Genomic DNA, 461,373 nt, shown 5'->3' with positions numbered 1-461,373 from the left:
TTCCAATTCCGTTCTACGTGCCTATTCAGAGGTATATGCGCAAGATGATAGTAAAGAAAAGTTCTTGAAAGATTTCGTTGCTGCCTGGGTTAAGGTCATGAACCTAGATCGGTTCGATCTAGAATAATATGAGTTCTAAAAACGTTCGGTAATTTTTTTAGCCGGATTATCAATACCTAAAACTATCACATCGGTCATATATTGGTGTGATAGTTTTTTTATATTTATTCTTATGGAATACACAATACGGGATTTTTTCAATGAAATCAGGAATGGAAATTTAGAACAGGTTGTTGGGATATATTCATCAAATCCTAGGTTACTGAATGCCAAAGATGAAAGGGGCTCAACGCCTTTAATATTGGCGACCTACTATGGCCATGCACAAATTTCACGTTTTTTACTTGAAAACGGAGCTGATGTAGAAGCTAAGGATGGGTCGGGTAATACAGCTCTATTAGGTGTTTCTTTTAAAGGGCATACTGAAATAGTCAAAGAACTCATAACACAAGGTGCCGATGTGAATTCACAGAATGCCACAGGTGCAACATCGTTGATTTATGCCGTTTCGGCCAATAAGGAAGAAGTCGTCAAAGTATTATTGGCCAATAAGGCAGATGTTAGTAAAAAGGATGCCCGTGGCTTTACAGCCTTGGACCATGCAAAAATCGGTGAAAACCCCATACTTATCGAATTGCTGGAAAATGAGTAATATTGGTCTATGAAAGAGGACCAAAATCTTGAGTTGGTAAAACGTATAAAGGCATTGGCAGATACCGGGCTGGTTTATGCCGAAGATGAATACAATAAGGAGCGTTACGAAGAGCTTCGTAAAATAAGTCTAGAGTTGTTAAGCCATATGTCGCAAAAGCCCCTAAGGGTTCTCTCTGATTTTTTTATACCCGAAAAAGATTATCCAACCGTAAAGGTAGATGTTCGTGGGTTTGTCCTGAATAATGTGGGTGAAATCTTAATGGCCAAAGAAAAAATTGATGGTAAATGGACGATTCCCGGTGGTTGGGCAGATATAGGATATACTCCTTCCGAAGTGGTCGTTAAGGAAATAGAAGAAGAAACCGGCCTTCAATGTTCGGTGAATCGTTTATTGGCAGTTTATGATAAGCGAATGCATCCGCATCCCCCGCAACCCTTTTATATTTATAAATTGATTTTTTTATGTAATGTTGAACAAGGGGATTTACGGCCTGGTTTTGATATGGACGGTGCTGCATTTTTCAATATTAACGAGTTACCTGAATTATCAAAAGACCGTATTCTTGAATCCCAAGTAAAACAATTGTACACCATGGTGAAAAATAATGGGGTGAACGTTTATTTTGATTGATATATGGATAATGTTGAATTGAATATAGCCCTGGTCCAAACTCCTCTGATTTGGGAGTCACCAAAAGAAAACAGGGCAAAATTTTCGAAGAAATTCAAAGAACTACCTCAGAATACCGATCTGGTAATACTGCCCGAAATGTTTATTACCGGGTTTACTATGACTCCCGATAATGTAGATAGGGAAGAAGGTCAAAAGACCATCGATTGGATGCTAAAGGAAGCCAAAACATATGATACCGCCATAATGGGGAGTATTCCTTTTTATGATAATGGGGATTTTTATAATCGGTTGTTTTTTGTGGAAGCAAATGGTACGGTTTCGCAGTACGATAAACGCCATACCTTTACCTTGGCAGGTGAAGACAAGGTCTATACATCCGGTACTGAACGCTTGATTATGGGTTATAAGGGTTTTAGGGTTTATCCATTGATCTGCTATGATCTACGTTTTCCGGTTTGGGCCAGAAACAATGATGATTATGATGTTTTGGTATATGTAGCCAATTGGCCTAAGCCTAGAATTTTGGCTTGGGACACCTTATTGAAGGCCCGGGCCATAGAAAACATGTCTTATTGTGTTGGTGTAAACCGTTGTGGTTTTGATAATGCCGGATACGAATATTCAGGACATTCGGCCGTTTATGATTGCCTAGGGGAGCAAATCGTGTTCGCAGAAACCGAAACTATTCTCTATGCCACATTGAACAAAAACCATGTTTCCAAAACAAGGGGTAAACTAAAGTTTTTACAAGATCGTGACGGGTTTACTTTGAAATCGTAAAGGTCTGTTCCAATTCCCAATTTGCCCTTACTTCGATAACATCTGGGTAATAAGAGACTTTTTCAGGTTGAATGTTTTTTAGATAATTTCCTGTATCCCACTTTTGATTTCCATTGGTATCAAAAATCACACGAACCAGGTATTTGGATGGTTCTAGATGATTGAATTCGAATACTTTAGGTTCTTCGGCATACAATTCGCGTTTTACATCCCCTTTTTCGGTGGTTAATTGAACAACCATTGGGTAATCTTCGGGTTGAGCTACAATTGTCATGCTCAAGTTGCCGAAATCGGCATAGCTTTTCGTTGACAACCGTATGTTCAGGGTATCGTTTTGAGTTCCGAAGAAATCTGTAATGGCCCCCGGAAACAGTTGTAGTACATAGTTTTCTTCTGCTTCTTTTTTAAAATCAAAATCAACTTTGTTTTCCGTACTGTCCAAAGTAGCCGTAAAAACGACATTAAGCGAATCTTTGTTGATAAAGCCGATTTTAGAGGTGTCAAGGGCTACTAAAGGGGTATTGGTCTCAATGCACATGGGGTTAATGAAATCCAAAGTTCCGCTCTGACTAGCCTGTATTTTCATAGAATCGAATTCTACCTTACGCTTTTTAACCGTAAAGGTGTCTATGTTTTTCAAGGTTTCGTTTTTTATCGTGAAAATGAGGGAGTCCATTTCAAAAGGGGTGAACCAATAATTTAATGTATCCTTGTCCCTTTCTTTTAATATTGCGGTTTTGACCGTATCAGGTATTTCGCTTAATAGTGATATATCAATATCTTCTCCATTACCATAATAACCGAAAATGATTTTATTGCTTGCAGCAAGGCTCGGTACGGATAATTTATAATCTGGGGTTTCTTTGAAAAGTGTCAAGAGGTAAGTAGAATCCGTAGGTATGGAAAGTGTATCAGTGAGAAAGCCAATTTTATCCAGATTTTGGTCGAACATATAGTTTTTGTTCTCATCCTTTAAGGCGAACAATGCATATTTTCCGGCCTTTAGGTTTCTTAAAGTGAAAATGACCGCACTATCCAAGGTATTGGTTATATAGTTGGGTGGTTTATGGTAAATGGTAGAATCCGTATAGGCTGTATCTATTTCATAGAGCATAACACTGACGAAGTCATCGGCTTTGCGATTAAATGCATCTTTGATGGCTCCTTTTAACTCAAGTGAATCAATATAGCTTCCCGTAGAAAAAACATAGGTTAAAAAGCTATTGGGGTTACCTTCATTGTTGTCTACGATGCTCTGTCCAAAGTTCATGGTATAGGTCGTATTTTCTTGAAGGGTATCCTTAATGGTTATCTCAACGAATTTGTTGGCACCTCCCTGAGGTGTAATGATAGGGGTGTATTTAAGTGGTGGGGATACGATGAGTTGTTCCTGTACGTCTTCCAACTTAACCAATTCATCAAAATACAGTCTTATTTTGGTGGCCTTGAACCCAGTGGTCATATTTTCTGGTTCAGCTTTCAGTAAAACCGGGGGATCAACATCTTTTGGGCCTCCTGTCGGCCTTCCACGTTTAGCACATTGCACTAGGGCAGCGGCAATAAAAAAGAGAAAAATGTATGCGAAAAGTCGTTTGAACATCTAATTTGATATCTATGGGGCAAAGTAACACATAATTTGGAAAATGCCTTGAAGAATTAACATACCTTACACATTATCCTTCTAAAATATAGATTATGTTAGGGGTACTACGGCCATGCTGGTAATATAAATGGTGATGCCTGGAATTTCTTTAAGTGTGCTGGCACAAATTTCCATTGTGGCACCTGTTGTAATAACATCATCTACCAAGAGGATTTTCTTATTTTCTAGAAGTTCAGGTTTGTTGGTTACATATAAGGCCTTATTGTTTTGCCAACGTGCTATTCTACTTTTCTTTGTCTGTGTTTTGGTATCCGAGGTCTTGATCAGGGCATCTTCTAAAAAAGAGGCATTCAAATGATGGGCCAAGCGCTTTCCAAAAGCCGAAACCTGATTATACCCCCGTTTTTTCAACTTCTTTTTATGTAGGGGTACGGGAACTACATAATCAATGCATTCCAAAAAATCGTTTTCAGCTATAATTTGGCCATGCCAATCGCCTAAAAATGTCCCGATCTGTTCTTGGTTTTTGTATTTTAAATGGTGAATCAAGTTTTTTACGATTCCCTTTTCGATGTAAAAAAGGAAAGAATTTGCCTTTTTAATGTTAATTCTACCATAAAAAATACGGTCAACCGCATTTTCTACGTTAAAGCTATAATCGGTGAGTGGCAATTGATTTCGACAAACGGTACACAAATGGTTCTCTCCTCTGAATAAACGTGCATTACATCCAAAACACACGTTAGGTAGAAGGATTGAGTTGATGTCATTTAGTATCTTTGAAAGCTTAGAACACACAATTCTCAAGTTAATAACCTACTTAAAGCCGACTTTACATTAATGGACGGACAAGATAATAAATTCAATTACAAGATTATTCTTGCTGCTTTGGTTGCTGTGATCATAGGTATCCTTATTGCTTTTTATTATAGTTATGCCCAATCTGAAAACGAAATCAGTTTTTTGGAAAAGGAAAAAGAAATCCTGGTAAAGGATTTGACTTTAATGAAAGCCGATGTTGATAGACTTACCGCACTGAATGAAGTGAACGAGATAGAGATCCAAGGTGCACGATATGAGGTGCAGCAGCTTTTGGATTCTGTTGGAAGGCTCACTTTCACCATAGACAAACTGCGGGAGTTTAAATCTGAGTTACGTAGGTTGGAGGCTAAGAACGACAGCCTTAAACTCAAGAACAACTTTTTGCGTTATAATAATATGCTTCTTACCAACAAAGTCGAAGAGTCGCAGACCCAGTTGGAAGCTTTAAGAAAAGCAAGTAGTTCAATCGCAAAGGCAGAAGCCCTTCAGCGACAAAAAATATTGGAGCTGAACAAAGAGCTTAAAACCAAAAGCTACCTTAAACTTCAAGGAGCCGAAGGTTCTAGTTTTAGATTGAGGGGAGGTAAGCCACTTAGGACCAACAAAGCCTCTACCATAGAGAAATTACGCGGTTGCGTAACCATTATGGCCGATCCAACGATGATACAACAGGAAAAGGTGTTGTACTTTCAGTTCTTGGGCCCAAATATGGGTGTAATCGAGGATAATGCGAATACCATTACGGTAAACGGTAACGTGTATAGTAAACGGGTAGAGCTAATCTTTATGGGTGAAGAGACCCAGGTGTGCGATTTTATTACATTACCAGAAGGTTCATTGAGCCCTGGAAACTATATCCTCAATATCTTTGAAGACGAAAGATTGTTAGACTCTGCAGAATTTCAGTTAAAATAGCATTATGCTTTTAGGGGAATATTCTATTTTTGCCAAATGGCAAAACAAGAAGACGATTTTAAAAAGGTAATTTCACACGCAAAGGAATATGGTTATGTATTCCAATCCAGTGAAATATATGATGGTTTAAGTGCTGTTTATGACTATGCGCAAAACGGCTCCGAACTCAAAAAGAACATAAGGGAATATTGGTGGAAAGCCATGGTGCATCTCAATGAGGACATTGTTGGGATAGATGCCGCTATATTTATGCATCCTACTACCTGGAAGGCCTCTGGCCATGTTGATGCCTTTAATGACCCTTTGATAGATAATAAGGATTCCAAAAAAAGATACCGTGCAGATGTATTGATCGAGGATCATGTGGCCAAGATCGAAGCCAAGATCGAAAAAGAAGTTGCCAAAGCAGCTAAAAGATTTGGTGATGCATTTGATAAGAAAGAATTTCTTGCCACCAACCAACGGGTAGTGGAGTATCAGGAGAAAGCGGACAGCATTTTAAAGAGAATGGGTAGGTCGTTGGAAAACGAGGACCTTGCCGATGTAAAAAGTCTTATCGAGGAGTTGGATATAGCTTGCCCAATGTCCGGTTCCAAGAACTGGACCGATGTTAAACAATTCAATCTAATGTTCGGCACTAAATTAGGTGCTTCAGCAGAAAGTGCGATGGACCTTTACTTAAGACCGGAAACAGCTCAAGGGATTTTCGTCAATTTCTTGAACGTACAGAAAACCGGCCGAATGAAAATTCCTTTTGGGATAGCACAGACCGGAAAAGCCTTTAGAAATGAGATCGTTGCCAGGCAGTTCATCTTCAGGATGCGCGAATTTGAACAAATGGAAATGCAATTCTTCATTCGTCCCGGCTCTCAGAAAGAATGGTACGAAAAGTGGAAGGAAAATCGTTTAAAATGGCATTTGTCATTAGGTATGGGGGAAGATAATTACCGTTTTCACGACCATGAAAAATTGGCCCATTATGCCGATGCCGCGGCAGATATAGAATTTAGGTTCCCCTTCGGATTCAAAGAATTGGAAGGAATACATTCCAGGACCGATTTCGATCTAAGTCAACACGAGAAATTTTCAGGTAAAAAATTACAATATTTCGATCCGGAACTTAAGGAGAACTATGTGCCTTACGTTGTTGAAACATCCATAGGTTTGGACCGTATGTTCTTGGCTGTCTTTTCCCATTCATTGCAAGAGGAAGAGTTGGACAACAATACAACAAGGACCGTATTGAAACTGCCTGCTGTACTGGCACCTACAAAAGCCGCTGTTCTGCCGTTGGTTAAGAAAGACGGTCTCCCGGATATTGCCCACAAGATCATTGAGGACCTTAAATGGGATTTCAACGTTACCTATGATGAAAAAGATGCTGTTGGCCGTCGTTACAGGAGACAAGATGCCGCAGGCACCCCTTTTTGTATTACCGTTGACCATCAGTCCCTTGAAGATCAAACCGTGACGATTCGTCATCGTGATACCATGGAGCAGCAACGTGTTGCTATTTCAGAACTTAAGGCCATTATACACAAAGAGGTCGATATGCGTACTTGGTTGCAGCGAATGGAGTAGGCCTTCTATCAAATACGCCATATTTGATTGGGTCTTTATTATTCCTTTTTGTGGGAATATAAAATTTCTTCGAAGGGTTTTCGGTGGTTTATTCAATGTTTATGGGCCGCCAAACCCCTCCGTATATTTCATCCTCGGTTCCAAAAGAATGGGAGCCCATTATTCCCTTGCAAGGCCCTGAAAGAGCTTCTATTTTAAATCCGTTGACGTTTTTGAAAATGTCTATGGAGCTGAAAATCGTAAATGGTCGCTCTTTATTCGATAAGTTTACTTGTCCCAACTTGTATATGACGGAATAAAAAGGCCCCGTGTCTCCCGGGTCTTCCGATGCGGCGGCCCAAATGCCGCCTTCAGGGTCTACATGAAAATCGGTAATGTCCCGTTTTGTTTTCTTATGCGCCCATTGACCATGAACGTTAACACCGATTCCTGCTTTTCCTTCCTTGCTCATTTGGAATGTATGGTCGTCAATATCCAGAAGGCCCCATCGAACCACCCCGTGAGGGTTGTTTTTTGAACCTCCTCGTTCCCCAAGTATTATAATTCGATGTTGATGGTCATAAGGCAAGGCCATAATGGCTTCATATTGGTCACCCACCGAGTTCATGTCGTTTCTATATAGCATAGGAATCTTTACACTACCCAAAACGGTAGCGTTCAAATTCAAAGTATCCACTTTAATATGGAAAATCCGTCCTAACCGACCTTCCCAGTTTCCTGATTCCGCAAGTAAAAATTCATTGTCCTTACCTGGAACGGCGCATATGCTTTCCAGATCATTTGAAATTCCTTCTTTGTCCCATTGGTGAATTTGTATCGGAGAAACCGATATTGATTTATCGGTTACTTTGATCAAACCTAAACGAACCTTTTTTGTATCCCTTTTTGAATCGTATACCACTAGATAAGAGTGGTCCGCAATTTGTTCCATACCACTAGACCCACCACTATATTTGATTCCTTGAACCGGACCTATACCCTTGTCCAGGGTTGAGTCTACATTAGGGTTTTGGGTCTTGCATGCAGTTATTGATATCAATAACCAAAAAAGGACCCAATAAGGTCTTTGAATGATTTTCGAGGTCATTGGATTGGGTTTTAACGAATCTATATTTAGTACTAAGTTAATGCACACCGCATGAAAAGGTGTATTATAGTTTATAATTCAACAGAAGGCTTCCGTAGTAATTCCGGTCGTTTCCAGGATAATAGTAACGGGGGGCGTTATCTCCAAAGCCAATAGCATTAATCAATACCGAGCGGGCATACTTGGTATCGGTCATATTATCGATCCCCAAATCTAATCCTATCGTCAAATTCTGACCGACTTCTTTTTTATAGCCCAAACGTGCATGGAACAGATTATAGGAATCGCTATATAATGTATTTAAGTCCGTCAATGGTATACCGCTAACGTATTGGTGTGTCAAATTACAATATATACCATTTTTCCAATGCATTTGAATACCGTTGTTAAAACGATGTTTGGGGACACCGGTCAAGGGATTTCCTGAAAAATCATTGTCCCCATCAATAAAATCAACAAACCTGTGGTTACTGTACGAGTAACTTATAAAAGGGGTGAACTGAAATTTCGAGGTGGGTTTTAAATTATATTCCATATCCAATTCGACGCCTTGGTGTTCGGTTTTTCCGGCATTTTTCCCAATGTATTCATCTTCTCCAATGCGTTGGGCCACCAATAGATTTTTAATGGACATACGGTAAAGGGCCACATTGATTTTAAGATTGTTGTTATCCAAGAATAATTCGCTGCCAAGTTCATAATTGGTACCGGTTTCTTGGTCTATATCCGGATTTATTACTCCGTCAGGAGTCAAAGTTTCCTCCAGACTTGGGTTAGAGAATCCCCGACTGATGTTCAGATAAATCTCTTGCCTAGGGTAAAAGATATATTTTAAGTCAAGGCTTGGGGAAACAATAATATCAAAAGAACGTTTTCCACTGGTATTCTCTAGACCGGTGTAAAACATATCCCTAAAATCGTACTTGGTTTTGTTGATGTTCAATCCCAGTTGTCCCCAAAAATAATTGGCAAATGGTATGGTCAGGGTACCAAAGACATTTAATTGGGTCCTAAATTCCTTATTATCGCTTAAGGCATCACCTTGTAAACTGCCATTCCCCATATTATTTTCATAAAGGTTTTCATAGGTGCCCCAACGATACTCATCCTTGTATAATTCGGTGCCAATAGTGTATTCGGCGGTGTGTTCATCCATTTTGAATTCGCCTAAAAAACGGGATCTTAAACCATAGCCATTGGTGTATTCGTCCAAAATATTAAAAGGACGGGGTTCATAATGGTCCAAATAGGAATAAAACAAACTGGTAGTATTCGATAGTTTGGAAGTGAAATCATGGGAATATGAGAGGGCGGCCAGCGTATAGTCGTTGGCTTCGTACCCTTTTGCCGCCTTCCAGCTAAATGCTGCTTGGGTAGGATCTTCTTCAAAATCGGCTAGGCTGATAGAGCTTGCAATATGAGCGGTATAATCTATATGGTTTATCAATAATGAAATCTTATCTTTTGAAGTAATTTTATAAGAAGTGTTCAATAAGATTCCATCACGTTCAAAGTGACTGTTTTCTCGATAGCCTTCGAACGACATATGGCCATAACGTAGCTCCATGGCCAATTTATTATCCGCATGCGTAAAACCTAGATTATTTTTGATCAACCCATATGAACCTACGGTGAAATTGTTTCTAAAGGTCGTTGACTGCTGTAGGGCTTCTTTGGGATTTAATATAATCGCCCCACCTAAATTGGCGCCAAAAGCGGAACTTTTGGGACCTTTAATGACTTCAATCGAATTCATGTTTTCAAGGTCATAGGCCTCGATAGAGGAAAAACCGGTACCGTTCGTTACGGGGATTCCGTCATAATACAGTTTGATCTTGTCCGTGCCATAAGGAGTTCTGGCCCCAACACCCCGAATGGTTATACGATTGGTATTCAAGGCTCCGGAAAGTACATAAACCCCGGAAATTTGGTTCAGTGATACAACCATTTCCACTGGACTGTAATTTTGGAAAACCTTGGTTCCGATAATTCGCGAGGGTATAATACCCGTTGCCTGTTTGGTTTTTAAAGAGTCAACCAAAACTACTTCTTTTAATTGGGTAATACTGTTCTTCGCAATGGTGTCCTGAGCATGGGTCGTTAAGGGAAGACTGATTAATACCAAAGTTAAAAGTGAAAATCTCATAACTCTAAGATAGCCAACAAAAAGGAGTAATAAGAATAAAATGAGCCATGTTTTAACTTATTTTTCCGTTTATGAAATCTGTATTTTATTCATTAAAAACATAAAAAGAAATAAAATTCTTACAATATGTATAGGTATTATTACAACATTTATATTGGTTTTTACAACAAAATGCGTTAAAAATGCGTTTATTCAAGGCAAGTATCCCTATTTTAGGGTTCTAAAGTGGTAAATTTATAATGTTCTATAGCAGAAAACATATGATTGCAAAAAAATTATTTTGGCCTTTTGTCTTTGTACTGATCTCTTTCTCTGCATATGCGAAAGTGCCCCAAGGCGAAAAGGAAGTGCTTTTGGAGTTGTACCGTAATACTCATGGGGAAAATTGGACAATTCCGTGGTCTCTGAACAAACCTGTTAGTAAATGGCATGGTGTTGAAGTGAAAGATGATCATGTTGTTGGGTTGAATTTATTCAACAATAATCTGGTGGGTCAATTACCCGATTCCATGCAAAAACTTAAAAACCTTCAGGTCCTGAATGTTGCTTTTAACCAATTAAAGGGTCAGATTCCCAATGGGATTACATCTTTAAAACATTTAAGGGTCTTGCGAATGGGAAAAAATGAACTGTCGGGACCTATTCCGGAACAAATAGGGGATTTACGATCATTGGAAATTTTAGAGTTGTTCGATAATGATCTATCAGGGGTTTTACCTTCTAGTATGGGGAATTTGATCAATCTTAAATTCCTTGTTTTGTCTAGCAATGGGTTACAAGGGGAAATACCGGAAACTATCGGTAGTTTATCAAATCTGATAGGTTTGGAATTAGGCAGCAACAATATAAAAGGCAAGATTCCCGAAAGTTTGGGAAATCTCACGAGCTTAAATCGCTTGGTCCTCTTTGAGAATCAGTTGAGTGGGTCCGTACCCAATGCCATTCTTTCTTTACCCAATTTAGAATTGTTGCAATTACAGAACAACGAGTTTGGTTTGGATTTGGCTTTTCATGAATCGGTTAAAAAGGCAAATTATGCGGTTTTCGATGTTGGGGAAAAAACCTTACGTTTCGATGCTAAACCCATATCCAAATTTGATATCAAAGGAGAAACAAGAATGGCGGATACCATATTCGAGGACGAAGAATGAAAATGGTTTTTTTAGGTGGATTATAAACGATCAGAACCTAATGCCTATCGACAATCCTGCTCGAAACATAAAATCGTCCTGAAAGTCCTCCGGATTTATATTTCTGCCTATACCTGCGTTTATTTCCAAACTGAACTTCTCACTTTGGGTTACCCATTTGTTACCAAAACCCAATCCTAGTGCCGTGGTGCTATAATCGTTATTACGAACTCCGAGTTCGGTTTCGGCAATTTCGTCCTCACCGGTATAATAAAGTCCAAAGGCTTCTGCGAAAAAACCACTTCTGGGCATATAGCCGAAATAAGCCCTTAAATTGGGACCGATTCCGAAATTTCCGTTATAATCGGTTGCATTGTCATCAAAATATATTGTTCCCCCGATACTCGTATCCTCATTTAAGAAATGTTCATAAGAACCTTCAACCGTACTATTGGCCAAAAACAGTCCGATATTGAACTTTATTTCGTTAGCATTATTGAATCTGGGATAGGCCTGGGCGCTGGCTATACTTGTACTTACCAATGCCAATATTAAAAATATGTTTTTCATTTCGTAAAATGTTTGTCTACCATGATCAAATCAAATCCTGTACCAAACAAGCGAAAATGTTACCTCGTATTAAATTTAAGCCAGTTGTATCTAGATTATAGATAAGTGGTAGAGTAGGCCTTCGAACAAAAAACAATCCTTATTTTTAACTAAAATTTTAAAAGTTGAAAATAGCATCCTACAATGTAAATGGAATTAGAGCCGCCATAAAAAAGGGTTTCATAGACTGGTTACAGGCTGCGGATCCTGATGTTATATGCCTTCAGGAAATAAAAGCCATGAAAGAACAACTAGATCTTTCCTTGTTCGAAGAGGCCGGATATTCACATAATTATTGGTTTAGTGCCCAAAAAAAAGGGTATAGTGGTGTGGCCATTTTAAGTAAGGACAAACCTGAGCAGGTTGTCTATGGCACGGGAATCGACTATATGGATTTTGAGGGAAGGAATTTGCGTGCCGATTTTAATGGGGTATCTATCATGAGTCTTTACTTGCCATCAGGAACCAATATGGATCGGTTGGATTTTAAGTTGAATTATATGGCCGAATTCCAGAAATATGTTGACGATCTTAGAAAAGAATATCCCAATTTGATCATTCTTGGGGATTATAATATCTGCCACCAAGCGATTGATATACATGACCCGGTGCGCAACAAAAATGTTTCCGGTTTTTTACCTGTTGAAAGGGAGTGGATCGGGGACTTTATGAAAAGTGGTTTTATAGATAGTTTTAGGCATTTGAACAAAGAGCCCCATAACTATACGTGGTGGACCTACCGTGCAAATGCCCGGAACAATAACAAAGGATGGCGTTTGGATTACGGCATGGTAAGCGATCCCCTTGAAAGTAAGATTAAGCGTTCGGTAATATTATCCGACGCCAAGCATAGCGATCATTGCCCCATTATGGTAGAATTGGAATAAGCAAGGAACCTCCTGGTAAGGGATTTTTTAGTTAATAAGGAACATAATACGTATAGTTTTTAATGATTTACACCAAATTACCACATACTGATATTGAAGTAAGTAAAATTTGTTTGGGTACCATGACCTGGGGCAATCAAAATACCGAGGCCGAAGGCCATGAACAAATGGATTATGCCATTGATCAAGGGGTTAATTTTTTTGATGCGGCCGAACTTTATCCTGTACCTGCGCACCCCGATTATCAGGGTGAAACAGAGAAAATCATAGGTTCATGGTTCAGAAAAAACAAAAATCGGGATCAAATTATATTGGCCTCTAAAATTGCGGGTAACGGTGACTACTCCAAATTTATACGAACAACAGGTTTTTCACGTGAATCTATAATAAATGCTGTCGAAGGTAGTTTAGAACGTCTTCAAACAGATTATATTGACCTATATCAATTGCACTGGCCCGAACGTACAACGAATTATTTTGGAAAAAGAGGCTATAGCCATGATATCTCCGATCATTGGAAAGATAATTTTCATCAGGTGCTCGAAACATTGCGCGACCTGATCAAGGAGGGTAAAATTCGAAAAGTGGGCATATCAAACGAAACCCCATGGGGTACAATGCGGTATTTAGAGGAAAGCAAAGTACATGAAAGTCTCCCTAGAATGATTACGATTCAAAATCCGTACAGCTTGTTGAACCGACTTTTCGAAGTGGGCCTTAGTGAAATATCGATGCGCGAACAAATCGGTTTACTGGCCTATTCCCCTATGGCCTTTGGCGTTCTTAGTGGTAAATATTTGGGAGGTAATATGCCTGATAATTCGAGATTGGCCTTGTTTCCGAATTTTAATAGATATGGAAGTGAAAATGCTTCGAAAGCAACCCGTAAATATTATGATCTTGCAAAGGAGCATGGACTTTCACTGGCGCAAATGGCCTTGGCATTCGTAAATTCAAGACCGTTCCTGACCAGTACCATCGTAGGTGCTACCACAATGGAACAGTTAAAGGAAAATATAGGAAGTATAGATTTGAATCTCAGTGATGGGATTTTAGAAGGAATCAATGCAATACATAATGAAATTCCCAACACATCACCCTAAAAGCGTACTATGTATTTTTTAAAAATTGGTTTTGGGCAACTTGTCCTGATTGTCCTGGTAATTATCATAATCCTCGTATCTGCAAGGATAATGCGTGATAAGCGTTAGGCGAACAAACTGCTTACAACATCTTCTATCCTTGCTACAAGTTCTATATTGATTTTGGGATTCGTTAGGCTGATTTTATTTTTTTTGGAAACGTAGATGGTATTGAAACCTAGTTTTTCAGCTTCGAGAATTCGTTGTTCAACACGTTGAACGGGCCTTATTTCACCGGCCAAACCGACTTCGGCAGCAAAGCATACACCCTTTTCTATGGGAATATCCGAGTTGCTCGAAAGTATAGCTGCGATAACCGCTAAATCAATGGCGGGATCATCGACGGAAATTCCGCCAGTTATGTTCAAAAATACATCTTTCGCCCCGAGTTTGAATCCTGCGCGTTTTTCAAGGACTGCCAAGAGCATATTCAATCTTTTGGCATTGTAACCCGTAGTAGAACGTTGGGGTGTGCCGTAAACTGCAGTACTCACCAGGGCTTGTATCTCTATCATCAACGGTCGCATACCTTCAACGGTCGAGGCAATTGCAGTACCGCTAAGACCCTCGTCATTCTTTGATATCAATATTTCGGATGGGTTGTTTACTTCCCGTAAGCCACTGCCCTGCATTTCGTAAATGCCAAGTTCCGCGGTAGAACCAAATCGGTTTTTTAAGGCCCTCAGAATACGATATACATAATTACGATCACCTTCGAATTGTAGCACGGTATCTACCATGTGTTCTAGAATCTTTGGCCCGGCAATTGAGCCGTCTTTTGTAATGTGGCCAATCAATATCACCGGTGTATTGGTTTCTTTTGCGAATTTGATAAGTTCGGCGGTACATTCCCGAATTTGCGAAATGCTTCCGGCAGCGGATTCAATGTAATCGGAATGTAAGGTTTGTATAGAGTCAATAACCACAATATCAGGTTCCATGGCTCCGATTTGTTGAAAGATATTCTGTGTTTTCGTTTCCGTTAGAATATAGCAATTTTCGCTATTGGGAAGTATGCGATCCGCTCGCATTTTAATCTGTTTTTGACTTTCCTCCCCAGATACATACAACGTTTTATATGGGAGTTTTAAGGCAATTTGGAGCAATAGGGTACTTTTACCAACGCCGGGTTCCCCTCCCAACAACACCAATGAACCGGGAACGATACCCCCACCTAAGACCCGATTGAATTCTAGGTCATATGTATTTATCCGTAGTTCCTTGTCTACACTTATTTCATTTACACGTAGCGGTCTTGCTGTCTTTTTTGTGGTGTTGGTAGGGTTTTTCCATCCTTTTTTCTCCTCTTTCTGGATTACCTCTTCCACAACCGTGTTCCATTCCTTACAGGCGGTGCATTGCCCTACCCATTTGGCGTATTGGGTGCCACAGTTTTGGCAAAAAAAAGCTGTTTTGGTTTTAGCCATTACCTTGTTTTTGGTTCTGGCTAAAGATAAAGTAAAGTTTTAAAAAATTCAGGTCTTTGTTGGTTTTACCACCATATTTCAATATCCGAAATCAGCTTTTAAAGCATCGATTTTTTCAAGTGCCATTTCTTTGGTAAGAAAATCGATTTCATCCATCCCAAATGCCTTTTCAAAGGTTCGTAACGCTTTTTTGGGTTCACCCAATTGCTCATAATATTCGCCTTCAAAATAGAAGCCCAACATAGTGTCAGGGAATTCCGCCTTACATAAATCGGATAAAGGTTTTAGGGATTCAAAATCCTCTTTTTTCCTTGAACCGGCATAGATGGCCATGACGTCGTTGAGGTCAACCGATTTTTTGATTCCGAACAGACTTTCTATACTGGTGTATTTGTTTTCCAAGTAGTTGAATACCGGCTCTTCGGATGTCAATATCTGTGTTTTGTATTCCTTTGGACTTATGGGTTTGAACATTCCAAAAATATTGTCAAACGCTTTACCTAAGCCATAGGTAACAACAGATAAGTGATCGGCACTGGGGTATTGGTCAAAATAATAGTGCAAAGTCTCTTTTTCAATAGCCTTTATTGCTTTATCCATGGCTAGAATCCTGGGCGTATCCTTGCTCTTTTCACCTTCTAGGATCAATTGATAAAATATCTGTTGGTCCAAAGCCTGAAGCCTTGAGGGTACATGGGTTTCCATATCCGGGGCCAGTGTTGGCGAGATATTGATATAGGCATTGAAAAGTGACCTATCTTTAAATAACCAATAGTTTTCAAAATTGGCGGTAATATCATAGCCTACTACCATTTTAAAGGGTGCGGTATTGTAATTTAAATCTAGATATGGGATAATTTCCATTCCTAAGAATTCAAAAAATTTGTTCCCTTTTTCTTCTGGTAAACCCGTCTCCCTATCAAAGGCGCAATCGTCTAAGCGAATACTTTCCTTGCTTTGGTGAATACCTACAACAATAGATTCTGGCATACCGTGGAATCTGCTATAATATTTAGAGGTCGCCACCACTTGTTCAAAAAGGTAATCAGCGTCGAGGACCACAATAAGAGGGTGCTTTTTGTCTTTGTTATATTCTTCTGGAAAATAATAACTTACATCCCTTCTTTCTTGAAGTTTAAAGGATTCGAAGATTTCTTTCGTTATTTGGGAATTGGCCCCAAAGCAAACAAGAAAAGTAAAAAGTACAAGTAAACGTTGCATAAAACAGCTTTTGGGTAACTTATGATGTTACCGGTTTCTGTTCAATAACGGCAATACCAGAAAAGATATTGCCCCGAAAACCACTACAACAATGGTTTGGGAAATCCACATGATCCAACCAAAGGCGTCTCCCGACACTTTAGAGATACCGAAAATGGCCAATGCCTTGCTTACGGCTATTGGGTACAAGCCTACACCACCATTCGTTGTGGTGATGGCAAAAGCCCCAGCTACAAAGGCAACCAAAAGCTGGCTTATGGTCAATTCAACGGTTTCCGCAACTGTATTTTTAATAACGACGAACATACCTATATAACAGGCCCAGATAACAATCGTGTAAAACACGAAAGACCATTTGTTCTTCATTTTAAAAATACTCAACACCCCATCTAGTAAGCCTTTGACGAATTTTTTGATTTTCAAAGCAAAACCGTGGGTAGATTTTTTTATGAATAGGAAAAAGAATATTGCTGCCACTAAACCAATAGCGAGTAATAATAGGATTTTATTGAAATCAACACCTTTGTCCTGTAAAAACCCGAGGATTATCTCTGTTTGAAGAAAAAGTGTAGTGGTTATTATGGTTAAGAGCATGATCAAATCTATGACCCTTTCGGTAACTATGGTTCCGAATCCTTTTTCAAAAGGAACGCCCTCATAAGTGGTCAATGCCGTGGCCCGCAAAATCTCACCTGACCTAGGGATGCCCAAATTGGCAAAATAGGAAATTAGGATAATCAGAAGGTTGTTGCTTAATTTTGGTTGGTAACCTAAAGGCCTTAACAGGTAATTCCATCGAATGGCCCTTGCCAGATAAGCTATGATGCCTAGTATTATCGACATGCTTACCCAAAACAAATCGGCGTTGGTAATGTGGTATATGATCTGTTCCCTATCCGATTCAGACGTAGAATTATACCAGTACCAAACCAAAAAAACTCCCAAGGCAATTGGGAGTATGGTTTTTAAGGACTTTTTAATCGATGTCGCCAAATAATCAGTTTAAGAGGTTCGTCGCTTCATTTGGAAAAACCAAAGCCGGTTTAAATTTTTTGGCCTCTTCGATATCCATTTGGCCATATGTTATCAATATCAATACGTCACCAACGGCAACTTTACGTGCAGCTGCACCGTTCAAGGTAAGTTCACCACTACCTCTTGGTCCGGGAATGGCATAAGTTTCCAATCGCTCCCCGTTATTGTTGTTCACGATCTGCACTTTTTCGCCTTGGATAATGTTTGCAGCATCCATCAAATCCTCATCTATGGTAATACTACCGATATAGTTAAGGTCTGCACCTGTAACTTTTACTCGGTGTATTTTAGATTTTACTACTTCTATTTGCATGGCACAAAGTTAATTAATTCAGCGCTATGTTGTCTATGAGTCGAACTCCTTCTGCATAAACGGCAATAAACGCCCTATATTTTTTATCTTGATGTTTATTTATAATCGGTTCTAAAGTATCTGCTTGGGCAATTTGAATATATTCGAGCTCTAAATCCGGATGTTCTTTAAACTGTTGGCTTGCCCATTCTATTACATGTGTAGCACTTTTCGTGCCAAATTTCTTTTTGGCAGTAATCAGGGTTTTATAAATAAAGGAAGCTTCATTCCTTATTTTTTTGGATAATCTTTCGTTTCTTGAACTAAAGGCTAAACCGTTGGCCTCCCTGACAATAGGGCAGCCAATAATTTCTACGGGTATATTACGTATTTCGGCAAGTTTCCTGATAATCTGTAGTTGTTGGTAATCTTTCTCCCCAAAATATGCTTTGTTCGGTTGTACTAAATTCAACAAGGCCTCAACGATTGTTCCAACGCCATTGAAATGCCCTTCCCTAAAAGCACCTTCCATCACCTTGTCAAGTCCATCAAAATCATAGGTGTCCGATACGACCTTTTCGGTGTACATTTCTTGAATGTTCGGGGCAAAGACAATAATTTGATCGGATATTTTTTCAAGAATTTCAATATCGGCAGTTAAGGTCTGTGGATAATTGTCAAGATCTTCGGTGTTGTTGAATTGGGTGGGGTTGACAAAGATGCTCACGACCACGGATGAATTCTCCTTAACCGCGCGTTCTACCAATGAGGCATGTCCTATATGTAGGGCTCCCATCGTTGGCACAAGGCCCAGACTACCGTTTTTTTTCAACGGGGAAAGGTGGTCTTTTAATTGTTTCCTGGATTTGATCAACAGCATGGTTTACATTTAAAAAGGGAGCAAACTTACTATAAATACTGCTAATCTGCATAATTTTTGTAATTTTGCAGCAATCTTTTCAAGATAAATAAAATATTGCTTTTATGAATGGTAAAAAGATATTGTTTGTATCTTCAGAGTTAGTCCCCTACCTTCCAGAGAACGAAGTTTCCTTAATGTCATACGAAACACCAAGAATGGTCAACAGTAATGGTGGTCAGATTAGGATTTTTATGCCACGATATGGTAACATCAATGAACGTAGGCATCAACTACATGAGGTTATACGTCTTTCGGGAATGAATTTGGTAATCAATGATATGGATATGCCATTGATCATTAAGGTAGCCTCTATCCCTAAAGAACGTATTCAAGTATATTTTATTGATAACGAAGAATATTTTAAGCGAAAGGCTACTTTTACCGATGCCGATGGCAACCTTTTTGAGGATAATGACCAAAGGGCCATTTTCTTTGCCAAAGGTGTTGTTGAAACCGTTAAAAAATTAAACTGGTCTCCAGATATCATACATGTACATGGGTGGATGGCTTCCCTTTTACCCCTATATCTGAAAAAATACTATGCCGATGAACCTTTATTTGGTGAAAGTAAAATCGTTACTTCGGTATACGGACAAGGTTTTGAAGGGGAACTTGATAAGGACATGATCCATAAAATCGCTTTTGACGGTGTGTCAGAAGACAGTATAGAAGCCCTAAAAACACCGAATTATAATAATTTGTTAAAAGTGGCGGTAGATTATTCCGATGCTGTTATTTTAGCGGCAGAAGAAATTCCGGAAGAATTGCAAAGCCATATATCCAACCTAGAAAAACCCGTGTTGTCCTATGTTCCTTTACAAGGTTTTGAAGAAGCATATGCCAAGTTCTATACCACTGAAGTTTTAAAATAATCTAAATGAGTTTTCTTAAGCGAATTGAATTCCCCATGCTTTTGGGTATTTTAATTGTTTTTGCAGGGGTTTCCTGTGAAGATGAAATTACAACCATTGGTTCAGAGGTAATTGGGGGTCAGGCTTTTACTACCGATAAGGCGGAATTTGATGTGTTTGCATATAATAAGAAGGTCAGTGCTGTAAAGGCAAATAGGTTGCCCATTTATCAGTTGGGAACATACGATGATGTCATATATGGAAAGACCGAAGCATGTATAACGTCCCAATTGGTGTTATCACGGGCCAATCCTTCTTTTGGCACATATTCCCAAGTAACCGAGGATAATTCCGATACTGATGATCTTGTAAGTACTATTCCTGAAATGGAGGTTATTGATTCCGTTTACCTATATATTCCATATTTGAAAAATCCTCAAGGTGATTCAGACAATGATGGGGTATTGGATGTCTTTGATATTGATCCAGAAGATTCTGCTAGTGATACGGATGGGGATGGATTGACCGATATTCAAGAAAGTTCAGGAGGAACGGATCCACTTAATCCCGATTCTGACGGAGATGGTGTCAATGATGCAGATGATGATTCCACTTTGTTGAACAATTACGCGAAAAAGGTAGATATAGACAGTATCTATGTTAATGGCGGAATGTATGATAGGGATGTTGAAACATCCTTTAGGTTCAAAGTGGAAAGGTCAACTTACTTTTTAAGGGATTTAGACCCTGAAGCCGATTTTCAAGAGGCTCAGGAGTATTTTTCATCACAACAATTCTCGCCTAATTTTGTCTCAGATGTACTTTATGAAGGGGAATATGAAATAGATGATGAGCAATTTTTATTGCTTCAAGAGGATGATGAAGATACCGATGATGATGAGTCCGAAATATTCACTAGGTTAGATCCAGGAATTCGTGTGCCTTTGGACAATACCTTTTTTCAAGAGAACATTTTGGATAAAGAAGGGGGGACAGAACTTTTGAGTCAAGCAAATTTCAATGAGTTCATTAGGGGAATACACCTATCTGTTGAGTCGATTTCGCAAGATGTAATGTTGATGTTGGATTTAAGTTCGGCTTCTGTTACCATGTATTATCATTATAATAAGGTAGATACCAATAGTACTTCGGATGATACTTCTGATGATGAGGTATATGAGGAACAAGGGGAATTTGTTTTTAGTTTGGCAAATTTGAATACAGCAGGAAATTCCGTCAATACCTTTCAAAACGAAACCTATCCCGTAAATATTTCCGATGTTCTTGATACTGGCGAAAATGCGGAACGAATCTATGTAAAAGGTGGTGCAGGAACTTATACGGAATTAAAGTTATTTGCTGAGGTCGAAGCTGAGGCCCAAGCGATAATAGATCAAATTAAAAGTAATAATTGGATTATAAACGAGGCCAATCTGGTTTTTTACGTTGATCAAGAGGCTATTGGTTCACAAGGTGGTATCATAGAACCGGCCCGATTATATTTACATAATCTGGATGAACAAACATCACTGATAAACACTTTCACTGAGTTGAATGATTTTGAATCTTTGGCACTTTTTGGAGCTTACCTTAATTATGATGGGGTTATTGAAAAATCTTCAGATGGTACAGGTGAAAAATATACGATTAGAATAACCGATTTCATCAATGATCTGATTGTTCGTGATGAAGACAATGCTACTCTAGGGCTTACGAGTACACCATCCATTGATATTGATGTGTTGAATGTATTCAGTAATGCGATGTTCGAAGATGGTAGTGAAATAGAAATACCTGCCGTTTCTACCTTGAGTCCGTTAGGAACAGTTCTCCACGGTGCTACCGATGGCAACGGTGACAAGAAATTGAAACTGGAAATTTTCTATACAGAAACGGATAATTAGCGAAAAAATCTTCCCCCATATTCAAGGTTTGGAATGTTATAAAGCGATGGTATTATACCACTTGCAGATTTTTAGCGTTTTACATCTAACATAACAAGTATTTTTAGATCTTAAAATTATATTTGTTTGAATACTTTTTAAAGCCATTTAACGAAATAATATATTATGTGCGGAATTGTAGGTTATATTGGACATAGGGATGCCTATCCGATTATAGTGAAAGGACTTCAACGTTTGGAATACCGCGGTTATGATAGTGCGGGAATCGCGTTGTTCGACGGGAATGATATCAATCTTTCAAAAACCAAAGGCAAGGTTGAGGATTTAAAACAAAAATCGGAAGCTACTATTTCTTTGGAAGGAACTTTAGGTATTGGTCATACCCGATGGGCCACCCATGGTATTCCCAATGATGTGAATTCCCATCCACATTATTCCAATTCCGGGGATTTGGTGATTATACATAACGGAATCATAGAAAATTACGAATCACTGAAAAAGGAATTGATCAATAGGGGGTATGTGTTTACTTCAGACACCGATACCGAAGTGTTGGTGAACCTTATTGAAGAAGTTCAGAAAAGTGAAGGGGCCAAGTTGGGAAAAGCTGTTCAAATAGCGCTTAATCAAGCTGTTGGGGCTTATGCCATTGCTGTTTTTGACAGGAAGAAACCTGATGAGATCGTTGTAGCCAAGCTAGGTAGTCCTTTGGCCATAGGAATTGGTGAGAATGAATTTTTCATCGCTTCTGATGCCTCACCTTTCATTGAGTTCACTAATAATGCCGTTTACCTTGAAGATGAGGAGATGGCCATTATTCGGTTAGGCAAAGAAATAAAATTAAGAAAAATAAAGGATGATGCTATAGCGTACCCCAATATTTTGGAACTTCAGATGAATTTGGAGGAAATTGAAAAAGGGGGCTATGATCATTTTATGCTTAAAGAGATATATGAGCAACCTAGGGCCATTATGGATACCTATCGAGGACGTTTGTTAGCGGGCCAAAGTTTAATAAAAATGGCCGGTGTTGATCAACATTTAGAAAAAATCCTTAATGCCAATAGAATTATAATCGTTGCCTGTGGTACATCATGGCACGCAGGGTTGGTAGCTGAATATATATTTGAGGATTTGGCCCGTATACCGGTCGAAGTTGAATATGCATCCGAATTTAGATATAGGAATCCTGTAATTACCGAAAACGATGTTCTGATAGCCATATCCCAATCCGGGGAAACTGCCGATACCTTGGCGGCAATAAAATTGGCCAAGGAAAAAGGAGCTTTCGTGTTTGGGGTGTGTAATGTTGTAGGTTCATCCATAGCAAGGGAAACCCATGCCGGTGCATATACCCACGCAGGACCGGAAATCGGGGTTGCTTCAACAAAAGCATTTACCACACAAATAACCGTTTTGACTTTATTGGCCTTGAAATTGGCCAAGGAGAAAGGTCATTTTTCAACTTCTAGGTTCCACGAGTATTTAACTGAGCTGGAAACGATTCCTGCCAAAGTAGAAAAAGCCCTAGAAGCCAATCCATTGGTAGAGATTATTGCCGATGTTTATAAAGATTCAACTAATTGCCTGTATTTGGGTAGAGGGTATAATTTCCCGGTTGCTTTGGAAGGGGCCTTGAAATTAAAGGAAATCAGTTATATCCATGCCGAAGGTTACCCAGCTGCGGAGATGAAGCATGGTCCGATTGCTTTGATAGACGAGCAAATGCCAGTCATTGTCATTGCTACCAATAAGGGACATTACGAAAAAGTAGTGAGCAATATCCAAGAAATAAAATCTAGAAAAGGGAAAATCATTGCAATTGTTACCCAAGGGGACACACAAGTTAGGGAATTGGCCGACCATGTTATCGAAGTACCTGAAACCTTTGAAAGTTTAACGCCATTATTAACAACCATTCCTCTGCAATTACTGTCTTACCATATTGCGGTAATGAGGGGTTGTAATGTAGATCAACCACGGAATTTAGCAAAATCGGTAACGGTGGAATAACAAGAATTATCTCGAAAATACAAAAAAGGCCATGATGTAAATCATGGCCTTTTTTGGTCATTATTTGCATATTACGCAATAATCAGGTGATATTCTTAGAAAAAAACTACTATGCATGCATAATTTTATGGTATTTTCATTTTTCAATATGAAAAAAACTGTATATTGGCGACAAACTAATTTAACTTATACAATAATGAGAGCGATACTTTTTTTATCCTTAATGATGTTGGGCGCCTTTGGGTTTGCCCAAACAACGGTTTCAGGTAATGTTGTTGACCATAACAATGAACCTATTCCAGGGGCTAATGTGATTATTGTCGGCAAGGCAGTAGGAGCAGTATCGGATTTTGACGGTAATTTTACTTTAAAAACTTCTGAAACTCCCCCTTTCAAATTAAAAATTTCAAGTATCGGATATACCGATACTACAGCTGATGTGACTTCTAATAATGAAAAAATCACAATTGTTCTTGATGAGGCACACACCATGCTCGATGAAATCGTTATTTCTGCTTCAAGGACTCCGGAACGACTGTTCGAATCCCCTGTTTCGGTAGAACGTTTTGGTTTAAAGGAAATTCAAAATACCGCTTCGGCATCATTTTATGGTGGATTGGAAAATTTAAAGGGAGTAGATGTCAATACGAACAGTTTAACTTTCCAATCCATAAATACCCGTGGTTTCGCAAGTTTCGCCAATACGCGTTTTATGCAATTGGTAGACGGTATGGATAATTCCTCCCCAGCGTTGAATTTCGTTCTTGGTAATCTAGTAGGTATGAACGATCTTGATGTGCAAAGTGTAGAGATATTGCCTGGTGCTTCTTCTGCTCTTTATGGTGCAAATGCTTTTAATGGTATTCTCTTCATGCGTAGTAAGAATCCCTTCGATTTTCAAGGAATAAGTACATATTTGAAAACAGGTATAACCTCCCAAGAAACTGCTGGTGATAACGAATATTATGATATCGGTATTCGTGCGGCACATGCCTTTAGTGATAAATTGGCGGTTAAGGCGAGTTTTTCTTTAATGGAAGGCACCGACTGGTATGCCGTAAGTGAGGAAGATTTGACCAATCCGGGTTTTACAAGGGCTGATCCAGCTTATGATGGTTTGAACATTTATGGTGATGAGGTTTCTACGGTTTTGAACTTTGATACCTTGGCAGGACTTCCATCCGGTACTGTAGGCTCGGCTTTGGTTTCGAGAACGGGTTATGCCGAACGCGATTTGAACAGTTACGACGCCCAGAGTGTTAAATTTGATGGAGCGATTCATTACAGACCTTTCGCTACCGATTTTGAGATTATCTATAATGGTAGGGTAGGTCGTGGTTCTACGATATACCAAGGTGCTAACCGCTATTATATAGATGGATTTTCTTTACAGCAGCACAAATTGGAATTTAAGAACAACAACTTTTTCGTAAGGGGGTATATTACAGCTGAAAATGCCGGTAACTCTTATGACACAAGGTTTGCAGGTATAAATGTCAATAGACAATGGAAAGGCGATACCGAGTGGTTCACGGATTATGCGACAACTTTTATCGGTGCAAAACTCGGTGTAGGTACTGGTGTTCAGCTTGATGATGCTACTGCACATGCAGCCGCAAGGGCCGCTGCCGATACGGGAAGATTGATTCCTGGAACCCCTGAATTCGAAAGAGTCTTTAATTCTGTAATCGCAGATGGGGATTTAACAACTGGTGCAAGGTTTATAGACAACACCAAACTACGTCATGTAGATGCTAATTACAATTTTAGCCATATAACGGAAAACTTTGCCGATATTCAAATCGGGGGTTCTTTTAGGGAGTATGAATTGAATTCACAAGGAACAATTTTTACCGATACTGATGGGGCTATCCCATATCATGAATTTGGAATCTATACGCAGCTCCAGAAAAAATTCATGGATGACCGTATCAAGTTCACCGGTTCGGTGCGATATGATAAAAATGAACTTTTTGACGGATTTGTTTCCCCTAGGGCCTCATTGACTTATACGGTCGGGGAAAATAGAAACCATAATTTTAGGGGATCCTTCCAAACTGGTTTTAGAAATCCGACTACCCAAGATCTTTATATAGGGCTGAATGCCGGTCGTGCATTATTGGTGGGCTCGGCAGAAGACAATTTGGATCGTTATGTGGTTGATGTGCCCCTATCGACTAATGGAGAGGCCATTGTGGGGTCTGGTATGGTTACTATGACAGGTAGGGATGCATATGAGAACGCATATTCTGCCACTTCTGTAGAACAAGGTGCTCCCGAGGCGGTGAACACCCCTTTGGTAAAACCGGAAAAAGTTACGGCATTGGAACTAGGGTATAGGGGCCAATTGGGACAAGTGGTCATTGATATTAGTGGTTATTACAATGATTATCAAGATTTTATCTCCCAAAAAATTGTATTGGCCCCTAAATATGGTGAGGCAGGTGATGGCGGATTGTCATTATTGGCACTTCAGAATGGCGATTATCAACCTTTTAATGTATATACCAATTCATTGGCCGATATATCTTCTTATGGGGTTACTGCGGGAATAGAAGCCCAAGTATTCGGTAATTTCGATTTTGGTGTTAACTATACGTTTTCCGATTTCGATTTTGATGAAACGTCCGATCCCGACTTTCAACCACAGTTCAATACCCCGAAGCACAAGGTTAAGGCCTCTTTCGGGAACACTGAACTTTTTGAGAACTTTGGTTTTAACGTAAACTATAGATGGACGGATACTTATTTATGGGAAAATTCATTTGCAACAGGGGATATTCCTTCGTTCAGTGTGTTGGATGCACAGGTAAATTATACCGTTCCAAGTATTAAATCTACGTTTAAATTGGGTGCTTCGAACCTTTTGGGTGAGGAGTATGTCACTGCTGTGGGTACAGGTTATATCGGTTCCCAATTTTATCTGTCATGGACGATAAACAATTAGAATAAAACAAGTTAACTAGTGATAAAGGCGCTTAAACAGGCGTCTTTTCGCTTTTTGAAAAAAGGCGAGAAAAGCATTTCAATTTAAAATTGAAAAACATATCTTTGCAGCCTTTAGTGCAAGAAATAGAGACCTGTAAGGTCTAGAAATCAAAAACATAAATACGTTAGTAATGTCGAAAATTACAGGTAAAGTTTCCCAGATCATTGGGCCAGTTGTAGATGTTGAATTTCAGTCTGAATCAGAACTGCCAAAAATCTATGATTCACTTGAAATCATTAACAAAGATGGTTCGATTTTGGTTTTGGAGGTACAATCCCATATTGGAGAAAACACAGTTAGGACCATTTCTATGGATTCTACCGATGGTTTAAGCCGTGGAGTTGAGGTTGTCGCTACAGGGAGCGCAATTCAAATGCCGGTAGGTGATGATATTTACGGACGTTTGTTCAACGTAATCGGTGACGCTATCGACGGTATCGGTAATTTACCTAAAACCGGAAATGATGGTTTGCCAATTCACCGTGAAGCACCAAAATTCGAAGATCTTTCTACTTCTACGGAAGTGCTTTTTACAGGTATTAAAGTAATTGATTTGATCGAACCTTATGCAAAAGGGGGTAAGATTGGATTGTTCGGTGGTGCAGGTGTAGGGAAAACCGTATTAATCCAGGAATTGATCAATAACATCGCTAAAGGTCATGGTGGACTTTCAGTTTTCGCAGGGGTAGGGGAACGTACCCGTGAAGGAAACGACTTGCTTCGTGAAATGTTGGAATCAGGTATTATTAAATATGGTGATGACTTTTTGCACTCTATGGAAGAAGGCGGATGGGATTTATCAAAAGTAGATAAGAAAGCTATGAAGGAGTCTAAAGCTACCTTCGTTTTCGGACAAATGAACGAACCTCCTGGAGCACGTGCTAGAGTGGCGCTTTCAGGATTGACCATTGCTGAATATTTCCGTGATGGGGCAGGGGAAGGTCAAGGAAAGGACGTTTTGTTCTTCGTTGATAATATTTTCCGTTTTACGCAAGCGGGTTCAGAAGTATCTGCACTATTGGGTCGTATGCCATCTGCCGTGGGTTACCAACCTACATTGGCAACTGAAATGGGTGCCATGCAAGAACGTATTACATCAACAAAAAGAGGTTCTATTACTTCAGTACAGGCGGTTTACGTACCTGCGGATGATTTAACGGATCCAGCACCGGCCACAACATTTGCCCACTTGGATGCAACTACGGTACTTTCACGTAAAATTGCTGAGTTGGGTATTTATCCTGCAGTGGATCCATTGGATTCCACATCTAGGATTTTGACCGCTGAGATTTTAGGTAAGGATCATTATGCCTGTGCTCAAAGGGTAAAAGAGTTATTGCAACACTATAAAGAACTTCAGGATATTATCGCCATCTTAGGTATGGAAGAACTGTCCGAGGAAGATAAATTGGCTGTTGGTAGGGCAAGACGTGTACAACGTTTCCTTTCACAACCTTTCCATGTTGCGGAGCAGTTTACCGGTATCCCAGGTGTTTTGGTAGATATCAAGGAAACCATTAAAGGCTTTAATATGATTATGGATGGTGAATTGGATCACTTGCCAGAATCTGCCTTTAACCTTAAAGGTACGATCGAAGAAGCTATCGAAGCTGGTGAGAAAATGTTGGCTGAAGCATAAATTTGTAAGCAGTAATAGGTGTGCAGTCTGCATTGAGCTACTGAATACTGAATGCTGAATGCTGAATATCGAAAAACTATGTATTTAGAAATTGTATCCCCAGAAGCTACTTTATTTGCGGGAGAAGTAAATTCTGTTACGGTCCCGGGTATTAATGGGGAATTTCAAATGTTGAAAGATCACGCCCCTGTAGTTTCATTGTTACAACAAGGTAATGTTGTTGTAGATGGTACTATTACCATAGCGGAGGAATATCAAAATAAATTCACGCAAGATGCCAAGGGCAAGACGGTCTTGGCCATTAGCAGCGGTACTGTTGAAATGAAAGACAATAAGGTCATTGTTTTAGCGGATTGAATATGAATAACGATTTTAAAAAGCCCTGACCATTCTGTCAGGGCTTTTTTTATAGTATAGTTTTCCGTGGGTGGATAAACATGGGAAAAGGAATGAATCTTCATTAGGAAGTAACTCAAGCTATTCTGAATGGATTTTATAGGAAAGCGATATAACGATTATAATTCTTTTATAAAGTTGCATTTTGGGGAACGGGTGCAGAAAATCTCTTTGGATGTTGGTTTTTCCTGTCCTAACCGGGATGGTTCCAAGGGATATGGCGGTTGTACCTATTGCAACAACAATACCTTTAATCCCGATTATTGCGAACCCCAAAAAAGTATTGCCGCACAGTTGCAGGAAGGGATCGAGTTTTTTGCCAAACGCGGTAAGAACAAGAAATTCCTCGCATATTTCCAGGCCTACACGAACACCTATTCCGATTTGGAATCCCTTAAAGCGATGTACCAAGAGGCCTTAAGTGTTCCCAACGTGGTCGGTTTGGTTATCGGTACGCGCCCGGATTGTATAGCGGATGAGGTTATAGCCTATTTGGAAGAATTATCGAAGGATTATTTTATTTCGCTGGATTTTGGGGTGGAAAGTACCAATGAAAAAACACTTTTGGATATTAATCGGTGCCATACCTTTAGTGATACGATAGCAACCTTTGAAAAGTGCAAGGACAAGGGGTTTCATTTAGGGGCGCATATCATCATGGGATTGCCCGGGGAATCCAAAAACGATTTAATACAGCATGCTGTGGAATTGTCCAAATTACCCATTGATACCTTGAAAATACATCATTTACAAATTGTAAGTAACTCCGTAATGGCAGTGCAGTATACCCGGAACCCAGAAAATTTCGATCTATTTACCTTAGAAACATATATAGATTTTGTTACGGAATTTATAGGGCATTTACGACCCGATATCGTGTTGGAACGCTTTATAAGTGAGGCCCCGAAAGAGTTGTTGGTTGCCCCAAAATGGGGAGGTATCCGGAAACAGGAAATATTGGATAGGATCGACCAAAAACTAAAGGCCAAAGATACCTGGCAGGGGAAATATTATGATCTTAAAGCGACTATTCATACGGTTTTATAGCGTTGGCACTAAGAAGGCCACACCAAAGGAATAGGATGATATAGGTAGTTGCTTTTCATACTACTGGGTTAGGATTGTATTTTATTTTTGTTACTCATTTATTCTTTTTTTAATACTTCCAATCAATCATTATACATAATTTATGGGCTCTTTCTCTATTGCACGAGCGTGACGCTCGTGCCAGCGGGGGGGATACATGCCATAACAGTATCGACTTAAACTACCTTAATTTATTAAGTTGCTCTAACATTTTATAATATTCATTCGGAAATTCTTGACGAAATAATTTTCCAAAATCCTCATAATGTTCTCGACCAGAATCGATGCGTAATGAAATAAACTTAAATATTGATTCGGTTGTTTCAACTAATTTATAAGATGGCAATTCGGTCTTGATTAAATTTCTATAGAAGTCAAATCCATCAATAAATTCTTTACCCTTTGTTTGTTGATTCATCCATCGCCTTACCTCTGGGTTCATTGCATGTACATTACAGATATTAAAGAATTGACGCCAAGAAATAATTAAGGAATCGAAAATTGATTTTCTGTTTTTTGTTGATCTGAACATTGGGCTAAATAACAAAAACGGAAGTAAACCGCCTGACCTATATTTTTTGCGACTTGAGATTAATATTATATCGTGATTTCCCATAGTATAATTCCACATATCGGTATACGAATTAATATTTATAGATTCTTTTTTGACTATTAAAAAAATACCGAAATGTAGCCAACTGGGCGCTAAATAAAACAAAAGGGATGGCCACCAAAACCAATCATAATCGACTATAATCGTTTTGTTTGATTTTAATTGTTTGATCTCTCTTTTATCATTGTGCCATATTGTGACTCCGTACTTTTTAATAAATGATATATTTCTGTTTATTTTTCTCTGTGGTTGTTTAAATTTTGAAAAATAGGGTTTAGATAATGTATCGTTCAGCCACAAATACAAAACCCTTTCATCTTCCATTCCTCGATATACCTGTATTTCATGTTTTGCCAATTTTCCATTTGATACTTGAAAATCAGATAAAAATTCCCTTTGTAATTGAGTTATTAGCAACAAAAGAAGCATAAAGGCTCCCGATAAAAATGCCCATCTAGGACTCCACCAAAAAGAAACCATAATTATCTTAATTTATTTAATTCTTCTATTAATAATTGATTTTCAGAAGGAAACTCCTCGCGCTAGCGGGGGTTATGATTTGTTTTTTCTACTTATTTCTTTTCGTTAATCTTTGAGTCAATTCCTTAATCCCTTCAGCCCAAGAAGGAACGTAATAATCATTGCCATTTATTTGATGATTAATAAACTGGATAACTCCGTTTATCGTTATTAGTAAAAGGGTAAAACCTGATATTATGGTTATAAAATATGCCGCTATCTTACCGAAAAGATACCTAAAACTACTATCGACACCATATATATGAATGTCGTTGATAGAGACAAAATTGCTTCTATTATCAAAATCCCCTGCTTTGTTCAGAATCAATTTCACATTCATGCCCCTAAGTTTCTCGGCAGATAGCTTTTTGGGCAATTGAACCTTATAATCTTTTGTGCTGTCCAAAAGGCCTCTTGCATTTAAAATGTTTATGAGTCTTTCCCACTTTTCTGAAGGGTTCTGTGCATCATAGGCCAAATGGATCTTTAATGAATCTAAAAGCATATCTACTTCAATATATTTAGGTTTTCTGTTAGTTGTGTCATATGCAATCTTTATAGGAAGGGAGTCATACACCTTGTTTCCCAATACAAAACTTTTACCTTCATGTTCCATTCTTATCGTTAATTCCATCGATGAAACTTCTTTAAAATGATAGGTAATGCCTACATCGTCCATTTTTCTGATGAAATCAGGCCCAAATTTGAATGTAAATACCGCGGCTATAACAATATATAAAATGGTCAATATCATGAATCTTGATTCCTTCATTTTTCGATTCTTACAAAAACTTGCCCTCTTTTTTAATATATTTTATCTTATCGACTTTGAACGGAAAACGTGCCAAAGGTGTCCTTTCTTCCCATATTTCTTCGATTTCATCTTCTTGGACAACAATACTGGCGTCATCTTTTCGATAGGGAAACCCAAAATAATCATAAGCGGCAAAATCAAGAGTGTTCAAATTCAATCTTACTTTATGTTCGTCCTTTAATACCTCATCTTGGGAAATCGTGAAAACAAAATCTTTGTATTTGGCTTTTGTATGAACTATATAAGCCGACTTAATAGATTTTTCTCTATCTCCAATTGATTTTTCATAATACCCATCTTTTTTGTTGAAGTCACAATTTTCTGCCAAAGGATTACTTGTGATTAAATAAAATCCTTTGGTTTTACTCAACATCTTGCATTCAATGCTTTTAAACAAACAATAATAACCTGATCTAAAAACCATTATTCTATTTTTACAAACTGTAAGTTCTGACCTACTTTTTGTAGTCGTGCCACAAGAACTTCAGTGCCGTCATTAAAAACTTCAAAAATTTCAGCTCCTTCAATAAATTCTACTTCATTTGTCAAATGCCATTCAGGAGCACCTAGCCTTCCACTTTTCCCTGCACTAAATCCATGTGCAGTAAATGGATATTCATACATTGCATAAGTACCTCCAGAAGGGATTACGACAGATTTAGTTTCCTTGGATGTGAATCTAATCACACCACAACTTCCGTCCGCAATAAAAAATTCAGTTCCAGGATAGTCTAGGCGTAATCCATTATATAAGTCTTCAAATGATTCCAAGTGTTTGGCATCGGCAGCTTTTGTAATATATCCTTTTCTATTTTTAATAATTCCTTTGGTTCCTATATTCTTTTCAATGTCACTTTTTGATATAACTTTTTGCAACGTTAAAATTAACATTTCGTTATAATTTATTCGATGAGTTGCACGTATTTTTTTAACATTTATATTTATACTAATCGTAAATCAAATAGCATTTATTGTGTAGTGCAAGTCTTATTAATTTTTGTATTAAGTGTTTCATTGCCCGGTACTTGGGCATTGGCTGTATTTTCAGTAAGAAAAAGTGTTGTATTCAAAGGAACGGAAAACGTTTTGGGATTGTGGGGTGAAAAGTCAAAAGGTTCCCAAACCAATCAATTTCCATTCTTGCCCTCCCGAGATATGGGTACTTAAAAGTTTGAATCCGACCGAGTAATGGGCCTGTAAAGAACGTTTGTTCTTGGCATCTACCTCGGTAATAATCTGTTCATATTCGGATTTTAGGGTATTTTGCATGGTTTGGTATAGGCTTCGGAAAATCCCTTTTTTACGGTAATCCTTATCCACACATACCTGACCCATGGCGATATAGTTCCCGATATTAGGGATCCTTGTTTCGATGATATCGAACATAGGTCTCAAGACCTCTATTTCATTGGAAAATTCAGGGTGCATGCATAAGGCATAGCCCACTACTTTACCCCCATCCTTGGCAATGATATGCGGACATACATCATTCATTCGCTTTAAGATGTCAAAGCTGTGGGAAACGGTAACAAAGCCTTCTTTGAGTTGTTCTTCTTTTGGAACATTGGTATATAAATTACGTTGTTGCAATGCCAAAATCCGATTCAGTTCACTTTCCTCTGAAGCCCTTTTGTAAACGACCATGGCAAGAAATTTTATTAAAGGTAATAAATTTGATACATGACTCTTTGTAAACGCTTCAAGGTGTGGGTTTAGTTAGTGCAATACAAGATATTATTGCTTATTTTAACGGGCGTTTTCTTATCGATTGCCTCATCAAATAAATGTTGTGTCGATTTTGGGAATAGGAGGGTAAAACCATTATGGAAAAGATTGGGCAATCTGGGTTAAACGGCCATTCCATTCTTTACCCAATGGTTCCGGCAGGTAAGGAACGTTTTCGGTTTTGTTTACATGCTTAAAATATGAAGGAAGAAATAAAGAAGGAATTACTGGTATTGAAAAAGTATCTTTAAGCCTATGGAAGAAAGATTTTATATTCTGGCTTCTTTTGAATTTGTTGCCGATGTGCAAATATTGAAAGGAAAACTGGAATCAGAGGGTATACCGGTTTTTTTGAAGGACGAAAACACTTTGAATTCGGACCCCTTGATCAGTCATGCCATAGGCGGGGTTAAATTACAGGTTTATGCCAAGGATAAGGAAAGGGCCTTGGAAATTTATAACGAGGTTCGGGCCTACGCTATTGACCATGAAGGTAATCCTATTGTTTGCCCCAATTGCAAAGCCCGGAAATCGGAAGCCTATTATGGGCGGAAAACCTTATTTTACAAACTATTCCCCTTTTTTGAGGAGAAAAAATACAAATGCCTGAATTGTGGAATAATAACCAAACCGGATAAGCATGTTTAGCTTATTTGTTACTGGAATTTAGACAGCAGCGGAAAACGATGAGATATCCAATGTAATGAATACAATATTCGAACCGAAGACAAAAACCATTTGGTGATCAAAGGCGCTGTAAAATCTCCGCGTTTTCCACAGTAGCATGTACTTTATAATGCTTTAGTAAATATGCATCGATATATTCATTCTGCTGAACTTCCTTTTTATCAAATACCCGCTTGTTCTTTCGGGTAACTATTGTTTTAGGTTGAAGGGTTTCCATGATATACCTTAGTTCTTCCATCGAAGTTACCCTTGGGTTATTATGAAAAGGGAACAGCTCGTCACGACATATATTACTCGGATGGGTAGCCGCTTTCGTGGGTGGTTTGGCATTCAATCCCCAATATCCTATATGGTATCCCAGAAAAAGGATGTTTTGGGTGTCTAGATGGTTTTCTTGAATATATTTGGGCACCGATATACCTTCCCCATTGAAAAAAGTATCCCGTTGGTATTTGTTTTGGACAATATTGATATACTCCAAATACGTTTCCATGGGTATCAATAATAGAATGAAAAGATAATAAGGCTTCCATTTAAAACTTTTGAAAAATTCCAATTCACTGATAGCCATAACTACCAAAAGCAATAGCATGGGATGAAGTTGGATCAAATAATGGCCATTGATCCGTCCGCCTTTATAAAAAGCGAACAATACCCCGACAATGGCAACAAGTAGATATTGTACAGGTATTAGTTTAAAATTGAGTAGTTTCCTTTTCCAAGCAAAAACAAAAAAGCCGGTCAAGACTACATATACAGGTGCTAATTTAAGAATGGAATATCTGCGTGCACTTATATAGGCTACAGGAGCCTCGAAGACCGATGACACCCACAACCCGTGACTTCCTTGTATATAATAAGGTAATAATGTCAAGGCAATGATCAGCAAGATACCCGAACCATATAACCCGGCATAACCAATGGCTTTGATCCAACCTTGTTTTTTATAATGGTCATAGTATATATAAAACCCGAGGAACAATAGGGCATAGGCAATGTTCATTTTGGTCATAACGGCGATGCCCATAAGTAATCCCGCAAGGAAGGTCGTTTCCCATTTTTTGAACTTTATCAAGAGGTATAATCCCGGCATAAAGAAGGCCATACAAATATGTTCGGACATTACCCCTTGTAAGCTTCCGAACAGGGAAAGTAAAATCACTGTAGCGATTGCTGCCCATAAACCTGCTTTTTTGGAATGGGCCTCTTGGCCGATCTTATAAGTGAAAAATGCGGTACTGGTGACCAGTAGTACGCCAAGCAAACGAATGGCGATAAAGCTTTTTCCGAACACATAGATGATAGCGGCAAAAACAAGGAAAGTGATGGGGGGTTTTAAATCCCAAAGTTCGGTGTAGGGCAAATGGCCCTCTACCCATGATTGCCCCATAAGAATAAAGGTACTTTCATCCCGGTCAATATAATCCCTAAAGAAAAAGGGGAGACGAATAAAGAGTGAAACGCAGGTTATAATCAAAAAAACCGTTCTTTCCTTTAGTTCGGCATGGTTCTTCAAAATAGAATTTATAAGCGTGTACGACATGTATTTTATGGGGATTGATTCCCATACTCGCAAGATATATATAATACCAAATGATTCGTAAAAGAAACCTAAATAAAGTGATTTTTTTTAGATGGAATAAAGAATCCAAATTCAGCCAAAGTTAGGGTTTTATATACAATGTTCGCTACGAGAGAGGCTTTTACCGATCCAAATACTGTTGATGTTGTTATATGTACGTGGTGAACCATTCTTGGGGATGCTTTGGACAAAAGGATAATCGATAAAATATTCTATAACAAACCATCGTTACTTACTACATATAAGTTGAAAGTAATCGAATTTCAAAAATGAAAATATACAGGTGATAATCGTAAGTTTTGGAGGAAATGCAGTCTCGGTTTTACTTTCCGCTCAATGAATAGGATTATTCTTATTAAATTCAGTACCTTTCTTATACCAACTTAAAATCATGATTATGGAACAATGGTTTGCCGCATTGACTTCGTTTGAAAAAATATATTGGATCGTCGCTATTAGTGCTTCTATTGTATTATTGGTCCTCATGGCCATGACCTTTTTAGGGGGTGATGTGGATGATTTAAGTGGAGATGTTGATGTGGATATCGACGGGGATACAGGTATAGATTTCCAATTTCTGTCCTTTAAGAATTTAATGGGTTTCTTCACCATTTTCGGTTGGGTGGGTATCGCTTGTTTGGAAAGCGGGTATTCCAAGGCAATAATCATTATCGTTTCTGTAGTCTGTGGTCTGTTGATGATGTTGGCCATGGCTTCGCTGTTCTATTATTTAAGCAAAATGCAAAGTAGCGGAACCTTAAAGCTGAAAAATGCCCTTAACCAAATCGGGGAGGTATATCTGACCATAGGCGCTAAAAGGTCCACCATAGGTAAAGTAAGTATTAACGTGCAAGGAACGTTACGGGAACTCGATGCGCTTACCGAAGAAGATAAAGACCTTCATCAAGGTGATGTGGTCAAGGTCAAGGAAGTTACCGATAACGGAATATTGATTGTTCAACTCTTAAATAAATAACCAAAATGTTATTAGTACCATTACAATTGGGCGCAGGCGCCTCATTGCTGGCCATTGGCTTTGCAATTCTTTTCTTTTTCATCATCATTATTTCATTTATACGAAGGTATAAGCGTTGTCCGTCTGACCGTATTCTTGTGGTTTATGGTAAGGTAGGTACGGGTAATTCCGCCAAATGTATACATGGTGGAGCCGCATTTATTTGGCCGGTAATACAGGATTATGAGTTTTTGGATCTAACACCGATTTCGATAGAGGTTGATTTGGTCAACGCCTTGAGTAAGCAGAACATTCGTGTCAACGTTCCTTCCCGATTTACCATTGGTATTTCAACCGAACCGGGTATTATGCAAAATGCCGCAGAACGATTATTGGGATTGGGCATGCAAGAAGTACAGGACTTGGCGAAAGAGATAATTTTTGGGCAATTACGTTTGGTGGTCGCTTCTATGGATATTGAGGAAATCAATTCCGATAGGGATAAGTTCTTGACCAATATTTCACAAAGTGTGGAATCCGAATTAAAGAAAGTGGGTCTAAAATTGATCAACGTGAACATCACCGATATCGTTGACGAATCGGGTTATATTGAAGCTTTAGGTAAAGAGGCAGCAGCCCATGCCATAAACGCTGCCCGTAAATCGGTAGCTGAGAAGAACAGGGATGGTTCTATTGGTGAGGCCAATGCCGTACAGGATGAACGAACCCAAGTGGCCGCTGCGAACGCAAAGGCCGTAGAAGGAGAGAACGTTGCAAAAATAGATGTTGCGAATTCCGACTCCTTAAGGAGACAGCGAGAGGCCGAGGCCGAACGTACCGCAATAGCTGCGGAAAAAGTTCAAGCAGCGAAAGCATTGGAAGAATCGTATGCTGCTGAAAAGGATGCTGAGATTGCCAGGGCAGAAAGGGAGCGTAGTTCACAAATGGCGGATATCGTGGTACCTGCGGAAATAGATAAGAAAAAAGTAGAGATCGATGCCGAAGCAGAAGCTGAAATGATTCGTCGTAAGGCCCGTGGTGAAGCCGATGCGATCTTTGCCAAAGCAGAAGCAGAAGCAAAAGGTTTATATGAGATCTTGACCAAACAGGCCGAAGGTCTGGATAGGATCGTGAAAGCAGCTGGAAACGATCCAAAAGACGCAGTATTATTATTGGTTGCCGATAAACTTCCTGAGCTCGTTAAAACCCAGGCAGAGGCTATTAAAAACATTAAGATCGATAAGGTTACGGTTTGGGATTCTGGTGCTAAGACGTCTGATGGAAAGGGCTCTACGGCCAATTTTATATCTGGTATGTATAAATCAGTGCCACCACTCCAGGAAATGTTCAACATGGCAGGAATGCAATTGCCAGAGTATTTAAAAGGAAAAGATATTGTTGATGGGACCGTGGTCGAAGAAGATGAATCGAACAAAAAAGAAGTATTAAAAGATGATTCAGAAGAATAATTAATGATTGTTCTTCTAGTGGATATAAGCCTAGTTGCCATGCAAAGCAACTAGGTTTTTTTGTTCAAGGAAGGCTTTCGCTAAAAAAATCAATCAATAACAAAAGATATGCTCAGGAAAATCGAATCTGAAAAAATTGGATTTCCTAAGCAAGACCAATGACCTTATTATAGGCACTTTTCAACTTTTTGATTACAATTTCGATTTCTTCTTCATTTAAATGCCCAAAACCAAAACGAATGGCACAAGTGTTTTTATCTTGATATAAAATGGTTTTTGGCAAGAATAAATCTAATTTCGCGGCTTCTTCGGCAAGTTTCACCAACGATATGGTTTCTATAAATTGCAACCATATGGCCAAACCGCCTAAGGGCATTTCCCAAGTAATGATGTTTTCAAAATAGTCCTGTAAAAAAAGGCACAAACTATCGCGACGTTGTTTGTAAGTGACGATGTTTTTTTTCTTGAGTCTATATATTTCTCCTTCGGAAATAAGTTCGGAAAGCATTTGTTCTTGTATTAAATCACCTTGTTTATCCAATAATTGTAAATAGTTTTTAGCTTCGGAAATCAAGTTTTCCGGTGCTACTACAAAGCCTGTATGAAAACTTGGAAATAACGACTGCCCCAATTTACCCAGATAAATGACCATTCCGTTGGCATCGGCACTTGCCATGGGTAACATAGCAGATCCTTCATATTGAAAATCGTGGTCATGATCATCCTCGATAATCGCAAATCCATGCGTCTTTGCCAATTGTAATAATTGTAATCGCCGTTTTGCACTCAACGTTACTGTTGTAGGGTAATCCCTATTGGCGCAAACATACACACAGCGAATACTTCCTTTTACAAAATGCTTTTTTATATACTCTATATTCAAACCTTCATTATCTACGGGAATAGTCCTAATCGCTGCACCGGCTTGTTGAAAAATCATGTTAGCGGCATAATTGCTCAACTGCCCAACCAACACCAGATCACCCTGTTTGATTAATAATTGTGAGACTATATACAGACTCATTTCCGTACTACGTGTATTTACTAAATTATTTGGTTTTATATGAAACCCTCGTGTGGCATTGAGATAATTACAAAGTTGTGTACTAAAAATCGATGGGGTCAACGCATTGGTTCTATTCCACTTATTAATTAATGGTTTTCGTTTCATGGCTGCACTATACCATCTTGAAAATTGATGCACAGGATGCAAACGTAAATCTGGTTTACCGTCGCCCAGCGTAAATTTCAAAGAAGTTTCTTCTGTTGTCGAAGCCAAATGAAATGATTGTTGAAAAGGAAAACCGGCTACTTTCGGATACGTATAGGCCTGTTGGATATGTTGGGCCGGTGCCTTGATTTTTACCGTGGATTCTTCTGGCACCAAAACAAAAGTCCCTCTGTTGGCGATAATGTCTACCCAACCTTGTGAGGCCAATTCATCGTAAATGGCAACAGCGGTATTGCGATGAACGTTTAATAACTGACTTAATACACGGGTTCCCGGTAGCTTGCTGCCTTTTTCCAAGTAGCCACGTTGTATCGCATTTATGACTTGTTGTGCCACTTGTATGTAAACAGGTTGCACAATCGTTTTGTCGTAAGTGACAAGTTGTTTTAATATTTGACTAACCGGACTATTCATTGTTTTAAAACTGGACTAGTTTAATCGTCCGGAAAATTACGACTTTTGCAGAATAAAATTAAATGATGCAATAACGACCATTGCAAAACACAAGAAGATGAAAAATTCAATCTTATTATATACATTTTTACTGATCAGCGCCTTTCGATTACATGCTCAACAAGAAGAGTCCATGATGAAAATTGATTCCTTAAGTGAAGTCGTGGTTACCTCAAATCGAATTGATCTTCCTTTCAAAGAAAATTCCAGGACCATAAATATCGTTTCGGCGACAGATATTGAAAATAGTTCTGCCGTTACCATTGCGGATTTATTACAGCAAGTTGCCGGTGTTGATATCAGAAGACGGGGTACTGGCGGAAGTCAGGCCGATTTATTCATTAGAGGTGGTGGTTTTGACCAGACACTCTTATTAATCGATGGTATTAAAATGGACGATGCCCAAACAGGGCACCATACCATGAATGCTTCCTTACCACTTGAAGTTATTGAGCGTATAGAAATTATAAAAGGTCCTGCAGCCAGGGTTTTTGGGCAAAACGCTTTTACGGGAGCTATTAATATCGTTACTAAATCCAACTTGGATAATTCCGTTACCGCAAATCTTGAAGCCGGTTCTTTTGGTCAGCTTAATGGTTCTGTAACCGTTGGGTCCGAATTAGAGAATTCAACACATATTTTCCATGCCGGGAAAATGACTTCTGAAGGTTATAGAAACAATTCGGATTACGACAATTCAAATTATTTCTTAAAAAGTGTTTTCAATAAAAATGCACAACCTATTGAAATGATAGCGACTTTCTTTGATAAAAAATTCGGTGCCGAGAATTTCTACACGCCTAGTAGCTGGGGTTTTAATGAATATGAAGAAACTCAAAATAGCTTAGTCGCATTAACGACCACTTTTATGTCCGAAAAACTGAAAATCCAACCACGGATCTATTGGAAACGGAATCAAGATATGTTCTTATTACAACGGGATGACCCTGATTTTTTCAGGAATTTCCATATTTCAAATAAAATCGGTGCTGAAGCCAATGCCGCTTATACCTCTAAATTAGGAATTACGGGATTTGGTATCGATATGTCAAAAGTGTATCTGCGAAGCAATAATTTAGGCCAACGTAATCGTTTTATGACCACCTTGTTTTTAGAACATAGATTTCAATTGGCGGACAGTCGTTTAGATATTACGCCTGGGGTCGCTATGACCTATTATTCGGATTTTAAATTCAATGCCTTTCCCGGTCTGGATATTGGTTTTGATATTACCAACAAACTTAAGGTTTATGGAAATATTGGTTATACCTATAGAATTCCGACTTATACTGATTTGTATTATAACGGAGGAGGAAGTGCTGGCAATCCGGATTTAGAACCCGAAGAAGCTTTAGCACAAGAATTGGGAATTAAATATGTTGCACCCAAAATTGCGGCAAGTATTTCGGTTTTTAATAGGGATGCCACAAATCTTATCGATTATATAAGACCAAATACAGATGTCGAAACCTTTACGGCAACCAACATCACCGAGGTCAATACGAAAGGATTTGAATTTGATGCTTCTTATAATTTTAAGTTAAGTAACTTCAATCAAACCTTGGCAATTGGTTATGCTTTTTTAGATGACAATATTTTAGACCAAAACGAAGAATTATCCCGTTACTCATTAAACACGTTGAAACATCATTTTACAACCCGGTTAAGTACGCAATTATTTAAAAATGTACGTCAGAATATCGTTTACAAATACGCCGAGCGTACTACTGGGCAAACTTACAATGTTTGGGATGCTTCTATTTTATTGCAATTGAAACAAGTTGAATTCTCAGTAACCGCAAGCAATATTTTTGATGCCGAATATATTGAGTCTGGCTTTACACCAATGCCACCAAGTAATGTGTTGTTTGGATTGCGTTACAGTTTTAAATAACGATCATAATTTAGACATTTCTTAGGGTCATTGTCACGATGTGATTTCTGAAAGGGTTTTTGAATACCTATTTTAAGAGATTTCATACATTTGTGGGATAATTCAACCCAATTAAACTTGAACTTAAACGAAATACCTCGGGTAAAGACCATTACCAAAGAAGCGTTTATAAAATCGTATTATAAACCGCAAAAACCGGTTGTTATTGAACGGTTCATCGAGGATTGGCCGGCCTATTCCAAATGGGATTTGGAATATATGCGAAAGGTTGCTGGGGAAAAGGAAGTTCCTTTGTACGATGATCGACCCGTGCATCACGAGGATGGGTTTAATGAGCCCCATGCCAAGATGAAGATGTCCGATTACATAGATCTGCTTCAAAAAGAGCCTACCAAGTACCGTATTTTCCTTTGGAATATCTTGAAGGAAGTTCCACGATTGCAAGAGGATTTTACCTATCCTGATTTTGGGCTTCGATTAATGAGAACCTTACCCATGCTTTTCTTTGGTGGCCGGGATTCATATACATTTATGCATTTTGATATTGATCTGGCCAATATTTTCCATTTTCATTTCGAGGGTAAGAAAGAATGCATTTTGTTTCCGCAATCGGAAAGTAAATACCTATATAAAGTCCCACATTCCTTGATTACCCATGAAAGTATAGATTTTGCGAATCCTGATTTTACGAAATGGCCGGCCTTAAAACAGGCAAATGGTTATAAGACCCATTTGAACCATGGGGAACTTTTGTATATTCCAGAAGGTTACTGGCATTATATGCGGTATGTGACCCCTGGTTTTTCAATGAGTTTACGTTCTATTGCCAAGAATCCCAAAAATCTATTCTCTGCCTTTTACAACGTAATAGTAATGCGAAGTTATGATGGGATCATGCGAAAAATACAAGGGCAAAAATGGATTGATTGGAAGAACCAACAGGCCGTTCAGCGAACAAATAGGAATGTGCATGGTGCAATCAAATAAGATTGGATATATTTGCCGCTCAAAAATTTATACATTAACCATTAAGATTATTAAAAATGAAAAAAGCAATAGTTGTTATAGCTATGATTTTGGGTGTTTCTTTTGTAAATGCACAAGCATTTGAAGGAAAGGATGACACTAAATTTCAAATCGGGGCCAACTTTCAAGAAAACGGTACCGGAATCGTGGTAACTTATGATTACGGAATGGGTGAAAACTTCTCAATTGGCGCAACATCGTCCTATATTTTGGGCGTTGAGGAAGTTATTGATGCTGATTTTGGCAATAGATTCGACCTAAAAGTAAGATTCAATGCAAACCTTGGTAGCGTAATGCAATTACCAAGCAATGTTGATGTTTATCCAGGTCTGAACTTAGGATTAAAGAATTTTGGAGGGCACTTAGGTACCCGTTATTTCTTTAGTGATGGTTTTGGTTTGTTCGCAGAGGCATCAGTGCCATTCGCAAAATATAAATCCGACGATTTAACTTTAGCGGAAGAATTACACAATCAATTTGTGTTTAGTATAGGGGCTACTTTTAACCTATAATAAGGTTTTAAAGATTAAAAAGGGACGAATGTTTTGGTATTCGTCCCTTTTTTATTTGATTAGTTCAGTGATTTTTTCATACACCAAATAACTTTCCCAACCGCGGTAAAGTAGGTAATCGGCCAGTTTGCGTCTTCGTTTTTGAATATCGGTTTCCCTTATTGAATTTAGCCTTTTTTTAGCAAGGTTATCCAAGGTTTCCAAATACAGGGCGTCATCGATTTCCGCTAAGGCGGATTTGATATTGTAACTGGAAATATGTCGTTGTTTCAGCTCGTTCACGATTCTATTCCTGCCCCATTTCTTTATGTTGAACTTGCCTCTTGCAAAGCTTTGGGCAAAGCGTTCCTCGTTCAAATAATTCTCTTGGATCAAATGGGTTATAATTTGATCTATGGCCTCCGGAATCATGCGCATCTCCTTTAGTTTTGAGGTTACATCTTTATGGCAACGTTCCTGATAGGCACAATAGCGTTCCAGTTTTTTGGTCGCTTCTGATAATGTATATGAATCTGTTTTTTTGAACAAAATTAAAAATTGGTTTTACAAGATTTAAAACGCATAAATGGATTTCAGAAATTAGTCTTTGAATTATCTATTTACAATGCAAGATATAATCATTTGCTATCGGATTAAAGTTTATTCAAACAAAAAAAGCGACTCCGTTGCCGAAGTCGCTTTAAAATTTAAATCTTTAGGTTATTTCTGTCTAAAGACCCTGTCATTTATCGTCAGGGTTAGTGCTGCCATTTGTTTTTCCGTATATCATGTACAAGGAAAAACGGGGTTGCACTAATATATTGTTTTGCCGTTCTTATCCTTAAAACGGAATTCTAGATACGTATAAGCATCCCTAGGCTGGATCTTGATCCATTTCTTATGCTCCAAAAACCATTTAGTACGGATTGATGGAAAACCTTTAGTAAGGTAAGCCGCAATAAAAGGATGTATGTTCAAAGTGATCTTACTGTCCTTTTTAGGGCCTTTCAAAAGTTTTTCTAGGTCTACGTTTATTTTGTCTATTAAAACAATCGGAGCTTCTACTTCTTGACCCGCTCTATTGGGGTCCACTTCCGTTGTTTTAATATTCATTTCGGGACGTACCCGTTGTCTGGTGATCTGTACAAGACCAAATTTACTGGGCGGCAATATTTTGTGCTTGGCCCGATCATCTTTCATTTCATCACGAAGATGATCAAAAAGCTTTCTTCTATGGGGTGCTTTTACCATATCTATGAAGTCGATAACGATAATTCCTCCCATATCGCGAAGGCGTAATTGTCTTGCTATCTCCGAAGCGGCCAGCATGTTAACCTCTAAAGCGGTATCTTCTTGATTTTTTGCTTTATTGGATCGGTTACCACTGTTAACGTCTATGACGTGCAATGCTTCGGTATGTTCTATGATCAAATAGGCTCCTTTGCTCATTGTGGCCGTGCGGCCGAAAGAAGTTTTTATTTGTCTTTCTATTCCGAATTTTTCGAATATAGGAACGGTTGAGCTGTAAAGCTTGACCATAGATTCCTTGCCTGGAGCAATTTCTTGTACATAATCATGGACCTGGTTATAAAGCGTCTGGTCATCTACATGTATACCTGTAAAGGAATCGTTGAAAACGTCCCTTAAGATACTTGATGCCCTATTGAGTTCTACCAATACTTTGGATGGTGTCGGTGCTTTATACAATTTTTTACACATTGCTGACCATTTGTTCAGCAAGTTTTCTAGATCCTTGTCCAGTTCGGCGACTTTTTTACCTTCGGCGACTGTTCTGATGATAACTCCAAATCCTTTTGGTTTAATGCTCTTAACAAGCCTTTTCAACCTATCTTTTTCTTCTTTGCTTTCAATCTTTTGAGAGACCGAAACACGTTCGGAAAAAGGCACCATGACCAAATAGCGGCCGGCTAACGAAAGCTCGGAGCTGATTCTAGGTCCTTTGGTGGAAATGGGTTCTTTAACAATCTGTACTAATAAGGATTGGTTTGATTTAATGACATCATTTATGCTGCCATGTTTATCAATATCTTTTTCCAACGGAAAGTCTTTCAAGGAATAATCCTTGAGCTTCCCGGTACTCACTTGTTTTATGAATTTCAACATCGTGGATAATTGCGGCCCAAGGTCATGATAATGCAGAAAAGCATCTTTTTCATAACCTACATTAACAAAGGCTGCGTTAAGACCGGTAACGGGCTTCCTGACTTTGGCCAAAAATATATCGCCAACAGAAAAATCGTTATTATCTTCCTCTTTGTGTAACTCTGTGAGTTTTCCTTCTTTTAGTAAGGCAAAATCGACGGCGTTGGAACTAGATCGTACGATTAATTCTCTATTCACCTGATTTTATTTATATCTGTTATACCGCGAATAATGCGGTGAACAAATAGATTAAACAATAGTAGTCACAGGTTGTATAAACCCGTCGAAATTCTTTTTAGAATTTCTATGTCAATGAACGTATTAAACGAAAAAGTAGTTGAGAACAACTACTTTTTCTTGTGTCGGTTAGCTCTTCTACGCTTCTTGCGCTTGTGTGTAGCTACCTTATGTCTCTTTCTTTTCTTACCACTCGGCATAAAGTTCTTGTTTAAAGATTATTATTTTAGTTTATTTTACTTGTACGTTACTTTTAACACCTTCTACGAAAACCTTGGCAGGTTTAAACGCCGGAATGTTATGGGCCGGTATTTTAATAGTAGTGTTTTTAGAAATGTTCCTACCAGTTTTTTCCGCTCTGGTCTTTATAATAAAACTACCGAATCCTCTTAGGTAAACATTATCTCCACTTTCCAATGAAGTCTTTACCTCTTCCATGAAGGATTCAACAGTCGCCTGAACATCTCCTTTTTCGATTCCCAGTTTGTCTGAGATTTTCGATACAATTTCCGCTTTCGTCATTTTGTCAATTATATTATCTGTATATTTTTTCGGCTTGCAAATATATAAATTAAATTCATTCTTTTGCCCTAATCAACTAATTTTAAGTATATAAACAACTACTTTTATCATATAGTATTGATGTGTATGATTTTTTCCCTTAAAATTCTTCTTTGGTATCAAAAAAATAAGAGAAACCTACCTTGGAGAAAAACCAAGGACCCATATAGAATCTGGCTTTCAGAAATTATTCTGCAGCAAACAAGAGTGGCGCAAGGATTACCTTATTATGAGAGGTTTATCGAGCGGTTTCCAACGGTTCGGGACTTGGCAAATGCCCAGGAAAATGAGGTGCTTAAATTATGGCAAGGGCTAGGATATTATTCACGGGCCAGGAACCTTCATGCCACGGCAAAAATCGTCGTTGATGAATATAAAGGGGAATTTCCCAAGACATACAAAGGGCTTTTAAAACTGAAAGGTGTTGGGGATTATACGGCCAGTGCCATTGCTTCTATATGTTTCGATATTCCGGAACCTGTCGTAGATGGCAATGTTTACAGGGTGTTGGCTCGTTATTATGGTGTTGATATTCCGATAAACAGTTCTAAAGGTACCCGTTATTTTAAGGAATTGGCAAGAAAGGTCATGAATACCGAACAGATAAGGGATTATAATCAGGCTATAATGGAATTCGGTGCCATTCAATGTGCTCCAAAAAATCCCGATTGTACGGGCTGCCCCTTGAACGATGGTTGTCTGGCGCTACAACAAAACCAGATAGGTGAGCTCCCCAAAAAAATAAACAAGACCAAGGTCAGGAATAGATATTTCAACTACCTTGTTGTTGTAGACCCCAAGAACCGCACCTTGTTGCAACAGCGAAAAGGGAAGGGTATTTGGCAAAACCTATGGGAATTTCCTTTATTGGAGTCCAAGGAGGATATGGATGTACATGAACTGGAGCGCTCGTTTAATAAGGTGTTGGCCATTAATGAAACACCTGAAATTTATCACTTTAATTCGGAAAACATCGTACATAAGTTGTCGCACCAACATTTATACACTAAATTTTGGATTATAAAGACCGATACATTTTTAAAAGAAGGAGTGGGGTTTAACGAACTGAAGGATTATCCCGTACCGGTTTTGATAGCTGATTTTATTAAAACATTTAAAATTTAGTACTTTTGGGCATTAGATAAAAATTATGAGCGGAACATTGAATAAGGTAATGCTTATCGGGCATTTGGGAGACGAAGTGAAAATGCACTATTTTGAAGGTGGTGGGTGTATAGGAAGGTTTCCTATTGCGACCAACGAGACCTATACCAATAAACAGACCGGTGAACGGGTAACCAATACGGATTGGCATAATATCGTTATACGTAACAAGGCCGCTGAAATTTGTGAAAAGTATCTTAGTAAAGGAGATAAGATTTACGTTGAAGGGCGTTTAAAGAACCGACAATGGCAAGGTGAGGATGGTAATACACGTTATACCACCGAGGTGCATGTACAGGATTTCACGTTCCTAAGTACCAAAAAGGAAAGTATGGCGAATGCACAAGCAACTGGTCAACCATCACAACCTGCGCAGGCATCACAGCCAGTTCAAAATCAGGCACCGACCAAAGCTGCCGAACCTACGGCTTCGGTTGCACCTGAAGATGATGATGATTTGCCATTTTAACTCTATAAAACCTAAAATTTGACTGTTGGACCCTGAACCCCTTAGTTTTTCCCTGAACGCTATAGCTATGGAGGGTGCGTTTGTACTCAATATAACCATACTTATTATCCTATTGTTTTGTTCGGCCCTTATTTCAGGTGCCGAGGTGGCTTTTTTCGGTCTTTCGCCAACTGATGTCAACACCATTGAAGAGAAAAAGACAGCAAAAGGAAATATCATCGTAAAATTATTGGAGCGTCCCAAAAAATTATTGGCGACCATATTGATCACCAACAATGCCATCAATATCGGGGTTGTTCTTGTATTCAATATAATAGGGGACACCCTTTTTTCGAATATAAACTATCTGCTATTCAATTTTATTTCGGTTCGCTTTCTGTTGGAAGTCGTGGTTGCCACCTTTTTGATATTGATGTTCGGGGAAATTTTGCCTAAAGTCTATGCAAATAGGAACAGGATCAGTTTTTCCCATTTTATGGCTTATCCCCTTAAAGTGCTCGACTTCATTTTTTCTCCTTTGAGTTTGCCCATGCGGTCATCTACCATATACCTGAACAATAAATTGGGTACCCATAAATCCAGTCTAAGTGTAGATCATTTGTCCCAAGCTTTGGAACTGACATCAGAAGGGGATACCACGAAAGAAGAGCAAAGGTTGTTGGAAGGTATCGTCTCATTCGGTAATACGGATACCAAACAGGTAATGCGGCCACGGATCGATTTGTTCGCATTGAGCGAGGATATGAAATTTCCCGATGTGCTTAGTGAGATTAAAAAACAGGGATATTCCAGGATACCGGTCTTTTCCGAAAATATGGATAATGTCCTAGGAGTGCTCTATGTTAAAGATCTTTTGCCTTATATAGATCGTAAGTCGTTCAATTGGATATCGCTTATTAGAGACCCTTATTTTGTTCCTGAGAACAAGAAATTGGATGATCTTTTATTGGAATTTCAAGAAAAGAAAAACCATTTGGCGGTTGTCGTCGATGAATATGGTGGTACCTCTGGAATCGTTACACTCGAGGATATTATCGAGGAAATCGTAGGTGATATCAGTGATGAGTTCGATGATGAGGATTTGGTGTATTCCAAATTGGATGATTATAATTACGTGTTCGATGGAAAAACGGCCCTTAAAGACTTTTATAGGGTAGTAAAGATTGAAGATGAAGATATCTTTGAGGAACAAAAAGGGGAATCTGAGACCATAGCCGGTTTTGTTCTTGAAATCGCCGGGGCGTTTCCTAAAAAAGGTGAAAAAATAGTATTTAAAAATTATGGATTCGTTGTTGAGAGTCTTGACAAAAAAAGATTGAAACAAATAAAAGTGATCTTGCCAAATGAGAATTAAGAGTATTCTTTTTGTATTGTTTTCTATGTTGATTTTCGAAAGCTGCCAGGAAGAGGTGATTCCCAAACCTAAGGCCAAGTTGCGATTGGAGTATCCCATAACGGATTACTCCGTGATTGAAACGGACCATTTCAAATTCTTGAAGAACCAGATCAGTATTTTGAAAAAACAGGATGGCAATGCCATGACCTTGGATTATCCTACCATGAAGGGATCTCTTTTCATTACCTATAAAGATGTGAACAATGATATAGGTAAACTTTTGACAGATGCCCAAAGGTTATCCATAGAGCATTCGGCAAAGGCCGACGGAATCTTGCCACACCCTTTCGTGAATGAAAAGGACAACGTATACGGTATGTTCTTTGAAGTTGTTGGTGATGCCGCATCCCAAGCCCAATTCTATGTTACCGATAGTACGGAACACTTTGTTACGGGCTCCCTGTATTTTTACACCAAGCCCAATTACGATTCCATTTATCCGGCAGCGTCTTATTTACAGGACGACATTAAGAAGTTCATGGAAAGCATTCGTTGGGAATAGCCTAAAAAAATAGCTGTCCGTTCTTTTACTCTTCTTTTCCTAGAAGTTTTTCGGCATTGGCTATACTGGTGTTGATCTGTTCCCTTAGGGCCTTCACCTTTTCTTCTTCCTCGTCTAGCCAAATTTGTTTTTCTTCGGTCAATGCCTTCCCGTTTAAGATCTCATCGGAATCGAATCTACTTCCAAAACCTTGCATCCAATCCATCATGGCCTTATGCGCATCTTGCAGCCCTTTTCGCGCCTCTTGGTACTGCATCCCTATTTCGGTGCTATCTTCCTTACTGCTTAATTCACCGACCATTTTGCCCATTACGCTCATTTTGGGCATTACCTCGTCATGAATGGCCATGACCTTATCCATTTGTTCGCTAGATACTTCTGTAGCTTCTTTTTTTTGATCCTTGCAAGAGATATTGCCTATTATAACTGCTAGTGCCAAAATGCCTAATAACTTTTTCATTCTAATGGTTTTGTATTAATTGTTATATTTTTTATTGAGTATACATAGTCCTTCACCTTGGTGTTCGTGATGGTTTCTTGAATTATGTCCGGATTGGTTTTCGTCGGAATATATACCACCAATGCTTCGCCATTTTCATAGTTTACCTCAGCTGAATTGATGCCTTCCAGAAGTTGTAAGTTCTTTTGTATCGCATCGGCGCAACCGGCCTGACAGGCCATCCCTTCTATGGTAATGTTGGCTAAGGCCGTTAAGCTGTCAGGTTGAGGTTGTTTTGCTTGTTTGTCCCTAAGGCTTGTACAGCCAACAAGAAGTATAGCGGTAAGTATAAAAAACAAGCTGCGCATTGGTAAAGTATCTTTTTTCAAAAATACATAATACCGAATTGATTTATCCGATATTGTTGGCCGATATTTCAACGAAGCCATTTTTTGGATGTTAGAAAATATAAAGTAAATCCTGAAAGGATAGTTATTAATCCGAAAATAGAGAATATCCGAAGCAACCAATTATTAAGGTTGTCACGTTCCTGATAATCCATCGTATGCATCATCCATAGAAAATCGAAAATACGCCATTTTTGGCTTCTAAATGTCTGTACGTTCGCATGATCTTGGGAAACATAAACCGTTGTGTTGGCCGGGGCATCGAATGTTATAGCATAGGCCGGTAGCGGTCTTCCTCTATATTCGTGATGGGCATTGGTCTCGGTAATAAGTTCTGTATGGGTTACCTCGGCCGTTACGTTCAATTTTTGCCGTGCGATTTTGATGGCATCATCTGTATTCAAGGGCAATCTGGTTTTTCCGTTGATTGCATTAATGAGTTTGGTATTTGTTCCCTCATTACTTTTAAATACCATTTCGTAAAACGGTTTATCCAAGATGGAAACAACCTTTAAGGATAGCAATGAGTCATTTGCACCCAAATGATGGTGAACAAATGAAGAAGGGGAAACTAAGTCTTTTTCAAAATTTAAAATAGGGTTCCCGCTCTTTAAATTATCACCGCGGATCTCATCAATGTTCGTCCAGCTAAAATAGAGTCCGCCCAAGGTCCAAAAGAAAAATTGGATTCCCAATATCAAACCTAGATAACGGTGCCATTTTCTTGTAAGATGTGTTATTTTGTATTTCCTCACTTACTTTTCTGATAATTCAATATAAGTTTAAAATTACATATAAATCGAGCAAAAATCGATTCTAAAGTTTCACTTTTGCAAAAAAAATATTTGTGAACGAAAATATTAAAAAATGGATATATCTCACCATACTTTCCTTGGTATGGGGCTCTTCTTTCATATTGATTAAAAAGGCATTGCTTGGGCTTTCCGCTTTTCAGTTAGGAGGGTTACGTATTGTTTTCGCATCTTCATTTCTGTTCATTTTCGGTTATCGAAGCTTATGGAAATTGTCCTTGACGGATTGGAAATGGATTTTGATCGCAGGTTTGTTGAGTTCTTTTTTTCCTCCTTTTTTGTTTGCCATAGCGCAGACCCAACTAGATAGTGGGGTCACCTCCATATTCAATTCCGTGGTACCTTTGCTGACTACATTGGTGGGTATTGCGTTGTTCGGTCTGGTGATTACCAAAAGGCAACTTTTGGGTGTGTTTATTGGGCTGTTGGGGGCATTGGCCTTGATTGTTTCAGGTATGGAGTTCGACCCCGACCAAAATTATTGGTATTCGGTTTTTATTTTACTATCAACTTTGGGATATGCTTTTAACATCAACATCATAAAAAGGCATTTGGGACATTTAAGTCCGTTGGCTGTAACAACCGGTAGTTTCGCCGTTGCGTTCGTTCCTGCTTTGGCGATAGTGGCCTATTCCGGTTTTTTTAGTGAAATAGGCCAGCAAATTGAAATGCAACATGCCATGTGGTTTTTGGTGATTTTGGCGGTACTCGGAACAGCTATGGCTAATATCCTGTTCAATAAATTAATTTATATATCAAGTCCGGTCTTTGCAGCTTCGGTCACCTACGTAATCCCAATTGTTGCTGTTCTGTGGGGAGTTTGGGATGGGGAACTGATCAATGTATATCAATTGCTCGGAGGTTTGATCATACTGCTTGGTGTGTATTTGGTGAACCGTAAAAAAAAGACCGCCAAGTAAACATGGCGGTCCAATAGATTGAATTAATGACCATCGAAAAATATAAAGATGGTTGTCCGTACTTAACTTTTCTAAATAGCGGTCAATAACTTGTTTTTTCAGTTGCTTTGGCGAATTTGTCGTAAAATTTGACAGGAATTTTTTTGCCATTGAAGGTGACTTTTTCGAGGTTCTCCAACACTTCACTCCCTTTTCCCGTTACTACGACTCTAACACTATCGATGTTCATGTATTTTTGTGCGGCTTTTTGCACATCTTCCTTGGTTACGGCATTTAATCGTTCTAAATACGTTTTGTAATAATCTTTGGGAAGTCCTTCGGTTTCAATATTCAGAGCATAACGGGCAATGGTTTCTGGTCTTTCCAATGCCAAAACGAAATTACCCACATATTTGGCTTTTGCATCTTTTAGCTCTTCGTCGGTCACAGGGGTTTTAACGATTTTGTCAATTTCTTTTAGGATCTCAACTACCGTGCTATCGGTGACCATATTACGTACCTGTGCACTAGCGGTAAAGGTTGAAGGCGCATATTTGTCATTGCCAATACTCGAGTATGAACCATAGGTATAAGCCTTGTCTTCCCTAAGGTTAAGGAACAAACGGGCCTGTGCACCACCACCAAGTATTTTATTGGCAAGAATAGCGGCAAGATAATCCTCATCTTTCATCTTAAGGTCTACCAAATTTTCGACAACCACTTCGGATTGTACGGCATTGGGCACATCAACAAAATTAATCTGTGTGTATTGTGCATTAGAGGGTTTTGAAAATTGAAAGGAAGGCGGAACGGCTTTTGTCCATGGGGTAAAGTATTCCTCAACCAAGCCTTTTACCTGTTCAAAATCCACATCACCAATAATTACCAAATAAGCATTTGCCGGTACGAAATAATCCTCATAAAATCGGATGACATCTTGAAGCGTAACGTTCTGAACACTTTCAGCGGTAACGAATTCACCATAAGGGTGGCTGGTTCCGTAGGCCAAGGCATTGGATACCCGATTGGAAATTGCTGAAACATCTTTTTCCTCTGTTTTTAATGAGGTTAGTATTTTTTGCTTTTCCTTTTCAAATTCCTCTTCCGTAAAATTTGGATTAATAGCGGAATCTGCCATTAGTTCAAAAATTCTTGGGAAGTATTTGGACAGTGAACCCGCAAAGGCGCTCTGGGATCCAAAACTGATTCTTGCCCCAAGAAAATCTACCTCTTCGTTGAAATCATCTTTCGGAATCGACTTGGAACCTTGACCTAAAAGAGCGGCCGTTAAAGAGGAAACCCCAGCCTTGTCCCCTTCGATGACCGGTGGGTTGTCTATAAGTAATTGTATAGATACGCGGGGTAATTTATGATTTTCGACCACTAAGACCTTGAGTCCGTTATTCATTTCGTAGTGTAAAGGCTCACTTAAATTTATTTCAGGGGCAGGACCCGGAGTGGGTATTTTACTTCTGTCGATTTGGGCTTGGACATTAAAAGCAATAAGGCCAAGTACCAATGTTATAAATAATCTTTTCATTGTTTATTAGTTTGCTGTTGCTTCTTCAGGTAGGTAATTTAACTCCACTCTTTGATTTGTGTTGAGGTATTTTTTGGAAACTTCCATAATTTCTTCCCTAGTTATGGATCTGTAAATGTCTATTTCATTATTGATCAAACTGGTATCATCATACAACATATAGTTTCTGGCCAAAGAATTGGCTATCCCTGTAATACTGCTGTTTGAATTTACGAACTGGTTCTCAAACTTATTTTGGAGCTTTTGATAGTCTTTTTCGGAAATCAATTCAGTTTTTATTTTTTCGATTTCCCCATCAATTTCACTTTTCAGATCTTCCAAAGAAGTTTCACCTACCGGAAGTGCGCCTACCACATAGGCTCCGTAATCTTCTTGTGAGCCATTGAAAGCAAATACCTGCAATGCTTTTTTTTCATCATCGACAAGTTTTTTGTAAAGTTTTGAACTTTTCCCGTCACTGAGGTACGTTGAGATCATGTCGAGCACATAAGCGTCCCTATTGGTTTGGGCCGGGGTTCTGTACCCGAGTAAAATTGCCGGTATTTGAATATTGGGGTCATGGTACTCCGCCTTGATCGTTGAGGTTATCGGATCCTCCACGAAAGTTTGTCGTTGAATTTCTTCCCCTTTAGGAATAGGACCGTAATAATCCTCGATCATTTTTTTGGTCTTTTCACGATCTATATCTCCCGCAACAACTAAAACGGCATTGTTGGGCACATAATATTTTTTGTTGAACAACTTAAAGTCTTCCAATGAGGCATTTGCCAAATGTTCCAAAGAGCCAATGGTCTGCCAACGATAAGGGTGCTTTTTGAACAGGTGTATGAACATTTGTTCGCGCCATCTCCCATAAGGTGAATTGTCATAGCGCATTCTACGTTCTTCTTGAACAACTTCACTCTGGGTGTCTACCCCGATTTTATTAATGATGGGGTGCATCATACGCTCCGATTCCATCCAAAGTCCTAATTCCAGATTGTTTGAAGGGAAAACCTCATAGTAATAGGTGCGGTCTTGCGTTGTGTTGGCGTTGTTTCGGCCTCCGTTGGAAGAAACTATTTTGAACCACTCTCCCCGTTCTATATTCTGGGTGCCCTCGAATAACAAATGTTCAAAAAAATGGGCGAATCCGGTTTTTTCCGGATTTTCATCTTTAGCACCTACGTGGTACATGACCGACGTGGTGACCACAGGGGCATTATTGTCTTGGTGTAAAATTACGTGCAGGCCATTGTCAAGGTCGTACTCTTCATAGGTAACCTCTTGTGCAGAGATCACCGATAATAGGAACAATGTCAATAAGCCCGAGATCAAAGGTGTTTTCATTCTCACAGGATTTTTAATTATTGGTCAGTGGATATTTGTTTTTAAAGCCAACGCTAATATAAATTTTTCAGCATAATGGAGGGGGAGTTCGGTTGTCTTTAACATGATTTTAAGCCGAATTGATTATAAAATCCTTATTTTAAGGGAATTAACCAAAAATAATGAACCATGAAGCATTTTGCCTTACCAGTACGTTTCGGAATTGCAACAAGTGGTTGCCTTATCGCTTATTTTCTGATCTTGTCTTTGTTCACCCTACATACCAATGTTTTTTTTAGTGTTTTCAATGGGGTTATTACGGGTTTTGGTATTTATGAGGCCATAAAATTCTTTAAAATTAAAGAAGCTCAACAATTCAATTATGGCAGGGGTTTTACTACGGGAGTGGTAACCGGCGGAGTTGCCTCTGTTTTGTTCACATTGTTCTTTACTTTTTACGCCACCGAAGTAAATACCGAATTTATCAGTGAACTGTCCAGTACTTGGGGTAATGAGATCAAGAATTTTGAAGCAATCGTCTTTTTTACCGTGGCAATAATGGGTTTTGCGACTACTCTTGTAGTAACTTTGGCCATTATGCAATTATTCAAGTCTTCCAAAAGGCGTTTTTGAAAAACCTGAATGGTCTTTGTTAGATTCTATATCTACGCTATTTTTTATTTGCAAATCACTTGTACATTAATGAATTAGCAGTATATTTGCACCCGCCTATGAAAAAAAGTAGGGATAATTAAAAATAATATATACGCTATGTATGCAATTGTAGAGATGGCAGGGCAGCAATTCAAAGTTGCGAAAGACCAGAAAGTATATGTTCACCGTTTGCAAACGGAAGAAGGGAAAAAGGTAACTTTTGACAATGTACTTCTTTTGGATGATGGTAAGAACGTTACTGTTGGCGCCCCAGCTATAGACGGAGCCGCTGTTGAGGCTAAAGTCGTTAAGCACCTTAAAGGTGACAAAGTTATTGTCTTTAAAAAGAAAAGACGTAAAGGGTATGCCGTTAAAAACGGTCATCGCCAATCATTGACTGAAATCGTTGTAGAGAGCATAGTTGCTTCCGGAGCGAAAAAATCGGCCAAGGCAGAGCCAAAGGCAAAAGCAGCTCCAAAGAAGGCAGCCGTGAAAGCTGAAGCCCCTAAAAAGGCTGCACCAAAAAAGGCAGCAACCAAAAAAGCCGATGATTTAAAAAAGGTTGAGGGTATTGGACCTAAAATCGCTGAGACCTTGGTCAATGCAGGGATTTCAACTTTTGCTGAATTGGCAAAATCAACTCCAGAAAAAATCGCAGAGATCATTTCAGATGTTCGGGGTAACCACGTAACCGATACATGGCCGGCACAAGCTAAATTGGCTGCTGAAGGCAAGTGGGACGAGTTGAAAAAATGGCAAGACGAATTAGACGGTGGTAAGGCTTAATTGCCCAACCATTAAGTATAACAATAAAAACCGAAAAAAATGGCTCACAAGAAAGGTGTAGGTAGTTCGAAAAACGGTAGGGAATCAGAATCGAAACGCTTAGGTGTTAAGATATTTGGTGGCCAAGCAGCTATCGCTGGTAATATCATCGTTAGACAACGTGGTACAAAACACAACCCAGGCGAAAACGTTTATGCAGGTAAAGATCATACTTTACATGCGAAAGTAGACGGGATGGTTAAATTCCAAAAGAAAGCAGGAGGAAAATCTTATGTTTCCATTGAGCCTTTTGAGGCTTAATATACTGTCAAGAATTTATATTTGGGCCCTTGCTATTTTATAGCAGGGGCTTTTTGTTATCTGAATGTTAAGTTAGTTTAAAGTTGTTTTTTAAATTGGGATAAATTGATTTTTTCTTAAATATTACCTAACCTGATTATTTGAGGTTTAACAATTTCTTTGTGGTGAATAATCAACCACTAGAAAATGAAAACCTCTTTATTATTTTTTTACCTTTTTTTACCTTTTTGCCTTTTATCACAAACTGGAAATATCCAAGGATCCATTTCAGATGAGAATGGATTGTACTTACCTGGGGCCAGTGTAGTATTGCCTTCAATAAATAAAGGTGCCATTACAGACTTTGACGGCCGATTCACCCTTGTGAACGTACCGGTCGGAACTTATTCTTTAAAGGTCATGTATTTAGGATATAATGATTTAAACCGTGAAATTACGGTAAATGCCAATGAAACAATTGAGGTCGCATTGTTCGTTGAGCCCAAGAATATAGAATTGAACGGTGTTGTTGTCAGTGCTTATGGGTCCGGAGGACAGGCCAAAGCTTTGAACACCCAAAAAAACAACCTTAATATTACCAATGTCGTTTCTACAGACCAAATTGGTAAATTTCCTGATGCAAATATCGGCGATGCCGTAAAAAGGATTCCCGGTATTACCATGCAGGTAGACCAAGGAGAAGCAAGGAACATTATCGTTAGGGGACTTTCCCCCCAATTGAACTCCGTGACCTTAAATGGAAGCCGGGTACCCTCTGCCGAAGGGGATAACAGGAATGTTCAAATGGATCTGATTCCGGCAGACATGATTCAGACCATTGAGGTGAGTAAGGCCGTAACGCCCGATATGGATGGGGATGCGTTGGGTGGATCCGTTAATTTGATTACCAGGACATCACCACAAGGATTCAGGATTTCAACAAATATTGGTTCGGGAATCAATTTTATTACAGACAAGGCTATCTTGAACGGTTCGCTCTTAGTGGGTGACAGAAATGATAATGGTAAGTTTGGATGGATGATTTCCGCCTCTGTAAACGACAATGACTTCGGTTCTGATAATATTGAAGCGGAATGGACCGACGAGTTCGAGTATTATACAGGATCTGATGATGCTGAAGGGGAGCCTATTTTGGAGGAAGTTGAAGTAGATCCTTATGTCAACGTTTTTGAACAACGGGAGTACTTGGTTCAACGTATACGAAGGAGTTTTTCTGTTAATATGGATTATAAATTCGATGCCAACAATACGGTCTTTTTAAAAACCATGTATAACTGGCGCGATGATCGTGAGAATAGATTCCGGTTAGAACATGAAATTTTGGATGGAGAGGATATTGAGTTGGGTGACTTTACCATTACCGATGGGGTGCCTACCAGGTTTCCAGTGGAAGTAAAGAGACAAAGTAAAGGAGGTATCAATAATAGTAGAAACAAAAACCGCAGGCTTGAAGATCAACGTATGCAAAACTACACTTTGGGGGGCGATCACTTATGGGGAGCTTTAAAAGTAGACTGGATGACATCATACGCCAAGGCATCTGAGGAAAGACTCAATGAGCGTTATGCTGAATTTGAATCTGAATACATTGTAAACAACGATGTTTTTAACACACGATATCCAAGATTCTTTGTTGCAGATGCGGATGATGCTGGCCTTGATAATTTTGAATACGGTGAAATAACCGAGGAAAACCAGTATACTGAAGAAGAAGATGTAAACGTATTCGTGAATTTTGAGATTCCGGCAGATTTTTTCGGCAAAGGGGATGGTACGGTTAAATTTGGGGCAAGAGGTAGGTTCAAATCCAAATTAAGGGATAATGACTTTTACGAATTCGATTTGGAAGATGATTACCCTACATTGTCCGCTGTTCCGGTGAAGGATTATAGTGATCCTGATTTTTTGGCAGGAAGTCAATATAAAATAGGTTCGTTTGCTAGTGAGGAATGGTTGGGGAATTTAAATTTGGAAAACGGTGAATCCGTACCTGATGAATTTCTTCGTGCCAATTTTGATGTAAAGGAAGATGTATTTGCCGGTTATGCCATGACCAATCAAAAAATCAGTGATAAAATGGGGGTTTTGGTCGGGGTGCGTTTAGAGGCTACAAAAGTTACGGCAACAGGAAATCAGATAGAGGATGAGGAAAATGTAATCGGGGAGATTACTGAAGAGAACTCCTATGTTAATCTATTACCGGGGGTTCATTTTAAATATGACCTTGATAATAGTACAATTCTTCGCTTTGCATGGACCAACACGCTTGCAAGACCAAATTATGCAGATTTGGTACCTTCCCTTGATATTGTTTCCGGCGACGAGGAGATATATGTAGGTAACCCCGATTTGGAAGCTACTACATCAATGAACTTTGATCTTATGGCAGAGCATTATTTTGAAAGTGTAGGATTGTTGTCCGGAGGTGTTTTCTTCAAGGACATCGATAATTTCATTTATACCTTCCAAGGGGAGACTGTAGATGATTTTTATGGTGAAGGTACCGAAGGATTTGAAATTTATCAACCTTTAAACGGTGAAGGAGCAACGGTTTTTGGTCTGGAATTCGCATTTCAACGTCAGTTGGATTTTCTCCCCGGATTTGCCAAAAACCTGAGTCTATACGTGAACTACACCTATTTAACATCCTCTGCCAATGGCATTAGGAACGAAGATGGGGAAGAACGCGAGGATATAGATCTACCCAATACATCACCCAACATGTTCAATGGGTCATTGGCGTATGCCGACAAAAAATTCAGCGCGCGCTTATCGGCCAATTTCTCGGATAGTTATATCGATGAAATCGGGGGGAATGATTTTGAGGATCGTTATTATGACACTCAAATGTTCTTGGATCTTAATGCATCGTTCAATATCAGTTCCAATTTAAGTATTTATGCCGACCTCAATAACATTACCAATCAGCCACTTCGCTATTTTCAAGGTGTTAAAGAACGTACACAACAAATGGAATTTTATGGGCAACGTTTAACTTTCGGTATTAAATATGACCTGTTTAGAGGCAAGAACAAATAAATCCATTTCCAATTCGTACAATACCATCGGAATTATAATTTTAAATATTAGATAATGAAAAAAGTCTTGTTGGTTTTATTACTGATCACCTTTGCCATAGCCTGTAATCGGAGCAAACTTCCTGCCATTGCCCCGGATGTGATTACCGAGTTTACCTTGAATGATACCGATGACCCTGCTATATGGATTCATCCTGATGATACTTCAAAATCAATCGTATTCGGTACGGATAAAGAATCAAACGGGGCTATTTATGCCTTTGATCTTAATGGGAAGATATTGGAAGACAAGACCATTAGGAATATCGAAAGGCCCAATAATGTTGATATAGAATATGGGTTTCAACTGAACGACTCCACATTGACCGATGTTCTTGTTTTTACCGAGAGGGAAAAACAACAAATACGAATGTTTTCTATTCCCGATATGAAACCTTTGGATAAGGGAGGGTTTCCGGTCTTTGAAGATGAAAGCGTTATAGCACATAGATTGCCAATGGGGGTGGCCCTTTATAAATCTCCCAAGGATTCCCAAGTTTATGCCATAGTGGGGCGAAAGACAGGACCTTCGGATGGTTATCTTTACCAATATCGTTTTTCGTCCGATAGTTTAGGGGTAACATCGGATTTGGTTCGAAAATTCGGAAAATTCAGTGGCGAAAAAGAAATTGAGGCCATTGCCGTTGATGATGAAAAAGGATTTGTCTATTACTCCGACGAAGGGGTTTGTATTCGAAAATATTATGCCGAACCATCTAAAGGAAATGAGGAGATTTCATGTTTTGGCGGGGAGCATTTCATGGCCGATATCGAGGGTATTGCGATTGCCACTTACGAAAACGGTGATGGCTACCTTATTGTTTCCAATCAACAAAAAGGGGAGTTCAATATCTTTTCCAGAAATGCGAACCAATTCGTAAAGGCCGTTAATTTAAGTACGACCGAAACAGACGGCTGCGAAGTGGTCACCGTTCCCTTGAATAATACATTCACCAATGGGCTTTTCGTTGCCATGAACGATGAGAAGAACTTTTATTTCTATGACCTTGGTAAGTTGGGGCTAAAGTAGTTTTTCGGCTATGTCATTCCATGTATCTGCCCTTTCAAAACCATTGGTAAAGGCGTTGTGGGGCGATGAAAATAAGATAGATCTGCCATTGAACATTTCAAGATTGTAACTGCGGTCGTCAATTAAAAGATCTCCGTTCAAAATATGTTTATGTCCGCATAGGATTCTATTTTGCCAAGGAATAAAAGGAAAATGCTCATCTAACCACTCGCTTTTCTCTTCTAACGAATTAGGAAACTGCATGGCCGCCGAGGCAATATACAATTCATGTCTTTCTGATATCTCCTTTAGCACTTCTATACTTCCTTCAATTGGATTAAGGTTTCTAAAGAAACCCCTTCTCGTAGCGTGTTTGCGAATACTATCTTGATGGGCCTTGGGTACCATTTTCCATACATCGGAACCCTTGCACTCCTCAGCCGTAAGGTTTGCACTGAATTCGGCATTGTATATTTCAATATGAGCGCCGTAGGTGTCGGCGATCACTTCATCCATATCTACAAAAATCGTCATATCAAAAAGTTTAGTGCGAAGTACCGAAAAAATAGCTTCACCTAAAAATGATTCTAAAAAGTTAATCCATTCATAATACGATATCTGATTTTCAAAATAAAAGCATGTTCAATGGTGGGTTCTAATTAACATATTCTTATGTATCCGAATATATCTATTTAACATATTGCGTTATATCTTTGATGTAATAATTTTAACGGTTAATATTATGAAAATGTTCAAATTAATGGCTGCAATGGCCATGATATTGGTCATGGGCGTTGCTACAGGACAGACTCGGAGCGAGAAGAAACTTATGCAGGATGCAACAAAGGCGAAGAAAACCATGTTGAAAACAGATGCGAGCTTGGAGAAGTTTTTTGACTCATCTGCGGGGTATGTCATTTTTCCCAATGTAGGTAAAGGTGGTTTCATTATCGGTGGTGCATCGGGAAATGGGGTGGTTTATGAAAATGGGGAGGTTGTTGGTATGGCCGACCTTAAAAAATTGAATATTGGATTACAGGCCGGTGGTCAGGCGATTATCGAAGTGATATTTTTTGAAACACCTGTAGATTTGGCAAGGTTCAAGGAAGGTAAATTCCAATTCGCGGCTGAAGCCTCAGCAGTGGCTTTAAAATCGGGAATAGCGGTCAATGCGAAATACAAAGACGGTGTAGCCGTGTTTGCCTTACCAAAGGCTGGTTTAATGGCCGATGCATCAGTAGGGGGACAAAAATTCAGTTACGATCCTTTCTAAAAAAATAATTAATGCATAAAAAAAACCTTGTTCCAACGGAGCAAGGTTTTTTTATTTATTATACGCTTCTAAAACACATTTCAATATTACTAGTACCTGTAATAATCAGGTTTAAAAGGACCTTCTACGGTAACCCCGATATATTTGGCCTGGTCTTCACGAAGTTCCGTTAGTTCCGCACCTAACCTGGACAGGTGTAATTTAGCTACTTTTTCATCTAAATGCTTAGGTAACATATATACCTTGTTTTCATAAGAACTACTATTTTTCCATAGTTCAATCTGTGCCAAAGTCTGGTTGGTGAAAGAGTTGCTCATTACAAAACTAGGGTGGCCAGTGGCACAACCAAGGTTTACCAAACGACCTTCGGCCAATACGATGACATCTTTACCGTCAATGGTATATTTGTCTACTTGGGGTTTGATCTCATCCTTGGTGTTTCCGTAATTAGAATTCAACCAAGCCATATCGATCTCATTATCAAAATGCCCGATATTACAAACGATCACTTTATCGCGCATAGCTTTAAAATGCTCTCCCCTGATAATGTCCTTGTTTCCGGTGGTGGTTATTATCACATCTGCCTTACCTACAACATTTTCCAACTTCTTTACCTCAAAACCATCCATACAAGCCTGTAGGGCACAAATGGGGTCTATTTCGGTAACTGTTACGATTGCTCCCGCACCTTTAAAAGAGGCAGCTGTACCTTTACCAACATCGCCATATCCGGCTACGACTACGCGTTTACCGGCCAACATGGTGTCGGTAGCCCTACGAATGGCATCTACGGCACTTTCACGGCATCCGTATTTATTGTCGAATTTTGATTTGGTTACAGAATCGTTCACATTGATCGCAGGCATGGGCAAGGTGCCATTTTTAACCCTTTCATATAATCGGTGAACTCCGGTTGTCGTTTCTTCGGACAATCCTTTTACGGCTGATGCAAGTTCAGGATATTTGTCCAAAACCATATTTGTAAGGTCACCACCATCATCAAGTATCATATTCAAAGGTTGGCGTTCTTCTCCAAAGAACAAAGTTTGTTCTATACACCAATCGAATTCTTCTTCGTTCATTCCTTTCCACGCATAAACAGGAACACCTGCAGCGGCTATAGCGGCAGCGGCATGGTCCTGGGTAGAGAAAATGTTGCAAGAACTCCATGTAACATCGGCACCAAGCGCTACTAAGGTCTCGATCAAGACGGCAGTTTGTATGGTCATATGCAGGCAGCCTGCAATTCGCGATCCTTTAAGAGGTTGCTCATCTTTATATTCTTTCCGAAGTGCCATAAGCCCTGGCATTTCTGCTTCAGCCAAAGTAATTTCTTTTCTTCCCCAATTCGCAAGGGTAATATCTTTTACCTTATAAGGCACATATGAAACGGTTTTGGTAGCCATATCCTTTTTTCTTTTTACTTTCGTTGTTAACTATTGCTCTTTTTTTTCGAATCGCAAAGTTACGAATATCCTAAATAACAACATGCCTCTTTACAAGACAATACAAGTTAGTCCTTTAATCAAAGTATATATTTGGAAGATAGAAGAAACCGAAGCCGAGCTTTCAAAGGCGGTTGAGCTTACTGAGCATTGTCAAAACCGTATGGATGGCATGAAATCCGAATTGCACCGTAAGGGCTTTTTAAGTATTCGGCATTTAATGGCCGAGGCCGGTTATGAAGACAAGGACCTGTATTATGACAAGGTGGGTAAACCGCATCTGTATGACGGTAACCATATCAGTATAACACATTCGCATCATTTTACCGGGATTATCGTGAGTAAAGGGAAAGAAGTGGGAATAGATATTGAAATGCAACGGGATCTAATCACTCGGATAGCACATAAATTCACACCGACAGAGGCTTATTCCCATATTAAGGACAGGAAAGACCTTGTTCGGAAATATACCGTTATTTGGGGCTGTAAAGAATCACTCTATAAAATCTTTGCCACTATCGGATTAAGTTTCTTGAACCATATTTACATTCATGATTTTGAGTTTTCGGACGAAATGCTAGAAGGGGAGATAACCTATAAGGGCAAGACGTCTTTTTATATATTAAAATTTTTAGAGTTTGAAGGGTTTACATGCGTGTACGCCACAAGTAAATAATTATCACATACTATGGAAATATCAGTTGAGCTTACTTTTTCGCCCCTGCAGGATGATTTTGAACAGCATATCATCAACTTTATCAAACAATTAAGGGGGTCCGGACTCACGGTTTTGGAGAATCCTTTAAGTACCCAGGTATATGGGCCTTATGATGAAGTGATGAAGGTTTTGAACACCGAGATAAAGACAGCATTTGAGTTAATGGATCGCGGTCTGCTCTATATGAAATTGGTAAAATCTGACCGTAGCGCGTATGAGCCCCATTTTTGATTTTTTTTTCGGTCAGTATGCCGACTATGAAACTTATTATATTGTTTTGGAGATTGTTGCCGTAATATTCGGTCTACTTTCCGTTTGGTTCTCAAAGCAGAACAATATTTGGGTGTACCCAACAGGGTTGATCAGCACCTCGATTTATGTATATCTTCTTTTTAAATGGGGATTGATCGGGGATATGATGATCAATGGGTATTACTTTATTATGAGCGTTTATGGTTGGTATGTTTGGACAAGAAAAGTAGACGACTCGCACTTTACCCCAATTACCAAAACAACGAAAAAGGAACATAAGATTTCAGTTTTGATCTTTATTTCCACTCTGGCCTTTGTATTTGTGGTTTATCAAATGTTCGATAAATGGACAAGTTGGACGGCTTATGTAGATACCGTAACAACGGCCGTGTTTTTTGTTGGAATGTGGCTAATGGCAAAGCGAAAAATCGAAAATTGGTTATATTGGATCGTAGGGGATATTATTTCAGTGCCCCTTTATTTTTATAAAGGATTTACCTTTACCAGTTTTCAATATCTTATATTCACGATTATAGCTATATTCGGTTACCTCGCATGGAAGAAAAATTTAGACAGCAGCCCGCTGATATTGTCAAAGTAGTTTTATTCGGTCCTGAATCTACAGGAAAAACCACCCTCTCGGAACAATTGGCCCGCCATTATCACTCAGTATGGGTACCCGAATACGCCAGGGAGTATTTACAGGACAAATGGAACAATGAACGAAAAACATGCGAACCCGATGACCTACTTCCCATAGCGGAAGGTCAAATGCGTCTGGAAAATGATTTGGCCCAAAAAGCGACGAATGTCCTTATTTGTGATACGGATTTGTTGGAGACCAAAGTCTATTCAGAAGCTTATTATCTTGGGTATTGTGACCCAATGCTCGAGAAGTACGCCTTGGAGAACCAATACGATCTTTATTTCCTTACTTATATCGATATTCCTTGGGAGAAAGACGACCTTAGGGACAAGCCCAATGAACGTGAACGAATGTTTTTGTATTTTAAAGAGACTCTTGAAAAATATAACAGGAATTTTGTTACCTTAAAAGGGGATAAAACAACCCGTTTAAAAACAGCAGTGGAACATATTGATAATCTATTGAATAAATGATACAACTTACCGAGAACGACTTAGAACAAATTGCTGCAAAAGGCATAACGAAAGAGAAGGTCAAAAACCAGATAGAGATATTCAAAGAAGGTATACCCTTTGTGCATTTAGTGAATGCCGCTGTAGTGGGCGAGGGTATCCGAAAATTTACTACCCGGGAACAAAATTCACTCATCGGCACTTTTGATGAGAAAAAAAATGGCCTTTCATTACTCAAATTCGTGCCTGCTTCCGGAGCGGCATCAAGGATGTTCAAGGCCTTATTCAATTTCTTGGACGCCTATGATCCTAAAAAAGAGAGCTTAAATGCCTATTTTAAGCGTACGAATGATACTGCTTTGAAGAAATTCAGCGAGGGATTAAAAGATTTTCCATTTTACAAAAAGGTACAGGAGAGAATTAAGGGAAAAGCGGCCAACAGTGATGAGGAGTTGTATCTTTTCGTAAAGGAAATGATGTCCGAGGAAGGCCTCAACTACGGCTTTTACCCTAAAGGACTTTTACCTTTTCATGATTATGGCAGTCATTCCGCCACCCCTTTTGAGAAACATTTAAAAGAAGCGGCCAATTATGCCAAGGTCGATGGGGAAGCCAATTTGCATTTCACCATTTCCGAGCAACATATTGGATTGTTCACCAAGGAGTACAGTGCGGTAAATGAAAGACTTTCCAAGGCGACGAATACTGTTTTCAATGTAACTTATTCGTACCAAAAAGGATCAACGGATACCATTGCGGTTGATATGGAGAATAACCCTTTCAGAAATTCTGACGGATCGCTTCTTTTTAGACCTGGCGGTCATGGGGCGTTGATAGAGAACCTGAATGAAGAGGAAGCCGATATCATCTTCATCAAGAATATCGACAACGTAGTAGTGCCCAAAGTGCAGGAAGAGCTTGTCAATAGCAAAAAAATGTTGGCAGGTCTACTTTTGCAAGTGCAGGAAAAAGCCTTTGCCTATGCCGAAAAAATCGATAATGAAGAATTAACCGCTGAGATGATGCTCGAGATAAAGGAGTTTCTGGAAAACGAACTCAATGTTCGTTTTGTAGATAAATATCCGAGTTTTAGCATTGGTGAACAGATTGAAATATTAAAGGATAAGATCAATAGGCCCATTCGTATATGTGGTATGGTAAAAAACGAGGGAGAACCCGGTGGTGGTCCTTTTTGGATCAAGAATGCACATAACCATGTCTCGTTACAGATCATTGAATCGGCCCAAATAGATATGTCCAATCCAAAACAAGTGGAAATCCTGAAAAATGCAACCCACTTTAATCCTGTAGATTTGGTATGTGGGGTAAAGAACTATAAAGGGGAAAAGTACAATCTACTTAATTATGTAGATCATAAGCAAGGGTTTATCACTGAAAAAACAAAAGAAGGCAAAGCTTTAAAAGCTTTGGAACTTCCAGGCCTTTGGAATGGTGCCATGGCGTATTGGAACACCATTTTCGTAGAGGTACCCTTGGCAACCTTTAATCCGGTAAAAACGGTGAACGACTTATTAAAGCCCACACATCAGGTTTCTTGATGCCGGCAAAACCAATTTAATATCCAAAAAAGTGTATAATTTTTATACACTTTTTTTTATTTGGGCACATTTTTATACACATTGATTTTTAATCGGAATACTGTAGTTGCTTATAATACAGTTGATTGAATGTCTAGAGTGCGTCTTGGCGATTTTGGCATTGTTTTGACTTAGTAATAGTCAAGAATGTTTAATTAAAAATTATAAAAATGAAAAAATTAGTTTTAGCAACAGCATTGGCTTTAGGAGGATTATCATTAGGAACTGCGGCTACGCCAATATTCCATGATGGAATTATGGATGAAGTTCTTGTTCAGGATTTCACCGAAATAGAAATTTCTGAAGTCCCTGAAGCCGTAACCAGCGCTTTGGCAGAAGCATATCCTGAAGTAACCCTGGTCAAGGCATATAAAAATGGAGAAGAGCAATATAAATTGGAAGTTTCTTCTGAAGATGGAAGTACTACCGAATTGTTCGCCGATACCGAAGGTAATTGGTTAGAAATGTAAGAAGCCTTTTTTTGGGCACCCCGAATTTTACATGCAAAGTAATATAGCACACTAACTATTGACTATAAATGGCATGGGAACATGTTATCTGTAGTAGGGTAGGGTTCATAGATCTTAATGCTCTACCATAACGAATTGTATAATTCATTTATTTGGTTGGTAAAGGGGAACTGCTTCGGCAGTTCCCTTTTTAAGTAAATGTTTCTTGATTGGGAAAGGTACGGTATAAAGAACACAGACAGGTTTTAAGAATGGAAATACGGTAATTTTTGTTTCGTTTGTTTGGTCGTAAAAAAGGCAGCATTTTGCTGCCTTTTTCTATTGCCCAATTTTGATATCTATGTTTTCACTATATATAAGGAATCAATTGGTTTAAGAGAATTTTAAAATAATTGTAGCCTATCTTATGGTATTTTTACGTAGATACCTATAATGAACAATGTTATGCCCAAAATCCTGATTATTGAAGATGATACTTCATTTGCCCAAATGTTGCAAAAATTCTTAAATCGAAAGGGCTATGAGGTGGAAATCGGATTCACGGTAAAGGAAGGGAAGTTAAAATTGAAACAAACAGATTTTGACTTATTGTTGACCGACCTCAGATTGCCAGATGCAGAGGGGATAGAATTGATTTCTGGGTTACATAAAAATATACCTGTCATTATTATGACAGGGTATGCAGAGGTAAGCTCAGCTGTAAATGCAATGAAAAAGGGGGCTTTTGATTATATTTCAAAGCCTTTTACCCCAGATGCGGTTTTAACGATTATAAACACTGCGTTAGGTCCTGACACTGCAGTACGTCCTGAACAAGATAAAGTAACGGAACCTAAACGAAACCAAGGGAATCAGAGCCAGTCTGCCTCGATAAGTGATCACCTTGAATTAATAAGTCCGGCTTCAAAAAAACTGGAAGAATATATAGGCCTTGTTGCGCCAACTGATATGTCCGTATTGATTACGGGAGAAAGTGGTACGGGTAAGGAAGTTACCGCGAAGTCGATACATGACCGTAGTAAAAGATGTAATCACCCTTTTATTGCGGTAGATTGTGGGGCCATTCCCAAAGAATTGGCATCGAGTGAGTTCTTCGGACATTTAAAAGGAAGTTTTACAGGAGCGATCAATGACAAGACTGGTACGTTCGAAGCCGCAAATGGAGGAACACTCTTTCTTGATGAAGTAGGAAACTTACCGTATGACAATCAAATTCAGTTACTACGGGCACTGCAGGAACGTAGAATCAGACGCATAGGCAGTACTAGTGAAATAGATGTTGATGTTCGGATATTGACGGCGACCAATGAAGATTTGAAGGTTGCTGTAAAAGAGGGTAAATTTAGGGAGGATCTATATCATAGACTCAATGAGTTTTCACTTCAGATTCCATCTTTGACAGATAGACAAGGTGATCTGGCAATTTTCGCGGAACATTTTTTAAAAACTTCAAATGAACGTCTGAATAAGCAGATCACGGGATTTACAAATGAGGTCTGGGGTGTATTGGAAACCTATGCTTGGCCGGGTAATATTCGGGAATTACAAAATGTTATTCAACGTGCCGTGCTATTGACCCAGGAAGAGGAAATCGCAATAGAAGCTTTACCTACTGAAATTATAGAGCCGACTTTCACAAAAGGGAGCAATGCGGATTTTTCTAAGTCAGATTTTGAAAAGGAACAAATAATAAAGGCTTTAAAACGTACCAATTATAATAAATCAAAGGCTGCGAAGATGCTTCAGGTAACACGAAAGACCTTGTACAATAGAATTAGCCAATATGGTCTGGATGTTTAGCCAAGCGTTCGTTTAATGCCTTTAGAAGTGCTGAAATATGTGGTTTAAGATTTTCATATGTCTTGTTTAAATCTAAAGAACCGTATGGGTCGTTCTCAAGACCGTCCAGCAAATTGACGCAGGGCGTTGCTTCCAATTGCCTGAGCATCGGAAGCATTTTGTGGGCTATCTTTTGGCTTAGGTCATAATCGGTATATCTTACCGCATCTTTTAATTTTTGCAAGTTTTTCTCAGTATCGGCTATGAACGTATATAATATTTCGTTTATTGATTTTTCATCATCGCCCAAAAATGAACGAAGGATCTTTAAACTATATAAAGGATGCTTTTCTTCTGTCTTAAGTGATTTGTCATTAGTTGGGTGCTTTGCCATTTCCTTATTGGTCTTTAGGGAGGTTACGGCATTTAACAACACCGCGTTGGAAAATGGTTTTTGAAGCACCGTGTGAAAACCATGGGAAAGGTAAAGCTGTTTTTTTAGATCCTTTCTTCCTGTCATGGCGATAATGGGTTGGCCGTAGTAATGACCGTACTTACCCGATTTTAATCGGGTAAGTACCTCAAAACCGGTAGTGGAAGGCATTTCTATATCTGTAAGAACCACTTCATACTCCAAACCGTTCTTTGGTAGGGTTTCGAAGTCGGTGCATAATATAGGTTCAATATTTTCCGATTTAAGATATTCACCTATCATTCGTATAAATGATGAGTCATCATCAATAATGAGTATTCCGAACCTATTTTGGTAGGTTTCTTTTCGAGAAGAACCAATTTGCGAAATCGTGGCCTTTTCAAATATGACCGGAAACATTATGGAAAAGGTGCTGCCATGGCCTACAGTGCTTTTTAAAGTCATTTCACCTCCTAATAACTCTACGATTTTTTTTGAAATGGTAAGTCCCAATCCGTATCCCCCATATTTTTTCTCCGTACCTATTTCTGCCTGCGTAAATTCCTGGAATATCAATTCCTGCTTTTCCTTACTAATACCTATTCCTGTATCGGTAATCTGTATTTGGGCCCAATTTTCCGAAGGGGCTTTTTTCAAAAGATCTGCCTTTATGGTTATGCTTCCCTTTTCGGTGAATTTAAAGGCATTGCCCAAAAGGTTGTTGATAATCTGTCGCATGCGAACGGGGTCTCCTAAAATAGGATGCCCAAATTCGGCACTAACATCTAAGTTCAGGGAGATATCCTTGTTGGCATATTGATCGGAAAGATTTTGGGTAGTTTCCTTTATCAGCTGTGAAAGGTTGAAAGGTGTTTTTTCGATATTAATTTTACCGGCTTCAAGCCTTGAAAAATCCAATAGGTCGTTAACTAGATTATTCACATAAAAAGATGCTGATTTTATTTGGGTAATATATTGGTTCTGTTCTGGCGAAAGCCCTGTTTTTTCCATGATTTCTGAATATCCGGTTATTGTATTCAAAGGAGTTCTAAGGTCATGGCTAACTGTTGTTATCAGTTGTTCCCTGCTTTTCAGTAATGATTCGGAGTACTTTTTTTCCTTTTCTAGCTTTTGTCGGTATAAATTGGCTTTCCAGAAGTCGCGATTAATGATGAAAGTAAAAATTCCTACCACTAGAAAGCCCAATAAGGCGGCAATTACCGCCAATTGGGTACTTCGTTTCAATGCCGCTTCTTTATTAATGTTATCATTGATGCTATTCGCTAAAATCTCTTTTTCCAGATTGGTGATTATATTTCGTAATTGTTGGGAAAGCTCCATGTCCGTTTTATTGATCTTCAGCTCTTGACTGGTAAGGGAGTTTTCTTTTGTCGTATTGTCGGTCCTGATTTCTTTTAGAAGGTCTTTTGAGATCTGTAAGATAGAATCTATTTTTTTAGACCTGTCTACCTCCTTTCCATCAGAAGGGATATTCTCATTCAAATAGCTGGCCATTTTGCGAATGGATTCTTGGGCCTTTGGAGGTAGGTTCTCAAGATTTGGGGCCAAGTTTTCAGCCGTGATAATACCTAGGGAAGCTTCCATTTTTGTGAGTTCGTCCAAGGCGTGGTTAATAGATTTCCCCGTCTGGTTTTTAACCCTTAATTTTCTTAGGGCATCGTTGTTGGCGACTTTTTTTTCCAACAAAAAACATAAACTGTTCAATAAGGAATCTTGGTATTCACTTTCCGATAGGTAAATTAAAGTTTCGATTTCGGTGAATATCGAATCTATTTTTTGGGAGTATGCATTTAAGTTCTTCTTTTCGGGGGATTGTATGGCGAGTTTGGATAAACCTTCCGCTTCATATAAACTGCTAAGTAAGGTGCTTGTTTTCAGTAATTTGACTTCATTTTGGTCAAACGAGTCGTTTGACACGTAATCCTTTATTTCCGAAAAAATATAAAATGATGCTATTGTAGCGAGAAGTATTAGCAGAAGATAACTGAGAATGATCTTTAGGGTGAATTTGTTTTTGGTTTTTTCCATATGACATAGCGATTACCATAAATACGTTCAAACCTCAATCAAAAGTTCATAAAAAGTGTTAATGTCATTACAAGTGCCGTACGGTAAGCAGTGTTGGTTTTTTTTGATTTTTTACATGAAAAATTGAAAAGGCTGTATTACATTTGCACCATCTCAAAGGGGTGCTTGTTCCTATTAATTAGGATAAGCTGAGATTATACCCAACGAACCTGGGCAGGTAATGCTGCCAAGGGAGGCAAAGGTTGCCATTTGGAATTTCATAACGTTTCCGTTGGAAACAAAAATCAATTTTAACCAAGAATAATGCCCCTTTTATTCGTAATAAAACTATTACGAATGAAAAAGCTCTATTCCTTTTCTAACAGTTCAACTGCAAGATCACAGTGCAGTACAATGCAATCGGTAAAGTTCAAGAAACGCCATCGCATTAAATTTTTATCCATCACATTTGGACTATTGGCCGTTGGACTTTCGGCCCAAGAAACCAAAACCGATTCTTTGGAAGGTAAAAAAATAGCCTTGGATGAGGTCTTTGTATCCGCCGTTAGGGCCACGAAGGAATCGCCTGTCACTTTTACCAATCTTACGAAAGAAGATCTTAAACCGCGTAATTTAGGACAGGATATTCCTATTCTGTTGAATTTCATGCCTGCTGTAGTCACCACATCCGATGCGGGTGCCGGTGTCGGTTATACGGGAATCAGGGTTCGTGGTAGTGATGCCACAAGGGTAAATGTTACCATTAACGGTATACCCTATAACGATTCTGAATCGCACGGTACATTTTGGGTAAACATGCCCGATTTTGCTTCTTCTACAGAAAGTTTACAATTACAACGTGGTGTAGGAACATCTACTAACGGTGCCGGTGCATTTGGGGCAAGTCTGAACATTGCCACAGATGGGGTATCGGAACAAGCCTATGGCCGTATCTCATCATCGGTGGGGAGTTACAACACATTACGTAACAACCTGAAATTCAGTACCGGTCTATTGAACGATCATATTGAGATTTCTGGGCGGTTGTCCAGAATAACCTCTGACGGTTATATCGACAGGGCTTCATCAGAACTTGACTCTTACTTTTTACAAGGGGCGTTCAAAAGTGAGAACACCATTTTAAAAGCCGTTCTTTTCGGTGGGCACGAAGTTACCTATCAGGCATGGTATGGTATTGATGCCGCTACATTGAAAAGTGATAGAACCTTTAATCCTTCAGGTATTTATACCGATGCTTATGGGGTTACCCAATTTTACGATAATGAGGTCGATGATTATAAGCAGAACCATGCGCAGCTTCTTTGGAACCAAAAACTTAATGATAACTGGGATACGAACCTCGCCCTACATTATACCCGCGGTAGAGGCTTTTTTGAGCAGTTTAAGGAGGAGGATGATTTTGAAACCTATGGCTTTGAACCACTATTGGTAAATGGTGAAGAAGTGAACACTACCGATCTTGTTCGAAGAAGATGGTTGGATAACGATTTTTACGGTACTGTTTTTTCGGCCCACTACAACAACAATAATAATCTGGATTTGATTCTAGGTGGAGGTTGGAACAAATATGAAGGTAAACATTATGGTGAAGTAATTTGGGCCCAGTATGCACCGAATAGTTTTATTCGTGATCGGTATTATGACGATAACTCGGTAAAGACCGATTTCAATGTTTTTGCAAAGGCCAATTACAGTTTGGATGATCATTGGAGTCTCTTCGGGGATCTGCAATATAGAACGGTAGGGTATGAAGCGAATGGTGATGATACCGGATTGGTAGATGATACTTTCAATTTCTTTAATCCGAAATTCGGTGCATCATACGACCTGAACCAAAATAACAATTTCTATCTGTCTTTCGCAGTGGCGAATAGGGAGCCCAATAGGAATGATTATGAAAATGGAAATCCAAAACCCGAAAAATTGAATGATCTTGAATTGGGATGGAGATTTGTTTCCCCCACGGTGCAGCTAAGCACCAATGTGTATTATATGAAATACAAAGACCAATTGGTGCTCACAGGTGAGTTGAATGATGTGGGTGCTCCATTACGGGCCAATGTTGGCGATAGTTACCGTCTTGGTCTGGAGATCGATGCGCATCTTGCCTTGGGCGATAAATTCAGTCTAAATCCGAATGTAGCATTGAGCTCCAATAAGAACAAGGATTTTGTCTTTCAACGCGATGGGGTGCTTGAGGAATTGGGAAATACCGATATTGCTTTTTCACCCGACGTAATTATTGGCAATGCAATTTCGTACATGCCCAATGAGAACATTCAATTTTCTTTGTTGAGCAAGTTCGTAGGTAAACAATATATGGGTAACATAGACTCAGAAGGGTCTGTTTTGGATGACTATTCACAAACCGATTTTAATGCCCAGTATACGATTGAGACCAATTCATTCGTAAAAAGGTTAACATTCTCGTTGTTGGTGAACAATATCTTTGATGCCAAATATGTTTCAAACGGTTATTTCTATACCTATGACGATACATGGTCCAATCCCGGACAAACGGCAACCATAGAAGGTGCTGGTTATTACCCGCAGGCAGGCACCAACTTTTTATTGGGGGCGACCCTTGATTTTTAAACCCATGAAGATTTCATGTTGATAATCAAAAGTAACATGGCACTTAACCTCGGTTTTGTGCCATGTTCGTTTATTTGTAGTTTTATGATATAATCAAGAAGACATGGAAATAGGTTTTGGTATTTGGCAAATATTGATTTTGATCATCATTGCGGTTTTGGCCATAGCACCCGTAGTTGCCATAATAGATATTATCAAAGGCCGGTTTAAAGGATCCAATGATAAATTAATATGGATTTTGGTCGTTTTATTTCTAAATCCGCTAGGCACATTACTTTATTTTTTAATGGGTAAAGACCAAAAAATCAAGGAGAACGATAATTGATTTTTTCATAACGATACATAAAAAACAAGGAATTGATGAAAGAGGATAAAAGGATAAGATGGGGAATAATCGGTTGCGGTGCGGTCACCGAAGTAAAGAGCGGGCCAGCTTATCAAAATACCGAAGGATTTGAATTATTGGCCGTTATGCGGCGCAATGAGGAAAAGGCTGAGGATTATGCGAAACGACATGGCGTACCCAAATTTTATTCGAATGCGGAAGAATTGATAGTCGACAATGAAATCGATGCCGTTTATATCGCTACTCCACCAGATTCCCACAAAGAATATGCTTTGAAGGTGGCAGCGGCGGGTAAACCATGTTGTATCGAAAAACCGATGGCACCCAATTATTCCGATAGTCTCGAAATCTACAAAGCCTTTAATGATAAAAATCTGCCATTGTTCATTGCATATTACAGGCGTTCCTTGCCCCGATTTACAAAAGTAAAAGAATGGTTGGCCAATGGGGAAATCGGTGAGGTGAGACAGATTCGTTGGCAATTGACAAAGCAACCTAATGAAATGGATTTAAGCGGTGAATATAATTGGCGAACCGATGGTAAAATCGCACCAGCCGGATATTTTGATGATTTAGCGAGTCATGGATTGGATCTCTTTGTGTATTTACTGGGAGATATTGAAGAAGCCAGTGGTATCGCAACCAATCAAATGGGGTTATACACAGCAAAAGATGCCATTATTGGCCAATGGAAGCACAAAAATGGGATTTTGGGTTCGGGTAGCTGGAATTTCGGTTCATATACGCGCGAAGATGTTGTTGAAATCCATGGAAGTAAAGGTAAAATATTGTTTTCCGTTTTTGATGAGGCACCGATCACCCTTATAAATGCAAACGGGGAAGAACAGCTCATAATAGAACATCCGGAGCATGTTCAAGAGTTTCATGTCAAGAATATAAAAGACCACTTAATGGGCGGTAAAGAACATCCTTCCTTAGGAAAGTCGGCCCTGCATACTAGTTGGGTCATGGATAGGATTTTGGACCAGGTTTAGAATTTAGTTGGTTGTAAACCAACAAATACCGGTAGGTAAAAAATTTATTAATAAATGTTACGTTATTTAATAAATTAACCAAAACCAAGACCAATGAAATATTCCCTCACTTTTTTTATTTGCTTAATTATAAGCGGATTTTCCTTTGCCCAGACCGATGAGCTAACTGCTGCCGAAGAAGAAGCCTTTCAAAAGGTAATCGACAGTATAGAAAATAGTTTTTCATACCAATATGGAGAAATAGACCTGCAAGATGGTCTGGCGAAACTCAAGGTTCCGGAAGGCTATAAATTCTTGGATGAAACCCAGAGTGCATATGTTCTGACGCAATTATGGGGAAATCCTCCGAGTGAAGTCCTTGGTCTGTTGTTTCCAGAAGAAATATCCCCCATTAGTGACAATTTCACCTATGCGGTTGAAATAGAATATTCAGAAGAAGGATATATAGATGATGACGATGCGGGTGATATAGATTATGATGAGCTATTGGCCGAAATGAAGAAAGACGTGAGTGATGTGAATTCACAGAGAATGGAGCAAGGTTATGGATCCATGGATTTGATCGGATGGGCCTCAGCACCTTTTTATGATCATGCAAACAAAAAACTGCATTGGGCCAAGGAACTGAAATTTGAAGATGCCGAAGTGAATACTTTGAATTATAATATTCGGGTTTTGGGCAGAAAAGGCTATTTGAACATGAATGCCATAGGTGATATCGATGTGCTTCCTGTTTTCAATAGGGATATTGATAAAATATTGGCAAGTGTTGAGTTTACAAAAGGGAATAGATATAGCGATTTTAATCCAGACATGGACGATGTGGCCGCTTATGGTATCGGAGGTTTGATCGCAGGTAAAATTTTGGCCAAGGCCGGTTTTTTCGCCGTGATACTAAAATTCTGGAAAATTATCGCGGTTGGCGCAATAGGTCTGTTCGGTGTCTTTAAGAAAAAAATATTTGGTCAGAAAGACGATGGGAACGCCTAATTTCCATTACCACGAATGGTGCACATGTTTACGAATCAATTGGTCGTAAATAACATCTACTTTTTTATGCTCTTCCTTAATCAGGGGAGCAAGATCGCTTGCGGTAATATTCGATAACAAATGTTCCATTTTCGAAGCACCGGGAATAACACATCCTACTTCAGGGTGATCCAAAATCCATCGTAAGGCGATAGGTGCCAAATTGGTGTGGTCGGGAAATAGTGCTTTTAATTCTTCCACTGCTTCAAGGCCTATTTCATAAGGAATCCCGGAAAAGGTTTCACCCTTATCGAAATGCGAACCGTCCCTATTGAAATTTCGATGATCATCCGCATCAAAGGTGCTTGCTGCACTGAATTTACCCGTTAAAAGTCCGCTAGCTAACGGAACGCGAACGATAACACCGATATCCCTTTTTGCGGCTTGCTCAAAAAACAGTTCTTTAGGACGTTGTCGAAACATATTGAAGATAATCTGTACCGTAGTAACATTTTCGTATTCGATACCTTTCAGGGCCTCCTCGATTTTTTCAACACTTATTCCGAGGTTTTTTATTTTACCTTCATCCTTTAGGCGATCGAATAATTCAAAAATCTCGGGGCGATAGAATACTTCTGTCGGCGGACAATGCAGTTGTATAAGATCCAAACACTCCAACCCTGTATTTTTTAAGCTGTCCTCAACATATTTCCGAAGTACTTTTGGCTGGTAGTTTTCATTGGTATGCGGATTTATCTGTCGTCCACATTTAGTGGCCACGTAAACTTCCTCTTTTCTTGATCTTACGACCCTGCCAACGGCCGCTTCACTCAAACCTGCTTCATAAACATCTGCCGTATCAATGAAATTGATTCCTTGGTCTATCGCAGTATTGATTATTTTTTCTGCTGCAGCATCATTGAATCCACTTCCCCATGTGCCACCAACCTGCCAGGTTCCCAGTGATATTTCGGAAACATTCAAATTCGTCTTACCTAATCTTCTATATTTCATTTTGGATGGTTTTATGATGTGGTATTGATTTTCCGGTTTAGGTATTGTTTTCCTTTAATTATAAACCCTTACTACGTTATTGCTATAAGTATTGTTATATATCAACATGTTGTAATATCGACCTCCGTCATCGGGTGTGTTGAGCATTTGCCCTGTAAACAAGCTGTATTCATAACCATCACAGGTACAAGTGGCCGTTTGGCCATCAAGAACCATGGTTGAACAATCGTTGGGAGCATGGTTGGGGCAACTGGCTTCTGATGCAACGAATTGGTTGAAACCTGAGTTGATGACAAAAATTCCGGCAGTACCCACACCGTTCGCACCCACATAAACAGAAGATCCGGTGTTTGTCAATGGGCTGTATAAAGGTAAGTTCAAATTCAATTGGAAGCTGAATGAAACTTCTTGTAAGTAAGGATTACGGTTGGTACTGTCACTGCTGCAACCCAAAATCAATAACAAAGATAATAAGGGATAAATACGATTCATATTTCAATTTCTATAAAAAAGAACAAATACAAATTTGAACAAAAAATATGTATATTTGCGTTAAATCCTCTTCAAAAAAAGGGGATTTTCCTATTAATGAACCCTTGTGATGAATATTTATCGCTTTGGCCTTAAAATTCATGCTACAGGGTTGAATTAATCCCTAAGTTCATTGGGATGTTTTTCAGAATACTATTTAGAAAGCTATTGGTATTATTATTTAAATGGAATGAATTATGAGTAACGTATCGTATTATACTGCAGAAGGTTTAAAGAAATTGAGGGATGAATTGAATCACCTTAAGGATGTTGAACGCCCAAAAGCTTCACAGGCCATTGCCGAAGCCAGGGATAAAGGTGATTTATCCGAGAATGCGGAGTATGACGCTGCCAAAGAGGCACAGGGACTTTTAGAGCTCAAAATCTCTAAGATGGAAACGACCTTGGCCAATGCCCGTTTAATCGATGAGTCCCAATTGGATACATCTAAGGTTTTGGTTCTCTCTACGGTGAAGCTCAAGAACCAAACCAATGGTATGGAAATGAAATATACCTTGGTGGCCGAAAGCGAAGCGGATTTAAAATCGGGAAAAATCTCGGTTAGTTCGCCTATCGGAAAAGGCCTTTTAGGTAAAAAAGTAGGGGATACCGCTGAAATTGCGGTGCCCAATGGTAAAATCACTTTCGAGATTTTAGAGATTACAAGGTAATAGATTATCATTATTCTTTATATTTAAACCTATCATTATCGATAGGTTTTTTTTATATAAATTTTAAGCGGATTTACAATGGCGAGTATTTTTACTAAGATCATAAATGGGGAAATCCCCTGTTATAAAGTTGCTGAAGACGAAGATTTCTTCGCCTTTTTGGATATTAACCCAAATGCCCCGGGACATACTTTGTGCGTTCCCAAAAAAGAAGTGGATAAGATCATGGATCTTGATGAGGAAACCTATATGGGATTAATGGCTTTTTCAAGAAAGGTGGGTAAGGCCATTGAAGCTGTTATGGACTGTAAAAGGGTCGGTATGACCGTTATTGGACTCGAAGTTCCCCATACCCACGTGCATTTGATTCCCCTGAACGAGATGAAAGAAGCCACTTTTCAGCATAAAGTAAAACTCACACAGGATGAGTTTGTTTCCATTGCAGGGCGTATCGCATCTAAAATTGGATAACTCCCGATTGCCATAGATAAATGGCCACTCCGATCAATACCAAAACCAAGATTACAAGGATGTAGAACAAGGATGTAAATCGGATAGAGGGCTTTTCGGGAACCACCATTTTTTGATAGTATTCAAAAATACGTTCAATATCCTGTGTCCAGTTTACAGGATAGATGATAGACCCGCATTTGTTGCATTTTATGGTATGGCTCACCTCCTTGGTCGTACGATCGTATAATTTGCCATACTTGTGCTTTTGCTTAAAGGTGATTTTCATGTCCTGATTAAAACATTCAGGGCAATTGTTGGTAATATCAGCTTCTTTGATGACTACTAATTTTTCCTTCGACATGGCTTATTGTTTTACTTTTAAGGAGATCTGCATAATTGTGCCTTCTTTCCCGGAAGAAAGGACTTTTATCTTGCCTTGATGGTATTCTTCCACAATTCGTTTAACAAGGGAGAGGCCCAAGCCCCAACCTCTTTTTTTTGAAGTTACCCCGGGATTGAAGATGTTATGGAAATTACTTTTTGCGATACCACCACCCGTATCGGCCACTAGAATATTCACATATTTACCCGCAGGGACTATATCTATAGCTATACTCCCTTTCCCTTTCATCGCATCGATGCCGTTTTTTACCAGGTTTTCAATGGTCCAATTATAAAGGGAATGGTTCAATAATACCGGTAGTTTTTCCACCTTTGTATTAAAAGAAAAATGGATCAATTTAGAACTGCGAAGTTTCAAATATTCATAAGCCTCTTTCGTTTCTTCGACAATATCGACCTCTTTGAGTTCGGGTAAGGACCCGATTTTGGAGAACCGTTCGGTAATGGTTTCCAATCGTGAGATATCCTTGTCTATTTCTTTGGTGATCTCCGGGTTTATTTTTTCGGATTTCAATAGTTCGTTCCAACCTAAAAGCGAAGATAGGGGAGTGCCGATCTGATGTGCCGTTTCTTTCGCCATACCCGCCCATAATTTATTTTGTTCCGAGGCCTTATTGGTTTTAAAGAAAAAGAAAATGACGGCCCCAAAGAGCAAAATGATCAATAAAAGGGCAATCGGATAATACTTTAATTTATTGAGTACCTCGGAATTGCCATAATAGAGGGTAGCAAGGTGCTCGCCTTGCTGGTCAATGGATATTGGGGTGTTTTCGCTTTCGAATATTTTTATGTTGTGATGAAGGTATAAAGAGTCTTTGACCTTATCTTCCGGCATATTGTTGGTCTTTATCGACCCATCTTTATTGACCAATATCATCGGGGTAGAGGTGTTGTTCTGAAGCACTTTTATGGTTAGGTTACCCATATCCATATCTTCGGAATATTGTAATAACTCAGATTGGGCAGTGGCCCAGATCTCCATTTTAAGACGTTCTTCCTCCTTGAACTTTTTAAAGAAGCTGTTCGTGTTCCATAAAATCAAACTCACAATGGCAAAGGCTGTTGCCAATAAAATAAAGTTCGAGACCTTCTTTTTGGGATTAAATTCCATCCAACCGTTTTGTTGCTTTAAAGATAACGCAAAATGACCATAAATGGTGTGTGACCATAATGGGCATCTATTTTTAATCGGGTTCTAAATGACTATTTTTGTTATACTATGACCGATATGATTTCAATACATCCAGCGGATATTCCTGTACAAAAATTACATGGTTACCTTTTGGGGGCTGTTGGGCCTAGGCCTATCGCTTTTGTAAGTACGATCGATGAAAAGGGAAGGCCGAACCTGTCGCCCTATAGTTTTTTCAATGTGTTCAGTGCCAATCCGCCGATATTGATTTTTTCCCCCGCAAGAAGGGTACGCGACAATACGATCAAACATACCTTGGAGAATGTTGAAAAGATGAAAGAGGCTGTAATCAATGTCGTGAATTATGATATGGTGCAACAAATGTCGCTTTCAAGTACGGAGTATCCCGAAGGTGTGAATGAATTTTTAAAAGCTGGATTTACCATGCAGGCATCCGATTTGGTAAAACCGCCGAGGGTTGCGGAATCACCGGTACAATTTGAGTGTAAAGTAACCAAGATAGAACCTTTGGGAAAAGAAGGTGGCGCTGGGAATCTGGTTTTTTCCGAAGTTGTCAAAATACATATAAACCCGGGCATATTGGATGAAAACGGAACTATTGACCAGCATAAGATAGATCAAGTCGCCCGAATGGGTGGCAATTGGTACTCAAGGGCGAATAAGGGTATGTTCGAAGTGCCCAAACCATTGTCCAGTTTAGGAATTGGTGTTGATGCCATTCCAGAGAAAATCAGGAACAGTGCGGTATTAACCGGCAATGACCTTGGAAAATTGGGCAATGTGGAGCAGTTGCCTTCAAAAATCGAAATAGGGGAATTCATCGGTTCAAATGAAGTATTGTCTTCTATGGTAAAGAACAACGACCTTCAATCCTTACATCATAAAGCAAAGGAATATATTGACCGGAACGAAGTTCTTTCAGCATGGAAATTACTTTTGGCAAATGAATTGTAAATAACTATTTGGTCAGTTTTTATGAAGCCAATTGTAAAACCCTTAACTTGGCGGCCAAATGTTTTTGTCCATATGGTTCAATGCATTTACCATCTGTTTTATTTGTGATTTAGGATTTACCGCACAACATATAGATGGAAAATGAACGACTAATGGGCATTCGAAAAAGTGAGTAATTTAGACAGTGTAGTATTAGATAATTATAGAAAATGGAAATACAAGGAAAATTAAAGAAGATAGATGAAACCAAAACTTTCGGGAACAATGGTTTTCGTAAGAGGGAAGTGGTAATAACCACTGAAGAGCAATATCCACAACAAATACTTGTTGAGTTTATTCAGGATAAATGTGATTTATTGAACAGTTACAAAGTAGGGCAAGATGTTAAGATAAGTATTAATATCAGAGGTCGTGAATGGACAAACCCACAGGGTGAGGTCAAATACTTTAACTCCATACAAGGATGGCGAATAGAGAACCTACAGGCCGAGCAAGGGAATGCCGATATACCACCGGTACCACCAATGGATTCTTTTGAACCGGCAGACAATATAAATGATGAGGATCATGATGATCTTCCATTTTAATCAAAACCTTTTGATTAAACCAATAAAAAGACCCTTAGGGGTCTTTTTTTGTTTTCTATTTCATGGTTGTCCATTGATTTAATAACTTTAGTATAAAGTGTATTCGTGAAGAAAGACAGTTCATATGGCCCTTTGGTTTTTCTTGGAAGGGAGATGTCTTTTCCGCCCGTTGAAAATGCAAATCATGAAGGATTATTGGCCTTTGGAGGGGATCTTTCCCCAGAGCGTTTAATGTTGGCCTATGAACAGGGTATTTTTCCATGGTTCAATGAAGGATCCATGATCTTATGGTGGAGTCCCGATCCTAGAATGGTATTGTTTCCCGATCAGATAAAGATATCCAAAAGCATGCGTAAGGTCTTGAAAAGCGATCAGTTTACTTTTACCAAGAACACGTGCTTTGAAAAGGTGATCGCTCGTTGTGCCAAAATAAGGCGAGAGGGGCAAGATGGCACTTGGATAACCCAGGATATGAAAGAGGCCTATATAAAATTGCACAAATTGGGTCATGCCCACTCCTATGAGGTTTGGGAAAAAGGTGAATTGGTCGGGGGATTATATGGGATTGATCTTGGTCATGTTTTTTGCGGGGAAAGTATGTTCAGTGCGGTGAGCAATGCCTCTAAGTTCGCCCTTATACATTTGGCCAATGAGTTACAAGAAAAAAAATACCGTTTGATCGATTGCCAATCGTACACCAAACATTTGGAAAGTCTTGGGGCCAAAGAAATACCAAGAAAAGATTTTATCGGGATTTTAAAGAATGAATAAGGGTTTATATTGGGGACTTGTTACCTGTAGTCCTTTACTTTTATTTTCTGTTTGATTTATTATTTCTAAAGCCAACGAGTCCATTTCTTTATAATAATTTATCATAACAATATTCCATTGTAATTTTCCTTGATATAAATTCTTAAATTTCAAGTCGTGGAACACTTTATAATAAGCGGCAGTATTAAAAAGTTCCGATTTTTTATCAATTCCAACATTCTCATAAATGTTCGTTTTTCATCGATATGATTCTGTCCAAATATGGAATTAACTGAGTGGAAGTTTGCAAATCTTGATTCTTGAAATCATCATCAGCGTCTTCAATTAATTACAATCAATTAAATAGATTTTCTTTCAGTGAACTGTCTAGGACTAGATCGAGTTTTCCTGAACTTGTTAACTCCCGTATTGTGCTATTTGATGGGGTGTAATTTCTATATTTCAATGAATCGTTGATTATACTGTCAACGCTAATTAACTTGTATTCAGTTTCACTTTTATTTATTAAACTCAATACAGAACGAACATAATTGTTAGTAGCCTCTAAATCTTTAATATTATTCTATTATTTAAAAATTTAGCGTTTATTTCGTTATTGATTTTATTTGTTTCAGCGTTATCTTATCTCATTCCAATTGTTTATTTGTAATTCAATTAAAATTCCAATAACAACAAGAACAGTTTCTACGATTGCGTAAAGTTAATATTGCTTAACTTGTTTTCAATTAAAACTTGTTATCTTATTCGTCTAAAGAATTTTATCATAGGTTATTGGTTGGTCATAATGAAGCAAAATGGTTGGCCTAAGTGTAGTTACGTGGGTTAGCTCTAAATTTAGTAAATAAATCACAGATTGAAAGACCGAGTGCCCTGAAGCTTCGGGGTTTGTAAGAAGTCTCTAACTAGCAATGGATTATACATTACTTAAACTATCACCTTTAGACTTTCTTTTAAAACCTCTAAATGCAATATTACAGGGTTTGTTCTCTTCAATTCACCATCCAGCTCAAAAATGATTTCCATGTCCTGATTTTCTATTTTAATCGTAGCATTGTCAACCCTATGATAAGAATATTCCTTGATCTTATGCTCGCATCTTAGTAGAACCAAAAATGCGAGATAAAGGATTTTAAATTTATTCAATCGATCGATCATCACAACATCCAGAAAACCATCATTTAAAATTGCCTTTCTTGTAATGGAGAAATTATAACCCATGATATTGGTGTTCGATATAAAAACCAAAAAAGGGTTTAAGACCGCTTCTTTCCCATTAATTTCAATGGTGTATTTCGTATCATTTTTAAATGTCTTGATTGATTGTAGGGTTGCTCTTAGATAAGTAAGCAATCTTCTTTGGGAAGTGCTTTCAAAATTTAAAATCGTATTGGCAGCAAATCCAAAACCAAGGTTGCTGAAAAAATAATCGCCATTGATTTTACCTACATCAATAGGGATGACTTTTTGCACTTTGAGGAGCTGAATGGCTTTTTTTAAGTTTTTCGGAATCTTAAGGTTTCTTGCCAACCCATTACCGGAACCTATTGGGATAATCCCCAGCAATATCTCAGAATTCACCAAACAGGACGCCACCTCGTTGATCGTGCCATCACCCCCACAGGCAACGATGATTTCAGCTTTTTCATTTATGGACTGTTGTACTAAAAGTGTCGCATGTCCTTTATAGGAGGAATATTTTACAACAATTGAAAAATGGTCCTTTTCAAAGTATGTGGATAGGTAATGCTCGGTAATGCGGGACTTTCCTTTACCGGCAATTGGATTTACGATGAAGTGGACAATTCTCATTCATTCACTTTTAAGGAAAGTCCATTATTATTGTACAGATAGTCGGCTACTTGGAAATAGGATATGGTTTCCTTTAGGAACCCCTCCTCTAGGGGCAATGGTTGCAGGCTATTATCCTTATCATCCCATTTGTAGAAATTCGTTGATTTTTGATCTCCTAGGACCATAAGTTCATTTCCTTTTAAAAGGCCCAATTTTCTGTAATTACCAATAAAGGCACGTTCATCTTTCTTTTCCATTCTAAGGATGTCCAATCCGAAAAGGTTGCTTTCGTAATCCCATCCCAACTGTGCGAACAATGTGGGGAAAATATCGATTTGGGAACAAAGTTTCTTAATATGCCCTCTTTCACCGCCATCAAGATTTACTATCATTGCCGGAATATGGTAATTGGCAACATCGAGTTCCCAACGACCAGCACTACTTGCACAATGATCGGCCATGATTATAAATACGGTGTTTTTAAACCAGGGTTTTTTCTTCGCTTCTTCAATAAATCCATGAAGTGCGAAATCCGTATATTTTATTGCGCCGCTTCTTCCGGACCCAGAAGGAACATCTATTTTTCGATCGGGATAAGTATACGGTTTATGGTTGGAGGTGGTCATGATAAAGTTGAAAAAAGGTTTCCCTTCAACTACGGATATGTCAGCTTCTTTTAGGACTTTCTTATAAATATCCTCATCACAGGCACCCCAAGCATTCTCAAAAGTCACTTCTTCATCCTCAATATTCTTTCGCTTGGTCACGATATCCCCAGAAGGTAAAAATCCCCTTCCACGATCAACGATATCAAACCCATTACCGCTGAAATACTTATCCATGTTATCAAAATACCCATCCCCCCCGTAAAAGAAAGTCCGTGTATATCCTTTTTCCTTAAATACCTCCCCAATGGTAAAAAGATCATTGTTTTTAGCTCGTTTAACTATACTTCGGCCCGGTGTTGGGGGAATAGAAAGTGTAATGGCCTCCATGCCACGAACTGTCCTGGTACCGGTTGCAAATAAATTGTCGAACGATAGCCCTTGTTGTTCTAAAGAATCCAAGGTAGGGGTCAGCTTTTTATCGTTCCCAAAGGCTCCTAAATATTTTGCACTTAAACTCTCGATGCAAATGAAAATAACGTTAGGCCTTTTTTCCTCACCTTCATTGGTGACATATCTTCTAATATCGAATGTTTTTGTATAGACACTGTCTTGTTTAGTCTTTATGTTTTCATTTACCTTTAAGAACGCTTTTTCGATTGGCTCGGTCTTAAAAAACTCCGAATAGCTAAGTTCATTATTCCGAAAGGCCGCAAAAAAAGAATAAATCCCGGTCTTGGAAAGTTCATTATTGTAACGGTTCTCCGAAAATTCCGCATTTTCATTTTTAATGAAAAAAGTAAAAACCAAGGTAACTCCAAAAATGAATAGACTGGGAAGCAAGCGAATTTTAAAAGGATCTTTGCTTTCAAAAGTTCTCCTGAATATTCGTGATCTTATAAAAAGTAAAACCGTAAACATTACAAGTATCCCTATACCCCCGATCAAAATCGGTATAGGATATGATTCATTTATATTCTTTACTACCTCGTAGGTGTATATCAAATAGTCAACTGCAATAAAATTGAACCTTCTATGGAATTCGTCCCAAAAAGTGATTTCCGCAAAGAATGAAAAGAAGATGATCAGCACCCCAATAGTAAAGCCGGTAAAACAAATAACCCTGTCCGCTAAAGTACCCATAAGGCCTTTGGGCAGTATCAAAAAATACAAAGAAGGGATTAGGGCAATAAATGAAACAGTACCGATATCGTAAAGGAACCCAATAATGAATGTGGTAAACAAAGAAATAACCCCATGGTCGATTTCTGAAAAATTCCAAAAAAGAAAAACAACTCTCAATAAGAAGGAAATTCCTAGGAACAAAAGGATAAAACCGATTAACAATGTGAATCTTTTTGGAAATAGTATCTTCATTTTATTCGTATTAATTGTTTTAGTTTGATTAAATTTTCTTGTTTCCCTTTTTCCAAAACCTCCTTTCCGTAAGTTGTCTTGAATCGATGTTCTTCCAAAAACTTAATGTTGAGCAGTTGCCATTCCCCATCGGTCATCACGTTGTCACAAAACAGTTCCCATTCCTTTCGCAAGAGCATATTCCTATACATATAATTTGTTGTTCCCAAATGGAACAAATCGGCATCGCATAATATTTTTGCATATATATCCGTGGGATTTTGGGGCATCTTTGTGGCATCGATACAAGAAAGCACCCTTTCAATTTTATTTTGTGAACAATTGGTTTTAGAAAGATATTGTGCGGCCAATCGTTTGCTTACTTCTTCGTGGCCTTCATAGGTTTCTGAAAAACCAGTATCATGGAAACAAGCCGCAATAGCTATTAAGTCCGCTTCTTTTGGGCGTATACCTATAGCATTGGAAATCAAGAAAACATTATCAACAACCTCTTGCGTATGTGCAAAGTTGTGGAAAGGGAGATTCTTGCATTTGTCACTATGAAGTATGTCGGAACAATACTTCGTAATACTTTTAATCGTCATCGCTGTCATAGTCCACATTTAATTGAATCATATCTTTATCATGTCTAATTTCAGTATGGCGAATCTCGCCTCCACTCGACCCTACATATTTTGAAATGACCATGGAACCTATCGAAATGAGTAGAACAAAAACAAAACCGTATCTAGTAGCTAACGCGTATTTTTTGTATTGGAGAATCAGGGTTATTAGCGATGTGCCTCCTAAAATCAGCATCATTGTAAAAAAAAGCTCCGCATACTCTTCATGTTCATGGATCAAGGTTTCGCTGATTCCAGGTGAATTTTCGACGATTTCTTCTGCGCCGTCGCCGGTATAAAAAGCGGCAATACTGGTCAATGCACTAAAAATGAAAATACTTAGTGCCGTATTCTTTACTTGGGGATTCTTGATTACGCAACCCGACAGAAAAACCAAAAAACCGATCAATACACCCACAATGGGAAGATGGTTTACTACTAAATGTAATTGTGCGTCGTTCATCATATTGTTATTAATTTACGTTCCTAGCTTACTCAGTTATCAAGTTGAATGCCCCTTTGATCAGAAATTCAGTATCTGGTTTAAAATCAGCTGTATTAAGGATTTGGGTAAATCCATTGTTCGTAGCACCTATTTTGACCAATACCCTTTTGAAATTCGAATCATCTTCTTTAACAAGTACAAAAAAGTCATTATCAATATTCGCAACCGCTTTGGAAGGTAATGCAGGATGTTCTGCAGAAGTGGTCAGGATTTCAGCCTCAATGTACATTCCAGGGGCAAATAATTGTACTTCCTCATCATTAACAAAATCTCCATGTATATCTATGGTCCTACTTTGGGCATTTATAGACTTGTTCACTAAATGGACTACACCTTGATATACCTTGTCCATATCATTTTGTAACCTCACGTTGATTGGCTGACCCACTTTGACCATTGGCAGGTCTTTTTCGAAAATCTTCAATTCTATATGTAGGTCGTCCGTATTCGTAACGGTCATTGCAACATCGGAAGGATTTAGGTACATTCCTTTACCTGCATTGACGGAAGTTGCATATCCCGATAAAGGTGAGGTTACAGTAATAATAGATCTTATCGTTTCGCCTGTTAGGGTATTCGGATCGATGTTCATAAGGCTCAACCTCTTCCTAAGGGATTGATATTGTACCAAGGTCACGGTATATTCCGATTTAGCTTTTAAGAAATTCTTTTTTGAAGTCACATTATCGGCCATCAGCTCTTTCTGGCGTTCATAATCGGATTCCAAATAGCTCAAGCGTCCTTTGGCTTCCAAGAAATCTTGTTGCACCTGAACATAATCCGGATTCTCAATAGTAAACAACACCTGTCCTTTTTTGACCCTATCCCCTGGCAATAAACCGATGTCTTTAACATAACCGGCAAAGTAGGCACTAACATCAGCTTGGTTTTGTGGAGGCACTGCGAACATTCCGTTTGCTTTTACAACGGTATTGAACTCTTGCATCGACATATTCCCCACTTTCATTCCACCCGATTTGAATTGATTTTCGGTAATGGAAATGATTTCTTGCCCTTTAATCCCTATCGTTGCATCTGCGTTTGTCGTTTCCGTTTTTTCTTTTGGGTTACAGGAAACCATGGTTAACACAAAAAGAATACTTATCAGACTTACGGCATTGGTAAAATTGTTGACTCTATTTTTCATTATCAATTGATTAAATAATTTAATTCTAAGACCGTGGCGTTATACTGGTTTAGGTTCTGTAGATAGGTGATTTGAATGTTTTTGGCACTTTCCAACAACTGTACATATTGTAAGAAGTCTATCTCCCCGTTTTTAAATGATTTCGAAGCATTGGTAGTTAATTCTTTTGCAAGTTTGCCCCCCGTGTTTTCATAATAATCAATGGCTTCTTGAAATTTGTTTAAATCGGAAAGCAAGCCTTTGTGTTTTGATTCCAGTTGTATTTTATAATTTTCAGACTCATCGGCCAGTATCATGGTCTCTGTTTTAGCCGCATTGATTTTTGCCTTGTTCGCCCCGAACCATAAAGGAATCGATATGCCCGCCTGAAAACCATTATATCGCTTTGTATTTGAACCGTTATTCCTTCCTTGGAAGACTGATATATGTAAATCAGGAAGCAATCTTTGCCTTTCCAAAGAAAGGGTCGATTTACTCAACTTCTGGGCGAAATCGTAATACAGTATTCCCGGATGGTTACCAAAGTTCGGTTGCTGTAATTCCAATTTGGGCAAACTTTTCTCTTCCGGGGTAATCAACGAATCAGTCTGCATCCACTGATAGAGCTCGGTATATGCTTTTGCCACCCCTTCTTTTGTTTGCGCGAGCAATATGGATATTTCTTTTTGTTTGGCCTCTGCCGCAAGTTTTTCCAACAAATTGGTTTCACCCACATCATAGCGCTTATTAGCTGCTCTGGAAAATTGACTATAGAGACTATCCAAAAAAATGTATTGTTCCACAAGACTGTTAGTGTACACCACATTGTAATAGGCTTTATAAACCGCTTTGGTCAAGGCCCTCTCGTTTAATCGGAATTGTTGGGTAGATAACTCGACTTTTTGTTTTTCCACTTTTCGTAGGGCACCATATATCGTAGGAAATTGTAAGGATTGACTAACCCCATAAACTTTCAGTGCAATACCGTTTTCGGCAATGTTATTTTCGTCATAACCATAATACACCTGTGTTTTATCCACGTTGATTGCACTGCCAACGAGCTGCTTGGACTGGTCTACCTTTTTGGCGTAGGCCTTTAGTCCTTTATTGTTCTCATGGGCTATCTTTACTGCTTGTTCTGCTGTTATAGGGTTTTCTTGGGCACTCGCTAAAATGGGCAAGAATAGTAGGGTAAAAATACCAAGAGCTTTTAGATTCACTTTGTTTTTGACCTTTGGATGATGTCCTTTCCTATCGAACATCGCATAAAGAATGGGAAGTACGATCAAGGTCAAGGCTGTTGCCGTGATCAACCCCCCTACAACAACTGTTGCCAAGGGTCTTTGTACTTCCGCACCTGCAGAGGTTGAAATTGCCATCGGTAAAAAACCTAAAGCGGCGGCCGCGGCGGTCAACAATACGGGACGCAATCTGTTTTTGGTTCCCATTAATATTCGCTTATTTATATTGCTGACACCGTGTGCCTTGAGCTCCTTAAATTCTTCGATCAATACAATACCGTTTAACACGGCTATCCCAAAAAGAGCGATAAAACCAACACCCGCTGAAATACTAAATGGTAATCCCCTTAAATAAAGTAACATAACACCGCCAATGGCAGACAACGGAATAGCACTATATATCATTAAGGCTTCCTTTACGGAATCGAAAGCGAAATAGAGTAATACAAAAATCAGAACTAGAGCGATCGGGACTGCAATTTTCAATCTTGCCGTTGCAGTACGTAGGTTTTCAAATTGCCCTCCATAGCTTATGGAATAGCCGGTAGGTAGTTTAACATCCTTTTCTATGATCGACTGTACATCCTTAACCACGGATTCTAAATCACGGTTTCGCACATTCACACCTACTACGATGCGCCGTTTGGTATTATCACGCGAGATTTTAGCAGGGCCTTTGGTATAGCTTATCTTAGCGAATTCACTTAATGGTAATTTCATGCCATTGGGTAATGATACCGAAGCCGTTTCTATATTTTCAATATCCCTTCTGTGGGCATCATCATAACGAAGTACCATATCAAATTGCTTTTCCCCTTCGAAAACAGTACCTGCAGGTATACCTGCAAATCCCATGGTGACGACTTTATTCAAGTCTTCGATATTCAAGTTGTACTTTGCGATTTTTCGTCTGTTATATTTCACGGACATTTGGGGAAGCCCTGCAGTTTTTTCAACGGAAATATCGGCAGCCCCATCCACGTTTTGGATTGCTTTTTCTATTTCCAAGGCCTTATTATAAAGGACATCAAGATCTTCGCCGAAAACCTTAATGGCCAAATCGGCACGCACACCTGTAATCAATTCGTTAAATCGCATTTCGATAGGTTGGGTAAACTCAAAATCAACACCCGCAATTTCTGATAAGGCTTCCTTGAATTTATCAGCCAATTCGTCCTTCGTTGCTGCGGAAACCCATTCCCCTTTTGGCTTCAATTTGATGATAACATCACTTTCTTCCATTGACATAGGGTCCGTTGGAACTTCAGCAGCACCTATTCGACTCACAACTTGCTCCACCTCAGGGAATTTCTTCAATATTATTTCCATTCGAGTAGTAGCCTCAATAGTTTTACTTAATGATGTTCCTGTTTTCAATACTGGTTGAATCACAAAATCACCCTCGTCCAAAGTCGGCACGAATTCGCCTCCCATCCTAGTATATAGAAATGCAGTAATTGCCAATAAACCTATGGCTATACCTAAAACCAATTTCTTTTTACGTAATGCCCATGAAATAGTGGGTTGGTATTTTTCTTCAAGAAAAGCGATGAGTTTGGATGAAATCGTTCGTTTTTCGATATTTGAAGGTTTTATGAACAACGAAGCCATTACAGGAATGTAGGTAAAACACAATACCATAGCTCCGGTGAGTGCGAAACTGAATACCAAAGCCATAGGGCGGAACATTTTACCTTCTACGTTTACCAGGGAAAGGATCGGGATAAATACGATGATGATGATCAACTGCCCAAATACAGCTGAGTTCATCATTTTGGAGGCACCCTGATATGTGATTTGATCTATTAAACCTTGCCTTTTGCTTTTGGGAAGTGCCAATAATTTCGCTCGTTGACTTGTGATTCTATAGGCAATGAATTCAACAATGATCACAGCTCCATCAATGATTATCCCAAAGTCGATCGCCCCTAAGCTCATTAAGTTGGCATCTACCCCGAAAATATACATTAGGGACAGGGCAAAAAGCAAACTCATTGGAATAACCGACGCGACCACCAATCCGGAACGTAGGTTGCCCAAAAGCAATACTACTACGAAAATCACGATCAAGCATCCCAAAATCAGGTTTTCGGCTATGGTAAAAGTGGTTTTGGCGATAAGTTCGCTCCGTTCTAGAAAAGGATTAATGGAAATGCCCGGAGGTAATGAGGATTGTATTTCGGCCACACGTTGTTTAACAGCTTCGATAACGGCATTGGAGTTGGCATCTTTAAGCATCATTACCTGGCCCAACACCTTTTCCCCTTCGCCATTTCCTGTAATGGCACCAAAACGGTTGGCATGACCAAAGCCTACTTCAGCAATATCCCGTACATAGACCGGCACATTTTCTTTACTGGATACGACGATATCTTCAATATCCTGAACAGAGCCCACAAGGCCTTCGCCCCTAATGAAATAGCTTTCATTTACTTTTTCTATATACCCGCCCCCAGCGACACTATTATTTTTTTCCAAAGCACGGAACACATCAAAGATGGAAACGTCCATCGCGCGAAGTCGTTCTGGGTTTATGGCGACTTCATAAGTTTTTAGGTAGCCTCCCCAAGTATTTACTTCCACAACACCCGGAATACCAGAAAGTTGACGTTTTACCAACCAATCTTGAATGGTACGTACATCGGATAAGGAGTATTGGTCTCTATGGTTCGCATCTACATCGATCACATATTGGTAGATTTCACCAAGACCGGTTGAAACGGGTCCCATAAAAGGCTTTCCAAAACCTGCAGGGATTTTTTCTTCTGCACTTTTTATTTTTTCCGCAATGAGTTGACGGGGAAGATATGTACCCAAATCATCATCGAAGACCACCGTAACCACGGATAATCCAAACTTCGACACCGACCTGATTTCCTTGACCCCTGGTAAGTTTGCCATTTCCAATTCCACAGGATAGGTCAAAAACTTTTCTACATCTTCAGTAGCCAAATTTCTCGAAGTTGTGATGACCTGTACCTGATTGTTGGTTACATCGGGGACTGCACCAATGGGAATATTGGATAAGGAATATAAGCCAAAGCCAATAATACCCGCGGTAAACAAGAGAACGATGAGTTTGTGATGGATGCTGTATTGGATAATTCGTTCTAACATTTAATGGATTATTAATTTATATCCCAAAAGTATTTGGTGTATCTAAGAGCCATCTAAACGGTTTCTTAAGATTCGCTTAAGAAAGGTTCCCTTTGGCAATTGGCCAAAAAACAAAAGCCCTGAAAAATATCCAGGGCCTTTGCCAATCACAACTAAACACTAACCATCAATCAAAAAGTTTTAAAGTGCATCTATTTTAATGAATAATTTTGCATCGGTCATGGAAATTTCACAGCGCGATGGTGCTGTGGTCGCATAGGTGTTTCCGCAAGTTGGACATAGATAATACACTGAAGGCAAAGATTTTACATTTCCATCTTCAAGGGCTTTTAAGGCATCTTTATAAAAATCCCTGTGCTTTTGCTCCACTTTGTAAGCATAAGTCAAACTTATCTGTGCCATATAATTTTCTGCCGCATTGGCAACCTTGATGAAGTTTGGATACATCGTGTTAAACTCATAGCTTTCACCTTCAATGGCATTCTTTAAATTTTCAAGGGTCGTGCCCACGTTAAATTCAGGGGTCACGGTTGGGAGCCCCTCCCCCATTCTTTGCAATACCACTTTATGGTTATTGGCGTGTATCAATTCCGCCCCGGATGCAGCCTTGAAAAGCATCGCTATTTCAGGGTAACCTTCTTCGGCCGCTTTTTTACTAAACGCAGCATACTTGGCATGTGCCGTTGTTTCTCCTTTAAAGGCTTCCTTCATGTTTTGGATGGTTGCTTTTTGGGGATTTTCCTGTTCCTTATCGGCCCCCATCGCTATTTCCTTCTGTTTATTTGCTGTACCGACTTCAATTTTATGTACTGATTTGTCCTTGCAAGATTGAAAAAGCATACTTGATAATACCATTCCGATCACTAATGCTACTACTGATTTTTTCATTTTATTTATTTTTAAATAGTTACTTTTTTTGGGTGTGTGTATACAAGGATAATCGTGCATTTTCCATATCCCTTCAAGGGAACTGATTAAAAATCGACTTTAATCCGTAGGTTGATTTCCAAAATCCGGTAGTGCCAATTCTATTCCGGCCCCATGCTGAAAAACCAATTGCCCACCTAAATAACCTGTTCGGACCACGGAACCGACTAGAGCTGCAAATAGTACGATCCCGACCCATTTAGACCACGTACTTTCATATTTGAAGTAATACAACAATACGCGAAATAAGGCCGTAATAATGGCAAGCCATAACGTTAGGTTCGCTGCTTCTTCATGCAGTTCCATGGGCTTTTGCAGAATTCCATCTATCATACCGTCTCCGGCATAACTTCCACTTACGTAAGCTACTATTGCTCCCAAAGCACCTAATAGCAAGAGATAAAATGCGACATTTTTAAAAAAATGCTTTTTACTGATAAGCGCTATTATTTCCGATAGGAATCCTATTAATATCAAGGCTATCGGAAAGTGGATAACCATTGCGTGAATGTGTGGTGCTGTCAACATTTTAATGTGATTTTCAATTACACATCAAATGTATAGGCACCAACTTAAAACTGGATTAAGTGAAACTTAAGTTTGGCTTAAAATAAAATGGTGAAAGTGGTTCCTTCACCAAATTCACTTTCTACATGAATTTCGGCATTTATGGCATCGGCGGCCTTTTTCGCTATGGATAGGCCCAAACCGTTTCCCGGGATATTTTTATGGTGGAGTGCATCGGATCTGAAAAAGCGTTTGAACACGTTATCCAGATCCTCTTTTTTAATCCCGACACCTTCATCTTGGATATTGCAAATTACATTCGGACCCGAACGTGTGATTTCGATATGTAATGTGGAAGCTACTTTAGAATATTTTACCGCATTACCAATAATATTTTCCATTATCAATTGGGTGTAGTACTGAGGAACCATTTCTTCTAAAAGCACCCCTTTTTGGAAGGCTATGGTAAGTTTCTTTTGTAAGATCTGTTTTTTTTGCCCTGAAAGGATTTCGTCTATGATGTTCGGTAAAGGAACGGGAGACCTGTCCACTGTTCTTGAATTGACATCTAATCTCGCCAACAGTAAAAGTTGTTCAATAGTGTCGGTCATTCGGTCAATTTCCGAAAGACTGTATTTGATTTTTTCCTCATATTCCGATTGTTCCCTAGGCTTTCGAATCAATACCTCAAGCGTACCTTTTAAAGTTGATAAAGGTGTGCGTAATTCGTGGGAAGCATCAGAAGTAAATTGCCGTTTTCGTTCGATAGCATTTTCAATACGCTGTAATAGCTCGTTAATATTAAACGATAAATCGTAAAGCTCATCTTTGTTATATGGAAGAATAACCCTTTCATTCAAATTATTCTGTGTGATTCTTTTTGTTGTTTCGGTGATGACCTTCACGGGTATTATGCCACGTCCTGCCAAGTACCTAGACATGAAATATAGTCCCGCCAATAAAAACAAATAGGAAATAATCAAAACATTTCTCAGGTTAAGCAATACCATTTTTGATGATTCCAATGACATTGCTGCAAGTATAAACCCTTTTATTTTACCATTTTCCTCAATAGGTAACTGTACTTGCCGAATTGACCTATTGTTTAAGATTTCGTTAAAATGGCCACCATAGTTTTGCTTTGGGTTAAATGAGAGAACATTTTCCTTAAGGTTTGGCGACTTATCCATATAGTTTCCATCTTTACCCAAGATTTGAATAAAAACAGGGTTTACCTGAACCTCACGATGCTCTCTTTCCTCCCATTCCTTTTTGTTCTTTATCTTGATACTATCCCCGATAATCCTTATTTCATCGGTATGTTTTTCTGCTTCGAAAGACAGGTCGTCATCAAGGTTTTGATATACCGTTCCTTGTACTACAAAATAAACAACCATAAAAGCCACGGCCATGATTACGGCAGTGGCGATCATATAATGTAATACAATTCTGTTTTTAAAACTTAATCTCATACTTCTTTTGCTATATAGCCAACCCCACGAACGGTTTGAATGTAGTTTTCATCTTCGCCTAGCTTTAATTTTTTTCGTAGGGCATTAATATATACGTCAATCACTCCTGTATTGTATTCAAAATGGATATCCCAGACACTTTCAATAATTCGGGTTCTTCGGCAAACTATACCCTTGTTACGCATTAGATATTCCAACAACGCAAATTCTTTTTGGGTAAGACTAATTTCTTCCTCCGATTTAAAGACTTGATGGGTTGCGGTGTTCAAAGTAATGTCTCCAAGTATAAATATGGAATGTTCCCCGGATTTAGGTCGTAATTGCACCTTGATCCGTTCTAAAAGTTCTTCAAAATGAAAAGGTTTTTTGATATAATCGTTAGCGCCGGATTGAAGCCCGAAAACGGTTTCATCAACAGTATCTTTTGCTGTTAAAATAATAACCGGCGTGTCTTTATATTCCTTTCTGAATAGACGACAGATTTCAATACCACTGACACCCGGCAACATCCAATCCAACAGCAACAGATCATATTCCCCGGAAAGGGCCAGTTGAAGGCCTTTAGTGCCTTCCTCGGCAATATCCACCGCATAGGATTCTTCTTCCAGTCCTTGCTTTAAGAAGTTGGATATACCTGGCTCATCTTCTACGATCAAGATTCTCATACTACAAAAGTTACGTATTTAAATTAAAGCGGCATTAGACTTTTCTTAAGATTTGCTTAAAAAGGTTTAGAATAATTTTAAATGATGAATTAAAAGCAAATCCGCAAGGCAACAAAGGATTGGTAAAAGTATCTGGTCTGAAAATGGGGCAACCCAATAGTTCAGTTACTCTATTAATCCATGCGAACCACATTAAAGGGTTTTCTTGTCCAAATCAATTATATAACCGACGGACAGATTAAAAAAACCGGTTGTTTTTAAATCAGTTTCCGATTTTACGGGAGAAGGAAGGTTAATGTTGTACCCAGCCTCAAAATCCCATGATTTGGTAGATAATGAAAGAGGTAAGTTAATTTGGGTGTTCAGTAAATCGAAGATATCGTCATAAAAAATCTCGGTTTGGGGTTCGGTCAATTGAGTGTTCAATTGCTCCAATGCAATGGTTTGTTGTGCGATAAGAAAGTTGATTTTGGGCCTAAATTTGACTACTGACTTTTTTTGCCTTGCAATGGTTATGTTGGCATATGTTCGGGATGTTATTTGGAAAGCCCCATCGGTACCGAACAAATATGAAACCCCGAGTTTGGTCCCTAGGTTTCGTTCCTTGGTTCGTAACCCGACACCTAAACTCAATGAGTTCGTAAAAGTGTCCCAACCGTCGGAATAAATGAATCGGGTATATTCCGCATTATAGGTCACCAGTTTATCTTTTCCCACGGTGTTGAAATAACCCACCGACACATTGGTATAATCCCAATTGGGTTCAAAGGTTTCGTATAATATACCGGAAACACTTACATTGAACCCCGAAGAACTATAATAGGATACTTGAGGAACGATACTGAATTGGTCAATGCCGGAATCTCGACCCGAGAAAAACGTATTATCATAAAACGATGTGTTTACGTAAATGAAATTAAAGGTGTTGAATGAGTTTAAAATATCATCTATAAACTGTTGTTCGTTAAAGAAAAGTTCATCTAAAAGTAAATCTATTTCATCTTCTTCCGGTTCTTGGGCATATAAATCAGCAGTGGTCGCCACTGTAAACAGTAGCAACCAAACTGCTAGTAATCTTTTGTTGTATATGGAACGATGGGATTTCATCTTTTAACGGATATTAATTTCCTCCTCCATTTCCGTTCCCGTTCCCGTTTCCACTGCCGTTACCTTGTCCGTTTCTGCCTCGTTCACCATCACCACCAAAACCATTTTGATTTCTAATTTCACCTTGACCGCTAGATTGTCTGTTTTGTTGTACGCGTTCACGTAACATTTGGCGTTGTTCTTGGGTCAAGGATTGCCTGAATTGGTTTCTTACCTGACGTAACTGACCTTCTTGGTTTTCACATAATTGGTTCTGCTCATCTGAGAAAGATTCCCTTAAACGTAATCTAATCTGTTCCTTCGTTTGGGTTTTATCCTGTAAAATAGCCAATTGTTCATCTGTCAACGTGGCTCTTAGTTGTTCTCGATTCTGTAACATCAACTTACGTTGTGTTTGTAGCATTTCTTGTTGTTCGGTCGACAGCTGGTTCATAAGTGGACCTAAATCGGTTTCCTGTGCAAAAAGAAAACCACTTGAAGTTAAAAGCATTACAAAACCAAAAAGTGCGATTAATGTTTTTACTGTTGTTTTCATGATTATATTTTTTACTGTTAGGTGCTTTTGTTTATTAGAACCTGAAAGATTAAAAAAGTTTGTTTTAAACTTTATAAAACGACATTTTCAATCAGGCTTTGGTCAATGTATCCATTTATCATTGAGTCTTCTACAAAAAGGGAATTAATGAATATGTTTTCCAGTTGTTGTTCTGATAGTTCTGCATCAACGATTATTTCGTTTAGGATATAATCATCCATAAAACCATCCATGTCCGCATCATCTATAAGGAGTGAGGAAACCAGAAAATCATCGGAATTTACATCCATTGAACTCATTTGCTCAACATTTGCATTTTGTTGTTCAATGGTTGTTGGGTCATTTTGCAGCCAAATAGTAAAACCTATCAGTAAAACAATTGAAGCTGCAATCGGATAGGCTATCATTGGTCTTAGCCCAAACACGGTTCTTTTTTGTTCTTTTTCCATGGGTAAACTTTTTAAAATATTGTCTTTGGATATGGAGAAATAGTTATCCGGGACATGCATCCCCAGATACTCTTTATGCTCTTGGGCAAGTCCTTTTTTATCGATATCATCATTTAAAAAGCCTTTTCCGGATTGCCCAATAGGGTTCTTACTGTTTTTATTCTTCTTTGCCATGGTATATATTAGACCTTTTTATTTTCAATTAGTTTGTATCGTATCGCAAACAATTTCCTTTTCGATTGTTTTTACTGCGCTATAATATGACGATTTTAAGGTGTTCTCGCTCACATCCAATATTTCTGATATTTCACGAAAACTTAAATCATCAAAGTATTTCATTTGAAATACCCGTTGTTGTTTTTCGGATAGGTTGGAAATGATGGCATGAAGTTTTAACTGTACTTCTTCCCCATCAAAATAGGAGTCCTGGGTTAGTTTGTTGAGGTAATCATTATTGTTGTCATTTTGGTTAAAAGCAGGTTTTATTTTGTTCTTATCCAAAAACCGGATGCATTCGTTATACGCAATCCTGAACATCCACGTGTGTAGTGCGCTATTACCCTTAAAATCCTGAATGCCTTTATAAACCCTAATGAAGGTGTTTTGGAGCACATCATTGGCGTTATCGTGGGTAAGTACAATTTTGCGGATATACCAATAGAGGCGTTCTTGATGAACATCAAGTAAATCCTTGAAAGCCTTATTTTTTAGCTTAGGATTCTTTAATCTTCTTATGAGTTCGGTTTCTCCTTTTTCGGGTTTCATTGCTATGAGGCATCCTTTGCTTATTAGACCCTGTTATTAACCAATAGTTTGTTGTGTTAGTAAAAGATACGGGAAATAAAAGCCAATTCTTCTAAAAATGGGAAGTCTTATCGTTTTTTAAGGCATTTGATCGGTCCTTGGCCATTAGTTGTGGCTTCAGTGAATCGGGAATGCAAGGCTCAACTGATTTGGGCTATAAAAAATCTTGATTATTTTTCGTATATTGAGTATATGGATTTACCAGATGAATTTTATCAAATCATAATTCTCATTATTGTTGTCAGTGTAGCGATGACTTTAGTTAACTACTGGACAAAAAGCGGAAGAAGTTTTAGAAGTAGTAGAAATAAAAAAGCGAGGAAGCAATTATAACCCGTTTATGTCTTCTTTTTTGGGTCTATTAAGGGCTGAAGGGTATTTGTTTTACCGGAATAGCTTAAAAACCGAATCTGGAAAGGTTTTCCCGTGTTTACGATTTAAGTTCATATACGTTATGAACAAAGTGTCATTTTCAGTACTATATGGGACAAATTCAACAAAGTAAGTTACTTTATGCAACGATAAAACAACAGGGATGGTTTTCAGATAAGAAAACCATCCCTGTTTATATGAAAAGGGTATTTATAATTTATAAGTGATTCCAATTCGGCCTCCACTCACTACATTTCCTCCACCGATTTGAAGATTTACCCCAAATCTATCATCAAAGAAATATCGGCCACCTACTTGTAATCCTATGCCGAAATTATCTGCACCACCGTAATCATAAGTCTCTCCATCGAGCTTGGTACTCCAACTAAAATAATTCAAATTGGCACCAGCATAAAAATCCCATTCACTGGGAATATTAAAAACCTCATTGAAATGATAATTACCATTGGCTTGAATCCCTACGATAGAACTCTTGTAATCACTGCCAAAACCACTATTGTGATTATAGGATTGATAGGATAATTCTCCTCCAACAGATATATTAGGAGCAACTCCGAATTCCAATCCTGCGTAAATAGGTGTTCCCCATCCCGAAACACCGAAGCCTGCATTTAATTGTAAATTCCCCTCTTCTAAAGGTGCTTGGGCAAAAGTAAGCCCGAAAGAACAGAAAGCTAATAATAAGGTGATTTTTTTCATGCTTAAAGAATTGATTAACAAATAGTTGATTAATAATAATAGTGTAATTTCAAAGAAATAAAAACGCGAAAGATAGTTAAATATTCCTCTAGTAGACATTTATAGGGCACTATTATTTATAAATTTAGAGATATGAAAGACCATCAAAATTTAAGAACATACTATTTGCGTGCTGTTTTGAACGGTCGAATACCATTAGAAAATTTTGTCTGGAGTAGAATTTGAAACGGCCTTATAAGTAATGGAATGGGCTATTGGTGTTGAGTTAAACCCGATAAGGTTTCATTAACATCCAAAAAGAAGATTTTAGGTCTTTTTTTATTGATGACTTCCAAGTTATTTCCATTGTTTTTCATTGTTACTTCTGAATAAATAGAAATTATAAACCACTAATAGAATATATCCAGTTGGCATTATCGGTGGTTTAAATTCCATTGGTAATACTTCAGCAGGAACGTTTGGATGAAGATGTGTGTATACAGCAACTATCATCATAATTACAATAGTTTGGTTTCCAAAATTGAATAGTTTGTTTCTTAATGAAGTACTTAATTTATTTCCTTTAAAAGCTAAATACAACATTAGTATTCCAATACCAACTTCGCTAAATTTTACAACGTGTTGCATTTGGTCCGCGAATGGAAAACCAATACCAGTTAGATGGTAATAAATGTAAGTTTTAAATGGTTCTGTGAATTTTGCCAATCCGGGAATGAGCATAAAGAAACCTAAAATTCCCGTGACCGTTTTTACGGATTTTTTCATAATCGAAGTATAAATCGGATAAGTTCAAACCATTGGTCCGAACTTATCGTGAAATGTGGGCATTAAACCGTTTCTGCTTTCCAGGCAAATTTTTGAAAAGGTGCATCTACAGGTGTATTGGCAATATGATTGGTGTAATTACTTATCACTTTTTGGGACAAACCTAAAATGATTTCCAAAACTTGCCTTTCTTCATAACCTGCGGCGTAAAATGTATTTAAATCCTCTTGTGTTACATGTCCGCGATTGCGCACGATCTTTAAGGTAAAATCGTGTAAGACTTGTAATTTTTCAGTGGGCATTGCTGTTCTATTTCTTAATGCCTCACTTAAAGACGAATCAACCTTCATCATATTCGCGATACCTGTATGTGCAGGCACGCAATAATGACATTCGTGCTCTACATTAATGGTTTGCCATACCACTGTTAGTTCTTCTTTATTGAATGAAGATTGTGTGAACAGTTTGTGTAAGGTTTGGTAGGCTTCCAAAATTTCTGGTGCTCCGGCTAAAACTCCGTGTAAACCGGGAATCATTCCGTTTTGTTTTAGGGATTGCTCCAATAGGGCTTTGCTGTCTTCTGGCGCTGATTCAATGTCGTGAATTTTTAATGTTGTCATAATTTTGAATTTTAATTGTTATTGATCATTTCATAACTAAACAATCGTTTAGTTATAGAGTAAAAAAAATGTTACTTGTTTTTAAAAATGTTTTCTATATAATTGTGAAGTTGTTCTTTAGTGAATATTCGTGTAGCGGAAGATAAACCGAACATGGATATAATCAAAAAGTCCGCTTGTTGCTCAATGGTTGAAGCATCTTTGGTTCTGTCTTGCTTTAAGATTTTCGAAAACACTTGTTTTACTTCTTCTGTGAACGACCTTAAAGAATCCTTTATTTGTTCATCTGCGTCTTCACCAATTTCATTCGCTGTGTTGGTCACTAAACAACCTTTACCGAATTCGGTTTCTTTTGTAAAGTCAATAAAGTCATAGAAATATTGCTTGATACCTAAAATACCATTTTCAGACTCCTTTAATTTGTTCAAGAGTTTGTTCAGTTTTTGCTTATAACACTTCAAACTCTCAAGAAATACGCCATTTTTACTGCCAAAACTCGAATAGATAGAGAATTTATTTATTCCCATCTCTTTTTCAAGCATTTGCATCGAAGTTGTTTCATAACCATTTCGCCAGAATAAATTCATGGCTTTTTCGATTACTTCTTCTTCGTTATATTTCTTTGCTCTTGGCATTTACTATTTAAATATAGGACAAAACTAAACAAACGGTTAGATACAAAAAAATATTTAACTTTTAATTTAGGGTTAAGTTTTTTCAAAGAACCTAAATAGGGAAATTATATTTTTTTTGATAATTAAGGTACACCCTTTGTGGTATTGGGGAACCTGGCCATTTAAACGAAAAAATATTTGGTTTTTACCATAGAACGGGCAAAACCTATAGTTGCGGTTGTACCATGTTCTTTATTCGTTTTGTTCATTTAATTCATTCACCAACTTTCTGGCAACAACTGTATCGTATATTATTTTCAGTTTCTTTATTTTATTGTCAGGATCAAGTTCTATAATGTCCACCACATCAAATTCAACAATCTTATTACTCTTTAAAGTCCATTCATAGGTAAAGTAAAGCGCAATATTATTCGAATTGTTTTGTTCGAAAATCCCTTGAAGATGAAGTTTGGAATTAGAGGTGTCATTATTCAATTCGCGATAAAAGAAGTCGGCTTTTTTGATTCCATAAATTGGTGAATCAACGATTCCATTTTCATGGAATAAGTCAATAACCTTTTTAATATCTCCATTTTCCAGATGTTCTAAATATTTATTTGCTACAAGGGTTTTATTCATCATTTTCGGTTTTTTTAATCTCAAATTATAATATGGGCCATTTCAAAATTCAGTTTCTTTTTGACCATTCATGTAATATGTTGCGCAGTATTTTATATCACCATTCTCATAGGTTTCAATACTACTCAATTGACCTGATTTATAGCGGGAGGTGAGCGGACCATGGACAATACCATCTTTATAGTTGATGGTATCTAAACCATCTACGATTGTACCCGTGAATGATTTGTCTTTAAAATAGAGCTCTTAAAGCGGACCATATTCATTTCTAGTTTCAGTGTTGGTAGTTGTCATATCTAAATGGGGGCAACAATTATATAAATCAAATTTAAGGAATATAGTAACCGGTCTTGCTATTTCTATTTCGAAAACACCTCTTATTTAATCGATTTTCCGTCTATAATCTTAATTTTTTCATCCCAGTGTTTCCCTGAGCTGCCATCCTGTTCCATCTTATTATCTATCCATAAGGCGAAGTGCCTCACGACGGCTTAAATTGGCAAGTTCGTTCCTTGAAACAAATTCTTTGACCCAATTAGGGTTGGTTTTGCTGTATTCCCGTAATACCCACCCAATAGCTTTATTGATGAAAAACTCCTTGGAGCCCAAAAGTCTTTGGATGATTTGGCTTAACCTTAAGGTGTCGATTTCTTCCTTTCTTTTCAGTTGATAGAGTAAACAGCAACGTTGCAGCCATATATTGTCAGAGGCCAGCCATTTTTCAAGGTGGGTGTCCAATTGCTCAGGATAACGTTCAAAGTAGGGGCCGATCAATTTAACCGCAATATAATCCACCGTATCCCACCAGGATTTGTGGGTCACCATATACTCTAATATTGAAATATCGCTTATACTGAATTGTTTGGTGTATTTAGAAACCAATTCTTGTGCAAAGAACTGATATTCCCGTTGTGGTTTTTGCCATAGGGCTTTGACCAATTCCTGTAACTTTTCTTTTGAGGGTAAAAACGATTTTACCAAAAAAGGTCTCTGGATTTCCCTCCGTTTAGGGGATGTTATCCCATAAAATTCAAACTGATTGCGCATATAGGCTTTTTGCCCTTCTGCAATTTGGGGATTTGAATTGGCTTCAAATTCCTGTTCCAAAGTTGCGATATAATCGGTCATTTTCGATTTTGAAACGGTTAATACAAGATACGGTCATGGTTCATGGGCAATGCCGTTCGTTTTTTTATCAAATGACCTTCGGCGTTGAACCAAAAATCATAATCGGTACGGGTTTTTCCTTTTCGTCCCTTAACGCTCAGTCTGTATAAATTGTCTGGGAGCAATAGATTTTGAAAAGTGTTTTTCAATTGGGATTTTTCACCCACTTTTTTATCGAAAGCATATTGCTGGTACATTCGTCTTATCTTGAATTTCTCAAATGTGCCGGATAAATATCTTTTTATTTCATGAATGGTTTCATCGGGAAAATCGATTTCATTTATACGGAATCCCGAATTCAGTAGTTCGCCAGAATCATTGAAGGTTAAATGGTAATACAAACGATTCTTTTTGAATTTTAAAATATAGGTGGCGCCAAGACTGTCGACCTCTTTATAATAGCGTTTTCTTTTAATGTTCCCATCGGCAAGGATCGAATCTGATTTTAATTCAGGGAACTGGGATTTTTTAATACGGAATTCCCTTTCATACTTCTCTTGGCCATTGCATATTAATGTCCCAAGGAAGAGCATCATCATAACTTTGAAAAAGAGGGGCATGACCGAACTATATTGTACCTTGTTGTTTGGTGTGTTATTTGGAAAAGAGGGTAAAATCATGAAATTTAAATAAGGGTTAAACTTCGTTGTATCTAAAACAGTTGGTCTCATGGTCGTTGACCATACCTACTGCCTGCATAAATGCATAGACAACCGTGCTGCCCACAAATTTAAACCCTCTTTTTTTAAGGTCCTTGCTTAGGGCATCTGAAATTTTGGTGGTTGCCGGGCCGTTTTTATAATTTTCAATGCTATTTTTTATCGGGGTATGATTTACGAATTCCCACACATAGGCACTAAAACTTTCAAATTCGTCTTGCACTTTCATAAATGCCAAAGCATTTGAAACTGTTGCGCGTACCTTTAATTTGTTTCTGATTATCCCTGCATCTTGTAATAGGGACTGGATTTTGTTTTCATCATATTCGGCTATTTTTCTATAATCGAACTGATCAAGGGCATTTCTGAAATTTTCGCGTTTTTTAAGAATGGTGATCCAACTTAGTCCGGCCTGAAAGGTTTCCAGTACCAGAAACTCAAAAAGTAGTGTATCATCTTTTACGGGGGAACCCCATTCCTTGTCATGGTATGCCTCATACAGGTCATCGCCAAGGCACCATCCACATTTATGTTTTGTCATAACATCATATCTTATGATTAAAGATATGTATTTATATGGTACAATTTTTTAAGACCCATGGCAAAGTTAAGTAGTATCAAAAAGGGGTAAACAAGTTCTTCCCGCTTGCATCAGTTCTCAATACTTGGAGAGTTGATGCATATTTTGGGAAATAGCGGAAAGAACATGTGGTATAACTTGATTTAAATGGGTTTTAATTCACCTCGGTCCAAAGCCTTTTCATAATTTGCTTTAACCTTGGGGAGAAACCTAAAGAAGCGTTGACCGTCCAAAGGTTTAAGTACGATTTCAGTTTCACCATTTTGGGATGATTCTACATGGGAAACTTGAACTTTTCTTCCGATGAGTGCTTTGTAATCGGCTATCCCACCTCTTTTGATGATAAAATTCCTCTTGGGGAAATGGATGTGTTTAAAGTCTAATCCGGCAGAAGGTGTTCCCAAAACCAAAATACTCCCTTTTTCTATGGAAGATTCATTGTTTTGGCCGTTTGCCCATCCAAAGCAAAAAAATGCAGTCAATACAAAAACTAACTTTTTCATAAAAAACCTGTTTAAATATTAATGATTTGATTATAAATTAAGTTGAAATCGAAAATAATAAAAAAGATAGTATAACACCTGTTAAAAAACAGTTAAACTATCACTATATGATAGTAATACTATTATATTTGGATAATCACAATAAAATTGAGGTATGGACCGGCTTTTACAATCTGTTAAGATCAATATCAACGAAAATATCTATGTTAAGGACCCGGAATCGTCAGATTTGGGTAAGAGAATCATCCAAGAGAGTATACTTATGGTAAACGAAATGGGTTTTGAAAGCTTTACATTTAAAAAGTTAGGTGTAAAGATCGGATCTAACGAGAGTTCCATTTATCGATATTTTGAAAACAAGCATAAATTACTCTTGTACTTAGCTTCGTGGTATTGGGGGTGGTTGGAGTATCAATTGGTTTTTGCGACCAATGGCATAGGTAATCCAAAGGAAAAGTTGAAAAAAGCAATTGAAATCGTTACGAAAGTTACTGAGGAAGATTCTTCATTTTCACATATTAATGAGGTCTTGTTGAACAAAATCGTCATTAATGAATACTCCAAGTCGTATTTGACCAAGGAGGTCGATGCCGAGAACAAAGAGGGTTATTTTATAATTTATAAAAGATTGGTGACTAGGATCAGTGATATGATCAAAGCAATAAACCCGGATTATAAACACCCATCCAGTCTTAGTAGTACTATTCTGGAAGGGTCGTTGCACCAATATTTCCTAAAAGATCATTTTCCTTCGTTGACCGACTGTAAAGAAGGGAATGATACCAGTACTTACTTTCAAAACCTTGTTTTCAGCACGATTAAACCATAAATAATATGACCAAAACCATTATGACCTCTTGGCAACGCTTGATAGGGTTGCTCAAATTGGATAAGAGGGATATTTTTCAAGTTTTTTATTATGCCATTTTTGCCGGGGTTGTTAACCTTTCTTTGCCTTTGGGTATACAGGCCATAATCAATTTAATACAGGGGGCCCAAATAAGCACTTCATGGATCGTTCTTGTTGTTTTGGTTACGATCGGTGTGGCATTTGTAGGCGTATTGCAATTGATGCAGATTCGTATCATTGAAAACGTACAACAGAAGATATTCACACGTTCCTCTTTCGAATTTGCCTATAGGTTCCCGAAAATAAGAATGAGTGAACTAACCAATTATTATCCACCCGAATTGGCGAACCGCTTTTTTGACACGATTACCGTACAAAAAGGAGTTTCCAAGATTTTGGTCGATTTTCCTGCGGCTTTGCTGCAGATCATATTGGGGCTTTTATTGCTTTCATTTTACCATCCTTTCTTCATCATTTATGGTATCCTGCTGTTACTATTGATTTATGTGGTGTTTAAATTTACTGCTCAAAAGGGTTTGGATACCAGTTTAAACGAATCAAAGAGTAAATATAAGGTGGCCCATTGGTTGCAAGAAGTTGCCCGATCTATTGTAAGTTTTAAACTATCGGGCAAAACATCACATGCGTTGGACAAGAACGATGAACTGGTGACGGGGTATCTGAAAGCTCGGGAAGGTCACTTCAACATTCTTGTGCTTCAGTATATACAAATGATAGGTTTTAAAGTCCTGGTAACGGCAGGTCTGTTATTGATCGGAGGTCTTTTGGTCTTGAACCAAGAAATGAATATTGGGCAGTTCGTGGCGGCAGAAATCATTATACTTTTGGTAATAAGTTCTGTGGAAAAACTGATTTTGGGGCTGGAGACTTTCTATGATCTGCTTACATCATTAGAAAAATTGGGACAGGTAGTTGATAAGGAATTGGAATCACAGGAGGGTCAGATATCATTTGGGGAAAACGAGGCCCTGTCCGTGGAATTGGAGAAAGTATCCTATAAAGTTCCGGGTATTCAAAAGACGGTCATAGATAATGTAAGTTTAAAGATACCGCCAAACTCTAGGATACTCATCAAAGGAAAAAGTGGGTCTTTGAAAACTACTTTACTGCGAATCATTTCCGGTATTCTAGAACCGGATTCCGGAGGGGTTTATGTGAACGGAAACTCCTTGAAAGCTTTGAACCTTAATCACTATCGTGCCCAAATTGGGCAGACGCTACCCGGAGAATCCCCTTTTGAGGGCTCTATTCTTAACAATATAACTTTTGGCGATACATCTATTTCCCAAGAGCGGGTCAATTGGGCGATCAATAAGGTGGGCCTTGGCCAATTTGTCAAGGAACAACCCCAAGGTTTACAAACAATCCTATATCCCGAAGGGCAACAGATACCCTTTACGGTATCTAAAAAAATAGTGCTGGCGCGTAGCATTGTAAGAAAACCGAAAATACTTCTGTTGAAGGATCCTTTGGATCAATTCGATCAAGAAGAGTCGCTAGAACTTATAAACTTCTTAAGCGATAGTGAGAATGGTTGGGCCTTGGTCGTGGTGAGTGACAATGAACGTTGGTTGGATCGTTGCACCCATATCATTACTATGGAAAAAGGGAAAATTATCAATGAAAAAGTAATATAGCATGTTGAATATTTCTCATAACAAATTAAACCAAAAGGTTTCTTTGGATCGGTTTTCTTCTGCACAAAGGGTTTTTCATAAAAGGCATTACAAGCATTTTAATCGCTTTTTGTTGGCCTTCGCGATTGCTGGTTTCATTATTCTTTTTTTACCATGGACGCAGAACATCAACGGTAAGGGGTATTTAACTACTTTAAAACCCGATCAGCGCCCACAGACCATACAATCACCTATTCCGGGTAGAATTGAAAAATGGTACGTGCAAGAAGGTGACTATGTAAAGAAAGGGGATACGATACTTCATATTTCCGAGATAAAAAATGAATATTTTGACCCTAGGTTGGTAGAGCGTACACAGCTTCAGATCAAGGCTAAAGAAGGTTCGGTGACTTCCTACGAGGGTAAGGTAAAGGCCCTGAACAATCAAATTGGTGCCCTTGTGAGGGAACGTGGTTTAAAGTTGGAACAATCCAAGAACAAGTTACTACAAGCAAAGCTTAAGGTAAAGAGCGATAGTATAGACCTTGAGGCAGCAAGGACGAATATTGAAATCGCCCAAAGGCAATATGATCGTATTGTACAGTTACAGTCCGAAGGGCTAAAGGCCATGACCGATGTAGAAGAAAAACGATTGAAACTTCAGGAAACCCAAGCAAAACTGATTTCCCAAGAAAATAAACTATTGGCTGCCCAGAACGAAATTCTAAATGCACAGGTAGAAATTAGTCGGGTCACGGCAGAGTACACCGATAAGATTTCGAAGGCGGAAAGTGCCATGTTCACGGCTCAGTCGAATCAATTCGACTCTAAGGCACAGGTGACCAAGTTAGAGAACCAATATACCAACTATCAAATGCGGAACGACCTTTATTATATTCGTGCGCCCCAAAACGGATATATCAATAAGGCCTTGCAGGCAGGTATCGGTGAAACGTTTAAGGAAGGTGATAGGTTGGTCGGTATTATGCCTGCGGATATTGATATGGCCGTAGAAACCTTTGTGGCTCCGTTAGATTTACCGTTGTTACATCTTGGCGAAAAGGTGCGCATTCAATTCGATGGTTGGCCGGCAATTGTCTTCAGTGGTTGGCCCAATGTCTCTTATGGTACTTATGGCGGCAAAGTTGTTGCCATTGAAACCTTTATCAGTGATAATGGCATGTATAGGGTTTTACTGGCTCCGGATCCCGATGACCACCCATGGCCCAGCGCTATTCGCGTAGGTTCGGGTGCAAGTACGATAGCCCTTTTGGAAGACGTGCCGATATGGTACGAGTTATGGCGACAACTGAACGGTTTTCCTCCCAATTATTATCAACCCGATAATGTGAAATCGGACGTTAAAAAGAAATAACATGCGCAATTTTATTCTTTTTATTTGCTTAATAGGTTGGTTGGCACTCCAAGGTCAGACAAAAGACACCGTGGTATTGAGGTTCAACGAATATTTGGGGTACGTTAAAAAGTACCATCCGATTGCCAAACAGGCCGAATTAAGGTTGGGTATGGGACAGGCGAACTTAATGAAGGCACGTGGTGGCTTTGACCCTAAGATAGAGGTTGATTATGACCAGAAGAAATTCAAGGGTACGGAGTATTATGATCGTCTCAATGCCACATTCAAGATTCCGACTTGGTACGGGGTTGAGCTAAAAGGTAGTTTTGAACAGAATGAAGGCGAATACCTGAATCCTGAGAATACGGTTCCCTTAGACGGACTATATAGTGCAGGGGTTTCAGTAGCCGTAGGACAAGGTATGTGGATCAATGATCGTATGGCAACCCTGAAAAAGGCCAAATATTTCAGAAGTCAATCTAAAGCTGATAGGGATCTATTGGTAAATCAAATACTCTATGATGCCTCTCTAGCTTATTTCGATTGGTTAAAAGCCTATAAAGAGGCCTTGGTATATGACAGCTTTTTAAAGAACGCAAAGTCAAGGTTCAAAGGGGTAAAAAGTAGTGCCCAGGCCGGGGAGATTGCTGCAATCGATACTGTCGAAGCGAAAATTACGGTCCAGACCAGGGCTTTGGGACGGGAGCAGGCCAATGTGAGGCTCATGAAAAAATCGTTGGAACTTTCCGGTTTTTTATGGTTGAACGATGGTATTCCGCTAGAGTTGCAATCCAATGTCATACCTGATACGGACTTGGAAGGTGAAATCGATATTACGTTCGAGATTTTGGGAAAACCGTTGAATGATTTTACCGTTGACAATCATCCTAAATTAAAATCGTTGGGTTATAAGATCGATGGTCTACGGATAGAAAAACGTCTAAAGGCGAACCGATTATTACCAAAAATACAAGTAGAGTATAATTTTTTAACCGAAACCCCAGAGTTAATGAATTCCTTTGAAACCAATCAATACAAAGGTGGGGTCAGTTTTCAATTGCCCTTGTTTTTGAGAAAGGAACGGGGAGAATTAAAATTGGCAAAATTCAAATTGCAGGAAGCCCAATATGAGATGGATAATACCCAAGTTCAAGTAAAGAACCAGATTCTGGCGGTTTATAACGAATTGGAGTCATTTGAATCACAAAATCTTCTGATCAATGATATAGTGTATAATTATAATACGCTTTTGAGTGCAGAGGAACGTAAATTCAATTTTGGGGAAAGTTCCCTGTTCTTGGTCAATTCCCGTGAAAGCAAACTTATCGATGCCGAATTGAAGAAGATCGAAGTGCGTAATAAATACTTCATTGCCAAGGCCAAACTTTTTAAAAGTCTTGCGGTAGTCCCCGAGAATTTATAATCCGTTCCACCTAGTGGGCCATACTATATGCCACATACTGTAAGGGTGTGCTAAAAATCACTACTAATGTGACCAATGTTACCAATGTTACCTTTAGAATTGAGATTCATGGGTAACTTTGCCGTTTTTAAAAACAATACTTATGAATACAGACGTTTTGGAGAATTTGGAGCTTAGTACGGAAGAGTTGTTGCAACAAGGAATAGCAAAAGGTACATCCTATCAGGATTACAGAGTGTTAATGGATAATCTGGCAGCAGAAGGGGAAGCCACTGGACAAAATGTATCCGAAGATATGGTCAATTATACGCTTCTGAACCAACGAAGAATGAAGCGATTGGACAAGACCTTGAAAATAGATCAAGAAACCACTGATATGATTAAAGGTTATACCGGTAAAAAGGTGACTTGGTTGGTTTTGACCGAAAGTTGGTGTGGCGATGCAGCCCAAGCCTTGCCCATGATCAACAAGGTAGCTTCGTTGACCGAAAACATTTCATTGAAATTAATATTACGGGATGAAAATATAGATGTCATGAACCGCTTTTTGACAAATGGAGCAATGAGCATACCTAAATTGGTCATGGTCGATGATGCTTCCGGAAAGGTTGTGGGTGAATGGGGTTCTAGACCTAAAATAGCCCAACAAATGGTTGTAGATTATAAAAACGAACACGGAACGTTAACTCCTGAATTTAAGGAAGAACTGCAAGTTTGGTACAATAAGGATAAAGGTCAGAGTATGCTTAATGACCTGTTGGAACTACTTGCCTTGAAATAGGTAAGTGATCGTTCCTTTTTGCATGGCTTTTGAAGAGGTGTCGAACTTGGCTTTTAATGCATAGGTAATTGCATTGTCAACGAGGCACCCATTGGAAGTTCCTGAACTTTTTTCATTGAAACTGGCATCGATTACATTACCGACCGCATCTACCTCAATATTGATGACCACTTTTCCACCTTCGATACAGGTATATATCGGTGGTGGTAATTTATAATTGTTCCTATCAACAAGTGAATAGGAGACAGATGTTCTTCTGGCAGCGAGAAAATTGGTTCGCTCTTCTTTTTGGGCTTCCCTTTCTCCCAGCAATTGTTTTTTCTCCTCCCTTTGTTTGGCCAATTCCTTTACTTTAGCCACGTAATCGGAGTCTACATCAGTATATTCCGAAGGATCATCGGAAGTATTCATGGCTTTTTCCTCTAAAATCTCTTCCAAGGTTTTCAAGGGTTCGGGATTACCATAACTGGGTTTTGCTGTTTCATTAAGGGCCATATGGCTTTTAATGGGGTCTTGGTTCAGAAGTTCCTCTAGCTTTTGCTCCTCTTCCTTGATCAATTCTTCCAGCATTTCCTCGCTCATGACCAATTCTACCACGTATTCATCTTCTTCTTGTTGCCCGCCCAGATGAATATTATACAACCCCAGGACCACAATGGCCATAGAGAAGATGGTGATCAATAACGATAACTGTTGACGGTTAAGTTGCATAAGGCTATAACCAAGATTTTGGTAAAATATTTTAATTTTTCGTTGAAATGGGTTCTTTTTAATTCAAATCCGAACTATCCCCTTGATCGAGCAACATATCTGCAAAATCATTGGGGTCAGTTGCAATATCTACGTTATAATCACCTATTTTGGTTCTTCTCAATGTAGATAAATGCCCGCCGGATTGCAATGCCTTGCCGAAATCATGGGCCAATGAACGAATATATGTGCCTTTACTGCAGACGACCCTGAACTCGATTTCAGGTAAGTTTATTTGGGTGATTTCAAATTCTGAGATGGTTACCTGTCGTTTTTTTATTTCAACTTCCTTTCCTTCCCGTGCATATTCGTACAATCTTTTTCCGTCTTTTTTTAAAGCGGAGAATACAGGGGGTACCTGCTCGATCTCCCCGATAAAACCTGTTGTGGTCTCCTGTATCAAGGTATCTGAGATATGGTCGATGGGGAAGGTTTGGTCCACTTCGGTCTCAAGGTCAAAAGAAGGTGTCGTGGCCCCTAAGGTAATGGTTCCCGTATATTCCTTTACCTGCCCTTGAAGGTCGTTTATTTTCTTGGTGAACTTGCCCGTGCATATTAGAAGTAGTCCCGTAGCCAACGGATCCAATGTGCCGGCATGTCCTATTTTTATTTTCTTTAGTTGGAATTTCTTGCGAATGGCCCATTTGAGTTTGTTCACTGCCTGAAACGATGACCAGCCCATGGGCTTATCGATCAAAAGCAATTGTCCTTCCAAAAAATCTTCTTTTGATAATGATTTCATTAAAGGTTTTTTTTGGGTCTCTTCCGTGGTCGTTGTAGATGATTAACCCCAATAACTATATGCGATAGCGATGAGTCCTACGATCAAACAATAAATCGCAAAATAACTCAACTTACTTTTCTTTACCAATTGGATCATCCAAGTACAGGCTGCCAATCCTGCGACAAAGGCCGCAATGAAACCTGCTCCCATGGCAAATGTATTTTCACTGGCGAAATTCAGTTCCCCGCTCATCATATCCTTTGCCATTTTACCGAAAATCAAAGGAACCACCATTAAGAAAGAAAAGCGGGCCGCTTTGGTTTTGTCAACCCCCAATAAAACTGAAGTTGAGATCGTAGCTCCTGATCTTGAGATTCCCGGGAGCATGGCAATCGCTTGTGAGACCCCAACGATAAATGCATTTTTATAAGATACTTTTTTGTCGGTGTCCTTGGCCTTGTCTGCGAAATAAAGCAATACCGCGGTGATCAATAGCATAAAGCCCACAAAACGGATATCACCACCAAAAAAAGCTTCTAGCTGTTCTTCAAAAAACAAACCGATAAATACGGCGGGTAACATCGAAATTATAATTTTTAGGGAAAAACGGGTTTCCTCGTTCCATTTAAATTGAAAAAGGCCCGAAATGATTTCCCAGACATCTTTCCTGAAAACGACTATGGTACTCAGGGCCGTCGCAAAATGAAGTACAACGGTGAACAAAAGACTTTCTTCCGGAACCGAATGGTCCCCTAATATGGCTTTTCCGAGTTCTAGATGTCCACTTGATGAAACGGGTAGAAATTCGGTAAGTCCTTGAATGATTCCAAGGAGAATGGCGTCAAAGGTTTCCAATTATTTATTCTTCTTATGGGGATTCAACAAAATGGCATAAATCTCTATGCCGAGACCGATCAGAACCAAGGTCGGGGCCAATCGGATTCTACGAAAATTAAAGATGTCCGCATTAAAGACATTCGGGTCGCTGCTACCGCCTCCGGCCATAAGTATAAAACCTAGGGCGATAAAGGCAATACCCAAAAACATGAATATATAATTCTTTTTATGGAAGATAAATTCATGCTTTACAGCTTGTCCGTTAGGATTGTTTTGCTTTTTAGCCATGTCGCAAATTTAATGAAGTCCGTCCTATTATTTTTAATTAACCGAAAATTTATGCTTTTATTACATTTTACGTCACTATTGGGGCCGTTTGAGCCCACGGGATTAGGCTTTCCAAATGAAAGTAAGGATACCTAACGCGTTAATAATAGAGCTCGTCAGTTCTCAGGTTCAAGAAACGTTGTGTGGCAAAATAAGTACTTATCAGGGAGATCAAAACCCCTAAAACGAAGACACCGGCAAATAACAAGATGAGCATTGTGCTGTCCTGAAGCAGGTTGAATTCCGTAAAATTACGGTCTAAATAGAACACTACGGCGCCCAAACCAATTAATGCAATTAGGGCACCTAGCATACCTAGTTTTATGTTCGTCCAAATAAATGGCCTACGTATAAAAATTTTGGTTGCACCTACCATTTGCATGGTTTTTATGATAAAGCGTTTGGAATAGATGGATAGTCTTATGGAACTATTGATGAGTAAAACGGCTATAAACGTGAAAATGGCACTTGCGACAAGAATCCAAAAACTGATTTTCTTTACATTATCACTTAAGAGTCCGACCAAAGGTTTGTCGTAGCTAACTTCGTCTACATAATTCTTTTTGGATATTTCGGTGGCGATTTCCTCAATTTGTTCGGGAGAAACGAAATCGGCATTCAATTGTACGTCAATTGAATTTTTTAATGGATTGTAACCTAGGAAATCGATAAAATTCTCCCCGATTTCCGCACTATGTTGTTCAGCGGCCTCTTCTTTGGAAACATAAGTGGCCGTTTTGGTATATTCGGCCATGGCCAAACTTTTTTGAAGTTGATCCACCTCGACCTCTTTGGCGTTTTCTTTTAAAAAGACCGAAATTGTGATTTGTTCCTTAAAATGATTGGCCATTTTTTTGGTATTAAGGACCAATAATCCCAAGATGCCCAAAAGGAAAAGAACTAGTCCTATGCTCAGGACCACTGAAAAATAAGAAGAAATCAACTTTCGTTTTTGGTACCGTTCAAAAGATTTGCTCATGCCTAGAATACTTCAATATGTAAAAATAGGAAAGTAAATTGAGAATTGGGACAACAAAGATAAGACAGCGCTTATCTTTTTAAACTAAAATGACCTTTAAGGGTCTTGCCGTCGATTGTTATCGAATACCAGTAGTCATCAGAAGGAAGGGCAATATTGTTAAAACGTCCATCCCATTCAAATGGTGTGTTTTTTGTGTGTTTTATAAGCATGCCGTATCTATTGAATATCCTTACCTCATAATTTGAGAACGTCTCGACCCCTTCGGGAATAAAAACATCATTGGCAAAATCACCATTGGGTGTAAAGAATTTTGGGATAACTAGATGTATATATTCCATAGGGGTAGTGCCACACCCATTTCTTTCGCTAACATAAATGGTATACTGGCCGCCTGGGGTATTCTCGAATACGGTTTCATTCTGATAAGAAATCCCATCTATGGAATATGCGAAATTCCCAGAATTTGCCATATGTATCTCGAGGGTGTAATCATCCGAAGATATGTAGTCGATGACCGGGGAGTCCAATTGTACCAAGTTTATGGTCTTTATGGCCGAACAGCCATTCGCATCGGTTATATTCACTGTGTATTGTCCTGGTGTATCGACTTCGATTTCCGAAGTAGTTGCTCCGGTGTTCCATGCATATTGCATATTGTTTATACCAGCAGAAAGAACAATGGAGCTTCCTTCACAGAAAGTCAGGTCCTCATCTATTGGCATTGGGGGGGTATAAAAGTCGACCGTAATAGCTGTGCGGGTATTGGACGTACATTCTACCATAGTAGAAATAGCTTCTGCATAATAGGTGCCTGCGGTTTTAGGGGAGTAAGTACTATTGTTTTCAAGCAGGGGTGTGCCTCCTGAAGGCACATCGTACCAATTCACTGTGGTATTCGATGGTACGGTTACCAAAATTACCTCACCTTGGTCAGGACACAATGAAATTGTACCATAATCACTTAATGGTGGGTCGGGTTTGGGCACAATGATGATATCGAAAACCTCAGATTGCGTATTGCATAATGAGTTGTTAAGGTTTACGAGGTCCTCGGCCATCTTGACCCTATAGAAAATAGATGAGGTTATGGTGGGTGGAGTATAGTCTTGATTCGTTTCCCCGACAATATCATTCCAGTTTTCGCCGTCCGTGCTTTCTTGCCATTGATATACATGGGTACTGTATATGGAGTAATCGGGATGGGCGGTTAGATGTGTGGTTACAGGACTGTAATCTTCGCAGACCAATATGTTCGATTCGTTTTGGTCATTGGTGATGTCTACAAAATCCCCACAAGTTTTAAAGACGATATCATCTATGGCCAGGTCGTTGCCACATCCACCGGCACCATTGTTCAACATCTTCAATATAACCGATGTCTGTCCGGGTAAGGTTTGGAACACAAGGGCATATTGTTCCCAAACCGGGGAGGATTTATCATAAATGTCTCCCGTGTCACCTGATGCCAACAAGTCGGTTCCCGTGTTGTCCCAAATTTGAAACCTAACGTTTATGGGGATACCATTACCATTACAGCCGCCACTACTTGGGTGGAGGTTTATCAGCCATGAAGAAAATTCATAGGAGGTGTTTTCACACAAACCTGTTACTGTTCTTTGATAAAACTCCCCAGGGGTATAACTGGCATTCACAATGAACGCTTTTCCGTTACTATCGTTAGGGGTGTGGTCGGTGGTGTTGAACCAATCGTAATATGCGGTATAGCTAGATATGGTGTATTTGCCATCAATGGGTTCACCGTCGATATACGTATACGAAGTGGTTCCGGCGGGTAAAGGAGGTCCGTTGGTCGTACCAGCCCCAAAATCCTCGGTAAAAATGGGATCTCCGGAATTACCTTCGCAAAATCCCAATTGAGCGTGGCCTTCAATAGGGCATAGCATCCAAAAAAGGAGGGTTATGCCTACTAAATGCCGAATTGGGTTTTTCATGTAAAAAGGTAATGACGGTTTATGGTAATATGTTTTATCCAGCCGTCATATGATAGCTATCAAAGATAAGGTTCATGATCCAGAAAACCATAACCGATATTCTCAGATTGTTAGTACATATAATCTTTTCCCTTTCAAGGATTAAACTTATTTTTGCCGGTATAGTTAAGAAAGATAAGACATGCAGTACAATTTCAACGAAATTGAGGCCAAATGGCAGAAATATTGGGCTAAAAACCAAACTTTTAAAGCAGGGAATAATTCTGATAAGGAAAAATTTTATGTGTTGGATATGTTTCCGTACCCCTCAGGGGCCGGATTACATGTTGGGCATCCGTTAGGGTATATTGCCAGTGATATTTATGCACGCTACAAACGCCACAAAGGGTTTAATGTGTTACATCCCATGGGATATGATTCTTTCGGACTTCCTGCGGAGCAATATGCCATTCAAACAGGACAGCACCCCGCCATTACCACAGAGACCAACATTAAAAGGTATAGGGAACAATTGGATAAAATCGGTTTCTCTTTTGATTGGAGCCGCGAGGTGCGTACTTCTAACCCTAAATATTATAAATGGACCCAATGGGTCTTCATTCAGTTGTTCAATTCTTGGTACAATAAGGATACGGATAAGGCTGAGGATATTGAAACTTTGATCGCACTTTTCGAGAAGGAAGGTAATGCTAAGGTGAATGCTGTCTGTGATGATGATATCGTGGAATTCTCGGCAGCGGATTGGAAAGGGTTTTCAAATTCCGAACAACAAGGGATTTTATTGCAATACCGTTTGACATATTTAGCGGAAACCGAAGTGAATTGGTGTCCTGCATTGGGTACTGTTTTGGCGAATGATGAAATTGTAAACGGGGTTTCTGAACGTGGTGGCCACCCTGTAGTGCGTAAAAAAATGACGCAGTGGAGTATGCGGATCACGGCTTATGCACAGCGTTTGTTAGATGGTTTGGATAAGATTGATTGGCCACAACCCTTAAAAGATTCCCAGACCAATTGGATCGGGCGATCTGAAGGGGCATTGGTCACTTTTAAAACAATGGTTTCCGATACTGTCGGGAAGTCATATCCGATAGAGGTGTTCACCACCCGGCCCGATACCATTTTCGGGGTTAGTTTTATGACTTTGGCACCAGAACATGATTTGGTGCCCAAAATAACCACCCCGGAACAAAAAGCTGAGGTTAATGCATATATTGAAGCTACGGCCAAACGCTCAGAGCGTGATCGTATGGCCGACGTAAAGACCATTTCGGGGGCATTTACCGGAGCCTATGCAGAGCATCCGTTTACGAAAGAACCGATTCCTGTTTGGATCGGGGATTATGTGTTGGCGGGTTATGGTACAGGAGCGGTAATGTCGGTTCCATGTGGGGATCAGCGGGATTATGATTTCGCGAAGCATTTCAATATTCCCATTCCCAATATTTTCGAAGGAGTAGATATTTCAGAAGAAGCCTTTTCGGATAAGGGTTCTACGATAATCGCCAATTCGGATTTTCTAAACGGATTGCCTTATAAAAAAGCCGTAAAAAGAATCATTTTCGAGTTGGAGAAAATGGGTCAGGGTGAAGGAAAGATAAACTACCGACTACGGGATGCGGTATTCAGTCGTCAACGGTATTGGGGAGAACCTTTCCCTGTGTACTATGTAGACGGACTTCCACAAATGATCGATGCAGAGTATTTGCCGATTACCTTGCCGGAAGTTGAAAAATACTTGCCTACCGAAACCGGGGAGCCGCCTTTGGGCAATGCCACGGTCTGGGCCTGGGACCGCCTCAAGGCGGAAGTGGTTAAAAATGAATTGATTGATAATGTCAATGTATTTCCGTTGGAATTGAATACCATGCCCGGTTGGGCCGGTAGTTCCCAGTACTTTAACCGGTATATGGATCCTGGTAACGATGCGGCGATATTTTCACAGGACGCGATCAATTATTGGCAAGATGTGGATTTGTACATCGGAGGTAGTGAGCATGCTACGGGGCATTTGTTGTATTCCCGTTTTTGGCAAAAGTTCATGTTCGATAAAGGTTATGTGCCTAAGGATGAGTTTGCAAAAAAACTCATTAACCAAGGGATGATTACGGGGACGAGTGCTTTTATAAATAAAGTTGTAATTAATTGGGATCATGTAATGTTGGATACAGTCGGGTCCGGAAAGTATAGTATTGAAGATCAAAAGTATTTTCTTGAGAAAATAATTCCTATAATCAATGGAAAGGTATTTGTTTCCGAGGATATGAGGGATGAAGAAGATTTGTCGTCAATTATTTATAATATTTTAGAAGATGAAAAATTAGATATTAACAATCCATTTCTAAAGGAATGTCGTTTTAGTTATCTTAAAACTCACGTTGATGTAACATATGTAAATAATTCTGATGAATTAGATGTAGAGAAGGTTCAAAATTTTCGTTCTGATTTCAAAGATGCGAAATATGTCTATAATGGGGAGTTTAAGGTTTCTCGCGAGGTCGAAAAAATGTCCAAGTCCAAATACAATGTGGTAAGTCCGGATGAGATTTGCGAGGAATATGGGGCGGATAGTTTGCGTTTGTACGAAATGTTCCTAGGGCCTTTGGAGCAGTCCAAACCATGGAATACGGCAGGTATTTCAGGAACTCATGGTTTCTTGAAAAAATTGTGGCGTTTGTATTTTGATGAAAAAGGTGCCAAGTTCAATGATGTTGAGCCCACCAAAGACAATCTAAAGACCTTACATAAGACCATAAAAAAGGTAGAGGAAGATATTGAGAATTTCTCTTTCAATACTTCCGTATCTACATTCATGATCTGTGTAAACGAACTTTCGTCCCAGAAATGTACAAGTAAGAAGATTTTGGAACCTTTGGCTATATTGGTCTCGCCTTATGCACCGCATATTGCTGAAGAGCTTTGGGAGCAGTTGGGGCATAGCGAATCTATTGCAACGGCACCTTTCCCAATTTATGATGAAAGCCATTTGGTAGAGAGCAGTAAGCAATATCCCATATCTTTCAATGGTAAAATGCGCTTTATGCTGGAGTTGCCTTTGGATTTAGATAAAGAAGGGATAGAGGCGGCTGTAATGGCCCATGAAAAGACACAAAAACAATTAGAGGGTAGAACCCCTAAAAAGGTTATTGTGGTGCCAGGTAAAATCGTGAATATCGTGGGGTAATACCCTGCTTTTAAATATTTTAAGCCGCTTTTCATTTAGGAAAGCGGCTTTTTTATTAAATCTTTATTTTTACAAATAAAACGATTAACCCCCTTAAAAAATAAAATTAGTATACTAAAAAGGTTAAATATTAACGCATACCCCTAAAAAAAAGGGGTATAAAACGAAAAAAGTAAGTATTATAACGAATAGACCCCCTATTTTTGAAAATATAATTTTTTTAATCCAAACAATTGTCACAAATTTACCTGCATATTCTAAAAATCATATCCAATGAAAGTAGGTATTCCAAAAGAAATTAAGAACAATGAAAGTCGGGTGGGCATGACACCTGCCGGTGTTTTTGAATTGGTACATAAGAACCATAAGGTGTATGTACAATCCGGAGCTGGGGAAGGCAGTGGCTTTTCCGATGATGATTATAAACAGGTGGGTGCCATAATATTGGATACGATTGGTCAGGTGTATAGCATAAGTGAGATGATCGTAAAGGTCAAGGAACCTATAAAGGAAGAGTACGGCCTTATTCAAAAAGGGCAAGTGATATTCACTTATTTTCATTTTGCATCCAGTGAGCCTTTGACCAAAGCAATGATTGAAAGGGAAGCCATATGTATAGCATATGAAACGGTAGAAGATGAAGAGGGTACATTGCCTTTATTGACCCCAATGTCAGAAGTGGCCGGTAGAATGGCCATTCAGCAAGGGGCTAAATATCTCGAAAAGCCCAAAAAAGGGCGAGGGGTTCTGCTTGGTGGTGTTCCAGGTGTTCCTCCGGGAAGGGTATTGGTCTTAGGGGCTGGTATCGTTGGTATACAAGCTGCTAAAATGGCGGCCGGTTTAGGTGCCCATGTAACTATTCTAGATATAAACATGAAGCGATTGCGTTATGTTAATGATGTAATGCCAAGCCATGTGGTGACCGAGTTTTCCAATGAATACAACATAAGAAAACATGTGAAAACCCATGATTTGATAGTTGGTGGGGTATTGGTCAAAGGTGCCAAAGCCCCAAATTTGATTACAAAGGATATGCTGAAGACGATGCACCCGGGAGCAGTGATCGTTGATGTTGCCGTAGATCAAGGAGGCTGTGTTGAAACTACAAGGCCAACGACCCATGAGGATCCTATTTATATTATTGATGATGTGGTTCATTATTCAGTGGCCAATATGCCCGGTGCCGTGCCATACACCTCTACCGTAGCCCTTACCAATGTTACCTTACCTTATGTTTTGGCCTTGGCCAATAAAGGGTGGAGAAAAGCATGTGCCGAAGATGAGTCCTTGAGAAAGGGGCTGAACATCGTAGAAGGGGAAGTTATTTATAAAGAAATAATCGAGGCGTTCGGTTGGGATGCTGCAATGGCATAAACAGTACATTTTGTCAGTAAAATATACCCCGTCAATTTTGGCGGGGTTTTTGTTTTAATTATCATCCATCACAGAAAGATGGGAAACTTTAGTATTTTAGTAGATAATAGTTAAAACAGAAAAATTATGATGGGATATTATATATTGATCGGTGCCATAGCTCTTGTGAGTTGGTTGGTAAGTAGTAGGTTAAAAAGCAAATTCAAGCATTACTCCAAAGTGCATTTGCAAAATGGAATGAGTGGGGCTGAGATTGCAGAAAAAATGTTGGCCGATCATGGAATCAGGGATGTAAAAGTGGTTTCTACCCCAGGAATGCTGTCAGACCACTACAATCCAAAAAACAAGACCGTTAATTTGAGTGAGGGTGTTTATAGTCAAAGAAATGCCGCTGCCGCTGCCGTGGCCGCACATGAATGTGGCCATGCCGTACAGCATGCACAAGCTTATGAGTGGTTAACGTTAAGATCTAAGTTGGTGCCTGTGGTAAGTGTTACCTCGGGAATGTCTATGTGGGTTGTTTTCGGTGGATTAATGCTTGGTGCCGCAGCAGGTGTAGGATTGGGCTATTGGGTTGCCGTTGCAGGATTGGCCATGATGGCCATGGCCACTTTGTTCAGTTTTATAACCTTGCCTGTCGAGTATGATGCCAGTAATAGGGCGTTGGCATGGCTAAAGGCAAAGAATATCGTAACACAACAAGAATACAAAGGCTCTGAAGATGCCTTGAAATGGGCGGCAAGAACCTATTTGGTTGCTGCAATTGGCTCTTTGGCGACTTTGGTCTATTGGGGCTTACAAGTGTTGGGAGGCAGGGATTAATTTCTCGCTTTATGAATTTAAAAAGGACGCCATGAGCGTCCTTTTTTTATATGGTAATTTGCCTGTCTATCTGTTGATTCAGGGAAATGAAGGTTTCCGTTCTTGAGACACCTTCGATTTGTTGTATTTCTTTATTCAATACATGCATTAAATGTTCATTGTCCTTACAGAGTACTTTTATTAAGATGGACCAATTTCCCGTCGTGTAATGACATTCCAACACTTCTGGAATCTTTTCCAATTGTTTTACGGCTATGGGATTGCTCATGGCCTTATCCAAATAAATACCGATATAGGCCATTGTGGTGTAGCCTAAAACCTTGGGGTTGATTATGAACTTGGAACCCGCCAAAAGACCTGAAGCTTCCAGCTTTCGTAAACGTTGGTGGATCGCCGCACCGGATATACCTATGCTTCGTGCTATTTCAAGAACCGGTTTACGGGCATCTTCCATCAAAAATCTTAGGATTTTCTTGTCGATCCCGTCAATCTTAACATTTTTATCATCAGACTTCATAAGTGGGTTTCAAATTGAAAGTTAAAATACGAAATTTGAATTAAATCTTAATTGCCAACGCTATCGGGGTTATAACCCAAATAGGGAACATCGTATTCCTTAAAATCAATCCCATAATTTTTCAGCTCCTTTAGAATCGGGTCATAAGCCTCCTTTGCTATTGGTATTTGCACGCCTGGCGTCTTTATTTTATTATTAAGAATCAGGAGTGTTGCTATGGCTACGGGGAGCCCTACCGTTTTAGCCATTGCCGTATGGGTTCGATTTTCGCCGATGACAACCATATTGGCATCTATTTGAGATTTTTTGCCATTAAGCTCATAACCGAATTTATGGTACATAACGATCATGTCCTTATCATCCTCATCCAGTGTCCAACTATCTTCAAGGATCAATTGTAATATTTGTGCAGGCGTTGCATGGTCCAAGGTTATCTTCTTTTCTGCATCGAAAAGTTGTAATTCTGAGAGCATTTCCCACTTACTGTCATCTTGATCGATTTTCAGGTAGTGCCTAAGTTTCAGTTCTACCGAATCTGTGGGGGAATAGGGAAGGAATAAATTGGTGAATTCACGATATGACATTCCTTTTGAATTTTCAATGGTGTAACTGTCATCGGTCATTCCCAACTGAACGAGCATGTTCCATGCTTTTGAAAAACCTACCCTGCGCATGGTTCCCCTATATAGGGTGAGGGCGTCTTGTAAGCCATATGCTTCTCTGTATTTTAAAGAATCCCTATTGGCGTAACCCTCGAATTTACCATATCCCGCTATTTCGAAAAATTCGGTTCTTCTAAAAAGTTTGTGATAAGGTATGTATTTGTAGGTTCCTTCTTGAATGAACTTAGCCGCACCGCCTTGACCGGCAAGTACCACGTTCCTGGGGTTCCATGTAAATTTGTAGTTCCAGAGATTATCATCGCTTTCTGGGGCTACCAACCCGCCTGTAAAGGATTCGAACAATATCATTTTACCTCCTTTTGATCTAATGGAGTCTATAATCTGCATGGCACTCATATGATCAATACCCGGGTCTAGGCCAATCTCGTTCATAAAAATGAGCCCTTTCTTTTTTACAGCTTTATCCAAGGCTTGGATTTCTTCACTGATATAAGAAGCAGTGACAAGGTTTTTACTTAGCTCTAAACAATCCTGGGCTACTTTAATATGAAAACGCGCAGGAAGCATAGAGATAACGATGTCACTATCGCCAATGGCCTTTTTTCGATCTTTGTCTTGATGAATGTCTAATTTGATTACCGTGCAACTTGGATGTTCTTTTATTGAAGAAGGAATTCCTTCCGGGTTAATGTCACCAATGGTTAGATGTAGTTTTTCTATGCTGGACTTTTCCAAAATATAATCCAACAGATAGGAGGTTGACTTGCCGGCCCCAAGAATGAGTATTTTTCGCAACATTAACTTTGATTACTTTTACGGTTATAACGGTTTACTAAGATATCAAATTGTTACATTTATAAAAATAAAGGCTAGTTAAGTTATGAACAAAACAATATTTTCTGCTGGGGTTGTTTTTGGTGTTCTCGCTGTTGTTTTTGGCGCTTTTGGTGCACACGGTTTGGCAAAACTGATTGATGCTGATGCCTTGGTGACTTATGAAACCGGTGTTCGTTATCAAATGTACCACGCTTTGTTCCTGCTCGTTTTGGCGAATACCAAGTTTTTGGAGGTTCAGAAAAAGAAAACAGTTTTTTATTTGACGGTCTTGGGTGTTGTGCTGTTCTCGTTTTCCATTTATCTTTTGGCCATTAATTCTTTGACCTCCTTCGATTTTAAGAAAATTGCTTTGTTGACTCCGTTGGGAGGTAGTTTATTGATTTTAGGTTGGTTGGTTTTGGGGTATCGGGTAGTAAAAGGAAAGAAGGGCGGTGAAAATTAGTATTCACTTCCTGTATATAATATAATCACAAATAAAAGGCCTCATTTAAGAGGCCTCAAGTTTATTTTTTATTTACCGAAGTAATATATTTTTGCAATGCCATGGTCATTGACGGTGTATCGGGTGTAGGTGCTTTTATGTCTATTCTAAGTCCGGCTCCAGTCGCTGCCTTGACCGTTGAATTTCCAAATACCGCTATACGCGTATCATTTTGTTCAAAATCGGGAAAATTCTTAAGTAAGGATTCTATGCCCGACGGACTAAAGAATACCAAAACATCATAATATACATTCCTTAAATCGGAAAGATCGCTAATGACGGTTTTGTAGAATATACCCCGTGTCCAATTGATACCCAACTCGTCCAATGTTTCAGGTACTGTTGGTTTTAAAACATCTGAAGAGGGTAAAAGGAATTTTTCATCCTTGTATTTTTTGATTAACGGTACAAGGTCGTTGAAATTCATTTTGCCTACATAGATCTTGCGTTTACGGTATACTACGTATTTTTGCAAATAATAGGCAACGGCCTCTGATTGACAAAAGTACTTCATTGAATCAGGTACTTTAAAACGCATTTCATCGGCGATCCTAAAGAAATGATCTACGGCATTTCTACTGGTCAAGATAATGGCAGTGAAATTGTTCAGATCTATTTTTTGTTGACGAACACCTTTGGCATCAACCCCTTCAACATGGATAAATGGTCTAAAATCTACTTTAACTTTTTCTTTATCAATTAATCTGGAATAAGGGGAGTTTTCCATTTTAGGTTCAGGCTGCGAAACCAAAATCGTCTTTATTTTCATAAATCCTAATTTTTTAGGTAGCTCCCTATGAGGATGAGGGGAGCAATTTCAAGAGCGCAAAGGTACAAAATAAAATAGAAAAAATAGCTTGTGATCAAATTTTGATAATTCCTTAGAATTGTTATCCAGCCAATTATATTCAATAAAAGAATCAATAGAATAGCCGTGTAAACTACAATTTGGGAGTCTATAAGAATATAGGAAAGGATGATATTGGCGAAGAACATAATCATGCCACTATAATTAAAATACGACAACTTCTTAAATACGACCTCGGTAATCGTTTTTTGAATGCCAAAAATATAGGCATTGCCCAACTGCAATCCCAACTTAACGAAAAGAAAGAGTACCAAGGGCCCGATAATCCAAGGAAAGGCCTTGGCATCTGGGGTGTTTGTAGATTCGATAAAAACATCCTTGGCAAAGTATACAAAAATAGAAAAGTTAATGATGAGGAACAGTCCCCAGAACAGATTGAACCAATTAACAAGTTTTTCCTTTTTGTTGTACATGAAAATGTACTTATTGTTAAATGGTAAAATGATGAAATTCAAGAATCTGGAATAGAAGGCGCTTTTCGCCACTACAAGGAACACAAGGCTAAGAGTGACCAATACGGTTATCCAATCGTTGGGTGTTATGTTTCTTAGGACGGCCTCCATCAATCCAATTCAATTGTATTGCTGTTCAACCCGTATTGCAAATCATTCTCTGAAATCACCATTTTAAAATACTTTGGCAAATTGGTTGTTTTGGGTTTTGGTAGTTTAAACGTAAAAAGGGTTGAATCATTGGCTGATAGCTGGGTTATTTTATCATTCTCGGGAACTAAATCGATGGGAATCAATTCTTGGAATTGTTTTGAACCGTTCAAATAAGCAATGGCGAACTTTAGTTTGCTCAACCCGATATCCTCTTTATAAGGATTATATACGGTCACGGAATGTTCCGTATCGTTCAATTCGAATTTTTCATCGTTAACGATGCATCGTAGTTTTCTGAAGGACTCAAAATCATCTATGAAAACACCATAATAAATGCTTCCACTTTTCTTAGGGAACGCTAGTTTGTTTTTTTTCAGGTATTTTGAAATATAGAGTATTTTCTTGTGTTGAACCGCTTTTTCAGAATCATCTATCGAATACTGGTTTTGGCGGTAATGGATGTTGTTTAGCGAAAATGAGGTTTTCCCGGTATAAAAGGCATACATGGGGGCGTTTCGGTAAGAATTCTCAAATACAACGGGATTATCACCAGCCTCCGATTGTATTTTTTTCATCCAAGCTTTATTGCCATGTGTCTCGTAATTCACGGGAAATAAAGGCTCGTAGATCAAACCTACCCTAAGGAATAGGATAATGACAATGTTTATAATGCCAAGTCTATAGATCCATTTACGAATTTTACCATTCTCTAGCATATAATTGTACACTAAAATAGCCATTGGTATCGATACTACGATTATCCATTGGGTCTGTACCCTTCTGTTAAAACTAGAAATGAAAAAGAAAATCAGGACACCATAGGTCAAATATAGAAGGGCCTTTGTAAAAAGGTCTTTTGATTTGCTTTTAAACAGTGCATAATAGACAAATGGGAATGTCAATCCGAAAATCGCAACTAAGTTCACTAAGAACCCTAAAGTGTATTTGTTAAAGTTATATGGGGCATTGGGTCGCTCAAAAAGATGGTATTTTATCGATACGAAATCATGTTCGTACAGCCATATAAAATGTGGGGTATAGCAGATTAATGACGTAATTACAGCAAGCCATGCATATTTATTGAGAATCAATTTAATATTCGATAGCAATACAAAGAATATTACCAGGACCGCATGGTATTTGCTGTACATTAGTGCGGCCATGACAATGCCCATGAAAATTGCAAGAATAAATGATGGTTTTGCTATAAAACGTTTGTATACCAATAAAAACAAGGCCGTAAAAAAGAGTAGAGGTGTATCTGGGAGGGTGAAAAAACCATAGGCATTAAGCAAGGTCATGGAAAAAACCAACGCAAAAAAATGTGGTATGTACTTTTTCTTTGCCGGGTTGTCAATGGCCAACCATAATAGAATGAACGTACCAATCGATAAAAGGCAACTAACGAAACGAACCCCCAATTCACCATTGAAAAATACATTACCGATCTTGATCATTAAAGCCACCATGGGCGGGTGGTCAAAATACCCCCATGCCAATTCTTTGGCATAATGCCAATAGTATGCCTCATCAAAAATCAGTGGCGTAAAAAAGGCCTGCAATAGGTTCAGTACCAATATGGCACCTAATACATAAAGAAAAAGTTTGGGTAATTTAAATGACATCAAGAATTGTTGGTTTAGCCGCAAAATTACAAATTATAGGTGGTATCCAAAGGTTAAAAAAAATGATAAATAGCTGGTTCAAATTCTTCGAGAGGTTTTAAAATACTATTTTTGTGAAAATTGAAATAAGATTATGGCAGGTAGTTTGGTCATTATCCCCACCTATAACGAGATTGAGAATATAGATGCCATAATTAGGGCCGTTTTCGCGTTAAAGAAAGATTTTCATGTACTTATCGTAGATGATAATTCACCTGATGGCACTGCTGATCACGTGAAGGGGATGCAGGAAGAATTCCCAAATAGATTGTTCGTTGAGGTTCGGCATGAAAAATCCGGATTGGGTACCGCTTACATTCACGGGTTTAAATGGGCAATTGCCCGCAAGTATGATTATATTTTTGAGATGGATGCGGATTTTTCCCATAATCCGACGGATCTTCTTCGACTTCTTAAGGCGTGTGAAAATGGGGCAGACGTGGCCGTAGGGTCTCGGTATAAAAAAGGGGTCAATGTCGTTGACTGGCCGCTACACCGTATTCTATTGTCTTATGGGGCATCGTTTTACGTAAAATTAATTACCGGTATGCGTGTGCACGATCCCACAGCCGGATTTGTATGTTACAGAAGGCATGTTCTCGAAAATATCAATCTTGATTCGGTGCGGTTCGTGGGTTATGCTTTTCAGATTGAAATGAAGTTTAGGGCCCATTTGAAAAAGTATAAAATCGAGGAAGTCTCGATTATTTTCAAGGATAGGGAAAAGGGGAAATCGAAAATGAGTTCTTCTATTATAAGTGAGGCCGTTTTCGGGGTCATGAAAATGAAGTTAAAAAGTATTTTCCAAAAAAATAAATTCTGATTATGGCTACTAGGGTGCTGATAAAAAATGCAAAAATTGTCAATGAGAACAGGATATATGAGTCCGATGTTCTTATTGAGGATGATCTGATTGTAAAAATAGACGGCTCTATTAGTGATTCAACTGCGAAGGTCATAGATGCTTCCGGCCGTATTTTACTTCCGGGGGTTATAGACGATCAAGTGCATTTTCGTGAACCCGGTTTAACCCATAAAGGTAATATAGCCTCTGAAAGTAGGGCTGCAGTAGCGGGAGGAATCACAACTTTTATGGAGCAACCCAATACCATACCCCAAACAACGACCATAGAAAAGTTGGAGGAGAAGTTCGCACTTGCAGCGGAAACTTCCTTTGCCAATTATTCATTTTTGTTCGGTGGAACCAATGATAACCTAGAAGAAATAAAAAAACTTGACCGGAATGCCTGTTCGGGAATAAAACTGTTTCTGGGATCTTCTACAGGGAACATGTTGGTCGATGACGAGGAAGTCATTGAAAAAATCTTCAGGAATACGGAAATGGTAATCTCCGCACATTGTGAGGACGAATCTACCATTAAACAAAATCTGGCCTTATACAAAGAAAAATACGGAGACGATATTCCGGTAAAATACCATCCGTTGATCCGTAGTGCCGAGGCATGTTATCTTTCTTCTTCGAAAGCGATTGCCCTTGCAAAGAAAACCGGTGCAAGGTTTCATGTTTTCCATTTGTCAACGGGAATTGAGACCGATTTGTTCCGGAATGACATTCCGTTAGAGGAAAAGAAGATAACGGCGGAAGTCTGTATTCACCATCTTTGGTTTTCTGATGCTGATTATGACACTAAGGGAACTTTGATCAAATGGAACCCAGCCGTGAAAACGGCAGAGGACCGCTCTAAGCTTTGGGATGCGCTTCTGGACGATAGAATAGATGTAATAGCTACAGATCATGCCCCACATACTTTAGAGGAAAAGAGTAATGTGTATACCCAAGCCCCTTCAGGCGGGCCATTGGTTCAGCATGCCTTGCCTGCTATGTTGCAAAAGTATCATGAAGGTGTTATTTCTTTGGAAAAACTTGTCGAAAAGATGTGTCATAATCCCGCAAAATTATTTGAAATCGAAAAAAGGGGTTTTATCAGGGAAGGGTATTTTGCCGATTTGGTACTTGTTGATTTGAATGACTCCTGGCAGGTATCGAAAAATAATATTGCCTACAAATGTGGTTGGTCTCCATTTGATGAAACTATTTTTAAATCAAAGGTTACCCACACTTTCGTAAACGGTCATTTGGCCTACGAAGAAGGGAAGTTCTCCGGGGAACGGAATGCAAAACGCTTAACATTCAATAGGCCGTAATGAAAAAACTTATTGCCATAACATTTGTTTTGTTCTTTTTTTCCTGTAGTGAAAAATTGATCAAGAAACCGGATGATTTAATTCCCAAAGATCAAATGGTCAATATTCTAAATGATATGGCCATTTTAAATGCGGCCAAGAATGCCAATGAAAGTAAATTGATTGAAAACAATATAGAACCTACGAACTATATTTTTGAAAAATATGGCATTGATAGCCTACAATTCGTAAACAGCGACAACTATTATGCTTCCTTGCCCAGAGAGTACGAGGAAATATATAAGCAAGTAGAGGAGTTGCTCGATAAAGAGAAAGAACGCGTAGCTGCAGAAAAGGAAACAAAGGATAGTTTGTTACAACAGAGTAAGTTGAAAAACAGTCCTATTAAAAAACGTACTTTGAACAAGGTTAAGGATACTCTTCCCTGAATCTTTCAGAACAGAACAGAATGCATTCGTCTAGGTTTTCAAATTCAAAACCTAACATTTCCATGATTTTACCATTGTCATAAATTTCGGTATTTCTTAATGAATTTATTGTTTTCTTCGTTATTCGTCTTTTATTACCCGTTATTGAACTGCTGAAGAAATCAAAGAAACGGAGTAGATGTAACTGCCAAAATCTCAACATTTTTGATGGGGCCTTTTTATCAATGGCATTCGCAAGTCGTGTTAATATATCTTTGTAAGTCATGTTTTCAGAGACAGCAATGAATCGTTGGTTAATGATTTTCGACTGCATCAATTCAACCATTATTTTCACAACATCATTTATGGTGATAAAACCCGTACCACTGGGGGGATAATAATCCCTTGCCCGATAGGCGGTTGTAAAGAGATTGCCACTGCCTTGTTCCCAGAATCCCGGACCTATGATCACCCCCGGATTTACAATAACAACATCCAACCCTTCTTGGGACCCTCGCCAAACTTCCATTTCGGCCCTGTATTTTGTAAGGGCGTACACATTGGCATCCTGGCCTGCCCAATCATTTTTTTCATTGGCTTTCTGCCCCTCTAAACTTTTTCCGATGGCCCCGATAGTGCTTACATAACAAAGTTTATTAATGGAATTCGAGAGACAGAGGTTTACGATATTCGCCGTACCCTGGACATTAGCTTTTTTCAGTTTGTAATAATCCTTTGGGTCAAATGAGATCATGGCCGCAGCATGGTACACATAATCGATATTCTTAAAGGCAATATCCAAGGCCGGAATGTCATTGATATCGGCCAAAACCCATTCGATTTGCCCAAAAAGTCCGGAAGCATTTTCGGTATAGTAGGAAAAGACTTTTTCCACTCGGTTTAAATTGCTGCCATCCCTATAAATTGCACGTACCTTTGTATTGTTTTGGAGTAAATGCAACAAAAGATGCGCCCCTACCAATCCTGTACCACCTGTTACCAAAACCATGTTCCAAATTTAGGTAAATGAAGTCTAATAAAACCAATTTCAAATAGGGAAAGGCAATGTAATTCCTTTTATATTTGCAGCTGTTATCATAATAAATTTTGAAATGCGCACAAATTTCGTTGAAGAATTAGGATGGAGGGGAATGTTACATGATGCCATGCCTGGCACCGAAGAACACTTAATGACGGGAATGCAATCCGCATATGTAGGTATTGATCCTACTGCTGATTCACTGCATATTGGACACTTGGTAGGGGTAATGATGCTTCGCCATTTTCAATTGGCCGGTCATAAGCCATATGCCTTATTAGGAGGTGCAACGGGTATGATCGGGGATCCATCGGGTAAATCGCAAGAACGTAATCTTTTGGACGAGGAAACCTTGCGTACGAATCAAGAGGCTTTAAAAGCGCAATTAAGCAAGTTCTTGGATTTTGATAGTGATGCTGAAAATGCAGCGATATTGGTCAACAATTATGATTGGATGAAGAACTTCTCTTTCTTGGAATTCATCAGGGACGTTGGTAAGCATATTACTGTAAATTATATGATGGCGAAAGACTCCGTGAAGAAAAGATTGTCCAGCGAGTCAAAAGAAGGTATGTCTTTCACTGAATTTACGTATCAATTGGTGCAGGGCTATGATTTTCTACATCTATATCAGCAAAATAATTGCACGCTTCAAATGGGGGGTAGCGACCAATGGGGCAATATAACCACGGGTACTGAGCTAATTAGGCGTATAGGTGGTGGTAAAGGCTATGCTTTAACGTGTCCTTTGATTACAAAGGCCGATGGCACCAAGTTTGGTAAAACGGAAGGTGGTAATGTTTGGTTGGATCCTAACAGGACATCGCCCTATAAATTTTATCAGTATTGGTTGAACACCTCTGATGATGATGCAGCAAAATATATAAAGATATTCACCTTCTTGACCAAGGATGAAATAGAAGGTTTGATTACCGAACATGCCGAGGCTCCTCATCTACGGGTACTGCAAAAGCGTTTGGCCGATGAGATTACGGTCATGGTGCATTCCCAAGAAGATTTGGACAATGCCAAAAAGGCCAGTACTATCCTTTTTGGAAAATCGACCTCTAAAGACCTTAAGGGATTGGATGAAAAGACTTTTCTCGATGTTTTTGAAGGAGTTCCGCAAGCGAATATCGCAATGTCCGAATTGGATGGTGGATTGGATATGATAGGGGCTTTGGCTGCCAAAACAGGGTTTTTAGGTTCTAATGGGGAAGCTAGAAGGGAATTGAAGCAGAATTCGATTTCGGTGAACAAGGAAAAAGTAAAAGAAGATTACCTTATTACTGCCGAAGACCTCATTAACAATAAATATGTCTTGTTGCAGCGCGGTAAAAAGAACTATTTTGTTTTGGTCGCCGATTAACGGGATTTCCCAGTTTCTTTTACACCACCATAAGGTTGCAACCACGAATATCGGAGTTGTCAAAACGACCCAAGATTTCAAAAAGCCCGTTCTCATGGTTTTTCCCTAAATCTTGTGTGGCAATGAACGAACACGAATTGATATTGGCCAGGTCAATTACATTAATGCCTCCGGTTTTTCCATCATTGAGATAGCTTAATGGGTCTTCGGTATCCCGAATCAACAGTTTCATCCAAGGAGGTGTTTTGAAAATACCGTTTCCTTTTGAGTAGGCTTGTGAAAGTAATTCGGTCATTCCGTATTCTGAATGTATTTTTTCGACACCGAACCCTCTTTTTAAGATATCGTGCAGTTCTTCCCTGATCAATTCTTTTCGACGGCCTTTCATGCCTCCTGTTTCCATGATTATGGTGTTGTTTAGTTTTAGGGAGTGGTTTTCGACCAAATCAAGTAATGCGAATGAAACACCTATGAGCAATATTTTTTTTCCTTCCTTATCTAATCGTATTAGGGTTTTTGTCAGCTTTTCTATTTCATCCAAATAGAACCCACTTTCAGGATGTTGGCTCTTTTCTATAAGATCATTGACCATATAGATCAAGGAAGATCCACTACGTTCCAAATAAGAAGGTAGTAAAGCTAAAATGCAATAATCTGACACATCACCATAAAAATGGGTAAAACCTTTGTGGAAACTCTGTTCATAGAGCTTTAATTCGGTCACATAGTGTTTACTTGTAACCTGACCTGTAGTTCCACTACTAGAGAATATAATTTGTTCTTTATTTTGGGAAGAAACCACTTTTTTGGTCTTGAAAAAGTCTATCGGTAAAAAGGGTATCTGCTTCAGTTCAATTACATTAGTTCGGTTTTTGCCTAAATAAAGACAAAACTCCCCATATACCGGATTGTTCTTTAGCTGGTGCCTAAAAACATCAAGGGCAATATGTTCAAACTCTTCTTCGGAGTTGATATTGAAAATTTGTGTAGTATCGATCATTGTTCTCTTGACAACAAAGGTAATGATACGACAAAATCATTTGTTTTAAAAATGGGCTTATTTTACCACTAATTTACGGGTAATGGTATGGTTGTTCTCTGTTACCTGAAGTACATAAACCCCGGGGATCAATCTAGATATGTTCAATTGGGTGTTCAAGATTTTCTCGGTGAGGACCACTTCCCCGAAAACATCATATACAATGATTTCTTTTCTTCCGTTCTTTTTGGTATTTATGTAAACGACATCTTCGAAAGCAGGATTGGGATAAAGTTTAAATCCTGGGATTTCCATATTTTGAACAAAGGCATAATCCACTGGTTCTTGTGCAAAAAGTGCAATAGAGGACACCATAAATAGGAGTAGGTAGAGTTTTTTCATTGGTATTGATTTGGGATCAACACTATAAAGATACTGAAAGAGGATACTTACAAAATAGAAATGTTGTGAAATTCGATTAAATGTAGGTCAATGAATCAAACTATGTGTTTCGTCGATGATTTGTGCAGTTCATCGAATGTGGTTTTTGGGGTGTTAGGGTGTATTTTCCGAATAACTATTTAATAATCAGCTTTCTGGTGGCTATTTTGTTTTTTTCAAAAACACGAAGTACATATACTCCGGCATCCAATTCGGAAACATTCAATTCTTCCCTAAGTAATGTAGTTTCCATAACCTGCGTTCCCAAAACATCAAAAATCAGTATTTTTTTCGGGGCTTTTTCTTTGGTAACAATGTAGACTTTGCCGTTTGTGACGGGGTTGGGGTATAATTTAAAGCCCATAATATCCCCGTTTGGCTTTGCATCCTGTGCATAGCCTAAAGAAATAAAAAGAAAAAAGAATACAACGTAAAGTTTCTTCATATAAATACTTATCGCAAACGGTATGCCACAAATATAATAATATATGTAACCCATGATTGGAGTAGAAGTATGATTCCTATAAAAGATCGATGAAATGCACAATATTTTTCTTGGATGAACGGAGTATTGACAAATGGTAAGTTAAACGTTATGATAACGTTACCAATATGAACCCTTTTTAAACCTTTCATTGTAATAGTATTATCTTTACTTTTATGCATGTAATGAATCTATCGAACAAATGAAAAAGAAAGATCTAAAAATCTTATTGATTGATGATGAACCTGATATCCTGGAAATTGTGGGGTATAATCTAAGCGCAGAGGGTTATCAGGTGTTTACGGCCAAAAATGGGGTAGAAGGTGTTGCCTTGGCAAAGAAAAAATTACCACATTTGATTATCCTAGATGTGATGATGCCGGAAATGGACGGTATTGAGGCTTGTGGGATCATTCGAAAGAGTCCAGGTCTAGAAAATACGATCATTACGTTCCTTACTGCCCGTGGGGAAGATTATTCCCAATTGGCTGGGTTCGATGCAGGTGCCGATGATTATATTACAAAGCCTATAAAACCAAAGGTATTGGTGAGTAAGGTAAAGGCGCTTTTAAGAAGGTTCAAAGAAGATACTTCAACAGCCGAGGAGATTTTTAAAGTGGGCGATATTGTGATCAATCGTGAAGAATATAAGATCGTGAACAATGGCACCGAAATTATCTTACCAAGAAAAGAGTTCGAATTGTTGTCGTTACTAACCTCAAAACCGAACAAGGTTTTTAAAAGAGAGGTTATCTTGAATAAGGTTTGGGGCAATGAAGTTGTCGTAGGTGGGCGAACCATAGACGTACATATTAGGAAATTGCGCGAAAAAATCGGGGATGAACACTTTAAGACCGTTAAAGGCGTAGGCTATAAGTTTGTGCTCTAATGGCTGCCGATTTAAAAAAATCTTACCGATTTGCGTTAAGGTCGGCGTGTTATATCACCATTTGCACTACTTTGCTACTAGCATTTCTTTTATGGCTTTTTAAAGTCGAATATTTGTTGCTGTTAGGGTTATTTTCGATATGCGTGTTTATATGTACTTTCATTATACTTCAACTTCGGATAGAAAGATTCATTTATCGCAGGATAAAAAAAATATATGATGATGTGGCCCTTTTAGAATCGACCAATTTTGGTTCGGGTCCGATAACTACCGATATGAAAACGCTTACAGCGGAAATTGAAAAGTTCGCTAAAGACAAAAAAATCGAAATAGACACCCTTAATATCAGAGAGGCTTATAGAAAGGATTTTCTCGGTAATATCTCCCATGAATTAAAAACACCACTTTTTACTGTTCAAGGATACATTTTAACTTTGTTGGACGGGGCGATGGATGATAAGAATGTACGTCGAAAGTATTTACAAAGGGCCAATAAGGGGGTAGAACGTCTTATTTATATTGTAAAGGACCTGGATATGATCACCAAACTCGAAGTTGGGGAATTAAATCTGGAATTTGTCGACTTCGATATCATTGAACTTATCCAAAACGTCTTTGATCTGTTTGAAATGAAGGCGGCCAAAAAGAAAATCGTATTGACCTTCGATATGGATTATAAAGAGCCGATAATGGTACACGCCGATCGGGATAAGATCCAACAGGTGTTGACCAATTTATTGGTGAACTCCATAAAATACGGACAAGAAAACGGTACCACGGAAGTTAGTGTCGAAAATTTGATAAAAAATAAGGTCATTGTACGCGTCACCGACAATGGTGAAGGTATTGCCCCACATCATATTCCAAGATTGTTCGAGCGGTTTTATCGGGTAGACCAAAGCGGGAGCAGGGCAGAAGGAGGCTCTGGTCTGGGACTTTCCATTGTTAAGCACATTATCGAAGTACACGGAGAAAAGATTTATGTAGAGAGTGAAGAAGGTGTAGGTTCGGAGTTTTCCTTTACTTTGGAAAAAAGCCATTCTGAAAACGAGGCTTAATTTGGTTTTCCCAAATACTATTTTACTAGATTTGCCGCTGGAATAAATTCAATATGCCGTGGGGAGCAAGAACAAGTTAAAGAGATTTAGGGAGAACGAGACGTTCAAAAATGTGGTACAGCCCAATCGTAAGGAAATTGAGGAAGGGACCTTTACCCTTAAAGATAATTGGAATGATCATTTTGGGAATAACAACCCGATAGTGCTAGAGCTGGGTTGCGGTAAAGGTGAATACACCCTTGGTCTGGCCCGTATGTATCCGAATAAGAATTTTATCGGTATCGATATCAAGGGAGCCCGTTTGTGGAGAGGGGCAAAGACCGCTATTGAGGAAGAGATGGGTAATGTTGCCTTTGTTCGTACGCAAATAGAACTCATTGATCAGATATTCGGTAAAAATGAGGTTTCCGAAATATGGATTACCTTCCCGGATCCCCAAATAAAATATAAAAGGACTAAGCATAGAATGACCAATGAGGTTTTTCTAAAAAAATATGCGGAGGTATTAATGGATAATGGACTCATGCATTTAAAAACGGATAGTGAGTTTATGCACGGGTATACATTAGGTCTTTTGCACGGTACCGGTCGGGAAGTAATCTATGCGAACCACGATGTATATAAGAATGAAGGAAGCCCAAAAGAAGTATTATCTATTCAGACTTTCTACGAAAAGCAGTATCTTGAACAGGGAAAACCAATCACCTATATCAAGTTTAGGATAAACTAACCCATGCAACACCTTCTCATTCTATTTTTCGCAACATTTTCGGCTGCTTTCATGGCAACGGTTCCTCCGGGCCTTTTGAATATGAATGCTGCAAAAACCAGTGTTGAAAAAGGAAAATTGAATGGTGTGATCTTTAGTCTTGGTGTATCGACCATGATCATGATACAGGCGGTAATAGCGGTTTATATTTCCAAATATTTACATAGAAACCCGACCGTAGTTGAGGTTTTGCTTAAAATCGCCGTTCTCGTATTCGCTTTTTTGGCCATTTATTTTTTTATGGCTGCGAAGAACAATAAAAAGAAGGTCGTAAAAGAGGTCAATATCAGTAAAAGGAATAGCTTTTATAAAGGTATGCTATTGGCGGCCATTAATTTGTTGACCATACCTTATTATAGTGGGCTCAATATCATGTGGAATGCTTCCGGATGGATAAAATTCGAAGCCTGGGATATCGTAGTCTTTGTTTTGGCCGCAGGCGGAGGTACTTTTTCAGTCCTTTATATGTACACGGTGTATTTCAATAAATTGGAGAACAAAACCGACCGATTTTCAAGGAATTCCAATTATATTCTAAGTATATTAATGGTGGTGCTTTTGTTGATCACCATCTACAGGATCTTTAATCGATGAAAACCGATAACAGCAATTTTTTTCACAGGGTATATGAAGTTGCAAAACTCATCCCTTATGGCAGGGTTACCTCATATGGTGCCATTGCCAAATACCTTGGTGCCGCCCGTAGTGCGAGAATGGTTGGTTGGGCAATGAACGGGTCGCATAATATGCCAGATGTGCCGGCTCACCGTGTTGTGAATAAAACTGGGTTGCTTACGGGAAAGCATCATTTTGACGGTACAAACCTTATGCAACAACTGCTCGAAAGTGAGGGTGTAAAGGTTGTGGACAACCAAATCGTTGATTTTGAAAAATATTTTTGGGATCCATATAAGGAGTTGGGATAATACCACATGAATCATCCCCGGCTTCGCCCCACTTTTCAATGTAATAACTTTAGCTTCTCGGCCTTAAGGCGTATCTTTGTTGTTTAGAATGAATTTATTTTAAGAACAATAATCGCTATGAAATTGAATAAGCAAGATATCTTAAAAGCTCTGGAAATGATTACCGTTCCGGGAGAAGGTAAGAACATGGTAGAGAGTGGTGCAGTAAAGAATGTACAGATTTTCGGAGATGAGGTTGAAGTGGACATTACCATTAATAATCCAAGTCTACAAGCACGTAAAAAAACCGAAGTCGAAATTCTTAAGATAATTCATCAAGAAGTATATGAAAAGGCCAAAATAAAAGTAAACCTAAAGGTTGATGCTCCTGCAAATCCGAAGGTGAATGAAATAAAAGGGAAACCAATTCCTGGCATCCAAAATATTATAGCCGTAGCCTCAGGTAAAGGTGGGGTAGGTAAATCTACCGTAACTGCCAATCTTGCCGTTACCCTATCAAAAATGGGCTTTAAAGTAGGCTTGTTAGATGCCGATATTTATGGGCCTTCTATGCCGATAATGTTCGATGTTGCCCAAGAGAAACCTTTGGCGGTTACTATCGATGGCAAGTCAAAAATGAAACCGGTAGAGAATTATGGGGTGCAATTATTATCCATAGGATTCTTTACAGATGCCAATCAGGCCGTTATATGGAGGGGCCCAATGGCCGCTAAGGCACTGAACCAGATGATTTTCGATGCACACTGGGGCAATCTAGATTTCTTGTTGATCGATTTACCTCCGGGAACCGGGGATATTCACTTGAGTATTATGCAGGCCATGCCTGTAACCGGTGCTGTGGTGGTTAGTACGCCCCAAGAGGTAGCTCTTGCCGATGCACGTAAGGGAGTTGCGATGTTCCAACAAGAAACCATTAATGTACCAGTATTGGGTGTTGTTGAAAATATGGCCTATTTTACACCCGCGGAATTACCTGACAATAAATATTATATCTTTGGTAAGGAAGGTGCCAAGAATTTGGCAACGGATTTGAATGTACCTTTCTTGGGAGAAGTTCCTTTGGTACAAAGTATTCGTGAAGCAGGTGATGTTGGTCGCCCGGCAGCATTACAGGAGTCTACCCCAATTGCAACTGCATTTGAGGATATTACCAAGAACGTTGTTCAGGAATTGGTAAATAGAAATGAAAACATGCCTCCTACCGAGGCTATAAAGATAACGACCATGGCCGGTTGTTCTACAGCTAAATAGAAATGCCTATGAATTCGGATGAATTAAAAATCAATATTGAAAAAGCCTTAGAGGAAATCCGTCCGTTTCTTCAAAGTGACGGGGGCGATATTGAGTTGATTTCAATAGATAATGACACTTCTGTAAAAGTAAGGTTACAAGGGGCCTGTGTGGGCTGCAGTGTTAATCAGATGACCCTGAAAAGCGGGGTAGAGATGACCATAAAGAAATATGCCCCACAAATTGAAGAGGTCATTAATATAGATTAGTTCATCGTTATATTGAATTTCTAAATTCTCGCTTGATAGGTGAAGAGGTTAAAGTACCTGCCTTCTTTTGCTATAAGTTCATCATGGGTTCCCTGTTCGGCAATCTCACCGTTTTCTATAACCAAGATTTGATTGGCCTTCCTAATCGTGCTCAATCTGTGAGCGATAACAAACGTTGTACGCCCTTCGGTTAGTTTGGCTAAACTTTTTTGGATCAGGGCCTCGCTTTCAGTATCCAAATTAGAGGTAGCTTCATCCAATATCAATATTCTCGGATCGGCAAGTACGGCCCTGGCAATTGCGATTCGTTGGCGTTGCCCACCTGAAAGTTTAATTCCACGCTCTCCGATCAACGTATCGAGTCCGTCATCAAAACGATCGGTGAATTCATTTACATAGGCAGCATTTACCGCACTCTGTAGTTCTTCTTCACTTGCATTGGGCCTTGGGAACAAAATATTCTCACGAATAGTACCTTCGAACAAGAAATCATCTTGTAATACCACACCTAGGTTTTGGCGAAAACTATTGAGGTCTACTTGGGCCATATCTTTTCCGTCAATCGTAATAGTACCGGATTGTGGATTTAGGAAACTAGCGGCTAAACCGGCAATGGTACTTTTTCCGGAACCCGAACTCCCGACCAAAGCCACCACCGATCCGGATTTTACCTCAAACGATATACCATGCAACACTTCCTTGTCTTCCTCATAAGCGAAAGAAACATTCTCAAAAGCCATGTCACCCTTTACTTTGTCCAGAACAATTGTTCGTTGCTCTTCATCGGCCTCGGGAGCCATGTTCATCAATTCTTCCGTACGGTCTAGACCGGCAAGGGCTTCGGTCAGCTGACTTCCTATATTGCTCATTTGAACGATAGGGGCAACCATAGTTCCCAATAATACGGTGAACATTAATAAATCCCCAATACTCAGTTCGCCTTGCATGATCTTATAGCCACCAAAACCCATTACACCCGTGGTTGCTAAACCGATCAAAAAGGTTGATGAACTGGTCATAAACGCTGTAGTGGTCAGGCTTTTCTTCACATTTTGGAATAATTCCTCCACACCGGCTTCAAATACTTTATGCTCCTGTTCTTCGGCATTAAACCCTTTGATAACACGTATGCCGCCCAAAGTTTCGGTCAATCGTCCTTTTACCTCTGCGTTGATCTTACCGCGATTTCGAAATATGGGGCGAATTATTTTAAATGCTTTTAGGGCTATTATTCCAAAAATGGTCAACGGGACAAAAGTAAATAGTGTCATGCTCGGACTGATCCTAAGCAATAAGACCAAAGAAACGATAGCAGTGATTATTCCACCAACGAGCTGAACCAAACCTGTGCCGATGAGGTTCCTAACCCCTTCAACATCAGACATGATACGGGAAACCAAAGCCCCCGATTTGGCATTGTCGAAGTAACTGATCGGTAGCGAAAGCACTTTTTTCTGTACTTGTGCCCTCAATTCCGAAATCATATATTGAGCCTGTACGCTTAGGATCTTGGTCAATAAAAATGAGGTGACCGCCTGGACAAGAATTGCCAGAATAACAACAATCACCAACACTTTAAGCATTTCCACATCATTGTTGGCAATAACGTCATCGATTAAATATTTAGAGGCAACAGGTGTTACAAAGCTTGCCGCCCTACTTATGACAATCAATAAAAGACCAATGAAAACGAGATTACGTCTTGGCCAAATAATTGTTTTAAAGGCAGTTAGGATACTTACTTTTTTTTCGGGCATAGGTGTTTTGTTTGGTATTTTGCCAACTTCAATCTTTTTTTTCCTGCAAAACTTTCGCAAGTTACTTCAATTCTTAAGATTTGAGAGAATCTAGAATAGGTTTTGATATTGATGCGATGTATCGATAAAGGTTTTTATATTTGAGTTCAGGATTTCTATCGTATGCTTAAAAAAACATTTTTTCTTTTTCTATTGGTGTCATTTTATTCCAATGCCCAACAGCAGTTTTATGAACTCCGTGATTATGTTACCGATAGTGCCGATGTATTTACTCCCGATCAAGTATTGGATTTAAATCAACGTTTGTCGGATTTTGAAGAAAAAACCACAAATCAGTTTGTAGTGGTTACTATTGAGGAATTGGGTTTTGATACTATTGAATCTTATGCCAATGGACTTTTCAATCAAAACGGAATCGGTCAAAAAGGTAAGGACAATGGTTTGCTTATATTGTTTTCAGAAAGCGATAGGGAAGTGAGAATAGAAGTAGGATATGGGTTGGAGCCTTATATCACAGATGCCGTGGCCTCAAGAATCATTAGAAATACTATGATTCCCAATTTCAAAGAGGGGGATTATTTTAAAGGCGTTAATGAAGCATCGAACCAACTGATCCAGTTTTTGAATGACCCCGATGCATTGGCCGAATTTAAACAGGAAATAGAGGATGACGGGAAGAAAGGCCAATTTATCAGCTATGTATTTATGGGTATCTTCCTATTGATTTTCATTTCTGTAGGCGGATTTTTTTTCTTTAAAACCTATAAAAATATCATAGAAGTTTTCAGGGGTATTTTTATGGGTAAATTGGGGGTAGTCCCCGGATTGTTCATGCTTATTGCAGGGTCTTTTTCTAGCGTGTTTAGTTTGGTCTTTGTAATCGTTCCGCTAGTTGTTGTTTCCAGTATTTATGAGCCTGACCGCGTTCTTTTGGCAGAACCATTTGACGAACCTTCTGTTTTATTTTGGCTTCTAGTGCCTTTCTTTGGCATAGCCGCGATCATAGCCTTTGTAAAACTTAAAATTTCCGGCAAAGAAGACTTGAGTATATCTTGGTTAAAAAATGATGAAACATATTATAGGAAAACATTCTCTTCTTCTGGAACGCATTCATTTAGTTCTGGTTCATCTGGTGGTAGTTCCGGTTCGTTCTCCGGTGGCGGAGGCAGTTCTGGTGGTGGCGGGGCTAGTGGAAGCTGGTGAAAATCGGTTACATTTATAAATCCAAAGGAATATTCAATAAAAGAACATCTATGAAAAGAATTATTTGCTTGTTGTCATGTATCTTGATTGTGGCTTGTAAGACAGAAAATCGAAACGATACCGAATTGGAAAGGTGGGAGGCGCAAGCGACTAATGTTGAGATTATACGCGATAACTTTGGGGTTCCCCACATTTATGGTAAGACCGATGCCGATGCTGTTTTCGGTTTGTTATATGCACAATGCGAGGATGATTTTAACCGTGTGGAGCAAAATTATATTTGGGCCACTGGCCGATTGGCCGAAATAGAGGGGAAAGATGCCCTTTATAGTGACCTTCGTGCCAAATTGTTCATGACCGAAGAAGAGGCCAAGGCCAATTATGAGAATAGTCCGGAATGGTTAAAGAAACTATGTGATGCTTTTGCCGATGGAATAAATTATTATTTACATACACACCCAGAAGTGCAACCTAGATTATTGACCCATTTTGAACCATGGATGCCTATGTATTTCAGTGAAGGTTCTATCGGAGGTGATATTGAACGTATTTCCACTTCAAAAATAAAGGCCTTTTATGAAAGCGGTATGCAGATTCCCGAATCAGAGGAACTGCAAATAAAAAAGGAAAAGGAAATGGCCGAACCACAGGGTTCTAACGGAATAGCCATTTCAGGGAAGTTGACAAAATCCGGTAATGCAATGCTTCTTATTAATCCACATACCTCGTTTTATTTTCGGGGTGAAGTACATGTGGTCAGTGAAGAAGGACTCAATGCTTACGGCGCGGTTACATGGGGACAATTTTTCGTTTATCAAGGCTTTAATGAAAAAACTGGTTGGATGCATACCTCTACCTATACCGATGTAATGGACGAATTTAAGGAGTCTATTGTTAAAATCGATGACAACCTCCTTTACCAATATGGGGAAGAATTGCGGTCCGTAAAGGAATCCGGGATAACCTTGAAATATAAAGAGGGCGATGCCATAAAGGAGAAAACCTTTCCAGCATATCATACGCACCATGGCCCTATTACCCACATGGTTGCTGGGCAATGGACGGCCTCTGCCATGATGTGGCAACCGGTCAAGGCCTTGGAGCAATCCTATATCAGAACCAAACAGGATGGTTATAAAGGCTTTCGGGAAATGATGGATATTAGAACCAACTCATCCAACAATACCGTTTATGCCGATGCAGAAGGTAACATTGCTTATTTTCATGGTAATTTCGTGCCTAAACGAGATACGCGATTTAATTATTCACGGCCTGTTGATGGTAGTAACCCTAAAACCGATTGGCAAGGTTTGCATACCGTAGATGAGAATATCCTATTGCTTAATCCTGAAAACGGTTGGCTTCAAAATTGTAATTCAACACCTTTTACGGCTGCGATGGAGTTTAGTCCTAAAAAAGAAAATTATCCCGATTATATGTCAATTGACCGGGAGAACTTTCGAGGCGTACACGCCATAAACCTTTTAAAGGATAAAAAAGACTTTACTTTGGACAGCTTGATCGATTTAGCCCATGATCCTTATTTACCCGCTTTTGAGAAATTGATTCCGGCCTTGATTAAGACTTATGATGAACAGCAAGAAAAACATCCTGGTCTAGGGGAAGCTATTGATGTTTTTCGCAAGTGGGATTTTAAAACATCTAAAGAATCAAAAGCCATGACTTTGGCCCATTATTTCGGTACTGAAGTTTTGAATTGGAGAAGTTCGGTTATGATGGAAAACAAACCTACTCAAATGGAATTGTTCGATCAATTAAAAAAGTACGTTCCGAAAGAGGAAATTCTGAACCTATTCGATTCTGTGATATCTGGATTGGAAAAAGATTTTGGTACTTGGGAAATGCCATGGGGAGAAGTGAACCGTTATCAACGAATTAATGGAGCTATTCGCCAACCTTTTGATGATGCTAAACCCAGTATTCCGATCGGGTTCGCCTCCGGACGTTGGGGGGCATTGGCGGCTTACGGGGCTAGGTATACCAATAATACCAAGAAAATATATGGTACACGGGGCAATAGTTTTGTTGCCGTAGTGGAATTTGGTGAAAAGGTAAAGGCCAAAAGTATTTTGGCCGGTGGGCAGAGTGGTGATCCCAATTCGCCTCATTTCAATGATCAGGCCCAACGGTATGCTGATATGCAGTTCAAAGAGGTTTCTTTTTATAAGGCTGATGTATTGAAGAACTCAAAAGAGACTTATAAGCCAGGTGAAAAGAGGTAATCACCGTATTTATCTAAGGAATTGTTATGAATACAGCTAGATACGAAATATAGAAATCGACCGTAGACAATACAAATGTATAAAGTGGTTTGTTTTTAGTGATTTAATGGATATCTTCAAAAAATGAATACGTCAAAAATCGCTTATTAAGAAGTAGTTCAAATCTGACTATAATGCAACAAGAAAAAGCGCTGGCTCTTTTAAAATCGGGCAAAAATGTTTTCCTTACAGGTTCTGCCGGTACGGGAAAGACTTATGTGCTCAATAAATATATCTCTTATTTAAAGGAGCGTAAGGTGCCTGTAGCAATTACCGCATCTACGGGGATTGCCGCTACCCATATGAACGGAATGACCATACATTCATGGGCGGGATTTGGCATTAAGGAAAGATTAACTAGGGCCAATTTGGTGACAATGCGTACGAAGAAGTATCTTAAAAAACATTTGGAAGAGTCCATGATCCTTATCATTGATGAGATTTCAATGTTGCATAAAAACCAATTGGATATGGTCGATGAGGTGCTTCGTTTTTTTAAAGAGGACGATCGGGCTTTCGGGGGTATTCAGATTGTTTTATGCGGCGACTTTTTCCAATTACCTCCTATTGGAAATTACGATGAGAAAAGTAAGGACAAATTTTCGTTCATGTCCCAGGCATGGCTTTCTGCAGATTTAAAAATCTGTTATTTGACCGAGCAATATCGCCAAGAAGAAGATAATGTCCTAAACGGAATCTTAGGTGAGATTAGATCAGCAACTATTTCGACACGGAGTATAGAACTACTAAAAAAAGCGGGGACAAATGTTTTGGATAAAAAGGAAACACCGACCAAATTGTTTACCCATAATGCCGATGTAGACCAGCTGAATAATATAGAACTCGATAAATTGACAGGGCGTGTCAGAAAGTTCAAGGCCTCTACCAAAGGCAATAAAAAGTTGGTAGAGACTTTGAAGAAATCCGTTTTGGCCCATGAACTTCTTGAGTTAAAGATAGATGCTAAGGTCATGTTCGTCCGCAACAATCCTGAGCAAGGCTATGTAAATGGTACTTTGGGCACGGTTATCGATTTTACTGACGAGGGATTCCCTATTGTAATGACATTCGATAAAAAGCGAATAACCGTAAAACAAGAGACTTGGGGCATACATGACGATTTTGGAAAGGTGTTGGCAAGCTTGGACCAAATACCGCTACGATTGGCATGGGCCATTACCGTTCATAAATGTCAGGGTATGACTCTGGACAGCGCATTGATAGATCTATCGAAAACCTTTGAAAGAGGGCAGGGTTATGTTGCACTTTCCCGATTAAGGGATATTGAAAATTTACAACTTTCAGGATTTAATGAAATGGCCCTAAAGGTTGATGGATTGGCGCTTAAGGCCGATTTACGTTTTCAGGAACTTTCACAAATCGTAGATGACGAGAATGATTTTGAATCTTTGGAAGTGGAAACGATGGATTTTATAAAGGCCTGTGGTGGACTTACGAATATTGAGGAAATAAAAAAACACGCCAAAAAACTGAATGGGAAGAAGGTAAAAAAACAATCTACCTATGAAGTTACCTTGGGATATCTAAAACAAAAAATGCTATTGGAAAAAATCGCAGAAGAACGTGGATTGTCACAAGGGACCATTGCTGGTCATTTAATCCGATTGCGAAAAGATTTTCCGAACGAAGATCTTGATTTTTACAAACCGGATGCCGAGTTAATTGAAAAGGTCGCGAAAGCCAAAAAGAAACTAAAAGAGGATTCCACAAGTTTAAAACCGCTACATGCTGCACTCAATGGAAAAGTTGATTATGAGGATATTAAATTGGCATTGGCTTTTTGTAAATGAAAGAAATGTGTTTTGCAGTGAGCGCTGTAACCTAATTACCAATGGTTCGTGAATCAAGGACTGCCCAAGACTACTCTTTTGTAATTATCAAAGTAGCTTTAGAGCCTTCTGACAATAGCCATTTGTTAGAGTAAATAAGGTTGCCTAGATCATCATAAACATCTACTTGTGCGGTATTAGGGCTGGCGGATCCTTCATTAAGTGCTTCAAAATCCAAACGGTTAAAACCTTTTTCCAAGTCTACGTTTATTCCTTTATAGCTGGCGGTTAAAAGCACATTGTAGTCTACGATTTCGCCGTTCATTGAGATTTTTACCCGGTCACCATCAACATATTCATGGTCACGACAAACGATACCTACAAATTTTCCATTGTTTTTGATATCTCCCAAATATTGATCCCCGAATTTTTCTTTTGATCCACCCTGTTGTTCCGAACGGCCAACTTTTGGATCGATCTTCAAATCATGGCCTGCTTGTAGCATTCCATTATCAAGATTCATATTAACCGGTACGGTCGTCAATGAGTCCCTAAGATTAAAATTTGGTTTTGGGTCGATAATCGATGGAATGTTCAACGCAGCTCCTTGCGATGTATTATTGTTGTTGTCAGGGGTGGTTATGGCACCTATTTCCAAAGGGGTGGTATTTGGAATATCGGTCTGTGCGGCCATGTTCAAAGACAGCATCACTAAAAAAGCAAAAAATAGTACAGGCCTTATCTTCATTGTTGTTATACCGTAAATTTTGGAATAAAGATAGCAATTACCCTGCCATAGGGACTTAAAGGCCTGTTAATTTCGTTAAGTTGTTAATCGGTATGTGTGATATTTATCTTGATAGATTATCGAAAGGGTTTAATTTACGGCTTGCAATTGTTGCATGAATGCCTTGTAATTTGAATTATTTGGGTAATATTGAATCAGTCGTTCGCCAATTTCTTTAGCTTTCTGGGTTTCCCCATATTTAGAATAGAAAAATGCCAAGGTGTATAATAAGTCTTCATTTGTGGGGGCAACTTCCAGTCCTTTCAACAATGTATTTTTGGCTTTAACCCGTTCATTTCCCTTGTCATAAAGTAAACTCAGATTATAATATGCCCGCATGTTTTGTGGCATATATTCAATGGCTTTCCCAAGCTCAGAAATCGCTTCTTTATTTCTTCCTTGTTCGGCCAATAAAAGGGCTAAAGAATAATAAGTTGGGCCGTATGTCGGTTCTTGGTCTATTATGGTTTTAAATGCACTTTCAGCTTTTTCCATTTCTCCATTTCTATAATAAAGATTGGCCAAACTGGTTCTGACCATATTGTTCAAGGGATCCATTTCCAATGCTTTTTCATAGTTTACTATTGCCTGTGCCAAGTCGCCTTGTTTAAGGTAATAACTGGCTTTTTTTGCCAATCCCCCAACAAAATCGGAAGTAGCGTTCAAGTAGGAGGTAAATTCTTCCTTCACTCTGGTATATACTGTTTTATAGGATGCCGGAATTTGATTTTCCTTTAGGTCACCCAGGGCATAAAAGGCCTTAACACGTACCGATCTTTTTGGGTCTTTCAATAAAGGGTATAGGTAACTGGCATATTCCGTTGTGTTGATATTGCTTAAAACGTCTAGGGTTGCACCTCTGACCATAGGGGAGGAGTCCTCTAAAAAGGTCATTAGGTCGTTCAGGTCGTTCGCATTGATATAATATTGAATTCCGTTTATCGCGGATGCCCGTGCAATCTCAGGCTGAAGGGTGTCATGCATTAGTTTTAAAAGGGCTTCCTTACCATCTGGGTCGCCGTGAAGGCCCGGTGCCAATAATTCGGAAAAGTGTTCATAATCCGGCTCACCGTACTGTTCTTTGAAAGCTGTCCAGGCCCATTCATTGTCCTTGTCCTTATGGCAGCCAACGCAGGCATTCGGGGTATCATATTTTAGGCTTAAATCGGGTCTCGGGATCCTAAAGCTATGATCTCTTCTAAAATCATTAACCATATAATAACGCCCGGGCATATGGCAGTTTATGCATTGTCCGCTTTCAGAATCAGCATCATGAAAATGATGTTCTGGAGTATCGTATTTATCAGGAAAATGGCATTGGGCACATAAGTCGTTTCCTTTAAACTTTAATTCAAGGGAATGTGAATTATGGCAATCGGAACATTTTACATTATTCTGGTACATTTTACTTTGTACAAAGGAACCATAGACATAATCTTCATCCAGAATTTGGCCATCGGTGAAATAGAACCTGTCGTTAATTAATTGAGGATAGTAATGGTCTAGCATAGTCCCCTCGAAATTGAACTGTTCCGAGATTTGTTCCCTGCGCATATGGCATCTGGCACATTGATCCACCAGTTCTTTGGGTTTCGTTTTTGCGGTCATCTGCATGGTACCCATGGCCTTGTAATTCTCCCCTAGTCGGGTAGCTTGATCTACATGTTGTTTTCCAGGTCCGTGACAGGCTTCACAACTAACATTGATCAAGGCATATTTGGTGTCAAAGGATTTGGTCTTCGGATCGTAATTCTTCCTAACATTGGTCGAATGGCAATCGGAACACATGGTATTCCAGTTAAGTCCGCCCCGGGACCAATGCAACCATTCTGAGTGAACTACCTTAAAATCGGGGTATAGGTCAAACCATTTGTTCTTTTTTGAGTCCCACGCAGTTCTAAGACATTGGTATCTGCCTTTTGGAAATTCAACGATATACTGTTGTAAAGGGGTAAGCCCGAAAGTATAGATTATTTTATACTCATGGTACTTTCCATCGGGGCCTTCCGTATTCACGAAAAAATCATCTCCTTTGGTATAAAACCTTGATGTAACCCCCTGACTTGTGAATTTTTCTCCTTTGAAATCGGCCAATATGGTTTCCCTGTTGGCCAATTGCATAGCTTTATCGTGATGGGACCCTTCCCAATCTTTATACTCTTTGGCATGACATTTTTTACAAGCATCATCCCCCAAAAAATCAGCATCGGGAATCTGATCGGTCGATGCAAAAATATCGCCCAGGTTTTCAGGGGGAATTTCAACGTACTCCGGGTTTTTGTCCTCTTTACAGGATATAAAACCTATTAGGGCGAGTATTGTAATTATGCGTAAAAAAATGTTCATTGTAAAGCATACTATTGAAGAAAAGAAATAATGTAAATCCTAATTTTGTTTTGGGATTTTCAATCAATTTCGAATTTACATAACTTGACTTTTCTAGTTTATTTTGATTGAAACTTCCCCTAGAATATTTCTAGATGAGTTTCCGATTTTCAAGATATACGTTCCTTTTTCCACAACCCACTTTTTTGTCGATACTTGGTAATAGGCCAATTCCTTAACGGGAATGCTTATTATGGCATCTTGGGTAGCACCACTTTTTATAAAGACTTTTTTGAATCCTTTCAATTCCTTGGCAGCCTTCTCAATAGATGATCCTGGGTGTGAAACATAAACTTGGGCAACTTCTTTCCCGTCGCGGATTCCAGTATTTTTGATTGTTAAATTTATTTGGATGTCCTCATCCTCTGAATAAGAATCCTTGTTGGTAGAAATATTGGAAAACTCGAAATCAGTATAGGAAAGACCAAAACCAAAGGGGTATAATGGTTCAATATTTTTAGTATCGAACCAACGGTAGCCTACCATTATCCCTTCTTCATAGGTAACCGACTCATCACCTGGAAAACTATTTGTGGCATGAGCGGGGGAATCTTCGATTCTTTTGGGCATGGTCCAAGGTAATTTACCGGAAGGATTTACTTTACCTAAAATAACATCGGCTAAAGCATTGCCTCCTTCAGAGCCATTGAACCAACTCCAGATAAGTGATGATGATTTCTCTTTGATCGTATTAAGGTCAAAAGGGGCACCACCTATCATTACCACGATAGTATTAGGATTAACCGCCAGTACTTTTTGTATTAATTCTTCCTGTCCAAAAGGAAGGGAAAGGTCTTTACGGTCAGAGGCTTCGGTTTCATAATCTCGGTTGGATCCCGCAAAGATAATGGCTAAATCCGACTTTTTAGCTGCTTCCAATGCTTCCTTAAGTTTCTCTGGATCCAATTCGGTAATGGTAGTTGGGGTATTCAGTGTAACTTCTATCTTTTGGTCATTATCGTTCTTGGAATACCTTTCCAAATATCCTTCAGCATAATTGATCTTAATATTTTCCGGCAGTCTATTTTTGAGTCCGTCTAATGGGGTTATTTCGCGTTTTGTTTTAACTCCGGCACCATAACCGCCCAAGGCATTCTTTTTAGTGGCATTATTGCCTATTACGGCAATTGAATTGATTCCTTCTAATTGCAGGGGCAATAAGTTTTTTTCGTTCTTTAACAATACAATGGATTCTTCGGCAATGTCGTAGGCATCTTTGTAGTGCTCTTCCGTGGCCAAACTTCCTTCTGTTCTATCGGTGCCGTCTATGGCCTTAACTTGGAAAAGGACCCTTAAGATTCTTCGAATATGTTTGTCTATTTCTTCTTCGGAAATTTCCCCGTCCTTTAACGCTGCAATTAACTTATCTGCCAAGAAAAACTCATTGGCCGGTTTACGGGTTCCCATTTCAATATCTAAACCGTTAACTAACGTTTTTACGGTGGAATGAACGGCGGACCAATCGGAAATCACGATTCCTTTAAAACCCCATTCATCCCTTAGGATTTTATTCTGCATATAATCGTTCTCGCAAAGAAAATCCCCACGGAACTTGTTATAGGCTCCCATTACGCTATAGGCATTGGCTTCTTGAACAGAGGCCTTAAATGCAGGGAGGTAAATTTCACGTAAAGTGCGTTCATCGGTATTCACATCGACAAAATCGCGGTTGGTTTCTTGGTTGTTTACCGCAAAGTGCTTTACACAGGCCATAACATCATTATCCTGTATACCTACAATAAAAGGAACAGCTAGCTTTTTATTTAAAAAAGGGTCTTCGGTAAAATATTCATAGGTGCGCCCTCCTAGTGGTGTTCGGATAATGTTGATCGCTGGTGAAAGTAGTACGTCTTTGTCTCTGGCCCGGGCTTCTTGCCCAACACTGTTCCCGAATTTGTAAGACAGTTCAGGATTCCAAGTTGCGGCAACACTGCCTGCTGCAGGATAATATGTGGCGAAGTCATTGTCCCAGCCTGCAGGTGCCCAGCTATCTTTTGATATTTCTTCGCGAATGCCCAAGGGGCCATCTGTCATATTCATTTTTGGGATACCCAAACGCTCTACACCCTCTGTGGCGAATTTGCTGCTCCCATGCAGCATTCCCGCCTTTTCTTCCAAAGTCATTTCGGCAATGAGAGCGTCAATTTTCGTTTCGTTGTCCAAGGAGATTTCTTCGCTTGGGAATAGTGTTTTTTCGGTTTTTACATCCTTGGTTAGCTTTGTCGCATCTTTACATGAAATGTTAAATAGTATTAGTGTTGCCAGTGACAAAACGATCAAATTTATTTTCATTGTTTAAATATTGTTTGTGTTGATAATTGCTTTGATATTATAATTTAAGGGTTTGTGCTGTTCCATCATACTCGATGGTATTACCTTCAGTGTTATTTATAAAAGATTTTGGATGGTCTTTACCCACAGTGACAAATATAAATTTTCGATGCTTTATCATACCGTCAAATGTTCCCTGTCTTTTTGTAATGGATAGTGTTCCTTTACTATCGTTGTATGTAAATTCGATTTTTGAATATTTACCTTTTTCATAATTATAATTGACACCTTCGTCCTCATATAAAGTAAATTTACCATCCTTGCCTTTATAAATATAAATGATCAAGGTGTCAGCAGGTTTTTCATCGGTGTACTGAATTTCCGGGCCTACAGGTATGATGGATCCTGAGCTTACATACAATGGAATACGATCATATGGGGCATCTACATTCAGGGTTTGACCTCCGCGTATAGCCTCACCAGTATATAGATCATACCAGTCTGAACCTAGAGGGAAATAAATATCGCGATTACGGGCTTCATATTCATAAACAGGGCTTACCATAATCGATGGGCCAAATAAAAATTGGTCACTTATATGCTCTACTTTTTTGTCCAAAGGAAAATCCATTACCAAAGGCCTCATTATGGTATAATCATTAAAATGGGTCATTCCTGCCAAAGTGTAGATATAGGGCATTAGCCTGTATCTTAAATTGGTATAATACAACATGGATTCGTATGCTGGGTGACCTTCTGGGGCAATATGCCATGGTTCCCGAAAAGGGAATTGACCGTGCGACCTATACAACGGGGCAAAGGCCCCAAATTGGTTCCAACGTGTATTCAATTCGCGCCATTCTTTATAATCTGCATTTTCCTTGCCATTTTCATCATAATGTTTTTGGGCGCTTACGTAGCGGTCTTCTACACAGAAACCACCAATGTCCATGGTCCAATACGGGATACCACTGACAGCAAAATTAAGACCTGCGGATATCTGGGCTTTCATATCTTCCCAACGCGTACCTATATCGCCGCTCCAGGTAGCTGTGGAATAACGTTGTAAGCCTGCAAATCCCGATCTGGTCAATAAAAAGACCCTTTTATTGGGAGCTACATTGCGCTGACCGTTATATATTGCTTCGGCATTCATGAGGGCATATGTATTGAAATACTCCGTAGAAGGTCCTAAGGCTGTTGGTCCGCACAGTGCTTTTCGGTATTCCATATCGGTACAATCACGAACGTTGGGTTCACTGGCATCCATCCACCAAGCATCTATGCCCAAGGGGTAATAGTGCTCATAAATCTGTTCCCAGAACAATTTTCTGGCCCCAGCGGCATAGGGGTCATAAAACGACCCTATATAACCAGGGCCCACCCAATCCCGAATGCTATCTTTTATGGCGAGTTGGTACATCCAGCCCTTTTCGTCGAATTCTTTGAAATGCTCGGTATTTTGATAGAATTTAGGCCAAACGGAAATCATCATTTTTGCGTTCATGGCATGAATGGAATCAACCATTTCTTTAGGATCGGGGAATCTGTTTTTGTCGAACTCATGACTGCCCCATTGGTCTTCTTCCCAGTGGTTCCAGTCTAGAACTATATTGTCAATTGGAATTTTTCTATCTCTAAAACCTTTAAGGGCTCCCAAAATTTCATCTTGGGTGTTGTAACGTTCCCGACTTTGCCAGTATCCCATGGCCCATTTGGGCATAATCTGTGATTTTCCGGTTAGTGTGCGGTAACCTTTGATTACTTCGTCCATAGAATTTCCATGTACGAAATAATAGTCCAATTTTTTATCCATTTCGCTCCACCAAACCTGATTGTTCTTTTCATTGGGAGGTTGTGGTTTTCTAACCCGCAATCCACAATACGATGTTCCCCCGTCCGGTTTCCATTCGATTCGGATTGGGACTCGTTTGCCGGCATCCATGTTGAATGAAAATTTAAAGCTATTAGGGTTCCATGCGGTGCGCCATCGTTCCGGTACTACTAATTCATTGTTGAGATATACCTTGGTATATCCGGCATAGTATAAAATGAATTTAAATTCTCCGGTTTCCGGAGCCTCAATTTCACCCTCATAAGTTATATGGGCATTTTTTAACGGGAAATCTTGGGGCAAATTTTTAATGCTTTTTATATCCTCAAAGAAAATGGAAGGCTCTTTACGCACCAAAGTTTGTGTGTTATTATCGCTGGAGGTATATGTCCCTGTTAAATCATCGGGCTCACCATTTTTATCATATAATTTGAAAATGGCACCCAACTGTTGATAAGGTCGGCTGTCTCCAAATCTACTTAGAGAATAACTGTCCCATAATAAACCATAATTTTTATTTGAAACGATAAAGGGAACTGAAACCTTAGTGTTGTATTGATATAATTCCTCACTTTTCCCTTTGTAGTTGAATTCATCTGATTGATGTTGCCCTAAACCATAGAAAGACTCATTCTCTGGTGAGTCAAAAATTTGACGAGTTGTAAATCCTTTTGTTCCTTCAACCTCTATGGGAATGAATGTTTTTCCACCACCAGCTTTTTCCGATAGAATGAGATTCCCATCTTTATCCTTGAATTTTATACCACCATTTATTTTTGAAATCAGAACATTCAATTTTTTGGTGGCCAAAAGTATGGAGTCCCCTTGCTCATCAACGGTAAAAGGTACAGTTGAATTTTTCGGGACAATGATTAAACTGGAATCCTTGGGGAATTCTTTTTCAGGTGAGGCGGATACATGAATCAATTCTTCTCCTAGAACACTGACAAGTAGTTTTTTTGTTTCCGTATCATCATTTTGATCAAATTCCAGAACTATGCCATTTGCGGTTTTTTCATACTGTTTTGGAGAACATGATACGAACAGTAATACAACAAGAAGTGCTTGGTAGATTGTAGTTCTCTTCATAGTATTGGTTGGTTTATGGTTCATTGAGAATATTCCGTGGAGCAATTTTCCGTGCGATAAAAGTGAAATATACTTGGTGTAAATTTACTCATTAATCGGCTCTATTCATGGGTATTTAGGTAGAATGTTGAAATAGTGTTCATTGGTTTTAGGAACAGGTCTTATGAAAATTAGACCCATGCAAGAGATGTTGAAACCATAATTTGGTAATGGCCAATTAGGAGGAATGTATGAAAACGGTGATATCGTATTTTTTGCCTTTTAAGGGCAGTGAAGTTGAAATAATTATGTTGAACAAAAAAAACCTCAATAAAATATTCCCATGAACGGGAATATTTTATTGAGGTTGTCCGATTTTTATAATCTAATGTTACTACTTAAAAAACATTGTAAATATCTCCTGAGAAAAATAAGTCATCGGTTTTTTTGAAGTTCGAATCCTTTTTCACCTGTGCGGTAAGGGCATCTTCCCTTTCTTCCAAAGTAACGTCGTCAAAAGCCCTAATGATACCTGTAACCAAAGGGTATTCCATACGTACCAACATTTGATGTAACGTTGGGTCTTGTTCCTTGGCATCGTGTACCAGTAAATCAGCTTCGGATATTCCGTTTTCACCAATGGTCACAACCTCTAATTTCAAACCGTTAAGAACAAGTCCTTTATCCCGGTCTTTTCCGAAAATCATGGGTTGGCCATGTTCTACAAATAGGGTTCGGTCGGCGCGAATCGCCTTATCGGTATATTTAGCATATGCCCCATCATTAAATATTGGGCAGTTCTGAAGTACTTCAATCAGGGAGGTACCTTTGAACTTTTCGGCATCGATAAAAATCTGGGTCATTTCTTTAGGGGTGTTCCCGGATATTCTTCCGAAAAATCGAGCTTGTGCCCCTAAGGCCAGTTCCCCAGCGGAAAACGGGGGTTGTGTGTTTCCGTAAGGTGATGATTTCGTTTTTTGACCCACTAATGAGGTCGGGGAGAATTGTCCTTTTGTAAGTCCGTAAATCTCATTGTTGAACAAAACGATGTTTAGGTCAATATTCCTTCTTAATACATGTATGAAATGGTTGCCGCCAATGGCCATGGAATCCCCATCACCTGTAATGACCCAAACGCTTAATTCGGGATTGGTCAATTTTACACCTGTTGCAATGGCCGGGGCCCTACCATGAATACTATGCATGCCATAAGTATCCATATAATAAGGGAAACGGGAAGAACACCCAATTCCTGAAATAAATACGACATCTTCTTTTTTCACCCCCATTTCAGGAAGTGCCTTCTGCATGGATCGTAAAATGACGTAGTCATCACAACCAGGGCACCATCTTACTTCCTGGTCACTTGCAAAATCTTTATATGTATATTCTTTTACTGCTGTTTCCATATTTATTTCACTAAAGATTTAAACTTTTCTACCAATTCATTATTTGCGAATGGCAGGCCTTGTATTTTGTTGAATTGTAGGAAGTCGAATTCACTGCAATTGATTTTCAATACATTTACGAATTGTCCGCTGTTGAGTTCGCAGACGATTATTTTCTTGAATTTTTTTAAGACCTCATTGGTGTTTTTCGGTAAGGGGTTAATATAGTTGAAATGAGCGAGTCCGATAGTGTTATACCCGTCTTCGTTCAATTCCTTCACAGCGGAATGTAAACTACCGTAGGTTCCTCCCCAGCCTACAACCAGAAGATCGCCTTCATCAGTAAATTCCGTTGTAATATCCGGAATATAGTTTTGTACCCTTTTCACCTTTTCGGCTCGTATTTTTGTCATGTATTCGTGGTTCTCTGGAACGTAAGATACGTTGCCCGAAACACGGTCTTTTTCCAATCCTCCGACCCTGTGCTCCAATCCTGATGTGCCGGGAATGGCCCAATTTCTTGCCAAACTTTCTTCATCACGGTCATATGGATGCCAATTTTCACTGGCCTCTTTGATAAGGTTGTTGTTTATTTCCGGCATATTGGTAACGGATTGTATTTTCCATGGGGCCGATCCATTGGCAATATAACCATCGGTCAAGAGTAGAACCGGTGTCATATGTTCCAAGGTAAGTTTAGCCGCTTCATAGGCATACTCGAAACAGTTGGCCGGGGTACTTGCCGCAATAACTATAATCGGGCTCTCTCCGTTTCTGCCGTACATGGCCTGTAATAGGTCCGACTGTTCCGTTTTTGTCGGTAGACCTGTAGAAGGTCCACCACGTTGTACATCCACTATGACCAAAGGCAATTCTATCATCATGGCGAGTCCTAAGGCCTCAGCCTTTAAGGCCAATCCGGGACCAGAAGTAGTTGTTATGGCCAAATCACCGGCAAAAGAAGCTCCAATTGCAGAGCTTATGCCCGCAATTTCGTCTTCGGCCTGTAAAGTCTTTACCCCAAAGTGTTTGTGTTTTACCAATTCGTGCAAAATGTCTGATGCGGGCGTAATGGGATATGAACCCAAGAATAATTCCAGTCCGGATTTTTCCGCAGCCGCTAAAAATCCCCATGCAGTGGCTTTGTTTCCCATAATGATCCTATAGGTGCCAGGCCTCATTTTGGCAGGGGCTATGGTATATGCGTTTGGAATCAATTCCAAAGTTTCGGCAAAATAGAAGCCTGCATTCAAGACCTTGGTATTGGCTTCGATGAGCTGAGGTTTCTTTTTAAATTTTGTATTAAAGAAGTCTATAGTATGTTCCCTAGATCTACCGTACATCCAATAAACCATTCCCAAGGCGAACATATTCTTGCTACGGGTAATGGCTTTATTGTCCAGTCCATCCACTTCCTTCAAGGCCTCTTTTGTCAATGAAGACATGGCGACTTCAATTACCCTATAGTTTGCCAGACTGCCATCTTCTAGAGGATTGTTTTCGTAAAGGGCCTTCTCCAAGTTTTTTTTCGTGAAGGAATCCGTATCCACAATAACCGTATGACCCGGTTTTAAGGCATGTAGATTTGTTTTAAGGCCTGCAGGGTTCATAGCAACGAGTAAATCTACATTGTCGCCAGGGGTGTTGACCTCAACACTACCAATATGTACCTGAAAACCTGAAACGCCGTATAAGCTACCTTGAGGGGCCCTGATTTCAGCAGGATAATTCGGAAATGTAGATACATCATTACCGAACATTGCGGAGGTATCGGAGAATTGGGTACCGGTCAACTGCATACCGTCTCCAGAATCACCAACAAAACGGATAACTACGGCTTCTAAAACTTTTTGCTTTTTCTTTTCTATAGCTGTAATCATAAGATTTTATTTTTCTAGGAAGAGTTCTATTATTTTTCGGTAAATTTAGGGACTAAAATTTAATTCACCTTAAGTTTCGAAATATGATATTTATCATTAAAATATGATGGTCTATATGATAACTTCGTTACCTAAATAAAATTAAGCAAAATGGCTATAATAATTACAGATGAATGCATTAATTGTGATGCTTGTATTTCTGAGTGTCCCAACAATGCGATTTATGAACCAGATCAAGAATGGAGCTATTCTGATGAAACTGAATTAAGTGGCACGGTTACAACCCCCGATGGTAGGGAGGTTGATGCTGATGAGGAAAACGAACCTATTTCAGATGAATTCTATTTTATCGTTGCCGACAAGTGTACCGAGTGTAAAGGGTTTCATGATGAGCCGCAATGTGCTTCAGTTTGTCCTGTTGACTGTTGTGTTCCTGATGAGAACCATGTCGAGACAGAAGATGCCTTGCTAGCTAAAAAGGCTTGGCTACACGGGGAATAACAAATTCCTCTTCAAATGTTTTAAAACTGACAGGGGTATTTCAGTTATGAGGTGCCCCTGTCAGTTTATGTCTTAAATATCCGTTTTCATATTTTGGCAACCATTCTTCAAAGCCGAAAAACGGAGAGGTCTTTCATTATGTTATTATAAGGACTGTTATTTTTCTTCATTATTCTTTTTTTTTCTCTTGTTTTTTCTTTAGTTCCTTAAACCGTTAACCTGACAAATGTCATAGTCTGGCCGTTGAAGTCTTTTTAGCTTTATCCATATTTAAATCCGATACCTCGGCAATTCGCGACTTCTTTTATGCAGGGTTCTTTTCCCAAATTTGTTCAGGTATCTTAAAAACAAGCGATTATCATCATGGAAAAAAAATCCAAAAAGTTAATTTGTGACGCAAATGAAGCGGTTGCAAGAGTGGCGCATAAGACCAATGAGGTTTGTGCCATTTATCCCATCACTCCTGCGTCGCCAATGGGCGAGCATGTTGATGTGTATAGCTCTAAAGGACTGAAGAACATATGGGATAATGTTCCCAGGATTGTTGAAATGCAAAGTGAAGGGGGCGCCTCCGGGGCAGTACACGGCTCTTTGCAAGCAGGTGCTTTGACAACAACGTTCACGGCTTCCCAAGGGTTGCTGCTAATGATACCTAATATGTATAAAATGGCAGGGGAATTATTGCCCTCTGTAATTCATGTTGCGGCAAGAACCATTGCCACCCATGCATTGTCCATTTTCGGCGACCATTCAGATGTAATGGCCGCGAGGCAAACAGGATTTGCCATGTTGTTCGGGGGTTCGGTGCAAGAAGCCCAAGATATGGCCTTGATTTCACAAGTAGCAACTTTAAAATCAAGGATTCCTTTCATGAATATTTTTGATGGATTCAGGACTTCTCATGAGATTTCCAAAATCGATTCAATTTCTGATGAGACCATTAAGGCCATGATGCCGGAAGATGAAATAATGGCTCACAAAAAACGTTCGTTGGATCCAGATAATCCCGTATTAAGAGGTACGTCACAAAACCCTGATGTATTCTTCCAAGCAAGGGAAGCTGCCAACCTTTATTATGATAAAGTTCCAGGTATAGTCGAGAAAACAATGGATGAGTTTTACGAACATACTGGACGTAAATACAGCTTGTTCTATTATGTAGGCCATCCTGAAGCCGAAAAGGTTATTGTAATCATGGGTTCTGGTCAAGGCCCTGTCATGGAAGCTGTTGATACCATGGTTAAAAATGGTGAAAAAGTAGGTGCCATTATCGTACGTTTATTCAGACCGTTCTCTATAAGTCATTTTGTTGATGCATTACCAGAAACCGTTACCAAAGTCGCTGTTTTGGATAGGACCAAAGAGCCAGGTAGTTTAGGTGAGCCACTTTACCAGGATGTTGTTACCGCATTTATGGAAAGTGAAAGGGAAATGCCACAGATCATAGGTGGCCGTTACGGCTTGTCTTCAAAAGAGTTTGATCCAGCAATGGTAAAATCTGTTTATGATGAGTTAGACAGAAAACAACCATTAAATCACTTTACAGTTGGTATCAATGATGATGTTTCTTTCAAAAGTCTTCCATTGGGTGGTAGATTGCAAACAGTTAAAAATACCTTTAACTGCATGTTCTACGGATTAGGTTCCGATGGTACGGTAGGCGCAAATAAAAACTCGATCAAGATTATCGGTGAAACAACGGATAATTATGTACAGGGATACTTTGTATATGACTCTAAAAAAGCCGGGGCACAGACCGTTTCGCATTTACGTTTTGGTCCTGAGCCCATTTATTCTTCATATTTGATCCACAAAGCCAACTTCATCGCTTGCCATCAATTTAACTTCATTGAAAAATATGACATTTTAAAGAGTGTTAAAAAAGGAGGAACCTTCCTTTTGAACTCTCCTTTCGATAAAGATGCCATTTGGGATGTTCTTCCTAAAAAAATGCAAGAGCAAATCGTTGAAAATGAATTGGATTTTTATGTAATCGATGCCACAAAAGTAGCACAAGAAGCCAATCTTGGTAAACGAACCAATACGGTCTTACAAACATGTTTCTTCGCTATTTCAGGTGTACTTCCAAAAGATGAGGCAATTGCCAAAATAAAAGAGGCCATCGTTAAATCTTACTCCAAGAAAGGAGATGCCGTGGTTCAGATGAACTTTAATGCAGTGGATAAATCATTGGAAAACCTTCAAAAGGTAGATTATCCTAAACAAATTACAAGTGATACGGAACTTAAACCAATGATGACCGGTGATGCCGATCCATTTGTGAAAGAAGTACTTGGGAAAATATTGGCAGGTAACGGAGATGAACTTCCTGTAAGTGCGTTCCCTGTTGATGGTACGTTCCCAACAGGAACAACCCAATTTGAAAAACGTGGTATAGCGATCAATGTTCCGGTTTGGGACGGCGAAGATATTTGTACACAATGTAATAAATGTGTGGCCATTTGTCCACATGCCGCAATTCGCGCGAAGGTGGTTTCCAATGAAGAATTGGAAGGAGCCCCTTCAACTTTAAAATCCGTTCCTGCAAAAGGTAGGCCTTTTAATGGTGCAGAAGAATCTTATGTATTACAAGTATCCGCACAGGATTGTACAGGTTGTGATCTTTGTGTAGCTGTTTGTCCTGCTGTCAGTAAAGAAGATCCAGATTTCAAAGCCATCAATATGCATGAAAAACTTGCCGTTGAAGCTGTGGAAGATCCAAATTGGGATTTCTTTATAGACCTTCCCGATTATGACAGAACAGAATTGCAGTTGACCAATGTAAAAGGATCACAGTTCTTAGAACCTTTGTTCGAATTCTCGGGAGCCTGTTCAGGTTGTGGTGAAACACCATATATAAAATTATTGACCCAATTATATGGTGATAGTATTTTAATCGCCAACGCTACGGGTTGTTCTTCTATTTATGGAGGTAATTTACCAACTACACCATATAAAAAGAACAAGTTCGGTAGAGGACCGGCTTGGGCCAACTCATTGTTTGAGGATAACGCCGAATACGGTTTAGGTATGAAATTGGCATTATCTAAAAAACAAGAGATTTCCGCTGGTCTTTTAAAAGGTTTGGAAGCAGAGGTCGGTACCGAATTGGTAGATGCCATTTTGAACAATCCTGAAAAAACGGAAGCTGAAAAAGAAGAAAACTTTTTGAATCTTAAAAAGCTAAAAGAAAAGTTGGCAACTATCAATACACCTGAAGCGAAAAAGCTATCACAATTGACCGAATACCTACGTAAGAAGTCAGTTTGGATCCTAGGTGGTGATGGATGGGCCTATGATATAGGATATGGTGGTGTAGACCATGTATTGGCATCTGGTGAAAATATCAATATAATGGTATTGGATACAGAAATCTATTCCAATACAGGTGGTCAAATGTCTAAATCCACACCATTAGGTGCAAGTGCTAAATTTGCTGTTGCTGGCAAACGTACAAGTAAGAAAAGCTTGGCCTTACAGGCTGTTTCCTATGAAAATGTATATGTTGCCCAAATAGCTATCGGGGCTAAGGATTTGCAAACACTGAAAGCCATTGAAGAAGCAGAAGCTTATGATGGTCCTTCATTGATCATTGCTTATTCCCATTGTGGTGACCATGGTTACAATCTAAGGGATGGGGCCATGCATCAGGAAAAAGCCGTTGAAACCGGTTACTGGCCATTATTTAGATTTGACCCTGCCAAACCAAAAGGCAAGAAATTTAGATTGGATTCCAAAGCACCATCTGCACCTTTAGAAGAGTTCATGTACATGGAAACCCGTTTCTCAAGAGTTGCTAAGGAAAATGCCGAACTAGGAGCTAAACTCCTTAAACAGGCACAGGAAGAAGTAGACTCTAGATGGGAGAAATTGGAGCTTTATAGAGGAATGTAATTTTAAATAGTAAGTGAAATTATCTGAAGATTGACTTTGTTTTTTGAAACCATACATTCTGGGTTGTAAAAGGTTCAGGATGTATGGAACAAAGTTCAAAAGTTTAACTATAAAAAATCGTATCAATAATGGAAGAAAAAGCCAAAAAGCTGTACGAGGAAGCGGTACTTAAGCTTAAAGAAGCCAATTTTGAGTTGTGCAGACCAGAGGAAGATGTGGTCGCTCAATTGGTATGTAGCAATGCACAAAGTGCTATTTCAAACTATTTAAGGGGTTTTCTTCTTGAAAATGGGATTGAGTCAAGTTCAAAAGATTCAATAGATAGTCTTTATGAACAATGTAAGATAATCAATGATCATTTTTCAGAAGTACACTTGACAGGTTTTGAGTGCAATGCGCACAAAGACGAATCCAGATTCTGTAATGAAAGCACACGTTTTAGTAGATGCTTTGATATTGCCGATAGTTTGGATACCTTTTTAAGGCGCGAGAAAATCATAAGCTAGAACAGTTGTGTTATTAATATTGCTTTAATAATGTCTTGGCGCGTACAGTAGATACCCCCTAAATCCGATTACAATGGTAATCATGGATTTCTACTGAGCTCGACAGGACATTTTTATTTTTGGCAAGAAGTTATTTACTTCCAAGTTTTTTGTAAGAACTGCAAGAAATTTTTATGCATTATATTTTCAATATCCTTTGTGGAATACCCTCTTTTTTGAAGCATTTTAGGAATTTTTTGTAAGTCGGAAATAGTATCGATATCTGAAGGACATTGTTCCGTTCCAAAACCACCGTCCAAGTCAGTACCTATACCCACATGATCGGAGTTCCCGGCCAATTGGCAAATATGATCAATATGGTCTATTACAGTATGAAGGGTAATCCCAAGACCACCGGGCGATGACATACCCCTGATCCAATTAGATGCCAACATCCAAGCATCCATGACCATTCCGATTACGGCATCTCTATTGATTAATTCCTTGATCTGTTCGTCTGAGAACTGTCTATTATGGTCCACTAAAGTACGGCAGTTGGTATGGCTGGCCCACATTGGTCCGTCATAAAACTTCATGGTTTCCCAAAAACATTTATCGTTGAGGTGGCTCATATCCAAAATTAGTCCTAAACGCTCTATTTCCCTTAAGAGTTCCTTTCCTTTGAGCCCCAATCCGCCTGTGCCATTCGTACCTTGGGCATAAGTGCCAGGACCATAATGAGCGGGACCAATGGCCCGTAATCCTTGTTCATAGGATTTCTCCAAGTAGTCCATTGTTATGATTGAATCGGCACCTTCCAAACTTAAAATGTAACCAATAGGTTTCTTTTCTTGGGAAGTGTTCCAAAGCTCCAAATGGGCATTTAATTGCTCATAATTACGAATTTGAACCATTTCCCCTAAATCTTCCATTGTTTTATACCATGCCAATTGCCCTTGGGTCTGTGCCCATGCCTGTTGTGGGGATTTCCAACCGGGAAGCGGATTGGTTTTTTTCGTGAAACGGGCAATTTGGGTAGCAACACAAAGTCCTATATTCCCTTTTCTCATGGCTCGTAACGAAACTGTGTTTTTATTACGGTCCGGTTTATCCGACATTCCTATTTCACCCGTGCGTATAGATTCTACAGACCATGTTAAGTCCCTGTTCCATTCCATGGCATTCATAGCGAGATCTAAATGGGCATCGAATATGAACATACTAGATAGTTAATTTTTGGTTTCTTGCAACGACCTTCCAAGAGCCGCTTATTTTGTGGTCCTCAACAGTGGAAACACTTTGGTATTTTGCCACCGTAGGGCAAATATGCATGGGAATAGCGTAAAAGACATCTCCAATTTTGTGTTTATTGCCATCATTACACTTTACTACCAAATGCTCTTCGCTCTGGGCTATTTGTGGACAATCTTCCAATCCTAGGATTTTCAACCTTGGGAAAGACATTTCGGGAGCAATAGATTTATGTCCCAAATCAAAACAAAGTAAGTCGGATCCAGGCTTACTGATGATTCTGGTTATCAACACAGAAGATGTAAGAAAATACATATCTTTTAATATAGTACTATAACGTTCATCCCATAATAATGTTGTGCCGGGCGATGTTTCGATATTTGCCCTTTTGCTATGTATAGGAAAAGTTGGGCTTCCCCCAATGACCATTTTAATAGGTCCTAAGCCTTTATTTTCCAATTTCATCCTTAATATTGATACAGGTTCGAAAGCTAGATCACATGCTATTTTTCGTTCATCGAAATCAGATTGGTTAATATGGCCGTCATAGGCGTGTAGTCCTCTTGCGTTTATATAGGTGCTGCCGACCATTCTTTCATAAAGGGTTTCAGCCATGGGTCCGGCAGGTATACCCGTGCGATGCATACCGTTGTCAATATCTACCCAAAGATCAATTGTGATTTTCTTTGATTTTGCCGTTACAATGAATGTATCCAAGGTATTTGCATTATCAACCAATGTCGAGAATTTCGAATTTGGATAGGTCTCCATCAAGCTAAAAAAACGTGAAATGTTGGGCCCTACCGGTTGCATGGCCAAAAGTATATCCTGTACCCCGCAGTCGGCTAATAATTCGGCCTCGGCAATGGTTGCGCATTTAAATTTATAAATGCCCAGTTTCATTTGCATTTGGATTATTTCGGCCATTTTATGGGTTTTGATATGAGGTCGAAGAAACTCCGTGCCACCCGCTATTTTCAGCATGAGCTGAATATTCTTTTTTATCCTATCCGGATATACCAATAGTGACGGGGAAATCACCTTGGTAGTATCATTTATTTCATACCATTTTAAACGTTGCATAAATCACTGATGAATTTCGAACATTGCTTCAATCTCTACGGGAATATTTCCGGGAAGCATCATTCCCACTGCGCTGCGTACACCAACACCTTTGTCATTACCGAAAACGTCTGCCATAAGTTCGCTAAAACCATTGATGACTAGGGGGTGTTGTTTAAATTCCGGCGTTGAATTCACCATTCCCAAAACTTTGACTACCCGTTTTATCTTGTCAACAGAACCGAAATGTGTAATAATCGTGGAAAGCATGGTAAGGCCAACCTGCTCTGCGGCCAATTTACCTTGACCTAAATTCAGGTCATCACCTACACGGCCGGTCATCAGGGAACCATCCATTTGCATAGGACCCTGACCAGAAACGTAGAGAAAATTGTCAACTACTAATACGGGTTTGTATAAACCCGCAGGTGGTGGGGCGGGTGGAAGTTGTAATCCTAAAGCCTTTATTCTTTCCGAAGGTAAATTATCCATATGTTTGTTTTTAAATGAATATATCCAATATCAATACTCCTACAAGCCCCATAATACCGACTGTGGTTTCCATAACTGTCCAAGTGCGTAAAGTGTCTTTAACCGATAGGTTAAAATATTCTTTGTACAACCAAAATCCCCCATCATTGACATGGGACAACATTAAACTACCCGAGCCTATTGCCAATACCATTAATTCCGGGCTAACACCGGAAGATGATAAAAGGGGCATTGCAATGCCTGCAGCCGTTAAACCTGCTACCGTGGCAGAACCTACACAGACACGTATGACCGTTGCTATCAACCATGCCAAGATCAATGGCGAAATAGTAGAGCCTTTCATTAAATTCCCTATATAATCACTTACACCACTATCAATCAAAACCTCTTTTAATCCGCCTGCACCTGCAATGATCAATAATACCATGGTAATACCTGCAATTGCATGGGAAACGGAATCCATAACTTCTTTCATGGTTCTTCCTCGATTCAAACCGAGGGTGAAAATTGCCAGTAGAACTGAAAGAAGCATGGCAAAAACGGGATTGCCAATAATTGAAGTAATTTGTAGTAAAATGCTTTTTTCGGGTAATATCAGGTTTGCCAGTGCTGCGATTCCTATTAAAATGACAGGGAATAAGGCAGTTATAATGCTAGTTGCCGTACTGGGCATTTCTTCATCGGAAAGTACTTTTGTATTTACGAATTCCTGTAACGGGGTAGCTTTTATATTTTTTATGGTTCTCGAAAATAAGGGGCCTGCTATTATGATTGCTGGTACGGCTACAATTAAACCGTATAATAGGGTTTTGCCTATATCCGCATTGAACATTACCGCGATTCCTGTTGGTGCGGGATGAGGTGGTAAATAACCATGTGTAACCGATAATGAAGCCAACATGGGAAGTCCTACATAAATTAAGGGTAGGCCGGTGGTTGCCGCTACCGTAAACACCAGTGGAATGAGAATCACGAAACCTACCGTATAAAACATGGGAATACCTACAATGAACCCTGTGAGAACTACGGCCCATTGAATGTTTTTTTTACCGAACTTGTCTACCAATTTGGTTGTTATGCGTTGGGCAGCACCGCTGTCGGCCACCAATTTTCCTAGCATGGCTCCAAACCCGAGAATCATGATCAAACTTCCTAAGGTCTTGCCTATTCCCTTTTGAATTGCATCTAACACCAAAAGAAATTCCATTCCTTCGGCTACTCCGACTACAAGGGAAACAATGATAAATGAAATAAAGGCATTGAGTTTAAATTGGGCAATAAGTAAAAAGAGAAGTAGTATTCCGATAATTACAATGAATAAAGGCATAAAGGGTCATTTTAGGAAATGATAACCTTTAAATATACTCTTTTTGTAAAAAAAAGGGGCTAATGAAAGCCCCCTTTTTTCTATTCCTTTTCTGGGGATAAATATTTGTAAACCATACCGGCAAGTAGTGCTCCAACAATTGGGGCGACCCAGAACAACCATAGTTGACCTAAGGCCCAGTCCCCAACGAAAAGGGCTTGGCTTGTACTTCTGGCAGGGTTTACCGACGTATTCGTAACGGGAATACTAATAAGGTGTATCAAGGTTAAGCATAGACCAATGGCCAAACCGGCCAAATACTTTGGTGCCTTGGAATGGGTTGCCCCCAAAATGACGAAAAGGAAAATGAACGTCATTACTATTTCGGTCACCAACGCTGCCATTACGCTATATCCTCCAGGAGAGTGCTCCGCATATCCATTGGCAGCGAATCCGCCAAGTTCAAAACCGGGTTGTCCCGAAGCGATGGTGTAAAGAATACCTGCACCAGCGATTCCGCCCATAACTTGGGCAACGATGTATGGGACAAGTTCCTTTCCGCTAAAACGACCTCCCATCCATAATCCGATTGATACGGCCGGATTCAGATGACAGCCCGAAATATGTCCTATGGCATAAGCCATGGTAACCACTGTTAAACCAAAGGCAAGTGCCACGCCGACAAACCCGATTCCCAATTCAGGGAAACCTGCTGCCAAAACAGCGCTTCCACAACCACCAAGTACCAGCCATAAGGTACCGATAAATTCTGCTACTAATTTTTTCATTTTCAATGTTTTAGTTAATGATAAATAATGTTAGTGATGCCTAAGGTATGAAAAATTAAAGTGTGTTTTACTTTCTAAGTATAAGGGCCTTTTTTAGCGATTCTCCCTTTGGTTTCTACAAGAAATAACAGGTTTTGATTATATTGTAGCTTGTTTTTACCTGTAGGGCCAGGTACGCTATATGGCGATGAAAGATTTGTAAACGGCCATATTTGGATATTTTTTTCATAACGATGGGGTGGGAAAAAGACGACCCTACCATAAGCGATCGTTTAAGGATAGCCCAACGCGGTTTCTATAAAAACAGTTATGGACCAACAAAATGCAGATGGAAAGTCCTGAATTGGCAAAAAAAACAATATGCCGAACTGCAAGTTCAGCTACGAAAATTCTTGGATGACGATGTTCCTAGGATTGAAAAGGTATTGGTCAATGCCGGGCCCCCACCTTTTATGTAGTGATAATTAGTGTAAATGAACGGGTATGGTCATAATATTTTTAATATATACCGTGATAATGCCCGTTAAGACAAGAACGACCAAAAAAAGTTGAATTATGGAAAAAAGACAGTTTTTAAAACGTTTTGGACAAGCGGCAATTGTAACCCCGTTTTTGCCAATGCAATTACATGCGTTACCCACGGTTTGCAATAGACCTTATCCTGTGGATGATGAAGGGTTTTGGAAACGTATCCGAAAAGATTATGCCTTAAAACCGGATTATATAAATCTTGAGAACGGTTACTATAATTTTATTCCCCGGCCAATTCTATCAAAATATGTAGAACATTTGAAAATGGTGAATTATGAAGGGTCGTATTATATGCGAACGGTTCAATGGGATAATAAGAAAAACGTTGCTGCCAGACTGGCAAAAATGGTTGGGGTTAAGACAGAAGAATTAATAATAACAAGAAATGCAACGGAATCTTTGGATATGGTAATAGGAGGATTTCCTTGGAAAAAAGGGGATGAGGCACTTTTTGCAGTACAGGATTATGGGTCGATGCAGGATCATTTCAATCTAATTTCAAAACGTTATGGTATCGTCAATAAAGTGGTCTCTGTTCCCAATTACCCTGAGAATGATGAGGAATTGGTGAAATTGTACGAAGATCAGATCACTTCAAAAACCAAATTGTTGATGGTGAGTCATATGATCAATATCACAGGGCATATATTACCCATTCGAAAAATCTGTGATATGGCCCATAAATATGGGGTTGAGGTGCTGGTTGATGGAGCTCACTGTATCGGTCATTTTGAGGTAAATATTTCAGAATTGCATTGTGATTATTATGGGTCAAGTCTTCATAAATGGTTGAGTGCGCCATTAGGGACCGGGTTACTTTATGTGGCCGAAAAGAAAATTCCCAAAATTTGGCCCTTATTGGCCGATTATGGTAAAGACGAATCCAAAATACAACGTCTGAACCATACAGGAACACATCCTGTACATTCAGATTTGGCCATTAATGATGCTATTGACTATCTTGAGATAATCGGTATTCAACGAAAAGAGAAAAGAATGAGGCATTTGCAAAGATATTGGAGTGATCAATTGCGTGGAGTCAAAAATATTGTAATTAATACACCAAAAGAAGAACATAGGTCTTGCGGAATAGCAAATGTGGGTATAAGTCATATTAGGCCAGCTGATTTGGCCAAGATTCTGTTAGATGAATTCCAAATTTTTACCGTGGCCATTGATCATGCCAATGTGCAAGGCTGTAGGATAACACCAAATATCTATACGACCATAGTGGAGTTGGATAAGTTTGTCGAGACCATGAAAACTTTGGCTCTCAGGACGTGAACTTTTTATTTATTGGCCTTCTTGTTCGAATATTTGCGCACTTAATACAAGGTTAAATAAAAAAAATGGTTTTATAAGAACCTACCTCTTTCGTTATCTTTGTTAAGATGAAAAAGAAGAAGCCAGACCTAAGTACGATTATTTTTGCGATAGTCATTATTTTAATGATCGTGCCACAAACACGAATGCCTATCCAGGAGGGTTTAAGTAAGATTCGTATGGTATTGTTCTCTCCTTCTAAAATGGATGAAGAAGAACAAATACAATTAGAGCCCTTTACCTACCGGTTGTCCCATTTGGATGGTTCTGCTGCGAATGTTGAAATCGGAAATGGCAATGTGACTTTCCTTAGTTATTGGGCTACTTGGTGTCCTCCTTGTAGGGCAGAACTTCCTAGTATACAAGAATTGTACAATGATTATGGTGATAAGATGGATTTTGTACTCATTACCCATGAAGATCCCGAAGTAATTCAAACATTTTTGGACAAAAAGCAATATAATCTTCCCGTTGTTCTGCCTCAAATGGAAACTCCCGCCTCACTTTTTGAGCGAACCATTCCAACCAATTATATAATCGATAAAAAAGGGAAGGTTGTAATTAAAGAACAAGGAGCAACGGATTGGTACAGTGATAAGGTGCGTAAAACTTTAGATGTTCTTGTAGAAGAATAAAAAGCAGTACGATGAATTTTTTATCGAAATATTAAATAGGTCTTCATTATTTTTTATTTTAGTTAAACGCTTCAAAGGTTATGGGTTTTCATCCATGGGAAATTTTTGACCTAGCTAAAGGCATCCCCCATATTATAATAAGAACAAGGTATTATTAGGGAATATTCCCAACTTATATACTTGAAATTGAAAAGAATCCTGTGATTTGTTATGAACAGGATGTTTTTTGTGTTTACTAGGTAAACAATGGTTTACATATGTCGTTTGACCTAAAAAAACTTAATAACAACTAACTCTATGAAAGACTACGTAACATCGCTCCTAGGTTTAGGGTTGATAGCATTCCTAAGCACTTCGTTCTCCCCAAAAAAGAATGTATTTGAATCATATGGCAATTTGACGCAAAACATGGTATTCAATACCGATGGTCTTTATTTTGCCGAGTTCTATGATTACATCTTTAGGGGCCATTTTGAGAATATTGAAATGAAACGGGAAGATACCGATTTCCTTATGATTTTTGAGCAATATCTAAGAGCATATGGACGGCAATGTGATGACTATTTACCAGCAAATAAGGTGAAGATCATGGATGAGGTTTGCGCTAGGAAAGAGGAGAGTTTTAATATGTATGGAGATCTTCTAAGTAGTGTTTGTGTTGAATATACTTGGGTGCCATCCGGTCTATATGCCAAGCCCGATCTTTATAATGCTAAAATGGAGGTTGATAGAATTCAGAGGTCTATGGGCTTACAAACCGTTATGTCTATGATAATGGACCCAAATGCCATGGGGAATTCAGTTGATATGATACATAAAGCCAATGGTCTAAAAAATGATATGGCGCGTATGTTCACCTTGAATCCAGGAAATAGTGCGGGAATAAAGCGGTTTGAGGAAAACCTGAAATTATTCGCATTGCAAAAACCAGGGATTCGTATGCAAGAAAGTAGCAAGTTCGCGGTTATGAAAAAATCCGGCGGCCCCACCGGAGCTCAGAATCTTGGCGCATTGATCAATGACCTTATAGTAAATCAAGCGAAGACATGGGCCTTTAATAAATATGTGCCTAGTAGTGTCTCTGGTGTTCGTATAGAATCGACCGATAACCAGGGAAGGCCAAAGTCCGTTAGGGCAAATTACAGTTTTAAAGGATTTGGCAACAGTTCTAATGGTTGGGTACAGATAACCTTTGTTGATGGGTTGCCCGAATGTATGTATTTTTTTGACTTTCCGTCTAATTGTAAGACACCTAATAGTAGTATTGTAGCCTCTTATGCTCAGGGAGATTACAAAAAATAATCACCCTTGGTATTCGAGGGTCTAACGTTATTCCGGGAATTTATAAACTATTTATCCCGATTAAATGCACATACCTTCGTTAAGGTGTTTTAGGGGTTCGTTGCGTTCATCGAGCATTTTTTACACTTCATCCGTGTTTTTGTCAGTTACCGAAAAATAAGGGGTTTTGAACGTTTTACAACCCTGCAGGATACGCTCTGCTGCGTTTTTATTATATAAAAACGCAAGTCATGAAAACTATCTTAACTTTAATATTTGTTCTTACGATCGGAATCACTGCGCAAGCTCAAGATGTCAAGGCCGATGTTAAAGTTGAAACCGTTGAAAAAACGATAATGACCTCTGCAAGTAATGAGAATACAGTTGCGCGTTTATATAAATTCAAAAACTCTAGGGTAAAGAAAGCATTGTCTTTCACCACGAAAAGAAACAAAGCCAAAATGGCGTAATGGGTTTTTTCGTTATAAGTCCAATTCTTCCAAAAAGCTATAATACCTTCACGATGTAACTAAATAAAGTGAAGGTATTTGTGCTCAATTAAGAACGGTCGTATTTAAACGCCTAGGTCCGTAATCTTTTTTTCGTATAGTTTTTTACTTTCCACAACGGCTATGTTCAGCTCTTGCATAATTCCGTCAACACGTCCTTCGATACTTTTCATTTGGTCATTTATATTATCGAAAGAATTTAGGGCGGCAGCTACCTCCAGTGCTTTTACAACTTCGACGGCATCACCATGGAGCAACTTAAGTTTGTCAATGGCTTTTGAAGTATTGGCCAAGGTGCCATTGTATTTGGTGCGTGCTTTGTTTATTGCCTTTAAAAGGGTTTTTTTGGCTTTTTCGTCGCTAAGGCTGTTGGTTTGGGTTTCCATGGCCGTAAAAAGATTGGCGGCTTTTTCTTTTAGGTCTTCATATTCCTTGTTCAGGTTCTTTACGCGTTTGTCCACTTTTTCCCAATCGCCATAGACTTTTGCAAATTCTTTGTCTTCATTCTTGGTGTCTTCCAATGCACTTTTGAGGGCATTGAGCGTTTTTAGGCCTTTGGTAACGTTTTTATTGGCATTTTCCTTTTTCTTTTCAAAGTCGTTTACCTGCGATTTAAACTGTTCTTTTAATCGGATCAGGTCTTCTGGGCTTTTATCCTTCCAACAGGAAACGAACAATAGGGCCATTAAGGCCAAAAGTGGAATTCTTTTCATGGTATAGTGTTTAATCAAATTTGCGCTAAAATAATGATTTTGGGCAATTTCATGATCTTGGGTCGTAAAAGGGTGTAAAACCATTTATCTAACCTGATAAAAATCATATTAATCACTGGACTATTGGGGTAATTTCGATATTTTTACGAGTCTGAATTACTTCAGGGACTAACCAAACGTATAACCAAACAGAATTTCAAAGTATGCTTACGATTAGAAATGAAAAATGGTTGACAAACAGTATGGTGCTCTTGCGGCTGTTTGTAGGCTGGCACTTTCTTTATGAAGGTATTATAAAATTGTATAACCCAGATTGGACCTCTGTCGGGTACCTTGCTTCTGCCCAAGGCCCTTTTCGTTCCTTTTTTATATGGATGACCAGTGATGCGATGATCGGCATTGCCGATTGGGGTAATAAAATAGCGTTGGTTTTTGTTGGCCTTACCCTTTTGTTGGGCATTTTTGAAAAATGTGGGGCAATTGTCGGGGCGGTATTATTGGCCATGTATTATTTGGCACATCCTTCTTTTCCTTGGTTAACAGAGGTTAGTGTTGAAGGCAGCTATTGGTTTGTGAACAAAAACCTGATTGAACTTATGGTCTGTGTGGTCATTTATCAATTGCCAACTTCCCGGTATTTTGGACTTCAAAGATTCTTCGATAAGAAAGAAGTGTTGACCCAATCAAATTAAATACGATCCTTAATACAATAAAGAGTTACAAATGAAATTTACAAGAAGAGACGCTTTAAAAGGTTTAGGTGGTATTCCCCTCATGGGGGCAGTTTGGTGGGCCGGGGCGGCCAGTACCGTTGCTAAGAAAAAAGAACGTTCCGCCATTTTGGAACAACTGAACATACAACCCTCATTGCCAGCTGCCGTGCCAGGTATTGGAGGTGATCCGATCAGGGTCGGTATTATAGGTTTTGGAATAAGAGGGGAGCAGCTTTGTCGTGCATTAGGTTTTGCTACGAATGAATGGAAAGAGGAAATGCGCTTGGCAGCAGAGGAAAACCCCAATAATTCCACTTTGGCGGATTTTGAAGCCCAGGATAAATTGAATGTACATTTAGCAGGTATCTGCGATATTTTCGATTACAGGGCAAATAAGGCTTTGAACTCCTTTAACACCCCAGATAATAAAATGGAGCGTTTTCGTACTTATCAAGAGATGATACGTTCAGGAAAGGTCGATGCAGTGGTAATTGCCACTCCAGACCATTGGCATGCTCCTATGACCATTGATGCCTTGGAAAATAATATACATGTGTATGTTGAAAAGCCGATGACCCATAACGTGGAGGAAACCTATCGTTTAAGGGAGGCGGCGCGTAATTCCAAAGCCACTTTACAAGTAGGTCACCAACATAGGCAAACCTTGAGTTTTCAGACGGCGAAAGATATTATCGAAAAAGGAACCATAGGGCACGTTTCATTGATACAGACCAATACCAACCGAAATGACGACAATGGGGCTTGGATGTACGATATTCATCCCGATGCAAGTCCGCAGACCATAGATTGGGATATGTTTTTGGGTTCTGCACCGAAAGTCCCCTTTAACAAGAACCATTTCTTTAGATGGCGTAAATGGTGGGCTTATGGTTCAGGGCTTTCGGGCGATCTATTGTCGCACGATTATGACCGATTGAATTGTGTCTTGAATATGGGAATCCCGGATTCGGTAATGACCTCAGGGGGTATCTATACCCATAGGGATGGTCGTAATGTACCCGATGTGCTACAAGTAAATATGGAGTATCCGAACTTCTCTACCGGAAGCAGCCAGGCAAAAGGGAAAGAGCAAGGAATGACCTTTGTGTATAGTGCAACCTTGGGAAACGGTTTTAACCGCCCTACGATCTTAATGGGACATGATGGTACCTTGGAACTTGGGAATCAATTGACCATTTGGCCAGATAGGCAGTCTACGCGATATGCCGATAATATTGAAAATGAAAAAATGAGTCCAGGGGTGCCGATCTACCAATACGACCCGGGAGCTTCTACTCCGGACGGGGTCGCTTCGGCCACTTCACAATATTTTGCTGATAAAGGATTGATGTGGACCTACATTAACGGTGCTAGGGTAGATTCTACTTTCTTACATATGCGGGAATGGTTGAGCTGTGCACGAAATGGGGGTAAGGTAAGCTGTGGGGTCAAGGAAGGTTTTGAAGAAGCCATTTCATCTCATATGGCCGGACTATCGTATAAGTTGGGAAGACGTATTGAGTGGGATAAAGAAACGGAACAATTAAAACCTATTGAAGGAATTGATTTTGATGAGGCGTTGCTTGCACCAATGTAGGTATAAGGTGGCGTTTTATGACTTTTGTTGAATTGGATGATAACGGACCCTTTTTGGGTCCGTTATTTTTTTTATTCATATTCTAAATATTTTAGATTGAAAATAGGATAAAAAAATGCCTTTAGGCGATAATTTTATTCATTTGGTTCGGGGTAAAGGAAGAATTATAGGTGGTGTTTTATCGATGTTTTCTACCGTTATATGACTTAAAAGCAAGATTTTTTATAGAAAATCATCGATTTTAATGGGTTTCAATTTCCACATCCTTAAAAAAACGGGATTAAATTGTGAATTTTTAAAAAAAATAGGGATAAACTGATAATTATCATGTTTGAAATTCCAAATCAGACGTACATTTGAGTAATTCATAATACAAACGTCATGGAAGTAAAGAAAAACCCTAGTGCCGATTTAAATAAAAATAGTGGCCTCTACTTTGTAATAGGCTTGACCCTTGTCCTTTTTCTTACCTGGAGGGCATTGGAATTTAAATCATACCCGAAACAGGATAAGATTGTAGAAATGTTGAACGTGGTTGAGGATCTTAAAGAAGATGTTCCTATTACTGAACAGATCAAAACTCCACCACCACCACCACCACCATCAGCACCCGAGATTATAGAAATCGTTGAAGATGCTGCGGAGATTGAAGAAACCGTAATCGAAAGTACAGAATCCAGTCAAGATCAAGTAGTTGAGGAAGTAGTTGATGTTGATGATGTAGAGGTAGGTGAAGAAGAAGAGGAAATTTCAGTTCCCTTTGCAATTATCGAAAACGTTCCGGTATTCCCAGGTTGTGAGAGTGCCAAAGGAAATGCTGAGCGTAAGGCATGTTTTCAAAAGAAAATCCAAGATCATATCAAAAAAGAATTCAGATATCCACAGATAGCCGCAGAAATGGGTATTCAAGGTAGGGTGTTCGTACAGTTCGCCATCAATTCCAAAGGATATATCGACGGAATCAGAACAAGAGGTCCAGATCCAGGATTGGAAAAAGAAGCAAGTAGAATCGTATCTTCCTTGCCAAAAATGACCCCGGGAATGCAAAGAGGTAGAGCGGTAACCGTGCCTTACAGTATTCCAGTGAACTTTAAGTTAGCTGATCAGTAAACAATATTAAAAGTTCCTCTAATGACGGCGGAACTGTTGGGAGGGTTGATCGTTGATCGCCTTTTGATAGTCGATTAATTTCTGAGGCCCTTCCAGCAGTATACGTACAATTTGCAAAGTGCCATCATCCTTGGTGGCAATTTGCCATTTTATAAGGGATATGGTTCCGTTTTCGATTTCAATTCCCGTTATACTCCGTGGGTGAACACAGCTACCATCATTAAAAAAAGGAATATCGCCTGGTTCCGGGAATCGAGGCCTATGGGTATGACCAACGATCGTGATTAGATTACTGTTGTTCAATATCCATTTTTTTATTCGCTTTTCGACCTTTATCAGTTCTTTATAGTTTTTAGCCGGACTAGTAGGATCGGCAATTCCCCATACCTGTAATGGTTTCCATAATATGCGGACCAAAAATCGACCCCAACGCCAAAAAGTATAATTCCACCAATCGGCTTGGTGGCCATGGGTTAAAAAGAGCTCTTGTTCATTTTCTTTATGTTTCAATATAACACCTTCATCATAGGTAATGCCTTCGAATAATTCTTTATCCTTATTGTCTATAGGTTCAAAATAACTGGAAAGATATTTCTTTACGTAAGCCTCATCCTTATATACCATGTCATGGTTGCCCCAAAGCATGTGCAGTCTGTTTTCTAGGTGAAACTGCTTAAGCAATTGAAAAACATTTTTATGGGCTTCGAATATAGGTTCAAAGGAACGGTTTTCCCAAAGTTCGTCACCGTCACCGATTTCGCAATATTGAAAACCATTGTTATAATAGTGCTTTAAGGCATGGAAGTAGATGTTGCGATTGTTGGCAAATTCATCGGCAAAACTATTGTCGCCCCTATGGCAATCACTAAAAAGAATGAATTTTGATGTGTCGTCGAACGGGACCACTTTGGCATTCTTATAAGCTCTTGTTAATCTAAAATTCGATGACATACCTGAAATTTCTATAAATATCTTAAAAAACAAGGAATGACAAAGGAGGTGTACGATAAAAATTGCTGGCTATTTTGTAATTTTGCAAGTCAAGTAGAGACTAACGTTGCGTATGGGACAATATTACGATGATGAATTTCCTTTAGACCGTTTGATCAGCTTCAACAAGTTGTTGGAGATGTATGATCGTATGGCAGAGAGCAATGATGAGTTTATTGCGGCCAAAGCTAAATACGTTTTAGAGGCACAGGCACCATATCCTGAGCTTCGGGAAGGATTTAAGGATCCTTCACTCCTTAAAAAGTATGAAAAGGTCATTGAGATTATCTTACAGGATTCCTTTTCAGAGGTATTGACCCATAACGAGATCAAAGTCGCTTCTTTACCCTATTATGATTTGATCTTCAGTGGCTCCCAAAGATTTAAAAAAATATTGGCAGCGGCGGGGGATGATTTTGAATTGAAGGCGAGAGGGGTTCCTGAACATCTTTCCTATATCATGGGGTGTACCATAATCCTTAGTTTTTACTACGGTTTCAATCTCGATTTTAAACGTCCGCTTTTTTATGATATTCCTGATGAAAATGGGGTAATGAAGCATTACCGCATACTTTATAATGCCGATTTTATGGAATTGATTCCAACAGAAAAGGCTAAAGATCTTACTCCGGAAGATGTTGACGAGTTATTGGATAATTTCGACAATGTTGAGGTATGGAAGGATAAGATTCCTCCGGGCAGTTTCATCGCAAGGGGATTTGTGATTTCAAATATGTTCGATGCCACAACCGAACATTCCATTTCCGAGATTAAATCCAGCCTTATTTCCAGGGATAAAAAGGTAAGTGATAATTTCATCAACAACCTACAGGATGTATTTAGATCTTTCTTTAATATGAAAGATTTAAGAGTGGGGTTTGTAAGCTATAATCCTGATGAGGATTTATTCGAGAAGCTTCATAATAAGGAAATGACCAGTTACTTACTGCATGATAAAATCATGGAAACCTGTTCCGCTGCTTTGTGTAAAAGGTCATACAGTAAACTATTGGACCAACACGATTACTTTGCGGTTGCCAATGTGGACAAGTATTATGAAATGTGCGATGGGGAACTACCCGCAAAAAGTTTAAAGAAACAAGGTATAAAAAGTGCCATATTCGCACCAATTTCTAATGAAGGCAAGCTTTTGGGTATTTTAGAGTTGGTTTCTACCAAAGTGAATGCGCTGAACAGTGTCAATGCACAAAAATTAGGGGACATAATGCCCTATATCGTTACTGCCGTAATGCGTTCCGCAGCCGAGGAGGAGAATTTGATCGATGCCGTTATACAAAAGGAATGTACCACGGTACACTCATCGGTTTATTGGAAGTTCAAAGAACAGGCGAAAAAGTTCATATGGGAAGAATCCGATGGAAAACAGCCATCGTTCAATGATATCGTTTTCAAGGATGTACACCCTTTATATGGTCAGATAGACATTAAGGATTCTTCAAAGGCTAGGAATTTATCCATTCAGAAAGATTTGATCATACAACTTTCGAAAATCAATAAAATAACAACGATAGCTTGGGAAAAGCAAAAGTTGCCTATTTATGAAGAGTTGATTTTCAGGATAAACAATCTATTGGAAGAAATCGAGGAAGTTTTGAATACCAATAGTGAGCAAGCTATATTTGATTTTATAAAGGCGGAAGTAATACCGATTTTCGATTATTTGAAAAGCTCGGATAAACAATTGGAAAAGATGATCTTGGCCTATGAGGATGAGATAGATCCCAAAACCGAGACCTATTACAATCACCGTAAGGAATATGATGATAGTGTAATGACTATCAATAAAAAACTTGCTTCTGTAATTGATAGGAAACAAGAGGATGCCCAAGCTATGTTCCCCCATTATTTTGAAAGGTATAAGACCGATGGGGTTGAACACAATATGTATGTGGGGCAATCCATTGCCGGTCAGTTACCCTTTAATATGCTCTATTTGAACAACCTGAGATTATGGCAATTACAGGTTATGTGCGATATGGAAAATACGCACTATAAGCTAAAGTCTAAATTACCCGTAGCTTTGGATGTGGCTTCTTTATTATTGGTTTACAGTACATCGCTCTCTATACGTTTTAGGTTAGATGAGAAACGTTTTGATGTAGATGGCACCTATAATGCCCGTTATGAGGTGATAAAGAAACGTATTGATAAATCATTTATAAAAGGAACCAACGAACGTCTTACCCAAACTGGGAAGCTTTCCATCGTATATTCACAGAAAAAAGAGGAGTTGGAATATTTAAGATACATCAGCTTCTTAAAATCTAAAGGGTATTTCACCAACAATATTGAAATTGTTGAGTTAGAAGGATTGCAAGGGGTAACCGGACTTAAAGCCATACGTGCCGAAATTCTCTATAATAAGGATAACGAGTCAGGAAAGACCTATACCTATGATGATTTAATGGATGAGTTGAAGGCTTGATTCAAACCAAATCTTGAATAGCTTTTATTTTGTACCATAAAGTTGGAAGGAAACCGCAAATGCAATGACCGAAATTACGGTGCCGATCATGAAAATGGTATACGTCCAACGTAAGATCTTATATTTTCGGTTCAAGACCAACCCCAAGTAGTAAAGGTCCTTGGTTAAGCTAGAGTAGATGTAATCCTTGTCCTTGACCAATTCATTAATGGCCCATTCGTACTCCGATAATTTCATTTTGTGGAAATTGCCAAAGAACAGAAGGTTCACTTTTTTGTTTTTCACATCTTCTTTAGTGAATTCCCCACTCGTAACATTTGGCCTAGTGGCCAAAACCGCTAAAATCATAGATGCTACGGAAAAGAAGATGAAAATTACGGTAGGAGTGATCAGGTAGTGGTTAGAAGGATTATCAAGCTTGGGAATTAAGTTCGATAAAGCCATGGAAATTATAATGGCATTCACCGATAAAAGGATATTCGCTTTTGTATCGGCGATGTCACTCAGGGTTAAGTGGTTTTTTAAGGTAACACGAAATAATGTTTGTATGCCCCGATCCGGACTATCACTCTTAAATTTTGCCTTTAGGGCTTCTTTTTTTACTATGGACTTTATTGTTTTATATTCTTTGCTAAGCCTTTTTAGGTTTTTTTCCTTTTTGGGTTGCCAATGCTCTTTGGCATAATCAGTGTAATAATCATGTTCTTTTCCTAAAACCTCAAGGTTTGTTTTTAACCATTCCTTTTGGTTATATTCGGCAATACCTAAAAGGGATAGCTCTTCCCTTAAAAACTCACAGGTGTCCATATAACTGCTCTGTGCAAAATGAGAGGCGTCGGCGTCCCTGATTATTTCTTCAGCAATATTTATAGGTTTGTGTTTCTTTTTCGTAGCTAGGATAATCGAACATATTTTTTTTATGCCCTCTTGGCTATATCCTTGCTTTTCAAGAAATTCCTTGGCAATTACCGTACTGGTTTCTTCATGGTCCTCACTTCCTTTGGTGTATCCAGTATCGTGCAGCCATGCGGCGAGGATTAGATGTTCCGTCTCTTTGTCCTCAAGCTTGAGGGAATCTAGGATTTCTTTAGTACTTTTGACAACCCGTTGGGTATGTGTAAGATTGTGGTACAGAAACTCAGGGGCTAATTTCCGGGTTAATAAATCAGTCGCAAAAGATTTAGTTTTATCGATTATATCCGACATATGTGAGGTTTGATAAAGCCAAATTACAAAATTTACATTTCACTTTATTCATTATGCATAAATATTACCTTTTGATCGCTTTGTTGATGATAGGAAGCAGTTGTGCTACCTATAAACCCAAATATGCAGAAGAAGTGGGTAAGCAAGATGTTAAAGATCAAAAAAAAGTTTCCCATACTTTTTATTTAATAGGAGATGCCGGCAAGTCACCAATGGGCGATATGAACCCGGTACTCAAACTTTTCAAAAAAAGATTGGATCAGGCGGGGAAGAACAGTACGGCGATTTTTTTGGGCGATAATATATACCCTGCGGGAATGCCGGATAAGAAAGACTCCACTGAGGCATACCTTTTGGCCAAAAACCATATTAAAGCCCAGCTGAAAACGCTTGATGGTTTTAAAGGCAATCCTATTTTCATTCCAGGAAACCATGATTGGTACAATGAAGGACTTAAAGGTTTGGAAAGGGAACAAAAGTACATTGAAAAAAAACTGGATAATAAACACGTGTTTTTTCCTGAGGATGGCTGTGCCATTCAAAAAATTGATGTTAGTGACGATGTCGTCGTAATTGCTATTGACACCGAATGGTACCTAGCCAATTGGGATAAAAACCCAACGATGAACGATAATTGTGAAATTAAGGATAGGGAAAAATTCTTTGAGGAATTAGAAGGGCTTATCAAAAAAAATATGGGTAAGACCACACTTATTGCCCTGCATCACCCAATGTCCAGTTATGGACAGCATGGCGGACAGTTTTCCTTAAAAAGTCAATTGTACCCTACAGGAACCAAATTGCCTTTACCGGTAATCGGCACCATTATCAATCTATTGAGAAAAACTACAGGTGCTTCTCCAGAGGATTTGAACAATAAGAACTATCGAGAGCTTAGAAAACGTATTATGACATTGGCGCAATATTCCGAAAAGGTGATTTTGGCTTCGGGTCATGAACATTCCCTTCAATACATTTTTGAGGACAACACACCGCAAATCATTAGTGGTGCTGGGGCCAAGGAAGGTGCAACAAGGTTAATGAACGGTAGTAAGTTCTCAACGGGTAGAATGGGTTATGCGGTACTTGAGGTCTATACCGATGGCTCTTCAGGAATAAGATACTATGGTATTGGGAACAATGGTGAAGAGGAGTTTTTGTTCACAACCGAGGTATTGCCTGCAGAAAAAGAAGATAATACGAAGACGTATCCAAAATCCTTTCCGCCAGAGGTAGAAGCCTCTATATATACTGCAGAAGAAGTGGACAAAAGTAAATTGTTCAAAACCATATGGGGGGAAAGGTATCGTGATTTATACGCGAAAAAAGTTAAGGCTCCCACGGTGGATCTTGATACATTATTCGGAGGATTAAAAGTAATTAGAAAAGGTGGGGGCCACCAATCAAGGTCCCTTAGGCTGGTCAACAAAGAAGGGAAGGAATATGTAATGAGGGCATTACGTAAAAGTGCCGAGATTTATTTACAGGCAATGGCTTTTAAGGAGCAATATGTCGTTGGTGATTTTGATGGTACCGTCACAGAAAGTATTTTGGAGGATTTTTACACCGGATCACATCCGTATGCCTCCTTGACCGTAGGTACTTTATCAGATGCGGTAGGTATTTATCATACCAATCCAAAACTTTATTACATTCCAAAACAAGATGCAATAAAAGATTATACCGATGAATTCGGTGATGAGTTATATATGATAGAGGAACGTACCGATGACGGACATGGTGACCAAAAAAGTTTTGGGTATGCCAATAAAATGGATAGTACGGACGACATGCTTTTAAACCTTCGAAAGGATGAAAAATACAAAGTAGACAAGGAAGCCTATATAAAGGCACGCCTATTCGATATGTTGATCGGGGATTGGGATCGCCATACCGACCAATGGCGATGGGCCCGTTTTAAAAAAATTGAGAAAGGTAAGGTGGTTTATAGGCCGGTACCTAGGGATCGTGACCAAGTATTCTCGATAATGGGCGATGGACCGTTAATGAACTTGATAACCCGCATTGTACCAGGTTTGACCCTGATGGAAGGATTTAATGAGGAAATTCGAAGCGTTAAAGGGTTTAATGGCTCTCCTAAGGCTTACGCTTTGGATATGGTTGTCCTCTCTGAAACTACAAAGGAACAATGGCAACAACAAGCCCTTTTTCTACAAAATAATATTACGGAAGATGTTCTGGATGAGGCTTTCGGGTTTTTCCCCAAGGCCGTACAGGATGAGGGGGTCGATAGAATAAAAAAAGTGTTATTGGCAAGAAAAAGTAACCTGCAGAAAACTGCGGACGAGTACTATGGGCTGTTGAATAAATATGCCATGGTCACAGGTACTGATAAGGATGATTTTTTTACCATTACCCAATTATCGAATGGAAACACCCAAGTTGTAGGGCAGCGTATTATAAAAGGAGACAAAGGGGAAGTTTTTTATAAGAAGGATTTTAATCCTGAAACTACCAAAGAGATATGGGTCTATGGCTTGGATGATGATGACCAGTTTGTAGTACAGGGAAAAAAAGGCAAAATAAAATTGCGATTGGTAGGTGGTCAGAACAATGATGTATATGATATTATTGATAGTCGAGGCGTATATATTTATGACCAGAAGGCCAAGAAGAATACCTTGAAAAATATTGATGGGGCAAAATTGCGTTTGGCAAATGATTATGAGACCAATACGTACCAACCCATTAAATACAAAAAGAGCAATAATATGATAATTCCTTCAATAGGATCAAATCCTGATGATGGTTTTAAGATGGGCTTTACGAATATATATACCTTCAATGGTTTTCAACAGCATCCTTTTACCAGTCAACATACATTCAATGCAGCTTTCTATTTTGCAACAAGTGGTTATGATTTTAGTTATAAGGGAGAGTTTGCCCGTGTTTTTGGCAAGGCCAATTTAGTTTTAGGAGCAAAATTCACAAGTCCGAACTACAGCATTAATTTCTTTGGTTGGGGAAACGAAACCGAGAATTTAGATGATGATCTCGGTAAGGATTTCAACCGTGTAAAACTGAGAACCATTGCATTTACCCCTTCCGTGATTTGGCGAGGTGGTTCTGGATCACAATTTCGCCTTGGGGTAAATTATGAAAGTGTAGAGGTTGAAGAAACCAGTGATAGGTTCATAAATACATTTTATGTTGCCAGTGGTGAGGAGAACCATAAGAATTTCGTCGGGGCAGAAATGCAATATTCTTTTTCGAATTCTGATAATGTTGCATTTCCTACATTAGGGATGTCGACCTCCCTTCTTATGGGGTATAAGACCGGTTTTGAAAATGGCTCACAAGGATTTGGATATCTAGTGCCCAGTCTTTCCTTTGATTATAAGTTGATTCCCAGTGGTAGATTGGTCCTGGCGACAAAATGGAAGGCGCATCTTAATTTAGGAGATGGTTATGAATTTTACCAAGCAGCAAGTATTGGTGGCCTTGATGGTCTTCGTGGTTTTAGAAACCAACGTTTTTCAGGTAAAAGGGCGTTTTATCAAAATACAGACTTAAGATATAGCCTTAAACGAATGAAAACCGGTTTACTTCCATTGAACATGGGTGTTTTCGGAGGTTATGATTACGGACGTGTCTGGACGCCCGAATTTGATTCCGATATTTGGCATACCTCTTACGGTGGTGGGTTTTTCCTAAATGCTGCGGATATATTATCCTTGAACTTTGCTTTGTACGATAGTAAAGATGGCCCCCGTTTTACTTTTGGATTGGGCTTTGGATTTTAGTTCTCAGGCTTAAGGGATAAGCAGGTAGTTTTATAAAAATTAAATTTTAATGGAGTAGAGGTTGCCCCCGGTTTCACCCTGCTTTTCATCTGAAAGTAATAAGGTGTGGTTGTCTAGGAAACTCAAAGATTCAAGTTGGGTGGTAATTCCAAGATTTATGGTTTTTAGGTTACCATTTGAGAAATCATCCCACTTGAAATCAGTGAACAACCAAATATTGCCATACCCCAGTAGTGCGATGGTGCTCCCATCGGGGGAAATGTCCGCAGCGGTTACTCGGCATTTATCCTCGTCCTTACAGGTAATGAATTTACCTATAAATTGGGCCTCATGTTTCCCTGTTATTGCAGGAACTTTGTAAATGGCCGCCTCCCCGTTAAAAGGTTTTGTCCTGTTCTTGGTTATAATAAAAAGGGCTTTTTTATAATAAAAGAAAGCTTCCGCATCAAAATTCATTTCTGCTGCAGAAGGTGGAAATTCTTTTTGGTCAGGATAACTGAATTTGATTTTACCGGCTTCGGTTTTTTTGTTTTTTTCAATATCCGGGTTCGGAATTTTATAGATGGTAAGGTTCTTTCTCTTATTGTTGTTATTTCCGAAATCCCCTATATAAATGTTATTGTCGGAGTCCTTCGTCAAATCTTCCCAATCATGATTGTGGGCATTATCCACTTCCAGTTGACGGAGAATCTTTCCTTCTAGGTCAACTTCATAGATTACATTATTGTTGCCATGATCTTCTATCAACCAGGCCGTTGAATCGTTTAAAGTAGTCATACCCGAATTCTCTTTTAGTTTTTTCGGGAGTTTGGCAACGTATTGTAGTTGGCCATAATTTGAGCAACCCGTAAACAACAAAAGCACGAGCAGTATCCTGGGGAAATTTTGCATTATAATTAATTTGATGCTAAGTCCTTTTCTGTGGTCATCTTTAAATTCGTAAGCAAGAACTGGCTAAGGTCCCGGCCCTGCTTAATACCTACCTCGATAGCCGAACGATAATGTATACCACCGTACATTCTACTGATGGCTGCCTCATTGGCCGCTTGGTTAAATGAGGAAAAACTCCTAATTGGAAGTCCGTACGGTACTTCAGAATCATCGTCAAATGCAAAATCATCGCCAAAAATATCGGTCAAGGCAGAAGCTGCGGCGCCGGAGACGACGCTATGTCCACTGGTATATTCCGGAAAAGGAGGTGTTTGTAATACGGGCTTCCAATTTTCATCTAAATGTTGGTTGATAAGGGTTTCTGGACGAATAAGGTTACTGCGATATTTTTCGGCCCAACAACTTATAAAGGCATCTGCTATTGCCAAGGAAGTTTTGGTGTAGGCATAAACTGTTTTGTCAAAATCACTTTTACTCTTTTTACTGGCGATTTTGGTAATGCCGATCCAATGCGCCCCAGGAGAGATTTTTTTAGTCGCAAACATCAAATGACCACGGGTTACCGAAACATATGGGTTGCAATCCCAGAATTGGGCTATCTTAATTTCCTCGGATTCATCACCCTTTTTGGTTATTTCATTTCCTTTATCGTAGACTTCTTTCAGTTCTTTATAAAAATCGGAGCCCTCTTCCAATGAAAATGCCGGAGGTGGAATGGGTTTGAACTGTTGAGCAGAGTCTATCACAAAAGGACGTATTTTGTCCCAATGGGGCTCTATACCATCCATGTACGCCGGTGGGGTGGGTTGCCATCGTGTCTCGTCATCGGTATCAACCGTGAATTTTGGCATGGTACGGGTTTGGTTGTAATTGTCTTCACTCATCCACTTACCAATATGTTCGGCAACTTCTAAACCATAATCCTTTGATGCTAAAAAGGTGGTTTCGTTTTTTGCACTCCAAACACTATATAGGCTATCCCTAAAGACTTCTAAATCCTGTTCGGAGAAAATCAATCTTTTACTTAGTTCCATATGGGCCACTAATGCAGCTAGTTGATAGTTTATGGGTTTGTTGGCATCAGGTTTGGGAATGGCAGTAAGTTCATTTACCTGGCCTTCCAAAGAAATATACTTTTCATTGTTTAGGGCAATGATTTCATAAGCGGCAACATTCGGGTAGGCAAAAACCCGGCTTGCAACAGGAGGCGAGAAAATATCATGTATCATTATTTCAACGACCTTGTCCACTGCGGTATGAAGCTCTTCTGGGCTTATGACCAATGGCTCTTCCGTTTTTTTATCACTACAGGAAAAAAGAGCGATAATGAGCATCAAGGAAAAAATTTTATTCATTGTTTTTCAATTTTCAATTAGGATCTTTAGTGATATTGAATTTTAATAGTCTAGCAATTTAAAAAAACCCAATGGACTTGATATATAGAAAATGTTAATATTTTGGTCGAACCTTATGGGTAAGTATCTTAAAAATCAATGATAAAGGCAATCCATTTAGAAGGGTTGGGAGATGTTCCCTTTTTAAACCGTGTGGGGTTTTAGTTCCTTCCTATTTCCAAAAGAGGCTGTATAAGGCGACTAGGATGAGCATTACCGCGAACGCACCAATATTGAATATTGGGTTGGTTTTGAACAAAGCCTTTGTCAAAGGAATTCCTTTTTCATCATCTTTACCATTATGTTGAATAAGACTGACCAATATAATGACAAGCATGGTAAAAATCATGGTGTAACCCATTTGATTCATAAAAGGGATGTCTACGAACAAGGCACTTGTTGACCATCCTTTCGGGGCTACTTTAAAGTACATGGCAATCGGAATGGAAACCAATGCGCCGACAATAGCGCCTTTGTTGGTGGTTTTTTTCCAGAAAAGACCTAAAAGGAATACGGCTAGGATACCGGGACTTACAACCCCCGTATATTCTTGTATAAATTGAAAAGCTTGGTCAATACCTCCTAATAATGGGGCCATTATCCCTGCAATCAACAATGCGATACCCGCCGAGATTCTTCCTGTTGTCACCGTTGCCTTATCACTTGCATTTTTATTGATATATTGCCTATAGATATCCATGGTGAAAATAGTGGAAGTAGAGTTGAGCATAGAAGCCAAGGAAGAGACAATGGCGGCTGCCAAGGCTGCAAACGCGATACCCTTTAATCCTGTAGGTAGAAATTGGAGAAGCCACGGGTAGGCCTTATCAGCTTGTTCTAATGAAGGTAGGTTTTGCTGGGCCACATCACCCAAGTGGGCCATTATTTCAGGGTCATTAATGATAACATAGGCGGCAATTCCTGGAATGACCACAATCAAAGGAAGTATCAGTTTTAAAAACGCGGCCAATAAAATACCTTTCTGTGCCTCTTTTAATGATTTTGCAGCAAGGGTACGTTGAATGATATATTGATTGAAACCCCAATAATATAAGTTCGCCACCCAAAGGCCACCTACTAAAACCGCGATGCCCGGTAAGTTTTTGTATTCTGGATGGGATTCGTCCAAAATCATCACAAAACGCTCGGGGGCGGTTTCATAAACTTTTTTAAAACCGGCAATAATCCCTTCCCCGCCAGAAACGGTGTTCAAGGCTAAATACGTTGTGACCAATCCACCGAGAATCAAGAAAACTACTTGGATAACATCCGTCCATGCAACCGCTGAAAGTCCGCCGTAAAGCGAGTAAGCCGCTGCGAAGAGGGCAAGGCCTATAATGCCGTAGAGCATGGGAATGCCCATAATGGTTTCCAGGGCCAATGCCCCTAGATAGAGAACAGATGCAAGGTTCACAAAAACATAAAGGCCTATCCAAAAAACGGCCAATATGGTCTTAAGGTTGGTTGAATATCTTTTTTCGACAAATTCAGGAATGGTGTATAGACCTTTCTCTATGAAGATGGGAAGAAAAAATTTACCTACGATTATGAGGGTCAAGGCCCCCATCCATTCATACGAGGCAATGGCCAGTCCTGACGCAAAACCCGAGCCCGACATACCAATGAACTGTTCTGCGGAGATATTTGCAGCAATCAAAGAGGCTCCAATGGCCCACCAGGGTAAGGATTTACTGGCCAGAAAATAATCCTCCGCATTTTTTTGATGGCCTTTTTTGTCCCTAGAAACCCAAAGGCCCACCCCTAAAATTAAAAATGCGTATACGATAAAAATAAAATAATCCCAAAATCCGAAAGCAGAAGTCATATTGGTTGTGGTTGGTCGTGGTACTTCGTGTATAAAGTTGTACTGTTCTACTAAATTAACCGTTTTTTTAGTATTCTGCCTAAGGTTTATGTTTTAAAAATTTGAATTACATTTTAGGGAAGACCCTACTATTGTTTGATTAACGGTAAAAATACCTCGGTTTTCCATTTTAATGCATCTCCTCCCATATTGGGGTTATTATGGAAAACCTCAACAGGTAGTGCCTCTACTTTTAAATTATTGTCCTGGGCATAATCCAATAAAGCATACCATGCCCTGTCAGAAGTAATGTAATTTCCGTAGTATTCAGCTTTGATAGCTTTTGTTGAAGGGAAGTTCCTGTAGATTAATTCTGGATGTTGTGGTAATGTTTCGGGTCGTACAACAGGATAACAAAAGTTAAATGTAATACTGTCTTTTACTTTATCCCAATTAGTGATTTGTAAAAAGGGTCTGCCATTTAATTTCAGTCCGTTTTTAACAAGAAAACCATCTAACAGCGGAAAGTCTTTCATCATGCCTCTCGCTTTACCAAACTGGGTCGTTGATTGTGTAGTACAAGCGCAATATGTTGATTTGATTTCTTCCTCACCGATTATCTTTACTTTGAATTGGGAAATATGTTCGTTCAATAGTTTATTGAATTCAGTTAAGTTTTTTCTAGTACGCTTTTCAAAATCGGTATCTGAAAATGGTATGGTCAGTTTATTTTTAAAGCTATGTTCAAAATCTTTTGCATATACCTTCACATTTGAAGTAGAATCTGTTTCAGGGATAATATGCCATGTATAAATATGGGTAGAGTCCCCGAATTGAAATCGCTGTCTTAACTCCAGTAAATCTTCTTTTTCATTTTCCAGTAATTCCGAATTTTCATTTGTATTGCTCCATGTCTTGATCATTTGATTAATTGCACCAGGAAATGTTTTTGCTTTGAAATTAACTTGATAATCGTGAGGTTTTACGAACAAATACCAAATACTGCCACCAATGAGGATGATCCCTATATAAAAAATGATTTTCTTCATTTCCTTTTAAGATGTTTTATAATATTGATTTGAATTTATTTTAGGATTTTTCATCTCGAATATTCCTGAATTCCTGTGTTTTTGATCCCAACATTTAATGTCGTTATTGTGGGGTTTTTATGTTTATGGATTTTCTTAGGGAAGGAATTGTCATTGTTTTTGGCAAAATTCATTCCCAAGTCATGGACATCCTTGGATTCTTCGTTAAAAACTGTTCCTTTTTCATTGAAAATGGGGATGGTGGTTTAAGATGGTTAACAGAAACCATAGTATTCGGGAATATTATATTTTAATGGTTTAATGCCATTCATAAATGCTGCTGGTGTTACTATAAACCCCATCAAATCTCTTATGTAAGGTTGTTGTCCTTTTTTAGTGATAAACAACGACTTGCTACTATTGATACAAGCTAAGAATGTTGTTAATTGATCATTTATGTTTTTCATATTTCTATTAATTACTTTGTCAAACCGTATACTTGAACACTGTCATTATTTATGGTTACCATTAAATAATCCCTATTATTCAGGTTTATGATATTGAGATGTCGTACCGATTTCAGGGTTAGGTCCAAGCCAAGATTATCTCCTAATATAATATCATTTTTGCTTTTTACCATGGCTCCGGAAAATGAATCGAATCTGCCATGAAAGGGTTTAACGCCAAAATAGTTACCGGCCAAAAGAGCTTCTTTTTTGCCGTCGTAATCAAAATCGAATATTATCATGGCGGTTATTGGGGAGACTTGTAGCTTGTCCGTAAAGGGGACGAAGGAGTAATTGCCGTTGTTGTTCTCGAGATATCCGGAACGCAATTCATTGACCTCAAGAACTGTTGCTTTACTTAAAGTTTTGCCGTCCCAGATTTCATCAATCGATTTTCCTGCAAAACTATAATAGGTAACAAACTTTTTTCTAAGATACTCCATTTGGGTAGCTAAAGCATCCAGACCTTCAAGAGGATAGTATTTTCCATTTTTCTCTATGGCAACAATAGTTTCGGTACTTCCATTATCATCCATATCATCGTAGTACATTTTCATGGGGGATTTTTCCGAAGCTTTAAATTTACTATTACACCCCCAATTTCCCAGAAGATAATCAATATCGCCATCGTGGTCGATGTCAAAAGGTGCGATACTCTGCCAAAGCCCATTCAATTTCTTGTCTAGTATAGTCACTTGGGTAAGTTCCCCATTCTTGTTTTTGAAAAATTTTGGAGACATCCATTCACCTACTACAATAAGGTCTTTTACCCCATCATTATCAAAGTCGTCCCATACTGCATCGGTAATCATACCAGCATGTTGAAGCTCTGGATTATCGACAATGGTAAAGTTACCTTTGTCATTTTTCAATAAATAGGAATTAGGGATTTTTGCAAAATCATTGGTAATCACTTGATTTCCCACAAAAAGATCTAAATCCCCGTCCCCATCATAATCATAAGGTTTTAATGTAGAAGCGTTCTCAAAATATCCAGGCAATGGTTGAGACTCAAAACCCTCGTTTTTTTGAGTGTAATAACTATCACTCAAAGGTTTCATTTTACCATAAAAATCAGCTCCACCGGTTCCAATAAATAAATCTGGTTTGTGATCCGAATTAAAATCCGCTATAACGGCACTAACATCTTCTTTGATAGAATCCTTAGAGATGTCCGTTATCCTGCTTTCTACATAAGCGGAATCTGTTTGATAATAAATTTTAGAAGAGTGGAACTTGGACCCTCCAAAAAAGAGGTCGTCTTTATGGTCATTGTTTAAATCGCCAATAGCCGTGGCAGGGCCCCGATCGGATAGTTGGTATGGGATTAATTTCTGTCTGTTGAAATCTATGTAGTTATCCTCGATATGGACAAAATCTATACCTAGGTTGTCTTCTATTTTATTGAATAGGGGTTTTACCTTTGGTTTTAAAGAGGCATAATCAAAAGGATCTGTGTTTTCTGGCGTTATTGTGATCGTTTTGTTCAGGCTTACGTTTTTTACCATCTGATAAGACTTGTCTGGCCATATTATTTTCAGTGAATCGACTTTGTTTGTTTTACCATACCCGAAATGGATTATAGGTTCTGAGGAGGCCTGAAATCCCCGAGCGGTATAAAGTTCTTTATATTGTAATTTTCCCTGATGGTATGAAAAGACTTTTGTCCCAATCCCGAACTTATTTGGGTTTTTATAATTGAATTTTATTTTAAGGTAATTTGCATTTTCATTTGTCTTGTTGACATATACCGTAGCAGGGCGATTAATGTTATTGGTTACAATATCGATGTCACCATCCAGGTCCAGATCGCCAATGGCGGCCGCTCCGGAAATTATGGTATCGTTCGTCATCCAATTGGCCGACATATCCTCAAAATGTAGATTTTCATTCCCTTTGAATATATAATTATGTACGGCACCTGAGGGCATCATATCCAATGCTATGGGGTCAACTAATTTTGTATTATTGATTTTACTCCTGATTTGGTCATTGGAGACGAAATTAATATAGTCAAGATCGTTAGGCCGTTTAGGAATGCCGTTGGCAATAAAAATATCTTGTTCACCGTCTTGGTTGTAATCCCCAAACAAGGCACTCCAACTCCAATCTGTAGCTGCCACACCTGACATTAAGGCAATTTCCGTATAGGTACTATGTGGTTGGTTCAAAAATAGCATGTTTCGTTCAAATTGATAGTGATATCCAAAGCGTTCAACCTTCATTTTCTGTATTTGCATATCTGTGCTGTTTTCTGAAGATTTCAATACTTTTTCGTCCTCTGGAAGCATATCCAGTGAAATGATATCTGGCCATCCATCATGATTTATATCACTAACGTCATTACCCATAGAAGACCGGGTAGTATGCCCAAAATACTTCTTTAAGCTTTCAGTGAACGTGCCATCAGTGTTGTTCAGATAATAATAGTCATCTTCTTGAAAATCGTTACCAACATAAATATCAGGAAAGCCATCTTGGTTGAAGTCCGCTACGGCGATACCAAGCCCATAACCATTAATACCACCATAAATACCTGCAATTTCACTGACATCGGTGAACTTGCCATTATCATTGCGAAGGAGCTTGTCACCGGCTTGAAAGTTTCTTTTAAGGCGTATGTTTGAGTTTCCGAAAGATTCTTGGGTGTGTATCGCATGGTTAAGTAAGTATATATCCAAATCACCATCCATGTCATAATCAAGAAAAGCTGCGGAAGAACTGTAGGTGTCATAATCGAGACCATATTTTGATGCACTTTCGGTGAAGGTCTCGTTGCCATTATTTATATAAAGTTCATTATGGCCATTGAATCCTTTAATACCCACAACCGCACAAACATAAATATCCAATAATCCATCACCATTAACATCGCCCATTATAGCCCCAGTGTTCCATGTACTATTTCCATCTACCCCGGCAGACTGGGAAATATCCTCAAATTGCAGGTTTCCTTTATTTAGGTACAATTTATTTTTCACTTGGTTACCTGTGAAGAATATATCGGGAAGTTCATCCCCGTTGATATCCCCAATGGTAACACCGCCACCATTATAGAAATATAAATAATCCAAAATATTCAGATCCTCTGTTTCGGTCAGGTCATTCGTGAAAGTAATGCCGGTTTGTTGCTTGTCGGGAGTATTGAATAATGTCCCTTCTTTATCGGTACATCCTACGAAAAGTAACAAGATTACAACTATTCTAAATAAGGAATTATTCATTCAGGGTAAAGATTTTGGGTTTACTATCATTTATAGCAGCAATTAGGAAGATTTTACCTTTTTTATCCTTGAATTGCTTTATATGTTTTATTTCCTCCCGAACGAATAATCCGCTCATGTCGTAGTCTTGCCATTCAAAATTTAAATGGCCATCGCCTAATAGGATACTGCCATAATTGGCATCCAATCTGGAATATTGTGGTTTAAACTCAAAGTTGTTGCCTCCCAATATTAAATCTAAATTACCATCATTATTGACGTCTGTACATGTTATACCGCAAACGCAGGAAAGTTGTACCCTATACGGGAGTTCGATAATCGTAAATTTGCCCCCACCATCATTCACGGCGATTACGGATTCGGAAATAGAAGATAATTTTACGATTGAATTTTCAATTATTTCATTTGAGAACAATTCGTTGATAGTTTTGGCCGCATATTCCGATGCCTTTAAGTTCTGCTTCTTTAACAATGTTATTTGCTGGGTCAATTCTTTTTTCTGATGAATGGGGTAATCCTTACCATCGATGTTTTGCGTTACGATCTGCTCGATGGTTCCATTATTGTCAAAATCGTTGATCCACATTTTCATTGGATTTTGAAAAGAAGGTCTGTAGTGCAGGTTATTTCCTTGGTTGCCTAGAATCAGATCTTGGTCGCCATCACCGTCTAGATCTTCGGTTTCAATAACATTCCACATTCCATAAAGGCTATCCAATGAAGTCTTTAATAGGGACAAGCGTCGACCTGAGTTTTTATAGATTCTAGGGGTTCCCCATTCTGAAACGGTTATAAGGTCTTTTATGGTATCTCCGTCAATATCGGCCCATGAAGCATCTGTAATCATTCCGGCATCCTTTAAGTCATACGCCAATCTTTCTGAAGCATCAGTAAAGGTGCCATCGCCATTGTTTTCCAAGAAAAGATGATTGGGGTCAACCCCATATGTTCCTACAACACTTCTTGAGCCAATAAACACATCAATATCTCCATCAGCATCAAAATCGAATGGATTTATTGTCGATATGTTCTTAAATGTAGAGGGAAGTGTTTGCGTTGATTTTTCAAAAACACCGTTGCCCTTGTTTATATACAGCCTGGTACGATAGGTTTGTTCTTCGCCAACTTGATTGCCACCGGACCCGATCATTAAATCCATATCATTATCCCCATCTACGTCAAAGAAAGCAGCAGCAGTATCTTCATACGAGGAATCGGATGATATGGCGGGTTGCTTACTGGGTTTTAATCTTCCGTCACCAGAATGTTTGTATACGACACCTGGAAGGCCTTTGGCACCTCCTATGAAAACGTCTTCATTTCCATCCCCGTCAACATCGGCAACGGCTAGTGAGGGGCCTTCTTGTGAGAGTAACTTATTGATTAGGCCTTCATTGTCGAAGTCGCGGTAATTGTTTTCCTTATGGGTAACCAAGGGTGTATTTGACAGTTCCTTTATTAGAGGTTTGGTGTTTTTTTCCTTTATTGGAGTATACTTTCCGGTAGCTTCTGAAATTTTTAGATTAAGGGTTTGATTCGTATTTATCGAAAGTAATTTTTGTGTACTGTCATCTGGCCAAATAACCCTGATGGAGTCCAATACCGAAATACTTCCTAAACCTATGGTCATTCCATAATCCATTGAGGATTGAAATCCTCTAAATGGATGTAGTTCTTGAATAAATACCTTATCATCAGAATAGAGCAGAACTGAAGTGCCGACGGCAAATTTATTTTTGTCTGACCCTTCAAAGTGAATTTTTAAATATTTGTTCTTTAGCTTTTCATTTGTTTTGTTCTCATATATAAATGCTTGCATATTAACATTGTTGATTACAATATCGAGGTCCCCATCATTATCAAGGTCCCCATAAGCCGCTCCGTTGGACATGCTGGGTATTTCAAAACCCCAATCGGAATTGGCATTGGTAAACGTAATATCACCATTGTTTTTATATGCGTAATTTGGTTGGGGTCTAATGGGCATTTTATTGATAATGGAATCTATTGATTCCTCTTTACCGGTCAATACCATCTTTTGAATAATTTTATTCGCAAAAAAATCAATAAAATCCAAGTCGGTAAGATCGTGATTAATGCCATTGGTAATATAAATATCCCGCAATCCATCATTGTCCATATCGAACAACAATCCTGCCCAACTCCAATCAGTGGCATCAATGCCACTATAATAGGCCACCTCTGAAAACGAACCATTTCCATTATTCAATTGAAGGGTATTTTGTATGTATTGCTGATAAAAATCCTTGCTCTGCTTTAACTTATAAACATTGTATCCTTCGAACTCCATCACGGCCTTTACGCGTTTGTCCGCTTCTGGCAACATATCCGTAATGAAAATCTCAACATTGCCATCATTATTGATATCAGCCATGTCCACACCCATTGCCGACAATGATAAATGGGAGGTCCATTCCTTGATTTCTTCCCTGAATGTCCCATCTTGATTGTTTATGTATAGATAATCCCTTTCATAAAAATCGTTGGATACATAAATGTCAGGGTATAGGTCTTTGTTCAGGTCGGTTATGACAACTCCCAGTCCAAACCCAATAAGGCTGCCATAAATCCCTGCTTTTTCACTGACATCAACGAATTTACCATCGTCATTTCTTAATAGCATGTCACCAACACCTTTAAAAATATCGGGTACGCCTTCCCAATCCTGTGCCCTAACCTCGCGTTGTTCTGCATATCCCAAGCTGCTGACCGGAATATTGCTATTATTCAGGATATATGCATCAAGGTCCCCATCTTTGTCGTAATCAAAAAAAGTGGCATGTGTTGAAAAACCTGTTTTGGCTAAGTTGTATTCATTGGCTTTTTCAGTAAATGTCAAGTCCCCATTGTTGATGTAAAGGTCATTATCATGGTTATTACCTTTCATGTTTCCCGCATTACTGACGTAAATATCCAAAAGGCCATCTTGATTAATGTCGACCATGGCGACACCCGTAGACCATGGTTTATTGCCTACGACACCTGCTGCCAATGAGATATCCTCAAATTTAAGATTGCCTTTATTCAGATATAGTTTGTTGTCTCCCATATTGGCGGTCATGTAAATGTCTACGAGACCATCATTATTGATATCGCCAATTGCAACTCCGCCCCCGTTATAAAAATTGCGATATTTGAAGATGTTGAAGTCTTTCTGGTTTTTCACTTCATTTATAAAATCAATTCCAGTTTTTTCAGAGGAAAGTAATGAGAATAGTGTATCGTCCTTGCTATCCTGACCTAGATCCATTTTTTCCTTGGTGTTACAAGAAACATATAAAAAAAGCAATATTAAGGGAGTTATTACTTTAATGATTTTTTGTTTTGTCATGTTTGTTATTTGCGCTTTTTAAATAAATGGTTTTGATGTTCAAAGGTGTTTTGATGACCATTAATAATATTTACTTTAAAGATATTGAAGTTTTTTCATAGGGTCCGATTTCATCAAAATCATGAACTGAAATTTAATGAATTCTTATTTTAGGCATTACGTAAATTTACTGTGATTAAGGTTTTTATCCTACTTGTAAAGACCTTAATTTTATGTAAAATCCCAATATTCAAGTCAAAGAACCTACAAGGTGTTACGGTGTTAGAATCCGATACATGCCTTGTTAAATAAAAAATTAGGAGTAATTGTATTTTGGTTTTGTTAAAAGGGCGATTAAATGTTCATGCATTATACTAAGGTAGTGCAATCAGGTCTTTTTTTATCATCTTTCAAACAATCCAAGATCAAAGATCCTGCGCTATAAGACATCAATCGATGCTATGGGTTTATGAAGGAATCACTGGTTTCACATTATAAGAAATCTGTTCCGGTAAGATGGCCACTAGCAAAAAAAACCCTAACGAGAAACGTCAGGGTTTTTTTATTGTTTAGGATAGATATTAATACCCTGGGTTTTGTACCAAGTTTGGATTGGCTAACACGTCCGAATTCGGTATGGGAAATATCTGTAAATGAGAATCACCTGCATCTTTTAAGTTCCATGCCCTTATAAATTGACCAAATCTAATTAGATCTTGTCTTCTTGCCAATTCTTGATACAATTCCCTACCTCTTTCTGCCAACAATTCTGTTTCACCAACTGAAATCAAATCTTCAGCTCCTCGTATACTTCTTAGGCTGTTGATCATTGTTGTGGGGTCATCTCCCATTCTGAACATAGCCTCTGCTTTCATTAAATAAGCGTCGGCATACCTATACTTAATAACGTGTCTTCTTCTATCCCCTCCCTCTTCATTAGGGTGATACTTTAACATTCTTGTTCCAGCTGTTTCCAACACGGCATTATCTGTAGGGCCTGAATATTCTGCTTTTTCAACTTCTTTGGTAAATACCAAAGGCACACTACCAACTTCTGCTCTGGCGTTTAGTGGCGTTCCGTCTTGTTCATATTGCTGACCGATCAAGAAGCCGTAACCGATACCTAGGTTGTCTGCATTGGCCGTAGTGGCATCCGGTACCCATCCTCTTCTTTCTTCTTGCCCGTCACCTACATAATTTGTATCGGGATCCCCTTCAAATGATTGATAGAATTCTGAAAGCGTGGCAAAACCATTCCAACCACCACCGTCATTACCGGGGGCGTTTTGACTATAATGTAAGGTAGACCACATTCTTTCCCCAGCGTCACTAGGGGACCACCAAATTGTTTCAACATCATTACTTGGTCTAAAAATATCAAAGAAATCTCCAGAAGCAGCTAAGGAATAGCCATCAGCGGAAATTTCATCTACAGCACTTATTACCGCTTGCATATCTGAAGTAGCTGGCTCCTCACCTAAATATACATGTTTGTTTAAATAAACCTTTGCTAATAAATGTCTGGCAGCAGCTTTAGTAGGGGATGACTTTAGACCAATAGCATCCCCAGCAGTTACAGCAGGTAGGTCGGCAATGGCCGCATTTAGGTCTGCAACAATATAATCTATGGCAGCTTGCCCTGTTAGCACTTCTGGAACGGCACTGTTTGGTAGGTCAACATCCCTTAAGGGTACTTGCCTCCACATATCTAAAATCCAATTCATGGCCCAAGCCCTGTAAAATCTGGCTTCTGCTTTTAATTCGGAAACCTCTCCACTGGCTGTATTTACACTTTTGTCGTTTATAACACGAGTAGCATTGATGGTGATACTATTTAACTGTTGCCAAGCATTGATAATATCGGAAAGTTCTGCATTCCATGTATGTTGATGTATAGCCAACCATCTACCATTGTCTCCCCAATCTGTTCCACGAGTGGCTACTAAGTATTCATCTGAAGAAACCTCGTTCAGTCCAAAAAGACCTCCGGAATTTGCCAAGTCACCCCCAGCAACTATGTTGGAAATATTCGCAACTTCACCTTCAATATTGGCAACCCCTGCAAAACCATCGCTAATCAACGAGTCTGTTGCTTCTATTTCCAAATCTGTACAAGAAAAAATCAAGACAATTGGAAGCGTTAGACACAAATAATTTACTATTTTTTTCATAATTATATTTTATGTTTTTTAAAAGGTAACGTTAAATCCAAAACTAATAGTTCTTGGTCTTGGATAGGATAGATAATCTATTGAAGCGGATGGTAATCCATTTGCTGGGATGTCCGAAGTACTGACCTCTGGATCGAGTCCACTGTAATCCGTAATCAAAAATAGATTCTGTCCAATGGCACTAAAACGCATACTTTTGAACAATCCGTCTCCGCTTAATGGAACGTTGTAAGAAATCGACGCCGTTTGTAGTCTTACGAAGTCCCCTTTTTCCAAGAAGAATGTACTTGGGTTCGTTGCAGATAATGTAATCCCGTTATCGACAACACTTTTTAGATTATTCCTACTTCCAATCTGTGGCGATGCAAAAAGTGCATTGGCTGTATTATTGTAGACATAAAAGCCAAATTGACCTGAAAAAAACAAGGAAGCATCCCAGTTTTTGTAATTTACACTAGTAGATAAACCACTTATAACTTTGGGGAGTCCTGATTTATCCAGTATTGTAGGATTAGCGTCTACATTGTAGTTTTCGTCGACTAAACGTAAGTTGTACGTATATAAGGGTTTGCCGTTAGTCAAGATTTGGGAAGTACTACCTGAAAGACCTTGGCCATATAAATTACCGGCCTGTAGGTTTGGTCCATTGTAATCCTGAAGTTCATTTTGGTTATACGAGATGTTGAAATTGGTGTTCCATGTAAAATTTTCTTTACGTACAATGTCATAATCCAGCCCCAATTCAATTCCTTGGTTAAGAATGGTTCCATCAACATTTTGGAATACGAAAGGTGAAGTGGCTGGTTGTACAGCGGGTAAATTCAAAAGGATATCCGTAGTTTCTTTTCTATAAACATCGATATTACCTGTAAATCTGTCATTTCCGAAACCAAAATCAATACCTAAGCCGTATTGTGCGGTCTCTTCCCATTTAAGATCAGGATTGGCAAAAGCGACCTCGGAAGTAGCGGGTGATGATAATTGTGATCCTGCATCAATACCTAGCGCATCCCATCTTGTCCTATTTACAAAATTACCATAACCAAGTCCGTCTTGGTTACCGGTTATACCCCAACTTAATCTTAGTTTTAAAGTGGAGAAAACTTCTTCATTTACAAAATCTTCCTGATTTAGTTTCCAAGCAAATGCTGCTGATGGAAAATATCCATATTGGTTATTGCCACCAAATTTTGAAGAGCCATCTGCCCTAAAAGTTGCCGTAAACAAGTATTTGTCATAAAGGGTGTAATTCAATCTACCAAAGAAAGACTGTAACTCGTCGGTATAATCAAAAGTGTCTACAGAAAAAGCGTTAATAGGAATGTTAGGTAAATTTCCGGTACTCTGATTAATGTCAGGGAAAAGACCTAATATTCTAAATTGATCTCCTGCATCCGGTTCGTCCTGAAAGGTTCCTATGCCATAGCCCTGATAGTTGCTAGCAAGATTTCGGGTGGCATTATATGTTTGCTCTGTAGTACTGACGATACCGTTTAAATCAGATGTGTTATAGCCTTGTCCAAGAATATTTTGACCTTTTCTATTGAAGTCTTGAAATGAATAACCTACAAGTGCTTCCAAATGGGAATTGTCATATTTTTTATTGTAGTTCACAGTGATTTCCATCAAATTATTTTGGGTGTCCAAATTACTGACCGATGCCCTTCCGTTATCTTGCGCACCATTATCCAAAGCTAAAATTTGAGGTCCTGCAACCTGACCTCTAGTAGATTCTGATGTGTCAATCCCTAAATTTAATTTAGCGGAAAGCTCGTCTGTAAAGGAATAATCTAAAGATAAATTTCCAAGAAATCTGTCGGTATGGGTATTGTCATCGTAATAGGCCAAAAGGTTCGCTGGGTTTCTATCCGGTGCGGCACTTGAATTTGGATCAGCATTCCTAGTAGGATTGGAGTAATAGGTGGCAGCTAATAAATCGCCAGTACTTCCAGAAGTTCTACTTATAAAAGGTGCCTTATCATTAATTCTTGAAACCGTTGTTTGAAGACCAACTTTTAACTTATCATTTAAAAATCTCTGATTCCAATTGACCCTACCCGTAATACGTTCTAAATCTGTATTTTCAATAATACCAAATTGTTTAGAATAACCGAATGTGGCCCTTATGTTTCCAGATCCGTAATTTCTGGAATAAGACAAGTTATTGTCTGTTGACGCGCTAGTCCTAAATAAATAGTCTTGCCAATCAGTTGAGCCACCTAGGTTGGCACCACCTCTGGCAACAAATTCCTCAGAGGTTAACAGGTCATAGCGGTCTGCGGACTTGGAAATATTCAGGGTGCTCGAAAAGCCCCATTGTCCATCTGTTCCGCCGCCTTTTCCGGATTTTGTGGTAATAACTACTACACCATTAGCCCCTCTAGAACCATAAATGGCGGTAGCAGAGGCATCTTTTAAAATACTCATACTTTCAATATCGCTTGGATTCAGGAAGTTTAATGGGTTTTTAGCACCACCAGAACCAACGCCGACATCAGCAGCAGAAGCAGATACACTTTCATTGGAGACAGGAACCCCATCGATTACGAATAATGGGCTGTTGTTGCCTCGCACTGATCCAGTACCCCTGATTCTTAAGGCGATACCTGCACCAGGTTCACCACTTGACTGGGATATCTGGACTCCTGATGTTTTTCCTTGAATCAACTGTTCGGGCGAGGATATGACCCCTTGATTGAAATCTTTAGAGGTAACCGAGGAAACGGAGCCGGTTGCATCTTTAACCGTTGTAGTTCCGTAACCGATTATTATTACCTCTTCCAATGCCTGGGCATCTTCAGTTAGCGTAACAGCGATATTGGTTTTACCGTTAACGGCTATTTCTGTAGTACTGAACCCTACATAGCTAATTACCAGTGTGGCATTTTCACCAACATTAATGGTAAAATTGCCATCGAAATCGGTTTGCGTTCCATTGGTTGTCCCTTTTTCGACAACACTTGCTCCCGGTAAGGGACCATTGGCATCGGAAACAGTTCCCGATACCTCTTGAGCTTGTGCCCATCCAAAGCATAAAAATGCCCCGATAAGCAAGAAGCTTCGTAGTAATGAAATCTTCATAAAGAATTGATTTAAGTTGAGTTAATTTTGTTCTAGTATCTAAAAATATATAAATAAATGTTAAAAAATAGGCCTGTTGGCATCTAAATACAACGAAAACGTTTGCGTGTTAATAACTTAATTGAAATAGGAAATAATAAATATCAATTTACAATAATTATTAATAACATATATATTATACTAAAAAAATATTGAAATGGTAATTATGTTAATCTGAAGTAGATTTTTTTTAGGTCGGTTTTTGTTTCTCTTTATCCTAAAAAAATCTTAATTTTAAAAAGAAGGATCAAGACCTTTAAATGCAGTGGTAAAACTTAAATTAAGCACCACATCATGAAAACTAAGATTACATTAAAACACATTGCCCGGGAGTTGGAGGTTTCTATCTCAACAGTTTCAAAAGCTCTAAAAAACAGTAGTGAAATTAGCGCCGATACGATAGAAAAGGTGCAGGCATTCGCCAAACTTTATAATTACAGGCCGAACAATCTTGCGATAAGCCTTAAGAGTAGGCGTACCAATAATATAGGGGTGATCATACCCGATATTGTACATTATTTTTTTACTACGGTTTTCAGGGGTATTGAGCATTACTCCAAAGAAAGGGGATATAATGTTATTGCCTGCGTTTCGGATGAGTCCCTTGAAAAGGAAGTTATAAATATGGAGCTTTTGGCAAATGGCAGTGTTGATGGTTTTATTATGGCCTTATCGGCAGAAACACAAAAAAAGAACCATTTTGATCATTTAAGTCAAGTGAGGGATTATGGGATTCCGTTCGTTCTTTTTGATCGCGTTACCGATGAGATAGAATGTGATAAAGTTTTGATCAATGATCAAGAAGCGGCTTTTTTGGCAGTGAAAAAGTTCATTGAAAATGGTAGAAAAAAAATAGCCTTGATTACTACTGAAGATTATTTCAGTGTTAGTAAGGGTCGAGAATCAGGATATAGACAGGCACTGGAAACCTTCGGGTTGCCCGTTGATGAAAAATTAATTTTAAGATTACCATTTACCGATTTGGATAATGGTAAGGTAGACGAATTTTTTAACACTCATGGGATTGATGCGGTTATTTGTGTAAATGAGATTTTCGCTGTCCATTGCATGAACCTAGTACAACAAAAAGGGGTTAAGGTACCTGAAGAAATGGAATTCATCGGATTCACGGATGGCATTCTGTCCAAATATGCCAAACCTGGTCTTACTTCAATGGCACAGCACGGATTTAAGATGGGACAAGTTGCTGCAAAAATGCTGATTCACAGGATAGAAAACACACAGGATGAAGAGGAGGAACCATACCGTACAGAGATTATTAAGTCTACGATTATAGAACGGGAGTCCACCATAAATGGAATTACCGTTCTATAATCAAACTTTTGACTGAATATTTTATTCGATCTCTATAATCAATGAACCCATTGCTTTTACCGATATTTTTTTTGCCGCTGTGAATTCCTTACCGGATAATATATCCTTTCCAGTCAATTGGTCGCCAAGAATTTCTTTGTATGGTTTAAGGTCCAGTTCCATGTCTTTGGTATTCTTATTCAGGACGACCATGATTTTTTCTTTGTCGTCATAACGGAACATGACATAGATTTCATCCTGATTTTTCGGAGCAAAGTGCATTAATTTGCCATGATGTACCAAAGTTGAATTCTTTCTCCAGTTCATCAGTTTTTTTACGAACTCTTGGGCTTCTTTCTCCTTAGCCGATAGGCCTTTTCCGGTAAAGGCATTTATCTTGTCGTTTTTCCATCCCCCGGGAAAATCAGATCGAATGATTCCATGATCCTCTGTTCCTGGGTTTTTCATTAATATTTCAGTTCCGTAGTAAATTTGAGGTATACCACGAACGGTAGCGATATAGGTTAATGCCAATTTGTATTTATCAAAATCCTCGTTCAATTGGGTGTAGATCCTGCTCATATCATGATTGTCAGGGAAAATTACCAGATTATTGGGGTCGGGGTATAAATAATCCTGTCCTAGGGTTTCATAAAGATCGGTCCATGAGGATGCCCAGGTTTTCTCTTTGTTCAACGAAGTGACTAAGGCATTTTGCAATGGAAAATCCATAAGACTTTTTAAATATGACGTATATCCATTTTTGTTTTCCTTTCCCTTTTGCCAATACGAGACAATGGTTGGTCGCGTTACCCATTCTTCGCCAACGATATTAAAATTGGGGTATTCATCCATCACCGCTTTGGTCCAATCACTCATAAAATACATATCGGGATAGGGATAGGTGTCCATTCGAATACCGGAAATACCAGAATACTCAATCCACCATAGGGTGTTTTGTATCAGGTATTTGGCCATGGATTCGTTGCGTTGGTTCAAATCGGGCATGCTAGGTACGAACCACCCGTCGAAGAATTGCTTGTAGTCTATTTTTGAGGCATAGGGATCCAGGATCACTGTTTTTTTGTGGTTGGTCTCGGTATATTCGGGCCATTGGTTGATCCAATCCTCTGATGGTAGGTCTTGCATCCACCAATGGTCTAATCCACAATGGTTGGCAATCATATCCATAATGACCTTCATGCCTTTGTCGCTGGCTTCCTTACACAATGATTTAAATGATTCATTACTGCCATACCTTGGATCTACTTTGTAAAAATCGGTGGTGGAATAACCATGGTAACTATAGGTATGCATGTCGTTTTCCAGAATTGGATTGATCCAAATAGCAGTAAAACCTAGGTCTTTGATGTAGTCCAAACTATTTACGATGCCTTGTACATCACCGCCATGTCTTCCTCCCTTAAAGGTTCTATCCGCTTTTTCCTTGAGTCCGTCGACAGTATCGTTACCAGTATCACCATTTACAAATCTATCAGGTGTGATCAGGTAAATAGCATCTGAGGTATTGAAACCTGCCACTCTTTTGCTTTCCGGGTCTCTTTTCAATAATGGGTAGGAGTGAATAACGGGTTCGGTTCCATTTTTAGTGAAACGGAGAGTAAGGTTTCCAGGTAGCGTACGCTCATCGATTTTCAAATCTATAAACAGGTAATTTTCGTTCGGGACTTGTTTGATCTGTTTTAAGGTTACCCCTTCGTAGGTATCCAGGGAAACGGAATAGGAAGCGATATCCTGTCCGTAGACCATTAATTCTACCTCATTGTATTGCATTCCAATCCACCAGTTGGGTGGCTCAACGCGATTTATAGGTTGCTGCCCGTAGCTCGTTGAACTTTGTAGTAGAACTACTGTTAGTATAAATAGAATCCTTTTCATTTGGTCCGATTTTAACTGATTTGATGATGTATTGAATATTTTAAACCTTTAATTCACCTTAAATTGGAAAATTTCAGAGGTTGATGTATTTCCGGCCGTGTCATTCGTTACTACTTTCCAATAGTATACTTTTCCGGACACGGCATCAAAAGCAATGCCGTTCGAGGAGGTATTCCCCAATAAGGTGGTTGGTGGATTACTTTCATCAATGTAAATGTCATAAGAAATAATATCGTTATCCACATCACTTCCAGTCCAACTTAAAGTTGTATTCCCTGCGTTGATGCTGGCTCCCATTGTAGGGAACTCCACATCTGCTGGGAATGGGGCGTAATTCTCTACGGCCGGTCCTGCGTTATAGAATTTCCAAAGGTCACTTTCCGCAGTATCATCCGTATCGTTGGCTTTGGAGGTTACTGTCCAAGAATAAGGGGTTCCCCTGAGTAGGGTAATTTCCAGTTCATTGGTGCTTGCATTCAATGTCTGCGAAGTATTGGTATCCAAATTCCGGAGATTTACGATATAGGAATCCGTATGGTCGGAAGGATTCCATAAGAAGGTAACACTGCTTTCGGTGTCCGATATATTGGTACCTTCCAAGCATTCGGTATTGTTTTCGGGAAACACCAATGTTGCCGCATCGGGGGGTGTTATTATCACAGGGTCCGGATTGTCATCATCCCCACCACCTCCGCAGGAAATCAAAATGCCAAAGAGTAGTATTGAAAGAGTATATTTTACGGTTTTCATCATTTTACGATTTTGTAGTGATAGGTTTTTTGGGCTGTATGTATTTTTAAAACAAACAATCCGTTAGGAATGTTCGATACATTGATCTGTACCTGACCATTGTTGACATAATGATCCGATATGGAAATCTGTCTGCCCGAAAATGTATAGATTTCAACGTTTACAGAAGGGTCGCTAATAGTTCCAAGTTCTAAATACAACAGACTATCTTTTACAGGGTTCGGATATACCGAAATTTCACTCGCCAAAACAATGGTTTCCTCATAGTACCCCTGGCAATCCTTATCTGTAGAAACACTCATGGTGTTTGTTTGTGCTTCCAGATTCAGGGTAATTTCGTTTTGGGTCGTAGTAAAAACTTCACCGTTCAGGTTTATGGTATAGATCTTACCTCCTTTTAAGCTAAGTGAAACCTTACCAGTACTTGTATCTACCTTAGAACTTACCGATAGGTCCTCAGGTTCTGTGATGGTGAGGTCATAACATTGTTCATAATCGGTTTGCCCTTCAATGGTGATGCATACCGTATAATTGCCCGCGGAAAGTCCGGAAAATTCCGTTTCCGATGTAAATGCATTTGTGGCATCTGTAGTGCCGGAAAGGGTTGCCGAATAATTGTAATTTTCCACAGCGGAAATTGAAATGCTGCCATTGTTGCTAGAGCGACATGTTTCACTGCCGGATTTAACCGAGAAATTGGAAGTTGGTAATGAGAATATCTCACAACCATTTACATCTACCGTGGCCCCAAAAGGCGTATTGGCACAAAGGTCATCGGTATTGGGAACACCATCGGCATCCAAATCGTTGGGGTTAATTAACGCGAGACTGGGATTATCCGCAAAAACAATGAATTCCCCAGGTTGAAGCGCAATAGTACTGGTAGTATTGGTTACTTCCAAGGGCTCATTATTATTCAATAGATTATACCAAGTTCCCGTTTCTTGAAAATCGGGAACGATCTCTTGAGATGTAACACCAAAATTCCCGACTATGGTAACGTAATTGATTTCATCACCTGTAGCGGTGTTGTCTGTTAGGTGAATCGTTTTAAGTCCGGTTGCGGCGTCCAGATTCAAAGAAAAGTCCGTAGTCGCAAAAATGGACTCTTCCAGTTTTAATTTAATCAGATCCTTCCAAGTTTCATAGATGGCAAAGCGGTCGGGTTCAGTGGCATATTCCCAAAGAATGGGTTTGTTACCTGTTCTTCCACCTTCATCAATAGATATGTCATAACCTAATTCCCCGAATTGCCATATCATTTTTGGTCCGGGAACGGTAAAAAAGAAAGCTCCCGCGGTCTGCATTCTACCCAAGGCAGTACTTTCATCAGTAACATCATAGGAACCCTCGGAATTACCATAAAGTAGGTTTTTGTACATAAGACGTTCCTCATCATGACTTTCCATATAGGATACGGCGGAAGGTTGGTCAAAACCTTTTGAAATGTAGGAAACATTCGAAAAATCAGATTTGCTACTGTCATTGTAACCCATGGTAGCCTCGTTGTAAGGGTCGGACATTTTGTTCCATAAAAGGATGCCCTTACCTTCATCAACCCTATAATTGGCCCATTGTTCTTCTTCCTCAATTTGTCCCAGATGTTCAAAAATCACATAAAAATCCTCATCCGAAGCCCATTGGTTATCCGCATAGCCTTTTAAAACTTCTACGCGATCTGCCTGTGGGCTATTGGTACAACTATCGTCCGATGAAGTACAGTTTTGGGTAAAGCCCTTGGTAAGGTCCCAGCGCATTCCATCGATTTGAAATTCCTCTATCCAATAGGTTACTGTTCGGTTTACATAATCTTTTGTAGCCTGTTGTTGATGGTTGAAATCATTGAAAACACTATAGGAATGGGTGGCAGTGGCGTTAAAGAATGGGTTGTCATCACTTGCTTGCCCGCCTGTGCCGCCATTATCGGTGTTCCACATACGGTAATACGGATTTTGGCCAGATGCATGGTTGTAAACCACATCCAATATTACGGCTATGTCGCGGGAATGGCATTCGTCTATAAAAGATTTTAGGGCGTCTTTGGTGCCGTAATATTTATCCAATGCCATATGGAATGACGGATTGTAGCCCCAACTCTCATTGCCATCAAATTCACTCACCGGCATAAGTTCAATAGCATTGATACCCAATGCTTCCAAATAGTCCAATCTATTTTTTACCGCATCAAAAGAATGAAGTTCATCAAAATCACGGATCAATATCTCATAAACCACCAAATCTTCCTTTGCAGGTGGGTCAAAGTCAGTAGTCTGCCAAGTATAGTCAGTTTCGCCAGTATGCAAAACGGTAATCGCATGTGACTGTCCAGCCGGGTAGGAAGGAAGGTCTGGATAGGTGGTGTCATCAATGTAATCATCATTGCCATACCCGTCCAAAATCAAAGTGGAGTACGGATCGGCAATATTGATGTCAAATTCCACAAGATATTGATAGAGATGATCATAATCGGGGGTGAGCCCAGTCAGTTCAATCCAAAAACGATCTTGAGAGGCATCTTTTTTCATTAGGTAGTTGTCATCGATTTCCCAATTGTTGAAATCGCCTATTACATGTACGAATTCCTTTCCTGGGGCGTATAATACCAAGGTAGCTTTGGTAGGGTCGGTGTCATCAAAATTGATGCCGTCCAAAAGTCCGTCGGGAACAGCTTCTTCCGTCACGGTCGGACTAACTGCCAATGTAAAGGTTACCATTAAGGTTTCCGTACCATTGGAAACTTCCAATTCAAAATTTGTCGTGGCGTTTACGCTATAATCAAAGGAATATGAAGTAGCTGAAGTAACCGAATTATCGACTATAGTGTTATTTGCTGAAAGTACAAAGCTCGAATTTGTTGAAGCAGTTGCTTCAATAGAATAGGAAGTGCCTGAAGTAACTATGGTCGTGTTTTGGGCAGGTGATGTGAGTACCAATTGGTAACCTCCGACATCATAGGTTTGGTCTTGTGTTTTTTTATCCCCTGTACCGTCCTTGGCCTTTACGAGCATTCCAATTTGTGAAATGCCGGTGGTACCATAGAAAGTGGAAGGCGTCATGGTGTAACTATAGGTGCCATTACCATTATCCGTCATTTTTTGGGTTTCATCAGAGCTTGTCCATGAACCATTGGTTGGGGAATCTGCTTGATTGCCATCACTATCTTCATACCAAGCCCATAAATAAACATCAGATACACTCCATGCCGTAAGGTCTAAGCCAGAAACCGTGATGGTTATTTCATCGTTTTCGGTAAACGTTGTGGGTGTTGTGGAAAAAACACCATTTTGAACTTGGCCGAAACCAAAGTTCAGGAAAAGCGTGAACAGAACTAATAGTAATAATTTTTTCATGTTTTTCAGTTAATGATTCAAATAGTGTTAAGCCCAATCTATATCGTACCTAGATAAAGGTAAAAAGGGCTGTATAGAACAGCCCTTTTAAATAGGAAATTATATTACCCTATCGTAGTAAAATGATTTTATTTACTGTGTCAACAGATAAGTAGTATGTTCCAGGTGTGCCAATGAATCGGAAATTATTATCACCGTCTAAAGCATCTTCAAAGTTTGAATCAATTGTATATCCTTCTCCAATATAAAATGGGAAATTTTGACCTGAATCCCAATCTTCTTTTGTTAGGAAAAAACGGAAAGCGTCGTTAATTAAGTTAATACTTGCACTGTAAACACCATCTACACAAGTAAATTCGATTGGCGTATCCCAGCCCCAACCGGCATCAACTGCTCCTGCACCTACAACCCATACTGAATCACAGTTAGGTTCTTCTGCACGTGGAATGCCTAAGGTAATTGTTTTGTTTATTGTGTCAACGGTCAATAAATACTTACCAGGAGTGCCATTAAACTTGAAGTTATTATCGCCATCCACGGCATCTTCAAGTAATGGATCGATTGTATATCCTTCTGCCAAGTAATAAGGGTAGTTTTGCCCAGAATCCCAATCTCCTTCTGTTAAGAAAAAGCGGAATGCATCATTTGTTAGGTTAATGTTCATTGAGTACACGCTGTCAGTACATAAAAACTCGATAGGTGTATCCCAGCCCCATCCTGCGTCAACGGCACCTGCACCAACTACATAAATAGATGGGCAGTTAGGTTCTTCAGCTTCTGGAGGGCTTAATTTAATGGTTTTGTTAATTGTATCTACGGTTAGAGAATATTTACCGGGTGTACCAATAAATTTGAAGTTGTTATCACCATCTAGAGCATCTTCGAAATTAGAATCTATGGAATAGCCTTCATCAACATAAAATGGGAAATTTTGACCTGAATCCCAATCACCTTCCGTTAGGAAAAATCGGAAAGCATCATTGGTTAAATTTATATTGGTTTTGTATACATTATCAGTACAAAGAAATTCAATTGGGCTATCCCAACCCCAACCTGCGTCAGTGGCGCCAGCGCCCACAACCCAGATTGAAGGACAGTTAGGACCTTCATTACTGGTTTCCTCCAATATTGAAATATTCAAGGTCATAACATCCGAATAGGAATCAACGGCATCTGCACCTTCTCCAGAACCAGCAAAGGCCCTAGCTCTAAAATACACTTGTCCACTGTCACCGGCCTCCAAACCTAAAAGAGTGGCAAGGTTGTTTAAATCTGACACTTTTACCTCTGCATTGGTTACACTTAAAGTTCCTGAATCATATTCAGTTGTAGGATCATAAGCAGAAAATGTATTGTCTATGGAACCTTGTAATTGGTAGTTGATTTCAGTCTGTACACCAAAATCAACTTCATTCCAGACGAACCTTTCAGCTACATTATCCATAGTGCCCGAAGATATCAAATATTCATCTGCTGCGGAAAAAGAGAAAGCAGCATCTTCTGAAGCTTGTGATAGTGTAAATTTAGGAACTACATCATCATTGTCACAGGAGCTAATAAGCCATGCCGCTAATATAAAGGGCAGAATTTTAAAGAAGTTTTTTATAATAGTTTTCATAGTATGTACTGTTTTGTTATTTTTTAGAAACCAGGATTTTGATTTAAGTTAGGGTTTGCTTCCAATGCCGATAATGGTATTGGGAACAGGTTGTAATAATCGGGGATGGAAGTTCCCTGTGCCGTATTTCCTTTCCATGGCCAGATGTAAGAACTACCGGTGAATTTTCCAAATCGGATAAGATCGGTCCTTCGTTGTCCTTCCAAATTTAACTCCCTAGCGCGTTCATCAAGAATAAAATCTAGGGTTAATTCGGACAATCCAATGGTATTGGCATTAGAGCGCTGTCTAATTTCATTTACATAGTTCAATGCCTGTGAAGCATCTCCACCGGCAGCACCGCGCAATACACATTCGGCATATATCAAATAAGCATCGGCCAATCTATAAAATGGAAAATCGGTACTTGAAAAAGTAGTCGCAGGAAGTGTTGTTGAAAATCCTGAATTGCGAAATTTTACCGAAGGATAACCGTCTGTCCATGCTTTGTAGTCGGCCATTTCATAGTTGTGTCCTTCCGTCCAGAAAAGTTCGCCCCTATCGTCATTATCCTCGTATAACCCATACCATGCTTTGGTGGCCCTATGGCCAGACCAGCCTTCCGCGGCTCCAAAGTTTATAATAGGCATTGTTTCCGAGCCCATACTACCATTTACGATATAGGTAGTGTTCCCATAACTCTGACTGGTTTCGGAATCTGCAATTAAAGTGAAAATAATTTCAGATGAAGAGTCGTTATCCCCTGAAAAATTGCTTACAAAATCTGGGGCTAAGGTATAACCGCCTTCATCGATTACCTTTTTAATAAAGGTCAAAGCCTCAGAGTATCTATCTTCCCCTATATAAACTTCGGCATTAAGATATAGTTTTGCTAATAACATTTGAACGGCGGCTTTGTTGGCCCGGCCATATGATTTAGTGTTAGATATCAGTGCTTCAGCCTCTAGTAGGTCATTTTCGACGAAAGTGAAAAGCTCTGCTCTGGTAGCTTCAGGTAAAGGGGCGGAAACCCCGATTTCATTTTCAGTCACCAAAACACCTTTACCGAAAGTATCAATGAGATAATAATAGGCGAGTCCTCGTAAAAATTTCACTTCCCCGACTACTTGATCTTGGCCATCTATGCTTACCGAATTTAAAATAGACAATAGGTTGTTAGCTTGTGGTATGGTATAATAGATTCGATTATACATGTATCCGAAAAACTTATTGTTTTCATCCCAGTCGGAAGTAGTGGTCAATTGATCCAAGCCATCATCCCCCCAACGGTTTTTCATGCCATCAGCAGTAAAATCCTGTAGATTGATGATTCCTCTTAAGAATGGGGATTCCCCAGTGTCACCACTAATGTCACCACTACTGGGACCATCAGGTCCAGAGAGGGCAAACGATGCATATAAACGGGATAAAATTCCTGAAACGGCATCGGGATCATTAGCTAATAAGTCGTCCAACGACTGTTCTACCAAAGGTTCTGTGTTCAAATCATCAGTACACCCTTGAACGCTTGCTAGTATGCAAAAAAGAATTAATATTATTTTCTTCATAGTGATTTATATTAAAAGTCTACGCTTAAACCAAGGGTGAATGACCGTGGTCTAGGATAAAAATTGTTATCTATTGCATTAAAGTTCTCAGGGTCTTGACCACTGTAGTTGGTAATGATAAACGGATTGTTTACAGCACCGTAGACCCGCATTGAAGTGTTTTTCAAGATGTCGTCCAAACGATAGCCCAATACGATATTCTCGCATCTAAGGAATGTTGCGTCTTCCAGAAAATAATCTGAAAAAGGAATGTTACCCTGTATGTCGACGAAATTATAATCGGCTGCGCCAGAATAAAAGTCCAAAACGTTGCTCAGGCTGTTTGAGTTGTTTGGTACTGCCTTGTCGATCCATCCTGAAGTAAGTCTTCTGGAATTATAGACTTGTCCTCCGATTTGGCCCCTAAAACTGGTACTAAAATCGAACTTGTTATAATTGAAGTTAAAACCGAAACCAAAGGTCCAGTTAGGTCTTAATGATTTAAAATAACGGTCATCGTTATCGGTTATGCCATCGCCATTAAAATCCGCAAAGGCACCGTGGATAGGATTACCCGCAGTATCATACAATTGTCTGAATACCCAAGCGGAATATGGTTGGTAGCCCACAGTGTGGTACCCTATGTTAACCCCTGTACCTGTGGGGATTCCTGAGCCATCAGCAGAAATCCGGCTAACATCTTGAAGATCGGTTACTTCGGCCCTACTATAAGATACGTTAGAATAAAACTCCAGATTCGTACTTTCATTGCTTAAAAGGGTAGCGTTTAAGATTACCTCAAAACCTTTACTTTCCGTTTCCCCAACATTTTTAACAAATGAATCCGTTAGTCCTTGGCCTGGCGCTACCGGTACTTTTGCAAGTAGGTCAGAAGTTTCCCTATAAAAAACATCGAAAGAGCCATTGATCAATCGGTTTGCGAAAAGTCCAAAATCTATCCCGGCGTTATAAGTGGTGGTTTTTTCCCAGGTTAAGTCTTCATTAAAAGGTTTGGCTGAATAAAGTGCAACCCCTTGGAGGTATTGTCCGGTACTGGAACCAGCTTCAAATAATGGTACCGAAGGATAAAAGCCTACAGCACCTGTAATATCCTGTTGGCCTGTTTTACCCCAGCCTAATCGCAATTTAAGGTCATTGATTACTTGGGAATCTTTTAAGAAGTCCTCTTCGTTCACTTTCCAGGCCAAAGCCGCTGCAGGAAAGTACCCCCATCTATTGTCCTTGCTGAACAAGGAAGAACCATCGGCCCTAAAGGAAACCGTCACCAAATATTTATCAAATAAGTTTAGATTGGTCCTGCCAAAGAAAGATTGTAAGTTGAGCTCGTTAAAATAGCGGTTGTTCGGGTTTTGTGCATCGATTTGTAATTCACGTATCCCCGTTTCGTCATTGTAGCGATATTCTTCTTTGTTACCATCATTCCTGAAATTTTGATAGGAATAGCCTCCCTGAACATCAAAATTGGTCAAGAACCCTTCTTCATAGCGTTTTGCATAAACCAAATAAGCATCCATGGTCTGGTTGGTTATACTTTGGTTTTCCCTGTAGTTGACCCCAGGATTGAAAACATAATTGGTGTTAATGTCATTGTTCGATGAGTCGAATTTATAGGTCGCCAAGGAATTATCGGAAAAAGACTCCTCAATATCCGCTGTTGAAGCTTCAAGACCTAAGTTAAGGACAGCCCTTAATTCTGGTAAGAAGTGCATCTTATAATCGAATTCAACGTTTCCAAGGATTTTCTGTACTTTTTCTGGTCGTGTTCTTTGTAATAACAGCGCTAGCGGATTCCATTGACCATCAAGTAATAATCGCGTGGGATTATCCACATCATCCAAAATGGTGTTTTGGTAAAAACCTCCAAAGCGGTTGCCGGGGGAATTATCGTAAATAGGTTTTGTGGGATCCATGTTGACAGCACCTCCCAAGGCACCACCTTCATCAACTGCATTTTTTTCTGAACTGATACCTTTTGCGTTGATATCGATCTTCAAATGATCATCGAAGAATGTAGGTGTAAATTTAACCGAGGCGGTATACCGCTCATAATCATTGGTTTTTACCAAACCTTCGGTGTTGTTATAGCCAAAGGAAAATCTAGTAGGCACTTTATTAAAAAGGTTGGCCCTAGCGCTAAAGTTGTGGTCCGATGATACTGCGGCCCTATAAATGGCATCTTGCCAGTCTGTATTAGCAGTTCCCAATAAGCCGGAATATGTAGGGTGATACTCATTAATGAACTTGGTGTATGTTGGTCCATCCATTAAATCGATCTTACTACTTACCGTACTAATACTCGTATTTGTTGAAAAATTGAACTTTGGACCACCCGAAGTTCCTTTTTTGGTGGTAATGATGATAACCCCGTTGGATGCCCTTGAACCATAAATGGCAGCTGCTGATGCATCCTTAAGGATGGAAAAGCTGTCAACGTCATTTGGGTTGATCAAGGAAAATGGGTTATTGACCCCTGCCGGATTGGTGTTGTCTATAGGTACTCCGTCAATTACAATAAGCGGACTATTGTTCGCACTAAGCGAAGCACCACCCCTTATTCTAATGTTCGGCGCTGCATCGGGTGCACCACCTGAACTGGTAATTCGCACACCGGCAGCTTTACCGGTTAAAAGTTGATCGGTACTTACAATGGCACCTTTGTTAAAATCTTCAGAGGTTACTGCAGTTAACGAGCCAGTAGCATCTTTAACTGTGGTTGTACCATACCCAATAACCACAACTTCATCCAATTGCGCCCTGTCCTCTTCCATTACTATGTCTAGATTAGGACCTGTAACTGGAATATCCAGGGTTTTGTATCCGATGTAGGAGAACTGCAATACCGCATCATCGTCTACGGTAAGGGTGTAATATCCATCAAAATCGGTCGTAGTTCCTGTAGATGTACCTACGACTACTATACTGACACCGGGCAAGGGACCTCCAGTTGCCTGATCGGTCACATTACCTGTCACGGTGGTCTGTGCAAAAATCCCTATGGGAATCATGAACACGGCCAGTAAAAGGCACTGTTTGATTTTTTTCATAGAACGTTTCTTAAATTAGTTTTAATTAGATTTGAATTATAATTTTACTCCTCATCTACGAAATTATGTAAATTTTATGTTAATTATCACTCAGGCCAATGTTTACGGGCTATTACAACGTTTTCGGGTTGATAACTTTTCGTTTATTTTTAAGGTATTGATAAAAGAGGGTACTTTTAAAGATCATTTGTTTATTTTAACCGTTATTTTTTTAACAAACCCATATTCCATATGAAGCCGAAAATGACCCTGAAGAGAATTGCCAAAGAATTAGGAGTGTCAATTTCGACGGTTTCCAAAGCACTGCATGACAATAAAGAAATAAGTCAGGATAATCGGGATAAAATCCAGGCTTTTGCTAAATTCTATAACTATCGTCCCAATAACATCGCCCTTAGTCTAAAGAACAAAAAGACAAAGACGATTGGGTTGATCATTCCTGAAATAGTGCATAACTTTTTTGCTAAGGTCATCAGCGGTATCGAGCATGTGGCCAAATTAAAAGGGTATAATGTTCTTATAGCCGTTACTAACGAGTCCTTTGATAAAGAAGTTATTAATATGGAGTTGTTGGTTCATAGTAATATTGATGGTTTCATAATGTCCTTGTCAAAGGAAACCTTGTTAAATCAGGATAAGCACCATCTACAGGAAACCATTAACCAAGGAATCCCCATTGTTATGTTCGACCGGGTCCTCAATGATATCGATTGTGACAAGGTTATTGTTGATGATTTAAAAGGGGCCAAGATGGCAACCCAAAAGCTTATTGATACGGGCTGCAAGAAAATCCTTTTATTGACTACAGAGGACTTTATCAATATAGGAAAGCTGAGGACACAAGGGTATTTAGAGGTTCTGAAAGAGAATAACATAACGCCGGACCCAGACATTATCTATCGAGTAAGTGATATGGGAAATCTAGAACGAAAACAAGAAGCCATTGAGGAGGATATCAATAAAATATTCGACAGGGTCAGTGATATAGACGGAATTTTTGCCGTTAACGAGATTTATGCCATAACAGCGTTGAATGTTGCACGGCAAAGAGGACTTCGGGTGCCAGAAGATTTGTCCGTAGTCAGTTTTTCAGACGGAATCCTTTCACAACATTCACGGCCAAGCCTTACTACCATTAGCCAGCACGGATTTAAGATCGGGGAAGTGGCCGCTTCCTTATTGATAGATAGGTTAAGTCATGAGGATGAAGAGAAGGAATATGAGACTAAAATCGTAAAAACAGAGCTCATTGAAAGAGATTCAACAAGATAAGTTGTTGAAAATCAAAAAAAACTTTATATTTTTGACCCAATCAAAACTTAATTTTACTTCTCAACTATAAGTTTTGAATAGACTTTTGGTAATTTTAATGGGTTCGTTATTAGGCCATTAAATTTAAAATTCCCGTTACTTTATTCAATGTAAGGACATTTTGTGCATTTCGTATGTATATTATGAAACACTTATGTCTATTTCAGTTCAAAAAAAATATCATGAAGAAAAAAGGATTCATTTTCGATTTGGACGGTGTTATCGTAGATACCGCGAAATACCATTACTTGGCTTGGAAGAAACTTGCCAATGAACTTGGCTTTGAATTTACAGAAGAACAAAACGAGATGTTCAAAGGGGTAAGCCGTAAAAGGTGTTTGGAAATCCTTTTGGACATAGGGGGCATCGAGGCTACGCAAAAAGAGTTCGATACTTGGATGATAGAGAAAAACGAGGATTATCTTGAATACATTGAAAAGATGGATGCTTCCGAGATTTTACCCGATGTACCTAAGGTTTTGGAATATCTTAAGGCCAAAAAAGTACCTATAGCATTGGGCTCTGCAAGTAAGAATGCCAAGCCAATTTTGGAAAAGGTCGGTTTATTGCCTTATTTTGATAATATCGTTGATGGCAATAGCGTTAGCAAAGCCAAACCAGATCCCGAGGTTTTTCTGATAGCTGCAGATAAATTAGGGGTCATGCCCAAAGACTGTTTTGTCTTTGAAGATGCCGTTGCGGGTATCCAGGCAGCCAATAATGCGGAAATGACCAGTATTGGAATTGGTGACTCCGATATTTTGGCCGAAGCCGATTATAATTTTAAGGATTTCACAGAAATCGATTTGGATTTTATAAAAAAATTATTGCAACTAAAATGAATCAAGAATATATAAAAGCGGACAATTGGTCAATAATCGAGGAAGGTTTTGATCAGGAAACTGTAAAATCCTCCGAAAGCCTTTTCAGTCTGGGCAATGGGGCAATGGGGCAACGTGCCAATTTCGAGGAAACCTATACGGGCCCTACCTTTCAAGGTAGTTATATTGCAGGGGTTTATTATCCTGATAAGACACGTGTTGGTTGGTGGAAAAATGGCTATCCCGAATATTTTGCCAAGGTTTTGAACGCTCCAAATTGGATTGGTATTGATGTGCTTATCAATAATGAACCTTTGGATCTGTTTACCTGTACTGCGGTAAAAGATTTTAGACGGGAATTGAACATGAAAGAAGGGTGGTACAAAAGGTCTTTTATAGCAACGCTGCCCAACAACGGGGCCAAGGTTCAAGTTGTGATAACCCGTTTTTTAAGCCTTGATATTGATGAGGTAGGAGCGATCAACTATAATGTTTCCCCATTGGATCAAGATGTTGAGGTTACTTTTGTTCCTTTTCTCGATAGTGGCATTACCAACGAGGACAGCAATTGGGACGATAAGTTTTGGAATACGACTGAAGTGCATTCCAAAGATAACCGAGCTTATATCCAAGCCCATACCATGAAGACGAATTTCAAGACCTGTACGTTTATGGCCTCGGAACTACTTCTAGATGGGAAAATATTGAATGTAGAACCCAATGCAAAACAGAAAGAGACATGGGTAGGGCATACTTATACCCAAAAGGTTAAGCAAGGTGGGGTCATAACACTACATAAGTTTGGGGGTTATACCGTATCAAGGAACCATAAAGCTGATGCGTTGGTCGAGGCTGCCAATTCGGTATTGGACCAAGTGTCGCAATTAGGGTTTAATGCACTACTTGAAAAACAGAAAGAGGCTTGGGCCGCTATTTGGCAAATGAGCGATATTACCATTGAAGGTGATGAAAAAGCACAGCAGGGTATACGTTTCAATATATTTCAATTGAACCAAACTTATTTGGGTACCGATCCTAAACTGAATATTGGTCCAAAGGGATTTACGGGAGAAAAATACGGTGGAAGTACATATTGGGATACCGAAGCCTATTGTATTCCTTTTTATATGGCCACAAAGAACCAGAATGTTGCCAGGAATTTATTGAGATACCGATACGAGCACTTGGAAAAGGCCATAGAGAATGCCCAAAAATTAGGTTTCAATAATGGGGCGGCACTATACCCCATGGTTACCATGAACGGGGAAGAATGCCATAATGAATGGGAGATCACTTTTGAGGAAATACATAGAAACGGGGCCATTGCTTTTGCTATATACAATTATTATAGATATACCGGAGACTACTCTTATATTCCCGAAATGGGACTGGAAGTATTGATCGGTATCGCCCGTTTTTGGCATCAAAGGGCCAATTATTCCGAAGCCAAGAATAAATACGTTATACTTGGGGTAACAGGGCCGAACGAGTATGAGAATAACGTGAACAATAACTGGTATACGAATTATTTGGCCAAATGGTGCATTGAGTATACCGTTAAACAGCTACATAAAGTAAAAGATGGCTATCCTGATGATTACGAACGTATCGTTGGGCACACCCGCTTAACTTCGAATGAAATAGATAAATGGGAAGAGGTTGCCAAAGGCATGTATTTCCCTTATTCTGAAAAATATGGGGTTTACCTTCAGCAAGATGGTTTCTTGGACAAAGAACTTATAACGGTTGATAAGTTGGATAAGATGGAAAGGCCCATTAACCAGAAATGGAGCTGGGACCGTATCCTAAGATCTCCATACATTAAACAGGCCGATGTATTGCAATGTTTCTATTTTTTTGAAGATCATTTTTCTCAGGAAATGCTTGAAAAACATTTTGATTTTTATGAGCCGTTTACGGTGCATGAATCATCACTTTCACCATGTGTGCATAGTATACAAGCGGCAAAATTAGATCGAATGGATCAGGCATATCAATTCTATCTAAGAACCTCAAGATTAGATCTTGATGATTATAATAAAGAGGTTGAGGAAGGTCTTCACATTACCTCTATGGCCGGCACATGGATGAGTATCGTTGAAGGTTTCGGTGGGCTAAGGATCATTGATGATAAATTATCATTCAACCCAAGAATACCCAACAAATGGAAATCATATTCTTTCAAGATCAACTTTAGGAATAGGATCATTAAGGTAACCGTTTCGGCAAGCGGCACTAAATTTAAATTGGATGGGCATGAACAAATGTCAATACGATATAAAGGTAAAAGGTTGGAATTGAACCCTGGAGAGGAAATTTCTGCTTAAATGAGAAGTTCTAGGTTCTTTATTTATATTCTTATCCTACTTTTGACCCAAGCTTGTACAGTTAAAAAAGAAGACAAACCAATGGCATCTGAGAAAAAAGTAAGAAAAGAGGTTGTTTATCAGGTTTTTACACGACTCTTTGGCAATACGAACACCACCAATAAACCTTGGGGAACGATAGAAGAGAACGGAGTGGGTAAATTTTCCGATTTTTCGGAGAAGGCACTTACAGAAATCAAAGATCTTGGTGTAACCTATATTTGGTATACCGGGGTGCCGCACCATGATGTGATTACCGATTACAGTGCTTACGGAATTTCAAATGACGACCCTGACATTGTTAAAGGAAGGGCAGGTTCGCCATATGCCGTTAAGGATTATTATAATGTAAATCCTGATTTGGCCGATGATCCCGCCAATAGATTGGCAGAGTTCAAGGCATTGGTTAAAAGGTCGCATGAGGCCGGACTTAAGGTGATCATAGATATTGTTCCGAACCACGTTGCCCGAAATTACGAAGGTAAATCTACCCCAGAGGGTTTAGAACCCTTTGGAGCATCGGATGATACAAGTGTGGAGTATAAGAGGAACAATAATTTTTATTACATTCCTTCAGAGGCTTTTAAGGTACCACAATGGGAAAACGGTTATTTACCTTTGGGAGGTGAAGCGCATCCATTGGCTGATGGGAAATTCGATGAGAACCCGGCTAAATGGACAGGCAATGGGTCAAGAATGGCCCAGCCAAATATAAATGACTGGTACGAGACCGTAAAGATCAATTATGGTGTACGACCCGATGGATCCTATGATTTTGATAGGCTTCCAGAAGATTTCGGTTCTAAGGATTATATGGCGCATTATGAATTTTGGGCCAATAAGGATGTACCTGGTTCTTGGGTGAAATTCAAGGATATTGCCCTGTATTGGTTGGCCATCGGGGTAGATGGTTTTCGGTATGATATGGCCGAAATGGTACCGGTGGAGTTCTGGAGCTATATGAATTCCCACATAAAAATGAGCAATCCCGAAGCCTTTCTTTTGGCCGAAGTATATAATCCGGATTTATATAGGGATTATATCTTTAAAGGGAAGATGGATTATCTCTATGATAAGGTAGAGATGTACGATTCCCTTAAACATATAATGCAAGGCCATGGTTGGACAGACCACATTCCCGTGGTAAAGAACAACCTGAAGGATATAGAGCATCATATGCTCCATTTTCTCGAAAACCATGATGAACAGCGTATTGCGAGTCCGGATTTTGCGGGTGATGCCAATAAAGGAAAACCTGCGATGGTGGTTTCAGCGACCATAAGCACATCTCCTACCATGATCTATTTTGGACAAGAGGTTGGTGAACCTGGAAATGAAAATGCCGGATTTGGGCAACCTACCCGTACATCTATTTTTGACTATATAGGTGTACCGCATCATCAACGTTGGGTAAATGATAAAAAATTCGATGGCGGACAATTGTCCAATGATGAAAAGGAACTTCGTGAATTTTATAAATCCTTATTGAACTTCACCATTAACAGTGAGGCCTTAATGGGCAATTATGCCGATATACATTATTACAATAAGGACAATACCGAAAATTATAATCACCGGGTGCTCTCCTATGTGCGTTGGTCTTCAAGTGAGAAGTTGTTGGTGGTTTCCAATTTTGACGCCAATGAATCCTATTCATTCGAGCTGAAAATCCCAAAGGAGATCATTTCAATGTGGCTGCTCAAGGACGGTGTCTATACCACAAATGATCAACTGACTTCAGATTATGCGCCAAACCTCATTGTAGAGAACGGAGTCGGGAAAATTCAAATCGATATAGCACCTTTGGAATCCTTCATTTTAAAATTAAATTAAGGGCGGAAATAAATATTTTGGTCAGAAGATGTATCTTACATGTGCGGTTAATAAGTTTTCCGTACAGGTATTAATTCGATTTGATCAAATGAAAAATTTAACTTATTGTTTTCTACTACTGTCCTTAACATTGATTCTAAGTTGTAATATGGTTGATAAACCCTTGGTAATAGGTCATCGTGGCGCAATGGGCCATGAAACTGAAAATACATTGGCTTCTGTTAAGAAAGCCCTGGAACTTGGGGTTGATATGATAGAGATAGATGTGTTTAAAATAAAGAGTGGTGAGATTGTTGTATTCCATGATCAAACAGTAGATCGTTTGGCCAATGCAACAGGTAATATTGAGGATTTCGATATTTTATATGTTAAACAAATGGTTTTGGATGGTAATCATTCCATTCCATTGCTTCAAGAGGTCATAAGGGCTCTCGATGATAATGTTAGGTTGAATATTGAGTTAAAGGGGGCTGGCACTTCGGATAGGGTCAATTTTATTGTGAAAGCAATTATGAAAGAACGGGGATGGGACTTGGATAAATTCTTGATTTCCAGTTTCAATTGGGACGAATTGAAATCCATGAGAGAGCACAACAATGATATTCCCATTGCAGTGTTGACCGAGGATAATCCTTTGGATGCCATGAAAATAGCCCAAGAATTGAAGGCAGAGGCTATTAATCCGAATTTCAAGGATTTGGATGCGGAATCGGTCAAAAAAATCAAAGCTGAAGGATTTAAAATCTACACATGGACGGTCAATGAACCTGAGGATATTTATATGGTCGAGTCATACGGCGTAGAAGGAATTATTACGAATTATCCAGAGAGAATCAAGTAATGTTCGATGTAATTATAATAGGAGGTGGTGCATCGGGGTTTTATGCTGCCATTCATATTGCCGAAACAAATCCAAATATTAAAATTGCCATTTTAGAAAGGGGCAAAGATGTTCTAAAGAAGGTCAGTATATCCGGTGGCGGGCGTTGTAATGTCACCAATGGGGAAACCGACCCTATGGAACTAACGAAAAATTATCCCCGTGGTGCGAAAGAGTTGTTAGGCCCATTTTATTCCCACGGTCCTGAGCAGACCATGCAGTTTTTCGAAAGTAGGGGGGTACCCCTCAAAATAGAGGATGATGGCAGGGTTTTCCCGGAGTCCAATTCCTCCCAATCGATAATTGATTGTTTTCTTAAAGAAACGGATCGTTTGGGTATTCAGGTTTACAGACAAAGCTCGGTAAAAGCCATTGAACCCATACAGGAAGGGGAAGCGAATGTAGGATGGCAGGTTACTACTGTGAAAGCAAAGTATTCTTGCAAGAAATTATTGGTGACCGCAGGGAGCAATCCAAAAATTTGGGAGATGTTAGAAGGCTTGGGGCATTCCATTGTGGCTCCTGTACCTTCGTTGTTTACTTTTAATATTGATGATGATCGTATTTCCGGAATACCCGGGGTAAGTACACCTGCCCATGTTGAGGTGCTTCCAAAGCATTCGTATAAACCTGAGATTTCGGTAAAGCTTAAAAGCAAACGAAACGGGAAACCGCTTTTTAGTGCCGAAGGCCCTGTTCTTATAACACATTGGGGGTTAAGTGGCCCAGCTATTTTAAGGTTGTCCGCTTGGGGGGCACTGCAACTGCACGAAAGTAAATACCGTTTTCCGATTAAGGTGAATTGGCTCCCGGAATATCATAAATCTTCGGTATTGTCCTTTTTGCAAGAAGTAAAGGAGGTAGAAGGCAAAAAAACGGTATTACGCTCAAAGGTTTTTGATATTCCAAAAAGACTTTGGACCAATTTGGTAAAGGCATCCGATATTGCCAATGATGAAAAATGGGCAGAGGTCACCAAGGAAAAGTTACAACAGCTTTCCGATCAATTGTCCAACAGTAGGTTTATGGTAGAGGGTAAGAGTACGTTCAAAGATGAATTTGTGACCGCTGGAGGGGTGGAATTAAAGGAAATCAATTTTAAAACCTATGAAAGTAGAATTTGTGACGGACTTTATTTTGCTGGCGAAATCATGAATGTGGATGCCATTACCGGTGGGTTCAACTTTCAGAATGCCTGGACCGGTGGTTACCTTGCTGCAATGGGCATAACCGAAGCCTTGGGAAGTTAGGAGGGTATAGGACACATTCTCGGCGAAATAGAGCCAATTATAAAGTTCAAATAAACGATGCCTCAAACCTTTCTGACACAATTCCTTTTGATATTTTTTTATTAAAATATGCGCCAATAATATGTTGAAATGCGTATATTGTATGTAAATACTGTTATTATGGCAACAATCAGAAAATCATTAACTATAACTACTACCCAGGAAGAGTGGATAAAATTTCAAATCGAGAATGGGGGTTTCGCCAACGATAGTGAATACATGCGGCATCTAATAAGATTAGATGAGGAGCGCAATAGGGAGTTTCTAATCACCAAGGCGGCCATACAAGAAGGATATGAAAGTGGCGTGCGTTCTAGAATAAGGTCTGTTGATGAAATTGTTGAAGCTGCGAAAGTTCGTAAAAAGAACAGAAATGTCTAGTTATTATTTATCGTCGAAAGCAGATGACGATATTGATGATATAGTGGATTATACTTTAGAAACTTGGGGCGAATTACAGACACATGCCTATGTTACGGAGTTGTACCAATTTTTACAGACTCTGGCAGATAATCCCGATCTTGGTCGAGACGCTTCAGAATATGTAACTCTACTTAGAAGATACAACTATAAGGCACATACAATTTTTTACGAACCAACTAAAAAGGGCATATTCGTTGTTCGCATTTTAGGGCAAGTAAGGGATTTCAAAAGACATCTTTAGCCGATATTAATCTGATTTAAAAAGTATATATAAACGATGAATTATATTGCACTTTTAAGGGGTATAAATGTCGGAGGTCACAAGAAGGTGAAAATGGCCGATTTACGAGATCTTTTCGAAAATTTGGGCTTTGATAATGTCAAGACCTATATTCAAAGTGGTAATGTTGTTTTCGAAAGTGAAAATAGTGATATTGGCATTTTGGAACATCGAGTCAGCAATGCAATATTGGATCACTTTGGTTTTGAAGTTCCGGTGATTATAATCGAGGGTATTGAGGTAAAAAGAATAGTTGATAATAATCCTTTTAACGATGCTGAGGATATTCAGGCCAACAAGGTATATTTTGTTTTACTGAAAAGACGACCAACACAGGAAGCCCTTGATGTTTTGTCTTCTTTACATTTTGAAAATGAGCAACTTGTAGCAACAACCGCCTGTGTTTATTTAAAATGTGATCTTGGTGCTGGGAAGGCTAAATGCAATAATAATCTAATAGAGGATAGATTGAAGGTTGCGGCGACTTCCCGCAACCACAGAACCATGCTTAAATTATTGGAATTGTTGGCCGATTAATTCAGTTCCCAGATCTTATAGTTCAAAACGGTAGCAAAACAAACCCATAATAAATAAGGGATAAGCAACCAAGAAGCATATTTGTCTACGATTCTGAACCACCGCATGGTCAAAACAATCAGACACAACAAGCTAATAATCACCACAAGTCCCCAGAATGGTTGTTTAAAACCGAAAAACACGATACTCCAAGCCGCATTTAGTAGCAGTTGAAATCCGAAATGATATAAGGCGGTCTTAACCCATAAATGGTAAAACCCTTTGGCCCATACCAAACCGGCCGCTACACCCATCAATATATAAAGAACCGTCCATACCGGGGCAAAAAGCCAATTTGGAGGATTAAAAACAGGTTTGTTCAAGGTAACGAACCAATCATTTACCGAACTTTGGGTAGCAAAACTGGATAGGAAACCAACGGCAAGACAAATGCTTACCGTAATGGCGATATAGGTTAATTTTTTTTTCACTTGGTTGATTGTTGACCTCTAAAATAAGGATTAAAACCATTGAATGAACAACTTTTCCACTTAAAAACTATCTTTGTATAAATTGTATTTTAATGACATATACAGAATTCCTTCCATCGGAATATGCCAAAACAGTTTCAGAAGGGAAGGTGACCTACAGAGCTCCCAGTAATATTGCATTGGTTAAATATTGGGGAAAAAAGGAAGATCAAATCCCTGCCAATCCCTCTATCAGTTTCACGTTGGATGCATGTGCTACCACAACTGCCCTTACCTATTCGAAATTAGCGGAAAAAGGCTCTGGTTTTTCTTTTGAGTTGTTGTTCGAAGGCAAGGACAAACCCGATTTTCGTCCTAAAATCGAGGCATTTTTTAATCGGATAGAAAGTTATCTTCCTTTTTTAAAGGATTATCAGTTAAAGATAGAAACATCCAATTCGTTTCCCCATAGTAGTGGTATCGCTTCTTCTGCAAGTGGTATGGCCGCATTGGCCTTGTGTCTTATGCATATTGAGAAACAATTGGATCCATCAATCAATGAGGAATTCTTTGATCAAAAAGCTTCCTTCTTGGCACGTTTGGGCTCTGGGAGTGCATGTCGAAGTATAGAAGGTGATTTGGTACAATGGGGATACCACAAGGGAATTCCGGCTAGCTCTGATTTGTTTGCCGTCAAATATCCCTTTCCGGTTCATGAAGTATTCCATAAATACCATGATACCATTTTGTTGGTTGATAAAGGGCAAAAACAAGTAAGTAGTACCATAGGTCATAATTTAATGCATGGTCATCCTTTTGCGGAACAGCGTTTTTCGCAGGCCCATGAAAACATTACCAAGCTGAAGGAGGTTTTCGCGACTGGAAATCTAAAAGGGTTTATCGAGGTTGTGGAAAGCGAGGCATTGACCTTGCACGCCATGATGATGACAAGCATGCCCTATTTTATCTTGATGAAGCCCAATACGCTTAAGATCATTCAAAAAATCTGGCAATTTAGGTCCACTTCAAAGACCCATCTCTGTTTTACATTGGATGCCGGAGCGAATGTACATGTGCTATATCCGCAAGAGGAGAAAGAGAAAGCGCATCAATTTATTAAGGATGAGTTGGTTGCATATTGCGAAAACGGACAGTATATTTGCGACAGAATTGGCTTTGGGGCTAAATTATTGTTACCTTAGAAGTAATACTTTATAAGAATAAACAACGTTTAATAGGGGAATATCCAACTTTGAATTAAAGGAGTTTGCGAATCTATCAAAAATATTGTTTATATTTAACGAAATAAGATTAAACAAAATTACACTAACTTTGTTTAAAGTACTGAATTGTTAAGAGCTTAAATATCAACATTTAAGTTTTGATTTTTTACGATCTTAATCGGGTATTCTTAAATTAAACTATGAAAGGACCATTATTTTATTCTAAAATCCTACTGTTTGGGGAGTATGGTATCATTAAGGATTCCAAAGGACTTTCCATTCCCTATAATTTTTTCAAGGGAGCTTTGAAAAAGGATGTCGATCCTTCCGAAGAGGCAAAAAAATCAAATGGTTATTTAAAGGATTTCGTAGCTTATTTAGAGGAATTGGTACTTCAAAAACCTGATTTGGTTTCTTTTGATTTTGAAAGCTTAAGGAATGATGTAGCTGAAGGGATGTATTTTGACAGTTCTATTCCGCAGGGTTATGGTGTAGGTAGTAGCGGTGCCTTGGTTGCTGCCATTTATGATAAATACGCACTTGATAAAATTACCGTACTTGAAAACCTTACACGTGAAAAGCTATTACGCTTAAAAGCCATTTTTGGAAAAATGGAATCTTTTTTCCATGGTAAATCTTCTGGTTTGGATCCTTTGAACAGTTATTTGAGCTTGCCCATTCTTATCAATTCCAAGGACAATATCGAATCTACCAGTATACCTTCCCAGAACAAGGAAGGGAAAGGTGCGGTTTTTTTACTCGATAGTGGTGCCACTGGGGAAACAGCCCCTATGGTTCAATTGTTCATGGAGAAAATGAAGCAGGAAGGCTTTCGGCAGATGCTGAAAAACCAATTCATAAAACATACCGATGCTTGTGTTGAGGACTTCATAAGCGGTAACGTTAAATCACTATTTGGGAATTTAAAGCAATTGTCCCATGTGGTTCTGGATAATTTTAAGCCAATGATCCCAGCGAAGTTCCACCAATTATGGCAGCAGGGTATAGAAACAAATGATTACTATCTAAAACTTTGTGGTTCTGGTGGTGGAGGCTATATTCTGGGCTTTACCCAGGATATAGACAAGGCTAGGAATATACTTAAAGATTACAAATTGGAGGTGGTTTATAACTTCTAGTATTTCACAAACACATGCTTAGCAGAAAGAACAAGCTCTTACTACTTAAGTTATTGAGCCTGTTTTCCATTGTTCGGGGTTACAATATATTAATGATCGCTTTGGCCCAGTACTTGGCCACGATTTACATTCTTGCCCCGAATTTGCCATTGCGTAGGGTCGTTTTTGACCTTAACCTTTTTTGTATCGTACTTTCTTCGGCCTTGGTCATCGCTGGCGGGTATATTATCAATAGTTTCTACGACGCGGAAAAAGACCTTATCAATAAGCCAAGAAAAAGTATGTTGGATCGTTTGGTTAGTCAACGATTTAAACTATCGGCTTATTTTACCTTGAATTTTCTCTCCGTATTTTTCGCCAGTTATGTCTCATTTAGGGCGGTATTCTTTTTCTCCGCTTATATTTTTGGTATTTGGTTGTATTCCCATAAGTTGAAAAAGGTGCCTTTTTTGGGAAATTTCATTTCGGCAACCTTGGCCATAGCCCCATTCTTTGCGGTTTTTGTGTATTTCAAAAATTTTGATACGGTTATTTTCGTTCATGCGTTCTTTCTTTTCCTATTGATTTTGGCACGTGAAATGATCAAGGATCTTGAGAACATTGCAGGTGATCTAGCCCAGAACTATAAGACCATTCCAATTTTATATGGCGAAAGAACATCAAAAATAAGTATCACGGTTTTAATTGTAATGACCCTAATTCCATCTTTATTGCTCATCAATAATTTTGATGTGGGGTACATGCATTACTACTTTATCTTGTGCATTGTATTGTTCATCGTTTTTCTTGTTCTCCTTTGGAAATCGAGGACAAAGTTTCATTACGTTTGGCTGCACAATATTTTAAAACTGATAATTGTTTTAGGGGTTTTCAGTATTTTATTGATTGATGTTGACCTTGTTTTAAACCGAATTTTATAATGGAGAATCTATTGAAAGTGGCCCTCGCACAAATTGCACCGGTATGGTTGAATAAGTCAGAGACCCTAAAAAAAATCGAAGCAACGATTGTTACGGCAGCCAATGAGAAGACTGAATTGGTGGTTTTCGGAGAGGCATTGTTACCAGGGTATCCTTTTTGGTTGGCACTGACTAACGGGGCGGCTTGGGATTTGAAAATCAATAAGGAGCTGCATGCCCATTACGTTAGGAACGCGGTGCAAATTGAATCGGGGGAATTGGATAACATTCGTAAATTGGCAAAGGAGTACCGAATTGCCATTTATTTGGGAATGATCGAAAGACCTCAGGATAGGGGAGGTCATAGTATTTATTGTTCTTTGGTGTATATTGATCAAAACGGACATATAAAATCCGTTCATAGAAAATTACAACCTACATATGATGAAAGATTGACCTGGGCTCCAGGGGATGGCAACGGATTGCAAGTGCATTCCTTAAAGCAATTTACGGTTGGCGGACTCAATTGTTGGGAAAATTGGATGCCCTTGCCTAGAGCGGCATTATATGGTCAGGGAGAGAATCTACATATTGCCGTTTGGCCCGGAAGTGCGTATAATACAAAAGACATAACACGTTTTATTGCAAGGGAGTCAAGGAGTTATGTTATTTCGGTTTCTTCATTAATGAAAAAAGAAGATTTTCCGACCGGTACGCCACATCTGGATAAAATCCTGGAAAATGCTCCTGAAGTACTTGCTAACGGAGGTTCGTGTATAGCCGGTCCTGATGGGGAATGGTTATTGGAGCCGGTAATTGATAAAGAAGGGCTCCTGTATCATACCTTAGATTTCAACAGGGTATACGAGGAACGTCAAAATTTTGACCCTGTCGGGCATTATTCCAGACCCGATATTACGAAACTTACTGTCAATCGCGAAAGACAATCTACACTCGAATTTGAAGATTGATATTATTTAATCAATCCTTGTTGAATTCACTACCTTTGCAAAAAATTGGAAGATAATGGGAAGGTCAGATTCAAACAAAGACAGGAAGGCATCAGGACGTCAGGGAGGTACATTCAGGAAGAAGAGTTATGCGAGGGGAAATGCACCGATCAAGAAACGTACGGAGCCACAAAAACCTTCGGATCCTGATTTAATCCGATTAAATAAATATGTGGCCAACTCCGGGGTATGTTCACGAAGGGATGCCGATATTTATATCGCTGCGGGTAATATCACCGTTAATGGTAAGCCTATAACCGAAATGGGCTATAAGGTTAAAAAGAGTGATATCGTTAAATTTGACGGACGTTTACTTAACCCGGAAAAGAAAGAGTACGTTTTACTCAATAAACCAAAGGATTTCTCAACAACTATTAGGGATGAAAGGGGTAAACGTAATGTAAATGGCCTAATTTCAAATGCCTCTAAGTCCACACTATTGCCAGTAGATAAAATGGGCAAAGAAGCAACTGGACTTTTATTGTTCACCAATGATGGTGATTTGACAAAACGATTGAAAAGCCCTAAAAACGGTCTTCGTAAAATTTATCATGTAGTATTGAACCGTGACCTTCGAAGTGCGGATCTGAAGAAAATACAAGAAGGAGTGGTTTTAGATGAAAAACCGGTTCGCGTGCAAGACATCAGTTTTATTGATGATGCCCCAAAACGGGAAGTTGGGATAGAGATATTTAGTTCTAAAAACAAGATCGTTGAACGTATTTTTGAACACTTGGAATATGAAGTGGTAAAAATAGATCGGGTTGCTTATGCCGGACTTACCAAAAAGGATCTTCCAAGGGGTCATTGGAGGTATTTGACCGAGCAAGAGGTGATAAACCTTGGAATGATTCGTTAGGGTTTCTCCTCAAACAGAAGCCAATAATTTGGGTCTAGTACAATAGTGTCTGGTTTGGTATCTATGTTTATTTCGAACACCTCGGACTGTTCGTCAACTTCCAATGCAACAACTTTTATTTCATCGTCCTTTACTAGCCCAATTTCAAGAGGGAATTTAAAAGTATGATGGTCTTGTATTTGTTTCAGATTGATTTTGACTTTTCCATTTTCATAGACCCAATCCCATTTGATTTGTGGGTGTCCTTTGGTAAACAACCATTGCTGAAAAAAAGATTCTAGCTTCTCGCCGCAAGCTTTTTCCATTACTTTTTGGAAATCTACGGTCAAAACGTTCGCATCTCGATATGTTTTGTAATAATCGCGTATGCCTTTCCAAAACAGTTCATCACCTAACTTATGACGAAGCATATTCAATACCCAACCCCCTTTTTGATAACTGTTTATACTTAAGACCTGCATAGGGTCCTTTATAGTAAGGTCAACAATAGGCGACGGGTTCTGTTTGTAATAATCTATCACTTGTTTTCTGTCAAGGGCCAATTCATCTTTTCGTTTTTCATCCCCATACACATGTTCTAGATACAAGATTGAAAAATACGTGGCGAAGCCTTCACTCAACCAAACGTGGTTCCAACTGTTTTCCGTTGCCGAATTGCCAAACCATTGGTGTGCGATTTCATGGGCTATCAATGCTTCGACGGTGTTCTTACCAGTGACAGAGTCTTCGAAATAGGCAATGGTCCCTGCATTTTCAAGTCCGCCCCATTGCGTTTTTGCTTGCATGTTCGCTAGTTTGGCAAATGTATAAGGGCCTATATTATCAATAAAATATTCAAGAACTTTAGAGGCTACTTTATAATCGGAAAACCCTTCCAAACGGTTTTCGGGATATACCCAAGCAGAAACAGGGATATCGTGCACCACATCAAGTAAACGACTTGCGAATTTAGTAACCCCAATAGTTACGACTTTCATGGCAACCGGTGCAGGTTCTTTGTAAACGGTTAATTTTTGGCCATTTCCCAGATTGCTCTCCTCTATTTTTTTCCCTGTGGCAACCACATCATAATCCTCAGGTGCGGTAATTCCAAACTGAATACTGGCTTTATCGTATGGGTGATCTACCGAAGGCAACCAATGACGGGCCAAATTAGGCCAGTTATCACCAAAAAAGGAACGGCGACCAAATTTTGTTTTGTCTATTACGAGTCCCCTTTGTGGTATGCCTTCATATAGAATTGTAAAGGTTTTGATGCCTTTACTATTGGATGATGGACTGATATTTATCCTATTGTTCTCGAAAGTATAATTGGCCGGTTTATTACCTTCAAAAACTCCGGAAACATCCATTCCATAGATGCCCGATTTACCTACAAGATCCAACACGAATGAATCAACGTTCTCTTTAAACAGGACATTGATTATCGTCTCTCCTTTTATCTGGTCATTATCGTCGTTCAAGGTGAGGTTGAAAATATAATCCTGTACATCTACTTTTTCGTTTTTAGGGTACAGGTCCTGCGCTACGATTTCGCCAATACTTAGGAAGAAAAAGGCTATTACCCAGATGTGTTTTTTATGATAATGGAAATACAATTTCATGTGTTCTTGTTTAAAGGCAAATTGTATCAGTAAATTTAGATTGATTTTTTCATCTTTCCACGAATTTCATTCAAACATAAATTTCCCAAACTACCTTCATGGGTATGTTCAATATCTCGTTTAGGAGTGAAAGTACCTTCGTTGATTTCCATACCCATTTTTTTATAGGCATCACGGAAAGGCATTCCGTTTTGTACCAATTCGTTCAAGGTGTCCACACTAAATAAGTAATCATATTTAGGGTCTTCTAAAATGTTTTCATTCACTTTGGCCTCCTTTAGGCTAAAGGTGAGTATTTCCAAACATGCCTTTAAATCTTGGATTGCAGGTACGATGACTTCTTTAACTAATTGCAGATCACGGTGATAACCACTGGGCAAATTGTTCGTGATCAAAATCAATTGATTGGGTACTGCTTGTAGTTTATTGCACTTTGCCCGTACCAATTCAAATACATCCGGATTCTTTTTATGCGGCATTATACTACTCCCTGTTGTCAGTTCATCGGGAAATGAAATGAAATTAAAGTTCTGGCTCATATACAAACAGATATCCATGGCCATTTTTGATAGGGTCGCGGCAATACTACTCATGCCAAAAGCTGTAGCTTTTTCTACCTTGCCACGTCCCATTTGGGCGGCGACAACATTGTATTTCATGGTTTCAAATCCCATTTCCTTAGTTGTAAAAGTCCTATCGATAGGGAAGGAGCTTCCATATCCGGCAGCGCTTCCCAACGGATTTTGGTCGGCTACTTTGTAGGCAGCATCGATAAAATAAAGATCATCTATCAAACTTTCGGCATAGGCAGAGAACCATAGTCCAAAAGAAGAGGGCATGGCAATCTGCAGGTGGGTGTAACCTGGTAGCATAATGTCTTTATGCTTTTCGGCCAAATCCATCAACAAATTGAATAAGGTGATTGTTTCAGCCTTTATTTCTTGCAGCTCATTTTTTAAATAGAGGTGCATGGCTACCAACACCTGATCGTTACGGGATCTTGCTGTATGTATTTTTTTACCGGTGTCTCCCAACTTTTCCGTTAAGACATATTCAATTTTTGAATGCATGTCCTCAAAAGAATCTTCAATGGTAAATGTGCCTTCTTCTATGGTTTTGGTAATATTGTCCAATTCATTCACCAAATCTGTTGTTTCGGCATCGGTCAATAAACCGATTTTTCCTAACATTTTGGCGTGCGCTTGCGAAGCGATGACATCGTATTTTGCCAATAGCAAATCCAGTTCTCGGTCATTGCCCACGGTAAAATGGTCTATTTTTTTATCGGTACTAAATCCTTTATCCCAGAGTTTCATATGTTGGTTTTAAGTTTTAGGAATATAGTTAAAAGTCACTATACTTTTTGATTAAGGTTATGGTTATTTTCTGGATTTCATCACATAAATAAAAGATTCTTTCGAGCTCATCCTTGGTGAGAAATCCGATTCTTTTTGAAATTTCCAATTGTGTTTTTAGTTCATTGATAGACCCGTTGGATATTTCTAAGAAGTTCCGAAATACTTTTTTAGATTTCCTGACGGCTCCTTCGGCTATATTACTCGGTATGGAAACCGCACATCTTCTTATCTGACTTGTTAGACCGAATTTTTCCTCAATTGGAAAAGAGGCTGTTGCGGTATAAACCTTTTCAACCAAGTCCATTGATTTTTGCCAAACAATAAGTTCTTTGTAATTGTACATCCAACTTCTATTAACTTCTAACTTACAAACTATTGACCAATAAGGAATCCTTGTAATAATTTAATGTAAATATCTATTCCTTCTTCGATTTCATTCACGTAAATATACTCATCTGCGGAATGGGAACGGGTACTGTCACCTGGGCCTAATTTCATCGATTGGCAAGTAAGTGCCGCTTGATCCGACAAAGTAGGGGAACCGTAAGTTTCCCGACCTAAATTTACTCCTGATTGTACCAACGGATGGTTTTTATCTATTGAGGATGAATTCAATCGGAGTGAACGTTCTTGTAATTCACACGGGGCTTCGGCTTTCAGTATATTCGCTATTTTCGAATTGCTGTAGCAATCATTCACCCTAACGTCTATGACCAAATCGGTATGGGCGGGAACAACGTTATGTTGGGTTCCTGCGTTGATTTGGGTTACCGTAAGTTTTACTTCGCCCAGCGCTTCGGAAACCTTGTCGAACTTGTAGTTTTTAAACCAATCCAGCACCTTAATGGTATTATAGATCGAATTGTCTTCGTTCGGGTGGGCGGCATGTGACGGAGTACCTTTTACCACGGCATCGAAAACAACCAATCCTTTTTCGGCAATGGCCAAATTCATAAGTGTCGGTTCTCCCACTATAGCAACATCTATTTTTGGTAAACTAGGCAATAATCCCCTGAGACTTTTTGGACCTGCGTTTTCTTCCTCGGCCGTAGCGGCGATCAATAGGTTATGGTTTAAATCCTCTTGATCATAGAATTTTGTGAAAGTAGCGATTAGGGATACAAGGGGGCCACCGGCATCATTACTGCCCAAGCCAAATAACTTTCCGTCTTCTATATGTGGATGAAAAGGATCTTTGGTGTATGCGGTATTGGGTTTAACGGTATCGTGGTGGGAGTTTAACAGTAAAGTGGGTTTGGTGTCGTCCCAATGTTTATTTTTTGCGATTACATTGTTGTCTTTCCGTTGGAATGGAATATCAAATGCTTTGAACCAATTTTCAATGGCCTCGGCTGTGTGATGCTCTTCCCCAGAAAATGATTGAATGGATATGAGCTTTTTCAACAGATCGATTGCTTTTTCAGTTAGCTCCTCTTGTTCTATTTTCATAAGGTAATTGTCGTAAATAATTTGGTATTTGGTTGAAGCATTGAAATATCACCGATACAAACTTTACTGACATGATTGTTCAGTGCATGAAAACAATTTTCCATTTTGGGAAGCATTCCATCAGCTATCACTTTTTGTTGTAATAGATCGGAATACGTTTCTGTGTTGATGTGTTGAATCACGGAATTTTCGTCTTCCACATCTTTTAAAACCCCTTTTTTCTCAAAGCAATAATAGAGTGTCGAATCAAAAATCGGGCTCATCCCGATAGCTATTTCTGAAGCAATGGTGTCTGCATTAGTATTCAAAAGTTGACCTTTTCCGTCATGGGAAATTGCGCAAAAAACTGGGGTGATACCTGTACTGAGTACTGAATTCAAAAAATCTGCATTTATCCCGTCAATATCCCCAACAAACCCGAAATCAATATCCTTTACCGGTCGCTTATGCGCCTGTATGCTGTTGCCGTCTGCACCACTTAGTCCAAGGGCATTTGTGCCCAATGCCTGTAATTTCGAGACAATGTTCTTATTGGTAAGTCCGCCATAGACCATAGTAATAACTTCAAGGCTTTTGGCATCGGTAATACGTCTTCCATTCGACATTTGGGAGTCAATACCTAATTGGCCGGCCAATTTCGTGGCCAATTTTCCGCCACCATGCACCAATATCTTCAATCCTTCCAATTTCGAGAAGTTCAGTAAAAACTGTTCCAGCTCAACTTGGTTTTCGATGACATTCCCACCTATCTTAACTATGGATAATTGTTGTTTCATTCTAAATCTTCAAGGATTTTTTTAAGTACAAGTTGCGCCGCATAGGTTCTGTTATTGGCTTCTTCTATGACCAAAGATTGTTGACTGTCGAGAACACTATCCTCAACGATTACATTTCTACGAACGGGAAGACAATGCATAAATTTGGCATCTCCCAACTTATCCTTGGTAATCATCCAATCGGGGTCTTGGTTAAGTACCATACCGTAGTTTGAATAATTACTCCAGTTTTTCGCATAGACAAAGTCGGCATTTTCAAAAGCCTTCTTTTGGTCATGTTCTATGGTTGCATCTTTGGTTATATTCGGGTCCAATTCGTAGCCTTCAGGGTGAGTGATTACAAATTCGGCATCCTGCAATTGCATCATTTGTACAAACGAATTGGCCACGGCATGGGGCAATGCTTTGGGATGTGGGGCCCACGACAGAACTACTTTTGGTCTGTCCTTGGTGTTGTGTTCAGCCAACGTTATTGCATCGGCTAAGGCCTGTAGTGGGTGCCCTGTCGAGCTTTCCATGTTCACAATGGGTACAGTTGCGTATTTTTTAAATCCGTTCAAAACCTCTTCCGATTCGTCTTTTGCCTTATCGGTCAAAGAGGCAAAAGCACGTATGGCGATAATGTCACAATATTGGGAGATTACTTGGGCGGCTTCCTTTATATGTTCCGATGTGCCTTGATCCATTATGGTGCCATCCCCATATTCAAGGGCCCAACCTTCGTTCCCGAAATTCATGACAATAACTTCCATTCCTAAGTTCATAGCAGCTTTTTGCGTACTCAATCGTGTCCTTAGACTATTGTTGAAGAATAGAAGGCCAATGGTCTTATTTGCCCCCAAATCTTTATTCGTTATAGGGTTTTTCTTCAAAGATCGAGCCTCCTTTACCCATTTGGGCAATGACTCGATATCGGTTATAGAGAGGTAGTTTTTCATCTTACTATTATTTTGGTATGCTTACTGAGGTCTTTTATGGCATCTGAAATGAAATTGTCTTTCAACCCGTTAACTATCCAGGTCTCAATACCTGCTTCTTGGGCAATGGTTGCCGCTTCTATCTTGGATTGCATTCCTCCTGTGCCATGGGAGGACTTGGATGAGCTTATTTCTTTAGTTAAATGTTGCGTTCCGGAAACCGTTGCAATGGTTTCGGGAGTTCCATTTTTAAAAGATTCCTTGGTGTAAATGCCATAGGTATTCGTCGCGATGATCAAAAGGTCGGCTTTTAACAATGCAGCGGTCAACGCAGCCAATTTATCGTTATCCCCAAATTGGATCTCATCTGTGGCAACGGTATCATTTTCATTGATGATGGGAATGAAGTTGTTAGCGACCAATACATTGATCGTGTTTTTGATATTGGCCTTGGCATCGGCATTTTCAAAATCTGAATAGGACAAAAGACATTGGGAAGTGAAAAGTCCTAATTCCCGAAAATTTTCTTGAAAAATACGCATCAGATGTGGTTGCCCGATTGAAGCCAAGGCTTGTTTCACATTCATTTCTTCCCCATGATGTTCCAATTTCACGAATTGTTTGGCGGCCGCAATGGCACCGGAACTTACGATAATGAATTCATATTCGTTTTTTAAAGCTTCAATCTGCCTACCAATATCCTCTATTTTTCCTCTGGAAATCTGATCGGTTTCCTTGGTCAAGGTATTACTGCCTATTTTTAGTAAAATTCTTTTTTTCTCCATTCTATTTTTCTTCAATCTGTCAGCCTTTAAATAACCAATAGGGCTATGTTACCGCACTTGCCCATTCCCCTTAACATACCATTTGTTGGTTACCAGATGTTGTAATCCGATCGGACCTCTTTGGTGTAATTTATCTGTACTTATGGCTAATTCGCCTCCAAGTCCGAATTGACCACCATCCGTAAATCGGGTAGATGCATTGTGGTATACCGCTGCAGTATCGACACTGTTCATGAACTCGGTGGCGGTATTTTCATTTTTTGTGATGATGGCTGCAGAATGTCCGCCTCCATATTGGTTGATTTTCTCAATTGCCTCTTCCAAATCGGTTGCCTGGCCCAATAGGATCTTGTAATCTAAAAACTCTTCGAACCAAATGGCATCATCCGTAACTTGGGAAGTGTTCGCTAGTCCATCTAAATGCCCATCGACCCATATGGTGACATTGCTTTCCAATAATTTCGCAACTAGCTTGTCCAAAAAGGCTGATTTGTATGGTAATCGATCATGGATTAAAACCTTGTCCAAAGCGTTGCATGCCGATATTTTGGTGGTCTTTGCATTGATAATGATGTCAAGGGCCATTTCTTGGTCGGCATCAACATCTACAAAGGCAAAATTATTTCCTCGGCCACTTACAATTACGGGGCAGGTCGCATGTTGTTTTACAAAGGCAATAAGTTTCTCACCACCTCTAGGGACGATCAAATCCAATTTCTGTGTCGGATTTTCCAAAAATGCTTGGGTTTCACTTCGATTGAATTGCAAATATTCGACCCATGCAGTCGAAACATGGTTTTCATGCAAGGCTTTGTGCCAAAGGTCTACCAAGACCAAGTTGCTGTTCAAGGATTCCTTTCCTCCCTTCAGTAAAATTTTATTGCCCGATTTAAAGGCGATTCCCGCTGCTTCAATAGTCACGTCTGGCCGTGATTCATATATAATCAATACCGTTCCGAATGGGGCGGTTCTGTTACTGACGGACATACCGTTTTCATGTTCAAAATGGAATCGTTCTATATTCAAGGGGTCATCCAATTGGGCCAATTCCTGCAAGGACTTGATCATACCCTTGATCTTGTTGTCATCGACCTTTAGGCGATCGTACATGGCTATATCGGCGCCACTATAACTTTCCATGTCCTTTTTATTGGCTTCCAAAAGAGTGTTCTTTTCCTTTTGCAACCATTGTATCATGGAATTCAGAACGGCATTTCGTTGCTCAATATTCAGTAGTAAACTCATGATAGGGCCATTTTCAATTTATCGAAAAACACATCCATATCGGCCTTTGTAATATTCAAGGCAGGTAAAATTCGCAATACATGTTTGTCTTTTGCACCACCGGTGAATAGGTGGTGTTCATTGATTAATTTTTTCCGTAGTTCGGCCACCTCAAAGTCAAACTCTAGCCCTAGCATCAATCCTTTGCCCTTGGTTCTTTTAACCTGTGGGATTTCCTTGGCCTTGTTTAAAAAATACTCACCAAGGTGATGGGCATTGGCCATGAGGTGCTCTTTTTCCATAACCTCGAGTACGGCTAACGTGGCTGCACAGGCTAAATGGTTACCACCAAAGGTAGTGCCCAACAAACCATAAGAAGCTTCTATCTTTTCATGGATCAATACACCTGCCACGGGAAAACCATTACCCATGCCTTTTGCAATCGTAATGATATCGGGTTGTATATTATGGTGTTGGAATGCAAAGAATTTTCCACTTCGTCCAAAGCCTGACTGAACCTCGTCCGCGATAAGAATAACCTCGTTTTCCTTGCTGATGGCGGCTATTTTTTGATAAAAAGCTGCAGAAGGCTCATCCAAGCCTCCTACACCTTGAATCGTTTCAATGATCACGGCACAAACATCCCCCTTCTTGACTTCGTTTTCAAAGGCAGTACTATCATCAAAGGGTAAAAAGGTGACTTTTTGTTGTTTGTTCAAGGGAGCATTTATTTTTTCGTTATCGGTTGCGGCAACTGCGGCCGATGTTCTCCCATGAAAACTGTTCTTAAAGGCGATGATCCTGGATTTTCCCGTTTGAAAAGAAGCTAATTTCAGAGCGTTCTCATTTGCTTCGGCCCCAGAATTACATAGGAAAAGGTTATAGTCCACACATTGTGAAAGCTTACCGAGTTTTGTTGCCAATTCTACCTGTAAAGGATTTTGAACGGCATTGCTGTAAAATCCGATTTTATCCAACTGGTCCTTGATTCGGTTTATATAATGTGGGTGCGTATGCCCGATGGATATTACGGCATGGCCTCCATAAAAATCCAAATATTCTTGACCCTTGTCATCGGTAACCACAATGCCTTTGGCGGAAACGGGAGTTACATCATAGAGGGGATATACATCGAATAATTTCATTGGTTCACTTTTTTAAATTCACTGATTTTATCAAAGGAAGCCACAATACCTTGTATTAAAGAAGAGCTGAGTCCATGATGTTCCATTTCGTTCAACCCTTGAATGGTACAACCCATTGGTGTGGTCACTTTGTCAATTTCCTCCTCAGGATGATTCCCGGATGCGATCAACAATCCGGCCGCCCCATCACAGGTATGCATGGCCAGTTCTTGTGCCTCCTTAGCATCAAACCCTAATTGTATGGCGCCTTGGGTGGTGGCGCGTATCAAACGCATCCAAAAAGCGATTCCACTGGCACATATAACGGTGGCCGCCTGCATTTGTACTTCAGGGATTTCCATCGAATGCCCCATTCGGTTGAAAATGGCCTTTGCCAATTCTATACGTTTTTTGCCTTTTTCGTTGGCGCAAATACAGGTCATTGATTTACCTACTGAGATAGCGGTATTGGGCATACTCCTAATTATATTATGGTCTTTGCCCAAAATATTCTCCATCTTTTCAATACTATATCCGGTAATGGTAGATATAATAACATGATTTTCAGTGAGTAGGTCCTTAAGATCCTCTAATAATTCCGCTATGTGTAAAGGCTGTACGGCAAAAATCAATATATCAGAATTTTTAACGGCCTCCCTATTATCAGAGGTAACCGTAACAATTCCATATTTTTCAAAATGTTCAATGTCGGCGATATTTCTTTTGGTAAGGTACATTTTGGTAGCACCGTTACTTTTCAAGATTCCTTTGGCAATGGACAATCCCAGGTTACCGGCTCCTATTATGGCTATTTTCATGGATAATATCTTTTTTGGCTTCCCCAAAACGGGAATTTATCTAATTCTAATATTTTTAAAAACAGGTCTTAAGTGAGGTCGATTGATTTATGATTTCTAAAAGACCCCCGCTTTCAATTGCAATCCTTCACCTTCCGGCAAGCCAAACATCAGGTTCATGTTCTGTACGGCTTGTCCCGAAGCCCCTTTCAATAAATTATCAATGGCTGAAGTGATCAAAAGCACATCATTATGTTTATGTAAATGTATATGACATTGATTGGTGTTCACCACCTGTTTTAGATTGATGGGTTCCAAGGCAATTTGAGTAAACGCTGCATCGGCATAAAAATGCTTATACATCTGTAAGGCCTCATCCAAACTACCCTCGAAAGGAGTATAAGCCGTGGCCATTATGCCTCTTGTGAAATTACCCCGCATGGGTAAGAACATGATTTCCCCAGTGTTTTCTTGTAAGGATTTTATGCTCTCATTGATTTCCCCCAAATGTTGATGGGTAAAAGGTTTATACCAAGAAACATTGCCATTTCGCCAACTGAAATGTGTTGTTGCCGACGGACTAACACCTGCACCCGTGCTACCAGTTACGGCATTTACATGTATTTGGGATTTCAGCAATTGGGCTTTGGCCAATGGCAATAGGGCCAATTCAATAGCTGTTGCAAAGCATCCGGGATTCGCTATATATTCAGCTTGGGAAATACTTTCCTTATTTAATTCAGGAAGGCCGTATACAAATTTCTTTGTATCGTATATAGAATCGTTCTTAAGCCTAAAATCGTTGCTAAGGTCAATAATACGCGTGGTACCCGAGAATTTGTCCCCGTCTAGGAATTTGGTCGAATTGCCATGTCCCAAGCAAAGGAAAACAACATCCACATCCAAATTCACTTTACCCGTAAACTTTAAATCGGTCAACCCCAATAAATCGGGATGGGCAGTGGTTATCTCCTTATCTGCCCTAGTGGTGCTGAACACGAAATCTATTTCCACTTTAGGGTGGTTCAGTAGAATTCGGATCAATTCTCCTCCTGTATAACCAGACCCACCGATAATACCTGCTTTAATCATTGTTATGATTTACGTGATTATATATTTTTCCTGCATTCGATATTATTTTGATAAAGCCCTTGGCTTCATCTGCCGTCCATCCCTTATGCATTTCTCCATAACTGCCAAAGGAGGCATTCATTAAATCGTGTTCGGATGAAATTCCGTTCAATCTAAATTGGAAAGGATACAGACTTACGAATACATCCCCAGAGACATTCTTTTGGGTGTCGGTAAGGAATGCTTCGATATTACGCATAACCTCATCAAGATAATTGCCTTCATGCAATAGCATACCATAGAAATTGCCTTGTTGCTCTTTTTGGTATTGCTGCCATTTACTTAAGGTATGTTTTTCCAAAAGATGGTGTGCTTTTATGATTATAAGGGCAGCGGCGGCTTCGAAACCGACCCTTCCTTTTATTCCGATGATTGTATCACCCACGTGAATATCCCGTCCTATGGCATATTTTGATGCCATGGCCTCTAATTTTTCGATATTGGCCACAGGATGGTCTTTTTTACCATCAATGGCAACCAATTCCCCTTTTTCGAACGTCAAGGTTACCTCTGAAGGGTTTTTCTCCTGTAATTGGCTGGGGTAAGCACTGTCTGGCAAGGGTAAATTGGAAGTTAGGGTTTCCTCACCACCGACGGAAGTACCCCAAAGTCCTTTATTAATTGAATATTTCGCTTTGTTCCAAGGATAATCGACCCCGTTTTTCTGCAAATATTCTATTTCATATTCCCTGGAAAGTTTATTGTCCCTAATCGGGGTGATGATCTCTATTTCCGGGGCTATGATTTGAAAGATCATATCAAACCTAACTTGATCGTTACCGGCTCCGGTACTGCCATGTGCAATATACTTAGCACCGATTTTCTTTGCGTAGTTCACGATCTCAATGGCCTGAACGATCCGTTCGGCACTTACCGATAGCGGATATGTGTTGTTTTTAAGTACGTTTCCGAAAATCAAATATTTGACGACCTTTTCATAAAAAGTCTTTACGGCATTGATAGAAGTATAGGTTGTTGCCCCCAACTCCAATGCCTTTGAATTAATGGTGGCAATCTCCTCGTCTGAAAATCCACCGGTATTTACACTCACCGCGTGCACTTCGAATCCTTGATCTTTTGATAAATACTTTGCACAGTAAGAAGTGTCTAAACCTCCACTGTATGCTAAAACTAATTTTTTCATGGTTATTGGTTTTTGTCCTCGAAATGAGGTCTAATTTTTTTGTTTCTTTTTTAAGAATAGCTGTTCCTTGATACTTTTTAATCTTTGGAAAGCTTTACTGTTCACTTTTTCTTTTTTCTTGGCTGCTTGTTTTTTCGCTGGATCATATAACATACCGGTGCATAAGCACATTTTTTGTTCGGTACGGGTAAGAATGTCAAAATTCTTGCAGGTTTGGCAACCTTTCCAGAATTGTGGGTCATCGGTAAGTTCTGAAAATGTTACGGGTTGGTAACCTAACTCATAATTTATTTTCATAACCGCCAACCCAGTAGTGATCCCAAAAATCTTGGCAGTTGGGAATTTCTTGGTGGAAAGCTCAAAAACGGCTTTTTTGATTTTTTTTGCCATCCCCAGATTTCTATAATCAGGATGAACGATCAGTCCGGAGTTGGCCACATATTTTTCATGGCCCCAAACTTCTATATAACAGAATCCTACGAATTTACCATCATCCAAAGCGATGACCGCATTGCCTTTTTCCAGTTTTTGAAGAATGTATTCCGGAGTTCTTTTGGCAATACCCGTTCCTCGAACCTTTGCTGATTCGGCAATTGTTTCACAAATTACTTCTGCGTATTTGAAATGGGATTCGTTAGCAATAACAATTTCCATTGTTACTAATGGTATTAATTGATTTGAAAAATGATTTGTTTGAAGATTTTGCGGAAATGGACTCACCTATTTCCATAATAAGATACACCCTTACGGGCGGCGACGTGTGGGTGTGAAAGAACGATTTGGAGCAGATGTCCAAATAATCGTAGAAATATGTAATTCGTTCCTCATTATGAATCAAATGTACAAATTATATCCAAACGACAATGGGCTCGAATTATTTTTTGCGAAAAAGTAGTTTTTGCCCGTGATGACTGAATAATTCGGAAATTAAAAATCCATAAACAAAAATATATTCAACAGAAAGAATACCTAAATGTTCCTTGAAATCGGTTTGGGAATATGCATAATAGCTAAGGATGACCATTAAGGACCAAACAATGGAAAATCTATAATTTGTAAAAATCGTGAGGAAGACCAAAAAAACGATGTACCAAGGGTGAACGATCGTGGCCAGTAGGTAATACGCGGTAAGGATCCAGAGCATGGAGGAAATCAAAACCGATAAATTCTGGTTTTTTCTAAGGAACGTAATTAAGATCACAAAAAGTATAACGGTATATGGAACGGCATTTCCGTAAGTTTTTATCAATTCCCATGGTTTTGCATCGAATCGGGTCGCTATTTCTTTTATGATATTGTAAAAACCGGCATTGAATTCAAAATTGGAGAACCAAAGACCAACGGTTTCGGAATAATTTTCAACGAACCCAGTTGTGATAAAAGGTGCGACCAATACCAAAGACGTTACAGCAACTACCGAATAGAAAAGCAAACTTTTTTTTATTCCGAGATGTTTTAAGAACAAGGGCAAGAACATCAACGGAATAAGCTTAACCGATATGGAAAGCGCATAGATTACAGCTGCGAATATCCATTTTTTCACAGATAAGAGATACATTGATACCACGAAAAAGCAAAGCATTACCCCTTCAAAATGTAGGTTTCCGGTAAGTTCGATAATTATCAACGGATTCAGGTAATACCAAAAGATCAAATGAGGTGAGAGATTAAGGTTTTTCAGCAATTTGCGTCCAAAATATATAATTCCGACATCTGAAATAATTATAATGGAACGCATTGCTATTAAGGTGCCTAGAATACTTTGTCCGCCCAAATAAGAACACAAACCAAAAATAAATTGATTCAATGGGGGGTAATTACTAAAGTGTTTTGCGCTTAATTCACCCATTCCATGGTATAACACATCGGCATTAGGAATAATCAGGTCTTTTTTTGTTATCAAAGTGTTCGGAACATCCAAATACGGATTAATAAAATTACGTACCAACTCCCCATCCCAAATAAATCGAAAATAATCTTGGGAGAGGTTGGGCTCAACAAAGAGGAACAATAGCCTAAAAAGAAGCCCTACGGCCAGTAAGAACTTGAAATTCCATTTTTCAAATTGGATAAGTTTATAACATAAGAAGAACAATGCACCGAACAAGCTAATCAGCTTAATGAAATCGGTACGATTCAGATGGTAAGCGAATGTATAGTAAAACCCAAGGCTCAAAAGTGCCAATAGTATCGGAATCTTGTGCAGTTTGCAATAGGTAACAATAGAATTGGACATTATAGGTTGCAAATTGGTTTACTGCAAATAACCGAAAAAAATGGTAAACAATAATGAAACCATCTTCATTGTTGCAATGATGGAAAACCAGAATAGTTATGCCCGGGCTGTAAGTGATTTAAAGAACACAAAGCTAAATCCCGCGAATAACATAAAATGGAAAGGGAAAAGCCCAAAATCATTCAAGGGAACGGCGCTGTACATTCCGAAAAGGAAATAAACCATTAGTGCAAATTCCAAAATCATGTTCGGAGATAGTTTTTTGGCTAGGTACTTATTGCCTTTCCAGCTATCGCTAAGATTATTCAGGTTAAATTTGGGTGTTCTTACAAACTCACTTCTTTTGCCCATATGACCTTCCAATACGGCAATGGAATTGTGTAATGAAAAGCCCAATGCGACCGAGAAGAAAGTGAAGAAAAGTTTAATGTAATCAAGAAAGTTATCAAAGCTACTGCCTTGTATACTCTTATATGTGAACCAATAACAAACAAATAAAATGATCGTACTTAAAACAAAGAAGCTCAATACGTCAAAGGCCCAATCCAATTCGGGATAAAGAGCTTTAATGTACATGGCCGGTATACTCAATAATGAAACTAAGAATACACATAAGAACATTGAGCTGTTCAATAGGTGCATAACGCCATGAAATTTGGTTTTGAAGGGTATGTTCTTGGCAGTAATGACTTTCCAGACCGTTTTTCTGAAATTCTCGGCCCCTCCCTTGTTCCAACGAAATTGTTGTGAACGTGCCGCACTGATTACAACAGGTAATTCTGCAGGGGTTTCAACATCTTCGAGATATTTGAATTTCCAATTTTTCAATTGGGCCCTATAACTAAGGTCAAGGTCTTCGGTTAAAGTATCACCTTCCCAGTTTCCGGCATCTAAAATGCATTCTTTTCTCCAAATACCCGCGGTACCATTAAAATTGATGAAATGACCTTTCGCGTTTCGGCCAACTTGCTCTAGGGTAAAATGTGCATCCAAGGCGAAAGCCTGTATTCTTGTCAATGTTGAATAATCCCGGTTGATATGTCCCCAGCGGGTCTGTACAACGCCGATTTCCTCGTTCTTAAAGTATATAACCGTTTTCTTTAACCAATCGGGGTCTGGAAGAAAGTCGGCATCGAAAATGGCGATAAAATCCCCTTTGGCTATTTCTAGGCCTTCTTTAAGTGCCCCGGCTTTAAAACCTTGTCTGTTTTCGCGTCGGATATGTTGAATGTCCAATCCACTATCCTGCAATTCCTTGATACGCTCAGAGGTTATATTAACGGAGTCATCCGTAGAATCATCGAGGACTTGTATTTCGAGTTTACTTTTGGGGTATTCAATTCTTGCGATATTCTCTAACAATCGCTCCATAACGTACTCTTCGTTATATACGGGGAGTTGAATGGTTACGAAAGGAATTTCCTTTGGATCTAGAAGGTTATACTTCGGTGCGTTCTGGTTTTGACGTTTATGGCTTAAATAATTAACCAGTAAATTCAATTGTGCCAAACTATAAAAGAAAATCAATAACAGCGCAATGCTGTATATGGCGATGATTATATAAGAAATTATTAGACCCATATTACTTAATGCTGTATTTAAAAATCCACCCAAGGATTTTTATGCCAGCAAATATACTACCTTTTACTGTACCCGACACCTTGGACACGCCTATTCTTTTTTTGTAACGTACTGGTACTTCGATATATGTCAAACGCTTTTTTAAGGCTTTTAACTGCATTTCCACCGTCCATCCATAGGTCTTGTCTTCCATTTGTAGAGCGAGTAACCTGTCGTACTTTATAGCTCTAAACGGACCAAGGTCTGTAAATGTTGCCCTAAAGAACAATTTCATTAAACTAGTGGCCAGCCAGTTGCCGAAAACCTGTTGGGGTGTCATACTTCCAGGTTCCCTTAATTCTTTGTTCCTAGCCCCGATGACAAAATCAATATTTTGTTCAATAATAGGTTGTGTGAGTTTAGTCAATTCTTCGGGGTAGTCGGAATAATCTCCGTCTATAAACACGATGATATCTGGCTTATTGGATTGTTGGGCAATGTATTGCATACCCCGGAGACAGGCATGGCCATAACCCATTTTAGTCTCGGTCAAAACAGTGGCACCTGCTTTTTCAGCGGTTGACGCCGTGTCATCTGATGAATTATTGTTGACCACGATTATTTCAGAAACCGATGTAGGTATCTCGTGTATGACTTGGGCAATCGAATCTGCTTCGTTATAAGCGGGGATAATAACTTTTATATGGGTCATTATTTTAAATCGGATAGTTTATTTTCTCGGCGAAAATCAGTAAAACTGAACCATTCCTTGATTTTGTTTCCATTTTGATATTTTTCAGCTGAGATCAATTCCTCGTTTTTGTATTTAAGACAGTATCCGTTTTTCTTTCCTCTGTAAAGCTGGCATTTGTGGTTGATTTTTCCTTTGTGGTCATAAAATAACCACCAACTGTTCATATGCCCCTTCAAATAATTACCTTCTCTGATTCGAATGCTATCAGGACCGTAAAAATACCAATACTTTTCTCTTTTATTGTATTTATAATGGCCCTGTTCTGAAATCTTTCCATTTTTATGATAGTATTTCCAGTAACCCGTTTTCTGTCCATTCAAGAGCCACCCTTCTGATTTTAGAATGCCGGATTCATAGAAATCCTTGATATATTCAGGTTCATAGTGGTTTTCCTTTGGTAAAACAAAAACAAAAAGGAATGATATCAGTATTCTAAAGAGCATGCTTACTTGTTATTGACCAACTCCATTAAATCCGGGTCATTCCCCAGCAAAACCTGTGTTGGGTTTATTCTACCTTGTTCGGGGCCATTCTCCAATTTAAGTACGCCTCTAGGGCAAACAGCGGAACATACACCGCAACCCACACAACTGGAGCGAACGATGTTCTCTCCTTTTTGGGCATAGGCCCTAACATCAATTCCTTGTTCACAATAGGTTGAACAGTTTCCACATGAAATACATTGTCCGCCATTGGTGGTAATCCTGAATCGTGATTTGAAACGCTGCACAAAACCTAAATAAGCAGCCAATGGGCATCCAAAGCGACACCAGACGCGATTACCGAAAATAGGATAGAACCCCGTACCAATGACACCTGCGAATACAGCTCCTATCAAAAAGCTATACGTGTCCATTATACTTTGAACTTTAATGCCTAATACCGTACTTGTTTCGGCAAAAAAGCCATAAAGGGTGAACCCGGTCATCACCAAGGCAAATAATAAGACCCCATGAATTAACCAACGTTCAACTTTCCACGAAAAAAGGGATTTGCTGGAGTGCTGTCTATAGGGGTCTCCCAAGGTTTCAGCCAAACCACCACAGCCACAGACCCAAGAGCAATACCATCTTTTTCCAAAGAAATAAACCATTACGGGAACAATGACCAAGGTCAAAACAATTCCCCAAACAAGAATAAAAAGACCTATGCCACCACTATTGAGCAATGATTTTAAATTCCATTGGAAAAAGAAATCATAATCCAACGGAAAGGCATTCTTAAAATCATAATATGGCATTTGAAGTCGTACCATGATTTCAGGAATCAAAAAGGCAAATACGATCTGGAAGAACAATACCGATGTTGTCCTGACCATCTGGTACATATTATGGCGGTACTTTATATACATGCGTATGGCCATAACGACCATGACCACACAATACATAAAGCCATAAACGAACCATTGTCCGGCAAGATTGCCGCTAAGGCTTTGACTTATTGGATCTACGAGGTAGGTCCAGTTCACGGCATATTCCGATCGAAAGTATAATATAAGGTAAAAGGAAACCAGAAAGATAAAGACCAGCCATGCGATCCAGCCCCTATTCGTGGCATTCTCATGATAAATACCATTGTTCTTTATGCCTTTTTGGCCCAATAGAACCACATTGGGCAGAATGAACATCAGCGCACCGATAATGCCAAGACCAAAAGTCAAAAACCACATCAATCCCTTGTTATCGACTATGAAGCCGCTCCCCGCTTTTTTTCCAAGTTCAGCGGCCATATCATGGGGCTTGGTATAAATGACTTTCTTATATTCTTTGTTTTTTCGATGAAGGGCGTTGGCATTCTCCAGGGCCTTGGTGACTTTAGGGGCAAAGGCAAGCATACCATCAAAAGACTTGTCGACGATATTTTGTTCAATATCGGTGATGAACAGTTCACTTTTGATTCCTTTTTGGTCTACAAAATCACTAAATTGTTCTGAAGAAAGGCTATATGTGCCGATAACGGGTAAGGCGGTAAAAATTGCCAGGCCGATTAAAAATATGATAAGGCCTATGTTTTTTATTGTTTTCATCTGGTCTTAGGCAATTTTAAAAATTCGTTTCCAACTTTTCTTTTTCGGCGTAATTGAGGTTCCCATTTCAGTATTGAATTTCTGAATGATGTTCTCCTCATAATGTGTATAAAATTCAGGGTCGAAATTAGCATCCTTCAAATATTCCATTACATATTCCACATTTCGTTCTTCGGTTAGCCATCGATCAAAAATTTCATGTCGCATGCGTATTCCGAAGGTGTTGATTCCTAAAAATTTATTCGTATCTGAATGATAGGCGACTGTAATACATATTTTTTCATTTGGATGTCGCCAGTGAAAGTGTTTTTCAGAATCTTTTTTAGACCTTTCGCTAAATACCCAGCCGTAGGTTTGATATTCCACATCCAAAAATTTAGCCGAATTGAACCAGTGGCCCGGTTTATATTCGGTTTTGTTTCCACAGATGGTCTGGGCTACGGTCTCACCCATCATTCTTCCCGTATACCATACGGCTTCTATTGGTCTTCGATAGCCTATCGCTTCATGCTGTTCGGCGCAGTCCCCAATGGCATAGATGTCAGTGATGTTGGTTTCTAGCAGTCGATTCACTTTTACGCCCCTACCTATATCAATACCGCTGTTCTTTAGAAAATCGACGTTCGGTGAAACCCCAGCGGTAAGTCCGACAAAATCACATTCGATAGTTTCATCTTTATCGGTTTTTATGGCCTTGGCCCTGCCGTTTTCATCTGGGATAATTTCGGTCAAGTTGGTTGCCAATTTTAAATCGATATGATGTTCTAGTATATGTTCATTGATCATTTGTGATTCACCGGCTGGCAAAACCCCATTCCAAAAACTGTTTTCCCTAACCAAGAAGGTTACGGGAATATTCCTGGTGCGAAGCATTTCGGCAAGTTCAATACCGATAAGTCCACCACCCACGATTACTGCTCTTTTACATGTTTTGTTATCAGGGGCATATTTTTCAACTCCGTCTAAGTCTTGCTTTGAGTATAATCCCTGAACCCCTTTTAAATCTTGTCCTGGCCATCCAAACTTATTGGGTTTGGATCCCGTGGCTATGATCAACTTATCATATGAAATGCTTTGGCCTTCTTGAAGTTCTAGCAATTTATCCTGATGGTTTACATTTTTTACAAATGCTTTCACCAATTGGATCCTGTTCTTTTTCCAGAACCATGGTTCGTAGGGTTGGGTGTGTTCAAATTTCATATGGCCCATATATACGTACATCAGGGCCGTTCGTGAAAAGAAATAGTCGGTTTCGGCAGAGATAACGGTAATGCGTTTATCCGAAAGTTTTCTGATATGTCTGGCTGCCGTAATGCCAGAAATGCCATTGCCGATAATGACGATATGTTCCATGTGTTTTTTGTTGGTTGTCGAAATTTAAGTCGTAACTAAATATAGGAACTTATCTTCCAAGGTTAAGATTTATAGAGATGATAGTCTTTTTTAATGTTATAAACAATTGTTTTTTAATTGTTTATGTATATTGTTCCGTGCTAAAAAAATAGGTAATATCTTCTTGTGAACCTTATAGGGTCAATTATTATAACATTGAATTTGCCGGCGATGATGGGAAAGCGGATGAGAAACCTTTTATCTTTCTGTTATACTTCTGTGATATATTTTAGAGTAATTTGATGTTGAAATTTAAATGTAAGATGATAGAAAGGAGTCGACTAACCTTCTATATCAGTAAATAAAAGAAGATGTTTAAAAACCATAAAGCCTTATTTTTTTGTCTATTGTTCGTGTGTTCGGGAAATGCCCAAGAAACGATTGGATTCTTTTCCGCAACTGACACGTTTCTTAAAACGTATGTTGACGGTGGTAAGGTAGATTACAGGGCTATAGTAAAGGATCCTTCTTCAATGAATAAGGTTTTGGGTATGGCGGAGAAAATTACTGTTTCTAAGGAGAACCCTAAAGAGTATCAAGCTTTTTGGATAAACGGTTACAATCTTTTGGTCATCAAAAGTGTCGTAGATAATTATCCTATTGAGTCTCCTTTGGATAAGGCCGGTTTTTTCGATAAAAAAAAGCATAAAATTGGAGGTAGGGAATTAACCCTTAATGATATAGAACATGAAATGTTGCGGGCTGTTTTTCCCGAAGAACCGCGGTTCCATTTTGTTTTGGTATGTGCTGGTTTGGGTTGTCCGCCAATTATAAATAGGGCCTATGCACCGGCTTCTTTGGAGGTTCAATTGGAAGAGCAAACCAAATTGGCCTTAAACGACCCTTTATTCATTCAAGTAAAGAAGAATAAGGTCGGAATATCCCAGATTTTCGAATGGTATAAAAATGATTTTACCCAAGACGGAAAGGGTTTGGTCGAATACATTAATCAGTATCGATTTAAAAAATTACCGGAAAAGGCAAAAGTTTCCTTTTATGAATATAACTGGGCTTTGAACGAAAAATGATAAATCAACTTTAATCAAATTAGATGCAGAAAATAAAAACATTTATAGGTTTGGTGATGATCCTGTTTATCTCCCTAAGCGCATTTTCACAAGAAGGGAGCCAGGATCAGCCTGAAAAAAGTAATATTCAACAATACACGCCCTCTAAATTAGTAGGCAAAGGGAAGTGGGATTTAAAATGGTTCAACAATTTGTATACGGAAACCAGAAGCACCTTTGAAGATGGAAGAATCCCGAGATCTACATTCTTTACTTCTACCATTGAAGTATATACGGGTGTGGGTGAGGGTAAAAGGTGGAATATCGGTGCTATTATAGAAATGAGGAGCAATGTGATAAATGACCGAAAAGCACTGGATGTTTTTAAGTTTGATGGGCAAGAGGGTACGGCCCGTTCCGGGATTACTTCATTTGCGCCATCGGTGAAATTCGTACCATTTGCCTCAGAAAGTAGTTTTTCAGTTCAAAGTTCGTTTTTCATCCCTTTGGTAGATAATGAAACGGAAAATGGTGTTTTTTTAGATCAAAAAGGGTATACATGGCAAAATCGTTTTTTCTATGATTATACCTTTCCGAGTGAAAAATGGCAGTTGTTTACCGAGTTGAATTCTGAACTCCATTTTGGCAAATCAGGCGAAAGCTTTGCGAATAACAGTCTTATTCTGGCTCCTGGATTGTTCTTAAGTTATTTTCCCAGCTCCAAGTTTACGGTATTGGCATTAATGCAGCACTCCCAACGATTGGATCTTGGTAATAATTTCGATCAGGATTACACCGCAATGGGCGGAGGGGCCAAATATCAACTAACGAAAGCCTTGAACGTGGAAATGCTTTACACTAATTTTTTAAGAGGCAGTAATACGGGATTGGGTGAGACTTTTAATATTGGTCTACGGGCTATTTTCTAGCTGATAATTTTAAATAGTGTATTTTAGAATCATTAATAGCTAGTTAATGAGGATTTTGGTCATATTGCTGTTGTGCTTATTACAGATTTCTTGTGCCAGCCAGAAATTTGAAAAAATCAATGGCGTAAGTTTTGTCGCTTCCAGAGAGAAGGTAGGCCAGCAGCAAGTAAAGGAAATTTTAAAAATACATGCCAACCATGCTGCCGTTATGCCATTTGGGTTTATCCGGGAAATAAATTCCCCGAACATTGTTTTTGATACGGAAAGGCAATGGTTCGGTGAAACCAAAAGCGGAGCCAAACAATATATAGAAATGCTTCATAAGAATGGTGTTCGGGTAATGTTGAAACCACAAATATGGATTTGGCGTGGCGTGTTTACAGGTTCTTTGGAAATGCAATCGGAAAAAGATTGGAAAGCCTTAGAGGAATCTTACGAGAAATTTCTAATGGCCTATGCCCGATTGGCCGAAGAAACCAATACGGAGCTTTTATGCATTGGTACAGAGCTGGAGCGATTTGTTAAAAACAGACCGGTTTTCTGGAAAAATCTCATTCAGGAAATCAGGAGTGTTTATACCGGTAAATTGACCTATGCTGCGAATTGGGACGAATATACCAAAACTACATTTTGGGAAGATATCGATTTCATAGGAATAGATGCCTATTTTCCACTTTCTGAAGAAAGGACCCCTTCCGTAGAACAGTTGAGAGCGGGTTGGAAAAAGCATAAGGAAAAAATGAGTGCTTTTTCCCTTGAAAAAAACAGACCTGTAATTTTCACGGAATATGGTTATAGGAGTATGGATTATACCGCAAAGAAACCTTGGTTGGTCGATCGGAATGACGAAAACGTGAATTTAGAAGGGCAAGTAAATGCCAAAAAGGCGATTTTTGAGGAATTTTGGGGAGAGAATTGGTTTGCAGGAGGTTATGTATGGAAATGGTTTATTCATCATGATAGGGCAGGGGGTGAAAATGATAATAGGTTTACACCCCAGAATAAACCGGCCCAATTGGTAATCAGTGACTTTTATAAAATGTACTGATATGCCATCATTGTAATGTAGTGGGATTTTTTTAAAAACTGAACGCCTTGTTTATAAAGTTAATAATTCTCTCGATTCTGATATGGTTAAGACGTATTTGACCTTTTTATTAGTACTAAGTTTTACATTTGGGTTTGCCCAAGAACCAATTATCACCAGTGTTGGTTTTAATGGGGCCAAAAGGATAAAGACAACCTTCGTAGAAAAATTGGTACGAACAAAGATCGGATCGGTTTTGGATTCCGTTCAATTGAATGAAGATGTGATTCGTCTTAAAAGACTTCCGCCTGTTTCTCATGCCTATTTTCAAACTTTTAAGTTGGTCACAGGCGATTATGATGTTGTTTTCACTATCGAAGAAAATTTTACTTTAATACCTTTTGCCAACTTGTTCAGCTCATCGAACGACGATTTTGCCTTTAGGGTCGGACTGCAAGAGTTCAATACCTTTGGTAAGAATATCACCTTGGGAGGGTTTTATCAATTCGATGTTTTCCATTCCTATGGACTCAATTTAAGGGCCCCGTATCTTTTTTCAAATAGATTGGGTCTTTCATTGAGTTATAATGACTTTACCACTCAAGAACCTGTTTTTTTCAATGATACGAGTGCGGATTATAAATACAGGAACAATGGTTTTCAGATAATGGGGCTCTATGAGCTTGATTTCAAGAATAGGATAGAATTGGGTTTTAGCCTTTTTACGGAGGATTATAAGTACCTTTCTGGTGCCACACAACCAGATATACCCCAGTCATTGAACGTAGATAAACACTTGTTCAAATTTATTTATAGCCATGAGGATATTGAATATCATTATCAATATCTGAACGGGTTCAGAAGTACCCTTAACTTTCAATATGTGGGGAGTACCGATGAGAACCTTCCTGATTTTTTTATTGGTTTCAATGATTTCGTTTTTTATAAGCGAGTGGGTAAAAAAGGCAATTGGGCCAATAGGTTGCGCGCAGGGTTGGCTAGCAATATGGAAACTCCTTTCGCACCTTTTTCTGTAGATAATAATTTAAATATCAGAGGGGTAGGCAATACAATAGATCGTGGAACGGCTGCCATAGTCCTCAATACGGAATATAGGCATACTTTGGTAGATAAAGATTGGTTCGTTTTACAAAGTAACCTTTTTATCGATGGTGGCTCTTGGCGAAATCCCGGAGGGGATTTCAGTGATTTTTGGGATGAAGGGAATATAAGGATATATCCCGGAGTCGGATTGCGATTTATTCATAAACGGATTTTCAATGCTATTTTCAGGATAGATTATGGCCATGGTATAACAAAAAACCCTTCTCGGGGGATTGTATTTGGAATTGGACAGTATTTTTAACTTACTTTGTATAAACCAACCCTTTAGCACGTGAGCATTATAAAACAATTTTCGGTAGTAGTATTGGTATTGATCTCTTTCAAATGTGCGATTGCACAACAAACATTGGAAACCGTAGTTGCCAAAGAGGGAGACGGAATTATCGTGATGCTTAGAAAAGAGGGTATAGATGTTTCAAAATATTACGCACAATTCCTTGAGCTGAATGAGGATAAACTAAAAAATGGAAGTCGTTTGGTCCTAGGGGAGACATATCGTATTCCGGATGCACCGGATTCTTTTAAGAATAGAGGGGTTTCCATTTCGGTTAGTGATGATAGGGAACGACCTATTTTTGAAGGGGAACTTGCTACTCTTAGACGAAAGGATAGCTCGCTTATAAATACGGTATATTATTTGATTGAACATAATAAAACACCAAAAGAAGGAGTGTCTTTAGGTATGGCAAGAAATTTGCTCCAAAGTGGGGCAAGGGTTTATCTATTGGAAAGCAATGTAAAGGATTCACTTGATTTAATCGATTATGTTAGCGTAGTGAACAAGAAATATTTGAAGCATAACGGGGATTATCAGAGGTTAATGATTATAGATAATAGTGATGCGATTGCTAAAACGAAGGCTGAGGTAACCGTATATCATTATGCTGAAAGGGTCGAAAGTAAAAGATTTGCGGATAATATATTAAAGGTCTTGGGCAAAAATGAAATTAACCATGAATCTTTGGACGATTATTCCAAAGTATTCACAGATTTCAAGAATATTGCCTTTGCCAAGAATATTTTGCCTCCTATTACATTCATTGATATGGATTCAAAATCAGATGGGGAGCACAAGACCATAAAAGTTGCCGCAGACAAAAAGAACATAACCAACCTAATTACCAACGGAATTTTATCGGATTATACCAATACCGAGTTTAATGACAATTAGTAAAAAGGTGAAAGTGAAGATTAAAGGTTTTTTAGTTGTTGTGTCATTGTTTCTGGTGGTTTCGGCCATAGGGCAAGATGCTTATATTTCAGTAAAAGCGGAAAAAGGTGACGGGGTATATTCCCTATTGCGAAAGCAAGGGGTTGATCCCTATGAAACATTCGATGATTTCATTGCCTTAAATTCCGAAAACCTTCGTGATAGCATCCATCTTTACGAAGGCAGAACCTACTTTTTGCCTACACCGGACTCAATATCGAGTATAGAAAAGGTTAAAGAGGAAGCGCCGATACTGGTAAATAGTGTTTCATATCCGTTGTTCGGTGAGGCGTATTCAGATGTGGTCATCAAGAATACCCGACTTAAAGGAGCTGTTTATTATCTTATATCTGGACATGGGGGTCCCGACCCCGGGGCTATGACCAAATATGGGGAGACCTATATCTCCGAAGATGAATATGCTTATGACCTAACCCTTAGGTTGGCACGTGAACTTATGGCCCAGAGCGCCACTGTATATGTCATTATCCAAGATAAGGACGATGGTATACGTGATGAGCGAATTTTGGAAATGGATAGGGATGAGGTTGCCTTTCCCGATAAGGTGATTCCGTTGAACCAAACAGCCCGGTTAAGGCAACGTGTCGATATCGTCAATGAGCTTCATAAAAAACATAGCGGCCAATTTCAGCGGCTTATCGTAACCCATGTGGACAGTCGAAGTAAAGGGCAGAATATAGATGTTTTCTTTTACCATCATGCCAAGAGTAAAAATGGAAAAAAACTGGCAGAGAGTATTCATGAGACATTCAAACTGAAATATAAAAAATATCAGCCTAATCGAACATATACAGGTACTTTCCAAGACAGGACTTCGCTTTACCTTGTGAAAAAAACCCATCCGGCAATGACATTTATCGAGATAGGGAACATACGTAACAAAAAAGATCAAAAAAGAATATTGGAGCCCGATAACCGTCAAGCTTTGGCCAAATGGATATCTGAGGGTGTTATCAAGGACTTTGAAAGTGGGGAGATTGGACCTATTCGTTAAAGGGCAATTTTCTTTTTATAATAGTCGTACAACTGATCGGGACCCGCACCCAAAAAGTTTTTAAGGTGAATGACCCCGAAATGATATTGGAGTTTTATGACCCCGTGTTGCCGATATTTCCTTGCAGAGGTTTGAACATGATGTGGAATTATCTTAAATCCTGTTTTTTCATAGATACGCCCGATAAATTCATTGTCCTCGAAAACAATATAATCTTCATTGAATCCTTTGATTCTGGCAAATAGATTTTTGGTGATGAATAAAGATTGGTCGCCACCTCTGCATATTTTATGATTGTACTTGGTAAACCATGCAAAGAAACGAAGTAGCCAATGGTTGCTGTCGAAACGCATTTGAAAACAACCGGATTCATGGTTCTCGGAAATTGCGGAGATGATATAACTATCAAAGTTCTTTGGGGGCAGGGTATCTGCGTGCAAAAAATAGAGAATATCACCCTTCGCCATTTTTGCCCCTTGGTTCATTTGTTTGGCCCTTCCTTTTTGTGTCTGTAAAATAACGGCTCCCGCATTTTTTGCACTATCCACGGTATTATCAACGCTGCCACCATCGATTACAAGTATTTCTGCTATTTGGGAAGAAGAGCTGTTTTCAATTAAATAGCTGATCAGGTCTGCAATTTGGCTTTCCTCATTAAGAACGGGAATAATAATACTTATGGTCGTATTATCTTTCATTCAAGCTCCAATCATAAGTTAGATAAACTATTTCAGAGCCTTTTTGGATCTTGATATCGGAATACCGGTTCAGGTATTCGGTTAAATTATTTTCCTCTGTAAAGTCATCTTTATACCATTTGAATATTTTTGAAATCGCAACTGTATTCGATGAAATTTTATTTTTGCTGGAATCATTGATAAAATCAAAGGCGGCCCTATTTAGTTGTTCTTCCATTGTAGATGCCGAAAAGGCTTTGTTCAAAAGTTTTGGGCAAGAAAAAGAAGCGCAATTAATCGCAAAATGAATTCGCGGTTCATTCATTTTTCGAAGTATATCGTGTTCTATCTCACCAAGTGAAAAACTTTCATCACCTATTTTTATACGATCTTTGCCCCATGGTCTAAAAATATCCTTTATGCTCTTTAAGGGGTAATGCTCCAAAATCAATTGAACCGTACCTGCATTATATAGGTTTATGTAATAAGCCAATTGCTCTTCTTTTGGTGCTGATTTGGCAATAGGGTTTTTCGCCAGATACTCAAGGTAAGTATTTAGTTGCTCCCCATCGGAAGCAAAACCTTTATAGTCTACATTCCCTTGTCCATCAACATACTTTCTCAATAAGTTGTCCCATACTTGATGGTCAATTGCTACTGCATTTATTGATGAGCCCATGTGTGATGGTTTTTGGCCAAAACAATTCAGCAATAAGAAAAAAGGCAACACAATTAAGAAGAAATGTTTCAGTTTGGTCATGGTCTATGCTTGTGAAAATACACTTCTTTAGTTCATGAAAGCCTTTAAACCTTACAAAAATCAGCAACAGCCACCACCGTTATAATGCCATGTGCTTTCGCTAATATGTATGGGGGCCCCTGTTTTTGCCAAAGCTGCTGCGGTTTTATCACAGATGGCCAATGGTTGGTTTTGTAATAGGACGTGTCCGGCATTGTCATCGAAATACTCTTCATCCCCATAGTAAATGGCGGTTTTACCTGTAAAAATACAAGGTCCGTCTTCTGGCATCGGATCTTTTATGGCGGCAATTTCTATAGATTCTATAAAGATCAGTTCATCGGTAGGATAATGGTTAGGGGATAATACCCGGTACGATTTTCGGGCCCTGATCTCTATGGTTCCGAAACCGGCATCTGTCAAGGCTTTAATATAGTCTTTCATGGGAATACTGCCACTTAAACAGAGGGCACGCAGCCTGTCGTCGTTTCGTAACTCGTCGTTCATAGGTTGCTCACATATTGGGTCGCTCATGACCAAACGGCCGTGGGGTTTAAGAACACGGTACATTTCAGCGATGGCCTTCTTAAGGTCTTCGGCCTTGAAAATATTGAAAAGACAATTTTGGGCGGCAATATCAACACTTTCATCCTCAATGGGTAAGTTCAAGGCATCTCCTTTGATTAGATTAACGAACTCACTTTTGAACCAATCATTTTCTTCTTCTGCGATTTTAAAGTTCTTTTTGGAAGCTTCGAGCATTTCATCCACGACATCTATTCCGGTAACTCCACCTTTTTGACGTGAGAAATAAGAAAATTGCAATAACTCCATGCCACCACCAACTCCTACGTAGAGAATCTTGGGGTTGTTTACCAAATCCTGTGCGGATACGGTACTACCGCACCCATAATTCATTTCTTGCATGATTTTCGGAATTGATAATCCCGGGAATTGCCATATAGGATTCGTGGTACAACACAGACCAACATCCGGGGTTAAAGCGGCATCTTTATATAAATCGTTCGTGGCTTCTAAATAACTCATAGTTCTTTTATTAATTCAGTGAATAATTTGATCATCTTGGGTTCTGTCTCATTTGCGATTCTAATGATTTCTTGAATATCGACAGGTTCAAGGTGGTCCGGGTCGCATTCATCCGTTAGAACCGATACTGCGACAATAGGTAATCTTAAATGGTTGGCAACGATTACTTCGGGTACGGTGCTCATGCCCACGGCGTCTGAGCCAATGGTTTTCAACATACGGTATTCGGCCTTGGTTTCCAGTTGGGGGCCAATGACAGCCGCATAAACACCTTTTTTTAGGCTGATTTTTTCACGTTCGGCAATCGTGATCAATTTATTTCGCATTCCCGGGTCGTAAGGTTCGCTCAAATCTACGAATCGGTCACCGAATTCGGCAACATTGCTAAATGCCAAAGGGGAACCGCCTTGTAGGTTAATGTGATCCTCGATCAACATGATGTCTCCTTTTTTAAAGTCTAGGTTAACGGCTCCGGCTGCATTTGAAACGAACAATTTGCTAATACCTAGTCTATGCATGATTCGGATTGGATAGGTAACATCGACAAAATCATAGCCTTCGTACAAATGGAAACGCCCCTCCATAACTACTACCTTTTTACCTTCTATGGTGCCATAAATGAGTTTCCCGGAATGAAACTCCACAGTGGCCAAAGGGAAAAACGGTATTTGGCTGTAATGGGCTGTAATGGGGTCTTCAATGGCATCGACCAATTGGCCCAAACCTGTTCCTAGAACAATGCCGATTTCAGGATTTTCGAATCCCTTACTTTTTAAATACTCCGTTGAATCTTGTAATTGTTGTTCTGATAATCTCATATGTTCTTCAAATATTTTTGAAAAGCTTTTATTGGTAAAACATCCTCGTAATGGTCAATATCGTTTTTAGTTTCCAAAAGAAATACTTTTTCATTCTTCAGGTTGTTCATGGTATCTTCATACACGGTGTTCTTGCCCCAAGCCTTATTCTTGAAAACTTCTCCGTTGAAGGACTTCATTCCAAAGAGGTAATATCCTCCGTCCATTGCAGGCCCTATAACATAGTCATAGTCATTTAGTGAATTGAAGGCATTTACCAAGTCGGTACTATCCAAATCGTACATATCACTTCCAATAATGATTATTTTTTCAAAACCGCTTTCGAATCCGTCAAGGAATGCATTGGCCATTCGATCGCCTAAGTCCTTTCCTTTTTGCAAATGTTTATCAAAAGTAAGGTTGTCCCAAATATCATTTTCCCAAATGTCTTCTGAATAAAACACATGTTTGTGTACGTTAAGATCTTTTGTAATGGTCGCGGTATGGTTGAGCAGGTCGTTGTAGATATCCAGAGCGATTCGGTCGCCTACCTTGGCAGCTAAGCGTGTTTTGCATTTTCCCAGAACCGGGTTTCTGGTAAAAATGAGTAACAGCTCTTTTGAATTAACCAACTGAAAGTGGATGGCCTTGGAGTCTTTTTTATATGTATTCGGTTGAATTATACCCATGTATATGTACTTTCTTACTCGTAGATTTTTTCACCCTTGGTCAATAATCTGCCCCATAGTTTATTATAGGCGTGTACTTTTTCAGTTTCACGACCTTCAATATCATAAACCGGGTAGCCGGAATTTTTCCATTTAAAAATGCCACCATATAAGTTTTGAATATTTGTATATCCAAGAGCTTTTAGCTTTTCCCCAATATCCTCTGAACGAACGCCGATAGAACAGTAAACAACAATAGGTGTGTCTAGACTAGGTACTTTTTCTTGCATGCGTTTGGGGTCAAATTGGTCATAACCTACCCAGATGGCCTGCTCTAAATGACTTACATTGAATTCTTCGATTTCTCGACTGTCCAAAAATACCAGACTGTCTTTTGCAATGGCTTCGGAAATATGTATGTAGGGAATAGATTCGTTATTGAGAACTTTTAATGTTCTGTCCATTTTTTTTTGTGCTACCAATGTGGCAGTACAAAAAAGACAAATTAAAAAAGTGGAAAAGGTTTTCATTTTCAAAAAAACTAAATGTAAAGATAGGATATTGTATGATTTTACTAACTTAAAGCATTACTTATATTAAATTCTATGAATTATATACGGGAATATTCAGTATTAATCACATTACTAGTCCTAATCATGTCCTGTAAGGACAAAGAAAAGAAAGAATTTGACATGGTAACGAGTACTGTGTCGGACTATTATATGGAACCTTACCGGCCACAGTTTCATTTTTCCCCTGAAAAAAAATGGATGAACGACCCCAATGGTATGGTTTATCATAAAGGTGTTTACCATTTGTTCTATCAGTATTATCCAGAAGATATAGTATGGGGGCCTATGCATTGGGGGCATGCAACGAGTACGGATTTGGTGCATTGGAAACATAAACCCATAGCGCTCTACCCCGATGAACATGGGTTGATATTTTCTGGGAGTGCTGTTGTAGACAAACAGAATAGTTCAGGATTCGGAACAGTCGAGAACCCTCCGCTTGTCGCAATATTCACTTATCATTTAATGGAAGGTGAAAAAGCAGGTAGAACCGATTTTCAGACCCAAGGGATAGCCTATAGTTTAGATAATGGGGATACTTGGGAAAAGTACAAGGGTAACCCTGTTATTGGGAATGAAGGGATTAAGGATTTTCGAGACCCTAAGGTCATGTGGCACGAGGAAACCGGAAAATGGATAATGACATTGGTTGCAGGTGACCATGCAAAATTCTATGGTTCAAAAGATTTGAAAAATTGGGAGTTGTTGGGAGAGTTCGGCAAGGACAAAGGTGCCCACGGAGGTGTTTGGGAGTGCCCTGACCTTATACCAATGAAAGTAAATGGAACAGACGAAGAGCGATGGGTTTTATTGATCAGTATTAATCCCGGTGCTCCGAACGGGGGTAGTGGTACCCAGTATTTTGTAGGTGATTTTGATGGGAAAGTTTTTACGACCGATCAAACCGAAACGAAATGGATTGATTTTGGTACGGATAATTACGCAGGGGTTACTTACAACAACAATCCTGAAGTCGACCCGATTTTTATTGGGTGGATGAGTAATTGGACCTATGCAAGGGATACACCAACTGAAGAATGGCGTAGCGCAATGACCACCCCTAGAAAATTAAAATTGAAAAAATTGAATGGGGAGTATCAACTATTCAATTATCCGATTGAAGGTGTTGATGATATCGTTAACAAAAAGGAGACAGCAAAAATCGAGGTTGCTCCAAGTCAAATGGAATCTTTGTCCTCTGATAATTTTAATCAATCAGAAATAAGATTTAAGACTTCTGCCCAAGATTTTGAATTAGTATTCGGAAATAGCGCCAAGGATGAATTGGTTTTGGCCATGTCGGGCAAACAAAAAACATTTTTTCTGGATAGATCTAAATCCGGAAAAGTCGATTTTCAGGAAGATTTTGGAAAAGGTGTACAGCAAATGCCTGTACCCTTTTTGCCCGAAGGGGAATATGAGGTGCGTATCTTGGTCGATTGGTCGTCTATTGAAATATTCATCAACGAAGGGCAGTATGTGATGACATCCCAAATTTTCCCAAATGGGAATTACACTGGTTTAATCATTAAGAATACTGGAGAGAATGTGTTGCAATGCAATGGATTTCAAGTAAATGAGGTAAGTCGAATCTGGAATTAAATCTAAGTTGATGGTCTTTTCCACATAAATTGCACCCACTTTTGAGTTGCATTTTTTGGATAGGGTGATTGTTGGGCCCTATATAATCTTCTTGAAAATCTATTTGGAATAATGCTGGTGGTGCTAATTAATTCGTGCTGACAAGTAGTCTGGGGTATTGCTGATATCCTTCGATTTTATCGCTTTACAATGAGGGGTATAAATAAGCACATTTCAACTGAAAATAAAAAACCGCAACCTATGGTAGGTTGCGGTTTTTGTGGTGGTGCCTCCAGGAATCGAACCAGGGACACATGGATTTTCAGTCCATTGCTCTACCAACTGAGCTAAGGCACCATCTCATTTAAGAGGGTGCAAATATAATTTCAATTTTAGGATATACAAACAAAAACCAAAAAAAAGGTGATTGTTTTTTTTCATTTGCAGATCTTTGCAACATGAATCTGATCATAGATGCAGGAAATACCTTTGTAAAACTGGCTGTTTTTGAAAACGGGGCCATTGTTCATGATATTAGGGTTGAGCTTGCCGATTTGGTAAAAAAAGCAAAAGTCATATATCATGAATATCCTCAAATAGAATGGACCATGGTGTCTTCGGTCGTTAGTTTGGAAAAGACCGACTTGAAGGCCTTGACGGTTTTTTCCAAGGTACATGTGCTCGGGCATGGGACAAAGACACCTTTTGAGAATAAATACGCCACCCCTGAAACATTGGGGGTTGATCGTATTGCCCTGGCTGCTGGAGCATTTTATTTTAAACCACACTGCAATGTTTTGGTTATTGATGCCGGAACCTGTATTACCTATGATCTGATAACGGAAAATGGGGAGTATCTGGGTGGCGCAATATCCCCAGGACTTCAAATGCGCTATAATGCGCTTCATCAACAAACATCTAAATTGCCACTTTTAAACCCAAAAGATCCAAAAGGGTTAATTGGGAATACTACGGAATCTAGTATTCATAGTGGCGTTGTTAACGGAATTTGTACTGAATTGGATGGGGTAATAGATCAATATCGAATGGAATTCAAAGATTTAACAGTTATTTTAACAGGTGGGGATAATCAATTTTTGTCTAAACGGTTAAAAAATACCATATTTGCCTTTTCCAATTTTCTGCTGAAAGGATTAAATAATTTGCTAGACTACAACAAGCGCTAAATGATCAAAAAAATTGTAACTGCAATAATATGCATTGCGTCTGTCGGACTATATGCTCAAAATGGTTCTGTTTCTCCTTACTCTTATTTTGGCGTCGGTGAATTACAATCCAAAGGAACTGTGGAAAATCAGATGATGGGTGGTATCGGTATGTTCGCCGATAGTATCCATGTTAACTTGAAAAATCCCGCTGCCTATAGTCGTCTTGGTGTACAGTACGGGGAAGATTTCGGGAATACGACCTACACTGCAGGAATTTCACATACAAATCTGAGTTTTGAGAATAATTTTGAAAAACAGACCAATTCTGTTACCAAGCTAGAATATATTTCCGTTGCAATGGCCTTGAAAAAGGGTTGGGGTATTGGGTTTGGTATAATGCCTTACTCTTCTGTAGGGTATGATATGGTCGCTGAAAGTGTAGATGGTAATGGTTCAGAGGTGTTGAACCGCTACTATGGTGATGGAGGGTTGAATAAGGTTTATTTGTCTACCGGCTATGAAATCATGAAGAATTTGAGCATTGGTGCAACCGCGAGTTTCAATTTCGGAACCTTGGAGAACAATCGAATTCAGACCATTGAGAACCTACAGTTGGGTACTTTGGATAAAAGAAGTTCAAAAGTTAATGGAATGGATTTTAATTATGCCATGAACTACACCCCTATGATCAAGGATAAATATAGGTTGTATACTTCGGTAAGGGTTAACACCCAAGCCAATCTCACTTCGAAGAACGAAAAGGAGATTGGTTCTTTTTCGAATAGTACGGGAGCTAATATCGAGGTGGTCGATGTTAATCTTGATGCGGTCAACCTTAGGCATACTGAATTAAAGATACCTACGATCACTACTTTAGGATTGGGAGTGGGCGAGGACATGAAATGGTTCGTAGGTGCTGAATACAGTTTCCAGGGTATGGGTTCTTTTAAAAATGATTTTATCGATGCCGAGAATTTAGAGTATCAAGATGCCAGTACTTACGCTTTTGGAGGATTTTTTATTCCTGACCATTCTGCATTTTCAGGCTATTTAAAGCGTATATCCTATAGGGCTGGTCTGCGATTTGAAAAGACAGGGATGTTGATCAAGGATCATGAAATAAACAACTTTGGCATAACTTTTGGTTTTGGTTTACCAATGCGCGGAAGTTTTTCCAATCTTAACCTAGGATTCGAGGCAGGTAGGAAAGGCACAAAGGCCGGTGATTTGATAGAAGAGAATTACTTTAAATTTAATTTAGGACTTTCATTGAATGATATTTGGTTCCGTAAGCGAAGAATTAATTAAGAAAAATTTGTACATTAACCACTAAAATTAATAATATGAAAACGAAACTTTACTTCATGGCTTTAGTGCTTTTAGGAAGCATGGGGGTAAGTAATGCGCAGGCACAGAACCAAGAGTGCATGACTAATCTTTCCATCTACGTTGAGCATGCTAAAGTAAAAAATTACGAGGCGGCATATACACCTTGGAAAATGGTATATGACAATTGTCCGGATATCAACTGGGCTAATTTCGCTTATGGTGAAAGAATTTTGAAAGACAGGGTTAAAAAATCTTCTGGAGCGGACAAGGAGGCCAATGTTCAGGAGTTATTGACCTTATACGATAATAGTAGAAAATACTTTCCTAAAAAAGCCAAACTTGCAGAAGTTATCATTGACAAGGTTTTATTGAAATATGATAACAAAATGATTTCGGATGAGGAGATCTATAGTGAGTTGAGCAGGGCTTTTAACGAGGATAAGCCTAATTTCAAAAACCCTAAGGCCTTATATCTTTATTTCTCTAGCTTGGTAGATTTGCACAAAGCAGGTAGCAAAGATCTTCAGGAAGTTTTTGATGTTTATGATGATGTTACCGAGAAAATAGAGGATGAGAATGTTAAATTAACCGACAGGATCTCAAAACTACTTCCAAAAGAAGAAGCCGGCACTTTAACTAGTAAGGAGAAAAAGCAATTGAAAGCGGCTACTACCAACTCGGAGTCTTTTGGTAAGATTGAAGGTAGTATAGATTCCAAGTTAGGGGATTTGGCCGATTGTGGTAACTTGATTCCTTTGTATCAAAAGAGTTTCGAGGAAAAGAAAAATGATGTTAACTGGGTGAAAAGAGCTGTTGGTAGAATGTTCAACAAAGAATGTACCGATGACCCGATGTTCAAAAAATTATTTGAAGCCCAAATGGCACTTGATCCTTCTGCCGATGCGTATGTTTATGGTGGTAACCTTAAACTTAAAGCTGGTGACCGTAACGGTGCGGTAGCGGATTTCAACAAGGCCTTGGATTTGGAAACAGATGCAAGGAAAAAATCCAACATTGCTTATAAAGTAGCTACTGTATTTAGAAGAAGCAGTAAATCAACGGCAAGAAGTTATGCTCAAAAGGCTATCGATGCCAATCCTTCTAATGGTAGGGCTTATTTATTGATCGCTAATTTATATGCTACAAGTGCTAACGATTGTGGTAGTACACCTTTTGAAAAAAGAGCGGTTTACTGGAGAGCTGCCGAAATGGCTAGAAAAGCAGGAAGGGTTGATCCTTCTTTAAGTGGAAGGGCCAATCAATCAGCTGCAAGTTATTCAGCTAAAGCACCTTCCAAAACCGATATCTTCAATTCTGGTATGGCTGGTAAAACAGTAACTTTCAATTGCTGGGTCGGTGGTAGTGTCAAGGTTCCCAATTTATAAGATGAAACAACCTTTAGGATATAATCTTAAGAGCATTGCCCTGGTATTTTCCGGGGCAATGCTTTTTTTTTCTTGTGCGGACAACTATAAAAGGGTCGGCGATGAGGCCTTGCCATTGGTGTTTCCCCAAGGAGTTGCGGAAAACTTTTCGTTTATGTACTCCGAGGCCAATAAGGTCATGGCAAACGAGGATAAGGATACTACCAAGATCATATCTGTATTATCAGGGCCTATTACCGAAAATTACGAAAATCTGGAATTCCCTTATCGTACCTTTCCAGAAGGTATCGTTGTCGATATTTATGATGAGAACAATTATAAAAACAGGATTACCGCGGATTATTGCATTCGATATTCGTCAACGGGATTAATAGATTTAAGGGGCAATGTCGTATTGGAGACCCATGATGGTAAAAAATTGGAAACCCCGAGATTATATTATGATCAGTCCAATGAATGGGCTTTTACCCAAGATAAATTCAAATACACCAATCCTGAAGAAGGTACGGTAATGGATGGCGAGGGTATGGATTTCAATAAGGATTTTACTTTTTTAAATGCACATAGAACCTATGGTCTTATGACCATAAAAGAAGCAAGCAATGATTAAGATTTTAAGATATACAGAGTACTTGTACTTGGTTGTAGCTATTTTTTCACTTTACCGGATTTTTACAGATTGGAATACCAATAGGGAGGGCACTTATATATTCATATTTTTTGCCATCGTCTCCATTGCCATGTTCGCTTTCAGGAGAAATTATCGAAAGAAATTCGAGAATCGAAAAAAGGATAACCAATAGTAGAAATGGAGACCTCCATTGTCATAATAATACTTTCCTTGGTGTTTTCGGCCTTCTTTTCGGGCATGGAAATCGCTTTTATTTCAGCCAATAAAATTCATATTGAGATTGAAAAAAAGCAAGATGATTTTTTGGCAAAGGTGCTTTCGCGCCTTACAAAAAGGCCTTCCAAGTTTATAGCAACAATGTTGATCGGGAATAATATTGCCTTGGTCATCTATGGCTTGTTCATGGGCGAATTGCTTATGAATTGGTTCGTAGGGCTTTTGCCGATCCAAAATCGATTTTTGCACCTGATCCTAACCGATTTCAGTTTGTTTACACAAACCGTTATTTCAACATTGATCATATTGATCACGGCTGAGTTTTTGCCGAAAGTCCTGTTCCAGATATATGCCAACAGCTTGTTGAAGATCTTGGCAGTGCCTGCATATATTTTCTATCTTCTTTTCTCTGTCATTTCTGAGTTCGTGATCAAACTTTCGGATATTATCTTAAAGACTTTTTTCAAGACTGATGGTGATGAGACCCAGCTTGTGTTTAGTAAAGTTGAGCTTGGGGATTATATTAATGAACAAATGGGTAGTATAGAAGAGGAAGACGTGATAGATTCCGAAATCCAGATTTTTCAAAATGCTTTAGAGTTTACGCTGGTTAAAGCAAGGGAGGTTATGGTGCCAAGGACCGAGATTGCTGCCGTGGAACTTCATGAGACTACAAAAAACCTGGCAAAATTGTTTACGGAAACAGGATATTCGAAAATATTGATCTATAAGGATACTATAGATAATATCATAGGTTATGTGCATTCTTACGAATTGTTTAAAAAGCCTAAGACCATAAAAAGTATTCTTAGACCGGTAGAGTTTGTTCCGGAGACTATGCTTATTCATGATATCTTGAATGTTCTGACCAAAAAACGAAAGAGCATCGCGGTAGTTTTGGATGAATATGGGGGAACGTCAGGTTTAATGACAGTAGAGGATATCGTAGAAGAGCTGTTCGGCGAAATTGAGGATGAGCATGATTCCACTGATTTGATCGAAGAGCAACTAGATGAGAAAAGTTATAAATTTTCCGCTCGGTTAGAGGTCGATTATATCAACGAAAATTACAAATTGGAACTACCTGAAAACGATGAATATGAAACTTTAGGAGGTCTTCTTGTCAACGTAACGGGCGAAATACCCGAAAAGGATGCCGAAATTAAAATCGGAAAATTCCAGTTTACCGTTTTGGAAGTTTCAAACACAAAAATAGATTTGTTGAAGCTAGTTGTCTTAGATGATGAATAAACGTCTAGTAAGCAAGTTTTAAGCCCGTTTTACTTTTTAATATTTCAAAAGAAAATGGTAATTTCGCAAACTGATTTTAAACATACCATATAATGGCGATTTTAGAGAATATAAGAAAGAGAACCACCGTATTGATATTGATCATAGGTCTAGCGCTTTTTGCGTTTGTCATATCCGGAGTGTTTACTAAGAATAATCTTTCAGGCGGTAAGACTGGTTCTTCGGTCGCTGAAGTTAATGGGGATGAAATCTCGATTAACGATTTTAGAAGAAAGGTCGAGGTAGCGAAGAACAGGTTTGGGTCTTCGGCATCATCAATGATGGTGGTGAACCAAGTTTACGAACAAGAAGTTAGGAACGCGATTCTAGCACAGCAGTTCGAGGATCTTGGTATCGATATTGAAAGGGATCAGATCATGAATTACATCAAAACGATTCCGGCATACAGCCAAAATCCACAATTCATGAATGAAAGTGGTATTTTCGACGAAGGTAAATTCCGTGATTTTATTGCGGATTTAAGAGCGAACAGCCCTTCTCAATATGAACTATGGTTACAAGATGAACAGTCGATCATTCAAAATGCCAAACAACAAACTTATTTCAATTTGGTGAAGGCCGGTGTAGGGGCAACGTTGAAAGAAGGCGAGTTGGATTATAAATTGGCGAATGATAAGGTTGATATCAAATATGTAAGGTTGCCATATACTTCTATCGCGGATAGTACCATAAGTATTACCAAAAGCGAAATACAATCCTATATAAACGATCACAAAGAGGAGTTCAAACAAGAGAATGCCCGGGATATCCAATATGTTTATTTCGAGGAGAAAGCTTCAGTTGATGATGTTAACGCTGTAAAGGAAGAAACCATTAAGTTGTTGGATGATACCGTTGAGTATCGTGAAGCTACCGATAGAATGGACACTATTGCCGGATTTAGAAATACCAAGGACTTGGTAGATTTTCTGGATCGAAAGTCAGATATAAAATATGATACGATTTATAGGGCCAAGAAGGATTTGCCAACTAGTTTCGCAGATACTTTGGTTACTTTGAAAATTGGAGAAATATTCGGTCCTTACAGGGATGGAAACTATTTTAAGGTATCTAAGATGGTCGATAAAAAAGAGAATGGTTCCGCTAAGGCCAGTCATATTTTAATATCCTGGAAAGGTGGGGAAAGAGCTGGTGCGAACGTTACAAGAACTAAAGAAGAGGCAGAGGCAAAGGCCAAGGAACTTTTGGCCGAAGCCAAGAAAGATGGTACGGTATTCGTGCAGTTGGCCCGTGACAATTCTGACGGACCTTCAGCTCCTAACGGAGGTGATTTAGGATATTTCCAAGAAGGTGCAATGGTCGCCGATTTCAATGATTTCGTCTTTGGGAACAAAGTAGGGACCATTGGCCTTGTAGAAACCGAGTTTGGGTACCATGTCATTAAGATCGATGACAAACAGGATGTATATAAAATTGCAACTTTGGCAAGGGAAATTGAGCCATCCGAAGCTACCATTAACACATTGTTCCAAGATGCCACCAAGTTTGAAATGGATGCCATTTCCGGAGAAAAGGAATTTGTTGATTTGGCCAAGGAAAATAAATATGAAGTTCGTCCTGTGAACAAAATAAAGGCTATGGATGAGAATTTACCTGGTCTTAGTACCCAAAGAAGTATTGTTCAATGGGCATTTAAAGAAGATACCGAAGTTGGTAATGTCAAAAGGTTCAGTGTGAACAACGGCTATGTTATTGCCCAAATGACCGGTAAATATGAGGAAGGGTTGCAATCTGTTGAAGATGCCTCTACAACCGTATTGCCTATTTTAAGAAAAGAAAGAAAAGCCAAACAATTAATTGCTGCCAATAAAGGTAAGTCAATGGAAGATGTGGCCAAGGATAATTCCGTGTCCGTTTCCAATGCTTCCGCATTGACCGTAAAAGCACCTACCATTCCGGGTGCGGGACGTGAGCCTGCTGTTGTTGGTACCGCGTTTGCAATGAACGTTGGTGACAGTTCCGATTTCATTATAGGTGAAAGTGGCGTTTTTCTTATTTCAGTGACCAATAAACAAGAAGGTCCTAAATTGGAGAACTATAGTACATTCGCAAATTCAATAAAAACGTCCAATGCAGCTAGGGTTAATTCAGCTGTTTATAATGCGTTGAAAGAAGCTGCGGAGGTTGAAGATAACAGAAGTATATTTTATTAATAGAACATACCTTTGGTAAATGAAAAGTCCCAACTTTTAGTTGGGACTTTTTTTATAAAATCATTTCAGAATAAGGGATGATGGTTTCATATCCTTTTTTCCGAAAATAATCCATAGATTTTGAATTGCCTACGACCATGATAAAATCACCTCCCCATGCCCCAAGACTTTTGATGGCTTGTGGGTAATCCGGAAAAAGTTCGCTTTTTACCGTCGGTATACCGAGTGTTTGTGATATGGCCGATTCATGAAGTTGCAATACTATTTCAAAAGTATTGATGTTTGAACAGGAAATCATTTTAGACGTTAAATCGTCGATGACACGAATGAGTTCTTTGGTGTCGAATTCTTGTTTTCTATAACTAGAAATACCTTCCCTACTGTTTTGTTTTTTATTGAGATAGATAAAGTAAAGTTGATCTTTAAACGCTGGGTTAAATGTTACTTCTTCTACTGTGGGAATGCCTTCAATCAATTTGTAGGTTATCGGAGTATTGTGCTGTGCACATGCAATGTCATAACCGCTTCCTCCAAAAGTATCTTTCAATAATTGGTAAGGATCAATTTCGGCCCATTGCGCAATGTTGTTTATCAAGGTGCTAGATGATCCAAGGCCCCAATCTTTAGGAAAAGTCAAGCGTGTTGTTAGTTTGTATCCTTGGTCATTATTTATAAAATTGGGGTTTATAGACAATGCGGACTGGAGGATTTTAAGGGCGGTATCCGAGATTTCAGTGTTGGAGGAAGAAATTGTGGTCATTGATTTCAAATCGAAAACAGCTTGGAACCAAATATTTTTTTCATTGTCCAAACTCTTCCATGACAGATATTTTGAATCGGCAAACTCCTCCACGGTTAAAAACTGACCGTATTTTGTAGGTAAGGCAAGCGCTTTGGCACCGTCAAGAACAGCGTACTCCGCGGATAGCAATAACTTGCCATTACTGTAGAAAGAATGTTTCATCTTGTGCCCCTTAATTTGTTGAATTCGGCAACAACGGAGCTATGGGTAACGGTATGGTTCTTAAAATAGTCCACAATCTTGTTTTTTTCAATTTCTGTCGCTCCTAATTGGTTCAGGATATTCAACAAGTGCATTTTCATATGGCCTTCCTGTATTCCTGTCGTAACAAGTGAACTTACCGCTGCGAAATTCTGTGCGAGCCCAGCAACGGCAACAATCTGCATAAGCTCCTCGGCCGATGGTTTATGAAGTATTTCCATAGCCAATTTCACCAAGGGGTGAAGGTTCGTTAAACCTCCGATAGTTCCCAATGCCAAGGGTAATTCAATCCAAAACTTGAAAATACCATCTTCCAATGATGCATGGGTTAGGCTCCTGTAGTTTCCTTCTTTGGCTGCATAAGCGTGTACGCCTGCTTCAACGGCCCTAAAATCATTTCCTGTGGCCAAAACTACGGCATCTATCCCGTTCATTATACCTTTGTTGTGGGTAACCGCCCGGTGTGGTTCAACATTGGCTATGGCAACGGCCCGAATCATTTTCTCGGCAAATTCCTCCGGACTTACCGCCTCGCTCAATGTAAGTTCGTTTATAGAACATGATACTTCTGCCCGGACCAAGCAATTTGGAACGTAGTTGGACAGTATACTCATTACGATTTCGATTTGGCCTTCCTCTTTCTCAAAGTATGGGGATTTCCCGGCTTCTACCTCAAACGTCTTGGCGAACTGTTCTAGGCACGAGTTAATGAAATTGGCGCCCATGGCATCCAAAGTCTCAAAGGTGCAGTGTAATTGATAATAATCCTTAAGTTGTGAGGTCTTGTTCCGGAGTTCTATATTGCTAATGCCACCACCTCTTTTTTCCATATTTGCGGTCAATGGCTTGGCTTCTTCTATTAGTTTTGGTTTTACGTTCTTAAAAAAAGCCTCTAAATGTTCCGGATTACCTGAATACATGAAATGTACCTGACCTATTTTTTCTGTAGCCAGGACCTTGGTCTTGAATCCGCCACGATTTAACCAAAATTTGGCAGCTTTACTAGCGGCGGCAACCACGGAACTTTCTTCGATCGCCATGGGAATGGCGTATAATTTATCATTGATAAGAAAATTCGGTGCGATTCCCAGTGGAAGATAATAATTGGAAATGGTGTTTTCAATGAACTCATCGTGCAACTTTTGCAACGTGGTGTCCGCGTTCCAATATTGTAGCAATAATTTCTTGGTTTGGGCGGGGTCATGGGTATATTGTTCGGCAACCCAGTCTATTTTTTCTTGTTTAGACAATTTTGAGAAGCCCAAAATAGGATCGGTCATGTTCAATTTTGTTTATGGCTGTAAAGATAGTCATTACCTCGATATACATTAGCGGGGAAAACCCTTTGAAACCCATTGGTTTTTGGTCTTAAAGTTTAATTAATTGTAAAATATTCACTAAACTTGACCTATTTTTGTCACCTATCCCAAAAAAGATGAATAAACGTCATATGCTCTTGTTGCTAATGGTTGGTTTTGTTGCCATTACATTTGCACAAGGGAAGAAAATCACTATTGAAGAAATATATCGAGGAACTTTTAGGACCAATAGCATGGAAGTGCTTCGGTCAATGAAAAACGGAGAGCAATATACCTTGCTGAATTATAATAGGGGTAATAATTCTTCCAGCATAGATAAATACGATTATGCTACCTTGGAAAAGGTTGAAACCATTCTTAGTTCAAACGATAGTGAAGCCATTCCGGGTTTTAGCTCTTATAGTTTTAGTGAGGACGAAAGTAAGGTGCTTTTGGCAACTGATCTGGAACCCATTTACAGACATTCGAAATTGGGGATTTATTATGTTTATGATATAGCTTCAAAATCTGCAGTAAAGGTGTCCAACGAGAAAATACAGGAACCTTTACTTTCTCCGGATGGTCGTCAGATAGCTTATGTCAGGGCCAATAATCTTTATATTTTCAATATCGAAAGTGGTGAAACAAGTCAAATTACCAACGATGGGGAATCAAATAAAGTAATTAATGGGATTACCGATTGGGTCTATGAAGAGGAATTTGCTTTCGTCAGGGCTTTTGCATGGAATTCCGACGGGACGAAAATTGCATTTCTTCGTTTTGATGAGACCAATGTTCCTGAGTTTTCCATGGATTTCTACGGTAAAGACCTATATCAGTACCAATATGTTTTCAAATACCCAAAGGCGGGGGAGAACAATGCCTTGGTGTCCTTGCATATGTTCGATGTGTCTTCCCGGAACACGACAAAAATAGATTTAGGGGATCCTTATTATATTCCGCGTATCAAATGGATGAACAATGCCGATTATTTAAGTGTAACGACTCTCAATAGGCATCAGAACCATTTAAAATTATATGCCGTAAATGCAAAGAGCGGTTCGGTGAACGTTTTGTTGGAAGAAAAGGATGAAGCCTATGTGGATATTAATGACAACCTAACCTTTATGGCCGATGACAGTTTTATTTGGTCAAGTGAGAGGGACGGCTATAATCATTTGTACCTCTATAACCCTGATGGGGAAATGATGAACCAAATTACCAAAGGGAAATGGGAAGTCACCGATTATTACGGTTACGACCAGAATGAGGATAAGATCTATTACCAGTCTACCGAGAATGGCTCTATTAACCGAGGGGTTTACAGTATAGAGAGCAATGGCAAAAAGAAAAAGGCGCTTGCTGCCGAAACGGGAACGAATGCAGCATCTTTCAGTGCCGATTTCTCTTACTTCATAAATACCTTTTCCAGCGCAGCAACACCCTATCGTTTTACTTTACACAAGGCTTTGACCGGTGAAAAGTTGAAAGATATAAAGGATAACAGGGCACTGGCCGATATGTTAAAGGGGTATGATGCTTCCCCAAAAGAATTTTCAACGTTGGCGATCAATGGCAATGACCTGAATATGTACATGATAAAGCCATCAAATTTTGATGCTTCGAAGAAATATCCGCTTTTGATGTTCCAATATAGTGGTCCGGGATCACAGCAAGTTGCTAATAGATGGATGGGGGCCAATGATTTTTGGCACCAAATGTTGGCTTCGGAAGGATATGTTATCGCATGTGTAGATGGTAGGGGAACCGGATTCAAGGGTAGGGATTTTAAGAAAATCACCCAAAAGGAATTGGGTAAATATGAAGTAGAGGACCAAATCGCAGCGGCTAAAAAATTAAGCGAACTTTCATTCATTGACGAAAATAGAACGGGAATTTGGGGTTGGAGCTATGGTGGCTTTATGTCTACCAATTGCATCCTAAAGGGGAACGATGTTTTTGAAACCGCCATTGCGGTTGCCCCAGTAACGTCATGGAGGTTTTATGACACGATTTATACAGAGCGCTACATGCAGACTCCGCAAGAGAATGCAAGTGGCTATGACGATAATTCGCCTTTCAACTATCCTGAATTACTGAAAGGTAAATATTTATTGATCCATGGATCAGGGGACGATAATGTTCATGTACAGAATACCATGCGCATGGTCGAGGCTTTGGTTCAGGCGAACAAACAGTTCGATTGGGCTATTTATCCCGATAGGAACCACGGGATATATGGCGGGAACACCCGAATACATCTTTTTACTAAGATGACCGATTTTATAAAAGCAAATCTATAACCAATTCAAAATATATATGGCAGTCATTGATAAACCAGCACATCAAAAAGAACTTTTCGGACATCCAGTAGGGTTGTACGTACTATTTTTTACTGAAATGTGGGAGCGTTTCTCCTATTATGGAATGAGGGCGATCTTAGTACTTTATCTTGTGACTCAGACAACCGATAAAAACCCTGGTTTGGGTTGGACCAACGGAGAGGCCTTGGCCCTATATGGCTGGTATACCATGCTGGTATATGTTGCTTCCATTCCAGGGGGTATAATTGCTGATAGACTGTTGGGCCAGAAAAAAGCGGTAATTGTAGGGGCCATTTTACTTGTAATAGGTCATAGTGTTTTGGCTATTGAACAAATGTGGGCATTTTATACCGGTCTTGGTTTTATAATAGCCGGTGTGGGCATGTTAAAGCCGAATATTTCAACAATGGTCGGTGGACTATATAAACCGGGGGATATTCGCAGGGATAAAGGTTTCACTATTTTTTACATTGGAATTAACGTTGGGGCATTTTTATCCAGTTTGATTGTTGGGTACGTCGGGGAAGTCTACGGCTGGCATTATGGTTTTGGCCTTGCTGGTATTTGTATGCTCTTTGGACTTATTCAGTTTGTATATGGTCAAAAGTATCTTAAAGGAGTTGGTGGTTACTTAGGTAAGTCTGAAAATGCTGAAGATCGAGAAGCTTTGAAAAGGCCATTGTCCAAAATTGAAAAGGATAGGGTAATCGTTTTGATTCTTTCCTTTTTTATGGTTATCGTCTTTTTTGGGGCTTTTGAACAAGCAGGGGGCTTAATGAACATATATGCAAAAGATTACACCAACAGAATGTTGTTGGGTTGGGAAGTGCCCGCCTCATGGTTTCAATCATTGAACGCCTTTTTCATTATAACCTTGGGAACTATTGTTGCTGGCTATTGGGCCAAACGTAAATTAAAAGGAAAAGAAGCTTCTTCACTTTTTAAAATGATCATTGGACTAATGATTATGGGAACCGGATTTTTGTTCATGACAGCGGCCACTGCTGAGTATCAAAGTTCAGGTTCATCGGCCATGTATTGGTTGGTTTTGGCCTATTTGTTCCATACCGTTGGTGAGTTGAGTCTTTCACCGGTTTCTTTGTCTTTTGTTACAAAATTAGCACCTGCCAAATATGCCTCGCTTATGATGGGGCTGTATTTTGCAACGACAGGTTTTGGCAATAAATTGGCTGGCCTATTGGGTGAGTCCGCATCTGAATTTGGCGAGTATACCGTTTTTACGGGAATTGCCATTTTCTGTATTCTTTTCGGATTCCTTATTCTCCTATTTATAAAAAAATTAAAGGCCTTGACCCATGGGGCTGAGGATAATGAACATGTTATAACAGCAGAGGAGGCTTAAGGGCTTTAACACGCCAAAAAGCTACTAGAACCGGTTTTCTGTAATGAATAAAAGATAGTAGTGGTAATTGGCATTTAAATTTATGATTGATGAATACCGATATTGAAAATTTATTCAAAGACAAGGTTCTTGGACATCCGGCAGGATTGTTCGTTCTATTTTTTACTGAAATGTGGGAACGTTTTTCGTTTTATGGAATGCGTATTTTATTGGTGTTGTTTCTTACGGCCCCCATTATCAGTGATAATCCCGGTTGGGAATGGCCCAGGGAACATGCGTTGGCATTAATAGGTACCTATGCTTCCTTATTATATTTAACTCCTATTATTGGAGGTTATATTGCGGATAAATTCACAGGTTATCGCATCGCCGTAGTGATCGGTTGTACCATTATGACACTTGGCCATGCCTCAATGGCTTTGGAAACGACGGCAACATTCTATTTAGGCTTGGCTTTATTGGTTATCGGTACGGGATTTTTTAAACCGAACATTACATCCATTATTTCCGAGATGTACAAGGGAAAGGAATCTAAAAAAGATGGGGCCTATACCATTTTCTATATGGGGGTAAATGCCGGTGCTTTCTTCGGAATGATGCTCTGTGGTTACTTGGCCGAAAATGTAGGATGGTCTTGGGGCTTTGGCCTTGCAGGGATATTCATGTTTTTTGGGATGCTTCAATTTCTAATGGCAAAGAACCTTTTCGGTGGGGTTGGGGCTAAACCTTCTAAAAAATATGAAGTTGAACTTCCTCAAAATATAAATGAGGAAAGTCCGGCTGTAGTCGAAGAAACAAGTGTTGATGAAAAATTGAATCCGTTTACCCTTCTCGACTATATCCTGATAGGGGTTTCGGCCATTGGCGGATTGTTGTACCTTTTTAATGATCCATTGTCCAAAATCGGTGAAGTGAATTTACTTCCTTTTAAAGTCGGCAATTTAGACGGTTCTTCGGTTGTTATTTTAACGGCACTTGTCCTGTTCTTGATCCTTCTGGTTTCCAGGGTATCTAGATATATACCTATTGTTAGGGATAGGATAATCGCAGTGGCCATATTTGGCTTGTTCACCGTATTTTTCTTTGCGGCTTTTGAGCAATCGCTAGGGTCAATGACCTTGTTCGCAAGGGATTATACCAACCGTGACCTGGTTGGTTCTTCCGCTATGATCTTTAAAATTGTCGATGCATTATTGACCACCGTTCCCCTTATGATCATAACTTGGGTGTTGATTCTTTTATTTAAAAAAACCTACTCGAAAATAGGACTTTCAAATATTATTTTGGGATTGGCCTTTGTAGGTATTTGGATATTGGTCTTATATAGATTGAATGACAAGTTTACACAAGAAGGCAACCAGATAGAAGCCTCTTGGTTCGGGATATTGAATTCTTTTTTCATCATAACCTTGGCGCCATTGTTTTCTAGATGGTGGGAGAGTAAGTACAATCCTAGTGCCGCAATGAAATATGGCTTGGGACTGATTTTGCTCGGACTCGGTTTCGCCATTTTATCTTATGGTACCATGGGAATTCCACAAGGGGCTAAAACAGCCTCGGTAAGTATGGTTTTCTTGATCTTGGCCTATTTGTTGCATACCATGGGCGAATTGTGCCTATCACCTGTGGGTCTTTCCTATCTTAGTAAATTGGTGCCCGCTAGAATGATCGGCTTTATGTTCGGTATATGGTATTTGGCCATTGCCATTGGTCAAAAAGCTGCCGGGACTATGGGAGGAATGATCGATAAGATTTCGGAAGAATATTCACTCAGTATTTTCTTTTTGATTTTCACTCTGGTGCCTATCGGTGTAGGTTTTATATCCATTGTCTTAAATCCCGTATTGAAAAAACTGATGCACGGCGTTCGGTAACCCCAAGGCTTTATTCAAGCTTCAATTTAAAAGCGCCTTTGGTACCGGTATAGTGAAAGGGTATGTTTTTTTGGAGGCATGTTGTTTCCCAACGTTGAATATAACTTCGATAATTGCTGCCATCGGCTATCAATATTTTTGGGTTTAAAGAATCCAGCAGTCGTTCCAGATTAATTTTAGGGGATTGTGTCAATACCATATAGTCTAAACTATCGATGGTTTTAAGGGAAATACCTAGGCTATCACTTATTGTCAGTTTTCGTCCGTCTATTGCATAAGCATTCGAAAGTGGTTTAAAGGAATGTGTGGTAATATGCTCCCCAACGGCATAATCCTCAACTAAGTTTTTTGATGTGATACTATCTTGGGTAAAGACCGTAAGGTGGGGTCCTGACCGATGCATTATTATCGTATTTTTAGTCTGATGTGCCACTAAAAGTTCCTCAATGTTCTTGGTCTGGTATAATTGGTAGATAGACCAAAATTGTATTGCAATGACACAAAATAGGGCAATTGATAATCGCCTGAAGGTAAATGAATTCAACACCCATATCAATGCTATCAGAAAGGCATATGTTAGGATAACTTGAACGGGGTCAAATGGGATATTCCAAAATATAAAGGCTTCCTGTTGGGCTACCCAATCAATAATACCGTTCATTAGACCTATTATATAATTGTAGACCGTAATAAGTTCCTCCGGGGCAAAATCAATAACAACCAAGGCGATAACGATAATACCCAGCCCCAATATGAATCCCAAGAAGGGTATGATCAATAAGTTCGATATAAAAAACAGACCCGGAAATTGATGAAAATAAAACAAGCTAATGGGTAAAACCCCGATTTGGGCGGCAATACTGACAGAGAGCAATTGCCATACTTTGTTCACCAACCAATTTTTGGGGTACCAGAATTTTTGTAAAAGAGGAAAGATCCATACAATGGCAAAAACAGCGGCATAACTCATTTGAAAACCAACATGGAACAATAGCATAGGGTCTATCACCAAAAGAATGAAGAACATGGACAATGCCAAAATATTGAATGTATTGCTGGGCCTGTTCAAATAAAGGGCGTATGCCACAAAAGAGAACATGGTCACCGCGCGAACCACTGAGGCAGATAAACCTGCCAATAAGGCAAAGCCCCAAAGCAGGATCACAATTGTTATTAGTTTTAAGGTTTTTCCTTTCGGAAGCATTTCCATAGGGCGCAGTAAAAATTGCAAGAACAAAAGGAGAATCCCAATATGTAGGCCGGAAACGGCCAGAATATGAACGGCCCCGGCATTTTTGTAGGCCGTATAGGTCGCATCGGTAATATCGTTCCTTTGCCCCAGGAACAATGCTTGTATAATTCCAAATTCATTTTCTCCGAAACCTGCTTTCTGTAAAGAGGTTCTAATATTGTTCCTTAAAGTCGCTGTAGCGCCGAAAAGGGTCTTCTTCGGATTTTCAAGTACGAGGGTGTTCTGGTTGTTCAATTTTAATTGGTCGTAGATTCCCTGTTTTTCCAAATAGTCCTTATAGTTGAATTGATGGGGATTTAAAGGATGGGTTATTTCCGTTTTATGGGTTAGAACTACCAATTCATCGTCTACTTCTAAGGATTTTTGGGTTGAATCTATTGCCTGGCTCAAGATAATTTTGCCAGATACTTTTTTGGTATTCAACGCTACAACATCGGCAATGAAGCGGTTAGAAAATGTGGAGCTTTTTAAAACTTCGGTAACCTTTAATTTCCATTCCCCTATTTCGCTGGTGTGCTGATTTGAATAATGATCGGCATAATTCTTTGGTTGTGCAACCCCTATGATCATTACCCCAATAAAAAGTGTAGTAATGGCCGTAACTCCTCCAAAGGTAAAGGCATTTGTAACCTTTTTGGAGAAAAACAAATAACCAAGAACTGTTAACGATAATAGGGTTAAAATTATGGGGCCTATAATTCCGGTATCAAGATAGTAGCCTGTAAGAATCCCCAAAACTAAAAGCATGGTTAGCTTAATAGGGATAAATTGAAGCAATTTCATTTTAAAGGATCCTATTGGCTTTTACAAACGCATAATTCCAATACCCTTCACGCAGGGAGGAAACGATTACACCTCTAGAAGTTGAGGCGTGTATAAATTTAATGTCATCATTTTCCACGGCGACCACTAGACCAACATGGTTTATTTTTTTGCCTTTTCGGGTTTTGAAGAACAATAGGTCACCTTTTTCTACTTGGTTTACCCGAATACGTTTACCTTCATTGGCCATGGCAGAGGAAACCCTGGGTAAATCAACATCATTCTTTTTAAAGGCCACATAAAGTAGTCCTGAGCAATCCATTCCTTTTTTTGTTGTTCCCCCGTATTTATAGCGCACTCCCGAATAGGTTAGGGCCGTATTGATAATGTTGTTGATTTTGGATGCTGCTGCTGGGTTTTCCGGGGTTTCCAACACCGGGTCAGGTGCTTCTTCCATTGAATTGCGGGGAGAAGCGGCAACCGATATTTTACGTTCCTTGGAATGGGTGGTTCTTTTTTTGGTCGCGCAGCTGCCTAAAAAAAGTAAGGGTAGTAATATAAGGGGTAAGATTCTTTTCATCCAAGGATTATAGATTGTCTTTGGATACCAAATTTAAACATTTTCTACAATTAAGTTGGCAGCCTTGGCACTGGCCCCTTTACCTCCCAGTTTCTGTTCCAATAGTTTATAAGCCTTTAATTGATCTTCCCGGCCTTTTCCTCTTATTATTTTTGAGAGTTCACCCTTGAGGTTTTTGGTGGTAAGGTCATTCTGGATCAATTCCTTGACGATCTCTTGATCCATGATCAGGTTTACCAATGAAATATATTTTAAGGTAATAATACGTTTTGCTATTTGGTAAGATATCCAATTGGCCTTATAGCAAACCACTTGGGGTACTTTGAACAAAGCGGTTTCCAGGGTAGCCGTACCACTTGTGACCAAAGCGGCATGGGATATGCTTAATAGGGAATAGGTTTTATTGGCCACAAAACCCACGTTTGCGTTTTTTAAAAACGGTGCATAAAATGTATTGTCCAAACTAGGGGCACCGGCAATGACAAAATGGTAATCTGGAAAATCCTCGGTTACCGATAGCATGGTCGTTAGCATTTTCGTAACCTCTTGTTTACGGCTACCAGGAAGTAAAGCGATAATGGGTTTACCGTTATCTAGATCGTTTTGTTTTCTAAAGGTCTGTTCATCGATAACATCTCGATTGTCTATTGCATCGATAAGGGGATGGCCAACGAAATGTACCGGAAAACCATGTTTCTCTTCATAAAATGCCTTTTCAAATGGCAGAATAACGTACATGGCATCGATATTCTTTTTTATTTTATGGATCCTACCTTCCCTAGAGGCCCATATTTGCGGTGAGATATAATAATTCGTCTTGTAATTTTGTTGCTTTGCCCATTCCGCTATCCGTAGGTTAAAACCGGAGTAATCGATAAAAATAATCACATCAGGGTCAAATTGGGAGATATCATTTTTACAGTATTTGATATTGGCGAAAATGGTACCTAAATTCATAATGACCTCTAGGAATCCCATAAAGGCCAACTCTTTATAGTGTTTTGCTAAAGTTCCGCCTGCTGCCTGCATAAGATCCCCGCCCCAGCATCTAATTTCGGCTTCGGTATCTTTATGTCTTAATGCCTTAATCAAATTAGATCCATGAAGGTCTCCCGAGGCTTCCCCAGCTATAATATAGTATTTCATGATTTGTTCAAGTTCAAAACCGATTTCAAAGTGACATCCGTTTTATATTCTTATTCAGTCCTTAAGGTAGGATTTTAAAATACTTTATAATACAAAATGACCAAAGCAGTAAGTAGTGTCGCGATCAATACTCCTTTGGCACGGTTGTCCCTTCGAATTTTAAGGAACCCGAAAAAGGCGGCTAAATTTAAAATAGCCCCTAATGCCAGCAAACTGCCAACATGTCCTTGTTGAATGGCGGCTTCAAAAGTCTCTACGATCCCAAAATCGGAAAACAGGAGTATATAGGCCAACGTACCTATTGTATTCGCTATTATCCCAATAATGAAACCGATGATAATTTCTTTTTTAGTGTTCATGGGTAAATTCTCAAATTCAGATATGATATAAATATTAAAGTGTCAACAACGTTATCCATCATTAAAAATTATAAACTCCAGCTATTGAGTTCTTGAATGGCATGGTGTGCTGTAAGGTCGAATTGGGTGGGGACAACAGAGATATAACCATTGGCAAGCGCCCATTCATCGGTATCTTCCCCTTTGTCCAACAATTCAAATTCTCCGGTAAGCCAATAGTATTCCTTTCCTCTGGGGTTGATTCTTTTGTCAAATTTTTCTTTCCAATTGGCACGTGCCTGTCGGCATATTTTTATTCCCTTGGGCAGATCGGCTTCCATTTTCGGAATATTGACATTGAGCACAACGCCTTTTGGCATTTTATTATGAAGAGCCTCACTAACGATGCTTTTGATAGCTTCACGGGCAAATTCAAAATTGGCATTCCATGAATAGTCACATAATGAGAAACCGATGGCGGGTACACCTTCGATTCCCGCTTCTATTGCCGCACTCATGGTTCCTGAATATATGACGTTGATCGATGCATTGGAACCATGGTTTATACCGCTAATGCAGATGTCGGGCTTACGGTCCAATATTTCTTGGAGTGCTAATTTTACACAATCGGCCGGTGTGCCACTACAGCTATATTCGACCAAGGCACCATCAGGACTTTCTTTGTCATCTTTTGATGCCTGAAGGGTGTCATCAACGGTAATTGCATGGCCCATTCCGGATTGTGGGCTGTCAGGTGCAACGACGACTACCTCCCCGATTTCTGACATAAAACGTATGAGGGCCCTTAGTCCCGGTGCGGTAATTCCGTCATCATTGGTAACCAGAATTAGCGGTTTTTTCATTTTTTATACTTTATTAGGTAAAAATACGTTTAAAAAAACAGAAGTTCCCATATGGTGTTTAACAAAAATTTAATGGCTCAGGCTTAAGTGCTGGCACGGTTTTTTCAGTATATTAGGGAATTGGTTGCGCCCCGACCATAATAAGGTTGTGCGTAATCCTTGTTTTTTTAAAGAAAAGAGAAGTATAAAATAGCAAAGAATAATTTATGAAAAGGAATCTTGCCTACGCCCTAACTGTTATGCTTGTTGCCGTTGCATCTTGCAGTTTCACCAATAAATCTTATGATTTCGAGAATGATGACAAGGATAAATTGTTGTTGGATCTTATCACGTACGTATTGGAAAGGGGGCATTATGAGCCAAAATCGATCGATGACGATTTCTCGGTACATGTGTTCGAGGATTTCATTGATGTCCTAGACCCCACAAAAAGATATTTTTTACAAAGTGATATTACAGAATTTGAACAATATAAATTTCAAATCGATGATCAGATCAACAATACCGATATCACATTTTTCAATGCGGTATACGATCGACTCATTAAACGTATGAACGAGGCTAAAGGAATTTATAAAGAGGTGTTGAAAGAGCCTTTCGATTATTCCATTGAGGAGAGTATCAGTATCAAATATGAAAATGAGCCTTTTGCAGCTTCAAGGAATGAGCTTAAAGAGCGTTGGAGAAAACAATTGAAATATGCTACCATTGGCACATACGATTCTAAATTGACCCGTTCTAAAAAAGATGCGGAAGCTAAAAAGGAGGAAGTATTTGATGTGAATTCAGAAGCTGCCCCAGAGGAGGTGAAAAAACCATTGACACCCGAAGAGGCGGAGAAAGCGGCTAGGGAGGCTACAGAGAAAACCCTGGACGAATTTTTTGATTTTATCGATGATTTGGAAAGAAAAGATTGGTTCGTTCAGTATATCAATACCATTGTAGATGAATTTGACCCCCATACCTTTTATTTTGCACCGGAGGATAAGGAAAAGTTCGATGTAAGTATGTCGGGTAAGTTTGAAGGAATCGGTGCACGTTTACAAAAGAAACCAGAAGGGGCCAAGGTCGTTGAGATTATTTCCGGAGGACCGGTTTGGAGAGATCAACGTATGGAAGTGGGCGATGAGATCATTCGTGTAGGTCAAGATGGTAAAGATCCAATAGATATTGTTGGTATGCGTTTAGACGATGCCATCAAATTGATAAAAGGCCCAGAAGGTACCATAGTTGATCTTACCGTAAGAAAAGTAGATGGGTCTATTGAGGTCATTTCTTTGACAAGGGATGTGGTTGAGCTTGAAGAGTCTTATGCCAAATCTGCCAACATCATTAAAGGAGACCAGAAATTCGGGTTGATCAATCTTCCTAAGTTTTATGTTGATTTCAATGATTATTCTGAGCGTAATGCAGCTACTGATGTGGCCAAAGAAGTTGAACGTTTAAAACAGGAAGGCGCGGAAGGCTTAATTCTTGATTTGCGTGACAATGGAGGTGGATCGTTAAAGACCGTGGTAGAAATGGCCGGGTTGTTCATAAAAGACGGACCAATAGTACAGGTGCGATCCAATGGTCAAGGAAAAGATGTATATGATGATAAGGATGAACGCATTCAGTGGGACGGTCCTTTAGTGATTTTAGTGAATGAGCTTTCGGCTTCAGCTTCGGAAATTTTGGCCGCTGCCATGCAAGACTATAAGCGAGCGATTGTAATCGGTAGTAAACAAACGTTCGGTAAAGGAACGGTTCAAAATGTGATTCCATTGGAAAATATAGTTCGTAGCAATGAACATGGCGACTTAGGGGCCATAAAGTTGACCACGCAAAAGTTTTATAGGATCAATGGGGGCTCAACACAGTTAGAAGGTGTAAAGAGCGATGTTGTTGTTCCGGACAAGTATAGTTATATCGATTTAGGCGAAAGGGATCAATCCAATCCTTTAAAGTGGGATAAGATCAGCCCGGCCCAATATGATATTTGGGACGGTTATATCGACTACGAACAAACCGTTGCCAATAGCAAGAAACGTATGGCGGCCAATCCTCAAATTAAATTGATCGAGGAAAATGCCAAATGGATCAAACAGGAACAGAATGAAGATCTTATTTCATTGAATTACGATACTTATAAGGCGGAAGAGGAAAAAGACAAAAAACAATCTGATTACTTTAAGTCGTTGACCGAATATGATTCAAAGTTGACTTTCAAATCCTTAAAGTATGAAGAGGAATTGTTTACCCAAGATGCCGATTTAAGAGAGAAAAGAGATCGCTGGCATAAGAACCTTGCCAAGGATATTTATGTTGAAGAGGCCGTAAACGTTTTACAAGACCTTAAGATGAACAACTTGAAGCAAGCTAAATTGGCCAGTGTAAAAGGCTAATAAGCCATACAAATAATACAAATGAGAACCCTGACCGTTAGTGTCAGGGTTTTTTTGTGCACAGATGAGAAAATGGCCTTCCAAAAAGTTTGGGTTTTCATTTTATGTATATACCGACAAACCTTTTATTTTTCTTACATTTAATACTACAAAGGTTACTATTTCTACAAGTAACTAAAGTCGGCGTTTCTAGGGCGCATAGGCTTTAAGGCCCTATAGAGGATGAATGTATGGGGTTCTAAACCTATTGAAAAATTAAAAGTGATAGCATTGATTATGGAAGATTTTATCACTTGGTAAAAGTATGGTCAAGTAAATTATCATTGTACTGGAGTCATTGTCACATTTAAGAATAAAAAAGCTCCGAATTGGAAGTCGAGGCGGCTTAAATGTTTTACTCGCAGAGTAATGAATTGGTTTGCGTTCGTGAAGCCTTAAGAGTAAAAAAGAAAGCGACATTAGATTAAACCAATGCCGCTTTAAATGTTTTCACAACGGAATAATCCTTATTGTGAATTGCTTTCAGTACTGTAAATGTAAAAAAAAGATTATTAATGGCATTACGCTTTTCTGTAAGGTAATGAGCACGGTTATTTTTAAATTTAAAAAAACTCTATATAAATGAAACGAATATTAGGTTTGGATTTGGGAACCAACAGTATTGGGTGGAGCTTAATACAACACAATTTCGAAAAAAAAGAAGGGCAGATTAATGACTTAGGCGTTCGTATTATACCTATGAGCGCTGACATTTTAGGGAAATTTGATGCAGGCCAATCACATTCTCAGACAGCAGAGAGAACGGCTTACCGTGGTATAAGACGTTTATACCAACGTGATAATTTACGTAGAGAACGTTTGCATCGCGTATTGAATATACTTGATTTTTTACCACAGCATTATGCCGAACATATCGATTTTGAAAAACGATTAGGCCAATTTAAGGAAGGCAAAGAAATAAAACTCAACTATAAACCTAAAGCACATGGTAAATACGAGTTTATTTTTCAATCCTCTTTTAATGAGATGGTTGCCGAATTTAAAAAAGACCAACCTGAGTTGTTTTATGTAAAACCCAACGGAAAAGAAACTAAAATACCTTATGACTGGACACTCTATTATTTACGTAAAAAAGCGCTTTCACAGCCATTAACCAAACACGAGTTGGCTTGGATTATTCTAAATTTTAATCAAAAACGCGGGTATTATCAATTACGTGGAGAAGAACTAGATGATGAAAAAGACAAACAATTTGTAGAGCTGAAGGTTAAGGAAGTTATTGACTCTGGCGAAGCCGTGAAAGGAAAACCACTATTTGATGTGATTTTTGAAAACGGTTGGAAATACGATAAACAAATAGTTAAAACCGAAGATTGGATAGATAGAACAAAAGAATTTATAGTAACTACAAAAACACTCAAAAATGGAGATATAAAAAGAACCTATAAAGCAGTTGATTCCGAAAAAGATTGGGCCGCCATAAAGGCAAAAACCGAACAGGATATCGAGCGTTCAGACAAAACAGTAGGCGAATTTATTTATGAAACTTTACTTGAAAACCCAACCCAGAAAATAAGAGGTAAACTTGTAAAAACCATCGAACGGAAGTTCTACAAAGAGGAATTAAAAAAAATATTAGCCAAACAAATTGAGCTACAATCCGATCTTTTTTCTGCCGAGTTATACAAAGCTTGTATAGAAGAATTATACCCTAGAAATGAAGCCCACAAAAATGCCATAATAAACCGGGACTTTCTCTATTTATTGATGGATGATATTATTTTTTATCAGCGTCCACTTAAAAGTCAAAAATCTAATATTTCCGGTTGTCAGCTAGAGCAGCGTATTTATTTTAAAACAAATAAAGACACAGGCAATAAAGAGGAAGTTAAGCAAGCTGTAAAAGCTATTCCAAAATCCCATCCTTTATTTCAAGAGTTTAGAAATTGGCAGTGGTTACAAAACTTAAAAATCTATAATAAAGTAGCTACGGATAAAGGTGAGCTGACTGATGAAACTAAAAAGTTATTACCAAACGAAGAAGATTGGGTGAAATTGTTTGACTTTTTACAGAGCAAAAAGGAATTAGAACAAAGTCAGTTCATAAAATATTTCATTGACAAAAAACTAATCAATAAAACTGAAAAAGATCATTACAGATGGAATTATGTTGAAGATAAAAAATACCCTTTTGCAGAAACCCGGGCACAATTTATTTCGCGCCTTACCAAAGTTGAAGGTATTGATGACGTCAACACATTTTTAGATTCAAAAACAAAACTCGGCAATAAAGATAACAGTCCTTTTGTAACTATAATCGAGCAATTGTGGCATATTATCTATTCGGTTTCAGATATCAAGGAATACAAATCTGCTTTAGAAAAATTTGCAAGTAAGCATCATATAGACAAATTGTCTTTTGTAGATAATTTTATCAAATTCCCCCCTTTTAAAAGTGATTATGGTAGCTACTCTAAAAAAGCGTTAAACAAGTTATTGCCTTTAATGCGTAGGGGTAAGTATTGGAACGAAAATGATATTTCAGAGCAAGTAAAAAAGCGTGTTTCTGAAATTATGGAAAGGGTAAATGCGCTAAACTTAAAAGAGGATTACAACACTAAAGAATTATCTGAAGCTATAGCAAATGTTAGTGATGATGACGTAAAAAAGCAACTAATAAAAAGTTTTGTGCCGTTTAAAGATAAAAATCCTTTAACCGGCTTAAATACTTATCAAGCTACGTATTTGGTTTATGGTAGGCACTCAGAGATTGGTGATATCCAAAATTGGAAAACTCCAGAAGATATAGACACTTATCTTAAAAACTTTAAACAGCACTCGCTTCGCAATCCTATTGTAGAGCAAGTAGTTACAGAAACATTACGGGTGGTACGTGACATTTGGAAACACCACGGAGAAAGCCAACCTGAATTTTTCAATGAAATTCATGTAGAGCTAGGTCGTGAAATGAAAAACCCAGCGGATAAGCGAAAAAGAATTTCAGATAGAAACACCGAAAACGAAAATACCAATCATCGTATTAGAGAAGTTTTAAAAGATTTGATGAACGATGTTTCTATACAGGGTGATGTGAGGGATTATTCGCCTAGTCAACAAGATTTATTAAAAATCTATGAAGAAGGCGTTTACCAAAATCCAAAGGTGGATTATTCAAGAGTTAGCGAAGATGAAATCACTAAAATTAGACGCAATAACAGCCCAACACAAAAGGAAATTCAGCGTTATCGCTTATGGCTAGAGCAAGGCTACATTTCTCCTTACACAGGCAAACCTATACCGTTGTCAAAACTGTTTACGCACGAATATCAAATAGAACATATTATACCGCAGTCTCGCTATTTTGACAACTCAATGAGCAATAAGGTGATTTGTGAAAGTGCCGTAAACGAAGATAAAGACAATAAAACAGCATTTGAATATTTAAAAGAAAAAAGTGGCAGCGTTATTAATGGTCATAAGTTATTAGTTCTTTCAGAATACGAAGCCCATGTTAACCAATACTTCAAAAACAATCGACAAAAACTTAAAAACCTATTGAGTGAAGATATCCCAGAAGGTTTCATCAATAGGCAAATGAACGACAGCCGCTACATAAGTAAATTGGTTAAAGGTTTGTTGAGCAACATTGTTCGTGAAGAAGGAGAACAAGAAGCAACATCTAAAAACTTGATTCCCGTAACTGGTTCTGTAACCTCAAAACTTAAAAACGATTGGGGGCTAAACGATAAGTGGAACGAACTCATTTTACCACGGTTTGAGCGTTTAAACCAATTAACACAAACCAATGATTTTACAACAACCAATACCAATGGCAACACCATACCATGTGTACCGGATGAATTGCTAAAAGGCTTTAGCAAAAAACGTATAGACCATCGACATCACGCGTTAGACGCTTTGGTGGTAGCTTGTTGTACGAGAATTCATGGGCACTATTTGAGCGCTTTAAATGCCGAAAATAAAAATTACGGCTTACGTGATAAGTTATTGGTTAAAAACAAAAAAGGTGATTATACCAAAGCATTCCAAATGCCTTGGCAAGGTTTTACAACTGAGGCTAAAGAACAACTAGAAAAAACAGTTATCAGTTTTAAGCAAAACTTGCGGGTTATCAATAAAGCTAACAATAAATTTTGGTCTTACAAAGATGAAAATGGCAACTTGAACCTAGACAAAAACGGCAACCCCGTTAAAAAACTTAGAAAACAAACCAAGGGAGATAATTGGGCAATACGTAAGGCAATGCACAAAGAAACCGTTTCTGGTAAATACCATATTGAAACTCCTAAGGGTAAAATAGCAACTGCTGTAAGAGGGGCTTTGGCAGATATTAAAAACGAAAAACACCTAGCTAAAATAACGGACCCACAAATAAGAGAGGTGATTTTACCTCACCATTTAAAAAACTATATTGACGAAAAAGGAAAAATAAAATTTGATGCTGCTTTTAGCGACGAAGGAATCGAAGATTTGAACAAAAATATTGTCGTTTTAAACAATGGTAAAAATCATCAACCAATACACAAAGTTAAATTTTTTGAAATAGGAAGTAAATTTTCCATATCCGAAAATGAAAATTCAGCAAAGAATATGAAATACGTTGAAGCTGCAAAAGGCACAAACCTATTTTTTGCTGTGTATTGGGATGATAAAAAGCAGAAAAGAAGTTACGAAACAGTACCGTTAAATGAGGTTATTGAACATCAAAAACAAATGGCACATTTACCTAAAAGGGAACGTTTACCAATACAGCCCAACAGTAATAAAGGCACTTTTCTATTTACGTTATCTCCCAACGATTTAGTTTATGTTCCAACCGATGAAGAGTTAACCAACCCAAGTGCAATTGATTTTAACAATTTTAATCAAGAAAAAGCAAATCGAGTGTATAAAATGGTAAGTTGTACAGGAAGTGAATGTCATTTCATTTTTCATACACTAGCATCTTTAGTTAAAAATTATGATTCGAAGTCTAAAAATGGAGAATTAGGCAGTTTAAATAAACAGGAAACAACAATGTATTCGAACGCCATTAGAATTAAAGAAAGATGCATCAAACTCAACATAGACAGACTCGGAAATATATCCAAAGCTTAGTGTTATGATTAAACGTACTCTCTTTTTTGGCAATCCTGCATACCTTAGTTCCAGAAATGAACAATTGGTGGTTAGTTTTCCAGAGGAAGACAATAAAGACGCTACCACCCCCATAGAAGATTTAGGGTTTGTGGTATTGGAAAACCCACAGATTACCATGACCAATGGTTTGTTGATGAAGCTGGTGCAAAATAATACCGCTGTAATAACCTGCGATAAACAGCATTTACCATGTTCTATGTTACAACCTTTAGTGGGGCATAGCGAACAGACTGAGCGTATGCGCCACCAATTAAATGCCAGTTTACCCCTAAAAAAACAATTATGGCAACAAACCGTAATGGCCAAAATAGAAAACCAGGCTCAACATCTTTTGGCACAAGGTAAAAATGCCCTTAAATTAAAAAGATGGGCTAAAGAAGTCAAAAGTGGCGACACTGACAACCATGAAGCCTATGCTGCGGCTTTTTACTTTCAAAACCTATTTGATATAGAAGGTTTTAGCCGTAACCAAAAAGGAATGGCTCCTAATAATCTGTTGAATTACGGTTATGCGATACTTAGGGCCGTAACGGCAAGGGCCTTATGCAGTAGTGGCCTTTTGCCCTCGATAGGTATTTTTCACCGAAATAAGTACAACGCCTTTTGTTTGGCCGATGATATTATGGAACCCTATCGGCCTTTTGTAGATACTTTGGTGTACGATATTGTAGAAACGGGTTGTCAGTTAGAAGAATTGAACCAGAATTTGAAAGCCGAACTATTAAGTATACCGGCCATGGACGTGGTAATAGATGGGAAACAAAGCCCGTTAATGAACGCCATGAGTCGTACCACCAATAGTTTATATGAATGTTTTGAGGGTAGTAGCAGAAAATTGCTGTATCCTACATTCATATGATATAACATGGAAATAGAAAGTGAAATGTAAGAAGATTTGGTTAATACGGACAGTCTCCATTTGAAAATATAGGCATGAGCGACAACCGATTTTCACGCTTAAACCAATACCGAAGCATGTGGGTACTTGTATTTTTTGATTTGCCAACCGAAACCTTGACCGAAAGGAAGTATGCCGCTAAGTTCAGAAAAGATTTGTTGAACGATGGTTTTGCCATGTTCCAGTTCAGCATTTATCTGCGTTTTTGTCCCAGTCGGGAAAATGCAGCGGTTCATATAAAACGAACCAAGAGCGCTTTGCCTAAAAAAGGAAAGGTGGGTATTATGCAGATTACGGACAAGCAGTTTGGAATGATGGAGCTATTTCATGGTCAAAAAGAACAACCGCCCGAACTACCAAGTCAACAATTGGAATTATTTTAGAATATAAAAATAGGTGGTTAGAGCTTGATATTGGTCTAATTGCAGGACTCATTTTTTATTCCTAAGACGGGTCTTAAATAACAGGATACCAGTGTTTTGCAGCTGGTATCCTGTGAATCATCCTTAAAATTAAAGAACTGAAAGCAATTCACAACAGTTGGTATCATTCCAAATTCTTTTATTTCCTGTGAATCATCCTTAAAATTAAAGAACTGAAAGCAATTCACAACCTACTCAATCACACGGGCAGACGGTTTCAACCTGTGAATCATCCTTAAAATTAAAGAACTGAAAGCAATTCACAACAGGGCAGCATACCAACGGCACAAGTTATAGCCTGTGAATCATCCTTAAAATTAAAGAACTGAAAGCAATTCACAACCAGTTCTTATCAAACACCCATCTATCATCTCCTGTGAATCATCCTTAAAATTAAAGAACTGAAAGCAATTCACAACGATTACGTCGATAGCTTCGGTATCTTTCCACCTGTGAATCATCCTTAAAATTAAAGAACTGAAAGCAATTCACAACTGATTATGGCAAAGAAAAAAATACAAACACCTGTGAATCATCCTTAAAATTAAAGAACTGAAAGCAATTCACAACACAGTCCATCACATAGTTAGACCCTTTCTTCCTGTGAATCATCCTTAAAATTAAAGAACTGAAAGCAATTCACAACATTCATTACAAATGTCTATAATCATTAAACCTGTGAATCATCCTTAAAATTAAAGAACTGAAAGCAATTCACAACTAAAGTTATCCTTGAATTTCTGGAAGGAACCTGTGAATCATCCTTAAAATTAAAGAACTGAAAGCAATTCACAACAATGGATGGTGACATTGATAGATAAGGTTTCCTGTGAATCATCCTTAAAATTAAAGAACTGAAAGCAATTCACAACGGGTTCTTGTTTTTGGGTTTTTCCGCAGCTCCTGTGAATCATCCTTAAAATTAAAGAACTGAAAGCAATTCACAACCATATCCTCATGCCTAAAACCTATCGCTGTCCTGTGAATCATCCTTAAAATTAAAGAACTGAAAGCAATTCACAACTTAAACTACCTAGATATACAGGACTTTCTACCTGTGAATCATCCTTAAAATTAAAGAACTGAAAGCAATTCACAACGGAAATGTTGGACGCCGGGTTGATCAACCACCTGTGAATCATCCTTAAAATTAAAGAACTGAAAGCAATTCACAACTTACGGTACTCAATGCCGCTTGGTTCGCGGCCTGTGAATCATCCTTAAAATTAAAGAACTGAAAGCAATTCACAACCCATCTTCCATGCGTACCACGTCATTTAACCTGTGAATCATCCTTAAAATTAAAGAACTGAAAGCAATTCACAACAACCGCTATTTAAGTACGTTGGACAATATCCTGTGAATCATCCTTAAAATTAAAGAACTGAAATCGAAGATTCAACGAATTCCTATAAAAATAAGCGTTAATGAGTTAAAGCAATTCACAACAAAATGTCAAAATACTCTTTTCGGTTACTCCTGTGAATCATCCTTAAAATTAAAGAACTGAAAGCAATTCACAACAATTAAAGTTAGTGCGTAATTTAAAGAAGGCCTGTGAATCATCCTTAAAATTAAAGAACTGAAAGCAATTCACAACTGCTGTTTTCAATTTCCGCAATGGTTTTTTCCTGTGAATCATCCTTAAAATTAAAGAACTGAAAGCAATTCACAACACAGGACTAGTATCATTTGTGTCTATAAAACCTGTGAATCATCCTTAAAATTAAAGAACTGAAAGCAATTCACAACAAACAATAATTAACCGATGGGCTGGTATTCCTGTGAATCATCCTTAAAATTAAAGAACTGAAATCGAAGATTCAACGAATTCCTATAAAAATAAGCGTTAATGAGTTAAAGCAATTCACAACACCTTCAAGGAAACCCAATGTTGCCTTGATCCTGTGAATCATCCTTAAAATTAAAGAACTGAAATCGAAGATTCAACGAATTCCTATAAAAATAAGCGTTAATGAGTTAAAGCAATTCACAACGCCATTGTCGATGATGTGTTGACAGAAATACCTGTGAATCATCCTTAAAATTAAAGAACTGAAATCGAAGATTCAACGAATTCCTATAAAAATAAGCGTTAATGAATTAAAGCAATTCACAACACGGCACATATTCTGATTTATACTACGAGTCATGTGAATCACCCCTAATCCTTCGGGTGTTCGGAATTGAATTTTAAGAACTGGTATTGCATGCTTACTGTGTATATTTTAAAGCGTATGAAATCATTAATAATGCGTAGTGTCGTTAATATGAAATAAGTAGAAAAAGAAAAAATGCCCCACATAATCCTGCAGGGCATTCTTCTATATGATAATTAGGAATTGAAATAGAATGATTTCTTTATTTCCTCTCGAACAAGGCTTCCATCTCTTCCAATGTTTTTCCTTTGGTCTCAGGTATATATTTGTAAACAAATACGATAATGATAACGATAAAGGCCGAGAAAAGGAAATAGGGGAGTGCGTTGTTCCAGGTTCCTCCGTTCATGATAAGGCCGTTTGCCTCACTTTCAACGACCATGGGAAAGGTCTGTGAAACAAAATAGTTGGCCAACCATTGAACGGCGACGGCCACTGCCATTGCTGCACTACGAATTTTGTTAGGGAATATCTCGGATAACAATACCCAGACAATTGGGCCCATAGACATGGCGAACGAACCAATAAAGATAAGGACACCAATTAAACTGATGATTCCTTCAGTTGTCGAAATCGTTGGTAGTCCGGCAGAATTTACATTGGCATAATCACTGAAATACAGGGTAAAGCCCATTAATAAGAACCCGATCAGCATTCCAAAACCACCAATGATCAACAATGGTTTTCTACCTAGTTTATCTACGGTGAACATTGCTATGAAAGTAAAGACCAAGTTAACGGTAGCCAACAGTATCTGTTGTAAAAGAATATCATCTTGCCCAAAGCCCAAGGCTTGTTCAAAAATATCGGCTCCATAATAAAGTACGGCATTGATACCCGTAAATTGTTGTAAGGCAGATAATACGGTGCCTATGATTACGATCGGTAGCATGGTCTTACTAAAGATAGAAGCTTTTTTCTTGGTGCTTTCCGCTATAATCGAATCTTTGATGTCTTTGAATTCCTTGGCTGCGATTTCTTCACCATGAATCCTTGTCAAGATATTTTCGGCCTCTTCCTCTTTTCCATTGATCATTAACCAACGAGGGCTTTTGGGAACAAAGAAAAGGAAAACCAAAAAGATTCCGGCCGGTATCAATTCTGACCAGAACATGTTACGCCACCCAAAGGCTATATTTTCACTTTCACTTAATTTGGCACCAATGAAATAGGTGACCAAGAATACTACGAAGAACCCTATAACCACAGCTAGTTGGTAAAAAGTTACCAAGATTCCCCTATTCTTTGCAGGGGCGATCTCAGCGATGTACATAGGGGCGTTCATAGAGGCAATACCTATCGCGATTCCCCCAATAAGCCTAAAAACGACCAATAAGGTTGTAGATTCCGGTAATATGCTAGGCAATCCCGATCCCCATGCCGATATTATAAATAAAATAGCGGAAATAATAAGGGAGTTCTTACGGCCTATCGCCTTACTTATTATGCCGGCCGTAGCTGCACCTGCCAAGGCGCCCAATAGGGCACTACTAACGATAAAGCCTTTTAATGCTCCGGTAAGCTCAAAATATTTGGAAAAATAAAATTGTGTTCCATTGATAACACCCGTGTCATAACCGAATAACAGTCCACCCAAAGTGATGACAATGGTAATGAAATAAATGTTGATTTTAGTGGTTGGTCTTTTCCCCATGGTATTGATTGGTTTTAGGTTTTGAAATTGCTCTACCAAAGATAACTTTTTGTTAGCTAAGATTCCCTTTTAGGCATTTAATAATTTTAGGGTTCTATTAATTTCAATATCCTTTTTATTGTTGGTTATAATTATCGATTTCGAACAAATTACCGATGTATTAATTACTTCTTATTGTTGTTTAATTTTGTTTGGATGCATCTTTCTTAATTTCAATAACTTAGGGGTAATAACAACTTTACAATACATTTGTGACGGATTGTTTTTGTAATATTCCTGATGATAATCCTCGGCTTTGTGAAAAATAGGGGATGGAAGTATTTCGGTCACAATGGGCTTCCTGAACGTATGAACCATATCCTTAATTAATTCATTGGCCGTTTTTTTCTGGGCGTCATTGTGGTAAAAAATAACAGAGCGGTATTGGGTGCCTTTATCAGCACCTTGTTGGTTCAAGGTTGTTGGGTCATGGCTTGTCATGAATACCGTCATAATATCTTTGTAAGTAATGATATCTGGATCAAAAGTAACTTGAACAACTTCCGCATCACCTGTTAATCCCGAACGAACCTCCCTATAGGTCGGTCTGCCTGGGGCCCTACCTCCGGAATAACCTGAAACTACCTTTTTGACTCCTTTTATTTGACCGTAAATTGCCTCGATACACCAAAAACAACCACCTCCCAAAGTGGCCAATTGTAATTTAGTCTTCATTCTTATCCTCAATGGCTTGTGGGTCTAACTCCATAGATTCGGAATTAACACAGTATCGCAGACCGCTAGGCTCGGGACCATCAGGAAAAACATGTCCTAAATGGGCATCACATGTATTGCACATGACTTCTACACGGATCATTCCAAAGCTACTGTCTTTTTCGTATTTAATGGCATTGTCCTTTACCGGTTGGGTAAAACTTGGCCAACCTGTTCCCGATTCAAATTTTATGGTTGAATCGAATAATGGTGTGCCACAGCATACGCATTTATATTTTCCTGCCTCGTGAATGGAGCATAAGGCACCTGAATGGGGTGCTTCGGTCCCTTTTTTTCTGGTAATCCTGAATTGATCCGGACTTAAGACCTCGCGCCATTCTGCCTCTGATTTCTCTACCCTCCTGTCTGGTTTGGGGTTGCCTTTCACTGTAAAATTGATTACCTCTTTCCAAGTTATCATTTTTGCCTTCTTTTTTAGTGTAGATCAGCTTTGTCCCATTTTCTAGTTCCCATTATATTGGGACCTGTTTAAAGGTTGGTATGGGACTTTACTAATTTAAACTAAATTTGCCAGATGAACTATACTGGAAAAAACAAAACCCTATATACTATTTTAATTGCAGTATGTATCGTTGGATTTTGGTTATTCGATAATTTTTATACACCGGACACCTATTCAACATCGGATGATGATGGGCAGGAAACCGAAATTCCTGCTTATCTGTTGCCTAATTCATCAACTGGTGATATTACGGTTCATGATCATTTTATGTTGTCGTACAACGAACCATTTGAACAGGCAGAATGGGTGGCTTATATGTTGAAAAAGAGCCATTTGACCTATGACGATCGCAAACGGCCTTATTTTATTGAGGATCCTAAGGTAAGGACCAAATCGGCGGATTGGCGTAATTATAAAGGTTCGGGTTATGATCGGGGACATTTATGCCCTGCCGGTGATCGCCGGTTTTCAAAATATGCTTATGATGAAACCTTCTATACCAGTAATATTAGTCCGCAAGACCGTGATTTCAATGCCGGTATTTGGAATCGGCTGGAAATGCAGGTTAGGCGTTGGGCCAAGCGTTATGGTGAGGTTTTTGTCGTAACCGGCGGTGTTTTGGAAGAGGGTCTAGAGGAAATCGGCGAAGAAGATGTAGATGTTCCAAAGTATTATTATAAAATCATAGCCAAAGGGGATAAGGAAGACTTAGAGGTTCTTGCTTTTTTAATGCCCAATCGTGAAAGTTCGGAAGCATTGCAAATGTTCCTTGTTCCTGTAGATAAGGTTGAAAAGGTTACGGGCTTGGATTTTTTTGAAAATCTGCCCGATAAGGTAGAGGCCAAATTGGAAAGCCGTTCTTCAGTGGCCGGATGGAAATTCTAAATCCCTTCCTTCAGTCGGTTAGAATCCAGTTTCAGGAAAATAAAAAGCAAGATGGTAAAAAAGAGCAGACCGGAGCCACCATAACTGAAAAACGGCAAAGGTATACCGATAGTAGGTAAAACTCCGATGACCATACCAATGTTAATGAAATAATGGATCAATAAGATAGAGATGACCCCATACCCGTACATTCTTGAAAATGGGTTCTTTTGTCTTTCGGCCAAATACACCAGCCGTAGAAATAAGGATGTAAATAGGAGTATCACGGTAGCAGTACCCATAAATCCCCATTCCTCACCTACGGTACTGAATATATAGTCAGTATGCTGTTCAGGGACAAAATCACCTTTGGTCCTTGTTCCTTCTAAAAAACCTTTGCCAAAAAAACCGCCGGATTCTATGGCCTTTTCCGACTGGTAGGTGTTATATCCAATGGTCTTTCTTATCTGTTCCAGTTTTTTAGGGTCTTTTTCCAGACGAAGCCATAAACTAAATCGATCTCTATGCCTTTGTTCAAAAACATTGTTGAATACAAAATTGACCGACAGTGAAAACAGTATGGTAACCGTAATAATTCCCAGCAATGGAAATACCGGTACCTTGAATGATTTCTTTTTTAGAAGAAAAAAGAGGACAATGAGCAGGCCCAAAAATATGACGATCCATATGGTACCGAACATCAAGGTCGCAATAAAAACCAAAATGGTCAAAAGCGATATGGTCAGATAATAAAGAGGGAGTCCTTCCCTGAATATAACGAATATTAAAGCAAAGAAAACCAGGGCACTACCAGGGTCGGGTTGTGGAATAATCAAAATCGCGGGCAGCAAAATGATTCCCAGTGCATAAAATTGATCTTTTCGCCTTTTGATGTCCGTTTGTATATCACTTAAATATTTCGCCAACGCCAAAGCGGTGGCGACTTTAGCGAATTCGGAAGGTTGTAAGTTGAAAAACCCGAGATTATACCATGATGTGGCCCCAGCAATGGTTTTTCCGAATACAAAAAGGCCTAGCAATAAAACAATGGCGATTACATACATTAAGCTCGAGAAGCGTTCATAGAAATTGGCCTCAAGTCCCATGATTATAATTATAGCAATGATGCTGGCCCCGAAAAAGAACAATTGCTTACCGTGTAAGGTGGTCAAATTGAAAATTGAAGCATCATTTTCGGTAAAGGTACTAGAATAGATATTTAGCCAACCGATTAATACCAATGCCACATAAATGAGTATGGAAAACCAATCGATACGTTTTACGATACTTTTACCAAACATATTCGTTTATCTTGAACTCTTCTCCACTATATGGTTTTGCGTATTCGTGGTCCAGGGTTTTTTCCAACATCCTTTTTTCTAGGTCTTTTCTTGTAATTTCGCCTTTAATATATTTTTCAATCATCAAAGAAGCTATATGTCCCGCATACCGTGACCCATAATATCCATTCTCAATGTAAACCGCAATTGCGATTTTAGGGTTGTTTACGGGTGCAAAAGCAACGAAGATAGAATGGTCGGTAAGTTGGGTCTTTACGCCATCAATAATCGTATAATTTTCCACTGTACCGGTTTTACCGGCAATTTCAATATCAGGTATTTGCACCCAACGAGCAGTACCTTTATGATAAACATCGGCCATTCCTTGGATCACAGGTTCAAAATATTTACGCTCAATCGTGGTTTGTTTCATTTCGGTGAATTCGGGAATGGTAATATCCTCACCATTTACCTTTTTAAGGATATGGGGCGTAAAGAAATGCCCTCTGTTGGCAATGGCCGCCGTCATATTGGCCAGTTGAATCGGTGTTACGGCAACTTCTCCTTGTCCTATAGAGTTCGATATGATATATGAGGAACTCCATCGGTTGTCCCCATACCATTTGTCGTAATATTCTTTTGAAGGGATACGGCCCGGTCTTCCCGTATGAAGGTCAGAGCCCAAATACCCTCCGAGACCAAAGCTTCGCATGTGTTTTTCCCAGACATCCATGGCCTCATCCGTGGTATCGAATTTGTCGAATATTTTTCTGAAAGTGCCTGCAAAATAGGCATTACAAGACTTGTAAATACCGGAATTCAGATTACGGACCCCGCCCCCACAATGACAACCACGTTTTGTTTTTCCTACGTAAAAACCATGATGGCAGGTAATCTTGGTGTCTGGGGTTATAACACCCTCTTGCAAGGCTATTAAGGCATTTAAGGTTTTAAAAGGTGAACCTGGAGAGGGTTCTGCCAATAGCGCCCGATCCCAAGTAGGGTTTGCTATGGAGTCGTTATAAAGTTTAGTGTAATTCTTGGATCGTTTTCGACCGACCAAAAGGGATGGGTCATAAGTAGGACCGGAAATCATGGACAATATTTCTCCCGTTGCAGGTTCAATGGCTACGATACCTCCACGTTTACCATGCATCAATAATTCCCCATATTCTTGTAAATCCTTGTCTATGGTAATACTGATTTCCTTTCCTTGCTCTGGGGGGGTGTCCAAAGTACCATCTTTATATGGGCCTATGTCCCTGTTGAACCTGTCTTTTTGAATATACTGTACCCCTTTTTTTCCCCTTAAAACGTCTTCATAGGTTTTTTCGACCCCTGTTCTACCTTTGAGTTCTCCTTGAACGTAATAAGGGTTTTGAGCTAGGTCGCGTTCATTTACCTCACTGATATAACCAAGAACATTGGCTGCACTTTTCGTATCATAATAACGCAATGACCTTTTTTGAATGTAGAATCCTTCAAAATGGCGCATTTTTTCCTGAAGTTTGGCGTAGTCTTCTTTAGAAAGTTGTGGAACCAATACAGAAGGCAATCGAGGGGAATATATCCTTGCCCGTTTCAGTTTTTTAATAAAATTATCCTTTTCAAGACCAATTAAATTACAGAATTCCAAGGTGTCCAATGATTTTACCTCCCTTGGTATCACCATTACATCATAAGCCGGGTCATTACCCACCAATAGTTTGCCGTTACGATCATAAATGTAACCCCTTTCAGGATAATCGTAGATGGCTTTGATTGCAGGGTCTTCCAATACTTGATCGGCGGAGAAGCTGAATATCTGCAAATAAGATAACCTGCCGATAAAAACTATTCCGATAATCAGGATTATTGATGATAAAAGAATCTTCTTCATTGAAGATGATTTTTTGATTTAGGAAATCAATCCGTATAAAATTCAACAACTATTCAAACACCTTTCTTTATGGTTTGTCTCAAAAGAGGTCAACCTCAGGAAAAACGTCTTATTCTTTATTCACACTGAACAAAGAACTGAACAATAAACACAAAATTAATGAGGCAGCACCAATAGATAACACTTTTTTCACAATTAATAACAAATTGGCAATACTGAAAATCTCCAATGAGAAGAAAACCGTGTGGTGCACCAATATTAATAACGCCAAAAATGTAAATTGTTGTGCCTTAGTGGTATTACTTAACTTGAAACTTTGAAATTCGTAATTGATACCGAAAACGAATCGCATTATAAACGGTCTTAAATAAGCTATAGTGGTGGTTGCCGCCGTATGTATGGCCATAGTATCGGAAAAAAGGTCGACTGAAATACCTAAAAGAAAACTCAAACCAATGAAGAGTGCCCTGTTTTCTTTTATAGGGTACCAATAAAGGAACATGATATACACCATAGGGTTGATATACCCAAAAAAATTGAGCCTGTTGAAAACCAGTACCTGTACAAGTACGAGTAAAACAAAGCGAACAATATTTATGAAAATTCCCCTACTCATTCTCTGTGGTTTCTTCCAGTTCTAGGATTTCCTTTCTATTAAGATTGTTGATGATGTATACGTTTTTGATATTGGTCATGTCGTTGAATAGGCTAACATCTATACGGTAAAAACTCTTTGAAGTGTCCAAATCGTATTTTTTAATAGTGCCGATAGGAATGTTTTCAGGAAAAATACTGCTCATTGCCCCGGTCACTATGGTATCTCCAATGTGTAAGGGAACCAAACGCGGAATGTCTATCAATTGTACTACGTTGTACGTTTTAGCATCCCAAATCAAAGACCCGAAATGATCGGTATTCTTCAATTTGGCGTTTATATTGGATTTAGTATTTAGGATACTTTGTATAGTCGCAAAATTACGGGAGGTGTTTTCTACGATACCGAGAATGCCTAAATCGGTAATGACACCCATGTCTTGTTTTACACTATCCTTTTCTCCTCGATTTATGGTAATATAGTTCCTGTTCTCTGCATAACTATTTTTGATTACCTGTCCGGTAACAATGGTATATTTGAGATTTGTACTATCTAATTTGATGTTCGGGGAAGTGTCTTGGTTGAATAATTGGGAGCGTAGCCTTTGGTTTTCCTTAAGTAAACGTTCGTTTTCATCATCCAGGTCAAAATAGGTGTTAATGCCATAGAACGTACCATAAATACCCCCGGTTAACCAATTAGAGGAATTAAAGAAGCGTGACTGGTGGTACGAGTGGGACTGAACCGTAAAGGCAAAGGCAATGATCATCAATAGGATATAAAGTAGAAAATTCTTATATCGAATTATAAAATTGATGATCTGCTGCATTCACTTTTTTTGTTTTGGCAAGAAGGTCTGACTACCCCAGTATCTTGCCGTAATTTTTCCTGCTTATAGCAACTTGATTTCTTGAATGTGTTATTTGATCAATATACTCTTGTATCGCTCCAGGTTTTTCAATGCTATTCCCGTACCTCTAACTACTGCACGTAATGGGTCTTCGGCGATATAAACCGGAAGGTCTGTTTTTTGCGAAAGCCTTCGGTCCAAACCACGTAGCATAGAACCACCACCTGCAAGGTAAATTCCGGTATTGTAAATATCGGCAGCCAATTCTGGAGGGGTTTGCGATAGTGTTTCCATTACGGCATCCTCGACCCTTAGGATCGATTTGTCCAGTGCTTTCGCAATTTCCCTATAAGATATCTGTACTTGTTTTGGTTTTCCTGTAAGCAAATCCCGACCTTGAACCGATTTTTCATCGGGGGGTGACTGTAAGTCTTCCGTAGCAGATCCTATATCGATTTTTATGGCTTCAGCAGTACTTTCACCAACATAAAGGTTGTGTTGCGTACGCATGTAATATATAATGTCATTGGTGAATACATCACCTGCGATTTTCACCGATTTGTCACAAACGATACCTCCAAGTGCGATTACGGCGATTTCAGTGGTACCACCACCTATATCAACGATCATGTTTCCTTTGGGTTGCATTATATCCAAGCCAATACCTATGGCCGCGGCCATGGGTTCGTGGATCAGATATACCTCTTTGCCGTTAACCCGCTCTGCGGATTCTTTAACCGCTCGCATTTCTACCTCCGTAATTCCGGAAGGTATGCAGATTACCATTCGTAATGCTGGTGGAAACCATTTCTTCTTTAAAGCCGGAATATTCTTGATGAACATATTGATCATCTTTTCCGAAGCATCGAAATCCGCAATAACCCCATCTTTCAATGGCCTAATGGTCTTTATGTTCTCGTGGGTTTTCCCTTGCATCATGTTGGCTTCCTTGCCAACAGCGATGATCTTGCCCGAAACTCGGTCTCTGGCAACGATTGACGGACTGTCTACAACGACCTTGTCCGCATGAATGATGAGGGTATTTGCCGTACCTAGGTCAATGGCAATTTCCTCGGTTAAGAAGTCAAAAAATCCCATTTTAAGTTATTTGGTTTCGATTAAAAGGTGTATTTCATCGACAAAAGTAATGAAATTAATGCTTAAAATGACGTGTGCCTGTCATAACCATTGCAATATTATTTTCATTACAGTAATCGATGCTCAATTGGTCCTTGATAGAACCTCCTGGCTGTATAACGCTAGTTATGCCACTTTTATGCGCAATCTCTACACAATCGGGGAAAGGGAAGAAAGCGTCACTTGCCATAACCGCCCCATTTAAATCAAAATTGAAAGATTTTGCTTTGTGTATAGCTTGGTTCAGGGCATCTACACGCGAGGTTTGCCCGGTTCCACTGGCGCAAAGTTGTTTGTTCTTTGCAAGTACGATAGTATTCGATTTTGTGTGCTTACATAATTTTGAGGCGAATATAAGATCCTCGATTTCTCGATCTGTAGGCGCGGTTGTTGTTACTTTGGATAAGTCGGACTCCGCATCGGTCTTATGGTCCTTTTCCTGAAGTAAAACACCATTTAAACATGTTCTAACGAGCATATCTGGCATTTCGACCTCATTTTGGATCAGGATAATCCTATTTTTCTTGCCTTTTAATATTTCAAGGGCATCATTGGCATAGCTTGGGGCAATCACAACCTCACAGAATAATTTGTGAATTTCCTCAGCCGTGGCCTTGTCTATTTGTTTGTTACTGATGAGTACTCCTCCAAAGGCTGAAACCGGGTCACCGGCCAATGCGTCAACATAGGCTTGGTGAAGGGTATCCCTCATCGCCAGGCCACAAGCATTATTATGTTTTAAAATAGCGAATGTGGGACCGTCATTTTTAAATTCGTTCATTAGGTTTACCGCCGCATCAACATCCAAAAGGTTATTGTATGATAGCTCTTTACCGTGAAGCTTATTGAACATGGCATCAAAATCACCAAAGAAGAACCCTTTTTGATGTGGGTTTTCGCCATAACGAAGGACTTTCCCCTGGGTCTCGCTGATTTTTAAGGCCGCTATATCATGGCCGGCATTGAAATAGTTGAAAATTGCCGAATCGTAATGCGAGGAAACGTTGAAGGATTTTGTTGCGAAACGTCTTCTTTCCTCTAAGGTCGTAGAGCCATTTCCTTCAGTTATTATTTCCAAAACTTCGGCATAATCCTCCATTGATGAAACACAAAGAACATCCTTGTAGTTTTTGGCTGCCGCGCGGATCAAAGAAATGCCACCAATATCTATTTTTTCAATAATCTCTTGCTCAGAAGCACCACTCGCAACTGTTTTTTCAAAAGGATAAAGGTCAACGATAACAATATCCAATTGAGGAATTTCAAATTCTTCCAATTGGGCAAGGTCACTTTCATTGTCCTGTCTGTTTAAAATTCCACCAAAAACCTTAGGATGTAAGGTTTTTACCCTGCCTCCAAGAATTGAAGGGTAACTGGTAACCTCTTCAACCGGGACAACATCTATGCCCAGATCCTTGATGAATTTTTCGGTACCACCTGTTGAATAAATGGTAATTCCTAGCTCATTGAATTTTTTTACGATGGGTTCAAGTCCGTCTTTGTGAAAAACTGAAATTAAGGCTGATGTTGCTTTTTTGGTACTCATTTTTGTGTGGCTGTAATTAAGTTTCTAAAGCACACAAAAGTAATTTTTTTGAAGCGAACAAATGCCGTAGGTTATCAACAAAACCACTAAAGTTTTAACCAAAATCGTTTCCGGTTGCGGCAAACGCGTGTTTTTCGTGTTTAAAGAGGTCGATTAATGTAAAGCGATTTAATTAAGAGCTAAAAATACACCGGTTGTATGATGCTTTAACCCAATAAATATATTCTTGCCCTTAAAGGTGTTGTTTCAATTCTTTTTACAGGATTTTGGCAACTTGGGCATTAATATATTCCAGAAGTTTTTCATCTTCTTCGGTAAAAGGGTCCGGGGTATTCGAATCGATATCGATTTGACCAATGTTCTCTCCATTTACAAAAAGAGGAACAACGATTTCAGCTTTAACGGTAATGCTACAGGCAATGTAATTGTCCTGGGCCTTGACATCGGGGACCACAAAGTTTTGATTGCTTACGGCAACTTGTCCGCAAATACCCTTACCGAAAGGAATGATGGTGTGGTCGGTGGGGGCGCCGGCATAAGGACCAAGTTTCAGCTCTTCCTTGTCGCCGTTCTTAAAATAGAACCCGACCCAATCGTAATGGGGAACTGAGTCTTTTAGGAGGTTACAGATTCCTTGCATCCGTTCATCAGCAGTAGCCTTTGAATCGGATAGAAGTTCGGTTATCTTTGGTTGTAGGTCTTTGAGCATATCAATTTTTCGGCTAAGATATTAAATCAGGGTGGTTTTTTATTGCATGTTTAAATCCTTTAAACCAAAAAAATCGTTAATTAACTAAACGGCAAATCATGCTATTTCAATTATTTGTAATTTTGCACCGTGAAATCCATCGTGTTTAAAATAACCGCAGTATGCATGGCGCTCCTTCTCTTGGTGTCCACTACCTCATGGAAGGTAGAGAAGCACTTTTGTATGGGACATCTTGTAGATTTGGCTTTCTTCGTTGATGCCCAGGATTGCGGAATGGATTTGGTTTCAGAATCTTCATCCGAAACTTCCATTGATAAAAAATCATGTTGTGATGATGAGGTGATCGCCATACAAGGTCAAAATGATGTTAAGCCTTCCTTAAATGATATTGATGTAGAACAGCAACAGTTCTTGGTTGCGTACTCATATAGTTATCTTGGTCTTTTTACGTTAAAGGAGACTAGGGAAATTCCCCATAAAAAATATATTCCGCCAAAAATCGTCAAGGATATCCAATTGCTTGATGATGTATTCCTGATTTGATTCATTCGTATTTTTTCTTACCGCTGGTTATTTGTGCTTTCGATTTATAAGGATCGAGATAAGCTAACGAATAACAAAATAAAAAAAATAAAGACGACTATTCGTGCATTTAAGGCCAGTTACATTAAGATGTACTGGTTTTAGTGCCAACCCATAAAAGGTTTTGGGAGTAGAGTTGTTGTTTGAAAATGTTTAAATCATAATATGAAACATACTTATCATATTCACGGAATGAGCTGTAACGGTTGTAGGGCTCATGTAGAACAAACACTGGCAGGTGTTAAGGGTGTCACCAATGTTATCGTGGACTTGGAAAAGGCCGAGGCAGTTTTGGAGTCAGATAAGGAAATTCCCTTACAAAAATTGCAACAAGCCATGGAACAGGACGGTGGGCATTATTCCATTCATGGCCAGGGCGAGTACCAGCATCATGAAGTAAAAAAAGAGGAAAAGCATGTCAAAGGCAATGGTGTTTTTTATTGTCCAATGCATTGCGAGGGGGAAAAGACCTATGACAAACCCGGCGATTGTCCCGTATGCGGAATGGATTTAGTAGAGGAAGTGAATACTACTAGTACTACATCAGCTAATTATACATGTCCCATGCATCCGGAAATTGTACATGACGAGCCAGGCGAGTGCCCCATATGTGGTATGGATTTGGTGCCAAAACAGGCAGAGGTATCGGCCGAGGATAAGAGTTACAACAGGCTTTTGGGCAAGTTTAAGATTGCAGTCGCCTTTACCTTGCCGATTTTTATCATCGCCATGTGGGGAATGTTGCCCAATAACCCGCTTCATGATATGCTACGTGTGAAGTATTGGAATTGGATTCAATTCGTACTGTCACTACCCGTTGTTTTTTATGCAACCTGGATGTTCTTTGAACGAGCTTATCGTTCAGTAAAAACATGGAATCTAAATATGTTCACGCTAATTGGCATTGGTGCCGGAGTTGCATGGTTATTCAGCGTATTCGCCATTTTAGTGCCCGATTTTTTCCCAAGTCAGTTTAAAACGGATCAGGGTAATGTACATGTATATTTTGAAGCCACCACTGTTATTTTGACTTTGGTGCTTTTTGGGCAAATACTAGAGGCCCGGGCGCATAGTAAAACCAATTCCGCAGTAAAGGAGCTTTTGAAATTGGCACCCAACACGGCTATACGAATCACGGATGGAAAGGAAGAAACCATTGCAATAGATAAAATTTCAAAAGGGGATTTATTACGTGTTAAACCGGGGGACAAAATTCCTGTGGATGGTATTGTCACTGAAGGTGAAAGCGCAGTTGATGAATCCATGATTACCGGTGAGCCTGTTCCTGTTCGAAAAGTAGAGGGCGATAACATAAGCTCGGGTACCATAAACGGTAAAGGCTCTTTTGTGATGAAGGCTACAAAAGTGGGTGCGGAAACGTTGTTGTCACAAATTATCGATATGGTGAACAAGGCAAGCCGAAGTCAGGCCCCTATCCAAAAACTGGCCGATAAGATCTCCGGTTATTTTGTGCCCACCGTGGTTGTCGTGTCCGTAGTCACTTTTGTTGTTTGGGTCTTTTTTGGCCCGGAACCTGCCTATGTGTACGCCTTGGTCAATGCAATTGCGGTTTTGATAATCGCTTGCCCATGTGCCTTGGGGTTGGCCACGCCAATGTCAGTTATGGTCGGTGTGGGCAAAGGAGCGCAATCGGGGGTTTTGGTCAGGAATGCCGAGGCATTGGAGCGCATGGACAAGATAGATACACTGGTTATTGATAAAACGGGGACCATTACCGAGGGCAAACCATCGGTTGAGAAAGTAGGCACCGTGGCCGGTTTCGATTCACGAAAAGTGGAGCAATATATAATTTCATTGAACCAATATAGCGAACACCCCTTGGCCGATGCGATTGTCAAATACGGGAAGTTCCAAAATGTCGGACTCCTAAGGGTGTCCGATTTCAAAGCTGTCGCGGGCAAAGGGGTTGCTGGTGAAATTGGGGGCGATTCCGTCACCTTGGGTAATGGTAGGCTTATGGCCGATGCGCAAGTCAGTATCCCGGATACTTTACGATCGGATGTCGTTTCTTATCAAAAACAAGGAAAAACGGTTTCGTATTTGGCAATCGGTAAAAAGGCCGTCGGTTTTGTTGCCGTAGGGGATAAAATAAAGGAAACAAGTAAAAAGGCGATTCAAGAATTACAATCTTCAGGTATTACCGTGATTATGCTTACAGGTGATAATCATGATACGGCTAAGGCAGTGGCAGACGAATTGCAGTTGACCGATTTTAAGGCGGAAATGCTGCCACAAGATAAGCTTGCCATGGTAGCGCAGTTGCAGGCAGAGGGTAAAAAGGTCGCCGTCGCCGGTGATGGCATCAATGATGCCCCTGCATTGGCAAAAAGTGATGTGGGTATTGCAATGGGTACAGGAACCGATGTGGCGATAGAAAGCGCTTCGATTACTTTGGTGAAAGGGGACTTGCACGGTATTGTAAAGGCTCACAAATTGAGCAATGCCGTAATGAGGAATATAAAACAGAATCTATTTTTCGCATTGATTTACAATACGGTTGGTATACCCATTGCGGCCGGGGTTTTATTCCCAATTTTTGGAATATTATTGTCACCTATGATCGCTGCATTGGCCATGAGTTTTAGTTCAGTATCCGTAATTGCGAATGCATTGCGATTACGTACCGTAAAAATTGATTAATAAAGTTAATAAAGAAATAAATGAATAAATATATCATAGTAATGGTTTCCATACTTATGCCTTGGCTGGCTTTCTCTCAAGAGAAAGTAGAAGGAATGGTCATGGAGTCAAGTGAGGCAAATCAGCATTTGGGGTTATCCGGGGCAAATGTGTATTGGATGGGTTCCCAAATAGGGACAATGACCAATGGGGATGGGTTGTTCTCCATTCCATATAAAAAAGAGTATAATAAACTGGTAATAAGTTATATAGGTTTTGAATCGGATACCTTAACGGTAAATTCACCTAGAATGATCCATCATACCTTAAAACCTTCAAATGCCTTGGATGAGGTAGTGGTGAACAAGAAAAGGGATGCAGTCCAGAAAACATTCTACAGTGCCCAAAATGTGGTTACGGTAAATAGTGCCGAATTGTTAAAGGCAGCTTGTTGCAACCTTTCGGAAAGCTTTGAGACCAATCCGGCAATCGATGTAAATTTTTCCGATGCCCTAACAGGAACCAAACAGATTCAGATGCTGGGGTTAACGAGTCCTTATCTATTGATTACCCAAGAGAACATCCCAATGGTTCGGGGTGCTTCCCAGGCTTTCGGATTAACCTTTACCCCAGGAACCTGGGTAGAAAGTATACAGATTACCAAAGGTGCCGGAAGCGTTGTCAATGGTTATGAAAGCATTTCGGGTCAGATCAATACCGAGTTGGTAAAACCGCTAACCGATAATGCTATTTTCGTAAACGGGTATGGGAATCAAAATGGCCGGTATGAATTAAATACCCATTTCAATAAAAAACTGACCGATAAATGGAGTTCTGGCCTATACATACATGCGAATAGAAGGGATGAAAAAGAAGACAACAATGGAGACGGATTCTTGGATGCCCCATTGGCGAATCAAATCAATGTAATGAACCGATGGCAATACCAAAACCCCGAAACAGGATGGGTAAGTTTTTTCAATGTTCGTTTTTTAAAGGATGAAAAGCAGGTGGGACAAACCGATTTTGACCCCTTTGAAGATAAGTTTACCACTAATGCATGGGGAGGTGAGGTTGATACCCGAAGGTTTGATTCCTCAGTAAAACTGGGTTATGTTTTTCCGGAATTACCTTATCAAAGCTTTGGTATTCAGGGCTCTTATAGTATGCACAAGCAAGATTCTTATTATGGGTTAAATCAATATAATATTGACCATGAAAGTATATATTCAAATTTTATCTTCAACTCGATCATCGGTGATACCCAGAATAAGTTCAAGACAGGATTAACCTTTGCTTATGATGGGTATAATGAATTGGTGAATAAGGATAATTACAACCGTCATGATAATTCAGTAGGTGCCTTTTTTGAATATAGTTATGATAATCTTGACAAGGTAAGTTTAACAGCTGGTTTAAGGGTAGATAGTCACAACCGTCTAGGTACCTTTGTGACCCCTAGATTCCATATTCGCTATACACCTTGGGAATTGGGAAGTTTAAGGGGTTCTTTTGGAAGGGGTAGGAGAGCGGCCAATATTTTTGCCGAGAACCAACAGATTTTCGCTTCTTCACGACAAATAAACCTGATAGGCGCCAATGAAGGCAGTATTTATGGTTTTGAGCCAGAAGATGCTTGGAATTATGGGGTTAGTTTTCTTCAAGGTTTTCTTTTGTTCGAACGAAAAGGGAATGTTACCCTTGATTATTACAGAACCGATTTTAAAAACCAGATCGTTGTAGATTACGAAAATCCGAATGAAGTGGCATTTTATAATTTGGACGGTAAAAGCGTGGCCAATAGTTTTCAGTTCGAAGTGAATTATGAAGTAATAAATAATTTGGATTTTAGAACGGCTTATAAATATTACGATGTACAAACCGATTATAGAACAGGTCGCTTACAGAAGCCTTTGCAGGCCAAACATCGCTTTTTTGCTAATTTGGGTTACGAAACTACGGCAAAGGAAAATGGTTCACAATGGCGTTTTGATTATACGATACATACTTTAGGGGAGCAACGATTACCTGATACTTCAGTTTATTCTGAAGATTATCAATTAGAGGATTATTCAGAACCTTATAGCTTAATGAATGCACAGATCACTAAGGTATTCAATAGCAATTTTGAGGTATATATAGGGGGTGAGAACTTATCTGATTATACCCAGGATGCTGCCGTTTTAGGTGCTGATGAGCCTTTTGGCGCAAATTTTGATACTAGTATCGTGTATGCCCCGATAATGGGCAGAATGTTCTATGGCGGATTTAGATTTAAACTTTAACAATTAACCAATACAATATGAAAACAGTGATTTTAGGAATAACCTTGATGATGTTAACAGCAGTTTCTTTTGCACAGGAGAAGAATAAAAAAATGACCATGGAGGTTGATGGTAAATGTATAATGTGTAAAACCCGTATAGAAAAGGCCGCTTTGGGAGTAAAGGGGGTTAAATACGCATCTTGGGACATTCCGTCACATCAATTGTCGCTCATTATCGATGAGCGTAAGACCGATCCGATGAAAATAAAAACGGCCATAGTGGCCGTAGGCCATGATACCAAGGAATTAAAAGCCACAGAGGAAGCCTATAACTCCGTGCACCCGTGTTGTAAATATCGGGATGATGATACCGATGATAGTCATGCCCATTAAAATAAAAAGCCCTGACCATAAATGTCAGGGCTTTTTTATGCTTGCTTGCATTTTGGAATGATTACATCATCCCGGGCATTCCGCCGCCGCCCATTGGAGGCATAGGAGGAGTGTCTTCTTTAATATCTGTAAGAGCACATTCGGTAGTCAAGATCATTCCGGCAACAGAGGCTGCATTCTCCAATGCCACCCTTGTTACTTTCATAGGATCGATAATACCAGCTTTCAACATTTCAACATATTTTTCAGATTTGGCATCGTAACCGAAGTCACCTTTACCGTCCTGAACTTTGGCTACAACAACAGATCCTTCGCCACCAGCGTTTTCAACGATGGTTCTCAAAGGAGATTCAATGGCCCTTGCAACAATTTGCAAGCCGGTTTCCTCATCTGCATTATCGGCCTTGATTTTAGAAAGGGCGTTTTTGGCTCGTACCAAAGCAACACCACCACCGGCAACGATACCTTCTTCTACGGCAGCTCTAGTTGCGTGCAAAGCATCATCAACCCTGTCTTTCTTTTCTTTCATTTCAACCTCTGAAGCGGCACCAACGTAAAGAACTGCTACACCACCGGCCAATTTGGCCAAACGTTCCTGTAGTTTTTCTTTATCGTAATCAGACGTAGTGGTCTCAATTTGGGATTTAATCTGGTTTACCCTGGTTTTGATGTCTTTAGCTACACCGCCACCATTTACGATAGTTGTGTTGTCTTTGTCAATGGTTACTTTTTCACAGGTACCTAACATATCTATGGTGGTATTGTCCAAAGAGAAACCTCTTTCCTCTGCGATTACCGTACCTTTGGTCAAAATGGCGATATCTTCCAACATCGCTTTTCTACGATCTCCGAAACCTGGGGCCTTTACAGCTGCAATTTTCAACGAACCTCTTAATTTGTTCACTACAAGGGTAGCCAAAGCTTCACCATCAACATCTTCGGCGATGATCAATAATGGTTTTCCCGATTGGGCAACAGGCTCTAAAACAGGAAGTAAATCCTTCATCGAAGAGATTTTCTTGTCAAAAAGAAGAATGTAAGGATTTTCCAAATCAGTGGTCATCTTTTCAGAATCGGTCACGAAATAAGGAGATAGGTAACCCCTATCGAATTGCATACCTTCTACAACATCAACATAGGTGTCGGTTCCTTTGGCTTCCTCAACGGTGATAACACCTTCTTTACCAACTTTACCGAATGCTTGGGCGATCAACTCACCAATGGTCTCATCGTTGTTTGAAGAAATAGAGGCAACTTGCTTTATTTTTTCTGATGAATCACCAACTTTTTTAGATTGTTTGGCCAAATCGGCTACAATAGCTTCAACGGCTTTGTCGATACCTCTCTTCAAATCCATTGGATTTGCACCGGCGGCAACATTCTTTAAGCCTTCTTTGACGATAGCTTGGGCAAGAACGGTTGCAGTTGTGGTACCGTCACCGGCAAGATCATTGGTTTTGGAAGCAACTTCCTTAACCATTTGGGCGCCCATGTTTTCCAATGCATCTTCTAGCTCAATTTCTTTTGCTACCGAAACACCATCTTTTGTTACTACAGGTGCACCGAACGATTTGCTGATGATAACATTTCTACCTTTAGGTCCTAATGTGACCTTTACCGCATTGGCCAAGGCATCTACCCCTCTTCTTAGGCCATCACGTGCTTCAATATCGAATTTTATGTCTTTTGCCATAATAAAAATTTTATTTTTAAAATTTTAAGCTCCAAGTTTCATTGTCCAAATACCTATTTTAAACTAAATGTTGTTCTAATGGCATTCGGATGTATTTACTCTGGAATTTATGTTAGTTATATAATCGCTAAAATGTCACTTTCCCTCATCATAAGGTAATCGGTACCTTCCAATTTCAGTTCTGTACCGGCATATTTTCCATAAAGAACAGTGTCACCGATCTTAACGGTAATTTGCTCATCCTTTGTTCCAGGGCCTACAGCAACTACTTTTCCTTTTTGAGGTTTTTCTTTAGCGGTATCCGGAATGTACAATCCAGATGCGGTTTTGGTTTCTGCAGCCATTGGCTCAATAAGAACTCGATCTGCCAATGGTTTAATGTTAACTTTAGCCATATTAATTATTTTAAGTTGATTTAAAATTACCGGATATGATAGTCAGAAATTATGCCATATGATAAAAACTGACATATTGTAAAATAAAAATGCCAGCTTGTCATTCAGGCTGGCATTTTTTTATTTTAAAAAACAGATATCTTAAAGACTATCTGATGCGCTATTGTTGTTTATTGCAGGCGCAGGAACTTCTTCCGGTACGGCCTCGGGAACGGTTTCTTCTATACCGTCACCTTGTAAAATTTTAGATTCTGCATCACTAAAGTTCCCTTTTAAGGCAATGTTCGATGCCAAAATCAAAACAATGAGTAATGCGGCCAGTGTCCAAGTACTTTTATCTAAAAAGTCCCCTGTTTTCTTGACACCACCAACGACTTGGCTGCCTCCGCCACCGAAAGAGGACGATAATCCGCCTCCTTTAGGGTTTTGAACCATGATCACCAACACTAATAAAAAGCAAACTGCGATGATAAGAACCAAGAATATTGTAAATGTGCTCATTAGTACTATGTATTTTCTTGTTGTATTTTTTTTGCCGCTTTTATTCGGTCTGCAAAGAAACTACTTTTTTCTGGATATTTCAAACTTAAAATCTTATAAGCTTGAATGGCTTTTTTATACTTTTTCTGTTCTAAATATACTTTGGCCAAAGTCTCTGTCATCAATTCGGACTTATCTATTTTAATAGATTCCTTTATATCGACTTTTGTTGTAGTCTTTGGGGTCGGACTTATTTTGGGATTGTTCTCGATGAACTTATCGATCAATTCAAATTTTTTCTTTTTCAATACATCTTTTTCCATCGGAAAATCAAAATCTTCCTCTATGGCCGGCCCTTCATTTTCAGGTGCTTTAGATTCCCTTTCTATGGTCTTTACTTTGGCCAGTTGTAGCCATTCACTAAATGAATGTTTTTCTTTTTTGGTAAATGGCAGTGGTTGGCCTAACTTAAGTTCCTCCTCGGCTTTATCTTTTTCGGCTTTAAGTTTACGGTCAATTTCGGGGTCTTTTGATGTAAATAGTTTTGGATCTAGGATTTGATTGGCGTCCTCTATATCTTGTGGTAAGGGTTTGTCTTCCGATTTGGGGATCAAAGCATTGGGTTCTGTCTTTTCCGTTGGTGCTATGTCGGCTTCTTTCCCAGATATGGTTTCCGCCTTGTCTATAATGGGTTTTTTACCCGAAATGGCATTGGCAATGTTGTTCTGCAGGAAATTGGTAGATGTGATAAAATCAAAAAGGATATCACGATCTGTAGTATAGGCGGCGGTAATCTTTAAGGCATTGTTGTATTTAAAGCTGTTCAGGTTTTTAAGCCCTTTCAAATGCAGTGCTCTGGCTGCTTGGAAGTAGGGGTATTCATCCAAAACATCCTCCAATTGTTTGGTCTGTATCGGAGTAACGACCTTATCAGGGTTTTGTAATAAAAATGTAAAATCCTGTACGTTCATTGTTTTGTTATGATTCGATAAAATCCTGAATCTTAATTTTATTGTTTACCAATCGGCAAGCGATGCATTGAAAATATCTTGGGTGATCCTTTCAAAGATCACTTCATGTGCTTCCGTTTTTACAGATGACAATTGGGTACTGCCGTCGTAATCATAAAAAAATGAAAATCGTTTTTCAAAATCGGCATCTTCTTTGGTTTTATTGTAAAAACGAACATTAACGGCTATCGAAAGTCTATTTTGAGCGGCAGTTTGTTCGGCCGTTGCACTCATAGGTGAGATCCTGTATTCCACGATTTCACCTTCATACAATAAATCCGCATTGTTATTGTTGACCAGATCCAAACTGGTTTGGTTCATGATCCTGTCCTGCAAGGCAAGTGTAAAATCACGGTCCATTCCCGGTTCAAAGGTTGATCCTGGGCTTTGGGTCGCATAGTTTTGAAAATAATTCACTTGGAAAGTGGTAGCGGTACCCACGTCGCCACCCGTAAAGTTATATGCGCCACACCCTATGATCACAGTAAGAATCGTGAAGATTAATAATGTTTTTTGTATGTTCTTCATTTAAAGGTCGTATTGTTTTATTTTTCTATATAGAGTGCGTTCGGAAATTCCCAGTTCGGCCGCAGCGGCTTTTCGTTTGCCGCGGTTTCTTTCCAATGATTTCTTGATCAATTCCACTTCCTTTTCCTGTAAAGATAAGGTTTCTTCCTCTTCTATTTCTTCTGCAAAATGGTACTTGTCCTCTTGGGGGGTCTCAAAGGTTTTTTGTTCTAACTGAGGCTCGGGAAGCTGCAATACCTCCATGGTTTCCTCATTGTCTTCTTCCTGAAAGCCATCTTGATCACCTCCATATATTTTTTGTATTAGACCTTCGTTCTCCTCTTGAACTTTTTGGGTATCCTTGTTTTTCAACAATTCCAAAGTCAATTTTTTAAGGTCGGTAAGGTCCCCCTTCATATCGAATAAAACCTTGTAAAGGATTTCGCGTTCGTTACTGAAGTCGCTTTCATTTTTATTTTGGCGTACCACGGCCGGTAATTGTGAACTACCTGTATTCGGTAAATAACTGTTCAATGTTATGGCCGATATGTTTCTATCGCTCTCCAGTACGGAAACCTGTTCGGCAATGTTACGAAGTTGTCGAATATTGCCCGGCCATCTGTATTTGAACAAGAGCTGCACGGCATCCTCATCTAGGCGAATGGTCGGCATTTTATATTTCTGTCCAAAATCAGAAGCAAATTTCCTGAACAATAGATGAATGTCCTCTTTGCGTTCACGTAAGGGCGGAATGTTGATCTCGACCGTACTTAATCGATAATATAGGTCTTCCCGGAACTTTTCTTTTTTAATGGCCTCGATCATGTTCATGTTCGTGGCCGCAACGATACGCACATCTGTCTTTTGAACTTGGGACGACCCTACTTTTAAAAACTCACCGTTTTCAAGTACCCTTAATAAACGAACTTGTGTTGTTAAAGGGAGTTCCCCGACCTCGTCAAGGAAAATGGTACCTCCGTCAGCAACTTCAAAATAACCGCTTCGGGTAGATGTTGCCCCCGTGAACGATCCTTTTTCATGTCCAAAAAGTTCACTGTCGATAGTGCCTTCAGGTATGGCACCGCAGTTTACCGCAATGTACTTTGCGTGTTTCCGGTGCGAAAGGGAGTGTATGATTTTGGGAATTGATTCTTTACCTACACCACTTTCCCCGGTAACCAATACGGAAATGTCAGTCGGGGCGACCTGAATGGCCTTTTCCAAAGCTCGGTTCAGTTTTGGGTCGTTCCCGATAATTTCAAAACGTTGTTTTATTGCTTGTACACTTTCCATAATTGCTCTTGTAACTTCAAGTATAACTTAATTAGATTTACCAAAATCCACAGCTTCCCCAATTAAGGTAGCAGAGGTACAATCATTCATTTTCACGTTCACAAAATCCCCTACCTTGTAATTCTCTTTAGGGAAAACAGCTACCACGTTTTGGGAGTTTCGTCCCATCCACATGGTGTCGTCTTTTTTCGAGGTGCCTTCAATCAATATTTCCTGGACTTTGTTTAAGTGATTCTTTGTGCGTAGCAAACAATGTTCCCTTTGTAAAGCTATTATCTCGGAAAGCCTCCGCTGCTTAACATCATTAGGAATGTCGTCTTCCATTTTTCTTGCGGCCAAGGTTCCAGGGCGTTCTGAGTAGGCGAACATATAGCCATAATCATATTTTACATAGTCAAGTACGGCCAAGGTGGCTTTGTGATCTTCTTCCGTTTCAGTTGGGAAACCTGTGATCATATCATGTGAGAATGCACAATCCGGAATAATCTTTTTGATATTATCTATAAGGTCAAAATATTCCTCAATAGTATGAAGGCGGTTCATTTTCTTAAGTATATCGTTACTTCCACTTTGAACGGGCAAGTGAATGTGCTTACAGATATTATCGTGTTTCGCCATGGTTCGGATAACGTCCAAACTCATATCCTGGGGATTTGAAGTTGAAAAACGTATGCGCATTTTGGGTTGGGCAACGGCAACCATATCCAAAAGATTGGCGAAATCAACCGCTGTGGCGATTTGCATTTCCGATGCCTTATCAAAATCTTTTTTTAGTCCACCACCATACCAAAGATAACTATCGACATTTTGACCCAGTAAGGTAATTTCTTTATAGCCTTTGGCCCCTAAATCGTTTACTTCATCAATTATTGATTGTGGATCCCTGCTGCGTTCACGTCCCCTGGTAAAAGGCACTACGCAGAATGTGCACATATTGTCACAACCCCTGGTAATCGATACGAATGCGCTCACCCCATTGGTGTTTAATCTCACTGGGGAGATATCGCCATAGGTTTCATCTTTGGAGAGAACGACATTCACGGCATCTCTCCCCTCGTCGATTTCCTGAATAAGGTTGGGTAGGTCTTTATAGGCATCTGGGCCAACGACCATATCCACTATTTTTTCCTCTTCGAGCAGTTTGCTTTTAAGGCGTTCGGCCATGCAGCCCAATACCCCTACTTTCATATGGGGCCGATTCTTTTTTATCGCATTGAATTTTTCAAGACGTTTGCGTACCGTGGTTTCGGCCTTTTCACGTATTGAACAGGTGTTGACCAATACCAGATCGGCATTTTCCAATTCTTGGGTGGTATTGAACCCTTCATTGGCCAAGATCGAGGCTACGATTTCACTATCTGAAAAATTCATGGAACACCCATAACTTTCAATGTAAAGGTTACGTGTATTCTTTTCGTCCTTTTTAAGGGAAAGTGAATTTCCCTGAACTGATTCATCAATTATTTTCTCCATATAATTACCTTTATCTAGGATAAGGGGCAGCAAAGATAACGCTTATTCCAATTTAATGACAATATGACAGTATAATTTAGTACTAATTTAGGTTTTAAACCGTTTAATGTACTTCTGTAAATTAAAGGTGGCCATGAACTTTAAAGAACTTGAAAATCATATTAAAAATAGTGATCCGTTGGATTTTGGAACCATTTTCAGTAATTCCATAGATCTATTCAAAAAAGTCTGGTTGCAAGGTTTTGTGGTCGTTTTGCTGACGTTTTTGACCATTGTTCCTTTTTACGTTTTAATTTATATACCTCTTTTGATTGCAGGGGTATCCGATCCCGAAATGTTTAAAAGTGAGGAGATGCCCCCGGAAATATTATTGCCCATGGTGATTCTCATGCCTTTGGTGTTTTTAGGAATCATGACAGTAAGTCTTCTGCTCAATGCGGCCTTTTTACGCATCTGTAAGAATAATGATCAAAATATATCCTTGTCCGATAGTTACTTTTATTACTTCAAGAAAGAATATATCTTAAAATCACTCGTATTATCCTTGATCATGTTGGGATTGATGCTTTTGGGAATGTTGGCCTGTGGGTTGGGCATTTTTTATTTGGTAGTGCCTATATCCTTGATACCTGCCTTTTTGGCCTTTGAAAAAGAGTTGTCGGCTATGGAAATCGTAAAATCGAGTTTTACCTTGGGCAATAAAAATTGGCTCGTGATTTTCGGACTCATCATCGTAATGGGTTTAGTGGCGGAAATGGGTATTCTGCTTTGTTTTGTAGGGGTGTTCTTTACTGCTATGTTGGCTAAAATACCTGTTTATTTCATGTATAAGGATGCCGTTGGTTTTTCTTCTGAAAGATAATCTTGTTTACATACCATTACGCAACGTATGAACAGTTTGTGCATCTTAAATGCATAACCGCATTAAAAAGGTAATGGAATAAACCATGAGGTCATCAGGTTTTTTAGGTGTTCCAAAAGGTAGATTGCTTCAGGCTTTTTAATATAAAAACCATTTTATGAAAAAGAAAGTGATGCTGCTTCTGTTCGTGACGGCCATGGCTTTGGTGTCCTGTGAAAAATCCGATGACGGTAAATATGCTGATTATCTGGTTGCCAAACCTTTGACCATAAGTAAAACAGAATTTAAAAATAGTGTGGATGTGATCGCTCCCATGCCTGTAACGGAGTCAGGGAAAATATACGCTTATCAGGATTATATTTTTGTAAATGATAAGTATAGAGGGGTTCATGTTATTGATAATAGTGACCCGAATAACCCCAGAAAAGTATCGTTCATCAAAATTGCCGGAAATGTGGATATTTCTATAAAGGATGATTATCTATATGCCGATAGCCTAACGGATTTGGTCGTGTTGGATATTTCGGATATTATGAATATCAAAATAGTGGATCGACTTGAGGATGTATTGCGTGACAATGTGATATGGCCCGTGGCAGATTTCTATGAGTATGATGGCATAGATTACGAAAACGACATATTGCTCGGGTGGGAAACGGTGACCGAAAGAAGGCCTATTTTGGAATATGAGGAACGGTTTACCGTTGATGGTGAATTATTTGCAATGGCAGAATCTGCCACTGATGCTTTGGTAGGTCAAGGAGGTTCCTTGGCGCGCTTTAAGATCGTAGGGGATTTTCTTTATGCGGTCGACAGTCACAATATTAATATCTTCAATATCCAGGATTTAGAGAACCCGGAAGATCTGGAGGATGTGTATGCAGGTTTTGATATTGAGACCATATTCAATAGAGGGCAGCATTTGTTCTTGGGCAGTATGCGGGGAATGTATATCTATGACATCTCTTCACCGGCAACGCCGACCTTTGTTTCTGAATTTGAACATGGTACGGCCTGTGACCCCGTTGTGGTAGACGGTGATTATGCCTATGTTACCTTAAGAGGAGGTAACGCCTGTGGGGCAATATCAAGTGGATTGTTCATTGTTGATATTTCAAACATCAATAAGCCGGAATTAACGGCGGAATATCCTATGGATGAACCTTATGGACTTGGTGTTAAAGAAGAGAAATTGTTCGTTTGTGACGGGGATTCCGGATTAAAGGTATATGATAAGTCCAATGTTGAGGATTTACAGGCCTTGAACCATTTTAAAAACATCAATACATTCGATGTAATTCCTTTAGAGAATACATTACTTATGGTTGGTGAGGATGTCCTATATCAATATGATTATCTCGACAATGAGATAGCCCTATTGAGTACCTTGCAATTATAGAACTACCAGTTAAAAAGTAAAGGGAAGCTTATTTCAGCTTCCCTTTTTTGTTGGTCATGGTTCGGTAGATATGAATTTAATTTCCTCTTCCTCTATTTTGGAATTTACTATTGCCGTTTGTTTATCCACGAGGCCGTTAAGGTTGTTGATCTGCACATCGAGTTCCGCAACGATCTCATTAAAAAACTCTTTTGCCTGCTGGGTAGGCCGGTAATCGCCCCTTTGTGAATCAGCTAAAAGAAAGGCCAGCCTATTATTAATGCGTATACCGTAATTCAGTGGGTCTTGCCTACTTTTGTTCTTGGTCATATGAATATTGTTCTCTATCACCGAAAGTTCAGCTTCATATTCCGTGATCAACGTTTGTAAACTATCATTGTCTTTTGTCTTATCCTTTAAGTATTTTAAATCTTTTTGAATGCTTCTTATTTTGATGATGGCTTCGTTCGCTTTGGTTACTTGGTCGCGTACTGCGATCAAAAAGTCAAATTGTTCCCTGTAATCATTTTGCGAGTTGGGTAATCTAGGGTCTTTTATAATCTCAAATCCCTGTTCTTGGGAAACACCGTTCACGGTAAGTTTAAGTTTGTAATTTCCGGGAACCGCCTTGGGTCCCTTGTTCGGTGAAGAATAAAAGATCATGCCTTTGAACGTTTTGTATCCAGGGTAACGCATGTTCCAAACCATATTATTGCCGCCAGCCTGGACTTTTAAGCGTTTGGTGGCTGAGGGATTCAATTTGTCGGCCTTGGCATGTGTTGAATAACCTTGGATTAAAGCTCCGTTTTCTTCTAAGATTTCGAGTTGTACAGTATCCTTTTCCTGAAATTTCTTCAAGTAGAAATTAATCATTACCCCATCTGGATGATTTTCCCCAACGAGTTTGGTGTTGGGTTTTGACCATCCACCGGATTGATGCATCCTATATGAAGTATCGGGTTTGTACAGATAAAAAGAACTGTCGGCAACAGTTTTCGAAAGTTGGTGTAAGGGTGTTAGGTCATCAATGATCCAAAAACTTCTACCATGGGTGGCCACTATCAGGTCATTGTCCCTAACATGTAAATCGCGTATGGCCGTAATCGGTAAGTTCAATTGAAAGGGGGACCAAGAATTACCATCATCGAATGAAATGTACATGCCCCATTCGGTTCCGGCATATAAAAGTCCTTCGCGTTCATGGTCTGTTCGTATTACCCGTGTGTAATAATTGTCTTTTATGCCCTTGGTAATTAAAGTCCATGTTTTTCCATAATCGGTAGTCTTATATAGGTATGGTGTGTAATCGCCGAATTTGTAGGCTGTAGCAGCTACGTAAACCGTTCCTTTATGGAAAGGGCTTGGATCAATGGAATTGATCATGTTCAATTTAGGGGAAATGGATGAAGGAGGCGTTACATTGTCCCATGAAACACCATTATCCCTGGTTACGTGGATCAAACCATCGTCGCTACCCGTCCATATGACACCTTTTTCCAAGATGGACTCCGAGATTACGAAAATATTCGAATAAAATTCCGCACCGGTATTGTCTTGGGTAATTGGTCCGCCGGATGACTTTATCGTTTCCGGTAAACCCCTTGTAAGATCAGGGGAAATGGTTTTCCACGACTGGCCTTCATCGGTCGTTACATGTAAATAGTTGGATCCTGCATATAATTTATTGGAATCATGTCTGCTAAAAGTGACCGGGTAATTCCAGTTGAACCTGTATTTCATGATTTCAGCACCGGAACCTGCGGGATTGTCTGGCCAAACATTGGTCGAGCGAGCTTGGCCGGTGGTGTGGTCCAATCTATTCATATAGCCTTTGTAAGTACCCCCGTAAACGATCTGATTGTTTTTTGGGTCAGGTGCCAAATGTGCACTTTCCCCACCTGCAGTAGGTTCCCAGTCACGTTCTGAAATGGAAGCCCCGGAAGATCTATGGGAAATACGCAAAGCCGTATTGTCTTGTTGTGCACCATAAATACGATAAGGGAAAATACTATCTGTCGCAATACGGTAGAACTGTGCCGTAGGTTGATTGTAATAAGTGGTCCAATTATTACCGCCATCATTTGAAATTTGGGCACCGCCGTCATCGGCAATTACCATTCTGTTATTGTTTTGCGGGTCTATCCATAAATCATGATGGTCGCCATGTGGGGCATTTTTTAGCGTAAAGGTTTTTCCTCCATCGGTAGAAACCCCATAACTGACATTCATTACGTAAAGCTTATCTATATTTTCAGTATCGGCATAAATACGGGTGTAATACCAAGCACGTTGGCGAAGGGCTCTGTTCTCGTTTATTTTTTCCCAGGTTGCTCCAGCGTCGTCAGAACGGAACAAGCCTCCATTTTCCGCTTCGATAAGGGCCCAAACCCTATTGGAATCAACTGGAGATACCGTTATGCCGACAATACCCCAAGGAAAATCTGGTAGTCCGGTCTGGGATGAAATGTCTTTCCAAGTATCACCACCATCGGTACTTTTAAAAAGCTTACTGTCCGGTCCGCCACTATCCATACGGTAGCCATTCCTTTTCATTTCCCAAGTCGTGGCGTAAATAATCCTACTATTGTTGGGATCCAATATTAAATCACCCGCACCGGCCTTATCGCTTACATAAAGAACCTTTTCCCAATTATCACCTCCATTTTTGGAGCGGAATACACCTCTTGTTTCGTTCGGCTTCCATAAATTACCAATAGCCGCTACATATACCAAATCAGGGTTTTTTGGATGAATTCGTATTCTGGCAATATGCTCTGAATCCTTGAGGCCGATGAATTTCCAGGTTTCTCCTGCATCCATACTTTTCCATAATCCTTTTCCGGAAGAAACATTGCCCCGCAATGTTTGTTCGCCCTCACCGACATAGATGATATTTGGGTCGGACTCCGATACGGCCACGGCACCAATAGAGCCTCCGAAAAATCCGTCAGAGATACATTCCCATGAATTGCCTGCATCCGTCGTTTTCCAAACACCACCACCGGCCGTACCCATGTAATAAATGTTTGGGTTGTTCAACACGCCCGAAACCGTACCGGCCCTTCCGCCTCTAAAAGGCCCGATAGGACGGTATTTCATACCATTATATAATGAGTCATTAAAGGAAATGGTCTTTTTCTTTCGTTGTGCATATGTATCTTGAAAAGGTTGTAGAAAGAGAAATGCGAATAGAATAGCCGTGCAAATTTGTTTCATTATCGGGTTCTTTTTTAGATAGTTCCCTTAAAAATAGAAATATTTTTTGGGCACTGGTGCCCGACTTTGCCAAACTTTTATATTTCTATGGATTTCGTTATTTTGAATGGTTATTATTTAGGAATAATAGGGAAAAATGAATACTTCAAATTTCAAAGTTTAATTTTTAGTATACATTTGTACCCATAAATAAGGTAGATGGCGAAAAATTTAGTAATTGTTGAGTCTCCTGCAAAGGCCAAAACTATAGAGAAGTTTTTGGGTAAGGATTTTAAGGTGGAATCGAGCTTTGGTCACATAGCCGATTTGCCTTCGAAGGAATTGGGAGTTGATGTTGAAAATGGTTTCATTCCAAAATATATCGTCGATAAAGACAAAAAAGCCCTAGTAAAAAAGCTTAAGGATTTAGCGAAAAAAGCAGAGACCATATGGTTGGCCAGTGATGAGGACCGAGAGGGGGAAGCTATTTCATGGCACCTTTCAGAGACTTTAGGGTTAGATAAGGCAAAGACCAAAAGAATCGTATTCAACTCGATCACCAAATCAGCAATTCAAAAAGCCATTGAAAATCCACGGGAGATAAATTATGATCTTGTAAACGCCCAACAGGCGCGAAGGGTATTGGATCGTTTAGTGGGTTACCAATTGTCACCGGTACTTTGGAAGAAAATAAAACCAGGGCTTTCGGCAGGTCGTGTACAATCGGTTGCCGTAAGGTTGATTGTGGAAAGGGAGCGTGATATTGAAGCATTTACCCCCCAAGCCTCTTTTAAGGTTTCGGCAGAATTCAAAACAGGGAGCGGAGGTGTATTCACCGCTAAATTGGGTAAAACTTTTGCTACAAAGGAAGAGGCAGAAGCCTTTCTGAATAAAAATATCAAAGCTGATTTTTCTATCGGGAACTTAGATAAGAAACCAGCTAAGAAATCCCCGTCAGCACCGTTTACAACATCTACCTTACAGCAAGAAGCATCCAGGAAATTATATTTTTCAGTGGCTAGGACCATGCAAGTTGCCCAGCGATTATATGAAGCAGGTCTTATAACATATATGAGGACCGATAGTGTAAACCTTTCAGGGGAAGCTATCAATGCGGCCAAAGATGAAATTATCGACCACTACGGTGAGGAATACAGTACGGTTCGTAATTTCAAGGGTAAGTCCAAGGGAGCGCAAGAAGCACACGAGGCCATTCGACCTACCGATATGTCAAGACAGTCGCCTTCTTTAGAACGGGATCAATCAAAGTTGTATGATCTTATTTGGAAAAGGACCATAGCTTCGCAAATGAGCGATGCCCAGCTAGAGCGAACCAACGTAAAAATCAAGGCCAGTACGCATTCAGATGAGTTCACAGCCAATGGTGAAATAATTAAATTCGACGGTTTTCTTAAGGTTTATATGGAAGGACTCGATGATGAGGACATTTCTGAAGAACAAGAAGGGATGTTGCCACCGATGAAGGTAGGTGATGCCTTGTTCAATAATTATATGACGGCAACCGAGCGTTTTTCAAGACCTCCATATCGTTTTACCGAAGCCTCCTTGGTTAAAAAATTGGAAGAATTGGGAATCGGAAGACCGTCGACATATGCTCCTACCATTTCTACCATACAGAATAGAGGTTATGTAGAGAAAGGTACTGTAGAGGGTACAGAGAGAAAGTACGTTCAATTTACTTTGAAGGCCAACGTGGTCAAGGAAAAGGAATTGACTGAAACGGTTGGCTCCGATAAAGGAAAAATGGTACCTACCGATATAGGTATGATCGTCAATGACTTCCTGGTAAGTCATTTTTCGAATATTTTAGATTATAACTTTACGGCTAAGGTCGAAGAGGATTTTGATGAGATTGCCGATGGCCAGGAAGATTGGCACAAGGTGATGAAAGATTTTTATAAAGATTTCCATCCTACGGTAGTTGATGTCGAAGAAAATGCAGATCGTGCCAGTGGTGAACGAGTATTGGGTAAAGACCCTAAGACCGGTAAACAAGTCTCGGTACGATTAGGTAGGTTCGGGCCAATGGTACAGATAGGTACCGTTGATGACGAGGAAAAACCACAATTTGCAAGTTTGGCTCCAGACCAATCGTTGAATACGATAACTTTTGAAGAGGCGATGGACCTCTTTAAGCTTCCCAGAAAACTGGGGGTTTTTGAAGGAGAGGAGATAGAGGCAAATGTTGGGCGATTTGGGCCATATGTGAAATTTGGCAAAAAGTTCGTTTCGTTGGCCAAAGGCGAAAGCGCTATGGATGTATCCTTGGAGCGAGCGATCGAGTTGATCAAGGAAAAACAAAAAGCCGACGCGCCAATAGCATCTTATGAAAATAAGGATGTGATTAAAGGGGTTGGAAGATTTGGTCCGTTCATTAAATGGGACGGCATGTTCATCAATGTAAATAAGAAATACGATTTCGATAACCTTTCACAAGCGGATATTGAAGAACTGATAGAGGCCAAGAAGCAAAAAGAAATAGATAAGCTTATACAGGAATGGCCCGAAGAGGGAATCCGAATAGAAAAGGCCAGATGGGGAAGGCACAATGTCATTAAGGGTAAGGTCAAGGTAGAACTCGCAAAAACCGTTGACGTCACAAAGATGACTTTGGAAGAAGCAAAGACCTTAATAGAGAAGAAGACCCCAAAACGAAAAACAAAGGCAAAAACAAAGGCAAAAGCAAAGGCAAAAACTAAAGCTAAGAAATAAGTATGGCATTCGATTTTTTGGTTCCTGTAGAAGATAAGGTATTGGCCCATACCGAATTGTTACCCGCACAGGCTCTTGGAAGACATATTTATGCACATACAAAGAATGATGGTCTTCCGGTACTGGCCAATGCGACCATTGCTCTTCTGGGTGTTCGGGAATCCCGTAACGCCTATGAAAAGAAACTGGAAAAATTAGATGTCTCCGCCATTCGGATTCAACTGTACAAGTTAATGTTGGGCAATTGGAATTCAACTATTGTTGACATGGGCGATATTGAAGAAGGGGAAACCGTCAATGACACCTATTTCGTGGTTAAGGAAATAGTCGCAGGTTTACTTGAAGAGAATATCATACCTGTTATTTTAGGGGCTACCCAAGATATTACCTATGCAGCCTACCGTGCCTATGACGGTATCCGTGATATGGTGAATTTGGTGGCGATAGATAGTCGTTTTGATTTCGGAATGGAAGATGAACTTATATCTTCCCACTCCTATATGAGTAAGATCATCACTGATAAACCGAACAATCTTTTCAATTTTTCCAATTTAGGATACCAAAGTTATTTTATCGCGCAGGAAGAAAAAGATCTTATGGATCGCCTTTTTTTTGATGCCTACAGGTTGGGTGAGTTGATCAATGACGTTTCTTTGGCAGAACCAGTACTTCGAAATGCCCATATGGTAAGTTTGGATACCAGGGCGATTAAGTCGAGCGAATTTGGAATTTCACCGAATTTCTCACCTAATGGTTTTGATGGAAGGGAGATATGTGCCATAGCCAGATATGCGGGCCTAAGCGAGAAGGTCAGTGTTTTCGGCATCTATGAAATGGAAAATATAGATCAGTCTTGCCAATTGTTGGCCCAGATCATATGGTACTTCATAGAAGGGGTCAATTTCAGGATCGATGAATCCCCTTATTCAAAATCAGACGATTTTACAAAGTATACCGTGCCGACTGATACTGAGCAGTTGGTCTATTATAAGAGCCATCTTACCGAAAGATGGTGGGTAGAGGTACCTTCAATTTTGACTTCACATACTAAAGCCGGATCAGTGGCGTTATTACCTTGCACCGAACAGGACTATTTGGATGCTTGCAACCAGAATATTCCAGAGAGGTGGTTCAAGGCCTACAGAAAAGGCTTTAACTGATTAAAAAAAAATTAGGCGATAATCGTATAACGTACAATAATTTACCCAAAACGTAGTTTTAGAGAGTAGAATAATAATTGTGTTTGCATTTATAACCTTAATCGAAATTTAACCTAAAGTATGAAGAAGCTATTGTTATCATCTATAGCATTTGTTTTTTTACTCACCAGTTGTGGGTCCAAAACAAAAGGAGAGCTGGTCGGCGTCCAAGGCAAAAAGTGGTACCCGGAAAAACCTTATGGAATGGAATTGATCCCACGCGGATCTTTCATCATGGGTAAAAGTGAGGAAGATCAGGCCAAACTTCTCAATGCACCTACCAAAACTGTTACAGTGCGATCCTTTTATATGGATGACACGGAAATAACGAACAGTGAATATAGGCAGTTCGTTGAGTGGGTCAAAGATTCTATAACCAGAACCAAATTAGCTATTTTGGCCGATGAGCTGGGATTAGGTCCTGAAGATGGAGGTATCGGTGATTATGCGTTTAAAGATGCGGATACGACCAAAGCATCTGTTTATGACAAGTATATGTTGGATAATTATTCTGGCATGGGAGAAACAGGTTATGAGGGTCGTGCATTGAATACCGATGTGGACTTGGTCTGGGATACCTCGGACTACCCAGATGAATATTATACTGAAGTAATGGATTCTTTATATATATCCGAAGAGGAATCATATAATGGTCAAAGGACCATTGATGTTACCGCTCTCAAGTATAAGTATAGCTGGATGGATATCGAAGCTGCCGCCCGTTCCAGAAACGGAAACAGAAAAGATTTCATTAAGCATGAAGAATTGGAAATTTATCCAGATACGACCGTTTGGATCAGGGATTTTGAATATTCCTATAATGAGCCCATGCACAACGATTATTTTTGGCACGATGCTTATAGTGAATACCCTGTAGTCGGTATTTCCTGGAAACAGGCCAAGGCATTTTGTAATTGGAGAACCAAGTTCAAGAACGATGACCAAAAGAGCAGGGGTAAACAATTCGTGAATAAATTCAGGTTGCCTACTGAGGCAGAATGGGAATATGCGGCAAGAGGAGGTATCGAAGGAGGTACATATCCTTGGGGTGGTCCTTATGTTATAAGTGATACCGGTTGTTTTATGGCAAACTTTAAACCACAACGTGGTGATTACGCAGCCGATCAAGCACTATACACCGTTGAGGCCAAATCATACGAACCGAATGACTTTAACCTGTACAATATGGCAGGGAATGTTTCGGAGTGGACAAACTCCAGTTATGATCCAAGTTCATACGAATATGTATCTACGATGAACCCTAATGGTGGCGACGGAAACAATGCCAGAAAGGTAATTAGGGGAGGATCTTGGAAAGATGTTGCTTATTTCCTACAAGTAAGTACCAGGGATTACGAATATGCGGATTCTGCCCGTAGTTATGTAGGTTTTAGAACCGTACAGGATTATATGGGAGAAGAAGATTCAACACAATAAGAATAACGATTATCATAAATACGTCCCAATTCCCGGTTCGATATCGGATGGGGAAAAAATCAAACTTTAACCAAATACTTATTATTAACATTAACTAAAATTAAATTTAAAATTATGGCACAGTCAAAATCAACAAAAAAATTATTTAACATGGCTTACGGGCTTGGAGCATCGGTAGTAATTATTGGTGCATTGTTCAAGATCCTTCACTGGGAGATCGGTCCGTTAACAGGAGGTCTTTTATTGTCTGTAGGTCTTATTACAGAAGCACTTATTTTTGCCATTAGTGCATTTGAACCGGTAGATGACGAATACGATTGGTCATTGGTATACCCAGAATTAGCTGGTGGAATGAGCAGCGGTTCTAAGAAAAACGAACTTGCTGAAATCAAGGAATCGGAAACTTCTTTATCTAAAAAATTGGATAATCTATTGGAAGAAGCCGGTATCGACGCTAGTCTTATGGAGAGCTTAGGTTCCAGTATCAAGAATTTCGAAGGTGCAGCAAAAGGTATCGCCCCTACAGTGGATGCCATGGAGTCTACCAAAAAATATTCTGATGAAATGGTTCAGGCAGCTGCCCAAATGGAATCTTTGAACAGTTTGTACAAAGTACAATTGGAAAGTGCAAGCAGACAAGCTAGCGTAAACGAAGAAGTTGTTCAGAATGCCAGTGCTCTTAAAGATCAAATGGAATCTTTGGCCACTAACCTATCTTCTCTTAACGGAGTATACGGTGGTATGTTAACTGCTATGAACAGAAACTAATTAGAACATTAGTCCAAACCCCAAACCCAAATCAAATAATCATTAATATCTAATTAGAAAAAATGGCAGGAGGAAAACAGTCACCACGTCAGAAGATGATCAACCTAATGTACTTGATCTTCATCGCGATGTTGGCCTTAAATATGAGTAAAGAAGTTTTAGCAGCGTTCGGTATCATGAACGAAAAGCTAGAAGCTTCTAACATAAAGACAACCGAAAGTAATGAAGCTTTCTTGGGAAGTCTAGAAACCAAAGCGTCTGAAGATGCTAAGAAGTATGGCGAGCTATATCAAAAAGCCCAGACGATTAAAACAATGTCCCAAGAGTATTTCGACTATTTGGAAGGTCTTAAGAAAGGGATGATGGAAAAAGTGGAGGATCCAAAGGATTATGCCCGTATGGACAATTCAGATTTCTTGGACCAGAAGTTTTTCCAAGGTGATAACCTAGCCGAAGAAGGTAAGGAATTCATGAAGAGAATCACTGATTACCGCGATCAGGTTGCGGCAATGGTACCTGCTTCTTTGAAAGAATCCGTAATTACCCGTTTTCAAACAGGAAACGAAGAAGGTAAGGTTAAGGCCAAAGACGGAATGCAAGATTGGATTAATTATCACTATGAAGGGTATCCTTTAGTAGCTTCATTGGCTAAACTTACATCGCTTCAGGCAGACGTTAAGGCAACTGAAGAGGCTGCTTTGAAATCAATGCTTGAGGGTGAGTTGACCAACCAGGTTTCTTTGAAGAATTTCGCAACGTCATTGGCTGCCAGTAAATCCGCTTTCTATGCCGGTGAAAAGTACGATGGTAAGATCATTATCAGTAAAACAGATAAATCTTCAACACCTGTAAGGGCAGAATTGACCCTTGACGGTAGAAAATTGTCTGAAGGTAAAGACTATGCTTTGGAAGCTGGTGGTATTAAAATGTTGATTGGTGCCGGTTCTGCTGGTGATCATGAAATCAAAGGTACCATGTTCTTTATGCAAGATGGTGAGGAAATTCCTGTTGAGGTCAATAATAGCTTTGCGACCATTAGTAAGCCAAATGCTGCTTTGATAGCTGCTGATAAGATGAACGTTGTTTATCGTGGTGTTTCTAACCCAATGTCTATTTCAATCCCAGGTATACCAAATAACAAAGTAAATGCTTCCGCACCAGGTTTAAAATCCGTAAGTGGTAGTAAATATGTAATGAATCCCGGTACTGGTAGAACAGTTACGATTACAGCTTCTGGTAAATTGCCAGATGGTCAGACCGTATCTTCTAGATCTGAATTCAGGATCAAGGATATTCCAAGACCTGCAGGAGCTATTAGAGGTGAGACCGGTAGTACTAAAATGCCAAGAAAGAACTTGGAGATTGCTACAGTCGGTGCTTTATTGGAAGACTTTGATTTTGACTTGAACCTAAAAGTAAGTGGATTCAAATTCAAAGTACCTGGTCAGCCTACCGTAAGTGTAAATGGTAACAAACTTGACTCTAGGGCCAAATCTGCCTTGAAAAGAGCCAAACGTGGTGATGCTGTTCAGATATTCGACGTAAATGCTTATATCACGAACAATAAGAGCTACAAACTTAAAAAGGTATCTCCAGTAGTTGTAGAGATAACAAACTAATAAGTAGTATTATTTAAATTATATTTTATGAATTGGAAGAATGTTTTATTAATCGGAGCTGTTAGTCTACTGCCTGCATCGATCATGGCCCAAGCAAACATATTGAATGCTAAAAAGCCAGAACAGATAGGTGTAAGGACCGAAGCGCAGAAAGCTCTGGACAATGATGCTCCGTTGGAGTACGGTTATGTAGATGATAGGGATATCCTTTGGTCCAAAACCGTATGGGAGACCATTGATCTGGATGAGCGTGTCAACTTTCCACTCTATTATCCGATAGATACCGTTGATATAGGTTCTGATAGAAGGTCGTTATACGATGTGCTTATCAAGAGCATCAAAAACGGTAAATTGGAAGATGTATATGTAGATTCCTATTTTACTGAAAAAAGAAAGTTCAGTGATTTGGCCGCTACGTTACAGAAAGTAGATACCACCGATATGGGATACGAACAGATAAATGCGGGTGAGGAACTATCACCGGAGTTTATCAACCAGCGGGATTTGACTGCCGCAGATATAGAAGAGTATCGCATTAAAGGAATCTGGTATTTCGACAAGCGCCAGGGAGAATTAAAATACCGTTTGTTAGGTATTGCCCCTGTTGCTCCCGATGTTAACTTCATTGATGATGAATCTATGGATCCTTCAGATGCCAAGGTTGAGCTTTTCTGGGTATGGTACCCAAGTGCAAGACAGATCTTGCACGAAGCAAAAGTTTTTAACCAACGCAACTCGGCACAACCTATCACATATGATATGTTGTTGAATGCTAGAAGGTTCAATGGTGTTATTTATCGTGAGGATAATGTTCACGGTGACCGTAAGGTCAATGACTACATTGCTGACAATGCCTTGTTCCAACTCTTAGAGGCTAAAAGAATCAAAGAGAATATTAGGGATAGGGAACAGGATATGTGGGCCTATTAATAAAGCCCTGATCTGAATACAATTATAGTATTCTAGTAATTGGCATTATTAACTGCCAAATTAAAGGGAGATAAGACCCTAATGTACTGTAAATTCCAATTCAATACATAAAATGAAAACCCTGGCGATTTCGTCAGGGTTTTTTTATGTTCAGGAATTACTTCGAGTTTAATAGAATGTATAATTTTACGGCATGATAGATTATTTGGTTGTTGGCCTTGGTTTGGCTGGCGTTTCTTTTTGTGAGCAATTGGAGGTTACGGGAAAGGAGTATAAGGTTATCTCCGATGGGTCACAAACTTCATCCCTTGTTGCGGGCGGGTTGTACAATCCGGTAATACTGAAACGATTTACATTGGCGTGGAATGCCGATTCCCAATTGGAAACTGCCTTATACTTTTACGGTAAACTCGAGACGAAATTAGGCGTACAATTAGATTATAAGATTCCTATTTTAAGGAAATTCGCATCTATAGAGGAGCAAAACCTTTGGTTCGAAGCAGCGGCTAAAAAAAAGCTTGGTAGGTTTCTTAGTACCACCGTTGTCGTAAACGGAAACGAGGCCATTGCAGCTCCTTTTGGTTTTGGGAAAGTTCTGCATACGGGAAGAATCGATGTGAAGACTCTGATTGCCTCATACGAAGCCCATCTATTGGAAAAGGAAAAATTTGTAAAAGAGACTTTCGATTTTGATAGCTTACAAGTACTACAAGGTTATGTAAAGTATAAAAATATTGAAGCCAAGAGAATTGTTTTTGCGCAAGGTTTCGGTCTTAAGAAAAATCCTTATTTCAACTATCTGCCATTACAGGGTAGTAAAGGGGAACTTTTGACCATAAAGGCACCTTCATTAAAGGTGAATGAGATCATTAAATCATCTGTTTTTATAATTCCTTTAGGTAGGGATCATTATAGGGTCGGTGCAACCTATGAAAGAACGGATAAGACCAACACACCTACCGAAAGGGCCAAAAACGAATTATTGACTAAACTTCATACGTTTATAAAAAGCGAATACGAAATCGTTGGTCATGCCGCGGGTATAAGGCCAACGGTTGCTGATAGAAGGCCATTGGTTGGCCGCCATCCTGAACATAAACAAATGTATGTATTGAACGGTTTAGGTTCCCGAGGAGTGCTTATTGCACCAACGGTCTCAAAACAACTTTGGGAATTTATTGAAAACGAAGTGATGTTGCCCCCGGAAATAGATATCCAACGGTATAATAAAAAATATACTATTTCTTCTTAGCGGCATTGGGATCGTAATGAACAAAAAAGTTTATCCAAATATTTCTGGATAAGCGAATGATCACTGGTAAAAAAATTATCATGGTACCTACTATTGCAATAAAAGATGTAAATAGGGAAGTACCGATGAACAAAAAGGAAATTACAAAAGCAGCAACGGCAAAAGCGACACCCACCCCGTAACTAACGTACATGGCACCGTAAAAGAAGGAAGGTTCGATCTTGTATTTCGTATTGCAATGCGAACAACGTTCATGCATTTTGAACAATTTGCCCAATTTATAAGGGTTTTTCTCCAAATACATACTTTCACTGTGGCATTTAGGGCAAGTTCCTGTTAAAATACTGTAGAGTTTGTTTCCTTTTTTTAACATTTGCAAAAGTTTTCGCGAAAGTACAGTATTTGTACTTTTCATAAAGTAACCTAGGTCACAAAAATATGCTAAACGTCCATAATCTTTCAGTCTCTTTCGGGGGTGAATATTTATTTGAGGAAATATCATTCAGGTTAAATGCTGGAGATCGCGTAGGCCTAATCGGTAAAAATGGTGCTGGAAAATCAACACTTTTGAAATTATTGTCAAGAGATATGCCCATAGATTCGGGTACCATCGCCACGGAGAAAAATTTAAAAATAGGATTTCTTAGACAGGATATAGATTTTAAACAGGGCAGAACGGTTCTAGAGGAGGCTTATCATGCTTTTGAGGAAATAAAATCCTTGGAGCGAAAGCTAGAGGAAGTAAACCACCAACTTGCCGAAAGAACAGATTATGAGAGTGAGGAATATCACCAATTAATGGTGGATTTAAATGATTTTACACACCATTTTGAGATTATTGGCGGGTATAACTATCAAGGAGAGACCGAAAAAATATTATTGGGTCTTGGTTTTAAACGGGAAGATTTCAATAAGAAAACCGAGACTTTTTCCGGAGGTTGGCGTATGCGTATCGAATTGGCCAAACTATTGTTACAGACCAATGATGTATTGTTGCTCGATGAGCCTACCAACCATTTGGATATAGAATCGATTATATGGTTAGAGCAATTTTTGACCAATTACCCCGGGGCGGTGATGATCGTTTCCCATGACAAGATGTTCTTGGATAATGTCACTAACCGTACGATTGAAATATCTTTAGGGCGCATTTATGACTATGGGAAACCCTATACTGAATTTCTTAAGTTAAGGGGTGAAATGAAGGAGCAGCAACTCAATGCCCAAAAGAACCAGGATAAAGAAATTCAGCAGGCAGAGCGGTTAATAGAGAAATTCAGGGCAAAATCTACCAAAGCCTCTATGGCGCAATCCTTAATGAAAAAACTCGATAAAATGGAGAGGATCGAGGTAGATCAAGATGATAATGCCGTAATGAATTTACGATTCCCCATTTCAATAACACCCGGGAAAGTAGTTGCTGAAATTGAAGACCTATCAAAAAACTATGGGGATAATCTAGTGCTCAAAAATATAGACCTGCTAATTGAGCGCGATAGTAAAACTGCATTCGTTGGCCAAAACGGTCAAGGGAAGTCTACCTTGGCAAAAATAATGGTAGGCGAGATAGAGTATGAAGGAAAATGCAAGTTGGGGCATAATGTGCAGATAGGGTATTTTGCCCAGAACCAGGCAGAATACCTAGATGGACGCAAAACGGTTTTGGATACCATGATAGACGCTGCCAACGAATCCAATAGGAGTAAGGTACGTGATATTCTGGGCTCATTCCTTTTTAGGGGCGAGGAAGTGGATAAATACGTGAAAGTACTTTCCGGAGGTGAACGCAATAGGTTGGCTTTGGCAAAAATGCTTTTGCAACCTTTTAATGTATTGGTGATGGATGAACCTACCAATCACCTCGATATCCAATCCAAGAACGTATTGAAAACAGCCCTACAGAATTTTGAGGGCACCCTCATATTGGTTTCTCACGATAGGGACTTCCTTCAGGGATTGACCAATAAAGTATATGAGTTCAGGGATAGGAAGATCAAAGAGTATTTGGGAGACATCGACTTTTATCTGGAACAAAGAAAGGTAGCCGATTTTAGGGCCATTGAGAAGGAAAAGAGCAATTCAACCAAGAAGGTAAAAGCCCAAAAGCCATCAAATTCCTTTCAAGACCAAAAGAAAGTAAAGTCCTTAAAGAATAAATTGAGTACAGTGGAAAGTAAAATTGCCTTACTGGAAAAGGAATTAAAGGAAATAGACCACGAACTTCTCATGAACTATGACGCTACTATCGCGGCACCTAATTTTTTCGATACTTACCAAGGTAAAAAGAAAGATTTGGAAATACTTATGGAACAATGGACCGAAATTACCATCGAATTGGAAAATTCGGTTGGGTAGTTCCTAAATTTTAGTTTAAACTTTTCCTACACCACACATAACAGAACTTTTACAACATTATAGAACCGTTTAACGATAAAAGTTGCGATTTAACAGGTTCTACTGCTATATTTGTAGGGTAATTCTTAATTTATAAGAAGTAGTTTTACTCATTAATAATTATTTGGAATATGAAAAGGATATTATGTTTGGTTTTGATGACTATGATGGCCAATAGTGTATTACTGGCTAAAGTTAGTTTAGAAGAAAAACAAGCCTTGATAGATTTCTATGAAAGTACCAATGGGATATCTTGGAAAGTTACGTGGGATTTAGAGACCGAATGTGAAACATGGTACGGTGTTGATGTTGAAAAAGATCATGTTGTAGGGATTGAATTGTTCCATAATAATCTGTCGGGAACCTTGCCAACTAGTATTGGTAAACTGGGTCACCTGAAAAAGTTGAATTTGGCTTTCAATTCCATCACAGGAACATTACCAACAAGTTTAGGTCTGTTGAAAGAATTAAAGGTCTTAAAATTGGAAATGAACCGCCTAAAGGGAACGTTGCCCAATACTATCGGTATGATGACGGAATTGGAGGAGTTTTCCATTTTCAATAACTTTATTTCAGGGAGTATTCCAGAAGCTTTGGGAGGACTGAAAAACTTAAGGATCTTAAATCTTTCAAGTAATAATTTGAAAGGGGCCATCCCCAAATCTTTAGGTGAACTGACCCAATTGGAAAGTTTGGGACTTTTTGAAAATGGATTGGATGGTAAAATACCCAATGAAATGGGTAACCTTACAAAATTGAGGGAACTGGTTTTGGCAAACAACCATTTAGGAGGTGCCATACCTGCTGAATTTGGGCAATTGGCTAGTTTAGAGGTATTTCAAATACAAAACAATAACTTTAATTCCTTTGAGAACTTAGGAATGATGGATACAAGAGGTATGTTGGTCTTTGACTATGATAAGGATGATTCCCGTATAGATTTCAAAGACATTAACTTTAGCAAAACTAGAATGGCAGATACAAAGTTCGAAGATGTCGAAGAATAGTTAGTGATTCATAGTTTTAGTTAGTTTGGTTAAAAGGGATGCGGAGGCATCCCTTTTTGTTTGGGTGAAATCAATAGAAAATTTACCTGTTCAAACAATGACATTATGATAATTTTAACGTTGGTTGCACCTGCAACTAAAAACGTTTTTCGTTAGTTTCGCCACATGCAAGTAGATGAAGTACAAATTGATTTTGAAAATTCTATCCTTCCGTGGCTGGGTAGAACCTCCAAATTCGTGGATCATTATCTGCATTTGCTTTTAAGCCGGCATGGGTTGCCCTTCAGTAAAGAGCAGATCGTAGTGCTTAAAATGTTGCATGATCATGAAGGGGACGGGCTTAACCAAAACGAATTGGCATTTTTGACCAATAGGGATAAATCCTCATTGACCCGTTTGCTTTCGAACATGGAAAAGAAGAAATGCATTATAAGAAAACAGGATAAAGAAGATAAACGTGTCAACCAAGTGTTTTTGACAGATGAAGGAAGGATGGTTTTCAAAAAGTCCAAATTAGCCCTAAATCAATTTATTGAGGATATGGAGCAGGGTATTTCGGAGATGGAAAAAAAGCAATTGATAGCAATATTGAAAAAAGTGCAAATTAATTATAAGAAAGAAAGTTTAGTACAATAGCCAAACCATATGAGAAAAACAATTTTAAGTATTTTGGGTGTTCTGATTATCGTGGCATCTATTTTCATAGCAAAACTGATCATTGATAGTAAGAGCAATGCCAAGCCCAAAGCTGAAAAAGTCGTAAAAACCGTTTTTACGCAAAAGGTAGAAAATGGTATTATACCAATAGTGGTGCCGGCCAATGGTAATCTTAGGGCCAAGAACCGCTTAGAACTGTATGCAGAGGTGCAAGGTGTTTTTCGTGGGGGTAATAAGCTATTTCGCCCAGGTCAAACCTATCGCAAAGGCGAAAGTATTATTCGTATAGACGCTTCTGAATACAAGGCAAATGTACAATCGGCAAAAAGTAACCTATATAATCAGCTTACGTCCATAATGCCCGATCTTCGATTGGATTACCCTGATATTTTTCCGAAATGGCAAGCGTATCTCACCGGTTTTGATATAGAGGGGACCACTCCGAAACTTCCGGAAATGACTACGGAAAAGGAAAAGTTCTTTATTTCAGGTAGGGGAATATTGACCACGTATTACAATGTGAAGAATTTAGAGCAAAGACTTACGAAATATACCATATCGGCACCTTTCAATGGAGTTTTGACCGATGCCTTGGTTACCGAGGGAACGTTGATCCGTTCCGGTCAAAAGTTAGGGGAGTTCATAAATACCGATGTATATGAATTGGAGGTCGCGATAAGCAAGAAATTCAGCGACTTGCTCCAAGTAGGGGAGCAAGTAGCCCTCACCAATCTAGACAAGACCAAGGAATACAAAGGCAAGGTGACCAGGATCAACGGAAGTGTGGATCAGGCAACGCAGACGATCAAGGCCTATATTGAGGTTAGGGACAGTGGCCTTAGGGAGGGTATGTATCTTGAGGCCAATCTAGATGCCAAGGATGAAACGAATGCCATAGAAATTGATAGAAACCTATTATTGGAAAATAACCGCATTTTTGTTGTTCGCGACTCTTTATTGGATATGATAGATGTTGAGCCGGTTTATTTCTCAAATAAAAAGGTGGTGTTGAAAAATGTACCCAACGGATTGACCATTTTAAGTAAACCTGTTGTCGGGGCTTATACCGGCATGTTGGTAAAGCAATATCAAGAAAAAGAAACAAGGGAATCAACTAATACGGCCAACTAATGAGAAACGTTATTTCCTATTTCATCAAGTACCATGTAGCGGTACATGTTTTTATTTTTGCGTTTGCCATTTTTGGACTAATAGGGGCACTTTCATTAAAGTCCTCCTTTTTCCCGCTTTCCGATTCCAAGAACATTTCAATAAGTATTACCTATCCTGGGGCTTCCCCACAAGAAGTTGAGGAGGGTATTGTACTCAAGATCGAGGATAACCTTAAAGGCTTGGAGGGTGTAGATAGGGTTACTTCCATCTCCCAAGAAAATAGTGGTAACATAAATGTTGAGATTGAAAAGGGGCGAGATATTGATTTTATGCTTCTAGAGGTGAAAAATGCCGTAGACAGGGTACCTACATTTCCGACAGGTATGGAGCCATTGATCGTTTCTAAATTGGAGGCTGTTAGGCAAACCATAAATTTTGCTATTAGTGGTGACAACATCCCTTTAGCGACCTTGAAACAGATTGGAAGGCAAATAGAGAATGATCTTAGGGCCATTGACGGAATTTCCCAGATAGACATTTCCGGGTATCCTGAAGAAGAGATAGAAATTGCGGTAAATGAGAATAATCTCTTGGCCTACGATATGTCTTTTGATGAAGTTGCCCAAGCTGTTAGTAATGCCAATATCTTGGTAACAGGAGGTAATATTAAAACGAACGCGGAAGAATATCTGATAAGGGCAAATAATAGGTCGTATTATGGTAGTGAACTTTCGAATATCATTGTAAGGGCCGATGCTAGTGGGCAAACTGTTCGCCTGAAAGACGTGGCCGTTATCAGGGACCGGTTTTCCGAAACCCCGAATGCCATTTATTTCAATGGGAATATGGCGATAAATACCACGATAACAAGTACAAATACAGAAGATTTACTTAGTTCTGCGGATAAGGTCAAAGAGTATATAGCGAATTTTAACGAACAGCATAACAATGTTCGTTTAGATGTGGTGAGTGATCAGTCAAAGACCTTGAACCAGCGAACCCAATTGTTGACCGAAAATGCCATTATGGGTATGCTTTTGGTTCTTTTGTTCCTTTCACTTTTTTTGAATACAAGATTGGCCTTTTGGGTAGCATTTGGTTTGCCGATTTCCTTTTTGGGAATGTTCATATTTGCAGGCTTTTTCGATGTTACCATAAATGTACTTTCATTATTCGGGATGATTATCGTAATCGGTATTCTTGTTGATGACGGTATAGTAATCGCAGAAAATATCTATCAGCATTACGAGAGGGGAAAATCGCCTTTGGCCGCAGCGATTGACGGTACCATGGAGGTTATACCCCCTATTGTTTCTGCTATTATTACGACAGTACTGGCATTCTCGATATTCCTGTTCTTGGATGGTAGGATAGGTGAGTTTTTCAGTGAAGTTTCCGTAATTGTTATCCTCACCCTGGTAATTTCCTTGATAGAGGCTTTGATTATACTCCCTGCCCACTTGGCACACTCTAAGGCCCTTCAACCGGTTGATAATACAGAGAAAAAGGGAATAGCAGCGGCCTTTGCCCGTCTTAGGGGAATCAATCGGGCTGGTGACAGGTTCATGAAATGGATGAGGGATAAAATGTACAGTCCAACCCTGCAGTTCGTAATGCAACATAAGCTCTTTTCTTTTGGAATATTTTCAATGCTATTGATCCTGACCTTAGGGTCGATCGGTGGGGGAATAATCCGTACTTCATTTTTTCCTCGGATCGCGAGTGATCGTGTTCAGGTAGAGTTATTAATGCCCAATGGGACGAATGAGAAGGTGACCGATTCAATAATTTCAATGATTGAGACGAAGGCTGAAATCGTGAATCAAGAATTGACAGATAAATATTTGCAAGGTACAGGTAAAGTATTATACGAGAATGTGATAAAGCAATTGGGTCCAGGGTCGTCAGCAGCTACCCTGACCCTGAATTTATTGCCAGGGGAGGAGCGTCCTGATGAAATTGTTTCGGATTTGGTGACTAATCGACTCAGGGAGTTGGTGGGTCCGGTAATAGGGGTAGAGAGTTTGATTTATGGTTCTGGTGGTAATTTTGGAGGGAATCCGGTTTCGGTATCCTTGCTGGGAAATAACATTGAAGAATTAAAGGCGGCCAAGAATGAACTGAAGACGGCTATGTTGAGTAATTCCGCTTTAAAGGATATTGAGGATAACGACCCGGCGGGTATAAAAGAAATACGTTTGGAACTCAAGGAAAATGCTTATTTGTTGGGGTTGGACCTAAGAACGGTAATGAATCAGGTAAGGGCCGGTTTTTTTGGTTCCCAAGCACAGCGTTTTCAACGTGGGCAAGATGAGATTAAGGTCTGGGTTCGGTATGATCGTGGAAACCGATCTTCTATTGCCGATTTAGATGAAATGCGCATACAGACGCCATCTGGGGACCGGGTGCCTTTAAAAGAAATAGCCAGTTATTCTATCGAAAGGGGGGATGTGGCGATCAATCGTTTGGAAGGGAGACGTGAAATCCAAATTTCAGCTGACTTGAAAAATGAAAAGGAGACCAGTGCTACCGACGTTATGAACGATATAAAAGCGAATATCATGCCGGGGATACAATCGAAATATCCTACGGTGACTCCTTCTTATGAAGGTCAAAACCGGGAAGTGAACAAAACCATTAATTCGTTGGAAGGGGTAGGTGTGGCCGTAATACTCTTGATTTATATTACCATCGCCTTTACCTTTAGGAGTTTCAGTCAACCTTTAATGTTGATCTTGTTGGTGCCTTTTAGCATCACAGCAGTTGGTTGGGGGCATTGGATACATGGTTTCCCGGTGAACTTTCTGTCAATGTTGGGTATTATTGCATTGATCGGTATTATGGTTAACGACGGGTTGGTACTCATAGGTAAGTTCAATGCAAACCTTAGGGAAGGTATGCAGTTTGATGATGCCTTGATTGAAGCAGGAAAATCGAGATTTAGGGCTATTTTCCTGACCTCGGTAACTACCATTGCCGGTTTGGCCCCATTGCTGTTGGAAAAAAGTAGACAGGCACAGTTTTTAAAACCTATGGCGATTTCCATTGCCTACGGTATTGCATTTGCCACAGTTTTGACCTTATTGATGTTGCCACTTTTCCTTTCTTTCAGTAATAAGATAAAGGTGGGGACCAAATGGTTGAAAACAGGTGAACGTGTCACCAAGGAAGAGGTTGAAAGGGCCATAAAGGAACAGAAAGAGGAGGCTCATTTAAGCGGTGACCTTTCTGAAGGCCATGCGGTTATGAGTCATAATGATGATTAAAATATTTAAGGATTTTGGAAAGTGTAAGCCATGTATAACGAAGAACATTATAAAATACGACGTTCGAACATGATTAAAAACAAAGTTGCCTTTTTAATGGCTTTAATAGGTGTTTTTGGAGTAAGTCTTAAGGCACAGGAAAAAGTATTGACCAAAGAGGATGCAATTGCACTAGCCTTGGAAAATAATTACGGTATTAATGTGGCCAAGAACCAAGTTGAGGTTGCCGGGAATAATAAAGGAATCATGAATTCCGGTTATTTGCCGACACTTACAGGTTCTGCCGGTGCAAGTTACAGTAGGGATGATTCCGTTATTGAGTTTCCGGGACAGTTCAACGAAGATGGCACCCCTAGGGAAGATGTTGAACTCGATAAGGCAGAAGCCCAATCGTATTCCTCCGCTTTAACGGCAAGTTATACGCTATTCGATGGCCTAGGTAGATTCTACAATTATAAAAGATTGAAAGAGCAATATCAACTAAGCGAACTACAGGCGCGGGAAACAATAGAAAATACCATAGTACAACTTTTCAGTGTATATTATGAAATAGCAAGGCTTACCGAAAATGAAAATGTATTGCGAAAAACACTTGATATTTCAAGGGATCGGTATACGCGTTCGGAGTATTCGTTTGAATATGGTCAAAGTACAAAATTGGATATTCTAAATGCCCAAGTCGATATTACCAATGATAGTATAAATGTATTGAATGCAAGACAACAACTGGCGAATACAAAACGGGACCTTAACGTGCTTTTGAGTCAGGATTTGAACATGCTATATACTGTTGATACCTTGGTTACTTTTATTCCTAAAATCAAATTGGAGGAGTTCGTTGGGCAGGCAAAGTTGAATAACGTTTCCCTATTGCAGACCGAAAGGAATCTTGCGATCAATTCATACGATATCAAAGTACAAAAGTCGGGCTATCTCCCTACTATTGGGTTAAGTGGATCCTATGGGTGGAATTTGAACCAAAGTGCCCAATCGGCCTTTTTTCCAGGTACCAATACCGACAATACCAGTTTTGATTTGGGAGCCAGTCTTTCTTGGAACCTGTTTGATGGTGGAGGTACCAATGTTCGGGTCAAGAATGCTAAAATAGCTTATGAGAACCAAGAGCTGCTTAAAAAACAAATTGAACTTGAAGTAGATCGCGATATTCAGAATGCTATGGCTATCTATGAAAACAAACTGGTCATTTATACCATTCAGGAACAAAACGTTGTTACCAACCAAAATAATTTTGAACGCTCAAAGGAGCAGTTTCAATTGGGTAGAATAACCTCTATTGAATTCAGACAGGCCCAGATAAATTTATTGAATGCCCAGACCAATAAGAATTTGGCCAAATACGAGGCCAAATTGGCAGAACTTCAGTTACTGCAGCTTACCGGGCAATTGTTGAATGTGGAGCTTTAAAAATGTACGAGCATTTTTTCCAATGTCCGTATTGCTGGGAAGAGATTTCCATACTGTTAGATTCTTCAATATCAAGTCAAACCTATGTTGAGGATTGTGAAGTCTGTTGTAACCCAATGGATATTACACCACAATTCAATGATAATAATTTAGTGGGCTTTGAGGTGAAAAGCTTAGAACAGTAATTTACAGCATTTCTCAAAGCCCGTTTTTTGTTTGCCCCTTCTTTATTCAGGGCATTTCCTAAGGCTCTTCCCTTTCCTATTTTTGGTTTTGACAATGAGATCAATATCATCCTTGCTTATTACGTCAATTTTTGATTTTTTGTGCAAAAAAGCTGTTTTGGGCAGTTTTAAAACGATCTAATGCACGATGTATATCATTGATTTTGAGTCTAAGGGAGGGTTTTTGTTCAATAAGTTTTAGTGATAAAACACGGTAATCACTTTTTAAAACAAGCAAAAAATTTGGTTGAGGGGATTAATAAATTCGTTCAAATACCACTTTGAAAGCCAAAAAATACCAAAACCTGTGAATTTTTACTAGTACAAGGTTGGTTACTATTGGTGAACTTTGAACCCATAAGAACCCAATATCTTATCATTATGAAAAATACTATAACCTACAACGTAACATTTGCCTTCATTATTTCATTTTTCTGCTATTCTTTGAATGCGCAACGCACAAAAACACCGGAAAACAATTCTGTTAGTGTTTATGAGAAGAATAAACGTGCCGATGATTTTATCAAGTTAAAAAAATTGGGGTACCAAGAAAAGGAGATTTTCGAAGATTTGGGTAATGCCCATTTTTTAGCCGAAAACTATGAAACCGCACTATTCTGGTATGAAAAGTTCAGGGCCGTAAGTGCAGAGGGGACCTTAAGTAAGGGGTTTCAAAAGCGATATGAATATACCGTGGCGAAAACTTCCGATTCAGAAACGGCGGTCGCAATGAACAGGGAAGATTGGCTTGCTGCCATTCGAAGGGATTATGAGGTTGAAGAATCCAATAATTCTCATGATAATAAATATCGTCGGTTAGACTCAAAACTTATCCTTCAGGGGAATATGAAAAGTCAATTGCTAGGTGCCAATAATGATGACTTAGGAGAAGAGCTGAAAGAAGGGTACGGTTACAAAGCACCCATAAGTTTAACTGCAGATGGTAAAACGGCTTTCTTCAGTAAGGCGGTTTACGTTAAACCACCTATCGGGATATTTTCTAAAAAGGAGGTTGTTCATAAGATTTATCGTGCGGATAAAAAGAACGGTAGGTGGCAAAATGTAAGGGAAATAGCAGTATGCCCAAAATATTCCTCAGCCCTTCACCCGGCAGTGTCTTATGATGGGAAACGATTGTTCTTTACTTCAGATATGCCCGGAAGCTATGGTAAATACGACATTTATGTTTCGAATATACGCAAAGACGGTTCATTAGGGGTAGCAATGAACCTGGGGGAAAAGGTAAATACCAAGAAAAACGATATGTACCCTAGAATAGTTGGTACGTCGACCCTCTTCTTTGCCTCGGATGGGAGAAAAGGACTTGGAGGCCTTGATGTTTATATGGCCCAAGTGAATAGCACTAATGTGGGATTGGCTATTAATCTGGGAGATACCCTAAATAGCCGTGAAGATGATTATGCTGTTCGGTTCATGCCTGAAAATGATATGGCCTATGTTATATCTAGCCGTGGCAAATCAGCAGGGGATCTGCATCAGGTGGCCTTTTCGTATAGCCAACCCGGGGACCATATACCTGAAGAGAATACGGCATATAATATCCTGGAAGCGATCAATAATGAATCAAAAATGGATTTAAGCTCATCGGTCTTTGAAGATGAGTAAGAAAAAGATCTGTAAAGGAGTTTGGGGTAAAATTCAAAACCTTGGGACTTCAAAAATCCAATAACACGAATACTCGGGTATATATAGGTTTATTCTAAATATTTTACGAAAGAGCCCAAGGCCCGAAAGACACACTGTTTTTTGGAGAGTAAAAGTTAAAAAGTCTAATATAAAATTTCGCAAAGATGAGTTGCTATACTACATTAATGGATAGGTCAAGAACGCTGATGGTGTTTTGCATAATGCTAGGCTTCTTTTCCTCGTTCGCACAGGAGGAAAGTTCAGGTTTGAGCTCTCGGAGTGCATACCACAATCAATTGTTCTTTAACCGTTTTTTGATCAACCCGACGTTTTCGTTGGTTCGTGAAAACAAATCATACCTCAATATCCTTCATAGAAACCAGTATGCGACTTTCGAGGACAATAGCCAAAACTATTTCTTGGGATTTAGTAATAAGTTAAACGAGAATACCGCATTGGGTATAGGGGTGTACAGTCAATGGGAAGGAGTTGTTCAAGAATTCGGTTTCAATGCGAATTATGCAACTGCTGTCCGTTTGGGTGCTAAAAGCAAACTGACTTTTGGAACAAACATTTCCTACTATAATGAAGGTTTGGATAAAAATAGGATAACTACCAATGAGAGTGATCCCGAAGTCTTGGAAGCGAACAAGCAAAGTAAAATTGCCATTCAACCTGGTGTTACCTTATCTGTCGGAAGTTTTGATTTTGGGTTGTATGCAGAGGACCTTTTTAAATTCAATCAAACTACCAATGAGTTTTTAACACAGTTCGATGATAAAAGCGTTAAAGCATCTTTACAGTATACCCATTCTTTTGGGGCCAATAGGGGATTGTTTGAAAATGCACGATTAATGCCCTTGTTACAAGTAGGGAGAAATGACGATAATTCAATGGCTTATTTAGGTTCTTTACTTTTGGATATGCCTAATTACGGATGGTTGCAAACTACTTTAGACGACACCTATGGCCTGTCAATGGGACTTGGTTTCAATATCAGTAAAAAAATGTCTATCGGTTACTTAATGGAGAAGGATATAAAGCAAGAAGATGCCGATTTAGGATTTAACCATGAGGTGTCTTTGGCGTATACTTTTAAGGATAGTGGTGATAGTAGTTCTAGTTATGCAGATACATCCGAAGATGCAAAAATAGATCGTATTGTTAGGAATTATGAAGAGCAGATATTGGCACTTAGGGCCGAAAAGAAAAGTAAGGCCCAAAAATCTGAGGCTGAGGTAACCAATGATAAAGCTTCACTTACCAAGAACATGGATAGGGAAGTGGTTGACAATAATGACCTTGCTTATCAAAACCGCTTGATCTTGGATGAACTTATTTTAAGACAGGATTCTTTGGAAAAAGCAAGGAACAAAGAATTTGAAAAACGTTTTGAAACCATTGTACGCGTATTACGAAATGACCTGAAGAATAACGTTAAAACAAATAACAAGGAATTCAGTACTGAAAGCCGTACGGTTTTGGTTACTAATACGAATAAAGCCGAGTCAACGACCAACCTGAATGAAATGGAGCATAAAGATTATGTGAAGTTGCCAATAAAAGTGTTGGACCAATCCGATATAATCGGGGTAAAGACCGGGTACTATGTTATTGTAAATGTATATAAAAACAAGAAGTACTTAAATGCCTTTATTGATGACCTAAAACGTCAAGGATTGAATGCGAAACAGTTCTTTAATAAAGCAAACGGACTTCATTATGTGTACTTGGCCGATTATGACATTAAAAAAGATGCTGAAACGGCTGTTGTGTCTAACCTACACGGGGAATATAGGGATGAGAAGTGGATCATGCAGGTTGAAAACACCACGGCTACAGCTGCTAATTTATATGATGACTAGTAACCTAAACGGTATTGGATTAAAAATTAAGGTGCATTTAGAATCTACTAAACAAGTAGTATGCATTGTAGAATATAAAAATTTTCTGATTGGGTAGATAAAAGGAGGGGTATCCGGGGGGATAGCATTCATTCCCTCCTTTTTACTTAGGGAAAACAAAACATTAAAGCATATAAAGATTTTCTGATTGGGTTGATAAAAAGGAGGGGTATCCGGGGGGATAGTATTTTTCCCCTCCTTTTCAATTTTAAGGGTTAATTAAGGATTTTCTGGTTTTTTGATGATAAAAATGATCTTTTATGCATAATGTTTCAACACATAGTGCATTTGAACGAAAACAGCTACAATAAATATAATTTCAGGTCAATATTGACTATCATTGTATAACAAAAATCAACCAATATTAACCTCCAAATCCCCCCAAGAAATGGAAGCGAACCATAACCTACAGTACCTCAGAAAAGAAAAGTGCGTTTTTTTGTACTTAGCAAAAAACAACTTGCATCGGCAATCGCGGCCTGATGTTCCAACAAAAGAAAAACATCCAGTTTTTTTTCAAAATCCAGATCAATCGCATCGTACGGTCTTTAGGCGCAATTAAATTTTTGCCTGGACAATAGCGGATTTTTTTTAGTGGGATTCCTCTAGATTTTCTACTCTTAAAATTGTTTCTGAAAATACCTTATTGGTGTTTTAACTGATTATTTCCAATAGTCAGAAAGAACCTTATTGTCTTGTTGCATCATTTTGTATGGCACCATACAAGCCATACATATGCTCCCTGTCGTGAAATGAACAAAATTTAGTAAACAGAAATATATGTAACAAAAATACCCCCCAAATTATGAAAGCAAATGCATTAAAGATTATCATTATTGACAATGATCGAGAGCTTCAAGAAGGTTATAGGTTTTATTTTGAGAGTTTTAAGGACTACGCCCTTGTAGGGCTATATGGGTCAGCGGATGAGGCCTTGTATGATTATAGTACCATTATGCCCGATATTATTTTGACTGAAACGGTCTTGGACAATGAAGATCATATAGAGGCTATAAAGAAGTTTAGAAGAAAAGACCCATATGTAAAAGTGATAATGATAAGTGGTAACTCTGACTTTGAACTTGTGAAAAGGGCCTTTAAAAAAGGGGCCAATGGTTATCTTACCAAACCATTGAGCAAGTATCGCTTGCATAACGCCTTAAATTCAATTAAGTACGAAGGAGCGGCAATGAGCAATGATATTGTCCAAAAGGTAATACAGAATTTAAATGGAAAGTCATATCAGGATTTCTCTAATAGGGAAAACCAAATCATAGATTTTTTATGTAAGGGAGCAACCTATAAAATGATTGCTGAGAAACTTTTCGTTACTACCAGTACCATAAACTTTCACATACAGAATATCTATTTAAAATTAAATGTGAATTCGAAATCAGAGGCCTTGATTAAGCTACGGCAATTGTAAAAGTGCTATCGTACATTAGAGGATTATTTTGACTTGTTCAATTTTCCATGCGCTCCCATACCTAGCCATAAGGGTATGGGGGCGTTTTTGGTTTTTTTAAAGGTGTTCAAAGAATTCTTTAATGGGGTGCCTTGTCAATATTTTTTTAAGGATCAAGGTTCTTTTCGGATTACTATTTAAGTAAGTACGAATACAACAAAGAAGAGTGGTAATACTTTTCTTTTGTCAAATATTGGCTGCTTATTTTTTTGAATTCCCTAAAAATGGATTATATTCGCGTAATCGATTGCGCAAATTATATAAAAAATGACAAAACACGAATTCAGATACGCTGCAAATCCCGTAGATGCTAGGAAATATGGGACAGAAGAATTACGTAGGGAGTTTTTAATAGACAAGCTTTTTGTTGAAAATCAGATACAATTGACCTATTCAATGTACGATCGTTACATTGTTGGGGGTGCTATGCCCGTTAATGAAGATTTGAAATTAGAGACGATACCATACCTTAAGTCCAAGAATTTTTTGGATAGAAGGGAATTGGGTGTGATAAATGTTGGGGCAAAAGGAAAAGTGACTGTTGACGGGGAAGATTATGAGCTCAATACCAAAGAGGCACTCTATGTGGGTAAGGATTCAAAAGATGTTGTTTTTTCAAGTTTAGGGGAAGGGCAACCTTTATTTTATATAAATTCTGCCCCGGCACACAAAAGATTCCCGACAAAAAAAGTCGGTGCGAAAGATGCTGAAGTTGTGCAATTGGGTGATGAAAAGTATGCCAACAAAAGGGTGTTGAACAAGCTTATTGTAAATAGTATTGTAGAAACATGCCAATTGCAAATGGGACTCACTGAACTTTTGCCGGGCAATGTATGGAATACCATGCCGGCACATACCCATAGTAGGCGTATGGAAGCTTATTTCTACTTTAATTTGGAAGAGGGTCAGGCCATATGTCATTTTATGGGGGAACCTCAGCATACACGCCATATTTTTATTGAAAACAATCAAGCGGTTCTATCACCTGAATGGTCAATTCATTCAGGGTCGGGTACCTGTAATTATTCCTTTGTTTGGGGAATGGCGGGGGAAAATTTGGATTATGGTGATATGGACGTATGTGCACCTAACGAATTGAAATAATACATATATCATGAAAAGTTTATTTGATTTAAGTGGAAAAAGGGCACTGGTCACCGGTGCAGTACATGGTCTGGGAATGGCCATGGCCAAAGGATTGGGGCATGCGGGTGCCGAGCTGATCGTAAACAATAATTCGGCCGATATGTTGGTAGAGGCCAAAAAGGAATATGAAAAAGAAGGGCTTAAGGTTCATACGTATGTATTTGATGTCACTGATGATAAAGAAGTAGAAAAGCATATAGATTTAATTGAAAATGAAGTAGGCCCCATAGATATTTTGATTAATAATGCCGGTATCATTAAGAGGGTTCCCATGCAGGATATGGAGACCAAGGATTTCGAAGCGGTAATAGATGTAAATTTAGTAGGACCCTTTATCGTTTCTAAATATGTGGGCCGAAAGATGATTGCCCGTAGAGCAGGTAAAATCATCAATATCAATTCTATGATGAGCGAATTGGGAAGGGATACCGTTTCGGCGTATGCGGCTTCAAAAGGCGGATTAAAGATGTTGACCAAAAATATGGCTACCGAATGGGCAAAATATAACATTCAGACCAATGGTATTGGGCCTGGGTACTTTGCAACTTCGCAAACGGCACCTATTCGGGTGAACGGACATCCATTCAATGATTTTATAATCAGTAGAACCCCTGCTGCCCGTTGGGGAGATCCTGAAGATTTGGTCGGTGCGGCGGTATTTTTGGCATCAAAGGCAAGTGATTTCGTTAATGGTCAGATCATATACGTTGACGGAGGTATTTTAGCCACAATAGGAAAACCAGCTAACGAGTAGAAAAGTATTAAATATGGCTTCAATAAAGACGTTTATAAACGACGATTTTCTGTTAGAAAATAAATACGCACAGGAACTTTATCATACCTATGCCAAGGATCAACCTATAATAGACTACCACAACCACCTGCCGCCTAACGAGATTTCAGATGACAGGGTTTTCGGTAATATGACCAAAGTATGGATCAATGGCGATCACTATAAGTGGCGGGCCATGCGTACATTGGGTATAAAGGAAAAATTCATTACAGGTGATGGGTCCGATAAGGAAAAATTCATGCATTGGGCCAAAACCGTGCCTTATACCATGCGTAACCCACTATATCATTGGACACATTTGGAATTGGCCAGATATTTTGACATCTATGATCTTCTAAATGAAAATTCCGCTGAGAAAATATATGCAGAAACAGCTGATAAATTAGGCTCCCAAGCATATAGCTGTCAAAACCTCTTGAGAAAGGCCAACGTTGAGGTCGTTTGTACGACCGAGGACCCCACGGATAGCTTGGAACACCATCAGGCAATAGCTAAAAAAGACTTGGATTTTAAAGTGAGTACGGCTTTTAGGCCTGATAAGGCCATTTTTATTTCCCACGATGGGTATAACGATTACATAGATGCTTTGGCCAAAGCTTCTGGCCAAGAGATCAATACCTATGGTGAATTGTGCGAGGCACTGGAAAATAGAATAGCCTATTTCGATAAAAACGGTTGTAAGCTTTGTGATCACGGATTGGATAAAATGTATTTTGAGTCATATACCGAGTCTGAAATATTGGCGATTTTCGCCAAGAAAAGAAGTGGTAAGGAACTTACGGGTGAAGAGACCTCAAAATTTCAAAGTGCTATTTTATTGTTCCTGTCAGAAACCTACCATAATTACGGGTGGGTACAACAATTCCACTTAGGGGCATTAAGGAACAACAATGCACGTATGCATAGGTTACTTGGCCCTGATACCGGTTGGGATTCCATCGGGGATTTTCCCCAGGCCGAAAAGTTATCCGCTTTCTTGAATACATTGGATAGTAAGGATAAATTGGTTAAGACCATCATTTACAACCTGAATCCGGCCGATAATGAGGTTATGGCTAGTATGATCGGTAATTTCAACGATGGAAGTATAAAGGGTAAAGTGCAGTTTGGGTCCGGTTGGTGGTTTTTGGATCAAAAAGACGGGATGACCAAGCAAATGAACGCTCTTTCGAATATGGGATTGATAAGCTGTTTTATAGGAATGCTTACAGATTCCCGTAGTTTCCTTTCATTTCCTAGGCATGAGTATTTTAGACGTGTTTTATGCAATCTTTTTGGTGCCGAGATCCAAAATGGGCAATTGCCAAATGATATGGAATGGGTAGGGAAGATTATTCAGGATATCTCATATCACAATGCAAAAGAATATTTCAATTTTTAAAAAATCATAATCCAACTAAACAGTATGAAAAAAGTAGTAACATTCGGTGAAATCATGCTTCGATTGTCCCCTCCGGGATTTTTAAGGTTCTCACAAACCAATAGTTTTGATGTAGTATATGGTGGGGGTGAGTCTAACGTTGCCGTTTCTTTGGCGAATTACGGAGTGCCTGTTGATTTTGTTACACGCCTTCCTAAAAATGACATCGGGGAGTGTGCTCTTATGGAGATGAGAAAAAGAGGAGTGAATACACAGAACATTGTTTTTGGTGGTGATCGTTTAGGGATTTATTTTTTAGAAACCGGTGCGGTAAGCCGAGGTAGTAAGGTGGTTTATGACCGTGCACACTCGGCCATTTGTGAGATCAAACCGGGAATGATCGATTGGGAAAAAGTATTTGATGGTGCCGGTTGGTTTCATTGGACAGGTATAACCCCGGCAATTTCCCAAGGTGCTGCGGATGTTTGTCTTGAAGCTGTTAAAGTGGCCAGTGAAATGGGAATCACTATATCTACAGATTTGAATTATAGGGCCAAATTATGGAATTACGGTGGTGATCGTGAGGCCATCATGACCGAACTTACTTCCTATTGTGATATTATTTTAGGTAATGAGGAAGATGCCGAAAAGCATTTTGGAATTCATCCGGAAGGTTTGGATGTGCATAAAGACGGTCATGATGTAAAGGCAGAGGCTTTTCTTTCTGTTTGTGAACAAATGATGAAAAAATTCCCCAAAGCAAAAAAAGTAATCACTACTTTAAGAGGGTCAATATCGGCATCCCATAACACTTGGGCAGGTGTTCTCTACGATGGTAAGAAAATGTATGAGACCCGCCAATACCAAATAACCGATATCGTGGACCGCGTCGGTGGTGGGGATTCTTTTATGGGAGGATTGATCTACGGTCTTTTACAATATCCTGATGACGATCAAAATGCGTTGGACTTTGCCGTAGCGGCTTCTTGTTTAAAGCATACTATAAAAGGTGATGCGAATTTAGTAACTGTGGATGAAGTTGAAAAATTAATGGGAGGTGATGCCTCAGGTAGGGTAGCACGTTAATAAAAGAAAACAAACATTATGGCACAATACTCAAGATTACATGTTGCAAAAGTGATGGAAGAAACAGGGATGATTCCTTTGTTTTACCATTCCGATATCGAATTGGGAAAAAAAGTACTAAAGGCCTGTTATGACGGGGGAGCCCGTTTAATGGAGTTTACGGCAAGGGGCGATTTCGCTTTCGAGGTATTTTCAGAATTGAACAAATACGCTATTAAGGAATTACCAGGAATGATCATGGGAGTTGGTTCCATTACCGACGCTGGTGCGGCCAGTATGTTTATGCAGATGGGGGCCAATTTTATAGTAACACCTTCATTAAGGGAAGATATTGCTATCGCTTGTAATAGAAGAAAAGTACTTTGGTCTCCTGGATGTGGGTCATTGACCGAAATTAACCGCGCAGAAGAACTTGGCTGTGAGATCATTAAGTTATTTCCTGGTTCTACTTATGGTCCAGGCTTCGTAAAAGCGATTAAAGGGCCACAACCATGGACAAGCATTATGCCTACTGGAGGGGTTAGTACAGAGGAAAGTAACCTTAAAGGTTGGTTCGGAGCCGGAGTAACATGTGTGGGAATGGGGTCGCAATTGATTTCTAAAGAAATATTGGAAACCAAAAATTATCAACTACTAACGGCTAATGTGAAAGCTGCCCTAGATTTAATTAAGGATTTGAGAAAGTAGAATAAGGATTTAATATTTTGCAAAAGAATGTTTTAAAAAGTAGTTCAATAATAAAGATAAAACCAAACAGGAAAGAAATGAAAGACAACCCTCAAAAAATAGGAACCTATCGCTATAGGATTTTAGCGCTGTTGATGTTCGCAACGACCATTAACTACTTTGATAGGAGTATTATCGGTGTAATGGCGCCTACCCTGGAAAAAATGTTTCACTGGACCAACAGTGATTATGCGAACATAATGATTTCATTTAAGGTGGCTTATGCTGTTGGGTTGCTTTCGATGGGAGGTTTGATCGATCGTTTGGGCACCAAAAAGGGATACACATTATCTATCGCTATTTGGAGTATATTCGGAATGTTGCATGCCTTGGTACGTCCGGGTTTCAGCGTGATCGGATTCGCCGCTGCCCGTTTTGGTTTAGGATTTGGTGAAGCTGGGAACTTTCCGGCAGCCATTAAAACAACTGCGGAGTGGTTCCCTAAAAAAGACAGGGCTTTTGCTACCGGGCTTTTTAATGCTGCAACAAGTATTGGTGCTATAGCCGCTCCTTTTGTTATCGGTTGGATCGTTCACGAAAATGGACAAAACTGGCAGGTTCCATTTTTACTTACAGGTGCCCTAAGTGCCATTTGGGTAGGATTATGGCTGAAAATGTATAAGAAACCGGAAGTTCATCCTAAGGTTTCCAAAGAGGAACTAGCTTATATTCAGAGCGATTCCGTTGCAGAAAACAATGAGAAATTACCTTGGAAAAGTGTTCTGGGAAAACGTCAGACATGGGCATTTGGCTTGGCTAAATTAACCGATGCCGTATGGTGGTTTTATCTTTTCTGGGGAGCCAAATTCTTAGCTGCCACTTTTGATGTGAATATTAAAAATATTGCGTTACCGTTCTTCGTAATCTATATTTTGGCTGATGGTGGTAGTATTTTTGGAGGATATCTTTCCGGGGCGTTCATGAGAAAAGGATGGACCGTTAATAAGGCTAGAAAGATTACACTACTTATATGTGCCTTGATTATCCTTCCAGTGAGTTTTGTCGCGATTACGGAAAGTAAGTGGATAGCTATATTTTTAATTGGTCTTGGTGCGGCAGGGCATCAAGCTTGGTCGGCCAATATTTTCACCCTGGTTTCTGATGTATTTCCAAAAAAAGCGACAGCTTCGGTTGTCGGTATTGGGGGTATGATAGGTGCTGTCGCCGGCATCGTTGCTGATAAGGCCTTGGGGTCGGTATTGGATCAGGCCGGTAATACCGGGTACTTTTGGGCATTTTTGATTGCTGGTTCCAGTTATTTGATCCTATTAGGTTTTGTGCACTTGTTAATGCCCAAAATGAGGCCGTTGGATGAAAATTTAAATCTTATTAAGGAATAATATTTTTTGGTGTAAGAGTTTAATAAAAAGTAAATGATAGTATTAAATAGGGCAAATCTTGGTTTAGAAGAAAAGCACCCTATCAAAATTGTTCAGTTTGGTGAGGGAAATTTTCTAAGGGCTTTTGTGGATTATGCTGTTCAGAAATTGAATCAAGAAGTGGACTTCGATGCAGGTATAGCTGTAGTTCAACCTATTGATAGGGGAATGGTAACCATGCTGAATGATCAAGATGGTCTTTATACCCTTTTTACAAAAGGAATCAAGGGTGGCCGGGAAGTTGAGAAAAAAGAACTTATTACGAATATCGTAAAGGGGATAGATCCATATACCCATTTTCAAGATTTTTTGGATTTGGCCAAAGAGGAGCAACTTCAATTTATAATATCGAACACTACTGAAGCGGGTATAGCATATGTAGCATCGGATGCTAGGGATATGACACCTCCAAGTTCGTATCCTGCCAAACTTACTGTGTTACTGCATGAGCGTTATCAGTATTTTAATGGGGCAGAAGAGAAAGGGCTTACTATTATCCCATGTGAGTTGATCAACTTTAATTCGGATACTTTAAAAAAGATCATACTCGATTATATTGATCTATGGAAGCTTGGGGAAGGTTTTAAAAATTGGGTTTTAAATGCCTGTACCTTTCACAATACTTTGGTAGACCGAATTGTACCTGGATATCCTCGGGATCAAATAGAAGCTTATAATGCTCAATTGGATTATGAGGATAAGTTACTCGTGAGTGCTGAAACTTTCTTTTTATGGGTTATTGAAGGTGATGAAAGGTTAAAAGAAAAATTGCCTTTTCATAAAACGGATCTAGATGTCAAAATCGTAAAGGATATGCAGCCTTTCAGAACCCGTAAGGTGCGCATATTAAATGGTGCACATACGGCAATGGTACCTTTCTCAATATTGTACGGGAATCAGACCGTAAAGGAAAGTGTTGATGAAAAATTCACCGGACCATTCATTCAATCAGTGGTATTCGATGAAATTATACCAACATTGGATATGGACAAGGCAGAATTAGAGGCTTTTGCAAAGGCGGTATTCGATCGTTTTAGAAATCCGTTTATAAAGCATCAGTTGTCAAGTATAGCTTTGAATTCCATTTCAAAATTCAAAGTAAGGGTACTGCCAAGTTTATTGGAGTTTGTAAAGAGAAAGAACAGCTTGCCTGTGCATTTGGTTTTTGCCTTTGCATGTCTGATCCGTTTTTATAAAGGGAATTTCGAGGGCAAGGAATTACCTGTCAATGATGACCCGGAAATCGTTGCCGAAATGAAAGGCATTTGGCAGTCTGGAAATTATAATGCCATTGCGGAAAAAGTATTGTCTAAAGCTGAATACTGGGGAGAGGATCTTACACAGGTTAATGATTTGAAAAATCATATTGCAAAAGCATTGCAACTTCTCGATGAGAATGGCATAAAAGAAAGTTTTATTGCATTTAAGAACATGTAAATAATCATTTATGCGAAAGTTGATCAAGGTTCAGAATGAAGATAATGTAGCAGTCGCTCTTGTTGATTTAAAGCAAGGGGAGAAATTACGTTTTGAGGGTGATGAGCTTGTAATTTTGGAAAATACCAAAGCCAAGCACAAAATATCCTTGGTCGAACTACAACCTAATGATAACATCTACATGTACGGCGTCCTAGTAGGTAGGGCAGTCACCCATATAGATAAGGGAGGATTGTTGACGGTTGGGAATGTCAAACACCAAACCAACCCTGTAAAGGAAAAGACTACTAGCGTTTCGTGGACGGCACCATCTATTGAAAAATGGAAGGATAGGACTTTTATGGGGTATCATCGGCCCGATGGGCAGGTGGGTACCGAGAATGTTTGGTTGTTTTTTCCGTTGGTGTTTTGTGAAAACAGGAATATCGAGGTCCTAAAAGATATTTTTGAGAAAGAACTTTCAATAAGTAAAGTCAGTAAGCAACAACAGTTGTTGCGAGACCTTATTAGCGGTAATACCGCTGATGTTCCTGTATATGAAGGTGGGCAAAAAGCTATTAATCTGGAAAACATCAAGATCAAGTTCATTACCCATCAAGGAGGATGTGGTGGAATCCGTCAAGATTCGGAGACTTTGGCCAAATTATTGGCAGGTTATGTGAAGAACCCGAATGTAGCCGGGGCAACGGTATTGAGTTTAGGGTGTCAAAACCTTCAGGTCGATATCTTTAAAAAAGCATTGTCTAGTATTGATCCTGATTTAGAAAAGCCCGTGCTTATTTATGAACAGCAACAAATGGGAACTGTTGACCATATGTTGAATACGATTATAAAGGAGTCTTTCGAGGCCATAAAAACGGCAAATGGAATAGAACGAAGACCTGCTCCCCTTTCTAAATTGAAGATGGGATTGGAGTGTGGTGGTTCTGATGGATTTTCGGGCATATCCGCCAATCCGGCATTGGGGTATGCCTCCGATATTTTAGCGGCATTGGGGGGCTCTCCCATACTTTCCGAATTTCCGGAGTTATGTGGGGTTGAACAAGAACTTGTGAATCGATGTGTAAACGAAGAGGACGGCCAACGATTTATGCAATTGATGCATGATTATGAAAAATCGGTGGTGAATGCGGGGTCTGGTTTTGATATGAATCCGTCTCCCGGAAATATAAAAGATGGTCTCATTACCGATGCGATGAAATCCGCGGGAGCGGCGAAGAAAGGAGGTACTTCTCCTGTAGAAGCGGTTTTGGATTATACGGAATACGTTACTAAACCAGGTCTTAATTTACTATGTACTCCGGGTAATGATGTTGAAAGTACCACGGGTTTAGTTGGTTCAGGAGCTAATATCGTTTTGTTTACTACCGGTCTGGGAACACCAACTGGCAACCCGATAGCCCCTGTGTTGAAAATTGCATCAAATAGTACTTTGGCAGAACGTATGCCCGATATTATCGATATAGATACAGGAGGGGTAATTAGTGGGGAAAAATCAATTTCCGAAATGGGAGAAGAGATTTTGGAGTATGTCATTAAAGTGGCAAGTGGCGAAATCGTGTCAAAGGCCGATTCTTTGGGCCAGGATGATTTTATCCCATGGAAAAGAGGGGTTTCCTTATAAATCAGAATCTAATTTCATCGATGATTTACGTATTTTGAGGCTAGGGGTTAACACTACTTGCTTTTCAATCTTTATATCATCCTCATTAATTTGTTCCAAGAAGACTTTTGCCGCTGTTCTGCCCATTAGCAAGGGAGATTGATCAACAGAACTTATCGTTAATTCCATGAATTGGGTAAACGGGTCATTACTGAAACCTACTACACAAAAGTCTTCGGGAATACGTACATTGATAGACTTTAAATGTTGAATCGCCCCTAAGGCGCAAGGGTCACTTGCCGAGAAGATGGCATCTGGCGGATTCGCAAGCTCCATTAGCTTTTTGGTCGCTTCCTTACCAGCTTCGATGTCACTTTCAATGGTTACTACATGGTTCATGTTGAATTTGATTCCTCCATCTTTCAAAGCCTGTTTATAGCCTTGAATTCTATTTTCATATATTTCCAAGGATCGGTCAACGGTAAAATGAGCGATTTTCTTGCAACCTTGGTCAATTAAATGTTTGGTCGCTTCGTATGCTCCTTGGTAGTCATCCAATGTTACCGAACTTGCTCCTTTAACATTGATTTTACGATCGTAGAATATAAGCGGAATGTTTTTTTTCAATATTTGGTTAAAATGCTCCGTATTCTTTGTTTCTCGGGATACGGATATGAGAATCCCGTCTACCTGAGCATTTAAAAGGTTTTGAATAACATCTGCTTCCTTTTTCTCATCCTCATGGGTTTGACAAATAATAACATTATATCCCATAGGATTCAATTCTTCCTCGATGCCATGTATGACATTGGAAAAAAAAGTTCGGTTTATATAGGGTAACACTACTCCAACATTCTTGCTCTTTCCGCTTTTTAGGGCCATAGCCAACCTGTTGGGCTTGTAATTTAACTCCGCAGCAGTCTCCAATACCATCCTTTTGGTATCGTCACTTATCCTAGGATTGTTGTTTAGTGCTCTGGATACCGTTGCGGCAGTAATATTCAATGCTTTGGCGATATCGTATATGGTGGTTTTCTTACTCATTTATTTTTTGGTCAAAGAAAGGCATAATACAGTTAAAATAAATCAAAAATGTGTTATCGATTACAATATAAGTATTTGTTGTATAAATGTACTGTATTTATTGAATAAATAGTGTTTAGCAATGGGTTGTATTTCATTTAGGACAACTTTGAATCATTAAATAAAGAATATAGAGGGTGTTATTTTGTTAAAAACACATTTTTACATCCAAATATTTTGTTAAATGCCAAATTATTTCTTAGTATTGTGCAATCGATTGCACGTTGTACAATAATTTTTTAGAATAAATTCTATGTCACAAAACACATTCTATAAGTTGCATTGGGTTAAGGGTTTGGTTTTGTTAGGTATTGTTTTGTTTGTCGTTTCGTGTAGGCAAAATGAAAGTCGAACATCGGATCCATGGAAGCAAATGGCCCAGATAGTTGATTCCATAACATTACCTGTTTTTAAGGGCGATACCCTTAGTATTCTAGATTTTGGAGCTGTTGCTGACGGGGTTTATGACAATACGGATGCTTTCAAAAAAGTAATGGGTGCTTGCTCCGAAGCTGGTGGTGGCATAGTGTTGGTCCCAAAAGGAAAATTTTTGACAGGACCCATACATTTAGAAGATAATGTCAATTTGCACTTGGAAGCAGGATCTGAAATATTATTCAGTAAAAATTTGGATGACTATTACCCTCTTGTCCATACATCTTATGAAGGTACTGAACTAATGAATTTCTCACCATTGATTTACGCTTACGAAAAAAAGAACATCGCCATCACTGGTAAAGGGGTGTTAAATGGTCAAGCAGGTAATGATTTTTGGTGGCCATGGTGCGGAAAAGATAGTTATGGTTGGCAAGAAGGCGATCCAAAACAGCATTCTTCCTTAAAAAAATTAAAGGAGGAAATGTCAGAGGTCGATGTTCCAGTGAATCAAAGGATATTTGGAAAAGGTGAATTTCTTAGGCCATCGTTCATTGAGCCTTTTTCTTGTGAGAATGTACTTGTACAAGGAGTAAAGATAATTAATGCCCCTTTCTGGGTTATACACCCTATCAAATCTATTAATGTTACGATTGACGGAGTTGTTGTTGAGAGCCATGGTCCAAACAATGATGGTTGTGACCCGGAATATTCGAAAAATGTCTTGATAAAAAATGCTGTCTTCAATACGGGGGATGATTGTATTGCCATTAAATCTGGAAGAAATGAGGATGGAAGAAGAGTGGGTATAGTCAGTGAGAATATCATAGTACAAAACTGTAGAATGATAGATGGCCATGGGGGTGTGGTCATGGGTAGTGAGATCTCGGCAGGGGTAAGAAACATCTTTGTAGAGGATTGTATAATGGACAGTCCAAATTTAGATAGGGCCATCAGGATCAAGACCAACACCAAAAGAGGGGGCTTTGTCGAGGATGTTTATGTGCGAAACATCAAAGTAGGGGAAGTAAAGGAGGCTGTTCTGAAAATCAATCTTTTCTATGGAATATATGGAGCTCAAGAAGGGGATTTCATACCTAGGATCCAAAATATAAATCTTGAGAATATAACTGTTGAAGATGGCGGGGAGTATGGTGTTTTGGCTAAGGGATATAAAGAGGTGCCGATTAAGGACATAACATTGAAGAATGTTACGATCAAAAAAGTGGACTCGGCATACTCAGTTGAAAACGTAACTAATTTAAACTTTATCAATACAATAATCAATGGAAAATTAATGAAAACTCTTAGTGATTAACTAAAAGATTAACTTAACTAATTAACAATTATGAAAATTAACTTATCAAAAGGAAAATCCTTTAAATGGATTTCTGCCAGTGCCCTTTTTCTTTTTCTACTGGTCGTAGGGAATGTACAGGCGCAACAGGGGGAAACGGTTAGCGGTTTAATAACCGAAGCCGGAACACAAGGCCCGCTTCCAGGGGTTAACATCGTGGAAAAGGGTACTACTAATGGTACTCAAACAGATTTTGATGGTAATTATTCAATTACCTTAACAACGGACAATGCTGTATTGGTATTGAGTTATTTGGGTTATTCGACCCAAGAGGTCAGCGTTGACGGAAGAACCCAGGTGAGCGTAACCTTACAGGAAGATACCCAGGCTCTTGAAGAAGTGGTTGTTGTAGGGTACGGTACACAAAAAAAGTCCGACCTTACTGGTGCAATTACTTCGGTTGGTACCGAGGCTCTTACCGAGCGAAATACTACAAGTCCTTTAGAAGCTATCCAAGGTAATGTGGCCGGGGTTCAAATATCATCCTCTACGGGTCGTATCGGAGATGGTTTCGACATTGTGATCAGGGGTAAGAATTCTACAACAGGGGATTCAGAACCCTTATATGTAGTTGATGGCGTGCCAACGGATGGTATCGACTTTTTAAACCCTCAGGATATTGCCCAAATAGATATTTTGAAAGATGCTTCTTCTACGGCTATTTACGGTTCAAGAGGTACAAATGGAGTGGTTATAGTAACTACAAAAAGTGGTACTTCTGCGAAAGGAGGGATTAATATTTCCTTTGATTCATATTTAGGGGTTAAGGAAACGGCCCGGTTACCTAAAATGATGGGTGGTGAGAAATGGTGGTATTACCACCAATCTGCTTATTTGGCAACAACTGCTAGTGATCCTATGACCATATCACCCGAACTGTTACAGGAGAAAGTCGTTGGAACTGCCAATTCAGTTTTAAAACAACGTGCGGACAATGGTCAGGTATTTGACTGGTACGATGCGGTTTTAAAGACTGGGATCCAGCAGAATAACTATTTGAATATTTCTGGAAGGGCCGATAACGGACTTTCTTATAATATTGGTTTTGGACTTCAAAATGAAACAGGAAACATTGAAAATGAGGAGTTGGACAAGTATACCTTTAAAGTAGGGGTTAATCATCGAATCAGTGATAAATTTTCTACTGGTATCAATTTGACAATGGCACATACCATTCAAAATGACGGAAGTGATTTGGCTATGCGTGAGGCATTTAGATTAAACCCGTTCTTAACCCCTTACGCCATTGATGACAATGGAAATGAAACCAACGAGCTTTTTCCACAGCCGGGTAAATTGGTGTTTCCAACCAGTGGAGATTATGCCATTAATAAAACAAGTACTTATAACCCGCTATTGGAAATCGAGAACTCAACCGATGAGTATAGAAGGTGGAACGGTATAGGTAACGTGTTTTTTCAATACAGTCCTTTGGAATGGTTGAGCTTTAAGACTACGTATTCCGCAGGTTTGAATACAGAACGTAGGGGTAGGGCATGGGGAGCCATGACCAATACAGGTATTGGTAACGATAATTTGCCATCTTCTGAATTGACAAAAGAAGAAAGCTTCAATTATAGTTGGGATAATCAATTCAATATCGATTATACCTTTAATGAAAAGCACAATGTTAAGTTATTGGGACTTCAGAGTTTATATTCCGATCGTTACGAAAGTTCATTTTCGAGCTCAAGAAAACAACCTTTTGATACTGGTTTTTATAATTTGGGTTCTGGGGAACAAAGCACGTTCAACCTCAATTCAGATTTTGTAAAGCAAACCTTGAGTTCTTATGCTGTTAGGTTAAACTATTCCTATGATAATAAGTATTTGTTGACCCTATCCAATAGATGGGATGGCTCTTCGTTGCTCTCTGAAAGTAAGAGATGGGATTCTTTCCCATCGGCCGCTGTAGCCTGGAGAATCAGCGAGGAATCTTTTATGAAAGAACAAGGAACAGTTTCCAATTTAAAGTTGAGGGCCAGTTTCGGTTATACCGGGAACAATAACATAGATGCTTACAAAACAAAGAACATTTTGGATCAATCTACTTATTATGATTTTGGAGGTAGTGCCGCAAACGGTTTTTTACCTTCTTCATTAGCTAATGCCTATTTAGGTTGGGAACGAACTAGGGAATTGAATGTAGGTGTTGATTTCGGCTTCTTGAGAAATAGGATATCGGGTAGTGTGGATGTTTATGATAGATTGTCAAAAGATTTATTGGAAGATCTAGCGTTGCCTTTGGAAACGGGATATTCCGTGATTACTTCGAATACGGGGTCAGTGAGTAATAAGGGGGTGGAAGTTGCCCTTAGAACACTCAATGTTGATACAGAGAATATTTCTTGGGAAACATCATTTACGTTCACCAAGAATACCAATACTTTAGAATCCTTTCAAGGCCAAGATGAATCAGGTTTGGTTTTCGCAACCGACGAATCAAGGGTTTGGAGAATCATCGGGGAGTCATTGGATGCCCAGTACAATTATAAATTCGATGGTATATGGCAGGCCGATGAAGTTGCCCAGGCCGAGTCTTACGGTCAAGGCGAAGGTCAAGCGAAAGTCGTTGATTTCAATGGGGACGGTGTAATTAGTCCAGGGGAAGGTAAACTAGGAATAGATAATGATCGCGTGGTTTTAGGTTCATCAGATCCTAAATGGTCGGGTAGTGTATTTACGAGACTACGTGTAGGTAATTTTGATGTTTCAGCTTCGGCAATTACCAATCAAGGTGTTTTTGTCTATAGTGAGTTCCACCAAAATTTCACTGATGTTCGGGATAGGGGACGTCAAAAATTAGACATAGCGGACTGGTACATTCCTGCAAATGGAGCAGATATTCCAGCACAGTACTCGAATAGTTATCCGCAAGCTAGGAATGCTGGTCAGTACTGGAGGAACGATCAAGTAGGGTATTATAGGGATGCTTCCTTTGTTAAGGTCAAGAATATCGCCCTAGGCTATACTTTTGAGAAGAACACCTTGGATAGATTGGGATTAAAATCACTAAGGATTTATGCTAATGTCCTAAATCCATTTGTATTTACGGATTATGATGGTTACGATCCAGAATGGGCTTCTGCAGGTTACGAAATAGGTAGGGTCAGTTCTATTACATACCAATTAGGGCTAAGTGTAAAACTTTAAAAAAAAAACGATGAAAAAAATAATAACCATTTTAGGATTTTTAGGATTGATCCTTACCTCTTGTAGCGATTATCTGGAAGAGGAAAACCTAGCAAATGCAACGGCAGAGACTTTTTATTTGACAGAATCGGGCTTTGAAAGTTTGGTCAATGCCAATTATGCCCAACTTAGGGAAATTTATGGGGAGGAAGCTTTCATGTTTTGTTCCGGTACCGATCTCTATGCTCCAGGTAGGACCGAAGAACCACCTGGGTTAAGTCAATACACCCAGTTAAACGCTTCATCTGAAGGTGTTGATCACATTTATAGAACGGCATATAAAGCCATTCAAACTGCCAATACCGCTTTGTATTATTCGGAACAGACCGAACAGACTACAAATTTAGCGGCCCGGATCGGTGAAATCAAGTATTTAAGGGCAAATGCCTATTTCTTATTGGTTCAGACCTATGGTGGGGTTGGTATAGTAACGGATTTTATAGATAGTCCCGTTTTGGAATTTGACAGGAGTTCGGCAGAAGAGGTTTATGATTTGATTATTACCGATTTGACCGAAGCCTTAGGTTCGGTCTCCTCTGGAGATTTTAGCGGAAGGGTGAACCAAAGGGCCGTTCAACACTTACTGGCTAAAGTATATTTGACTAAAGGATATGAATCATTTGGATCTTCCACGGATTTTTCCACTGCGGCAGATTATGCTGATGATGCTATTAACGGGCAAGCATTGAATTTGACCTTCGAGGAACTTTGGACACCAAAGAATGACAAGAATGAAGAAGTGATATTCTCCGTGCAGTATGATGGGTCATCAATAAGCACTGATCCCACAGTTTTGGGTAATCGCCAAGCATCTTATTTTGGACCTTATTTAGGAGGTTCCGAAGTGGCAGGTGATGCACCATTTAGAACGTATAACCTTTGTCCAACTGATTTTGCCTTAAGCTTGTACACCGAAGATGATACCCGCTGGGAAGCCACTTTTATGAATGAGGTGTTTGAGAGGTATTTCGACTATTACGATGAAGGTCCAGACAGCGGTTTGCCCATTACCGATTTTTATGAACCACAATGGTTCACAACAGCTGACAGCTTGGCTTACGTTACAACCCATGCTTTAACTCAGGATTTCGAATATCATTCCTATGGTACGCATTCCGCGCAAGTGGTAAGTTTGGATTATGAAACTATCCCAGTTAAGAAATTCGATGATCCAGAAGCACAATTCGGTGAAGAAACAAGCACTCGGGATATTATTCTCTCAAGACTTGGGGATACTTACTTAATAGCTGCGGAAGCCTATTTGCAAGCATCAGATCCAACAACTGCTTTGAACAGGCTCAATGTTGTCAGGCAACGTGCAGGTGTCGCTCCAGCGGAAATCGGTGATTTGGATATTGATTATATTTTGGATGAAAGAGCTCGTGAACTTCTAGGGGAATATCATAGATGGTTTGATCTAAAACGTACTGGAAAATTAGTGGAAAGGGCTTCACTTCATCATTATTTGATTCAAGAAGGCAATTTTGCAGGAGCCGGAGGGGAACTTAAGATTTTAAGGCCAATTCCCCAAAAGGCCTTGGATTTAAATTTAAATAAAGATTTTGCTCAAAATCCCGCTTATAATTAGAATTATCGTTTGAGTTAGTTTAATTCAGGGATTTGGTGAAAGTGATTTTATCAGATCCCTTATTTAACTTAAATAGGAGCATACCTTAAAGACCTGTTCTATTTGTCAATTTCGGATTCATAGTGCATATGTGTCCAGATTAAAAAATATTCAATAGCATGAAAAAAACAGCACTTCTTTTATTTCTATTTTTAATGATATTATTTGCTTGTAAGGAAGAGCCTAAAACCAAGGTTCTTTCAAAGGAAACTACCCAAAATCAAATGGGTGCAAAAACCTATGCAGAGATATCCATTAAAGAGGGTGGTCAATGGGAAGGGAAAAAATATGTTGGTGAGGCCTTTACGTTCAAAAATGTTGAATTCCTGAAAGCACCGGACAGTCTTACGGATCATTCATACTATGTTCGTTATGAAGGTCCTGGATGGGAAAGTAATAAGGTTGGGTACCGTTTGTACTTGGATTGGAGAAATGCCATTGATATTTTCGGAAAAAAGGTTGATACCATGGTGCTATCCAAAGTAGGTTTGGATAATTATGATTCGTATCATGAGGACAGTGAGTGGGGGCAAGATATCCTTAAGGCCGGTAAATCCTTGGGTATAGGGTCGTATGGTCTTTTTGATGGGGATAATAATGTGGCCCATTTCAATAAGGTAGATTCCACTACGGCTAGGATAATGAATACGGAAGGAGGATCCGGTGTTGTTGTCGATTATTACGGATGGACCGTTATGGATAACACCATGGACCTAAAAGCGGAACTTTTCATTGAACCTGATTCACGAATGACGAAGGCTACTTTAACCCCTTCAAAGAGTACTTTGGGTCTTAGTACCGGAATCGTAAAGTTTGAAGATATAGACCTTGTCAAAAAGGAAAGTAAAAATGGGAAATGGGGCTATATAGCTACATATGGCGAACAGACCTTGGTTCCCGATCAATTGGGAATGGCCATTTTTTATAAAGTCCATGATGTTGAAAAAATATCCGATTCCGAGTTTGACCATTTGGTGGTTTTTAATCCTACTAACGAACCGATTACCTATTATTTTGCCGCGGCATGGGAAAAGGAAAAGGACGGTTTGAAAAATAAAACCGAATTTTTCACTTATCTAGATGAATCGTTGACCTTACTAAGCCAATAAAACATTTATGACACATACTAAGCACTTTTTTATTACGATTAACCATTCTTTTACATGCTTCATGTTTGTATTCTTATTGATACAGACATTAACAGCCCAAGAAAAAGTGTTCACTATCGAGAATTGTGTGAACACTTTTGATTTGGACAAAAAACACACGACTGAAGTCGGTTACCAATATTGGTTCGCCGATAAGGATTTATTGGATGGCAGAACGTTGAAAATGAGTGTTGTTGAACCTAATAAGGCAACACATGCGCCACACAAACACCTAGAGGATGAGTTTTTTTTCATTTTGGAAGGATCGGCGGAGTTTTTTCTAGATGGAAAAACGGTTACCGTTCCACCGTATACGAGCTTATACTGTCCTCCGAATATAATGCATGGGATACGAAATGTTGGTGATACGCAATTAAAGTATTTAGTCATTAAAAAATATAACAGGGATTAGAATGAATGCTTTTAGCCATAAGTTTATGAAGGTTGGATTTGAAATCGTCGGATTGGTTCTGTTCTTATTGTTGTCTTTTGGCTGTAAGCAATCAGTTAAGGCACCCAATGAGCAGGAACCTTTGAATCCTATGGTCATTTCAGATAGTTTGCCGTGGTCTGAACGTATGGCACTTTCGGTAATAAAACGTCATCCAGAGGCATGGCAGACAGAAAATGATTCGGTTGTAAAATGGAATTACAAGATAGGACTACTATGTACATCATTCGAAGAGCTCTTGAAGAAAACCGGAAATATAAAATACAGTGATTATGTGGAGGCGTATTCCCAAAAAGTCATTGATAGTTCTGGTCAAATCCTGAATTACCGGTTGAAGGATTATAATATAGACATGATCAATTCGGGTAAAATGCTTTTTTACCTTTATGATAAAACGAATGACGAGCGTTATCTACATGCCTTAACGACCCTTAGACAACAATTAAAGGGACATCCCCGGACAAAATCTGGTGGATTTTGGCACAAAAAGATATATCCCAATCAGATGTGGTTGGATGGGTTGTATATGGGAGCCCCATTTTACGCGGCTTATAACACTCGTTTTGAGAATGCCGATAAAATTGATGACATCGTTAAACAATTCAGGTTGGTGTACCAAAATACCTATGACCAAGAAACCGGTTTGCTCTACCATGCGTGGGACGAAAGTAAACAAATGGAATGGGCGGATAAACTAACGGGTAAATCCCCAGGTTTTTGGTCAAGATCAATGGGTTGGTACATGATGGCCATGGTAGATGTACTTGATTTTATTCCTGAGGAACATCCAGGACGCGATGAAATCATAGGTTATTTAAATAAGCTATCGGGGGCTTTGGCCAAGCATCAGCATAATACGGGTCTTTGGTACCAAGTTACCGACCTACCAAATAAAGAAGGTAATTATTTGGAGGCCTCTGCTTCATGTATGTTCGTTTATGCATTTGCTAAAGGGCATACAAAGGGTTATCTCCCTGAAAAGTATTATTCCTTGGCCCAGAAAGCATTTAATGGCATTGTTGGTGAATTGGTGAAAATAGAAGAAGATGGTGAAATTCATTTGACCCAAATTTGCGGTAGTGCAGGCCTGGGAGGTAATCCATATCGTGACGGCTCTTTTGAATACTACGTTGGTGAGACGATAAAGACTGATAATCTGCATGGTACCGGCCCTTTCATTTTAGCAGCACTCTCACTAGACCAATAATATTTTAGACAAAAAACACACATCCAAATGAATAAAATTTATCTTCCAATCGTTATTCTTCTCTTCTTCTTTTGCAACTGCAAGGAAGCTTCAAAAAGTAAGGATTCAAAAAACACATCCGTGGAAATGTCGGTCCCGACCAATCTAAAATGGTCAGAACGTATGGCTCTTTCGGAAATACATCGTTTCCCGGATCCAACCCTACTCGATTTCCAAGAGAAATCAAGATGGAGCTATACTAACGGTTTGGTCCTACAGGCCATGTCAAGGGTATATACTCAGACAAAGAACGAAAAACTATATGACTATATCTATGATTATGGTAATCGTATGATCAATAGTGATGGTAGTATAAAAACCTATAAATTAAGTAATTACAATTTGGATATGATCAAGTCCGGGGATGTCACTTTCTACTTGTATCAAAAAAGCAAAGAACCGAGATTTAAAGCGGCGATGGATTCCCTACATCTTCAGTTAGAAGGTCAGCCAACTACTTCGGAAGGTGGTTATTGGCATAAAAAACGCTATCCTTATCAAATGTGGTTAGACGGTGTTTTTATGGCGGAACCATTTCATGCGAACTATGCGATGGAGTTTATGGACGGATCTGAAGCCGAAAAAGTTTTGGATAAAATAGTATTGCAGTTCGATCTTATTGAGAAATATAATAAAGACCTTAAAACGGGACTGTATTACCACGGATGGGATGAAAGTAAAGCGCAGAGATGGGCAGATAAGGAAACCGGACTTTCAGAAAATTTTTGGTCACGGGGTATGGGTTGGTACGGTATGGCATTGGTAGATGTCTTGGATTACCTTCCAGAGAACCATCCTGGCCGGGATCGTATTATTGGGTATTTAAATGGGTATGCTGAGGCCATTGTAAAGTATCAGGATAAGACAGGTGCTTGGTATCAAGTACTTGATATGCCCGAAAAAGAAGGAAATTATTTAGAGGCAACGGGTACATCTATGTTTACCTATACCTTGGCAAAAGCCGCCAATAAGGGGTATATCCCTCCAAAATATCTCAATTATGCCAAGAAAGGTTTTGAGGGCATTATAGAGCAGTTTATTACCATTGAGGACAATGGGGTCATTAACCTGAATAAATGTTGCGGTGTGGCCGGTTTAGGTGGAGATCCGTACAGGGACGGTAGCTTTGACTACTATATTAATGAGATCATTCGTTCGAACGACCCCAAGGGTACCGGTCCATTTATATTCGCAGCATTGGAACTTGATAAATAAAATATAGCCACATGAGAAATTCTAGAAGAAAATTTTTGACATCAATAAGCATGTTGGCAGCAGCCAGTGCTTTTCCAGTTCAATCTTTTGGTTTTGGAGAATCAAGGAAACTTAAGGTCGTACTTGTTGGGACCGGTATCCGTGGCACGAGTTTTTGGGGTAAAAGATTGGTGGATGAATATTCCGATATCTTGGAGTTTGTAGGTTTAAGTGATGTGAATTCGGGTAGATTGAACTATGCTAAGAAATATATTGGCGTTACATGTCCCTTGTTCACCAATTTTGATGAAATGCTGAAGAAGACCAAACCGGATTTGGTTATCGTGACCACGGTTGATGCCACCCATCATGAGTTCATTATCAAGGGATTGGAAAATGGTTGTGATGTATTAACGGAAAAACCACTTACAACCGATGCGGACAAGGCTCAAAAAATACTGGATGCAGAAAGAAAATCTGGAAAAAATCTAATCGTCGGGTTCAATTATCGATGGAGTCCATATAATACCAAAATCAAGGAGCTATTGATGAACAATACGATTGGGGATATAACGTCGGTTGATTTTCATTGGTATTTGAACACCTATCATGGGGCTTCTTATTTTCGGAGATGGCATGGTTTAAAGGATAAAGGAGGTTCCCTATGGGTACATAAGGCCACGCACCACTTTGATCTTCTGAACTGGTGGTTGAATGCAGACCCAAGTGAGGTATTCGCATATGGTAATTTGGAACATTATGGTTCAAATGGACCATTTAAGGGTGCAAGTTGTAGAACCTGTGAGCACAAGGCAAATTGTGAGTATTATTTCGATATCACCAAGAACCAAAGATTAATGGATCTATATGTGGCCAACGAAAACCACGATGGTTATATCAGGGATAATTGTTTGTTTAGGGACGAAATAGATATTTATGATAAAATGTCGGCACAGATCAAATATGCCAATGATGTTACCGTAAATTATTCATTAACCACCTATTCACCTTTTGAAGGTTGGAGGATAGCCTTTAACGGAACAAAAGGTAGGATTGAAGCATCCTTGGATATACCCTATAACATAAATACCAACGTTGACCAAGCAGAAATGCATGCCAAGGAAATGGAGCAAAATGCCGTGGAAGAGGCGATGTCAGAAAACATAATCGTACATAAACTTTGGAATGATTTTGACACTATAACGGTTTCTACTGAGAAAGGTGGCCATGGAGGAGGGGATAAACGTTTGCATGATAAAATATTCAAAACCCCGGAAACAGAAGATCCTTATGCCAGATCAGCAGGGATCAGGGATGGTATCATGTCCATACTTATCGGAATTGGTGCGCGAAATAGTATTGAGACGGGGAATCCGATCAAAATAGGGGAACTAACCGATTTGGTTCCTCAGGCCAAGAGAATAAAAAGTATCAAAAAATAAGGATCACTTTTAGCTAATAATAAAACCAATTTATGAAACCTATAAAAACAGCAATATGCTCCTTTGGTATTAGTGGTTCGGTTTTTCATGCCCCGTTTATTTCCGTAAATCCAAATTTTGAGTTGTATGGGGTTTGGGAGCGGACCAAAAACAATGCACGGAAAAGATACCCCGACATTAAGACTTTTAGAAGTTTGGAAGAATTATTGGCAGATGACAACATAGAATTGGTTGTTGTGAATACCCCTAGTGTTACCCATTATGATTATGCCAAAAAGGTGATAACATCAGGGAAGCATCTCATCGTGGAAAAACCTTTTACGGCCACATCATCCCAAGCGAGGGAATTGATCGGGTTAGCCAAAAAGGAGGGTGTTAAACTATCCGTTTATCATAATAGAAGATATGACAGCGACTGTAAAACGGTCGAAAAGGTGCTAAAGGATGGTTTGCTGGGAAAAGTTGTGGATGCGGAAATCCGTTATGACCGTTTTGATCCGGAACTGAGCTATAAAACACACAAAGAAATACCTACCGAGGGTGTAGGGAGCTTGTACGACTTGGGTTCCCACTTAATTGATCAAGCCATTCATTTGTTTGGGATGCCAAAGGCAGTATTTGCTGACTTGGATTCGTTACGCCCTAATTCAAGGGTAGTGGATTATTTTGATGTTAAACTATTCTACGCTTCGCATAGGGTAACCTTAAAGTCGAGTTATTATGTGAAAGAGGCATTACCGGGAATTGTCATTCACGGTACCAAGGGGTCGTTTATAAAACCCAAGGGCGACGTTCAAGAAGCAGAGTTACAAGCCGGTAAAATACCGGGTACAAAGGATTGGGGCCTTGAGCCTAAAAGTCAAGAAGGACTATTGCATACTGAAATTAAAGGGGCGATTGTTAAGAAAAAGATTCCGACACTGCGCGGTGATTATATGGAATATTATAAAGGAATATATGAGGCAATTCGAAACAATAAACCGTTAAACATCACGGCAACAGAGGCTATGCATGTAATTATGGTTATTGAGGCTGCCCAGAAAAGCAATATAGAAAAGAAAACAATTGATTTATGAAAATTTCCAAAATACTGATTGCCGGTCTGCTGTTTGTCCTAAGTGAAACAGCTGTTTTTTCACAGGAAAAGGTTGAACAATGGAACCGTTTTGAGATTAGTTTAAACCATCGTATACAAGGTAATGGGTTTACTGATGTAGAACTTAGGGCCAAGTTCTATAATGCCGACACCACGTTTTTAATAAATGGTTTTTACGATGGGGATAATACGTACAAGATTCGTTTTATGCCTCAAGAAATTGGTAGGTGGAACTATACGATTACTAGTAATATCAAGGAATTCGACAATAAGAAAGGATATATTGAATGTGTAAGGGCCACAGGTGAAAACCACGGTATAGTAAGGGTTGCCGATACGTATCATTTCAAATATGCCGATGGTAAGCAGTATTACCCTTTCGGTACCACGGCCTATGCATGGATCCACATGGGAGAGGAACTTCAAGAAATAACACTTGAGACTTTAAAAAAATCAGGCTTTAATAAAGTAAGGATGTGTGTGTTTCCAAAGAGTTACAAATTGGTGCATGAAGAACCACTTCGTTATCCATTTAAGATAAAGAAAATGACACAGGACGAAGAGGGGAATAAAGTTTTTTTATGGGATTTTGAACGTTTTGACCCGGAGTTCTTTCAGCATTTGGAAAAAAGAATCGACGAATTGTCCGCACAGGGAATACAGGCCGATCTGATCCTATTCCATCCCTATGACAAAGGACGTTGGGGTTTTGATTCAATGTCAGAAAAAATGGATGTTCGATATCTGGAATATATTACGGCCCGTTTGGCTTCCTTTAAAAATGTATGGTGGTCGATTGCGAATGAATGGAAATTCCTAAAATCAAAGTCTGTTGCCGATTGGGATGCCCTAATAGAAACAGTGGGTAAGAACGACCCATACGGTCACTTGTGTTCTATTCATGGTCCTACGTCGGTATATTATGATTATACAAAACCAGGGTTGACCCATGTCAGTATTCAGGATGAGGCCCCGGTCCTCAACTCCTATTCCACGGCAACTTTAAGGAATATCTATAAGAAACCTATTGTATTGGATGAAGTGGGTTATGAAGGTAATTTATCGCAACGGTGGGGAAGGTTGAGCCCAGAGAAAATGACAAATATGGTTTGGAACGGAGTTATCTCAGGGGGTTACGTAACCCATGGGGAGACCTACATGTATAGTGGCGAAAAGGATACTATTTTTTGGGCAGATGGAGGTTCTTTAAAAGGAAGTAGCTGGAAACGGATTTCGTTTTTACGAAATATTTTGGAAGACGCTCCAGGGCCCTTGATAATGTCCGATATCAGTCGGGATCTAAAAACATCATCAGCAGGTAAGGGATATTATCTGGTCTACTTCGGGGAAGAAATGAACGAGTCCTGGATATTCTCCCTTCCTATAAAAAATGGGGATAAAAAACGATTACAACCCGGTGCCAAATTCAAGGTAGACATTATTGATGCTTGGGATATGACCATTACAGCAGATCCACAGATTTTTGAGACCAGGAAAGTAGACGGGTATCGTGTTTTTGATAAGGATATGAAAGAAGTTCGTTTACCCTTAAAACCCTATATAGCTCTAAGAATTACTGAGACGGATTAATTATGGTACGTAGAAGTAAAAGTGCATTGGTGCCATATGGGATTTTTGTTACAAAGAATTGTTTTTTATTCCTTATGGCCCCAATATGGCTCTTAGGACAAACCCAACAGTCTATATCGGAAGTATGGCAATCCGATCAAGGTGATGGTACGTATGTCAACCCGATTTTGCATGCTGATTATTCCGACCCAGATGTAGTTCGGGTAGGGGAGGATTATTATATGACTGCATCTTCCTTCAATTGTATCCCGGGATTACCTATTCTTCATTCGAAAGATCTTGTCAACTGGCAGTTGGTAAACCATGCTTTGCCAAAACAAGTGCCTTTGGATGTTTTTGATATGCCGCAGCATGCTAATGGGGTATGGGCACCTTGTATTCGATTTCATGAAGGCATGTATTATATATTTTATCCAGATCCGGATTTTGGTATTTACATGATCAAGACAAATGATCCCAATACCAATTGGTCAGAACCCCAATTGATAAAAAGTGGAAAAGGGTTGATTGATCCTGCTCCCTTATGGGATGAAGACGGAAAAGCATATTTAGCTTATGCCTTCGCAGGAAGCAGGGCGGGAATAAAGAGCATGCTGATGGTTTGTGCCATGTCACCTGATGCTACCAGAACTGTGGAAAATGATGTTTTGGTGTTTGATGGTCATGAAAAACAACCCACGATCGAAGGTCCTAAATTTTACAAAAGAAATGGATACTATTATCTTTTTGCACCGGCAGGAGGTGTTTCTACTGGTTGGCAATTGGTATTGCGGTCAAAAAATGTCTTAGGGCCCTATGAAGAAAAAATTGTGATGGAGCAAGGTGCAACACCTATAAACGGCCCACATCAAGGTGCTTGGGTCGATACGATTACGGGTGAGGATTGGTTTATCCATTTTCAGGATAAAGGGGCTTATGGCCGTGTTGTTCATTTACAACCAATGAAATGGAAAAACGATTGGCCCATTATCGGTAAGGATCAGGGCAATGGTATTGGTGTGCCTGTATTGGGGTATAAAAAACCCAATGTAGGTAAAATGTATCCTAAAGTAACCCCTCCGGATTCAGATGGGTTTGATACAACTTCACTCGAATTGCAATGGCAATGGCATGCAAACCCGAAGTTGTATTGGGGATTTCCGACCTCCAACGGATATTTTAGACTGTTTTGCCAAGCAATTCCTGAAGGGGTAACTAATTTATGGGATGTTCCGAATTTGTTATTACAAAAATGGCCCTCCGAAACATTCACAGCAACAACAAAGGTAGCTTTCCGCGCTCATGAAGATGGTGAGAAAGCAGGCTTTTTGATAATGGGAAGATCTTATGCTTACCTCGAAGTTAAACAGGAGAAAGATGAATTGTATGTCTCTCAGGTAATCTGTGATAATGCCGATTTGAAAGGTATTGAAACAGTGGGAAAATCCTATAAGGTAAAGTCCAATGAACTGTATTTAAGAATAGTGGTCAATAAAGGGGGAAAGTGTCTATTTAGTTTTAGTGAGGACGGTAAAACTTTTAAAAATGTTGGGGAAGGATTCGTAGCCCGGGAAGGGAAGTGGATCGGAGCCAAGATCGGGTATTTTGCCCAAAGGAAAGGTATAACCAATAATGCGGGGTATTTAGATATTGATTGGATTCGTTTTACGCCCTGATTAAATTTTTATATATGTTCAATTTTTTAAGATGTAGCCTGTTTTTTATACTAACCAACATCACCTATACACAGACACAGGTGTTGGATGCTTCGTGGAAAGAAATTACCCACTTGAAAGACAGTTCTTGGTTTGCTACAATTGAGGCTAAGGCGGTAGCAGGGAATGTTTTGTTGTTTCAAAGGGATATTGGGGGGTGGCCAAAGAACATTCAAATGCACAAGCCCTTTTCTGAAGGGAAAAAGCGTGAATTGAATGAACTGAAATCAATACCTCGAGGATGTACCATAGACAATGGGGCTACTACCCAAGAAATGATATTCCTGTCCAAAATGTACCAACAAACCAAAAATGGGCAATATAGAACGGCCTTTTTAAAGGGTTTGGATTATCTCTTGGATGCCCAGTACGAAAATGGGGGGTGGCCGCAATTCTACCCTTTGCGCAAGGGCTATTATACGCACATAACCTATAATGATGACGCCATGGTAAATGTGCTTCGTATCCTAAAGGATATTGCCGGTTCAAAGCGATTCGTACATCTCGATATACCTGTCGAAAAAGTCAAGAAGGCTAGACTGGCCTTTGAAAAAGGTATTGATTGCATTCTGAAAACACAATATGTGCAAAACGGAAAGTTGACCGTGTGGTGTGCCCAACATGATGAAAACACCTTACTTCCTGCTAAAGCAAGATCATATGAGTTGCCTTCATTAAGTGGGAGTGAATCCGCAAAGATCGTTTTACTTCTTTTAAGTGTTGAAAACCCTTCAGACGAGGTTGTAGCAGCGATTGAATCCGCCGTGAAATGGTTTAAGGAAACAAAAATTGAAGGGTTACGGGAAGAGCGTGTCTATAATGACAACGGTAAATTGATAAAAAAAATAATGGTGCCTGACGCTGGGGCCAAACCCCTTTGGGCCAGGTTTATGGAATTAGAGGATAACAGACCTTTTTTCTGTGATCGTGATGGCATTAAAAAAGAAAGCATAGAAGAAATAGGGGAAGAGCGTAGAAATGGTTATAAATGGTATACCGATGAACCTCTAGAGGTATTGGTAAAATATCCGAAGTGGAAGGCTAAAATCATGGGAAAGGCCAAAACAAAAGGGGATATCGATATCTACAATATGGTTGTGGCCAAGGATGGCACAGGAGATTTCACCTCAATCCAAGAGGCCATCAATAGTGCCAAGGGATTTCCTGACAGGCGCGTAACCATCAAGATAAAAAATGGAATTTATAAGGAAAAAGTTGAGGTTTATGAATGGAATACACATATGTCGATCATTGGGGAGGATAAGGATAAGACCATCATTACTTATGATGATTATTTTGAAAGATTGAATCTGGGAAGAAACAGTACCTTCCATACCCCTACATTCTTGGTGCAGGGCAATGACTTTTATGCCGAAAACCTTACCTTTCAAAATACTGCCGGCCAAAAAGGACAAGCTGTGGCCCTAGCGGTAAATGCGGACCGCGTTTTAATTGAGAATTGTAAAATCAAAGGAAATCAAGATACCTTATATACCACAGGGGAAGGTTTTAGGCAATACTATAAGGATTGCTATATCGAAGGAACGACCGACTTTATTTTTGGACAGGCGACAGCACTTTTTCAGAATAGTGTAATCCACAGTAAATCAGATTCCTTTATCACGGCTGCCTCTACCTCAAAAAATATGGAATTCGGCTATGTTTTCAAGGGTTGTAAACTTACGGGCACTCCGGGATTGGGTAAAGTATACTTAGGCAGACCATGGCGAACGTATGCAAAAACCGTTTTTATCAATTGTTTTATGGGAGATCATATCATCCCAGAGGGATGGGATAATTGGTCTAACGAGAAAGCCATGGGTGAGACGTTCTACGCGGAATATAATTGCAGCGGGCCAGGATTTCAACCCGGTAAACGGGTGGGGTGGTCCTATCAGATAAAAAAATCGGAAGCTAAAAAATACACAGTTGGGAATATTCTTGGGAATCAAAAAAAAGAGGGTAAACCATGGTATTTGAATTTCAGGAAATGAAAGTAAAAGTATTTTTGATGGTTTTCGTGTTCCTAGGTGCAATCGGCAATGCACAGGAGACAACGATTTATTGTATTGGGGATTCGACAATGGCGAACAAGGATAATCCCAATGAAAATCCAGAACGTGGTTGGGCGCAGGTTTTGCCACTTTTTTTTACCAAGGAAGTGAAGATAGACAATAGGGCCGTTAATGGTCGGAGTTCAAAAAGTTTTATCAATGAGAAAAGATGGGATTCGGTTTGCAAAGTATTAAAACCAAATGATTATGTGTTCATCCAGTTTGGACATAACGATCAAAAGATAAAGGATTCGACCCGTTATACCAATCCACATACTGCCTATCGTTATAATTTGATTCGATTTGTCAAGGAAACAAGGGAAAAGGGGGCAATCCCAATACTTTTTTCATCCATTGCAAGAAGAAATTTCAATGAATTTGGGACTTTGGTCGATACACACGGCGAATATCCTATGGAAGTACGATTGGTGGCCCAGGAATTAAAGGTTCCATTTGTTGACCTTCAATATTTAACCGAGGAGTTGGAAATCTCCTGTGGCCCCGAAGGGTCCAAAAAACTACACCTTCACTTTAAACCTGGGGAGCATCCGTACTATCCAAACGGAAAGGAGGACAATACACATTTGTCCAAAAAAGGGGCATTGTCGGTTTCAAGATTGGTCGTAGATGAGCTAAGATCCTTAGGACTTCCATTGGTGGGTATGCTGAAACCATGAAGTCGATTCAAAAGGTTTTTGGGTTATTTTGGTAATTACCCCGGGGGTTGGAATACCATAATCCGTAATAAGAACAGGATTATTCAGAGGTTCATGAATTTAAGGATGCGACTCATTCATTTTGTTTGTATCACCATTGGTTTCAGTCTACCATAGCGTATATTGATTTGTTTTTAAGGTAGGTATTTAACAAATAAACTGACCCAAGACCCAGGTTGCTGGATTTTGGTTTTCAACTTATAATGGTTGTGCTATTATGGCTTGTTTTTGGTCACATTTTTCGATTACACCAATCCTGTGAAACCTAAAAAGGCCAAGGACAATAGTCCGGCTACCAACAAATTGATAGGAACCCCTTTCATACCTTCAGGTATATTGGCGAGTTCTAGATATTCGCGAATACTGGCAAAGACGATCAAAGCCAAACCAAATCCAAGAGAATTGGAGAAAGCGAAGAAAACGGCCTTTAAGAGGCTGCTGTTTTCGAGACCCAAAGCTAGGATAGCAACACCAAGGACTGCACAATTCGTGGTAATCAGTGGAAGAAAAACCCCCAAAGCCTGGTATAAAGGTGGACTCACTTTTTTAAGTATGATCTCTACCATTTGCACCAAAGCGGCAATTACCAGGATAAAGGTTATGGTCCGTAGATAATCCAACCCTGCAGGAAGTAGAATATAGTTATGTAACAGATAGGTCGCGGTCGTTGCAATGGTCATTACGAACATTACGGCACCTGCCATACCCACCGAGGTCGATATTTTGTTGGAAACGCCTAAAAAGGGGCAGATGCCCAAAAATTGCGATAGTACAATATTGTTGACGAATACAGCGGCTATGAGTATTACGATATAGTCCATTCTAAGCTGTTTTAGCGGTTAGTTTATTAAACAAGATTGATAGATAGGCCAAGGCTATGAATGCTCCTGGAGGTAGAATGAAAAGGATGAACGTATTCGCATCCTCTGAAACGAATTTATAATCGAAAATACTTCCATTACCCAGAATTTCTCGGGTTATACCCAAAACGGTAAGCGCAAGTACAAAACCCAGTCCCATGCCAAGTGCATCCAACACCGAGGATTTTAAATCATTTTTCGAGGCAAAGGCCTCGGCCCTTCCTAGAATGAGACAGTTTACCACGATTAAGGGGATAAAGATGCCCAGTTGCTCGTAAAGAAAGGGGATAAAAGCTTCCAAGACCATTTCAACTATGGTCACGAAAGAAGCGATTATGATGATAAAGGCAGGAATCCTGACCTTACTCGGTATTTGTGATTTGACAAGGGAAACGACCGTATTGGACATTAAGAGTACGAATAAGGTGGCAACTCCCATACCGAATCCGTTAAAGGCCGATGAAGTAACCCCCAAAGTAGGACACATGCCCAGAAGCATTACAAAGATGGGGTTCTCCTTGACGATACCTTTTAAGAAATTTTGCTTTTGATCAATGGTATTGGCCATAATTTCTAGTTGTTCGATTTGGTTAAAGAATCCTTGATTTTCATGTATTCGTCATAGGCGCTTTGGGCAGCTTCGGTAAAGGCCCTTGAACTTATCGTAGCTCCGGTCAAAGCATCGACCTCACCACCATCTTTTGAGACTTTTAGGTTATAGTCGGAGGGGTTTTTGTCGCGAAATTGTCCCAAGAATTTTTCTTCCTTCATTTTGGTACCAAGTCCAGGGGTTTCTTTCTGCTCAAGTACGACGATATTTTGAATGCCTCCGTCAGGTTTAAATCCTACCATGATTTTCACCAAGCCACTAAAGCCTTTTTCCGAAGCACCGATAACGGCGGCTCCTACGAATTTTCCACTTTTAAAAGCTGGGTAAACTTCTACACTATCCTTTGCTATTGGGGTTTTTATCTTAACTACTTCGGATACAAGGTCATTGTCAAATTCCGGTAGTACGGCCTTAAGGGCATTGACTTTTTTCGCCAATTTGGCTTCTGCCTTTGGTCCCATGGTCAGGTCATTGACAAAACCCAAAGAGAATCCGGCCACTAAGGTTATCACGATAAGTGCCAGGGCCATGTTCAAAAATGTTGATTCCTTCTTACTCATAACTACATAATTTTGGCTTTGATCTTAGAACCGAACCTGCGTGGTTTAAAAAAGCTGTTGATCAGGGGTACAAAAGCATTCATAATCAATATGGCAAAAGAGATGCCTTCTGGATAAGCTCCGTAAAAACGAATGATAACGGTAATTAAACCGATGCCTATCGCGAAAATAACCATCCCTTTTTTGGTCATGGGACTTGTAACCATATCCGTGGCCATAAAGAAAGCTCCGAGAATAGCTCCACCGGATAATAAATGTATAACCGGATTGGCATAATGCTCGGGGTCTATTGACCAGAAAATACCGGTCATAATACCCATGGTCAATAATACCGTTACTGGAATATGCCATGAGATGACTTTACGAATCATAAGATATAGGCCTCCAAGTAGTAAGGCAATAGCCGACATTTCCCCTAGGGAACCTCCTGTGATACCTAAAAGCATATCAATACTTGAAGGAATCTTGGCACTTAACTCGGTCATTGTTCCTCCAAATTGTAAACCTTCTTTTATGATCCCTAAAGTTGTAGCACCGGAAACGGCATCTGCAATCGTAGTGTTGTTCACCACGGCCATTGGCCAAAGTGTCATTTGAACGGGAAAACAGACCAAAAGGAAAACCCTACCGACAAGAGCAGGATTGAACACGTTGAAACCAAGTCCACCGAATGAAAGTTTTGCGATACCGATTGCCACTAAACTACCTACGATGATCATCCAAATGGGCAGTCCGGCCGGTACGTTAAAGGCCAAAAGTAGTCCTGTTAACAGAGCCGAGCCATCGGTTATGGTCACCTCGGTTTTCATGAGATATTTTTGAATCAGATATTCGAACAACAAACATGAAATAATGGCTATTGAGGTTGTTATCAATGCGTTAAAGCCAAATACATACAATGATACCAAAAATGCGGGTACCAATGCTATGACCACATCATACATTATTTTTTTTGAAGTTCTTTCAGAATGAAGGTGTGGGGAGGCCGAAATAACAATTGGGGGGCTATCCATTATGTATTTAATTTTTAGAAGATGCTAAATTTTTAGTAATATTTTTTCCAAACCTGATATAATCCAATAGAGGACGGTTTGAAGGGCATACATAACTACAGGAGCCACATTCGATACATGTCATTATATCTTCTTGGGCTGCTTTTTCATACATGCCTTTCTCTGTTAGGTTCATTAAAAGATGGGGTTCAAGTCCCATGGGACAAACATTGACGCATTCGCCGCAACGGATACAATTTTTGACTTCGCCCCTACAAGCTTCATCCTCATTGACGATAAGGATGCCCGAGGTGCCTTTGGTAACAGGTACGTCGGTATTTTTAATGGCTTTACCCATCATGGGGCCACCATTTATTATTTTTCGGGTACCTTCCGGCATACCACCTACTTCCTCGATAAGGTCTTTGATCGGAGTGCCTATCTTAACCCAAAAGTTAGATGGGTTGTCCAATTTTTTTCCGGTTACGGTTACGACCCTTTCGATCAATGGTTTGTTATGCTGAATGGCCTCGTAAATAGCGAAAACCGTCCCAACATTATTCACGACCACACCTACATCCATAGGTAGACCGTTTTTTGGAACCTCACGATTCAAAATGGCACTTATCAATTGCTTTTCACCACCTTGGGGATATTTAACCTGTAAGGCAGCTACTTGTATTTCTTTTTCGTCGGCAGTTAATCGTTTGAATAATTCAACCGCATCGTGTTTATTGTCCTCAATCCCAATGACAGCTTTGTTTACATGAAGGGCCTTCATTAAGATTTTTATGCCTACGACTATTTCTTCCCCTTTTTCGAGCATCAACCTATGATCTGCCGTTAAATAAGGTTCGCATTCGACACCATTGATAATAAGACAATCCATCTTTTTATCTTCCTTGACGTTGAGTTTTACATGGGAAGGGAAAGTAGCACCGCCCAAACCAACGATTCCGAAATCGGAAATTCGTTTTACGATTTCCGCAGGTTCAAGGGTTATTTCCTTTTTAAGGGGATAATCGACTTCCTGAAAGTTGGCTTCGTTCTTTGCATCTGTACGTATTACAATACATTGTTTTTTGTATCCACTGGAATCGATGACCATATCCAATTTGGTCACGGTACCGGCAACGGGGGAATGTATGTTCGAAGAAACGAAACCTCCGGATTTAGCAATGACCTGACCAATTTCGACCTTGTCTTTTCTGTCAACAACGATTTCGGCAGGAATACCAATGTGTTGGGCTATAGGTACATACACGACTTTGGGTGCTGACAGTCGCTTAATGTTCTTTGAGGATGTCAGTTTATTTTCAGGAGGATGAATACCTCCCTTTGAGAATGTTTTAAGCATCTTTTACAAGGTTTACCGATTTAACTTCGCCTGAGGGGTCAGCTTCTACCTTTTTCTCCACTACCTTTTTTACTTTTGGTGGAGGGAAGTTTGTTTCAATAATGGAGTGCGTAGGACATACAGGAACACATTTTCTACATAATGTACAATATTCGGGATCTATATAGGCCAAGTTGTTTACCATTGTAATGGCATCTTTTGGACAAACATCCTCGCATTTTGAACATCCTATACAGGCCACGGAACAGGCTTTTTTGGCAATACCACCTTTTTCCTCATTTAAACAGCCTACATAAACTTTTAAGTCCCTCTTGTTTTTTGGTCGCATCTCGATAATGTCACGCGGACAAGCTTCAACACACATACCACAAGATGTACATTTGTCGGTTATCACAATGGGGAGTCCGGTAGTTTCATCCATGAACATGGCATCGAACTTACAGGCTGTTACGCAGTCCCCATCACCAAGACAACCGTATTGGCAATCAGTTTCACCACTATAGATCATGGCCGATATGGCGCAGGATTTCGGTCCTTGGTATTCGGTTGTTTTTGGCCGAACCTCACAGGATCCTTGACAGCGGACTACGGCGACCGTTGGGTCTTTTTCAGCGACTTCCTTGCCTAAGGCTTCAGCTACCAATTTCATGGTATCATTTCCTCCTACAGGGCAAAATAAATCCGATATATCTTCAGTTCCTACCAGTTTTTCGGCAAATGATTTGCATCCAGGGGAACCACAGCCAGCGCAATTGGCCCCTGGCAAAAGGTCTTCCACCTCTGCAATCAACGGATCCTCGTATACATAGAATTTTTTTGAGACTACATACAGGACCAAGGCCGTGACAGCTCCTAAAGAAACTAGTAAAAGGACACTATTTAATATAGATTCGTTCATTATTGGCTATATTTTTACGACAGAAATTTTAAATGTTTTTTTAAAGACGTTCCTTAAGGCATAGAGTGCTAGGTAATAAGGAATCAAAATCAATAGGGATAATACACCTGCCATCCATTCTTTTAGGAATAATGATGAAACCCCTAAAGTGAATACCATGAGTAGAAAAGGGAAAATATAAGCCCAGAAAACAGCTTTTAGACCCAATCCTTTCCTTAGGACAACATTTACATGCTCGTTTATATTGAAAGTTTCGTTTGGAGTGCTTATTTCTACTTCTTTGGAACCGGATTCTGAAATGCCACAAGTACTTTTGGCCCGACAAGATTCACAATGAACGTTTTCATCTAAAGAAACAACCAGTGAACCATTGTTTTTTTTGGAAACAACACCGGAGTGTGTGTATACATCTTTACTTGATAGGTTCGATTCCATTTTCAAATGGTTGTTTATCTCATTTTTAGAGGTTATAAAGTTAAGTTTAATGGTTAGGTCAGAACATGACATATGTCAGGATTTACTGCATGAACGGGTGGTTTTTAGTTCTTTAGAATGATTCTAAAGAGTTTTTCTTAAAAAAATAAGGGGCGAAATTCATCATTTCGCCCCTTATTAAAATTCAAATTATTATGGTAGTATATTAATGATTGTCAGTCTTCATATTCTTCCATAGCTCAAACTCTTTTTTAATGTTTTCGTCAACAAGGGGATAAAGGCCTATGACCGCATGACCATTATTTACTTGTTCCATTACGAATTCTTCATACAAGGTCATGTGAACACATTCATCCGCAACTTCATCGGCAATGTTGGCTGGAATCACCATTACCCCATCGTCATCCCCAACTAAAATATCACCAGGAAATACGGCAACATCCCCACAACCTATAGGCTCGTTGATAGCTATCGCTTGGTGCAAGGTTAAGTTGGTGGGAGCTGAGGGGCGATTATGGTAAGAAGGTAAATCCAAATCGGCGATTTCAGCAGAATCACGGAACCCGCCATCGGTAACGAGGCCGGCTGCACCTCTAACCATCAACCTGGTGGCTAAAATTGAACCAGCCGATGCTGCCCGAGCATCTTTTCTACTGTCGATGACCAAAACCGCACCTATGGGGCATTCTTCAACCGCTATTCTTTGAAGGTGTTTGGGATCCCTGAATATTTCTATTGGGTTTAGGTCTTCCCTGGCAGGAATATACCTTAATGTATATGCCTCACCGACCATCGTAGGTTTGTTCAATTTTAAAGGTTTGACATCTTGTATGAATTGATTTTTCAATCCTCGTTTAAAAAGACAAGTCGCAATAGTTGCCGTACTGACTGTTTTTAGTTTTTCCTTGGTAGATTTTAATGCTCGGGCCATGATTTGATGTTAGAAAGTTTATTGTTGATTTACTTTTTGCCACGTTTCTTTTAAATAGGTTAAATCTTTTTTCATCTGCTTAAAGACCTCTTTCTGGGGAATCGATATTTTGGATGCTCCACGTTGGGCACCGCCAAGGTCATATTCCAAATGCAGGGAAATCGGTACGTTGATGTTATACTTTTTCAGTAATGTGAAATAGTGTTCAAAATCAACCATCCCTTCTCCGAGAGGAGTGTTTACGGGTTGCCATTTTCCGTTCACTTTACCCCATTTAAAATCCTTGATTACGATGGATTTTATATAAGGTTGTATGCGCCTTAATCCAAGTTCCCAACAGTTTCCGCCTTCTACCATAGCGTGTCTTATATCGTATTGGCAACCCATGTGTTCGTTTTGTGTTTGGCCTAGGATAGGAGGTAGGTCCCAAATTGGTGCTCCCACATGATTGCCGGCATGGTTTTGATAACATCCTACTAAACCATATTTTTTATTAATAATCTCCAATTCTTTAAATTGTTGGGCGTATATGGCTTGGCTTTCATCAATAGATCTATCTTCAGGATATGAAAGCCATCCTGTACGGTAGTGGGAGAAACCTAAAGCGCCAGCTGTTTTTAAAACAGATGAGGTCTCTTTGTTACGGGCATCAAGAACATTCGTGGTCATCATTACTGGAAGTAAATTGTTCTTTTTCATCGCCTCTACAGCTTTTGGCAGATCATCGATCACTTTTTCCGGGGATACATGGCCATTTGGCCTTACTGTTAAGTCAACCCCATTAAAACCCATCTCAGCGGTTGCTGCCGACATGGCATCGTAGTCCAAAAATTGAAGGTGTTTCGAAAACAAGAATATGTTTGGTCCGGCTTCATTAATTTTAGGTTTTTCAATTAAATGGCCGGCAATCCCTGATAAAGGAAGTATCATGGCAGAACCTGCAAGAGTTGATTGTTTAAGGAATTGTCTTCTAGTGCGTTTCATAAGTTCCGGTTTTAGGTTGTACTTTGTGTATGTCGTCTTCCTTCTAAATTATGCTATCTTGGTGATGAACTTCCTTATTTTTAAGGTTACCTGTTTTACTTGAAATGCTTTGGAAATGGAATATTCATAATGGTAATTGATAGTCTCATTTAAGAGGGTGTTTCCATTTTAATATAATGTCGTATTTAAAATTATTGGATTAGGAATTATAGGCTAAAAATTTGTTAGCTCCACAAATATACATATATTTGGTAAACCAAACTGGTTAACCAATTTAATCTATTCCAATGAACTTCAATATCCTCAAACAGGTTTTTCCCTTACTAATTTTAGTCTTGACAATTTCATGCTCGGAAAGAGCGGTGACCGATGTTTTGGTCCATAACCTTGCGGAATTTGATAAAGCTGTTCTAGAAGCCGAACCTGGAACTGAAATAGTACTGGCCAATGGCGTCTGGAAAGATGTTCAATTAAAATTTATAGGAGAAGGAGCCAAAGACAAACCGATTACTATAAAGGCAGAAACTCCAGGTAAAGTATTTATTGAAGGTGTTTCCAATTTGGAAATTTCCGGAAATTATTTGGTCGTTAAAGGCTTGTTTTTTAGAAATGGCCATACACCGACCGGTAATGTAATTGCATTTAGAACAAGTGAAGAAAAAGTAGCCAACCACTCTAGGGTTACTAATTGTGTAATTCTGGATTACAACCAGTTACAGCGTGATAAGGATGATCTTTGGGTTCAGTTTTATGGTACACATAATACAATGGATCATTGTTATCTTGCAGGTAAAACCAATGGTGGCCCAACGGTCAGGGTAGATTTAAAAGGAAACCAAAGCATAAGGAATTATCATCAAATCGTGAATAACCATTTTGGGCCAAGACCTAGAAAAGGTGGTGCCAGAGGCGAAACTATTCAATTAGGTAGTAGTTTTACCTCTATGTCGCCAAGTAATACGACCATAGCCAATAATTTATTTGAAGAGTGTAATGGGGAAGTTGAAATTATTTCAAGTAAAACCAACTTTAATGAGATTAGAAACAATGTATTCTACAAAAGTGAGGGTTCTGTCGTAACACGTCATGGTAATTACGCTGTTATTGATGGTAATTATTTCATCGGTGATGGTGTAAACAAAAACTTTGGGGGAATACGACTTGTAAATACAGGGCATTGGGTTATCAATAATTATTTCTATAATATTATCGGTGAAAACTTCAGGAGTCCTTTAGCGGTTATGAACGGAATTCCAAAATCGCCATTAAATAGATATAATCAAGTTACTGATGTTGTAGTAGCATATAACACCTATGTTGATTGTAAATCGCCATGGCAATTTGGAGTGGGAACGAATATAGCGCAGGCTGATGTGCTTCCCAAATCGGAAATACGTTCTGCAAGGGCACTTAGAACAGAGGTTGCCAATAATATCATTTACAATAAAATAGGGGATAAAAATGTAATTATTGAGCATGACAAGGCTGATGGGGTAAAATTCAAAAATAACATTATCAATAACCAAGGAGTTGATTTTGGTGATACTACAAGAATCAAGGCAACTGAATTTGAATTGACGAAAGTTGGTGAGTATATTTATTTACCTGAATTATCAAGAGAATTTGATATTTATCAAGGTTTTGGGTTTGATAAAATAACAAATGATCTGTTTGGAAATTCAAGAGAGGACAAGAACTCGATCGGGGCAACGGTTCAAGGAGAATTTAAAGATCCTAACATTTTGGACAAAACTAAATACGGGGCTGATTGGTTTTCTAATAGTATTGAAGCCCAAGAGCCTAGTGTTATTGCAGTTACTTCTGCTAAGGGAGAATTAGAAGAAAAAATAGCTGCTGCCAAAGCAGGGGACATTATCTCTTTGGGTCCGGGACAATATAATGTGTCAAAATCGATAATAATCAATAAAACCATAACGATCCAATCAAAGGAAAACGAAAAAGCGGAAATCATATTTACGGGAGCGGACAATACTCCTGTGTTCGAATTGAATCCTTACGGAATCTTACATATTAAGAATGTGTCGCTTACAGGGAACGGTAAACAACAAGCTTTTTCCAACTTAAAGGAAAATATGTCAAATCACTTCGGATTAACGGTTTCAGGTTGTGATATTAACAACTTTAACTATGTTTTAAAAGCGTACAAGCAGACATTTGCAGAAGAAATTACATTTAAGAACACAAGTATTTCCGATTGTGAGAATGGAATAGAATTATCAGAGGAGACAAATGATAAAGGAGATTATAATGTCGAGTATTTAACCATTGATAACTGTTCGTTCACCAACGTAAACCAAAATGTGATCGATTATTATAGGGGTGGGTATGATGAATCTACGATCGGAGGTAATCTGTTGGTCACCAATAGCACTTTTACAAATTGTGGAAGTAAAGAAAAGAATAGGATTTTATTGAACCATAGGGGGATTGTGAATGTCAATATCAATAAGAACACATTTACTGATAACATGGTAGAATTGGTTGCTTTGTTATGGGGTGCAAAGAACAATGTAGCATCTGATAATAAAATTTCAAACTCGGGTGAGATTAAAGTTGAAGAGAATTTGAAGTTGAAGTTAATGTATTGATCCATATTGAAAACAAGGGTCAGAATAACTCATTTGTTTTCGGGAGACAGTTTGCAGGATAAAAGAAATAGTTCGTAAAATACTTATGAAAAGTAAATGAAAAGAATGCATATAAAAAGAATAAATAGGGTGCTAATATCGGTGACATGCTTACTAATAAGCCTATGCCCTATTCTTAATCAAGCTCAAGAGCATCCAAATCTGATTTTAACCAAAGCAGGGGTAGAAAAAATCAGGGCCGAATTGGGTAGTATTCCCATTTTTGACGCAACCTTGGAACAAGTGAAAGAAGAGGTTGATGCCGAAATAGCTCTTGGCATTGATACGCCAATCCCAAAGGATTATTCAGGTGGTTACACACATGTAAGACACAAGCGTAATATGGTAGTCATGCAAAAAGCAGGTGTTTTATACCAAATTTTGGATGACGAAAAATATGCTAAGTACGTAAAAGACATGCTAATGCAATATGAAGGAATGTATAGAACATTACCGTTGCATCCTAAAACAAGGTCGTACGCCAGGGGTAAATTGTTTTGGCAATGCCTAAACGATTCCAATTGGTTGGTTTATGTTAGCCAGGCTTATGATTGTATTTATAATTATTTAAGTAAAGCCGAAAGAAAGAAACTAGAAAAGAATCTTTTTAGACCATTTGCAGATCATATTTCAGTGGACAGTCCGCAATTTTACCAAAGAGTCCATAACCATAGTACGTGGGGTAATGCAGCTGTTGGTATGATTGGTTTGGTAATGAATGATAAAGAGTTGATTGATCGGGCCCTATATGGTATCAAAGGTGTGAATTTGGACAAAACAGCAAAAGATGATGATGGTGGTTTTTTGAATAAAGATGGAAAAGCTGGTTTTTTAGCCAATATAGAAGAACCTTTTTCACCAGATGGCTATTATAATGAAGGTCCGTATTATCAGCGTTATGCCATGTATCCATTTTTGATTTTTGCTGAAGGGCTACACAACGTAAAACCTGAATTGAAAATTTTTGAATATAAAGATGGTGTTCTTTTAAAATCGATCAATGCGCTATTGAATTTATCTGATGCAGATGGGGATTTTTTTCCGCTTAACGACGGACAAAAAGGAATGTCTTATTATAATGATGCTTTGGTTACAGCCGTTGATATTTCTTATTATTTCGGAAATCAAGATCCAGGCTTGTTAAGTATTGCGGCAAAACAAAACAAAGTCTTGTTAGATGATTCTGGTTTGGCAGTTGCACTTGGTATAAAAAATGGAAAAGCCAAGCCGTTCGACAAAAAATCAATCAACTTAACCGATGGTCCGGATGGAAATCAGGGAGGTGTCGGTATTTTACGAAGTGAAGATTTAGAACTTGTTTTTAAATATTCAGCCCAAGGTTCAAGTCATGGTCATTATGATAAATTGTCCTTTTCGTTCTATGAAAAGGGGGATGAAGTATTGCAGGATTACGGATTGGCACGTTTTGTAAATATTGAACAAAAAGGTGGTGGCAACTATTTAAAGGAAAATAAAACATGGGCCAAACAGACTATTGCCCATAATACGTTGGTGCAGAATGGGAAGTCCCACTATCAGGGTAAATTTGATATTGGAAGCAAGTATCATCCAGATTTGTACCTTTTTGATGCATCTAAACCCGAGATACAATTGGTAAGTGCTAAGGAAACAAATGCCTATCCCGGAACGGAAATGCATAGGACCATGGCCATTATTAAGGAAGAAGGATTTGAAAAGCCATTCTTGCTTGATATATTCAAAGTAAAATCAGATAGTGTAAATCAATATGACCTACCCTTTTATTTTATGGGGCAAGTATTAAAAACGAATTTTGAATACGAGGTTCCGCAAATACTTGAGCCTTTAGGGAAAGATAATGGATATCAACATTTATGGTCGGAAGGCAGTGGGCACCCAATAGGGGAAAACACCAAATTAAGCTGGTTGGATAAAGGGAGTTTCTACACCTTAACGTCGGCGACATTGAAAAATGATGAACTAAGCTTTGTTAGAATAGGGGCGAATGACCCTGAATTTAACCTTAGAAGAGAAGCAGGTTTTCTAATTCGGAGAAAAGAAGTTCAAAACAGTCTTTTTGTTTCGGTGGTTGAAGCACATGGTAGTTATAGCCCTGTATCGGAATCTGCTGTGAACTCCAATAGTAATATTGCAGCGTTGAAAGTGGTGTTGGATACAGTGGACTATACAGCTATTTCAATTACTACTATAAAAGGAAATACTAAACTATTTATTATTGCAAATACGAACGCTTCTAAAGAAGCGAAACATACATTGAAAATAAATGAAAAGAATTACACTTGGGTGGGTTCTTATTATTACAATTAAATTAATCATAAAAAAATAAAAAAATGAAGCGATTTAGTGAGAAATACGTCATTTCTAAAGAATTGGAATGGGAAGAACTTGGAGGAGGAGTGTCAAGAAAGTTCTTAGGTTACGATAACCAGATCATGATGGTAAAAGTAAAATTTGAAAAAGGGGCATTAGGAGCGCCGCACCAACATTTTCACACACAAGCTACCTACTGTGTTTCGGGTAAATTTGAGTTTGAAATTGATGGGGAGAAGAAAATTGTGGAAGCAGGCGATGGGGTTTATATAGAGCCAAATTTATTACATAGTGCGGTTTGTTTGGAAGAAGGAATGCTGATTGACACCTTTAGCCCTGTAAGGGAAGATTTCTTGAGTGGTGGTGCGGTATCTTATTTTGGTGATAAAGAGTCTTAACATATAATAAAAACCTGCTATTCTGATTCGAGTAGATTTTATGGAATAACTTATTTTACTGGATTGTTTTACGTATTTCGTAAAATAGAAAGGGCTAAAATCCAATCCAAATTAAATTTTAACATTTAATTTGGGTTCGGATTTTTTTTTAACACATTAATAACATATATTTGGTTATCCAAATTGGTCAACCAGTTTGGATAACCAAAAAACTAGATAAAATTATTACTAACTCACACAAAATCAATTTTCAATGAAACTGGATAGATAAAACAAAAAAAGGATAGGTGCCAGCCTATCCCTTTCTAAATGGTCACTTCTTTTCAGATAGAAGTAAATCGTTAGAACATGTAATGCTTCACAAAACATGATTTCTGCAAAATTAACCAAAATTCATGGATTTTTCAGTAGCGTCATGCTAAAGTAAAGTAAGGGCTTTGAGATTTAATCATCTCATTTATCAATACTGTTTAAAGTATTGGTTAATAAAAATTATGAACTTAATAAGATCACAAATGAATTTAAAATCAAGATTAATCTTAATGGTAGTGTTGCTTTTCAATGCTACATTATTCGCACAGGATAGCTATGAGCTTTCAGGTACGGTAACCGATGAGGCCAATGTTCCCATCCCAGGTGTAAACGTTGTAATATTGAACACAACAAGGGGAACGGCAACCGATTTTGATGGGTTGTACCAAATTGGTGTAAGTAGTGGGGATGTATTACAGTTTTCGTATTTAGGTTATGTTACCGAAACTGTCATTATTTCTGACCAAAAGAAATTGGACGTTATTTTAAAAGAAGATGCCGCTCAATTAGAGGAGGTTGTAGTTATTGGTTATGGTACTCAAAAGAAAAGTCATACTACGGGTTCCATTTCTAAAGTTGTAAATGATGATTTGGATCAAATAGCATTGGCAAGGGTCGATGATGCACTTGTTGGTCAGGTATCGGGTGTTAATATCCAAGCGACTGATGGTGAAGCTGGTTCTGCTCCTACTATCAGTATAAGGGGTGTTGGCTCAATGGCCGGTGATTCTACTCCTTTGGTTGTTGTTGATGGTGTTATTGTAGATGCGGATTTCTTGGGTTCATTGAATATGAACGATGTACAATCTTTTGAAATTCTTAAAGATGCCGCTTCTTCAGCCATTTATGGGTCAAAAGGAGCTAATGGTATTATCATGATTTCTACTAAATCTGGTTTGGAAGGCAAGACAAGAATCAATTACAGTACTTTCACAGGTTATAAAGAAGCTAGGCATAGTGACGCGTATACATTTTCAATTGCAGAAACTGCTGCGGCTGAGTTGGCAGCCACAGGAACGCTTTCTGATAGAACCAGATATAAGCAATTGATCGGTGTTGATCGCTCATGGCAAGATGTTATTTTTGATGGAGGTACTATTACCAGTCATTCCTTAACCGCCAGGGGTGGAAATGATAAAACAAAATTCAGTACTGGTTTAAATTATAGTCATGATGAAGGTGTTTTATTAACAGATGATTTTAAGAAGTATGGACTTCGACTTAAGGTAGACACAAAAATAAATGATAAGATTACTGTAGGAGCGAACTTTTCACCTTCTTATACTAATAGAAGACGTTTTGACGGTTCAACCCATGATATTTTAAGACAGACGAATTGGCTACCTGTTTATCATGATGCCAATACGATTCAATTCCTGAATAGGGTCAGAGATGGAGGGGTGTATGCCGATGTTCAAATCGGAGATTATGCCTTGCAACGTCATTTCGATGATTATGATTTGGTTACAGGAACCCCTGTTGTAAGTGGTACTGACATCAGTAATACTTCAAATACCAATCCTGCGGCGAAGGTTTTGGAACGTGATAGAAGAGATAAAAAATTCAAGTTATTCGGTAGTGTTTATGGAGACTATGAGATAATTGATGGCTTGAACTTTAAAACTACACTTTCTGGTTCTTACCAAGATACCAAGAGAACTAGGTGGCAGGGTGTTGAATCTAACAGAAATGGTGCTTCCGCGGCCTCAATGAATGAAATTGGTCAAAGGGAAATTTATCTTATCTCTGATAATTTCTTCTCATATAACAAATCTTTCGGTAAACATGATTTCAGTGCTATCTTGGGTGTATCCGCAGAAACTAGAAAATGGTCTTTTTCAACCATTACAGGTACGGGATATACTTCTGACGATGTGAAGCAAATTGTAAATGCCACTACAATATCGGATGCTGACGCTTTTGAATGGGAGAAAAATACCATTGGTTATGTTTCTAGGTTCAATTATGCCTATGACAATAAGTATTTGGCATCTTTGAGTTTAAGACGAGATGGTAGTTCTATTTTTGGTAAGGATTTTAAATATGGTAACTTCCCAGCAGCTTCCATTGGTTGGAATGTTGCTAATGAAGATTTTCTTGCTAACAGTGAAGTTGTAAGTAGTCTTAAATTAAGGGCCAGTTACGGTGTAACCGGTAACGATAGGTTAAATACTGGTAGTGTGGATCCTGATAGTAGCAGTAGTACTAGTAATTTAAGTACGGGTAATGTACTTGTCGATTATTATCCTTCCCTTGCTTTATTGGGGGCGACAACTGCGGTTGTAGATGGTAATTTAACAGGAGGGTTCAATGCTTTAAACATTGCCAATGCAGATCTTCAGTGGGAACGATTGATAGAATTTAACCCTGGTGTTGATTTCGGATTCTTTAAAAATGCAATTTCAGGTTCCCTTGATTATTACAAAAGAACTAGTGATCAATTACTGTTGGATAACCCTGTTTCTGTAACAACTGGTTTTGATAGTGCATTGGTCAACCTTGGAGAAGTCCAGAATGAAGGTTTTGAACTTGAACTTCGTACTCGAAATATAACTCAAGAGAATTTCAGATGGTCGTCAACCTTGATCGCTACTACTAACAAAAACACATTGGTCGATTTTGCGGATTCAAATGGTCAAATAACAAATGTGGATAGTAAAAGGGCTGCTGAATGGATCAATTTGGAAGGTCAGCCTATTTCAACCTTCTATGGTTGGGTAGTTGATAGGGATATTCCCTTGGAATATATCAATGATCCGTATCACCCTATTGGTGGTGAGGCTCAAGACGTATACGTTAAGGATTTAAATGGTGATGGTATTATAGATGATGAAGATAAGGCGGCATTAGGTGATCCTTACCCAGAGTTGGTTTGGAGTTTTACGAATGATTTTAAAATCGGGGATTTCGATTTAAGCTTTATGTTCCAAGGATCACACGGAGCGGAAGTTAGAAATATGGGAGATCAATACATCTTCAACCATTTCAATAGCTCCCAAGATTTTGATCCAGATATAACTCCGGATCAGGAATTCATAAAAGAGAAAATATTTACCGATGACATCATTCAAGATGCTTCATATATCGCACTTCGTAATGTTAATGTCGGGTTTACTTTTCCAAGTGATTTTGTTTCTAAGTACGGAATATCCAAACTTAGGATATACGCTGCCGGACAGAACCTTATGTATAAAACTGCTGATGATTATACCGGTTTTAATCCAGAATCAATTGATAGAACAAGTCCTACGACCTATGGTTACCAAAGGGCTGGTTCGCCAATATATCGAACCATTTCAATAGGTCTAAATCTTGATTTCTAATTAAAACAATAATAAATAATACAAATATTATGAAACAAATAAAGATTATAGTATTGCTTTTATTAGGAGTAGCTGTTTCATCCTGTGAAAGTGATTATTTAGAGCCAGTACCCTCTTCCGGTACAACCGCTGATAGTTATTTTAGCGATGCTGATGAGGTATATACCGCGGTAATAAATATGTATGATGGTATTCAAGGGACAAATTCAACTGACACAGATGATAACCACAGTGTTATGTATGAGTTTTATCTTACCGAAATGCGAAGTGATAATACACGTACTAAAAGTAGTGAGGGGGAATCAGCTCAATTTGAGAGTTATAACGTTCAGGCAACCAATGGTATTGTGAAGGATTATTATTCCAGTTTTTATAATATCATTTATAGGGCCAATGTAGTTTTGGATAATTTGGATGTAATTGAAGATGCTGGTATTTCTTCGGCTTATGAAGGAGAGGCTAAGTTTGTTAGGGCCTATGCCTATTTTAACTTAGTTAGATTGTACGGAGATATTCCTTTGATTGATAGAGTTATCTCTCCCTTAGAAACCGATGTGCAATTTACAAGGGTTGCATCGGCTACTATTTACGAATTGATAGTTAGTGATTTATTAACGGCAGTTGAAACATTGGATAATACTTATAGAACAAGGGCATCAAGAGCTGCTGCCCAAGGATTGTTGGCAAAAGTTTATCTAACATTGGGAAATTATACCCAGGCACGTTCTTTATGTGAGGACGTAATTGGAAGTGGGTATGAATTGGAAGACAATTTCAAGGATGTATTTTATAATGAAACCAATTCAGAGGTTATATTCTCCGTTGGTTATATATCGGATTTAGATGGGGATAGCCAAAATTTTTCAGCAGAATGGTTGAATGCGGTTGGTAGAACCAGTGGGGTAAATTATGTTACTGATGAAGCTGTAGCTGCTTTGGATTTATTAGGAGGTAACAGAACAGCATATTCATATAGACCAGACCCAAGTCAGGCCGGACAATACCAAGTGGTAAAATATTTACCGAATGGGGATGAAGACCTTGGTATAGATCCTGTGTCTTCAGATCCTACGTTGGCAGGTAACGATTGGATTGTTCTTCGACTGGCAGATGTTTTGTTGATGCATGTAGAAGCAATTATGGCTGGTGCTGACCAAACGAACGATGCTGATGCTTTGGCTTCTTTCCAGAAAGTTAGGGACCGTGCAGGTTTGACCGAGACTGTAGGTCTCATAACAAAACAAGATTTATTGGATGAGAGAAGGGTTGAACTGGCTTTTGAAAACCAAAGATTTTTTGATTTGGTGAGGTTTGGACAGGCAGAATCTGTTTTATCAGCTTTCTCGGCTGCAAATAATTATGGGTATTCATCTTCTGATTTGTTGTTGCCATTACCTCAGAATGAGATTAACTTGGGCAAAGGTGTGCTAACACAAAATCCAGGATATTAAAAGCATTCAATTAATTTAAAATAATGATTATGAAATATAATAAGCTAATAAAAAGACCATTCAATACTTCGGTATTGATGGTCTTGACAACTATAATTTCACTTTCTGTGATTTCTTGTGACCCCACTATTTCTTCATTGGAATATGACTTGGCGGAATCAAATTCAAAAACTGATGAAACACCGCCGAGTGCTAGTTTTTCATCAACGGTAACGGATGATTATTTGACATATACTTTTGCAAATTCTTCATCTAGTGCAACGGATTATTTTTGGGATTTTGGCGACGGTAATATTTCTACCGATGTTGATGGGATGAACACATATCCTGCCGAGGGTACTTATACGATTACTTTAACAGCAACAGATAAGTTGAACGTAACCAGTACATATTCAGAAACCATTACAGTGGTTGAACCAGAAGAACCACCCGCAATTGATCCTGAAATTCTGAATGGTGATTTCTCCGCTGGTCAGGATGATTGGAAAATTGCCGCGTTTACTGGTGGAACAACTAGTGCTTTCAATGCAAGTAGTGATGGTGATCCGTTAAATTATGATGGGTCCGATTCAGGTTCGACCAAAACTCCTGGGGCTAAATGGACAAGCTCTACATCTGCAGGTCCTTCAGTTAGTGAGGCAACAAGATATGCATACCAAGCTATCACGGTTACTCCGAATACGGATTATGTTATTGAATATAGCCATGCGATTAAGACTGATAAGGACGATATAGAAGGAGGAGACAGGGTAATTGTAGAGATACTTGATGGTCAATTCAGTGATGGGGTTGATGCAGTAGCAAGTTCTGAAGCCGGTGCACTTGTTCAGGTTGTTGGTGATGTTGCTAATGGAAAAGGGGATTTTAAAATAATGACCGGTCAATTTACCTCTAATGCTACAGGACAAGTGTCCATATGGATTTATGCCATAACGAATGATGAATTATACGTTGATAATGTAAAAGTGTATCCTTCAGAATAAGTAAATAAATGAAGATTACTTTAAATCCTATATTAATCATTCTCATTTTCACATTGACTTCTACAAACGTTGCTTGTCAAACGGCTAGCAACGTTGTAGAAAATGAAGTCAAAAAAGAAAGGAGAGTGAAGAAAAAAAAATATAAGTTATCAAAAATTGATTTGTCCCATTGGAAAGTAACCATTCCCGAGGGTAATGGTAAAGGTGGTGCAATAAGTGTAGAACCACCAGATATTTTGGAGTATGCGACCAATGAAGTTTTGAAGCCTTTTATGTATAATGACTCATCTTCAGGGGCTTTGGTTTTTCATGCTTACCCAACAGAAGCGACAACTGCAAATACGAAGTACTCAAGATCTGAACTTCGGGAGCAAATGGTTCCAGGGAATGATAATGTAAATTGGACTTTTGGTCAAGGCGGAATTTTGAAGGCTAAAATTGCAATGGATGAGGTTTCTAAGGATAAGGACGGAAAGTATCATAAGGTAATTATACTACAGATTCATGGTCGTTTAACCAATGAACAGCGAAATTTAATTGGGCAAAAAGACAATAATGCTCCCCCAATGTTGAAGATATATTGGCAAAATGGTAAAATTAGGGTAAAGACCAAAGTTTTGAAATATCCTGACGTTACCACGGAAGAAGGCTTACTATATGAAGAAGCTTGGACCGATGATAAAGGTTTTACTTTCGAAGAGGAAGTTGGTTTTAGGAAATTTACAATAAATGTCACGGTTAGCGATGGTAAAATGGTAGTATCCTTAAATAATAATGAGTTTGCTGTATATGACGACAGGAATATTAAAAAATGGGGAGTATTCGAGAACTATTTTAAAGCTGGTAATTATTTCCAATCTAGAGATCAAGGGTCTTTTGCAAAGGTCAAGTTTTATGATTTGGAAGTAAAGCATTAAGTTAATTGAAAATGTTAAGTCGAAAAAGTATAAGTTTTGATTAGTAGTTGAGTTAGTTTGAGTTTTTGGCAGTGCTGGTCCTTTTTTGGACCAGTACTCCAAATTTTAAGATTAACAACAGATTTTTTTGAACCCTTAGTGTTCTATTTATGTTGGATTAATTGTTTAATTTTAACAAACCAATCTGGTTAACCAATTTTGTTAAAATGATTATATGAAGTTAGAAGTACTTACAAAAGCAGAAAACAGGGAAGTTCAAAAAGATATTATCACGAAAATTCGTGACTTGATCACCTTTAAAAACTTGGAGCCAGGTGATAAGCTTCCGTCAGAACGAATGTTAGCGGAAAAATTTGGGGTAAGTAGAAGTAGTTTAAGGGAAGCCATACAAAGATTGGAGTTCTATGGGCTATTGAAATCCAGACCTCAGAGCGGGACATTTATTGCCGATATTGGGCCAATCGCCATGAAAGGAATGCTTAAGGATATTCTTGAATTGGAAACCCCGGATTTTAAATCCCTTGTTGAGACACGAATTTTATTGGAGTTGAAAACCTGTAGATTGGCAGCTTTAAGACGAACCGATGAAGATTTGGCGCAAATGAAAATTGCATTGGATGCTTATGCCGCAAAGGTAGAAAATGGAGAGGATGCTGTTCAAGAAGATTTATTGTTTCATTTATCCATAGCGAAAGCGAGTGGTAACAGTACAATGAATACGTTTATGTTGATCATAACGCCTGAGATTATCACTAATTTCGAGAAATACCATGTGTGTAATGTGAATAGGGCGGCATTAGGTATACAGGAACATAATGATATTTATGAGGCGATTAAAAAACAAGACCCAAAATTGGCCAAAGAAAAAATGAAAGTACACTTTAAAATGTTGTATCAGTATTGTTATAATATTGAATGAAAACTTGTCTAAGGAAAAAGATAGAATCTCGCACTTTTATCTTTTTTAAGTTTAAACAAACTGGGAAGGTAAATAATTTAGATCAGTTTTAGTTGCTAAGTCAGTTTCTGGCTTAATAGGACTCCGCGATTAAATAGATACTCAAAAAATAAAATAATAGAATATGAAAGTAAAGGGATTAAGATGGGTGATTATTGGGCTGATATTTTTGGCCACGGTTATTAATTATATTGACCGAAGTGCACTTTCAATTATGTGGGGAGGTGAAGATGTAGAGGGCTCAATTGCTCAATCTCTTGGTCTTACAAAGTATCATTATGGATTAATTTCCAATGTATTTATGGTCGCTTATGCTTTAGGTCAACTTTTCTCCGGTAAATTATTTGACAAAGTAGGAACGAGAATTGGTTATGTGATCAGTATAGGGGTTTGGGGTATATCCTCTTTTTTACACTCTACGGTTAGAGGATTCTTTTCCCTTGCTTTTTTCAGAACCACTTTAGGGTTATCTGAAGCTGGGAATTGGCCAGGAGGTGTAAAAAGTAATGCTGAATGGTTTCCAATTAAGGAACGGGCAATTGCTCAAGGATTATTCAATGCCGGAGCTTCTATTGGATCCGTCATAGCCCCACCGTTTATTGCGACATTGTTCGTTGCTTTTGGGTGGAGAATTACGTTTATGGTAGTAGGTTCTTTTGGGATACTTTGGATTATTCCATGGTTGCTAATTAATAAAGCGGGTCCGAAAAAACACCCTTGGATTACAAAAGAAGAGCAAGATTTTATTCTTGAAGGTCAAAGTTTGGCCGATCAAAATGCAACAGAGGATACTAAAGGTAAAAGCTTAAAGGAAATTCTTTCATTCAAAGAGTCTTGGGCCGTAGTAGTCGGTCGATTCTTTTTAGAACCTATTTGGTGGATTTTTGTCACTTGGATGCCCATTTATCTTTTCGATATTTATGGATTTAACGTCAAGGAAGTAGGTATGTTCCTTTGGTTGCCTTATGTCGGTGCCGCATTGGGAAGTATTATCGGAGGGTATGTTTCAGGTAAAATCATTGCGAAAACGAACTCAATAGATAAAGGAAGAAAGACGACGATTTTAATTGGTGGTGTAATTATGCTTGCCGGATTAATTGCGACCGTACTTATAGGGGATACCGCCGAAAAATTTGTAGCGATTGTATTTTTTGTATTGTTCGGGTTCCAATTTGCCATTAGTAACGTTCAAACATTACCAAGTGATTTCTTTAGTGGAAAATCTGTGGGATCGTTAGCGGGATTAGGAGGAATGATCGGTGTTTTATCCGTTATTATCATGAACTTCTTGGTTCCGGTAATTGTAGATAACTACTCTTATACACCCATTTTTGTTGTAATTGGAATATTTGTCCCGCTAGGTGTTGGTGCCATTTATTACTTCGCAAGAAAAATCGAGTCAGTAGAAAAATAACAGAATTATAAAATAATAAATTTTTAAAAAAATGAGCAAGTCAGAAGGAAAAGTAGCAGTAATTACAGGAGCAACCGGTGGTATTGGTTTCCAAGTAGCGAAAAGATTGGGAAAAGACGGGTATACCGTTGTCCTTAATGGTATTGAAGATGAGGAAGGAGCCAAAAGAATAGAAGAGCTTAAGGCTGAAGGTATTACTGCTGAGTACTATGGTTTTGATGTTACAAAAGAAGAAGAAGTTACATCCAACATCACTAAAATCGGTGAAAAATACGGTAAAATTGATGTGTTGGTAAATAATGCCGGTGGTTTGGGCGGAAGATCAAGATTTGAAGAAATGACTACAGAATTTTACAGATTTGTCATGGCATTGAACCTTGATTCAACTTTTTTCGCTTCAAGAGCGGCCATTCCATTCCTTAAAAAAGGGGAGAACGCCTCAATTATTAATTATACTTCAATTGCCGGGTGGAATGCTGGAGGGCCAGGTGCTGGTATCTATGGTACGTCCAAAGCTGCTGTACATGCTATTACAAGGGCTTTAGCAAAAGATTTGGCAGAATATGGAATTAGGGTTAATGCAGTATCTCCAGGTACTATCGATACACCTTTCCATGCGCAGATCAAATCAACCAAACCGGAAGTTTTCGCTTCATGGAAAAACAATATTTTGTTGGGTAGATTAGGACAACCTGAAGAAGTAGCTTCGGTGATTTCATTTTTGGTTAGTGATGACGCTTCTTTCCTAACGGCTGAGACCATTCAAGTAGGTGGGGGCCAAGGCTTAGGAATTTAAATTTAGAATAGAGAACTTAAATTCAGTTTAAAAAAAGAATAAAATAATCCGATTTTATATGAAAAAAGTAGTCACTTTCGGAGAGATAATGCTAAGATTGGCACCTCCAGGATTTTTAAGGTTTTCCCAAGCCAACAGTTTTGATGTGGTTTATGGAGGAGGGGAATCCAATGTAGCGGTCTCTTTAGCAAATTATGGTGTACCCGTAGATTTTGTAACACGACTTCCAAAAAATGACATTGGAGAGTGTGCCCTTATGGAAATGCGCAAGCGTGGTGTTGGGGTCGATAAGATCGTTTATGGTGGTGATCGTCTAGGAATCTATTTTTTGGAAACAGGAGCCGTTAGTAGGGGTAGTAAAGTGGTCTATGACAGGGCCCATTCCGCTATTAGTGAAATAAAATCAGGAATGATCGATTGGGATGCTGTATTCGACGGGGTAGAATGGTTCCATTGGACAGGTATTACACCGGCAATTTCACAAGGGGCAGCCGATGTTTGCCTTGAGGCCGTTAAGGTTGCTAGTGAAAAAGGGATAACCATCTCCACAGATTTGAATTATCGTGCTAAATTATGGAAATATGGCGGTGATCGTGAAACGATTATGACCGAGTTGACTTCATATTGTGATATTATCCTAGGAAACGAGGAGGATGCTGAAATGCATTTCGGAATTAAACCAGAAGGTATTACGGTTCAGACCCAAGGTCATGATGTAAAAGCGGAAGCCTTTTTGTCTGTATGTAAGCAGATGATGGAGAAATTTCCACGTGCCAAAAAAGTGATTACCACACTTCGTGGATCTATTTCGGCGTCACATAACACTTGGGCAGGAGTTTTATATGATGGTAAGAAAATGTATGAGACCCGTCAATATCAGATTACTGATATCGTAGATCGTGTAGGTGGCGGAGATTCGTTCATGGGTGGTCTGATTTACGGATTGTTGAAATATCCTGAAGATGATCAAAATGCCTTGGATTTTGCCGTAGCAGCTTCCTGTTTAAAACACACTATTAAAGGTGATGCCAACTTGGTGACCGTGGCCGAGGTAGAAAAACTAATGGGTGGTGATGCATCTGGTCGTGTGGCCAGATAAACAGCACATATGATTCTATGACTTTAAACGATTCGTTTTAAAATGGCCAATGGTAAATCGGTATTGATTATTTGTGGGGGAGGGCCCGCACCTGGAATCAATTCAGTGATCAGCACGGTGGCCAAGGTTTTTTTAAAGGATGGTTATAGGGTTTTAGGATTGCACGAAGGGTTTAAAGGCATTTTCAGTGAGAATCCGGAAATAAAGGAATTTGATTTTGATCATGCTGATAGAATTTTTAGCCGAGGTGGTTCAACCTTGGTCATGAGTAGGTTCAAACCTAAAAACGAAAGTCTAAACACTAACCTGTTTTTAGATAACGATGTAAAACTATTGGTCAGTATTGGTGGTGATGATACCGCCTCTACTGCCAATAGAATTACTACCTACCTTGAAAAGGAAAACATTTTTATATCCAATATCCACGTTCCAAAAACAATTGATAATGACTTGCCTTTGCCGGACAGGAATCCCACATTCGGGTTCCATTCTGCCAAGGATGAAGGCGTACGGATCGGAAATACAACTTACGAAGATGCGCGTACGAGCCATAATTGGTTTGTTATGTGTGCCATGGGTAGATCAGCTGGTCATTTGGCATTTGGTATTGCTACAAGCTGTCATTTTCCAATGATGGTTATCCCAGAAATGTTCAATAATACAGATCTTACCCTTGATAAGGTAATTCGTCTTATAATTTCTTCAATAGTCAAGAGAAAAGTTAAGGGAATCAAGTATGGTGTGGCAATGGTGAGTGAAGGTGTTTTTCATTCCATGCCAAAATCAGAATTGGATAAAATAGGTATTAATTTCACTTATGATGACCATGGCCATCCTGAATTGGGTAATGTTAGTAAATCTCATATACTCAATGTACTTCTCCAAAAAGAATTGGGGAAATTAGGATTGAATGTTAAAAGTAGGCCGGTAGAGTTGGGTTATGAACTACGTTGTTGCAGACCGATAGGGTTTGATCTTACGCTATGTACCTTATTGGGCATCGGGGTAAAGAAGCTTTATGACCAAGGACTTAGTGGCTGTATGGTGAGTGCAAACTCCAGAGGGGAAATAACCCCAATGTTCTTAACCGATATGCAAGATGTGAGCGGTAAAATACCCCCAAGATTGGTCGATATAGAATCCGAATTTGCACATCTATGTTTTCAGAATTTAGATTATTTAAAAGAGAACGATTACGAAGCTGCTAGGAAGTATGTAAATGAACCTTCAGCATACGATTTTAAAAAAATATTAAACAAAAAATAAGTATATGGCACAATATTCAAGAATTGAAGTGGCAAACGTGATGAAAGAAACAGGCATGGTGCCTTTGTTTTACCATCCGGATATTGAATTGGGTAAAAAAGTATTGAAAGCTTGTTATGACGGTGGAGCCAGATTAATGGAGTTTACAAGTCGGGGTGATTTTGCCTTTGAGATTTTTGGTGAATTGAACAAATATGCCATTGCGGAACTTCCCGGAATGATTTTGGGCGTTGGTTCAATTACCGATGCAGGGGCGGCTTCTTTATACATGCAATTAGGTGCGAATTTCATTGTTACCCCTTCATTACGTGAAGATATAGCGATAGCCTGTAACCGTAGAAAAGTATTGTGGTCACCGGGCTGTGGTTCTTTGACCGAGATCAATAGGGCAGAGGAATTGGGATGTGAGATAGTGAAATTATTCCCGGGATCAACCTATGGTCCTGGATTTGTAAAGGCAATAAAAGGTCCTCAACCATGGACAAGTGTTATGCCAACTGGTGGTGTTTCAACCGAAACTTCCAACCTTAAAGGTTGGTTCGAGGCTGGTGTTACTTGTGTAGGCATGGGATCGCAATTGATCAGTAAGGATGTACTCGCCAATAAAGATTATAAAGGTCTGGAAAAAGCAGTTCGCGAAGCTTTGGAAACTATAAAAACAGTAAGAAAGTAATAGTACAAGAACCAGAGCAAGTAATTGATTTGACCATAATTGCTTGCTCCGGATATAGATTTTATTATCATGGGTCTTGCTTCCATGAAAACGTAGATAATCAGTAAGGCTATCATTGGCAAAAAGCATTTTTATCATAAACATCAAAAGAGCGTTGTTTTTTTGACAAGAATCAGGAAAATACCAATTTACCATAGTGATACCATTTGTTTTTTTCATAAGAAGTAGGTCTTACCCACTATATTTTTGAAATTTTGGAATTGGATCCGATCAGGTACGGAAGTATGCAAATGCATATCTTTGTGCCAACATTTATTAATTGAAAACAATGAACATGAAAAAACCCTCAATAGGATTTATCGGCCTTGGCCTTATGGGAGCTAACATGGTTGAAAATCTACAGAATAGAGGTTATCAACTATCCGTTATAGACTTAGATAAGGAAGCAGTCGCCACCGTTGTCGCTCGTGGTAATGCCAGTGAAGCGGTCTCGCCAAAAGAATTGGCTGAAAAAAGTGATATCGTAATGCTTTGTCTGACTACTTCCGCTGTTGTGGAGAAGATCGTTTATGGCGATGATGGTATACTGGCAGGAATAAAGGAAGGCGCGGTTTTGATTGATTTTGGAACATCGATTCCTTCGTCTACCCGTAAGATCGGTAAAGATCTTGCCGATAAAGGTGCCGGTATGATAGATGCTCCCCTAGGTCGTACACCTGCGCACGCTAAAGACGGACTGCTAAATATTATGGCAGCCGGGGATAAAGAAACTTTCGAGAAAGTAAAACCTGTTTTGGAAGAGCAAGGTGAGAACATATTCCATTTAGGAGCCTTGGGTGCCGGTCATACCACAAAGTTGATTAATAATTTTATGGGTATGACTACCGTGGTAGCTATGTCACAAGCATTCGCAGCAGCGAAACTAGCTGGAGTCGATGGACAACAATTGTTTGATATCATGTCTGCCGGACCATCGAATTCGCCGTTCATGAAATTCTGTAAAAACTATGCCGTGGATAACGTAAGTGATTTGGGATTCTCGATTGCCAATGCCAATAAAGATTTAGGTTATTTCGTACATATGATGAAAGATCTAGGTACGGTTTCCAAGATTGCGGAGGCTACTTCGTCTAACCTTCAGGCTGCTTTTGATGCGGATATGGGTAGTGGTAATGTTCCTGAAATCTTTGATTATTTCTTAAAATTACAGAAATAGTTTCTTTTTGATTTTATTGGGTTTTGTTTTGATCTTTTTTACTTGTTCAAAACAAAATCCAATAAGAATAATTTATGCTATGAACAACTAATACGTTAGAATTAATTTGTATTGTTCGTAGCTTTTTATAAGAAGTACAATATTATTGAAATAGCCCCTAGAATTCTTTTTTCAAATTTCTTTAGCTGTTACTTTAGAAAATAATCTTCTATGATTATTTAATTACCGCGACTGCATAATGTCCAATGAAGAATTTGGGCATTCAATTCTCCAGAGCTATAACTTGAATTCAGGATTTGGTAAATCCTGAAGCGTTTAATAGGGTAGATGCCTTTTGTTTAAAACTTGGATTATTAATAGCAAAAACTACAAGTACTGCGATTATCTTTTTTCTTAAATAACCTTATAATATGTTTTATAATTTTTCTAACAAGAAACAAGATATTACAGGATGGATAGAACAAAGGCAATGCGTAACTTTAAGGTCACAAAAATGAACGTGATTAGACCCTTTATGTACAATTGTTTAGTTGGTTGGTTAGTTCATTTGGCATAAAACCCAGAAATTTGAAGAAGTGCTATAGATTCATATAGTCGTTGCCCATAAAAATTAAAATTTAACGAATCTGGAAATGGATAAAAAAGTAATAGTGTTAACGGGGGCCGGTGGGGTTCTAATCAGCGCATTGGCCAAGGCCTTTGCTAAAGAAGGTCATAAAATTGCGGTTTTGGACCTAAAAAAGGAGGCCGCTGATAAGGTGGCTGAAGATATAAACTCCCATGGTGGTACTGCCATAAGTGTGGTTGCCAATGTTTTGGAGAAAGATTCCCTTGAATCTGCCAAAAAGGAGGTCAATAGTCAATTGGGGCCATGCGATATTTTGGTGAATGGAGCTGGGGGCAACCATCCCTTGGGAACAACAAGCAACCCGTATTTGGAAATAGAGGATCTGAAGAAGACCACAGAAGGGTTTAAAACTTTTTTCGATTTGGACATCAATGGTATCCAATTCACCTTTAATCTTAATTTTATCGGTACGCTTTTACCTACCCAGATTTTTGCGCAGGATATGGTCGGTAGAAAGGATTGCAGTATTTTGAATATATCTTCCATGAATGCCTTTACACCTTTGACCAAGATACCGGCTTATAGTGGTGCAAAAGCTGCTGTTTCCAATTTTACCCAATGGTTGGCAGTGCATTTCTCAAAAGTAGGGATACGCGTTAATGCCTTGGCGCCTGGATTTTTCCTAACCGATCAAAACAGGGCTTTGTTGTTAGGTGAAGATGGTGAGTTGACCCCAAGAGGGAATACGATTATCGGTCAGACACCCATGGGGCGTTTTGGTGAACCAGAGGATTTAATAAGCACGGCCTTATGGCTAAGTGATAAGGGTGCCGCTTTCGTTACCGGTGTGGTAGTGCCTATAGATGGTGGTTTTAGTGCTTTCAGTGGTGTTTAATAATATAGAATAATGAGTATGACTTTAGAACAGACTTGGAGATGGTATGGGCCAAATGACCCTGTATCCCTTTCAGATATTAGACAGGCAGGTGCTACCGGAGTGGTTACCGCCTTACATCATATTCCGAACGGAGAGGTTTGGACCGTTTCGGAAATTACTAAAAGGAAAAATGAAGTTGAAGCTGCTGGGCTTACATGGTCGGTCGTTGAGAGCGTACCGATACATGAAGCAATTAAAACCCAAGCAGAAGGTTATTTGCAGTATGTTGATAACTATAAGGAGACCTTGGCCAATTTAGGTAAATGCGGTATCGATATCGTTTGCTATAATTTTATGCCTGTTTTGGATTGGACAAGAACCGATCTTGAGTTCCAGGTAGAAGACGGTTCCAAGGCATTACGGTTCGAAGCTGCTGCTTTTGCTGCATTTGAATTGTTTTTGTTGAAACGTCCCGGAGCAGAAAAAACATATTCAGAAGAAGAAGTTGCTGCTGCTAAAAAATATTATGATGGTTTGTCCGAAGAAGGAAAACAACAATTATCAAATAATATCATAGCAGGGCTTCCAGGTGCTGAAGAAGGATATTCCTTAGAGGAGTTCAATTCTATTTTGGCTACTTATGATGCTATTGATGGGGTGAAATTAAAGAAACATTTGTTCGAGTTTTTAGGGCATATCATTCCAACGGCTGAAAAAGCAGGGGTTTTAATGTGCATACATCCCGATGATCCTCCTTATCCCATTTTAGGTTTACCAAGGGTGGTAAGCACCGAACAGGATATTGTTGAGCTTTATAAGGCTGTTGATAGCCCAAATAACGGACTCACCTTCTGTACAGGGTCTTTCGGCGTTCGAAAGGATAACGATCTACCGGGAATGGTTGAACGTTTGGGTAGTCGTATTCACTTTATTCACCTTCGTAGTACACAAAGGGATGCCAATGGAAATTTTCATGAGGCAAATCATTTAGAAGGTGATGTTGATATGTACAATGTTATGAAGGCCTTGATCGTAGAACACGAAAAACGAAAATCATCTGGTAGAAAAGACTTGCGTATGCCAATGCGTCCCGATCATGGTCACAAGATGCTCGATGACCTTCGAAAAAAGACCAACCCGGGATATTCGGGGATTGGCCGTTTAAGGGGATTGGCAGAACTGCGCGGACTCGAATGGGGTATACGTAAAGCCCTCTTTAACGAATAATTTTTATAGAACAGTCAAAGAAAAATAGTAAAATGACAACTTTGGTCGAAACTAGGTATGCTTCAAGTCCTGAAGCCGTGAAAAAGTATGACACAACCGAATTGCGCAATGAATTCCTTATTTCCAATTTGATGCAAAAAGGGAAAGTCAATCTGACCTACACGCATTATGATCGGTATATCGCGGGGTCGGCGGTTCCTGAAAAGCCATTGAAGTTGGAAACCATAGATCCTTTGAAAGCTGAATATTTTTTAGAAAGACGCGAACTGGGTATTATCAATGTAGGGGCTAATGGGGCAGTTGAGGTAGATGGTACCACGTATGTTTTGGGGCATAAAGACGCCCTATATATCGGAAGAGGAGCTAAAGAAGTAATTTTTAAAAGTGATGAGGCCGATAAACCCGCCAAATTTTATTTGAATTCCGCTCCCGCCCATACTCATTATCCTACTAAAAAAGTGAGTCTTGCTGAAGCAAATAAGTTGGAATTGGGGTCTTTGGAGACTGCAAATCATAGGACAGTCAATCAAATGATAATTGGTGGTGTGGTTACCACGTGTCAATTACAAATGGGAATGACCGAACTGAAGACCGGAAGCGTTTGGAATACCATGCCAGCACATGTGCATGACCGTAGAATGGAAGTATATTTCTATTTAGATGTACCTGAAGGGCAATCGGTCTGCCATTTTATGGGACAACCACAAGAAACACGCCATATTTGGATGCAGAACCATGAAGCGGTTATTTCCCCACCATGGTCTATTCACTGTGGATCGGGAACGTCTAATTACACCTTTATTTGGGGTATGGCGGGTGAAAACTTGGATTATGGCGATATGGATGTTGCCAAAATAACTGATTTAAAATAAACATTATGTCTCTAGAATTATTCGATCTTAAAGGAAAAATAGCCCTTGTAACCGGAAGTACCCACGGATTGGGTATGTCCATGGCCATGGGCTTGGGAAAAGCAGGAGCCACTTTGGTCGTTAATGGGAACTCATCCCAGCAAAAGATTGATAAAGCGATTAAGGAATATGGAAGAGAAGGAATAAAAGCCTTTGGTTATAAATTCAATGTAACAGATGAGGTTCAGGTCATAGAGGCCATTGATAAGATCCAAAAAGAAGTCGGACCCATAGATATTCTAGTAAATAATGCGGGGATTATAAAGCGGACCCCTCTTGAAGAAATGGAAGTGGCAGATTTTAGGCAGGTCATCGATATAGATTTGGTAAGTCCGTTCATCGTATCAAAGCATGTTGTAAAATCAATGATTGTCCGTAAACAAGGTAAGATCATCAATATCTGTTCCATGATGAGTGAACTTGGCAGGGATTCGGTGGGTGCATATGCAGCAGCCAAGGGCGGACTTAAAATGCTGACAAAAAATATGGCAACGGAATGGGCCAAACATAATATCCAGACCAACGGAATCGGGCCTGGTTATTTTGCCACTTCACAAACGGCCCCTATTCGAGTAGGGGGTCATCCGTTCAATGATTTTATCATTAACCGTACCCCAGCTGCAAAATGGGGTGATCCAGATGAATTGATGGGAGCCGCGATTTTCTTGGCATCGAAAGCCAGTGATTTTGTAAACGGACATATTTTATATGTTGATGGGGGTATTTTGGCGACTATTGGTAAACCATCGAACGAGAACTGAGCAAAAGGTTGGGAACTTTTTTCTTTACCTCTTAAAAAGGTATTTTATGTTTGCCATGGGTTTGTTCAAACGGTATGCATATAGGTGCAATGCATTTCTTTTGTTGGGTTATGGACGTTTATAATTCTCTAAGACCTCTAGCACCATATGGGCTGAATTGATGGCCGCTACCTTTACAAATTTAAAATAATCGGTATGGGCCTGGGTGTTGGCATTGTCGCTACAGCTTCGAATAACAATAAAAGGTATTTTCAGCATTGAACAGATTTGGGCAACGGCAGCACCTTCCATCTCAGTTGCAAGGGCATTGAAATTGGAATACAGTTCTTTGGCTTTTGTTGTGTCGCTCAGAAAGGTGTCTCCGGTTGTTATGGTACCAACGAAAAACTTAGGGGTCTTACCTTCAAAAGGTCTTAGTTCTATATGTTCGGAAACTTTTTTGCCCAAATCCAATAAATAAGGGTCTACCGGTATGTACAAAGGATTGCGGTCGTTGTTCTGGGCTAAATTTTTAGTAGGCCATGTTTTGAATGCCCCAGCCTTTAACTCGCCAAAATCATATTGTACCAAATTCTCGGATATTACAATGTCACCAGGATTAATTTGTGGGTCCAAGCCTCCTGCAACACCAGTAAATATAATGGCTTTCAGTTTAAAGTTAGTCGCCAGGATTGCTGTGCTATAGGCAGCGTTTACCTTGCCTATTCCTGCTTTTAGAAGTACTACTTTTCGTCCTTTTAGTTTGCCGGTGTAAAAGGTAACTCCTTCTTTTTTGATTTCCTTTTTGTTTTTCAGGGAATCTAAAAGCATGGTTATCTCTTCATCCATTGCCCCCATAATGGCAATTCGCTGGGCAGATAGGCTACAGAACCCCATGATTAAAATGAACAGTAAGATTTTTTTTAAATCCATAGAAATACCAGCGCTAATAGGTTGATGATTATGATTACGGGATTGATTTCATGTTTTTTACCTGAAAACAGTTTCAATAATGTCCAACTGAGGAATCCAAAAATAATACCTGTCGATATACTGTAGGTCAGTGGCATAAGCACCATGGTCAAAAATGCGGGAATGGCTTCATCCAAGGTTTTCCAGTCCACTTTCGCCAAAGGCATCATCATGAAAGAACCCACCAATACTAGCGCAATGGATGTGGCGATACTTGGGACTATGGACAATAATGGGGAGAAGAACAGAAAAGGTAGAAATAAAAGTCCGGCTGTAATGGCCGTTAGTCCTGTTTTACCACCTTCCCGAATACCTACGGCAGATTCTATATAGGCCGTACCTGAGCTGCTGCCGATAAGACCTGAAAAAATGGTGGTGATAGAATCTACCAAAAGTGATTTCTTAAGGTTTCTGGGGTTTCCGTCATTGTCTTTGAACCCGGATGCTTCAGCTAGCCCAACAAAGGTTGAGATACTATCGAACAGATCGGTAAATGCAAAGACGAAAATAACCGGTAAAAACGCATATTGAAGGGAGCCGACGAGATCGGCCTTCAAAAAAAGGCTGAAATCGGGCATGGAAATAAGGCCGTTATAATTCACTAGGGTAGAAGAGCCAAAATTGATTACAGACGCATCTCCCCACCATCTTCCAATGGGCCAAGCCATAAGGGTCGTAAGCATTATGCCGATAATCATAGCTCCTGGAATTTTTTTAACAACCAATATGGCCGTTGCAGCCAAACCCAGTAAAAAGGTTAAACAAATAGGGTCTTTCAAATTTTCCAATTTAACTAGGGTTACAGGGTCATCAATAATAAAGTGGGCATTCTGAAAACCTATAAAACAAATGAAAAGTCCGATTCCTGCAGCAATTGCATATCGTAAAGTATGTGGTATGGCTTGCACTATTTTGTCCCTGGCCTTCAGAACACTTAGAATCAAGAATAGTACACCTGCCCAAAAAACGGCCCCTAAAGCCGCTTCATAGCTAAGACCAAGACCCTTAACCGCTGTATATGTAAAAAACGCGTTTAATCCCATTCCCGGTGCAATCACGAATGGGTTTTTTGCATAAATACCCATTGTAATACTACCGAAAGCACTTACCAACACAGTTGCGGTAACCACTGCGGAAAATGGCATACCTGCTTCTGATAATATAGACGGATTTACGATTACGATGTAAAAAGTTGCCAAGAATGAACTTATCCCGGCTAAAATCTCGGTGCGTATAGATGTTGTTTGTGTCTTCAATCTGCCTTTAAATTAGGAATTACCAATATCTTATAAGGGGTTATCTATAATATTTTGGGCACTATTATAAAATGAGCAATTGATAATTAAGCTTTTTGATGAATACCCATTCAATACATTGGATAATTAATAATTCTTAATTGAAGGAATATTAGTTATCGACCATTTATTGAATCGCTTTAAACTAAAGTTTATGCTTTTGAGAAGGGACACATGTTTTGTAGGCCAAACAGCTGTTGCTGTCGTTTCTTTATTTTATTCCAAGTCCTCGAACTGCGTTCAGACTTTCCACAAAACAAAGAACCACGCCAAATAGCGTGGTTTTGAGAGTGTTGTGATCGCGGAAGGATTCGAACCTTCGACCGTCTGCTTAGAAGGCAGATGCTCTATCCAGCTGAGCTACGCGACCATTTTTCACATTAAAGCAAAAAAAATAAAACCATGTACGACAGAACATACTGCGTTTTATCAATATTTCGGCAAATTTAAATCTTTTAAACTAACTGGAAAGAAAAATTGAAAGAATTAATGGGTAGAAGTGAATAGTAAAGCCATATTCATTTAAGTATCTGGTCTTTATTCTATCTATTTGAACATCTATTCAACTTCTTTCATCAATACCTCAATGGATTTTTCCAATTGTTCATCTATACCCTTGGTAATTACCTCAGGTTGATTTTTGACAAGTATTTCCGGATTCGTTTCATTGTTTTCCATCCATTCCCCAGCTTTGTTCTTTGAGCTTATGGGCACAACACCCCAACGCCCACCGTTTGGTAATCTTTCCCAACCGGCCCAACTACAGGTTCCGGGTACGGGCATACCTACAGTTTTACCTATTTTCAAATCTACATAACCACTTGCGAAACAGGAGCCGTCACTGTACATTGATTCATTGAAAATTGCCAAAGTAGGTTTTGTCCATCGGGAGGTAGGTTCTCCGCCCACAACCCTATCTTCAGTTTCATAGGATAAAAACGGTACACCGGTAAAGAACATGGCCAAATCCGCGACCAAATCACCACCTCCATTAAAACGGGTGTCTACGATTACGCCTTTTTTGTCATTGAATTTGCCTAGCATTTCATCATAAATGGAACGGTAGGGTTCATCGCTCATACCTGGAATATGCACATAACCCAAGGTTCCGTTGCTTTTCTCCAAGACCTCCTTTTCATTGTTCTTTACCCAACGCCTATATAACAAAGCACCTTCTTCGCCTAAGTTAATGGGTTTTACGGTGATTTGTTTTCGCTTTCCGGCTTCATCCAAAACATCCAATAAGGTGAATTCTCCTTCAATCCGGTTTAGGTAAAATGCTGCATCTATTGAATTGTCAATGGTCTTGCCATTGATTTTGTCGATTACCATTCCGGGTTGAAGATTGAAATCGGCCTTATCCAAGGGGCCGCCTTTGATTATTTCGGTAATTTTAAAGCCGTTACCTTTATAACCATAATCGAAAAATATACCCAACGAAGCCGTTTTATCGCCGTTCTCGATATTGTCGGAAAAACCACCTCCTGCATGGCTCACATTCAGTTCACCAAGCATTTCAGATATCATTTCTGCAAATTCGTAGTCATTTCCGATATGTGGCAAATACTTTTCATATTCAGTACGCATGGCATTCCAATCTACACCGTGAAAAGTTGAAGTGTAGAAAATACCCTTGGTACGAAGCCAAATATGGTCGAACATATATTTGCGTTCCGCATCGGCATCCAATAACATTTCTGAACTTAGTTCAACAGGTTCTGTTTTGGCCATGGTAAGGTCAACTTTGGCTATTTTACCATCAGCCAATAGAAATAGATTTTCCTTTTTGGCATCCCATTGTAGGCTTCCTGTTTTTGCATCCAAAGAAATGAGCATTTTCGTGTTCTTTGTTCTGATTTCGGTTTCCCAGAGATTTAAATCTTTTTCAAAACGGGTGAGGTAATACAGTTTTTCCCCATCTTTAGAAAGAACGGCATCGGCAAGTAACGAAGAGTGTATGGTTAACCGTGACTTTCTTCGCTCAATGTCTTCTAAATCAAATTTCAGGTTTTTTACCTTTTTGGGTTCTTTTTTTTCCTTCTTATTCTTTTTGTCATCAGAATTTTCTTCTTCTTTCTCCTTCGCAGCCTCTTCTATCATTTGCGTTAACTCATATTCTTCCTTTGAGATATTGAACTTGTCCCATGCCTTTTGGTTCAAGAACATGGTATACACATCCATCTCAGTCTTTCCACTGGTCGCGTAGCTTTTTAATCCGTCACGATTGGTAAAATATAAGATTTGATTGCCATCGTTCACCCATTTCGGTAGAATATCGGAGTATCCACTTTGTGTTAGGTTCTTACGTTGTTTTCCGTCTTTCGAAATTAATAAAACCTCAGAATTACTTAAAGATACGCGCCAGTTTACCAAGAGCCATTTGCTATCTGGGCTCCATTGAAAATATTGGTCGCCATCTTCCATATGAATTAGTTCTTTAGGCGTCAATAAGGTATGCACCTCATTATTTTTGAGGTTTTTGACTTTCAGTGTTCTTCTATCTTCGATATAAGCGATATAGGTGCTATCCGGTGAAAATTCGGGTAGGTAAACATCCGTTTTGGCAGTAATTAAAGAGTCTTCCTTGAAAAGTGTTGCCGCAAAGAAATAAGGTTCTTGTGAACGCACTTTTGAAGATTTGAAAATTGACCATTTACCACTGCGTTCACTGGCATAGGCAACCGATTTACCATCCGGAGTGAATTTGACAAAACGTTCTTGTTCCGGTGTATTGGTAATTCGTTTTGTTAGCGAACCGTCTACAGAGGTGACGAAAACTTCCCCTCTACTAATGAATGCAATTTCTTTTCCGTTGGGAGCTATATCCATTTCTAGTACATCGCCATTTACTGAAATATGTTTTATTGAATTATGGTCTTCCTGGGTTCTGATTATGATGTCGACTTTCTTTGCTTCTTCACCAGGTATGAGAGTGTAAATTTCCCCGTCATAGCTAAAAGCCAATTTGCCGTTGCCCATACTCAAAGAGCGTACGGGGTGGGTTTTAAAATGTGTGAGGGCCTTTGTTTCCGAAGTGTTGTCCAGTGACATTGAAAAGACATTGAAACTTCCTTCCCGTTCACTTAAAAAGTAAATGGTATTATCATCCTTTGCGAATACCGGGTTACGGTCTTCTCCTTTGAAAGCTGTTAGTTTCAGGTGTTTTCCAGTGGTTGGGTCGTACGACCAAATATCCCTTGTAATAGCGGATACGTGGTGTTTTCTAAAACGATTTTCATACCCTTTTTTATCATGGTAAACCAATTTTGTGCCATCACTATTTATTTGGACATCTTGGGCAGGTACGGTCAATAACTGGTCTACCCTACCGCCAATTGTTGGTACGCTATATAACTCAGGTTGCGTACTGGTAGGGTATTGTCTGTGGGAGAAATCATCCAATCTACTGGCCCCGAACAAAACTCGGGTGTCATCCGCAGAAAAACTATAGGGAGTTTCGTTACTACTATGATAGGTCAATCTTTTGGCCGGTCCTCCTTGGGCATCCATCACATAAATATCGAAATTACCGTATCTATTGGAAGCAAATGCCAATTGTTGGCCATTTTTACTCCATACAGGTGCGTAATCGTGGGCAGAATGGAAAGTCAGTTGTTTTGCAACACCGCCATCGGCCAAGACCGAAAACAAATTTCCTTTATAGGTGAAAGCAATGGTTTTACCATCAGGGGAAATGGAAGGGTAACGTGCCCATTTCGGATTTGTTTGTGCGGTACAGATATAAGTTAGGCCAATTGTTAAAGCGGTTAAAAATAAACTCTTCATATAGTTATATGGTTGGTATTTAATAATTTGGAAAGGTAAGGATTTGGTTCCTTTGCTACAATACTCCATGAATTTTGATTGCGGAATTAATATGGCATGGAATTTTCCCGATCATAGGCCAGAATAAATGATTTTCTAGCATGGTAAATAGCTGTCATAATTAAATTGTAAAAACCTTCATTTTAAGAATAAGAGGGCAATTATTCGTAACTTCGTTTGTTTGGATCAGGACATGTTCCTATATTAATTTGGAACCAATAATAGTGTATGGATTATAAGCACTTAGTAGAAAGTATAATACAAAATGCCCAGCGTTTTAAAAGTAAAAACGCCATTTATTATAAAGATAACACGCTCAATGAATGGGTAGGTATTTCTTGGACCGATTTTGGGAATCGGATAGAAAAACTGTCAAAGGCACTATTGCATTTTGGAATATCGGAACAACAAAACGTTGCGATTTTTGCTGAAAATATGCCAAACTGGATAATTGCGGATCTTGCAATTATGGGTGTTAGGGCAGTATCGATTCCGATTTATGCCACAAACTCAAAAAAAGAAGCGGAATATGTGATAAATGATGCGGAGGTCAGTCTTCTTTTCGTAGGAAATCAAAATGAGTATGATAAGGCTTATGAGCTTCTGGAAACCTCCGCCTGCTTAAAGCTAATCGTCGCTTTAACGAATACAATTGAATTGCGGTCTTCGGAAAATTCCATTTATTTAGAAGATTTTGTAACAATAGAACCTAATGGACAAATAGAAACGGAGCTACAGAAAAGATATTACGAGCGCGATATAACCGATTTGGCAAGCATCATCTATACATCCGGTACTACGGGCGAACCCAAAGGGGTTATGCTAGACTATACAAATTTCGGGTCTTCTCTGGTTGCACATGATTTTGAACTGAACGTTTCCGAAAAGGATGTTTCCTTAAGTTTTTTGCCGCTTAGCCATGTTTACGAACGTAGCTGGGTATTCTTTTGTCTTTATAAGGGAATAGAAATTTATTTCAATCAAGATCCTAAAAAGATAGCTGATGTCCTGAAAGAAGTGAAGCCGACATTAATGTGCACCGTTCCCCGTATTTTCGAGAAGATTTTTGCGGCCATACAAGATAAAAGAAAAGAGGCCTCACCAACTAAGATGAAATTGGCAAGTTGGGCCTTGGGCATGGGCAACAATTATTATAACAAGCACAAACGGCTTGAAAATAGAGTACCCTTTGCGCTAAAATTAAAATATAAAATTGCAGACAAATTGGTCCTCAGTAAATTACGGGACGTTTTTGGGGGACGTATAAAGTTCATGCCATGCGGAGGTGCGCCTTTGGCGGCTGATATGGTTTCGTTTTTTCATTCTTTTGGACTCAATATTAAATGCGGATATGGATTAACCGAGACCACGGCAACGGTTACTTTGTTCGGGGACTCACATTTTGAATTTAATTCAGCCGGGAAGACTATTGAAGGAACCCAGATTAAAATCGGCGATAATAACGAGATTTTAGTAAAAGGTCCTGGTGTTATGAAAGGGTATTATAAAAAACCGGAAGAGACGGCCAAAGTCATTAAAGATGGATGGTTTTATACGGGTGATGCCGGTAGAATAGATGAAAAAGACAATTTAGTTATTACAGATAGGATCAAGGATTTGATGAAAACTTCCGGTGGAAAATATATTGCCCCCCAAAAATTGGAAACCGCTTTGATCAATGATTCGTTTATTGAACAGATTGCGGTAATAGGTGACCAACAAAAATATGTTACGGCATTGGCCGTCCCTAGTTTTGAGAATTTGAAAAAATACGCCTTGGAGCATAAGATCACTTTTAAGGATGTTGAAGAATTAATTACCCACAATCAGATTATAGAACTTTTTGAAAAAAGATTCGAAGAGCTGCAGAAAGAGTTCTCCAAGTTTGAAAAAATCAAGAAATTCACTTTGCTGCCCAAAGAATTCAGTATGGAGGCCGGGGAAATTACGGCAACCTTGAAATTGAAACGGAAAATAATACAGAAAAAATATAAAGAACTGATCGATAAAATGTATTCAGAATAAGAGTTTCTTGTTTATTCAGTATACTCCATAAAAAAAGCCTTTCATTTATGAAAGGCTTTTTTAGTTGTGTGTAGCCTTACCCTTTTCTCGTACAGTTCAAAATTCAAACCCACTATCTTTAAAGAAGTTCTATAAAAGCTTGAATCACTATATGAGAAATGGGCGTAATTAGGCATGTTTAGGCCATTGTTTTAACCTTTTTTAATTGATTTTGAATAGGAGTATAGTGCCAGGTAATTAATACCTAGCACTATAAGCCCTATAATTACAATAATTCCCGAATGTATTAAATTCAGTAGAATAAAATCCTTACTGGCTCCCGATAATATGGCATACCAAAGAAAAGGGCAAAACACTCCAACCAGTGAAATATTACGCCCTGTTTTTATGCCTGCTTTAAACAATTGTGCTTTATTTTTTGATTTCTTATGGGTACTTGGTTTGCCCTTGACAGCATCCACACATTTCTTTCCAACAAGGGAATACGGACAAGCTCGGATAAGGGATTTAAAAAAATTGGAGAGGGATTGCATATAATTTGTTTTTAAAAGAAAAAGTAAAAGATAAAACCACCCACTATGGCCATGGTCATAACAGAACACACAAATGCGATAATGGCTTTGAGTTTTAACATGGAGGAAATAATGGCTATTTCTGGTAAACTCGCTCCAGTTCCCCCAATAATCAAAGCCATGGCCGCACCCATACTCATTCCCTTGACAATGAGTGCGTTTAGTATAGGGATGGCCATTTCGATGCGCAAATACAAAGGGACACCAATGGTTGCCGCTATAGGTATTGCAAGTGGACTATCATTTCCAAGATATTTTTCAACCCATGCATCAGGTACAAATACGGCAGAAATTGCACTGATCACCGCACCAAGGAGAACATAGGGGAATATGCGCTTAAACAATGCCCAGCCAAAATTAAAAGCTTCTGTAAGTTTTGGATGGGATGCACGCGTTTGTCCACATAAGTCTGTGGAAGGCGATTGTGTATCTGCATATGGGTTTTGGGCTGTTGAACAGGATGCTACTGCATTATTTGAAACCGATCCACAGCTGACAGCCGGTTGGGAAGCACAAGTACTTGTTGCTGTTTTGGACTTTAGGTCAATTCTTTTTACACTACGTCTAAGGGATGTCTTTCCGGCAATGCTTCCAAAAAAAACGGAGCCAATAAAAACAATCAAGAAATAAACCAATGCCACTTTCCATCCGAAAACACCGAAAATAAAACCAACGACAACAAAATTGGCCAATGGGGCAGAAAGCAAAAAGGAAAACACCATGGCGAAAGGCGCTCCCATTTCTATCATCCCCATGGATACGGGAACCATGGATGCACTACAGAAAGGGGTAGGGATTCCTAGTATCGCTCCCATTAAACCACTGTATTTCCCCGTTTTTGATAACCGTTTTTGAAGTTTTTCCTGAGGTATAAAAGCCCTTATGAGACCGGTGATTATGGAGACAAGGGCAATTATGAATACCAATACCACGCCTACGTGTATAAATTCGTCTAATGCTAAATTCAAATTTTCGTTCATGATGTTTATTTAAATAGTTATAATATATGCGCTAAAACACATATGTATTTATAAAAAAAAGCAGATGCTTGATTTTTCCTTTATTTAGGGTCCAGTAGAATTTGATTCTTACTTATGGCGTTCTGCCAATAACTTTTTACACTTCTGTATTTCATTATTCATCTGTGATTCTGGAATCGTTTTTATGGCTTCTTGAATCAATTGTCGAAATTCATTTTTAATCGGTGTTAAATAGTAATATACCCACTTTCCTTCTTTTACCTCTTCCACCAACTTTGCGTGTTTTAATATCTTTAAATGGCGCGATACGTTATATTGATACTCGTTTAAAACCTCTACAATTTCTGAAACACAGATCTTTTCATCCATGTTGGTTAGCAGCCAAATTATTTTTAATCTAGTTGCATCCGAAAGGGCTTTGAATATATTAATAGGTTCATCCATTAATCTTCTTGTTTTAACATATGTGTTTTTGTACATATGAAATATGGAGGCAAATATATAAAATAATGGAAACACAAACACCCCTTTATTTTTTTTATTTTAAAAGTGGCCTTCACATTTTCCTGCACAGTTCAAAGTTTAAAATCAGTATCTTTAAAAATAGTGTAAATAAAAGTTGAATTTTACCCAAGGGGGGAGAATAAAGCGAAACCGACGCTAAGAGAGCTACTAATTTATAATCTATATATGATTTTAGTTCAATAACCCAAATCCAGGTCAAGACTGTGAAGAAAAACCAAATATGACAGAAAGAAGAAAAATCGGAATAATAGGTGTTGGTCCCAGAGGTAGTTATGCTTTGGAAAACCTAGTAGTGGAATTGGCGAATACCAATAGTTTAACCAATATACAGGTATCATTATTTGAAGCTACCGGTAAGTTCGGTCATGGTCCGGTTTATGATATTTTTCAAGCATCGACCAATTGGATAAATATTACGGAAAGGGTTTTAGAGTTAAAAAGGAGGGGTCCTATAGATGTTAATACGTTAAAAATTCCATTATTTCCATCATACCATGAATGGGTTGGCAAAGATTTTAAAACCATACCGACTTATACTGCGGATACGTACCCACCGCGTGCTCAAATTGGAGAATACCTTTCTCAACGATTTGAATCACTTATTGAACCGCTTATCAATTCGAATATTGCCTTTTTATATGAAGAGAAAATTATCGAAGTAAAATTATTGGATAATAACAAAATCGAAATCAAATCGAATACAACTACTTATGAAGATTTCGATGAAATATTGCTGACTATTGGCCATCAACCCACAAAACTATCCCAACAAATTTCGGAATGGGACGATTTTGCTGCCAATAATGAAGATATAAATCTTTTTAAATCTCCATACCCGATTGCCGATTTTTTAAACTGTAAAAATCTCAATGAAAAGAGTACCATTGGTATTCGTGGATTTGGATTGGCAATGATCGATGTAGTGCGAGGAATAGCGGAAAAATTCGGTACCTTCATTATTACCGATGAAAAAACTAAATCTTGTAGGTATTGTTCTGATCATGGAATCAAAGATACGCTCGTTCCATTTTCTTTAGACGGTTTACCTCCTGTACCCAAACCTTTGAATGCACAAATAGATAAATGGTTTGAGCCTACAAAAGAACAAATACTTGATTTTGAAGAAAAAATAGGCAGCGACCTCATCCAAAAAAATGCTAAGGGCCCCCAGTTTTTAATGACGGCTTTTGCCCCTATTGCAGCAAACATTTTCTTAAACTTGCCAATCCCTTCCAAGAAAAGTAAATTGTCAAAGGAAGAAATTGAAGAATTAGTGATAAGATGGTTAGGTGATAATACCTACGAACATTCGCTGATTACATCAATCTATCATTCAGCCAAAAAAAATATGCAAGATTTTGTGGCAATGGCTACGGGTGAAAAATCGGTAAGTTTGGATTTTTGTATTGGGCAGGTTTGGCGCCATTGCCAACCATCGATCTACGAACAATTATCTTTTAATCAATGTTCAGATACGGTTGTTGCCGAAATAATCGCATTGGATGAATCCACGAAAAGATATTCCTATGGCCCTCCGGTAGAAAGTATCCAGCAATTAATGGCTTTGGTTGAAGCCGGGTTCCTTAATTTAAATTGGGTAAATTCCCCTGATATTGATTTGACAGAAGATGGATGGAGTTTTAAATCTGTAAATGAATCGATTACGGTAAATATTATGATCGATTCGGTTTTGGATTCTCCCAAAATTAAAGCCGTTAATTCTCCAGTGGTAAAAAGTATGATCTCTGATCAGTTGATTGAAGCAGTACATGATGATCTTGGTGTAACGACAGATAGCAATGGATATTTAATCCCAAAAAATAAGGACACGAAAATCCCGATTGCTTTACTTGGTAGATTAGCTAAAGGAACCATAATCGGGGTAGATGCCATTCTTGAGTGTTATGGCGAACGCCCTCGAAAATGGGCTAAACAAGCAGCTGACAATCATACTGATTGGTTGAACAAAACGATGTTTTAGGGGGAAAGGTAAAAAGAGGATTTCACCTTGCAGGTGAGCTATCTGAACATCCGCTGAATATATTTTATGGTACACATTACAGTAACACTGGGATTTTCAATAAGTTTAGCAACATTCAACTAATGAATATAACGATAAGCACAATGCCTTAAAACCGAACTGTTTAAAAGTAGAATTGATTAACTTTAAGTCTAGATGGACAAAAGATAGGTTAGGACACTTTCTCGGCATACCAATACGGAATTGAAAGTTTAAAATAGACGATAGGAAGGTTTCGTTTTACAGACAAATCGTATGCACTTTCATATTCATTTTCGTATTCAAAGGTAATTAACTCTTTAAAATTAAGCATAAAAAAACGGTTTAGCGAAAACTAAACCGTTGTTCTTGAGTACTTTAAACTTAGTAGCGGGGACTGGACTCGAACCAGCGACCTTCGGGTTATGAGCTTGAAAAAACCTCGAATTTTGGCACTATTATGGGTAAATACTATAAAACTGTTTACCGAATTGTTTACTGTGTTAATATTAAATTTCTAAGTCTATTATCACAAGATAAACAATAACTTTTTCCTAAACAAGATTTTGGTCTGAGCAACTGAAGAATATAAAATTCCAATATGTGGATGCATCTTAAGATTGATAATTGAATTGTTTTTCAAAAGATGGTTTTCGAGGCAGGTTCTTTTAATTATTTAGGGAAGCTTACAGGAGAGGTCATTAGATGTGGTGGTTTGAGATATAAACCTTGGACAATATAGTTACTCGCTAAGCTGCCAAACATCTAAGTTTTTATTAGTATACTTTTATCTGATTATTTCTTTACCATTTATTGTGAGTGCCGTATTTTTGTCAATACCCATGCTTTCAGCAATTCCTAATAATTCCTTCTCAGAATAAATCTCAGAATCAATTTCAATAAAATCATTCATTAAATCTTCTATACCCCAAGGGGAGAAATTTTCTTTATCGAATATTTCTATATGTTCATCTTCATAATCTGAAGATGACATTTTAACAAGACCAAAAACCAAATTGAAGCTTATAAAATCGCTTCCACCTGGTCCCCAATTATTTGAATCCCATCCTATGGTAAGTATATTGGTGTCGCTATCTAAATCTGCAATCCAATCATAGAATTGATCCATCACATCCAGATAATCACCAGTGATATCTTTGCAATATTTTATTATTTCTTCAACTTCATTTTCTTTAAACTCACCTCTAAGCAGATCAAGAAAATCCTTGTTGGAAATTAGATGTAAATGTAGAGCTTGGTTATCAGTAATGTACATATTGATTGAAATTTACTTTAAAATTAAGATTATTATTCTACTTTTAAACAGTTCGGTTTTAAGAGAAGCTTACACTATTATATCTATTTCTTCTCTAAGAATCCTGTTATTTTGGTCATAGGTAAGCTTAGAAGTATAAGTTTCGCCAAAATTAAACTCTGACCAGTAGATTAAATTTCCATTCTCATCATATTCTTTAATGTGGCCACCACTGAAAATGCCATTACTTAGATTGACCTCTAATATTTCTTTACTTAATCTCTTTTGAATCATTAGATACTTTCTGGTTAAAAAGATTTTAATCTTAAAAATGCTTTTTATTTAAATGAATTTTAAAACAATGGCAGTAATTAATAAAAACACCCCTACAGCGACAACCATTTTTTTAACATCTTTGGTTTCTCTTCTATTTCCTTCAAGTTTCTTTGATATAGCATTTTCTAATTGCCTAACGGAATTTGACAAATTTTTTATATCATCCTTAAATGAATTAAAATTATCATCAAATGTTGATTTAAGCTCTTTTCTAAAACTATCTAAAAAGATTTCAACGGTCTCTGTGGATGACTTTAACTGAAATTCAAAATCTTCTACCTTTTGGGCTAGATTTTTTTGAAGTTCTTTCATCTCCTTGTGATTGCTTTGATTAAGTGCAACAATGGCATCTTGATGATTTTTTACCTCATTTTCAAAATCATTTTTAATTGCCGTTATACTGGCTTCAAACTTGGATATAACTTGTTGTAAATCCTCTTTCTTTTTGACATAGTCTTCAGAAATGTTCTCTTTAAATACATTCAAGGATTTAGATAATTCTGCGGTTGCATCAATTGTTTTCTTTGCATTCTTAGAGTTGTTTTCGGTTAATTCATTAATAGCCTTTAGTTGTTCTAATTGCGAAATCAGGGATTCAAATTCTTTTTGAAGCGCTATGGTCTTTTCCATTATGCTGTAAGTTTATGTATAAGCTTTGTTAATTGGAAATTGGTTCTATTGGTCAAAATTTCTAATGATAAATCTTCTAACATGGGTCGCACAGCAGAATTGAAATCCAATACTTTGGTATTAAAAATTTCAATTAACACTAAAACGCTATCCCAAGAATCTATCCTGAGCATTTGTTTAAACCCATTTTGATATAATTCTTTTGCTTGCTTCACCAAAGGTTTCTCTTGGGCACTTGTGAGCGTATCTTCTTGTTTTAACTCTAGTGCAAAAAGACTGAATGCCGTTAATAAATCTATGCTGGCATTTTCTTTCATATTTATCCTCAAGTTATCGCATGCGCCACGAAGGTGTTTGGCGTTGTCTATTTGACCTCCTAAACCATCAGGAGGGTTGTCTATAAAGCCAATATACTTTTTAACAATGTCACAATTTGCTTTACGGCCGTTATCCGTATCCGCGGGTAAATAATCGGTTCTGGCGTACTTAGAAGTGAAATATCGAATCATCCTGTCACGGAACTCCCGTTCACCGACTTCTAAATACACCTCACACAATTGCTGCATGTAGTTTATAGAGCGTTCCCGTTTTTTGGCTACTTCACTCTCGATAAATTCTATAAGGGTGTACATTACCCCGATTAAAATGTTTTCCTTTCCTTGTCGTTTTGCTTTTGACAACCATTTTTTAGAGGTCTCTATACCCAAGTACCTTCTTAGATACATCTCAAAATTGGTTAAATATTCTTTATCACTTTTGGCCTTGAACCTTACCTCTATGGCCCTTTCTGAATAATCAATGACATAATCATCTATAATACCTAGTAGGTTCAGTCTGTATATTGCCCTTTGGGTGTCTGCTATGTTTCTTATTCGATGGTAATTATTCTTGATAAAAGTAATAGTGTCCGGGTTCAGTAAGAGCTCATCCGGTCCATTTATATTTTCTTGGTGTTTGGCACTTCTATATTTTTTGTACAAATTTTCTACCAAATCCTCTGGCCCAGAGGTGAAACTATAAGCTGCTGTTACAATTTTATCCTTGAATCCAGGATAGCCCTGACTTTTTATAACCTCTGTAATTCTAGAAATAACATCATTATTAAATCCAATAATTAGTGTGTATCTATCAGATTGTTTTTTTTCTATCAAGGTTTTAATACCATCTGCCTTTTTGCTTTTAAACCATTTCAAATACTCACCATCCGGACAAAGTTCCTTTAGTATTTTTCTAGCAAAACTTAATATTTCATCTGCTTTGTCTCTTTTGAAATTTTTTGTGGAATTGTCATAACTCCTTAAATTGCGCTCCAAGTCCAAAAGACCTATTTGAATTCGGTCTTCTGCCACCGCCTTATAAGGCCCATAAAAACGAACATATCTGTCATTATATAGTTTTACAGCATTTACCTCATTGAACTTCTCTTTAATTTTTGCTGCAAATAGTTTTACAAAGAACTCATCTTCATACTGTACTTGGTCTAGAAGTTCGTCTATAATTTCTTTTTCCCTTTGTTCTCCCCTAAAGCCGTTCCTGAAAAATTCTATATTCATTTCTGCATCCAGAGGATGGTATAAAATGGTACAAAGTGAGGGTTGCCTATCCCTACCGGCCCTACCAGCTTCTTGATAAAAACTTTCTACGGAATTAGGAAAACTGTAGTGTACGGAATATCTAATGTTGGGCTTATCTATCCCCATGCCAAAGGCCTTGGTGGCCAACATGAGGTTGGACTTGTTTCTTAGGAAGTCATTCTGGTTTCCCAGTGATTCCTTTGCTGCTTCATCTACTTTTTTATTGGCTATACTGTCATCATTTCCACTACCAAAAAAGGTGGAGATGTTTAAGAAAGGTAAACTATTCAAGCCCCTAAACTCATTACCTCTACCATTTTTAAGGTGAAGTACACCACTGGCCAACTTATCCGATTTGGACGGACAAAAAATTACCCCTGCATTTTTATACCTGCCATCTGTATCACCATAAAATTCACCATTAGTACCTATTAACCCATATTGGGCCTCCAGTTGCGCAATACTATTGGGCATATCTTCTAAAAACTGATGTAAAACGGGGTATTTTACATGAGCCAATTGCCGTTCCCTTTCATGAAACACCAAATTCTCCTCTATATTCAGATCTACAGAAAGTATTTTAAAATTTAACTCTTTACGGTCAATGGCTTCTGCGGGTAACGTAACAACCGCCTCATCTGCAAGCCCCAATTCTCTTTGTACATCTGCCAACACATCAAAAGAAGCCGTGGCGGTTAATCCAAAAAAGGTAAGGTCCTGGTTTTTGGTTGGGCAATGTCTTCTAAGGTTTTCTGCCAAGTTTAGGTAGACATGCCTAAAATCATGGCCCCATTCCGACACGCAATGCGCTTCATCTATAACCGCATAGCTAAAATACACCCCTGTGTTTTTACTGGCAGCAAGGGTAGTCCTAAAGTTTTGCATCTGAAAACGCTCCGGGGAAACAAAGACTATGAGCGTATTTCCTTTTTGCAATTCTTTAAATTTGACATCCCGAGTATCTTTGTCATCAAAAGAGTTGATGAAGTTTACATTGGTAATACCGTTTTCCAGAAGCTTATCATACTGGTCTTTCATTAAAGAATTTATCGGGTCTACCACCACGGTTACACCCGGTTGTAGTAGAGCACAGATCTGAAAGGTTAGCGACTTACCACCACCGGTGGGTAAAAGGCCAATTACGTCTTGTCCCGGAAGCGCCCTGTTAATAATGGACTCTTGGCCAGGCCTAAAGCCCGACTTTCTAAAAATGTTCTGTAAAAAATAGTGTATGGCTTCCTCTTTCTCAGGTGCGTCATAGATAAACCGTTGGGTCTGTATGTTGCCATTTGCACCTTCTACCTCTTCTTCCAATAATGTGCCTAGGGGGGCGTATTGTATTCTTCTGTCAAACAAAAAAGTAAAGGGAAGATGATTCTTCTTTTCATAATCATTGCTGATGTAAATATCTTCCCCGTTATTGCTTTCACAGTTAATCGTTACGCTATTGTTCAACGAATTTTCCCCTAAAAATGCAATCGGGGTTTCTTCTGGCCCAATTAGGTTGTTTAGAGCGGTAAAGAGAAGATTTAAATCTTCTTGCAAAAGATCTGTTTCTTCTTGTGACAGGCCCTTGATTATGAAATGGGTAGGTTTTGGGTCTGCCAAAAGACAAAATAGCATGGTTTTATGTAATTGGGCAAACAAGGTGATTTTATTAATATACTGATATATATTACTATAGAAACTACCCCAACCTACGGTTTCCTCTTCTTTTAGAAGCGGTATGGCCTCTATAAACTGGGTAAGTTCAACAGGGTCTATGTCTACATCAAATGTAATAGAGGCTGCAGTAATAACGGGTTTAGCGGTGTTGAATTTGGATAACTCCTCCCCAAAATACTTCTTTAGCAAATATGAACTTAAATGTAATGATGCCCGGGTATGGTTGCCACGGTTAAGCAGGTTCCAAGCTACTTTGTACAATGGGGGCAGGTTATCCTTATCTATGTAATTGGGGCCATTGTGCACCGTAAACCCACTTAATTCATGGGTTAGTTCTTTTAATATAACCGGCTCTACAAAACCTGTAAGAAACTGGTTGACTTCTTCCGTGTAATAGGCTGCTTTTAAACTAAACATTGGGCACAGATTAATATAGTATAATTGATTAGAGCTAAAGTCAATCCTCGTTACATGCACTATTAATTTTGTTCATTTTTTGGGATACTTTACAGACGCATTTTATAACCAAAAAGTTTCTAAATTTAAAGATAATAAATCTTGAATTTTATCTATACGATTTTAAGAAGTAGATTCGGGGAAATTAAGGTTCATTGTTACACAATAGGACTTGGAGTGGTAAACTTACCCTATCCTTAATAATAGTTCAACATAAAGTTTGCCAATCCTTTAATAGGTAGTTCAAATTCCAAAAAAACAACTTGGGATAGCATTTTTTAGTCTAATAGATTATAAAAAACGAACAAATTAAAGGCCTCATGGAACGGAGATTATACTTATTTAACTAGCATATCTTTGTTTTTGGTATAATTTATAATTACAAATATTGTTTATACTGTGCACTGTTAGTGCACAAGTTTTTTACATTTACATATGCCTATCAATAAAAATGCACTTATTCGTTATCAAGCCCTAGACAGATGCTTTTCTAATCCGGGTCGGAGATATAATATCACCACCCTTTTAGAAGTTTGTAACAAAGCTCTTTTAGAATACAACCCTAATTCTGAGGGTATACAGAAGAGACAATTATACGAAGACATTCGATTCATGGAATCCAGTCAAGGATATGGGGTTGAATTTAAAAAGATAAAAGAAGGTCGAAATACATATTACAGTTATGCAGATCCTAGTTTTTCCATAAGCAATAACCCTATAAATGAACTTGAAGCAGAGCAATTAAAATCGGCCATGTTGGTACTATCAAGATTTAAGGGTATGCCACAATTTGAATGGGTTAACGAGTTATTGCCAAAGTTGGACCAAACATTTATGTTGGGTGAAACCCAAAATGATATCATGTCTTTTGAAAACAATCCTTATCTAAAGGGATTAGAGTTTTTAGGGCAACTCTTCAATAGCATTAATCATAAAAAGGCAATTGAGATTACATATAAACCTTTTGATAAAGATAAATTCACCATTAATTTCTTTCCTTACCATTTAAAGCAGTTCAACTCAAGATGGTTTCTTTTTGGGCGTAATCCGGATTATAAAAGTTTAACCAACTATCCTTTAGATAGGATTATGGAGATAAAAGAAATCGAATTGCTCTATGAGGAAACCGAAATAAACTTTGAAGAGTACTTTGAGGATGTTATCGGGGTGACGATTAAAGAAGGTAGGGTTGAGACTATTGAGATGAAAGTTTCTAAGAAGCTCTGGCCTTATATTGAAACAAAACCATTACATGGCTCACAAAAAAAGAAACACACCGATATCGAGTATGTTTATATGACATTAGAAGTAATACCAAATTTTGAATTAGAGAAATTAATTTTGTCTTATGGTGATGATATAGAGGTGCTTTCCCCCGAATATTTTAGAGATAAAATTAGATTTAGGCTTATAGAATGTAAAAAGCACTATGATTAATGCAGAAAGAATGCACACAATATGCACACCTTTGTTTTAGATATGTGCTTCGGTAAATAAAATCAAGTTTTAAAACTAAAAAATTAATAGAGGTATTGCATATTCCAATTATATTAAATAACCCTCAGCATTTAAAAGGTTAAGATTAATTATCATAGAGTAAAAGATTTGAACGTTTTGGAAAATATAATTAAAGAAAGTGTTATAAAGTTGGTTTCGAATTTTCGAAATCAGGGAGTGCCAACAGAAGACCTTTATCTTCTTTTGTATCTGATAACTTGTAAAAAAGAAGGAATCCAGCTTAAAGTTATTACAGAAAGGACCAACCTTCAAGATCAAAATACTCTATTCCAAGAAGAGAACAATAGTTTGGACCAATATTATGAGAAGCAAAGATTAGAGTTACACAATGTCCCTGAGGACAAAGCAATTTTCATAGAGGTCAATGAAGTTTTCAATTCTTTGATTTCTAAAAAATATCCTTTAATCGATTATTTGATATATCCATTGAGAGATGATTTCTGGCCACTTTTGGAAAAAGCTGATTTTAGTGTGGTTTTTGACTCATTGCTAGAACATATTGTTGCTTCACAAGGGAAAAAAGTCGGTGAATTTGTACTGCCTAAAGAAATCGGGTGGTTTTTGATGCAATTGGCTGATTTAAAAAAAGGTGCGGAAGTCTTTAATCCTTTTGGGGGCTTGGCGACTTTTGGTATTGAACTTACTCAAAACCAAACCTACTTAGGTCATGAAATTACTCGTTTGACCTGGGCCGTAGCTATTTTACGATTAAATGCTCATGGACTACTCAACAATAGTGAGTTTCTTGAAGTGGATACTTTTAATTCTTGGCCGTCTACCAAAAAATTTGATTTGGTGGTTTCAAACCCTCCTTTTAGACTCCCATTGGACATTAATCATAAAGTTAATTTTTCAGGTATTAAATCGGTAGAACACTTCATGATTCTGGAGGGTATAAAGCTCCTTAAACCGGATGGTAAGTTAATTACCATTGTTCCTATAAATTTCTTATTTGGACAGCAGGACGAACAAATTAGGAAACATCTTATTGCAAATGATTTCCTTGAAGCTGTAATATCATTCCCCGGGGGGCTTTTAATGCAAACAAATATTCCTTTTGCCGTTTTATTACTTAATAAAGATAAAATCAACAAGGGCAAAGTTGCATTTTTTCATGGTTCTGAATTTGTTACCGACTTAAATCGTTTTGATAAGGTTTTTTATCCTGAAGGATTGTTAGAAGAGATATGGGATATTCTAAAACCTAATAAAAAACCTCATGTGGGATATATTCCTGAAGGAACATTATTACCTGAATTGATCAATCAAGACGTTATAGCTGAAAATCATTATTACTTAGACGTAAAAAGATATTGGCTAAATAAGGTAAAAGGAACCCCTTTAATTGAGTTCCTGAATATTGTTGATACATTAACTTTTAAACAAGCCATAGAATATTTTGAAAATGAGGATGAAGTTAGCTATCAGCACAAAGTACCTTTTATTTCAACGAAGCATATTTCTTCTAAAGATTTAAAAAATGATCAAAAAGATTTTGATGTAAATATTGAATCTTTGGATAAAAAGGATGTAAAAAGCGGAAAGTTTATAAATAAGGATGTGTTTCTGGTTTCTTTAATAGGAACAAAACTTAAGACCTCTTTTTTGCCCGCTAGAAATACCTTGGTTCATATTTCAAATGATGTATTAGCCTTTAGCATTGATGAAAAACAAGTAAATAAATACTGGTTGGTAAGAGCTTTGAATGCACCCATGGTTAAAGAACAGTTGAATATTTTGGTAAAGGGAACTGTACTTAGATTACGAAAAGAAGATTTTCTGAAAATCAAAATAAACCTGCCACCACTAAAGGAACAGCTTCAGGAAATTGGTATGATTCAAGGTTTAGAAAAGAAGTTGGACAACCTAGAAACGGATATCATTGAACAAAACTCATATTTAAGACATACAGTTGCCGGCCCTCTTTCCGATTTAGGACATGCGCTTAAAAATATTGATATTATCTTAAAGAATATATCCAATCAGGAGATGCCGGAAATATTGAACACAAAAGTTTCAGAAGACCATTTATATACCCTTGGGGAGCATGTAGAAGATTCAAAAAAGCATTTTGCAGTCATATTGGAAACAATTGCGAATAAACTCAGTTCATCCCAAAGAATAGAACAAAAGAAACTACATAAATTAAACTTATTAAAGCATATTGAAGAATATGTAATGCGTAAAAGTGAAAACTCATCGGCTTTAGGATATTTTATTGAATTTGATTTTGATAAAGATTTTTTCAGAAGCTATCCCAGTGCTGATTTTGAGTATGTTTTAGGAAATAAGGAGTTAATCAATTCTTTACTGGATAATATGATTGATAATGCCTTTAAACATGCTTTTATCAATGAAAAAGGCAAAATTGAAATTTTTGTTTGGGGAATTGATGATGGTGCAGATACCAAAAGAATTTGTTTCACAGTTTCTAATACGGGTGAACCTTTACCAAAGAACATTTCATTGGATGATCTTAAAAAAAAGGGATATGGTAATAGTTCTAAAAAAGGGGATGGTTTTGGTCTTTGGTTAGTGAATGAAATAGTGAAAAAACATAAGGCCGATTGGTTTTTATCCAATGAACTTTGGCCGGAGAAACAACAAGAAAGTAATAATATAATGGTTTTTGGAAGAAAATATCCTTTAACAAAAAGTGAATATGTTACTACATTTAATTTTAATTTTCCAATACTAGAAGAATGATGAAACGGTACAAGGTCATATGGTTTGATGACGAACATTTAGAACGTAAGCGCATTAGGGAAAGTGCTCATTTGAAAGGTATAACCCTGGTAGGATATAGTAATGCAGAAGAGGGTATTGCCGAACTTGAGCAAAATATAGAAGCCTATGACGCTGCATTGTTAGACGGTATTTTTTATGAGACCCCTTCAGAAAAAGGCAAACCTACCCAAGATGCGGCAATGGGTAAAGTTGCTAAGGCTTTACTGCGGTTAGAGGTACGTAAAAAATTGCCTTGGTATATTTTATCGGGGCAGGACTCTTTCACAAAAGAGGAAAATAAATATGCAGCTGCTTTTAAAGACGGGAAAGTCTTTGATAAACTCGGGGACGAAAAAGAGTATGAAAATCTTTGGACCCAAATGATTCAGGAGGCAGATAAGCTACCAGAAACCCAAGCTCGTCAGAATAATCAGGAGATATTTGAAATCTTCGAACTTGGCTATCTAAACGATGATGTTGAAAACCAAGTGTTACATCTTATAATTGATTCCTTACCCTCGAATACTTCTGAATTAAAAGGCGTGCTTACAAATATTCGTAGTGTGCATGAAAGTTGTCTAATGCGATTACAAACAATTAGAGTTATTCCGAATGCCAATGATTCTTTAAATAATATATTAAAACATTTATCCGGTAATGTTTCAAAAGATAATGGGTGGAAACCAACATCAATGGTTTATCAAACAAAAGAAATAAAGAACTTACATGAATGGATATATTATACTTGTGGATCTTATATCCACTATTTGGAAAATCAGGATAATGATGTTTATATGATATCAAACTATGCATTGGAATCATTGCGATTTGGGCTTTTTGAAATTTTGCTTTGGTTTAAAAAAACTTACAAAGATTATTGTTGAAACATATGTGTAGATAACCTGCACACTTCCATCTTAAATTTGTCTCAAATCATAAAATTAGATCGTCATGAGTAATACCACCATTCAATGCCCAGATTGCGGAAGTCAAATTGATGTAAATGACATCCTAAAGCATCAAATAGAAGATGGGTTAAAACAGGAGTTCCTAAAAGAAAAAAAGGAACTATTGGATAATCACAGTCAAAAAGAGGCCGAACTTCAAAAAGAAAAGGAAGAGTTTGAAGCCAAAAAGAAACGTGAAAACGAGATGTTTCAAGAACGATTGGAAAAACAAAGTAAGGAGGCAGAGAGAGCAATTGAAATAAGGCTGAAGGCAAAACTTGAAGAAGATAATCAAGACCGGTTAAAGGCAATGCAAGAAGAATTGGCCGAAAAATCTGAAAAAGTAAAGGACTTACTTAAAAAAGAGGTGGAAATCGAAAAGCTAAAACGAGAAGTTGGTGAAGCTTCTGAAGTTGCTAAATTAGAAGCGCAAAGAGAGTTGAACGATCAGCTCAAAGAGGCTGAAGAAAAAATTAAAAAAAGAGCAGAAGAAGCTTCAGAATTTAAGGTGAAGGAACTACAAAAGCAACTCGAAGACCAGAAGAAGCTTGCGGAAGAGATGAAACGTAAACATGAGCAAGGCTCCATGCAATTGCAAGGAGAAGTTATGGAATTGGCCATAGAAGAGTGGTTGGCTACCCAGTTTCCATTAGACGCCATTGAAGAAATCAAAAAAGGTGCAAATGGTGCTGACTGTATACAAGTGGTCAATACCAGGGAATTGTCTAATTGTGGAACAATTTACTATGAAAGTAAGCGTACCAAATCTTTTCAACAGGGTTGGATAGAAAAATTTAAAAATGATATCCGGGATAAAGGTGCCCATATTGGGGTTCTGGTCACGGAAGTAACGCCAAGTGACATGGATAGAATGGGGTTAAGGGATGGTATTTGGATTTGCACCTATGAAGAATTTAAAGGCCTCTGTGCTGTTCTAAGGCAATCCATAGTGCAATGGAGCCAGTTAAAGCAGAACCAAGAGAATAAAGGTGATAAAATGGGGATGCTTTACGACTTTTTGACTAGCAATGAATTTCATTTGCAAATGGAGGGTATCGTAGAAGGATTTACCCAAATGCAGATAGACCTGCAAAAAGAAAAGAACGCCATGGCCCGGATTTGGAAACAGCGGGAAAAGCAAATAACCAAAGTGGTAGACAATGCCGTTAATATGCACGCTTCCATCAAAGGTATAGCAGGCAAGGCAATAAAAAGTATTCCAGCATTGGAATTGGGGGAGGGCTATGACGATGAAGACGATAACTTATTGATTGAGACGTCGTAAGTTGCATACCAAGAGCTCTATCAATATAGTTATATCAATACATCGAATTGAATATTGGCCAACATTGTTTCATGTCGATTTTATACTTTGAATTTTGTAGATAATAGGAAAACAGACAAACCATAACCAGACCATTAAAACCATGCCATTTCCATTATACATCCTAACCGAGAAAGAGCGTTTTGTGCTCTACAAACTATTCGAAATTGAAAAAAAGGATAACCCGAGGGTACTTTTAAAAAACAAACTTGCCAAAGTGCTTTTACCGGCAAAAGGCCTATTGCAATCCGGGCTCAATTATTCGGGTTTTCTTCAGAAAATTGCAGATAAGCATAACATCCCGATCACTCATCTTAAAACCGATTACGAAAAAGAATCGGAACTGTTCATTAAATTATTCGCTAAAAAATTCGAATCTTTTTCTTCGGAAGAAAAGAGGTCTTTTCTCCTAGAGTTGGAGGCCAAGGGTTTGAGCAAGGACCAAGTCGCATCGATTACGGCACTTACCACTATCGGGGCGGCCCAACTATCCGGTTTTGGTGTGTATATGTTGGCTACATCAACAGTAGGAGCGCTAACGTCTGCATTAGGGGTTACCCTGCCTTTCGCCTTTTATACTAGTATGTCCAAAGTCATAAGTATAGCCATTGGTCCGGTTGGGTTTGCTTTGGCGGCCTATCCTATTTACAAATCCTATAAGGGAGTAGGTAATTGGGAAGAATTTAAAGAACGTTCAGTAGACCATTATGACAATTTTATTAGGGAAGGAGGGAATCTGCTACATGGTAATTACCCCCTTGCAGAAGCCGTTTTTAATTATTGGGCAGGTTTACGGATCATGAAATTACATCAGTTAGAGTACAATAAAAAGGCAGCAATTACGGAAATCTATAATTATGAGCGTCAAAAAACAGATATCTTGCAAGAAATTGCCAAGAACAAACTTGTAGTCAATGAAAAAGACCAAATAATTAAAGATAAGGAGGCAATTATTAATGAATTACAAGAACAGATCAAAGCCATTAAATCGGAAATAGATGTTGTTCGTAAGGAACGCTTGGAATATAACTCGGAGATTTTGATCAAGAATGACAGGCTAAAATCGAAAGTAATTGAAATTATGAAAGAAAAGGATAAAATAAGTGCCATTGACAAAACTATTGATAAAATAAAAAACTAACATGATCACAGGGGAGATTAAAAGCAAAATAGATAAGATTTGGGACGATTTCTGGACGGGCGGAATATCCAATCCCTTAACCGTAATCGAACAGTTTACCTACCTCATTTTTATAAAACAGCTGGACGATAGGCAGATTCGAATGGAAAAGCAGGCCAACCTGCTTGGCATTCCCATTGAAAAGCCCATCTATACCAAAAAACAGGCTCCTTTACGGTGGAGCAACTTTAAGAACAAAGACCCGGAGGCCATGTTTGACCTGTTTACCAAACAACAACGGGAACTGGACGACCTTACCGCTTTCGATTTTATGAAGACCATAGGGGCCGAAGGTGGCGAGTTTGCCAAGTTTATGAAAGGGGCCATTTTTATGATCCAGTCCCCCAAACTATTGGACAAGGTGGTGCAGCAAATAGACCAATTGCCGTTGGACAATAGGGACACCAAAGGGGACCTCTACGAATATATGCTCTCAAAAATTGCCGAAGCCGGTACCAATGGGCAATTTAGAACCCCTCGCCATATCATTAATATGATGGTGGCCATGGCACAACCTAAAAAAGACGATATTATCTGCGACCCGGCATGTGGTACGGCCGGTTTTCTGGTAAGTGCCGGGGAATATATTTACGATAACCATAACGACTGGTTTCAGGACAAAACCTTTAGGGAGCATTTTCACGCTAATATGTTTCATGGTAACGAGTTCGACCCTTCCATGTTACGTATAGCGGCCATGAACCTGCAATTGCATGGTTTGGAAACCCCGGTATTGACCGGTAAGGATGCCTTGAGCGAGGCCAATGGCGATGTAAACGATGCCTACACTTTGATCCTGGCCAACCCACCGTTTAAAGGCAGTTTGGACTATGACGAGGTAGAAAGCAGCCTATTGCAGACCACCAAGACAAAAAAGACCGAACTCCTCTTTTTGTCTTTAATGTTACGTAGCTTAAAAGTAGGGGGTCGGGCGGCCGTTATTGTACCCGATGGCGTGCTTTTTGGCAGCAGTAATGCCCATAAGAGCATACGTGAAGAGTTGGTAGAAAACCAAAAGTTGCAAGCCGTAATCTCTATGCCCAGTGGGGTGTTTAAGCCCTATGCCGGGGTTAGCACCGCCGTTTTGTTCTTTACCAAGACCAATTCTGGAGGTACCGACAACGTATGGTTTTACGATATGAAAGCCGATGGTTATAGTTTAGATGACAAGCGTAATGAAATAAAGGACAACGATATCCCCGATATTTTAAAACGCTACCACAATTTAGAAGCCGAAGCGGATCGTAAACGTACCGACCAAAGCTTTATGGTACCCTTTAAAGAGATCAAGGACAACGATTGGGATCTATCCATTAACCGGTATAAGGAAATTGTATATGAGGAGATTGAATATGATGACCCCAAGGATATTATAAAAGCCATAAAAGAACTGGATAAGGAACGAACGGATGCATTGTTAACTTTAGAAAATCTTTTGAATTAATGGAGCTAGTTGAATTGGGAGAATATATTGAAGTGTTGTCCGGTTATGCTTTTAATTCTAAATTGTTTAATGACAAGGGTGTAGGTAAGCCTATAATTAGGATTCGAGATGTTGGAAAGGAGAAAACCAACACTTATTTTGATGGTGAATATGATGATAAATATTTAATTAATTCGGGTGATTTTCTTATTGGAATGGATGGTGACTTTAGGTTAGCAAAATGGAAAGGGAATGAAGCTTTATTAAATCAGCGAGTATGTAAAATATGGTCAAAAGATAGTAGTATATTATGTGATGATTATCTTTTACGTTTATTGCCACGCGAATTAAAGTTAATAGAGGATACAACATCTTTTGCAACGGTAAAGCATTTGTCGGTAAAAAAAATTAGGAATATAAAAATCCCCCTCCCCCCACTAGAGACCCAAAAAAAGATAGCGGCTATTTTAGATGCCGCGGACAGCTACAAACAAAAAACCAAGGCCCTAATAGAAAAATACGACCAGCTTACCCAAAGCCTCTTTTTAGATATGTTTGGGGATCCGGTGACCAATCCTAAGGGGTGGAAAGAAATAAAAATTGAAGATGTTTCATTTATTGTAACAAAAGGGTCATCACCTAAATGGCAAGGATTTGAGTATATCTCAAGTGGCATTCGATTTATTACAAGTGAAAACGTAAGGTTAGGCCATCTTGATTGTGAAAAAGATAAATTTGTTGCAAAAGAATTTCATGAAAAACTTGAACGATCAAAACTTAAAAAAAATGATCTATTAGTTAATCTTGTTGGAGCAAGTATTGGGAGAGGAGCCTTAATGGAAGAAAAGTTTTTACCAGCGAATATAAATCAAGCAGTAGCTAAAATTGAACTTAATACAGAAATAGTTGATTCAGTTTTCTTATTAAATCAAATTATTACTCCTCAAATACAAGATAGGTTAATTGGAAATAAAGTTGAAGGAGCAAGAGCAAATATAAGTTTAAAAAATGTTAGGGAATTAAAATTTCTTTATCCACCTATTAAACTCCAAAACCAATTTGCAGAGCATGCGCAAGCCATAGAGGCTCAAAAAGCCCTCGCTGAAAAAAGCCTTCAAAAATCGGAGGCATTGTTTAACAGCCTATTGCAAAAGGCATTCAAAGGGGAGTTGGTGTAATGGATATAGCCTTAAAGCCTATCGTTTGCATTCCTGAAAAAGACCCTGTAAAAAGGTTTCTTTTGGGTAAAAAAGGTAAAAACGAGTTTTTGGCCGTGGCACTTAACCCTAGTACGGCCAATGAAGACACCTTAGACCCCACTTCTAGGAACATAGAGCATTTGGCAATTAAAAACGGCTGTGACGGTTGGTATATGGTCAACCTCTACCCGGGTAGAACCTCTAAACCGGAGTTTCTGCCCAAAGAACCAGACCCCTTGTTGGTAAAAGAAAATATACAGTTTATAGAAACCATGTTGACTTCCAACAAGTACAACATTACCAAGGTGCTATTGTGTTGGGGCAACGGAGTAGATTGTCATAATTATTTAAAGGAAAGTGCAAAAAGAATACGAAGTACCATAGAAGAACAGAAATTACCCTGCTACCACTTAAAATTAACAACGGCAAAAAATCCTTTTCATCCTGCACCAACTCCGGTCAATAGATGGCTTGGGGGCATCGAGAACGTAAAACTAAACCCTTATTGATATATGGATATCCAAAAGTACAATGTCAACCAACATCTTATAGAAACCCTTTTGGCATGGGTGAAAAGTGGAGAAATAGCGATTCCCGAGATTCAACGCCCTTTTGTTTGGGACGGTTCCAAAGTACGGGACCTTATGGACAGTTTGTACCAAGGCTATCCTATTGGCTATATCATCACTTGGCGCAACCCCAATATTAGGCTTAAGGATGGCTCTACCTCTGAAGGCAAAAAAATACTGATAGATGGGCAGCAACGGGTTACGGCATTGACGGCGGCCATTTTGGGCAACTACGTTATCGATAAGAACTACAAACGGGTCAAGATTAAGATAGCCTTTAACCCCATAGAAGAAAAGTTTGCCGTTCAAACACCTGTTATTGTTAAGGACAAACAATGGATACCGGATATATCAAAGGTACTTAGCGGTGCGGTAAACTCGTTCAATTTCACGAACGACTTTATAAACAACAATCCTGGGTTGGACCAAAATAAAATTGTGGCGGCAATCAACAAACTCTTCAATTTGGCCAAAAAACAGATCGGGCTTATAGATTTGGCCGGGGAACTGGATATAGAAACGGTCACGGAAATTTTTATCCGTATAAACTCACAAGGGGTGATCTTAAGTCAGGCAGACTTTGCCATGAGCAAAATTGCGGCCAATGACACTTATGGTGGTCAGGAGTTGCGAAAAGCGATAGATTACTTTAGTCATTTGGCCGTGGCACCGGAGTTTTATCAATTTATCGCCGATAATGACGCCGATTTTGCCAAAACGGAGTATTTCCAGAAAATGGCATGGTTAAAAAATGAGAACGAAGATCTTTACGACCCCAAATATACCGATGTTTTAAGGGTGGCGTTCACCACCCAGTTCAATAGGGGCAAGCTATCCGATTTGGTAAGCCTACTTTCAGGAAGAAATTTTGAAACTAGGACCTACGAGGAAGAAATTGCGGAAGCCTCCTTTAAAAAATTATCCGATGGCGTCTATCATTTTATGAATGAAACCAATTTTAAGCGGTTTGTCATGATCATAAAATCCGCAGGTTTCATTTCCTCAAAGATGATACGGTCACAAAACGCCATAAACTTTGCGTACATCGTTTATCTTAAGTTAAAGGCACAGGGCGAGAGTCCTGCAAACATAGAAACCTATGTACGTAGATGGTATGTGTATTCGGTATTAACAGGTCGCTATTCCGGTTCCCCGGAGTCTACTTTTGATTTCGACATCAGACAAATTGAGCTAAAATCGTTTCAGGATTATTTACAGGAGAAAGAAGATGGCGAACTGTCCGAAGCCTTTTGGAACGCCTCTTTGGTTCAAAGCTTAAATACGTCGGTCACCAGTAGCCCTTATTTTCATGTGTATTTGGCAAGTCAGGTTAGGGCGAACGACAAAGGGTTCCTATCCAAAGAGATTACCGTAGGCGATTTGATCACTTATAGGGGCGATATACATCATATATTCCCTAGAAACTATCTCAAAAAAGCGGGCTTGACCAGGGGCAAATACAACCAGATCGCCAATTATGTGTATATGCAGCAAGAGGTGAACATACAAGTTGGTGCCAAGGCTCCGGAAGTTTATTTTGGGGAGATATTGGAGCAATGCAAAGGGGGGGCTCTAAAATATGGAGGCATAAATGAGTTGGATGAACTGAAAACGAACCTAGGTCAAAACTGCATTTCAGAGACGATATTTAGTATGGATATCGATAATTATGAAGATTTTCTTCAACTTAGAAGAAAGTTAATGGCAAATAAGATGAAGGAGTATTATTTTAGTCTTTAAACCCCAATAAATAGTTCCTCGAGAGTTACATGTGTGCATTATGATTGCATAGATTTAATTTATATTTATCTCAAATAAGGGTTATGAAAAGTAATTTCGATTTTATTAAAGTTGATTTTCCCGAGTTATATCAACAAGTCGTAGAAGCGGAAAAGTACGTATTCAAGGCTCCAAAGTATGCTGCCCTTCAATGTAGGATTGTTTTGGAGCTAACGGTGAATTGGCTCTATGATAACGACCCTGATTATGAGCGGCCTTATGATACTACTTTGGCGGCCCTTATGTATCATGAAGATTTTAAAAATGATATCAAAGCGACTTTACTTCATGAACTTACCTTGGTTAGAAAAGTGGGTAATGCTGCCGCCCATGGTAAAAGGGTAAATACGAAAGAGGCTTTAATTTGTCTTCGTAGTGTGTTTAGGTTGTTATCTTTCATTGGCATTAATTACAATGAGGTAAGCCCTGTTGTTCCGGCTTTTAATGAGGTTTTGATCCCTACAGGAGAAGTAAAAGATAAAACAGTAAAGGAACTTCAAGAGAAATCCGAGGCCATAGAGCGGTTGTTGTTTGAGAAAAAACGGGAGAAAGAAAAGGTAACCGAACTACAAAAGGAAAACGTTTTATTACGGCAACGGGTAGAGCAACAAGAAAAAGAGTTAAAAGAACGGAAGTTAGAACGCCAAATAGAGGTTGATTTTGAAGAGGTAAGCCCGGTACTGACGCCCGAGGCCGAGACCCGTAAACTGTTTATAGATATTCTTCTTAAAGAGGCGGGCTGGGACGATTTAAAACAAGGTAGGGACCTGGAATACAAAGTTACGGGCATGCCTGTATCGGTGAATCCTTCCGGAATTGGGTATGCAGACTATGTACTTTGGGACGATAATGGTATGCCCCTGGCCGTTGTTGAGGCTAAGAAAACACTCCACGACCCCAAAAGAGGAAAACACCAGGCATTTTTATATGCCAACTGTTTAGAGAAAATGACCGGGCAACGCCCAATCATTTTCTATACCAACGGATTTGAAACCCATTTATGGGACGATCTGTTCTATCCGGAACGTCAGGTAAGTGGTTTTTATACCAAAGACGAGCTACAGTATGTTATTGAGCGTAGAAATACCCGAAAGGATCTAAGGCAATTTCAAGTTAACAGGGATATTGCAGGGAGGCCTTATCAAATGGAAGCCATAAAAAGGGTTGCGGAAGCTTTGGTCACTACCTATGACGGAAAATTAAAAGGAAAAAATAGGGAGGCTTTATTGGTAATGGCCACAGGTAGTGGTAAAACAAGGGTTTCTGCCGCAATAGTAGACATGTTGACCAAAAGCAATTGGGCAAAAAGGGTATTGTTTTTAGCCGACAGAAACGCTTTGGTAACCCAAGCAAAAAATGCCTATAAAGAGTATGTGCCCCATTTAAGTGCCATAGACCTTACCAAAGAAACGGAAGATAACGGTACCCGTCTTGTTTTTTCTACCTATCCGACGATAATGAACCGTATAGACAGCATTAAAAATGAGGAAGGAAGGTTCTATACTTCGGGTCATTTTGATATCATAATCATTGATGAGGCGCATAGGTCGGTTTATCAAAAGTATCGGGCTATTTTTGAGTATTTCGATGCTATTTTAATTGGACTTACCGCTACCCCCAAAAAGGATATCGACCATAACACCTATTCCTTATTCAAAATAGAGGATGACAACCCAACCTATGCCTATGAGCTGAACCAAGCCGTACAGGACAAATTCTTGAAGCCACCAAAAGCTATTGATATACCGGTGAAGTTTGTTCGTGAAGGAATAAAATATAGCGAGTTGTCCGAGGAAGATAAACTAAAGTTCGAGGAGACTTTTATAGATGGGGCTTCCGGTGATGAAGATGATATAGAAATTGAAAAATCTGCCATAAACAAATTTTTGTTCAATAACCAAACGGTGGATTTGGTATTGGACCATCTTATGAACAACGGTTTAAAAGTTGAAGGAGGTGATAAGCTGGGTAAGACGATTATTTTTGCAAAAAATCATAAACATGCCCTTTTTATTGAGGAGCGATTCAATAAAAATTACCCGGAGTATTCCGGAAGTTTTTTACGTGTTATTGATAATTACGAATCCAAGGCCCAAGATCTGCTTGAGAAATTCTGTGAGGACAAAGTTCAGTTGGAACCTCAAATAGCGGTGTCGGTTGATATGATGGATACAGGGGTTGATGCCCCAAGAGTGGTGAATCTGGTATTTTTTAAAGAGGTAAAGTCGTATGCTAAATTTTGGCAGATGATCGGAAGAGGAACACGTTTAAGGCCCGATTTATTCGGGCCAGGAATGGATAAGGAACATTTTATAATATTCGATATCTGTGATAACTTTAATTTTTTCAATGAATTTCCGGATGGTATAAAGGCCTCAAGCACCAAAACTTTATCGGAAAAGATATTTGAAACCAAGTTAAACGTGTTGATGGCCATTAGGAACAACACGGAATCCACTCCGGAAGAAGACACTTTGGCACAGAATTACACAGACCAACTTCATGAAGTGATCAATACTTTGGATCAAAATAGGTTTGAGGTTAGAAAGCATTGGGCACTTGTAACTGAATTTCAGGATCGCAAACGTTGGGATGATTTAAGTGTAGGGGATATACATGATTTATGTGCCGATCTATCTGGTTTGGCACCCTATAATAAAGGGGATGATGAGCGGGCAAAGCGATTTGATTTGTTAGTGCTCAATTTTCAATTGGCTATTCTTTCCGGGAATGGAAAGGCCGAGGAGAACTACGTCAGACAGATTTATCAAATAGCGAATAACCTACAGAAGAAAAGAAATGTACCAAAGGTTCGGGAAAAACTTGCATTAATAAAGCAAGTTCAAGAAGAGGAATTTTGGATAAATGCCAACGTTAATGTTGTTGAGAACATTCGAACAGAGTTAAGGGACTTATTGAAATTCATTGAAAAGGAGCAGATCAAACCGGTTTATACAGATTTTTCTGATGAGTTACAGCCCCATAGAATCTCTGAATTTGATATAATGCCCAACTACACGCGTCTTAAAAGCTATAAGGATAGGGTAGAGGCTTTTATTAGGAAAAACAAGTCCCATCTGGTAATCGATAAGCTCCATAAAAACATTCCCATTACCCCAAAGGAACTGGAACTTTTGGAATCCTTTTTGTTCAACGAAGAATTAGGCTCCAAAGAGGAGTATGAGAAGGAATATGGAGACCAACCTCTGGGTAAATTCATTAGAAGTGTGGTAGGTTTGGATATACAAGTTGTAAATGAGCTATTTGCTGATTATATTGAGGATAAGAACCTTAGCCCCGTTCAAATAACCTTTATTCAAACCCTCATTAATTATCTCAACAACAATGGCACATTGGATAAAAAATTATTGACACAGCCACCTTTTAATGAGGCTAGTGACGATGGGATTATTGGTTTATTCGATGATAATAGGGTTAGGGAAATAGTTTCTATCATTGATCAAATAAACGATAATATTGGGTGATTTACATATTCTGTTTTTCAAGCTTTACTTAATTTTCATCCTTTGCATAGACTTGTGAAGTTCATATACAAACCCGGTCATGAATCAATACTTATATTATATATAATATCATGACTTACATCTTTTCTTATTTTAAAGCTCTGATTATCCATTTTCATATCATAAGAAGTTAATCGATCCACCGGTTTTAATCCATGGGCAATGCCTGCATCAATCCTAATACTAAAAGAGGTATTTTCAGAAGTAAAAGCAAAATACCTGTAATGCGGTAGTCTATGCTCCTCATTAAATGTAATTTCAAAATCAAAATTTTTGGAAAGTTCATTAAGGTCGTATAGATAATCATCAAGTTCTTTGTAGTTGTGGATTATATATTCAGGATAATTAAAACTTCTAAAATCTGAACCGGCAAGATGAACCTTGAGCTTAGAAATATCAATAGACCACACCTTTCTTATTTGGTTGATGAATTGGAGCAATAATCGCAATGAAAACTCCGATTGATTGTATTTGTCAAAATATGCGACTTCAAAGGTTCTTTCCTTGATTTTTGTCACTAATTCATTAAGGTTGTTTAAGTTGGAGGACATAATTTGAGCCAAGTCATTACTATTGCTATTAACTGGAATGGTACTTATGCGGGACTCGAACAAATTACTTGAAGTTAAATCAGGAAGGTCAAATGATTTAAAGTCAGAAATGGCTATATCCTCTATCTTATAAAATTTCTCTTGTGCTCCATTCCCCCATTTGGTATCCAAATTTGCATAAGCACCTGTCGAAACGTAATTGATTTCGGTATTGTTTTCTAGAATTATAGATAAATGCAAATTGTGATTATAGATTTGACTACCAATACCTTTTTTTAGAACATAGTTATGAGACAATAAATAAATTGATAATTTCTCCTGGTTATTCGAATATTCAATTTCTTCCTCTATGACAAGATTGATTTTAATCCTATCCCGTTTTAAATTTTCAAGCCAATCTAGACTTTCTATATCCCAATAGGTGATAGAATTATTCAGATGAATATTCATTTCTTTAATACCATAGTGATAATTTAAACGCTTAACCTCATCACGTAAAGACCCAAAAATAGAACTTACCTTACGTTTTCCTCCTTTTAGTTCATCTGGCAGCTCATTATCTATGGCGAGTTTTAACCAATCTAAGGCCAAGTGCCTATCCAAGTCTTCGATGTGCCATTGGGAGCTTCTATCTATTAGGCACTTAGTACAAGCCTTTGTACAATTACAATGCTCTAAAATAGTCAGTGCATGTTGCAATATTTCTTTAATATGTATATTAAATTGAGAGGCGTAACCAGCCCCACCCTTGGCAGTATCATAAATAAAAATAGTATGATATCCCTTATATTTTTTTATACCGAATCCCAGTTCAGACTCCTCTATGGCTAAGTATTCAGCCAAAGTTTTACAAAAGATCACACCTAAGGAATAAGTAAGTGCTTTGTCATTGACAAAAGAGCCACTTCCATTTTTAAGACGAATTTCTGTAAAATCTGTTTTAAACCTACCTCCGAGTATAATATGGTCATGGATATGTTGTGCAGCACATAAATTCTCCCCATCATTATTTTTCCCTCCTCTCAACCTATAGTGACCGTCCAATTTATCATGTGATGTTTCAACTCTCCCACAATCTAAACAAAGACTATAACCTTCCCCATCACCAGTATTGTAAAAAAGAATCTGTGCTTTTTTCTCTTGTTCACTGGTCCGGAAGTCTAAATAACCTGGTTGATCTGTATTCCAAGGTGCTATGTTAAGCAATAGGGGTTCCAAATACTGCGGCTTAGCCTTCTCCGAAATAACCCTAGTAGGTTCTTTATACAAATCTATGGCGAAACCTACCGGCTCTACTAGTTCCGTGAAATTTGCTTTATGTTCGCCTAATTCTATACCAACAAAGGAGTTGCTTCTATTACAATTAGGGCAGTTATCTGTGATTTTTTCATCTACATCCAGGATTCTCTGATATCCGCAATTTTTACATGCTTGAATCTCATTACGCTCTCCTTCATTGCCCCAGGTATTTTTCATAATTATACCCGAGGATTTATAATTTAGCCCATCTATTAAAATATGGTTTCCTGGAGCAAACTCAGTCAATGCCCTAGAAATAGGATAACTTGGGTTTTCTTTGAATTTAGTCTGGTTTTTTTTCTGTAAATCTGACAAAGTGATTTTCTCAAAATCCACTATACCCGTTGGCAGACCTGCATTGGGTAAAAAACCATCTTCTGCTAAATACCCCAATACAAATTTTTGGAAGAATTGTCCTTTCCTGTAGTTCACAGATTTATAGGCTGCGCTATTATCCCCAAATTCCTTAGCTAATTCTTGCAGCTTTTTATCATAGCTTTCTTTTTGTGTCCTTATTTTTGCTATGACTCCCTTAAAATTATCAGCGACTATTTGAACAAGTTGTTTAGGGTTTATATCTTGCATAGGAGTATCCTTTACAAGATATATCAAAGCTTTTTCATAATCTAAACAAACTGAATCTTCTAACCAGTTTAAAAAGTTTTGGGCAATAGTGGGAGCATCTTTGAAGAAAAAGTTTTCTATATTTTCTTTTACGTTTAGTCCCTTGTTTTCATTTTCTCTATCCCTAACAAAAACTCCAAAAAGCAATGAATTTACATGTCTTTCTATAATGCTTTTACTATCAAATTTTAATTTTGGTGGAGCAATTGCGTGTTCCAAGGCCCATTTGGGATTGTTCATGGTACGAAGACCAATAGGATTGGGAGCACAGAAAGTTAAAGCCAGAGATTTGTTTTCGGAACGTCTCCCGGCCCTACCTGTTCGTTGCAGATAATTGGCGGGCATTGGTGGTACGTTGCTCATTACCACAGCAGATATACCTCCAATGTCAACACCCATCTCCATGGTTGTGGAACAACTAAGTATGTTAATTTCCCCATTTTCAAATTGTTCTTCTAAATCCTTTAACCTTTTTTTACTTTGTTGTGCAGAGTGCTCCCCTGCCAAATACAATTTTTCAAAATCAAATATTCTTTCGTGAAGATCATTCCATAAACCTTTGTCTCTAGCTCCAGAACTATTCTTTTGAATCCAGTTACCCACCTCTTCGTTTGATAACCGAATGTTTTCCTGATTTGAATGATAAGGATGAGGGAAAGTTGGAAATTGGTAACTTTTACTTTTGTCTATTTGATAATTACTGATATTTTGTTCTAAAAGATTTCCTTTGATCCAAGGGGAATAGCCTCGAAATACTTTATCCAACAATCGATTTGTAACCGGACATAAATATTCTACTCCTGCTAACTCAAATTGTGATTTTTCAAAAAAATCCAATTTATAGCCAACACCGTCCCTAGTAAGGACTTTAGACTGAAGGGTTCGCCATATTTTTTCTAAAAGTTCATTTAACAAGTCCTCCCTTTCTTGAGTTATATCGCCCTTATTATGCCATCCTAGACCAGCACATATCAATAGAACCAAACGTGATTGTACAGTGGAGTTGGGATTGTATGCAGGCCATTTCTTTCCATTGGCAATCTCCGTATTTGAGGGGTATAAAAGATAACTAGTGTGGTATCTAGTTGAAAAATTTCTTATAGATTGGTTCAGCTCAAAGTGAAAACCATAGCGTATAACATAATCCAAGGCTATTTTCAGTAGACTTTTCCATTCCTCAAAATTTATATTAAGGGTTTCTGCTATTTTAGGTAAAGTTACATTGTCGAGCGATGGATATACCAAATTAACCAATCCCAGGTTTTCGAGAGATCTTTGTCTTGGTAATCTCCGGGCAAATTGATCGAATAACAAGGCTTTCGCATAGCTTTCATTTTCGGTTGCCAGATTATTTCCTCGAGCTCCTTTCTTAAAAAGTGTGTTAAAGCCCTCCTTGACCTTAATTTCCTCCATGATATGCCTCCATGAGGATCTACTATTTTTTAATGATCCGTCACCTCCAGATTCTAGGGCAAAATTAATCTGTTTAATTTGTTCCTCATAATACTTTTTCATGAAAGGCAATGCTTCATCCAATTGTTTCGCGCATTGTGCTCTCGCTTGAAGTAGTTCTTCATGATTTGCATCCAATTGATTTTCTTTCAGATTTTTTAGCAAATAATGATACACCTGGTACCTAATCCAGTCGGTTTCACTATCAATGTTTATTAATGCGGCTATTTTGGCAGTACCTTGTCTACTGTCGGTAAAGGAGATATATTTTTTTCCATTATAAAGGGTTTTGTTTGTAATCTTTTTGGCATCTTGTGTTTGATCCAAAACAATATCAGATAAAATTCTATTGGTGAAAGCCGAGGAAATTCGAAAGTGTATTGAATTTTCGTTATGTACTCCACAGTGCGGGCATTTATGATCATGAGCCATCAGTAGATTATCGCCGTTTGCAATTTGACTATCCCTAGATATTGAACAACTAATAAGTTCCGAATTTATGAGGTTTTGATTTCCATCATTTTTAATAAATCGCACTAAATTTCTATTTGCCACCTCTTGTTCTGTTTCTTCATTCTCTTCATTTTCCAAATGAAAGGCCTCATAACCAACACTCGCTTTTTGCGTAACGGAATTCCCAGAGATTTCACCTTCCATCATCATATTTCCACAACTGTTACATGCTACTAATTCTAACAAAGGTTGTCCACAATCGCAATTTACTCCAGCAATCGTATACATTGTTCCCAAGGCCTTATTTGGTTTGTGACCTTTATGTATATCGCATTCAGGATCTGAACAAACATATACGCCCCCAATGCCTCGGGTAAAAAAATGACCTCTTACCGGTAGTAATTTTTCCCCATTTATTTCTTGTTCGGCAAGAGTATCGATGACTTTTAATTGTTCTGCCTTATCGGGTATATTTAGTTTTTTACCAATTTCACTTTGGCTAAGTCCAGCAGAGGTGAGCAATTCGTTTCTTAAAAGTTTAATGTTATTTTGGGTTAATGTTGAAGATAAGTTAGGAATATCCTTATCTGCAATTTTATTATTAACTCTTTCTCCTTGAATAACCTCTATTTGGTTTGAAGCAATTCCACACAAGTCTGCCATAAATCTTTTAAGCATATCTGTATTGCCATTACCTACTGTTGCTGAGGTTATTGCAAATCTTATGTTGCTGATATCAACTCCGAAAGCAGTTACAACCCTGCGTATAAGCAATGCTGTTTCTGCAGCTTTGGACCCAGAAAGAGTATGCGCTTCATCCAACAAAATCCATCTAAGAGATCCTTGGGATTTTTCAATAATTGGTACGTCGGCATTTCTTACCAACATATATTCCAACATAGTTGGATTGGTAAACAAAATCTGAGGTGGTGTATCCCTGATCTGTTCCCTGGAAATTAACTGTGGAAGTGCCTTATCCTTATCTTTTTTATTGGATTTATTGTCTGTGTCGCCGGTTAAAAGTGCATAATTAATTCCACCTAAAGCAGAGCACCAGGCATGCATTCTTTTTCTCTGACTTGCAATTAGCGCGTTTAAAGGGTATAAAAAAATAGCATTGATCCCTTGCTGTCCATTACAATTCTCATAGATGTCGTGTAATACGGGAAGCATAAAACATTCCGTTTTACCCGATCCCGTTCCTGTCGTAACGGCTATTGACTTTTTTTTATTTAAAAGAGTATCCCAACTCTCAAGTTGGTGCTTATAAGGATGTCGAGCTTTGGGAAATTGAAAATCTTCATCTTTAATGGTGTCTAAAGCATTAATGAATTCTTGGTTAAATACCCCATTGGCTTCACCAAACTTTAACTTGCTCTGTTCCCAAGGAAATGTATTTTGAAACACTGCCTCCGCCATAATAGGTTCCTGGGAAAACAAATACTTAAAATAGTCTTGCATTTCCTTATCTCCGGTAGCCCAAAGAGAGAGAATGGCATCGGTTAATCTTTTTTCTGTTTTTTGGTAAAATTCTTGAAAGTTCATCTCTCTAATTATTTTTTAAGGCGTGTAACATGGTTTTATTATAAAATTCAGGCTTTAGGTACTGGCTGTATTGAATGTTTCTTCTTATGGTGTCCAAGAAATCGTCCCCTGCCCAAATAGGGTATTGTTTTTGAATGTCAGCAATTGATTCTGCAACTGCAATTGGGGATTGGATCAAAAGTCGAACCTGTTTATGTTGTTTAATAGGAATATTGTAGTCTTTTGTAATTCTAGGACTCAGTGTTGGCAACTCATTCAGGACACGCTCTCCCAATTGTGCCCTTAAATCGGAAATATCAGTATTATAAATTTTCTTTACATCTTCTAACGAGCCGTTCATATATTGGAACAATTCAGATAAATCGTTTTCTTGTAAATAATCAGAAATCAGACATACTGTTTGTTGGAAAGAATTTGGATAGAGCCCATTAATTTCCCCCAAAGCACTTTCCCAATCTAGCCTCTTTATCCAGTGAAAACAAAATCCTAAGTCTTTTTCCATTTCAGGAATGGACCTATGAATAAATGTTTCCCGTTCATATTGATGTACCCCTAAATAAAAAAATGCCCTACTGGCAACTTGTGAACTTCTTGAAATAGCCCGTAATTGGTCGAATGTTGAAAAAGGAATATCTTCTTGGATACATATATTAAAATAGGAAAGCACTTGTTTCCATATACCACTTTCAAAGTTTTTGTGATGTAGTTCTTGGTGATAAGAATTGATTCGCTCCTCTTTTTCCAAACCTGTATAATGCTCGTCTGTATTGACATATCGTGGCATTAATTGATTGCCATTTTCCTTAGAAGAAATAACAATAAATTGTTGGGTAACACAGGTTTTGGGAATCATATAGTAATTGTTGTCCTTAACAAGTGGAATTATTTCTATGTTTTCCTCGGAGCAATTCAAAGGAACGGCATATAAGTCCAAATCATCTTCAGAATTATTCAAACACACCTTATATTCTAGTTGTTGATCAATATTTAATGAATGGCTAAAGCCTGAAATTTCATATGTTATATATGACTTTCCTTCTGCTATTTCCAGATAAACCTTATTTCTGTAATCCATTGCGTCTGCCAAATAAAAAAGCCTGACAATTTCATCCTTTAATGCAATTAACGGTTGGGAAGTTTCTTTAAGTGGCACTGTGATTTTCACATCAGGTTTTATACTATTCTTTATTTTAAGAAGAGTCTCCTTTGTGCGAGAACTTAAAATTCTTAAGCCGTAAAGGTTGGCCAATGATAAGGGAGCCTCTTCTCTTATAATTGTCCCGTTCTTATCTATTATGGCCATCCCTTCGAAGGGTGATTCCATTTCAAAATAAAGCTTCTTCTGGCCCCTGAGACCAACTGAACCTTTGATTCCTGTGGGTATCTTGGAAAATTTCGTCCGGACACTTAATGAAAAAACATTATTATGATTTTCTATATCCAATATTGGGGTTTCCTCCAGCTTGAAATCAAATGTATTCAGGTTTTTTATGCTTAATTGAGCCTTGTCAATAGACTTATTCAAATAATCAACTTGAAGGCTTCCTAAATTAAAAAACTCGTCATAAGTAATAAGACCTTGATATTCTATTTTAAGGTCAACACATCCTATTGGGATATAGCTCAACCTCTTTAATTCCTGCCAAGTTTCTTTTGAATTATGTGGTTTAACCCAAGTTTTAAATTTATCTTTTGGTAGCTTCCTATTATTGTCGTCCCAAATAATTATACTTGGTTTTTTTTGGACCACTGGCATATTGGTCTTTTGCATCCAGTAAGGTCTTTGACTTTCAATTGTCCAATCAAAAGAATTAACTTCACTATGGTAGGTTCTATAATCGGCATCTAAATTGATTTCCATTTCTCCTTCAAAGGTTAACCAGGCAAGTTGTTCACCAAACATTGACACTTCCAAATAGGGAAGGTGGCATTTCCATTCTTTTGGAAAAAGTATTGCAGCTTCTTTATCCGGTGTTCCATATCCTTTAATCAATCTCCATTCATTATCAGAGAATTTAGTCCATAGGCTTGGCTCCGATAAATTAGGGACTGTTTGTATGAAATCTTTTACTATGATTTTTTCACCTTCTGACAGGACATATGCATAAGGCAAATTACTTTCACCATCCCATGTTTCATTTTGGTGCTGATACCAGTATGTTTTAAATTTCCCGTTAAGCATTTTACGGAATACACATATTAATTTTTCATTCAAGTAAAATTGGTATTCTTTTCCCTTTGCCTCAAACCCTAAAATATTAGACATTGATTCAAAATCGTAACTATTGGCAAATCCAATTCTTAAATTAATATTGGTTTCACCTTCTTTGAAACGCAAAAGCCAATAGTTTTGGGGTTTGGATAACCGTTGTTTCCTCACTAAGGTTTTTTCCTTGACCTTTAGGGTAGTTGAAATATTCTTTAGTGCTTCATTAGAATTAAATAAATCTTCATAATCATCTTCTTTGTTTAGGATTGATCTTACAATCTCAAAACAATTTTCATAGATAATGTCATTCTGGCTAGATGATGGTAGTAAATTAATTATATGGGGCTTGAACATGAAATCCTCTAGAGTCTCAGGTTGCTCGTCGAGAACGGCCAGTAAAAAATCTTGATATTTCCCTTGGTTTTCGGATATGTTGGCTAAAGGAAGACCGCCTTGTAAAAGTAAGGTTCTAAAATAAAGAGTGTTTCGTTTTGAAATCCATTTTACCCTTAGCATTTGAGCCCCCTGTTTGGCAAGTTTATAAAAATCATTTTTATTAAAATAAAATTTAATATTGCCCCCTATGGAATTGAATATTTCTTCATTACTAGGTTTCCCTCCTTTATAGTTGTTTCTCCACCACTCTGCATAATATAGTGTCACGTCACGAGGGTCAATGGATAATGGATTGGCAAATTGCAGATTTTTTTTCAACAAGCTTAGTTCATACTCATTTAAAAAGTATTTCCACAAAGCTCTGCCATCATGCTTGTCTATACTACGTGCATTGAGTAAGTAAGGGAAAAAATTCATAAGTTGTATTTTAAAATGTAATCAGTTGAAAAAGGTTTTTAAAATAATACTTCAAATTTAGGTGGCATGTGTGCAGTAAATGTGCACACTACTATATGGTTGTAATATAATACCATTCTTACCTGTGATTCTTGACAGCATATAGTATATCTCATATCTAACTAATAATTGGAAAAGCCAATTAAAACCAGTATCCATAAACATTTTGTAACGATACCTTCCAGATGGTGCATTATTAAGTTATTAAATTCCATTTTTATATATAAGCAACTTGTATTTCAAAATAGAATTGAAATCAATTTATTACTCATTGCATGGTCCTGGATAAAAACACAACGAAATAACTATTCTCCATATTTTATGAAGCATACACTTTATATTTATAATCCTTCAGATAACTTAGGCCCTTTTTATTTATATCCTTTACAGATTTCCGTAATGGTTCTTTTAAAACTTTTTCGTATGTAGAGGAAATCATTACTACTGTGTAATTACAGTGCTGAATTAGGTTCCCCCGTGATGGGACTTTAGTCAACCCAACCCACATACATTTAATTGGAAAAAGGAGGTTTAGCTAATTTGGGGTATGTTTATGGATATTTTAGAGATTTTCAGCACTATGGTTTTTCTCTTCAAGGTATTCGAATATACGGTCATTAACTACGCCTTCAACTTCACCTTCATACTCCAAAAATTGATTGTCCTCGGTAAGTAATTTCATGGCAAAAGCAGAACCTTTTGGTTTGTCCTTCACCAAAATTACATTGACCCTTGCCACCCCTTGTTCATCATCATAGGAGTTTTTATAATGCCACTCAAAAGAAAAAACAACCCCTTCATACTTAAATTCCTTCCCGTTACTTTTTCGAATGATCTTAATATTGTCAATGGGTCCATAACTTTCGGAACTTCGCTTTGAGAAAACATTGGCCATATAAAGTGTATCGTTATTTTTTTTGGTATAAAATGCAGTATATGCACCGGCCCTGACTAATTCTTTCGAGGAATCCTTGTTCCCTGTTATCGCTCTTGTAATGTTGAATTTCGCCCAAATAGGACTATCACTTTTTTGTGCCTTTGAAATTTGAGGGGTAACCATTAGGATCAAGAAAAGGAAAAATAATTGTTTGTACATAGTAGTAGGTTTTATGATTAGGGTAACTATTCTATTTGTCTTAACAAGGTTTATTCAATTCCTGCAACTCACCCTTTGATAAAAAGGAATTGCAGATGGTAAGATCGTACAGTATGCCATCACGAACATCATACATCATCCCGAAATCATAACGATAGATGACACGGTTATAGGGTACGTGCGCTTTTGAATGTTTGTATTCAAATTCATATACGGTCATACATTTTCCCAAGAAACAGGCACTACATCGACTTTTGGATGTTGTTACTTCACTAACTACCTTTGACCCTTGGTTTTCCTTCTTCCACCCGCCCATCATTTGGGAATAAATTTCCAAGAACTCCTTTCCTTCGGGTTTAGAAGTGATATCATATTTTAAAAGCACTTGCAACACCTCGGTAGGTTCCATGGTTTTTAGGGCCTTGTCCATATCAATTTGGAAGGTTTTTGTGGTCTCGACCGTAAAATATTCTTGAAGACCATTTTTACTTTTTTCTTTTATTGCATTCATATTCCTGTATATTTATTTATGTATATCCAATGATTATTAATCCTGATTGCTATAGGGGTAAAATACTTTTGTACTATATAAATGTCTTTCGTAAAACCAGGAGTTTTAAGATTTGCATTCGTAGGTCAATAGTATAAATATCAACTTGTCCGATGTGTCGGGCAAGTGAAGTTTTGATAAGTAGCGATTTAAGACCTTCTAGGAATTTTTTAAAAGTCCCGGAGTTTCCATTTCGTGAAATAAACAAATAGTACATAACACATCCTTTTTAAGGTTGATGCATCATGATCAGAATATAAATGAAGTTGAAATCATTTGTTTTGACAGTCTGTCCACATTCTGAACCACCGTGGCTTTTGTGCTCGGTTGGTACCCATAAAGGGTTCTTGATGTATATATGAAGCGAAAATAGGGGTAGGGTAGCGCACCTCCAAAATACTTCGATTTAAGGATGGTTTTTTTCGATAACAGGAGAATAGTTAATCTTGTTCCCTAATGAAACCATATAAGATAATTAGGGTCCCAATTGTTTGTGATTTGCCCTTATACGTAATTAAAGGGGGTCTTGGCAATAAGAATCAAAGGTTTTATGGAAATATATAAGTATATAATAAACATAGTTAATCCATTGCTCTAGGGATGAACCACTGGTTCATTTAATTGTAACCGTATTGACAACAAAAAAAATAGCAGTTAATTACAAAGCATCACCTATTTGTTTTAACACAACATCTTCAATTCCATTTTCATTAAAAAAATAAGAATCTAAAATACTCCCTAACTCTGATTTGAGACTGCGGTTTTCAGATAAAAAATCATCTTTTCTATAGGTGACAATTCTGTTCATATGAGCATGATCGTTATTTACATCAAAGTTAAGATGTGTTTTTTCCATTTTTCCATTTTGTATGGTTGATTGTATCTGTGCCAAGTTCTCCCTACCCACCTTTTTTAAAAGATCATTCCATAATTCAAAGCCGACACTGATTTTATTGTATTTTAAAATTTCATCTGTTGGGTTTATACAGAAACAAAGGTTTTCGTTTTTTTTGTGACAATACCATGATTTTACACTTTTGTAGTCTCTTTCGGTAAAAACTTCTTCTATCTCCTTGTCGAGAAATGTAATAGCAGCTTTTCTTTTCTCAAAGATTTCGTTTATTGCTTCTTTTTGTTCGATCAAAGATCCAATTAATTTATTTAATTCAGGTTCGTTCATTTTGTTTCTATAATGTGAATTAATCGTTTTTGCGTATTCTCGTAAATAAAATACATCTATGTCACTTTCAATATGGCTCAATATCAGTTTCTGTTGAACTTTTGTTATCAATTCTCGATGTGTGATATTGATAAAGTAAGGTTTCCTTTGGGTATTGGGTTCTTCGATTATTGGCTCAAGGGACAAAACAACTCCTATAATATTTTCTTCTTTATTATGGGGGCTGTTATTTACATGTTGAAAGTATACATCTAAAGGATTGGAGAGATAATGATATAATTTGTTCTCAATAATTATACTCCAATCGATACCTGTAAGTAACAGGTCTATTCTTTTAGATTGGTCTTCCGGAGCAACTGCATTTGAAGTAGTCACCTCGGTAGACACTTCAAATTGTCCTGTAAACTTTTCAAAAGCATTTACCTTATCCAGTTTTAAATCTAAAATACTTACCAAGGCATCAATAAACAAAGTGCCAAATCCATGATCTTCTTCAGGGTCAAAAAAATAGGCTAACAACTTTGAATTTATTGTCTCTTTTCTTTGTACCCCAAGAATGTCAAAAAAGTTTTTCTTTTGCTTTTTAGGTAACTCGGGAAGTTGCCTGGCAACTTCATTGATTCTTTTGTATAATTCAATCATAACTTACTCATATAATTTATGCATAATAGTTATTTGTTCAGTTATTTTCTCCCGTAAGGCCAAGGGTTCCAAAATGACCGCAGAGGCCCCTAATTTTAAAATTTCGGCCATAAATTCATAATTGGGTTTTAATTCATAATTTACTCTCCCCCAGCCATCTTTATAATGATCATCAATACAGACCTGTGAATGGTGTAAAGGCAGGCTCCTCAAATATTTTATCTGTTCATTGGTTACCTTTAATACTATTTTCTGTAGTGGTTCTAGGCTGTAGGTTAAACCAACTACCTCCCTAAACTG

At 38.9% G+C, this 461,373-nt stretch carries 374 protein-coding genes, 2 tRNA genes, 1 CRISPR repeat array and 1 riboswitch (2 of these 378 running past the window's edge); of the genes, 196 read left to right on the top strand and 180 right to left on the bottom strand.

Going from position 1 to position 461,373, the window contains the following annotated elements:
* From katG to GJ691_RS02135, 4 genes are all read left to right on the top strand, one after another.
* Positions 1-127 carry the 3' portion of a catalase/peroxidase HPI gene (gene katG / locus GJ691_RS02150; protein WP_154363279.1) on the top strand. Its footprint begins 2,072 nt before the window's first position, so only the last 127 of its 2,199 coding nucleotides appear in the window; its start codon lies beyond the left edge, outside the window; its stop codon occupies positions 125-127.
* A gap of 105 nt (positions 128-232) precedes the next feature.
* Positions 233-712 carry an ankyrin repeat domain-containing protein gene (locus tag GJ691_RS02145; protein WP_154363277.1) on the top strand — a complete coding sequence of 160 codons (480 nt, stop codon included), beginning with the start codon at positions 233-235 and terminating at the stop codon, positions 710-712.
* Positions 713-721: 9 nt separating this feature from the next.
* Complete coding sequence (locus GJ691_RS02140; RefSeq protein ID WP_154363275.1) at positions 722-1,345, top strand: NUDIX hydrolase; 624 nt, start codon at positions 722-724, stop codon at positions 1,343-1,345.
* Positions 1,346-1,348: 3 nt separating this feature from the next.
* Positions 1,349-2,128 carry a nitrilase family protein gene (locus GJ691_RS02135; protein ID WP_154363273.1) on the top strand — a complete coding sequence of 260 codons (780 nt, stop codon included), beginning with the start codon at positions 1,349-1,351 and terminating at the stop codon, positions 2,126-2,128.
* Here GJ691_RS02135 and GJ691_RS02130 read toward each other — a convergent pair.
* Positions 2,112-3,728 (bottom strand): Ig-like domain-containing protein, encoded by a 1,617-nt coding sequence (locus tag GJ691_RS02130; RefSeq protein ID WP_154363271.1) that lies wholly within the window; start codon positions 3,726-3,728, stop codon positions 2,112-2,114. The genes GJ691_RS02135 and GJ691_RS02130 overlap by 17 nt on opposite strands.
* Before the next feature lie 93 nt (positions 3,729-3,821).
* A complete protein-coding gene (locus GJ691_RS02125; RefSeq protein ID WP_154363269.1) occupies positions 3,822-4,403 on the bottom strand; it encodes a ComF family protein in 582 nt (193 codons plus the stop codon).
* A gap of 168 nt (positions 4,404-4,571) precedes the next feature.
* On the opposite strand from GJ691_RS02125, the gene GJ691_RS02120 reads away from it, so the two are divergent.
* Together GJ691_RS02120 and GJ691_RS02115 are read left to right on the top strand one after the other, a co-directional pair.
* Positions 4,572-5,468 (top strand): hypothetical protein, encoded by an 897-nt coding sequence (locus GJ691_RS02120; protein WP_154363267.1) that lies wholly within the window; start codon positions 4,572-4,574, stop codon positions 5,466-5,468.
* Between the two features lie 36 nt (positions 5,469-5,504).
* Positions 5,505-7,049, top strand: a complete 1,545-nt coding sequence (locus GJ691_RS02115) for a glycine--tRNA ligase (protein ID WP_154363265.1) — start codon at positions 5,505-5,507, stop codon at positions 7,047-7,049.
* An 88-nt stretch (positions 7,050-7,137) separates the two neighbouring features.
* Here GJ691_RS02115 and GJ691_RS02110 read toward each other — a convergent pair whose 3' ends face one another.
* Complete coding sequence (locus tag GJ691_RS02110; protein ID WP_154363263.1) at positions 7,138-8,136, bottom strand: hypothetical protein; 999 nt, start codon at positions 8,134-8,136, stop codon at positions 7,138-7,140.
* A 64-nt stretch (positions 8,137-8,200) separates the two neighbouring features.
* Positions 8,201-10,282 (bottom strand): TonB-dependent receptor family protein, encoded by a 2,082-nt coding sequence (locus tag GJ691_RS02105; protein WP_154363261.1) that lies wholly within the window; start codon positions 10,280-10,282, stop codon positions 8,201-8,203.
* Between the two features lie 260 nt (positions 10,283-10,542).
* Here GJ691_RS02105 and GJ691_RS02100 point away from each other — a divergent pair, with 260 nt between their 5' ends.
* Positions 10,543-11,433 (top strand): hypothetical protein, encoded by an 891-nt coding sequence (locus GJ691_RS02100; RefSeq protein WP_179955002.1) that lies wholly within the window; start codon positions 10,543-10,545, stop codon positions 11,431-11,433.
* A gap of 30 nt (positions 11,434-11,463) precedes the next feature.
* On the opposite strand, the gene GJ691_RS02095 is transcribed toward GJ691_RS02100, so the two are convergent.
* Positions 11,464-11,982 (bottom strand): hypothetical protein, encoded by a 519-nt coding sequence (locus tag GJ691_RS02095; protein WP_154363257.1) that lies wholly within the window; start codon positions 11,980-11,982, stop codon positions 11,464-11,466.
* A gap of 164 nt (positions 11,983-12,146) precedes the next feature.
* Between GJ691_RS02095 and GJ691_RS02090 the strand changes: the two genes are divergently transcribed.
* Together GJ691_RS02090 and GJ691_RS02085 are read left to right on the top strand one after the other, a co-directional pair.
* A complete protein-coding gene (locus GJ691_RS02090) occupies positions 12,147-12,908 on the top strand; it encodes an exodeoxyribonuclease III (RefSeq protein WP_154363256.1) in 762 nt (253 codons plus the stop codon).
* A 62-nt stretch (positions 12,909-12,970) separates the two neighbouring features.
* Positions 12,971-14,011 carry an NADP(H)-dependent aldo-keto reductase gene (locus GJ691_RS02085; protein ID WP_154363254.1) on the top strand — a complete coding sequence of 347 codons (1,041 nt, stop codon included), beginning with the start codon at positions 12,971-12,973 and terminating at the stop codon, positions 14,009-14,011.
* Positions 14,012-14,115: 104 nt separating this feature from the next.
* Here GJ691_RS02085 and radA read toward each other — a convergent pair whose 3' ends face one another.
* The 5 genes from radA to panC form a co-directional block, all read right to left on the bottom strand.
* Positions 14,116-15,477 carry a DNA repair protein RadA gene (radA, locus tag GJ691_RS02080; protein WP_154363252.1) on the bottom strand — a complete coding sequence of 454 codons (1,362 nt, stop codon included), beginning with the start codon at positions 15,475-15,477 and terminating at the stop codon, positions 14,116-14,118.
* A 78-nt stretch (positions 15,478-15,555) separates the two neighbouring features.
* Positions 15,556-16,698, bottom strand: a complete 1,143-nt coding sequence (locus tag GJ691_RS02075; RefSeq protein WP_154363251.1) for an alpha/beta hydrolase — start codon at positions 16,696-16,698, stop codon at positions 15,556-15,558.
* A 27-nt stretch (positions 16,699-16,725) separates the two neighbouring features.
* Positions 16,726-17,691 carry a lysylphosphatidylglycerol synthase transmembrane domain-containing protein gene (locus GJ691_RS02070; RefSeq protein ID WP_154363249.1) on the bottom strand — a complete coding sequence of 322 codons (966 nt, stop codon included), beginning with the start codon at positions 17,689-17,691 and terminating at the stop codon, positions 16,726-16,728.
* Positions 17,692-17,695: 4 nt separating this feature from the next.
* Positions 17,696-18,046 carry an aspartate 1-decarboxylase gene (gene panD / locus GJ691_RS02065; protein WP_154363248.1) on the bottom strand — a complete coding sequence of 117 codons (351 nt, stop codon included), beginning with the start codon at positions 18,044-18,046 and terminating at the stop codon, positions 17,696-17,698.
* Positions 18,047-18,059: 13 nt separating this feature from the next.
* Positions 18,060-18,905: a pantoate--beta-alanine ligase gene (gene panC, locus GJ691_RS02060; RefSeq protein ID WP_154363246.1), complete on the bottom strand. Its 846-nt coding sequence runs from the start codon at positions 18,903-18,905 to the stop codon at positions 18,060-18,062.
* Between the two features lie 104 nt (positions 18,906-19,009).
* Here panC and GJ691_RS02055 point away from each other — a divergent pair, with 104 nt between their 5' ends.
* The 7 genes from GJ691_RS02055 to mnmL all read left to right on the top strand — a co-directional run bounded on the left by GJ691_RS02055 (position 19,010) and on the right by mnmL (position 29,786).
* Positions 19,010-19,819 carry a glycogen/starch synthase gene (locus GJ691_RS02055; protein ID WP_154363244.1) on the top strand — a complete coding sequence of 270 codons (810 nt, stop codon included), beginning with the start codon at positions 19,010-19,012 and terminating at the stop codon, positions 19,817-19,819.
* Between the two features lie 5 nt (positions 19,820-19,824).
* Complete coding sequence (locus tag GJ691_RS02050; RefSeq protein ID WP_154363242.1) at positions 19,825-21,702, top strand: DUF4270 domain-containing protein; 1,878 nt, start codon at positions 19,825-19,827, stop codon at positions 21,700-21,702.
* 165 nt (positions 21,703-21,867) lie between these two features.
* A complete protein-coding gene (gene glmS, locus GJ691_RS02045) occupies positions 21,868-23,715 on the top strand; it encodes a glutamine--fructose-6-phosphate transaminase (isomerizing) (RefSeq protein WP_154363240.1) in 1,848 nt (615 codons plus the stop codon).
* A gap of 196 nt (positions 23,716-23,911) precedes the next feature.
* On the top strand, positions 23,912-26,662 hold the full coding sequence (locus GJ691_RS02040) for a TonB-dependent receptor (protein ID WP_179955001.1): 2,751 nt from the start codon (positions 23,912-23,914) through the stop codon (positions 26,660-26,662).
* 172 nt (positions 26,663-26,834) lie between these two features.
* Positions 26,835-28,343, top strand: a complete 1,509-nt coding sequence (gene atpD, locus GJ691_RS02035) for a F0F1 ATP synthase subunit beta (protein WP_154363238.1) — start codon at positions 26,835-26,837, stop codon at positions 28,341-28,343.
* A gap of 78 nt (positions 28,344-28,421) precedes the next feature.
* Complete coding sequence (locus tag GJ691_RS02030) at positions 28,422-28,700, top strand: F0F1 ATP synthase subunit delta/epsilon (RefSeq protein WP_154363235.1); 279 nt, start codon at positions 28,422-28,424, stop codon at positions 28,698-28,700.
* Between the two features lie 129 nt (positions 28,701-28,829).
* Positions 28,830-29,786: a tRNA modification radical SAM protein MnmL/YtqA gene (gene mnmL / locus GJ691_RS02025; protein ID WP_154363232.1), complete on the top strand. Its 957-nt coding sequence runs from the start codon at positions 28,830-28,832 to the stop codon at positions 29,784-29,786.
* Between the two features lie 220 nt (positions 29,787-30,006).
* On the opposite strand, the gene GJ691_RS02020 is transcribed toward mnmL, so the two are convergent.
* The 5 genes from GJ691_RS02020 to GJ691_RS02000 all read right to left on the bottom strand — a co-directional run bounded on the left by GJ691_RS02020 (position 30,007) and on the right by GJ691_RS02000 (position 33,415).
* Positions 30,007-30,918 (bottom strand): hypothetical protein, encoded by a 912-nt coding sequence (locus GJ691_RS02020; protein WP_154363230.1) that lies wholly within the window; start codon positions 30,916-30,918, stop codon positions 30,007-30,009.
* A gap of 88 nt (positions 30,919-31,006) precedes the next feature.
* On the bottom strand, positions 31,007-31,729 hold the full coding sequence (locus GJ691_RS02015) for a hypothetical protein (protein ID WP_154363228.1): 723 nt from the start codon (positions 31,727-31,729) through the stop codon (positions 31,007-31,009).
* Between the two features lie 10 nt (positions 31,730-31,739).
* Entirely contained in the window at positions 31,740-32,144 is a 405-nt protein-coding gene (locus GJ691_RS02010; protein ID WP_154363226.1) for a hypothetical protein, read from the bottom strand.
* A gap of 50 nt (positions 32,145-32,194) precedes the next feature.
* Positions 32,195-32,662 (bottom strand): hypothetical protein, encoded by a 468-nt coding sequence (locus tag GJ691_RS02005; protein WP_154363224.1) that lies wholly within the window; start codon positions 32,660-32,662, stop codon positions 32,195-32,197.
* A gap of 216 nt (positions 32,663-32,878) precedes the next feature.
* The gene (locus GJ691_RS02000) at positions 32,879-33,415 is read right to left on the bottom strand and encodes a GNAT family N-acetyltransferase (protein ID WP_154363222.1); all 537 of its coding nucleotides are present in this window, start codon (positions 33,413-33,415) and stop codon (positions 32,879-32,881) included.
* Positions 33,416-33,751: 336 nt separating this feature from the next.
* Here GJ691_RS02000 and GJ691_RS01995 point away from each other — a divergent pair, with 336 nt between their 5' ends.
* The gene (locus tag GJ691_RS01995) at positions 33,752-34,144 is read left to right on the top strand and encodes a putative signal transducing protein (RefSeq protein ID WP_154363220.1); all 393 of its coding nucleotides are present in this window, start codon (positions 33,752-33,754) and stop codon (positions 34,142-34,144) included.
* 97 nt (positions 34,145-34,241) lie between these two features.
* Here GJ691_RS01995 and GJ691_RS01990 read toward each other — a convergent pair whose 3' ends face one another.
* Positions 34,242-35,726: an ArnT family glycosyltransferase gene (locus GJ691_RS01990; RefSeq protein ID WP_154363218.1), complete on the bottom strand. Its 1,485-nt coding sequence runs from the start codon at positions 35,724-35,726 to the stop codon at positions 34,242-34,244.
* Between the two features lie 436 nt (positions 35,727-36,162).
* Here GJ691_RS01990 and GJ691_RS01985 point away from each other — a divergent pair, with 436 nt between their 5' ends.
* Both GJ691_RS01985 and GJ691_RS01980 read left to right on the top strand, forming a co-directional pair.
* Positions 36,163-36,741, top strand: a complete 579-nt coding sequence (locus GJ691_RS01985; protein WP_154363216.1) for a hypothetical protein — start codon at positions 36,163-36,165, stop codon at positions 36,739-36,741.
* Positions 36,742-36,746: 5 nt separating this feature from the next.
* Positions 36,747-38,189, top strand: coding sequence for a flotillin family protein (locus GJ691_RS01980; protein WP_154363214.1), 1,443 nt, complete (start codon positions 36,747-36,749; stop codon positions 38,187-38,189).
* 145 nt (positions 38,190-38,334) lie between these two features.
* Here the strand turns inward: GJ691_RS01980 and GJ691_RS01975 are convergent, their stop codons facing one another.
* On the bottom strand, positions 38,335-39,834 hold the full coding sequence (locus GJ691_RS01975) for an aminotransferase-like domain-containing protein (RefSeq protein WP_154363212.1): 1,500 nt from the start codon (positions 39,832-39,834) through the stop codon (positions 38,335-38,337).
* Positions 39,835-39,931: 97 nt separating this feature from the next.
* On the opposite strand from GJ691_RS01975, the gene GJ691_RS01970 reads away from it, so the two are divergent.
* From GJ691_RS01970 to GJ691_RS01960, 3 genes are all read left to right on the top strand, one after another.
* Positions 39,932-41,767, top strand: coding sequence for a TonB-dependent receptor plug domain-containing protein (locus tag GJ691_RS01970; protein WP_154363210.1), 1,836 nt, complete (start codon positions 39,932-39,934; stop codon positions 41,765-41,767).
* A 117-nt stretch (positions 41,768-41,884) separates the two neighbouring features.
* Positions 41,885-42,754 carry a cupin-like domain-containing protein gene (locus tag GJ691_RS01965; protein ID WP_154363208.1) on the top strand — a complete coding sequence of 290 codons (870 nt, stop codon included), beginning with the start codon at positions 41,885-41,887 and terminating at the stop codon, positions 42,752-42,754.
* A gap of 56 nt (positions 42,755-42,810) precedes the next feature.
* Entirely contained in the window at positions 42,811-43,305 is a 495-nt protein-coding gene (locus tag GJ691_RS01960; protein ID WP_154363206.1) for a DUF6646 family protein, read from the top strand.
* Positions 43,306-43,356: 51 nt separating this feature from the next.
* Here the strand turns inward: GJ691_RS01960 and GJ691_RS01955 are convergent, their stop codons facing one another.
* From GJ691_RS01955 to GJ691_RS01945, 3 genes are all read right to left on the bottom strand, one after another.
* Complete coding sequence (locus tag GJ691_RS01955) at positions 43,357-43,833, bottom strand: regulatory protein RecX (RefSeq protein ID WP_154363205.1); 477 nt, start codon at positions 43,831-43,833, stop codon at positions 43,357-43,359.
* 264 nt (positions 43,834-44,097) lie between these two features.
* On the bottom strand, positions 44,098-45,645 hold the full coding sequence (locus tag GJ691_RS01950) for an Rne/Rng family ribonuclease (RefSeq protein WP_179955000.1): 1,548 nt from the start codon (positions 45,643-45,645) through the stop codon (positions 44,098-44,100).
* Between the two features lie 270 nt (positions 45,646-45,915).
* On the bottom strand, positions 45,916-46,206 hold the full coding sequence (locus GJ691_RS01945) for an HU family DNA-binding protein (RefSeq protein ID WP_013306152.1): 291 nt from the start codon (positions 46,204-46,206) through the stop codon (positions 45,916-45,918).
* A 126-nt stretch (positions 46,207-46,332) separates the two neighbouring features.
* Here GJ691_RS01945 and mutY point away from each other — a divergent pair, with 126 nt between their 5' ends.
* The 4 genes from mutY to gldD are packed head-to-tail and all read left to right on the top strand — an operon-like array spanning position 46,333 to position 49,776.
* A complete protein-coding gene (mutY, locus tag GJ691_RS01940; RefSeq protein ID WP_154363203.1) occupies positions 46,333-47,370 on the top strand; it encodes an A/G-specific adenine glycosylase in 1,038 nt (345 codons plus the stop codon).
* Positions 47,371-47,395: 25 nt separating this feature from the next.
* Positions 47,396-47,878, top strand: a complete 483-nt coding sequence (locus GJ691_RS01935; protein WP_154363201.1) for a single-stranded DNA-binding protein — start codon at positions 47,396-47,398, stop codon at positions 47,876-47,878.
* A gap of 25 nt (positions 47,879-47,903) precedes the next feature.
* Positions 47,904-49,232 carry a gliding motility-associated protein GldE gene (locus tag GJ691_RS01930; protein ID WP_218944417.1) on the top strand — a complete coding sequence of 443 codons (1,329 nt, stop codon included), beginning with the start codon at positions 47,904-47,906 and terminating at the stop codon, positions 49,230-49,232.
* Positions 49,222-49,776 (top strand): gliding motility lipoprotein GldD, encoded by a 555-nt coding sequence (gldD, locus tag GJ691_RS01925; protein WP_154363199.1) that lies wholly within the window; start codon positions 49,222-49,224, stop codon positions 49,774-49,776. The genes GJ691_RS01930 and gldD overlap by 11 nt, the downstream gene beginning before the upstream one ends.
* Before the next feature lie 25 nt (positions 49,777-49,801).
* Here gldD and GJ691_RS01920 read toward each other — a convergent pair whose 3' ends face one another.
* From GJ691_RS01920 to GJ691_RS01910, 3 genes are read right to left on the bottom strand one after another with little or no spacing between them, the layout of a single operon-like run.
* Complete coding sequence (locus tag GJ691_RS01920; protein WP_154363197.1) at positions 49,802-50,236, bottom strand: hypothetical protein; 435 nt, start codon at positions 50,234-50,236, stop codon at positions 49,802-49,804.
* Positions 50,233-50,664 carry a heavy-metal-associated domain-containing protein gene (locus GJ691_RS01915; protein WP_154363196.1) on the bottom strand — a complete coding sequence of 144 codons (432 nt, stop codon included), beginning with the start codon at positions 50,662-50,664 and terminating at the stop codon, positions 50,233-50,235. Before GJ691_RS01915 ends, GJ691_RS01920 begins: the two co-directional genes overlap by 4 nt.
* Complete coding sequence (locus GJ691_RS01910; RefSeq protein ID WP_179954999.1) at positions 50,652-51,377, bottom strand: hypothetical protein; 726 nt, start codon at positions 51,375-51,377, stop codon at positions 50,652-50,654. The genes GJ691_RS01915 and GJ691_RS01910 overlap by 13 nt, the downstream gene beginning before the upstream one ends.
* Positions 51,378-51,469: 92 nt before the next feature.
* Here GJ691_RS01910 and GJ691_RS01905 point away from each other — a divergent pair, with 92 nt between their 5' ends.
* Positions 51,470-52,354 (top strand): EamA family transporter, encoded by an 885-nt coding sequence (locus tag GJ691_RS01905; protein WP_179954998.1) that lies wholly within the window; start codon positions 51,470-51,472, stop codon positions 52,352-52,354.
* A gap of 82 nt (positions 52,355-52,436) precedes the next feature.
* Here the strand turns inward: GJ691_RS01905 and GJ691_RS01900 are convergent, their stop codons facing one another.
* Together GJ691_RS01900 and GJ691_RS01895 are read right to left on the bottom strand one after the other, a co-directional pair.
* On the bottom strand, positions 52,437-53,873 hold the full coding sequence (locus GJ691_RS01900; protein WP_154363194.1) for an insulinase family protein: 1,437 nt from the start codon (positions 53,871-53,873) through the stop codon (positions 52,437-52,439).
* 6 nt (positions 53,874-53,879) lie between these two features.
* Complete coding sequence (locus GJ691_RS01895) at positions 53,880-55,202, bottom strand: M16 family metallopeptidase (RefSeq protein ID WP_154363192.1); 1,323 nt, start codon at positions 55,200-55,202, stop codon at positions 53,880-53,882.
* 168 nt (positions 55,203-55,370) lie between these two features.
* On the opposite strand from GJ691_RS01895, the gene GJ691_RS01890 reads away from it, so the two are divergent.
* The 5 genes from GJ691_RS01890 (at position 55,371) to GJ691_RS01870 (ending at position 61,028) form a co-directional block, all read left to right on the top strand.
* A complete protein-coding gene (locus GJ691_RS01890; RefSeq protein ID WP_154363190.1) occupies positions 55,371-55,814 on the top strand; it encodes a DUF4199 domain-containing protein in 444 nt (147 codons plus the stop codon).
* Positions 55,815-55,952: 138 nt separating this feature from the next.
* Positions 55,953-56,621, top strand: a complete 669-nt coding sequence (rplU, locus tag GJ691_RS01885) for a 50S ribosomal protein L21 (protein ID WP_154363188.1) — start codon at positions 55,953-55,955, stop codon at positions 56,619-56,621.
* Positions 56,622-56,660: 39 nt separating this feature from the next.
* On the top strand, positions 56,661-56,921 hold the full coding sequence (rpmA, locus tag GJ691_RS01880) for a 50S ribosomal protein L27 (RefSeq protein WP_154363186.1): 261 nt from the start codon (positions 56,661-56,663) through the stop codon (positions 56,919-56,921).
* Positions 56,922-57,107: 186 nt separating this feature from the next.
* Positions 57,108-59,960, top strand: coding sequence for a TonB-dependent receptor (locus GJ691_RS01875; protein ID WP_154363184.1), 2,853 nt, complete (start codon positions 57,108-57,110; stop codon positions 59,958-59,960).
* Positions 59,961-60,014: 54 nt separating this feature from the next.
* Positions 60,015-61,028, top strand: coding sequence for a phytase (locus GJ691_RS01870; protein WP_154363182.1), 1,014 nt, complete (start codon positions 60,015-60,017; stop codon positions 61,026-61,028).
* On the opposite strand, the gene GJ691_RS01865 is transcribed toward GJ691_RS01870, so the two are convergent.
* Positions 61,020-61,541: a 5' nucleotidase, NT5C type gene (locus GJ691_RS01865; RefSeq protein WP_154363180.1), complete on the bottom strand. Its 522-nt coding sequence runs from the start codon at positions 61,539-61,541 to the stop codon at positions 61,020-61,022. The two genes, GJ691_RS01870 and GJ691_RS01865, sit on opposite strands and share 9 nt — an antisense overlap.
* Positions 61,542-61,755: 214 nt before the next feature.
* Between GJ691_RS01865 and GJ691_RS01860 the strand changes: the two genes are divergently transcribed.
* Positions 61,756-62,280 carry a lipid-binding SYLF domain-containing protein gene (locus GJ691_RS01860; RefSeq protein ID WP_154363178.1) on the top strand — a complete coding sequence of 175 codons (525 nt, stop codon included), beginning with the start codon at positions 61,756-61,758 and terminating at the stop codon, positions 62,278-62,280.
* Positions 62,281-62,369: 89 nt separating this feature from the next.
* Here the strand turns inward: GJ691_RS01860 and ahcY are convergent, their stop codons facing one another.
* The gene (gene ahcY, locus GJ691_RS01855; protein ID WP_154363176.1) at positions 62,370-63,686 is read right to left on the bottom strand and encodes an adenosylhomocysteinase; all 1,317 of its coding nucleotides are present in this window, start codon (positions 63,684-63,686) and stop codon (positions 62,370-62,372) included.
* Between the two features lie 82 nt (positions 63,687-63,768).
* Between ahcY and GJ691_RS01850 the strand changes: the two genes are divergently transcribed.
* From GJ691_RS01850 to GJ691_RS01820, 7 genes are all read left to right on the top strand, one after another.
* Positions 63,769-64,401, top strand: coding sequence for a 4'-phosphopantetheinyl transferase family protein (locus tag GJ691_RS01850; RefSeq protein WP_154363174.1), 633 nt, complete (start codon positions 63,769-63,771; stop codon positions 64,399-64,401).
* A 12-nt stretch (positions 64,402-64,413) separates the two neighbouring features.
* Positions 64,414-64,674 carry a thiamine-binding protein gene (locus GJ691_RS01845; protein WP_154363172.1) on the top strand — a complete coding sequence of 87 codons (261 nt, stop codon included), beginning with the start codon at positions 64,414-64,416 and terminating at the stop codon, positions 64,672-64,674.
* Positions 64,658-65,296 carry a nicotinamide riboside transporter PnuC gene (gene pnuC, locus GJ691_RS01840; protein WP_154363170.1) on the top strand — a complete coding sequence of 213 codons (639 nt, stop codon included), beginning with the start codon at positions 64,658-64,660 and terminating at the stop codon, positions 65,294-65,296. The genes GJ691_RS01845 and pnuC overlap by 17 nt, the downstream gene beginning before the upstream one ends.
* Positions 65,251-65,814 (top strand): AAA family ATPase, encoded by a 564-nt coding sequence (locus GJ691_RS01835; RefSeq protein WP_154363168.1) that lies wholly within the window; start codon positions 65,251-65,253, stop codon positions 65,812-65,814. Before pnuC ends, GJ691_RS01835 begins: the two co-directional genes overlap by 46 nt.
* The gene (locus tag GJ691_RS01830) at positions 65,811-67,352 is read left to right on the top strand and encodes a DUF4301 family protein (RefSeq protein WP_154363166.1); all 1,542 of its coding nucleotides are present in this window, start codon (positions 65,811-65,813) and stop codon (positions 67,350-67,352) included. Before GJ691_RS01835 ends, GJ691_RS01830 begins: the two co-directional genes overlap by 4 nt.
* Before the next feature lie 209 nt (positions 67,353-67,561).
* Positions 67,562-67,861 (top strand): hypothetical protein, encoded by a 300-nt coding sequence (locus GJ691_RS01825; protein WP_154363164.1) that lies wholly within the window; start codon positions 67,562-67,564, stop codon positions 67,859-67,861.
* Between the two features lie 444 nt (positions 67,862-68,305).
* Positions 68,306-69,661: a sigma-54-dependent transcriptional regulator gene (locus GJ691_RS01820; protein WP_154363162.1), complete on the top strand. Its 1,356-nt coding sequence runs from the start codon at positions 68,306-68,308 to the stop codon at positions 69,659-69,661.
* On the opposite strand, the gene GJ691_RS01815 is transcribed toward GJ691_RS01820, so the two are convergent.
* Complete coding sequence (locus GJ691_RS01815) at positions 69,636-72,101, bottom strand: hybrid sensor histidine kinase/response regulator (protein WP_154363159.1); 2,466 nt, start codon at positions 72,099-72,101, stop codon at positions 69,636-69,638. The genes GJ691_RS01820 and GJ691_RS01815 overlap by 26 nt on opposite strands.
* A 336-nt stretch (positions 72,102-72,437) precedes the next feature.
* Between GJ691_RS01815 and GJ691_RS01810 the strand changes: the two genes are divergently transcribed.
* The 4 genes from GJ691_RS01810 (at position 72,438) to GJ691_RS01795 (ending at position 77,027) form a co-directional block, all read left to right on the top strand.
* Positions 72,438-74,696: a TonB-dependent receptor gene (locus tag GJ691_RS01810; protein ID WP_425481729.1), complete on the top strand. Its 2,259-nt coding sequence runs from the start codon at positions 72,438-72,440 to the stop codon at positions 74,694-74,696.
* 103 nt (positions 74,697-74,799) lie between these two features.
* Positions 74,800-75,021, top strand: a complete 222-nt coding sequence (locus tag GJ691_RS01805) for a PLD nuclease N-terminal domain-containing protein (RefSeq protein WP_154363158.1) — start codon at positions 74,800-74,802, stop codon at positions 75,019-75,021.
* 35 nt (positions 75,022-75,056) lie between these two features.
* On the top strand, positions 75,057-76,037 hold the full coding sequence (locus tag GJ691_RS01800) for a Gfo/Idh/MocA family protein (RefSeq protein ID WP_154363156.1): 981 nt from the start codon (positions 75,057-75,059) through the stop codon (positions 76,035-76,037).
* A gap of 93 nt (positions 76,038-76,130) precedes the next feature.
* A complete protein-coding gene (locus GJ691_RS01795; RefSeq protein WP_154363154.1) occupies positions 76,131-77,027 on the top strand; it encodes a DUF2167 domain-containing protein in 897 nt (298 codons plus the stop codon).
* 6 nt (positions 77,028-77,033) lie between these two features.
* On the opposite strand, the gene GJ691_RS01790 is transcribed toward GJ691_RS01795, so the two are convergent.
* Both GJ691_RS01790 and GJ691_RS01785 read right to left on the bottom strand, forming a co-directional pair.
* Positions 77,034-78,020, bottom strand: a complete 987-nt coding sequence (locus GJ691_RS01790) for an aldo/keto reductase (protein WP_154363152.1) — start codon at positions 78,018-78,020, stop codon at positions 77,034-77,036.
* A gap of 54 nt (positions 78,021-78,074) precedes the next feature.
* The gene (locus tag GJ691_RS01785) at positions 78,075-78,512 is read right to left on the bottom strand and encodes a Rieske (2Fe-2S) protein (RefSeq protein ID WP_179954996.1); all 438 of its coding nucleotides are present in this window, start codon (positions 78,510-78,512) and stop codon (positions 78,075-78,077) included.
* Positions 78,513-78,748: 236 nt separating this feature from the next.
* Here GJ691_RS01785 and greA point away from each other — a divergent pair, with 236 nt between their 5' ends.
* Together greA and GJ691_RS01775 are read left to right on the top strand one after the other, a co-directional pair.
* Positions 78,749-79,222: a transcription elongation factor GreA gene (greA, locus tag GJ691_RS01780; protein ID WP_154363150.1), complete on the top strand. Its 474-nt coding sequence runs from the start codon at positions 78,749-78,751 to the stop codon at positions 79,220-79,222.
* Positions 79,223-79,300: 78 nt separating this feature from the next.
* The gene (locus GJ691_RS01775) at positions 79,301-79,693 is read left to right on the top strand and encodes an HIT family protein (protein WP_154363148.1); all 393 of its coding nucleotides are present in this window, start codon (positions 79,301-79,303) and stop codon (positions 79,691-79,693) included.
* On the opposite strand, the gene GJ691_RS01770 is transcribed toward GJ691_RS01775, so the two are convergent.
* Both GJ691_RS01770 and GJ691_RS01765 read right to left on the bottom strand, forming a co-directional pair.
* Positions 79,680-80,036 (bottom strand): hypothetical protein, encoded by a 357-nt coding sequence (locus GJ691_RS01770; protein ID WP_154363146.1) that lies wholly within the window; start codon positions 80,034-80,036, stop codon positions 79,680-79,682. The two genes, GJ691_RS01775 and GJ691_RS01770, sit on opposite strands and share 14 nt — an antisense overlap.
* A 3-nt stretch (positions 80,037-80,039) precedes the next feature.
* Positions 80,040-81,188 (bottom strand): sensor histidine kinase, encoded by a 1,149-nt coding sequence (locus GJ691_RS01765; RefSeq protein ID WP_154363144.1) that lies wholly within the window; start codon positions 81,186-81,188, stop codon positions 80,040-80,042.
* Between the two features lie 117 nt (positions 81,189-81,305).
* Here GJ691_RS01765 and GJ691_RS01760 point away from each other — a divergent pair, with 117 nt between their 5' ends.
* The 3 genes from GJ691_RS01760 (at position 81,306) to aat (ending at position 83,542) form a co-directional block, all read left to right on the top strand.
* Positions 81,306-82,184: a flavin reductase family protein gene (locus GJ691_RS01760; protein WP_154363142.1), complete on the top strand. Its 879-nt coding sequence runs from the start codon at positions 81,306-81,308 to the stop codon at positions 82,182-82,184.
* A 209-nt stretch (positions 82,185-82,393) separates the two neighbouring features.
* Complete coding sequence (locus GJ691_RS01755; protein WP_154363140.1) at positions 82,394-82,771, top strand: DUF3127 domain-containing protein; 378 nt, start codon at positions 82,394-82,396, stop codon at positions 82,769-82,771.
* 153 nt (positions 82,772-82,924) lie between these two features.
* Positions 82,925-83,542: a leucyl/phenylalanyl-tRNA--protein transferase gene (gene aat, locus GJ691_RS01750; RefSeq protein ID WP_154363690.1), complete on the top strand. Its 618-nt coding sequence runs from the start codon at positions 82,925-82,927 to the stop codon at positions 83,540-83,542.
* 924 nt (positions 83,543-84,466) lie between these two features.
* Here aat and GJ691_RS01745 read toward each other — a convergent pair.
* The 23 genes from GJ691_RS01745 to GJ691_RS01635 all read right to left on the bottom strand — a co-directional run bounded on the left by GJ691_RS01745 (position 84,467) and on the right by GJ691_RS01635 (position 107,011).
* Positions 84,467-85,351, bottom strand: coding sequence for a diacylglycerol/lipid kinase family protein (locus GJ691_RS01745; protein ID WP_154363138.1), 885 nt, complete (start codon positions 85,349-85,351; stop codon positions 84,467-84,469).
* Positions 85,348-87,315, bottom strand: coding sequence for an LTA synthase family protein (locus tag GJ691_RS01740; protein ID WP_154363135.1), 1,968 nt, complete (start codon positions 87,313-87,315; stop codon positions 85,348-85,350). The genes GJ691_RS01745 and GJ691_RS01740 overlap by 4 nt, the downstream gene beginning before the upstream one ends.
* Entirely contained in the window at positions 87,312-87,908 is a 597-nt protein-coding gene (locus tag GJ691_RS01735) for an HD domain-containing protein (RefSeq protein WP_179954995.1), read from the bottom strand. The genes GJ691_RS01740 and GJ691_RS01735 overlap by 4 nt, the downstream gene beginning before the upstream one ends.
* Entirely contained in the window at positions 87,889-88,383 is a 495-nt protein-coding gene (locus GJ691_RS01730) for a hypothetical protein (RefSeq protein WP_246200080.1), read from the bottom strand. Before GJ691_RS01730 ends, GJ691_RS01735 begins: the two co-directional genes overlap by 20 nt.
* A 25-nt stretch (positions 88,384-88,408) precedes the next feature.
* Positions 88,409-89,569 (bottom strand): efflux RND transporter periplasmic adaptor subunit, encoded by a 1,161-nt coding sequence (locus GJ691_RS01725; protein WP_154363132.1) that lies wholly within the window; start codon positions 89,567-89,569, stop codon positions 88,409-88,411.
* 2 nt (positions 89,570-89,571) lie between these two features.
* Positions 89,572-93,906: a CusA/CzcA family heavy metal efflux RND transporter gene (locus tag GJ691_RS01720; protein WP_154363130.1), complete on the bottom strand. Its 4,335-nt coding sequence runs from the start codon at positions 93,904-93,906 to the stop codon at positions 89,572-89,574.
* A gap of 180 nt (positions 93,907-94,086) precedes the next feature.
* Positions 94,087-94,794, bottom strand: a complete 708-nt coding sequence (locus tag GJ691_RS01715) for a rubrerythrin family protein (protein ID WP_179954994.1) — start codon at positions 94,792-94,794, stop codon at positions 94,087-94,089.
* A gap of 99 nt (positions 94,795-94,893) precedes the next feature.
* A complete protein-coding gene (locus GJ691_RS01710; protein WP_154363126.1) occupies positions 94,894-95,361 on the bottom strand; it encodes a DUF2231 domain-containing protein in 468 nt (155 codons plus the stop codon).
* Positions 95,362-95,438: 77 nt separating this feature from the next.
* Positions 95,439-96,812: a sensor histidine kinase gene (locus GJ691_RS01705; RefSeq protein ID WP_154363124.1), complete on the bottom strand. Its 1,374-nt coding sequence runs from the start codon at positions 96,810-96,812 to the stop codon at positions 95,439-95,441.
* Positions 96,809-97,477, bottom strand: coding sequence for a response regulator transcription factor (locus GJ691_RS01700; RefSeq protein ID WP_154363122.1), 669 nt, complete (start codon positions 97,475-97,477; stop codon positions 96,809-96,811). The genes GJ691_RS01705 and GJ691_RS01700 overlap by 4 nt, the downstream gene beginning before the upstream one ends.
* Positions 97,478-97,669: 192 nt before the next feature.
* Complete coding sequence (locus GJ691_RS01695; RefSeq protein ID WP_154363120.1) at positions 97,670-98,584, bottom strand: hypothetical protein; 915 nt, start codon at positions 98,582-98,584, stop codon at positions 97,670-97,672.
* A gap of 13 nt (positions 98,585-98,597) precedes the next feature.
* Positions 98,598-99,119: a hypothetical protein gene (locus GJ691_RS01690; RefSeq protein ID WP_154363117.1), complete on the bottom strand. Its 522-nt coding sequence runs from the start codon at positions 99,117-99,119 to the stop codon at positions 98,598-98,600.
* A gap of 71 nt (positions 99,120-99,190) precedes the next feature.
* A complete protein-coding gene (locus tag GJ691_RS01685) occupies positions 99,191-99,742 on the bottom strand; it encodes a hypothetical protein (protein WP_154363115.1) in 552 nt (183 codons plus the stop codon).
* 24 nt (positions 99,743-99,766) lie between these two features.
* Positions 99,767-100,333, bottom strand: coding sequence for an RNA polymerase sigma factor (locus GJ691_RS01680; RefSeq protein ID WP_154363113.1), 567 nt, complete (start codon positions 100,331-100,333; stop codon positions 99,767-99,769).
* 621 nt (positions 100,334-100,954) lie between these two features.
* Complete coding sequence (locus GJ691_RS01675) at positions 100,955-101,464, bottom strand: DUF3575 domain-containing protein (RefSeq protein ID WP_154363111.1); 510 nt, start codon at positions 101,462-101,464, stop codon at positions 100,955-100,957.
* Positions 101,465-101,800: 336 nt separating this feature from the next.
* Positions 101,801-102,229 carry a hypothetical protein gene (locus tag GJ691_RS01670; protein ID WP_154363109.1) on the bottom strand — a complete coding sequence of 143 codons (429 nt, stop codon included), beginning with the start codon at positions 102,227-102,229 and terminating at the stop codon, positions 101,801-101,803.
* 62 nt (positions 102,230-102,291) lie between these two features.
* Positions 102,292-102,849 carry a carboxymuconolactone decarboxylase family protein gene (locus GJ691_RS01665; protein WP_154363107.1) on the bottom strand — a complete coding sequence of 186 codons (558 nt, stop codon included), beginning with the start codon at positions 102,847-102,849 and terminating at the stop codon, positions 102,292-102,294.
* A gap of 71 nt (positions 102,850-102,920) precedes the next feature.
* Positions 102,921-103,484, bottom strand: coding sequence for a TetR/AcrR family transcriptional regulator (locus GJ691_RS01660; RefSeq protein ID WP_154363105.1), 564 nt, complete (start codon positions 103,482-103,484; stop codon positions 102,921-102,923).
* A gap of 231 nt (positions 103,485-103,715) precedes the next feature.
* Positions 103,716-104,105: a nuclear transport factor 2 family protein gene (locus GJ691_RS01655; protein ID WP_246200078.1), complete on the bottom strand. Its 390-nt coding sequence runs from the start codon at positions 104,103-104,105 to the stop codon at positions 103,716-103,718.
* Positions 104,106-104,558: 453 nt separating this feature from the next.
* Positions 104,559-105,230 carry a DNA alkylation repair protein gene (locus GJ691_RS01650; protein ID WP_154363103.1) on the bottom strand — a complete coding sequence of 224 codons (672 nt, stop codon included), beginning with the start codon at positions 105,228-105,230 and terminating at the stop codon, positions 104,559-104,561.
* Positions 105,231-105,247: 17 nt separating this feature from the next.
* Positions 105,248-105,829, bottom strand: coding sequence for a hypothetical protein (locus tag GJ691_RS01645; RefSeq protein ID WP_154363101.1), 582 nt, complete (start codon positions 105,827-105,829; stop codon positions 105,248-105,250).
* Between the two features lie 76 nt (positions 105,830-105,905).
* Complete coding sequence (locus GJ691_RS01640; RefSeq protein WP_154363099.1) at positions 105,906-106,469, bottom strand: DNA-3-methyladenine glycosylase I; 564 nt, start codon at positions 106,467-106,469, stop codon at positions 105,906-105,908.
* A gap of 182 nt (positions 106,470-106,651) precedes the next feature.
* Complete coding sequence (locus GJ691_RS01635; protein WP_154363098.1) at positions 106,652-107,011, bottom strand: hypothetical protein; 360 nt, start codon at positions 107,009-107,011, stop codon at positions 106,652-106,654.
* Positions 107,012-107,165: 154 nt separating this feature from the next.
* On the opposite strand from GJ691_RS01635, the gene GJ691_RS01630 reads away from it, so the two are divergent.
* From GJ691_RS01630 to GJ691_RS01610, 5 genes are all read left to right on the top strand, one after another.
* Entirely contained in the window at positions 107,166-107,840 is a 675-nt protein-coding gene (locus tag GJ691_RS01630) for a TetR/AcrR family transcriptional regulator (protein WP_154363096.1), read from the top strand.
* A 5-nt stretch (positions 107,841-107,845) separates the two neighbouring features.
* Positions 107,846-109,519, top strand: coding sequence for a peptidase domain-containing ABC transporter (locus GJ691_RS01625; protein WP_154363094.1), 1,674 nt, complete (start codon positions 107,846-107,848; stop codon positions 109,517-109,519).
* A gap of 1 nt (position 109,520) precedes the next feature.
* Entirely contained in the window at positions 109,521-110,873 is a 1,353-nt protein-coding gene (locus GJ691_RS01620; protein ID WP_154363092.1) for an HlyD family secretion protein, read from the top strand.
* 1 nt (position 110,874) lies between these two features.
* Positions 110,875-112,278, top strand: coding sequence for a TolC family protein (locus GJ691_RS01615; protein WP_154363090.1), 1,404 nt, complete (start codon positions 110,875-110,877; stop codon positions 112,276-112,278).
* A gap of 142 nt (positions 112,279-112,420) precedes the next feature.
* Positions 112,421-113,059 (top strand): thioredoxin family protein, encoded by a 639-nt coding sequence (locus tag GJ691_RS01610; protein WP_154363088.1) that lies wholly within the window; start codon positions 112,421-112,423, stop codon positions 113,057-113,059.
* Here GJ691_RS01610 and GJ691_RS01605 read toward each other — a convergent pair.
* The 6 genes from GJ691_RS01605 to GJ691_RS01580 all read right to left on the bottom strand — a co-directional run bounded on the left by GJ691_RS01605 (position 113,042) and on the right by GJ691_RS01580 (position 118,631).
* Positions 113,042-113,770: a hypothetical protein gene (locus GJ691_RS01605; protein ID WP_154363086.1), complete on the bottom strand. Its 729-nt coding sequence runs from the start codon at positions 113,768-113,770 to the stop codon at positions 113,042-113,044. The genes GJ691_RS01610 and GJ691_RS01605 overlap by 18 nt on opposite strands.
* A 58-nt stretch (positions 113,771-113,828) precedes the next feature.
* The gene (gene truB, locus GJ691_RS01600) at positions 113,829-114,551 is read right to left on the bottom strand and encodes a tRNA pseudouridine(55) synthase TruB (RefSeq protein ID WP_154363084.1); all 723 of its coding nucleotides are present in this window, start codon (positions 114,549-114,551) and stop codon (positions 113,829-113,831) included.
* Between the two features lie 42 nt (positions 114,552-114,593).
* Entirely contained in the window at positions 114,594-115,388 is a 795-nt protein-coding gene (locus GJ691_RS01595) for an undecaprenyl-diphosphate phosphatase (RefSeq protein ID WP_154363082.1), read from the bottom strand.
* A complete protein-coding gene (locus GJ691_RS01590; RefSeq protein ID WP_154363080.1) occupies positions 115,389-115,658 on the bottom strand; it encodes a DUF3098 domain-containing protein in 270 nt (89 codons plus the stop codon). It lies immediately after the preceding gene.
* A 139-nt stretch (positions 115,659-115,797) separates the two neighbouring features.
* The gene (locus tag GJ691_RS01585) at positions 115,798-116,676 is read right to left on the bottom strand and encodes a cell division protein FtsX (protein ID WP_154363079.1); all 879 of its coding nucleotides are present in this window, start codon (positions 116,674-116,676) and stop codon (positions 115,798-115,800) included.
* Positions 116,677-116,747: 71 nt separating this feature from the next.
* A complete protein-coding gene (locus GJ691_RS01580; protein WP_154363077.1) occupies positions 116,748-118,631 on the bottom strand; it encodes a T9SS type B sorting domain-containing protein in 1,884 nt (627 codons plus the stop codon).
* A 181-nt stretch (positions 118,632-118,812) separates the two neighbouring features.
* On the opposite strand from GJ691_RS01580, the gene GJ691_RS01575 reads away from it, so the two are divergent.
* The 3 genes from GJ691_RS01575 (at position 118,813) to GJ691_RS01565 (ending at position 124,011) form a co-directional block, all read left to right on the top strand.
* The gene (locus GJ691_RS01575; protein WP_154363075.1) at positions 118,813-121,815 is read left to right on the top strand and encodes a leucine--tRNA ligase; all 3,003 of its coding nucleotides are present in this window, start codon (positions 118,813-118,815) and stop codon (positions 121,813-121,815) included.
* A gap of 273 nt (positions 121,816-122,088) precedes the next feature.
* The gene (gene ald / locus GJ691_RS01570) at positions 122,089-123,189 is read left to right on the top strand and encodes an alanine dehydrogenase (protein ID WP_154363073.1); all 1,101 of its coding nucleotides are present in this window, start codon (positions 122,089-122,091) and stop codon (positions 123,187-123,189) included.
* 126 nt (positions 123,190-123,315) lie between these two features.
* Positions 123,316-124,011, top strand: a complete 696-nt coding sequence (locus tag GJ691_RS01565; RefSeq protein ID WP_154363071.1) for a zinc metallopeptidase — start codon at positions 123,316-123,318, stop codon at positions 124,009-124,011.
* A 46-nt stretch (positions 124,012-124,057) separates the two neighbouring features.
* Here the strand turns inward: GJ691_RS01565 and GJ691_RS01560 are convergent, their stop codons facing one another.
* Both GJ691_RS01560 and GJ691_RS01555 read right to left on the bottom strand, forming a co-directional pair.
* Positions 124,058-124,528: an Lrp/AsnC ligand binding domain-containing protein gene (locus GJ691_RS01560; RefSeq protein WP_154363070.1), complete on the bottom strand. Its 471-nt coding sequence runs from the start codon at positions 124,526-124,528 to the stop codon at positions 124,058-124,060.
* Between the two features lie 47 nt (positions 124,529-124,575).
* The gene (locus GJ691_RS01555) at positions 124,576-125,949 is read right to left on the bottom strand and encodes a saccharopine dehydrogenase family protein (RefSeq protein ID WP_154363068.1); all 1,374 of its coding nucleotides are present in this window, start codon (positions 125,947-125,949) and stop codon (positions 124,576-124,578) included.
* 82 nt (positions 125,950-126,031) lie between these two features.
* Between GJ691_RS01555 and GJ691_RS01550 the strand changes: the two genes are divergently transcribed.
* Complete coding sequence (locus GJ691_RS01550) at positions 126,032-126,430, top strand: DUF423 domain-containing protein (protein ID WP_154363066.1); 399 nt, start codon at positions 126,032-126,034, stop codon at positions 126,428-126,430.
* A 61-nt stretch (positions 126,431-126,491) separates the two neighbouring features.
* Here GJ691_RS01550 and GJ691_RS01545 read toward each other — a convergent pair whose 3' ends face one another.
* Genes GJ691_RS01545 through GJ691_RS01535 form a run of 3 tightly spaced genes read right to left on the bottom strand, consistent with a single transcriptional unit; the run spans position 126,492 to position 129,567 of the window.
* Positions 126,492-127,238, bottom strand: a complete 747-nt coding sequence (locus GJ691_RS01545; protein ID WP_154363064.1) for a uroporphyrinogen-III synthase — start codon at positions 127,236-127,238, stop codon at positions 126,492-126,494.
* A 5-nt stretch (positions 127,239-127,243) separates the two neighbouring features.
* A complete protein-coding gene (locus GJ691_RS01540; protein WP_154363062.1) occupies positions 127,244-127,900 on the bottom strand; it encodes a DUF4271 domain-containing protein in 657 nt (218 codons plus the stop codon).
* Positions 127,900-129,567, bottom strand: coding sequence for an ArnT family glycosyltransferase (locus GJ691_RS01535; RefSeq protein WP_154363060.1), 1,668 nt, complete (start codon positions 129,565-129,567; stop codon positions 127,900-127,902). The genes GJ691_RS01540 and GJ691_RS01535 overlap by 1 nt, the downstream gene beginning before the upstream one ends.
* Before the next feature lie 133 nt (positions 129,568-129,700).
* On the opposite strand from GJ691_RS01535, the gene GJ691_RS01530 reads away from it, so the two are divergent.
* From GJ691_RS01530 to GJ691_RS01520, 3 genes are read left to right on the top strand one after another with little or no spacing between them, the layout of a single operon-like run.
* Positions 129,701-130,429 carry a polyprenol monophosphomannose synthase gene (locus tag GJ691_RS01530; RefSeq protein ID WP_154363059.1) on the top strand — a complete coding sequence of 243 codons (729 nt, stop codon included), beginning with the start codon at positions 129,701-129,703 and terminating at the stop codon, positions 130,427-130,429.
* Between the two features lie 2 nt (positions 130,430-130,431).
* Positions 130,432-131,772 (top strand): dihydroorotase, encoded by a 1,341-nt coding sequence (locus GJ691_RS01525; protein WP_154363057.1) that lies wholly within the window; start codon positions 130,432-130,434, stop codon positions 131,770-131,772.
* Entirely contained in the window at positions 131,772-132,200 is a 429-nt protein-coding gene (locus GJ691_RS01520; RefSeq protein ID WP_154363055.1) for a DUF4296 domain-containing protein, read from the top strand. Before GJ691_RS01525 ends, GJ691_RS01520 begins: the two co-directional genes overlap by 1 nt.
* Here the strand turns inward: GJ691_RS01520 and GJ691_RS01515 are convergent.
* On the bottom strand, positions 132,181-133,188 hold the full coding sequence (locus GJ691_RS01515; RefSeq protein ID WP_154363054.1) for an NAD-dependent epimerase/dehydratase family protein: 1,008 nt from the start codon (positions 133,186-133,188) through the stop codon (positions 132,181-132,183). The genes GJ691_RS01520 and GJ691_RS01515 overlap by 20 nt on opposite strands.
* A gap of 103 nt (positions 133,189-133,291) precedes the next feature.
* Between GJ691_RS01515 and tyrS the strand changes: the two genes are divergently transcribed.
* Complete coding sequence (gene tyrS, locus GJ691_RS01510; RefSeq protein ID WP_154363052.1) at positions 133,292-134,587, top strand: tyrosine--tRNA ligase; 1,296 nt, start codon at positions 133,292-133,294, stop codon at positions 134,585-134,587.
* A gap of 19 nt (positions 134,588-134,606) precedes the next feature.
* Here tyrS and GJ691_RS01505 read toward each other — a convergent pair whose 3' ends face one another.
* The 3 genes from GJ691_RS01505 to GJ691_RS01495 all read right to left on the bottom strand — a co-directional run bounded on the left by GJ691_RS01505 (position 134,607) and on the right by GJ691_RS01495 (position 136,452).
* On the bottom strand, positions 134,607-135,587 hold the full coding sequence (locus GJ691_RS01505) for a LuxE/PaaK family acyltransferase (RefSeq protein ID WP_154363049.1): 981 nt from the start codon (positions 135,585-135,587) through the stop codon (positions 134,607-134,609).
* A 57-nt stretch (positions 135,588-135,644) separates the two neighbouring features.
* On the bottom strand, positions 135,645-135,968 hold the full coding sequence (locus tag GJ691_RS01500) for a T9SS type A sorting domain-containing protein (protein WP_154363047.1): 324 nt from the start codon (positions 135,966-135,968) through the stop codon (positions 135,645-135,647).
* Positions 135,969-136,143: 175 nt separating this feature from the next.
* Entirely contained in the window at positions 136,144-136,452 is a 309-nt protein-coding gene (locus GJ691_RS01495) for a T9SS type A sorting domain-containing protein (protein ID WP_154363045.1), read from the bottom strand.
* Positions 136,453-136,693: 241 nt separating this feature from the next.
* Between GJ691_RS01495 and GJ691_RS01490 the strand changes: the two genes are divergently transcribed.
* The 7 genes from GJ691_RS01490 (at position 136,694) to GJ691_RS01460 (ending at position 141,632) form a co-directional block, all read left to right on the top strand.
* Positions 136,694-137,380 carry a response regulator transcription factor gene (locus GJ691_RS01490; RefSeq protein ID WP_154363044.1) on the top strand — a complete coding sequence of 229 codons (687 nt, stop codon included), beginning with the start codon at positions 136,694-136,696 and terminating at the stop codon, positions 137,378-137,380.
* Entirely contained in the window at positions 137,380-138,438 is a 1,059-nt protein-coding gene (locus tag GJ691_RS01485; protein WP_154363042.1) for a sensor histidine kinase, read from the top strand. The genes GJ691_RS01490 and GJ691_RS01485 overlap by 1 nt, the downstream gene beginning before the upstream one ends.
* Before the next feature lie 58 nt (positions 138,439-138,496).
* Entirely contained in the window at positions 138,497-139,168 is a 672-nt protein-coding gene (trmB, locus tag GJ691_RS01480; RefSeq protein WP_179954993.1) for a tRNA (guanosine(46)-N7)-methyltransferase TrmB, read from the top strand.
* A gap of 3 nt (positions 139,169-139,171) precedes the next feature.
* A complete protein-coding gene (locus GJ691_RS01475) occupies positions 139,172-139,801 on the top strand; it encodes a LysE family transporter (protein ID WP_154363038.1) in 630 nt (209 codons plus the stop codon).
* Positions 139,798-140,133: an MGMT family protein gene (locus tag GJ691_RS01470; protein ID WP_154363036.1), complete on the top strand. Its 336-nt coding sequence runs from the start codon at positions 139,798-139,800 to the stop codon at positions 140,131-140,133. Before GJ691_RS01475 ends, GJ691_RS01470 begins: the two co-directional genes overlap by 4 nt.
* A gap of 117 nt (positions 140,134-140,250) precedes the next feature.
* On the top strand, positions 140,251-141,384 hold the full coding sequence (locus GJ691_RS01465; protein WP_154363034.1) for an Mrp/NBP35 family ATP-binding protein: 1,134 nt from the start codon (positions 140,251-140,253) through the stop codon (positions 141,382-141,384).
* An 8-nt stretch (positions 141,385-141,392) separates the two neighbouring features.
* On the top strand, positions 141,393-141,632 hold the full coding sequence (locus tag GJ691_RS01460) for a NifU family protein (protein WP_154363032.1): 240 nt from the start codon (positions 141,393-141,395) through the stop codon (positions 141,630-141,632).
* A gap of 20 nt (positions 141,633-141,652) precedes the next feature.
* Here the strand turns inward: GJ691_RS01460 and GJ691_RS01455 are convergent, their stop codons facing one another.
* Entirely contained in the window at positions 141,653-143,389 is a 1,737-nt protein-coding gene (locus GJ691_RS01455) for an ABC transporter ATP-binding protein (protein WP_154363030.1), read from the bottom strand.
* A 162-nt stretch (positions 143,390-143,551) separates the two neighbouring features.
* Here GJ691_RS01455 and GJ691_RS01450 point away from each other — a divergent pair, with 162 nt between their 5' ends.
* The 3 genes from GJ691_RS01450 (at position 143,552) to GJ691_RS01440 (ending at position 148,685) form a co-directional block, all read left to right on the top strand.
* Positions 143,552-144,592: a TPM domain-containing protein gene (locus GJ691_RS01450; RefSeq protein ID WP_154363029.1), complete on the top strand. Its 1,041-nt coding sequence runs from the start codon at positions 143,552-143,554 to the stop codon at positions 144,590-144,592.
* A gap of 50 nt (positions 144,593-144,642) precedes the next feature.
* Complete coding sequence (locus GJ691_RS01445; protein WP_154363027.1) at positions 144,643-146,835, top strand: acylase; 2,193 nt, start codon at positions 144,643-144,645, stop codon at positions 146,833-146,835.
* A 173-nt stretch (positions 146,836-147,008) separates the two neighbouring features.
* Positions 147,009-148,685 carry a helix-turn-helix domain-containing protein gene (locus GJ691_RS01440; protein ID WP_154363025.1) on the top strand — a complete coding sequence of 559 codons (1,677 nt, stop codon included), beginning with the start codon at positions 147,009-147,011 and terminating at the stop codon, positions 148,683-148,685.
* A 70-nt stretch (positions 148,686-148,755) separates the two neighbouring features.
* Here the strand turns inward: GJ691_RS01440 and GJ691_RS01435 are convergent, their stop codons facing one another.
* From GJ691_RS01435 to GJ691_RS01410, 6 genes are all read right to left on the bottom strand, one after another.
* Positions 148,756-149,412, bottom strand: a complete 657-nt coding sequence (locus tag GJ691_RS01435; protein WP_179954992.1) for a hypothetical protein — start codon at positions 149,410-149,412, stop codon at positions 148,756-148,758.
* Positions 149,413-149,541: 129 nt separating this feature from the next.
* Complete coding sequence (locus GJ691_RS01430; protein WP_154363023.1) at positions 149,542-151,797, bottom strand: tetratricopeptide repeat protein; 2,256 nt, start codon at positions 151,795-151,797, stop codon at positions 149,542-149,544.
* A gap of 93 nt (positions 151,798-151,890) precedes the next feature.
* Entirely contained in the window at positions 151,891-154,128 is a 2,238-nt protein-coding gene (locus GJ691_RS01425; protein WP_154363021.1) for a beta-glucosidase, read from the bottom strand.
* Positions 154,129-154,165: 37 nt separating this feature from the next.
* On the bottom strand, positions 154,166-157,030 hold the full coding sequence (locus GJ691_RS01420) for a TIM-barrel domain-containing protein (protein ID WP_154363019.1): 2,865 nt from the start codon (positions 157,028-157,030) through the stop codon (positions 154,166-154,168).
* A 377-nt stretch (positions 157,031-157,407) separates the two neighbouring features.
* Entirely contained in the window at positions 157,408-158,418 is a 1,011-nt protein-coding gene (locus GJ691_RS01415; protein WP_154363017.1) for a 2-oxoacid:ferredoxin oxidoreductase subunit beta, read from the bottom strand.
* A 2-nt stretch (positions 158,419-158,420) separates the two neighbouring features.
* Positions 158,421-160,277, bottom strand: coding sequence for a 2-oxoacid:acceptor oxidoreductase subunit alpha (locus GJ691_RS01410; RefSeq protein WP_154363015.1), 1,857 nt, complete (start codon positions 160,275-160,277; stop codon positions 158,421-158,423).
* Positions 160,278-160,427: 150 nt separating this feature from the next.
* Between GJ691_RS01410 and GJ691_RS01405 the strand changes: the two genes are divergently transcribed.
* The 3 genes from GJ691_RS01405 (at position 160,428) to GJ691_RS01395 (ending at position 165,178) form a co-directional block, all read left to right on the top strand.
* Positions 160,428-160,778: a 4Fe-4S binding protein gene (locus GJ691_RS01405; RefSeq protein WP_154363013.1), complete on the top strand. Its 351-nt coding sequence runs from the start codon at positions 160,428-160,430 to the stop codon at positions 160,776-160,778.
* Between the two features lie 363 nt (positions 160,779-161,141).
* Positions 161,142-164,672 carry a pyruvate:ferredoxin (flavodoxin) oxidoreductase gene (gene nifJ / locus GJ691_RS01400; protein WP_154363011.1) on the top strand — a complete coding sequence of 1,177 codons (3,531 nt, stop codon included), beginning with the start codon at positions 161,142-161,144 and terminating at the stop codon, positions 164,670-164,672.
* Between the two features lie 128 nt (positions 164,673-164,800).
* Positions 164,801-165,178 carry a HEPN domain-containing protein gene (locus GJ691_RS01395; protein ID WP_154363009.1) on the top strand — a complete coding sequence of 126 codons (378 nt, stop codon included), beginning with the start codon at positions 164,801-164,803 and terminating at the stop codon, positions 165,176-165,178.
* Positions 165,179-165,312: 134 nt separating this feature from the next.
* Here the strand turns inward: GJ691_RS01395 and GJ691_RS01390 are convergent, their stop codons facing one another.
* The 5 genes from GJ691_RS01390 to aqpZ all read right to left on the bottom strand — a co-directional run bounded on the left by GJ691_RS01390 (position 165,313) and on the right by aqpZ (position 170,062).
* Positions 165,313-166,377 carry a dipeptidase gene (locus GJ691_RS01390; protein ID WP_154363008.1) on the bottom strand — a complete coding sequence of 355 codons (1,065 nt, stop codon included), beginning with the start codon at positions 166,375-166,377 and terminating at the stop codon, positions 165,313-165,315.
* Between the two features lies 1 nt (position 166,378).
* On the bottom strand, positions 166,379-167,491 hold the full coding sequence (locus GJ691_RS01385) for a D-TA family PLP-dependent enzyme (protein ID WP_154363005.1): 1,113 nt from the start codon (positions 167,489-167,491) through the stop codon (positions 166,379-166,381).
* 3 nt (positions 167,492-167,494) lie between these two features.
* The gene (locus GJ691_RS01380; protein WP_154363003.1) at positions 167,495-167,962 is read right to left on the bottom strand and encodes a RidA family protein; all 468 of its coding nucleotides are present in this window, start codon (positions 167,960-167,962) and stop codon (positions 167,495-167,497) included.
* 10 nt (positions 167,963-167,972) lie between these two features.
* Positions 167,973-169,289: a gluconate:H+ symporter gene (locus GJ691_RS01375; RefSeq protein WP_154363000.1), complete on the bottom strand. Its 1,317-nt coding sequence runs from the start codon at positions 169,287-169,289 to the stop codon at positions 167,973-167,975.
* A gap of 80 nt (positions 169,290-169,369) precedes the next feature.
* Positions 169,370-170,062 (bottom strand): aquaporin Z, encoded by a 693-nt coding sequence (gene aqpZ / locus GJ691_RS01370; protein WP_343033442.1) that lies wholly within the window; start codon positions 170,060-170,062, stop codon positions 169,370-169,372.
* Between the two features lie 227 nt (positions 170,063-170,289).
* On the opposite strand from aqpZ, the gene GJ691_RS01365 reads away from it, so the two are divergent.
* The 5 genes from GJ691_RS01365 to GJ691_RS01345 all read left to right on the top strand — a co-directional run bounded on the left by GJ691_RS01365 (position 170,290) and on the right by GJ691_RS01345 (position 174,296).
* Entirely contained in the window at positions 170,290-170,514 is a 225-nt protein-coding gene (locus tag GJ691_RS01365) for a hypothetical protein (protein ID WP_179954991.1), read from the top strand.
* Positions 170,515-170,611: 97 nt separating this feature from the next.
* Positions 170,612-171,871, top strand: a complete 1,260-nt coding sequence (locus GJ691_RS01360; protein ID WP_154362993.1) for an aminotransferase class V-fold PLP-dependent enzyme — start codon at positions 170,612-170,614, stop codon at positions 171,869-171,871.
* A gap of 107 nt (positions 171,872-171,978) precedes the next feature.
* Entirely contained in the window at positions 171,979-172,545 is a 567-nt protein-coding gene (locus GJ691_RS01355) for a TlpA family protein disulfide reductase (RefSeq protein ID WP_154362991.1), read from the top strand.
* Between the two features lie 297 nt (positions 172,546-172,842).
* Positions 172,843-173,847 (top strand): hypothetical protein, encoded by a 1,005-nt coding sequence (locus tag GJ691_RS01350; RefSeq protein WP_154362989.1) that lies wholly within the window; start codon positions 172,843-172,845, stop codon positions 173,845-173,847.
* Positions 173,848-174,077: 230 nt separating this feature from the next.
* Positions 174,078-174,296, top strand: coding sequence for a hypothetical protein (locus tag GJ691_RS01345; protein ID WP_154362988.1), 219 nt, complete (start codon positions 174,078-174,080; stop codon positions 174,294-174,296).
* Positions 174,297-174,400: 104 nt separating this feature from the next.
* Here GJ691_RS01345 and GJ691_RS01340 read toward each other — a convergent pair whose 3' ends face one another.
* Positions 174,401-175,048 carry a hypothetical protein gene (locus GJ691_RS01340; protein ID WP_154362986.1) on the bottom strand — a complete coding sequence of 216 codons (648 nt, stop codon included), beginning with the start codon at positions 175,046-175,048 and terminating at the stop codon, positions 174,401-174,403.
* A 203-nt stretch (positions 175,049-175,251) separates the two neighbouring features.
* On the opposite strand from GJ691_RS01340, the gene GJ691_RS01335 reads away from it, so the two are divergent.
* From GJ691_RS01335 to GJ691_RS01325, 3 genes are all read left to right on the top strand, one after another.
* Positions 175,252-175,740, top strand: a complete 489-nt coding sequence (locus tag GJ691_RS01335; protein ID WP_154362984.1) for a DoxX family protein — start codon at positions 175,252-175,254, stop codon at positions 175,738-175,740.
* Between the two features lie 31 nt (positions 175,741-175,771).
* Positions 175,772-177,358 carry a Gfo/Idh/MocA family protein gene (locus GJ691_RS01330; protein ID WP_154362982.1) on the top strand — a complete coding sequence of 529 codons (1,587 nt, stop codon included), beginning with the start codon at positions 175,772-175,774 and terminating at the stop codon, positions 177,356-177,358.
* A 381-nt stretch (positions 177,359-177,739) separates the two neighbouring features.
* Positions 177,740-178,468 carry an energy transducer TonB gene (locus GJ691_RS01325; protein ID WP_154362980.1) on the top strand — a complete coding sequence of 243 codons (729 nt, stop codon included), beginning with the start codon at positions 177,740-177,742 and terminating at the stop codon, positions 178,466-178,468.
* Positions 178,469-178,486: 18 nt separating this feature from the next.
* Here GJ691_RS01325 and GJ691_RS01320 read toward each other — a convergent pair whose 3' ends face one another.
* Entirely contained in the window at positions 178,487-179,419 is a 933-nt protein-coding gene (locus GJ691_RS01320) for a metallophosphoesterase family protein (RefSeq protein ID WP_154362978.1), read from the bottom strand.
* 112 nt (positions 179,420-179,531) lie between these two features.
* Between GJ691_RS01320 and GJ691_RS01315 the strand changes: the two genes are divergently transcribed.
* Positions 179,532-181,904, top strand: coding sequence for a GAF domain-containing protein (locus tag GJ691_RS01315; protein WP_154362976.1), 2,373 nt, complete (start codon positions 179,532-179,534; stop codon positions 181,902-181,904).
* A gap of 24 nt (positions 181,905-181,928) precedes the next feature.
* Here the strand turns inward: GJ691_RS01315 and GJ691_RS01310 are convergent, their stop codons facing one another.
* Positions 181,929-183,110 carry a Pycsar system effector family protein gene (locus GJ691_RS01310; RefSeq protein ID WP_154362974.1) on the bottom strand — a complete coding sequence of 394 codons (1,182 nt, stop codon included), beginning with the start codon at positions 183,108-183,110 and terminating at the stop codon, positions 181,929-181,931.
* 53 nt (positions 183,111-183,163) lie between these two features.
* Here GJ691_RS01310 and GJ691_RS01305 point away from each other — a divergent pair, with 53 nt between their 5' ends.
* Complete coding sequence (locus GJ691_RS01305) at positions 183,164-186,874, top strand: metallophosphoesterase (protein ID WP_179954990.1); 3,711 nt, start codon at positions 183,164-183,166, stop codon at positions 186,872-186,874.
* Positions 186,875-186,913: 39 nt separating this feature from the next.
* Here GJ691_RS01305 and GJ691_RS01300 read toward each other — a convergent pair whose 3' ends face one another.
* The 9 genes from GJ691_RS01300 to GJ691_RS01260 form a co-directional block, all read right to left on the bottom strand.
* Complete coding sequence (locus tag GJ691_RS01300) at positions 186,914-187,765, bottom strand: hypothetical protein (protein WP_154362972.1); 852 nt, start codon at positions 187,763-187,765, stop codon at positions 186,914-186,916.
* Positions 187,766-187,770: 5 nt separating this feature from the next.
* Positions 187,771-189,120 carry a vanadium-dependent haloperoxidase gene (locus GJ691_RS01295; protein WP_154362971.1) on the bottom strand — a complete coding sequence of 450 codons (1,350 nt, stop codon included), beginning with the start codon at positions 189,118-189,120 and terminating at the stop codon, positions 187,771-187,773.
* Positions 189,121-189,331: 211 nt separating this feature from the next.
* A complete protein-coding gene (locus tag GJ691_RS01290) occupies positions 189,332-190,984 on the bottom strand; it encodes a sodium/sugar symporter (protein WP_154362969.1) in 1,653 nt (550 codons plus the stop codon).
* Positions 190,985-191,112: 128 nt separating this feature from the next.
* Positions 191,113-192,012: a GyrI-like domain-containing protein gene (locus tag GJ691_RS01285; protein ID WP_154362967.1), complete on the bottom strand. Its 900-nt coding sequence runs from the start codon at positions 192,010-192,012 to the stop codon at positions 191,113-191,115.
* A gap of 254 nt (positions 192,013-192,266) precedes the next feature.
* On the bottom strand, positions 192,267-192,458 hold the full coding sequence (locus GJ691_RS01280; protein WP_154362966.1) for a hypothetical protein: 192 nt from the start codon (positions 192,456-192,458) through the stop codon (positions 192,267-192,269).
* An 11-nt stretch (positions 192,459-192,469) separates the two neighbouring features.
* On the bottom strand, positions 192,470-195,721 hold the full coding sequence (locus GJ691_RS01275) for a VCBS repeat-containing protein (protein WP_154362964.1): 3,252 nt from the start codon (positions 195,719-195,721) through the stop codon (positions 192,470-192,472).
* Positions 195,714-199,073 (bottom strand): VCBS repeat-containing protein, encoded by a 3,360-nt coding sequence (locus GJ691_RS01270; protein ID WP_154362961.1) that lies wholly within the window; start codon positions 199,071-199,073, stop codon positions 195,714-195,716. Before GJ691_RS01270 ends, GJ691_RS01275 begins: the two co-directional genes overlap by 8 nt.
* Positions 199,074-199,633: 560 nt before the next feature.
* On the bottom strand, positions 199,634-201,223 hold the full coding sequence (locus GJ691_RS01265) for a RagB/SusD family nutrient uptake outer membrane protein (RefSeq protein ID WP_154362959.1): 1,590 nt from the start codon (positions 201,221-201,223) through the stop codon (positions 199,634-199,636).
* Between the two features lie 18 nt (positions 201,224-201,241).
* Positions 201,242-204,304 (bottom strand): SusC/RagA family TonB-linked outer membrane protein, encoded by a 3,063-nt coding sequence (locus GJ691_RS01260; protein WP_154362957.1) that lies wholly within the window; start codon positions 204,302-204,304, stop codon positions 201,242-201,244.
* 333 nt (positions 204,305-204,637) lie between these two features.
* Here GJ691_RS01260 and GJ691_RS01255 point away from each other — a divergent pair, with 333 nt between their 5' ends.
* Positions 204,638-205,678 carry a LacI family DNA-binding transcriptional regulator gene (locus GJ691_RS01255; RefSeq protein WP_154362955.1) on the top strand — a complete coding sequence of 347 codons (1,041 nt, stop codon included), beginning with the start codon at positions 204,638-204,640 and terminating at the stop codon, positions 205,676-205,678.
* Positions 205,679-205,699: 21 nt separating this feature from the next.
* On the opposite strand, the gene GJ691_RS01250 is transcribed toward GJ691_RS01255, so the two are convergent.
* The 6 genes from GJ691_RS01250 to GJ691_RS01225 form a co-directional block, all read right to left on the bottom strand.
* Entirely contained in the window at positions 205,700-207,556 is a 1,857-nt protein-coding gene (locus GJ691_RS01250; protein ID WP_154362953.1) for a glycoside hydrolase family 13 protein, read from the bottom strand.
* Between the two features lie 48 nt (positions 207,557-207,604).
* Entirely contained in the window at positions 207,605-208,309 is a 705-nt protein-coding gene (locus GJ691_RS01245) for a hypothetical protein (RefSeq protein WP_246200077.1), read from the bottom strand.
* A complete protein-coding gene (locus tag GJ691_RS01240; protein WP_154362951.1) occupies positions 208,306-211,656 on the bottom strand; it encodes an alpha-amylase family glycosyl hydrolase in 3,351 nt (1,116 codons plus the stop codon). The genes GJ691_RS01245 and GJ691_RS01240 overlap by 4 nt, the downstream gene beginning before the upstream one ends.
* A 109-nt stretch (positions 211,657-211,765) precedes the next feature.
* A complete protein-coding gene (locus tag GJ691_RS01235) occupies positions 211,766-213,274 on the bottom strand; it encodes a SusE domain-containing protein (protein ID WP_154362949.1) in 1,509 nt (502 codons plus the stop codon).
* 23 nt (positions 213,275-213,297) lie between these two features.
* Positions 213,298-214,821 carry a RagB/SusD family nutrient uptake outer membrane protein gene (locus GJ691_RS01230; protein WP_154362947.1) on the bottom strand — a complete coding sequence of 508 codons (1,524 nt, stop codon included), beginning with the start codon at positions 214,819-214,821 and terminating at the stop codon, positions 213,298-213,300.
* Between the two features lie 11 nt (positions 214,822-214,832).
* The gene (locus tag GJ691_RS01225; RefSeq protein WP_154362945.1) at positions 214,833-217,865 is read right to left on the bottom strand and encodes a SusC/RagA family TonB-linked outer membrane protein; all 3,033 of its coding nucleotides are present in this window, start codon (positions 217,863-217,865) and stop codon (positions 214,833-214,835) included.
* A 231-nt stretch (positions 217,866-218,096) separates the two neighbouring features.
* Between GJ691_RS01225 and GJ691_RS01220 the strand changes: the two genes are divergently transcribed.
* From GJ691_RS01220 to GJ691_RS01180, 9 genes are all read left to right on the top strand, one after another.
* Positions 218,097-219,137 carry a LacI family DNA-binding transcriptional regulator gene (locus tag GJ691_RS01220; RefSeq protein ID WP_154362944.1) on the top strand — a complete coding sequence of 347 codons (1,041 nt, stop codon included), beginning with the start codon at positions 218,097-218,099 and terminating at the stop codon, positions 219,135-219,137.
* 221 nt (positions 219,138-219,358) lie between these two features.
* On the top strand, positions 219,359-220,018 hold the full coding sequence (gene pgmB / locus GJ691_RS01215) for a beta-phosphoglucomutase (protein WP_154362942.1): 660 nt from the start codon (positions 219,359-219,361) through the stop codon (positions 220,016-220,018).
* Positions 220,015-222,324 (top strand): glycoside hydrolase family 65 protein, encoded by a 2,310-nt coding sequence (locus GJ691_RS01210; RefSeq protein ID WP_154362940.1) that lies wholly within the window; start codon positions 220,015-220,017, stop codon positions 222,322-222,324. The genes pgmB and GJ691_RS01210 overlap by 4 nt, the downstream gene beginning before the upstream one ends.
* On the top strand, positions 222,325-224,196 hold the full coding sequence (locus GJ691_RS01205) for an alpha-amylase family glycosyl hydrolase (protein WP_154362937.1): 1,872 nt from the start codon (positions 222,325-222,327) through the stop codon (positions 224,194-224,196).
* Between the two features lie 88 nt (positions 224,197-224,284).
* Positions 224,285-225,037, top strand: a complete 753-nt coding sequence (locus tag GJ691_RS01200; protein ID WP_246200075.1) for a glycerophosphodiester phosphodiesterase — start codon at positions 224,285-224,287, stop codon at positions 225,035-225,037.
* Positions 225,037-226,326 (top strand): BaiN/RdsA family NAD(P)/FAD-dependent oxidoreductase, encoded by a 1,290-nt coding sequence (locus GJ691_RS01195; protein WP_154362935.1) that lies wholly within the window; start codon positions 225,037-225,039, stop codon positions 226,324-226,326. Before GJ691_RS01200 ends, GJ691_RS01195 begins: the two co-directional genes overlap by 1 nt.
* A 159-nt stretch (positions 226,327-226,485) precedes the next feature.
* Positions 226,486-226,746 (top strand): ribbon-helix-helix domain-containing protein, encoded by a 261-nt coding sequence (locus GJ691_RS01190; RefSeq protein ID WP_154362933.1) that lies wholly within the window; start codon positions 226,486-226,488, stop codon positions 226,744-226,746.
* Entirely contained in the window at positions 226,739-227,029 is a 291-nt protein-coding gene (locus GJ691_RS01185) for a type II toxin-antitoxin system RelE/ParE family toxin (RefSeq protein WP_179954989.1), read from the top strand. The genes GJ691_RS01190 and GJ691_RS01185 overlap by 8 nt, the downstream gene beginning before the upstream one ends.
* A gap of 36 nt (positions 227,030-227,065) precedes the next feature.
* Positions 227,066-227,605, top strand: a complete 540-nt coding sequence (locus GJ691_RS01180; RefSeq protein ID WP_154362929.1) for a DUF1697 domain-containing protein — start codon at positions 227,066-227,068, stop codon at positions 227,603-227,605.
* Here the strand turns inward: GJ691_RS01180 and GJ691_RS01175 are convergent.
* Positions 227,602-228,075, bottom strand: a complete 474-nt coding sequence (locus GJ691_RS01175; protein WP_179954988.1) for a TspO/MBR family protein — start codon at positions 228,073-228,075, stop codon at positions 227,602-227,604. The two genes, GJ691_RS01180 and GJ691_RS01175, sit on opposite strands and share 4 nt — an antisense overlap.
* Before the next feature lie 92 nt (positions 228,076-228,167).
* On the opposite strand from GJ691_RS01175, the gene GJ691_RS01170 reads away from it, so the two are divergent.
* From GJ691_RS01170 to GJ691_RS01150, 5 genes are all read left to right on the top strand, one after another.
* Positions 228,168-229,256, top strand: a complete 1,089-nt coding sequence (locus GJ691_RS01170) for a diphosphomevalonate decarboxylase (protein ID WP_154362926.1) — start codon at positions 228,168-228,170, stop codon at positions 229,254-229,256.
* Positions 229,257-229,477: 221 nt separating this feature from the next.
* Entirely contained in the window at positions 229,478-230,416 is a 939-nt protein-coding gene (locus tag GJ691_RS01165) for a mevalonate kinase family protein (RefSeq protein WP_154362924.1), read from the top strand.
* A gap of 14 nt (positions 230,417-230,430) precedes the next feature.
* Positions 230,431-231,336 carry a geranylgeranylglycerol-phosphate geranylgeranyltransferase gene (locus GJ691_RS01160; RefSeq protein WP_154362922.1) on the top strand — a complete coding sequence of 302 codons (906 nt, stop codon included), beginning with the start codon at positions 230,431-230,433 and terminating at the stop codon, positions 231,334-231,336.
* Positions 231,336-232,286, top strand: a complete 951-nt coding sequence (locus GJ691_RS01155; protein WP_154362920.1) for a carbon-nitrogen hydrolase family protein — start codon at positions 231,336-231,338, stop codon at positions 232,284-232,286. Before GJ691_RS01160 ends, GJ691_RS01155 begins: the two co-directional genes overlap by 1 nt.
* Positions 232,287-232,341: 55 nt before the next feature.
* On the top strand, positions 232,342-233,184 hold the full coding sequence (locus GJ691_RS01150; protein ID WP_154362918.1) for a pseudouridine synthase: 843 nt from the start codon (positions 232,342-232,344) through the stop codon (positions 233,182-233,184).
* On the opposite strand, the gene GJ691_RS01145 is transcribed toward GJ691_RS01150, so the two are convergent.
* The 19 genes from GJ691_RS01145 to GJ691_RS01055 form a co-directional block, all read right to left on the bottom strand.
* Positions 233,181-234,788, bottom strand: coding sequence for a M1 family metallopeptidase (locus GJ691_RS01145; RefSeq protein WP_154362916.1), 1,608 nt, complete (start codon positions 234,786-234,788; stop codon positions 233,181-233,183). The two genes, GJ691_RS01150 and GJ691_RS01145, sit on opposite strands and share 4 nt — an antisense overlap.
* Positions 234,789-234,823: 35 nt before the next feature.
* Positions 234,824-236,104, bottom strand: a complete 1,281-nt coding sequence (argH, locus tag GJ691_RS01140) for an argininosuccinate lyase (protein WP_154362914.1) — start codon at positions 236,102-236,104, stop codon at positions 234,824-234,826.
* 28 nt (positions 236,105-236,132) lie between these two features.
* Positions 236,133-236,489, bottom strand: coding sequence for a four helix bundle protein (locus GJ691_RS01135; RefSeq protein ID WP_154362913.1), 357 nt, complete (start codon positions 236,487-236,489; stop codon positions 236,133-236,135).
* Between the two features lie 29 nt (positions 236,490-236,518).
* Positions 236,519-237,595, bottom strand: a complete 1,077-nt coding sequence (locus tag GJ691_RS01130) for a M20 family metallo-hydrolase (RefSeq protein WP_154362910.1) — start codon at positions 237,593-237,595, stop codon at positions 236,519-236,521.
* On the bottom strand, positions 237,592-238,371 hold the full coding sequence (gene argB / locus GJ691_RS01125; protein WP_154362908.1) for an acetylglutamate kinase: 780 nt from the start codon (positions 238,369-238,371) through the stop codon (positions 237,592-237,594). The genes GJ691_RS01130 and argB overlap by 4 nt, the downstream gene beginning before the upstream one ends.
* Positions 238,368-239,309: an N-acetylornithine carbamoyltransferase gene (locus GJ691_RS01120; protein WP_154362906.1), complete on the bottom strand. Its 942-nt coding sequence runs from the start codon at positions 239,307-239,309 to the stop codon at positions 238,368-238,370. Before GJ691_RS01120 ends, argB begins: the two co-directional genes overlap by 4 nt.
* Positions 239,306-240,073: a glutamate 5-kinase gene (gene proB, locus GJ691_RS01115; RefSeq protein ID WP_154362904.1), complete on the bottom strand. Its 768-nt coding sequence runs from the start codon at positions 240,071-240,073 to the stop codon at positions 239,306-239,308. Before proB ends, GJ691_RS01120 begins: the two co-directional genes overlap by 4 nt.
* Positions 240,074-240,121: 48 nt before the next feature.
* Positions 240,122-241,318, bottom strand: a complete 1,197-nt coding sequence (locus tag GJ691_RS01110; RefSeq protein ID WP_154362902.1) for a glutamate-5-semialdehyde dehydrogenase — start codon at positions 241,316-241,318, stop codon at positions 240,122-240,124.
* On the bottom strand, positions 241,315-242,442 hold the full coding sequence (locus GJ691_RS01105; protein ID WP_154362900.1) for an aspartate aminotransferase family protein: 1,128 nt from the start codon (positions 242,440-242,442) through the stop codon (positions 241,315-241,317). Before GJ691_RS01105 ends, GJ691_RS01110 begins: the two co-directional genes overlap by 4 nt.
* Positions 242,439-243,239, bottom strand: a complete 801-nt coding sequence (proC, locus tag GJ691_RS01100; RefSeq protein ID WP_154362898.1) for a pyrroline-5-carboxylate reductase — start codon at positions 243,237-243,239, stop codon at positions 242,439-242,441. Before proC ends, GJ691_RS01105 begins: the two co-directional genes overlap by 4 nt.
* Positions 243,240-243,335: 96 nt before the next feature.
* Positions 243,336-244,310: an N-acetyl-gamma-glutamyl-phosphate reductase gene (argC, locus tag GJ691_RS01095; RefSeq protein WP_154362895.1), complete on the bottom strand. Its 975-nt coding sequence runs from the start codon at positions 244,308-244,310 to the stop codon at positions 243,336-243,338.
* Positions 244,303-245,493, bottom strand: coding sequence for an argininosuccinate synthase (argG, locus tag GJ691_RS01090; RefSeq protein ID WP_154362893.1), 1,191 nt, complete (start codon positions 245,491-245,493; stop codon positions 244,303-244,305). Before argG ends, argC begins: the two co-directional genes overlap by 8 nt.
* Before the next feature lie 30 nt (positions 245,494-245,523).
* A complete protein-coding gene (locus tag GJ691_RS01085) occupies positions 245,524-246,147 on the bottom strand; it encodes a GNAT family N-acetyltransferase (RefSeq protein WP_154362891.1) in 624 nt (207 codons plus the stop codon).
* 220 nt (positions 246,148-246,367) lie between these two features.
* Positions 246,368-247,729, bottom strand: coding sequence for an MptA/MptB family glycosyltransferase (locus tag GJ691_RS01080; RefSeq protein ID WP_154362889.1), 1,362 nt, complete (start codon positions 247,727-247,729; stop codon positions 246,368-246,370).
* A 96-nt stretch (positions 247,730-247,825) separates the two neighbouring features.
* A complete protein-coding gene (locus tag GJ691_RS01075; RefSeq protein ID WP_154362887.1) occupies positions 247,826-249,310 on the bottom strand; it encodes a cellulose synthase family protein in 1,485 nt (494 codons plus the stop codon).
* Between the two features lies 1 nt (position 249,311).
* Positions 249,312-250,001, bottom strand: a complete 690-nt coding sequence (locus GJ691_RS01070) for a glycosyltransferase family 2 protein (protein WP_154362885.1) — start codon at positions 249,999-250,001, stop codon at positions 249,312-249,314.
* Positions 250,001-250,486: a toxin-antitoxin system YwqK family antitoxin gene (locus GJ691_RS01065; RefSeq protein ID WP_154362883.1), complete on the bottom strand. Its 486-nt coding sequence runs from the start codon at positions 250,484-250,486 to the stop codon at positions 250,001-250,003. The genes GJ691_RS01070 and GJ691_RS01065 overlap by 1 nt, the downstream gene beginning before the upstream one ends.
* A 2-nt stretch (positions 250,487-250,488) precedes the next feature.
* The gene (locus GJ691_RS01060; RefSeq protein WP_154362881.1) at positions 250,489-252,069 is read right to left on the bottom strand and encodes a 4Fe-4S binding protein; all 1,581 of its coding nucleotides are present in this window, start codon (positions 252,067-252,069) and stop codon (positions 250,489-250,491) included.
* Between the two features lie 6 nt (positions 252,070-252,075).
* The gene (locus GJ691_RS01055) at positions 252,076-253,422 is read right to left on the bottom strand and encodes an NAD(P)/FAD-dependent oxidoreductase (protein ID WP_154362879.1); all 1,347 of its coding nucleotides are present in this window, start codon (positions 253,420-253,422) and stop codon (positions 252,076-252,078) included.
* Positions 253,423-253,772: 350 nt separating this feature from the next.
* Between GJ691_RS01055 and GJ691_RS01050 the strand changes: the two genes are divergently transcribed.
* From GJ691_RS01050 to GJ691_RS01025, 6 genes are all read left to right on the top strand, one after another.
* Complete coding sequence (locus GJ691_RS01050) at positions 253,773-254,489, top strand: DUF547 domain-containing protein (RefSeq protein ID WP_154362877.1); 717 nt, start codon at positions 253,773-253,775, stop codon at positions 254,487-254,489.
* A gap of 23 nt (positions 254,490-254,512) precedes the next feature.
* Complete coding sequence (locus GJ691_RS01045) at positions 254,513-255,397, top strand: hypothetical protein (RefSeq protein ID WP_179954987.1); 885 nt, start codon at positions 254,513-254,515, stop codon at positions 255,395-255,397.
* Between the two features lie 46 nt (positions 255,398-255,443).
* Entirely contained in the window at positions 255,444-256,445 is a 1,002-nt protein-coding gene (locus tag GJ691_RS01040) for a glycoside hydrolase family 113 (protein WP_154362876.1), read from the top strand.
* 82 nt (positions 256,446-256,527) lie between these two features.
* Positions 256,528-257,790, top strand: a complete 1,263-nt coding sequence (locus GJ691_RS01035; protein WP_154362875.1) for a BamA/TamA family outer membrane protein — start codon at positions 256,528-256,530, stop codon at positions 257,788-257,790.
* A gap of 30 nt (positions 257,791-257,820) precedes the next feature.
* Positions 257,821-258,720, top strand: coding sequence for a hypothetical protein (locus GJ691_RS01030; RefSeq protein WP_154362874.1), 900 nt, complete (start codon positions 257,821-257,823; stop codon positions 258,718-258,720).
* On the top strand, positions 258,710-259,774 hold the full coding sequence (locus GJ691_RS01025) for an N-acetylmuramoyl-L-alanine amidase family protein (RefSeq protein ID WP_154362873.1): 1,065 nt from the start codon (positions 258,710-258,712) through the stop codon (positions 259,772-259,774). The genes GJ691_RS01030 and GJ691_RS01025 overlap by 11 nt, the downstream gene beginning before the upstream one ends.
* Here the strand turns inward: GJ691_RS01025 and GJ691_RS01020 are convergent.
* From GJ691_RS01020 to GJ691_RS00995, 6 genes are all read right to left on the bottom strand, one after another.
* The gene (locus GJ691_RS01020; protein WP_154362871.1) at positions 259,771-260,472 is read right to left on the bottom strand and encodes a TIGR04283 family arsenosugar biosynthesis glycosyltransferase; all 702 of its coding nucleotides are present in this window, start codon (positions 260,470-260,472) and stop codon (positions 259,771-259,773) included. The two genes, GJ691_RS01025 and GJ691_RS01020, sit on opposite strands and share 4 nt — an antisense overlap.
* Positions 260,462-261,130, bottom strand: coding sequence for a DUF547 domain-containing protein (locus GJ691_RS01015; RefSeq protein ID WP_246200074.1), 669 nt, complete (start codon positions 261,128-261,130; stop codon positions 260,462-260,464). Before GJ691_RS01015 ends, GJ691_RS01020 begins: the two co-directional genes overlap by 11 nt.
* A 141-nt stretch (positions 261,131-261,271) precedes the next feature.
* Positions 261,272-262,237 carry an arsenosugar biosynthesis arsenite methyltransferase ArsM gene (gene arsM / locus GJ691_RS01010; RefSeq protein WP_154362867.1) on the bottom strand — a complete coding sequence of 322 codons (966 nt, stop codon included), beginning with the start codon at positions 262,235-262,237 and terminating at the stop codon, positions 261,272-261,274.
* Positions 262,234-263,055 (bottom strand): purine-nucleoside phosphorylase, encoded by an 822-nt coding sequence (locus tag GJ691_RS01005; RefSeq protein WP_154362865.1) that lies wholly within the window; start codon positions 263,053-263,055, stop codon positions 262,234-262,236. The genes arsM and GJ691_RS01005 overlap by 4 nt, the downstream gene beginning before the upstream one ends.
* Positions 263,052-263,723 carry a TIGR04282 family arsenosugar biosynthesis glycosyltransferase gene (locus GJ691_RS01000; RefSeq protein WP_154362863.1) on the bottom strand — a complete coding sequence of 224 codons (672 nt, stop codon included), beginning with the start codon at positions 263,721-263,723 and terminating at the stop codon, positions 263,052-263,054. The genes GJ691_RS01005 and GJ691_RS01000 overlap by 4 nt, the downstream gene beginning before the upstream one ends.
* 14 nt (positions 263,724-263,737) lie before the next feature.
* Positions 263,738-264,166, bottom strand: coding sequence for a rhodanese-like domain-containing protein (locus GJ691_RS00995; RefSeq protein ID WP_246200072.1), 429 nt, complete (start codon positions 264,164-264,166; stop codon positions 263,738-263,740).
* A gap of 192 nt (positions 264,167-264,358) precedes the next feature.
* Between GJ691_RS00995 and GJ691_RS00990 the strand changes: the two genes are divergently transcribed.
* Positions 264,359-265,876 (top strand): glycoside hydrolase family 32 protein, encoded by a 1,518-nt coding sequence (locus GJ691_RS00990; RefSeq protein ID WP_246200070.1) that lies wholly within the window; start codon positions 264,359-264,361, stop codon positions 265,874-265,876.
* A 260-nt stretch (positions 265,877-266,136) separates the two neighbouring features.
* Here GJ691_RS00990 and GJ691_RS00985 read toward each other — a convergent pair.
* Positions 266,137-266,212, bottom strand: a tRNA-Phe gene (locus GJ691_RS00985).
* Positions 266,213-266,313: 101 nt separating this feature from the next.
* Between GJ691_RS00985 and GJ691_RS00980 the strand changes: the two genes are divergently transcribed.
* The 7 genes from GJ691_RS00980 to GJ691_RS00950 all read left to right on the top strand — a co-directional run bounded on the left by GJ691_RS00980 (position 266,314) and on the right by GJ691_RS00950 (position 274,049).
* Positions 266,314-267,042 carry a type III pantothenate kinase gene (locus tag GJ691_RS00980; protein ID WP_154362857.1) on the top strand — a complete coding sequence of 243 codons (729 nt, stop codon included), beginning with the start codon at positions 266,314-266,316 and terminating at the stop codon, positions 267,040-267,042.
* Entirely contained in the window at positions 267,043-268,332 is a 1,290-nt protein-coding gene (gene bamG / locus GJ691_RS00975) for a BamG family beta-barrel-assembly machinery protein (RefSeq protein WP_154362855.1), read from the top strand.
* A 35-nt stretch (positions 268,333-268,367) separates the two neighbouring features.
* A complete protein-coding gene (locus GJ691_RS00970; RefSeq protein ID WP_179954986.1) occupies positions 268,368-269,738 on the top strand; it encodes a tetratricopeptide repeat protein in 1,371 nt (456 codons plus the stop codon).
* A gap of 1 nt (position 269,739) precedes the next feature.
* On the top strand, positions 269,740-270,348 hold the full coding sequence (lptC, locus tag GJ691_RS00965; RefSeq protein WP_154362853.1) for an LPS export ABC transporter periplasmic protein LptC: 609 nt from the start codon (positions 269,740-269,742) through the stop codon (positions 270,346-270,348).
* Positions 270,341-270,541 (top strand): hypothetical protein, encoded by a 201-nt coding sequence (locus GJ691_RS00960; protein ID WP_154362851.1) that lies wholly within the window; start codon positions 270,341-270,343, stop codon positions 270,539-270,541. Before lptC ends, GJ691_RS00960 begins: the two co-directional genes overlap by 8 nt.
* 5 nt (positions 270,542-270,546) lie before the next feature.
* Positions 270,547-271,836 (top strand): hemolysin family protein, encoded by a 1,290-nt coding sequence (locus GJ691_RS00955; RefSeq protein WP_154362849.1) that lies wholly within the window; start codon positions 270,547-270,549, stop codon positions 271,834-271,836.
* A gap of 92 nt (positions 271,837-271,928) precedes the next feature.
* Positions 271,929-274,049, top strand: a complete 2,121-nt coding sequence (locus GJ691_RS00950) for a peptidylprolyl isomerase (RefSeq protein WP_154362848.1) — start codon at positions 271,929-271,931, stop codon at positions 274,047-274,049.
* A 52-nt stretch (positions 274,050-274,101) separates the two neighbouring features.
* On the opposite strand, the gene GJ691_RS00945 is transcribed toward GJ691_RS00950, so the two are convergent.
* Entirely contained in the window at positions 274,102-275,013 is a 912-nt protein-coding gene (locus GJ691_RS00945) for a GYDIA family GHMP kinase (protein ID WP_154362846.1), read from the bottom strand.
* Positions 275,010-276,332, bottom strand: coding sequence for a hydroxymethylglutaryl-CoA reductase, degradative (locus GJ691_RS00940; RefSeq protein ID WP_154362844.1), 1,323 nt, complete (start codon positions 276,330-276,332; stop codon positions 275,010-275,012). Before GJ691_RS00940 ends, GJ691_RS00945 begins: the two co-directional genes overlap by 4 nt.
* Positions 276,333-276,487: 155 nt before the next feature.
* On the opposite strand from GJ691_RS00940, the gene GJ691_RS00935 reads away from it, so the two are divergent.
* From GJ691_RS00935 to GJ691_RS00925, 3 genes are all read left to right on the top strand, one after another.
* Positions 276,488-278,653: a S9 family peptidase gene (locus GJ691_RS00935; protein WP_154362842.1), complete on the top strand. Its 2,166-nt coding sequence runs from the start codon at positions 276,488-276,490 to the stop codon at positions 278,651-278,653.
* Between the two features lie 16 nt (positions 278,654-278,669).
* Positions 278,670-280,037 (top strand): peptide MFS transporter, encoded by a 1,368-nt coding sequence (locus tag GJ691_RS00930; RefSeq protein WP_154362840.1) that lies wholly within the window; start codon positions 278,670-278,672, stop codon positions 280,035-280,037.
* 89 nt (positions 280,038-280,126) lie between these two features.
* On the top strand, positions 280,127-281,911 hold the full coding sequence (locus tag GJ691_RS00925) for a peptide MFS transporter (RefSeq protein WP_154362839.1): 1,785 nt from the start codon (positions 280,127-280,129) through the stop codon (positions 281,909-281,911).
* 10 nt (positions 281,912-281,921) lie between these two features.
* Here the strand turns inward: GJ691_RS00925 and GJ691_RS00920 are convergent, their stop codons facing one another.
* The 5 genes from GJ691_RS00920 to surE form a co-directional block, all read right to left on the bottom strand.
* Positions 281,922-283,946 (bottom strand): ComEC/Rec2 family competence protein, encoded by a 2,025-nt coding sequence (locus tag GJ691_RS00920; RefSeq protein WP_154362837.1) that lies wholly within the window; start codon positions 283,944-283,946, stop codon positions 281,922-281,924.
* 1 nt (position 283,947) lies between these two features.
* Complete coding sequence (locus tag GJ691_RS00915) at positions 283,948-284,505, bottom strand: C40 family peptidase (RefSeq protein ID WP_154362835.1); 558 nt, start codon at positions 284,503-284,505, stop codon at positions 283,948-283,950.
* A 33-nt stretch (positions 284,506-284,538) separates the two neighbouring features.
* Positions 284,539-285,651, bottom strand: coding sequence for a lipid-A-disaccharide synthase (gene lpxB, locus GJ691_RS00910; protein ID WP_154362833.1), 1,113 nt, complete (start codon positions 285,649-285,651; stop codon positions 284,539-284,541).
* Positions 285,652-285,725: 74 nt separating this feature from the next.
* Entirely contained in the window at positions 285,726-286,010 is a 285-nt protein-coding gene (locus GJ691_RS00905) for a hypothetical protein (protein WP_154362831.1), read from the bottom strand.
* 68 nt (positions 286,011-286,078) lie between these two features.
* Positions 286,079-286,852 carry a 5'/3'-nucleotidase SurE gene (surE, locus tag GJ691_RS00900; protein ID WP_154362829.1) on the bottom strand — a complete coding sequence of 258 codons (774 nt, stop codon included), beginning with the start codon at positions 286,850-286,852 and terminating at the stop codon, positions 286,079-286,081.
* 206 nt (positions 286,853-287,058) lie between these two features.
* On the opposite strand from surE, the gene GJ691_RS00895 reads away from it, so the two are divergent.
* From GJ691_RS00895 to cas2, 4 genes are all read left to right on the top strand, one after another.
* Positions 287,059-289,236: a carboxy terminal-processing peptidase gene (locus tag GJ691_RS00895; RefSeq protein ID WP_154362827.1), complete on the top strand. Its 2,178-nt coding sequence runs from the start codon at positions 287,059-287,061 to the stop codon at positions 289,234-289,236.
* Positions 289,237-289,857: 621 nt separating this feature from the next.
* A complete protein-coding gene (gene cas9, locus GJ691_RS00890) occupies positions 289,858-294,354 on the top strand; it encodes a type II CRISPR RNA-guided endonuclease Cas9 (protein ID WP_154362825.1) in 4,497 nt (1,498 codons plus the stop codon).
* Positions 294,355-294,358: 4 nt separating this feature from the next.
* Positions 294,359-295,255, top strand: a complete 897-nt coding sequence (gene cas1, locus GJ691_RS00885; RefSeq protein WP_154362823.1) for a type II CRISPR-associated endonuclease Cas1 — start codon at positions 294,359-294,361, stop codon at positions 295,253-295,255.
* Between the two features lie 74 nt (positions 295,256-295,329).
* Positions 295,330-295,677, top strand: a complete 348-nt coding sequence (gene cas2 / locus GJ691_RS00880) for a CRISPR-associated endonuclease Cas2 (RefSeq protein ID WP_154362821.1) — start codon at positions 295,330-295,332, stop codon at positions 295,675-295,677.
* Between the two features lie 109 nt (positions 295,678-295,786).
* A CRISPR array of direct repeats spans positions 295,787-297,789; the repeat unit is 46 nt; unit sequence CCTGTGAATCATCCTTAAAATTAAAGAACTGAAAGCAATTCACAAC.
* A 288-nt stretch (positions 297,790-298,077) separates the two neighbouring features.
* Here cas2 and GJ691_RS00875 read toward each other — a convergent pair.
* The 3 genes from GJ691_RS00875 to msrB all read right to left on the bottom strand — a co-directional run bounded on the left by GJ691_RS00875 (position 298,078) and on the right by msrB (position 300,703).
* Positions 298,078-299,529, bottom strand: coding sequence for a sugar porter family MFS transporter (locus tag GJ691_RS00875; RefSeq protein WP_154362819.1), 1,452 nt, complete (start codon positions 299,527-299,529; stop codon positions 298,078-298,080).
* A 171-nt stretch (positions 299,530-299,700) separates the two neighbouring features.
* Positions 299,701-300,243, bottom strand: a complete 543-nt coding sequence (msrA, locus tag GJ691_RS00870) for a peptide-methionine (S)-S-oxide reductase MsrA (RefSeq protein WP_154362817.1) — start codon at positions 300,241-300,243, stop codon at positions 299,701-299,703.
* The gene (msrB, locus tag GJ691_RS00865) at positions 300,233-300,703 is read right to left on the bottom strand and encodes a peptide-methionine (R)-S-oxide reductase MsrB (RefSeq protein ID WP_154362815.1); all 471 of its coding nucleotides are present in this window, start codon (positions 300,701-300,703) and stop codon (positions 300,233-300,235) included. The genes msrA and msrB overlap by 11 nt, the downstream gene beginning before the upstream one ends.
* Positions 300,704-300,817: 114 nt before the next feature.
* Between msrB and GJ691_RS00860 the strand changes: the two genes are divergently transcribed.
* Positions 300,818-301,630 carry a DNA/RNA non-specific endonuclease gene (locus GJ691_RS00860; protein ID WP_154362813.1) on the top strand — a complete coding sequence of 271 codons (813 nt, stop codon included), beginning with the start codon at positions 300,818-300,820 and terminating at the stop codon, positions 301,628-301,630.
* Here GJ691_RS00860 and rodA read toward each other — a convergent pair.
* The 7 genes from rodA to GJ691_RS00825 all read right to left on the bottom strand — a co-directional run bounded on the left by rodA (position 301,627) and on the right by GJ691_RS00825 (position 309,605).
* Positions 301,627-302,910, bottom strand: coding sequence for a rod shape-determining protein RodA (gene rodA, locus GJ691_RS00855; protein ID WP_154362811.1), 1,284 nt, complete (start codon positions 302,908-302,910; stop codon positions 301,627-301,629). The genes GJ691_RS00860 and rodA overlap by 4 nt on opposite strands.
* Positions 302,900-304,768 (bottom strand): penicillin-binding protein 2, encoded by a 1,869-nt coding sequence (mrdA, locus tag GJ691_RS00850; protein WP_154362809.1) that lies wholly within the window; start codon positions 304,766-304,768, stop codon positions 302,900-302,902. The genes rodA and mrdA overlap by 11 nt, the downstream gene beginning before the upstream one ends.
* A 109-nt stretch (positions 304,769-304,877) precedes the next feature.
* Positions 304,878-305,384, bottom strand: a complete 507-nt coding sequence (locus GJ691_RS00845) for a rod shape-determining protein MreD (RefSeq protein ID WP_154362807.1) — start codon at positions 305,382-305,384, stop codon at positions 304,878-304,880.
* The gene (gene mreC, locus GJ691_RS00840) at positions 305,377-306,192 is read right to left on the bottom strand and encodes a rod shape-determining protein MreC (protein ID WP_154362804.1); all 816 of its coding nucleotides are present in this window, start codon (positions 306,190-306,192) and stop codon (positions 305,377-305,379) included. The genes GJ691_RS00845 and mreC overlap by 8 nt, the downstream gene beginning before the upstream one ends.
* A gap of 90 nt (positions 306,193-306,282) precedes the next feature.
* Entirely contained in the window at positions 306,283-307,311 is a 1,029-nt protein-coding gene (locus tag GJ691_RS00835) for a rod shape-determining protein (protein WP_154362802.1), read from the bottom strand.
* A 55-nt stretch (positions 307,312-307,366) separates the two neighbouring features.
* Positions 307,367-308,896 (bottom strand): bifunctional phosphoribosylaminoimidazolecarboxamide formyltransferase/IMP cyclohydrolase, encoded by a 1,530-nt coding sequence (gene purH, locus GJ691_RS00830; protein WP_154362800.1) that lies wholly within the window; start codon positions 308,894-308,896, stop codon positions 307,367-307,369.
* 256 nt (positions 308,897-309,152) lie between these two features.
* Positions 309,153-309,605, bottom strand: coding sequence for a GAF domain-containing protein (locus GJ691_RS00825; RefSeq protein ID WP_154362793.1), 453 nt, complete (start codon positions 309,603-309,605; stop codon positions 309,153-309,155).
* 129 nt (positions 309,606-309,734) lie between these two features.
* Between GJ691_RS00825 and GJ691_RS00820 the strand changes: the two genes are divergently transcribed.
* From GJ691_RS00820 to GJ691_RS00805, 4 genes are all read left to right on the top strand, one after another.
* Positions 309,735-310,148 (top strand): HYC_CC_PP family protein, encoded by a 414-nt coding sequence (locus tag GJ691_RS00820; protein WP_425481727.1) that lies wholly within the window; start codon positions 309,735-309,737, stop codon positions 310,146-310,148.
* A 204-nt stretch (positions 310,149-310,352) separates the two neighbouring features.
* Complete coding sequence (locus GJ691_RS00815; RefSeq protein ID WP_154362789.1) at positions 310,353-312,848, top strand: heavy metal translocating P-type ATPase; 2,496 nt, start codon at positions 310,353-310,355, stop codon at positions 312,846-312,848.
* A 20-nt stretch (positions 312,849-312,868) separates the two neighbouring features.
* Positions 312,869-315,112: a TonB-dependent receptor gene (locus GJ691_RS00810; RefSeq protein ID WP_154362787.1), complete on the top strand. Its 2,244-nt coding sequence runs from the start codon at positions 312,869-312,871 to the stop codon at positions 315,110-315,112.
* A 17-nt stretch (positions 315,113-315,129) separates the two neighbouring features.
* Complete coding sequence (locus GJ691_RS00805; protein WP_154362785.1) at positions 315,130-315,486, top strand: heavy-metal-associated domain-containing protein; 357 nt, start codon at positions 315,130-315,132, stop codon at positions 315,484-315,486.
* 61 nt (positions 315,487-315,547) lie between these two features.
* Here GJ691_RS00805 and groL read toward each other — a convergent pair whose 3' ends face one another.
* The 7 genes from groL to miaB all read right to left on the bottom strand — a co-directional run bounded on the left by groL (position 315,548) and on the right by miaB (position 322,337).
* Complete coding sequence (groL, locus tag GJ691_RS00800; RefSeq protein ID WP_154362783.1) at positions 315,548-317,179, bottom strand: chaperonin GroEL; 1,632 nt, start codon at positions 317,177-317,179, stop codon at positions 315,548-315,550.
* Positions 317,180-317,295: 116 nt separating this feature from the next.
* On the bottom strand, positions 317,296-317,574 hold the full coding sequence (locus GJ691_RS00795) for a co-chaperone GroES (RefSeq protein WP_154362782.1): 279 nt from the start codon (positions 317,572-317,574) through the stop codon (positions 317,296-317,298).
* A 141-nt stretch (positions 317,575-317,715) separates the two neighbouring features.
* Positions 317,716-318,075: a preprotein translocase subunit SecG gene (secG, locus tag GJ691_RS00790; RefSeq protein ID WP_154362780.1), complete on the bottom strand. Its 360-nt coding sequence runs from the start codon at positions 318,073-318,075 to the stop codon at positions 317,716-317,718.
* Between the two features lie 5 nt (positions 318,076-318,080).
* Entirely contained in the window at positions 318,081-319,025 is a 945-nt protein-coding gene (locus GJ691_RS00785; RefSeq protein WP_154362778.1) for a hypothetical protein, read from the bottom strand.
* 45 nt (positions 319,026-319,070) lie between these two features.
* Positions 319,071-319,592 (bottom strand): LptE family protein, encoded by a 522-nt coding sequence (locus tag GJ691_RS00780; protein WP_154362776.1) that lies wholly within the window; start codon positions 319,590-319,592, stop codon positions 319,071-319,073.
* Complete coding sequence (locus tag GJ691_RS00775; RefSeq protein WP_154362774.1) at positions 319,593-320,864, bottom strand: sigma-54 interaction domain-containing protein; 1,272 nt, start codon at positions 320,862-320,864, stop codon at positions 319,593-319,595.
* 27 nt (positions 320,865-320,891) lie between these two features.
* Positions 320,892-322,337 carry a tRNA (N6-isopentenyl adenosine(37)-C2)-methylthiotransferase MiaB gene (gene miaB, locus GJ691_RS00770; protein ID WP_154362771.1) on the bottom strand — a complete coding sequence of 482 codons (1,446 nt, stop codon included), beginning with the start codon at positions 322,335-322,337 and terminating at the stop codon, positions 320,892-320,894.
* Between the two features lie 106 nt (positions 322,338-322,443).
* Here miaB and GJ691_RS00765 point away from each other — a divergent pair, with 106 nt between their 5' ends.
* Entirely contained in the window at positions 322,444-323,199 is a 756-nt protein-coding gene (locus GJ691_RS00765; RefSeq protein ID WP_246200068.1) for a hypothetical protein, read from the top strand.
* Positions 323,200-323,356: 157 nt separating this feature from the next.
* Positions 323,357-324,598 carry an LVIVD repeat-containing protein gene (locus tag GJ691_RS00760; protein ID WP_154362770.1) on the top strand — a complete coding sequence of 414 codons (1,242 nt, stop codon included), beginning with the start codon at positions 323,357-323,359 and terminating at the stop codon, positions 324,596-324,598.
* A gap of 54 nt (positions 324,599-324,652) precedes the next feature.
* Here the strand turns inward: GJ691_RS00760 and GJ691_RS00755 are convergent, their stop codons facing one another.
* Positions 324,653-327,793: a WD40/YVTN/BNR-like repeat-containing protein gene (locus tag GJ691_RS00755; protein WP_154362768.1), complete on the bottom strand. Its 3,141-nt coding sequence runs from the start codon at positions 327,791-327,793 to the stop codon at positions 324,653-324,655.
* A gap of 198 nt (positions 327,794-327,991) precedes the next feature.
* Between GJ691_RS00755 and topA the strand changes: the two genes are divergently transcribed.
* The 7 genes from topA (at position 327,992) to GJ691_RS00720 (ending at position 337,710) form a co-directional block, all read left to right on the top strand.
* Positions 327,992-330,505: a type I DNA topoisomerase gene (gene topA, locus GJ691_RS00750; RefSeq protein WP_154362766.1), complete on the top strand. Its 2,514-nt coding sequence runs from the start codon at positions 327,992-327,994 to the stop codon at positions 330,503-330,505.
* 2 nt (positions 330,506-330,507) lie between these two features.
* Positions 330,508-331,665 carry a formimidoylglutamase gene (locus GJ691_RS00745; protein WP_154362764.1) on the top strand — a complete coding sequence of 386 codons (1,158 nt, stop codon included), beginning with the start codon at positions 330,508-330,510 and terminating at the stop codon, positions 331,663-331,665.
* A gap of 120 nt (positions 331,666-331,785) precedes the next feature.
* Entirely contained in the window at positions 331,786-333,141 is a 1,356-nt protein-coding gene (gene porK, locus GJ691_RS00740) for a T9SS ring complex lipoprotein PorK/GldK (RefSeq protein ID WP_154362762.1), read from the top strand.
* Between the two features lie 114 nt (positions 333,142-333,255).
* Positions 333,256-333,909, top strand: a complete 654-nt coding sequence (gene porL, locus GJ691_RS00735) for a type IX secretion system motor protein PorL/GldL (protein ID WP_154362760.1) — start codon at positions 333,256-333,258, stop codon at positions 333,907-333,909.
* A 62-nt stretch (positions 333,910-333,971) separates the two neighbouring features.
* Positions 333,972-335,528 carry a type IX secretion system motor protein PorM/GldM gene (gene porM, locus GJ691_RS00730; RefSeq protein ID WP_154362758.1) on the top strand — a complete coding sequence of 519 codons (1,557 nt, stop codon included), beginning with the start codon at positions 333,972-333,974 and terminating at the stop codon, positions 335,526-335,528.
* A gap of 27 nt (positions 335,529-335,555) precedes the next feature.
* Positions 335,556-336,458: a type IX secretion system ring subunit PorN/GldN gene (porN, locus tag GJ691_RS00725; protein WP_154362756.1), complete on the top strand. Its 903-nt coding sequence runs from the start codon at positions 335,556-335,558 to the stop codon at positions 336,456-336,458.
* Between the two features lie 193 nt (positions 336,459-336,651).
* On the top strand, positions 336,652-337,710 hold the full coding sequence (locus tag GJ691_RS00720; protein WP_154362754.1) for an NAD(P)/FAD-dependent oxidoreductase: 1,059 nt from the start codon (positions 336,652-336,654) through the stop codon (positions 337,708-337,710).
* On the opposite strand, the gene GJ691_RS00715 is transcribed toward GJ691_RS00720, so the two are convergent.
* Positions 337,697-338,083: a DUF983 domain-containing protein gene (locus GJ691_RS00715; protein WP_154362752.1), complete on the bottom strand. Its 387-nt coding sequence runs from the start codon at positions 338,081-338,083 to the stop codon at positions 337,697-337,699. The genes GJ691_RS00720 and GJ691_RS00715 overlap by 14 nt on opposite strands.
* A gap of 65 nt (positions 338,084-338,148) precedes the next feature.
* Between GJ691_RS00715 and GJ691_RS00710 the strand changes: the two genes are divergently transcribed.
* The 18 genes from GJ691_RS00710 to GJ691_RS00625 all read left to right on the top strand — a co-directional run bounded on the left by GJ691_RS00710 (position 338,149) and on the right by GJ691_RS00625 (position 362,363).
* Complete coding sequence (locus tag GJ691_RS00710; RefSeq protein ID WP_154362750.1) at positions 338,149-340,065, top strand: ABC-F family ATP-binding cassette domain-containing protein; 1,917 nt, start codon at positions 338,149-338,151, stop codon at positions 340,063-340,065.
* Between the two features lie 170 nt (positions 340,066-340,235).
* Positions 340,236-341,111, top strand: coding sequence for a leucine-rich repeat domain-containing protein (locus GJ691_RS00705; protein ID WP_154362748.1), 876 nt, complete (start codon positions 340,236-340,238; stop codon positions 341,109-341,111).
* Between the two features lie 165 nt (positions 341,112-341,276).
* The gene (locus tag GJ691_RS00700; protein ID WP_154362746.1) at positions 341,277-341,747 is read left to right on the top strand and encodes a MarR family winged helix-turn-helix transcriptional regulator; all 471 of its coding nucleotides are present in this window, start codon (positions 341,277-341,279) and stop codon (positions 341,745-341,747) included.
* Between the two features lie 9 nt (positions 341,748-341,756).
* Complete coding sequence (locus GJ691_RS00695) at positions 341,757-342,899, top strand: efflux RND transporter periplasmic adaptor subunit (RefSeq protein ID WP_154362744.1); 1,143 nt, start codon at positions 341,757-341,759, stop codon at positions 342,897-342,899.
* Positions 342,899-346,147, top strand: coding sequence for an efflux RND transporter permease subunit (locus GJ691_RS00690; protein WP_154362742.1), 3,249 nt, complete (start codon positions 342,899-342,901; stop codon positions 346,145-346,147). The genes GJ691_RS00695 and GJ691_RS00690 overlap by 1 nt, the downstream gene beginning before the upstream one ends.
* Before the next feature lie 69 nt (positions 346,148-346,216).
* Positions 346,217-347,572, top strand: a complete 1,356-nt coding sequence (locus GJ691_RS00685; RefSeq protein ID WP_154362740.1) for a TolC family protein — start codon at positions 346,217-346,219, stop codon at positions 347,570-347,572.
* Between the two features lie 2 nt (positions 347,573-347,574).
* Positions 347,575-347,757, top strand: a complete 183-nt coding sequence (locus tag GJ691_RS00680; protein WP_154362738.1) for a zinc ribbon domain-containing protein — start codon at positions 347,575-347,577, stop codon at positions 347,755-347,757.
* A gap of 420 nt (positions 347,758-348,177) precedes the next feature.
* Positions 348,178-349,422, top strand: a complete 1,245-nt coding sequence (locus GJ691_RS00675; RefSeq protein WP_154362736.1) for a TolB-like translocation protein — start codon at positions 348,178-348,180, stop codon at positions 349,420-349,422.
* 185 nt (positions 349,423-349,607) lie between these two features.
* Entirely contained in the window at positions 349,608-351,308 is a 1,701-nt protein-coding gene (locus GJ691_RS00670) for a PorP/SprF family type IX secretion system membrane protein (RefSeq protein ID WP_154362734.1), read from the top strand.
* 844 nt (positions 351,309-352,152) lie between these two features.
* Positions 352,153-352,773 carry a response regulator transcription factor gene (locus GJ691_RS00665; RefSeq protein WP_154362732.1) on the top strand — a complete coding sequence of 207 codons (621 nt, stop codon included), beginning with the start codon at positions 352,153-352,155 and terminating at the stop codon, positions 352,771-352,773.
* A 306-nt stretch (positions 352,774-353,079) separates the two neighbouring features.
* Positions 353,080-353,916 (top strand): 5-dehydro-4-deoxy-D-glucuronate isomerase, encoded by an 837-nt coding sequence (gene kduI / locus GJ691_RS00660; RefSeq protein WP_154362730.1) that lies wholly within the window; start codon positions 353,080-353,082, stop codon positions 353,914-353,916.
* Between the two features lie 10 nt (positions 353,917-353,926).
* Complete coding sequence (locus GJ691_RS00655) at positions 353,927-354,712, top strand: gluconate 5-dehydrogenase (RefSeq protein WP_154362728.1); 786 nt, start codon at positions 353,927-353,929, stop codon at positions 354,710-354,712.
* 13 nt (positions 354,713-354,725) lie between these two features.
* Complete coding sequence (gene uxaC / locus GJ691_RS00650) at positions 354,726-356,132, top strand: glucuronate isomerase (protein WP_154362726.1); 1,407 nt, start codon at positions 354,726-354,728, stop codon at positions 356,130-356,132.
* A gap of 24 nt (positions 356,133-356,156) precedes the next feature.
* A complete protein-coding gene (locus GJ691_RS00645) occupies positions 356,157-357,197 on the top strand; it encodes a sugar kinase (protein ID WP_154362724.1) in 1,041 nt (346 codons plus the stop codon).
* An 18-nt stretch (positions 357,198-357,215) separates the two neighbouring features.
* Positions 357,216-357,884 carry a bifunctional 4-hydroxy-2-oxoglutarate aldolase/2-dehydro-3-deoxy-phosphogluconate aldolase gene (locus GJ691_RS00640; RefSeq protein ID WP_154362722.1) on the top strand — a complete coding sequence of 223 codons (669 nt, stop codon included), beginning with the start codon at positions 357,216-357,218 and terminating at the stop codon, positions 357,882-357,884.
* A 77-nt stretch (positions 357,885-357,961) separates the two neighbouring features.
* Positions 357,962-359,263, top strand: coding sequence for an MFS transporter (locus tag GJ691_RS00635; RefSeq protein ID WP_154362720.1), 1,302 nt, complete (start codon positions 357,962-357,964; stop codon positions 359,261-359,263).
* 33 nt (positions 359,264-359,296) lie between these two features.
* Positions 359,297-360,739 carry a tagaturonate reductase gene (locus GJ691_RS00630; RefSeq protein WP_154362718.1) on the top strand — a complete coding sequence of 481 codons (1,443 nt, stop codon included), beginning with the start codon at positions 359,297-359,299 and terminating at the stop codon, positions 360,737-360,739.
* 10 nt (positions 360,740-360,749) lie between these two features.
* Positions 360,750-362,363: a UxaA family hydrolase gene (locus tag GJ691_RS00625; RefSeq protein ID WP_154362716.1), complete on the top strand. Its 1,614-nt coding sequence runs from the start codon at positions 360,750-360,752 to the stop codon at positions 362,361-362,363.
* Here GJ691_RS00625 and GJ691_RS00620 read toward each other — a convergent pair.
* Positions 362,358-363,386 (bottom strand): LacI family DNA-binding transcriptional regulator, encoded by a 1,029-nt coding sequence (locus GJ691_RS00620; protein ID WP_154362714.1) that lies wholly within the window; start codon positions 363,384-363,386, stop codon positions 362,358-362,360. The two genes, GJ691_RS00625 and GJ691_RS00620, sit on opposite strands and share 6 nt — an antisense overlap.
* A gap of 292 nt (positions 363,387-363,678) precedes the next feature.
* Between GJ691_RS00620 and GJ691_RS00615 the strand changes: the two genes are divergently transcribed.
* From GJ691_RS00615 to GJ691_RS00555, 13 genes are all read left to right on the top strand, one after another.
* Entirely contained in the window at positions 363,679-365,118 is a 1,440-nt protein-coding gene (locus tag GJ691_RS00615; RefSeq protein ID WP_154362712.1) for a glycoside hydrolase family 28 protein, read from the top strand.
* Between the two features lie 30 nt (positions 365,119-365,148).
* Positions 365,149-368,310 carry a SusC/RagA family TonB-linked outer membrane protein gene (locus tag GJ691_RS00610; protein WP_154362710.1) on the top strand — a complete coding sequence of 1,054 codons (3,162 nt, stop codon included), beginning with the start codon at positions 365,149-365,151 and terminating at the stop codon, positions 368,308-368,310.
* 10 nt (positions 368,311-368,320) lie between these two features.
* Positions 368,321-369,937 (top strand): RagB/SusD family nutrient uptake outer membrane protein, encoded by a 1,617-nt coding sequence (locus GJ691_RS00605; RefSeq protein ID WP_154362708.1) that lies wholly within the window; start codon positions 368,321-368,323, stop codon positions 369,935-369,937.
* A gap of 158 nt (positions 369,938-370,095) precedes the next feature.
* On the top strand, positions 370,096-371,085 hold the full coding sequence (locus GJ691_RS00600; protein WP_154362706.1) for a DUF4861 family protein: 990 nt from the start codon (positions 370,096-370,098) through the stop codon (positions 371,083-371,085).
* Between the two features lie 61 nt (positions 371,086-371,146).
* The gene (locus tag GJ691_RS00595; protein WP_154362704.1) at positions 371,147-371,536 is read left to right on the top strand and encodes a cupin domain-containing protein; all 390 of its coding nucleotides are present in this window, start codon (positions 371,147-371,149) and stop codon (positions 371,534-371,536) included.
* Between the two features lie 25 nt (positions 371,537-371,561).
* Positions 371,562-372,782, top strand: a complete 1,221-nt coding sequence (locus tag GJ691_RS00590; protein ID WP_154362702.1) for a glycoside hydrolase family 88/105 protein — start codon at positions 371,562-371,564, stop codon at positions 372,780-372,782.
* Between the two features lie 27 nt (positions 372,783-372,809).
* A complete protein-coding gene (locus tag GJ691_RS00585) occupies positions 372,810-374,036 on the top strand; it encodes a glycoside hydrolase family 88/105 protein (RefSeq protein WP_154362700.1) in 1,227 nt (408 codons plus the stop codon).
* An 11-nt stretch (positions 374,037-374,047) separates the two neighbouring features.
* Positions 374,048-375,457: a Gfo/Idh/MocA family protein gene (locus GJ691_RS00580; RefSeq protein WP_154362698.1), complete on the top strand. Its 1,410-nt coding sequence runs from the start codon at positions 374,048-374,050 to the stop codon at positions 375,455-375,457.
* Positions 375,458-375,489: 32 nt separating this feature from the next.
* On the top strand, positions 375,490-376,533 hold the full coding sequence (locus GJ691_RS00575; protein ID WP_154362696.1) for a Gfo/Idh/MocA family oxidoreductase: 1,044 nt from the start codon (positions 375,490-375,492) through the stop codon (positions 376,531-376,533).
* Positions 376,530-378,143, top strand: a complete 1,614-nt coding sequence (locus GJ691_RS00570) for a DUF5060 domain-containing protein (RefSeq protein WP_154362694.1) — start codon at positions 376,530-376,532, stop codon at positions 378,141-378,143. Before GJ691_RS00575 ends, GJ691_RS00570 begins: the two co-directional genes overlap by 4 nt.
* 2 nt (positions 378,144-378,145) lie before the next feature.
* Positions 378,146-379,798 (top strand): glycoside hydrolase family 43 protein, encoded by a 1,653-nt coding sequence (locus GJ691_RS00565; protein WP_246200067.1) that lies wholly within the window; start codon positions 378,146-378,148, stop codon positions 379,796-379,798.
* Positions 379,799-379,812: 14 nt separating this feature from the next.
* A complete protein-coding gene (gene pelA / locus GJ691_RS00560; RefSeq protein WP_154362692.1) occupies positions 379,813-381,831 on the top strand; it encodes a pectate lyase in 2,019 nt (672 codons plus the stop codon).
* Complete coding sequence (locus GJ691_RS00555) at positions 381,828-382,568, top strand: rhamnogalacturonan acetylesterase (protein WP_154362690.1); 741 nt, start codon at positions 381,828-381,830, stop codon at positions 382,566-382,568. Before pelA ends, GJ691_RS00555 begins: the two co-directional genes overlap by 4 nt.
* 284 nt (positions 382,569-382,852) lie before the next feature.
* Here the strand turns inward: GJ691_RS00555 and GJ691_RS00550 are convergent, their stop codons facing one another.
* From GJ691_RS00550 to GJ691_RS00510, 9 genes are all read right to left on the bottom strand, one after another.
* Positions 382,853-383,428, bottom strand: a complete 576-nt coding sequence (locus GJ691_RS00550) for an electron transport complex protein RnfA (RefSeq protein WP_109648965.1) — start codon at positions 383,426-383,428, stop codon at positions 382,853-382,855.
* 1 nt (position 383,429) lies between these two features.
* Positions 383,430-384,035, bottom strand: coding sequence for an RnfABCDGE type electron transport complex subunit E (locus GJ691_RS00545; RefSeq protein WP_154362688.1), 606 nt, complete (start codon positions 384,033-384,035; stop codon positions 383,430-383,432).
* 5 nt (positions 384,036-384,040) lie between these two features.
* Positions 384,041-384,637 carry an RnfABCDGE type electron transport complex subunit G gene (locus GJ691_RS00540; RefSeq protein ID WP_154362685.1) on the bottom strand — a complete coding sequence of 199 codons (597 nt, stop codon included), beginning with the start codon at positions 384,635-384,637 and terminating at the stop codon, positions 384,041-384,043.
* Between the two features lie 2 nt (positions 384,638-384,639).
* The gene (locus GJ691_RS00535; protein ID WP_154362683.1) at positions 384,640-385,650 is read right to left on the bottom strand and encodes an RnfABCDGE type electron transport complex subunit D; all 1,011 of its coding nucleotides are present in this window, start codon (positions 385,648-385,650) and stop codon (positions 384,640-384,642) included.
* A gap of 7 nt (positions 385,651-385,657) precedes the next feature.
* Positions 385,658-386,986, bottom strand: coding sequence for an electron transport complex subunit RsxC (gene rsxC, locus GJ691_RS00530; protein WP_154362681.1), 1,329 nt, complete (start codon positions 386,984-386,986; stop codon positions 385,658-385,660).
* On the bottom strand, positions 386,979-387,884 hold the full coding sequence (locus tag GJ691_RS00525; protein WP_154362679.1) for a Fe-S cluster domain-containing protein: 906 nt from the start codon (positions 387,882-387,884) through the stop codon (positions 386,979-386,981). Before GJ691_RS00525 ends, rsxC begins: the two co-directional genes overlap by 8 nt.
* Before the next feature lie 6 nt (positions 387,885-387,890).
* Positions 387,891-388,319, bottom strand: a complete 429-nt coding sequence (locus GJ691_RS00520; protein ID WP_179954985.1) for a SoxR reducing system RseC family protein — start codon at positions 388,317-388,319, stop codon at positions 387,891-387,893.
* Positions 388,320-388,524: 205 nt separating this feature from the next.
* Positions 388,525-389,250: a ribonuclease activity regulator RraA gene (locus GJ691_RS00515; RefSeq protein WP_154362675.1), complete on the bottom strand. Its 726-nt coding sequence runs from the start codon at positions 389,248-389,250 to the stop codon at positions 388,525-388,527.
* Positions 389,251-389,268: 18 nt separating this feature from the next.
* Positions 389,269-390,234, bottom strand: a complete 966-nt coding sequence (locus GJ691_RS00510) for a sugar phosphate isomerase/epimerase family protein (protein ID WP_154362673.1) — start codon at positions 390,232-390,234, stop codon at positions 389,269-389,271.
* Between the two features lie 287 nt (positions 390,235-390,521).
* On the opposite strand from GJ691_RS00510, the gene GJ691_RS00505 reads away from it, so the two are divergent.
* From GJ691_RS00505 to GJ691_RS00420, 18 genes are all read left to right on the top strand, one after another.
* A complete protein-coding gene (locus tag GJ691_RS00505; protein WP_154362671.1) occupies positions 390,522-392,843 on the top strand; it encodes a chondroitinase-B domain-containing protein in 2,322 nt (773 codons plus the stop codon).
* 105 nt (positions 392,844-392,948) lie between these two features.
* Positions 392,949-395,189: an alginate lyase family protein gene (locus tag GJ691_RS00500; RefSeq protein ID WP_154362669.1), complete on the top strand. Its 2,241-nt coding sequence runs from the start codon at positions 392,949-392,951 to the stop codon at positions 395,187-395,189.
* A 23-nt stretch (positions 395,190-395,212) separates the two neighbouring features.
* A complete protein-coding gene (locus GJ691_RS00495) occupies positions 395,213-395,590 on the top strand; it encodes a cupin domain-containing protein (RefSeq protein ID WP_154362667.1) in 378 nt (125 codons plus the stop codon).
* A 515-nt stretch (positions 395,591-396,105) separates the two neighbouring features.
* Positions 396,106-399,225 carry a SusC/RagA family TonB-linked outer membrane protein gene (locus GJ691_RS00490; RefSeq protein WP_154362665.1) on the top strand — a complete coding sequence of 1,040 codons (3,120 nt, stop codon included), beginning with the start codon at positions 396,106-396,108 and terminating at the stop codon, positions 399,223-399,225.
* A 29-nt stretch (positions 399,226-399,254) separates the two neighbouring features.
* Entirely contained in the window at positions 399,255-400,676 is a 1,422-nt protein-coding gene (locus tag GJ691_RS00485; RefSeq protein WP_154362663.1) for a RagB/SusD family nutrient uptake outer membrane protein, read from the top strand.
* 29 nt (positions 400,677-400,705) lie between these two features.
* A complete protein-coding gene (locus GJ691_RS00480; RefSeq protein ID WP_179954984.1) occupies positions 400,706-401,659 on the top strand; it encodes a PKD domain-containing protein in 954 nt (317 codons plus the stop codon).
* 8 nt (positions 401,660-401,667) lie between these two features.
* Positions 401,668-402,576 carry a polysaccharide lyase family 7 protein gene (locus GJ691_RS00475; protein WP_154362659.1) on the top strand — a complete coding sequence of 303 codons (909 nt, stop codon included), beginning with the start codon at positions 401,668-401,670 and terminating at the stop codon, positions 402,574-402,576.
* Positions 402,577-402,790: 214 nt separating this feature from the next.
* Positions 402,791-403,495 carry a FadR/GntR family transcriptional regulator gene (locus GJ691_RS00470; RefSeq protein WP_154362657.1) on the top strand — a complete coding sequence of 235 codons (705 nt, stop codon included), beginning with the start codon at positions 402,791-402,793 and terminating at the stop codon, positions 403,493-403,495.
* A gap of 163 nt (positions 403,496-403,658) precedes the next feature.
* Entirely contained in the window at positions 403,659-404,948 is a 1,290-nt protein-coding gene (locus GJ691_RS00465) for an MFS transporter (protein WP_154362655.1), read from the top strand.
* A gap of 31 nt (positions 404,949-404,979) precedes the next feature.
* Positions 404,980-405,744, top strand: a complete 765-nt coding sequence (locus GJ691_RS00460) for an SDR family NAD(P)-dependent oxidoreductase (RefSeq protein WP_154362653.1) — start codon at positions 404,980-404,982, stop codon at positions 405,742-405,744.
* A gap of 58 nt (positions 405,745-405,802) precedes the next feature.
* The gene (locus GJ691_RS00455; protein WP_154362651.1) at positions 405,803-406,843 is read left to right on the top strand and encodes a sugar kinase; all 1,041 of its coding nucleotides are present in this window, start codon (positions 405,803-405,805) and stop codon (positions 406,841-406,843) included.
* A gap of 42 nt (positions 406,844-406,885) precedes the next feature.
* On the top strand, positions 406,886-408,109 hold the full coding sequence (locus GJ691_RS00450; RefSeq protein ID WP_154362649.1) for a 6-phosphofructokinase: 1,224 nt from the start codon (positions 406,886-406,888) through the stop codon (positions 408,107-408,109).
* A 4-nt stretch (positions 408,110-408,113) separates the two neighbouring features.
* Positions 408,114-408,782: a bifunctional 4-hydroxy-2-oxoglutarate aldolase/2-dehydro-3-deoxy-phosphogluconate aldolase gene (locus tag GJ691_RS00445; RefSeq protein ID WP_154362647.1), complete on the top strand. Its 669-nt coding sequence runs from the start codon at positions 408,114-408,116 to the stop codon at positions 408,780-408,782.
* 334 nt (positions 408,783-409,116) lie between these two features.
* Complete coding sequence (locus GJ691_RS00440) at positions 409,117-409,998, top strand: NAD(P)-dependent oxidoreductase (RefSeq protein WP_154362645.1); 882 nt, start codon at positions 409,117-409,119, stop codon at positions 409,996-409,998.
* Positions 409,999-410,630: 632 nt separating this feature from the next.
* Positions 410,631-411,461 (top strand): SDR family oxidoreductase, encoded by an 831-nt coding sequence (locus GJ691_RS00435; protein ID WP_154362642.1) that lies wholly within the window; start codon positions 410,631-410,633, stop codon positions 411,459-411,461.
* Between the two features lie 18 nt (positions 411,462-411,479).
* Positions 411,480-412,670: a mannonate dehydratase gene (gene uxuA, locus GJ691_RS00430; RefSeq protein ID WP_154363667.1), complete on the top strand. Its 1,191-nt coding sequence runs from the start codon at positions 411,480-411,482 to the stop codon at positions 412,668-412,670.
* A 32-nt stretch (positions 412,671-412,702) separates the two neighbouring features.
* Positions 412,703-413,542 carry a 5-dehydro-4-deoxy-D-glucuronate isomerase gene (gene kduI, locus GJ691_RS00425; RefSeq protein ID WP_154362640.1) on the top strand — a complete coding sequence of 280 codons (840 nt, stop codon included), beginning with the start codon at positions 412,703-412,705 and terminating at the stop codon, positions 413,540-413,542.
* A gap of 5 nt (positions 413,543-413,547) precedes the next feature.
* Positions 413,548-414,342, top strand: a complete 795-nt coding sequence (locus GJ691_RS00420; RefSeq protein WP_154362638.1) for a gluconate 5-dehydrogenase — start codon at positions 413,548-413,550, stop codon at positions 414,340-414,342.
* 108 nt (positions 414,343-414,450) lie between these two features.
* Here the strand turns inward: GJ691_RS00420 and GJ691_RS00415 are convergent, their stop codons facing one another.
* The 4 genes from GJ691_RS00415 to GJ691_RS00400 form a co-directional block, all read right to left on the bottom strand.
* Positions 414,451-415,254, bottom strand: a complete 804-nt coding sequence (locus tag GJ691_RS00415) for a 5'-methylthioadenosine/adenosylhomocysteine nucleosidase (protein WP_154362636.1) — start codon at positions 415,252-415,254, stop codon at positions 414,451-414,453.
* On the bottom strand, positions 415,245-416,549 hold the full coding sequence (locus tag GJ691_RS00410) for an NCS2 family permease (protein WP_154362634.1): 1,305 nt from the start codon (positions 416,547-416,549) through the stop codon (positions 415,245-415,247). Before GJ691_RS00410 ends, GJ691_RS00415 begins: the two co-directional genes overlap by 10 nt.
* Positions 416,550-416,884: 335 nt before the next feature.
* Positions 416,885-416,958, bottom strand: a tRNA-Arg gene (locus GJ691_RS00405).
* A gap of 188 nt (positions 416,959-417,146) precedes the next feature.
* Positions 417,147-420,374 carry a S41 family peptidase gene (locus tag GJ691_RS00400; protein WP_154362633.1) on the bottom strand — a complete coding sequence of 1,076 codons (3,228 nt, stop codon included), beginning with the start codon at positions 420,372-420,374 and terminating at the stop codon, positions 417,147-417,149.
* Between the two features lie 267 nt (positions 420,375-420,641).
* Here GJ691_RS00400 and GJ691_RS00395 point away from each other — a divergent pair, with 267 nt between their 5' ends.
* A complete protein-coding gene (locus GJ691_RS00395; protein WP_154362631.1) occupies positions 420,642-422,438 on the top strand; it encodes an AMP-dependent synthetase/ligase in 1,797 nt (598 codons plus the stop codon).
* Between the two features lie 544 nt (positions 422,439-422,982).
* On the opposite strand, the gene GJ691_RS00390 is transcribed toward GJ691_RS00395, so the two are convergent.
* The gene (locus tag GJ691_RS00390) at positions 422,983-423,990 is read right to left on the bottom strand and encodes a permease (protein WP_154362629.1); all 1,008 of its coding nucleotides are present in this window, start codon (positions 423,988-423,990) and stop codon (positions 422,983-422,985) included.
* A 108-nt stretch (positions 423,991-424,098) separates the two neighbouring features.
* Positions 424,099-424,434, bottom strand: coding sequence for an ArsR/SmtB family transcription factor (locus tag GJ691_RS00385; protein ID WP_154362627.1), 336 nt, complete (start codon positions 424,432-424,434; stop codon positions 424,099-424,101).
* 301 nt (positions 424,435-424,735) lie between these two features.
* Between GJ691_RS00385 and GJ691_RS00380 the strand changes: the two genes are divergently transcribed.
* Positions 424,736-426,496 carry an FAD/NAD(P)-binding protein gene (locus GJ691_RS00380; RefSeq protein ID WP_154362625.1) on the top strand — a complete coding sequence of 587 codons (1,761 nt, stop codon included), beginning with the start codon at positions 424,736-424,738 and terminating at the stop codon, positions 426,494-426,496.
* Positions 426,497-426,707: 211 nt separating this feature from the next.
* Here the strand turns inward: GJ691_RS00380 and GJ691_RS00375 are convergent, their stop codons facing one another.
* The 5 genes from GJ691_RS00375 to GJ691_RS00355 form a co-directional block, all read right to left on the bottom strand.
* Positions 426,708-426,848: a hypothetical protein gene (locus GJ691_RS00375; protein ID WP_154362623.1), complete on the bottom strand. Its 141-nt coding sequence runs from the start codon at positions 426,846-426,848 to the stop codon at positions 426,708-426,710.
* A 453-nt stretch (positions 426,849-427,301) separates the two neighbouring features.
* Positions 427,302-427,790: a hypothetical protein gene (locus GJ691_RS00370; protein ID WP_154362621.1), complete on the bottom strand. Its 489-nt coding sequence runs from the start codon at positions 427,788-427,790 to the stop codon at positions 427,302-427,304.
* A gap of 69 nt (positions 427,791-427,859) precedes the next feature.
* Complete coding sequence (locus GJ691_RS00365; RefSeq protein ID WP_154362619.1) at positions 427,860-428,063, bottom strand: hypothetical protein; 204 nt, start codon at positions 428,061-428,063, stop codon at positions 427,860-427,862.
* 48 nt (positions 428,064-428,111) lie between these two features.
* Positions 428,112-428,735 carry a hypothetical protein gene (locus GJ691_RS00360; protein ID WP_154362618.1) on the bottom strand — a complete coding sequence of 208 codons (624 nt, stop codon included), beginning with the start codon at positions 428,733-428,735 and terminating at the stop codon, positions 428,112-428,114.
* Positions 428,735-432,391, bottom strand: coding sequence for a DEAD/DEAH box helicase (locus GJ691_RS00355; protein WP_154362615.1), 3,657 nt, complete (start codon positions 432,389-432,391; stop codon positions 428,735-428,737). The genes GJ691_RS00360 and GJ691_RS00355 overlap by 1 nt, the downstream gene beginning before the upstream one ends.
* Before the next feature lie 651 nt (positions 432,392-433,042).
* Between GJ691_RS00355 and GJ691_RS00350 the strand changes: the two genes are divergently transcribed.
* The 10 genes from GJ691_RS00350 (at position 433,043) to GJ691_RS00305 (ending at position 448,581) form a co-directional block, all read left to right on the top strand.
* Positions 433,043-433,867 carry a helix-turn-helix transcriptional regulator gene (locus GJ691_RS00350; RefSeq protein ID WP_246200065.1) on the top strand — a complete coding sequence of 275 codons (825 nt, stop codon included), beginning with the start codon at positions 433,043-433,045 and terminating at the stop codon, positions 433,865-433,867.
* Positions 433,868-434,329: 462 nt separating this feature from the next.
* Positions 434,330-436,654 carry an N-6 DNA methylase gene (locus tag GJ691_RS00345; RefSeq protein WP_179954983.1) on the top strand — a complete coding sequence of 775 codons (2,325 nt, stop codon included), beginning with the start codon at positions 434,330-434,332 and terminating at the stop codon, positions 436,652-436,654.
* Positions 436,651-437,559: a hypothetical protein gene (locus GJ691_RS00340; RefSeq protein WP_154362610.1), complete on the top strand. Its 909-nt coding sequence runs from the start codon at positions 436,651-436,653 to the stop codon at positions 437,557-437,559. The genes GJ691_RS00345 and GJ691_RS00340 overlap by 4 nt, the downstream gene beginning before the upstream one ends.
* 67 nt (positions 437,560-437,626) lie before the next feature.
* Complete coding sequence (locus GJ691_RS00335) at positions 437,627-438,907, top strand: DUF2130 domain-containing protein (RefSeq protein ID WP_154362608.1); 1,281 nt, start codon at positions 437,627-437,629, stop codon at positions 438,905-438,907.
* Positions 438,908-439,049: 142 nt separating this feature from the next.
* Positions 439,050-440,087 (top strand): hypothetical protein, encoded by a 1,038-nt coding sequence (locus tag GJ691_RS00330; protein ID WP_154362606.1) that lies wholly within the window; start codon positions 439,050-439,052, stop codon positions 440,085-440,087.
* A gap of 1 nt (position 440,088) precedes the next feature.
* The gene (locus tag GJ691_RS00325; protein ID WP_154362604.1) at positions 440,089-441,570 is read left to right on the top strand and encodes a type I restriction-modification system subunit M; all 1,482 of its coding nucleotides are present in this window, start codon (positions 440,089-440,091) and stop codon (positions 441,568-441,570) included.
* The gene (locus GJ691_RS00320; RefSeq protein WP_154362602.1) at positions 441,570-442,727 is read left to right on the top strand and encodes a restriction endonuclease subunit S; all 1,158 of its coding nucleotides are present in this window, start codon (positions 441,570-441,572) and stop codon (positions 442,725-442,727) included. The genes GJ691_RS00325 and GJ691_RS00320 overlap by 1 nt, the downstream gene beginning before the upstream one ends.
* Entirely contained in the window at positions 442,727-443,257 is a 531-nt protein-coding gene (locus GJ691_RS00315; protein ID WP_154362599.1) for a DUF1643 domain-containing protein, read from the top strand. The genes GJ691_RS00320 and GJ691_RS00315 overlap by 1 nt, the downstream gene beginning before the upstream one ends.
* A 3-nt stretch (positions 443,258-443,260) precedes the next feature.
* Positions 443,261-445,057 carry a GmrSD restriction endonuclease domain-containing protein gene (locus GJ691_RS00310; RefSeq protein ID WP_154362597.1) on the top strand — a complete coding sequence of 599 codons (1,797 nt, stop codon included), beginning with the start codon at positions 443,261-443,263 and terminating at the stop codon, positions 445,055-445,057.
* An 83-nt stretch (positions 445,058-445,140) separates the two neighbouring features.
* The gene (locus GJ691_RS00305) at positions 445,141-448,581 is read left to right on the top strand and encodes a DEAD/DEAH box helicase family protein (protein WP_154362595.1); all 3,441 of its coding nucleotides are present in this window, start codon (positions 445,141-445,143) and stop codon (positions 448,579-448,581) included.
* 77 nt (positions 448,582-448,658) lie between these two features.
* Here GJ691_RS00305 and GJ691_RS00300 read toward each other — a convergent pair whose 3' ends face one another.
* The 6 genes from GJ691_RS00300 to GJ691_RS00275 form a co-directional block, all read right to left on the bottom strand.
* Positions 448,659-454,406 carry a DEAD/DEAH box helicase gene (locus GJ691_RS00300; protein WP_179954982.1) on the bottom strand — a complete coding sequence of 1,916 codons (5,748 nt, stop codon included), beginning with the start codon at positions 454,404-454,406 and terminating at the stop codon, positions 448,659-448,661.
* A 142-nt stretch (positions 454,407-454,548) separates the two neighbouring features.
* Entirely contained in the window at positions 454,549-457,566 is a 3,018-nt protein-coding gene (locus GJ691_RS00295; protein ID WP_154362591.1) for a hypothetical protein, read from the bottom strand.
* Between the two features lie 601 nt (positions 457,567-458,167).
* Positions 458,168-458,701, bottom strand: a complete 534-nt coding sequence (locus tag GJ691_RS00290) for a hypothetical protein (protein WP_154362589.1) — start codon at positions 458,699-458,701, stop codon at positions 458,168-458,170.
* Positions 458,702-458,741: 40 nt separating this feature from the next.
* On the bottom strand, positions 458,742-459,212 hold the full coding sequence (locus tag GJ691_RS00285; RefSeq protein WP_154362588.1) for a hypothetical protein: 471 nt from the start codon (positions 459,210-459,212) through the stop codon (positions 458,742-458,744).
* A 305-nt stretch (positions 459,213-459,517) separates the two neighbouring features.
* Positions 459,518-459,610: riboswitch (SAM-I-IV-variant riboswitch) on the bottom strand.
* A gap of 299 nt (positions 459,611-459,909) precedes the next feature.
* A complete protein-coding gene (locus GJ691_RS00280; protein WP_154362587.1) occupies positions 459,910-461,073 on the bottom strand; it encodes a PD-(D/E)XK nuclease family protein in 1,164 nt (387 codons plus the stop codon).
* A gap of 3 nt (positions 461,074-461,076) precedes the next feature.
* Positions 461,077-461,373, bottom strand: partial view of a helix-turn-helix transcriptional regulator gene (locus tag GJ691_RS00275; RefSeq protein ID WP_154362586.1) — the end only. The gene runs 615 nt beyond the window's last position; the window shows 297 of its 912 coding nt (coding positions 616-912); its start codon lies off the right edge, out of view; its stop codon occupies positions 461,077-461,079.

The sequence above is a fragment of the Maribacter luteus genome (assembly GCF_009674825.1).
In the GTDB taxonomy this organism is placed as follows: Bacteria; Bacteroidota; Bacteroidia; order Flavobacteriales; family Flavobacteriaceae; genus Maribacter_A; species Maribacter_A luteus.
The sequence above is the reverse complement of the archived record's forward strand: the minus strand, read 5'-3'. Positions and strand labels throughout refer to the sequence as shown.

What these genes read in the sequence shown, in the direction of transcription:
- GJ691_RS02145 (WP_154363277.1), top strand. Translation starts at nt 233, where the DNA reads ATGGAATACACAATACGGGATTTTTTCAATGAAATCAGGAATGGAAAT.
- GJ691_RS02140 (WP_154363275.1), top strand. Translation starts at nt 722, where the DNA reads ATGAAAGAGGACCAAAATCTTGAGTTGGTAAAACGTATAAAGGCATTG.
- GJ691_RS02135 (WP_154363273.1), top strand. Translation starts at nt 1,349, where the DNA reads ATGGATAATGTTGAATTGAATATAGCCCTGGTCCAAACTCCTCTGATT.
- GJ691_RS02130 (WP_154363271.1), bottom strand. Translation starts at nt 3,728, where the DNA reads ATGTTCAAACGACTTTTCGCATACATTTTTCTCTTTTTTATTGCCGCT.
- GJ691_RS02120 (WP_154363267.1), top strand. Translation starts at nt 4,572, where the DNA reads ATGGACGGACAAGATAATAAATTCAATTACAAGATTATTCTTGCTGCT.
- GJ691_RS02115 (WP_154363265.1), top strand. Translation starts at nt 5,505, where the DNA reads ATGGCAAAACAAGAAGACGATTTTAAAAAGGTAATTTCACACGCAAAG.
- GJ691_RS02110 (WP_154363263.1), bottom strand. Translation starts at nt 8,136, where the DNA reads ATGACCTCGAAAATCATTCAAAGACCTTATTGGGTCCTTTTTTGGTTA.
- GJ691_RS02105 (WP_154363261.1), bottom strand. Translation starts at nt 10,282, where the DNA reads ATGAGATTTTCACTTTTAACTTTGGTATTAATCAGTCTTCCCTTAACG.
- GJ691_RS02100 (WP_179955002.1), top strand. Translation starts at nt 10,543, where the DNA reads ATGATTGCAAAAAAATTATTTTGGCCTTTTGTCTTTGTACTGATCTCT.
- GJ691_RS02095 (WP_154363257.1), bottom strand. Translation starts at nt 11,982, where the DNA reads ATGAAAAACATATTTTTAATATTGGCATTGGTAAGTACAAGTATAGCC.
- GJ691_RS02085 (WP_154363254.1), top strand. Translation starts at nt 12,971, where the DNA reads ATGATTTACACCAAATTACCACATACTGATATTGAAGTAAGTAAAATT.
- radA (WP_154363252.1), bottom strand. Translation starts at nt 15,477, where the DNA reads ATGGCTAAAACCAAAACAGCTTTTTTTTGCCAAAACTGTGGCACCCAA.
- GJ691_RS02075 (WP_154363251.1), bottom strand. Translation starts at nt 16,698, where the DNA reads ATGCAACGTTTACTTGTACTTTTTACTTTTCTTGTTTGCTTTGGGGCC.
- panD (WP_154363248.1), bottom strand. Translation starts at nt 18,046, where the DNA reads ATGCAAATAGAAGTAGTAAAATCTAAAATACACCGAGTAAAAGTTACA.
- panC (WP_154363246.1), bottom strand. Translation starts at nt 18,905, where the DNA reads ATGCTGTTGATCAAATCCAGGAAACAATTAAAAGACCACCTTTCCCCG.
- GJ691_RS02055 (WP_154363244.1), top strand. Translation starts at nt 19,010, where the DNA reads ATGAATGGTAAAAAGATATTGTTTGTATCTTCAGAGTTAGTCCCCTAC.
- GJ691_RS02050 (WP_154363242.1), top strand. Translation starts at nt 19,825, where the DNA reads ATGAGTTTTCTTAAGCGAATTGAATTCCCCATGCTTTTGGGTATTTTA.
- glmS (WP_154363240.1), top strand. Translation starts at nt 21,868, where the DNA reads ATGTGCGGAATTGTAGGTTATATTGGACATAGGGATGCCTATCCGATT.
- GJ691_RS02040 (WP_179955001.1), top strand. Translation starts at nt 23,912, where the DNA reads ATGAGAGCGATACTTTTTTTATCCTTAATGATGTTGGGCGCCTTTGGG.
- atpD (WP_154363238.1), top strand. Translation starts at nt 26,835, where the DNA reads ATGTCGAAAATTACAGGTAAAGTTTCCCAGATCATTGGGCCAGTTGTA.
- GJ691_RS02030 (WP_154363235.1), top strand. Translation starts at nt 28,422, where the DNA reads ATGTATTTAGAAATTGTATCCCCAGAAGCTACTTTATTTGCGGGAGAA.
- mnmL (WP_154363232.1), top strand. Translation starts at nt 28,830, where the DNA reads ATGGATTTTATAGGAAAGCGATATAACGATTATAATTCTTTTATAAAG.
- GJ691_RS02020 (WP_154363230.1), bottom strand. Translation starts at nt 30,918, where the DNA reads ATGGTTTCTTTTTGGTGGAGTCCTAGATGGGCATTTTTATCGGGAGCC.
- GJ691_RS02015 (WP_154363228.1), bottom strand. Translation starts at nt 31,729, where the DNA reads ATGAAGGAATCAAGATTCATGATATTGACCATTTTATATATTGTTATA.
- GJ691_RS02010 (WP_154363226.1), bottom strand. Translation starts at nt 32,144, where the DNA reads ATGTTGAGTAAAACCAAAGGATTTTATTTAATCACAAGTAATCCTTTG.
- GJ691_RS02005 (WP_154363224.1), bottom strand. Translation starts at nt 32,662, where the DNA reads ATGTTAATTTTAACGTTGCAAAAAGTTATATCAAAAAGTGACATTGAA.
- GJ691_RS02000 (WP_154363222.1), bottom strand. Translation starts at nt 33,415, where the DNA reads ATGGTCGTTTACAAAAGGGCTTCAGAGGAAAGTGAACTGAATCGGATT.
- GJ691_RS01995 (WP_154363220.1), top strand. Translation starts at nt 33,752, where the DNA reads ATGGAAGAAAGATTTTATATTCTGGCTTCTTTTGAATTTGTTGCCGAT.
- GJ691_RS01990 (WP_154363218.1), bottom strand. Translation starts at nt 35,726, where the DNA reads ATGTCGTACACGCTTATAAATTCTATTTTGAAGAACCATGCCGAACTA.
- GJ691_RS01985 (WP_154363216.1), top strand. Translation starts at nt 36,163, where the DNA reads ATGGAACAATGGTTTGCCGCATTGACTTCGTTTGAAAAAATATATTGG.
- GJ691_RS01980 (WP_154363214.1), top strand. Translation starts at nt 36,747, where the DNA reads ATGTTATTAGTACCATTACAATTGGGCGCAGGCGCCTCATTGCTGGCC.
- GJ691_RS01975 (WP_154363212.1), bottom strand. Translation starts at nt 39,834, where the DNA reads ATGAATAGTCCGGTTAGTCAAATATTAAAACAACTTGTCACTTACGAC.
- GJ691_RS01970 (WP_154363210.1), top strand. Translation starts at nt 39,932, where the DNA reads ATGAAAAATTCAATCTTATTATATACATTTTTACTGATCAGCGCCTTT.
- GJ691_RS01960 (WP_154363206.1), top strand. Translation starts at nt 42,811, where the DNA reads ATGAAAAAAGCAATAGTTGTTATAGCTATGATTTTGGGTGTTTCTTTT.
- GJ691_RS01945 (WP_013306152.1), bottom strand. Translation starts at nt 46,206, where the DNA reads ATGACGAAAGCGGAAATTGTATCGAAAATCTCAGACAAACTGGGAATC.
- mutY (WP_154363203.1), top strand. Translation starts at nt 46,333, where the DNA reads ATGATTTTTTCCCTTAAAATTCTTCTTTGGTATCAAAAAAATAAGAGA.
- GJ691_RS01935 (WP_154363201.1), top strand. Translation starts at nt 47,396, where the DNA reads ATGAGCGGAACATTGAATAAGGTAATGCTTATCGGGCATTTGGGAGAC.
- gldD (WP_154363199.1), top strand. Translation starts at nt 49,222, where the DNA reads ATGAGAATTAAGAGTATTCTTTTTGTATTGTTTTCTATGTTGATTTTC.
- GJ691_RS01920 (WP_154363197.1), bottom strand. Translation starts at nt 50,236, where the DNA reads ATGAAAAAGTTATTAGGCATTTTGGCACTAGCAGTTATAATAGGCAAT.
- GJ691_RS01915 (WP_154363196.1), bottom strand. Translation starts at nt 50,664, where the DNA reads ATGGCTTCGTTGAAATATCGGCCAACAATATCGGATAAATCAATTCGG.
- GJ691_RS01900 (WP_154363194.1), bottom strand. Translation starts at nt 53,873, where the DNA reads ATGAAAAGATTATTTATAACATTGGTACTTGGCCTTATTGCTTTTAAT.
- GJ691_RS01895 (WP_154363192.1), bottom strand. Translation starts at nt 55,202, where the DNA reads ATGAAAACACCTTTGATCTCGGGCTTATTGACATTGTTCCTATTATCG.
- GJ691_RS01890 (WP_154363190.1), top strand. Translation starts at nt 55,371, where the DNA reads ATGAAGCATTTTGCCTTACCAGTACGTTTCGGAATTGCAACAAGTGGT.
- rplU (WP_154363188.1), top strand. Translation starts at nt 55,953, where the DNA reads ATGTATGCAATTGTAGAGATGGCAGGGCAGCAATTCAAAGTTGCGAAA.
- rpmA (WP_154363186.1), top strand. Translation starts at nt 56,661, where the DNA reads ATGGCTCACAAGAAAGGTGTAGGTAGTTCGAAAAACGGTAGGGAATCA.
- GJ691_RS01875 (WP_154363184.1), top strand. Translation starts at nt 57,108, where the DNA reads ATGAAAACCTCTTTATTATTTTTTTACCTTTTTTTACCTTTTTGCCTT.
- GJ691_RS01870 (WP_154363182.1), top strand. Translation starts at nt 60,015, where the DNA reads ATGAAAAAAGTCTTGTTGGTTTTATTACTGATCACCTTTGCCATAGCC.
- GJ691_RS01865 (WP_154363180.1), bottom strand. Translation starts at nt 61,541, where the DNA reads ATGACGATTTTTGTAGATATGGATGAAGTGATCGCCGACACCTACGGC.
- GJ691_RS01860 (WP_154363178.1), top strand. Translation starts at nt 61,756, where the DNA reads ATGTTCAAATTAATGGCTGCAATGGCCATGATATTGGTCATGGGCGTT.
- ahcY (WP_154363176.1), bottom strand. Translation starts at nt 63,686, where the DNA reads ATGGCTACCAAAACCGTTTCATATGTGCCTTATAAGGTAAAAGATATT.
- GJ691_RS01850 (WP_154363174.1), top strand. Translation starts at nt 63,769, where the DNA reads ATGCCTCTTTACAAGACAATACAAGTTAGTCCTTTAATCAAAGTATAT.
- GJ691_RS01845 (WP_154363172.1), top strand. Translation starts at nt 64,414, where the DNA reads ATGGAAATATCAGTTGAGCTTACTTTTTCGCCCCTGCAGGATGATTTT.
- pnuC (WP_154363170.1), top strand. Translation starts at nt 64,658, where the DNA reads ATGAGCCCCATTTTTGATTTTTTTTTCGGTCAGTATGCCGACTATGAA.
- GJ691_RS01835 (WP_154363168.1), top strand. Translation starts at nt 65,251, where the DNA reads ATGGAAGAAAAATTTAGACAGCAGCCCGCTGATATTGTCAAAGTAGTT.
- GJ691_RS01830 (WP_154363166.1), top strand. Translation starts at nt 65,811, where the DNA reads ATGATACAACTTACCGAGAACGACTTAGAACAAATTGCTGCAAAAGGC.
- GJ691_RS01825 (WP_154363164.1), top strand. Translation starts at nt 67,562, where the DNA reads ATGAAAAAATTAGTTTTAGCAACAGCATTGGCTTTAGGAGGATTATCA.
- GJ691_RS01820 (WP_154363162.1), top strand. Translation starts at nt 68,306, where the DNA reads ATGCCCAAAATCCTGATTATTGAAGATGATACTTCATTTGCCCAAATG.
- GJ691_RS01815 (WP_154363159.1), bottom strand. Translation starts at nt 72,101, where the DNA reads ATGGAAAAAACCAAAAACAAATTCACCCTAAAGATCATTCTCAGTTAT.
- GJ691_RS01810 (WP_425481729.1), top strand. Translation starts at nt 72,438, where the DNA reads ATGAAAAAGCTCTATTCCTTTTCTAACAGTTCAACTGCAAGATCACAG.
- GJ691_RS01805 (WP_154363158.1), top strand. Translation starts at nt 74,800, where the DNA reads ATGGAAATAGGTTTTGGTATTTGGCAAATATTGATTTTGATCATCATT.
- GJ691_RS01800 (WP_154363156.1), top strand. Translation starts at nt 75,057, where the DNA reads ATGAAAGAGGATAAAAGGATAAGATGGGGAATAATCGGTTGCGGTGCG.
- GJ691_RS01795 (WP_154363154.1), top strand. Translation starts at nt 76,131, where the DNA reads ATGAAATATTCCCTCACTTTTTTTATTTGCTTAATTATAAGCGGATTT.
- GJ691_RS01790 (WP_154363152.1), bottom strand. Translation starts at nt 78,020, where the DNA reads ATGAAATATAGAAGATTAGGTAAGACGAATTTGAATGTTTCCGAAATA.
- GJ691_RS01785 (WP_179954996.1), bottom strand. Translation starts at nt 78,512, where the DNA reads ATGAATCGTATTTATCCCTTATTATCTTTGTTATTGATTTTGGGTTGC.
- greA (WP_154363150.1), top strand. Translation starts at nt 78,749, where the DNA reads ATGAGTAACGTATCGTATTATACTGCAGAAGGTTTAAAGAAATTGAGG.
- GJ691_RS01775 (WP_154363148.1), top strand. Translation starts at nt 79,301, where the DNA reads ATGGCGAGTATTTTTACTAAGATCATAAATGGGGAAATCCCCTGTTAT.
- GJ691_RS01770 (WP_154363146.1), bottom strand. Translation starts at nt 80,036, where the DNA reads ATGTCGAAGGAAAAATTAGTAGTCATCAAAGAAGCTGATATTACCAAC.
- GJ691_RS01765 (WP_154363144.1), bottom strand. Translation starts at nt 81,188, where the DNA reads ATGGAATTTAATCCCAAAAAGAAGGTCTCGAACTTTATTTTATTGGCA.
- GJ691_RS01760 (WP_154363142.1), top strand. Translation starts at nt 81,306, where the DNA reads ATGATTTCAATACATCCAGCGGATATTCCTGTACAAAAATTACATGGT.
- GJ691_RS01755 (WP_154363140.1), top strand. Translation starts at nt 82,394, where the DNA reads ATGGAAATACAAGGAAAATTAAAGAAGATAGATGAAACCAAAACTTTC.
- aat (WP_154363690.1), top strand. Translation starts at nt 82,925, where the DNA reads ATGTCTTTTCCGCCCGTTGAAAATGCAAATCATGAAGGATTATTGGCC.
- GJ691_RS01745 (WP_154363138.1), bottom strand. Translation starts at nt 85,351, where the DNA reads ATGAGAATTGTCCACTTCATCGTAAATCCAATTGCCGGTAAAGGAAAG.
- GJ691_RS01740 (WP_154363135.1), bottom strand. Translation starts at nt 87,315, where the DNA reads ATGAAGATACTATTTCCAAAAAGATTCACATTGTTAATCGGTTTTATC.
- GJ691_RS01735 (WP_179954995.1), bottom strand. Translation starts at nt 87,908, where the DNA reads ATGACAGCGATGACGATTAAAAGTATTACGAAGTATTGTTCCGACATA.
- GJ691_RS01730 (WP_246200080.1), bottom strand. Translation starts at nt 88,383, where the DNA reads ATGATGAACGACGCACAATTACATTTAGTAGTAAACCATCTTCCCATT.
- GJ691_RS01725 (WP_154363132.1), bottom strand. Translation starts at nt 89,569, where the DNA reads ATGAAAAATAGAGTCAACAATTTTACCAATGCCGTAAGTCTGATAAGT.
- GJ691_RS01720 (WP_154363130.1), bottom strand. Translation starts at nt 93,906, where the DNA reads ATGTTAGAACGAATTATCCAATACAGCATCCATCACAAACTCATCGTT.
- GJ691_RS01715 (WP_179954994.1), bottom strand. Translation starts at nt 94,794, where the DNA reads ATGAAAAAATCAGTAGTAGCATTAGTGATCGGAATGGTATTATCAAGT.
- GJ691_RS01710 (WP_154363126.1), bottom strand. Translation starts at nt 95,361, where the DNA reads ATGTTGACAGCACCACACATTCACGCAATGGTTATCCACTTTCCGATA.
- GJ691_RS01705 (WP_154363124.1), bottom strand. Translation starts at nt 96,812, where the DNA reads ATGAGATTAAGTTTTAAAAACAGAATTGTATTACATTATATGATCGCC.
- GJ691_RS01700 (WP_154363122.1), bottom strand. Translation starts at nt 97,477, where the DNA reads ATGAGAATCTTGATCGTAGAAGATGAGCCAGGTATATCCAACTTCTTA.
- GJ691_RS01695 (WP_154363120.1), bottom strand. Translation starts at nt 98,584, where the DNA reads ATGAAATCCCATCGTTCCATATACAACAAAAGATTACTAGCAGTTTGG.
- GJ691_RS01690 (WP_154363117.1), bottom strand. Translation starts at nt 99,119, where the DNA reads ATGAAAACAACAGTAAAAACATTAATCGCACTTTTTGGTTTTGTAATG.
- GJ691_RS01685 (WP_154363115.1), bottom strand. Translation starts at nt 99,742, where the DNA reads ATGGCAAAGAAGAATAAAAACAGTAAGAACCCTATTGGGCAATCCGGA.
- GJ691_RS01680 (WP_154363113.1), bottom strand. Translation starts at nt 100,333, where the DNA reads ATGAAACCCGAAAAAGGAGAAACCGAACTCATAAGAAGATTAAAGAAT.
- GJ691_RS01675 (WP_154363111.1), bottom strand. Translation starts at nt 101,464, where the DNA reads ATGAAAAAAATCACCTTATTATTAGCTTTCTGTTCTTTCGGGCTTACT.
- GJ691_RS01670 (WP_154363109.1), bottom strand. Translation starts at nt 102,229, where the DNA reads ATGAAAAAATCCGTAAAAACGGTCACGGGAATTTTAGGTTTCTTTATG.
- GJ691_RS01665 (WP_154363107.1), bottom strand. Translation starts at nt 102,849, where the DNA reads ATGACAACATTAAAAATTCACGACATTGAATCAGCGCCAGAAGACAGC.
- GJ691_RS01660 (WP_154363105.1), bottom strand. Translation starts at nt 103,484, where the DNA reads ATGCCAAGAGCAAAGAAATATAACGAAGAAGAAGTAATCGAAAAAGCC.
- GJ691_RS01655 (WP_246200078.1), bottom strand. Translation starts at nt 104,105, where the DNA reads ATGATGAATAAAACCCTTGTAGCAAATAAATATTTAGAACATCTGGAA.
- GJ691_RS01650 (WP_154363103.1), bottom strand. Translation starts at nt 105,230, where the DNA reads ATGACCGATTATATCGCAACTTTGGAACAGGAATTTGAAGCCAATTCA.
- GJ691_RS01645 (WP_154363101.1), bottom strand. Translation starts at nt 105,829, where the DNA reads ATGCCCCTCTTTTTCAAAGTTATGATGATGCTCTTCCTTGGGACATTA.
- GJ691_RS01640 (WP_154363099.1), bottom strand. Translation starts at nt 106,469, where the DNA reads ATGACAAAACATAAATGTGGATGGTGCCTTGGCGATGACCTGTATGAG.
- GJ691_RS01635 (WP_154363098.1), bottom strand. Translation starts at nt 107,011, where the DNA reads ATGAAAAAGTTAGTTTTTGTATTGACTGCATTTTTTTGCTTTGGATGG.
- GJ691_RS01630 (WP_154363096.1), top strand. Translation starts at nt 107,166, where the DNA reads ATGGACCGGCTTTTACAATCTGTTAAGATCAATATCAACGAAAATATC.
- GJ691_RS01625 (WP_154363094.1), top strand. Translation starts at nt 107,846, where the DNA reads ATGACCAAAACCATTATGACCTCTTGGCAACGCTTGATAGGGTTGCTC.
- GJ691_RS01620 (WP_154363092.1), top strand. Translation starts at nt 109,521, where the DNA reads ATGTTGAATATTTCTCATAACAAATTAAACCAAAAGGTTTCTTTGGAT.
- GJ691_RS01615 (WP_154363090.1), top strand. Translation starts at nt 110,875, where the DNA reads ATGCGCAATTTTATTCTTTTTATTTGCTTAATAGGTTGGTTGGCACTC.
- GJ691_RS01610 (WP_154363088.1), top strand. Translation starts at nt 112,421, where the DNA reads ATGAATACAGACGTTTTGGAGAATTTGGAGCTTAGTACGGAAGAGTTG.
- GJ691_RS01605 (WP_154363086.1), bottom strand. Translation starts at nt 113,770, where the DNA reads ATGCAACTTAACCGTCAACAGTTATCGTTATTGATCACCATCTTCTCT.
- truB (WP_154363084.1), bottom strand. Translation starts at nt 114,551, where the DNA reads ATGAAATCATTATCAAAAGAAGATTTTTTGGAAGGACAATTGCTTTTG.
- GJ691_RS01590 (WP_154363080.1), bottom strand. Translation starts at nt 115,658, where the DNA reads ATGGCTAAAAAGCAAAACAATCCTAACGGACAAGCTGTAAAGCATGAA.
- GJ691_RS01585 (WP_154363079.1), bottom strand. Translation starts at nt 116,676, where the DNA reads ATGAGCAAATCTTTTGAACGGTACCAAAAACGAAAGTTGATTTCTTCT.
- GJ691_RS01580 (WP_154363077.1), bottom strand. Translation starts at nt 118,631, where the DNA reads ATGAAAAACCCAATTCGGCATTTAGTAGGCATAACCCTCCTTTTTTGG.
- GJ691_RS01575 (WP_154363075.1), top strand. Translation starts at nt 118,813, where the DNA reads ATGCAGTACAATTTCAACGAAATTGAGGCCAAATGGCAGAAATATTGG.
- ald (WP_154363073.1), top strand. Translation starts at nt 122,089, where the DNA reads ATGAAAGTAGGTATTCCAAAAGAAATTAAGAACAATGAAAGTCGGGTG.
- GJ691_RS01565 (WP_154363071.1), top strand. Translation starts at nt 123,316, where the DNA reads ATGATGGGATATTATATATTGATCGGTGCCATAGCTCTTGTGAGTTGG.
- GJ691_RS01560 (WP_154363070.1), bottom strand. Translation starts at nt 124,528, where the DNA reads ATGAAGTCTGATGATAAAAATGTTAAGATTGACGGGATCGACAAGAAA.
- GJ691_RS01555 (WP_154363068.1), bottom strand. Translation starts at nt 125,949, where the DNA reads ATGTTGCGAAAAATACTCATTCTTGGGGCCGGCAAGTCAACCTCCTAT.
- GJ691_RS01550 (WP_154363066.1), top strand. Translation starts at nt 126,032, where the DNA reads ATGAACAAAACAATATTTTCTGCTGGGGTTGTTTTTGGTGTTCTCGCT.
- GJ691_RS01545 (WP_154363064.1), bottom strand. Translation starts at nt 127,238, where the DNA reads ATGAAAATAAAGACGATTTTGGTTTCGCAGCCTGAACCTAAAATGGAA.
- GJ691_RS01540 (WP_154363062.1), bottom strand. Translation starts at nt 127,900, where the DNA reads ATGGAGGCCGTCCTAAGAAACATAACACCCAACGATTGGATAACCGTA.
- GJ691_RS01535 (WP_154363060.1), bottom strand. Translation starts at nt 129,567, where the DNA reads ATGTCATTTAAATTACCCAAACTTTTTCTTTATGTATTAGGTGCCATA.
- GJ691_RS01530 (WP_154363059.1), top strand. Translation starts at nt 129,701, where the DNA reads ATGGCAGGTAGTTTGGTCATTATCCCCACCTATAACGAGATTGAGAAT.
- GJ691_RS01525 (WP_154363057.1), top strand. Translation starts at nt 130,432, where the DNA reads ATGGCTACTAGGGTGCTGATAAAAAATGCAAAAATTGTCAATGAGAAC.
- GJ691_RS01520 (WP_154363055.1), top strand. Translation starts at nt 131,772, where the DNA reads ATGAAAAAACTTATTGCCATAACATTTGTTTTGTTCTTTTTTTCCTGT.
- GJ691_RS01515 (WP_154363054.1), bottom strand. Translation starts at nt 133,188, where the DNA reads ATGGTTTTGGTAACAGGTGGTACAGGATTGGTAGGGGCGCATCTTTTG.
- tyrS (WP_154363052.1), top strand. Translation starts at nt 133,292, where the DNA reads ATGCGCACAAATTTCGTTGAAGAATTAGGATGGAGGGGAATGTTACAT.
- GJ691_RS01505 (WP_154363049.1), bottom strand. Translation starts at nt 135,587, where the DNA reads ATGATCGATACTACACAAATTTTCAATATCAACTCCGAAGAAGAGTTT.
- GJ691_RS01500 (WP_154363047.1), bottom strand. Translation starts at nt 135,968, where the DNA reads ATGAAAAAACTCTACCTACTCCTATTTATGGTGTCCTCTATTGCACTT.
- GJ691_RS01495 (WP_154363045.1), bottom strand. Translation starts at nt 136,452, where the DNA reads ATGAAGAAACTTTACGTTGTATTCTTTTTTCTTTTTATTTCTTTAGGC.
- GJ691_RS01490 (WP_154363044.1), top strand. Translation starts at nt 136,694, where the DNA reads ATGAAAAAGAAAGATCTAAAAATCTTATTGATTGATGATGAACCTGAT.
- GJ691_RS01485 (WP_154363042.1), top strand. Translation starts at nt 137,380, where the DNA reads ATGGCTGCCGATTTAAAAAAATCTTACCGATTTGCGTTAAGGTCGGCG.
- GJ691_RS01475 (WP_154363038.1), top strand. Translation starts at nt 139,172, where the DNA reads ATGCAACACCTTCTCATTCTATTTTTCGCAACATTTTCGGCTGCTTTC.
- GJ691_RS01470 (WP_154363036.1), top strand. Translation starts at nt 139,798, where the DNA reads ATGAAAACCGATAACAGCAATTTTTTTCACAGGGTATATGAAGTTGCA.
- GJ691_RS01465 (WP_154363034.1), top strand. Translation starts at nt 140,251, where the DNA reads ATGAAATTGAATAAGCAAGATATCTTAAAAGCTCTGGAAATGATTACC.
- GJ691_RS01460 (WP_154363032.1), top strand. Translation starts at nt 141,393, where the DNA reads ATGAATTCGGATGAATTAAAAATCAATATTGAAAAAGCCTTAGAGGAA.
- GJ691_RS01455 (WP_154363030.1), bottom strand. Translation starts at nt 143,389, where the DNA reads ATGCCCGAAAAAAAAGTAAGTATCCTAACTGCCTTTAAAACAATTATT.
- GJ691_RS01450 (WP_154363029.1), top strand. Translation starts at nt 143,552, where the DNA reads ATGCTTAAAAAAACATTTTTTCTTTTTCTATTGGTGTCATTTTATTCC.
- GJ691_RS01445 (WP_154363027.1), top strand. Translation starts at nt 144,643, where the DNA reads ATGAAAAGAATTATTTGCTTGTTGTCATGTATCTTGATTGTGGCTTGT.
- GJ691_RS01440 (WP_154363025.1), top strand. Translation starts at nt 147,009, where the DNA reads ATGCAACAAGAAAAAGCGCTGGCTCTTTTAAAATCGGGCAAAAATGTT.
- GJ691_RS01435 (WP_179954992.1), bottom strand. Translation starts at nt 149,412, where the DNA reads ATGAAGATAAGGCCTGTACTATTTTTTGCTTTTTTAGTGATGCTGTCT.
- GJ691_RS01430 (WP_154363023.1), bottom strand. Translation starts at nt 151,797, where the DNA reads ATGAACATTTTTTTACGCATAATTACAATACTCGCCCTAATAGGTTTT.
- GJ691_RS01425 (WP_154363021.1), bottom strand. Translation starts at nt 154,128, where the DNA reads ATGAAAATAAATTTGATCGTTTTGTCACTGGCAACACTAATACTATTT.
- GJ691_RS01420 (WP_154363019.1), bottom strand. Translation starts at nt 157,030, where the DNA reads ATGAAGAGAACTACAATCTACCAAGCACTTCTTGTTGTATTACTGTTC.
- GJ691_RS01415 (WP_154363017.1), bottom strand. Translation starts at nt 158,418, where the DNA reads ATGGAAACAGCAGTAAAAGAATATACATATAAAGATTTTGCAAGTGAC.
- GJ691_RS01410 (WP_154363015.1), bottom strand. Translation starts at nt 160,277, where the DNA reads ATGATTACAGCTATAGAAAAGAAAAAGCAAAAAGTTTTAGAAGCCGTA.
- GJ691_RS01405 (WP_154363013.1), top strand. Translation starts at nt 160,428, where the DNA reads ATGGCTATAATAATTACAGATGAATGCATTAATTGTGATGCTTGTATT.
- nifJ (WP_154363011.1), top strand. Translation starts at nt 161,142, where the DNA reads ATGGAAAAAAAATCCAAAAAGTTAATTTGTGACGCAAATGAAGCGGTT.
- GJ691_RS01395 (WP_154363009.1), top strand. Translation starts at nt 164,801, where the DNA reads ATGGAAGAAAAAGCCAAAAAGCTGTACGAGGAAGCGGTACTTAAGCTT.
- GJ691_RS01390 (WP_154363008.1), bottom strand. Translation starts at nt 166,377, where the DNA reads ATGTTCATATTCGATGCCCATTTAGATCTCGCTATGAATGCCATGGAA.
- GJ691_RS01385 (WP_154363005.1), bottom strand. Translation starts at nt 167,491, where the DNA reads ATGCAACGTTTAAAATGGTATGAAATAAATGATACTACCAAGGTGATT.
- GJ691_RS01380 (WP_154363003.1), bottom strand. Translation starts at nt 167,962, where the DNA reads ATGGATAATTTACCTTCGGAAAGAATAAAGGCTTTAGGATTACAACTT.
- GJ691_RS01375 (WP_154363000.1), bottom strand. Translation starts at nt 169,289, where the DNA reads ATGCCTTTATTCATTGTAATTATCGGAATACTACTTCTCTTTTTACTT.
- GJ691_RS01365 (WP_179954991.1), top strand. Translation starts at nt 170,290, where the DNA reads ATGGGGTGGGAAAAAGACGACCCTACCATAAGCGATCGTTTAAGGATA.
- GJ691_RS01360 (WP_154362993.1), top strand. Translation starts at nt 170,612, where the DNA reads ATGGAAAAAAGACAGTTTTTAAAACGTTTTGGACAAGCGGCAATTGTA.
- GJ691_RS01355 (WP_154362991.1), top strand. Translation starts at nt 171,979, where the DNA reads ATGAAAAAGAAGAAGCCAGACCTAAGTACGATTATTTTTGCGATAGTC.
- GJ691_RS01350 (WP_154362989.1), top strand. Translation starts at nt 172,843, where the DNA reads ATGAAAGACTACGTAACATCGCTCCTAGGTTTAGGGTTGATAGCATTC.
- GJ691_RS01345 (WP_154362988.1), top strand. Translation starts at nt 174,078, where the DNA reads ATGAAAACTATCTTAACTTTAATATTTGTTCTTACGATCGGAATCACT.
- GJ691_RS01340 (WP_154362986.1), bottom strand. Translation starts at nt 175,048, where the DNA reads ATGAAAAGAATTCCACTTTTGGCCTTAATGGCCCTATTGTTCGTTTCC.
- GJ691_RS01335 (WP_154362984.1), top strand. Translation starts at nt 175,252, where the DNA reads ATGCTTACGATTAGAAATGAAAAATGGTTGACAAACAGTATGGTGCTC.
- GJ691_RS01330 (WP_154362982.1), top strand. Translation starts at nt 175,772, where the DNA reads ATGAAATTTACAAGAAGAGACGCTTTAAAAGGTTTAGGTGGTATTCCC.
- GJ691_RS01325 (WP_154362980.1), top strand. Translation starts at nt 177,740, where the DNA reads ATGGAAGTAAAGAAAAACCCTAGTGCCGATTTAAATAAAAATAGTGGC.
- GJ691_RS01320 (WP_154362978.1), bottom strand. Translation starts at nt 179,419, where the DNA reads ATGTCATCGAATTTTAGATTAACAAGAGCTTATAAGAATGCCAAAGTG.
- GJ691_RS01315 (WP_154362976.1), top strand. Translation starts at nt 179,532, where the DNA reads ATGGGACAATATTACGATGATGAATTTCCTTTAGACCGTTTGATCAGC.
- GJ691_RS01310 (WP_154362974.1), bottom strand. Translation starts at nt 183,110, where the DNA reads ATGTCGGATATAATCGATAAAACTAAATCTTTTGCGACTGATTTATTA.
- GJ691_RS01305 (WP_179954990.1), top strand. Translation starts at nt 183,164, where the DNA reads ATGCATAAATATTACCTTTTGATCGCTTTGTTGATGATAGGAAGCAGT.
- GJ691_RS01300 (WP_154362972.1), bottom strand. Translation starts at nt 187,765, where the DNA reads ATGCAAAATTTCCCCAGGATACTGCTCGTGCTTTTGTTGTTTACGGGT.
- GJ691_RS01295 (WP_154362971.1), bottom strand. Translation starts at nt 189,120, where the DNA reads ATGAATAAAATTTTTTCCTTGATGCTCATTATCGCTCTTTTTTCCTGT.
- GJ691_RS01290 (WP_154362969.1), bottom strand. Translation starts at nt 190,984, where the DNA reads ATGACTTCTGCTTTCGGATTTTGGGATTATTTTATTTTTATCGTATAC.
- GJ691_RS01285 (WP_154362967.1), bottom strand. Translation starts at nt 192,012, where the DNA reads ATGAAGAAAATCATTTTTTATATAGGGATCATCCTCATTGGTGGCAGT.
- GJ691_RS01280 (WP_154362966.1), bottom strand. Translation starts at nt 192,458, where the DNA reads ATGAAAAACATAAATGATCAATTAACAACATTCTTAGCTTGTATCAAT.
- GJ691_RS01275 (WP_154362964.1), bottom strand. Translation starts at nt 195,721, where the DNA reads ATGAATAATTCCTTATTTAGAATAGTTGTAATCTTGTTACTTTTCGTA.
- GJ691_RS01270 (WP_154362961.1), bottom strand. Translation starts at nt 199,073, where the DNA reads ATGACAAAACAAAAAATCATTAAAGTAATAACTCCCTTAATATTGCTT.
- GJ691_RS01265 (WP_154362959.1), bottom strand. Translation starts at nt 201,223, where the DNA reads ATGAAAAAAATAGTAAATTATTTGTGTCTAACGCTTCCAATTGTCTTG.
- GJ691_RS01260 (WP_154362957.1), bottom strand. Translation starts at nt 204,304, where the DNA reads ATGAAGATTTCATTACTACGAAGCTTCTTGCTTATCGGGGCATTTTTA.
- GJ691_RS01255 (WP_154362955.1), top strand. Translation starts at nt 204,638, where the DNA reads ATGAAAACTAAGATTACATTAAAACACATTGCCCGGGAGTTGGAGGTT.
- GJ691_RS01250 (WP_154362953.1), bottom strand. Translation starts at nt 207,556, where the DNA reads ATGAAAAGGATTCTATTTATACTAACAGTAGTTCTACTACAAAGTTCA.
- GJ691_RS01245 (WP_246200077.1), bottom strand. Translation starts at nt 208,309, where the DNA reads ATGATGAAAACCGTAAAATATACTCTTTCAATACTACTCTTTGGCATT.
- GJ691_RS01240 (WP_154362951.1), bottom strand. Translation starts at nt 211,656, where the DNA reads ATGAAAAAATTATTACTATTAGTTCTGTTCACGCTTTTCCTGAACTTT.
- GJ691_RS01235 (WP_154362949.1), bottom strand. Translation starts at nt 213,274, where the DNA reads ATGAAAACTATTATAAAAAACTTCTTTAAAATTCTGCCCTTTATATTA.
- GJ691_RS01230 (WP_154362947.1), bottom strand. Translation starts at nt 214,821, where the DNA reads ATGAAGAAAATAATATTAATTCTTTTTTGCATACTAGCAAGCGTTCAA.
- GJ691_RS01225 (WP_154362945.1), bottom strand. Translation starts at nt 217,865, where the DNA reads ATGAAAAAAATCAAACAGTGCCTTTTACTGGCCGTGTTCATGATTCCC.
- GJ691_RS01220 (WP_154362944.1), top strand. Translation starts at nt 218,097, where the DNA reads ATGAAGCCGAAAATGACCCTGAAGAGAATTGCCAAAGAATTAGGAGTG.
- pgmB (WP_154362942.1), top strand. Translation starts at nt 219,359, where the DNA reads ATGAAGAAAAAAGGATTCATTTTCGATTTGGACGGTGTTATCGTAGAT.
- GJ691_RS01210 (WP_154362940.1), top strand. Translation starts at nt 220,015, where the DNA reads ATGAATCAAGAATATATAAAAGCGGACAATTGGTCAATAATCGAGGAA.
- GJ691_RS01205 (WP_154362937.1), top strand. Translation starts at nt 222,325, where the DNA reads ATGAGAAGTTCTAGGTTCTTTATTTATATTCTTATCCTACTTTTGACC.
- GJ691_RS01200 (WP_246200075.1), top strand. Translation starts at nt 224,285, where the DNA reads ATGAAAAATTTAACTTATTGTTTTCTACTACTGTCCTTAACATTGATT.
- GJ691_RS01195 (WP_154362935.1), top strand. Translation starts at nt 225,037, where the DNA reads ATGTTCGATGTAATTATAATAGGAGGTGGTGCATCGGGGTTTTATGCT.
- GJ691_RS01190 (WP_154362933.1), top strand. Translation starts at nt 226,486, where the DNA reads ATGGCAACAATCAGAAAATCATTAACTATAACTACTACCCAGGAAGAG.
- GJ691_RS01185 (WP_179954989.1), top strand. Translation starts at nt 226,739, where the DNA reads ATGTCTAGTTATTATTTATCGTCGAAAGCAGATGACGATATTGATGAT.
- GJ691_RS01180 (WP_154362929.1), top strand. Translation starts at nt 227,066, where the DNA reads ATGAATTATATTGCACTTTTAAGGGGTATAAATGTCGGAGGTCACAAG.
- GJ691_RS01170 (WP_154362926.1), top strand. Translation starts at nt 228,168, where the DNA reads ATGACATATACAGAATTCCTTCCATCGGAATATGCCAAAACAGTTTCA.
- GJ691_RS01165 (WP_154362924.1), top strand. Translation starts at nt 229,478, where the DNA reads ATGAAAGGACCATTATTTTATTCTAAAATCCTACTGTTTGGGGAGTAT.
- GJ691_RS01160 (WP_154362922.1), top strand. Translation starts at nt 230,431, where the DNA reads ATGCTTAGCAGAAAGAACAAGCTCTTACTACTTAAGTTATTGAGCCTG.
- GJ691_RS01155 (WP_154362920.1), top strand. Translation starts at nt 231,336, where the DNA reads ATGGAGAATCTATTGAAAGTGGCCCTCGCACAAATTGCACCGGTATGG.
- GJ691_RS01150 (WP_154362918.1), top strand. Translation starts at nt 232,342, where the DNA reads ATGGGAAGGTCAGATTCAAACAAAGACAGGAAGGCATCAGGACGTCAG.
- GJ691_RS01145 (WP_154362916.1), bottom strand. Translation starts at nt 234,788, where the DNA reads ATGAAATTGTATTTCCATTATCATAAAAAACACATCTGGGTAATAGCC.
- argH (WP_154362914.1), bottom strand. Translation starts at nt 236,104, where the DNA reads ATGAAACTCTGGGATAAAGGATTTAGTACCGATAAAAAAATAGACCAT.
- GJ691_RS01135 (WP_154362913.1), bottom strand. Translation starts at nt 236,489, where the DNA reads ATGTACAATTACAAAGAACTTATTGTTTGGCAAAAATCAATGGACTTG.
- GJ691_RS01130 (WP_154362910.1), bottom strand. Translation starts at nt 237,595, where the DNA reads ATGAAAATAGAACAAGAGGAGCTAACTGAAAAAGCAATCGATCTGTTG.
- argB (WP_154362908.1), bottom strand. Translation starts at nt 238,371, where the DNA reads ATGAAACAACAATTATCCATAGTTAAGATAGGTGGGAATGTCATCGAA.
- GJ691_RS01120 (WP_154362906.1), bottom strand. Translation starts at nt 239,309, where the DNA reads ATGAAAAACTACCTCTCTATAACCGATATCGAGTCATTGCCCAAATGG.
- proB (WP_154362904.1), bottom strand. Translation starts at nt 240,073, where the DNA reads ATGGAGAAAAAAAGAATTTTACTAAAAATAGGCAGTAATACCTTGACC.
- GJ691_RS01110 (WP_154362902.1), bottom strand. Translation starts at nt 241,318, where the DNA reads ATGAGTTTACTACTGAATATTGAGCAACGAAATGCCGTTCTGAATTCC.
- GJ691_RS01105 (WP_154362900.1), bottom strand. Translation starts at nt 242,442, where the DNA reads ATGAAATTATTCGATGTATATCCCCTCTATGATGTAACTCCCGTTTCC.
- proC (WP_154362898.1), bottom strand. Translation starts at nt 243,239, where the DNA reads ATGAAAATAGCCATAATAGGAGCCGGTAACCTGGGATTGTCCATTGCC.
- argC (WP_154362895.1), bottom strand. Translation starts at nt 244,310, where the DNA reads ATGATTAAAGCAGGTATTATCGGTGGGTCTGGTTATACAGGAGGAGAA.
- argG (WP_154362893.1), bottom strand. Translation starts at nt 245,493, where the DNA reads ATGAAAAAATTAGTTTTAGCATACAGTGGAGGTTTAGACACTTCTTAC.
- GJ691_RS01085 (WP_154362891.1), bottom strand. Translation starts at nt 246,147, where the DNA reads ATGGAAATTGTTATTGCTAACGAATCCCATTTCAAATACGCAGAAGTA.
- GJ691_RS01080 (WP_154362889.1), bottom strand. Translation starts at nt 247,729, where the DNA reads ATGTCCAATTCTATTGTTACCTATTGCAAACTGCACAAGATTCCGATA.
- GJ691_RS01075 (WP_154362887.1), bottom strand. Translation starts at nt 249,310, where the DNA reads ATGGGTCTAATAATTTCTTATATAATCATCGCCATATACAGCATTGCG.
- GJ691_RS01070 (WP_154362885.1), bottom strand. Translation starts at nt 250,001, where the DNA reads ATGACCCATATAAAAGTTATTATCCCCGCTTATAACGAAGCAGATTCG.
- GJ691_RS01065 (WP_154362883.1), bottom strand. Translation starts at nt 250,486, where the DNA reads ATGCTCTTTAGAATACTGATATCATTCCTTTTTGTTTTTGTTTTACCA.
- GJ691_RS01060 (WP_154362881.1), bottom strand. Translation starts at nt 252,069, where the DNA reads ATGAAAACAATAAAAAACATAGGCCTTATCATATTTTTAATCGGCCTG.
- GJ691_RS01055 (WP_154362879.1), bottom strand. Translation starts at nt 253,422, where the DNA reads ATGGAACATATCGTCATTATCGGCAATGGCATTTCTGGCATTACGGCA.
- GJ691_RS01050 (WP_154362877.1), top strand. Translation starts at nt 253,773, where the DNA reads ATGTTTAAAAACCATAAAGCCTTATTTTTTTGTCTATTGTTCGTGTGT.
- GJ691_RS01045 (WP_179954987.1), top strand. Translation starts at nt 254,513, where the DNA reads ATGCAGAAAATAAAAACATTTATAGGTTTGGTGATGATCCTGTTTATC.
- GJ691_RS01040 (WP_154362876.1), top strand. Translation starts at nt 255,444, where the DNA reads ATGAGGATTTTGGTCATATTGCTGTTGTGCTTATTACAGATTTCTTGT.
- GJ691_RS01035 (WP_154362875.1), top strand. Translation starts at nt 256,528, where the DNA reads ATGGTTAAGACGTATTTGACCTTTTTATTAGTACTAAGTTTTACATTT.
- GJ691_RS01025 (WP_154362873.1), top strand. Translation starts at nt 258,710, where the DNA reads ATGACAATTAGTAAAAAGGTGAAAGTGAAGATTAAAGGTTTTTTAGTT.
- GJ691_RS01020 (WP_154362871.1), bottom strand. Translation starts at nt 260,472, where the DNA reads ATGAAAGATAATACGACCATAAGTATTATTATTCCCGTTCTTAATGAG.
- GJ691_RS01015 (WP_246200074.1), bottom strand. Translation starts at nt 261,130, where the DNA reads ATGGGCTCATCAATAAATGCAGTAGCAATTGACCATCAAGTATGGGAC.
- arsM (WP_154362867.1), bottom strand. Translation starts at nt 262,237, where the DNA reads ATGAGTTATTTAGAAGCCACGAACGATTTATATAAAGATGCCGCTTTA.
- GJ691_RS01005 (WP_154362865.1), bottom strand. Translation starts at nt 263,055, where the DNA reads ATGAGATTATCAGAACAACAATTACAAGATTCAACGGAGTATTTAAAA.
- GJ691_RS01000 (WP_154362863.1), bottom strand. Translation starts at nt 263,723, where the DNA reads ATGGGTATAATTCAACCGAATACATATAAAAAAGACTCCAAGGCCATC.
- GJ691_RS00995 (WP_246200072.1), bottom strand. Translation starts at nt 264,166, where the DNA reads ATGGACAGAACATTAAAAGTTCTCAATAACGAATCTATTCCCTACATA.
- GJ691_RS00990 (WP_246200070.1), top strand. Translation starts at nt 264,359, where the DNA reads ATGTCCTGTAAGGACAAAGAAAAGAAAGAATTTGACATGGTAACGAGT.
- GJ691_RS00980 (WP_154362857.1), top strand. Translation starts at nt 266,314, where the DNA reads ATGAATCTGATCATAGATGCAGGAAATACCTTTGTAAAACTGGCTGTT.
- bamG (WP_154362855.1), top strand. Translation starts at nt 267,043, where the DNA reads ATGATCAAAAAAATTGTAACTGCAATAATATGCATTGCGTCTGTCGGA.
- GJ691_RS00970 (WP_179954986.1), top strand. Translation starts at nt 268,368, where the DNA reads ATGAAAACGAAACTTTACTTCATGGCTTTAGTGCTTTTAGGAAGCATG.
- lptC (WP_154362853.1), top strand. Translation starts at nt 269,740, where the DNA reads ATGAAACAACCTTTAGGATATAATCTTAAGAGCATTGCCCTGGTATTT.
- GJ691_RS00960 (WP_154362851.1), top strand. Translation starts at nt 270,341, where the DNA reads ATGATTAAGATTTTAAGATATACAGAGTACTTGTACTTGGTTGTAGCT.
- GJ691_RS00955 (WP_154362849.1), top strand. Translation starts at nt 270,547, where the DNA reads ATGGAGACCTCCATTGTCATAATAATACTTTCCTTGGTGTTTTCGGCC.
- GJ691_RS00950 (WP_154362848.1), top strand. Translation starts at nt 271,929, where the DNA reads ATGGCGATTTTAGAGAATATAAGAAAGAGAACCACCGTATTGATATTG.
- GJ691_RS00945 (WP_154362846.1), bottom strand. Translation starts at nt 275,013, where the DNA reads ATGAAACATTCTTTCTACAGTAATGGCAAGTTATTGCTATCCGCGGAG.
- GJ691_RS00940 (WP_154362844.1), bottom strand. Translation starts at nt 276,332, where the DNA reads ATGACCGATCCTATTTTGGGCTTCTCAAAATTGTCTAAACAAGAAAAA.
- GJ691_RS00935 (WP_154362842.1), top strand. Translation starts at nt 276,488, where the DNA reads ATGAATAAACGTCATATGCTCTTGTTGCTAATGGTTGGTTTTGTTGCC.
- GJ691_RS00930 (WP_154362840.1), top strand. Translation starts at nt 278,670, where the DNA reads ATGGCAGTCATTGATAAACCAGCACATCAAAAAGAACTTTTCGGACAT.
- GJ691_RS00925 (WP_154362839.1), top strand. Translation starts at nt 280,127, where the DNA reads ATGAATACCGATATTGAAAATTTATTCAAAGACAAGGTTCTTGGACAT.
- GJ691_RS00920 (WP_154362837.1), bottom strand. Translation starts at nt 283,946, where the DNA reads ATGAAATTGCTTCAATTTATCCCTATTAAGCTAACCATGCTTTTAGTT.
- GJ691_RS00915 (WP_154362835.1), bottom strand. Translation starts at nt 284,505, where the DNA reads ATGAAAAGAATCTTACCCCTTATATTACTACCCTTACTTTTTTTAGGC.
- lpxB (WP_154362833.1), bottom strand. Translation starts at nt 285,651, where the DNA reads ATGAAATACTATATTATAGCTGGGGAAGCCTCGGGAGACCTTCATGGA.
- GJ691_RS00905 (WP_154362831.1), bottom strand. Translation starts at nt 286,010, where the DNA reads ATGAACACTAAAAAAGAAATTATCATCGGTTTCATTATTGGGATAATA.
- surE (WP_154362829.1), bottom strand. Translation starts at nt 286,852, where the DNA reads ATGAAAAAACCGCTAATTCTGGTTACCAATGATGACGGAATTACCGCA.
- GJ691_RS00895 (WP_154362827.1), top strand. Translation starts at nt 287,059, where the DNA reads ATGAAAAGGAATCTTGCCTACGCCCTAACTGTTATGCTTGTTGCCGTT.
- cas9 (WP_154362825.1), top strand. Translation starts at nt 289,858, where the DNA reads ATGAAACGAATATTAGGTTTGGATTTGGGAACCAACAGTATTGGGTGG.
- cas1 (WP_154362823.1), top strand. Translation starts at nt 294,359, where the DNA reads ATGATTAAACGTACTCTCTTTTTTGGCAATCCTGCATACCTTAGTTCC.
- cas2 (WP_154362821.1), top strand. Translation starts at nt 295,330, where the DNA reads ATGAGCGACAACCGATTTTCACGCTTAAACCAATACCGAAGCATGTGG.
- GJ691_RS00875 (WP_154362819.1), bottom strand. Translation starts at nt 299,529, where the DNA reads ATGGGGAAAAGACCAACCACTAAAATCAACATTTATTTCATTACCATT.
- msrA (WP_154362817.1), bottom strand. Translation starts at nt 300,243, where the DNA reads ATGAAGACTAAATTACAATTGGCCACTTTGGGAGGTGGTTGTTTTTGG.
- msrB (WP_154362815.1), bottom strand. Translation starts at nt 300,703, where the DNA reads ATGATAACTTGGAAAGAGGTAATCAATTTTACAGTGAAAGGCAACCCC.
- GJ691_RS00860 (WP_154362813.1), top strand. Translation starts at nt 300,818, where the DNA reads ATGAACTATACTGGAAAAAACAAAACCCTATATACTATTTTAATTGCA.
- rodA (WP_154362811.1), bottom strand. Translation starts at nt 302,910, where the DNA reads ATGTTTGGTAAAAGTATCGTAAAACGTATCGATTGGTTTTCCATACTC.
- mrdA (WP_154362809.1), bottom strand. Translation starts at nt 304,768, where the DNA reads ATGAAGAAGATTCTTTTATCATCAATAATCCTGATTATCGGAATAGTT.
- GJ691_RS00845 (WP_154362807.1), bottom strand. Translation starts at nt 305,384, where the DNA reads ATGAGTAGGGGAATTTTCATAAATATTGTTCGCTTTGTTTTACTCGTA.
- mreC (WP_154362804.1), bottom strand. Translation starts at nt 306,192, where the DNA reads ATGCAGCAGATCATCAATTTTATAATTCGATATAAGAATTTTCTACTT.
- GJ691_RS00835 (WP_154362802.1), bottom strand. Translation starts at nt 307,311, where the DNA reads ATGGGATTTTTTGACTTCTTAACCGAGGAAATTGCCATTGACCTAGGT.
- purH (WP_154362800.1), bottom strand. Translation starts at nt 308,896, where the DNA reads ATGAGTACCAAAAAAGCAACATCAGCCTTAATTTCAGTTTTTCACAAA.
- GJ691_RS00825 (WP_154362793.1), bottom strand. Translation starts at nt 309,605, where the DNA reads ATGCTCAAAGACCTACAACCAAAGATAACCGAACTTCTATCCGATTCA.
- GJ691_RS00815 (WP_154362789.1), top strand. Translation starts at nt 310,353, where the DNA reads ATGAAACATACTTATCATATTCACGGAATGAGCTGTAACGGTTGTAGG.
- GJ691_RS00810 (WP_154362787.1), top strand. Translation starts at nt 312,869, where the DNA reads ATGAATAAATATATCATAGTAATGGTTTCCATACTTATGCCTTGGCTG.
- GJ691_RS00805 (WP_154362785.1), top strand. Translation starts at nt 315,130, where the DNA reads ATGAAAACAGTGATTTTAGGAATAACCTTGATGATGTTAACAGCAGTT.
- groL (WP_154362783.1), bottom strand. Translation starts at nt 317,179, where the DNA reads ATGGCAAAAGACATAAAATTCGATATTGAAGCACGTGATGGCCTAAGA.
- GJ691_RS00795 (WP_154362782.1), bottom strand. Translation starts at nt 317,574, where the DNA reads ATGGCTAAAGTTAACATTAAACCATTGGCAGATCGAGTTCTTATTGAG.
- secG (WP_154362780.1), bottom strand. Translation starts at nt 318,075, where the DNA reads ATGAGCACATTTACAATATTCTTGGTTCTTATCATCGCAGTTTGCTTT.
- GJ691_RS00785 (WP_154362778.1), bottom strand. Translation starts at nt 319,025, where the DNA reads ATGAACGTACAGGATTTTACATTTTTATTACAAAACCCTGATAAGGTC.
- GJ691_RS00780 (WP_154362776.1), bottom strand. Translation starts at nt 319,592, where the DNA reads ATGAAGAACATACAAAAAACATTATTAATCTTCACGATTCTTACTGTG.
- GJ691_RS00775 (WP_154362774.1), bottom strand. Translation starts at nt 320,864, where the DNA reads ATGGAAAGTGTACAAGCAATAAAACAACGTTTTGAAATTATCGGGAAC.
- miaB (WP_154362771.1), bottom strand. Translation starts at nt 322,337, where the DNA reads ATGGAGAAAATAATTGATGAATCAGTTCAGGGAAATTCACTTTCCCTT.
- GJ691_RS00765 (WP_246200068.1), top strand. Translation starts at nt 322,444, where the DNA reads ATGTACTTCTGTAAATTAAAGGTGGCCATGAACTTTAAAGAACTTGAA.
- GJ691_RS00760 (WP_154362770.1), top strand. Translation starts at nt 323,357, where the DNA reads ATGAAAAAGAAAGTGATGCTGCTTCTGTTCGTGACGGCCATGGCTTTG.
- GJ691_RS00755 (WP_154362768.1), bottom strand. Translation starts at nt 327,793, where the DNA reads ATGAAACAAATTTGCACGGCTATTCTATTCGCATTTCTCTTTCTACAA.
- topA (WP_154362766.1), top strand. Translation starts at nt 327,992, where the DNA reads ATGGCGAAAAATTTAGTAATTGTTGAGTCTCCTGCAAAGGCCAAAACT.
- GJ691_RS00745 (WP_154362764.1), top strand. Translation starts at nt 330,508, where the DNA reads ATGGCATTCGATTTTTTGGTTCCTGTAGAAGATAAGGTATTGGCCCAT.
- porK (WP_154362762.1), top strand. Translation starts at nt 331,786, where the DNA reads ATGAAGAAGCTATTGTTATCATCTATAGCATTTGTTTTTTTACTCACC.
- porL (WP_154362760.1), top strand. Translation starts at nt 333,256, where the DNA reads ATGGCACAGTCAAAATCAACAAAAAAATTATTTAACATGGCTTACGGG.
- porM (WP_154362758.1), top strand. Translation starts at nt 333,972, where the DNA reads ATGGCAGGAGGAAAACAGTCACCACGTCAGAAGATGATCAACCTAATG.
- porN (WP_154362756.1), top strand. Translation starts at nt 335,556, where the DNA reads ATGAATTGGAAGAATGTTTTATTAATCGGAGCTGTTAGTCTACTGCCT.
- GJ691_RS00720 (WP_154362754.1), top strand. Translation starts at nt 336,652, where the DNA reads ATGATAGATTATTTGGTTGTTGGCCTTGGTTTGGCTGGCGTTTCTTTT.
- GJ691_RS00715 (WP_154362752.1), bottom strand. Translation starts at nt 338,083, where the DNA reads ATGTTAAAAAAAGGAAACAAACTCTACAGTATTTTAACAGGAACTTGC.
- GJ691_RS00710 (WP_154362750.1), top strand. Translation starts at nt 338,149, where the DNA reads ATGCTAAACGTCCATAATCTTTCAGTCTCTTTCGGGGGTGAATATTTA.
- GJ691_RS00705 (WP_154362748.1), top strand. Translation starts at nt 340,236, where the DNA reads ATGAAAAGGATATTATGTTTGGTTTTGATGACTATGATGGCCAATAGT.
- GJ691_RS00700 (WP_154362746.1), top strand. Translation starts at nt 341,277, where the DNA reads ATGCAAGTAGATGAAGTACAAATTGATTTTGAAAATTCTATCCTTCCG.
- GJ691_RS00695 (WP_154362744.1), top strand. Translation starts at nt 341,757, where the DNA reads ATGAGAAAAACAATTTTAAGTATTTTGGGTGTTCTGATTATCGTGGCA.
- GJ691_RS00690 (WP_154362742.1), top strand. Translation starts at nt 342,899, where the DNA reads ATGAGAAACGTTATTTCCTATTTCATCAAGTACCATGTAGCGGTACAT.
- GJ691_RS00685 (WP_154362740.1), top strand. Translation starts at nt 346,217, where the DNA reads ATGATTAAAAACAAAGTTGCCTTTTTAATGGCTTTAATAGGTGTTTTT.
- GJ691_RS00680 (WP_154362738.1), top strand. Translation starts at nt 347,575, where the DNA reads ATGTACGAGCATTTTTTCCAATGTCCGTATTGCTGGGAAGAGATTTCC.
- GJ691_RS00675 (WP_154362736.1), top strand. Translation starts at nt 348,178, where the DNA reads ATGAAAAATACTATAACCTACAACGTAACATTTGCCTTCATTATTTCA.
- GJ691_RS00670 (WP_154362734.1), top strand. Translation starts at nt 349,608, where the DNA reads ATGAGTTGCTATACTACATTAATGGATAGGTCAAGAACGCTGATGGTG.
- GJ691_RS00665 (WP_154362732.1), top strand. Translation starts at nt 352,153, where the DNA reads ATGAAAGCAAATGCATTAAAGATTATCATTATTGACAATGATCGAGAG.
- kduI (WP_154362730.1), top strand. Translation starts at nt 353,080, where the DNA reads ATGACAAAACACGAATTCAGATACGCTGCAAATCCCGTAGATGCTAGG.
- GJ691_RS00655 (WP_154362728.1), top strand. Translation starts at nt 353,927, where the DNA reads ATGAAAAGTTTATTTGATTTAAGTGGAAAAAGGGCACTGGTCACCGGT.
- uxaC (WP_154362726.1), top strand. Translation starts at nt 354,726, where the DNA reads ATGGCTTCAATAAAGACGTTTATAAACGACGATTTTCTGTTAGAAAAT.
- GJ691_RS00645 (WP_154362724.1), top strand. Translation starts at nt 356,157, where the DNA reads ATGAAAAAAGTAGTAACATTCGGTGAAATCATGCTTCGATTGTCCCCT.
- GJ691_RS00640 (WP_154362722.1), top strand. Translation starts at nt 357,216, where the DNA reads ATGGCACAATACTCAAGATTACATGTTGCAAAAGTGATGGAAGAAACA.
- GJ691_RS00635 (WP_154362720.1), top strand. Translation starts at nt 357,962, where the DNA reads ATGAAAGACAACCCTCAAAAAATAGGAACCTATCGCTATAGGATTTTA.
- GJ691_RS00630 (WP_154362718.1), top strand. Translation starts at nt 359,297, where the DNA reads ATGATAGTATTAAATAGGGCAAATCTTGGTTTAGAAGAAAAGCACCCT.
- GJ691_RS00625 (WP_154362716.1), top strand. Translation starts at nt 360,750, where the DNA reads ATGCGAAAGTTGATCAAGGTTCAGAATGAAGATAATGTAGCAGTCGCT.
- GJ691_RS00620 (WP_154362714.1), bottom strand. Translation starts at nt 363,386, where the DNA reads ATGAGTAAGAAAACCACCATATACGATATCGCCAAAGCATTGAATATT.
- GJ691_RS00615 (WP_154362712.1), top strand. Translation starts at nt 363,679, where the DNA reads ATGTCACAAAACACATTCTATAAGTTGCATTGGGTTAAGGGTTTGGTT.
- GJ691_RS00610 (WP_154362710.1), top strand. Translation starts at nt 365,149, where the DNA reads ATGAAAATTAACTTATCAAAAGGAAAATCCTTTAAATGGATTTCTGCC.
- GJ691_RS00605 (WP_154362708.1), top strand. Translation starts at nt 368,321, where the DNA reads ATGAAAAAAATAATAACCATTTTAGGATTTTTAGGATTGATCCTTACC.
- GJ691_RS00600 (WP_154362706.1), top strand. Translation starts at nt 370,096, where the DNA reads ATGAAAAAAACAGCACTTCTTTTATTTCTATTTTTAATGATATTATTT.
- GJ691_RS00595 (WP_154362704.1), top strand. Translation starts at nt 371,147, where the DNA reads ATGTTTGTATTCTTATTGATACAGACATTAACAGCCCAAGAAAAAGTG.
- GJ691_RS00590 (WP_154362702.1), top strand. Translation starts at nt 371,562, where the DNA reads ATGAAGGTTGGATTTGAAATCGTCGGATTGGTTCTGTTCTTATTGTTG.
- GJ691_RS00585 (WP_154362700.1), top strand. Translation starts at nt 372,810, where the DNA reads ATGAATAAAATTTATCTTCCAATCGTTATTCTTCTCTTCTTCTTTTGC.
- GJ691_RS00580 (WP_154362698.1), top strand. Translation starts at nt 374,048, where the DNA reads ATGAGAAATTCTAGAAGAAAATTTTTGACATCAATAAGCATGTTGGCA.
- GJ691_RS00575 (WP_154362696.1), top strand. Translation starts at nt 375,490, where the DNA reads ATGAAACCTATAAAAACAGCAATATGCTCCTTTGGTATTAGTGGTTCG.
- GJ691_RS00570 (WP_154362694.1), top strand. Translation starts at nt 376,530, where the DNA reads ATGAAAATTTCCAAAATACTGATTGCCGGTCTGCTGTTTGTCCTAAGT.
- GJ691_RS00565 (WP_246200067.1), top strand. Translation starts at nt 378,146, where the DNA reads ATGGTACGTAGAAGTAAAAGTGCATTGGTGCCATATGGGATTTTTGTT.
- pelA (WP_154362692.1), top strand. Translation starts at nt 379,813, where the DNA reads ATGTTCAATTTTTTAAGATGTAGCCTGTTTTTTATACTAACCAACATC.
- GJ691_RS00555 (WP_154362690.1), top strand. Translation starts at nt 381,828, where the DNA reads ATGAAAGTAAAAGTATTTTTGATGGTTTTCGTGTTCCTAGGTGCAATC.
- GJ691_RS00550 (WP_109648965.1), bottom strand. Translation starts at nt 383,428, where the DNA reads ATGGACTATATCGTAATACTCATAGCCGCTGTATTCGTCAACAATATT.
- GJ691_RS00545 (WP_154362688.1), bottom strand. Translation starts at nt 384,035, where the DNA reads ATGGCCAATACCATTGATCAAAAGCAAAATTTCTTAAAAGGTATCGTC.
- GJ691_RS00540 (WP_154362685.1), bottom strand. Translation starts at nt 384,637, where the DNA reads ATGAGTAAGAAGGAATCAACATTTTTGAACATGGCCCTGGCACTTATC.
- GJ691_RS00535 (WP_154362683.1), bottom strand. Translation starts at nt 385,650, where the DNA reads ATGGATAGCCCCCCAATTGTTATTTCGGCCTCCCCACACCTTCATTCT.
- rsxC (WP_154362681.1), bottom strand. Translation starts at nt 386,986, where the DNA reads ATGCTTAAAACATTCTCAAAGGGAGGTATTCATCCTCCTGAAAATAAA.
- GJ691_RS00525 (WP_154362679.1), bottom strand. Translation starts at nt 387,884, where the DNA reads ATGAACGAATCTATATTAAATAGTGTCCTTTTACTAGTTTCTTTAGGA.
- GJ691_RS00520 (WP_179954985.1), bottom strand. Translation starts at nt 388,319, where the DNA reads ATGGAATCGAACCTATCAAGTAAAGATGTATACACACACTCCGGTGTT.
- GJ691_RS00515 (WP_154362675.1), bottom strand. Translation starts at nt 389,250, where the DNA reads ATGGCCCGAGCATTAAAATCTACCAAGGAAAAACTAAAAACAGTCAGT.
- GJ691_RS00510 (WP_154362673.1), bottom strand. Translation starts at nt 390,234, where the DNA reads ATGAAACGCACTAGAAGACAATTCCTTAAACAATCAACTCTTGCAGGT.
- GJ691_RS00505 (WP_154362671.1), top strand. Translation starts at nt 390,522, where the DNA reads ATGAACTTCAATATCCTCAAACAGGTTTTTCCCTTACTAATTTTAGTC.
- GJ691_RS00500 (WP_154362669.1), top strand. Translation starts at nt 392,949, where the DNA reads ATGCATATAAAAAGAATAAATAGGGTGCTAATATCGGTGACATGCTTA.
- GJ691_RS00495 (WP_154362667.1), top strand. Translation starts at nt 395,213, where the DNA reads ATGAAGCGATTTAGTGAGAAATACGTCATTTCTAAAGAATTGGAATGG.
- GJ691_RS00490 (WP_154362665.1), top strand. Translation starts at nt 396,106, where the DNA reads ATGAATTTAAAATCAAGATTAATCTTAATGGTAGTGTTGCTTTTCAAT.
- GJ691_RS00485 (WP_154362663.1), top strand. Translation starts at nt 399,255, where the DNA reads ATGAAACAAATAAAGATTATAGTATTGCTTTTATTAGGAGTAGCTGTT.
- GJ691_RS00480 (WP_179954984.1), top strand. Translation starts at nt 400,706, where the DNA reads ATGAAATATAATAAGCTAATAAAAAGACCATTCAATACTTCGGTATTG.
- GJ691_RS00475 (WP_154362659.1), top strand. Translation starts at nt 401,668, where the DNA reads ATGAAGATTACTTTAAATCCTATATTAATCATTCTCATTTTCACATTG.
- GJ691_RS00470 (WP_154362657.1), top strand. Translation starts at nt 402,791, where the DNA reads ATGAAGTTAGAAGTACTTACAAAAGCAGAAAACAGGGAAGTTCAAAAA.
- GJ691_RS00465 (WP_154362655.1), top strand. Translation starts at nt 403,659, where the DNA reads ATGAAAGTAAAGGGATTAAGATGGGTGATTATTGGGCTGATATTTTTG.
- GJ691_RS00460 (WP_154362653.1), top strand. Translation starts at nt 404,980, where the DNA reads ATGAGCAAGTCAGAAGGAAAAGTAGCAGTAATTACAGGAGCAACCGGT.
- GJ691_RS00455 (WP_154362651.1), top strand. Translation starts at nt 405,803, where the DNA reads ATGAAAAAAGTAGTCACTTTCGGAGAGATAATGCTAAGATTGGCACCT.
- GJ691_RS00450 (WP_154362649.1), top strand. Translation starts at nt 406,886, where the DNA reads ATGGCCAATGGTAAATCGGTATTGATTATTTGTGGGGGAGGGCCCGCA.
- GJ691_RS00445 (WP_154362647.1), top strand. Translation starts at nt 408,114, where the DNA reads ATGGCACAATATTCAAGAATTGAAGTGGCAAACGTGATGAAAGAAACA.
- GJ691_RS00440 (WP_154362645.1), top strand. Translation starts at nt 409,117, where the DNA reads ATGAAAAAACCCTCAATAGGATTTATCGGCCTTGGCCTTATGGGAGCT.
- GJ691_RS00435 (WP_154362642.1), top strand. Translation starts at nt 410,631, where the DNA reads ATGGATAAAAAAGTAATAGTGTTAACGGGGGCCGGTGGGGTTCTAATC.
- uxuA (WP_154363667.1), top strand. Translation starts at nt 411,480, where the DNA reads ATGACTTTAGAACAGACTTGGAGATGGTATGGGCCAAATGACCCTGTA.
- kduI (WP_154362640.1), top strand. Translation starts at nt 412,703, where the DNA reads ATGACAACTTTGGTCGAAACTAGGTATGCTTCAAGTCCTGAAGCCGTG.
- GJ691_RS00420 (WP_154362638.1), top strand. Translation starts at nt 413,548, where the DNA reads ATGTCTCTAGAATTATTCGATCTTAAAGGAAAAATAGCCCTTGTAACC.
- GJ691_RS00415 (WP_154362636.1), bottom strand. Translation starts at nt 415,254, where the DNA reads ATGGATTTAAAAAAAATCTTACTGTTCATTTTAATCATGGGGTTCTGT.
- GJ691_RS00400 (WP_154362633.1), bottom strand. Translation starts at nt 420,374, where the DNA reads ATGAAGAGTTTATTTTTAACCGCTTTAACAATTGGCCTAACTTATATC.
- GJ691_RS00395 (WP_154362631.1), top strand. Translation starts at nt 420,642, where the DNA reads ATGGATTATAAGCACTTAGTAGAAAGTATAATACAAAATGCCCAGCGT.
- GJ691_RS00390 (WP_154362629.1), bottom strand. Translation starts at nt 423,990, where the DNA reads ATGAACGAAAATTTGAATTTAGCATTAGACGAATTTATACACGTAGGC.
- GJ691_RS00385 (WP_154362627.1), bottom strand. Translation starts at nt 424,434, where the DNA reads ATGGATGAACCTATTAATATATTCAAAGCCCTTTCGGATGCAACTAGA.
- GJ691_RS00380 (WP_154362625.1), top strand. Translation starts at nt 424,736, where the DNA reads ATGACAGAAAGAAGAAAAATCGGAATAATAGGTGTTGGTCCCAGAGGT.
- GJ691_RS00375 (WP_154362623.1), bottom strand. Translation starts at nt 426,848, where the DNA reads ATGCTTAATTTTAAAGAGTTAATTACCTTTGAATACGAAAATGAATAT.
- GJ691_RS00370 (WP_154362621.1), bottom strand. Translation starts at nt 427,790, where the DNA reads ATGTACATTACTGATAACCAAGCTCTACATTTACATCTAATTTCCAAC.
- GJ691_RS00365 (WP_154362619.1), bottom strand. Translation starts at nt 428,063, where the DNA reads ATGATTCAAAAGAGATTAAGTAAAGAAATATTAGAGGTCAATCTAAGT.
- GJ691_RS00360 (WP_154362618.1), bottom strand. Translation starts at nt 428,735, where the DNA reads ATGGAAAAGACCATAGCGCTTCAAAAAGAATTTGAATCCCTGATTTCG.
- GJ691_RS00355 (WP_154362615.1), bottom strand. Translation starts at nt 432,391, where the DNA reads ATGTTTAGTTTAAAAGCAGCCTATTACACGGAAGAAGTCAACCAGTTT.
- GJ691_RS00350 (WP_246200065.1), top strand. Translation starts at nt 433,043, where the DNA reads ATGGAATCCAGTCAAGGATATGGGGTTGAATTTAAAAAGATAAAAGAA.
- GJ691_RS00340 (WP_154362610.1), top strand. Translation starts at nt 436,651, where the DNA reads ATGATGAAACGGTACAAGGTCATATGGTTTGATGACGAACATTTAGAA.
- GJ691_RS00335 (WP_154362608.1), top strand. Translation starts at nt 437,627, where the DNA reads ATGAGTAATACCACCATTCAATGCCCAGATTGCGGAAGTCAAATTGAT.
- GJ691_RS00330 (WP_154362606.1), top strand. Translation starts at nt 439,050, where the DNA reads ATGCCATTTCCATTATACATCCTAACCGAGAAAGAGCGTTTTGTGCTC.
- GJ691_RS00325 (WP_154362604.1), top strand. Translation starts at nt 440,089, where the DNA reads ATGATCACAGGGGAGATTAAAAGCAAAATAGATAAGATTTGGGACGAT.
- GJ691_RS00320 (WP_154362602.1), top strand. Translation starts at nt 441,570, where the DNA reads ATGGAGCTAGTTGAATTGGGAGAATATATTGAAGTGTTGTCCGGTTAT.
- GJ691_RS00315 (WP_154362599.1), top strand. Translation starts at nt 442,727, where the DNA reads ATGGATATAGCCTTAAAGCCTATCGTTTGCATTCCTGAAAAAGACCCT.
- GJ691_RS00310 (WP_154362597.1), top strand. Translation starts at nt 443,261, where the DNA reads ATGGATATCCAAAAGTACAATGTCAACCAACATCTTATAGAAACCCTT.
- GJ691_RS00305 (WP_154362595.1), top strand. Translation starts at nt 445,141, where the DNA reads ATGAAAAGTAATTTCGATTTTATTAAAGTTGATTTTCCCGAGTTATAT.
- GJ691_RS00295 (WP_154362591.1), bottom strand. Translation starts at nt 457,566, where the DNA reads ATGAATTTTTTCCCTTACTTACTCAATGCACGTAGTATAGACAAGCAT.
- GJ691_RS00290 (WP_154362589.1), bottom strand. Translation starts at nt 458,701, where the DNA reads ATGTACAAACAATTATTTTTCCTTTTCTTGATCCTAATGGTTACCCCT.
- GJ691_RS00285 (WP_154362588.1), bottom strand. Translation starts at nt 459,212, where the DNA reads ATGAATGCAATAAAAGAAAAAAGTAAAAATGGTCTTCAAGAATATTTT.
- GJ691_RS00280 (WP_154362587.1), bottom strand. Translation starts at nt 461,073, where the DNA reads ATGATTGAATTATACAAAAGAATCAATGAAGTTGCCAGGCAACTTCCC.